At 54.3% G+C, this 443,539-nt stretch carries 468 protein-coding genes, 31 tRNA genes, 2 rRNA genes, 2 other RNA genes and 6 pseudogenes (2 of these 509 running past the window's edge); 301 read left to right on the top strand and 208 right to left on the bottom strand.

Annotation, left to right across the window (positions count from 1 at the left end):
- The 6 genes in view from TPEN_RS03115 to TPEN_RS03090 are tightly spaced (at most 45 nt apart) and all read right to left on the bottom strand, a layout consistent with a single transcriptional unit that may run on beyond the window.
- Positions 1–427, bottom strand: the 5' portion of a protein-coding gene (locus TPEN_RS03115; protein WP_011752266.1) for a P-loop NTPase. Its footprint begins 320 nt before the window's first position; 427 of the gene's 747 nt are visible here — the first part of the coding sequence; the start codon lies at positions 425–427; the stop codon falls past the left edge of the window.
- Positions 427–867 (bottom strand): hydrogenase maturation nickel metallochaperone HypA/HybF, encoded by a 441-nt coding sequence (locus tag TPEN_RS03110; protein ID WP_011752265.1) that lies wholly within the window; start codon positions 865–867, stop codon positions 427–429. The genes TPEN_RS03115 and TPEN_RS03110 overlap by 1 nt, the downstream gene beginning before the upstream one ends.
- Positions 868–912: 45 nt before the next feature.
- Positions 913–2,253, bottom strand: a complete 1,341-nt coding sequence (locus TPEN_RS03105) for a (Fe-S)-binding protein (protein ID WP_011752264.1) — start codon at positions 2,251–2,253, stop codon at positions 913–915.
- A complete protein-coding gene (locus tag TPEN_RS03100; protein ID WP_011752263.1) occupies positions 2,250–3,041 on the bottom strand; it encodes a hypothetical protein in 792 nt (263 codons plus the stop codon). The genes TPEN_RS03105 and TPEN_RS03100 overlap by 4 nt, the downstream gene beginning before the upstream one ends.
- A gap of 9 nt (positions 3,042–3,050) precedes the next feature.
- Positions 3,051–4,841, bottom strand: a complete 1,791-nt coding sequence (locus tag TPEN_RS03095) for a nickel-dependent hydrogenase large subunit (protein WP_011752262.1) — start codon at positions 4,839–4,841, stop codon at positions 3,051–3,053.
- Entirely contained in the window at positions 4,838–6,109 is a 1,272-nt protein-coding gene (locus tag TPEN_RS03090) for an NADH-quinone oxidoreductase subunit B family protein (protein WP_011752261.1), read from the bottom strand. The genes TPEN_RS03095 and TPEN_RS03090 overlap by 4 nt, the downstream gene beginning before the upstream one ends.
- A gap of 244 nt (positions 6,110–6,353) precedes the next feature.
- Here TPEN_RS03090 and TPEN_RS03085 point away from each other — a divergent pair, with 244 nt between their 5' ends.
- Together TPEN_RS03085 and TPEN_RS03080 are read left to right on the top strand one after the other, a co-directional pair.
- Positions 6,354–7,052: a hypothetical protein gene (locus TPEN_RS03085; RefSeq protein ID WP_011752260.1), complete on the top strand. Its 699-nt coding sequence runs from the start codon at positions 6,354–6,356 to the stop codon at positions 7,050–7,052.
- On the top strand, positions 7,012–7,560 hold the full coding sequence (locus tag TPEN_RS03080; RefSeq protein WP_011752259.1) for a hydrogenase maturation protease: 549 nt from the start codon (positions 7,012–7,014) through the stop codon (positions 7,558–7,560). The genes TPEN_RS03085 and TPEN_RS03080 overlap by 41 nt, the downstream gene beginning before the upstream one ends.
- Positions 7,561–7,602: 42 nt before the next feature.
- Here TPEN_RS03080 and ppsA read toward each other — a convergent pair whose 3' ends face one another.
- Positions 7,603–10,077 (bottom strand): phosphoenolpyruvate synthase, encoded by a 2,475-nt coding sequence (gene ppsA / locus TPEN_RS03075; protein ID WP_011752258.1) that lies wholly within the window; start codon positions 10,075–10,077, stop codon positions 7,603–7,605.
- A 295-nt stretch (positions 10,078–10,372) separates the two neighbouring features.
- Between ppsA and TPEN_RS03065 the strand changes: the two genes are divergently transcribed.
- A complete protein-coding gene (locus tag TPEN_RS03065) occupies positions 10,373–11,533 on the top strand; it encodes a tryptophan--tRNA ligase (protein WP_011752257.1) in 1,161 nt (386 codons plus the stop codon).
- Positions 11,534–11,915: 382 nt separating this feature from the next.
- Here the strand turns inward: TPEN_RS03065 and TPEN_RS03055 are convergent.
- Positions 11,916–12,003 (bottom strand) — tRNA-Ser (locus TPEN_RS03055).
- A 92-nt stretch (positions 12,004–12,095) separates the two neighbouring features.
- Here TPEN_RS03055 and TPEN_RS09750 point away from each other — a divergent pair.
- Together TPEN_RS09750 and TPEN_RS03050 are read left to right on the top strand one after the other, a co-directional pair.
- Positions 12,096–12,216 (top strand) — tRNA-Glu (locus TPEN_RS09750).
- A 151-nt stretch (positions 12,217–12,367) separates the two neighbouring features.
- Positions 12,368–13,558: a Cdc6/Cdc18 family protein gene (locus TPEN_RS03050; RefSeq protein ID WP_011752256.1), complete on the top strand. Its 1,191-nt coding sequence runs from the start codon at positions 12,368–12,370 to the stop codon at positions 13,556–13,558.
- Between the two features lie 12 nt (positions 13,559–13,570).
- On the opposite strand, the gene TPEN_RS03045 is transcribed toward TPEN_RS03050, so the two are convergent.
- The 3 genes from TPEN_RS03045 to TPEN_RS03035 all read right to left on the bottom strand — a co-directional run bounded on the left by TPEN_RS03045 (position 13,571) and on the right by TPEN_RS03035 (position 14,767).
- Positions 13,571–14,338: an ATP/GTP-binding protein gene (locus TPEN_RS03045; protein ID WP_052885075.1), complete on the bottom strand. Its 768-nt coding sequence runs from the start codon at positions 14,336–14,338 to the stop codon at positions 13,571–13,573.
- Positions 14,339–14,397: 59 nt separating this feature from the next.
- Positions 14,398–14,514, bottom strand: a tRNA-Ser gene (locus tag TPEN_RS03040).
- A 150-nt stretch (positions 14,515–14,664) separates the two neighbouring features.
- Positions 14,665–14,767 (bottom strand) — tRNA-His (locus tag TPEN_RS03035).
- A 401-nt stretch (positions 14,768–15,168) separates the two neighbouring features.
- Between TPEN_RS03035 and psmA the strand changes: the two genes are divergently transcribed.
- From psmA to TPEN_RS09940, 6 genes are all read left to right on the top strand, one after another.
- Positions 15,169–15,867 carry an archaeal proteasome endopeptidase complex subunit alpha gene (gene psmA, locus TPEN_RS03030; protein WP_245534178.1) on the top strand — a complete coding sequence of 233 codons (699 nt, stop codon included), beginning with the start codon at positions 15,169–15,171 and terminating at the stop codon, positions 15,865–15,867.
- Between the two features lie 69 nt (positions 15,868–15,936).
- Positions 15,937–16,644, top strand: a complete 708-nt coding sequence (locus TPEN_RS03025) for a ribosome assembly factor SBDS (protein WP_011752253.1) — start codon at positions 15,937–15,939, stop codon at positions 16,642–16,644.
- Between the two features lie 11 nt (positions 16,645–16,655).
- The gene (rrp4, locus tag TPEN_RS03020) at positions 16,656–17,354 is read left to right on the top strand and encodes an exosome complex RNA-binding protein Rrp4 (RefSeq protein ID WP_052885074.1); all 699 of its coding nucleotides are present in this window, start codon (positions 16,656–16,658) and stop codon (positions 17,352–17,354) included.
- Positions 17,351–18,088, top strand: a complete 738-nt coding sequence (gene rrp41 / locus TPEN_RS03015) for an exosome complex exonuclease Rrp41 (RefSeq protein ID WP_011752251.1) — start codon at positions 17,351–17,353, stop codon at positions 18,086–18,088. The genes rrp4 and rrp41 overlap by 4 nt, the downstream gene beginning before the upstream one ends.
- Positions 18,088–18,906, top strand: coding sequence for an exosome complex protein Rrp42 (rrp42, locus tag TPEN_RS03010; RefSeq protein ID WP_011752250.1), 819 nt, complete (start codon positions 18,088–18,090; stop codon positions 18,904–18,906). Before rrp41 ends, rrp42 begins: the two co-directional genes overlap by 1 nt.
- A gap of 409 nt (positions 18,907–19,315) precedes the next feature.
- Positions 19,316–19,458 (top strand) — tRNA-Pro (locus tag TPEN_RS09940).
- 11 nt (positions 19,459–19,469) lie between these two features.
- Here TPEN_RS09940 and TPEN_RS03000 read toward each other — a convergent pair.
- The gene (locus tag TPEN_RS03000; RefSeq protein ID WP_011752249.1) at positions 19,470–19,940 is read right to left on the bottom strand and encodes an Lrp/AsnC family transcriptional regulator; all 471 of its coding nucleotides are present in this window, start codon (positions 19,938–19,940) and stop codon (positions 19,470–19,472) included.
- A gap of 116 nt (positions 19,941–20,056) precedes the next feature.
- Here TPEN_RS03000 and TPEN_RS02995 point away from each other — a divergent pair.
- Positions 20,057–20,155: transfer RNA gene (locus TPEN_RS02995), tRNA-Arg, on the top strand.
- 73 nt (positions 20,156–20,228) lie between these two features.
- Positions 20,229–20,756 (top strand): GTP-dependent dephospho-CoA kinase family protein, encoded by a 528-nt coding sequence (locus TPEN_RS10050; RefSeq protein WP_011752248.1) that lies wholly within the window; start codon positions 20,229–20,231, stop codon positions 20,754–20,756.
- A gap of 627 nt (positions 20,757–21,383) precedes the next feature.
- Here the strand turns inward: TPEN_RS10050 and TPEN_RS10170 are convergent.
- A pseudogene (locus TPEN_RS10170) lies at positions 21,384–21,464 on the bottom strand (TFIIB-type zinc ribbon-containing protein); the annotation flags it as partial.
- A 159-nt stretch (positions 21,465–21,623) separates the two neighbouring features.
- Positions 21,624–21,869 carry an Lrp/AsnC family transcriptional regulator gene (locus TPEN_RS02985; RefSeq protein ID WP_011752247.1) on the bottom strand — a complete coding sequence of 82 codons (246 nt, stop codon included), beginning with the start codon at positions 21,867–21,869 and terminating at the stop codon, positions 21,624–21,626.
- Positions 21,870–22,298: 429 nt separating this feature from the next.
- On the opposite strand from TPEN_RS02985, the gene TPEN_RS02980 reads away from it, so the two are divergent.
- Both TPEN_RS02980 and TPEN_RS02975 read left to right on the top strand, forming a co-directional pair.
- A tRNA-Gly gene (locus TPEN_RS02980) sits at positions 22,299–22,395 on the top strand.
- A gap of 58 nt (positions 22,396–22,453) precedes the next feature.
- Positions 22,454–22,996, top strand: coding sequence for a nicotinamide-nucleotide adenylyltransferase (locus TPEN_RS02975; RefSeq protein ID WP_011752246.1), 543 nt, complete (start codon positions 22,454–22,456; stop codon positions 22,994–22,996).
- Between the two features lie 38 nt (positions 22,997–23,034).
- Here TPEN_RS02975 and rgy read toward each other — a convergent pair whose 3' ends face one another.
- The 5 genes from rgy to TPEN_RS02950 form a co-directional block, all read right to left on the bottom strand.
- Complete coding sequence (gene rgy, locus TPEN_RS02970; protein WP_148677908.1) at positions 23,035–26,901, bottom strand: reverse gyrase; 3,867 nt, start codon at positions 26,899–26,901, stop codon at positions 23,035–23,037.
- A gap of 129 nt (positions 26,902–27,030) precedes the next feature.
- Entirely contained in the window at positions 27,031–27,966 is a 936-nt protein-coding gene (locus TPEN_RS02960) for a thiamine pyrophosphate-dependent enzyme (protein ID WP_011752244.1), read from the bottom strand.
- 5 nt (positions 27,967–27,971) lie between these two features.
- Complete coding sequence (gene porA, locus TPEN_RS02955) at positions 27,972–29,156, bottom strand: 2-ketoisovalerate ferredoxin oxidoreductase subunit alpha (RefSeq protein WP_011752243.1); 1,185 nt, start codon at positions 29,154–29,156, stop codon at positions 27,972–27,974.
- Positions 29,157–29,159: 3 nt separating this feature from the next.
- A complete protein-coding gene (locus TPEN_RS09735) occupies positions 29,160–29,456 on the bottom strand; it encodes a 4Fe-4S binding protein (protein ID WP_011752242.1) in 297 nt (98 codons plus the stop codon).
- The gene (locus TPEN_RS02950) at positions 29,449–30,024 is read right to left on the bottom strand and encodes a 2-oxoacid:acceptor oxidoreductase family protein (RefSeq protein WP_052885070.1); all 576 of its coding nucleotides are present in this window, start codon (positions 30,022–30,024) and stop codon (positions 29,449–29,451) included. Before TPEN_RS02950 ends, TPEN_RS09735 begins: the two co-directional genes overlap by 8 nt.
- 62 nt (positions 30,025–30,086) lie before the next feature.
- Here TPEN_RS02950 and TPEN_RS02945 point away from each other — a divergent pair, with 62 nt between their 5' ends.
- Positions 30,087–31,169 (top strand): histone deacetylase family protein, encoded by a 1,083-nt coding sequence (locus TPEN_RS02945; protein ID WP_011752240.1) that lies wholly within the window; start codon positions 30,087–30,089, stop codon positions 31,167–31,169.
- Between the two features lie 4 nt (positions 31,170–31,173).
- Here the strand turns inward: TPEN_RS02945 and TPEN_RS02940 are convergent, their stop codons facing one another.
- The 4 genes and pseudogenes from TPEN_RS02940 to TPEN_RS09730 all read right to left on the bottom strand — a co-directional run bounded on the left by TPEN_RS02940 (position 31,174) and on the right by TPEN_RS09730 (position 35,379).
- Complete coding sequence (locus TPEN_RS02940) at positions 31,174–31,419, bottom strand: hypothetical protein (protein WP_011752239.1); 246 nt, start codon at positions 31,417–31,419, stop codon at positions 31,174–31,176.
- A 240-nt stretch (positions 31,420–31,659) separates the two neighbouring features.
- Positions 31,660–34,593, bottom strand: a complete 2,934-nt coding sequence (leuS, locus tag TPEN_RS02935; RefSeq protein WP_011752238.1) for a leucine--tRNA ligase — start codon at positions 34,591–34,593, stop codon at positions 31,660–31,662.
- Between the two features lie 178 nt (positions 34,594–34,771).
- A complete protein-coding gene (locus tag TPEN_RS02930; protein ID WP_011752237.1) occupies positions 34,772–35,026 on the bottom strand; it encodes a histone acetyltransferase type B catalytic subunit in 255 nt (84 codons plus the stop codon).
- Positions 35,027–35,150: 124 nt separating this feature from the next.
- Positions 35,151–35,379: pseudogene (locus TPEN_RS09730) on the bottom strand (hypothetical protein).
- 174 nt (positions 35,380–35,553) lie between these two features.
- On the opposite strand from TPEN_RS09730, the gene TPEN_RS02925 reads away from it, so the two are divergent.
- Positions 35,554–36,969, top strand: coding sequence for a hypothetical protein (locus tag TPEN_RS02925; protein ID WP_011752236.1), 1,416 nt, complete (start codon positions 35,554–35,556; stop codon positions 36,967–36,969).
- A 104-nt stretch (positions 36,970–37,073) separates the two neighbouring features.
- Here TPEN_RS02925 and TPEN_RS02920 read toward each other — a convergent pair whose 3' ends face one another.
- Complete coding sequence (locus TPEN_RS02920) at positions 37,074–38,990, bottom strand: arginine--tRNA ligase (RefSeq protein WP_052885068.1); 1,917 nt, start codon at positions 38,988–38,990, stop codon at positions 37,074–37,076.
- Between the two features lie 165 nt (positions 38,991–39,155).
- Between TPEN_RS02920 and TPEN_RS02915 the strand changes: the two genes are divergently transcribed.
- Positions 39,156–40,427 (top strand): translation initiation factor IF-2 subunit gamma, encoded by a 1,272-nt coding sequence (locus tag TPEN_RS02915; RefSeq protein ID WP_011752234.1) that lies wholly within the window; start codon positions 39,156–39,158, stop codon positions 40,425–40,427.
- A gap of 20 nt (positions 40,428–40,447) precedes the next feature.
- Here the strand turns inward: TPEN_RS02915 and TPEN_RS02910 are convergent, their stop codons facing one another.
- From TPEN_RS02910 to TPEN_RS02895, 4 genes are all read right to left on the bottom strand, one after another.
- Positions 40,448–40,957 (bottom strand): HIT family protein, encoded by a 510-nt coding sequence (locus tag TPEN_RS02910; protein ID WP_425358387.1) that lies wholly within the window; start codon positions 40,955–40,957, stop codon positions 40,448–40,450.
- A gap of 4 nt (positions 40,958–40,961) precedes the next feature.
- Entirely contained in the window at positions 40,962–42,437 is a 1,476-nt protein-coding gene (locus TPEN_RS02905; RefSeq protein WP_011752232.1) for a ribonuclease FAU-1 family protein, read from the bottom strand.
- Positions 42,430–42,801, bottom strand: a complete 372-nt coding sequence (locus tag TPEN_RS02900) for a ribonuclease P protein component 4 (RefSeq protein WP_011752231.1) — start codon at positions 42,799–42,801, stop codon at positions 42,430–42,432. Before TPEN_RS02900 ends, TPEN_RS02905 begins: the two co-directional genes overlap by 8 nt.
- Before the next feature lie 105 nt (positions 42,802–42,906).
- On the bottom strand, positions 42,907–44,325 hold the full coding sequence (locus tag TPEN_RS02895; RefSeq protein WP_011752230.1) for a hypothetical protein: 1,419 nt from the start codon (positions 44,323–44,325) through the stop codon (positions 42,907–42,909).
- 17 nt (positions 44,326–44,342) lie between these two features.
- Between TPEN_RS02895 and TPEN_RS02890 the strand changes: the two genes are divergently transcribed.
- The 3 genes from TPEN_RS02890 (at position 44,343) to TPEN_RS02880 (ending at position 46,383) form a co-directional block, all read left to right on the top strand.
- Positions 44,343–44,567 carry a hypothetical protein gene (locus TPEN_RS02890; RefSeq protein WP_011752229.1) on the top strand — a complete coding sequence of 75 codons (225 nt, stop codon included), beginning with the start codon at positions 44,343–44,345 and terminating at the stop codon, positions 44,565–44,567.
- A gap of 62 nt (positions 44,568–44,629) precedes the next feature.
- Positions 44,630–45,328: a ribosome biogenesis protein gene (locus TPEN_RS02885; RefSeq protein ID WP_011752228.1), complete on the top strand. Its 699-nt coding sequence runs from the start codon at positions 44,630–44,632 to the stop codon at positions 45,326–45,328.
- A complete protein-coding gene (locus tag TPEN_RS02880) occupies positions 45,325–46,383 on the top strand; it encodes a pelota family protein (protein ID WP_148677906.1) in 1,059 nt (352 codons plus the stop codon). The genes TPEN_RS02885 and TPEN_RS02880 overlap by 4 nt, the downstream gene beginning before the upstream one ends.
- On the opposite strand, the gene TPEN_RS02875 is transcribed toward TPEN_RS02880, so the two are convergent.
- Genes TPEN_RS02875 through TPEN_RS02865 form a run of 3 tightly spaced genes read right to left on the bottom strand, consistent with a single transcriptional unit; the run spans position 46,368 to position 48,134 of the window.
- Positions 46,368–47,378, bottom strand: coding sequence for a methyltransferase (locus TPEN_RS02875; RefSeq protein WP_011752226.1), 1,011 nt, complete (start codon positions 47,376–47,378; stop codon positions 46,368–46,370). The genes TPEN_RS02880 and TPEN_RS02875 overlap by 16 nt on opposite strands.
- A complete protein-coding gene (locus TPEN_RS02870) occupies positions 47,375–47,710 on the bottom strand; it encodes a hypothetical protein (RefSeq protein ID WP_052885065.1) in 336 nt (111 codons plus the stop codon). The genes TPEN_RS02875 and TPEN_RS02870 overlap by 4 nt, the downstream gene beginning before the upstream one ends.
- 52 nt (positions 47,711–47,762) lie before the next feature.
- A complete protein-coding gene (locus TPEN_RS02865; protein ID WP_011752224.1) occupies positions 47,763–48,134 on the bottom strand; it encodes a hypothetical protein in 372 nt (123 codons plus the stop codon).
- Between the two features lie 141 nt (positions 48,135–48,275).
- Here TPEN_RS02865 and TPEN_RS02860 point away from each other — a divergent pair, with 141 nt between their 5' ends.
- Complete coding sequence (locus TPEN_RS02860) at positions 48,276–50,135, top strand: ArsR family transcriptional regulator (protein ID WP_011752223.1); 1,860 nt, start codon at positions 48,276–48,278, stop codon at positions 50,133–50,135.
- 70 nt (positions 50,136–50,205) lie between these two features.
- Here TPEN_RS02860 and TPEN_RS02855 read toward each other — a convergent pair whose 3' ends face one another.
- Positions 50,206–51,624, bottom strand: coding sequence for a hypothetical protein (locus TPEN_RS02855; RefSeq protein WP_011752222.1), 1,419 nt, complete (start codon positions 51,622–51,624; stop codon positions 50,206–50,208).
- A 300-nt stretch (positions 51,625–51,924) separates the two neighbouring features.
- Here TPEN_RS02855 and TPEN_RS02850 point away from each other — a divergent pair, with 300 nt between their 5' ends.
- Positions 51,925–52,137 carry a hypothetical protein gene (locus TPEN_RS02850; protein WP_148677904.1) on the top strand — a complete coding sequence of 71 codons (213 nt, stop codon included), beginning with the start codon at positions 51,925–51,927 and terminating at the stop codon, positions 52,135–52,137.
- A gap of 56 nt (positions 52,138–52,193) precedes the next feature.
- Here TPEN_RS02850 and TPEN_RS02845 read toward each other — a convergent pair whose 3' ends face one another.
- The 5 genes from TPEN_RS02845 to TPEN_RS02825 all read right to left on the bottom strand — a co-directional run bounded on the left by TPEN_RS02845 (position 52,194) and on the right by TPEN_RS02825 (position 55,384).
- Positions 52,194–52,826 (bottom strand): RNA methyltransferase, encoded by a 633-nt coding sequence (locus TPEN_RS02845; protein ID WP_011752220.1) that lies wholly within the window; start codon positions 52,824–52,826, stop codon positions 52,194–52,196.
- Position 52,827: 1 nt separating this feature from the next.
- Positions 52,828–53,121, bottom strand: a complete 294-nt coding sequence (locus TPEN_RS02840; protein ID WP_011752219.1) for a 30S ribosomal protein S26e — start codon at positions 53,119–53,121, stop codon at positions 52,828–52,830.
- Positions 53,122–53,176: 55 nt separating this feature from the next.
- Positions 53,177–53,884 (bottom strand): DUF2192 domain-containing protein, encoded by a 708-nt coding sequence (locus tag TPEN_RS02835; RefSeq protein ID WP_011752218.1) that lies wholly within the window; start codon positions 53,882–53,884, stop codon positions 53,177–53,179.
- 37 nt (positions 53,885–53,921) lie between these two features.
- Complete coding sequence (locus TPEN_RS02830; RefSeq protein WP_011752217.1) at positions 53,922–54,428, bottom strand: 50S ribosomal protein L16; 507 nt, start codon at positions 54,426–54,428, stop codon at positions 53,922–53,924.
- A gap of 182 nt (positions 54,429–54,610) precedes the next feature.
- Complete coding sequence (locus TPEN_RS02825; RefSeq protein WP_011752216.1) at positions 54,611–55,384, bottom strand: RNA methyltransferase; 774 nt, start codon at positions 55,382–55,384, stop codon at positions 54,611–54,613.
- A 66-nt stretch (positions 55,385–55,450) separates the two neighbouring features.
- Here TPEN_RS02825 and TPEN_RS02820 point away from each other — a divergent pair, with 66 nt between their 5' ends.
- The gene (locus TPEN_RS02820) at positions 55,451–57,085 is read left to right on the top strand and encodes a DUF2070 family protein (RefSeq protein WP_011752215.1); all 1,635 of its coding nucleotides are present in this window, start codon (positions 55,451–55,453) and stop codon (positions 57,083–57,085) included.
- Here the strand turns inward: TPEN_RS02820 and TPEN_RS02815 are convergent.
- From TPEN_RS02815 to TPEN_RS02800, 4 genes are read right to left on the bottom strand one after another with little or no spacing between them, the layout of a single operon-like run.
- Entirely contained in the window at positions 57,062–57,964 is a 903-nt protein-coding gene (locus TPEN_RS02815) for a 3-methyl-2-oxobutanoate dehydrogenase subunit beta (RefSeq protein WP_011752214.1), read from the bottom strand. The two genes, TPEN_RS02820 and TPEN_RS02815, sit on opposite strands and share 24 nt — an antisense overlap.
- Position 57,965: 1 nt before the next feature.
- Positions 57,966–59,132, bottom strand: a complete 1,167-nt coding sequence (locus TPEN_RS02810) for a pyruvate flavodoxin/ferredoxin oxidoreductase (RefSeq protein WP_011752213.1) — start codon at positions 59,130–59,132, stop codon at positions 57,966–57,968.
- Positions 59,125–59,388, bottom strand: a complete 264-nt coding sequence (locus TPEN_RS02805; RefSeq protein WP_011752212.1) for a 4Fe-4S binding protein — start codon at positions 59,386–59,388, stop codon at positions 59,125–59,127. Before TPEN_RS02805 ends, TPEN_RS02810 begins: the two co-directional genes overlap by 8 nt.
- Positions 59,369–59,926, bottom strand: coding sequence for a 2-oxoacid:acceptor oxidoreductase family protein (locus TPEN_RS02800; RefSeq protein WP_011752211.1), 558 nt, complete (start codon positions 59,924–59,926; stop codon positions 59,369–59,371). The genes TPEN_RS02805 and TPEN_RS02800 overlap by 20 nt, the downstream gene beginning before the upstream one ends.
- 60 nt (positions 59,927–59,986) lie before the next feature.
- Between TPEN_RS02800 and TPEN_RS02795 the strand changes: the two genes are divergently transcribed.
- The 3 genes from TPEN_RS02795 to TPEN_RS02790 all read left to right on the top strand — a co-directional run bounded on the left by TPEN_RS02795 (position 59,987) and on the right by TPEN_RS02790 (position 62,197).
- A complete protein-coding gene (locus TPEN_RS02795) occupies positions 59,987–61,321 on the top strand; it encodes an acetyl ornithine aminotransferase family protein (RefSeq protein WP_011752210.1) in 1,335 nt (444 codons plus the stop codon).
- A gap of 83 nt (positions 61,322–61,404) precedes the next feature.
- Positions 61,405–61,526 (top strand) — tRNA-Ile (locus TPEN_RS09725).
- A gap of 98 nt (positions 61,527–61,624) precedes the next feature.
- Positions 61,625–62,197 (top strand): CBS domain-containing protein, encoded by a 573-nt coding sequence (locus TPEN_RS02790; protein WP_052885062.1) that lies wholly within the window; start codon positions 61,625–61,627, stop codon positions 62,195–62,197.
- Between the two features lie 2 nt (positions 62,198–62,199).
- Here the strand turns inward: TPEN_RS02790 and TPEN_RS02785 are convergent, their stop codons facing one another.
- The gene (locus tag TPEN_RS02785; RefSeq protein ID WP_011752208.1) at positions 62,200–62,592 is read right to left on the bottom strand and encodes a hypothetical protein; all 393 of its coding nucleotides are present in this window, start codon (positions 62,590–62,592) and stop codon (positions 62,200–62,202) included.
- A gap of 479 nt (positions 62,593–63,071) precedes the next feature.
- On the opposite strand from TPEN_RS02785, the gene TPEN_RS02780 reads away from it, so the two are divergent.
- Both TPEN_RS02780 and albA (TPEN_RS02775) read left to right on the top strand, forming a co-directional pair.
- The gene (locus tag TPEN_RS02780) at positions 63,072–64,664 is read left to right on the top strand and encodes a PINc/VapC family ATPase (RefSeq protein WP_011752207.1); all 1,593 of its coding nucleotides are present in this window, start codon (positions 63,072–63,074) and stop codon (positions 64,662–64,664) included.
- A gap of 210 nt (positions 64,665–64,874) precedes the next feature.
- A complete protein-coding gene (albA, locus tag TPEN_RS02775; protein WP_011752206.1) occupies positions 64,875–65,156 on the top strand; it encodes a DNA-binding protein Alba in 282 nt (93 codons plus the stop codon).
- Between the two features lie 15 nt (positions 65,157–65,171).
- Here the strand turns inward: albA (TPEN_RS02775) and TPEN_RS02770 are convergent, their stop codons facing one another.
- The 3 genes from TPEN_RS02770 to TPEN_RS02760 form a co-directional block, all read right to left on the bottom strand.
- Positions 65,172–65,558, bottom strand: coding sequence for a hypothetical protein (locus TPEN_RS02770; protein ID WP_011752205.1), 387 nt, complete (start codon positions 65,556–65,558; stop codon positions 65,172–65,174).
- A 24-nt stretch (positions 65,559–65,582) separates the two neighbouring features.
- Positions 65,583–65,990, bottom strand: coding sequence for a hypothetical protein (locus tag TPEN_RS02765; RefSeq protein WP_011752204.1), 408 nt, complete (start codon positions 65,988–65,990; stop codon positions 65,583–65,585).
- A 75-nt stretch (positions 65,991–66,065) separates the two neighbouring features.
- Complete coding sequence (locus tag TPEN_RS02760; RefSeq protein WP_011752203.1) at positions 66,066–66,296, bottom strand: hypothetical protein; 231 nt, start codon at positions 66,294–66,296, stop codon at positions 66,066–66,068.
- A gap of 99 nt (positions 66,297–66,395) precedes the next feature.
- Between TPEN_RS02760 and TPEN_RS02755 the strand changes: the two genes are divergently transcribed.
- From TPEN_RS02755 to TPEN_RS02735, 5 genes are all read left to right on the top strand, one after another.
- Entirely contained in the window at positions 66,396–67,904 is a 1,509-nt protein-coding gene (locus TPEN_RS02755; protein WP_011752202.1) for a hypothetical protein, read from the top strand.
- A 144-nt stretch (positions 67,905–68,048) separates the two neighbouring features.
- Positions 68,049–69,332, top strand: coding sequence for a crenactin (locus TPEN_RS02750; protein WP_425358386.1), 1,284 nt, complete (start codon positions 68,049–68,051; stop codon positions 69,330–69,332).
- A gap of 45 nt (positions 69,333–69,377) precedes the next feature.
- Entirely contained in the window at positions 69,378–70,127 is a 750-nt protein-coding gene (locus TPEN_RS02745) for a hypothetical protein (protein WP_011752200.1), read from the top strand.
- Between the two features lie 24 nt (positions 70,128–70,151).
- Positions 70,152–70,373, top strand: coding sequence for a hypothetical protein (locus tag TPEN_RS02740; RefSeq protein ID WP_011752199.1), 222 nt, complete (start codon positions 70,152–70,154; stop codon positions 70,371–70,373).
- Complete coding sequence (locus TPEN_RS02735; protein ID WP_148677903.1) at positions 70,342–72,717, top strand: AAA family ATPase; 2,376 nt, start codon at positions 70,342–70,344, stop codon at positions 72,715–72,717. Before TPEN_RS02740 ends, TPEN_RS02735 begins: the two co-directional genes overlap by 32 nt.
- A 7-nt stretch (positions 72,718–72,724) precedes the next feature.
- Here the strand turns inward: TPEN_RS02735 and TPEN_RS09935 are convergent, their stop codons facing one another.
- Positions 72,725–72,871, bottom strand: coding sequence for a hypothetical protein (locus tag TPEN_RS09935; RefSeq protein ID WP_187146346.1), 147 nt, complete (start codon positions 72,869–72,871; stop codon positions 72,725–72,727).
- Positions 72,872–73,014: 143 nt separating this feature from the next.
- Positions 73,015–73,111, bottom strand: a tRNA-Arg gene (locus tag TPEN_RS02730).
- 91 nt (positions 73,112–73,202) lie between these two features.
- Here TPEN_RS02730 and TPEN_RS02725 point away from each other — a divergent pair.
- The 4 genes from TPEN_RS02725 (at position 73,203) to TPEN_RS02715 (ending at position 76,279) form a co-directional block, all read left to right on the top strand.
- Positions 73,203–73,778: a hypothetical protein gene (locus tag TPEN_RS02725; RefSeq protein ID WP_052885060.1), complete on the top strand. Its 576-nt coding sequence runs from the start codon at positions 73,203–73,205 to the stop codon at positions 73,776–73,778.
- Positions 73,779–73,863: 85 nt separating this feature from the next.
- Positions 73,864–74,124, top strand: a complete 261-nt coding sequence (locus TPEN_RS09720; protein WP_245534189.1) for a KEOPS complex subunit Pcc1 — start codon at positions 73,864–73,866, stop codon at positions 74,122–74,124.
- Positions 74,125–74,213: 89 nt separating this feature from the next.
- On the top strand, positions 74,214–75,308 hold the full coding sequence (locus TPEN_RS02720; protein ID WP_011752195.1) for an ATPase domain-containing protein: 1,095 nt from the start codon (positions 74,214–74,216) through the stop codon (positions 75,306–75,308).
- Positions 75,309–75,400: 92 nt separating this feature from the next.
- Complete coding sequence (locus TPEN_RS02715; RefSeq protein WP_011752194.1) at positions 75,401–76,279, top strand: NAD(+)/NADH kinase; 879 nt, start codon at positions 75,401–75,403, stop codon at positions 76,277–76,279.
- On the opposite strand, the gene TPEN_RS02710 is transcribed toward TPEN_RS02715, so the two are convergent.
- The 4 genes from TPEN_RS02710 to prf1 form a co-directional block, all read right to left on the bottom strand.
- The gene (locus TPEN_RS02710) at positions 76,220–76,864 is read right to left on the bottom strand and encodes a DUF2067 domain-containing protein (RefSeq protein WP_148677902.1); all 645 of its coding nucleotides are present in this window, start codon (positions 76,862–76,864) and stop codon (positions 76,220–76,222) included. The genes TPEN_RS02715 and TPEN_RS02710 overlap by 60 nt on opposite strands.
- Positions 76,865–76,877: 13 nt before the next feature.
- On the bottom strand, positions 76,878–77,444 hold the full coding sequence (locus TPEN_RS02705; RefSeq protein ID WP_011752192.1) for an exosome complex RNA-binding protein Csl4: 567 nt from the start codon (positions 77,442–77,444) through the stop codon (positions 76,878–76,880).
- Positions 77,445–77,535: 91 nt separating this feature from the next.
- Complete coding sequence (locus TPEN_RS02700; protein ID WP_011752191.1) at positions 77,536–78,168, bottom strand: METTL5 family protein; 633 nt, start codon at positions 78,166–78,168, stop codon at positions 77,536–77,538.
- On the bottom strand, positions 78,165–79,397 hold the full coding sequence (gene prf1 / locus TPEN_RS02695) for a peptide chain release factor aRF-1 (RefSeq protein WP_011752190.1): 1,233 nt from the start codon (positions 79,395–79,397) through the stop codon (positions 78,165–78,167). The genes TPEN_RS02700 and prf1 overlap by 4 nt, the downstream gene beginning before the upstream one ends.
- A gap of 167 nt (positions 79,398–79,564) precedes the next feature.
- Here prf1 and pyrH point away from each other — a divergent pair, with 167 nt between their 5' ends.
- Positions 79,565–80,263 (top strand): UMP kinase, encoded by a 699-nt coding sequence (pyrH, locus tag TPEN_RS02690; protein WP_011752189.1) that lies wholly within the window; start codon positions 79,565–79,567, stop codon positions 80,261–80,263.
- Here the strand turns inward: pyrH and sucD are convergent.
- Positions 80,250–81,134: a succinate--CoA ligase subunit alpha gene (gene sucD, locus TPEN_RS02685; protein ID WP_011752188.1), complete on the bottom strand. Its 885-nt coding sequence runs from the start codon at positions 81,132–81,134 to the stop codon at positions 80,250–80,252. The two genes, pyrH and sucD, sit on opposite strands and share 14 nt — an antisense overlap.
- 14 nt (positions 81,135–81,148) lie before the next feature.
- Positions 81,149–82,246 carry a succinate--CoA ligase subunit beta gene (locus TPEN_RS02680; protein ID WP_219729829.1) on the bottom strand — a complete coding sequence of 366 codons (1,098 nt, stop codon included), beginning with the start codon at positions 82,244–82,246 and terminating at the stop codon, positions 81,149–81,151.
- Between the two features lie 218 nt (positions 82,247–82,464).
- Here TPEN_RS02680 and TPEN_RS02675 point away from each other — a divergent pair, with 218 nt between their 5' ends.
- Both TPEN_RS02675 and TPEN_RS02670 read left to right on the top strand, forming a co-directional pair.
- The gene (locus TPEN_RS02675) at positions 82,465–82,911 is read left to right on the top strand and encodes a 30S ribosomal protein S15 (RefSeq protein WP_011752186.1); all 447 of its coding nucleotides are present in this window, start codon (positions 82,465–82,467) and stop codon (positions 82,909–82,911) included.
- Between the two features lie 33 nt (positions 82,912–82,944).
- The gene (locus TPEN_RS02670) at positions 82,945–84,342 is read left to right on the top strand and encodes a DHH family phosphoesterase (RefSeq protein WP_011752185.1); all 1,398 of its coding nucleotides are present in this window, start codon (positions 82,945–82,947) and stop codon (positions 84,340–84,342) included.
- A 25-nt stretch (positions 84,343–84,367) separates the two neighbouring features.
- Here the strand turns inward: TPEN_RS02670 and TPEN_RS02665 are convergent, their stop codons facing one another.
- The 3 genes from TPEN_RS02665 to TPEN_RS02655 form a co-directional block, all read right to left on the bottom strand.
- On the bottom strand, positions 84,368–85,093 hold the full coding sequence (locus TPEN_RS02665; protein WP_011752184.1) for a serine protein kinase RIO: 726 nt from the start codon (positions 85,091–85,093) through the stop codon (positions 84,368–84,370).
- 12 nt (positions 85,094–85,105) lie between these two features.
- Positions 85,106–85,699: a KH domain-containing protein gene (locus TPEN_RS02660; protein WP_011752183.1), complete on the bottom strand. Its 594-nt coding sequence runs from the start codon at positions 85,697–85,699 to the stop codon at positions 85,106–85,108.
- Positions 85,700–85,812: 113 nt separating this feature from the next.
- Positions 85,813–85,900, bottom strand: a tRNA-Leu gene (locus tag TPEN_RS02655).
- 59 nt (positions 85,901–85,959) lie between these two features.
- On the opposite strand from TPEN_RS02655, the gene TPEN_RS02650 reads away from it, so the two are divergent.
- Positions 85,960–86,853, top strand: coding sequence for a methyltransferase domain-containing protein (locus TPEN_RS02650; protein ID WP_011752182.1), 894 nt, complete (start codon positions 85,960–85,962; stop codon positions 86,851–86,853).
- A 98-nt stretch (positions 86,854–86,951) separates the two neighbouring features.
- Here TPEN_RS02650 and TPEN_RS02645 read toward each other — a convergent pair whose 3' ends face one another.
- The 3 genes from TPEN_RS02645 to TPEN_RS09715 all read right to left on the bottom strand — a co-directional run bounded on the left by TPEN_RS02645 (position 86,952) and on the right by TPEN_RS09715 (position 88,290).
- A complete protein-coding gene (locus tag TPEN_RS02645) occupies positions 86,952–87,140 on the bottom strand; it encodes a TFIIB-type zinc ribbon-containing protein (protein ID WP_011752181.1) in 189 nt (62 codons plus the stop codon).
- 23 nt (positions 87,141–87,163) lie between these two features.
- A complete protein-coding gene (gene speB / locus TPEN_RS02640; protein ID WP_011752180.1) occupies positions 87,164–88,093 on the bottom strand; it encodes an agmatinase in 930 nt (309 codons plus the stop codon).
- 67 nt (positions 88,094–88,160) lie between these two features.
- Positions 88,161–88,290, bottom strand: a tRNA-Val gene (locus tag TPEN_RS09715).
- A 31-nt stretch (positions 88,291–88,321) separates the two neighbouring features.
- Here TPEN_RS09715 and TPEN_RS10165 point away from each other — a divergent pair.
- Positions 88,322–88,474, top strand: a pseudogene (locus tag TPEN_RS10165) (ROK family protein); the annotation flags it as partial.
- A gap of 58 nt (positions 88,475–88,532) precedes the next feature.
- Here TPEN_RS10165 and TPEN_RS02630 read toward each other — a convergent pair.
- Entirely contained in the window at positions 88,533–88,742 is a 210-nt protein-coding gene (locus TPEN_RS02630) for a hypothetical protein (RefSeq protein WP_011752179.1), read from the bottom strand.
- Positions 88,743–88,804: 62 nt separating this feature from the next.
- Between TPEN_RS02630 and TPEN_RS02625 the strand changes: the two genes are divergently transcribed.
- Positions 88,805–90,223, top strand: coding sequence for a hypothetical protein (locus tag TPEN_RS02625; RefSeq protein ID WP_011752178.1), 1,419 nt, complete (start codon positions 88,805–88,807; stop codon positions 90,221–90,223).
- A gap of 149 nt (positions 90,224–90,372) precedes the next feature.
- Here TPEN_RS02625 and TPEN_RS02620 read toward each other — a convergent pair.
- Positions 90,373–90,449, bottom strand: a tRNA-Gln gene (locus TPEN_RS02620).
- A 152-nt stretch (positions 90,450–90,601) separates the two neighbouring features.
- Here TPEN_RS02620 and yciH point away from each other — a divergent pair.
- The 5 genes from yciH (at position 90,602) to dnaG (ending at position 95,645) form a co-directional block, all read left to right on the top strand.
- Positions 90,602–90,889 carry a stress response translation initiation inhibitor YciH gene (yciH, locus tag TPEN_RS02615; protein WP_052885379.1) on the top strand — a complete coding sequence of 96 codons (288 nt, stop codon included), beginning with the start codon at positions 90,602–90,604 and terminating at the stop codon, positions 90,887–90,889.
- A gap of 51 nt (positions 90,890–90,940) precedes the next feature.
- Entirely contained in the window at positions 90,941–91,399 is a 459-nt protein-coding gene (locus tag TPEN_RS02610) for an Hsp20/alpha crystallin family protein (protein WP_011752176.1), read from the top strand.
- 8 nt (positions 91,400–91,407) lie between these two features.
- Entirely contained in the window at positions 91,408–92,613 is a 1,206-nt protein-coding gene (locus TPEN_RS02605) for an FprA family A-type flavoprotein (protein ID WP_011752175.1), read from the top strand.
- A gap of 202 nt (positions 92,614–92,815) precedes the next feature.
- Positions 92,816–94,111: a signal recognition particle receptor subunit alpha gene (locus TPEN_RS02600; protein WP_011752174.1), complete on the top strand. Its 1,296-nt coding sequence runs from the start codon at positions 92,816–92,818 to the stop codon at positions 94,109–94,111.
- A 253-nt stretch (positions 94,112–94,364) separates the two neighbouring features.
- Positions 94,365–95,645 carry a DNA primase DnaG gene (gene dnaG / locus TPEN_RS02595; protein WP_011752173.1) on the top strand — a complete coding sequence of 427 codons (1,281 nt, stop codon included), beginning with the start codon at positions 94,365–94,367 and terminating at the stop codon, positions 95,643–95,645.
- Positions 95,646–95,825: 180 nt separating this feature from the next.
- Here the strand turns inward: dnaG and TPEN_RS02590 are convergent, their stop codons facing one another.
- Positions 95,826–96,059, bottom strand: a complete 234-nt coding sequence (locus TPEN_RS02590) for a hypothetical protein (RefSeq protein ID WP_219729828.1) — start codon at positions 96,057–96,059, stop codon at positions 95,826–95,828.
- A gap of 106 nt (positions 96,060–96,165) precedes the next feature.
- On the opposite strand from TPEN_RS02590, the gene TPEN_RS09705 reads away from it, so the two are divergent.
- Both TPEN_RS09705 and infB read left to right on the top strand, forming a co-directional pair.
- Positions 96,166–96,357 (top strand): 50S ribosomal protein L24e, encoded by a 192-nt coding sequence (locus TPEN_RS09705; RefSeq protein ID WP_011752172.1) that lies wholly within the window; start codon positions 96,166–96,168, stop codon positions 96,355–96,357.
- Positions 96,358–96,368: 11 nt separating this feature from the next.
- Positions 96,369–98,174 carry a translation initiation factor IF-2 gene (infB, locus tag TPEN_RS02585; RefSeq protein ID WP_011752171.1) on the top strand — a complete coding sequence of 602 codons (1,806 nt, stop codon included), beginning with the start codon at positions 96,369–96,371 and terminating at the stop codon, positions 98,172–98,174.
- A gap of 84 nt (positions 98,175–98,258) precedes the next feature.
- Here infB and TPEN_RS02580 read toward each other — a convergent pair whose 3' ends face one another.
- The 5 genes from TPEN_RS02580 to TPEN_RS02560 form a co-directional block, all read right to left on the bottom strand.
- Entirely contained in the window at positions 98,259–100,478 is a 2,220-nt protein-coding gene (locus tag TPEN_RS02580) for a DEAD/DEAH box helicase (RefSeq protein WP_011752170.1), read from the bottom strand.
- Between the two features lie 63 nt (positions 100,479–100,541).
- Positions 100,542–102,623, bottom strand: a complete 2,082-nt coding sequence (gene mcm, locus TPEN_RS02575; RefSeq protein WP_011752169.1) for a minichromosome maintenance protein MCM — start codon at positions 102,621–102,623, stop codon at positions 100,542–100,544.
- A gap of 3 nt (positions 102,624–102,626) precedes the next feature.
- Positions 102,627–103,175, bottom strand: coding sequence for a DNA replication complex GINS family protein (locus tag TPEN_RS02570; RefSeq protein ID WP_011752168.1), 549 nt, complete (start codon positions 103,173–103,175; stop codon positions 102,627–102,629).
- A gap of 106 nt (positions 103,176–103,281) precedes the next feature.
- On the bottom strand, positions 103,282–103,515 hold the full coding sequence (locus tag TPEN_RS02565) for a 30S ribosomal protein S28e (RefSeq protein WP_011752167.1): 234 nt from the start codon (positions 103,513–103,515) through the stop codon (positions 103,282–103,284).
- 68 nt (positions 103,516–103,583) lie between these two features.
- Entirely contained in the window at positions 103,584–104,753 is a 1,170-nt protein-coding gene (locus TPEN_RS02560) for a PUA domain-containing protein (protein WP_011752166.1), read from the bottom strand.
- 148 nt (positions 104,754–104,901) lie between these two features.
- Here TPEN_RS02560 and rpl7ae point away from each other — a divergent pair, with 148 nt between their 5' ends.
- Together rpl7ae and rsmA are read left to right on the top strand one after the other, a co-directional pair.
- A complete protein-coding gene (gene rpl7ae, locus TPEN_RS02555; RefSeq protein WP_011752165.1) occupies positions 104,902–105,291 on the top strand; it encodes a 50S ribosomal protein L7Ae in 390 nt (129 codons plus the stop codon).
- 68 nt (positions 105,292–105,359) lie between these two features.
- Positions 105,360–106,172 (top strand): 16S rRNA (adenine(1518)-N(6)/adenine(1519)-N(6))-dimethyltransferase RsmA, encoded by an 813-nt coding sequence (rsmA, locus tag TPEN_RS02550; protein WP_011752164.1) that lies wholly within the window; start codon positions 105,360–105,362, stop codon positions 106,170–106,172.
- A gap of 52 nt (positions 106,173–106,224) precedes the next feature.
- Here rsmA and TPEN_RS02545 read toward each other — a convergent pair whose 3' ends face one another.
- Entirely contained in the window at positions 106,225–106,500 is a 276-nt protein-coding gene (locus TPEN_RS02545) for a 50S ribosomal protein L37ae (protein WP_011752163.1), read from the bottom strand.
- 774 nt (positions 106,501–107,274) lie between these two features.
- On the opposite strand from TPEN_RS02545, the gene TPEN_RS02540 reads away from it, so the two are divergent.
- From TPEN_RS02540 to TPEN_RS02500, 10 genes are all read left to right on the top strand, one after another.
- Positions 107,275–107,730: a 50S ribosomal protein L22 gene (locus TPEN_RS02540; RefSeq protein WP_052885053.1), complete on the top strand. Its 456-nt coding sequence runs from the start codon at positions 107,275–107,277 to the stop codon at positions 107,728–107,730.
- An 8-nt stretch (positions 107,731–107,738) separates the two neighbouring features.
- On the top strand, positions 107,739–108,347 hold the full coding sequence (locus TPEN_RS02535) for a 30S ribosomal protein S3 (RefSeq protein ID WP_052885052.1): 609 nt from the start codon (positions 107,739–107,741) through the stop codon (positions 108,345–108,347).
- A gap of 5 nt (positions 108,348–108,352) precedes the next feature.
- Entirely contained in the window at positions 108,353–108,598 is a 246-nt protein-coding gene (rpmC, locus tag TPEN_RS02530) for a 50S ribosomal protein L29 (protein ID WP_052885378.1), read from the top strand.
- Between the two features lie 47 nt (positions 108,599–108,645).
- Entirely contained in the window at positions 108,646–108,930 is a 285-nt protein-coding gene (locus TPEN_RS02525) for a ribonuclease P protein component 1 (protein WP_011752159.1), read from the top strand.
- Positions 108,931–109,047: 117 nt separating this feature from the next.
- Positions 109,048–109,230, top strand: a complete 183-nt coding sequence (locus TPEN_RS10150; RefSeq protein WP_342610099.1) for a hypothetical protein — start codon at positions 109,048–109,050, stop codon at positions 109,228–109,230.
- Between the two features lie 92 nt (positions 109,231–109,322).
- Positions 109,323–110,423 (top strand): hypothetical protein, encoded by a 1,101-nt coding sequence (locus TPEN_RS02520; protein WP_052885051.1) that lies wholly within the window; start codon positions 109,323–109,325, stop codon positions 110,421–110,423.
- 117 nt (positions 110,424–110,540) lie between these two features.
- Complete coding sequence (locus TPEN_RS02515) at positions 110,541–110,876, top strand: 30S ribosomal protein S17 (RefSeq protein ID WP_011752158.1); 336 nt, start codon at positions 110,541–110,543, stop codon at positions 110,874–110,876.
- A gap of 5 nt (positions 110,877–110,881) precedes the next feature.
- A complete protein-coding gene (gene rpl14p, locus TPEN_RS02510) occupies positions 110,882–111,307 on the top strand; it encodes a 50S ribosomal protein L14 (RefSeq protein WP_011752157.1) in 426 nt (141 codons plus the stop codon).
- A 19-nt stretch (positions 111,308–111,326) separates the two neighbouring features.
- On the top strand, positions 111,327–112,013 hold the full coding sequence (locus tag TPEN_RS02505) for an NERD domain-containing protein (RefSeq protein ID WP_011752156.1): 687 nt from the start codon (positions 111,327–111,329) through the stop codon (positions 112,011–112,013).
- A 206-nt stretch (positions 112,014–112,219) separates the two neighbouring features.
- Positions 112,220–112,317 (top strand) — tRNA-Lys (locus tag TPEN_RS02500).
- Positions 112,318–112,533: 216 nt separating this feature from the next.
- Here the strand turns inward: TPEN_RS02500 and TPEN_RS02495 are convergent.
- Entirely contained in the window at positions 112,534–113,958 is a 1,425-nt protein-coding gene (locus tag TPEN_RS02495) for a hypothetical protein (protein ID WP_011752155.1), read from the bottom strand.
- A 70-nt stretch (positions 113,959–114,028) separates the two neighbouring features.
- On the opposite strand from TPEN_RS02495, the gene TPEN_RS02490 reads away from it, so the two are divergent.
- Positions 114,029–114,256: a hypothetical protein gene (locus TPEN_RS02490; RefSeq protein ID WP_011752154.1), complete on the top strand. Its 228-nt coding sequence runs from the start codon at positions 114,029–114,031 to the stop codon at positions 114,254–114,256.
- Positions 114,257–114,467: 211 nt separating this feature from the next.
- Positions 114,468–115,076: a 6-phospho-3-hexuloisomerase gene (gene hxlB, locus TPEN_RS02485; RefSeq protein WP_011752153.1), complete on the top strand. Its 609-nt coding sequence runs from the start codon at positions 114,468–114,470 to the stop codon at positions 115,074–115,076.
- Positions 115,077–115,188: 112 nt separating this feature from the next.
- On the opposite strand, the gene TPEN_RS02480 is transcribed toward hxlB, so the two are convergent.
- Positions 115,189–116,955, bottom strand: a complete 1,767-nt coding sequence (locus TPEN_RS02480) for an ATP-dependent DNA helicase (protein WP_011752152.1) — start codon at positions 116,953–116,955, stop codon at positions 115,189–115,191.
- Positions 116,956–117,077: 122 nt separating this feature from the next.
- Here TPEN_RS02480 and TPEN_RS02475 point away from each other — a divergent pair, with 122 nt between their 5' ends.
- From TPEN_RS02475 to TPEN_RS02465, 3 genes are read left to right on the top strand one after another with little or no spacing between them, the layout of a single operon-like run.
- A complete protein-coding gene (locus TPEN_RS02475) occupies positions 117,078–117,323 on the top strand; it encodes a hypothetical protein (protein WP_011752151.1) in 246 nt (81 codons plus the stop codon).
- A complete protein-coding gene (locus TPEN_RS02470) occupies positions 117,316–118,254 on the top strand; it encodes a thiamine-phosphate kinase (RefSeq protein ID WP_011752150.1) in 939 nt (312 codons plus the stop codon). The genes TPEN_RS02475 and TPEN_RS02470 overlap by 8 nt, the downstream gene beginning before the upstream one ends.
- Positions 118,251–119,954 (top strand): radical SAM protein, encoded by a 1,704-nt coding sequence (locus TPEN_RS02465; RefSeq protein ID WP_011752149.1) that lies wholly within the window; start codon positions 118,251–118,253, stop codon positions 119,952–119,954. Before TPEN_RS02470 ends, TPEN_RS02465 begins: the two co-directional genes overlap by 4 nt.
- Here TPEN_RS02465 and TPEN_RS02460 read toward each other — a convergent pair.
- From TPEN_RS02460 to TPEN_RS02435, 6 genes are all read right to left on the bottom strand, one after another.
- The gene (locus TPEN_RS02460) at positions 119,908–120,579 is read right to left on the bottom strand and encodes a translation initiation factor IF-6 (RefSeq protein ID WP_011752148.1); all 672 of its coding nucleotides are present in this window, start codon (positions 120,577–120,579) and stop codon (positions 119,908–119,910) included. The two genes, TPEN_RS02465 and TPEN_RS02460, sit on opposite strands and share 47 nt — an antisense overlap.
- 7 nt (positions 120,580–120,586) lie before the next feature.
- Positions 120,587–120,898 carry a 50S ribosomal protein L31e gene (locus tag TPEN_RS02455; RefSeq protein ID WP_011752147.1) on the bottom strand — a complete coding sequence of 104 codons (312 nt, stop codon included), beginning with the start codon at positions 120,896–120,898 and terminating at the stop codon, positions 120,587–120,589.
- A gap of 18 nt (positions 120,899–120,916) precedes the next feature.
- On the bottom strand, positions 120,917–121,069 hold the full coding sequence (locus TPEN_RS02450; RefSeq protein ID WP_011752146.1) for a 50S ribosomal protein L39e: 153 nt from the start codon (positions 121,067–121,069) through the stop codon (positions 120,917–120,919).
- 83 nt (positions 121,070–121,152) lie between these two features.
- Positions 121,153–121,503, bottom strand: a complete 351-nt coding sequence (locus TPEN_RS02445; RefSeq protein ID WP_011752145.1) for a DNA-binding protein — start codon at positions 121,501–121,503, stop codon at positions 121,153–121,155.
- Positions 121,504–121,550: 47 nt separating this feature from the next.
- Positions 121,551–122,042, bottom strand: coding sequence for a 30S ribosomal protein S19e (locus TPEN_RS02440; protein ID WP_011752144.1), 492 nt, complete (start codon positions 122,040–122,042; stop codon positions 121,551–121,553).
- Positions 122,043–122,214: 172 nt separating this feature from the next.
- Positions 122,215–122,424 carry a hypothetical protein gene (locus TPEN_RS02435; RefSeq protein ID WP_011752143.1) on the bottom strand — a complete coding sequence of 70 codons (210 nt, stop codon included), beginning with the start codon at positions 122,422–122,424 and terminating at the stop codon, positions 122,215–122,217.
- A gap of 61 nt (positions 122,425–122,485) precedes the next feature.
- Between TPEN_RS02435 and TPEN_RS02430 the strand changes: the two are divergent.
- The 3 genes and pseudogenes from TPEN_RS02430 (at position 122,486) to TPEN_RS02420 (ending at position 124,963) form a co-directional block, all read left to right on the top strand.
- Positions 122,486–123,924 (top strand): annotated as a pseudogene (locus TPEN_RS02430) (hypothetical protein).
- Between the two features lie 74 nt (positions 123,925–123,998).
- Complete coding sequence (locus tag TPEN_RS02425; protein WP_011752141.1) at positions 123,999–124,766, top strand: tRNA (adenine-N1)-methyltransferase; 768 nt, start codon at positions 123,999–124,001, stop codon at positions 124,764–124,766.
- 69 nt (positions 124,767–124,835) lie between these two features.
- Positions 124,836–124,963, top strand: a tRNA-Leu gene (locus TPEN_RS02420).
- A gap of 14 nt (positions 124,964–124,977) precedes the next feature.
- Here the strand turns inward: TPEN_RS02420 and TPEN_RS02415 are convergent.
- Entirely contained in the window at positions 124,978–125,304 is a 327-nt protein-coding gene (locus TPEN_RS02415) for an ArsR/SmtB family transcription factor (protein ID WP_011752140.1), read from the bottom strand.
- 247 nt (positions 125,305–125,551) lie between these two features.
- On the opposite strand from TPEN_RS02415, the gene TPEN_RS02410 reads away from it, so the two are divergent.
- Positions 125,552–125,965 carry a hypothetical protein gene (locus tag TPEN_RS02410; RefSeq protein ID WP_011752139.1) on the top strand — a complete coding sequence of 138 codons (414 nt, stop codon included), beginning with the start codon at positions 125,552–125,554 and terminating at the stop codon, positions 125,963–125,965.
- A gap of 105 nt (positions 125,966–126,070) precedes the next feature.
- Here TPEN_RS02410 and TPEN_RS02405 read toward each other — a convergent pair.
- Positions 126,071–126,179: transfer RNA gene (locus TPEN_RS02405), tRNA-Phe, on the bottom strand.
- A gap of 290 nt (positions 126,180–126,469) precedes the next feature.
- Between TPEN_RS02405 and TPEN_RS09700 the strand changes: the two genes are divergently transcribed.
- Positions 126,470–126,634, top strand: a complete 165-nt coding sequence (locus TPEN_RS09700) for a hypothetical protein (protein WP_187146344.1) — start codon at positions 126,470–126,472, stop codon at positions 126,632–126,634.
- Here the strand turns inward: TPEN_RS09700 and TPEN_RS02400 are convergent.
- A complete protein-coding gene (locus tag TPEN_RS02400) occupies positions 126,631–127,692 on the bottom strand; it encodes a radical SAM protein (protein ID WP_011752138.1) in 1,062 nt (353 codons plus the stop codon). The two genes, TPEN_RS09700 and TPEN_RS02400, sit on opposite strands and share 4 nt — an antisense overlap.
- Positions 127,689–127,952 carry a stationary phase-response protein gene (locus tag TPEN_RS02395; RefSeq protein ID WP_011752137.1) on the bottom strand — a complete coding sequence of 88 codons (264 nt, stop codon included), beginning with the start codon at positions 127,950–127,952 and terminating at the stop codon, positions 127,689–127,691. The genes TPEN_RS02400 and TPEN_RS02395 overlap by 4 nt, the downstream gene beginning before the upstream one ends.
- 111 nt (positions 127,953–128,063) lie before the next feature.
- On the opposite strand from TPEN_RS02395, the gene TPEN_RS02390 reads away from it, so the two are divergent.
- Positions 128,064–128,360, top strand: a complete 297-nt coding sequence (locus TPEN_RS02390; protein WP_011752136.1) for a 50S ribosomal protein L14e — start codon at positions 128,064–128,066, stop codon at positions 128,358–128,360.
- A gap of 26 nt (positions 128,361–128,386) precedes the next feature.
- Positions 128,387–129,403 carry an RNA-guided pseudouridylation complex pseudouridine synthase subunit Cbf5 gene (locus TPEN_RS02385; protein ID WP_011752135.1) on the top strand — a complete coding sequence of 339 codons (1,017 nt, stop codon included), beginning with the start codon at positions 128,387–128,389 and terminating at the stop codon, positions 129,401–129,403.
- On the opposite strand, the gene TPEN_RS02380 is transcribed toward TPEN_RS02385, so the two are convergent.
- From TPEN_RS02380 to TPEN_RS02365, 4 genes are all read right to left on the bottom strand, one after another.
- Positions 129,392–129,925 carry an RNA methyltransferase gene (locus TPEN_RS02380; protein WP_011752134.1) on the bottom strand — a complete coding sequence of 178 codons (534 nt, stop codon included), beginning with the start codon at positions 129,923–129,925 and terminating at the stop codon, positions 129,392–129,394. The two genes, TPEN_RS02385 and TPEN_RS02380, sit on opposite strands and share 12 nt — an antisense overlap.
- Positions 129,926–129,960: 35 nt before the next feature.
- A tRNA-Cys gene (locus TPEN_RS02375) sits at positions 129,961–130,091 on the bottom strand.
- 117 nt (positions 130,092–130,208) lie between these two features.
- On the bottom strand, positions 130,209–131,585 hold the full coding sequence (locus TPEN_RS02370; protein WP_011752133.1) for a hypothetical protein: 1,377 nt from the start codon (positions 131,583–131,585) through the stop codon (positions 130,209–130,211).
- A 287-nt stretch (positions 131,586–131,872) separates the two neighbouring features.
- Positions 131,873–132,271 carry a hypothetical protein gene (locus TPEN_RS02365; protein ID WP_052885047.1) on the bottom strand — a complete coding sequence of 133 codons (399 nt, stop codon included), beginning with the start codon at positions 132,269–132,271 and terminating at the stop codon, positions 131,873–131,875.
- Positions 132,272–132,417: 146 nt separating this feature from the next.
- Here TPEN_RS02365 and TPEN_RS02360 point away from each other — a divergent pair, with 146 nt between their 5' ends.
- Positions 132,418–133,608 (top strand): HD domain-containing protein, encoded by a 1,191-nt coding sequence (locus TPEN_RS02360; protein WP_052885046.1) that lies wholly within the window; start codon positions 132,418–132,420, stop codon positions 133,606–133,608.
- On the opposite strand, the gene TPEN_RS02355 is transcribed toward TPEN_RS02360, so the two are convergent.
- Positions 133,574–135,133, bottom strand: coding sequence for a B12-binding domain-containing radical SAM protein (locus TPEN_RS02355; protein WP_011752131.1), 1,560 nt, complete (start codon positions 135,131–135,133; stop codon positions 133,574–133,576). The genes TPEN_RS02360 and TPEN_RS02355 overlap by 35 nt on opposite strands.
- A 60-nt stretch (positions 135,134–135,193) precedes the next feature.
- Here TPEN_RS02355 and TPEN_RS02350 point away from each other — a divergent pair, with 60 nt between their 5' ends.
- The 3 genes from TPEN_RS02350 to TPEN_RS02340 all read left to right on the top strand — a co-directional run bounded on the left by TPEN_RS02350 (position 135,194) and on the right by TPEN_RS02340 (position 137,604).
- Positions 135,194–136,051: an ATPase domain-containing protein gene (locus tag TPEN_RS02350; RefSeq protein ID WP_011752130.1), complete on the top strand. Its 858-nt coding sequence runs from the start codon at positions 135,194–135,196 to the stop codon at positions 136,049–136,051.
- A gap of 155 nt (positions 136,052–136,206) precedes the next feature.
- A complete protein-coding gene (locus TPEN_RS02345; protein ID WP_281054510.1) occupies positions 136,207–136,530 on the top strand; it encodes a DUF424 family protein in 324 nt (107 codons plus the stop codon).
- A 6-nt stretch (positions 136,531–136,536) separates the two neighbouring features.
- Positions 136,537–137,604 carry a 60S ribosomal export protein NMD3 gene (locus TPEN_RS02340; RefSeq protein WP_148677899.1) on the top strand — a complete coding sequence of 356 codons (1,068 nt, stop codon included), beginning with the start codon at positions 136,537–136,539 and terminating at the stop codon, positions 137,602–137,604.
- Positions 137,605–137,613: 9 nt separating this feature from the next.
- Here the strand turns inward: TPEN_RS02340 and TPEN_RS02335 are convergent, their stop codons facing one another.
- The 3 genes from TPEN_RS02335 to TPEN_RS02320 all read right to left on the bottom strand — a co-directional run bounded on the left by TPEN_RS02335 (position 137,614) and on the right by TPEN_RS02320 (position 141,003).
- On the bottom strand, positions 137,614–138,339 hold the full coding sequence (locus tag TPEN_RS02335; RefSeq protein ID WP_011752127.1) for a Kae1-associated kinase Bud32: 726 nt from the start codon (positions 138,337–138,339) through the stop codon (positions 137,614–137,616).
- 9 nt (positions 138,340–138,348) lie between these two features.
- Positions 138,349–139,347, bottom strand: coding sequence for a KEOPS complex N(6)-L-threonylcarbamoyladenine synthase Kae1 (kae1, locus tag TPEN_RS02330; protein ID WP_052885044.1), 999 nt, complete (start codon positions 139,345–139,347; stop codon positions 138,349–138,351).
- A 279-nt stretch (positions 139,348–139,626) separates the two neighbouring features.
- Positions 139,627–141,003: a hypothetical protein gene (locus TPEN_RS02320; protein WP_011752125.1), complete on the bottom strand. Its 1,377-nt coding sequence runs from the start codon at positions 141,001–141,003 to the stop codon at positions 139,627–139,629.
- 877 nt (positions 141,004–141,880) lie between these two features.
- Here TPEN_RS02320 and TPEN_RS02315 point away from each other — a divergent pair.
- A complete protein-coding gene (locus tag TPEN_RS02315; protein WP_011752124.1) occupies positions 141,881–143,278 on the top strand; it encodes a hypothetical protein in 1,398 nt (465 codons plus the stop codon).
- 54 nt (positions 143,279–143,332) lie between these two features.
- Here the strand turns inward: TPEN_RS02315 and TPEN_RS09695 are convergent, their stop codons facing one another.
- Together TPEN_RS09695 and TPEN_RS02310 are read right to left on the bottom strand one after the other, a co-directional pair.
- Complete coding sequence (locus TPEN_RS09695) at positions 143,333–143,494, bottom strand: 30S ribosomal protein S27ae (protein ID WP_011752123.1); 162 nt, start codon at positions 143,492–143,494, stop codon at positions 143,333–143,335.
- Positions 143,495–143,499: 5 nt separating this feature from the next.
- The gene (locus TPEN_RS02310; RefSeq protein WP_011752122.1) at positions 143,500–143,820 is read right to left on the bottom strand and encodes a 30S ribosomal protein S24e; all 321 of its coding nucleotides are present in this window, start codon (positions 143,818–143,820) and stop codon (positions 143,500–143,502) included.
- Between the two features lie 192 nt (positions 143,821–144,012).
- On the opposite strand from TPEN_RS02310, the gene hsp20 reads away from it, so the two are divergent.
- Entirely contained in the window at positions 144,013–144,528 is a 516-nt protein-coding gene (gene hsp20 / locus TPEN_RS02305; protein WP_011752121.1) for an archaeal heat shock protein Hsp20, read from the top strand.
- A gap of 17 nt (positions 144,529–144,545) precedes the next feature.
- On the opposite strand, the gene TPEN_RS02300 is transcribed toward hsp20, so the two are convergent.
- The gene (locus tag TPEN_RS02300; RefSeq protein ID WP_148677897.1) at positions 144,546–145,820 is read right to left on the bottom strand and encodes an MBL fold metallo-hydrolase; all 1,275 of its coding nucleotides are present in this window, start codon (positions 145,818–145,820) and stop codon (positions 144,546–144,548) included.
- 191 nt (positions 145,821–146,011) lie between these two features.
- On the opposite strand from TPEN_RS02300, the gene TPEN_RS02295 reads away from it, so the two are divergent.
- The gene (locus TPEN_RS02295; RefSeq protein ID WP_011752119.1) at positions 146,012–147,826 is read left to right on the top strand and encodes a type II secretion system F family protein; all 1,815 of its coding nucleotides are present in this window, start codon (positions 146,012–146,014) and stop codon (positions 147,824–147,826) included.
- Between the two features lie 19 nt (positions 147,827–147,845).
- Positions 147,846–148,397: an adenylate kinase family protein gene (locus TPEN_RS02290; RefSeq protein WP_011752118.1), complete on the top strand. Its 552-nt coding sequence runs from the start codon at positions 147,846–147,848 to the stop codon at positions 148,395–148,397.
- A gap of 22 nt (positions 148,398–148,419) precedes the next feature.
- Here the strand turns inward: TPEN_RS02290 and TPEN_RS02285 are convergent, their stop codons facing one another.
- The gene (locus tag TPEN_RS02285; RefSeq protein WP_011752117.1) at positions 148,420–148,647 is read right to left on the bottom strand and encodes a hypothetical protein; all 228 of its coding nucleotides are present in this window, start codon (positions 148,645–148,647) and stop codon (positions 148,420–148,422) included.
- Positions 148,648–148,717: 70 nt separating this feature from the next.
- Here TPEN_RS02285 and TPEN_RS02280 point away from each other — a divergent pair, with 70 nt between their 5' ends.
- Positions 148,718–150,142 (top strand): hypothetical protein, encoded by a 1,425-nt coding sequence (locus TPEN_RS02280; protein WP_011752116.1) that lies wholly within the window; start codon positions 148,718–148,720, stop codon positions 150,140–150,142.
- 121 nt (positions 150,143–150,263) lie between these two features.
- Positions 150,264–150,701 (top strand): adenosylmethionine decarboxylase, encoded by a 438-nt coding sequence (gene speD / locus TPEN_RS02275; RefSeq protein WP_052885040.1) that lies wholly within the window; start codon positions 150,264–150,266, stop codon positions 150,699–150,701.
- A gap of 7 nt (positions 150,702–150,708) precedes the next feature.
- On the opposite strand, the gene TPEN_RS02270 is transcribed toward speD, so the two are convergent.
- A complete protein-coding gene (locus TPEN_RS02270; protein WP_011752114.1) occupies positions 150,709–151,584 on the bottom strand; it encodes a M14 family metallopeptidase in 876 nt (291 codons plus the stop codon).
- 151 nt (positions 151,585–151,735) lie between these two features.
- On the opposite strand from TPEN_RS02270, the gene TPEN_RS02265 reads away from it, so the two are divergent.
- The 3 genes from TPEN_RS02265 (at position 151,736) to TPEN_RS02255 (ending at position 156,000) form a co-directional block, all read left to right on the top strand.
- A complete protein-coding gene (locus TPEN_RS02265; RefSeq protein ID WP_011752113.1) occupies positions 151,736–153,751 on the top strand; it encodes a type II/IV secretion system ATPase subunit in 2,016 nt (671 codons plus the stop codon).
- Between the two features lie 91 nt (positions 153,752–153,842).
- Positions 153,843–154,955, top strand: coding sequence for a hypothetical protein (locus TPEN_RS02260; RefSeq protein WP_011752112.1), 1,113 nt, complete (start codon positions 153,843–153,845; stop codon positions 154,953–154,955).
- On the top strand, positions 154,948–156,000 hold the full coding sequence (locus tag TPEN_RS02255; protein ID WP_011752111.1) for a DUF711 family protein: 1,053 nt from the start codon (positions 154,948–154,950) through the stop codon (positions 155,998–156,000). Before TPEN_RS02260 ends, TPEN_RS02255 begins: the two co-directional genes overlap by 8 nt.
- 6 nt (positions 156,001–156,006) lie before the next feature.
- On the opposite strand, the gene TPEN_RS02250 is transcribed toward TPEN_RS02255, so the two are convergent.
- A tRNA-Ala gene (locus tag TPEN_RS02250) sits at positions 156,007–156,116 on the bottom strand.
- A gap of 115 nt (positions 156,117–156,231) precedes the next feature.
- On the opposite strand from TPEN_RS02250, the gene TPEN_RS02245 reads away from it, so the two are divergent.
- On the top strand, positions 156,232–156,501 hold the full coding sequence (locus TPEN_RS02245) for a hypothetical protein (RefSeq protein WP_011752110.1): 270 nt from the start codon (positions 156,232–156,234) through the stop codon (positions 156,499–156,501).
- 19 nt (positions 156,502–156,520) lie between these two features.
- On the opposite strand, the gene TPEN_RS02240 is transcribed toward TPEN_RS02245, so the two are convergent.
- A tRNA-Arg gene (locus tag TPEN_RS02240) sits at positions 156,521–156,621 on the bottom strand.
- A 170-nt stretch (positions 156,622–156,791) separates the two neighbouring features.
- Here TPEN_RS02240 and TPEN_RS02235 point away from each other — a divergent pair.
- Entirely contained in the window at positions 156,792–157,109 is a 318-nt protein-coding gene (locus TPEN_RS02235) for an AbrB/MazE/SpoVT family DNA-binding domain-containing protein (RefSeq protein WP_011752109.1), read from the top strand.
- 37 nt (positions 157,110–157,146) lie between these two features.
- Here TPEN_RS02235 and TPEN_RS02230 read toward each other — a convergent pair whose 3' ends face one another.
- The 3 genes from TPEN_RS02230 to TPEN_RS02220 form a co-directional block, all read right to left on the bottom strand.
- Positions 157,147–157,551, bottom strand: coding sequence for a hypothetical protein (locus tag TPEN_RS02230; protein WP_052885037.1), 405 nt, complete (start codon positions 157,549–157,551; stop codon positions 157,147–157,149).
- Between the two features lie 69 nt (positions 157,552–157,620).
- Entirely contained in the window at positions 157,621–158,235 is a 615-nt protein-coding gene (locus TPEN_RS02225) for a CDP-2,3-bis-(O-geranylgeranyl)-sn-glycerol synthase (RefSeq protein ID WP_011752107.1), read from the bottom strand.
- A 58-nt stretch (positions 158,236–158,293) separates the two neighbouring features.
- The gene (locus TPEN_RS02220) at positions 158,294–158,539 is read right to left on the bottom strand and encodes a hypothetical protein (protein ID WP_148677896.1); all 246 of its coding nucleotides are present in this window, start codon (positions 158,537–158,539) and stop codon (positions 158,294–158,296) included.
- Between the two features lie 234 nt (positions 158,540–158,773).
- Between TPEN_RS02220 and TPEN_RS02215 the strand changes: the two genes are divergently transcribed.
- The 4 genes from TPEN_RS02215 to ftsY all read left to right on the top strand — a co-directional run bounded on the left by TPEN_RS02215 (position 158,774) and on the right by ftsY (position 160,622).
- Positions 158,774–158,896, top strand: a tRNA-Ala gene (locus TPEN_RS02215).
- Positions 158,897–159,049: 153 nt separating this feature from the next.
- On the top strand, positions 159,050–159,307 hold the full coding sequence (gene rpl18a / locus TPEN_RS02210; RefSeq protein ID WP_011752105.1) for a 50S ribosomal protein L18Ae: 258 nt from the start codon (positions 159,050–159,052) through the stop codon (positions 159,305–159,307).
- Between the two features lie 2 nt (positions 159,308–159,309).
- Positions 159,310–159,708, top strand: a complete 399-nt coding sequence (gene pfdA, locus TPEN_RS02205) for a prefoldin subunit alpha (protein WP_052885036.1) — start codon at positions 159,310–159,312, stop codon at positions 159,706–159,708.
- Between the two features lie 5 nt (positions 159,709–159,713).
- Positions 159,714–160,622, top strand: a complete 909-nt coding sequence (ftsY, locus tag TPEN_RS02200) for a signal recognition particle-docking protein FtsY (RefSeq protein WP_011752103.1) — start codon at positions 159,714–159,716, stop codon at positions 160,620–160,622.
- Positions 160,623–160,643: 21 nt separating this feature from the next.
- Here ftsY and TPEN_RS02195 read toward each other — a convergent pair whose 3' ends face one another.
- The 3 genes from TPEN_RS02195 to fen (TPEN_RS02185) all read right to left on the bottom strand — a co-directional run bounded on the left by TPEN_RS02195 (position 160,644) and on the right by fen (TPEN_RS02185) (position 164,322).
- Positions 160,644–161,627: an MBL fold metallo-hydrolase gene (locus TPEN_RS02195; protein WP_148677894.1), complete on the bottom strand. Its 984-nt coding sequence runs from the start codon at positions 161,625–161,627 to the stop codon at positions 160,644–160,646.
- Positions 161,612–163,225: an ATP-dependent DNA ligase gene (locus tag TPEN_RS02190; RefSeq protein WP_052885035.1), complete on the bottom strand. Its 1,614-nt coding sequence runs from the start codon at positions 163,223–163,225 to the stop codon at positions 161,612–161,614. Before TPEN_RS02190 ends, TPEN_RS02195 begins: the two co-directional genes overlap by 16 nt.
- Positions 163,226–163,296: 71 nt before the next feature.
- Positions 163,297–164,322, bottom strand: a complete 1,026-nt coding sequence (fen, locus tag TPEN_RS02185) for a flap endonuclease-1 (RefSeq protein ID WP_011752100.1) — start codon at positions 164,320–164,322, stop codon at positions 163,297–163,299.
- A gap of 98 nt (positions 164,323–164,420) precedes the next feature.
- Here fen (TPEN_RS02185) and TPEN_RS02180 point away from each other — a divergent pair, with 98 nt between their 5' ends.
- On the top strand, positions 164,421–164,759 hold the full coding sequence (locus TPEN_RS02180; protein ID WP_011752099.1) for a thioredoxin family protein: 339 nt from the start codon (positions 164,421–164,423) through the stop codon (positions 164,757–164,759).
- Between the two features lie 4 nt (positions 164,760–164,763).
- Here the strand turns inward: TPEN_RS02180 and TPEN_RS02175 are convergent, their stop codons facing one another.
- Both TPEN_RS02175 and TPEN_RS02170 read right to left on the bottom strand, forming a co-directional pair.
- Complete coding sequence (locus TPEN_RS02175; RefSeq protein ID WP_011752098.1) at positions 164,764–165,081, bottom strand: translation initiation factor aIF-1A; 318 nt, start codon at positions 165,079–165,081, stop codon at positions 164,764–164,766.
- Between the two features lie 88 nt (positions 165,082–165,169).
- Positions 165,170–166,618, bottom strand: coding sequence for a hypothetical protein (locus TPEN_RS02170; protein WP_011752097.1), 1,449 nt, complete (start codon positions 166,616–166,618; stop codon positions 165,170–165,172).
- A 65-nt stretch (positions 166,619–166,683) separates the two neighbouring features.
- Between TPEN_RS02170 and TPEN_RS09690 the strand changes: the two are divergent.
- Positions 166,684–166,891 (top strand): annotated as a pseudogene (locus TPEN_RS09690) (hypothetical protein).
- 160 nt (positions 166,892–167,051) lie between these two features.
- Here TPEN_RS09690 and TPEN_RS02165 read toward each other — a convergent pair.
- Positions 167,052–167,447, bottom strand: a complete 396-nt coding sequence (locus TPEN_RS02165) for a 30S ribosomal protein S6e (RefSeq protein WP_011752096.1) — start codon at positions 167,445–167,447, stop codon at positions 167,052–167,054.
- Between the two features lie 182 nt (positions 167,448–167,629).
- Positions 167,630–167,821, bottom strand: coding sequence for a ribbon-helix-helix domain-containing protein (locus TPEN_RS02160; RefSeq protein ID WP_052885033.1), 192 nt, complete (start codon positions 167,819–167,821; stop codon positions 167,630–167,632).
- A 118-nt stretch (positions 167,822–167,939) separates the two neighbouring features.
- Between TPEN_RS02160 and TPEN_RS02155 the strand changes: the two genes are divergently transcribed.
- Together TPEN_RS02155 and TPEN_RS09685 are read left to right on the top strand one after the other, a co-directional pair.
- Positions 167,940–168,161 carry an LSm family protein gene (locus tag TPEN_RS02155; RefSeq protein ID WP_011752095.1) on the top strand — a complete coding sequence of 74 codons (222 nt, stop codon included), beginning with the start codon at positions 167,940–167,942 and terminating at the stop codon, positions 168,159–168,161.
- A gap of 11 nt (positions 168,162–168,172) precedes the next feature.
- On the top strand, positions 168,173–168,364 hold the full coding sequence (locus tag TPEN_RS09685) for a 50S ribosomal protein L37e (protein ID WP_011752094.1): 192 nt from the start codon (positions 168,173–168,175) through the stop codon (positions 168,362–168,364).
- Positions 168,365–168,427: 63 nt separating this feature from the next.
- Here the strand turns inward: TPEN_RS09685 and TPEN_RS02150 are convergent, their stop codons facing one another.
- Together TPEN_RS02150 and TPEN_RS02145 are read right to left on the bottom strand one after the other, a co-directional pair.
- Positions 168,428–168,952 carry a RecB-family nuclease gene (locus TPEN_RS02150; protein WP_011752093.1) on the bottom strand — a complete coding sequence of 175 codons (525 nt, stop codon included), beginning with the start codon at positions 168,950–168,952 and terminating at the stop codon, positions 168,428–168,430.
- Positions 168,953–169,097: 145 nt separating this feature from the next.
- A complete protein-coding gene (locus TPEN_RS02145) occupies positions 169,098–170,522 on the bottom strand; it encodes a hypothetical protein (RefSeq protein ID WP_011752092.1) in 1,425 nt (474 codons plus the stop codon).
- Between the two features lie 81 nt (positions 170,523–170,603).
- On the opposite strand from TPEN_RS02145, the gene TPEN_RS02140 reads away from it, so the two are divergent.
- Positions 170,604–170,813, top strand: a complete 210-nt coding sequence (locus TPEN_RS02140; RefSeq protein ID WP_011752091.1) for a hypothetical protein — start codon at positions 170,604–170,606, stop codon at positions 170,811–170,813.
- 111 nt (positions 170,814–170,924) lie between these two features.
- Here the strand turns inward: TPEN_RS02140 and TPEN_RS02135 are convergent, their stop codons facing one another.
- From TPEN_RS02135 to ffs, 3 genes are all read right to left on the bottom strand, one after another.
- The gene (locus tag TPEN_RS02135) at positions 170,925–171,887 is read right to left on the bottom strand and encodes a DNA cytosine methyltransferase (RefSeq protein WP_011752090.1); all 963 of its coding nucleotides are present in this window, start codon (positions 171,885–171,887) and stop codon (positions 170,925–170,927) included.
- 52 nt (positions 171,888–171,939) lie between these two features.
- An RNA gene (gene rnpB / locus TPEN_RS10160) (RNase P RNA component) lies at positions 171,940–172,239 on the bottom strand.
- A 91-nt stretch (positions 172,240–172,330) separates the two neighbouring features.
- Positions 172,331–172,647: signal recognition particle sRNA (ffs, locus tag TPEN_RS09680), an RNA gene on the bottom strand.
- 293 nt (positions 172,648–172,940) lie between these two features.
- On the opposite strand from ffs, the gene TPEN_RS02130 reads away from it, so the two are divergent.
- Genes TPEN_RS02130 through TPEN_RS02110 form a run of 5 tightly spaced genes read left to right on the top strand, consistent with a single transcriptional unit; the run spans position 172,941 to position 176,007 of the window.
- A complete protein-coding gene (locus TPEN_RS02130) occupies positions 172,941–173,528 on the top strand; it encodes a DNA-directed RNA polymerase (protein WP_052885032.1) in 588 nt (195 codons plus the stop codon).
- On the top strand, positions 173,512–173,721 hold the full coding sequence (gene spt4 / locus TPEN_RS02125) for a transcription elongation factor subunit Spt4 (protein WP_011752088.1): 210 nt from the start codon (positions 173,512–173,514) through the stop codon (positions 173,719–173,721). The genes TPEN_RS02130 and spt4 overlap by 17 nt, the downstream gene beginning before the upstream one ends.
- A 21-nt stretch (positions 173,722–173,742) precedes the next feature.
- The gene (locus TPEN_RS02120; RefSeq protein WP_011752087.1) at positions 173,743–174,729 is read left to right on the top strand and encodes a deoxyhypusine synthase; all 987 of its coding nucleotides are present in this window, start codon (positions 173,743–173,745) and stop codon (positions 174,727–174,729) included.
- 13 nt (positions 174,730–174,742) lie between these two features.
- Positions 174,743–175,768, top strand: coding sequence for an MraY family glycosyltransferase (locus TPEN_RS02115; protein WP_011752086.1), 1,026 nt, complete (start codon positions 174,743–174,745; stop codon positions 175,766–175,768).
- Between the two features lie 5 nt (positions 175,769–175,773).
- Entirely contained in the window at positions 175,774–176,007 is a 234-nt protein-coding gene (locus tag TPEN_RS02110) for a hypothetical protein (RefSeq protein ID WP_011752085.1), read from the top strand.
- A 19-nt stretch (positions 176,008–176,026) separates the two neighbouring features.
- Here TPEN_RS02110 and TPEN_RS02105 read toward each other — a convergent pair whose 3' ends face one another.
- From TPEN_RS02105 to serS, 3 genes are all read right to left on the bottom strand, one after another.
- Entirely contained in the window at positions 176,027–176,533 is a 507-nt protein-coding gene (locus tag TPEN_RS02105; RefSeq protein ID WP_011752084.1) for a phosphopantetheine adenylyltransferase, read from the bottom strand.
- A 46-nt stretch (positions 176,534–176,579) separates the two neighbouring features.
- Complete coding sequence (locus tag TPEN_RS02100; protein ID WP_011752083.1) at positions 176,580–176,978, bottom strand: translation initiation factor IF-5A; 399 nt, start codon at positions 176,976–176,978, stop codon at positions 176,580–176,582.
- Between the two features lie 83 nt (positions 176,979–177,061).
- Positions 177,062–178,420 (bottom strand): serine--tRNA ligase, encoded by a 1,359-nt coding sequence (gene serS, locus TPEN_RS02095; RefSeq protein ID WP_011752082.1) that lies wholly within the window; start codon positions 178,418–178,420, stop codon positions 177,062–177,064.
- 101 nt (positions 178,421–178,521) lie between these two features.
- Between serS and argF the strand changes: the two genes are divergently transcribed.
- The 4 genes from argF to TPEN_RS02075 all read left to right on the top strand — a co-directional run bounded on the left by argF (position 178,522) and on the right by TPEN_RS02075 (position 181,754).
- Positions 178,522–179,493 carry an ornithine carbamoyltransferase gene (gene argF, locus TPEN_RS02090; protein ID WP_011752081.1) on the top strand — a complete coding sequence of 324 codons (972 nt, stop codon included), beginning with the start codon at positions 178,522–178,524 and terminating at the stop codon, positions 179,491–179,493.
- Between the two features lie 70 nt (positions 179,494–179,563).
- A complete protein-coding gene (locus TPEN_RS09930; RefSeq protein ID WP_011752080.1) occupies positions 179,564–179,833 on the top strand; it encodes a hypothetical protein in 270 nt (89 codons plus the stop codon).
- A gap of 13 nt (positions 179,834–179,846) precedes the next feature.
- On the top strand, positions 179,847–180,320 hold the full coding sequence (locus tag TPEN_RS02080) for a transcription elongation factor Spt5 (protein ID WP_011752079.1): 474 nt from the start codon (positions 179,847–179,849) through the stop codon (positions 180,318–180,320).
- 99 nt (positions 180,321–180,419) lie between these two features.
- Positions 180,420–181,754, top strand: a complete 1,335-nt coding sequence (locus tag TPEN_RS02075) for a UbiD family decarboxylase (RefSeq protein WP_052885029.1) — start codon at positions 180,420–180,422, stop codon at positions 181,752–181,754.
- 71 nt (positions 181,755–181,825) lie between these two features.
- On the opposite strand, the gene TPEN_RS02070 is transcribed toward TPEN_RS02075, so the two are convergent.
- Complete coding sequence (locus TPEN_RS02070; RefSeq protein ID WP_011752077.1) at positions 181,826–182,206, bottom strand: hypothetical protein; 381 nt, start codon at positions 182,204–182,206, stop codon at positions 181,826–181,828.
- Positions 182,207–182,394: 188 nt separating this feature from the next.
- Here TPEN_RS02070 and TPEN_RS02065 point away from each other — a divergent pair, with 188 nt between their 5' ends.
- From TPEN_RS02065 to TPEN_RS02040, 6 genes are all read left to right on the top strand, one after another.
- Positions 182,395–182,979, top strand: coding sequence for a hypothetical protein (locus tag TPEN_RS02065; protein ID WP_011752076.1), 585 nt, complete (start codon positions 182,395–182,397; stop codon positions 182,977–182,979).
- Between the two features lie 236 nt (positions 182,980–183,215).
- Positions 183,216–184,716, top strand: a 16S ribosomal RNA gene (locus tag TPEN_RS02060).
- A 158-nt stretch (positions 184,717–184,874) separates the two neighbouring features.
- Positions 184,875–187,952: ribosomal RNA gene (locus tag TPEN_RS02055) — 23S ribosomal RNA — on the top strand.
- The 16S and 23S rRNA genes sit together here, the layout of an rRNA operon.
- Positions 187,953–188,060: 108 nt before the next feature.
- A complete protein-coding gene (locus TPEN_RS02050; protein WP_052885028.1) occupies positions 188,061–188,963 on the top strand; it encodes a CBS domain-containing protein in 903 nt (300 codons plus the stop codon).
- Positions 188,964–189,143: 180 nt separating this feature from the next.
- Positions 189,144–189,222 (top strand) — tRNA-Met (locus TPEN_RS02045).
- Positions 189,223–189,375: 153 nt separating this feature from the next.
- On the top strand, positions 189,376–189,702 hold the full coding sequence (locus TPEN_RS02040) for a hypothetical protein (RefSeq protein ID WP_011752074.1): 327 nt from the start codon (positions 189,376–189,378) through the stop codon (positions 189,700–189,702).
- A gap of 15 nt (positions 189,703–189,717) precedes the next feature.
- On the opposite strand, the gene TPEN_RS02035 is transcribed toward TPEN_RS02040, so the two are convergent.
- The 3 genes from TPEN_RS02035 to TPEN_RS02025 all read right to left on the bottom strand — a co-directional run bounded on the left by TPEN_RS02035 (position 189,718) and on the right by TPEN_RS02025 (position 190,869).
- Positions 189,718–190,038 carry a helix-turn-helix domain-containing protein gene (locus TPEN_RS02035; RefSeq protein WP_011752073.1) on the bottom strand — a complete coding sequence of 107 codons (321 nt, stop codon included), beginning with the start codon at positions 190,036–190,038 and terminating at the stop codon, positions 189,718–189,720.
- Positions 190,039–190,140: 102 nt separating this feature from the next.
- Positions 190,141–190,235 (bottom strand) — tRNA-Gly (locus TPEN_RS02030).
- A 118-nt stretch (positions 190,236–190,353) separates the two neighbouring features.
- On the bottom strand, positions 190,354–190,869 hold the full coding sequence (locus TPEN_RS02025) for an OB-fold nucleic acid binding domain-containing protein (protein ID WP_011752072.1): 516 nt from the start codon (positions 190,867–190,869) through the stop codon (positions 190,354–190,356).
- 112 nt (positions 190,870–190,981) lie between these two features.
- Between TPEN_RS02025 and TPEN_RS02020 the strand changes: the two genes are divergently transcribed.
- The 4 genes from TPEN_RS02020 to TPEN_RS02005 all read left to right on the top strand — a co-directional run bounded on the left by TPEN_RS02020 (position 190,982) and on the right by TPEN_RS02005 (position 193,332).
- A complete protein-coding gene (locus tag TPEN_RS02020; RefSeq protein WP_052885027.1) occupies positions 190,982–191,938 on the top strand; it encodes an ATP-binding protein in 957 nt (318 codons plus the stop codon).
- Between the two features lie 3 nt (positions 191,939–191,941).
- On the top strand, positions 191,942–192,199 hold the full coding sequence (locus tag TPEN_RS02015; RefSeq protein ID WP_011752070.1) for a hypothetical protein: 258 nt from the start codon (positions 191,942–191,944) through the stop codon (positions 192,197–192,199).
- Between the two features lie 206 nt (positions 192,200–192,405).
- Positions 192,406–192,678, top strand: coding sequence for a hypothetical protein (locus TPEN_RS02010; RefSeq protein ID WP_148677893.1), 273 nt, complete (start codon positions 192,406–192,408; stop codon positions 192,676–192,678).
- Complete coding sequence (locus TPEN_RS02005) at positions 192,679–193,332, top strand: hypothetical protein (protein WP_011752068.1); 654 nt, start codon at positions 192,679–192,681, stop codon at positions 193,330–193,332. It begins immediately after the preceding gene.
- A 40-nt stretch (positions 193,333–193,372) separates the two neighbouring features.
- On the opposite strand, the gene TPEN_RS02000 is transcribed toward TPEN_RS02005, so the two are convergent.
- Positions 193,373–195,757, bottom strand: coding sequence for a DNA-directed DNA polymerase (locus tag TPEN_RS02000; protein WP_011752067.1), 2,385 nt, complete (start codon positions 195,755–195,757; stop codon positions 193,373–193,375).
- A gap of 116 nt (positions 195,758–195,873) precedes the next feature.
- Positions 195,874–196,488 carry an archaeal proteasome endopeptidase complex subunit beta gene (psmB, locus tag TPEN_RS01995; protein ID WP_011752066.1) on the bottom strand — a complete coding sequence of 205 codons (615 nt, stop codon included), beginning with the start codon at positions 196,486–196,488 and terminating at the stop codon, positions 195,874–195,876.
- 150 nt (positions 196,489–196,638) lie between these two features.
- On the opposite strand from psmB (TPEN_RS01995), the gene TPEN_RS01990 reads away from it, so the two are divergent.
- The 10 genes from TPEN_RS01990 to TPEN_RS01945 all read left to right on the top strand — a co-directional run bounded on the left by TPEN_RS01990 (position 196,639) and on the right by TPEN_RS01945 (position 204,364).
- Positions 196,639–197,643: an NOG1 family protein gene (locus TPEN_RS01990; protein ID WP_011752065.1), complete on the top strand. Its 1,005-nt coding sequence runs from the start codon at positions 196,639–196,641 to the stop codon at positions 197,641–197,643.
- 78 nt (positions 197,644–197,721) lie between these two features.
- Positions 197,722–198,285, top strand: coding sequence for a 50S ribosomal protein L15e (locus TPEN_RS01985; RefSeq protein WP_011752064.1), 564 nt, complete (start codon positions 197,722–197,724; stop codon positions 198,283–198,285).
- A complete protein-coding gene (locus tag TPEN_RS01980; RefSeq protein WP_052885026.1) occupies positions 198,245–198,739 on the top strand; it encodes an RNA-binding domain-containing protein in 495 nt (164 codons plus the stop codon). The genes TPEN_RS01985 and TPEN_RS01980 overlap by 41 nt, the downstream gene beginning before the upstream one ends.
- Positions 198,740–198,809: 70 nt before the next feature.
- Positions 198,810–199,589, top strand: coding sequence for an RNase P subunit p30 family protein (locus TPEN_RS01975; RefSeq protein ID WP_011752062.1), 780 nt, complete (start codon positions 198,810–198,812; stop codon positions 199,587–199,589).
- A gap of 52 nt (positions 199,590–199,641) precedes the next feature.
- Positions 199,642–199,962, top strand: a complete 321-nt coding sequence (locus TPEN_RS01970) for a hypothetical protein (RefSeq protein ID WP_011752061.1) — start codon at positions 199,642–199,644, stop codon at positions 199,960–199,962.
- 214 nt (positions 199,963–200,176) lie between these two features.
- A complete protein-coding gene (gene prs, locus TPEN_RS01965; protein WP_052885025.1) occupies positions 200,177–201,061 on the top strand; it encodes a ribose-phosphate diphosphokinase in 885 nt (294 codons plus the stop codon).
- A complete protein-coding gene (locus tag TPEN_RS01960; RefSeq protein ID WP_011752059.1) occupies positions 201,054–202,013 on the top strand; it encodes an eIF2B alpha/beta/delta subunit family protein in 960 nt (319 codons plus the stop codon). The genes prs (TPEN_RS01965) and TPEN_RS01960 overlap by 8 nt, the downstream gene beginning before the upstream one ends.
- Positions 202,010–203,005, top strand: coding sequence for a ribose 1,5-bisphosphate isomerase (locus tag TPEN_RS01955; protein WP_011752058.1), 996 nt, complete (start codon positions 202,010–202,012; stop codon positions 203,003–203,005). The genes TPEN_RS01960 and TPEN_RS01955 overlap by 4 nt, the downstream gene beginning before the upstream one ends.
- A gap of 51 nt (positions 203,006–203,056) precedes the next feature.
- A complete protein-coding gene (locus TPEN_RS01950; protein ID WP_011752057.1) occupies positions 203,057–203,617 on the top strand; it encodes a phosphoribosyltransferase in 561 nt (186 codons plus the stop codon).
- Positions 203,618–203,773: 156 nt separating this feature from the next.
- On the top strand, positions 203,774–204,364 hold the full coding sequence (locus tag TPEN_RS01945; protein ID WP_052885024.1) for a DNA replication complex GINS family protein: 591 nt from the start codon (positions 203,774–203,776) through the stop codon (positions 204,362–204,364).
- Positions 204,365–204,390: 26 nt separating this feature from the next.
- Here the strand turns inward: TPEN_RS01945 and TPEN_RS01940 are convergent, their stop codons facing one another.
- A complete protein-coding gene (locus TPEN_RS01940) occupies positions 204,391–204,981 on the bottom strand; it encodes a YiiX/YebB-like N1pC/P60 family cysteine hydrolase (protein ID WP_011752055.1) in 591 nt (196 codons plus the stop codon).
- Positions 204,982–205,145: 164 nt separating this feature from the next.
- Between TPEN_RS01940 and TPEN_RS01935 the strand changes: the two genes are divergently transcribed.
- A complete protein-coding gene (locus TPEN_RS01935; protein ID WP_011752054.1) occupies positions 205,146–205,571 on the top strand; it encodes a translation initiation factor IF-2 subunit beta in 426 nt (141 codons plus the stop codon).
- 7 nt (positions 205,572–205,578) lie between these two features.
- On the opposite strand, the gene TPEN_RS01930 is transcribed toward TPEN_RS01935, so the two are convergent.
- The 4 genes from TPEN_RS01930 to TPEN_RS01915 form a co-directional block, all read right to left on the bottom strand.
- Positions 205,579–206,733: a tRNA (guanine(10)-N(2))-dimethyltransferase gene (locus tag TPEN_RS01930; RefSeq protein WP_011752053.1), complete on the bottom strand. Its 1,155-nt coding sequence runs from the start codon at positions 206,731–206,733 to the stop codon at positions 205,579–205,581.
- Positions 206,734–206,775: 42 nt separating this feature from the next.
- The gene (locus TPEN_RS01925) at positions 206,776–207,657 is read right to left on the bottom strand and encodes a helix-turn-helix domain-containing protein (RefSeq protein WP_187146343.1); all 882 of its coding nucleotides are present in this window, start codon (positions 207,655–207,657) and stop codon (positions 206,776–206,778) included.
- A 148-nt stretch (positions 207,658–207,805) separates the two neighbouring features.
- Positions 207,806–208,507 carry a fibrillarin-like rRNA/tRNA 2'-O-methyltransferase gene (locus TPEN_RS01920; RefSeq protein WP_011752051.1) on the bottom strand — a complete coding sequence of 234 codons (702 nt, stop codon included), beginning with the start codon at positions 208,505–208,507 and terminating at the stop codon, positions 207,806–207,808.
- Positions 208,504–209,742 (bottom strand): Pre-mRNA processing ribonucleoprotein,-binding region, encoded by a 1,239-nt coding sequence (locus tag TPEN_RS01915; protein WP_011752050.1) that lies wholly within the window; start codon positions 209,740–209,742, stop codon positions 208,504–208,506. The genes TPEN_RS01920 and TPEN_RS01915 overlap by 4 nt, the downstream gene beginning before the upstream one ends.
- 94 nt (positions 209,743–209,836) lie before the next feature.
- On the opposite strand from TPEN_RS01915, the gene TPEN_RS01910 reads away from it, so the two are divergent.
- The 4 genes from TPEN_RS01910 (at position 209,837) to TPEN_RS01895 (ending at position 212,914) form a co-directional block, all read left to right on the top strand.
- Positions 209,837–210,118, top strand: a complete 282-nt coding sequence (locus tag TPEN_RS01910; protein WP_011752049.1) for an H/ACA ribonucleoprotein complex subunit GAR1 — start codon at positions 209,837–209,839, stop codon at positions 210,116–210,118.
- A complete protein-coding gene (locus TPEN_RS01905; protein WP_011752048.1) occupies positions 210,115–210,954 on the top strand; it encodes a TFIIB-type zinc ribbon-containing protein in 840 nt (279 codons plus the stop codon). Before TPEN_RS01910 ends, TPEN_RS01905 begins: the two co-directional genes overlap by 4 nt.
- 252 nt (positions 210,955–211,206) lie before the next feature.
- Positions 211,207–212,163, top strand: coding sequence for a coiled-coil protein (locus TPEN_RS01900; protein ID WP_011752047.1), 957 nt, complete (start codon positions 211,207–211,209; stop codon positions 212,161–212,163).
- Positions 212,164–212,218: 55 nt separating this feature from the next.
- Positions 212,219–212,914, top strand: a complete 696-nt coding sequence (locus TPEN_RS01895) for an orotidine 5'-phosphate decarboxylase / HUMPS family protein (RefSeq protein WP_011752046.1) — start codon at positions 212,219–212,221, stop codon at positions 212,912–212,914.
- Here TPEN_RS01895 and TPEN_RS01890 read toward each other — a convergent pair.
- Positions 212,909–213,697 carry an ATP/GTP-binding protein gene (locus TPEN_RS01890; RefSeq protein ID WP_011752045.1) on the bottom strand — a complete coding sequence of 263 codons (789 nt, stop codon included), beginning with the start codon at positions 213,695–213,697 and terminating at the stop codon, positions 212,909–212,911. The two genes, TPEN_RS01895 and TPEN_RS01890, sit on opposite strands and share 6 nt — an antisense overlap.
- A 132-nt stretch (positions 213,698–213,829) precedes the next feature.
- Here TPEN_RS01890 and TPEN_RS01885 point away from each other — a divergent pair, with 132 nt between their 5' ends.
- The 4 genes from TPEN_RS01885 to TPEN_RS01870 are packed head-to-tail and all read left to right on the top strand — an operon-like array spanning position 213,830 to position 216,923.
- Entirely contained in the window at positions 213,830–214,243 is a 414-nt protein-coding gene (locus tag TPEN_RS01885; protein ID WP_011752044.1) for a helix-turn-helix transcriptional regulator, read from the top strand.
- Complete coding sequence (gene thpR / locus TPEN_RS01880) at positions 214,236–214,799, top strand: RNA 2',3'-cyclic phosphodiesterase (protein WP_011752043.1); 564 nt, start codon at positions 214,236–214,238, stop codon at positions 214,797–214,799. The genes TPEN_RS01885 and thpR overlap by 8 nt, the downstream gene beginning before the upstream one ends.
- Positions 214,786–216,189, top strand: a complete 1,404-nt coding sequence (gene cca / locus TPEN_RS01875) for a CCA tRNA nucleotidyltransferase (RefSeq protein ID WP_011752042.1) — start codon at positions 214,786–214,788, stop codon at positions 216,187–216,189. Before thpR ends, cca begins: the two co-directional genes overlap by 14 nt.
- The gene (locus TPEN_RS01870; protein ID WP_148677890.1) at positions 216,138–216,923 is read left to right on the top strand and encodes an RIO1 family regulatory kinase/ATPase domain-containing protein; all 786 of its coding nucleotides are present in this window, start codon (positions 216,138–216,140) and stop codon (positions 216,921–216,923) included. The genes cca and TPEN_RS01870 overlap by 52 nt, the downstream gene beginning before the upstream one ends.
- Here TPEN_RS01870 and TPEN_RS01865 read toward each other — a convergent pair.
- A complete protein-coding gene (locus tag TPEN_RS01865; protein ID WP_011752040.1) occupies positions 216,896–217,360 on the bottom strand; it encodes an Lrp/AsnC family transcriptional regulator in 465 nt (154 codons plus the stop codon). The genes TPEN_RS01870 and TPEN_RS01865 overlap by 28 nt on opposite strands.
- A 154-nt stretch (positions 217,361–217,514) precedes the next feature.
- On the opposite strand from TPEN_RS01865, the gene TPEN_RS01860 reads away from it, so the two are divergent.
- From TPEN_RS01860 to TPEN_RS01850, 3 genes are all read left to right on the top strand, one after another.
- Complete coding sequence (locus tag TPEN_RS01860; RefSeq protein WP_011752039.1) at positions 217,515–218,000, top strand: class I SAM-dependent methyltransferase; 486 nt, start codon at positions 217,515–217,517, stop codon at positions 217,998–218,000.
- A gap of 103 nt (positions 218,001–218,103) precedes the next feature.
- Positions 218,104–218,409 (top strand): RpoL/Rpb11 RNA polymerase subunit family protein, encoded by a 306-nt coding sequence (locus tag TPEN_RS01855; RefSeq protein WP_011752038.1) that lies wholly within the window; start codon positions 218,104–218,106, stop codon positions 218,407–218,409.
- 22 nt (positions 218,410–218,431) lie between these two features.
- Positions 218,432–218,797: a ribonuclease III family protein gene (locus TPEN_RS01850; protein ID WP_052885022.1), complete on the top strand. Its 366-nt coding sequence runs from the start codon at positions 218,432–218,434 to the stop codon at positions 218,795–218,797.
- Here the strand turns inward: TPEN_RS01850 and TPEN_RS01845 are convergent, their stop codons facing one another.
- Positions 218,798–218,947 (bottom strand): 30S ribosomal protein S30e, encoded by a 150-nt coding sequence (locus tag TPEN_RS01845; RefSeq protein ID WP_011752036.1) that lies wholly within the window; start codon positions 218,945–218,947, stop codon positions 218,798–218,800. It lies immediately after the preceding gene.
- A 179-nt stretch (positions 218,948–219,126) separates the two neighbouring features.
- On the opposite strand from TPEN_RS01845, the gene gatD reads away from it, so the two are divergent.
- Both gatD and gatE read left to right on the top strand, forming a co-directional pair.
- Positions 219,127–220,482, top strand: coding sequence for a Glu-tRNA(Gln) amidotransferase subunit GatD (gene gatD, locus TPEN_RS01840; RefSeq protein WP_011752035.1), 1,356 nt, complete (start codon positions 219,127–219,129; stop codon positions 220,480–220,482).
- A gap of 2 nt (positions 220,483–220,484) precedes the next feature.
- On the top strand, positions 220,485–222,383 hold the full coding sequence (gene gatE, locus TPEN_RS01835) for a Glu-tRNA(Gln) amidotransferase subunit GatE (RefSeq protein WP_011752034.1): 1,899 nt from the start codon (positions 220,485–220,487) through the stop codon (positions 222,381–222,383).
- Here gatE and TPEN_RS01830 read toward each other — a convergent pair.
- Entirely contained in the window at positions 222,367–222,672 is a 306-nt protein-coding gene (locus TPEN_RS01830; RefSeq protein ID WP_011752033.1) for a signal recognition particle subunit SRP19/SEC65 family protein, read from the bottom strand. The genes gatE and TPEN_RS01830 overlap by 17 nt on opposite strands.
- Before the next feature lie 2 nt (positions 222,673–222,674).
- Positions 222,675–223,061, bottom strand: coding sequence for a 30S ribosomal protein S8e (locus TPEN_RS01825; protein ID WP_011752032.1), 387 nt, complete (start codon positions 223,059–223,061; stop codon positions 222,675–222,677).
- 151 nt (positions 223,062–223,212) lie between these two features.
- On the opposite strand from TPEN_RS01825, the gene TPEN_RS01820 reads away from it, so the two are divergent.
- Positions 223,213–223,956 carry a proteasome assembly chaperone family protein gene (locus TPEN_RS01820; RefSeq protein WP_011752031.1) on the top strand — a complete coding sequence of 248 codons (744 nt, stop codon included), beginning with the start codon at positions 223,213–223,215 and terminating at the stop codon, positions 223,954–223,956.
- Positions 223,957–223,971: 15 nt separating this feature from the next.
- Here TPEN_RS01820 and tgtA read toward each other — a convergent pair whose 3' ends face one another.
- Positions 223,972–225,603, bottom strand: coding sequence for a tRNA guanosine(15) transglycosylase TgtA (gene tgtA, locus TPEN_RS01815; RefSeq protein ID WP_011752030.1), 1,632 nt, complete (start codon positions 225,601–225,603; stop codon positions 223,972–223,974).
- Between the two features lie 103 nt (positions 225,604–225,706).
- On the opposite strand from tgtA, the gene TPEN_RS01810 reads away from it, so the two are divergent.
- Entirely contained in the window at positions 225,707–226,015 is a 309-nt protein-coding gene (locus TPEN_RS01810) for a 50S ribosomal protein L21e (RefSeq protein WP_011752029.1), read from the top strand.
- A 14-nt stretch (positions 226,016–226,029) separates the two neighbouring features.
- Here the strand turns inward: TPEN_RS01810 and TPEN_RS01805 are convergent, their stop codons facing one another.
- From TPEN_RS01805 to TPEN_RS09670, 9 genes are all read right to left on the bottom strand, one after another.
- On the bottom strand, positions 226,030–227,364 hold the full coding sequence (locus TPEN_RS01805) for a tRNA pseudouridine(54/55) synthase Pus10 (protein WP_011752028.1): 1,335 nt from the start codon (positions 227,362–227,364) through the stop codon (positions 226,030–226,032).
- The gene (locus tag TPEN_RS01800; protein WP_011752027.1) at positions 227,348–227,977 is read right to left on the bottom strand and encodes a DUF655 domain-containing protein; all 630 of its coding nucleotides are present in this window, start codon (positions 227,975–227,977) and stop codon (positions 227,348–227,350) included. Before TPEN_RS01800 ends, TPEN_RS01805 begins: the two co-directional genes overlap by 17 nt.
- 26 nt (positions 227,978–228,003) lie before the next feature.
- Positions 228,004–228,327, bottom strand: a complete 324-nt coding sequence (locus TPEN_RS01795) for an Rpb4 family DNA-directed RNA polymerase subunit (protein ID WP_245534203.1) — start codon at positions 228,325–228,327, stop codon at positions 228,004–228,006.
- 106 nt (positions 228,328–228,433) lie between these two features.
- Positions 228,434–228,709: a hypothetical protein gene (locus tag TPEN_RS01790; protein WP_011752025.1), complete on the bottom strand. Its 276-nt coding sequence runs from the start codon at positions 228,707–228,709 to the stop codon at positions 228,434–228,436.
- Positions 228,710–228,729: 20 nt separating this feature from the next.
- The gene (locus tag TPEN_RS01785) at positions 228,730–229,089 is read right to left on the bottom strand and encodes a hypothetical protein (protein WP_187146342.1); all 360 of its coding nucleotides are present in this window, start codon (positions 229,087–229,089) and stop codon (positions 228,730–228,732) included.
- A gap of 85 nt (positions 229,090–229,174) precedes the next feature.
- Positions 229,175–229,284 (bottom strand) — tRNA-Leu (locus tag TPEN_RS01780).
- Positions 229,285–229,394: 110 nt separating this feature from the next.
- On the bottom strand, positions 229,395–229,682 hold the full coding sequence (locus TPEN_RS01775) for a 30S ribosomal protein S17e (protein ID WP_011752023.1): 288 nt from the start codon (positions 229,680–229,682) through the stop codon (positions 229,395–229,397).
- Positions 229,683–229,748: 66 nt separating this feature from the next.
- Positions 229,749–230,009, bottom strand: coding sequence for a histone family protein (locus TPEN_RS01770; RefSeq protein WP_011752022.1), 261 nt, complete (start codon positions 230,007–230,009; stop codon positions 229,749–229,751).
- Positions 230,010–230,177: 168 nt separating this feature from the next.
- Positions 230,178–230,307: transfer RNA gene (locus TPEN_RS09670), tRNA-Asn, on the bottom strand.
- Between the two features lie 238 nt (positions 230,308–230,545).
- Between TPEN_RS09670 and TPEN_RS01760 the strand changes: the two genes are divergently transcribed.
- The 3 genes from TPEN_RS01760 (at position 230,546) to TPEN_RS01750 (ending at position 234,285) form a co-directional block, all read left to right on the top strand.
- Positions 230,546–232,474 (top strand): carboxypeptidase-like regulatory domain-containing protein, encoded by a 1,929-nt coding sequence (locus tag TPEN_RS01760; protein WP_011752021.1) that lies wholly within the window; start codon positions 230,546–230,548, stop codon positions 232,472–232,474.
- Positions 232,475–232,498: 24 nt separating this feature from the next.
- A complete protein-coding gene (locus TPEN_RS01755; RefSeq protein WP_011752020.1) occupies positions 232,499–233,815 on the top strand; it encodes a M56 family metallopeptidase in 1,317 nt (438 codons plus the stop codon).
- 125 nt (positions 233,816–233,940) lie between these two features.
- The gene (locus tag TPEN_RS01750) at positions 233,941–234,285 is read left to right on the top strand and encodes a hypothetical protein (RefSeq protein ID WP_148677886.1); all 345 of its coding nucleotides are present in this window, start codon (positions 233,941–233,943) and stop codon (positions 234,283–234,285) included.
- A gap of 621 nt (positions 234,286–234,906) precedes the next feature.
- Here TPEN_RS01750 and TPEN_RS01745 read toward each other — a convergent pair.
- Entirely contained in the window at positions 234,907–235,983 is a 1,077-nt protein-coding gene (locus TPEN_RS01745; RefSeq protein WP_011752017.1) for a transglutaminase domain-containing protein, read from the bottom strand.
- Positions 235,984–236,173: 190 nt separating this feature from the next.
- Between TPEN_RS01745 and TPEN_RS01740 the strand changes: the two genes are divergently transcribed.
- From TPEN_RS01740 to TPEN_RS01725, 4 genes are read left to right on the top strand one after another with little or no spacing between them, the layout of a single operon-like run.
- The gene (locus TPEN_RS01740) at positions 236,174–237,979 is read left to right on the top strand and encodes a V-type ATP synthase subunit A (RefSeq protein ID WP_011752016.1); all 1,806 of its coding nucleotides are present in this window, start codon (positions 236,174–236,176) and stop codon (positions 237,977–237,979) included.
- Complete coding sequence (locus TPEN_RS01735) at positions 237,976–239,394, top strand: V-type ATP synthase subunit B (protein ID WP_011752015.1); 1,419 nt, start codon at positions 237,976–237,978, stop codon at positions 239,392–239,394. The genes TPEN_RS01740 and TPEN_RS01735 overlap by 4 nt, the downstream gene beginning before the upstream one ends.
- 4 nt (positions 239,395–239,398) lie before the next feature.
- Complete coding sequence (locus TPEN_RS01730) at positions 239,399–240,001, top strand: V-type ATP synthase subunit D (protein ID WP_011752014.1); 603 nt, start codon at positions 239,399–239,401, stop codon at positions 239,999–240,001.
- A complete protein-coding gene (locus TPEN_RS01725; protein ID WP_011752013.1) occupies positions 240,002–240,892 on the top strand; it encodes a V-type ATPase subunit in 891 nt (296 codons plus the stop codon).
- Between the two features lie 146 nt (positions 240,893–241,038).
- Here TPEN_RS01725 and TPEN_RS01720 read toward each other — a convergent pair whose 3' ends face one another.
- The 3 genes from TPEN_RS01720 to TPEN_RS01710 are packed head-to-tail and all read right to left on the bottom strand — an operon-like array spanning position 241,039 to position 245,857.
- Positions 241,039–241,395, bottom strand: a complete 357-nt coding sequence (locus tag TPEN_RS01720) for an ATP synthase subunit C (protein ID WP_011752012.1) — start codon at positions 241,393–241,395, stop codon at positions 241,039–241,041.
- Between the two features lie 51 nt (positions 241,396–241,446).
- Positions 241,447–244,278 carry a V-type ATPase 116kDa subunit family protein gene (locus TPEN_RS01715; RefSeq protein ID WP_011752011.1) on the bottom strand — a complete coding sequence of 944 codons (2,832 nt, stop codon included), beginning with the start codon at positions 244,276–244,278 and terminating at the stop codon, positions 241,447–241,449.
- Positions 244,279–244,330: 52 nt separating this feature from the next.
- The gene (locus TPEN_RS01710) at positions 244,331–245,857 is read right to left on the bottom strand and encodes an acetate--CoA ligase family protein (protein ID WP_011752010.1); all 1,527 of its coding nucleotides are present in this window, start codon (positions 245,855–245,857) and stop codon (positions 244,331–244,333) included.
- A gap of 277 nt (positions 245,858–246,134) precedes the next feature.
- On the opposite strand from TPEN_RS01710, the gene TPEN_RS01705 reads away from it, so the two are divergent.
- A complete protein-coding gene (locus TPEN_RS01705) occupies positions 246,135–248,054 on the top strand; it encodes an anaerobic ribonucleoside triphosphate reductase (protein WP_011752009.1) in 1,920 nt (639 codons plus the stop codon).
- Between the two features lie 11 nt (positions 248,055–248,065).
- Here TPEN_RS01705 and TPEN_RS01700 read toward each other — a convergent pair whose 3' ends face one another.
- The 3 genes from TPEN_RS01700 to TPEN_RS01690 all read right to left on the bottom strand — a co-directional run bounded on the left by TPEN_RS01700 (position 248,066) and on the right by TPEN_RS01690 (position 249,968).
- Positions 248,066–248,911 carry a metallophosphoesterase gene (locus TPEN_RS01700; RefSeq protein WP_011752008.1) on the bottom strand — a complete coding sequence of 282 codons (846 nt, stop codon included), beginning with the start codon at positions 248,909–248,911 and terminating at the stop codon, positions 248,066–248,068.
- Between the two features lie 98 nt (positions 248,912–249,009).
- Positions 249,010–249,258 (bottom strand): hypothetical protein, encoded by a 249-nt coding sequence (locus TPEN_RS01695; protein WP_011752007.1) that lies wholly within the window; start codon positions 249,256–249,258, stop codon positions 249,010–249,012.
- Between the two features lie 41 nt (positions 249,259–249,299).
- Positions 249,300–249,968 (bottom strand): VTT domain-containing protein, encoded by a 669-nt coding sequence (locus tag TPEN_RS01690; protein ID WP_011752006.1) that lies wholly within the window; start codon positions 249,966–249,968, stop codon positions 249,300–249,302.
- An 84-nt stretch (positions 249,969–250,052) separates the two neighbouring features.
- Here TPEN_RS01690 and TPEN_RS01685 point away from each other — a divergent pair, with 84 nt between their 5' ends.
- Positions 250,053–253,211 carry a DEAD/DEAH box helicase gene (locus TPEN_RS01685; RefSeq protein WP_011752005.1) on the top strand — a complete coding sequence of 1,053 codons (3,159 nt, stop codon included), beginning with the start codon at positions 250,053–250,055 and terminating at the stop codon, positions 253,209–253,211.
- 93 nt (positions 253,212–253,304) lie between these two features.
- Complete coding sequence (gene pyk / locus TPEN_RS01680; protein ID WP_011752004.1) at positions 253,305–254,699, top strand: pyruvate kinase; 1,395 nt, start codon at positions 253,305–253,307, stop codon at positions 254,697–254,699.
- A 24-nt stretch (positions 254,700–254,723) separates the two neighbouring features.
- Here pyk and TPEN_RS01675 read toward each other — a convergent pair whose 3' ends face one another.
- A complete protein-coding gene (locus TPEN_RS01675) occupies positions 254,724–255,416 on the bottom strand; it encodes a hypothetical protein (protein WP_148677884.1) in 693 nt (230 codons plus the stop codon).
- A 63-nt stretch (positions 255,417–255,479) separates the two neighbouring features.
- Positions 255,480–255,788, bottom strand: coding sequence for a hypothetical protein (locus TPEN_RS01670; protein ID WP_011752002.1), 309 nt, complete (start codon positions 255,786–255,788; stop codon positions 255,480–255,482).
- A gap of 140 nt (positions 255,789–255,928) precedes the next feature.
- Between TPEN_RS01670 and rpiA the strand changes: the two genes are divergently transcribed.
- The 4 genes from rpiA (at position 255,929) to TPEN_RS01650 (ending at position 260,634) form a co-directional block, all read left to right on the top strand.
- The gene (rpiA, locus tag TPEN_RS01665; protein WP_148677883.1) at positions 255,929–256,621 is read left to right on the top strand and encodes a ribose 5-phosphate isomerase A; all 693 of its coding nucleotides are present in this window, start codon (positions 255,929–255,931) and stop codon (positions 256,619–256,621) included.
- An 85-nt stretch (positions 256,622–256,706) separates the two neighbouring features.
- Positions 256,707–257,474, top strand: coding sequence for a protein disulfide oxidoreductase (pdo, locus tag TPEN_RS01660; RefSeq protein WP_011752000.1), 768 nt, complete (start codon positions 256,707–256,709; stop codon positions 257,472–257,474).
- 111 nt (positions 257,475–257,585) lie between these two features.
- Positions 257,586–260,015 (top strand): valine--tRNA ligase, encoded by a 2,430-nt coding sequence (locus tag TPEN_RS01655; RefSeq protein ID WP_011751999.1) that lies wholly within the window; start codon positions 257,586–257,588, stop codon positions 260,013–260,015.
- Between the two features lie 10 nt (positions 260,016–260,025).
- The gene (locus TPEN_RS01650) at positions 260,026–260,634 is read left to right on the top strand and encodes an ASCH domain-containing protein (protein WP_011751998.1); all 609 of its coding nucleotides are present in this window, start codon (positions 260,026–260,028) and stop codon (positions 260,632–260,634) included.
- 80 nt (positions 260,635–260,714) lie between these two features.
- On the opposite strand, the gene TPEN_RS01645 is transcribed toward TPEN_RS01650, so the two are convergent.
- Positions 260,715–260,945 (bottom strand): hypothetical protein, encoded by a 231-nt coding sequence (locus tag TPEN_RS01645; RefSeq protein ID WP_011751997.1) that lies wholly within the window; start codon positions 260,943–260,945, stop codon positions 260,715–260,717.
- 72 nt (positions 260,946–261,017) lie between these two features.
- On the opposite strand from TPEN_RS01645, the gene TPEN_RS01640 reads away from it, so the two are divergent.
- The 3 genes from TPEN_RS01640 (at position 261,018) to TPEN_RS01630 (ending at position 263,263) form a co-directional block, all read left to right on the top strand.
- The gene (locus TPEN_RS01640) at positions 261,018–262,475 is read left to right on the top strand and encodes a hypothetical protein (RefSeq protein ID WP_011751996.1); all 1,458 of its coding nucleotides are present in this window, start codon (positions 261,018–261,020) and stop codon (positions 262,473–262,475) included.
- A gap of 191 nt (positions 262,476–262,666) precedes the next feature.
- Positions 262,667–262,921 (top strand): hypothetical protein, encoded by a 255-nt coding sequence (locus TPEN_RS01635; protein WP_052885013.1) that lies wholly within the window; start codon positions 262,667–262,669, stop codon positions 262,919–262,921.
- Between the two features lie 84 nt (positions 262,922–263,005).
- On the top strand, positions 263,006–263,263 hold the full coding sequence (locus tag TPEN_RS01630) for a 50S ribosomal protein L35ae (RefSeq protein ID WP_011751995.1): 258 nt from the start codon (positions 263,006–263,008) through the stop codon (positions 263,261–263,263).
- 125 nt (positions 263,264–263,388) lie between these two features.
- Here TPEN_RS01630 and TPEN_RS09925 read toward each other — a convergent pair whose 3' ends face one another.
- On the bottom strand, positions 263,389–263,541 hold the full coding sequence (locus TPEN_RS09925; protein WP_187146341.1) for a hypothetical protein: 153 nt from the start codon (positions 263,539–263,541) through the stop codon (positions 263,389–263,391).
- Positions 263,542–263,653: 112 nt separating this feature from the next.
- Here TPEN_RS09925 and thiI point away from each other — a divergent pair, with 112 nt between their 5' ends.
- Positions 263,654–265,108: a tRNA uracil 4-sulfurtransferase ThiI gene (thiI, locus tag TPEN_RS01625; protein WP_011751994.1), complete on the top strand. Its 1,455-nt coding sequence runs from the start codon at positions 263,654–263,656 to the stop codon at positions 265,106–265,108.
- A 9-nt stretch (positions 265,109–265,117) separates the two neighbouring features.
- Here the strand turns inward: thiI and TPEN_RS01620 are convergent, their stop codons facing one another.
- A complete protein-coding gene (locus TPEN_RS01620) occupies positions 265,118–266,368 on the bottom strand; it encodes a M28 family metallopeptidase (RefSeq protein WP_011751993.1) in 1,251 nt (416 codons plus the stop codon).
- Positions 266,369–266,424: 56 nt separating this feature from the next.
- Between TPEN_RS01620 and hypF the strand changes: the two genes are divergently transcribed.
- The 5 genes from hypF (at position 266,425) to TPEN_RS01595 (ending at position 271,709) form a co-directional block, all read left to right on the top strand.
- Positions 266,425–268,692, top strand: coding sequence for a carbamoyltransferase HypF (hypF, locus tag TPEN_RS01615; RefSeq protein ID WP_011751992.1), 2,268 nt, complete (start codon positions 266,425–266,427; stop codon positions 268,690–268,692).
- Between the two features lie 131 nt (positions 268,693–268,823).
- Positions 268,824–269,711: a ribose-phosphate diphosphokinase gene (prs, locus tag TPEN_RS01610; RefSeq protein WP_052885012.1), complete on the top strand. Its 888-nt coding sequence runs from the start codon at positions 268,824–268,826 to the stop codon at positions 269,709–269,711.
- 59 nt (positions 269,712–269,770) lie between these two features.
- Positions 269,771–270,976 (top strand): M20 family metallopeptidase, encoded by a 1,206-nt coding sequence (locus TPEN_RS01605; protein ID WP_052885011.1) that lies wholly within the window; start codon positions 269,771–269,773, stop codon positions 270,974–270,976.
- Positions 270,977–270,990: 14 nt separating this feature from the next.
- The gene (locus TPEN_RS01600; protein ID WP_011751989.1) at positions 270,991–271,242 is read left to right on the top strand and encodes a MoaD/ThiS family protein; all 252 of its coding nucleotides are present in this window, start codon (positions 270,991–270,993) and stop codon (positions 271,240–271,242) included.
- Positions 271,243–271,244: 2 nt separating this feature from the next.
- Positions 271,245–271,709, top strand: a complete 465-nt coding sequence (locus TPEN_RS01595) for a molybdopterin synthase catalytic subunit (protein WP_052885010.1) — start codon at positions 271,245–271,247, stop codon at positions 271,707–271,709.
- On the opposite strand, the gene moaC is transcribed toward TPEN_RS01595, so the two are convergent.
- The gene (gene moaC, locus TPEN_RS01590; protein WP_011751987.1) at positions 271,693–272,145 is read right to left on the bottom strand and encodes a cyclic pyranopterin monophosphate synthase MoaC; all 453 of its coding nucleotides are present in this window, start codon (positions 272,143–272,145) and stop codon (positions 271,693–271,695) included. The genes TPEN_RS01595 and moaC overlap by 17 nt on opposite strands.
- Positions 272,142–272,690 (bottom strand): MogA/MoaB family molybdenum cofactor biosynthesis protein, encoded by a 549-nt coding sequence (locus TPEN_RS01585; protein WP_011751986.1) that lies wholly within the window; start codon positions 272,688–272,690, stop codon positions 272,142–272,144. Before TPEN_RS01585 ends, moaC begins: the two co-directional genes overlap by 4 nt.
- Positions 272,691–272,855: 165 nt before the next feature.
- Here TPEN_RS01585 and TPEN_RS01580 point away from each other — a divergent pair, with 165 nt between their 5' ends.
- Positions 272,856–273,437 carry a tRNA intron endonuclease gene (locus TPEN_RS01580; protein ID WP_011751985.1) on the top strand — a complete coding sequence of 194 codons (582 nt, stop codon included), beginning with the start codon at positions 272,856–272,858 and terminating at the stop codon, positions 273,435–273,437.
- Positions 273,376–273,921, top strand: coding sequence for a DUF1947 domain-containing protein (locus tag TPEN_RS01575; protein ID WP_052885009.1), 546 nt, complete (start codon positions 273,376–273,378; stop codon positions 273,919–273,921). Before TPEN_RS01580 ends, TPEN_RS01575 begins: the two co-directional genes overlap by 62 nt.
- 18 nt (positions 273,922–273,939) lie before the next feature.
- Here the strand turns inward: TPEN_RS01575 and TPEN_RS01570 are convergent, their stop codons facing one another.
- The 3 genes from TPEN_RS01570 to psmB (TPEN_RS01560) all read right to left on the bottom strand — a co-directional run bounded on the left by TPEN_RS01570 (position 273,940) and on the right by psmB (TPEN_RS01560) (position 276,962).
- Complete coding sequence (locus tag TPEN_RS01570) at positions 273,940–275,859, bottom strand: beta-CASP ribonuclease aCPSF1 (protein WP_011751983.1); 1,920 nt, start codon at positions 275,857–275,859, stop codon at positions 273,940–273,942.
- Positions 275,860–275,966: 107 nt separating this feature from the next.
- Complete coding sequence (locus TPEN_RS01565; protein ID WP_011751982.1) at positions 275,967–276,239, bottom strand: hypothetical protein; 273 nt, start codon at positions 276,237–276,239, stop codon at positions 275,967–275,969.
- 120 nt (positions 276,240–276,359) lie between these two features.
- Positions 276,360–276,962 carry an archaeal proteasome endopeptidase complex subunit beta gene (psmB, locus tag TPEN_RS01560; protein ID WP_011751981.1) on the bottom strand — a complete coding sequence of 201 codons (603 nt, stop codon included), beginning with the start codon at positions 276,960–276,962 and terminating at the stop codon, positions 276,360–276,362.
- A 115-nt stretch (positions 276,963–277,077) separates the two neighbouring features.
- On the opposite strand from psmB (TPEN_RS01560), the gene TPEN_RS09660 reads away from it, so the two are divergent.
- The gene (locus tag TPEN_RS09660; RefSeq protein ID WP_187146340.1) at positions 277,078–277,563 is read left to right on the top strand and encodes a UPF0179 family protein; all 486 of its coding nucleotides are present in this window, start codon (positions 277,078–277,080) and stop codon (positions 277,561–277,563) included.
- Here the strand turns inward: TPEN_RS09660 and TPEN_RS01555 are convergent.
- On the bottom strand, positions 277,499–278,290 hold the full coding sequence (locus TPEN_RS01555) for an FKBP-type peptidyl-prolyl cis-trans isomerase (protein ID WP_011751980.1): 792 nt from the start codon (positions 278,288–278,290) through the stop codon (positions 277,499–277,501). The genes TPEN_RS09660 and TPEN_RS01555 overlap by 65 nt on opposite strands.
- A 220-nt stretch (positions 278,291–278,510) precedes the next feature.
- Between TPEN_RS01555 and TPEN_RS01550 the strand changes: the two genes are divergently transcribed.
- The 4 genes from TPEN_RS01550 to TPEN_RS01535 are packed head-to-tail and all read left to right on the top strand — an operon-like array spanning position 278,511 to position 282,528.
- Positions 278,511–280,709, top strand: coding sequence for a CDC48 family AAA ATPase (locus TPEN_RS01550; protein WP_011751979.1), 2,199 nt, complete (start codon positions 278,511–278,513; stop codon positions 280,707–280,709).
- Entirely contained in the window at positions 280,706–280,969 is a 264-nt protein-coding gene (locus TPEN_RS01545; protein WP_011751978.1) for a hypothetical protein, read from the top strand. The genes TPEN_RS01550 and TPEN_RS01545 overlap by 4 nt, the downstream gene beginning before the upstream one ends.
- A complete protein-coding gene (gene fen, locus TPEN_RS01540; protein ID WP_011751977.1) occupies positions 280,959–281,999 on the top strand; it encodes a flap endonuclease-1 in 1,041 nt (346 codons plus the stop codon). Before TPEN_RS01545 ends, fen (TPEN_RS01540) begins: the two co-directional genes overlap by 11 nt.
- A gap of 25 nt (positions 282,000–282,024) precedes the next feature.
- A complete protein-coding gene (locus tag TPEN_RS01535; protein ID WP_342610103.1) occupies positions 282,025–282,528 on the top strand; it encodes a DUF371 domain-containing protein in 504 nt (167 codons plus the stop codon).
- A 23-nt stretch (positions 282,529–282,551) separates the two neighbouring features.
- On the opposite strand, the gene TPEN_RS09655 is transcribed toward TPEN_RS01535, so the two are convergent.
- A tRNA-Asp gene (locus TPEN_RS09655) sits at positions 282,552–282,660 on the bottom strand.
- 159 nt (positions 282,661–282,819) lie between these two features.
- On the opposite strand from TPEN_RS09655, the gene TPEN_RS09650 reads away from it, so the two are divergent.
- Positions 282,820–282,949: transfer RNA gene (locus TPEN_RS09650), tRNA-Ile, on the top strand.
- 87 nt (positions 282,950–283,036) lie between these two features.
- Here the strand turns inward: TPEN_RS09650 and TPEN_RS01530 are convergent.
- A tRNA-Trp gene (locus TPEN_RS01530) sits at positions 283,037–283,148 on the bottom strand.
- 412 nt (positions 283,149–283,560) lie between these two features.
- On the opposite strand from TPEN_RS01530, the gene TPEN_RS01525 reads away from it, so the two are divergent.
- The gene (locus TPEN_RS01525; RefSeq protein WP_148677877.1) at positions 283,561–283,938 is read left to right on the top strand and encodes a hypothetical protein; all 378 of its coding nucleotides are present in this window, start codon (positions 283,561–283,563) and stop codon (positions 283,936–283,938) included.
- 64 nt (positions 283,939–284,002) lie between these two features.
- Positions 284,003–284,308 carry a hypothetical protein gene (locus TPEN_RS01520; protein ID WP_011751974.1) on the top strand — a complete coding sequence of 102 codons (306 nt, stop codon included), beginning with the start codon at positions 284,003–284,005 and terminating at the stop codon, positions 284,306–284,308.
- 28 nt (positions 284,309–284,336) lie between these two features.
- Here TPEN_RS01520 and TPEN_RS01515 read toward each other — a convergent pair whose 3' ends face one another.
- From TPEN_RS01515 to TPEN_RS01505, 3 genes are all read right to left on the bottom strand, one after another.
- Positions 284,337–286,844 (bottom strand): DNA-directed DNA polymerase I, encoded by a 2,508-nt coding sequence (locus TPEN_RS01515; RefSeq protein WP_011751973.1) that lies wholly within the window; start codon positions 286,842–286,844, stop codon positions 284,337–284,339.
- Positions 286,841–287,056: a hypothetical protein gene (locus TPEN_RS01510; protein ID WP_011751972.1), complete on the bottom strand. Its 216-nt coding sequence runs from the start codon at positions 287,054–287,056 to the stop codon at positions 286,841–286,843. Before TPEN_RS01510 ends, TPEN_RS01515 begins: the two co-directional genes overlap by 4 nt.
- Before the next feature lie 82 nt (positions 287,057–287,138).
- Complete coding sequence (locus tag TPEN_RS01505) at positions 287,139–287,294, bottom strand: 50S ribosomal protein L40e (RefSeq protein WP_011751971.1); 156 nt, start codon at positions 287,292–287,294, stop codon at positions 287,139–287,141.
- Positions 287,295–287,496: 202 nt separating this feature from the next.
- On the opposite strand from TPEN_RS01505, the gene TPEN_RS01500 reads away from it, so the two are divergent.
- On the top strand, positions 287,497–288,774 hold the full coding sequence (locus TPEN_RS01500) for an ABC transporter substrate-binding protein (protein WP_011751970.1): 1,278 nt from the start codon (positions 287,497–287,499) through the stop codon (positions 288,772–288,774).
- Here TPEN_RS01500 and rimI read toward each other — a convergent pair.
- The 3 genes and pseudogenes from rimI to TPEN_RS01485 all read right to left on the bottom strand — a co-directional run bounded on the left by rimI (position 288,771) and on the right by TPEN_RS01485 (position 290,447).
- A complete protein-coding gene (gene rimI / locus TPEN_RS01495; protein ID WP_011751969.1) occupies positions 288,771–289,223 on the bottom strand; it encodes a ribosomal protein S18-alanine N-acetyltransferase in 453 nt (150 codons plus the stop codon). The two genes, TPEN_RS01500 and rimI, sit on opposite strands and share 4 nt — an antisense overlap.
- Positions 289,224–289,355: 132 nt before the next feature.
- Positions 289,356–289,945 (bottom strand): annotated as a pseudogene (locus tag TPEN_RS10045) (TATA-box-binding protein).
- A gap of 112 nt (positions 289,946–290,057) precedes the next feature.
- A complete protein-coding gene (locus tag TPEN_RS01485) occupies positions 290,058–290,447 on the bottom strand; it encodes a signal peptidase I (RefSeq protein ID WP_011751967.1) in 390 nt (129 codons plus the stop codon).
- 220 nt (positions 290,448–290,667) lie between these two features.
- Here TPEN_RS01485 and thsA point away from each other — a divergent pair, with 220 nt between their 5' ends.
- Positions 290,668–292,305, top strand: a complete 1,638-nt coding sequence (gene thsA / locus TPEN_RS01480) for a thermosome subunit alpha (protein ID WP_011751966.1) — start codon at positions 290,668–290,670, stop codon at positions 292,303–292,305.
- Between the two features lie 50 nt (positions 292,306–292,355).
- Positions 292,356–292,652 carry a DNA-directed RNA polymerase subunit K gene (locus tag TPEN_RS01475; RefSeq protein WP_148677874.1) on the top strand — a complete coding sequence of 99 codons (297 nt, stop codon included), beginning with the start codon at positions 292,356–292,358 and terminating at the stop codon, positions 292,650–292,652.
- Positions 292,653–292,660: 8 nt separating this feature from the next.
- Here TPEN_RS01475 and TPEN_RS01470 read toward each other — a convergent pair whose 3' ends face one another.
- Positions 292,661–292,999 carry an arcadin 1 gene (locus TPEN_RS01470; RefSeq protein WP_011751964.1) on the bottom strand — a complete coding sequence of 113 codons (339 nt, stop codon included), beginning with the start codon at positions 292,997–292,999 and terminating at the stop codon, positions 292,661–292,663.
- Between the two features lie 110 nt (positions 293,000–293,109).
- Here TPEN_RS01470 and TPEN_RS01465 point away from each other — a divergent pair.
- The 3 genes from TPEN_RS01465 to TPEN_RS09635 all read left to right on the top strand — a co-directional run bounded on the left by TPEN_RS01465 (position 293,110) and on the right by TPEN_RS09635 (position 293,668).
- A tRNA-Thr gene (locus TPEN_RS01465) sits at positions 293,110–293,210 on the top strand.
- A 149-nt stretch (positions 293,211–293,359) separates the two neighbouring features.
- Positions 293,360–293,463: transfer RNA gene (locus tag TPEN_RS01460), tRNA-Lys, on the top strand.
- Between the two features lie 80 nt (positions 293,464–293,543).
- Positions 293,544–293,668 (top strand) — tRNA-Val (locus TPEN_RS09635).
- Between the two features lie 29 nt (positions 293,669–293,697).
- On the opposite strand, the gene TPEN_RS01450 is transcribed toward TPEN_RS09635, so the two are convergent.
- A complete protein-coding gene (locus tag TPEN_RS01450; RefSeq protein WP_011751963.1) occupies positions 293,698–295,191 on the bottom strand; it encodes a glycine--tRNA ligase in 1,494 nt (497 codons plus the stop codon).
- A 207-nt stretch (positions 295,192–295,398) separates the two neighbouring features.
- Here TPEN_RS01450 and TPEN_RS01445 point away from each other — a divergent pair, with 207 nt between their 5' ends.
- From TPEN_RS01445 to TPEN_RS01395, 11 genes are all read left to right on the top strand, one after another.
- Positions 295,399–295,641: a DNA-directed RNA polymerase subunit H gene (locus TPEN_RS01445; RefSeq protein WP_011751962.1), complete on the top strand. Its 243-nt coding sequence runs from the start codon at positions 295,399–295,401 to the stop codon at positions 295,639–295,641.
- Positions 295,638–299,030, top strand: a complete 3,393-nt coding sequence (locus TPEN_RS01440) for a DNA-directed RNA polymerase subunit B (protein WP_011751961.1) — start codon at positions 295,638–295,640, stop codon at positions 299,028–299,030. Before TPEN_RS01445 ends, TPEN_RS01440 begins: the two co-directional genes overlap by 4 nt.
- 10 nt (positions 299,031–299,040) lie before the next feature.
- On the top strand, positions 299,041–301,707 hold the full coding sequence (locus TPEN_RS01435) for a DNA-directed RNA polymerase subunit A' (RefSeq protein ID WP_011751960.1): 2,667 nt from the start codon (positions 299,041–299,043) through the stop codon (positions 301,705–301,707).
- Entirely contained in the window at positions 301,691–302,911 is a 1,221-nt protein-coding gene (gene rpoA2, locus TPEN_RS01430) for a DNA-directed RNA polymerase subunit A'' (protein WP_052885004.1), read from the top strand. Before TPEN_RS01435 ends, rpoA2 begins: the two co-directional genes overlap by 17 nt.
- A 2-nt stretch (positions 302,912–302,913) precedes the next feature.
- Complete coding sequence (locus TPEN_RS01425) at positions 302,914–303,228, top strand: 50S ribosomal protein L30e (RefSeq protein ID WP_011751958.1); 315 nt, start codon at positions 302,914–302,916, stop codon at positions 303,226–303,228.
- Positions 303,225–303,674, top strand: coding sequence for a NusA-like transcription termination signal-binding factor (locus TPEN_RS01420; protein WP_011751957.1), 450 nt, complete (start codon positions 303,225–303,227; stop codon positions 303,672–303,674). The genes TPEN_RS01425 and TPEN_RS01420 overlap by 4 nt, the downstream gene beginning before the upstream one ends.
- 72 nt (positions 303,675–303,746) lie before the next feature.
- Positions 303,747–304,190, top strand: a complete 444-nt coding sequence (locus tag TPEN_RS01415; protein WP_011751956.1) for a 30S ribosomal protein S12 — start codon at positions 303,747–303,749, stop codon at positions 304,188–304,190.
- A 5-nt stretch (positions 304,191–304,195) separates the two neighbouring features.
- Positions 304,196–305,071 (top strand): DNA-directed RNA polymerase subunit D, encoded by an 876-nt coding sequence (locus TPEN_RS01410; RefSeq protein WP_052885003.1) that lies wholly within the window; start codon positions 304,196–304,198, stop codon positions 305,069–305,071.
- A gap of 389 nt (positions 305,072–305,460) precedes the next feature.
- Positions 305,461–305,823 carry a 50S ribosomal protein L18e gene (locus tag TPEN_RS01405; RefSeq protein ID WP_011751954.1) on the top strand — a complete coding sequence of 121 codons (363 nt, stop codon included), beginning with the start codon at positions 305,461–305,463 and terminating at the stop codon, positions 305,821–305,823.
- Positions 305,824–305,837: 14 nt separating this feature from the next.
- Positions 305,838–306,302, top strand: coding sequence for a 50S ribosomal protein L13 (locus TPEN_RS01400; protein WP_011751953.1), 465 nt, complete (start codon positions 305,838–305,840; stop codon positions 306,300–306,302).
- Complete coding sequence (locus tag TPEN_RS01395) at positions 306,299–306,697, top strand: 30S ribosomal protein S9 (protein ID WP_011751952.1); 399 nt, start codon at positions 306,299–306,301, stop codon at positions 306,695–306,697. The genes TPEN_RS01400 and TPEN_RS01395 overlap by 4 nt, the downstream gene beginning before the upstream one ends.
- 75 nt (positions 306,698–306,772) lie before the next feature.
- Here the strand turns inward: TPEN_RS01395 and TPEN_RS01390 are convergent, their stop codons facing one another.
- Complete coding sequence (locus TPEN_RS01390; protein WP_052885002.1) at positions 306,773–307,003, bottom strand: DNA-directed RNA polymerase subunit N; 231 nt, start codon at positions 307,001–307,003, stop codon at positions 306,773–306,775.
- Positions 307,004–307,200: 197 nt separating this feature from the next.
- Between TPEN_RS01390 and TPEN_RS01385 the strand changes: the two genes are divergently transcribed.
- Positions 307,201–307,932 (top strand): hypothetical protein, encoded by a 732-nt coding sequence (locus TPEN_RS01385; protein ID WP_011751950.1) that lies wholly within the window; start codon positions 307,201–307,203, stop codon positions 307,930–307,932.
- A gap of 55 nt (positions 307,933–307,987) precedes the next feature.
- Here the strand turns inward: TPEN_RS01385 and TPEN_RS01380 are convergent.
- Positions 307,988–308,081 (bottom strand) — tRNA-Val (locus tag TPEN_RS01380).
- Positions 308,082–308,361: 280 nt separating this feature from the next.
- Between TPEN_RS01380 and rpsB the strand changes: the two genes are divergently transcribed.
- The 4 genes from rpsB to TPEN_RS01355 all read left to right on the top strand — a co-directional run bounded on the left by rpsB (position 308,362) and on the right by TPEN_RS01355 (position 311,621).
- Positions 308,362–309,006 (top strand): 30S ribosomal protein S2, encoded by a 645-nt coding sequence (gene rpsB, locus TPEN_RS01370; protein WP_011751949.1) that lies wholly within the window; start codon positions 308,362–308,364, stop codon positions 309,004–309,006.
- A 104-nt stretch (positions 309,007–309,110) separates the two neighbouring features.
- Positions 309,111–309,974, top strand: coding sequence for an AmmeMemoRadiSam system protein B (amrB, locus tag TPEN_RS01365; RefSeq protein WP_011751948.1), 864 nt, complete (start codon positions 309,111–309,113; stop codon positions 309,972–309,974).
- Between the two features lie 62 nt (positions 309,975–310,036).
- Positions 310,037–311,122: a type 2 isopentenyl-diphosphate Delta-isomerase gene (gene fni / locus TPEN_RS01360; RefSeq protein ID WP_011751947.1), complete on the top strand. Its 1,086-nt coding sequence runs from the start codon at positions 310,037–310,039 to the stop codon at positions 311,120–311,122.
- Between the two features lies 1 nt (position 311,123).
- Positions 311,124–311,621, top strand: coding sequence for an archease (locus TPEN_RS01355; protein WP_011751946.1), 498 nt, complete (start codon positions 311,124–311,126; stop codon positions 311,619–311,621).
- Positions 311,622–311,629: 8 nt separating this feature from the next.
- On the opposite strand, the gene TPEN_RS01350 is transcribed toward TPEN_RS01355, so the two are convergent.
- Complete coding sequence (locus TPEN_RS01350; protein WP_011751945.1) at positions 311,630–312,013, bottom strand: HVO_A0114 family putative DNA-binding protein; 384 nt, start codon at positions 312,011–312,013, stop codon at positions 311,630–311,632.
- A 76-nt stretch (positions 312,014–312,089) separates the two neighbouring features.
- Between TPEN_RS01350 and TPEN_RS01345 the strand changes: the two genes are divergently transcribed.
- From TPEN_RS01345 to TPEN_RS01330, 4 genes are all read left to right on the top strand, one after another.
- Positions 312,090–313,538, top strand: coding sequence for an RtcB family protein (locus tag TPEN_RS01345; RefSeq protein ID WP_011751944.1), 1,449 nt, complete (start codon positions 312,090–312,092; stop codon positions 313,536–313,538).
- A gap of 79 nt (positions 313,539–313,617) precedes the next feature.
- Positions 313,618–314,220 carry a 30S ribosomal protein S7 gene (locus tag TPEN_RS01340; protein ID WP_011751943.1) on the top strand — a complete coding sequence of 201 codons (603 nt, stop codon included), beginning with the start codon at positions 313,618–313,620 and terminating at the stop codon, positions 314,218–314,220.
- 75 nt (positions 314,221–314,295) lie between these two features.
- Positions 314,296–315,273 carry a replication factor C small subunit gene (locus tag TPEN_RS01335; RefSeq protein ID WP_011751942.1) on the top strand — a complete coding sequence of 326 codons (978 nt, stop codon included), beginning with the start codon at positions 314,296–314,298 and terminating at the stop codon, positions 315,271–315,273.
- A gap of 6 nt (positions 315,274–315,279) precedes the next feature.
- Positions 315,280–316,521: a replication factor C large subunit gene (locus TPEN_RS01330; protein WP_011751941.1), complete on the top strand. Its 1,242-nt coding sequence runs from the start codon at positions 315,280–315,282 to the stop codon at positions 316,519–316,521.
- Here the strand turns inward: TPEN_RS01330 and TPEN_RS01325 are convergent.
- From TPEN_RS01325 to menC, 3 genes are all read right to left on the bottom strand, one after another.
- A complete protein-coding gene (locus tag TPEN_RS01325; RefSeq protein ID WP_011751940.1) occupies positions 316,511–317,824 on the bottom strand; it encodes a Cdc6/Cdc18 family protein in 1,314 nt (437 codons plus the stop codon). The two genes, TPEN_RS01330 and TPEN_RS01325, sit on opposite strands and share 11 nt — an antisense overlap.
- A gap of 169 nt (positions 317,825–317,993) precedes the next feature.
- Positions 317,994–318,503, bottom strand: coding sequence for a hypothetical protein (locus TPEN_RS01320; protein ID WP_011751939.1), 510 nt, complete (start codon positions 318,501–318,503; stop codon positions 317,994–317,996).
- Positions 318,504–318,515: 12 nt separating this feature from the next.
- Positions 318,516–319,628, bottom strand: coding sequence for an o-succinylbenzoate synthase (gene menC, locus TPEN_RS01315; protein ID WP_011751938.1), 1,113 nt, complete (start codon positions 319,626–319,628; stop codon positions 318,516–318,518).
- A gap of 96 nt (positions 319,629–319,724) precedes the next feature.
- On the opposite strand from menC, the gene TPEN_RS01310 reads away from it, so the two are divergent.
- A tRNA-Ser gene (locus tag TPEN_RS01310) sits at positions 319,725–319,827 on the top strand.
- A gap of 51 nt (positions 319,828–319,878) precedes the next feature.
- Here TPEN_RS01310 and TPEN_RS01305 read toward each other — a convergent pair.
- Positions 319,879–320,109 carry a hypothetical protein gene (locus TPEN_RS01305; RefSeq protein WP_011751937.1) on the bottom strand — a complete coding sequence of 77 codons (231 nt, stop codon included), beginning with the start codon at positions 320,107–320,109 and terminating at the stop codon, positions 319,879–319,881.
- A 199-nt stretch (positions 320,110–320,308) separates the two neighbouring features.
- Here TPEN_RS01305 and TPEN_RS01300 point away from each other — a divergent pair, with 199 nt between their 5' ends.
- The 7 genes from TPEN_RS01300 to TPEN_RS01270 all read left to right on the top strand — a co-directional run bounded on the left by TPEN_RS01300 (position 320,309) and on the right by TPEN_RS01270 (position 326,465).
- Positions 320,309–320,548, top strand: coding sequence for a hypothetical protein (locus TPEN_RS01300; protein ID WP_011751936.1), 240 nt, complete (start codon positions 320,309–320,311; stop codon positions 320,546–320,548).
- Positions 320,549–321,020: 472 nt separating this feature from the next.
- A complete protein-coding gene (locus TPEN_RS01295) occupies positions 321,021–322,502 on the top strand; it encodes a hypothetical protein (RefSeq protein ID WP_011751935.1) in 1,482 nt (493 codons plus the stop codon).
- 129 nt (positions 322,503–322,631) lie between these two features.
- Entirely contained in the window at positions 322,632–323,105 is a 474-nt protein-coding gene (locus tag TPEN_RS01290) for a 30S ribosomal protein S13 (RefSeq protein ID WP_011751934.1), read from the top strand.
- Positions 323,106–323,107: 2 nt separating this feature from the next.
- On the top strand, positions 323,108–323,626 hold the full coding sequence (locus TPEN_RS01285; protein ID WP_011751933.1) for a 30S ribosomal protein S4: 519 nt from the start codon (positions 323,108–323,110) through the stop codon (positions 323,624–323,626).
- Positions 323,619–324,089, top strand: coding sequence for a 30S ribosomal protein S11 (locus TPEN_RS01280; protein ID WP_011751932.1), 471 nt, complete (start codon positions 323,619–323,621; stop codon positions 324,087–324,089). The genes TPEN_RS01285 and TPEN_RS01280 overlap by 8 nt, the downstream gene beginning before the upstream one ends.
- A gap of 264 nt (positions 324,090–324,353) precedes the next feature.
- Positions 324,354–325,181, top strand: a complete 828-nt coding sequence (locus TPEN_RS01275; RefSeq protein WP_011751931.1) for a hypothetical protein — start codon at positions 324,354–324,356, stop codon at positions 325,179–325,181.
- Between the two features lie 78 nt (positions 325,182–325,259).
- Positions 325,260–326,465, top strand: coding sequence for a pyridoxal phosphate-dependent aminotransferase (locus tag TPEN_RS01270; protein ID WP_148678068.1), 1,206 nt, complete (start codon positions 325,260–325,262; stop codon positions 326,463–326,465).
- Between the two features lie 4 nt (positions 326,466–326,469).
- Here TPEN_RS01270 and TPEN_RS01265 read toward each other — a convergent pair whose 3' ends face one another.
- The 6 genes from TPEN_RS01265 to TPEN_RS01240 form a co-directional block, all read right to left on the bottom strand.
- Positions 326,470–326,847 carry a roadblock/LC7 domain-containing protein gene (locus TPEN_RS01265; RefSeq protein WP_011751929.1) on the bottom strand — a complete coding sequence of 126 codons (378 nt, stop codon included), beginning with the start codon at positions 326,845–326,847 and terminating at the stop codon, positions 326,470–326,472.
- Between the two features lie 117 nt (positions 326,848–326,964).
- Positions 326,965–327,513, bottom strand: a complete 549-nt coding sequence (locus TPEN_RS01260; protein ID WP_011751928.1) for a GTP-binding protein — start codon at positions 327,511–327,513, stop codon at positions 326,965–326,967.
- Positions 327,476–327,892 carry a roadblock/LC7 domain-containing protein gene (locus TPEN_RS01255; protein ID WP_011751927.1) on the bottom strand — a complete coding sequence of 139 codons (417 nt, stop codon included), beginning with the start codon at positions 327,890–327,892 and terminating at the stop codon, positions 327,476–327,478. Before TPEN_RS01255 ends, TPEN_RS01260 begins: the two co-directional genes overlap by 38 nt.
- Before the next feature lie 4 nt (positions 327,893–327,896).
- A complete protein-coding gene (locus TPEN_RS01250) occupies positions 327,897–328,688 on the bottom strand; it encodes a hypothetical protein (protein WP_011751926.1) in 792 nt (263 codons plus the stop codon).
- 57 nt (positions 328,689–328,745) lie between these two features.
- A complete protein-coding gene (locus TPEN_RS01245) occupies positions 328,746–329,939 on the bottom strand; it encodes an HIT domain-containing protein (RefSeq protein ID WP_011751925.1) in 1,194 nt (397 codons plus the stop codon).
- Positions 329,940–330,105: 166 nt separating this feature from the next.
- Complete coding sequence (locus tag TPEN_RS01240; protein ID WP_011751924.1) at positions 330,106–331,479, bottom strand: hypothetical protein; 1,374 nt, start codon at positions 331,477–331,479, stop codon at positions 330,106–330,108.
- Between the two features lie 103 nt (positions 331,480–331,582).
- Between TPEN_RS01240 and TPEN_RS01235 the strand changes: the two genes are divergently transcribed.
- From TPEN_RS01235 to TPEN_RS01130, 22 genes are all read left to right on the top strand, one after another.
- Positions 331,583–332,662 (top strand): M24 family metallopeptidase, encoded by a 1,080-nt coding sequence (locus TPEN_RS01235; RefSeq protein ID WP_052884997.1) that lies wholly within the window; start codon positions 331,583–331,585, stop codon positions 332,660–332,662.
- 6 nt (positions 332,663–332,668) lie between these two features.
- Positions 332,669–333,268 (top strand): endonuclease dU, encoded by a 600-nt coding sequence (locus tag TPEN_RS01230; RefSeq protein WP_011751922.1) that lies wholly within the window; start codon positions 332,669–332,671, stop codon positions 333,266–333,268.
- A 73-nt stretch (positions 333,269–333,341) separates the two neighbouring features.
- Positions 333,342–334,379, top strand: coding sequence for an S-methyl-5-thioribose-1-phosphate isomerase (gene mtnA, locus TPEN_RS01225; protein ID WP_011751921.1), 1,038 nt, complete (start codon positions 333,342–333,344; stop codon positions 334,377–334,379).
- Between the two features lie 91 nt (positions 334,380–334,470).
- Positions 334,471–334,878: a hypothetical protein gene (locus TPEN_RS01220; RefSeq protein ID WP_011751920.1), complete on the top strand. Its 408-nt coding sequence runs from the start codon at positions 334,471–334,473 to the stop codon at positions 334,876–334,878.
- 146 nt (positions 334,879–335,024) lie between these two features.
- Positions 335,025–335,420: a 50S ribosomal protein L24 gene (gene rplX, locus TPEN_RS01215; protein ID WP_011751919.1), complete on the top strand. Its 396-nt coding sequence runs from the start codon at positions 335,025–335,027 to the stop codon at positions 335,418–335,420.
- Complete coding sequence (locus TPEN_RS01210) at positions 335,404–336,159, top strand: 30S ribosomal protein S4e (RefSeq protein WP_011751918.1); 756 nt, start codon at positions 335,404–335,406, stop codon at positions 336,157–336,159. Before rplX ends, TPEN_RS01210 begins: the two co-directional genes overlap by 17 nt.
- Positions 336,159–336,707 carry a 50S ribosomal protein L5 gene (locus TPEN_RS01205; RefSeq protein ID WP_011751917.1) on the top strand — a complete coding sequence of 183 codons (549 nt, stop codon included), beginning with the start codon at positions 336,159–336,161 and terminating at the stop codon, positions 336,705–336,707. The genes TPEN_RS01210 and TPEN_RS01205 overlap by 1 nt, the downstream gene beginning before the upstream one ends.
- A 4-nt stretch (positions 336,708–336,711) precedes the next feature.
- Positions 336,712–336,876, top strand: coding sequence for a 30S ribosomal protein S14 (locus TPEN_RS01200; protein WP_011751916.1), 165 nt, complete (start codon positions 336,712–336,714; stop codon positions 336,874–336,876).
- Positions 336,877–336,889: 13 nt separating this feature from the next.
- A complete protein-coding gene (locus TPEN_RS01195; RefSeq protein ID WP_052885370.1) occupies positions 336,890–337,276 on the top strand; it encodes a 30S ribosomal protein S8 in 387 nt (128 codons plus the stop codon).
- Positions 337,266–337,745 (top strand): 50S ribosomal protein L32e, encoded by a 480-nt coding sequence (locus TPEN_RS01190; RefSeq protein WP_011751914.1) that lies wholly within the window; start codon positions 337,266–337,268, stop codon positions 337,743–337,745. The genes TPEN_RS01195 and TPEN_RS01190 overlap by 11 nt, the downstream gene beginning before the upstream one ends.
- Before the next feature lies 1 nt (position 337,746).
- Positions 337,747–338,214, top strand: a complete 468-nt coding sequence (locus TPEN_RS01185; RefSeq protein WP_011751913.1) for a 50S ribosomal protein L19e — start codon at positions 337,747–337,749, stop codon at positions 338,212–338,214.
- Entirely contained in the window at positions 338,192–338,782 is a 591-nt protein-coding gene (locus TPEN_RS01180) for a 50S ribosomal protein L18 (RefSeq protein ID WP_011751912.1), read from the top strand. The genes TPEN_RS01185 and TPEN_RS01180 overlap by 23 nt, the downstream gene beginning before the upstream one ends.
- A 39-nt stretch (positions 338,783–338,821) precedes the next feature.
- Positions 338,822–339,430: a 30S ribosomal protein S5 gene (locus tag TPEN_RS01175; protein ID WP_011751911.1), complete on the top strand. Its 609-nt coding sequence runs from the start codon at positions 338,822–338,824 to the stop codon at positions 339,428–339,430.
- Between the two features lie 6 nt (positions 339,431–339,436).
- Entirely contained in the window at positions 339,437–339,907 is a 471-nt protein-coding gene (locus TPEN_RS01170; protein WP_011751910.1) for a 50S ribosomal protein L30, read from the top strand.
- 130 nt (positions 339,908–340,037) lie between these two features.
- Positions 340,038–340,499 carry an uL15 family ribosomal protein gene (locus tag TPEN_RS01165; protein WP_052885368.1) on the top strand — a complete coding sequence of 154 codons (462 nt, stop codon included), beginning with the start codon at positions 340,038–340,040 and terminating at the stop codon, positions 340,497–340,499.
- A gap of 2 nt (positions 340,500–340,501) precedes the next feature.
- On the top strand, positions 340,502–341,932 hold the full coding sequence (gene secY, locus TPEN_RS01160; RefSeq protein ID WP_011751908.1) for a preprotein translocase subunit SecY: 1,431 nt from the start codon (positions 340,502–340,504) through the stop codon (positions 341,930–341,932).
- Between the two features lie 94 nt (positions 341,933–342,026).
- Positions 342,027–342,248: a FaeA/PapI family transcriptional regulator gene (locus TPEN_RS01155; RefSeq protein WP_011751907.1), complete on the top strand. Its 222-nt coding sequence runs from the start codon at positions 342,027–342,029 to the stop codon at positions 342,246–342,248.
- 172 nt (positions 342,249–342,420) lie between these two features.
- Positions 342,421–343,242: a putative RNA uridine N3 methyltransferase gene (locus TPEN_RS01150; protein ID WP_011751906.1), complete on the top strand. Its 822-nt coding sequence runs from the start codon at positions 342,421–342,423 to the stop codon at positions 343,240–343,242.
- 180 nt (positions 343,243–343,422) lie between these two features.
- Complete coding sequence (locus TPEN_RS01145) at positions 343,423–344,427, top strand: 50S ribosomal protein L3 (RefSeq protein WP_011751905.1); 1,005 nt, start codon at positions 343,423–343,425, stop codon at positions 344,425–344,427.
- Between the two features lie 6 nt (positions 344,428–344,433).
- A complete protein-coding gene (gene rpl4p / locus TPEN_RS01140) occupies positions 344,434–345,237 on the top strand; it encodes a 50S ribosomal protein L4 (protein WP_011751904.1) in 804 nt (267 codons plus the stop codon).
- Positions 345,234–345,506 (top strand): 50S ribosomal protein L23, encoded by a 273-nt coding sequence (locus TPEN_RS01135; protein ID WP_011751903.1) that lies wholly within the window; start codon positions 345,234–345,236, stop codon positions 345,504–345,506. Before rpl4p ends, TPEN_RS01135 begins: the two co-directional genes overlap by 4 nt.
- Positions 345,507–345,518: 12 nt before the next feature.
- Positions 345,519–346,265, top strand: a complete 747-nt coding sequence (locus tag TPEN_RS01130) for a 50S ribosomal protein L2 (RefSeq protein ID WP_011751902.1) — start codon at positions 345,519–345,521, stop codon at positions 346,263–346,265.
- Positions 346,266–346,291: 26 nt separating this feature from the next.
- On the opposite strand, the gene TPEN_RS01125 is transcribed toward TPEN_RS01130, so the two are convergent.
- Positions 346,292–347,467 carry an NAD(P)/FAD-dependent oxidoreductase gene (locus tag TPEN_RS01125; protein WP_011751901.1) on the bottom strand — a complete coding sequence of 392 codons (1,176 nt, stop codon included), beginning with the start codon at positions 347,465–347,467 and terminating at the stop codon, positions 346,292–346,294.
- 189 nt (positions 347,468–347,656) lie between these two features.
- On the opposite strand from TPEN_RS01125, the gene TPEN_RS01120 reads away from it, so the two are divergent.
- From TPEN_RS01120 to rtcA, 9 genes are all read left to right on the top strand, one after another.
- Entirely contained in the window at positions 347,657–348,082 is a 426-nt protein-coding gene (locus TPEN_RS01120; protein ID WP_011751900.1) for a 30S ribosomal protein S19, read from the top strand.
- A gap of 27 nt (positions 348,083–348,109) precedes the next feature.
- A complete protein-coding gene (locus tag TPEN_RS01115) occupies positions 348,110–348,604 on the top strand; it encodes a 50S ribosomal protein L11 (protein ID WP_052885366.1) in 495 nt (164 codons plus the stop codon).
- Positions 348,601–349,278: a 50S ribosomal protein L1 gene (locus tag TPEN_RS01110; protein WP_011751898.1), complete on the top strand. Its 678-nt coding sequence runs from the start codon at positions 348,601–348,603 to the stop codon at positions 349,276–349,278. Before TPEN_RS01115 ends, TPEN_RS01110 begins: the two co-directional genes overlap by 4 nt.
- Entirely contained in the window at positions 349,275–350,159 is an 885-nt protein-coding gene (locus tag TPEN_RS01105) for a 50S ribosomal protein L10 (protein WP_011751897.1), read from the top strand. Before TPEN_RS01110 ends, TPEN_RS01105 begins: the two co-directional genes overlap by 4 nt.
- A gap of 53 nt (positions 350,160–350,212) precedes the next feature.
- On the top strand, positions 350,213–352,936 hold the full coding sequence (gene alaS / locus TPEN_RS01100; RefSeq protein WP_011751896.1) for an alanine--tRNA ligase: 2,724 nt from the start codon (positions 350,213–350,215) through the stop codon (positions 352,934–352,936).
- On the top strand, positions 352,933–353,667 hold the full coding sequence (locus tag TPEN_RS01095; protein ID WP_011751895.1) for a DUF434 domain-containing protein: 735 nt from the start codon (positions 352,933–352,935) through the stop codon (positions 353,665–353,667). The genes alaS and TPEN_RS01095 overlap by 4 nt, the downstream gene beginning before the upstream one ends.
- Positions 353,651–354,007, top strand: a complete 357-nt coding sequence (locus tag TPEN_RS01090) for a nascent polypeptide-associated complex protein (RefSeq protein ID WP_011751894.1) — start codon at positions 353,651–353,653, stop codon at positions 354,005–354,007. Before TPEN_RS01095 ends, TPEN_RS01090 begins: the two co-directional genes overlap by 17 nt.
- Positions 354,008–354,135: 128 nt before the next feature.
- Positions 354,136–354,612: a CDP-alcohol phosphatidyltransferase family protein gene (locus tag TPEN_RS01085; protein WP_052884994.1), complete on the top strand. Its 477-nt coding sequence runs from the start codon at positions 354,136–354,138 to the stop codon at positions 354,610–354,612.
- A 39-nt stretch (positions 354,613–354,651) separates the two neighbouring features.
- A complete protein-coding gene (gene rtcA, locus TPEN_RS01080; protein WP_011751892.1) occupies positions 354,652–355,701 on the top strand; it encodes an RNA 3'-terminal phosphate cyclase in 1,050 nt (349 codons plus the stop codon).
- Positions 355,702–355,710: 9 nt separating this feature from the next.
- Here rtcA and TPEN_RS01075 read toward each other — a convergent pair whose 3' ends face one another.
- Positions 355,711–356,502: an SAM hydrolase/SAM-dependent halogenase family protein gene (locus tag TPEN_RS01075; RefSeq protein WP_011751891.1), complete on the bottom strand. Its 792-nt coding sequence runs from the start codon at positions 356,500–356,502 to the stop codon at positions 355,711–355,713.
- A 47-nt stretch (positions 356,503–356,549) separates the two neighbouring features.
- Here TPEN_RS01075 and TPEN_RS01070 point away from each other — a divergent pair, with 47 nt between their 5' ends.
- Complete coding sequence (locus TPEN_RS01070) at positions 356,550–357,077, top strand: hypothetical protein (protein ID WP_148677867.1); 528 nt, start codon at positions 356,550–356,552, stop codon at positions 357,075–357,077.
- On the opposite strand, the gene TPEN_RS01065 is transcribed toward TPEN_RS01070, so the two are convergent.
- Complete coding sequence (locus TPEN_RS01065; RefSeq protein WP_011751889.1) at positions 357,060–357,632, bottom strand: THUMP domain-containing protein; 573 nt, start codon at positions 357,630–357,632, stop codon at positions 357,060–357,062. The genes TPEN_RS01070 and TPEN_RS01065 overlap by 18 nt on opposite strands.
- 119 nt (positions 357,633–357,751) lie before the next feature.
- On the opposite strand from TPEN_RS01065, the gene TPEN_RS01060 reads away from it, so the two are divergent.
- The 5 genes from TPEN_RS01060 to TPEN_RS01040 all read left to right on the top strand — a co-directional run bounded on the left by TPEN_RS01060 (position 357,752) and on the right by TPEN_RS01040 (position 362,773).
- The gene (locus tag TPEN_RS01060; protein ID WP_011751888.1) at positions 357,752–358,033 is read left to right on the top strand and encodes a DNA-directed RNA polymerase; all 282 of its coding nucleotides are present in this window, start codon (positions 357,752–357,754) and stop codon (positions 358,031–358,033) included.
- 20 nt (positions 358,034–358,053) lie between these two features.
- A complete protein-coding gene (locus TPEN_RS01055; protein WP_011751887.1) occupies positions 358,054–359,859 on the top strand; it encodes a ribosome biogenesis/translation initiation ATPase RLI in 1,806 nt (601 codons plus the stop codon).
- Positions 359,860–359,963: 104 nt separating this feature from the next.
- Positions 359,964–360,239: a DNA-binding protein Alba gene (albA, locus tag TPEN_RS01050; RefSeq protein ID WP_011751886.1), complete on the top strand. Its 276-nt coding sequence runs from the start codon at positions 359,964–359,966 to the stop codon at positions 360,237–360,239.
- A gap of 75 nt (positions 360,240–360,314) precedes the next feature.
- Complete coding sequence (locus TPEN_RS01045; RefSeq protein WP_011751885.1) at positions 360,315–362,144, top strand: glycoside hydrolase family 57 protein; 1,830 nt, start codon at positions 360,315–360,317, stop codon at positions 362,142–362,144.
- 65 nt (positions 362,145–362,209) lie between these two features.
- Entirely contained in the window at positions 362,210–362,773 is a 564-nt protein-coding gene (locus TPEN_RS01040) for a stage II sporulation protein M (protein ID WP_052884991.1), read from the top strand.
- A gap of 74 nt (positions 362,774–362,847) precedes the next feature.
- Here the strand turns inward: TPEN_RS01040 and TPEN_RS01035 are convergent, their stop codons facing one another.
- Positions 362,848–363,885, bottom strand: a complete 1,038-nt coding sequence (locus TPEN_RS01035; protein WP_011751883.1) for an ornithine cyclodeaminase — start codon at positions 363,883–363,885, stop codon at positions 362,848–362,850.
- Positions 363,886–364,041: 156 nt separating this feature from the next.
- Here TPEN_RS01035 and TPEN_RS01030 point away from each other — a divergent pair, with 156 nt between their 5' ends.
- Complete coding sequence (locus TPEN_RS01030; protein ID WP_052884990.1) at positions 364,042–365,403, top strand: glycerate kinase type-2 family protein; 1,362 nt, start codon at positions 364,042–364,044, stop codon at positions 365,401–365,403.
- Between the two features lie 34 nt (positions 365,404–365,437).
- Here the strand turns inward: TPEN_RS01030 and TPEN_RS01025 are convergent, their stop codons facing one another.
- The 3 genes from TPEN_RS01025 to TPEN_RS01015 form a co-directional block, all read right to left on the bottom strand.
- Entirely contained in the window at positions 365,438–365,836 is a 399-nt protein-coding gene (locus tag TPEN_RS01025) for a single stranded DNA-binding domain-containing protein (RefSeq protein WP_245534172.1), read from the bottom strand.
- Between the two features lie 115 nt (positions 365,837–365,951).
- On the bottom strand, positions 365,952–366,971 hold the full coding sequence (locus TPEN_RS01020) for a glycosyltransferase family 2 protein (RefSeq protein ID WP_011751880.1): 1,020 nt from the start codon (positions 366,969–366,971) through the stop codon (positions 365,952–365,954).
- Positions 366,972–366,976: 5 nt separating this feature from the next.
- On the bottom strand, positions 366,977–368,284 hold the full coding sequence (locus TPEN_RS01015) for a protoporphyrinogen/coproporphyrinogen oxidase (protein ID WP_011751879.1): 1,308 nt from the start codon (positions 368,282–368,284) through the stop codon (positions 366,977–366,979).
- A gap of 95 nt (positions 368,285–368,379) precedes the next feature.
- Here TPEN_RS01015 and TPEN_RS01010 point away from each other — a divergent pair, with 95 nt between their 5' ends.
- Positions 368,380–369,471 (top strand): lysylphosphatidylglycerol synthase transmembrane domain-containing protein, encoded by a 1,092-nt coding sequence (locus TPEN_RS01010; RefSeq protein ID WP_011751878.1) that lies wholly within the window; start codon positions 368,380–368,382, stop codon positions 369,469–369,471.
- A gap of 9 nt (positions 369,472–369,480) precedes the next feature.
- On the opposite strand, the gene TPEN_RS01005 is transcribed toward TPEN_RS01010, so the two are convergent.
- Complete coding sequence (locus TPEN_RS01005) at positions 369,481–369,816, bottom strand: SWIM zinc finger family protein (RefSeq protein WP_148677864.1); 336 nt, start codon at positions 369,814–369,816, stop codon at positions 369,481–369,483.
- Positions 369,817–369,928: 112 nt separating this feature from the next.
- Here TPEN_RS01005 and TPEN_RS01000 point away from each other — a divergent pair, with 112 nt between their 5' ends.
- The 6 genes from TPEN_RS01000 to fbp all read left to right on the top strand — a co-directional run bounded on the left by TPEN_RS01000 (position 369,929) and on the right by fbp (position 377,180).
- The gene (locus TPEN_RS01000; RefSeq protein WP_011751876.1) at positions 369,929–370,435 is read left to right on the top strand and encodes a metallophosphoesterase; all 507 of its coding nucleotides are present in this window, start codon (positions 369,929–369,931) and stop codon (positions 370,433–370,435) included.
- A gap of 9 nt (positions 370,436–370,444) precedes the next feature.
- Positions 370,445–371,317, top strand: a complete 873-nt coding sequence (locus tag TPEN_RS00995) for an inositol monophosphatase family protein (RefSeq protein ID WP_011751875.1) — start codon at positions 370,445–370,447, stop codon at positions 371,315–371,317.
- Positions 371,314–372,042 carry a TatD family hydrolase gene (locus tag TPEN_RS00990; RefSeq protein ID WP_011751874.1) on the top strand — a complete coding sequence of 243 codons (729 nt, stop codon included), beginning with the start codon at positions 371,314–371,316 and terminating at the stop codon, positions 372,040–372,042. Before TPEN_RS00995 ends, TPEN_RS00990 begins: the two co-directional genes overlap by 4 nt.
- 295 nt (positions 372,043–372,337) lie before the next feature.
- Positions 372,338–373,111 carry a PAC2 family protein gene (locus TPEN_RS00985; protein WP_011751873.1) on the top strand — a complete coding sequence of 258 codons (774 nt, stop codon included), beginning with the start codon at positions 372,338–372,340 and terminating at the stop codon, positions 373,109–373,111.
- Positions 373,112–373,216: 105 nt separating this feature from the next.
- A complete protein-coding gene (locus tag TPEN_RS00980) occupies positions 373,217–375,883 on the top strand; it encodes a cation-translocating P-type ATPase (protein ID WP_011751872.1) in 2,667 nt (888 codons plus the stop codon).
- Between the two features lie 190 nt (positions 375,884–376,073).
- Positions 376,074–377,180 carry a fructose-1,6-bisphosphate aldolase/phosphatase gene (fbp, locus tag TPEN_RS00975; RefSeq protein WP_011751871.1) on the top strand — a complete coding sequence of 369 codons (1,107 nt, stop codon included), beginning with the start codon at positions 376,074–376,076 and terminating at the stop codon, positions 377,178–377,180.
- Between the two features lie 29 nt (positions 377,181–377,209).
- Here fbp and TPEN_RS00970 read toward each other — a convergent pair whose 3' ends face one another.
- Complete coding sequence (locus TPEN_RS00970; protein WP_011751870.1) at positions 377,210–378,475, bottom strand: Clp1/GlmU family protein; 1,266 nt, start codon at positions 378,473–378,475, stop codon at positions 377,210–377,212.
- Positions 378,476–378,554: 79 nt separating this feature from the next.
- Between TPEN_RS00970 and TPEN_RS00965 the strand changes: the two genes are divergently transcribed.
- The gene (locus TPEN_RS00965) at positions 378,555–379,124 is read left to right on the top strand and encodes an ADP-ribose-binding protein (RefSeq protein ID WP_011751869.1); all 570 of its coding nucleotides are present in this window, start codon (positions 378,555–378,557) and stop codon (positions 379,122–379,124) included.
- Here the strand turns inward: TPEN_RS00965 and TPEN_RS00960 are convergent.
- The gene (locus tag TPEN_RS00960) at positions 379,103–379,528 is read right to left on the bottom strand and encodes a phosphate-starvation-inducible PsiE family protein (protein WP_011751868.1); all 426 of its coding nucleotides are present in this window, start codon (positions 379,526–379,528) and stop codon (positions 379,103–379,105) included. The two genes, TPEN_RS00965 and TPEN_RS00960, sit on opposite strands and share 22 nt — an antisense overlap.
- Positions 379,529–379,812: 284 nt before the next feature.
- Between TPEN_RS00960 and TPEN_RS00955 the strand changes: the two genes are divergently transcribed.
- Positions 379,813–381,276: a hypothetical protein gene (locus TPEN_RS00955; RefSeq protein ID WP_052884987.1), complete on the top strand. Its 1,464-nt coding sequence runs from the start codon at positions 379,813–379,815 to the stop codon at positions 381,274–381,276.
- A 23-nt stretch (positions 381,277–381,299) separates the two neighbouring features.
- Here the strand turns inward: TPEN_RS00955 and TPEN_RS00950 are convergent, their stop codons facing one another.
- Complete coding sequence (locus TPEN_RS00950) at positions 381,300–382,448, bottom strand: formate/nitrite transporter family protein (protein WP_011751866.1); 1,149 nt, start codon at positions 382,446–382,448, stop codon at positions 381,300–381,302.
- Between the two features lie 167 nt (positions 382,449–382,615).
- Between TPEN_RS00950 and fdhF the strand changes: the two genes are divergently transcribed.
- The 13 genes from fdhF (at position 382,616) to TPEN_RS00885 (ending at position 397,441) form a co-directional block, all read left to right on the top strand.
- A complete protein-coding gene (gene fdhF, locus TPEN_RS00945; protein WP_011751865.1) occupies positions 382,616–384,673 on the top strand; it encodes a formate dehydrogenase subunit alpha in 2,058 nt (685 codons plus the stop codon).
- Positions 384,674–384,679: 6 nt separating this feature from the next.
- A complete protein-coding gene (locus TPEN_RS00940) occupies positions 384,680–385,222 on the top strand; it encodes a 4Fe-4S dicluster domain-containing protein (protein ID WP_011751864.1) in 543 nt (180 codons plus the stop codon).
- Positions 385,223–385,286: 64 nt separating this feature from the next.
- Positions 385,287–387,449: a proton-conducting transporter transmembrane domain-containing protein gene (locus tag TPEN_RS00935; RefSeq protein ID WP_052884986.1), complete on the top strand. Its 2,163-nt coding sequence runs from the start codon at positions 385,287–385,289 to the stop codon at positions 387,447–387,449.
- Entirely contained in the window at positions 387,446–388,384 is a 939-nt protein-coding gene (locus TPEN_RS00930) for a respiratory chain complex I subunit 1 family protein (protein ID WP_011751862.1), read from the top strand. Before TPEN_RS00935 ends, TPEN_RS00930 begins: the two co-directional genes overlap by 4 nt.
- A 3-nt stretch (positions 388,385–388,387) precedes the next feature.
- Positions 388,388–389,026 (top strand): hydrogenase 4 membrane subunit, encoded by a 639-nt coding sequence (gene hyfE / locus TPEN_RS00925; protein ID WP_011751861.1) that lies wholly within the window; start codon positions 388,388–388,390, stop codon positions 389,024–389,026.
- Positions 389,027–389,038: 12 nt separating this feature from the next.
- Positions 389,039–390,514 carry a proton-conducting transporter transmembrane domain-containing protein gene (locus TPEN_RS00920; RefSeq protein ID WP_011751860.1) on the top strand — a complete coding sequence of 492 codons (1,476 nt, stop codon included), beginning with the start codon at positions 389,039–389,041 and terminating at the stop codon, positions 390,512–390,514.
- Positions 390,511–391,974: a complex I subunit 5 family protein gene (locus TPEN_RS00915; RefSeq protein WP_011751859.1), complete on the top strand. Its 1,464-nt coding sequence runs from the start codon at positions 390,511–390,513 to the stop codon at positions 391,972–391,974. The genes TPEN_RS00920 and TPEN_RS00915 overlap by 4 nt, the downstream gene beginning before the upstream one ends.
- Positions 391,971–393,674: a hydrogenase large subunit gene (locus TPEN_RS00910; RefSeq protein WP_011751858.1), complete on the top strand. Its 1,704-nt coding sequence runs from the start codon at positions 391,971–391,973 to the stop codon at positions 393,672–393,674. The genes TPEN_RS00915 and TPEN_RS00910 overlap by 4 nt, the downstream gene beginning before the upstream one ends.
- Positions 393,665–394,249 (top strand): 4Fe-4S dicluster domain-containing protein, encoded by a 585-nt coding sequence (locus TPEN_RS00905; protein WP_011751857.1) that lies wholly within the window; start codon positions 393,665–393,667, stop codon positions 394,247–394,249. The genes TPEN_RS00910 and TPEN_RS00905 overlap by 10 nt, the downstream gene beginning before the upstream one ends.
- Positions 394,242–394,979 carry an NADH-quinone oxidoreductase subunit B family protein gene (locus tag TPEN_RS00900; protein WP_011751856.1) on the top strand — a complete coding sequence of 246 codons (738 nt, stop codon included), beginning with the start codon at positions 394,242–394,244 and terminating at the stop codon, positions 394,977–394,979. The genes TPEN_RS00905 and TPEN_RS00900 overlap by 8 nt, the downstream gene beginning before the upstream one ends.
- Positions 394,976–396,409: a hydrogenase 4 subunit D gene (locus TPEN_RS00895; RefSeq protein WP_052884985.1), complete on the top strand. Its 1,434-nt coding sequence runs from the start codon at positions 394,976–394,978 to the stop codon at positions 396,407–396,409. Before TPEN_RS00900 ends, TPEN_RS00895 begins: the two co-directional genes overlap by 4 nt.
- 49 nt (positions 396,410–396,458) lie before the next feature.
- The gene (locus TPEN_RS00890; protein ID WP_011751854.1) at positions 396,459–396,818 is read left to right on the top strand and encodes a hypothetical protein; all 360 of its coding nucleotides are present in this window, start codon (positions 396,459–396,461) and stop codon (positions 396,816–396,818) included.
- Entirely contained in the window at positions 396,815–397,441 is a 627-nt protein-coding gene (locus tag TPEN_RS00885; RefSeq protein ID WP_011751853.1) for a molybdenum cofactor guanylyltransferase, read from the top strand. Before TPEN_RS00890 ends, TPEN_RS00885 begins: the two co-directional genes overlap by 4 nt.
- Positions 397,442–397,446: 5 nt before the next feature.
- Here TPEN_RS00885 and TPEN_RS00880 read toward each other — a convergent pair whose 3' ends face one another.
- On the bottom strand, positions 397,447–398,466 hold the full coding sequence (locus tag TPEN_RS00880; RefSeq protein WP_011751852.1) for a M42 family metallopeptidase: 1,020 nt from the start codon (positions 398,464–398,466) through the stop codon (positions 397,447–397,449).
- Between the two features lie 121 nt (positions 398,467–398,587).
- Between TPEN_RS00880 and TPEN_RS00875 the strand changes: the two genes are divergently transcribed.
- Complete coding sequence (locus tag TPEN_RS00875; protein WP_011751851.1) at positions 398,588–400,444, top strand: aldehyde ferredoxin oxidoreductase family protein; 1,857 nt, start codon at positions 398,588–398,590, stop codon at positions 400,442–400,444.
- Between the two features lie 16 nt (positions 400,445–400,460).
- On the opposite strand, the gene TPEN_RS00870 is transcribed toward TPEN_RS00875, so the two are convergent.
- The gene (locus TPEN_RS00870) at positions 400,461–401,828 is read right to left on the bottom strand and encodes a 4Fe-4S dicluster domain-containing protein (protein ID WP_011751850.1); all 1,368 of its coding nucleotides are present in this window, start codon (positions 401,826–401,828) and stop codon (positions 400,461–400,463) included.
- An 83-nt stretch (positions 401,829–401,911) separates the two neighbouring features.
- Between TPEN_RS00870 and TPEN_RS00865 the strand changes: the two genes are divergently transcribed.
- The 5 genes from TPEN_RS00865 to TPEN_RS00845 all read left to right on the top strand — a co-directional run bounded on the left by TPEN_RS00865 (position 401,912) and on the right by TPEN_RS00845 (position 405,754).
- Positions 401,912–402,175: a MoaD family protein gene (locus tag TPEN_RS00865; RefSeq protein ID WP_245534171.1), complete on the top strand. Its 264-nt coding sequence runs from the start codon at positions 401,912–401,914 to the stop codon at positions 402,173–402,175.
- A 3-nt stretch (positions 402,176–402,178) separates the two neighbouring features.
- On the top strand, positions 402,179–402,508 hold the full coding sequence (locus tag TPEN_RS00860) for a winged helix-turn-helix domain-containing protein (RefSeq protein ID WP_011751848.1): 330 nt from the start codon (positions 402,179–402,181) through the stop codon (positions 402,506–402,508).
- 131 nt (positions 402,509–402,639) lie between these two features.
- A complete protein-coding gene (gene arcC / locus TPEN_RS00855; protein WP_011751847.1) occupies positions 402,640–403,563 on the top strand; it encodes a carbamate kinase in 924 nt (307 codons plus the stop codon).
- A 75-nt stretch (positions 403,564–403,638) separates the two neighbouring features.
- Positions 403,639–404,661: a transglutaminase-like domain-containing protein gene (locus TPEN_RS00850; RefSeq protein ID WP_011751846.1), complete on the top strand. Its 1,023-nt coding sequence runs from the start codon at positions 403,639–403,641 to the stop codon at positions 404,659–404,661.
- Position 404,662: 1 nt separating this feature from the next.
- A complete protein-coding gene (locus tag TPEN_RS00845; RefSeq protein WP_011751845.1) occupies positions 404,663–405,754 on the top strand; it encodes a hypothetical protein in 1,092 nt (363 codons plus the stop codon).
- Here TPEN_RS00845 and TPEN_RS00840 read toward each other — a convergent pair.
- Together TPEN_RS00840 and TPEN_RS00835 are read right to left on the bottom strand one after the other, a co-directional pair.
- The gene (locus TPEN_RS00840; RefSeq protein WP_011751844.1) at positions 405,737–407,074 is read right to left on the bottom strand and encodes a TldD/PmbA family protein; all 1,338 of its coding nucleotides are present in this window, start codon (positions 407,072–407,074) and stop codon (positions 405,737–405,739) included. The genes TPEN_RS00845 and TPEN_RS00840 overlap by 18 nt on opposite strands.
- Positions 407,074–408,519: a TldD/PmbA family protein gene (locus TPEN_RS00835; protein WP_011751843.1), complete on the bottom strand. Its 1,446-nt coding sequence runs from the start codon at positions 408,517–408,519 to the stop codon at positions 407,074–407,076. The genes TPEN_RS00840 and TPEN_RS00835 overlap by 1 nt, the downstream gene beginning before the upstream one ends.
- Before the next feature lie 176 nt (positions 408,520–408,695).
- Here TPEN_RS00835 and TPEN_RS00830 point away from each other — a divergent pair, with 176 nt between their 5' ends.
- Positions 408,696–409,340 (top strand): adenylate kinase, encoded by a 645-nt coding sequence (locus TPEN_RS00830; protein WP_052884983.1) that lies wholly within the window; start codon positions 408,696–408,698, stop codon positions 409,338–409,340.
- On the opposite strand, the gene TPEN_RS00825 is transcribed toward TPEN_RS00830, so the two are convergent.
- The 8 genes from TPEN_RS00825 to TPEN_RS00790 all read right to left on the bottom strand — a co-directional run bounded on the left by TPEN_RS00825 (position 409,337) and on the right by TPEN_RS00790 (position 414,916).
- Positions 409,337–409,825: a hypothetical protein gene (locus tag TPEN_RS00825; protein WP_011751841.1), complete on the bottom strand. Its 489-nt coding sequence runs from the start codon at positions 409,823–409,825 to the stop codon at positions 409,337–409,339. The genes TPEN_RS00830 and TPEN_RS00825 overlap by 4 nt on opposite strands.
- 4 nt (positions 409,826–409,829) lie before the next feature.
- On the bottom strand, positions 409,830–411,062 hold the full coding sequence (locus TPEN_RS00820; RefSeq protein ID WP_011751840.1) for a DUF58 domain-containing protein: 1,233 nt from the start codon (positions 411,060–411,062) through the stop codon (positions 409,830–409,832).
- Positions 411,059–412,018: an AAA family ATPase gene (locus tag TPEN_RS00815; RefSeq protein WP_011751839.1), complete on the bottom strand. Its 960-nt coding sequence runs from the start codon at positions 412,016–412,018 to the stop codon at positions 411,059–411,061. Before TPEN_RS00815 ends, TPEN_RS00820 begins: the two co-directional genes overlap by 4 nt.
- On the bottom strand, positions 411,990–412,217 hold the full coding sequence (locus TPEN_RS00810; protein WP_011751838.1) for a hypothetical protein: 228 nt from the start codon (positions 412,215–412,217) through the stop codon (positions 411,990–411,992). Before TPEN_RS00810 ends, TPEN_RS00815 begins: the two co-directional genes overlap by 29 nt.
- Positions 412,218–412,334: 117 nt before the next feature.
- Positions 412,335–413,234: a DUF4129 domain-containing protein gene (locus TPEN_RS00805; RefSeq protein WP_011751837.1), complete on the bottom strand. Its 900-nt coding sequence runs from the start codon at positions 413,232–413,234 to the stop codon at positions 412,335–412,337.
- Positions 413,235–413,284: 50 nt separating this feature from the next.
- Positions 413,285–414,178 (bottom strand): ArsA family ATPase, encoded by an 894-nt coding sequence (locus tag TPEN_RS00800; protein WP_187146337.1) that lies wholly within the window; start codon positions 414,176–414,178, stop codon positions 413,285–413,287.
- A 19-nt stretch (positions 414,179–414,197) separates the two neighbouring features.
- Positions 414,198–414,650 carry a methylated-DNA--[protein]-cysteine S-methyltransferase gene (locus tag TPEN_RS00795; RefSeq protein WP_011751835.1) on the bottom strand — a complete coding sequence of 151 codons (453 nt, stop codon included), beginning with the start codon at positions 414,648–414,650 and terminating at the stop codon, positions 414,198–414,200.
- A gap of 5 nt (positions 414,651–414,655) precedes the next feature.
- Positions 414,656–414,916 carry a hypothetical protein gene (locus TPEN_RS00790; protein WP_011751834.1) on the bottom strand — a complete coding sequence of 87 codons (261 nt, stop codon included), beginning with the start codon at positions 414,914–414,916 and terminating at the stop codon, positions 414,656–414,658.
- An 86-nt stretch (positions 414,917–415,002) separates the two neighbouring features.
- On the opposite strand from TPEN_RS00790, the gene TPEN_RS00785 reads away from it, so the two are divergent.
- The 16 genes from TPEN_RS00785 to TPEN_RS00715 all read left to right on the top strand — a co-directional run bounded on the left by TPEN_RS00785 (position 415,003) and on the right by TPEN_RS00715 (position 431,423).
- Positions 415,003–416,163, top strand: a complete 1,161-nt coding sequence (locus TPEN_RS00785; protein WP_011751833.1) for a glycosyltransferase family 2 protein — start codon at positions 415,003–415,005, stop codon at positions 416,161–416,163.
- A 91-nt stretch (positions 416,164–416,254) separates the two neighbouring features.
- Positions 416,255–416,821, top strand: a complete 567-nt coding sequence (locus tag TPEN_RS00780; RefSeq protein ID WP_011751832.1) for a hypothetical protein — start codon at positions 416,255–416,257, stop codon at positions 416,819–416,821.
- Positions 416,822–416,839: 18 nt separating this feature from the next.
- Positions 416,840–418,381 carry an acyl-CoA carboxylase subunit beta gene (locus TPEN_RS00775; RefSeq protein WP_011751831.1) on the top strand — a complete coding sequence of 514 codons (1,542 nt, stop codon included), beginning with the start codon at positions 416,840–416,842 and terminating at the stop codon, positions 418,379–418,381.
- A 13-nt stretch (positions 418,382–418,394) separates the two neighbouring features.
- Entirely contained in the window at positions 418,395–418,559 is a 165-nt protein-coding gene (locus TPEN_RS09915; protein ID WP_187146336.1) for a hypothetical protein, read from the top strand.
- Between the two features lie 10 nt (positions 418,560–418,569).
- Entirely contained in the window at positions 418,570–418,935 is a 366-nt protein-coding gene (locus TPEN_RS00770; protein WP_052884980.1) for an acyl-CoA carboxylase biotin carboxyl carrier protein subunit, read from the top strand.
- A gap of 68 nt (positions 418,936–419,003) precedes the next feature.
- Positions 419,004–419,648 carry an MBL fold metallo-hydrolase gene (locus TPEN_RS00765; RefSeq protein ID WP_011751829.1) on the top strand — a complete coding sequence of 215 codons (645 nt, stop codon included), beginning with the start codon at positions 419,004–419,006 and terminating at the stop codon, positions 419,646–419,648.
- A 22-nt stretch (positions 419,649–419,670) separates the two neighbouring features.
- Positions 419,671–420,732 (top strand): phosphoadenosine phosphosulfate reductase family protein, encoded by a 1,062-nt coding sequence (locus tag TPEN_RS00760; protein WP_011751828.1) that lies wholly within the window; start codon positions 419,671–419,673, stop codon positions 420,730–420,732.
- Entirely contained in the window at positions 420,729–421,340 is a 612-nt protein-coding gene (locus TPEN_RS00755) for a restriction endonuclease (protein WP_011751827.1), read from the top strand. Before TPEN_RS00760 ends, TPEN_RS00755 begins: the two co-directional genes overlap by 4 nt.
- Positions 421,341–421,388: 48 nt before the next feature.
- A complete protein-coding gene (locus TPEN_RS00750; RefSeq protein WP_011751826.1) occupies positions 421,389–422,807 on the top strand; it encodes a hypothetical protein in 1,419 nt (472 codons plus the stop codon).
- A 179-nt stretch (positions 422,808–422,986) separates the two neighbouring features.
- The gene (locus TPEN_RS00745) at positions 422,987–423,406 is read left to right on the top strand and encodes an Lrp/AsnC family transcriptional regulator (RefSeq protein ID WP_052885363.1); all 420 of its coding nucleotides are present in this window, start codon (positions 422,987–422,989) and stop codon (positions 423,404–423,406) included.
- A gap of 162 nt (positions 423,407–423,568) precedes the next feature.
- Entirely contained in the window at positions 423,569–426,256 is a 2,688-nt protein-coding gene (locus tag TPEN_RS00740; protein WP_011751824.1) for an ABC transporter substrate-binding protein, read from the top strand.
- A 125-nt stretch (positions 426,257–426,381) separates the two neighbouring features.
- On the top strand, positions 426,382–427,446 hold the full coding sequence (locus tag TPEN_RS00735) for an ABC transporter permease (protein WP_011751823.1): 1,065 nt from the start codon (positions 426,382–426,384) through the stop codon (positions 427,444–427,446).
- Between the two features lie 11 nt (positions 427,447–427,457).
- The gene (locus TPEN_RS00730; RefSeq protein WP_011751822.1) at positions 427,458–428,882 is read left to right on the top strand and encodes an ABC transporter permease; all 1,425 of its coding nucleotides are present in this window, start codon (positions 427,458–427,460) and stop codon (positions 428,880–428,882) included.
- Positions 428,883–428,892: 10 nt separating this feature from the next.
- Positions 428,893–429,861: an ABC transporter ATP-binding protein gene (locus TPEN_RS00725; RefSeq protein ID WP_011751821.1), complete on the top strand. Its 969-nt coding sequence runs from the start codon at positions 428,893–428,895 to the stop codon at positions 429,859–429,861.
- Between the two features lie 6 nt (positions 429,862–429,867).
- Positions 429,868–430,863: an ABC transporter ATP-binding protein gene (locus TPEN_RS00720; protein WP_011751820.1), complete on the top strand. Its 996-nt coding sequence runs from the start codon at positions 429,868–429,870 to the stop codon at positions 430,861–430,863.
- Positions 430,864–430,865: 2 nt separating this feature from the next.
- Positions 430,866–431,423 carry a hypothetical protein gene (locus TPEN_RS00715; protein ID WP_011751819.1) on the top strand — a complete coding sequence of 186 codons (558 nt, stop codon included), beginning with the start codon at positions 430,866–430,868 and terminating at the stop codon, positions 431,421–431,423.
- Here TPEN_RS00715 and TPEN_RS00710 read toward each other — a convergent pair.
- Together TPEN_RS00710 and TPEN_RS00705 are read right to left on the bottom strand one after the other, a co-directional pair.
- Entirely contained in the window at positions 431,420–432,766 is a 1,347-nt protein-coding gene (locus TPEN_RS00710; protein WP_148677861.1) for an FAD-dependent oxidoreductase, read from the bottom strand. The two genes, TPEN_RS00715 and TPEN_RS00710, sit on opposite strands and share 4 nt — an antisense overlap.
- Positions 432,767–432,806: 40 nt before the next feature.
- Positions 432,807–433,562 carry a 5'/3'-nucleotidase SurE gene (locus TPEN_RS00705; RefSeq protein ID WP_011751817.1) on the bottom strand — a complete coding sequence of 252 codons (756 nt, stop codon included), beginning with the start codon at positions 433,560–433,562 and terminating at the stop codon, positions 432,807–432,809.
- A 25-nt stretch (positions 433,563–433,587) separates the two neighbouring features.
- On the opposite strand from TPEN_RS00705, the gene TPEN_RS00700 reads away from it, so the two are divergent.
- The 3 genes from TPEN_RS00700 (at position 433,588) to TPEN_RS00690 (ending at position 435,512) form a co-directional block, all read left to right on the top strand.
- Positions 433,588–434,298, top strand: coding sequence for an endonuclease III domain-containing protein (locus TPEN_RS00700; RefSeq protein WP_011751816.1), 711 nt, complete (start codon positions 433,588–433,590; stop codon positions 434,296–434,298).
- Between the two features lie 72 nt (positions 434,299–434,370).
- Positions 434,371–434,886 carry a dCTP deaminase gene (gene dcd / locus TPEN_RS00695; protein ID WP_011751815.1) on the top strand — a complete coding sequence of 172 codons (516 nt, stop codon included), beginning with the start codon at positions 434,371–434,373 and terminating at the stop codon, positions 434,884–434,886.
- Positions 434,887–434,933: 47 nt separating this feature from the next.
- A complete protein-coding gene (locus tag TPEN_RS00690; protein ID WP_011751814.1) occupies positions 434,934–435,512 on the top strand; it encodes a DUF429 domain-containing protein in 579 nt (192 codons plus the stop codon).
- A gap of 6 nt (positions 435,513–435,518) precedes the next feature.
- On the opposite strand, the gene TPEN_RS00685 is transcribed toward TPEN_RS00690, so the two are convergent.
- Positions 435,519–436,694, bottom strand: a complete 1,176-nt coding sequence (locus TPEN_RS00685) for a DUF72 domain-containing protein (RefSeq protein ID WP_148677859.1) — start codon at positions 436,692–436,694, stop codon at positions 435,519–435,521.
- A gap of 152 nt (positions 436,695–436,846) precedes the next feature.
- Between TPEN_RS00685 and TPEN_RS00680 the strand changes: the two genes are divergently transcribed.
- The 4 genes from TPEN_RS00680 (at position 436,847) to TPEN_RS00665 (ending at position 440,948) form a co-directional block, all read left to right on the top strand.
- Positions 436,847–438,421: a GTP-binding protein gene (locus tag TPEN_RS00680; protein ID WP_011751812.1), complete on the top strand. Its 1,575-nt coding sequence runs from the start codon at positions 436,847–436,849 to the stop codon at positions 438,419–438,421.
- Positions 438,422–438,534: 113 nt separating this feature from the next.
- Positions 438,535–439,068 (top strand): inorganic diphosphatase, encoded by a 534-nt coding sequence (ppa, locus tag TPEN_RS00675; RefSeq protein ID WP_011751811.1) that lies wholly within the window; start codon positions 438,535–438,537, stop codon positions 439,066–439,068.
- A 43-nt stretch (positions 439,069–439,111) separates the two neighbouring features.
- Positions 439,112–440,668, top strand: coding sequence for a glycoside hydrolase family 57 protein (locus tag TPEN_RS00670; RefSeq protein WP_011751810.1), 1,557 nt, complete (start codon positions 439,112–439,114; stop codon positions 440,666–440,668).
- Positions 440,661–440,948 carry a hypothetical protein gene (locus TPEN_RS00665; protein WP_011751809.1) on the top strand — a complete coding sequence of 96 codons (288 nt, stop codon included), beginning with the start codon at positions 440,661–440,663 and terminating at the stop codon, positions 440,946–440,948. The genes TPEN_RS00670 and TPEN_RS00665 overlap by 8 nt, the downstream gene beginning before the upstream one ends.
- On the opposite strand, the gene TPEN_RS00660 is transcribed toward TPEN_RS00665, so the two are convergent.
- Positions 440,925–442,136 carry a cytochrome c biogenesis CcdA family protein gene (locus tag TPEN_RS00660; protein WP_011751808.1) on the bottom strand — a complete coding sequence of 404 codons (1,212 nt, stop codon included), beginning with the start codon at positions 442,134–442,136 and terminating at the stop codon, positions 440,925–440,927. The genes TPEN_RS00665 and TPEN_RS00660 overlap by 24 nt on opposite strands.
- 4 nt (positions 442,137–442,140) lie before the next feature.
- Positions 442,141–443,539, bottom strand: the 3' portion of a protein-coding gene (locus tag TPEN_RS00655) for an NEW3 domain-containing protein (RefSeq protein ID WP_011751807.1). 335 nt of this gene lie beyond the right edge of the window; the window shows 1,399 of its 1,734 coding nt (coding positions 336–1,734); the start codon falls outside the window, past its right edge; the stop codon is at positions 442,141–442,143.

Raw genomic sequence — 443,539 nt, 5'->3', positions numbered from 1 at the left:
GGACTATAGTCTCGTCTCCCAGTCCCGGCGGCAGATCCACCACTAGGAAATCCTTCTCCCCCCAGTCTACGTTCATGAGTAGCTCTGCAACCAGCGAGGTCTTAGCGCCGCCCGAGAGGGGGAGGGGGAGGTCTCCAAGAAAGAACTCCACAGTCATCAGCTCGACACCGCCCGCGTTGACAGGCCTTATTCCGTGCTTCGACCCTGAAGGGCGCCCTTCAGGCTTCAGGATTCTCGCAGACGAAGGTCCGTGTACGTCTAGGTCTAGCAAACCCACCCTGTAACCTTTCTCGGAGAGAGCTAACGCCGTTGCGGCTGAAACCACGCTTTTCCCGACGCCTCCCTTTCCACTTCCGAAAACTACTACGCGCTTAACGCTGGAAAGCCTTCGCCTCGCTGTCCGCAGGAACAGGAGATTGTTATACATCATCGTTCACCCTCGACGGCCTTTACCCTTAGGGAGCTAGTCATGTCCGCCCAGATGTCGCGGCTACCGCACCTGGGACACCGCAGAAAGCCGTGAATAACTGCCGGTATATAGTGAGTAGGCATGTCGAGCGTTCCTTCTTCGTCTGGAATCGCGTATTCGCCGAGCCTTTCAAGTGCACGCCGAGCTTCTTCAAGCGAGAAAGTGTATCCGCACGAGTTACAGGTAAACCTCGCCGGGACTTTCTCGATAACCAGCGTAGAACCCTCGGCTATAGTATTCTCTGTTAAAACGCTATATGCTTCTCGCAGGATATCTTCCTCGAGTTGCGAGACCTCGTTAACTTCGACAACAACCCTGCTTATGCGAGAAAAACCGTTTCTCCCGGCAAACTCCAGTAGAGCCTCTACGACTGCCTGCATAAGACTCCATTCATGCATTCCTGAGTACCCCCGAATGTACGTGATAGAAATAAAAATATTTTTTTAGTCGAGGGCTTCTGCGACTACTTCCGCTAGTGTCTTTAGGGTGACTTTGACGTCGTAGGCTCTGGTTGTGAAGCCTAGGGTATGTATGCATCCGATGCACGCCGTGACCACGGTTGAGGCGCCGGATTCCTTGATCTCCTGTACTTTTTCACGGCCGGCGATAAGCATGTCCCTGTATAGTTTGTCCAGGAAGGCTTTCTCGTTCTCGGAGACTTTTAGAGGTATACCCATCACCTTCTCCATAAACTCTTGCGTCGGAGGAACTATGCACGCTATGGAGCCACCTCCCCCGCAGCATTTACTGAAAAGCCCGTGGCTCTTGAGCTTTACAAAGTTCTGTGAAATGCTGGATAGAACCTCGACCGGCTCCTCTATTAACCCGCCGAAACGCCCCATTTTGCACGGGCTATGCCATGTTATGCGCTCCTGCGTTTGTTTAAACTTGACCTTTCCTTCTCTCAAAGCGTCCACTAGCAGTTCCACGACGTGTACGACCTTGAAAGACGGCTCCTCCCCGACGATGCGGGGCAGGTCAAACCTGAAGAAAGTGTAGGGGTACCCGCCGTCGCTGAACACCACGTACTCCGCTCCAATGGACTTTATGTAGTCGTATATCCTTTTCGCGACAACCCTCACCGACTCATCGTCCCCCGCAAGCGAGCCTATAGGAGCCCTTATGGAGAGAGGGTTCCTCGGCATGGTCCAGTTGAGTCCTAGCTTCGAAAGTATCCTTGCGGTAGCCGGTATAGCCCCAGGCGTAATCATCGCCTCTGCCAGCGACGGCATGTAGAGGTATTTTGCCCCCTTCCTGTCGAACTCCACGTTCGCTACCTCCAGCGTTTTCCTTATAACGTCCTCCCATAGCCCTCGGAAGCCAGGGTTTTCGGCGAACATTCCGCTGGTCTCGGCGTCTACCATCAGCTTGAGCAGGGACGGTATCCTGCCAGTCTTCGCTAGGAAGCCTCGCAGAGTCTTTATCATTTCGCCACTGTGAATTCCGAAGGGGCACGTAATGTAGCACAGGCCGCAGTTGGTGCAGTGGTAGGCTAGGTCAACCCACTTGTCGAGCTCCTCCTTTGTTTTTGGGAGCTTCGCGCCGAAGAGCCACGGGAACAGCCTCGGCAGTATGTTTACCTTGCCGCGGTAAATGTTCCGCAGGGGTTCCGCCTTGCTTACAGGGCCGTACTCCTCCCCCACCGGCGTGTAGGGGCAGTTCACCTCGCAGAGCGCGCATGAAACACAGTTTTCAAGGAAGTGTAACGATACTGGTGTAAGGTGCGAAGTTGTCTCCTCAGCTGCCCTTCTAACGTCCTCGTAGTTGTAGCCTTCCCAGCTCATAGGGATCCCCTATTGAACTTTAACTCGTACCACTCGTGGAGCTTGCCGTACCAATACCCGAACACGAAGTGCCAGAACTTGGTGAAGGGAAGTAAAGCCACAAGAAGCTCTGCGAGCAGTATGTGTAGCCCCAGCATAAACCTGTACGTAGTAACGTCCGGGCTGGGCAAGTGGTGCGTTGCCAGGAAACCCGTGACAAGTATCGAGAGTAAAAGTGCTAAGTCGAAGAAGTCGCCAGCCCTCACGTGCCTCAGCCGGTGGTAGAGCCTCACGAGCTTGTCCCCAAGCTTGTAGGATACGCCTATAATCGCGAGTATCGCTAGGAGGTCCCCGTTAAGGATTAGGGTTAGGGGTCCCCACACGCTGTTCGTGAAAACCCACCCCATCTCGCTTGCCGGCAACACGTTCGCGAAGAAATACTGGGACGCCGAGGTTATAGAGGAGGGTATAGCGAAAGGCTTTAGCAATGAGTAGAGAGGGATCCAATAGCTGAACATCGCGACGTGCTGCGATAGCAGGAATATCAGCGGTATAACCCCCAGTATGTGCAGGGCTATCAGTCCGCCGACGAAGTCCGACTTTCGCTTCTTAGCTGCCTGAACAAGTGGGTCGAGGAACGTCACTACCAGCCCGACGAGTAGCTTTCCGATGGGTCTAGCACGCCTAGGGGCAGAGTAGCCCCGCTTCCAGAGGAACAGGTACCTCGAAAGCCTGTAGGCTACCCCGAAGGCCAGCGTTGCGACCACGTAGGGCGGAAGCACGTATATAGCCAGGTCTAGCAGGTCCATTCTAGGGCTTCACCTCAGTATCATCTTCTTGATTACTCTCCCGTTTCCGACCTGTATGTGAACCGCGCACGCAATGCAAGGGTCAAAGCTCCTGATAGCGCGTACGAAGTCGAGGCCCTCCCAGCTGTCTGGCGGAACCTCTTCCGTCACTACGCTGTTAGCTACGCTCTGCTCGAAGGGCGACATGCCCCACTTGTCCTTCGGGCTGACATTGCCGGTCGTGGGAGCGTGTATCTGGTAGTTAACTATTCTGCCGCCCTCCTGTACCACCCAGTGGCGCACAGTTCCCCTGGGCGCCTCCGTAAAGCCCACGCCGAACGTTCTCCGGGGCGGCGGGTTCCACGGGTTGGAAGTCTTCGTCCTGCCGCTCCTCACAAGCTCCACAGCCTTGACGACGTTACTCCACGCCGCCGCCACGTCCGCTACTACGTTGAACGCTCTCGCTAGGACTCTCTGCAACGTCGTAGAGTGGGGCGGTGCCCTCCACTCGAGGGTCATCTCCTCGACTACGGAGGGTGGGAGGTCGTCGGCGCCGCCGCTCCTGGGCAGGTCTACCCTTAGTATCCCGTTTCCGGAGCCGAAGTCGCTCGGCTGGTACGCGGTGACAGTTAGCCTAGCTATAGGTCCAACCTCGAACGGCGTTATTGTTCCATCCTTCCACACGAAGCGGACGTGGGTAGCCCAGTTGTACTTCCCGTTCCAGTCCGGTGCACCGGGCTTGGGTATTGTTGTCTTGTTCCACGGGTGGTAGGCTACGTCGTACTTGCCCCAGAGCAACGGGTTGCCCTCGGGGTCCTTTTCCGTGTATATAGGCAGTTTCCCTTTCCAGTCTTCGTACAGGCTTCTCTCCACGTGCTCCATGATACTCAGGTTTATCTCCTTGTAGCTCTTAGTTACCAGCTCGCCGTTAACAAAGGCTCCGGGCTTGATCGTCCTCTTGCTCATGGCAGAGTCTACATTCTTGTAGAAGTCCTCCGGAGAGCCGTTAAGCGCCGAGTAGGCTTCGGGGTCGTCGAAAAGCCCTCCGCTAACCATGTTGTGCCTCCTGTAAGTCAGTCCCTGCTCTTTGTAGCCGTGACGCTCCTCGTAGAACCATACTATGTCCTGCCAGACGGCGTAGAGGAACTTCGCCCAAGCTGTCAGCTTCGTTAGCCTGTACGTATACCCTATCAGAAGGTACTCAGCGTTGGTAAGGTCCGTGGAGATGCCGCCCGGGATCAGCGTCGAGGGGTGGCTGTGCCTACCGTATATCAGCACTCCCGCCTCGCGGGCTATCCGCGAGTACTTCACAGTCAGCTGCCAGAGTCTCCCCTCAATCGGGTTAAGAGCCCTCATTATGTCCGCTATCTTCGGAAAACCGTGTATATCCCTGTTGGGCGCATCAGTTCTCTCCGCATCGCTCCACACACTGGGCGTCAGCTTCTTTACTATGAGCTCGCTGTAGTCGGGTCCGCCGAGCATGTTGAGAATTAACGGGTGGTCGTAGAGCGCGTCTGTCATCGCGAACGCCATGTTCCTCAGCACGACTCCGAGAGGCTCAGGGGCAACACCATAGGCCATGTCCACGGCGTGTGCAGAGGCGTTCGCATGGGAGGCTCCGCAGACGCCGCAAATCCTCGAAGTTATGTGCACAGCGTCTTCTGGAGGTCTGCCCCGCAGGAATACCTCGAACCCTCTGAACATCGTTGCGAATACCCATACATCGGTAGGCTTCTTCGTCGCGGTGTCAACGAGGGCCCTTAAGGCTAGGTGCCCCTCTATCCTCGTAATCGGGTCTATGAATACCTCCTTTACGCTCATTCGGCCTTCACCTCCTTAATCTCCTTAGCAACCTCCTCCTTCCTCTTCTCGATGCTCTTCGACGCGCCGTAAGCAAGGCCAACCCCTGCTAGCAACGCTGCGATAGCCGCTACACCTTCTAACCCGCTGGGAACGCGCGGCGCCTGCAACGGCTTGTAGAACGGCTCGTAAGCGTCCGTAAAGCCCGGCATAGTACACCCTATACACACGCCGCCCGTCCTCGTGGGTCCTCCGACTCCGTTAACCCACCCTAGCTTGTTCCAAGGACAGTTAGAAATCGGACCCTTGCACCCTACCGCGTAGAGGCACCGGTAGGAGTTCTCGCCTGGATAGGCTCTGAAGTCTCCTGCAGCGTAGCTACCAGCTCTCGGACACTGCTCGTGAACCGTGTTCCCAAATATGAACTTGGGACGCCAGTACTTGTCCAGCTCCGGTAATGGTAGCAACCCCTTAGCCCACAAAACAAGAGCAGCTAGTGCACGTAGCTGTCCGTTGCCGTTAGCCGGGCAACCTGGGACGGCCATCGCCGGCCTACAGTCGGGCCTTATCTCCCCGGGCTTCAGCGTGCACTGTCCTGTGATAAACCTTCTGAAAGGTTCGGCTTCCGGCAACGTGCTTACAAGGCCCTTGATACCCCTAATGGGGTCGTCGAAGAATCCTACAGCGCCCGTCGGGCTATCAGACCAGCTGGAAGAAGGTAGACCCGGTACCCTCTCCAAGACCTTGTTCGCGACGAGCCCTCCGTAGGAAGCGCAGTTACCCATGGTAACCACAGCAACAGCCCTTGGAAGGAGCCTCCGCATCCATTCTACGCAGGATATTACCTTCCCGTTCTCGTCCCCTATGTAGCAGTAGGAGTCGCTTCCGGGCGGGCCTCCTGCCTTCTCGTCCTGCGGAAAACTTCCCTCGAGTACGAGAACAAAGGGGTCAAGCTTTCCCTGAGCAGCTGCGCGCGCTATGCTTAAGGCCCCCTCACCCCACTCAGGCATTACTGTCTCGTGGAAAGCTAGCTTCACGTTTCCAGGTCCCACGAGGTGGAAGGAGCCTCCAAGCACATCTATGAGGTCGGGCTCCGTGGCCTGTATTAAAGCCGTAGTGTTTCCTGCGCAGTCCTGGGCCTCGAACCAGACGATGTTTATGCTACCGCTCTGCGCCTGTGCCACCGCCAGTCTGACAAGCTCGTCCCAGTTCAGTGATGCAAGCAGGGCTGCCACTCCGCCCATCTTTAAGAAATCTCGGCGTGAGATGCTAATGCCTTTCAATGACATAGGCTTTCACGCTGTCAAATCTTAATAATCACTAACACTAATAAATGCTTAGCCTATTATTTTACTGTAGCTCTGTAGCAAAATCGCTAAAAAAAGAAAAAGCATATTTTTCTTTTATCAGAAAAATACCTGTTTAATAATAAAAAATCAAAAAGAAATTACATGAAAAAGTCTTTATATATAGCAATAGCTAGCGTTCCAGACTAGGTTTAAATCCCGAGCATGAGGGTAAATCTGAGAATGGATGTACGGCAATTTCGAGAGAGAGTGGTTAAGACGACTTGCAAGAGCATATGCATTTTGGAAGAAGTTCTGGGACGATCTACTGCCGAAGCCCGAGAACCCTCTAACAAGAATCGTTTTCACTCTTCCTAAAAAGGAGGAGGAAAGCATCGACGAAATAGCGAGAAAACTCGAGGAGGCGGGCCACGGGGATTTCGTGCGCGCGCTCCTAGCGGAGAAAAAACCGAGAGTGCTTCTCGGTTTCCTCTACTATGCTGGACCAATCGGTGAGGCAGTCTACGGGGTGTACCGCTACGCGTCTTCTCACGTGAAGTGCAGCAACGTGGTGGTAGAGGATTTCTCAGCGGACGCTCTTACAGTCAGCGACGCGATAGCGAAGTGGAAAGCCGACAAAATAGTAGTATTCACGGCGAAAAAACGCGGTAGAAAACCAGCACTCTACGCTTACTCGCTCGTGCTACGCAAACCCAGAGAATGGGAGGCTGTAGAAGCCATACGCCCCAGCCTGGAGGGCTCGCTGGATATAGACGACTTGCTGAGGGGACTCTCCGTGTTTCTCCCAGGAACCACCATACATGTCTACGAGTGTGAGCCCGCTGAAAATGAGCCAGACACTTGCGAGAAATCTCTCATCGATGCGGTCATAGGGGAGGTTTCACATGAATGCATCTCCGAGGATCCTAATAATGGGAGTCGGTAACAGGATGTACGGGGACGACGCATTTGGACCACTCTTCGCAGAAGCGCTCGAACAGTGTGGTGTTCCAGCCTTAAACTCAGAGTTAGACGTGTTCACAGCGGTATCTCACCTCGAAGGAGTAGACCTGCTAATATTCATCGACGTAGTCGATAAATCGTTCGGAGAACCCGGCGATGTCGTAGTGCTCAGAATAGACCCCAGAACATTGAGCCCCGAGGAGGTCGCTACGGCGATTTCCTTCGAGACTTCCGCGCACCAGGTCACTCCAGCACACATAGTTTTGCTCGGCTACTCCTCCGGGTTTTTCCGAGGAGAAGCCTACGTTGTAGGAGTAGTTTCCGAGCACACGGATTTCGCTAGAAAAATGTCGAGCAGAGTCGTAGCGGCAGCAGAAAGAGCCTGCTTAAAGCTGAGGGAAATAGCCCGAAGCGCCGAGATCAATTGTGTATGCGTTCAAAAAGAATTCCGAAACATCGTTGCTCGCTATTCTCAGGAATTCGCAGAGTAAGAAAAATGTGAAAAATGGATAAGACTATCGGACTGCCTGTTCCTAGAATTCTTCGTCGACCTTGCGTGCCCAGATGTTCCTAAGCCCTTTCCTTGTTCGCCTCATAGGCCAGCCTAGATCCTCGTCGTACCTCTCTATCCCTAGGCTCCTCTCCAGGATCACTCTGCGCTCTATCGACGCGACTAATTCGCGCGTTTTCGCTACTACGTCCGGGTTTACGCTAATGCTGTCGATGCCCTGCCTTACGAGAAACTCTGTGAAGTCCGGGTAGACGCTCGGTGCCTGGCCGCATATAGAGACTGTCCTGTAGCCATAGGGGGACTTGTGCGCCTTCTCTATCAGCATGGCTATCGCAGTCCTCACGGCGGGGTCTCTTTCGTCGAAATACCTTGGATCAATCTTCGGAAGTATCGCGCTGTCCCTGTCAGTTCCCAGCGTGAGCTGGGTCAGGTCGTTGCTTCCTATCGAGAAGCCGTCGAAGTACCTCGAAAACTCCTCCGCCAGGAATATTATACTCGGCACCTCCGCCATTGCCCACACCTTGAAGTCCCTGCTACTCTCCAAGCCCTCCTCTGCCAGTAGCTTCACGAACTTCTCAGCCTCCCACAGAGTCCTGACGAAGGGAGCCATGACCCAGACGTTGCCTAGTCCCATCTCTTCCCGGACCTTCTTTATGGCTTTAACCTCCAGCCGGAAAGCCTTCTCGTACTGCGGGCTGATGTACCTGCTAACGCCGCGCCAGCCCAGCATCGGGTTGTCCTCCTGTGGCTCGTACTTCTCCCCTCCCTTGAGCTGGCGGTACTCGTTCGTCTTAAAGTCGCTGAACCTCACGACAACGGGCCTCGGGTATATCTCGCGGGCAACGAGGGCTATTCCCTCAGCCATCTTGTTTACCAGGACGTCTCCCCTACCGCTCTCGAGCAGGTAGAGCGGGTGCTCCCCAACGTAGCTGGCCATGATGAACTCTACGCGCATCAGGCCTATGCCGTCGAACGGGAGATCCTTGTAGTCCTTAATCTTCTCGGGAACACCCAGGTTCATGTAGATCTTCGTAGCCGTTATGGGCTTCCACACTATCTCGATGGGAGCCGCGGCGACAGCTTTCTCCTCCTTCTTGGCTCCGAGTAGCTCCTCGACCCTGCCTTCGTACACTATGCCTGCCCGCGCGTCAACAGTGTAGTCCTTCCCGTCGACCAGGACCTTCGTCGCCTCGCGGGTACCTACGATCACCGGTATTCCAAGCTCTCTGCCGACAATCGCCGCGTGCGCCGTCATGCCTCCCTCATCGGTAACTATTGCAGCAGCCATCTTCATGTATGGAACCCAGTCCGGGTCCGTCATTGTAGTTACCAGGATATCGCCCGGCTGCATCTTCCTTTGAGCGTCTTCAAGCGAGAGACAAATCTTCGCCTTTCCGTAAGCCACGCCGGGGCTAGCCGGGAGACCTTTAAGCACAGCCTTAGCCTCCGCAACGCTCTTTACAGACTCCCCGGTTGGCTGCGCCTCCTTCCTGCTCCACACAGTCTCGGGACGTGCCTGAACTATGAACACGCTTTCTGGGAACTTAAGGTCCCTATCGACGGCCCATTCAATGTCCATCGGCCTTCCGTAGTGGTTCTCGATCTTCACGGCGAGCTCTGCAAGCCTTAAAACCTCCTCGTCCGTTAGGGATGGCGCGTTCCTCCTCTCCGGCTCTATCTCGCGCTCAACGGTGCGCCCGGTGACGGGGTCTCTTACAAGCTCTACACGCTTCTCCACAATATTCCTGGCAATTATCTTCATGGTCTTCTTGTCGACTATCCACTCATCCGGCGTAACCTTGCCGCTGACAACGGCTTCCCCGAGCCCCCAGTGTCCCTCTATGACGATTTTATCCCTATCGCCCGTGACCGGGTGCAAAGTAAACATTACACCTGCCGTGCGGGAGTTAACCATCTTCTGCACAGCTACGCTTATAAGCACCTTCTCATGGGCAAAGCCCTTGCTCTCCCTGTAGAATATAGCCCTCGGCGTGAAGAGGCTGGACCAGCACTTCCTAACCTTCTCTATCACCTCGTCCTCGCCTTTCACGTTGAGGTAAGTCTCCTGCTGGCCCGCAAAGCTGGCGTCCGGAAGGTCCTCAGCGGTAGCGCTACTCCTCACCGCAACAAACTCCTCTTTTTTGCCGACCCTCCTACACAGCTCCCTGTACGCTCTGCGGATCTCCTCCTCTATATCCTTCGGCATCGGTACACTTTCGATCAAGGCGCGAATCTCCTTGCTAGCCTCCATGTAGTCCTCCGGTTTCGCCGCTCCCTTGCCAACCCTAGTCCTTATTATCTCGTAGATCTTATCCCGTATACCCGTCTCCTCTATGAACCTCTTATAGGCATATGCGGTAACGGCGAAGCCAGGAGGAACCGGTATGCCCGCATTGAGCATCTCTCCCAGGTTCGCGTTCTTTCCTCCCACTATCGGCACGTCCTCCTTTCTCAGCTCCTCGAACCACAAAACTATCTTAGTGCTTTTATCACTCATACCCGTGTCGTGTGGAAGAAGCTTGCGCAATTAAAAAAGGTTTCTGAAATAGCCCTATTAATTACGTCGTATACGCGTACACCGACGTGCACCAAGCATCTCCAATGAGAAAACTGCAGCAATGTGTTGAGATATGCGTGAGGAGCTCCGGGTGGACGCTAGATTTTTTATCCCCGAAAATCCAGGAGATTTTCGCGTCCCCGATGACTGAGCAATCCCCGAAAGGGGAGAAGAAGAGGGGGCGCAGGGGGACGTTGCGACAAGCATTTTACCCCTGAAAAGATCATTAAGGGGTATGAGCGAAGGCTTTAGAGAAGGAGATTTCAGCGTCACACCTTGGGAGGCAAAAGGCAAGATAGACTACGACAAGTTGATCCAGGAATTCGGCGTAGAAAAGCTTGGAGAAGAACTTCTAAGCAGAATAGAGAGGATTGCCGGCGGACTTCACCCTCTACTCAGGAGAAACTTCTTCTTCGCGCACAGAGACCTAAACCTCGTGCTCAACGACTACGAAGAGGGGAGAGGGTTTTTCCTCTACACGGGTAGAGCGCCCAGCAACTCCCCTATGCACATCGCCCACATAGTACCCTTCATAGCCACTAGATGGTTCCAAGAGAAATTCGGGGCAAACGTCTACATACAAATACCCGACGAGGAAAAGTTCCTCGCAAAGAAAGTCGAAACCCTCGAAGAAATCGAAAAATACGCGGTGCAAGACATCCTAAACATAATTGCTCTCGGCTTCGACGAGAATAAAACATTCATATTCAGAGATACCGAGTACATATCAAAACTCTACAAACCCGCAGTCCTCGTAGCTCGGCACATAAACTTCTCAACAGCGCGAGCCGTCTTCGGCTTCGACAACGAGAGTACAATAGGACTAATATTCTACCCCGCGCTTCAAATAGTACCTACCTTCTTCGAAAAAAAGAGACCTCTAATCCCCTGCGGGATCGACCAGGATCCCTACTTCAGACTTCAAAGAGATATAGCGCCCAGGCTAAACAGGTACAAGGCTGCCGAGGTTCTTTCAAAGCTTGTCTGGGGTCTTAAAGGTCCTGAGACGAAAATGTCTGCCTCAGAACCAGATACCGCCATACTGCTCAGCGACCCTCCTGAAACTGTGAAGCGAAAAATAATTAACGCGTACACTGGTGGAAGAGCAACAGTGGAGGAGCAGAGGAGGCTTGGAGGCGTCCCCGAAGTGTGTACGGTGTTTCACTGGTACTCTGTCCTATTCGAGGATGACGACAAGAAGCTCTTGGAAAGATACCATGCCTGCAGGACCGGTAAACTTCTCTGCGGAGAATGTAAAGCGGAGCTTGTAGAGCGTATTAATTCCTTCCTTGAGCGCCACAGAGCGCGCGTGAAAGACGCTGAGAAAAAGATGCACCTCTACCTCTACGATGGAAAGCTGGCCCAGGAAATGTGGAACTGGGAATACAGACCATAGCGGGAGTAACAGCGAAAATATCGTGAAAGTTATCCAGAGGTTAGATAAATTTCCCTGCTTTCTGGATAATTTTTCCAATAAGAACTTATGCGTGCGAAAAATTCATATAGAGAGGCAGAAATATTCACGTGAGGCGCGCCCCCGGAAAGTCCACCCCCCGCTACCAGAGGACAAGCGGGGTGGGGAAGCCAGGTATCCCGCGGGGCTCATAACGTTCGCGGGAGAAACCCCGAGGACGGTGGTTCAAAGGGGGGCGCGCCTCTAGTTTCCATGATCTTTTAGACGAAGCATCTAAGTTGATGATGCGGCCTCCACACAAGAATAAGGCGTTTTCAACGTAAAACAACTTCTAGTTGTATCTGCGTCAAGTGTGATCGGAGAATGGCGCCGGGGCCGGGATTCGAACCCGGGCACCCTTAACGGGTAATGGCTCTCCAGGCCATCGCCTTGGTCCGCTCGGCCACCCCGGCCGCGCGTTAGACTATAACAAACCCCTTGATATTAAAATTTCGCGTGCTAAGAGAAAAACATATAACTGGTTCTTCGACGTTTTAGGTGCGTAGCCCCGGTCGTCTAGCCCGGTCAACCTGCAGGGGGTTGAGAGGATATCGGCCTTTCGAGCCGAGGAGCCCGTGCGACGGCGGGCGCGGATATCCCGGGTTCAAATCCCGGCCGGGGCACCATCCCCTGTTCTCTGCGTGGCGGCTAGCAGTTGGTATGATTCTACGTGTGCTTTGTACATCTGTAAGACTGTGGTAGCACGTTCGGGTTTTAGTCTCTTCTAAAGTATTGCTTAATGTAACCTCTACTTCTACTGGATCCTATGGATGCTGCATGTCGCTAGAGGAGATATTTGACCAGTACCTTGGCTCAAGGATCTATAAAGCCCGAGAGAAGCTTTTACCCGACTATGTCCCTGAGGATCTCCCGCACAGAGACGAGCAGATAAAGCGCCTTGCCTTAACGCTGGCTCCCGCTTTGAGTGGTAGCAGGCCGTCCAACGTGTTTATCTACGGGTTAACGGGTACCGGTAAGACTGCCGTTACGAAGTACGTCTTAAGGAGGCTTGCCGAGAAGGGAGGAGGGCGCATAGAGTACGTCTACATAAATTGCCGGCAAAACAACACTAGCTACAGGGTGCTCGCAGAGCTCGGCAAGTTCTTGGGCGTGAAGATACCCTTCACGGGGCTCGCGCTCGGAGAAGTTATGAAGAGAATAACTCAGGCTCTCGACAGGAAGCACAGGATACTGATAGTAGTGTTGGACGAGGTGGATAACCTCGTGAAGAGGAACGGCGACGACGTCCTATACTACCTTACCCGCGTAAACGAGCAGTTGACGAACACGAGGGTCAGCGTCATTGGGATAACGAACGATTTGAAGTTCACGGAGTTCCTCGATGCTAGGGTGAAGAGTAGCCTAGGGGAGGAGGAACTGGTGTTCCCGCCTTACAACGCGATACAGCTGGAAGACATCCTCCGCAGGAGGGCTAAGGAGGCTTTCCACGAGGGCGTAGTCAGCGACGCCGTGATAAAGAAGGTTGCGGCGATAGCCGCGAGGCAGAACGGTGACTGCAGGCTGGCCCTCGACATTCTTTTGAAGGCTGCGGACATAGCGGAGCGCGAGCGCGCCTCCGAGGTCACAGAGGCCCACGTGGACAAGGCTAGGAACGAAATAGAAAAGAACCTCACCGTGGACGTCATAAAGACTATGCCCCTCCACGTCAAGCTTGTTCTCGCGTCTATCTACCTTTTAACGAAGGAGGGGGGCGCGAAGACTATAACCACGGGGCTTATCTACGACAAGTACAAGGAGCTCGTGACGAAGGTGGGCATAGAGCCCGTTACCAGCAGGAGGATAACGGACATACTCAATGAGCTCGACATGGCTGGCATAATAAATGCCAGGGTTATAAGCCTCGGCAGGTACGGTAGGACGAAAGTTGTGGCTCTCGGAGTGCCCCTAAAGAACGTCGAGGAAGGCTTGCTCTCTGATATCGTGATAAGCGCGGTTATAGGCGGGTAGCGGCGCGAAGCCCTACGTTAGGTCTCCGCACGCGCAGAAGATCTCGTGGAGCATGTCGTAGAGCTCTTCAAGCCCTTCCCACGTTAACGCACTGACAAGAGGCACCCTTGTCGCGAACCTGTACTCGTCCAGCACGCCAACCACTTTCTCGGACATCTCCCCGAGCAGTCCTCTCTCCGACTTTAGCTCCTCCAGGAGAGAGGAAGAGTCCGACAGTGCCCGGCTAAGCCTTTCCCTGGTCTCGGAGGACACGTCGCTCTTGTTGATCACCGGTATCACGTCGACTCCCAGCCTGAGCTGAACGATTGTCGCCAACAGCCTCAATGAGACCACGTCCTGGGGGCGCGCGGCGAGAAGGTGGTCAAAGATGAGTACACCTATAATGTAGCCCACTCTCCGCATAGCCTCTACGAATTCTACACCCAGGTCTCTGAAAAGAAAGAGCTCCATCTGCCCCGGCGTATCGACGAGGACGTAAGGCTTGGGAGATCTACCTATCCGTTCCACGATTTCCGGCAGGTACTCTCTGGCGAGCTCAATACTCCTTATTAACGCCCCGTTCGGCCCCAGCTTCTCCCTAGCCATCACGTCTTCAACCTTAACGTATTCCCGGATGTTTACCTCCGCGGCGTATGGCGTGTAGGGGGCTCCGGGATCCAGGTTCACGTACAGCACGGGTACTAGTTGCTTCTTCTCTATCCACTTACCTAGCGACGCTACGAGAGAAGTCTTCCCGGAGCCAGCCGGGCCTAGCATTACGATGATGCTCTTCCTGACCACGCACACAATAGATACTCGGGGTTTTAAGACCTTTTCACGAAACACTTGAAGGCAGAGAATGGCGCCGGGGCCGGGATTCGAACCCGGGCACCCTTAACGGGCAGTGGATGCCTCGCGGACAGATCTCGAGTGTGGCTCCAAGTGTCCACCGCCTTGGTCCGCTCGGCCACCCCGGCCTAAAAAGATAACGTCTACTCCACTTTTATTCTTTACTTTACGCGAGCTTACTGGCGCCCGTGCCGCGCTTGACTGGTGCGCGAAAGAGAACGGAGACTGGCTTCCAGTGCAACCCCTGTAAAATCTTAGGAGAGAAGACAACAAGGATTTGGGGCCTCGGCCGGGATTTGAACCCGGGGTTTCCGCGCGCGCCGCTCACGGCGCCTCTTCGGCTCCACAGGCCGACGTGTTCCCAGGCTACACCACCGAGGCCTCCTCTACCTCTACTACTTCTGTTCTCTTAAACTTTTCGACTGGGCTCAAGCATGCAAAAGGAAGGAGAAAGCTAGACACCCTTCCCGGTGGTTTCCTACTTTTAACGCCCTGACCCCCAGTTTCTCGACGCGCGCTGTACGAGGTCGAGTACATAGAACTACTACGACTGGGACAACTTGGTAATGAAGCCCGACTTCGACCTGAAGGAAGCCAAGGAGGGAGGGGAGGAGGTCTACTGAGACGAGTACTGCGCTAGAAACCCCGGGGAGTGCCACCCGGAGCTTTGCTACGAAAAGCCCGAACTATGCAAAGACCAGGAGTATCGCCGTTGCGCGCGAAGCTTTTATAACTGCCCAAGATTCCAACTTCGGGGGTGCAGTATGTTTCCGGCTGCTCCTATGGCTGGTTACGATAGAGCCATCACGATATTCAGTCCTGAGGGCAGGCTGTACCAGGTTGAGTACGCCTTTGAGGCTGTAAAGCGCGGTATGACCGCGCTCGGCGTTAAGGCTGTTGACGGCGTTGTGCTGGCTGTTGAAAAGAGGAGCGCTTCGCCTCTAGTAGAGGGCACCGAGAAGATAAAGAAGATAGATAGCCATGTCGGCGTCGCGTTTGCCGGGCTCTTCGGTGATGCCCGGGTCTTGATAGACCAGGCGAGGATATACGCGCAGTCCCACAGGCTTGTGTACGGTGAGCCGATACCGATAGAGTTGCTTGTGAAAAGGATATGCGACATAAAACAGGTGTACACGCAGCACGGCGGTGTGCGCCCCTTCGGGGTAGCTTTCCTTTTCGCAGGCGTTGACCGAAAGGGACCCCACCTCATCCAAACGGATCCCGGCGGTACATACCTGAGGTGCAAGGCCCGCGCGATAGGTGCGGGTGCCCAGAAAGCCCTAGACTTGTTTGTGAAGGAGTACCACGACGACATAAAAATCGAAGAAGCTACGCTACTAGCCTTGAGAGGGCTTAAGGAGGCAATGGAAGACGGCTTCACACCGGAAAACATCGAGCTTGCCCGGATCGATGTCTACACGAAGGAGTTCAAAATCTTCTCTACCGAGGAGCTGGCGAAACTTTTCGAGAAACTACGTTGAACGTGACGTAGCGCGCGCGAAACATTTGTTTTTAAATAAGTTAGGTTAGTTCTATGTTTGTGAGGCATCATGTCGGGTAAGAGGAGGCTAAGCATAGCTAGGCTAGAGCGGGGCGGCAAGAGGTACGAGATAATAGTGGACGTTGAAAAGGCTTGGCTCTACAAGAACGGAGAGAAACTGAACGTGAGGGAAATAATGGAGGGAGAATTCATTTACTACGACGCTAATAGGGGGTTAAAGGCCTCCGAGTCGGAGCTGAAGAAAGTGTTCGGCACCGACAACATTTACTCTGTTGCAGAGATAATTCTCAAGCAAGGAGAGTTGCTTCTCACAACGGAGCAGAGAAGAGAGCTCATAGAGCAGAAGAAGAGACAAATAATAGAGCTTATCTCCAGGAACGCTGTAGACCCGCGGACAAACGCCCCCATCCCGGCTAAGCGTATCGAGCTAGCCCTCGAAGAAGCAAGGGTGAGCATCGACCCCTTCAAGCCGGCAGAGTTACAGGTACCTGACGTGATTAAAGCGCTTAGAATGACCCTCCCAATGAAGATAATGAAGGCTATAATGGCTGTCTACATACCGGCCGCCTACGTGGGTAAAGCTTACCATGCTGTGAGCAAGATGGGGAAGGTCCTAAGGGAAAACTACAGAAGCGACGGTTCGCTGGACTTGGAGATAGAAGTCCCAGCAGGGCTACAGTCCAGCATAGTTGAGAAAGTAGCGTCTCTGACTAAAGGTTCGGGGGACGTGAAGCTCATACGTATGGAGCCCGTTTGAGAGGTGGTGCTGTGACCATACACGTTAAGGATAGGCAGATTGTTGCGCCAGGAGAATTTGTCGGCGAACAGGGCAGGTTTAGGGTAGAGGGGCAAGTCTTCAGGGTGGGCAGGAAGTACTACTCGAAGGTGCTGGGAGTAGTTACGGTGGACGAGGAGAACCGTGTCGTTAAGGTCATTCCCCTTAAGGGGAAATACTTCCCGGTAGAGGGACACATCGTCGTGGGGAAAGTTGTCGATATAGGGTTCACTAGCTGGGAGGTCGACATAAACTCTCCGTATGTGGCTGTCCTACCAGTCTCGGAGGTTACCAGCAGACCAGTCACCATCTCGAGAAACGAGCTTTCCAGGATACTCGACGTGGGCGACCTGATACTGGCGAAGATAGTGTCCTTCGATCTCAGCAAAGACCCTGTTCTCACGATTAAAGAGTCAAGGCTCGGGAAAATACCCCGGGGAACTCTCGTAGAAATTCCGCCTCAAAAAGTACCCAGGGTTATAGGTAGGAGGGGCTCCATGGTCTCCATGATCGAAGACCTCCTCGGCGTGAAGCTGATAGTGGGACAGAACGGAAGGATAGTCGTTGTGGGCGACGATCCCCAGAGGGTCGAAATAGCCGTTCTCGCTGTTAGGAAGATAGAGGCGGAGGCGCATACAACAGGTTTAACCGATAGGATAAAGCAGTTTATAGAAGAGAGGTTGAGATCATGAAGCGAGGAGCACCGGAACGGCTTATAGACGAAAACGGTAGACGAGTAGATGGACGCCTACCTGATGAAATGCGACCCTTGCGCGTAGAGGCAGGCGTGCTAAAGAACGCCGATGGATCCGCTTACGTGGAGCTGGGGAATAACAAGGTCCTAGCCGCGGTGTATGGACCCAGGGAGCCTATGCCCAGGCACGAAGCCCTTCCTGACAGAGCGATACTTAAGTGCAGGTACAGCATGCTCCCGTTCTCCGTGGCCGAAAGGAAAAGTCCTCAGCCTTCGAGGAGGGAGATAGAGCTATCGAAAGTAATTAGGGAGGCTCTTGCTCCGGCAGTCTTCCTCAACGAATACCCGAGAACATCCATCGAGGTCTACATCCACATACTCGAGGCAGACGGTGGAACAAGGACTGCGAGTATAATAGCGGGATCTGTGGCTCTCGCTGACGCCGGTATAGCAATGCGGGACCTCGTAGCGGCAATAGCAGTTGGAAAAATAGGAAACGTCCTCGTCCTCGACATCAACGGTATTGAAGACCAGTACGGAGATGGAGATATGCCGATAGCTATGATGCCTCAGCGCGGGGAAATAACGCTCCTGCAGGCGGACGGAGTGTTCACCCCGCAAGAGATCGAGGAAGCGTTGAGGCTGGCGCAGAAAGCCTTCCAAAAGATTTATGCTGAACAGGTGCGCGCGCTTAAGACCAAGTACGAGTCTGTGAAAGAGGTGGAGGAATAGTGGCTGAGGCTCGAACATTCGTTCCTTCCGTGAAAAAGGAGGTTATACTGGCCTCCCTTGCTAAGGGCGAAAGGCTCGACGGTAGGAAAGCGGACCAGTACAGGGAGATAAGGCTCGAGAAGGGTATTATAGGCAAAGCTGACGGCTCGGCAAGAGTATTCCTCGGCTCAACCCAGGTGATTGCCGGAGTTAAGCTGGCTATAGGGACCCCGTTTCCCGACGCACCGAACGAGGGAGTACAAATAGTCAACGCCGAGCTGTCTCCCGTGGCTTCCCCGTTTTTCGAACCGGGACCCCCCGGAGAGGAGGACATTGAACTGGCGAGAGTCGTGGACAGAGGGTTTAGGAGTGCGAAAGTCGTAGACTTGGCAAAGCTCTCCATAATACCCTCCGCGAAGTGCTGGACTCTCTACATAGACATATACCCCCTCGACCACGATGGAAACCTTGTAGATGCAGCAGGACTTGCAGCGCTACTCGCCCTACTAGACACAAAGCTCCCCCGAACCTCCGTCCAGGAAAATAAGATCGCTGTTCTCGACGAGAAAGACCCCCTACCCATCAACACGCTGGTCGTCTATGTAACCGTTGCCAAGATAGGCGAGTACCTAGTAGTAGACCCAACTCTCGAAGAGGAACTCACAGCCGACGCAAAGATAACCTTCGGCATCACGGAGAGAGGCGAGATCTGCGCAATACAGAAAAGCGGAGAGGGATCCTTCAGGCCAGACGAGGTTCTCCGAGCTCGAGACATGGCGTTAAAGGCTTCGTCAACCCTCTTCGAGGCTATAAAGAAAGCAGTGGAGCAAAAACAATAACAGCACAGTCCTTTGCAAGCCCTTTTTGGTGCACGTAAAGAGGAGGCCGGGCACCTCGGCGATGTACGTAGGCGAGGAGTACGTTGAGACCGAGGTGAGGAGGAACAGTGGTATGGATGAGGGTTGATGTTCTCGGCGATGCAGTAGCGGCGCGCGACGCCCCCAGGTGCCGAGGAGATTGCTCTTCGCGCTGAGCGCGGCGCATGCAAAAAGCAACGCCGAGGGGGAGGCGAAGAGAGCGGCGATGAAATGGGTGAAAGTGCTTTGAAGAAGATGAGAGCAGAGTTGGAGCTCAAAACATACGTCTAAAACCTTCCTTTTTTCTTCTCCACCACAACATGCGTACACCTCCAAACGCGCACGATATACGAAAGTTTTTAAATCCCCGTGGCTTATTTGTGCTTGCTTTGGGGCCGTAGTCCAGCCTGGTAGGATGCCTGGCACGAGGCAAAAACTCGCAGGATTCGGGATCTCGAAGACAAGAGCCCAGGTGGAGCCCGGGATAAACCCCCGGGCGCCGAATCCCGGGTTCAAATCCCGGCGGCCCCACCACTTTCCGGGGGCTAGTCGACCTTGATTCTCGTATCTTCCTTTATTACTCTCAGCACGTACATGGTCTTTGTGCTCTCGACGCCGTCTATTTTTCCTATCTCGTCAAGTAGGGAGGCGAGGTCTTCCTTGTTTTTCACTCTAACCTTGAGGATGGTCGAATACTCGCCTGCGACATCGTATATCTCTACTATTTCCGGCATTTTTTCGAGCTCCTTAAGCACTTGGGAGTACTTCTGGGGTACGGTGATCACCCCTATTATGGCGGTAACCTTTCGCCCAACCTTCTCCGGGTCTATTATCGCCTGGAACCTCTTTATAACGCCCATGGATACCAGCTTCTTTATCCTGAGGTGCACTGTCGCCTCCGATATACCCAGCTGGCTCGCTATCTGAGCATACGGAGTCTTCGCGTTATCCTGTAATATTTCCAGTATCTTCTTATCTATGTGGTCTAACTTGATTTCACTTGCACGTTCCGACATCCTGAACCACCAAGTTATTACTGCATGTACTCATTTAAAAAATTTTTTATCATTCGCACGCGGTCGCAGATAAGCGCACGCAGGATTTATATTTACTGGACAGTAACTCCGTCATGGGGCCCGTGGCGTAGCCAGGAAGCGTGGCGGCCTCCGGAGCCGCAGAGCCCGTGCGGGCGTAGCGGAAGCCCCGGGTTCAAATCCCGGCGGGCCCGCCACTTGCTCACGCTTCACGTGGAAGATAAATGCTCAACCAGCGCTGGGGAACGGTGTATGTGGAGCCGGCTTCGCATGTCGAGTAGCCCCGCCGCTAGGCGCGAGCTTTCATACTCGTGGGGCTACCTCTTCTTCGACGAGCCTCCACTCTCGGTGGAAAAGGCTTGGAGACTCGTGCAGTCATCGAGGTTCGGGAAAACGCTGATACTAGTCGGGGACGTCGTGTCCAAGTCGTTCCGCGAAAGGGGGTTGGGAGACTTCTTCATCGTGGACGGGCACACGAGGAGAAACCTGAAAGTCGAGGACCTCCCCGGGAAGGCCGAGGCGTTCACCTGCAAGAACAGGCCGGGAGAAATCTCCAGGGAGTGCTACGAGCTCCTGAGAAACCTGTTGACTAGCGCTATTGGCAGAGGTAAAAAAATCGTGGTTTACGTCGAGGGAGAGGAGGACCTGCTGTCACTAGTTGCCCTGCTGTACTGCCCCCTCAACGACTCGTGGGTTATCTACGGGAACTTTAGAGGCTACCTCGAGGTCATCCCCTGTACGAGCTTTTTCCGAAGTGTAGCAGAAAACCTTCTCGTCAAACACTTCGAGAAGGATTAGCTCGAGCAGGTCCACGTTTTTCCTCAAGCTACTTTCCGGGACTCTACACAAGTCCGCAACAACATCATATCTCACGTTAAAACCAAGGCTTCTCAGTATGATAAAAGCGAGAGCAGCAGTGATGTTCCTTCTACTCCTGCCCCCCACGTGCGGACGCACCCTTGACAGATACTCCTCAAGTAACATTCGGAGTTTGAGGGGGCTTAGGTTGTAGTAATTTCCAAGGCGGAACGAAATCTCTTCTACGAGCGTTTTCCAGTCATCAACGCACAGCGCGCCGCGCGCGTGTAGAAGATGCATCATCTTCAAGGCTCGTGACACCGTAAGCCTAGATCCCGATTCCCGAATCATTTCTACTACTTGCCGAAGTGTTACACTCGGATTGTTACGCCTTAACGTATAGTAAAGGACGACGGCGAAGACTGCAACCCCACCTCCGACTTTACGTGATGCATATAGGTACTCTTTGACAACATCATCTGCTAATGTGTTGAGGCCAAGCTTTGCGAGCATTTTTCTCGCGTAGAGCGCGCGGGAATCTTCCACAGAATATAACACCTTTTTGTTACTAGATTTACTTTGTAAACTTTCCTTCTGTACGGAATGTTCATGTTTATACCCAATTACAAGACCACAGCTGGGACACACGTATTCGTATGTTCGCCCGTCGAGCACTACCGTAGAGTTACAGTTTGGACATTTGAGCATGTGATAAACCGTGCTGGGAGGCTTTAAGGGTGTTAGAGACGCGCAGCGCTGGGGGTCGCTGGTATAAATAGTTATCGTTTATATGTTTACCCGCGCAGTACTGGGAACATGTAACTTTTAAGTAATTTTCCCCTAGTACTCCCCCGGTAACTTAGGTGTTTATTCGACTACGGGCATCGTAAGTGTGCGCTTTACTCCTGGTATCCGCCTTATTTTCGTCAGTATCATTTCCCTGATTTCCACGTTGTCTTTTCCAGTCACCTTGACTATTATATCGTAAACTCCGTAGAGCAAGTGTGCCTCGATAACTCCTGGAATATTCCTTATCTGTTCCAGCACGTCTTTCTCTTTCCCGATCTCGCAGTTTATGAGTACATAGGCGATGTTTTGAGATTGTTCGTGCATGCTCACAAGATCATGTAGGTAGTTTTCCAAATAAAAATCTTACACATAGTGAAAGATAGCTCGCGCGCGAGTCCCTGGTTTAGAGCGCGCAATCACGCGAGGAGGCTAGGGGTTGGGGCTGAAAACGCGCGTCTGAACCCTTTTTCTTCATCACGCGCGTGCACCCTGGCCACCGCGCGTCCCCGTTTTTCCACGTTGAAGGCTCTCAGTAAAGGTACCGCTAAGCATTTTTTTTCCCGCTGGCTTGTTTCCTCGCGCGCTGCCCGGTGACCGTTAATTGTGTCTCCGCGGGACGACGATGACGAGGCGTGGAAGGGAGGAGGGGGCGCTGCAGCTTTGAGCACTCGGGTTGGTTGCTTGCGGGTGCGCGATCAAGCATAAGAGAAGAATAAGTTTAAAAGGAAGATCGTACTGAGTTTTCTGGCTCCGGCGGCCGTAGTCTAGTCTGGTAGGATGGCGGCCTTCCACGCCGCAGAGCCCTGTGTAGGCGCGGAGAACCCGGGTTCAAATCCCGGCGGCCGCACCACTTTTCCGCGTAAAGAATTAATGCGTCGCTTTTTGTCTCCGCGTAAGGGTGGATGTCGATGGCCTGGCGGTGTAGAAGAGCGCTTTTCATGGGGCGTTTCCAGCCTTTTCACCTAGGGCATTACAATGCGTTGAAGTGGATAGTTGAAAGAGAGAGCGAGGTAGTTTTAGCTATTGGTAGTGCCCAGTACTCCCACAGCCTTAGGAATCCTTTCACCGTTGGAGAGAGGCTTGAAATGGTGTATGCCGTTCTACGCGAGGAGGGGTTACTCGACAGGGTTCTCGTAACGGTGGTGCCGGATACCGATGGTCAACACTCGCTTTGGGTTAAGCTCGTAGTGAGCTTTTCCCCTTGTTTCGACGTGGTGTATACAAACGACCCCTTATCGCGCATGCTGTTCGAAGAGGAGGGCTTCAAGGTTGAGAGCATACCTTTCTACGAGAGGGAGAAGTACGAGGGCACCCGCATCAGGCGGCTAATGGCGGAGGGCGGGGACTGGGCTCAGTACGTTCCACCAGCAGTAGCAGAGGTGATTAGGAGGATTCACGGAGAGCAGCGCGTGCGCTCTCTCTTCTACTTGGAGGCTGGCGGGAAGAACTGAGAACCTTTTCTCGGCGCCCCAGCGCGCCGGGCGGCAAGCTACCTGTCTTCTAGGTGTTTACCGTTCGGAGCCGTTAGAATGTCACAGTCGGCATTTTTCTCGATAACCTTACTTTGAACCTCTTCGTAGAACTCTGCGAGAACATCAAGGTAGTCGGCTCGCCCTTCCTCTATTTCGTCCATCCTGCGGAGAACATCCGCTGTTTTGTTCTCCGAGACCACATCCCCAAAATTCACGCTGAGAAACTCATAGACCTTTTTCCCGAGCCTCGTGGACACAAGCCTACCGCCCTTCACCTCGACCACGTAGTTCCTATCCAACAGCGTCCTCACGATCTTCGAGTAAGTGGAAGGCCGGCCTATGTTTCTCTCCTTCATCAGCCTAATGACATCCGCCTGGGTATACAGCGGAACCTCTGAGACGCGCTTGTACGTCGAGAGCAAAACGTCGTACTTCCCTTCGGGTATCTGGCGCGTCCTTAGAGGAAGAATCTTCGTGAAGCCTTCAGCCTTCTCGATTATACTTTCTATAAACGTAATTTCTTTCTCGAAATAGGGACCCTTCACCACAGCCTTTGCCTCGACAACTTTTGCCGGCGGCATTTGGCTGGCAATGAAGCGCCTGAATATCAAGTCGTAGAGGCGTATATGGTCCCTGGTAAAGTTCACCTGCACTTGCAGTATACCCTGTCTTATCATCTGCATCAACGAATCCACATCAAGTGGGCGCGTGGGGCGTATACACTCGTGGGCTCCGCCTTCCCCCCACCTTCTAGGCGCAAAGTACTCTTCAGAGAACCTCTCCGTGATGTACGTTCTCGCCACGCTTATTCCGAGGTCGGACACCCTCGTACTATCCGTCCTGTGGTACGTGATTAAACCACTCTCGAAAAGATCCTGCGCGATCCTCATAGTCCTGTCAACGTCTAACCCTAAAACCTGGTTAGCTTCCCTGAGCAAAGTGTCCGTTGTGAAGGGTGGAGGCGGAGGGAGCGTTTTCTCCTCACGGGAGACTATGCTCACGGTTACACCTTCCTCTTTTATCTTATTGCTAACAGCCGCTGGGCTTTGACCGTCGAGCCTAGCGTTGTCCACGATCACCCTCAGCTTCTCCCCCTCCGCGCCGCGCCTAGAGAGCTCGAGTATAAAGACGACCTTCTTTCGTCGAGCCTTCTCGGAGTTCTCTACAATCCAACCCAGTACAGGCGTTTGGACTCTCCCCGCCGACAGCCACTTATGCCCCCTGCATTCCTGTAGCTTCTGGCTTAGAGAGAAGCCCAACCACCTATCCTCTATCCTCCTTACGAGCTGCGCTTCGACCATCCTGTCGTTTATGCTCCTCGGGTTTCTGAGGGCTTCTTCGAACGCCCTCCTCGTAACCTCGTGGAACTCTACACGCTTTATTACTCGGACGTAGGGGGCGAGGGAGAGGTAAACGTCCCAGGCTATTTTCTCTCCTTCTGTGTCCGGATCCGTAGCCACGAAAACTTCTTCGACCTCGCTGGCTAGCTTCCTAAGCGCTTCTACGATCTCTGCCTTGTCGAACACGTTAGTGCTACCACATCTCGGGCACCTCTTCTCAACCTCTACTTTTTGAACATGCTGCCGAGGCACATCCTCTACCGCATACTCCGTGAACTGGGCCCCGCAATTCATACAGCGCTTAATCGTGTTAAACACTGGCACGAATCGGTAGTGTTTGCTAGCGCCGTACGCGTCGAGCACCAACACTCCGTACAGATCCTTTGAGGAGTTGTAGCTGTAAGCGTTTGTCGTCAGGTCGAAGATATGCCCCTGGGTAGCCACTATCGTCAGTATGTACCCGGAGAAAGCGATATCGTAGGCTACGAGGGGGCCTACGCGCCGTCTGCTGGGCTTACCGAAGAAGGATGCTATCGTGCGAGCCTTAGTCGGCGACTCAACTACGACGAGCACGGACTTCACGAGGTCTCCAGCTAGCTCGGCGCTTACCTCGCCAGAGAGTATCCTCCTTATGATTTCCCTTTCCTCGTCTATCTCCCTCACCAGTAAGTCGAGGTCTACCTCGCTTAGAGGCTTCCATTCGATATCGGAGGAGTAGAGCCTAGAAAACTTGGCGAACTTCTCGAAGAGGAGACCGTTCCCAGTAACGACTATCGAGAGACCCTTCGAGACACCCCTCGCGTAAAGACGCGACGTTCGGCCCGACGCCTGGATGTACGTTAACACGTCCGGGAGCAATAGCTTAAGCTGTCCATCCTCGCTTACAACGGTAAGCGAGGTCTCCTTCGACAACCTCTCCAGGTACTCCTTGGAGGAAAGGTACTTCTCTACTATCGATCGGAGGTGGTTGATGCTTTCAACGAGCCTGCTGTACTTCTCGTGACAAGAACCCTCCGATAAGCACTGGGTCAGGGCCATGTACTCTCCAGGCTCCATGTTCTGTAGCCAGTTTCGCACGTAGGCTACCAGCCTGTCTATAACGGCCTGGTCATCCCTGCTTGCCACCACCCTGACGTTTGAAGCTATCTGCAACAACCTTAAGGGTGGCACGTCCTCCAACTTTATCGAGAACTTGAAGTGGGGGATGCCGGCGAATATAGCGTACCTCACGACGTGAGGCAGGTCGAGCCCCCTCACGAGAGTACCGTAGTAGCTCGCGACCCCAACCAGTACGTCCAGGTTACCGCCTGAAAACTCCTCGAGAAGCTTTCTCTTGTTGTGATTACCGTAGAACCTTCCCACCCTCAACCCGCTTTTCTCCAAGGCTTCAGCAAGGCTTTCCAGAAACTCCTCCCCCGTGCCTGCCGGGGCGAATACAAGCCCGCCCCTCCCGAGCCTCGACGCCAACGTAGCTACTTGCCTTACAACTTCCTCGTCGCGGTCAACGACAACATAGGTGTCGACGACGTTCCTAAAGAGTTCCCCCCGGCTTCCAATCTCGAAGCCTAAAAGCTCTCGGAACAGCCTTATCCTTAGACCGCGGGGTCTACCGGTAGCCGTGGACACTACAAGTACGCCACGAGGACCGCCCTTGCCGGTGTACTCGGCTAGCTTACGCCTGAGCTCCTCCAGCCTTTCGTAAACGTCCGACGTCGAGGCACCGTTCCTGAGCCTACGAGCCAGCCTTACGCGCTCCCTTATTATCTCCAGAGCAACGCTTATCTCGTCTTGGGTGAATCCTAGAAGCCGGAGGATCCTATCTATGTTTTTAGACGATTTTATTATGCTGTCGACGTCGTCGACGAACACGAAGTCGAATCTTACTCTCTCGAGCTTGTCGAAGTTTCTCGAAAGAAACTGGGAAGTAGTTATAAGCACGGAAAAGTCCCCGCCCGACACCCTTGAGAGAACCTCCTCCTTCTTGGACTGGGGTAGACCTCCGTGGTAGACCACTATGCCTCCCTCGTTTACTGCGACCTTTCTCGCGAATAGAGTAGCCTTTTCGAAGACCTGTTGCGCGAGCGTAGTCGTGGGTAGAACAATGTAGGACTTTTTACCCCTAGAAGCCAGGAATAACGCCATTACAATCCCGAAGACGGTCTTCCCGACACCCGTAGGCGCTAGTATAACGAAGCTAGTGTTCCTTAAAACCCTCCTAGCCCACGTCTTCTGAGCACTCCAGGGACGGCTCCCCACAGCTTTACGAAAGAACGCCTGGAAATCGGCGAGATCCCTTTCCACAGAGTACAGTTCTTCCAAGTGAAGAAGCTTGCCAGACTTGCCTAGAACCTTTACGAGCCGCTCCAAATGCTCGAAAAATGGGTCGGGGGCTCTACTCGTCTCGCTGGACAGGAAGAGCTCCGCATCCTTTTCGGGAAGACATTGCCTGCATGGAAGCCTTTTCTCCAACCTAAAGTCACTTATATCTCCGTGGCAATTAGGACACAGAGACTTATAGAGGGCTTTCATCTCCTCCCTGACCAACTAGACACCCAAAAGCATCTCAGAAAACGGTAGGCTAAAAAACTACCTCCGACGAAGGAAAGGCTTGCTTCGTTTTAAGCTTTAGAAAAATTCTTTAATAATGCTGCCCCTTCTCGGCGAGACCTCTACTCACTTTGATTGCTCGGCCATCCTCATCAGTTTCTGCCAGTTCTCCTCGATGTCCCTCTTTATCTCCTCGAGGAGCCACTTGTTCTCAGGTTCCAGCAGGTGCCGGAACCTCCCCTGAAGCTTAAAGTAGTCCTCAACCGGTCTAGGCTCCTTCACCGGCACAGTTATGCGTATCTTCCCGTTGTCGTACTCGTAGAGAGGCCAAATACGTGTCTGTACAGCAAGCCTGGCGACCTCGATGCTCCTTGAAGGATCGAAGTACCAGCCGGTGGGGCAAGGAGTAAAGTAGTGCAACACTGTGGGCCCCGGTGTGTTCGCCGCCTTCACTATCTTGTTGTACATGTCCACCGGGAATGCCGGGTTCATCGTGGCGGCATACCTTATCCCGTGGGCAATAGCTATCTCTATGAGGTTCTTCTTCCTTTCAAGCTTTCCGGGAACAACCTTTCCAGCAGGGCTCGTCGTCGTAGAAGCCCCTTTAGGCGTGGCGCCGCTCCTCTGTATCCCGGTGTTCATGTATGCCTCGTTGTCGTAGCAAATGTATATCATGTCATGCCCCCTCTCGAGTGCCCCGCTGAGAGCCTGGAAGCCTATATCGAAAGTGCCTCCATCTCCTCCGAAGACTATTATCTTCGGCTTCTCCACGCCGTACTTTTTCGAGAGAATCTTGAACGCCGCCTCGATCCCGCTGGCGACGGCCGCCGCGTTCTCAAATGCGATGTGAACCCACGGTACACCCCAGCTGGTGTAGGGAAAGATCGTTGTAGCAACTTCCAGGCACCCAGTCGCATTCACCACGACTTTTGGGTCAGGTACGGCTTTCAACGCCAGCCTGACAACCTGAGGTATGCCGCACCCTGCGCACAGCCTGTGCCCAGGCGCGAACTGCTCCTCGCGCGGTATCTCCTTCAACGTCTTAATCGTTTTCAGCTCCATTCAACTCACCCCTCCCTCAAGCCAACCCATAAACTCTCCTCCGGTGCTTCACCCTTTCTCTGCACCTCCTCTAGGGCGGCGTATATCCTCTCCACGTGGAGAGGAGTGAAGTCCCTGCCGCCTAGCCCGTAGACGACGTTGACCAAGATAGGCCTCTTCTTCGAGCTGTAAAGGGCGGTCGAGACGTCCATGAAGAGCTGGTTCCCCGGACTCCCAAAGCTCACACTCCTGTCCAGTACCGCGACGACGTCGAAGCTTTCCAGGACCTTTCTAAGCTCGGCCACCGGGAAGGGTCTATACTGGGTAAGGCTCACCACGCCGAGCTTCATGCCCTTCTCGGCAAGCTTTCTGGCGGCGAACCTCGCCGTTCCCGCCGAGGACCCCAGGATGACTATTGCCTTGTCCGCACCCTCCACGTTGAACGTTTTCACAGGCTGGTAATGCCTCCCCGTGAGCTTCTCGTATTCATCGAAGACTTCCCTGACCACACCGCCGACCTTCTGGTAGACCTCGAACTGTAACCTCTTGTGCTCCATGTACCAGTCCGTAAAGTCCAGTGGACCGTAAGTTTTCGGGTTCTTCGGGTCTATCGGGTTAATGGGCTTCCTCTTCGGCAGGAAAGCGTCAACCTCCGCGTCCTCTAGCACGTAGAGCCCTTCGAGCGCGTGCGTGAGGATGAAGCCGTCCAGGTTGACTATAGTTGGAAGCAACACCCTCTCGTCCTCCGCTACTCTGAACGCCATCAGAGTCAAGTCGTACGCCTCCTGGACGTTCTCCGCGAAGAACTGGAGCCAGCCGGTATCCCTGGCGGCGTAGGCGTCGTCATGGCTACAGTGTATGTTGATGTTCGGCGAGAGAGCCCTGTTACCTATAGCCATTACTATGGGTGCACGTAGCCCCGCCGCTATCCAGAGAATCTCGTACATAAGGGCGAGGCCCTGGCTAGATGTAGCTGTGAAGACCCTTGCCCCCGCGAGCGACGCTCCAACAGCCGCGGACAGCGCCGTGTGCTCGCTCTCAACCGGTATGAACGCGGCGTCCAGTTCGCCGTTGTTAACATACTCGGCAAGCGTTTCAACGATGATCGTCTGAGGAGTGATGGGGTACGCTGAGATCACGTCGACCTTAGCCTGCTTGGCGGCGTATGCCACCGCCCTGTCGCCATTCATCCCGACGAGTTTACCCTTCATAACTCATCCCTCTGGAACCATTTCTATCGCATGTACGGGACAAACATTAGCGCAGATACCGCAACCCTTACAGTAGTCGTAGTCCACGGCCACGGAGTCATCCTCGCCCCTAAGTATCGCCGGCTCTGGACAGTGAACCCAGCACATTAAACACCTTATACACTTAGCCTGGTTTATAACGGGTTTTAGGGCGCGCCACGTACCAGTCTTATTGAGAAGACTTGTCTTGGGCACTGGTATGATGCCGCCGGGAGGCATCTCCCTCCAGCTTTTCAAAACAAAACTCGACGCTTCACTCATACTTCTTCACCTCATCATACGCCCGCCTAATCGCGAGCACGTTTAGTTGGGCGAGCTTGCTGTCCTTCGAAAAACGCTCCATTGCAACCGAAACCACAGACTCAAGGCTCACCACGTTGCTCGCCCTAACAAACGCTCCGAGCATCGGAGTGTTGTAGAAGGGTCTCCCAAAGACCTCCATGGCAATGCTATACGCGTCCACGTACCACACCTCAGCACCCTTCTCCTGGGCACTCCGGAGCAACACGTCCCCGGGGCTCTTCGCGTTCACAACGATAAGCCCTCCCTTCCTAAGCCCCGAAGCGATGGAGGGGTCGTTCTGCAGAGAAGGATCTATAACCACCACAGCGCTGGGCTCATAGATACCCGAGTGCAGCTCTATCGGTTCACGCGATATACGCGTGTAAGCCTTCACGGGTGCGCCCCGCCTCTCCGGACCGAACTCCGGAGCATGATACACGAACTTCCCCTCCCTTAGAGCAGCCAGGGCGAGAAGCTCGCTGCTGGTAACCACGCCTTGGCCTCCACGCCCATGCCATCTCACTTCATAGAATTCCTCAGAGCTCATCTTCTTTCGGGTCTGTGGTTACGCACAGTTATTTAAACGTTCTTTATCAATAGTGATTTAGCATGAAGCGCGAGGACTATGCTCAGCTTCACGTCGTATGGGGCGAGGGTTACGACGAAATATCGTTTACACCTTTCTCTCTAAGAGACGAGTGGACTCTGGCGCGCAGGCTGTTCTACGAGAAGTATCTGGGCTTTCTTAGGAGAACATTCAAGGTAGAAGTGCACGAGGTGAAGCGTTACCCGGAGAGCGTGCTGTTGCTAGCCCACGATAAGGAATACGTGGATTACGTGAAGAGAATGTCCGAGTTGGGGGCAGGGTTGCTTGACTACGGCGATACGCCCGCTTATCCTGGTGTGTTCGAGAAGGCGCTGCTGGCGGTATCGGGTACGCTTACCCTGGCGGATATCCTGGTGAAGGCCGGGAGGGGCGTCGCGTTTAACCCTCAGGGTGGTTTTCACCACGCTAGGCGTAGGTCAGCAGGAGGTTTCTGCGTTTTCAACGATGTGGCAGTTGCAGCGAGGTACGTCAGGGAGAGGGGTTACGAGAGGGTAGCGATAATCGATGTGGATGCACACCACGGAGACGGGACGCAGGAGATACTGTACAGGGATCCCTTGCTGAAGGTTAGCGTGCACGGCTATGGTTACGGATTCTACCCGGGGACAGGCTGGATCGACGAGCTTGGAGAAGGGGATGGACTCTGCATGAACATCAACGTTCCTATACCTCTTACAAGTGCTGACGATGTTTTCGAGCTCGTGGTCCGAGAACTCTTGGCTCCGCTGATTTCCAGCTACTCTCCGGACTTCGTGATTGTCCAGTCGGGGGTGGATGCTTACAGGGGCGACCCCCTCGTAGGGCTTAGGCTAACCGATAACTCCTACAAGGTGTTCGCAGAGTTTTTATCCGGGATTGCAGCGAGAGGGGTACCAGTACTCCTGACGGGCGGGGGAGGGTACCAGCCCGAGGTTACGGCGAGGACCTGGGCATTCATACTTTCATGCGTGGCTGGACGTTGCCTAGAAGAGCTCGGCCCGCTCGACGAAAAGACGTCTTCCGACAGAAAAACAGTTGAGATTGTATCTTCTCGAATTGACTACCTACTGAGAAGTCTGAAAGAGTGCGAGGTAAAGAAACGCTAGTTAGCTAGTATATCTCGATTTCTATCCCGTAAGCGGAGCCCTGAATGCTGACTATGACGTCGGTGTCCTTGGCTCCCGAAGCCTTCGCGATGCCGGAGACAAGGTCGCCTATCTTTGTAAAGAGCTCTCCCACGTCCTCTCCTATACCTTCGATTGCGAGCTTGATACCCTTACCCTCCATTTTCACCTCGATCTGAGCGTCCCTGAAAAGGCTCCTGGCCTTCTTCTCTACGTCGTTCTTGTTGATCACACCGCCTCAAAAGCGAAACCCAAACGATCAGCCTAAAAACTTATCGGGTGCATGCTCTCGCGCGCAACAAGCGCGCTGCGTAACCTTCCAGGAAACGTGCTTAGCCCCATGTTTCCCAGCGCGTAGAAGATCAGGGCGTCGTGTTCACCTCCTTCTCGTCACCGCGTCAGCAGTCAACGCTTCACTCATCCGCCATTTATTCTTCAAATTGCCAAGAATTAAGGTTTACCGCACGCCGAACTACGAAAGAATGATCGAGGGTCTACCTGGGAGGGTTGTTCTGGCTCTCGGGTTTTCCCTTAGCTCTTCCTCCGCTACAAGTTCTACGGGGACTCCTAGAGAGTCTTTAAGGAATTCGAGCGCGTCGGAGAGTGCTTTCTGCTCCGCTTCGGGGCTTACTAGAAGGTCTAGGACCTCTGGGTTCTTCTGGATAAGCGATGCTAGCTGTCCAGCGGCGGGTTTAAGGCTGGGCTCGACTTCCTTTATTGTCTCGCTTATAGCCTGAGAAAGCTTCCCGTAGGTCGAGTATCTCCGCTTGACTCCTTCGAGGAAGCCGTACTTCCACTTGGACGGCGCGACTATTGTTATCCTTTCTACGCCGCTCTTCTTCAGTTTCAGGACCTCCTGAATATCCTCGTATAGCTTGACGACTATGGACTCGGCTTTTTCCACCTCGTCCTTGATCTTGCTCTTATCGACTGCGGGCCAGCTCGTCCTTGATATGAATTCTTTGTGCCCTGTTGCCTCCCATATCTCCTCGGCTATGTGGGGTGTTATGGGGGCAAGGATGAGGGTTTGTATCTCTACGAACTTCTTAAGCACCTCTTTATTCGCTGTGCCGCCCCGCCTCTTTACGTACCACCTATACGCGTTCTGGAGATTGAAGAAGCCCTCTACGAGCACGTTTTTCGTGTTAAGCTCTTCGTACTCTTTAGTCACCTTTTCCAGGGTTCTGTAGAGAACGCTTTCAAACCAGTCGTCCACGAATCTTCTGTTTTCATCTCCCTTGCCGTAATTGTTCACTGCGAATTCGTACCACTCGTACAGCAGGTCTACAGCCTTACTCGCAACCTCGGGCTCAAAGTTTCCGTCGTCGAGCCCCGAGTTACCCGCGTAGGCCTCGGCGAAACGCGTAGCATCCGCGCCCCAGTACTCCAGGGCCTCGCGTAGAAGTATGAAGTTCCCGGCGGACTTGGACATCTTCTTCCCGGCAACCAGGACCCAGCCGTTGACGCCTATACCTCTCGGCCAGTGTTCTTCCGGGAATATCGCCACGTGGTGCATTATGAAGAATACGAGGTGGTTCCCGATCAGGTCCTTCCCGGAAACCCTCATATCGACAGGGTACCAGTAGAGGAACTCCTTCCTCATCTCTTCGAGCAACTCCTTGGGAATCCCCGTCCTCTCGGCGACGCTACCGGGATCCCCCTTTCCCAGGAGGACGTAGTCGAAGAACTCGTTGTTCAGCTTGGACCAGTCTATGCCGTACTTCTCCGGGTGCTGTAAGTACTTCGCCAGCGTGTAGTAGGCCATGTATATGGTCGAATCGCTGAGTGACTCCAGGACCCACCTCTCGTCCCACGGGAGCGGTGTCCCGAGCTCTCTTTCATGCGTGCAGGCCCAGTCCTCGTACCAGTCAACGAGCCTGTGGAACTCCTGCCTAACTTCCTCCGGCACGAACCTCATCCTGTCAATACACTCGTGGGCCCTCCTCTTCCACTCCGGGTCGCTGTACCTGAGGAACCACTGGTCTTTGACCAGCTTTACGTGCGTCCTAGCCCCGCAACGGCAGTACACGGGGCTCGGCAGAGTGTAGTGTCTCAGCGCGATGCCTCTGCTCACAAGGTTCTCCACGACGTCCTCCTTTACCTCGAAGACTTTCCTGCCGCCCCAGCGCTCCCCGAATACCTCGGGCTTTAGGACTCCCTTGTAAAATTCCTTCGAGTAAACCTCCTTCGTCGCCTCCTCGAGCTTTTCACGGTCAAACTGCGACGTCACGCCAAGGCGTCTAACCACCTCCTCCGCGGGTAGCCCGCCGTATTCCTCGACGTCTATCAGCTTTACTGGTCTAACAGCGTCTAAGATAGCGGGGTCCAGGCCAAACTTCTCTAGGAGGTAGGGATCCTTCTTTAGGTCCTCCAGGCCCGCGAAGTCGTAGGGGGCATGCGCTGGGACCGACATCACTATACCTGTACCTGCGTCCGCCTGGACGAAGTACGCGGGCAGAACTGGGATCCTCCAGCCGGTAACGGGGTTCCTCGCAAACCTACCCACGAGCTCGGAGCCCTTTACCTCTCCCACTATCTTCACGGAGTGATCCTGGTCGGCGAGCTCCCTGGCGCCGTACTCCCCTATAACCCATTTCTCACCGTCCACCTCTGCTACCAGGTACTTGGACTCCGGGTTCACCCAGATGTTTACAGCCCCGTAAACCGTCTCGGGTCTATAGGTGAGACAGGGGTAGACGAGGCCGTCCTCTCCCTTAAACTTTATAATCACGACTCTTTCCGGTCCTATGCCAGCGTACTCGTCCGGCCTATCGTGGTCTCCGACCACTTTATGCTCTTTCGGGCACCACACAACCGGGTGAGACCCTCTGGTTATCAGACCCTTCTCTCTCAGGACTGTGTACTGCCACTGTATGAACTTGCTGTAGGGGGGATTTAGGTACGTGGTGAAAAACTCCCTCCTCCAGTCTATCGAGAGCCCGTACCTCGAAAAGTCCTGTTTGAAACCCTTTCTGAAGAACTCGACCCAGTACTCAGGGTCCCTGAACTTCGGGATTTCCGAGTCGGGGATTCCGATAGACTTCAATATGCGTATCTGCTTCTCGTCGCCCTCCCTGACTCTTAGCGCGGCGGCTACTATGGGCCCTCCCGTCGCGTGCCACCCTTGCGGGAAGAGGACGTTGAAGCCCTGCATCCTCTTAAACCTGGCGAGTATATCGACGCGGAGAACGGTATACGCTGTGCCGAGGTGTGGGAAGGAGTTTATGTAGGGGTAAGGAAAGGTAACGAAGAACTTGGGGCGCGAGGGGTCTGGATCCGCTTCGAATAAACCGCTCTCTTCCCACCTGCGCTGCCACTTCTCTTCCACTTTGCGTAGAAAATCCCTTCTCTCAGCATTCACTTCCGGGAACTTCATCCTTTGATTATTGCTAGCAATGACAGACACCGGCAATCCTGTATACTATCAAAAAATAAGCTTTACTCATTTTCCAACTGCTTAAAAAGGGCCGGGCGCCGCCTCCCCGGTGGTCTACTTTTATTCGTGCCGTGCCTAGGAGCCTTACGAGCCCGCGCGCGTCGCGAGAGAAAAGACTGCCGCATGCAAGTTTTGTTCGCGGAGCGTGCTACTCATTACCGGAGCGTTCTTCGCCGGCAGGGACTACCCCGAGGTAGTCCGGCATCCGGCCGGACTTCACCAGCTTCTCGTACAAAGACCACACGCGCTTCTCGGAGACAAGCCCCGCGTAGAAGCCTTTCTCCTCGAGCTTCTCCTTAACGCGCGAGGGGAACTCTTCCGGGGAGACAGTGAAGTCCTTGCCTAGTACTTCGAGTATGGCTTCAACTATATCGTCGTTGTGAGGATAGGGTTTCTTGGACACACGTACCGGCTTTTGCGCACGCTTAAATATTTTTTACAGCGCGCGTCGAGCTACATCCTCTGTGGCGCGCGCGGTATCGCGTGTTTACAAACCAGGGAAAAAGGAAAAAAGGAAGAAAGGGTTTTTACGCTAGCCCTAGCCCCCTGAGCTCCTCGACGTCCTCCTCTAGCTCTCTCGCCAGTTTTTCGTCTTCCTCGATGCGCGGGGTCGCGCTCCCCACGGAGGCTAGAAACTCTTCGATTGCGTCCAACGCCTCTACTAGGCGCGCCTCGTAGAGGCGCGCGCCTAAGAGTGCTAGCCAGTAGCCGCGAGAGGGCGCCGATACTCCGCACGATAACCCTTGGGTCGCTCATACCCTGTCAACACTTGCGCGCGAAAAGAGCTATTCGTAAAGCCCTAAACCCCCACCCAGTCTAAAAAGTATCTTTTTTGCCGCCCTCCTCTTTTCCCGGCCCCTCCCGCCACGCTGACCCCTGATGCCGCGCCCTCGCAGGGCGCCCCCTCCACCATTTAAGGAGGGGTGAAATATGGTTGAAAGGTACATGAGGGGAAATGGAGCGGGGGAGGGGTTTGAAGAGTTCGACGAGTGGTTTATTCGCAGGAAGATCGAGGAGCTTCTCAGGAGGGCGCTGTTTCCGCCCAGCGGCTACAGGGGGCTCAAAGCTACCCATGAAGAGGTCGCACAGGAGCTAGCGGAGATAAGGGGCAACTATGCGCAATACGGCGAGGCCTACGTTGAATACGTTGGCAGGCTCGGGGAAGGCGAGGAGAAGGCGTTCAGAGAGGCGGAGAAAGCGATGAGGGAAGCCCTGAAGCGTGTAGACGAACTCAAGATCAAGAGAACGGGGAAGACACGGTGGAAGGCTAAGCTTCCAGGAGAGAAATGGCGGATCTACGTGTCTAGGAAGCCTAACGGGTACTGGAGTGTCGAGGTCGTCCTTCTCCTTAAGATCGCTAGACTAAGACTTCCCGACGTCCTGGAGCTTTCGCCTGAATTGCTGGTGGCAGCTCAAACGGGTTGGATCCTTGGTGATGCGTCGTACATCGCAGACCACGGAAGAGTCGATATGGCTACGGCGCAGAGCTGGCAGGTTGCCTCCTTCCCCGGTTTCTGGCCGGGGAAGGAGGTGACTGTCTACGTTAGAAGCATAGTAATCAACGAGACTCGCGTCAGCATGGTGTGGTTTATCTATGTACACGGCGTCCGCGACGCGCCTAGGGAGTGGGCTTTGAGGAAGGAGGAGAAGCAGGGTATTATCTTGGCGGAGATCGAGGCGGCGAACGAAGGAAAAGTCGACATCGTCAGGGCGCTAAAGCTCGCACTGCTCTACGTTACAGATGGTGAGTACCCAGGGTCAAGCAACACGGGTAAACATCTGTTACAATTTGCAGTCGGTCAAAGATCTCGCCAAGTTAGAACCGAAGGTGCGGTGAGGGTTGCGAGGCTTCTCTACGAGAAAGTGCCGCAACTACTGGAATACATGGCTGCGTCTGGTTGCCAGAAGGCAGAATTCTTAGCGAGCCTGGCATCCGTGAAGCCGCGACACTACGCGCCTCGCTACCTGGAGGTGTGCGGTGTTAAAATGAACCTGCGGCTCGCAGGCCCTAAGAACCGCCGCTACCTTATGGCCCAAGTATACATCACGCGCAATAACGAGGAGATGCTTCGCGATTTCCCCGAGAGGGCGAGGCGCGAGGGTCTAGAAGTCAGAAGGGTGAAGGTGAGTAAGAGGTATTGGGGTTACCGTGCTGGCGAAAAATCGCTAATGAAGTATGCTGACCGATACCCGCGCGTCTACGACACCTTGATCGCGTTTGTCCAAGAAGAGCTTGAAGCAATGCCTCTTGACCACCCGGCAAGGCCAAGCGTGGAGCGCCTCTTGGAACGCCTAAGGAAGGCGCGAGAAAGAGCGCTTAAAAAGCTGGGGGCAAGGCAGGAATAGGGTAAACCACCAGGGAAAGGCGCCCGGCCCCCTCCTCCACTATGCGCGTAACGGTTTTGCGCACGGCCTCTTTACTCAGCACACTGACACGAGAGTCCGGCTACTCACATCCTCTGTGGCGCCTCTATTCCCAGGAGTTTCATGCCGTTTTTCAGTGTTTGCTCCACCATTTTCACGACGGCAAGCCTCGAGTACTTCTTGGAGGTGGTGGGCGCCCTGAGCACGGGGTAGCTGTCGTAGTAGCGGTTGAACTCCGTAGCCAGGGTGTTGAGGTAAGAGGCTAGGAGGTCTGGTCTCAGGTTGTCGGCTGCCTCTTTCACCACGTTGGGAAACTCTCCAACTAGAAGTATCAATGGGTGCTCCTCTTCTCCTACGTCGCCTACGTTCAGCTCGTCGGGGCGTATATGTTCCTCCGAGGCCTTTCTGAGTATCCCCAGAGCCCTCACGTAGGAGTACTGCACGAATGGCCCGCTGTTTTGCTCGAAGTCCAGTACGCGTTTCCAGTCGAAGGTCAGCACCTTGCCCGGAGTCTGTGAGAGGAAGAAGAACTTTAGTGCGCCTATACCTACCTTTTCCGCGTCGCCTACGTCGCCTACCCCCCTCTTTGCTATCTCCTCCTTTGCCCTGGCGACAGCCTCCTCTATTACCTCGTCCGCAGAGACGTAGACACCCCTTCTGCTGGACATCCTGGTCCCGGGCAGGTTCACCATCTCGTACGAGTAGTGGATAAGCCTCCTGCCCACGTCCCTGTAGCCGAGCGCGTACAATGCTAGCCTCAACTGGGCCTGGGCCAGCGTCTGCTGAACGGCGATCACGTTGATTACGCGGTCGGCTCTCGAAAGCTTCCAAATCGAGTACGCAATATCCCTAGTCGTGTAGAGAGTCGTACCGTCCGACCTCACAAGGGTCATAGGCGTAACGGTGAACCCGGGGGGAATGCCCGCCGCGCGGCGGACATCCTCGGACTCCGCTAGCAGGTCAGCTCTGAACACCAGGGCGCCGTCCCTTCTCTCCACCAGCCCGAGCCCCCTAAGCTTGTCTATAACGTCGCTTGTCGCGCCGCTCCACACGGTCAGCTCGCTCTCCCAGTCCCAGCTATCGAACGATATGCCGAGCCTATCAAGGGTTTCCCTTATACCTTCAAGGCAGTAATCGAGCACGCGCCTCGTAAGCTTTACGGTCGACGGGTCACCCTCTTCGTACATCCTGTTCAACCTGCGTAGCTCGGCTTCGGGGTCCTCAGTTTTCTCGACCCACTCTAACAGCTTCTCGATCAACCCTGGAAACTTCTCGGAGAGCTCTCCAAGACGCCACAGATACTCGGAGACCTTGCTGTTTATCTCGGCGAGCTCGTCGCCGCTAGCACTCTTAGCTTTCTCCCTTAGCTTCTTGACCTCTATTAAGAGGTTGATCGCTGTGTAGAGCGTTCCGACGAAGTGATCCTTCTTCCCTTGACCCTCCCCACCCACTATGCTGAAGGCTTTAGCCGCATATGCAACCTGCAACCCCACGTCGTCTACGTAGAAGTGAGCCTTCACCTCGTGACCCCTGGCGCGCAAAAGCCTTACCAGCGAGTCTCCGAGAACTCCGTTCCTCAGGTGCCCTACGTGAAGTGGGTGTATGGGGTTTGCGCTTACATGTTCTACTATGATCCTCTCTCTCGTCTCGGCCGGCACGAACCCGTAGTTATCGCCGAGCCTAACAACACTACTATAGACTACCTCCGCGTATCTTTTCTCGTCGACCACGAGGTTCAGAAAGTTGTTCTCCACTTTCGACGACTTCACGAGTCCCGATGGTTTAAAGCCCCCGAAAAGCGTGGACACCTCCTCTACGCTCAGCCCCTTCACCACCTTAGAGATGGTGAAAAGGGGAACTGCGAGATCGCCAAACGTCTTCGGAGCTTTTCGCACCTCTACCTGCGCCGGCTCCACGGCGAAACCCTTGGATACTAGAAACTCTGCCACCTGTCTCTTCACGTTGTCGACTAGGAACTCGTGAGGATTGTACAAGCTACTCATCGACCTCCAAGCATCGACTTCTAAGCACGCTTTAAGCATTTCCTCGCGCGCTAAAATGCTGAGGAACCTCCTCCTGATACTTGACGCGCGCGTGGTGCAAAGGCTTTTATCGACACAACTTATAGAGTACACGTGTCCGTAGACGAAAAACGCGCGCGAGGTAATATGAGCGAGGACGAGTTCCAAGAAGCTCTCAAGAAGCAACCCCTTGTGAACATAGGTACTAGTGGTCACGTGGACCACGGGAAGACCACGCTTATCGAAGCCTTAACGGGGGTTTGGGCGTCGCGGCACTCCGAGGAGTTGAAGAGGGGTATCACGCTGAAGATCGGCTACGCCGATACAGCTATCTATAAGTGTCCCAAGTGCCCGCCGCCGCAAGCCTACTACACTAGCGCTACCATGCCGAAAGACGGTAAATGCAAGTACTGCGGGTCTCCGCTAGAATTCGTGAGGAAAGTCTCCTTCATAGACGTCCCTGGACACGAGATGTTGATGTCCATAATGCTCGCTGGGGCGGCGCTGATGGATGGAGCGTTGCTCGTCGTGGATGCCACCAAGGAGTGCCCCCAGCCCCAGACGAGGGAACACTTCACCGCCCTCTCGATCATAGGCGTCAGAAACTTGGTCATAGTGCAGAACAAGGTAGACGTTGTGTCCAAGGAGAGAGCCTTGGAAAGCTACAACGAGATAAAGAAGTTCATAGCGGGTACCTGGGCGGAGAACGCGCCTATAGTCCCCGTATCCGCGCTACACAAGGCGAACATAGACGCCCTCGTGTGGGCTATCGAAGAGTACATACCGACGCCTAGGAGAGACTTCTCTAAACCCCCTAGGATGTTCGTGATACGATCCTTCGATGTTAACAAGCCTGGAACTAACGCAAAAGACCTCGTGGGAGGAGTGCTGGGCGGAACTATCGTTCAGGGAAGGTTTGAAGTGGGGCACGAGATCGAGATAAGACCCGGCATTAAAATCAAGAAGGACGGACAGGAAGTCTACGAACCGGTATACACGACCATAACCTCCCTTAAGACAGGCGACCAGCCGCTCGAGAAAGCATACCCCGGCGGACTCGTAGCCGTCGGTACAACTCTCGACCCCAGCGTAACTAAGGCGGACAACCTGATAGGCAACGTGGTAGGGTATCCCGGCACACTTCCGCCGACACTCTACGACCTTGAAATCGAAGTAAACCTTCTCGAAAGGGTTGTAGGTCTAGACAAGCCGATGAAAGTAGAACCCGTGAGAGCCGGCGAGATACTCATGGTTAACGTGGGGACAGCGCTCTCCATAGGTGCAGTTACAAGCGTCAGGGACAACGTAGCACACATGAAGCTAAAAATCCCCGTGGTCGCAGAGACTGGCACACGCGTAGCGATTTCGAGGCAACTAGCCGGCAAGTGGAGGCTCATAGGCTACGGATTCGTGAAGTAGCGCGCGCCGGTTTGCACAACCTAGCGTAAGCCTTCGAAGACGTCGACGTGCTTCAGCAACTTTCGCCGCGTGTCCTTCAAAGCCTCCGGTATGACCTTCGCATCGGCAATTACCGGCATAAAGTTCGTGTCTCCGTTCCACCTCGGGACTACGTGAACGTGTAGGTGCGACTCTAGTCCTGCTCCCGCGACCCGGCCGAGGTTTACTCCCACGTTGAAGCCATCGGGGGAGAGAGCCTTCTTCAGAAGCTCCAGCGATAGGGAGACCGCTTTCGCGAGCGAGAACAGTTCCTCGTCCGACAACTGCGAGAAATCTGCTACGTGCCTCGTAGGAGCGACTAAGAGGTGCCCCGTGTTGTAGGGGTAGCGGTTTAGCATCACGATGATCTTCTCTCCCTTGTAGACCACCAGGTTCTCTTCGAGTTCGGAGCTTTCAACAGCCTTGCATATGAAGCACCCCTCTCCCCGCTCTATCTTCGCATACTCGATGTAGGCCATTCGCCAAGGCGCCCATAGAACGTCCAAACGCACCACCTCACACTGCTAATAGCTTGTCCGTTTCAAATGAAAATATGCTTTTTTGTGCCTGCATAATCCTAGCCGGGAGATCTTCCCCAATATCCTTTTCCAAGAGATGCTTCACGGACTCCGCGAACTCTAGGTAGCTACCTGCTAGCTGTTTGTCTAGAACCCCTCTTTCCACGAGGTCTAGGAACTCGGCGAGATCCACTACTTTCGGCTCTTCATCTGCTGCACGGGTAACGTCTACCCCTAGGTCTACGTAGCCAAGGGTGTTAGCGTTGCCGGCGAAGAATACCGGAGCATTTATGTTAACGTATACCCCCTTCAATTCTCCCCGGGCCGAAGTGTAAAAGTGGACGACCGCCCTCCCGAAAAGCCAGGTATATGAGCGGATAACATCTCCAGGTTCTCGCTTTAAGCCTTCGAAGCCGTCGTATAGACCTGGCGACGATACTACACGCTTCAAAACGACAGTCATTCTTTTCACGCTTTCCACTTCAGCGCTCCAAACGTGGCCTGCGCCCGCGACCTTCCTGTGCAACACGCTTACCTGGCGCCCTTTAAGCGAGGAGAGCCTCTCCAGGAAAACCTCTATTGCCCCCGTACTCGATAGGCACTTCTCGCAACCTGCGAGGAGCCTCTCCGAGAAATCTACAGCCCTGCTGAGCTCGTCGTCTCCCAGCCGCTTAAGAAGGTGGTGGAGCGGTAGCGTCGGGTAGTAGCGCGATCGAAGCGCATCCATCCGTATCGACGCGTCCGCCGGGATCTCTACTATCGCTATCGCCTCACCGGGAACAACTACGCCGGGCTCTTTCGGCGCGACTTCCTTAAGGATTTTCTCGGCCTTCTCGCTTAGAGCCTTAATCTCCGCCATTACGTCGACTATGCTCGCCCTCTTCGACGCACTCCTGAAGTGAACACCCCACCCCGTCGGCGCGCTCGTCATAGCGAGCGTTAACAGCTGCAGTCTAAGGTTCTCGTCCCTGATGTGCTCGCTTACACTGTGCCTGTCGAACTGTACCAGCCTCACGAGGCTCCCCGTAATCGCCACCCCCTCCTTTAGCAAGGGGGCCTCCGGGGAGGCCCTGATCACGTGGGCCATTATCACCTCGCCTTCTACGTGAGGGCGACGAAGCTTGACCGTCGTGCGTTTCCCGGGCGAATACTCCGCCTCGTAGACGTCGCCCTCCACCCTCGAGAGAAGCCTCACCGCGTACGTCGTATAGGGACCTTCGCCCACGTAGCTAACTAGAGCTCCCGGGATGACCGCGCGGAGGAGGTATGCCACTTTTTCGACAACAGCGCGGTCGCCCAGTACTACTACGCCGCTCCTGTCATCTGTGTCCTTAACGGTGACGAGAACGCGTTCCTCCACCCTCAGCTGGGGGATACGCGCCAGGAGCTCCTGGCTGAGGTCCGCGAAGCGGAAACCAGCCTCGTCCAAGAGCCCCGCTATCGCCGTGCTGTGAATCCCCCTAACTCTAATCATGCCCGGCCACCTCTCCGTAAAGCACGTACCAGGGCTTCGGCGGCACGGCGCTCCTCTTCAAGGGATACCGCCTCGTGTAGCCGCACCTGAGACAGGTAACCGCGATGTACTTCATCTTGCCCCTGTTTTTCACTCTTACTCTTGCGGAGAAACCCACGACTAGGAAGGCTCCGCACTTCCTGCACACTCTAGCCTTGAGGAAGTCCGGGTAGTGGAGCCGCGCCTTCTTAGCTATCAGCAGGGACAGCTCGCCGTACCTGTCGGCGAGGCGCGGCTCTACGCGATATACCTTCGCGGCGAACTCCAGGAGCCTCTTAATCCTTTGCCTTGCAAGATCCCTGATTTCGCGCTCGTCCCTCTTCATCCCAGATAGCTAGACACGCCGCCATGAATAAATCTTTGATTATTCGCGATTGTGCGCGCATCGCGCATGAGGAGGGGGCCGGGCGCCTTTCCCTGGTGGTTTACCCTATTCCTGCCTTGCCCCCAGCTTTTTAAGCGCTCTTTCTCGCGCCTTCCTTAGGCGTTCCAAGAGACGCTCTACGCTTCGGCGGGCAGGGTGGTCTAGAGGCATTGTTTCAAGCTCTTCTTGAACAAAGTCGATCAGGGTGTTGTAGGCCTCCGGGTGTTTATCGCAGTACCCCGTCAGCTCCCGCATACCGGCGTAGTAGCAGTAGTATTTCTTGGCTATCTTCATCTTTTTAACTACAAGACCCTCTTTCCTCGCTCTCTCAGGGAAATCGCGAAGCATCTCCTCGTTATCCTCGGTTATATACACTCGCGCCGCAAGAGTGTAGTAGTTCTTATTGCCTACGAGTTGCAGGTTCATCCGTACGCCGGCGACTTCCAAGTACCGCAGCGAGAGGCGGTACGGGCGGGGCTCCACGAATGCCAGGCTAGCTAAGAACTCTGCTTTCTTGCAGCCCGACGCAACCATGTATGCTAAGAGTTGCGGTACCTCCTTGTATAGAAGCCTCGCAATCCTGACCGAGCCCCCAGTTCTAACTTGGCGAGATCTTCGGCCGACTGCGAATTCCAGTACGTGTTTAGCCGAGTTTGGCCCTGGATACTCCCCATCAGCGGCGTATAGCAGTGCAAGCTTTAGCGCCCTGACGATGTCGACTTTTCCTTCGTTCGCCCCTCCTATCTCCTTCAAGATGATCCTCTGTTTCACCACTTTGGGGAGGCTCCACAAGCGAGGCGCATCGCGAACACCCTTAACAACCACGTACCACGTAACGCTGACTCTTGTCTCGTTGATCACTACGCTTTTAACGCAGATGGTTACATCCTTTTCCGGCCAGAAACCAGGGAAGGAGGCAACCTGCCAGCTCTGCGAAGTACTCATCTTAACTTCTCCGCGGTCTGCGTCGTAGCTAGCATCGCCCAGGACCCAACCCTCCTGCGCTACTCTGAGTAGCTCGGGTGGAATCCTCAGGGTATCGGGAAGCCTTAGCTTAGCGACCCTGATGTACAAGCGAACCTCAACACTCCAGTATCCGCTTTGCTTCAAGTGCACGTAGAGCCTCCACTTCGCACCGGAGAGCTTCGCCTTCCACCGTGTCTTCCCTGTTCTCTTGATCTTGAGTTCGTCTACACGCTTCAGGGCTTCCCTCATCGCTTTCTCCGCCTCTCTGAACGCCTTCTCCTCGCCTTCCCCGAGCCTGCCAACGTATTCAACGTAGGCCTCGCCGTATTGCGCATAGTTGGCCTTTATTTCTGCTAGCTCCCGCGCAACCTGCTCGTGAGTAGCTTTGAGCCCCCTATAGTTGCCGCGCGGAAACAACGCTTTCTCTAGAAGCTCTTTAAGCTTCCCGCGGACGAACTCCTCGTCGAACTCTTCGACCCCTCCTGCCACAGTCCCATACCCCATCATTTCCCTACCCATACTTAACCCCTCCTTAAATGGTGGAAAGGGGCGCCCTCTGCGGGCGCGCAACCGCGACCTTCAAAGCCAGGGGTGTGGCGAGGCTTGAGGCGAGCAGCGACGCCGAGTTCCTGGGGAAGCTCATCGCGGCATTCGTCTGGGCCTTCGTGGAGCGCTTCCGCGTGGACGAGGTCAAGGTCTTCTACCCCGAGGACGAGGTAGCCCTGGCGACGGTAAGGGCGCTTGAAAAGCTGAGAGAATAGCCTAGCCCGGGCTGGCGTAAAAAACCTCACTTTTTTATTCCCGTTCGCGCGCTGAGTACAAGATGAAGAAGTTGGTCCTAGTATTGGCGGACGCCGGGCTAGAGCTGGTACCGAGGGAGCTCTGGAGCCACCCAGCCGTGAAGAGCCATGCGAAGCGGCGCGGCAAAAACCCAGGAAGGATGCTGCTGGACATCTCGGTGCACTACGCGGCGATGAAGACGCTTAACGAGTACTGGAAGAGGGGTCGACCGGACATAGTGCACGTTTCCCTCCTGGTGGCCCAGGACTCCGTGCTCAACAGGCTAGGCTACCTGCATACCGTTATACACACGTACGACGGTAAGCTCGTCGAACTGGACCCCAGCATGGTGGTTCCGAGGAACTACAACAGGTTCGTGGGGCTTTTCGAACAACTACTAGAGAAGGGACAGGTACCGCCGGGCTCCGAGAAGCCTCTCGCGAAGCTACGCACGGGGAGAAACCTCGGCGAAGTTTTGAAAGAGATGGGTGTGGACGCCGTGTACAGGCTTAGCGAGAAAGGCGAGCCCGTAAAGCCCTTAGACCTCGCTAGGAGGATTGCCGGCTCAGACGTGCCGGCCGTGATAATAGGAGCATTCCAGAGGGGGGAGTTCAGCAAGGAAGTGCTCAGCATCGAAGCAGAGGAGTACTCCATATTCCGCGAAGCCCTCCCCGCGTGGACGGTGGTCGCGGAGGTTGTAGTCTCGCTAGAACACGTATCGGTGTGGGGTGCCTCGCATTGAGGGTACTGGGGTTGAACCAAGAGAGAGGCGAGGTCGAACTCGTGGTCGAGGTATTAGAGGATCTCTACTACCTGTTTCTACTCGTACGTAAAGGTGACGTAGTCTATGGTTGGACTACGCGCCAGTTGAGGATCGAGCGGGCCACGGGCGAGGAGCGCGGCGAGAGGATTCCAGTCTACCTCGGAGTAGAGGTGGAGAAGGTCTCCTACGCCAAGTTCTCCGAGAAGCTGAGGTTCACGGGAAGGGTTGTCGAGGCGCCCGAGGAGGTTTACGCGAAGGGATCGTTTCACACGATACAGGTGGGGGTTGGAGACCGCGTTAAGATCGTGAAGAAGAGCGGGATAGACGGATTTACGAGAAACATCCTTGAAAAGGCTGCGTCGAAGATAAGAAGAGTTCTTCTGATCAGCGTCGGTGACGAGGAGGTGGCGGTCGGCTACCTTTCTCCCGTAGGCGTCGAGGTAAGAGCCGTGGTTGGCTATTCGCCTGTAGGCAGAGGGAAGGAAAGCAGCCTCGACGAGCGGTATAGAGAACCAATAGCGTCTATAGTGCAGAGAATTTTCGAGAGCGGGAGAGCTGAACATGTAGACGAGGTGGTGGTCGCGGTTAACGAGAGACTTGCGGAAGTGGTTTCAAGAGTATTAGGGGAGCTCGGCGTTAAGGCTAGGGTCGTCAAGGTATCAGAAGGTGGGGAAGCGGGGATCTACGAGCTGCTCAGGGGCGGTCAATCAAGGGAGCTCCTGAGCTCCGTCCGCTTACCCCTCGAGCTCGCAGAGGTAGAGAGAGTGCTCCAGGAGCTTTTCAGCGGTAAGGGCAAGGCGGTCGCTGGGCTTGAAAATGTCGAGAAAGTAGCCGAGTGGGGGATCGTCAAGACGCTCATAGTGTCGGATGCGTTGTTATTCGGCGAGGAGTCTAGGGAGAGAGTACTCAAAGTCTTAGGCGAAGTTTTTTCCCGGAACGGCAAGATATTCATAGTACCCGAGGAAAGCGAGGCAGGCCGCAAGCTAAAACCATTTGGAGGAGCTCTGGCCGAGCTCTACTACTCTCTCGAGTAGAGTAGCATGTAACTCAGTAATCCTCCCTCGTTCAGCCTCCACTCTCCTACTTTCAAGAACGAGTGTTTCTGTGCAAGGCTCTCGACGAGCTTTCTGTGGGGCGTAAGTACGGCAAGCCTCCCCCCTTGGACGAGGACGCGGGAAGCCTCGGTGAAGAGAGCCTCGTAAACCTTCCGGAGCCCTCCCACAGCCTTCTCCCTTATCCCGAACGGTGGGTTCGTCACGACAGCATCGATGGAGCCTGACCTTAAGGGAGCACTCCTGATATCAGAAACCACAAGATCTAGCTCCTTGCCCACCGCGAGAGAGTTTTGCAATGCTCCAGCAATAAACTCCGCGTTTACATCGCTACATACAGCGCGTGCCCAGGGGTAGACTTCTAGGCACTCCAGCGGTATGGTTCCGCTACCGCAGAAGGGATCCCATAAGGATTTCCCACCGCGCACCGCGCGGCAGAGGGCATAGGCAATCAGGGGGTTGAGCGCGGATCTATGGATGAATCTCCTGTAGGGTCTGTCTCTAAGGCTACGGTGGAAGCAAAGGTCTACACCGTACCTGTAAACCCCCTTCTCGTACTCAACGTACACGGGTATGTCTGGAAAGTCCAGCGAGACGTCGAGATTCAGCCTCGTCTTTACCATTTCCCCTATCTTAGCGGCTATCTCTAGGGACGTTAGATCGATATCCTTAGTTATCCTCTCGGCGTGAACAGAGAAGAACCTGAAGAAACCTGAGAATTCTCTCAGCTTCTCCGAAAGGTCGATTCCCGCCTCCTCTATCGATGCCGCTTCGCCAAAGAACAAGTACACTTTCTCGACCGACCGCGCCTTCTCCATGAGAATCGCTAAACACCGTTCGTCTATCTCGGCGATAACTCTCCCCGACCCTTCGCGCGCCGAGAAAACCCTTACTTCTCCGCATATCTCGCGGAGCTCCTCGCAGACAAACCACTCAAGTCCCTGCACGGTGGTAGCGAGTATGCGCACTTCTTTCATCGCGCGCGCACCAGCTTCACTAGGACAGTGAAGAAATGCTTCCTTGCTAGGTCACGTGCAACCTCCCAGTGTATCTTCCCGAAGCTCTTGTACACTGAGAGCGCGAAGTAGCCCACGAGAAGCCTAAAAACAACGTTGTCCAATGTGCCTTCCTCGACGTAGATACTCTCGGACACCAGATCTACCCACACTCCCTCGTAAACCTTCACCATGCCGCTTCCCGGAGGCTCCCCGGATACGACTACCTGCCCCACGCTCGGTGCCACGAGCCCCTCCCTTGCCGCGAGAGACTCGGCGAGTAGCAACACTTCTCTAACTGTCTCCGCATCCACCAATTAGAGAAGGAGGCGCAACTTAAAAAGTAATTTTTCGTTCAAGCTGTATTCACACTCTGAGTGCTGTCCGGGCTTGCTGAACTTTCTCTAGGATCATGTTCAAGTCCTCCAGGTTCCTTATAACCACTTTCTCGTAGCTCTTCGCGAGAACCCAGAGAGGAGTATCCTTCTTTACGGCGTACTTTACTCCGTGCTTTGTTTTACCAAGCACGACGACGTAATCCTTCTCCCTCAGCCTCTCCAAGACGTCCTTCACGAGAGTCAGTACTACCGGTTGAGTATCTATTCCTGCAAACACGGCGACTTTTTTGGCGTTGAAGGTAATTATGCTACCGCGGGTATGCCTTATCATCTCGAGCAAGGCCTGCACTACGCGCACGCTGAACTCGTTGTAATCCCTGTATACGGGGACCTGCACCACGTAGACCTTGGGGCTTCACGCTATTCTAACGAGTTTCAGATACTAAAGAAGGATTAGAAGAAGGTATTACTGTTCTAACATGACTGCGCGACTCCAAGAACCGCGTGAGGCATAAATCGCTCAATCGCTTTACCTCTCGTAATGGTTCATGTTTACAGGTTGCTTAAAGCAGTATCGAACGAAATAAGGCTTCAAGCAATGAGGTTGCTCAGGGATAGGAGGAAGCTGAGATTCGGAGACCTCGCATCTTACCTCGACGTAAGCCCCGAGAAGCTAGCCTTCCACCTCCGCCAACTGAAAGAAGCCGGGATAGTCGTACAGGAAGGCGACTACTACACGCTGTCAACCGTCGGGCTACGAGTCTTGGAGATCGTGGATGCTCTCTCACTGGAAACAAACGAGTACCTGGAGCGCCCCGTGCTCCTTGCGAGCGGCATTTCCATCCCGCTGAGAGAGTACCTCTCGTCCCTCATAGACTTACTGTGCAAACCCGGAACGCACAGGAAGCTGAAAAACAACATCATGCTTGATAGCCTGTCATTCATAGAGAAGCACTGCCACTACAGCTACATCCCAGAGCACGTTGTGAAGCTGGCTGTCCTCAGCGCAACCTTCTCCAAGGGGTGTACACGCGAAGAGGTCCCGGTGAGCATCGAGTTCTCCGGGCAAAGCACATCGTGGAAGGAGAAGGTAGACGTTGATCTTTTGGCTCGGGTTGGGCTGCTGGAGCCCTTGGAGAGAGGAATACTGCTCTTCGATGCGAAGTGGAGTACGGGGGTTAAGGCTCTCTACCTCGGCGTGGACTCTATGGAAGATCTGAGACTCCTGGCGAGGTATAGCAGGCTCTACGACGAGCTCGTGTTATCGCCGAGCGCGGATAGAGAGCTTATATCTGCAGCTGTGAGCCTTCTCGGGGATAGAGTTTCTCTAACACTCTACCTCGATTACGGGGAGGATGCTCGAGAAGCTCTTTCCGGCTTCTTAGAGGGGAGCTTGCCCTCCCCGGGTACGCTTTTCCAGATACGTATTAGCGACGTGGACTCTCTCGGAGAGGAGGACTATAGGCTTTTTTCCAAGATGTTTAACAGCGGGTTTCCACTGGTCTTCTCGTTCCAAGACCAAGTTATTTCGGGAGGACTCTTCTCCGTCCCAACGGGGGGCAAGCCATGGGTGCATCTCGGCGCCGCGACGTTCGTGCTTCCAGTCCTATACAGAAGCCTGGCAGGCATAGAGGATCCCATGGTTTTACTCGAAAAGGTTCTCGAGAAATCTGGCGGGTTAATCAACGAACTTAAGAGGAGAACAACCTTGCTTACGCGGGTCCTTGGAGGTAGGCTGAGCGAGGCTAGCTACGCTTTCCAGTTCTGCTACGCAGGCTACGAGGCCGCGCTTCTCCAGGAGCGGCCCGAGTACGTCGACGCTCTGGGTAGCAGTACCTACAGGGAGCTACTCGTACGGGGGGCTACCGGGTTTATAACCACGCTGGCAGGACTAGCCGCGAGCCCGGGTGACGTGCACGCTGTTCACGCGTACTTCTCCCCCAGTCCGCACCTAGCGACGACGGCGAGAGTCTGGCGCTCCAAGTATCCCGAGTACGTCAACGACTTATCCCCCTTTGTTTACAACGCCAAGACGGGAAGAACCCCAAAGAGCATCTTGCAACTAGAGTCGGCGCTCCACGGTAGCGGCGGGCTCGTGAGCGTACCCGAGATCCGCTTTACCAGTTTATCGCCGGCCGACATGCTTGTAGTGCTGAAGGCCTACGCGAAAAGAGGGTTAAGGACAGTAACCTTCACGAAGACAAGCCTGTACCACTGCACCGCGTGCGGACACGTTTTCGTATCGAAGGCTTTGCGGTGCCCGAAGTGCCTTTCAACCGGCGTGGAACAGCTCGTGAGGGTTAAGCTTGTGTACCGCGCGGCATCCAGCGTCGGCCCGGATGTGCTCGCGGAGACAGCCTCAAGGCCCGTGGTTAGAAGTGTGGAGGAGCTACTGGTTTGACCGGCGCGAGCGCGCGAGCTTCACGAGTACTTTAATGAGGAGGGGGGCCGGGCGCCTTTCCCTGTTGGTTTCATGCTTTAGCGTCTTGGTGCCCCAGCTTTTTGAGCGCTTCCTCCTTCGCCTTCCTTAGGCGTTCCAAGAGGCGCTCTATGCTTCGGCGGGCGGGGTGGTCGGGAGGCGTTGCTTGAAGTTCTTCTTGGACAAACTCGATCAAAGTGTCGTAGACGTGCGGATATCGGTCAGCATACTTCATTAGCGATTTTTCGCCAGCACGGTAACCCCAATACCTCTTACTCACCTTCACCCTTCTGACTTCTAGACCCTCGCGCCTCGCCCTCTCGGGGAAATCGCGAAGCATCTCCTCGTTATTGCGCGTGATGTATACTTGGGCCATAAGGTAGCGGCGGTTCTTAGGGCCTGCGAGCCGCAGGTTCATTTTAACACCGCACACCTCCAGGTAGCGAGGCGCGTAGTGTCGCGGCTTCACGGATGCCAGGCTCGCTAAGAACTCTGCTTTCTTGCAACCCGACGCGACCATGAATGCTAATAGTTGCGGCACTTTCTCGTAGAGAAGCCTCGCAACCCTGACGGATTGCTCCGTTCTAACTCGGCGAGATCTTCGGCCAACCGCGAAATCCAGATAATGGAGGGCCGAGTTTGATCCTGGATACTTTCCGTCTGCGGCGTAGTACGTTGCGATCCGAACGGCTCTTCGCTCATCTATATTGCCCTTGTTTGCCTCCTCAATCTCGGCGACTGCCATCCTCCGCTTCTCCTCCTTCCTTAGCCTCCACCATCGGGGCACGTCGCGAACCCCGTGTACTCTCACTTGCCACATTATGCTGACGTGAGACTCGTGGATCACTACGCTTCTAACGTAGATCACTACCTCCTTTCCCGGCCAGAAACCGGGAAAGGAGGCAACCTGCCACGTCTGCGCTGTACCCATCTTGACTTCTTTCTTGTTTGCGATGTACGACGCATCGCCAAGAATCCAGCCATCCTGGGCCGCTCTGAGTAGCTCAGGCGGAAGCCTTAATGTATCGGATAGCCTGAGCTCGGCGACCTTGAAGAGAAGGGCGACCTCGACCTGCCAGTGCCCGGTTGGTGTTCTGCAAACGTATAGCCTCCATCTCCTGCCTGGGAGCTTAGCCTTCCACGTCGTCTTCCCTGTTCTCTTGATTTCGAGTTCGTCTGCGTGCTCTAAGGCTTCTTGCATCGCTTTCTCCGCCTCTCTGTAGGCCTTCTCCTCGCCTTCCCTGAGCCTGTCGACGTGCTCGACGTAGGCCTCGCCGTATTGCACATAGTTGGCCTTTATTTCTGCTAGCTCCCGTGCAACCTTGCTGTGCGTAGCCTTTAGACCCCTATAGCCGCTGGGCGGAAACAGCGCCTTCCTCAGGAGCTCCTCGATCTTCCTGCGAATAAACCACTCGTCGAACTCTTCAACCCCCTCCCCCGCTCCATCCCCCCTCATTACTACTTCATTCATACCTACCACCCCTCCTTAAATGGTGGGGTGGGCGCCCTATTCGGGCGCGCGATCAGGGGTCAGCGTAGAGGGAGGGACCGGGGAAAGAGGGGGGCGGCAAAAAAAGATACTTTTCAGGCTGGGGGTTTAGGACTCTAACTTAGGCGAGCAGTATCTCGTGCACTATTTTCTCAAAAGAGGCGCGCAGGTTCGGAGGTAAGCTGTACTCGAAGGTGTAGTGTTTCACGCTGGGCAACTTGTCCAAAAGCCACAAAAACACCTCCTCAACGCCGTCGTTGTCAAAGAACCCGCGCGCGCGTTATCGTTAGGACTATCGGCGCTCTCTCGAGGCTCTTGGCGAGCACTCTTAAGGGTGACGGGCTCTACGAGGCTAGGCTGGTAGAGGCGTTGGACGCGATAGAGGAGTTCCTAGCCTCCGTGAGAAGCGCTCCGGCGAGAGTCGAGGAAGACGAGGAGTTAGCAAGGGAGCTGGAGGAGGACGTCGAAGAGCTGAGAGGGCTAGGGCTGGCATAAAAACCCCCTTTTTATTCCTTTCTTCCTTTTTCCCTGGTTTGTAAACGTGGGCGCTTCTACGCGTGGCGGCGTAGACGCGACGACCGGTCAAGCAGTTCGTGTACGAAAGCGATGCAGTGGCTCGTTAAGTAGGGAGTTCTCCCGATGCTTATCACTCCGTCTACTAGTCTTGTTACCTGGCGCAGAAGGTCCGCGGGTATCCCTATGTGGTCACCTAGCACAAAGGCTACCGGCTCCTCGAGGTTGACGTTGGCGTAGCTAAGACCGTTCTCGTCGAGCAGGTATACGGGGTAGCCGGCCCCCTTGAGCAACGATACAACGTCTACAAGCCGGGCGCCCTTCTCCACGAGTAGCCCATCTACCTTCTTGCCGGAAAGGGCTTCGAGTATTAGCCCACCGAAAAAGCCCTCGGATCTCTTGCCACCAGCGGGCACCCTCCACGCGTAGAGGCCTAGCGGAGGATTCGGTGGACCGTTCAGCAAAGCTACGAGAAGCGTGTTGAACCTCTGGCTCTCGAGATCCCAGAGAGCGTTGATAAGGGACCTCGCGACGACGTCCATCCTGCCGCCAAGCGTGGCTAAAGTGGACACCGTGAATACAGGAGCCGTGGCAGCCGTGTTTGAAAAAACCACGAATACACGGCTAAACTTCTCTCTGAAAACGAGCTCCCTTAAAACCTCTAAAGACATCTTAGAACGGCAAGTTGATTTTCTGGGACTTTCTCTCCTCCTCTGGGCGAATCTTGATTATCCCACGGTGGATCGCGCACCTAAGGCAAAGATACTTCGTAACAGTGTACTGCGGGAGTATCGCTCCCTTATCTCTAAGCTCCTTTGCCAGCTGAGGATCAATGGGCATTACTGGCTTGGTGATTTTAACAGCCTTCGACCTCGGAATAAGGGCGCCACATTCGTCGCACTGCACCAGGTCCTCCTTACCCTTGTCGCCCTTGTGACGCCCGCGGCTCTTCCTCTTCTTAGGCATAAATCACAGCACCCGTCCTCTTCATAGTGCCACAGTATATATATTTAGCGATTCGTCAAGAACTTCTTTCGTGCGCGTGTAGGCTCAACGCGCTGTTGACCTTGAACTCTGGCACCTTAAGCGCATTCACTGCTATGTCACGTATAAACGAGTCCGGAGGTGCCGCTTTCTCGGCGTTCAGCTTTACGCACAGCGCATGTTTATAGGCCTCTTTCTCCAGCCTATTCCTTATTTCTCCCGCCGCTATCTTCTCAGCTAGCCTGAAAGCTATGTAGAACCGCTTAAAACTTGTAAAGTTGCGGTCCAGCTCTGGGAAAGCTTTTTCAAACGACTCGAGCACCCTGATGAAGGTCTCTTCGTCCATGAATCCCAGAACTACCGCGGTCATTGCTAGGCGTAAAACCCTAAAGACGTTATCCTCCTCTGTTGAACCGAACTCTGAAACCACGGCGTTCCTCGGATCCTCGCCGGAGAGAACCCTCGATAGAACCTTGTCCGCCTTTATCTCAACGTGGAAGAGGTCGGAGAAGCTAGAAATCTCGTCTTCCAGTGCTAGACCGTACTTGCCCACGAGGTACAGCGTGGCAAGCTCTTTATCATAGATGTTTATACGGGTCTTCCCGCGTATGGGCTCGAGTCTATTCTCCCTGTACACAGCCTCGAGGTAGGAGACCAGTTGCTCCCTGTTCTCAAAGGTTTTCTCGAGAATTTCCCCCCATACATTTATCGCTACTTCTATTCGCTTCCTATGAACCTCCTGCAACCCGCCGAACCCCGGGCACTAGACAAGAAGCTCGCCCCTACTGTGCCTGCTCCACTATTATCCTGCTGGGAAGAGGTATCTTCGAGGCAGCCCTCCTCAAAGCCTCCTTCGCATGGTCAATGTTCTTAGCATCGACCTTGACGAGCATAACGATCTGACCCGCCTCCACCCTGGCTGCGCGCCCAACGGGGGTTCCGAAGGAAAGCCTCATGCCGTCCTGAAGCCTGTCCGCGCCCGCCATGGCCATCATCTTGTTTTCTCTGAGGATGTGGTGCGGAAACACCGCCACTCTGAGGAAGAAGTTTGCCTCCCCGACCTTCGCCGTTAGGTACTTGTTGGCATGCTGCCTGGCAGCTTCGAGCGCGTTAGCCCTTATCTGCCCGGGTCTCATAACCACGAGCTTGAGGACAGTGTTGAAGTTCCCCTTAGGGTTGCCTAGATCAAACTTCGGAATAAGTACTGGGGGGTTGCTCTTTATGTACTCAAGGCGTGTATACGGTGGAGTACCAAAGTGCCTGTAGCACCTACCGGGTCTTAGAGGCATTCACACTCACCTCTTACCAAGCTACTCATAGCACTAGTACATGGCTTATATACTTTTATGTTTTCGCGATCCTGGTGCGTGTAGAACAGGTACTTCGCGCGTGCAAAGGAGCTGTTGGGCGCCTTTTCCTGCTGGTTTTCCGCTTTAATCGTCCTAGTTCCGCGCGCGACTAGGCTTGCGCGCTACTTCGACTGCTTATGCGTTATTCGCGCGCTTTCTCGGTGTGTACGCTTTATGGTCTCCAAACTGTCTCTCACGAGCCCGAAGAGAATCCTCAGATCCGTCTTCGAGAAACGTGTTTCGGCTAGCAAACGTTTAATCGAGAGCAGGAGGCGTTCAGACCTTGTTTCATCGTAGCCTAGTAGCGTGGTAAGGTCTCCGAGGTGCTTCAGGAAAGCCTCCACTTCCTCTCTCGGCGGCCTCTCCAAGCTCTGCTGAACCGAGTGATACTTGTTGAAAAGCTCGTAGAATACTATCGCGGCGGCGTGGGAAGCGTTAAGCGACGGGTACTCGGGGTTCGCCTCTATAGTTACAAGCATGTCGCATATTGAAAGCTCCTCCGCGCTAAGCCCCCAGTCCTCCCTGCCTATTACGACGAGCTTAGACCCCGTAGACTCGGCAAAGAGAGAAGCCATCTCGCCAGGTGATACGTACCTCCGCAGGGGTGGCTTCCCCTTAACTCCAGTTGTACAAGCAACTAGGTCGTGCATACCTACGAGCTCGCCGAGGCTTCCAACGATCACGGCGTTCTCCACTATGTCCGCCGCGTGCATCGCGTACCTCCTGCTCTCAAGCCCCACGCTGCACCTAGGCTTCACCAGGTAGAGCTTCGCGAGACAAAAATTCTTCATGGAGCGGGCAATGTAACCTATGTTTTGCTCGTAAAGCGGCTCTACGAATGCCACGGAAACCTCCTTAGCGAGCCGTTCGCAGGGGGCCTCGCGGTGCGCGCCCATGCAGACCCTAAGACCAGTGCCGCATAAACATTAAACTTTTTATCGCGAGCGTCTGCGTCGAGCCCGATGATTGGGACTCATGGAGACCACTTCGAGGGATTCAAAAGTAGCTATAAGTGGATTATCAGGCTACCCGCTACACGTGTTCTTGCACCGATCTCATTCTCGTTGCTACTACTTTCCCTTGGAGCCTCCTTGCTACTAGGAGTGCCGCCAAGCGAGTTACTTCACTCGCTCTTACTGGGAGCCGCCGTCCCGCTCTACCTCCACGTATGCGATAGGAGAGTGTTTAACTTCAGGCGTTCTCTAGGGGTGTTCCTCCTGTACCTCGCAATGCTCCCACTAGTGCTTGTACTCCGCAAGCCCCCCATACTGGCCACGGTGCTCGAGGGGCTTGTCGGCTTTCTGCTCGCAGTCGGCATCCTAAGCGTATGGAAAGCCGGCGCTCTGGCTATACTCTACTTCCTTTGGTTCTCCGTAGCGCACAACGACCCCCGCGCACTGTACATCCTCTCAGCCTTCTTCCTGGCGTCTTCTACTGTATTCTTCGTGGTCGACCGCAGGATAAGGAAGGCGGCGGGAGTGAGCGGGGTAGGCTTCCTCGAGGCGTTCCTGAAGTACATCCTTTCGGGGGCTCGGTCAGAGGTCGAGGAATACCTTGAGAGAATATCCGTCGAAAGGACCCTGCAGGTACATGTCTACTCGTTCACAGCCGATCGCGAAATCGGGCGCCTCGTGATTTCCAACGTGCACCCGGGTCCTCTCAGAGACTTGGGTAGTAGCACTCTGCCACAACTCATCGCGAAGTGTAGGGATACACCAACGCTGTTTTTGAAGGCTCCGTGTACTCACTCGGAAAATCTTCCCAGGCTCAGGTACTCCGAGGAGCTGGCAGGCGCCGTGTGCAGCTGCACGCCTAGCCCCGCGGTTGACAGGTGCGGTTTAGGCTACTCCTCTAGTGGAAAAGTAGACGTTGTAAGGCTTGCTTTCGGCGAGATACCGGACCTGGTGTTCCTGGACCCCCAGGTGATCATGGAGGACTTGCCGTACAGGGTTTCGGAGGAGTCCCACGCCGTGGAGGGGGCCGTAGCGGTAGACCTCCACAACATGATAGCTCCCGGCTACCTGAAGATAGACGAAGACGACGAAATCGAAATTGCCGAAATCGTTTCCGCGATTCACGAGGCGTCCGAGGAGGTTGAAGCAGAGGGAGAGATTTACGCCGGCTTCGCGCGTGTAGAATACACTGATGGAGCCTCCGTAGGTCCCGGCGGGGTTGCATGCGCCGTGCTTCAAATAGCCGGCAAGAAACTCCTCTTGCTGAGCATAGACGGAAACAACATGACGCCAGACTTCAAGGAACGCGTTTTACGCACGTTCAAGGAGTCCTTCGAAAAAGTCTTGGTCGCGACTACGGATACCCACCTATACACGGGGCTATACAGGAACGTCGACTACTACCCAGTAGGAGCGCTGAGCCCCGAAAAAGTCCTGGAAACCTGTATGTCTTGCGTTGAAAAAGCTTTGAAAAACGTCTCGAAGGTTAGGGTGGGTTACTGCTCAGTGCCATTCAGAGGCAGGTTCATGGACGGCGAGATGCTCCGCCGCATCTCTGTTGCAACGAAGAAAAACACTAGGGACAGCCTAGCCGTAGTCTTTCTGGCGTTTGCTGTCTCGCTAGCCCTTCTCCTGCTCCCGTAGTATCTCCGCGATTCTCTCCCATTGCTCGTCAACGAGTCTTTGAATCTCGGCGATGTCCTCCTCCTTAAGATGCGAGAACCTCCCCTGAAGCCTTAAGTACTCCGCGACGGGCTTCCTCTTGCTCTTGTCTACTAAGGCCTTGCTGGGTCCCGTAAGGCTGAACATACCGTTCTCAACCTCGTAGAGAACCCACACCCCAGTCTCTACGGCTAGGCGGGCAACCTTGACCGTTAAGCTGGAGTCGTACCTCCACCCGACAGGGCAGGGGGAGAACGCGTGGATATACTTTAACCCTCCCTTTATCTGCGCCGCCTTTCTAAGCTTGTAGTAGAGGTCATTCACGTAGGCAGGGTTTATCGTAGCCACGTAGGGGACGCGGTGCGCCACCATGATCGACGGTACGTCTTTCTTTACACTCAGATTCCCAGTGGGAGTCGTCGTGGTCCAAGCCTTGTAGGGAGTGGACCCTGACTTCTGAATCCCCGTGTTCATGTAGGCCTCGTTGTCGTAGCATATGTAGATGAGGTTGTGTCCTCTCTCCGCCGCACCGCTCAAGGCCTGGAGTCCTATGTCCACCGTCCCGCCGTCCCCGGCCCACACGACGACATTCGCAGGCTTCCCGAGCTTCTCCAACGCCTCCACCATGCCTGATGCGGCAGCGGCGCTTGCAGCGAACGCTATGTGAAGCACCGGCACCTTGAACGCAGACCTAGGGTGTGGTCCCGCTATCACGCTCGTACAACAGGCCGGGATAACCAGGTACGTGTTGGGTCCAAGGGCTTTCAGTACGTGCCGCAGTAGCAGTGTCGCGCCGCAACCAGGGCACGCGGCGTGCCCCTTCAGTATGTACTCCTCCCGCGGGAAGGCCTTGTGCGACATCTCACCTCACCCACCAGAAACCCCCGCTTCTCGAAGCCTTAGCCTTTTCGTACATCCCCACCACGTCCTCCGCGTAGACGTCCACTCCGCCGACGCCCGCCGCGTAGTCCACGAGCTTCACGTCGAGACCTCCTAGCGTGATCGCCGAGGCAACGTCTAAGCCGAGGGGGGAGAGGCTACCAAACACGGAGGCTCTCGCTACGGTTACTACGAGCTTGACGTTTTCCAGCCTCCTGGCGACTTCCTCGTATGGGAAAGGCCTGTAGACCCAGAGCTTTAGAGCTCCAACCCTCTCGCCCCTCTCCCTGAGGAGATCGACAGCCCTGTAGACCTCCCCTATTATGGAGCCCATCCCTATTATAAGCGCGTCCGCGTCGACGCACCTGTAGCACTCGTAGAGCCCCGCGTAGTTCCTCCCCGTGATCCTCGAGTACCTGGTTGCAACCTCTCTGAACACTCCGAGGGCTTTCTCGGAGGCCTCCCTCAGGGTCCGCCTGACCTCCGCGTACTCCTCCGGGTAGGCTAGGTTCCCGAGAGAGGAGGGATCCTCGGGCGTCAGCGGCGGCTTCCAGGCACCCTTGGGAGGCAGGATTTTTGATGCCTCCTCCCTCCCAAGCACGTGGACAGGCTCGTACGTATGACTCACTTCGAAGGCGTCCCAGCCGACCGCGGAGGGAAGCAACACGTCGGGATTCTCGGAGACGCCGTACGAGATCAGCGTCAAGTCGTAAACCTCCTGTGCGCTCGACGCGAAGAACATGTTCCAGCCGCTATCCCTTATGGCGTAGAAGTCCGAGTGTTCGCTCCAAATGTTCCAGGGAGGTCCAAGAGCGCGCGTAACTATGCCCATCACTATGGGCAACCTGGCTCCCGCCGCCCACCATACCACCTCGTACATGTAGAAAAGACCCTGGCTGGAAGTCGCCGTGTACGTCCTGGCCCCCGCGCTCGCAGCTCCTATCAGTGCCGCCATCGCACTGTGCTCCGACTCTACGCGTACAAACTTCGCGTTTAGCTCTCCCGATGCTATGAAGTCGGCTATCTTCTCGATAACGGGGGTCTGAGGAGTGATGGGGTACGCGGAGACGACGTCGGGGTCCGCGTCCCTAGCGGCGTAGGCGGCAGCGTAGTTACCCGTTAAGAGTATCCTCTTTCCCCCGTCACTCATGCTCCCTCACCATGCTTATAGCCTTGAAGGGGCATTCAGCGGCGCATACACCGCAACCTTTACAGTAGTCGTAGTCTATCTTAACGAGCCTTGCATCCTCGTCGATCTCTATAACTCCGTCGGGGCAGTAGAGCCAGCAGACCCCGCACAGCCTACACTTAGACATGTCTACGACGGGCCTCTCGGTGCGCCAGCTACCCGCTGCAACAGCCCCAACTACCGGTTTAGCCAGAAGCTTACTCGCAGTGCCCGACACCCTCCCATCCCCTCTTTACAGCCTCTACGTTTCTCTCTACGTGCACCTTAATAACTTCTTTTACTGCCGACTCGAGGTCGGGGAGGCCGACGCCGCCGTACACCCTCCCGACAGCCCCCACCATCGGCATGTTAACCAACACGATGCCCGCTAGACGCAGACCAAGCGAATCCGCTATACTCACAGCGTCCACGCAGTAAGCCTCGCCCCGCGCGCCCACCTCGATGCGCCTACCACCCGTATTGATAACAATCCTTCCCCCCGGCTTAAGCAAAGACTCCACGTTCACCTGCCCGAGCAACGAGGGGTCTAACACAGCCAGTATGTCCCCCCTCTTCACCCTCGCCCTGCTCAGGATGGTCCCGTCGGCTATCCTCGTGTAGGCGAAGACCGGCGCGCCGCGCCTCTCGGCTCCGAAGAAAGGTATCGCGAGCGCATACTTGCCCCTAAGCACCGCTGCCTGCGCGAGCAGACTCGCTGCCGTAACGGCACCCTGTCCTCCTCGCCCAAGCCACACCACGTCAACTGATTCATTCATAACATTCTCGCCAATTTTTCGGCAAACAAATTTATATCATTATCTACGTAAATTTTTAATGTGAACGGACCGAAAATAATCGTTGAGCCTCCGGGACCTAACTCTAGGAAGATCGCCGAAAAGGACTCCGCACTGTTGATGCAGAGCTTCGCGCGCTGGTACCCCTTGGTCGCCAAGCGCGCACACGGCGTGTGGGTCGAAGACGTCGACGGAAACGTCTACCTGGACTTCAACTCCGGGATAGGCGTGACGAACACGGGGCACTGCCACCCTAAAGTCGTCAAAGCGATAAAAGAACAAGCAGAGAGGCTACTTCACTACTCTTTGACGGACTTCCTCTACGAGGAGCCCGTCAAACTCGCCGAGAAGCTTGTATCGATAACTCCGGGACGCTTCCCGAAGAAGGTGTTCTACACGAACAGCGGAACGGAGTCCATAGAGGCAGCAATAAAGACTGCAAGAGGGCATTTCAGGGGCACGCGGCCCTACATAATCGCATTTGCCGGCTCGTTCCACGGGCGAACGTACGGGTCCCTCTCCCTCACGAGTAGCAAGCCAGTACAGAGAAGACACCTAGGCCCGCTACTACCCGGCGTGTTCCACGCACCCTATCCATACTGTTACAGGTGCCCCTTCAGGCAGAAGTACCCTGAATGCAACCTTTGGTGCGTCGACTTCATCGAAGAGTGGATGCTCAAGAAGTACGTACCCCCAGAGGAGGTCGCCGCATTCGTCGTAGAGCCGATAGCGGGGGAAGGCGGCTACATAGTACCGCCGCCCGAGTTCTTTAAGAGGCTACGCGAGCTAGCGGACAAGTACGGAATACTCCTGGTGGTAGACGAGGTCCAGAGCGGATTCGGGAGAACCGGGAAGTGGTTCGCGATAGAGCACTTCGGAGTGGAACCCGACATAATAGCCGTAGCCAAGGGGATAGCTTCGGGGCTCCCGCTGGGCGCGATAATAGGTAGGGCGGAAGTCATGGACCTACCTCCGGGCTCCCACGCCTCCACCTTCGGAGGAAACCCCGTCAGCTGCGCCGCAGCTCTCGCAACGATCGAGGTAATAGAGGAGGAAAAACTCCTGGACAACGCGACGAGAGTAGGTGAATACGCGATGAAGAGGCTACGCGAGCTACAGGAGGAAATACCCTATATAGGAGACGTGCGTGGGAAAGGGCTCATGATAGGCGTAGAGCTCATCGCGAGAGACGGTTCCCCGAACCCAAAGCTCCTGCAGAAAACGCTCGAGATAGCTTTCAAGAAAGGCCTGCTCGTGATAGGAGCCGGGGTGAGCACTATCCGGATAGCCCCGCCCCTGATAATAACCCAGCAAGAAATGGAGACCGGGCTACGCATACTAGAAGAATCCTTGAGGGAAGCTTTAAAAGAGGTCTAAACTGCGCCTAAACAGTCGTGCGTCCGCGTGCGCACGTTTACCGCGCAATCTTTATTAGGTAATTTGCAATATCAAGCCACGCAGGGCCCGTAGCTCAGCCAGGTGGATCCCGCCGAGCCTACAGCACCCGGCTCATAACCGGGTCACGCGTAGCTCGCTACGCGTGCGGGAAGGGTCCCGGGTTCGAATCCCGGCGGGCCCACCAGCTTCTCGCTCAGAACTTAGGCTCCAGCTCACAGATCGCTAGGCTAGGACTCATCATCGCAAATGTTAAAAATGCATCGAACCTATTACTTTTTTGGTATGCCGATACCCTCCCCCGAAGAACTCCGGCTACTACGGTTACGCGCAGGGTTAACGCAGGTTGAACTGGCCCAAAGGGCGGGGGTGAGCCAGAGCCTTATAGCGAGGATAGAGGCGGGCAAGGTTAACCCTCGAGTCTCCACTCTCATGAAGATATACCGTGCGCTTGAGAGCTTCATGGAGGAGGAGCTCACGGCTTGCGAGGTTATGTCGTCGCCACTCGTCTACGTAAAGCCTTCCACTAGCCTACTCGAAGTGGCTAGGATCATGTGGGAGAAAGGTTTCAGCCAGCTACCCGTCATAGACGACTCGTCGAACGAAAACTTGGGCACAGTGTTCGACGACGACGTTCTACGGGCATTCATACGCGAAAATACCCGCGCAGCCCAGCTCACGGCTGCCGACGTAATGTCGGACCCCCTGCCCATAATATCCTGCGGGACCAAGATACGCGTTGTTGCCAGAATGCTCGGGAGAGGCGTCCCCGCCGTACTGGTGGAGGACGAGATGAAGATCAAGGGGATAATTACGAAGAGCGATATTGCGAAGCTTCTCGTAGTCTCCGTAAAGTAGGCCTAAACGCGCGCTGTTACGCGCGACGTGTAGACCCTGTAACGCGTATTAGGCTTTGTGCCGCGTTTTATCAACTTGCCTTCCGCAACAAGCCTTGAAACATACGTCGACACAGCGGTTATCTTCAGGTCGGGCATTTCCTTTAAGGCGACGTTGTGAAGGTCCCGGAGGCTGAACCAGGTCCCGTCGCCGAAGTTCTCCACTATTATTCTCCAAATCCTAGCCTTCATAGACTCGGAGGCTTCGATAACTCTAGGTTGCTCCTCGCCCTTAATAGCCTTTAGAGCCTGAATGAGCTGTAGTAGCTTCGTCTCGTCTATCTCAGGTCCCTCTATGGTCAGCGTTATCTTCTCGCCCGTGTCCGATGTATCCTCTATCTTGATCCTAGGCGCCATTAAACACCCTTGTATAAGCGCCCTTGGGGCTTAATATAGCCATCTTTTACGTTAGACGCCGCGCGTAGAAACGGAATAACGCTTATTTTTTGCCTTAATACTCTGTTCTCGAATTTTTGCAACTTTATTCATAAAAAGAGATTTATTCACAGGAATAAACAGCTTATATCCAAGATCTTTTCTCTTTCCAGAACTCCAGTGGAAATCGAGGGGTTATTTAAACCCCGGGTTCTCCTGGTGTTATTCGATTAAACAGCTGAATAAACGGGGAGCTCCTGTATAACGTTCCAAGACCCCTTGACTTCCTATGGAAGAAGTGGATTGAAAACTTGAGATCGTAAACAGTAAGAGTTCTATCAAACAGTTAGGTTTTGAAGAAGTGTTGCAGTAGAAATTGAGGGGTCTTGGAGTTTCCGAGAATACTCTTACTATATCGAAATGCTTAAAAGGTTAGCACGACGCTTTCACGCGAGTAAGTAATGGAGCACGACGAAAAAGTATACGTGCCTGACACGTCTGCTATACTGAGCGGCGCGCTCAGAGAGGCTGTTGCGCAGGGTAGGTTAGCTGGGCGTATCTTGATTCCTGTCTATGTGCTCAATTACTTCGAGGAACAGGCGCGCCGCGGGATAAGCGCTGGAGTAAGTGGTGTTAGGGAGCTTAACCTGCTGAGAGACGTTGCGGACTCGATGCCCGAAGTAGTGGAGCTTGAATACGTGTATGAGCTCCCAGTGTCTCTGAGGGGTTTGCGGGACCTAAACCCGGACCTGGTTTGTAGGCTGACTGCCGTGGAGAACGGCGGCGTGCTGGTAACGTGCGACGAGCTTTCGGCTAGGGTTGCGAGGGCGCTCGGCGTGGAGGTGGAGCTTCTCCCGCCGCGCGGAGGCGCCGAGTTCTTCCTGGACAAGCTTTTCGGTCCCGACACTATGAGCGTGCACTTGAAGGAGGGAGCTAAGCCGTACGCGAAGAAGGGCGTGCCTGGGCAGTGGACCTTCGTTAGCCTACGGGACCAGCCTTTGACGCGCGAGGAGATGGAGGACTACGTGCGCCAAGTATTCGAGATGGTCAAGACTTCTGGGAGCTCGGCGTTCGTAGAGTACGAGGGCACGGGGGTTACCATAGTGCAGCTAGGGTTATACAGGATAGTCATAACGAAGCCTCCCTTCTCGGACGGCATCGAGATAACTGCTACTAGACCTGTTGCGCGGCTACGCCTGGAGGACTACAACTTGCCCAAGAAGCTCATAGAGCGCCTCGAGAAGCAGGCCGAGGGTATACTCATCGCGGGTGCCCCGGGGATGGGTAAGACCACGTTCGCCCAGGCGCTCGCCGAGTACTACTACCGCAAGGGGAAAGTCGTTAAGACCATAGAGTCTCCGAGGGACATGCACCTGCCCGCCGATATAACGCAGTACTCTAGGAACTACGCTACCTCCGAGGAGATACACGACGTGCTCCTACTCAGCAGGCCTGACTACACATTCTTCGACGAGATGCGGGATACGAAGGACTTCGAGCTCTACGCTGACCTCCGCCTCGCCGGCGTGGGTATGGTCGGAGTTGTCCACGCGACTTCGCCTATAGACGCCGTTCAGAGGTTTATCGGTAGAGTGGAGCTCGGCATGATACCTTCGATAATTGACACCGTGATCTACGTGAAGCACGGGAGGGTTGAGAAGGTATACTCCTTGGAGACTACAGTCAAGATACCGCATGGGCTGAAGGAGGAGGACCTGGCGAGACCCGTTGTCGTTGTCAGGGATTTCATGACCGGAGAGCCTGAGTACGAGCTGTACGTGTTCGGCGAGAGGACGTTCGTGGTTCCCGTTAAGCGGGGCGGTACAGGCAAGGTGAGCATAGAGGGGTACAAGATGAAGAACGCGTTGGAGAAGGCTCTCTTCAAGATGCTCGGAGACGGAGGCTACGAGCTCGTGATAGACGAGAACGAATCGCTCGTTGTGATCAAGGTCCCGGTAGACGGTTTTAACTACCTTGCGGGTAAACCTCGAAGGAAGCTTGAACGCATCGCTAGGCGCTACGGTTACACACTGGAGATCAGACCTTCTTTCTAGGCACGCAAGCTTAGCTTGTACGCGACGAGCGCACCCAGAATACTAGCAATGCTTTATGCATGCCTTTGTTTAGGTCCCGCTGGGGACCGCAAGAGCTTCTTGTTCTACCCGCGCTGTGGGAACAATCGCCTCTGCACTAGAACGCATTCGAGCACGCGTTAAGCTTATAAACGACCCGCATCACACAAAGGGTGCAAAGGTGAAACCGACATGTCGCTAGCAGAAGGAAGCGTGCTAGTAGGAAACAAGAGCGTAATGAACTACGTACTTGCAGCAGTGATACAGTTCAACCAGGGCGCTAAGAAGGTCTCCATAAAGGCTCGCGGAAGGGCCATAAGCAGGGCCGTCGACGTAGCCGAGATAGTGAGGAGCAGGTTCCTGAAGGACGAAGTCGACGTCAGCAGCATCAAAATCGGCAGCGAGAAAGTAGGCGAAGCCGGCAAGGAGAGGACCATAAGCACAATCGAGATAGTCCTCGAGAGAAAGAAGTAAGGCGAGCTACAGCCTCTAGCTTTGTTTCTGTCTAACTTCCCCTAAAGCTACTATCGGGATTCTTCCGGCGAGGTTGACTATAGGTATGGCTATGTAGCCCGGCTTGGCGCCTTTAGATACCTCCACTTGCTCGCCGGAATCGTCCGACCTAAAGAGGATGTAGTTCCCCCTGAGCTCCTCTTTACTCTCTATGTAGTAGAACATCGGGAGACCGTAGAGCTTGTAGTAATCCCTGAAGACGATGAATATACCGTAGATGTGCCTTTCAGGTGTTTCCGCAAAGTGCACCACGTAGGTCACGTGTCCCATGGTTGACGCACTGCTAGCCAGCCTAGCCAGGTCGTTGATCGAGGCAAGCTTCACGGCTAGAATTGGCTCAACCCTGACTTCTTCGCTTGCCACGTGGCAGGAAGTGCTCGCGCACTTTTAAGATTGTTGTCGTTGAGGTTCCTCGAGTTGCTTAAGGGAGAATTTCGCGTTGAGTATGGTTCCTTCGCGCAGTCCTCGGAGGTTCTCTAACCCCGTTTTTACGATTCCTGCCTTGTAGGATTCTAGGGGTAATGCTTCTACATCGGTTATCACTACGCCGAGCGAGCGGGCAACTGGGACTACGACCACTTCTCCAGCCTTCAAGGAGGTCATAATCGTCCCCTCCGGTCTAAGCTGAGCCGGTATGCTCAGCAGTACTAGGGATCCGAGCCTCTTAGCTGTCGTGATTACCTGGCTTAGCTTTGAGATGTTGGCAAAGTTGAGTGGTATCTGGCTCTCGTACAGCTCTAGGAGCGCCACTTTTGAACCAAACCTTTCGAGGACTACTTCTATTGTCTCGCTCATACATGTCCGCGCGAATAGCTATGGCTCTCCGTAAAAACCTTGCGCTCGCGAGAAGAGGAAAAAGAAGAAGGATTTTTATACTAGCCCTAGCCCTCTCAGCCCCTCGATGTCCTCCTCCAGCTCTCTTGCCAGCTTTTCGTCCTCCTCGATGCGCGGGGTCGCGCCTCTCACGGAGGCTAGGAACTCCTCTACTGCGTCTAATGCTTCGACGAGCCTAGCCTCGTACAGCCCGTCACGCCTAAGAGTGCTCGCCAGTAGCCTCGACAACGTGCCTATCGTTCGCACGGTAACCCTCGGGTCACTCATGCTCGGTCAACACTCTTTCCCGGCCTCTCCCTCCACGCTGACCCCTGATGCCGCGCCCTCGCAGGGCGCCCCCTCCACCATTTAAGGAGGGGTGGTAGTATGGGTGAAGAGTACATGAGGGGAAATGGAGCGGCGGGGGAGGAGGTCGAGAAGGTTGTTAGGGAGGAGGTTTGGAGGCGTGCGGCTTTAAGCCTCTACACCACCAGGACGGAGGATAAGAGGAGGTCCAGGGGTAAGAAGAAGAGGGGCGAGATACACTACCGCGGCCTGCATGATGCTGTGACCGAAATTAACTGGGACTTTACCAGGTTTGCGGCGCACGCGCTGAGCGTAGTGCCGGACGAAGTCTACCCGAGGTTTTACCGCTTCATCGACAGCGACGCGAGGAAGTACCTCTTGCTAAGCGATGACAACAGGCCGAGAGAGGGAAGCGCGGTGACGGAGCTCAGAGGAAGGCTACAAGCAATCGTCGACGCTACCGAGGACGGTCTTAGAGCTGAGAGGCACGGAAGGCACTGGCGCGTGTACGTGCCGCGCGAGAACTGGTACGTCGTCGTGAGCAAGCCTGCGCGCTGGGTCGTGCGCATCCCGTTGAAAGGCTTCTGGACCGAGTCAGAGTTTCCCAGGGTTCTCGTGAATACTCCGAGTGATGTTCTTAGGAGCCTGCAACGAGGGTGGCTACTCACAGACGTCACTCCGCCGCATGAAGGATATCCTTACGTCTCCTTCGGCACTACCCAGGCTTGGCAGTTGCCATCGACGCTCGCGGCCTTTCCAAGCGACGATGTCAGGCTCGGTGTCACGGCGGGTATTCTCGGTAGCACCAGGCTGAGCCTTCAGTGGGGAGTGAGTATCTACGGCTACGAGGAGGAGCTAGGCTGGGCTTCAGGGCTTATCGGCGAGGTTAAACGTGCAGAGTTCCGCCGGCTCGTAGAGGAGTGCAAGGAGCTCAACGGCGACTCGGTGGCGCTGGCGACCGCTTTCCTGGGGGACGGCGAGCTCGAATACTTTCTAAGGCTTCGATGGCTCTACTTCAGGGTTGGACATGAGCACGTCTACTTGCCGACGGAGAGCGCTGTCTTTAACGCGCGCGTTGCTGTCGAACGGGCCAGCGAATACGTAGCATTTGTGGGCAAGGTTACGCGTTGCGCGAAGGTTAGGCATATCTTGTTCGTGGCCTACGGAGCGCCGGGTAAGAGGGGTAGGAAACCCGGACAGAAAGTGGGGTCTTACCAGGAGCTCGGCCTCTACGCGCCGGTGGCAGGAGCGTTGCTTAACCTCGTTATGGTTGCCGTTGGCGGCAAGTACGCCTACATATACGCCCGTATACCCGTTGACAGTGCGCCTCAAGGCTGGTACCAGCGCGCAGTAGAGGAGGGGTGGACTGTGAAGGTTGTCAGGTCACGCGTCAAGTCACGCGCGCACACGACGCGCGAGATGCTCTACTACGAAATTCCTCAAAGTTCTCTGTTTGAGCACGCGGCGGAGGATGCAACACTCTGGGAGGCACTCTACCGCTTCGCAGTTGCAAAGGCGCAGGCTAAGCCCGTTGCGCGCAAACTGGTTGAAGAACTGCTAAGAATTAAACCAGCTGGGGCACAAGAATAAAAGAGGTAAGACCAGCAGGAAAAGGCGCCCGGCCCCCTCCGCGTATTAGGGGAGTAGCTTTTACACATGTGAGGTGGACGCGGACGGTTACGAGCATCGCGCGCGATCGCTGGGTTTTTTAGTCTTTTAGGTCTCTTGTGCATGGTGGCGGGTTTGGCTATAAGTGAGTATAAGAGGAAGTACGCTTACGGCGAGGACTACGGTACTAGCCAGTTTAAGTTCGGTCCCGTAGCCGAGAAGCCTCTAGTCATAGATAACAGGGGCCTGCTTCTCGCCGGAGAATCGAGGCTTTTGCTCGACATATTTGGAGTAAGGAAGGAGGTCGTCGTGGGCCCGGAGCTTCCGAAGTACCTTGGAAGTATAGACGACGTGGGTAGGTACCTGGTCTACCCTATGCGCGACGGCCTTGTCGAAAAGGACGACGAGCGCGCGTGGAGAGTTCTCTACGAGATCACGCGGTATGGCTTCGAGACTACGAAGCCTAAGGCTAAGGATTTCGACGGCTTCTTCGTAACGGCGGCGCTTTCCGCCATAGCCCCGGACTACATGTATCAGCGTATCTTCGAAATTCACGCGAGGCTTGACGCAGAGGAGAAGGTCGTAAAGGCAGTTACGATTATACCGCAACCCCTAGCAGTGGCTATCGCAGAGAAAACGGTTACCTGTGTCGTCGTGGAGTCGGGGCACGGGAACACCCAGATAACTCCCATCTCGATGTACCCTATACGCAACGCGATAGTGGCGCTTAATAGGGGAGGAGCGGAGGCGGACGCTATAGCGGCTGAGATTCTGAGGGACCTTGGGTACGAGGATAGAGCCAGGGAAGAGAAGTTTGTGCGGCAATTTAAGGAAGCCGTGGGGCTAATTCCGCGGGACCTAAACCAGGCTATAGAGAAGGCTAGGAGGGAGCCGGAGAGGTTCAGGACTGTTTTCAGCATTCCTGGAACGGTCATCCAAGTGGATATGGGTAACATGGGGTGGGCGAGGTTCCTAATAGGAGAGATAATCTTCAACCCTGAACATGAAATCTTCGAGAGCTACTACAAGAGAGGCATGCCCAGGCCCAAGGACACGGTGGTGGGCGGCGAGAGAGTGAGGGGCACCATGCCGCTGGTACAGGCAATTACCCACTCGGTTTCAAGGACTAGCACTGAGCTACAGCCGGCACTCTACAAGGACATAATTCTGAGCGGAGGGAACTTCGCCTGGAAGGTCCCCCAGGGACTTGAGGACGTCGCGGTCGATAGTGCTACGAAGGTCGCTTTGGAGCTTAAGAGGCTCGGCATTGAAAGCAACGTGAGGTTGGTCTCAGACCCCTTATACTCCGTCTGGAAGGGTACGATCGTTTACAGCATAGCGGTACCCGAGGACGTAGAGTGGGACTGGAAGAGGCGTGAAGGCTGGTACAAGAGAGGGGTCCACTACTAGTCGCGCTCTTTTTATATTCGCGGGATATTCTGAAAATGGGAGGGGATGTATAGCGGGGAGGTTAAGCGCCGGAGAATCATACGCTCTCTCGAGCGTTTCGCCAAGGAAGCTGGTATGAGCGCCTTCGAGAAGGCGGAGCCACCTTTCGACGCCTCCGCGGTTGATGGGTCGGGGGTTAGGGTGGCCTTCAAGATCGTGAGCGGTGCGCCCGGCGCGGAAGGGTCAGGGGCTACGGGAAGTATGTTTCAAAGAGTTAAGAGTGCCGGCGCTACTTGCGCCGATGCCTCCTATGGGAAAGTGTACATAGTGGTGGACGAGGAGGGTTGGGTGAAGCTTACGGGATACTCTCTGAGGAGAGAGTTTGAAGACGAATACAAAGCTGGTTTACTGCTCGTTACCGAGGAGGGGGGAGTCGTGGAGATAATTCCAGCCCCCCTCAGGACGCCCAGCTACAAGCACCCCGCAGCTCTAGGAGGCTACTCCTCAGAGAGCAGGGCTCAGCAGCTACCCCCGCCCCTGGGCTACTCTCCGACACGCGACCTTTCTGTAGGTGCGGAGCAGGCAAGAGAGACTCGAGCGGTGTCCGTGCCGGGCGGCGAGGCTACTGGGGTATCGACAGGCGACCTACCGTCCTTCGCGCGTGATAACCCCTGGTTGCGCATTCTCTCGTCTGGAGGGGCGGGGCGCGCGGAGGAAAAGGTCCCAGAGAGAGGCGATGAGTCCGAGCTTCCGTCCTTTGCCCGCGATAATCCCTGGCTCGACTTCCTCTCCAGGAGGCGGGGAGGATCCGGGTAGGAGGCTGGTCGCCGGGGTGAAGTAGTGGAGGAGCGTGAGGGTCCGGAGCGCAGGTACATTGGGAAGAGCGTGGAGGCTTACCTGAGAGAGCAGCTGGCGCGTAGGCTGTCAGAGGATCCTGAGGCGCTCAAGCTCGCGTACGAGTTGCTGGAGGCTTTTGCTACGGGTGGTGCTAGGGGGGTTAGGGCTGTCATCGAGGAGAAGGTGAGGGAGTGTGGTTGTACTCCTGCGGAGGGTGGAGGTTGAGGGTTACAGGTTCTTTAAAGATCCTTTTCGCGTCGAGTTTGGAGACGGAGTAACAGTCATTGCCGGGCCTGTTGGCTCGGGTAAGAGTAGCCTTTTATCGGCAGTAGAGTATGCCCTGTACGGGACCGACTCCTACATCGAGAGAAGGGTCTACACGAAGAAGGACCTAGTTAACTCGGCGTCAGCGTCTCTCAGGGTTCTACTCGAATTAGAAGTGGAGGGTGAAGGAGTTTACAGGATCGAGAGGAGACTTTCGAAGGAGGGCAGGGAGAGAGTGGAGGTTCTGCTCCCGGACGGGGGTATTCTGAGAGAGTCTTCAAAGGTACTGGAGAAAGTAGAGGAGCTTCTGGGGATGGACTTCTTCGAGTTTTCCCGCAGTGTTTCGATAAACTACGTAACGCTGTTTTTACTCGCGCACGGGAGTCAAAGCGTTAGAAGCAGGGTTTTAGACAGGTTGCTCGGCATAGACGCCGTTGAGAAGCTCGCACGAGCCATAACCGCGAAACCTATCCTCGACGAAATGAGAAGCCTCAAAGGGGATGTCGACTTTCTACGCTCAGCGGGTTTCTCGGAGGAGAACCTGAATATCCTTAGAGAAGAGGAGCGCAGGCTTGAGCAGGAACTAATCGAAGGCGAGAGGCTTCTTGAAGGGCTAAAAAAGGAAGCCTCCGACCTCGAAGGCGCGGCTAAGAAGTACCAGGAGCTCAAAAGCGAGCTGAACGCGAAGGAAAAGCTACTGGAGGACCTGAGGGACAGGGTTAAAGGAGTTCTTAGCCTGGACGCCCTGGTGGTGGGGCTCGAAGAGCTGAGAGATAAACTACTACGCGCTGCAGAAAAGCTCCTGCCACCTTCCAAGCTCATCAAGGAAATAGAAGGCATAGAGGTCTCTGAGTATAACCTTCGAGAGGTTTTCAGCGCTTTTGAGAGGGTTTTCCACCAGCTGGACGAGATCTACTCCGAGAAGTACAGGGAGATAAAGGGGCTAAGCGCACAGGTAGAAGTCTACGAGAAGCAACTAAGGGAGATCGAAAGCCGGCTCGTAGGCTTAGAGGAGCATGTGAGTGACTATGAGCGCGCGGAGAGCGAGATCGAGAAGATAAAGTCGGAGTACGGGGACGAGAACAAGCTACGCGAAGAAATAGGGAGGCTTGAGAGCGAGCTCGGCATGCTTCAAAGAAGGAGCGAGCTCGAGAGGTGTGTTTCCTCGGTGAGGAGGGTCTTAGCGGAGGAGGTCGCGAAGAAGGGCGAGGCGGAGTGCTACGTATGCGGGAACAGGCTTTCGGAGGAATTTCTCGACTGGGTGAGGGAGAAGGTCTCTAAATCGGTTAAGGAGCTAAAGGACGTAGAGGAGAGCATAGGTAAGCTTAGGGAGAGAATAAATGTGCTTAAGAAGAAGCTGGAGGACCTCAGGGAGTACAAGCTTACCCTTATAAACTACGAGGCGGCGTACGAGGAGTACCAAAGGCTACTAGAGGAAAGGAAGAACCTTCAGGCGGCACTCGACGCCGAGAGGGAGGAGCTAGAAAGGGCCAAGAGCGGGTTAAGCGTTATAGGAGCAGAGCTGAAAGTTGTTAGGGAAGATTTCTTAAGGCTTAGAACCTCGTACTCCAAGTTGCCGTTGCTAGACGAGATAAAGAAATTGGAACAAGAAGTCTCAAGTCTCAGGTCGGAGCTTCAAAGGCTTGAGCCGCAGTACAACAAGTACTTGGAGCTTGAGAAAAGAATTGAAGCGTTGTCGCGGGAAATAGAGGACAAGAGGCATAGATTGGAGGGTATCAGGAAAGACATCGATGAAAAGAGAGCCATGCTGGAGAGCTTCGAGGAGCGCTTAGCCAGGGAGAGAAGGCTTGAAGAAGTTCTGGGAAAAGTTCGGAGAGTTAAGGAGGCATTAATAGAGGTGCACGCGGATTTGAGGAGCCAGAAGATAATGGAGCTAAACAAGGTTGTCAACGAGATTGTAAGGGGGATTTACCCCTACACGGATATCGAGGAAGTTAGAGTGAGGGTTGTCTCTCCCTCGCGAAGAGTTGGAGGACGAAGCATTTACCAAGTCGAGGTTAAAGTGGGCGGCGAGTGGTACCCGTACTCCTCTAGGCTGAGCGACGGTCAAAAAACGGTGGTTTTCCTCTCGTTGCTCATTGGGCTTAACAGGTTGCTTAACAAAAGGGTAGGCTTCCTAGTGCTCGACGAGCCAGTTCCGAACGTTGATGACGCTATCAAAGCATCCCTGCTTAAGTCAATGTTGCTGGTAACGGGTCTGAGGCAGGCGATTGTTACTACCCAGGCAGAAGACATAGCGGGAAGAGTTGAAGGAGTTTCCCTGGTAAGGCTTTCCCGGATGTAGCGCCCCCTCACTCGTGGCCTAGTACTGTGTGCGGCGTGTTCTCCCTACAGTATGGACAGTAAATGTGCACTTTTTTAAACTCGTAGAGGTTAAACCCCAAGTCCCTCACTTGTATACCTCCGCACCTATCGCACTTTAACTTCCACTTAGTCACGTGGCACTTCGTGTACACGGGTTATTTATGCTTTCTATAATGTGTCAGTGGCTGCTCACGAGATCATCAATCACACGTTCTTCCTATTCATCATCCATTTTTAGAGCTTGAGTCCCTGATATATTAGCTTATTACGTGTGCACTGGCGGGCCCGCCGGGATTCGAACCCGGGACCTGCGGCTTAGAAATGCGGCGCCCCGCGGGCGTGGCCGCCGCGCTTCCTGACTGCGCTACGGGCCCACATTTCCTCAGAAACGCCATCCATGCGTATAAATACTTTTGCTCGCGCGAGATTTATCTTAAAGTATGCCTTAGCTGAGAGTAGTTGCGTATGCCGAGGATCATATTCACGACTTCTCGCCACGATACAGTGCCTCTGAGAAGGCTTGCCCGGGAACTAGCCACAATGCTTTACTCGGCGGCTAGGCTTAACAGGGGTGGTAGAAGTCTTCCCGAGGTTCTCGCGCTGGCGAGGGCCCGGAAGGCGAGCAGACTAGTGGTGATCTATAGGGGGCGGGGCGGCAACCCCGGGAGAATGGTGTTCTTCGATCTGAGCGGTGACGCTCCGAGGGTTTTTCCTTACCTGATCAGGCTTAGAGGCGTGGTTTTCTCCCCCGGCAGTGCGGCTTCGAGAAGGCCTGCGAGAGAGGTCCCAGTAGTCTCTCTAGGCTCGGAGACGGAGCTCGCCGAGGAGTTATCCGTGATGCTCGACGTTACTTACCTCGGGGCGATGGGAGAAGAAGCTGTAGCGAAATACCCCGGGAGGTTGATGGTCGTGGAGAAGGTTGATCGTCCCTCCCTTGCTTACGTTATAAAGTTCTACGAGGGTGGGTCAGCCATAGGTCCAAAGCTACTCATAGAATCTCTGGTACGCATACGTAGTAGAAGCTTGGAAGGTATTGCCTAGCGCGCGCCTTAGTGTTTGAAAACAAGCTTTATTTGTGCACGCGTCCTGTGCTTGTGTGTCGAAGAGTGGCGCCCCATTGAAGGCAGTGGTCAGGGTACTTGGAACCGAAGAGGAGGTGTCCATCATTTACCGTTCTCTGAAGCCTGAAACGGAGGAAGTGCCTAGGTATCGGTCCAAGGTATCTCTCAGCGTCGAAGGGGGCTCCCTAACCTTAACCATCGTTTCGTCTAAAGTGTCAAGCTTGAGGGCCTCTCTCAATACCTATTCTCGAATCCTTCTAGCCTTGCTTGAAATTCAGGGAGTTGTGGGAGAAGGGGCGCGCCTAAGAGATTCTCCACCGGAATAAAGCGCTATGGAAAGGGAGGGTCATTACTCCTCGACTGCTACGCGCGCTAATCAACACATATATAAACACCACTTTTCTAAAATTCAGAAATGGGGTTTGACTTGGCAGGCATGGATAGGGTTGCTAGGTCTTCGTGCATAGGATGCCCTCTCTACATAAAGTCCAGGCAGTACTGTTTAAAGCTTAAAACGAGAGTCGCGGACCCCTACAGCCCGCCCTGCAGGGTAGCCCAGCCAGCAGAGGCTGTCCAGGTGTCTCAGGCTACTGTCGTCGAGGCGACGCAGACAGCAGTGCAGTACCCGCAACCGGTTGCCAGCGTCGCTGGTAATGCTTATCCCGTTGCCCAGGAGCCTTATCCTGTCGAGGAAATACCCTATACGGATGAGGCATATGAGGTCATGTCGACTAATCAGGCTTTGCTGTCGAAGAGAGCACTTTACGCGCCTACCGGCATACCTGGCCTTGACGAGATCCTCGCAGGAGGTTTTCTACGCGGTAAGACGTACTTGGTAGCTGGGGAGGCGGGTTGCGGTAAAACGATATTCTCTATTCAGTTCCTGATTAATGGAGCGTTAAACGGCGAGCCCGGGCTCTATATAGCTATAGACGAGCCTACGAACCAGTTGTTGCGCGGGTTGAAGCTGTTCGGCTGGGACCTAGGCGACTTAATCTCGGCTAGGAAGCTGATGTTCCTGGACATGAGGACGCACTTCAGCAAGATCTACATGAGGGACGAGAGAAAGCACATCGAGCCCAGGTATATTATCGAGCAGATACTTAACGCCGCCAAGAAAATAAACGCTAAAAGGCTAGTCATAGATCCCATTGCACCGCTAGTCTACGGCGGCAAAGAAGAGGACGTGCTCTACGCCAGGGAGTTCCTCAGGGAGATGGTCTTCGCTATCGAAAAGACTGGGGAGCTAACAACCATAATGACGAGCGAGATACCCACTGGCAGCACCAAGCTCAGCAGATTCGGCGTGGAGGAGTTCCTGGCGTCGGGAATAATAGTTCTCGGAATAGAGGAGATATACGGTAACGTCGAAAGGGTCATGTACATAAGGAAGGCTAGATGGGCCCCGGTAAAGCCCAGCAAGTATATCTTCGACATTGTATCGGGGAAGGGTATAGTTATCAGGGAGCCGCTCAGCGACTACCTTGCACGCTTAAGGAGAGGGGCTTAGACCAACAAGTTCGCATGTTAGAGGAGCACGTTAAAAGATAATAAAAATTAAAATTAACCGCCTTTGACACATTACTTCTGGGAGTGTTCGTAATGAGCTTCAGAAAGGTCTGGATGAAGGCTAGGGCTAACGATCCAGTAGTGTTGGAACATGCGCGCCTGCTTTATCGATACCTGACGGATAGAGGGCTAGACGTGTACGTAGACCCCTTGCTCGGCCACGTTATACCTGGGCGTAGCCTTTCGGAGCTAGAAGCCCGCGAAGCTGACCTGGGTATAGTCGTTGGAGGTGACGGGACTCTTTTAAGAACCGTTCAGAAGAGCAACGCGGTGCTTCCTCCGATTCTAGGCTTTTCCTCCGATAGCCTCGGCTACCTGCTTCCCCACAGGGTAGACGTTGCAAGGGAGGTTCTCGAGGAGGTCTTGAGGGGCAACTATTCGGAGCGGGACGTGGCTCTCGGAGAGTTCATTGCGGGAGAAAGGGCAGGAGTTTTTCTCAACGAAGTATGCGTGTGGTCGGAGCCCGGGAAGATAGTAGAGTTCGAAGTATTGCTTAACGATGAAAGCTTGTACAGAGTCAGAGGGGACGGCGTAATTGTAGCAACGCCAGCCGGAAGCACGGGCCATGCGTTTTCGTACGGCGGTCCAGTAATCATCGACACAGGTCAAAGGGCTCTAGAAGTTGTTTTTCCCGGGGCTCTCTCACCCCTCATCCGTCCGTTAATAGTTCACGGCGGCTCGATAGCTGTAAAGGTAATCGCGCACCCGGCGAACCTGGTGGTGGACGGACAGGTATACTCGAAGCTACAGGAAGCCTCTAAGGTTACGGTGCGTCCATCCTCGAAGTCGCTAAGGTTTATTTACGTGGAGAAGTACGAGACTCCTCTACCCGAGAAGCTTGCGAGAAGAGTGCTAGATAGAGGTCTCTCGTACGTCGTCTCGTCTCTCTTCAAGCAGACTCCTAAGCCTTGAAAGGCTCTTCGTGTACTCCTCGGACAGCGAGACGTTGCCCTCGACTTGTTTTAAAATGCCCTTGGAAACTAGGAGGTCAACAGCCTTGTCGGGTTCTGTCCCTAGTACAACGGAAGCTACGGCGGCAAGTCTTCTCGCGGTAGCGGTGAGCGGCTCGTGAAGTAGGCTCTTATACGCGCGGGAAAGTTTTTCTGCGAACTCTACCGCCTCCTTCAGGGAGGCGTTGGTCTCTAGGTATTCTCCTCTAAGCACGGCTTTTTTCCCCACCATGTTGAGGACATCTGCAAGGGCGGGAACCGGTATGGCTACTTCGAGGTTAGCCATCGAGAGGATCGTAGATACGCCGAGCTTCCTGGGGCGCACTGTTAAAGTTTTTTCGTGGATCTCGCGGTACAGCGTCTTTACCCTTCTCACAATGTCATCTGTCCGCTCTCCTTCTGGGATAAACACCTTGAGCTTTTTTCCTTTAATCTCGCCGTAGAGGCGGGCGTCTCCAAGCTCCTTTTTAAGCATGGACAGGAAGGAAACCGCCTCTCCCGAATCGTTAAACGTGAACGTTAACGTGACTCCACGCAAGGCAGACACCGCGCGCCACGCGCTACTTCAGCATGTACCTAGAGCTCACCTTTCTCCTACGGGTCTTATACCTGCAGTTCGGGCAGAGCAGTATTACCCCGCGCTTTCTCATTGGTGTCATGCAGCTGGGGCACTTAGCCACGACGACTCCAAACTCCCTCCCCCTTATGGAGAGGTAGTAAGGAGGTCCTCCTTCGTCAGCTATAGTCGCTCTTATTACGTCCCCGTAGCCTATCACGTCCGAGAGTAGACGAACCCTCGAGCTACTTGCGTTAGACACGTGCAGTATCCCGGTTAGCGGGGGTATCAGTTTCCTACGTTTGTTTTCAACGTAGAAAATCTCGACTATAGCTACGGGGTCTCTTATCTGCTTGACTACAGCGTAAACCACATCGCCCTTCCCGAGCTGACCGTCGGGCTTGAAGGGAAAAACCTTGACGATGTGCTGAGCTCTCTCCTCTTTCAGTACGCCGACCCTCTTGGCTTTTAAGTCGCCAGTCTCCTCGTCAACATATACGTTTTCACCCGGCAAGTACTCTTCCGCTACGCCGACGTTTTCTCCGGGGATCACTACCCTGTCTTCCCTCACTACGAAACACCGTAGCTTTAACGCGCGCAGATATATATGCGATTTCCGGTTGGCGCTCGGTTACCCCTTCTGGCACACTCGGAACCGCAATTCACAGTTTCACGACCCTGATAACCGCCACGTTGAAACAGTGTCTCCTCTTTCTGTGGAACGGGTACTCGGGGGGCAGACACATTCTCTCCTCGAAGAGAACTTGGACCCTAATGTCTCCACACATTTTCTCTAGGTATGATTTAACGAAGTCTACGCTCGAGCTTTTGTGTATGCTGTAAACCGTGCCGGCAAGCATCACAGCACGCGATAAGAAGGTGATATCGCTTCCCCTCGCATGCACGCCGAATGGAGGGTTCTCTACGACTGTGTCGAAGAGGATACCCTCGCGTAGAGGTATCAGCCTGACGTCCGCCACCAGGAGATCTACGCGCTCGTAGACCCCGAGTCTTATCGCCGCGCTCTTAGCCTCGCTTACTGCGGAAAAGTCCAGGTCCAGCATCACAACAATGCCGCCGAGAAGTGCGGCACCTATCCCCAGCCTGCCTGTCCCGCATCCTAGGTCCAGCACCTTTTTCCCGCTTATGTCCTGGAAATGTTCCTGGGCGATCCACAGCAACGTTGCGGCGAGCGTCGATGGGGTAGCATACTGCTCGAGCTCTATCTTTGGCGAGGGATGCCTAGGTATCCTGTTTAGCAGAATCTCCAGCCATTTCTTCCTCAAAGGGCTCATCGCTGTAGCCTGTACCTTAGAATAGCGCCTATACCCCCGAAGGTCTTGAAGAACTCTTTTCCCTCCGCTGACTGAGTGGAGACTAGCACTACCTCCGCTCCTGTTTTCTCCGCGAGCTCCGCGAGCTCCTCTACGACAGACCTGTTCTCAATTATCTCCACTTCTCCGCCGCACTTAGGGCACTTCAGCTGAGCGACCTCTGACTCACTGTGCAAGGTGGCTTCGAACTCGTGCTTGCACGACGTGCACTTCGCACGTACCCGTATTTTCTCCAGGTCTTCTGATAGGAGTAGTTTTTCGACCGCGTTTAGCTGTAGTGCTTCTCGAACTTCAGCCTCACCGTAAACTGCGAGCCCTGTATCCCTTGCTAGATGGTAGAGAAACTGGTTCACCGCCTCTCTCTCCTTCATAAACTGGACATCCTTTATAAGGTCCTTCGACTTTTCTAGAAGTTCGTACAAGCCCGAGACCCCTCCGTACCCTACGTCGAACAGGCCTAGTATCTTTTGCCTAAGCTCGTAGTGGAGGTAATCTCCCTCGGCGAACTCCTTCTTGGAGAAGCCGGGACCACCTATGATTATGCCTCTGAGCTCGTCTTTCAACGGGAGGAAGATCTTGTTGGCATGTTCTCCGACTCTCTTATAGAACTCGTGGACGAGTTGCTCTATTATCCTCTCAAACCTCCTAGCAGACTGGCCACCGCTTCTATGCTTGCCCGGAACGCCGGCCGTTAGCTCATCGACCACCTCGAGGGATTTTCCCCTGAGTATAGCTATCGCGGCCTCGTCGCGCTCTATCACTATCAGCCCGTAAACCTCCTTTACCCTGATCATCTCTTCGAGTATCTCCGTGTAGAAACGGGAGTCGCACCTGTAGAGCCATACGTTGAGCTTTTGCGGAGGCTCTATTAGGTGCACCTCCATCTTCTCCCTGCCAGGCACGTCTCCAGCAACATAGCCCGCAAAGACTATCAGCCCGTTCGGCGGGGTTTCGCGGAACAGTTTAAGCCTGTTGATTATTGTTGCCAGGGCGTCTAGTACGTGGTGCCTGGTAACCCTGTCCTTAATGTTAGAAGCCGTCGAATACTCGTAGTACAGGGTGTTCAGAACGTCGCTTATCGGTCTACCAGCCGGTATATACAGTGACACGAGCTCTGTGCCCCTACCCTCTTTCTTCTTGAGCTCTTCCACTAGTTTTTCGAGCTTATACCTCTCGATGCTTTCTTGCATCTTCACGCCACCACGCTACGCGCAGATACCTCTCATGCGTCTTTTATTTCTACTGCTTTTAGCATTTTCTATAGTTCTTTACAACCTAACTCCACGCATATGCCTGCGCAGGCGCGCGAAGCGAAGTGATATAAGGATGTAGGAGTACGGCTTTCTGTGGAGGAGTTATGGGTGAGGCTGCACTCGCAGTGGTTAAGCTTGGGGGGTCGCTACTGTTCGAAGATGAAGGGTCGCTTAAGGAAGGTTATGTTAGGGGGTTTCTCCGGGAGCTACGCGAGTACCTAGCGGAGTCTAACGGGAGAGTCGTAGTAGTAGTGGGGGGAGGGCGCTATGCGAGGAACTACATCCAGCTCGGAAGAAGGTTGGGTGTGAACGAGGGCGTATTAGACTACCTGGGAATACTGGTTTCAAGGCTTAACGCGGCAACAATGTACGCTGCTTTCTACAACTCTCCGCCCCTCATACCTGAGACTTTGCTCGATGTCCACAAGCTTCTCGCAAGCGGGTTGAGAGTGGTTTTCATGGGGGGACTACAGCCAGGGCAGTCTACGACAACTACCGCAGCTCTAGTTGCGGAGTCTCTTAATGGATCGCTAATCATAGCCACGGACGTCGAGGGCATATACACGGATGACCCTAAGCGCAACCCCGCGGCTACCCTAATGGAAAGGGTCTCGGTTGAAGAGCTTAGAAGAATGTTTCAGCGGGAACAAGTAGCGGGAGAGTATAGGATGATAGATGTTCTCTCGCTGAACGTTATTCAAAGAAGTAAGGTGAAGGTTTTTGTACTCAAAGGAGACCCTCCGGGAAACATCTTTAGAGCTCTAAGAGGGGAGAGGGTCGCCGGGACTTTTATCGAGGCGTAGACAGTACACGCGCCACGATCTCCGCGATCTCCCTTAGGCTCTGGGCGACGTAGATACCGCTTCTTCTCAGCGCGTTAACCTTACTTTCGTAGGAACCTTCCGAGCCGAAGACTATCGCGCCGGCATGCCCCATTTTGCGTCCAGGCGGGGCGGATTTACCAGCTATGAACGCTACAACGGGTTTTTTCGAGGAGAGCTTAGCGTAGTACTCCGCGAATCTCTCTTCTTTTGTCCCGCCTATCTCGCCGACGAGAACCACGAGCCTTGTTTCATCGTCGCGCGCGAATAACTCGTAGACATCTTCGAAGGATAGGCCGGTGACGGGGTCTCCTCCTATCCCAACAGCTGTGGATACGCCGAAACCGCTAGCGAGAAGCCTCAGGGAAACCTCGTACGTGAGCGTTCCACTTCGCGAGACTACACCCACGTTACCCGGCTTAAAGTACTCCCCGGGCATTATACCCACCTTGGACTTTCCAGGCGATATCACGCCGGGCGTGTTTGGGCCTATGATTACCGCCTGCTTGCTCAGCGCATACCTCACGAATTCTATGGTCTCGTGAACGGGTATGTGCTCCGTTATGACGACCACCTTCTTTATACCGGCGTCGAGAGCCTCGTAAACGGCGTCGGGCGCATAGGGGGCGGGGACGAATACTATAGAGGTATTTATCTCCGGGTGCTTATCCACTGCCTCCGCCACCGTGTTGTAAACGGGTACGCCGACTATCGTGGAGCCACCTTTTCCCGGGGTTACACCGGCAACAATCCGCGTTCCGTAGCGTAGCATTTGCTCGGTATGGAGCATTCCCTGCTTGCCGGTGATCCCCTGTACGAGCACGCGGGTTTTCTCGTCTACGAGTATAGCCATGGGCACCACTCACCTCAGCCTAACAAGCTCGCTACAGCTTCTTCCAGGCTATCAAACGCGCTTAGACCCGCCTCTCTCAGTATCCTCCTGCCCTCGTCCTCCATGAAACCGGAAAGCCTCACGGCTACTTTCACGCTACTCGGTTTAGCGGACGACAAGGCTTGTACTACTCCTCTGGCCACCTCGTCGCACCGGGTTATCCCTCCCAAGATGTTCAGGAGGATCTTCGAAATGTTCTGCTGTTTCAGTACGAGTAGGAGGGCCTCCCTGACTCTCTCGGCGTCAGCTCCCCCGCCCAAGTCTAGGAAAAGCCCTGGCCTTGCACCCGCCTCGAGAACGGCGTCAAGCGTAGCCATGGTCAGCCCGGCGCCATTGCCCACCACGGCAGTGTCTCCGTCGAGCTTCACGACGGAGAACCCCTTCTGGAATGCCGAGAGGCTAAGCTCGTCGAGCTCCGAGAAGTAGCGCGCGAAGATCCCCGTCAGGGAGCTTTTCCTAGAGGCATCATCATCTATGACTCCCTTCCTGTCGAGAGCCAGTACCCCATCCTCGGTTAGCGCTAGAGGGTTTACCTCGAGCAAGGTGAAGTTGTACTCTCTGAATATCTGCCAAAGGCTTCTCAAAATCTTCTCTATGTGCTCCTGCGGCACACCGAGATAACCCGCAACCGTTCTAACCATGTAGTCCCGCAACCCCTCAAAGGGGTCTATGAATATTTTCAGCAATCCTCCAGGAGTTTTCGAAAGTTCTTCGACGTCAACACCACCGTGCTTGGATGCCAGCAGTAGGAACCCCGGAGGGTTAGAGGAAACCATAAAGGACAGGTACATTTCCCTGAGTATCCTCTTTCTCTCAGACACCAGCACGTACCTTATCTTCTCTCCGTTAAACTCTCGAAGGAAGAATTCCTGCGCAACCTTCAAAGCCTCCTCGGGGTTCTCGGCGCTTTTCACTAACCCCGCCTTCCCTCTACCCCATCCGCGAACCTGCGCTTTAACAATCAAAGGTGTTCTCAGGCCCTTTATGCATCCCAAGGAATCCTTCAAAGCTTCGTGAGTTAGCAGGCAGGACTTCTCGACGGGAACTTGGAACTTCTCGAAAATATCTTTCACTTCAAACTCGTAAGGAATCATCGCTATCAACCTTGTTTTTCAGTTTAAATATTTTTAGCGCAAGGCGAAACATATACGGTACTGTGTCAAGCCTCTAGAATATCTACTTTGCAACGTGGCTACGAGAACGGTTAGGAACCCGTGACTGAAGACCGATAGCACGCGCGCGACGCGCAAGGTTTAAATGACGTTTGACTGAGTTAGGAAAGGGGGCTGTAATGAGAAAAAGTAAGGAGAAGGGTAGATCTGGCTCCACGAGGCCGCCACAGCTCAAGAAGCCCGAATGGGTGAAAATGAGACCCGAAGAAGTAGAAGAGCTCGTCGTGTCACTCTACAGGAAGGGTTATCCACCATCAATGATTGGAGTCATTCTACGCGACCAGTACGGAATCCCCATGGTCAAAGCTGTTACCGGCAAAAGCGTTCTTCAAATACTCAGGGAACGAGGGCTTGCACCCGAAATTCCCGAAGACCTCATGAACTTAATGAAGAGGGCTATTCGCGTAAGGAAACACCTCGAGGAGCACCCCAAGGACTACCACTCCAAGAGAGGACTCCAGTTGATCGAGAGCAAGATCCACAGGCTTGTCAAGTACTACAAGAGAGAGGGTATACTGCCGCCGGACTGGAAGTACGAACCATCGAAAATCGCACTCTACACGTAGAGTCCCAGCTCTTAAATTGCTGGTGTCCCCGGGTTGGCTAGAATCGAGGAGCTAACGTCCTCTTTTGCCGAATTCATGTCCAAGTTGTTGGAGAGCAGGGAGTGGGTGCTCGTAGTTTCTCACTACGATGCCGACGGCTTATCCTCTCTGTCGCTCATGCTGTACTTTTTGTGGAGCCACGGGGTACCCTTCCACGCCAGGCTCGTGGAGCAAGTGGATCCCAGAACTCTCGAAGAGCTCCCGCTAGGAGAGTACGACTACGCTATCTTCCTTGACCTCGGGAGCGGCTACAAACACCTCATAGAGAGGTACGCGGAGGGCAAAAACATCCTGCTGATCGACCACCATGTGCCCTCTTCTCCTAAGGGCGAGGAATGTTGCGTAGAGATAAACCCTTACAGGGTCGGGCTCAACGGGTCAGAGGAGGCTAGCGCTTCGACACTCACATACCTTTTGCTACGGTCGCTCGACGAGAAAGTGGAGAAGATGGTTCACGTGGCACTGGTAGGAGCTTTGGGTGACAGGCTAGACTTGGGACCCCGTTATTCTTTTAAAGGGTTAAACGAGCGGGTACTGAGGGAAGCTCTCGACAGGAAAGTCGTTGAGGCGTCCCTAGGGCTAAGGTTCTTCGGAGGTCCCAAGAGGCCCTTGGTGAAGGCCATTGCGAGGACAACCGACCCCTTCTTACCCGGGCTCACGGGCAACGAGACTGCGTGCTACAATTTCCTGAAGAAAATAGGCATAGAGCCCAAGGCCGGTGAAGAGCTTAGAACGGTGGGGTCTCTGAGCAGCGAGGAAGTGAAGAAGCTGGCCACGGAGCTAGTGAAGTACATGCTGTCCGCCGGGCTATCCGTCAAGGATGCACAGAAGATAATTGGCTACAACTACTACCTTGCAAGCGAAAAACCGGAAAGCCCACTCAGAGACCTCAGAGAGTATGCCTACATTCTAAACGCGCTTGGACGCATGGAAAACTACGAGGTCGCCGTAGCCATAAACCTCGGAGGTAGAGGAAGTCTGCTCGCCATAGCCGAGGACGTGTCCAACAATTACAGGAAGACTCTCGCGCGGCTCATAGAGAGCGTTCTAAGCGGCGACAGTGAAAAGGTCAAAGTATACGAGGGCAGGATTTCCGTCATAATCGAGGTCAGGGACGCAAACCCCAAGCTCACGGGACCTCTTTCGAGCATACTCGCGTCACTACTCTCCCAGAAGTTCAGGGACAAGAAGCTACTAGGGGTCGCGGCACCCCTCTCGAAGGAGGATAGCACGCTGAAAATCTCCTTCCGAAGGCTAACCGAAGAGGTAGACATAGGCAGAACACTACAAGACATCGCGGCGAAGATAGGGATAGAAGGCGGAGGACACCCGGCCGCAGGCGGAGCCGTCGTGAGCAGGGATAAGCTCAAAGCTCTCCTAGAACACCTGTAGTGCTCTTATGCAACCTTGAGCACGGCTACCTCATCTGCGAACGTATATGTTCGAAGAATTCTTCGGGTCTCCCGGTATCTACTCCAAGCTCTCTGAAAAACCTGTAGACATTTCTTATATCGTTGAGTAAGAATTCCTCGGCGTTCGGATGGGAAGACAGCACAGCGGAACCCCAGTCTATTATCACTAGACGATCGTCCTCGACGAGTATATTGTACTCGCTGAGATCGGCGTGCACCAACCCGGCCTCTAGAACCATTCTCTCGATGTACGATTGCAGCTCTCTAAAGGCCTCGTAGGGCCTGCTTGGAGGAGAGTCTTTTAGGAGCGGCGCCGGGACACCATCTCTACCTATAAACTCCATCACGAGAATATTTTCGTACACCGCGATAGGCTTAGGACAAGGAATGCCGAACTGGCTAGCCCTCCTAAGGTTGCGGTACTCCTTACGTGCCCAAGCGTATATCAGCTCCCTTCCCCTCAGGCTTGCCCCCTCGAAGCGGGGGTCTCCCAAGATGTACTTCAACCTTCCACGACGGAACTCCGCGGTAACAATGAGGTATATCTTGACCGCGAGGTCTCTCCCATCTCTATCCTTACCCCAGTATACCCTGGCCTCCTTTCCCGTGGACACGGTTCCATAGAGCTTTGCCAGTACTCCTCGATTCATCAAGTGGAGAACGGCGAGCACGGTTCTCTGATCGAAGACGTCTTCGAGAACCTCGCGTACGGACGAGTCTTTTTCAGCCAAGTGTGTTCGCCCTCACATTCCCTGCATTCGCTCCCATAGCTGGGTCCTCCTGCGCTTAAGCTCGAAGCTCATCCTTTCGAGAAACTTCATAACGCTCTGGTGGCTCTGACCGGCGATTAGCCTTTCGAGTGCTTCCTTTACGACCTTGTTTTGCTCGAAGTCTCCGATAATACCCACGGCTTTCTCGCCTATAACGATCCTAGCCCCAGTCATGTCTTCGAGGGTCTTTTTAAAGCGCCCCTCTGTTCCTATAATTCTAGCCTTAATTCTCGAGAGATCCTCGCGACGCTTGGAAACCTCGGACAGGTCGATAACCTCTAGGTCGTAAGCATCGTCCCCCAGCAGCAACGCGTCGTCGACCGTAAAGCCTATCGATATTGCTTCCAGGGCTTTTTTAGCCCTGAAAACGTTGTAAGGGGTTGCACCCTCGCCAGGCTCAACGTACACGACTCCGGTCGCAGAGTCCACGTCCAGCTTTACGTTAAAGGTTTCCTCCAATCGACGTTTATTGGACCCATCTTTCCCTATAATGTAGCCTATCCTTGACTGCTCAACCGGTACTGGGAGCTTCCCGCGAGGGCTTACACCCTGCCCCTCCTCAGGCATAGAGACTCTAATAATCAACGCCGCCGTACACTTATCTCTTACTGCGTTGCAGTGCTCGATTCGAGGATGAAAAGCGGAAAGACCGGGCCCAGTTCTTGAATTGCTGGGGAGAATGGTGCGGGGGCCGGGATTCGAACCCGGGCAGGCCAACGCCAGCGGAGCCTCAGTCCGCCCCCTTTGACCTAGCTCGGGCACCCCCGCCCGCGCGTCTCCGCGCGTATATTCACTGCTGAAACCGAGTTAATAAGCTTTTTCCGCTGATGCCTGTACAGTTAAACGTGGACACATTTGCGTTCAGGAGGAGGAAGGGGTTTGTACTCTCACCGGTCTCTGCGGTAAAGGTCTTAGAGTCGCCTACAGGTGAATTTGAGCTCCCAGTAGACATAGGGCTAGGTATTGCCCGCGCAGTTAAAACCGTGTCAGAAGTCTCTCTAAACCTGGAGGGTGCGACGCATAGGTTGACGTTAGGCATCCTGGAGAGGCTCGCGGGCTCGGATAAGCTGTTATACGTTGGACCCGAGGGAGTGTACTTCGTCGAGGTACGAGATGAAAAGGGCTACTACAAGTTGAAGTATCTCGGGGAGAGGGTAGCCCCCACGCTTGAAATCAACGGTGTGCATATGCACAACATCACGGGTATAGACCCGCTGAGCGATGCTGAGAGAAAAGTGAGGATGCTCGGCGTAGCCAGGGGGGAGAAAGTGCTGGACGTGTGTACGGGTCTCGGCTACACGGCTATACGCGCACTGGAGAGAGGAGCGGAAGTGGTTTCTATAGAGAAAGACCCGAACGTGCTGTATATTGCTGAGCATAACCCGTTCTCGGAAAAGCTTTCGCGAGCAAGTATACTCTTGGGAGACGCCTTTGACGTGGTCGGAGAGCTTCCCGAGGAGTATTTCGACAAAGTGCTCCACGACCCGCCGGTGTTCGCCTTCGCTGGGCACCTCTACAGCGCAGAATTCTACACGAGGCTTTGGAGAGTCTTGAAAAAAGGAGGAAGGGTTTTCCACTACACGGGTGCTCCGGGAAAGCACCGAGGGGTAAACATCCAGAGGGGCGTAGTTGAGAGGCTTAGACGCGCGGGGTTCCGTATAGTCAGGGTAATCAAGGATTACGGGGTAATAGCGGAGAAACCGCGGCGTAGCCCATATTAACGCGCGCTCAGAGGGGTTCGACTCGTCACCTTTCAAGATCTCGCAAGGCTCATCACAGCTAAGCTCTAGTTTGACCCCTAGGTTATATAAGTCGCGCGCTAAAGTGCCTTGACTCTTTTGGGTACGGGTAGCCGTACCTTTTCGACTATTCTAAAACCGCAGTATGGACACCGTACACCAGGTAGTCTCTCCTGCTCTTCCTTAGTGAAGACTTGGCCGCATCTAAGGCACCTGTACGTCTTTAGGGAGTAGTCAGCCTCGACCACGTGGGCTACATTTCTAGCCATGTTAATAAATCTCGCGCGCGGCTTTAACCGTTTAAGAAGTGTTTAGAAGTTCGCGTGCAGGCGCCTATCTTCCTAGCCTCGTACATGGCTGCGAGTGCTTCGAGTAGTATTTTCGCGGCAACCCTTGACGTCAAGTTGTTAACATCCACTAGCGGGTTAACCTCTACTACGTCTATTCCTAGGAGTTTTTCTGAGCCGAGAACCGCCGCGCGTAGGGAGTCAACGAGCTCCCTGGGAGCGAGGCCGATAGGTTCAGGAGTACCCGTCCCGGGGGCATACGCGGGGTCCAATGCATCGATATCGATAGATACGTATACCGTCCTGTGCTCCTTTACCCAGCTTTCTACCTCTTCCCGGGTGTTTAGAACGGCGAGCTTCCTGGGCGATTGACGCATGAATTCGTACTCTTCGCTGCTCCATCCGCGCGGCTTGTAGTACGCGATGTATACGTTTTTCGTTTGTTCGATTAACCGGCGGAAGACCGTAGCATGGCTGTACCTGCACTTGACGGGGTATTCGTCTCGAAGATCTAGGTGGGCATCGAAGACGAGCACGCCTAGTTCGTCCACGTTGCCTGCTGCTTCAACGAGGACGGGGAAGGACGAGAAATGGTCCCCACCGAGCATGATGAGCCCTTTCCCGGACGACAAGACTTCCCTGGCGACTCCGCCCAGGATATCTATCAAGGCTTCTACGCTGGTTAATACGGGTAGGTCTCCAGCATCGTTGACGGCGAGGCGCTCTACATCTATTTGCAAGTCGGGAAGAAAGGTTTCGAGCTCTACCGAGACTTCACGTATTCTTTGAGGCGCAAACCTTTGTCCGGGTACACCGGTCGCCGTTGAGTCAAAAGGAGCACCCACGACGACGTAAGCACTCTCTTCAAAGCTACACTCGTTTCCGAAGAGCTTTGGAGACACACTCCGCGAGTAAAGCTCCAATGCTCCATACATACGCATTACCCCAAGCTCTGTTACAACGTTTTAAATGAATAGCGCCGATCTCTAGCGCGCAGAAAATTGGTGGGCCCGCCGGGATTCGAACCCGGGACCACCGCCGCTCCCAGGGTCAACCCCCGGCCTCAACCTTGTAAGGGCGGCTTCAGTCGTGTGCACGTGCACACGAATCCTAACCACTAGACTACGGGCCCTGCTAGTCTTTTCTAAGAGTACCCAAGGGTAATAAACCTTGCGGGCGACGCAGTGACGGCGGCGGTTGGGGAGAAGTACTGGGGCGCGGGGAGGGGGTTGGAGAACCTGGTCTACGTCACTATAAGCACGGGAATAGGCGCTGGGATCTACGTCGACGGGGAGCTCCTCCTCGGCAAGCACGGGAACGCACAGGAGAACTGCGGCATGCCCAACGTGAAGAAAGAGAGGGGGGAGAAAAAAGTTAAATCAACCCGAGCTTCCTCAGCTCCTCGGCCTCCTCTTCCAGCTCTCTTGCTAGCTCTTCGTCCTCCTCGACCCTCGCTGGGGCGCTTCCCACGGAGGCTAGAAACTCCTCGATCGCGTCCAACGCCTCGACGAGCCTAGCCTTGTAGAGCCCGTCCCCCTTAAGAGTGCTCGCCAGTAGCCTCGACAACGCGCCTATCGTCTGCACGATAACCCTCGAGCACGCCCTCGCAGAGCGCCTCTTTCCACTATTTAAGGGAGGGGTTAATTATGGTTGGAGAGAAGATGATGGGGTATGAGGGGGTCGAGGGAGAGGTTAGGGAGGAGACGTGGAGGAGGGCGGCTTTAAGCCTCTACTCGACCGAGGTCGAGGATAAGAGGAAGGGCAGGGTACACTACCGCGGCCTCTACGATACGGTGTCTGGGATTAACTGGGACTTTACGCGCTTCCTGGTGAACGGCTACAGCGTAGTGCCGGACGAAGTCTACTCCAGGTTCTACAGGTTCATCGACTATGACTTGAGGAAGTATCTCTTGCTGAACGACGACGAGAAGCCGAGAGAGGGAAGCGCGGTGACGGAGCTCAGAGGAAGGCTACAGGCAATAGTCGACGCCGGCGCCGACGGTCTTAGAGCTGAGAAGAAGGGTAAAGTCTGGCATGTATACATACCTGGAGAGAACTGGCACGTCATCGCACACAAGCCTACATATGACTGGATCGTACACGTCCCATTGGAGGGCTTCTGGACCGAGGCTAGTTTCCCGGAGGTTCTCGCGAGGACATCGCCAGACGTGCTTAGAAGCCTGCAGAAAGGGTGGGTCTTAACGGATGTGACACCCCCTCATGGGCGTATCAGCGACGTGCGCTTCGCCACGACGCAACCGTGGCAACTCCCCAGTACGCTCGCGGCTTTTCCAAGCGACCACGTTGACGTAGGTGTCACGGCAGGAGTCCTCGGCAGTACCAGGATGAGCATTGAGTGGCGCGCAAACGTCTACGGCTACGCGGATGAGCTAGGCTGGGCTTCAAGGCTTATCGGCGAGGTTAAACGTGTAGAGTTCCGCAGGTTGGTTGAGGAGTGCAGGGCGCTCAACGGCGACTCGGTGGCACTGGCGACCGCTTTCCTAGGGGACGGCGAGCTCGAATACTTTCTAAGGCTTAGATGGCTCTACTTCAGGGTTGGACAGGAGCACATCTACTTACCGGCTGAGAGCGCCATAATCAACGCTAGGCTTGCCGTCGAGCTAGCACCAGAGTACACAAAGTTCGTATCACTGGTAACGAGATGCGCTAAGATCAAACACTTCCTCTTCGTCGGCTTCGGAGCACCGCAGAGGAGGGGCAGGAAAAACGGGCAAAGCCCTAGCCCATTCTACGCCGAGGTAGCGGGAGCTAGACTAGTCCTAGTCTACATCTCTACGAAGAACAATATCTACGCCCGTATAGCTGTGGACGGCGTGCCTCCAGGCTGGTACGGGCGCGCGCTGGAGGAAGGCTGGGACGTCCGGGTGGTTCGAATGGGGAGCAAGGAATACTACCAGGTTACACATTGCTCCCTGTTCGAGCACGCCCGCTACGACGCGGCTCTGCGAGAAACACTCCTCGCCTTCGCGAAGGCGAAAGCCGAGCAGTACCCCAAGGCGCAAAGCCTCGTAGAACGCCTCGAAAAGCTGGGGACAGGAGACTAAAGAGTAAGACCGGCAGGGAAAGGTGCCCGGCCCCCTCCTCCGCAATGCACGCTAAACTCGCGTAAAAGTAACGCGCGCTCCCCGGTTTGCGCGCGACCGTGGTTGTGGGAAAGATTGAGAGACTATGAGAATGTGGGTGTAGAATGCCGTGGTAGCCCGGCGGGGATTCGAACCCCGGATCTGCGGGGCCAGAGCCCGCCATGCTTGGCCGCTACACCACCGGGCTCTTGCATTATTACTGAAAAAGGTAAGCGCATTTAAACTTAATGCGCCTGACTTCGCGGGTATGCTACTGCCTTAGTCTTGGATGCATTCCACGCGCGCGACGAAATGTTTATAAACAGGCACGTTGAAGAATCCATTCAGACACGGGAGACAATGAGCGCGGAGCTATTAGATAACATATTAAAGGGAGTGTTCAAGGAGCAACAGCTGATCAAGATTCGCGTAGAGAAGCGCAAGGGTCACAGAGACGTTACCATTATAACGGGCCTCGATGTTAAAGATCCAGAGCTTCGAAGAATGGTCTCGGAGATGAAGGCAAAGTTTGCCTGCGGAGGTACAATAAAGGATGACCACGTAGAGCTACAGGGAGACCATAGGTACAAAGTTAAAGAGTTTCTAGTGCTCAACGGTTTTCCGGAGAGCAACATAGTCGTCGAGTAAAAATCTCCGAAAAGATTTTTTACTTGTATTAAGCATCATTAGGTGAGAAGCATGAGTGATGATACTGGTAAGGTTGCCGCTGAGCTGGCAGAAGCTATTGCTAGAATACAGAAAGAGCTGAACGATTCACTGAGGGAGATATGGGCGAAGCACTTCGCGTTATACCCGGACAAGCTTAGAATGCTGGATCCGCTCTACGATATAGAGGATAGGGGCGACTCCTTAGCTGTCTACGTGGATTTGCCGGGCTTCCGGAAAAACGAGATCAAGATAAGGGTTACCGAAGACTCTCTGGAAGTTTTCGCGGAGAAGAGCGAGGAAAGAGTTAAGGATGAGGATTCTAGGAAGTACATTCAAAGGCAAAGGCTTTACAAGCAGGTTTACAAGAAGATCTCGCTACCGGTTAAGGTGAGGCCCGAGCAGGCTCGTGCAAGGTTTGAGGACGGAGTGCTCGTGGTGCTTGTACCCAAGAGTGGCGCCGAGAAGGAAGTAGAAGTAAAGGTAGAGTAGTGAACGCTATGCCTAGAGTTTTTGTAGACAAGGTAGTAGACGATTTGTACGTACTCCGAGTTGACGACGACAGGACAAGGTTTTTCGAGGCGCTGTGGGAAATAGAAGAAGGCATTACGTACAACGCGTACCTCCTGTTAACCGGCGAGGGGGCAGTGGTCTTCGATGGGTGGAAGAAGTGGTTTTCTGAGCTATTCTTGGAGAAAATTAGGGAAATAGTGGACTATGGGGATATCAGGTATGTAGTTGTTCACCACGCTGAGCCGGATCACTCGGGCAGCGTGCCGGACGTTCTGCGGGTATCCGAGAAGGCAGTCGCACTGGGACACCCTATCGCCGGGAGGATGCTGTCCTCTTTTTACGGGGTTACCAGGTTCAGGCCCGTGAAGGACGGAGAGGAGTTAAAGGTGGGGGAGCGTAGCATTCACTTCGTGTACACCCCGTGGCTTCACTGGCCCGAAACAATAATGAGTTACCTTAGAGATGACGGCGTACTTCTGAGCTGCGACGCTTTCGGGTCGTACTCCGTTCCAGCTCTCTACGATGAGAGCGTTGAGAATTTCGAAAAACTGGCATGGTTCATCAAGAAGTACTATGTAACGGTGATCGGGCATTACTCTCCCCACGTATTGAAGGCCCTGGAAAAGCTCGGCAGTCTAGGGGTAAAGCCGCGCATCATTGCACCATCTCATGGTACGATCTTTAGGAGAAACGCCGAGAGAATACTGGACGAGTACCGACGTATAGCGCTCGGGGAGCCGGTTAAGGGTAAAGCAGTGGTCGTATACGTGTCAATGTATGGCTTCGTGGAACGTCTGGTAAGCCTGGCTATAGAAGAGCTTTCGCAGAGAGGCTTTGAGACAAGGGTTTACGCCTTCACGGATACCTCCAGGCCTAGAATCTCCGATATCCTGGGAGAACTCGCAGATGCTGAGTTGCTAGTACTCGGCGGAGCAACCTACGAGGCCGGGGTTCAACCGGTACTGGACTACGTGGTTCGGTTAATAGCGGAAAAGCTCGAATATAGGTCCGACAAGCTTGCCGTTCTGCTACTCTCAAGCTACGGTTGGGCCGGGACGGCGGGCAAGCTGGTAGCAGAGGCGCTTAAGGGGCATGGCTTCCAACGCGTAAGTAGCGTCGAAGTGCAAGGCTACGCCCCGGAGAACGTGAAGGAAAATCTGAAAAAGGCTCTGGACAGTCTTCTGTCTCTATGACCCACTTGTGGGTATCCGTAATTCTCACAAAGGCTGCGTAGCGCGCGAAGACAGCAGAGCCCAGTGTTCCATAGGGCTTTAGAAGGGCTGGGAGAGAAGCCTTGAAACGGAAAACAACGAAAGAAGGTGTCGTTTTCTTCCCTGTGAACGTGCACGCGCTAACCTTATTTCCAGGATAGTGTAAGCCTAAAGGAGAGCATGGATGGAAAGCCTAAAAGAGAGCTTGATGGGTGTTGTCTCGAGGATTAGGTCTTCGGTACTCCTTGACTCTAGAGAAGTGGACCTCGTTATAAGGGAGCTTCAAAGGGCTTTGCTGAAGGCTGACGTTGATGTAGGGCTTGTCTTAAGCGTTTCTGAGAGGATAAAGAAGAGGTTTTTCGAGGAGGAACAACCGCCGGGTTTCTCCAAGAAGGAGGTCTTGGTGAAAATACTGTACGAGGAGCTTGTCAACCTCCTGGGAGGCGAGGAGACTCCCGAGCTCAAAGTGTCTTCGACGCCTTTCAAGGTCATGTTTGTGGGGCTCGAGGGCTCTGGTAAAACTACCACTGTTGCCAAAGTCGCGAACTACTATAAGAGGAAAGGCTACAGGGTGGGTGTAGTAGCTGCTGATACGTATAGACCTGGGGCGTACGAACAGCTAAGATCGTTAGCTGAGAAGGTAGGCGTCCCCTTTTACGGAGACCCCCAGGAAAGAGATGCCGTGAGTCTAGCCTTGAGGGGCGTGAAAGTGCTATCAGACAAAGGTATACAGATGATCTTGATAGATACAGCCGGTAGACACAAGGATGAAGAAGCGCTCATGGAGGAGGTGAAAACCCTATACAGAGAGGTGAAACCCGATGCCGTGGTTCTCGTCGTTGACGCAACTCAGGGAAGCGCTGTGGCACGCCAAGCTAGAGCCTTCCAGGAAGCCATGCCGTTTGGCTACGTCATTGTGGCTAAAATGGATGGGTCTGCTAAGGGCGGAGGGGCTCTCTCGGCCGTAGCATCCTCTAAGGCTAGAGTAATCTTCATAGGTACGGGAGAGAAGATCGAGGATCTAGAGGAGTTCAACCCGAAGAAATTTGTAGCGAGACTTCTAGGAATGCCGGACTTAGAGGCGCTTCTACAGAGATTCTCAGAGTTCGCCAGGCTCGAAAAGGAGAGAGCTAGAGCTATAGCTTCTGGGAAGATAACATTGCTGGACCTTAAGGAACAACTCGAGGGGTTGAGGAAGATGGGACCTCTCTCAAAGATAGCCGAAATGATGGGGTTGCAGGTGAAAGTATCGGAGGAGGACCTTAACATCGATAAGTGGATAAACATAATGAATTCTATGACCATGGAGGAGTTGCTAAACCCGGAAATCATAGATTCCTCCAGGATGCGTAGAATCGCGAGAGGTTCCGGCGTTTCTCCAAGAGATGTAAAGCAGTTACTTGAAGCGTATAGAAACATGAAGAAAGTTATGAGGCAACTCTCTAGGTCGAGAATGAGGGGGTTGCCTAGGGGATTTTAAAGTATAACAATGTTTTGTTGCAGAATAAGCTCGTTTGAACATCGAGCGGATGCGAAAAAGTAAAAAGTGGGCCTTCTTAACGTTTTACAGAGCGGGGCGCGCCGTTGCCGCCAGCAGAGAGCGTCTCAAGCAAAAGGCGGTGTACCGCCGGTAGCCGTGAAAAGGCGTGTTGCCTGGCGGCTACAGCGTCCCGCGTCGTGTGTATGAAAGTTCATATACTGGTCTTGGTGTGTCAAGGTAAAGGTGTGCGAGGATGGGAGGTTTACCTGTCTCACCTAAGTACGTGATAAAGGCTAAGATGGAGATAAAAGGATCCGTCGAAAAACACGACATAATAGGGGCTATCTTTGGCCAGGCAGAAGGCTTGCTCGGATCAGAGCTCGACTTGAGGGAGCTTCAAAAGACCGGCAGAGTTGGACGCATAGAGGTGAACACCCGATCGCAGGATGGCACCCTAGTAGCCGAGATAGAGATACCGACGAACCTCGACATGGCTGAGACTGCTATCATCGCCGCTACGATCGAGAGCATTGACAAGGTGGGTCCTTACCCTGCAAAGACGGAGGTAGTCTCGATCGAGGATGTAAGGGCGGAGAAGAGGCAGAAGATAATTGAGCGGGCGGTTGAGCTTTACAAAAAGCTCCTGGAGAGCGTGCCGGAGTCCAGGGAGCTCGTCGAGGAGGTCTTAAGGCGTGTAAGGGTAGCAGAGATAGTGGAGTACGGAGAGGAAAAGCTGCCAGGAGGCCCCGAAGTTGAAACATCCGATACTGTAATCCTTGTGGAGGGGCGTGCCGACGTACAAAACCTTCTTAGACATGGATATAAGAACGTTATAGCGCTTGGAGGAGCTACCATACCTAAGAGCATCAAGAGTTTGGTGGAGAACAAGAAGGTTATACTTTTCGTTGACGGTGATCGGGGAGGAGAGCTCATAGCGAGAAACGTTATCAACGCGCTGAAAGTCGACTTTGTTGCAAGGGCTCCGCCGGGAAGGGAAGTCGAGGATCTAACTGCAAAGGAGATAGCGAGGGCGCTCCAGAATAAGATCCCGGTTGACGAGTTTCTGCAAGCTCTAGAAAGGGAGAAAAAGCAACAAAAAGAGGTAAAAGCAGAGATAGTAGTCCCCCCGGCAAAGCTGATAAAGTCTGCTACTAAAAAGAACCCGGAGATCGCGCAGGAAATCGTAGTACCAGCTGAGGTTTACGAGAAACTCGAAGAGCTTAAAGGTACGCTGGAAGCCGTTATCTACGATGAAAACTGGCAGGTCGTTGAAAAAGTTCCTGTAAGGGACCTTGTCAACAGGCTTAAGGAGGTTGAACGAGCGGCGCACGTAGTGCTCGACGGAATTATCACTCAGCGCTTAGTGGACGTTGCGTATACGAAGGGTCTTAAATCACTTATTGGAGTCAGGATAGGAGAGATAATAAGGAAGCCAGACAACATTGTGCTAGCAACCTTCAGTTCGGTGAAAAAGAGCGAGGAGAATATCCAGGAAAGTGTAAGCACTGGTGAGAGCGCTCAGACGAGCCCCTAGCTATAGCCAGGAGCCGCAGAGTTTTTCCCTGTTTTCTACAGGAAAAATACTTGCTCAGCATAGGTGCATGTCGTCACTAAATCTGCCCAGGTCAGTCTCTTCATCGCCTTGAATACAAAGAAGCAAGCATGTAAAAAACGTAGCGCCTTGCGCGCAAGGCACATTGAGAGAAAGATTTGCTTACTTCTCGCACTCTTCTCTGAACTTTTCACACGCTACTTCGTCGCCTCTCCCACATGACTCCCTCAATTCTCTGCACCACTCCGCGTGGAGATCAGGGTCGAAGTACTCGGGTTCTTCGAAGTCGGCCTCGTACTGCCTCATGGTATCGGCGAAGGAGAAGTCGAAAGGAACCGTGCTCCACGCCTCGGCTTTGTCGTCGCCTTTCCGCGCCTTGCCTTTTTTCTTCATCACTCCAAAAATTGCTCCGGTTTAAAACGCGCGTGCCTAGTGAGTAAAGCTCTGTGCGCGCGAAAATGTTTTTAACAGGATAGATACAAGATAGGCGGGGCGTGATAAAATGCCGAGAATAGTGTACTGCGCATTCTGCGGAAGCCCAATAAAGCCTGGAGAAGGCATCTCGTACGTAAAGAACGATGGCACCGTGCTTAGGTATTGTTCCTCTAAATGCTTTAAAAGCGCTATAAAGTACCACAGGGATCCCAGACGCCAGAAATGGGTTAGAAAGCAGGTTGCACACGGCAGTAGCTAGAGTGGACCTCGATGAGCAATGACCAGGGCTCTCAATTTCTTAGGGCTCCAATAGTCGTTGTTCTGGGGCACGTTGATGCAGGCAAGACTACGTTGCTGGACAAGATCAGGGGGACGGCTGTAGCTAAGCGAGAACCCGGTACGATGACGCAGCATATCGGCGCTTCTTTTCTCCCCTGGAAGGCCCTAGAAGCCGTATGCGGCAGTCTTGTCTCGCAGATAAGAGCCGAGGTTGTGATTCCAGGCTTCCTGGTTATCGATACGCCTGGCCACGAAGCTTTCTCCAATCTGAGGAGGCGCGGAGGGAGCATAGCGGACATAGCGATACTGGTAGTAGATGTTTTGAGGGGTCTTGAGCAACAAACCTTCGAGTCTATAGATATCCTGAGAGAGAGGAAGGTTCCGTTCATTGTAGCGGTGAATAAGATCGATAAGATCCCCGGGTGGAAGAGTTTTCCGAATACCCCGTTTGTAGAGTCGGTGAAAAGGCAGAGTGAAGCCGCTCAGCTAAAACTGGAGGAGCTTTTAAGCTATATAATCCAGCAGTTCGCGTCGCTGGGCTTTAGGAGCGACAGGTACGACAGAATACGGGACTTTACCAGGGTACTCGCCTTGGTCCCTGTAAGCGCGGTAACAGGGGAAGGTATACCGGACCTGTTGCTCGTATTGGCCGGGCTTGCTCAGCGATACCTGAAGGGCAGGCTTCTCGCGAGCATTGCTCCGGGAAAAGGGGTTATTTTGGAGCTTAAGGAGGAGGCTGGGCTGGGAATGACCGCCACGCTGATTCTCTACGATGGGGTTATTCGAAGAGGCGACATCGTGGTAACCGGTGGGATTGAGGGGGCTTTTTCTACAAGGGTTCGCGCACTACTTATGCCAAAACCTCTCGACGAGATGAGGTCTCCGGAGGACAGATTCCTCGAAGTGGAAAGGATAGTAGCTGCCGCGGGCGTGAAGCTGGTAGCCGAGGGGTTGGAAAAGGCTGTGCCCGGCGCGCCGCTCTTCGTCGCGGTAAGCGAGGAAGAAGTGGGTCGTCTAAAGCAACTAGTAGAGGAGGAGATCTCCGGCGTGAAGTTCGAGAGGGACGTTGTGGGCGTTGTTGTCAAGGCGGATACTCTCGGAACGCTAGAGGCGCTCGTAGGTTACCTGAAGAAACAGGGGATACCGATACGCGTGGCAGATATAGGACCGGTCGTTAAAAGGGACGTCGTTCAGGCGAGCATGGTTAAAGAGAAGGATCCGCTTTACGCGGCTATACTAGCCTTCAACGTGAAGATTCTACCAGAGGCGCAGGATGAAGCAGCCCGCCATGGTATCCCGGTGTTCCAGGAGAGAATCATGTACAAGCTAGTTGAAAACTACCAGAAATGGTTGCAGGAAACTAGAGACGCTGAAGTGAGGAAGGCGTTCGAAAAGATAACCCCGCCTGCCGTGGTACAGATCCTGCCGGGGTACGTCTTCCGCAGGCGTGACCCGATAATCGTGGGTGTAAGGGTTGTCTGCGGCAGGATACGCAGTGGGGTACCGCTGATAACGAAGGACGGTAGGGAGATAGGAGAGATCATGCAGATAAAAGAACACGACAAAGTGCTGGACGTGGTGAGCGAGGGGGCCGAGGTAGCTATTTCGATTAGGAGCAAGGCTATAGTAGGGCGGCAGGTAAAGGAAGGAGACTACTTATACTCCAACCTTTCGATCGAGGAGATAAACCGTCTTCTGGAGAAGTACGAAAAGTACCTGGCAGAGAACGAGAAAAGCTACTTAAGGAAGCTCATGAGGTTCAAAATGGGTTTAAGCAAGGAGATAGAATACCCTTAAGGCATGCGCGGAGGTGATGAGATGCGCCTCCTGAGCTTTACGCGATGAAGACCAGGAGTACCACTGACCTAGCGAGACGAGTGGCTACAGGTACGAGTCTAGGTTGAGCTGACCCTCTTCCACCGGCCCGTAATCTTCTTCATTTTCCTCCTCTTTCTCTCCCACCGCGCCTAGTTGCCGCTTTATGGAGCGCGCGAGGTTGGGTCCTATCCCCGGGATCCTCGTAAGGTCGCGCTCATCGGCGAGTATAAGGTCTACGAGGGACTTGTAGCCGTGCTCGTATAGCCTCCTGGCTCTCACGCGTCCAATACCTCTCAGCGAGACGAGCTCCAGTAGTTCTTCCTTCACTCCGTGAGCGATCCTCTTGCTTAGGACCCCAAGCCTGGAGGAGTGCTCCTTATGGCCCGTTACGTCGGCTATCTGCGAGAGAGAATACGCTATCCACTCGGCGGTCTGCGTCATGGAGTATATGTCGCCCGGGCCCACGTCGTACTTTTCAACGATAACATCTTCTGGAACCTCGTTGATCCAGTCGCTGAGAAGGAGGGCTGTTTTGAGGTACGACAGGAAGAATTCGTACTCTATCTCGTCTTCCGGGACCTGGTAAGGTATCTCGTTTTTCCTGTTTTCTAGCTCCGTCTCTAAAAATTCGTAGTCGCTCCTTCTAACGCTGAGCGTAACCATGTCTGGCGTCTTCGAAACCAGGAAGAGGTACGCTAGCTCCGAGGAGGCGGGCGTTGAGTTAAAGAACCTTAACCCTTCCAGCGCCGTTTCAGGGTCTATGTAGAGTTCAGCCACACGGCGTCCAAGGAACGTCGGCTTCAAAGCTTCCCCGTTAAGTTCCACCAATCCTCCCTCCACGAGCCTTCGCAAAACTTTTCTCGAAAGAGTACTAAGGCTGAAGGTACCGAACTTTAAAGCGAAGAACGTTCTCTCCAGGAACCTGTCCAGATCCTCCGTAGTTTTAATCCTGCTTTCAGTCGAGATTACAGCTAGAACCTGCGCTCTGAGGACAGGCTCGGAGCCTAGTTGGGACTGAAGGGTCTCGGGTGCAGAGTAGACGTACCTTTTGAAAAGGAACTCCACCTCTTCCATGTTACGCGCTATTAAAATGGCTTCGCCCTCCCTGTCGTACTGAGGCCTCCCGGCGCGCCCAGCCATCTGTTTGTACTCCATGACCGGGATGCTTTCGTGGTAGCCCAGCTCTACGTTATACCTGCGGTAATCCGTTATGATTACTCGCCTTGCCGGTAGATTCACTCCTGCAGCTAGAGTGGGTGTAGCGACAACAGTCTTCAGGAAGCCTTCCCGGAAAAGCTGTTCAACAGTCTCCCTGGCATCTCCGGAGAGTCCCGCATGGTGAAATGCGACTCCATGAAGCATGAGCTCTGCCAGCTCGTTCGTTAATTTGTCGGCGTGGGACGAGAGCACCTTGCGCGCTGCCTCTTTTAAGTGTCGCCTCTCCGAGTCTCGAAGGAACTTCCGTGTATATACGGACAGCTTTTTGGCGTCGCTGCTGGCGGCTCTCCGCGTAGGCGAAAATACTAGGGCTTGCCCTTCCTCTCTTAACACGTCGTGAACAAGGTTCGCGAGAGCCGAGCCCACGTCCTCGACGCTCCTCGACGCTCCATCAGCGTAGAATATTGTTCCATCGTAGTATACTCCTTCCCTTAGGAGGACTGGGCGCCACTCCACGCTCACGGGTGTAGCGTTCAGCCATCTTGCCACCTCCTCAAGGTTCCCTATAGTCGCACTCAGGCCCAGGATCTGCGGAGGATCCTCGCTCAGAAGTATACGCGTAAGCAGGACTTCGAGCGTCGCCCCACGTTTCTCCGAGCCAAGCAGGTGAACCTCGTCTGCTATCACTAAAGTTACGTCGGGAAACCAGGGCGCGCTATGGCGCAGGAGGCTGTCAGCCTTCTCGTTCGTAGTCACTATCACGTCGTATTTACCCAGCGAGGGGTCTGCCGTGTCGTAGTCTCCTGTGCTTAGAACAGACCTATAGCCAAACTCCCCGAAGAACTCTTTGAACTCTTTGAACTTCTCCGAGGCGAGAGCCCTTAAGGGTGCAAGGTAGAGCACCTTTCCTCCGTTTAAAAGGTGTTTAAGTGCGGCGAGCTCTGCCACCAGGGTCTTCCCTGAAGCTGTGGGAGCGCTTAGAACGATGTTTTTCCCGTCTAGGACACCTTTCTCAACCGCTGCTACCTGTGTTGGGTAGAGTGTCTTTATGTTGAAGCGCTCCTCTATCTTACGGACAACCTCATCGGGGAAGTACCTTGACAGCACAGCTCTCGTTGGCTTCATGCGTCGCGCCGCGCGTTAGAGAAGGATTGCATCAATAAATCCTTGCTTTTCTCTGCGCACGCGCTAGAGAGAAACAACGCTAATGCGCCCCGGTGACGGCTGCATCAATTCTCCCTGTTCAAGCAACTTCTCTATAGCTTTCCTAGCGAAGTTCCTGTCAATGCCGTTTTTCTCCAACTCGGAGTACAGGTCCTCCTCCTTTATAGGCTCGCCGTTGTTTTGTCTAACGAGGTTTTTAACCGTGTCCAGCACGGCGATCAGCTTCTCGCGCTGAGACTTAGGCTGCCCAGTCATTATAGTATCGATATCGATGGTCATTGTTTGCGTGTCTATGCCGACGTTTCTCAGGAAGTATTCCATAAGGCTAATAGCGACTTCCGCGTCACGAGCAGTAACCACGTCGCGGAGATGCATGCGAGCGTGAGCCTCCGAGAGCCTGATAAGAGCTTCCAGTTGCCTTGGCGTTATAGCTATCGGAGAGCTGGCGTCTTCGCTCTTTTTACGCATGTTGACATAGTATTCTACTATCTTGCTCTTGGCTTCTGGGGAGAGCCTCGGGCGCACGTGGCGTCTGGCGTACGCGATGTACTTTTTGAGCGTCTGCGCGTCGAGAACTTTCTCCAAAGATACGGGGTAAGTTTCCCCGTGAAAGTCGACAACGTACTGTGCGAGTTCCCGGTCTCTTTCAGCGTTGGGGGTATCTCTAACCACGAATATTAGGTCGAACCTTGAAAGTATCGTGACGGGTAGATCTATGTTCTCTGAAATATTCCTGCCAGGGAGATAGCGGCCGAATGCTGGGTTGGCTGCTGCCAGGATGGATGCCCTAGCGTTGAGTGTTGCTACGATCCCAGCTTTAGCTATGCTCACGGTTTGTTGCTCCATGGCTTCGTGGATACTTACCCTATCCTTCGCCTCCATCTTGTCGAACTCATCTATGCATGCTACGCCTCCATCCGCTAGAACAAGGGCTCCCGCCTCCAAGTAGAATTCCCCGCTGTTCTTCTCCTTTACTACGGCGGCTGTGAGTCCTGCGGCAGAAGCGCCTTTACCAGAGGTATAGAGTCCTCTCGGAGCGATAGACGCCACGTACCTTAGGAGCTGGCTCTTTGCAGTTCCGGGATCACCGATCAACAGTATGTGAATATCTCCGCGCACTCTTATGCCGTCAGGGTGAATCTTTGGAACTCCTCCAAATAGGAGTAGCGCTATAGCAGTTTTTATCTCTTTGTACCCGTATATCGAGGGCGCTATGGAGTTTATTATTATCTCCTCTAGATCTTCCCTCCTACTTAGCTCCAGTATTTTCTTCTCGTCCTCCGGAGTTATCTCCACGTCCAGGTTTTCCTTCGCGGAGACCTCAACGTAGTTCGCTTCGAGGTACGCGTGAAATATTGGTGGAGCATTCTTTACCAGCTTCTTGTCCTCTTCCATCCTGAGGAACCCGACCACTGTTGCCCTATCGCCAGGCCTAACTACATCCACCAAGTCCTCTCTCACGAGAACCTCTATCGACCTGGGTAGCTGTCCCGGAGGCAACTCTTCGGGTTTCTCCTGTAGCACGAACTTCTGTAGGTCTACGAACTTGCTCTTCTCGGGTAGCAACACGAAGCCTGCCGACTTGACCCCGTTCTCGGAGCAGACAGGACACGTGGTAGGCTTTGTTAACCCCTCGGGACCCTGAGGAACCGTCAGCTCTGTGCCGCAGGTTTTACACTTGAAGACTCCTTCCACGAGCTCCTGCTTTACCGGCGATATTTTGGTCACAATACCCTCTACTGCTACTAGGCGTCCCAGATGCCTAGCCCTTATGTTCCTTATCTTCAAGTGGACGATTTCGGGTGGTCTACGTATACGTGCATGCACGTAGCCAACTTCCTTGGCGTAGTCCGGGTTTTCTATCTTGAGAACCTCCATTATAGCCTTGGACGCCGCGTCCAGGAAATCGTGCGGGCGCTCCAGCAGTATGTCTGCCAGCTCCTTGTCAAATAACAAAAGATCATCGAAGTCTATTACGAGCGAAATGCTCCTCTCAATGCTCATCCTGCGGATAGCATCCCTGTACTTCTCGCGGCCGTCTACCGTGAACCTCTTCAGGAACTCTGTTATCCGCTCTGTGAGGGGTATAGCCTGCGTTACAACCATTTTCTACTCACCCATTACGAACTTTCTCATTGATGCCGTCCACTCGTTTAGCAGGTTGCACAGTGAGACGTAGAGTATCTGCTCTTCTCTAGTCATGTTTGCTATGTGATCCCTGCTCACCTCCGGGCTAAGAACAGCTAGGATAGCGATTTTGCGCATCCTGCTTCTCACGAGGTCTGTGAACAGCGTTTTCAACTCTTCGAGTTCCTTCTCGGCATTTCTGTCTCCGGCGTTCTTCCGCCTCTCCAGAGCCCGGACGTAAAGCCTAAACTTCAAGTAAAAGCTATCATCGAGACGTTCGAGCTTCTCATTTTTCCCCTCTGCCCAGAGCTGCTTCTTGAGTTCAGCCTTCTTAACCAGGTCTTCCTCTACGTACTCAGCTACCTCACTTTCTACAAGCTCTTCCGCCAGGAAGAGGGGTAGCTTAGCCTTTGTGCCCTGCCTCAGCCTAACTTCGAGACCTCCTGGTAACCTTACGGTTTTGTCTTTCAGTGCTTTCACCGCAATTTCCACGTCGTAATATAAGAGTGTGCGCGCCAATACCTCTATCATCAAAACTGGAGAGCCAGCTTTACCTCTAAAGCTTTCTACAAGTTTACAGCGAAAGTAAACTCGAGTTATAAACGTATATAGAACGTAATACGGTCCTTGAAAACCGTCACCTAGTTGCGATTTTCCTAGCCTCGCGCTCAGTCTCCCTAAGCATAACTATGTCTCCTACTCTGACGGGTCCACGTACGTTCCTGGTGAGGATCCGCCCCTTATCCCTCCCCTCCAGTACGCGTACACGTACCTGGGTTACCTCTCCCGTAATCCCCGTCCTACCTATTATCTGTACCACCTCTGCTGGCACGGCATCGCTGAATTTATCGGCAGGCGCCTGAGAGCTCATAGACATCTCCTGCAAGGCATAAAACTCTCGCTCTTTTAAAACTTTTCTTTCGAGCGCGTGTCTATATGCTAACGTTTTTCGAAGAGTGCTATGAAGAACCCCGGGGTGTCGTGTTCGTGAGGCACGAACTGTAGGGAACCCGTGCCCAGTAAGCCGCTCTTTACGGGGGGAAAGCTCAGGGGTAAAGGCTTTAGTCCTAGATACGAAGCCGCGAATATGACGTTGAACTCGTTTTCGTAAGGCGATATAGTGCACGTAGTGAATAGCAAGCGCCCACCCCTACGCAGAACTTTGGCGGCCTCTCTGAGGAACTGTCTCTGGTAATCTGATAGCTTCAACACGTCGTCAAAGCCTCTCTCGTACCACAGCTTCGGGCGAACTCCGAGCGCCGTGCAGGGAGGATCAATTATAACTGCATCTACGCTATCCTTGTCCAAGTACTCCGATATGTAACGGCTATCGTAAACAAGCCCTTTCACGGACTTAAGCCCCAGCCTTCTCGCATGCTCCATTATCGTATCAACCTTCGACTTCGTCCTGTCAACAGCGATAACCTCCCCGTGGTCGCCCATCAGTTGTGCCGCATGCGTAGTCTTCCCACCTGGAGCGGCACACATATCAAGCACCGTCCAGCCGGGCTGAGGGTCTAGCAGGCGTACAGCCACCATAGAGGGTAAAGATTGATGGTAGATTAGCCCCTCGTCAAAGTACCTAGTCTCGCGGAGCGATACAGCCCTATAAACAGACCTCACAACCCTTACGGCGAGCCCTTTGCGTTCCGAGAACACCCTGGAAGGATCCATAGACAAAACTCCCTCTGCAACTACACGTCCTCCAGGGGCAATCACGGATACAAGGTCCCCCTCCCTCGCGTTCTCTACTTTCGTGACTCCGGGTGCGAATACGTTGGCACCCACGTACACGCTTTCCGCCGTCTTTTTATCGACATAGACCTTTCCAGGTAGCAGTCTGACCTCGAAAGGCCCCTCTACTGGCACGTAGAAAGCCTCCGGTAAACGATCATGCCTGTATACCTTCAACCCCTCTTCGCGGAGCTCTTCGAGAAGGTCCTCCGGACGTACCTTCAGCGTGTTAACTCTGAAGAAATACCTGGATCCCGGAGTCTCCAAGCTCCTAAAGAGATCCTCGATGTAGCCTAGGCTGAAAAAACGCGCAAGGTACTCCACGAAGTCAACCCTGTAACCATACCTAGACGCTACTGCACCAACGCTAGACACCCACACACCCCGACTTCATCGAAAACCGTTAAGAAGCTTTGCTTCGCGCGTTGCCCGTTTCGAGACGCGTGTCGAGCTCTCGAAAAACAAAAAAGTTTAAATATGCAGTAGCAGTGCGAATGCATGATGAGCGAGAGGTGAGCGAAAAATGTCCAAGAAACCGTTTTACGTTAGGTTTGATGTCCCACCGGAACTGGCGGAAAAAGCCTACCAAGCTCTCAGCCTGGCAAGGGAGAAAGGCGGTAAGATAAAGAAGGGAACAAACGAGACCACTAAAGCTGTCGAGCGTGGACTTGCAAAGCTAGTTCTCATAGCCACTGATGTAGATCCTCCAGAGGTGGTGGCACACTTGCCGTTGCTCTGCGAGGAAAAGAAGGTTCCGTACGTCTACGTTCCGAGCAAAGAGCGCCTTGGAAAAGCCGCCGGTATAAACGTCGCAGCGGCTGCTGCCGCGATACTTGAACCAGGAGAGGCGGCTAGCCTCGTCGATGAAATAATCAAGGAAGTAAACAATCTGAAGATAAAGTCGGGATCTTAAAGCAAACCTCTGCAAGTGCGTGCTCTTTAAATAGTTGTATTTCTCACTAAGGATACCCGAGGCTCCCAGTGTTATCGGCGTACGTGAGGGAGGCTCTCAGGAGCATAAGGTATAAGCGTAGATTGGGGCAACACTTCCTGGTAGATGACACCGTTGCTTCGCGTATCGCGTCCTTTGTAAACGGCGAAGATGTGTACGAAGTTGGATGCGGGTTGGGGAGCCTCACTCTACCCTTGTCGGAAAGGTCTGCATATGTTTTCTGTTGCGAAAAGGATGAAGCGCTGGCCCTCTTCCTTTCTAGAGAGCTCTACAGGCGGGGTATAGGTAACGTAGACATAATGGTTGGCGATGCGCTACGCATAGACTTGTCGCGCTCGAGTCACCTCGTAGTCTCGAACACTCCGTTCAATATCTCCTCCCAGCTCGTAGTGAAGCTTTGCTACGACGAGGGGCTCCTTAAAGCATACCTTGGCTTACAGAGAGAGGTTGCTGAAAGGTTGTACGCAAAGCCCGGCACGAGAGAGTACGGAAGGCTCAGCGTGATAAGCCAGCTTTGCTTCAGCATCGAGCGTTTATTCGACGTTCCCCCCAACGCGTTCCTTCCACCGCCGAAGGTTTTCACCTCCTTCGTAAGACTAGTTCCACTCCGAAGACTCGGCGCCGAGGATGTACGGCTTGTCGAGGAGTTTAGCAGGAGAATATTTCCGTACATAAACAGAGTCGTTACCACTGCTCTGCGCATAGGGCTGGGGGTAAACCGTGAAGTGGCCGAGGATCTAGTAAGGGAGTCGAACGTATTGGGCTCCAGGAGGGTACGAGAAATAAACCCAGAGGAAGTGCTTGCACTTGCGCGGCAAGCACGTGCGAAGGGTCTCCTCTGAACGTATGGTTGCCGTGTTTGCGCACAACGAGCTTGGCGAGTTTTGTACTAGCTTACGCAAGACCCATGCTCTTCAGCTCTTCAGGCGAGAAGGTTCTACCAGCCTCTGTCCGCGGTAGCCACGCTCCTCCTGCAAACTTGTAGCCACACTTCCTGCAAACCCATATGCCGATACTCTCTCTTTTTACAGTCCCGACAGCCTGGCACCTAGGACACTTATGGCGAGCTTTCATCTTCCTCTCAATCGCGGCTACTTTCTTCCTAAGTGTAGCCCCATACCTGGCTCCAAACCTTCCTGCAGGTCCAACGACGCGCGTATGGCGCCCCATGAAGCGTCCCCAGCATCCCCTCTACTTGTTAAATATAAACCTAGCGCTACTATGAGGAGGGGGGCGGGGCGCCTTTTTCCTGGCGGTTTTCCGCTTTATCTGTCTGGGTTTCCCAGCTCGCGCGAGAGAGAAGGAAGCGCGGTAATGGAGCATCTTTCAACCAGAAGGCTCTGCTTTCAACGCCCGCGTCGCGGTTGAGCGTACATGGGAATACGTGAGGTTCGTGTCGCGTGACGCTAGGTGTGACAAGGTCAGTTACATCTTATATGTTGCCTACGGCGGGCCGAGTAAGGAGGGTAAGGAACCCGGGCAGAAGGTGGCCTACCGGTGGCTTAGCTTCTATGCGTCGGTTGTTGGTGTGTTGTTGAACCTTCGTGCTTATGGGATATAGTCCACGCCTACATCTACGCTAGGATACCAGCTGATAGCGCGCCCTCAGGCTGGTACGAGAAGGCGGTCGAGGAGGGGTAGACTGTGAAGGTTGTCAGGTCAGGCAGTACGCTTTACTACCAGGTTCCCAGGACTCTCTTTTCGAGCACACAGCGGAGGATGCGACGCTCTGGGAGGCGCTATACCGCTTCGTCCTCGCAAAGGCGCAGGCTAAGCCCGTTGCGCGTAGGCTTGTTGAAGAACTGCTAAGAATTAAACAAGCTGGGACAAAGCAAGAATAAAAGGGGTAAGGCAAACAGGGGAGCGGCGCCGACCTCTTCCTCGAGCGCGAAGTATCAAAAAGGTTTTTATTTAGGAATTGGAGAGCCAAGTCGGTAGCTGGGTATGCCGACTTGGCGGTATTCAGTGGAGTTAGAGCCCGAGAGGACAGCCAAAGCCTCTCTACGGGATGTTAGCATGTCGTATAAGCTCACAGTAGAAACATTGAGGCTTATTAAGGGGAAGAGCATCGAGGAGGCTAGGAGAATACTTACCGAGATCGCCGAGATGAAAAGGTCTGTGCCCCTTAAGAGGTACAATAAAAAGGTTGGGCATCGAAGCGACGTTCCGGGACCAGGCAGGTACCCGGTCAAGGTTGCAAAGAACTTGTTAAAACTTCTAGACAACCTGGAAAATAACGCTGAGTTTAAGGGACTTAACGTGGAGAATCTCCGCATAGTGCATGCCGCGGCGCATAAAGGGATGAAGATAAGGAATTACCTCCCAAGAGCCTTTGGAAGGGCCACGCCGTACTACGACCAGCTAGTTCACGTTGAAATAATAGCTAGGGAGGTAGAATAGGTGGGAGGATGTCGACGACGGCGAGGAAGGTAATCAGCCAGGGTCTCCAGTACATGATGCTCAACGAGTACCTGCAACGACAACTTGTACGTGCAAACTACGTGCATGCACAGTTCTTCAAGACACCGATAGGAACGAAGGTGATAGTGTACGCTGGAGTACCGGGCCTCGTCATAGGCAGGAAGGGAGCTAACATAAAGGCTATAGCTGAAGTCCTAGAGAGGGAGTTCGGGATCGAGAACCCTCAGATAGACGTTGTCGAGGTGCCGAACCAGGATCTGAACGCGAAAATAATGGCTTACAGAGTGGCGAGAGCCCTGGTGAGAGGTGTAAGGTTCCGCAGAGCCGCCCTAGTTGCTCTAAACAGGATAATGGCTGCCGGCGCCCGAGGAGCAGAAATAGTGATAAGCGGTAAGCTAACAAGCCAGAGGCATCGCACCGAGAAATTCACTAGAGGTTACGTCCCCAAGTCCGGAGAACCCGGGGAAGAACTAGTGGACGAGGCAATTGTGCATGTACTACTCAAGCTGGGGATGTACGGCGTAAAGGTTAGGATAATGAAGCCTGCGAAAATGCCTGACACAATACTCATAAAGGGCGTGACACAGGTAGGGTGAAGCGTATGGCGAAACAAGCTGAAGAGCTCAGGAAGATGAGCAGGGAGGAGCGACAGAAAAGACTGCAGGAACTACGGGGAGAGCTGGCCAGGCTTAAGGCGCAAGCTCATCGAGGCTCGCTCGAAAACGTGGCATCGATACGCAAGATTAAACGCGAGATAGCCAGGATCCTTACAATTGAGAACGAGCTCCGAAGAAAAGCCCCTTCGGCAGAGCAACCTCCAGTTCAGGGCAGCGCATCCCAGCAGTAGTGGTTCTAAGGGAAAGCTTAAGCATTGGAAAGAATTCTTGACCGATTATGAAGATAACTCCGAAGAACATACTCCGGCACGAGCTTATAGGTCTTGAAGCCTGCGTCGTTAAGTCGAAAAACCCCAGTCAGGTAGGGATCTGCGGGCTCATACTGGATGAGACCTACAAGACGATAGTAATAGGAGTACCCGGAGGGCCCAAGAAGAGAATCTTTAAGGCTCAAGTAGTGCTCAGGATCAAGCTACCCGACGGCAAAGAACTACTCGTCGATGGAGCCTTCCTCGTTGGTAGACCCGAGGAGAGGCTTAAGAGACGTGTCATGCTGTGGTAGCGTGTGCCGCGCGCATCGCGCGCGAAGCGCTCACTACTCATGCTTCCCGCCACGCTGACCCCTGATAGCGCGTACGCGTAGGGCGCCCCGTCCACCGTTTAAGGACGGGTGGTAGGTATGAATGAAGTAGTAATGACGGGGAATGAAAGGGCTGTGGCGGGAGAGGCAGGGGCCGAGTTCGACGAGGAGTTCATTCGCGAGAAGATCAGGGAGCTTCTCAGGAAGGCGTTGTTTCCGCGCGACGGTTACAGGGGGTTCGAGGCTACGCATGAAGAAGTCACGCGGGAGCTGGCAACATAAAGGCCAATTATGCGCAATACGGCGAGGTCTACGTAGAGCTCGTCAGCAGAGAAGAGGTTCGCGTTGAGAAGGCTTTCAGGATCGCGCGGAGGGTGGCGAAGGAGGCTTTAGAACACTTCGAAGAACTGAAGATACGAAGGACGGGCAGGACGGCGTGGAAGGTTAAGATTCCAGGCACAAAGTGGAGGATATACATGCACTTAAAGCCAGGCGGGTACTGGAGCGTCGAAATCCGTTTATACCTCAAGGTCGCTAAGCTGAGACTTCCCGATGTCTTGGAGCTTTCCGAATTGCTGGTAGCAGCTCAAACGGGTTGGATATACGGCGACGCAACATACCGCGCAGACAAGAAAGAAGTCGAGATGACTACTACGCAGGTGTGGCAGGCCGTCTCCTTCCCCGGTTTCTGGCCGGAGAAGGAGGTGACAGTCTACATCGAAAGCGTAACGGTTCACGAGACTCACGTCAGCATAATGTGGGCTGTCAGAGTTAAGGGTGTCCGCAACGCGCCTCGATGGTGGAGTCTCCCCAAAAAGGAGAAACAGGGTATTATCTTGGCGGAGATCGAGGAGGCGAACGAAGGAAAAGTCGACATCGTCAGGGCGGTAAAGCTTGCACTACTATACGCCTCTGATGGTAAGTATCCAGGGTCAAACACGGCTAAACGTGTGCTGGAATTCGCAGTAGGCAGTAAGTCGTACCGGGTTAGGACGGAGCAGTCCCTCAGGTTAGCGCGGTTGCTTCTCGAAAGGACTCCGCAACTACTAGCCTTCCTGCGTGTCTCAGGGTGTAAAAAGGCGGAATTCCTGACGCGCTTAGCCCTTTCTCGCGCGCCACGCGCCTACCAACGTCTCGGCCTTTATGCACCGGTTGCCGGCGCGATGCTGAACCTCCCCTTGGTTACTGTCGGCGACGAGTACGCCTACATCTACGCTCGCATACCCGTTGATAACGCGCCTCAAGGCTGGTACGAGAGAGCAGTAGAGGAGGGGTGGACTGTGAATGTTGTCCGGTCAGGCGAGACGCCTTACTACGAGATCCCCCAGGACTCGCTTTTCGAGCACGCGAGCGAGGACCCGGAGCTTTGGGAGGCTCTCTATGCGTTCGCTAAGGCTAAGGCGGAGGTTAAGCCAGCCGCGAAGAAGCTAGTCGAAGAACTACTGAAGATACGCCCAGCTGGGGCACTAGAATAAGGGGTAAAACCACCAGAGAAAGGCGCCCCGGCCCCCTCCTCATTGAGTATCCGTAAGCTTTATAATAACCTGTTACGTATCTCGCACTCGCACGTCTCTCGTTGAGGGTGCACAGCAATGGCAAAGTTGAAGGGTGTGGGTATTCCCGGAGTAAGCCCTCCGCAAATGAAGTGTAACGACCCTCTGTGCCCGTGGCATGGGGAGTTGCCCGTGAGAGGACAAGTGCTGAGGCTACGCGTAGAGAAGGTTAAAATGCACAACGTGGCGGTGGCTGTACACGAGTATCTTTACTACAACGAGAAGTATAAAAGGTATGAAGTAAGGCGTAAAAAGAAGCATGTACGTGTGCCGCCCTGCATACCGGTGAAGCCCGGCGACGAGGTCATCGTCGCGGAGACACGCCCGTTGGCAAAGTCTGTCTCGTTCGTAGTTATAGGAAAGGTTGGCGGGTGATCTGAGTGGCTAAGAGAGGTCCGAAAACAGTTGGTGTTTCCTATAGGCTAGGCCTTACACCAGGAGTATTCATGGAGAGCCTAGTAAAGGTTGCCGATAACTCTGGTGCTACGCTGGCAAAAGTAATAGGAGTCCCGCACTACAAAGCCGTGTGGCGGCGCATACCTGGGGCGGCGGTAGGCGATATTGTTATAGTTTCCATTAGGGCGGGCAAACCGGAGCTTAGAAAGCAGGTTATGCGCGCAATAGTGATCAGGCAGAGAAGACCCTACCGGAGACCTGACGGGAGCTGGATTGCGTTCGAGGATAACGCCGTTGTGATAATAACGCCCGAGGGAGAGCCCAAAGGTACCGAGATTCGAGGGCCTCTAGCCAAGGAAGCCGCCGAGAGATGGCCAAAGCTCTCCGCGATGGCCTCCATAATAGTGTAGGATTCCAGCAGGGTCTAGTTTGATAAGCTTTAAGGTAGAGTTAGTCCTCAAGAAAGCCGCAGAACTTCTTTCCCGGGGTAAGGTAGCCAGCATCACCGAGATAGTGTCTGAAACTGGTCTTCCACAGGAGTTCGTCCAGCTGGTCCTAGAAAGCCTAGAAATACCCGTAGTCAACGGCTACATCGAAGAGTCTCTACCGGGGGTTCTCGTTAAGGCTTGGCTACACGGCTACGACGTTGTATCCTTGGCGTTAAGCTCCGGGTGGAGTAGCTTTGAGGAACTCTGCTGCTACCTAGCGGAAAGCTTCGGGCTTAGGACCAAGCGGAATCTCCGCTTTAAAAACTTAGGAAGAAGATTCGAGGTAGACCTTATAGCTGCGAGCGACAACCTCGTATTAGTTGTTGACTGTAAGAGGTGGCGAAGAGCCCCGCCGTCTTCTCTGAAAAAAGCCGCGAAAGCGCATCTTGAACGGTGCTTAGCGCTGGCTGACAAAATGAAGTCGGGAGCAGACATAGGAATACGGCTAGGTAAACAAGCTAAGCTCTACCCGTTGATAGTCAACCTCTACGACGTAGGTCCCCTAGTGGAGGAAGGTGTGCTCATACTAGGCCTGAAGGAGTTCAAAGAGATTCTTCAGTCCCTAGACCCTCTGCTCTTAGAGGAGATGGGAGCAAAGTCGATAACAGTCACGACACCGCATCTATGAACACGCGTTGTATAGGAGGTAGAGAGTAACGCCGTCGCAGATCAGTTTTAAACTATCTTTGCAACGCGTCGCTACGTGCAAGCTGATAGCTTTTACCCGCTTCAAGGGAACGCCCCCTCCTTGTGCGCGCCGCCAGGGAAAGGCGCCCGGCTCTCTCCTCCGCAAAGTTTATTAAAAAGGAGGGGTTATGCAGAACGCGACACATGGGGCCGGTAGCTCAGCTAGGTAGAGCGGCGGTCTAAGCAACTCTGGGTCGAGGCTCTTAACCCGTAGGTCCCGGGTTCGAATCCCGGCCGGCCCGCCATACGTCCAGCTTTTGACGGCGTAGACGCATAGGTAAGAGACTTGGGAGAGGTATGGGCGCTTAATTAACACCTCGGGATAGTCGTGCCGAGAACCAGGAAGTGGAAAGATCGTGGGAAACAGTCTCTTTCTCGAGAGAAAAGAATGCGTTAACTTTAACTGTGGTCGCAGAGTAAAGAGGAGGGGGCTGGGCGCCTTTCCCTGGTGGTCTTACGCTTTAGTTGTTTTCGCCCCCAGCGTGCTTTCTGAGTGCGCGTTCTCTAGCTTTTTTCAGGCGTTCAAGAAGCCTTTCGACGCTTTGGCGGGCGGGGTGGTCTAGAGGCATTTCTTCGAGCTCCCCCTTGACAAAGTCGATCAATATGTCATACGCCTCTAAGTGTTTATCGGCATAGCTCATCAACTCGCGCAAGCCAGCGTAGTAGCCGTAGTACTTCTTGTCTATCTTCATCTTTTTAACTATGAGACCCTCTTCCCTTGCCCGCTCAGGAAAACCCCTGAGTAACTCCTCATTATTATTTGTGATGAAAACTCTTGCTATAAGAGTACGGTAGTTCTTAGTACCTACAAGTTGCAGGTTCATCCGTACGCCGGCGACCTCTAAGTAGCGCGGCGAGAGGTTGCGTTTCGGCTCAACGAGCGCGAGGCGGGCAAGATACCGTGCCTTCTTGCAACCAGCACTGCACATGAATGCTAATAGCTGTGGTACCTCCTCGTGTAAAAGCTTCGCAATCCTCACCGCACCCTCGACTCTAATCCAGTACGGCTCGTTGCCAACCCCGAATTCCAGCAAACGTTTAGCCGTGTTTGGCCCTGGATACTTTCCGTCTGCGGCGTAGTATGTTGCAATTCGAACAGCCCTGAAAATGTCTATTTCTCCTTCGTTCGCTGCCTTAATCTCTGACAGGATAACACTCTGCTTTTCTTCCTTCCTTAGCCTCCATTCCTTAGGAGCGTTGCGGACACCCTTAACTCTAACAGTCCACACGACGCTGACATGAGTCTCGTGGATTACTACACTTCTGATGTATACTTCGACCTCCTTCCCCGGCCAGAAACCGGGGAAGGAGGTTACTTGCCATGCTTGTGAGGTGCCCATTCTGACATCTTTGCGGCTCGCTATGTACGATGCATCTCCGTACAACCAGCCCGTCTGTGCGTCTACTAGTAGCTCCGGTGGAAGCCTTAGAGTGTCGGGAACAATGAACTTGGTGACTCTGATATACAAGCGAATCTCAACAGCCCAGTGCCCGGCTGGCTTCCTATACACGTAGATTCTACACTTCTCGCCCGGAATCTTAACCTTCCACGTTGCCTTCCCAGTCCTCCGTACCTTGAGCTCTTCGAAGTGCTCCAAGGCTTCTCTAAACACTCTCTTCGCTATTCTGCAAGCCTTCTCGACGCCTACCTCCGCTTTGTTGGTAAGCTCTACGTAGACCTCGCCGTAGCGCTGGTACTCAGCCTTGAGGTTAATCAACTCCCACATTACGCGCGTGCACGTAGCCTCGAGACCACTGTAGTTGAATCGGTGGAAGATAGCTTTCCTCAGAAGCTCTTTAAGCTTCTCGCGAATGAACCCCTCGTCGAACTCTTCGACGCCCTCCCCCGTCACGGCTCCATCTCCCTTCATGTACTCCTCAACCATATTTCACCCGTCCTTATATGGTGGAGGGGGCGCCCTGCGAGGGCGCGGCATCAGGGGTCAGTGGTGGTTGATGAGTGACCCGAGGGTTACCGTGCGAACGATAGGCGCGCTTTCGCGGCTACTGGCGAGCACTCTTAGGCGCGACGAGCTCTACGAGGCGCGCCTAGTAGAGGCTTTGGACGCGATAGAGGAATTCCTCGCATCCGTGAGAAGCGCCCCGCAGGTCGAGGAGGACGAAGAGCTAGCGAGAGAGCTTGAGGAGGGCGTCGAGGAGCTGAGAGGGCTAGGGCTCGCGTAAAAAACTCTTTTTATTCCCGTTTTTCCCTTCCCCCCTGGTTTGTAGACGTGTGAGGGTTCGCGGTTTTAGCTTTCTCCCAGGTTTACAAACCAGGGAGCTTTTCCCTATTTCCGCGTTTTAAGCTCAGGGTAATGACGCGCGCTAGCTTCGCGTGAGTGAAAAGAAATATATTTTTCTTTCTTTTCCTTTTTCGCGCAACGGGTTGGTGCTTGTGTCGGAAGACGTATCGAAAGCAATGGTTAGTATTGCCTCCTATATAGAGAAGGTGGCAGGCGAGCTGGACAAAGAAAGCGTTAACAGGTTCCTGAAGATCCTGACTTCAGCGCTCGCCACGAAGAGTAAGATCCTTGTCGTCGGCGCTGGCAGGAGCGGACTGGTGGCGAAAGCTTTCGCCATGAGGTTAATGCACCTCGGCTTCAACGTGTACGTAGTAGGCGAAACCATAACGCCGTCTATCTCGGAAGGTGACGTTCTAATAGCTGTAAGCGGCTCGGGAAGCACCCAGGTGGTCCTTTCTGTAGCCTCGGCGGCTAAGAGGGCTAAAGCTGTCGTGGTAGCGATAACTTCTTTTGCAGAGTCACCCCTAGGAAAGATCAGCGATCACATCGTGGTGGTTCCTGGGAGAACGAAGGTAGCCGCGGAGACCGACTACTTCGCGAGACAAGTGCTGGGAATGTACGAGCCTCTAGCGCCTCTGGGCACGCTCTTCGAGGACACGGTCATGGTGTTCTTTGACGGCGTGATATACGCCTTGATGAACATTCTCGGAGTAGGCGAAGAGGATATGAAGAAGAGGCACGCGAACGTAGAATTCGTATGAGCATAGCTAAGGACGCGGTAAACGAGCATCGCCGCAACGTAGAGCAAAGAGTAGCTAGACCCATCGCGCATTGAGAAGCGGGCTGAGGATTAGAGCACCCTTTCCGGCAGGTCTACAGGGGGAGCTTCCCTACGCGGGGGACGAGCCCGTACATAGACAGGTACTTTTCACCCTCTCCTATCATGCGCTCATCCAATATGAACACCTTCACTTTATCCTTCTCGCTTCGAACACCCCTACCTATGCCTTGCACTACTTGCATAAAGGCGGGATAAAGGTAGACGTACTTCCATGCAAGATCCCTGTCGCCCAGCCTTTCTTGAAGTAGCTCGTAGAGCTTTTCGTTCTCCACCGAAGGCTCCGGGACGGGTAGCCCGGCTATCACGATCGTGTCTATGAGAGACTTTCCAAGCACCGTGAACTCAACCCCCTCGGCGAACTTTCCGCGCGCAACTACGAGGAGCAGGGCTTTCTCGAGTTCGAGCACCTTCCCAAGCATAGAGCCTATAGTGGAATCCCGCCTCTCGATGATAACGGGCTTTGAGCGTATGTAGGGATAAACGCCCATCATGAAGGAGTAGGAAGGGAAGATGGCTAGAGCCCTCCTAGTACTGGGAAGCTCGAAAATGTAGTCTATTGCGCTTGCGTACCGCCTGTAGAGTTCCTCTCCGCGCTCGACGTACCTGGACGATATACCCTTAACTATGACAACGTCAACGTTTTCGCTCCACACAAAGGGGTAGGAGACTTCCCTTACTCTCTCTCCGGGAAAGCCCAGGACAGCCACGTAGTATTCTGCCGGCATAAGCGTCGACGACATCAGCACGGCACTTCTAACTTTGGGGAAAACTTCCCTAGACACCTTCCCAGGATTTATAAGTACAAGCTTCAACGATACCGATCCGTCGCTCGACACTGCGGTTACTAGATACTCGTGTGACGCGCGTCTCAAAGCCTCGGCGAACGCGTAGAGTTGCCACAAACTTGAGTACATGCCTGTAAGCTTCTCCAGAGCCAGGGCGACCCTCTTAACCTCGTCCGCTGGAGGAACTAGGTACGTAAGCTCATCCAGAGGTATTCTTACACCTTCCTCAGCTCCTTTAATCCTCTTCATGTAACCTAATAGGTTGGAAAGCGAGGAGGCAAGCTCCTGCCCTATGCCTGCCGCTCTCAGTTCCGAAATAGCTCTTCTCAGCGTTGCGTCCGAGACGGCTATCGCGGTAGACTCGGCTATATGATCCGGCAAGTTGTGGGCCTCATCGACTACGAGCATTAAAACATCCATCGGGGTGCCTAGGCTTTCGACGAGAAGCCTCCGCAGATCTTCGCGGAAGACGTAAGGATAGGATGCGACGACGAGCCTAGCTTTCCTTAAGGCCTTCCAGGCTAGCTCAAAGGGGCATACCCCTAGCTTCGCACCTAAAGACCTGGCACTCTTAGGGGTCACCAGGACGGGGATTTCTGCGTCTTCAAACTCCGAAGAGTAGGGGCACGCCCCCGTGAATCTCTTAACCCGGCAGAAGTGGAGAAATTCCTCGTAGTCCAGCGGAAGGGCCCCTCTCAGTAGGCAGTAGTTCTTCTTGTTCACGAGGACTACGGTGGGAACGCTTATACCCCTCTCCAAGAGCCTTTTAACCTCCCTTAAAGGAGCCTGGAACTGTGACTTAGACCGCGCGAGATACACGACTTTGGGGGCACCCGACGCGAGAGCTCCGGCAAGCACAGCCGCCGTCTTCCCTATACCAGTAGGATAGCGTGCAAGCAGGATCGCCTTCTCGGCATACGCCTTGGCAACTTCCAAAGCTAGCTCGAGCTGGCCCTTCCTGACAGTCTTATAGGGTATTAGAGCCTCCACCTGTGCGCGCAATTCCTCGCTCATTTCAGCGCTCCTTCAAGCTATGCTTGCTTTGCCGGCTATTAAAGCTCGCGATAAATGGATACTTAGCGCGCGAGCGCGCTAAGCTTTTATTTACGACTACGTCACCTTGAAGAGGTGAAGAAATGTCCGACAGGAAGCGGTTTACCTCGAGGGCAGTCCTGGGAGTACTCACAGTGGTTCTCGCGGTAGTATTCGCTTACTACTCTTACAAGACGTTAGCGTACATCTTAAACTGGGAGAAGCCTCCGGGAGACCCCCTCGCCGCGTATACAACTTACGTCCAAGTAATGATTTACTCAATCTTCATACTAACGAGTGTATTCTTACTTCACGAGACGTTCAGCAGTACGCGTGGAAGAAATGCCTGAACTTCGGGAGGACGTCGTAGTAGACAAGGTAACCAGCTTACTAGGCCTTAGAAAGGACGACGCCGCAGTGCTAAGTCTTGAAGAAACCAGCCTGGTTGTCAACGTCGACTCCTTTGAAAGCGGCATCCATCTGTACCCCTTCCTCCCACCCAGGATTGCCGGTAGGCGCGCAGCGGTAGGCTCGATAAGCGATGTGCTCGTTAAGGGCGCGAAGCCTCTCGGTATCCTCGTGTCTTTGCGCGTGCCCTCCACCGCGGATCTCGGCTTCCTTGAAGAGTTTTACAGAGGACTCCTGGAAGCCGGTACGAGGTTCGGGGCGAGAATACTTGGTGGAGACACGGACGTATCGAGCACGTGTTACCTGAGGGTTGACGTCGTGGCGATAGGAGTTTCCAGGGGCAAGGTTTTACACAGGTGGGGTGCTAAGCCCGGAGAACTGGTGGCTATTACCGGGCGAGTAGGCATTTCCTCTGTGCTCTACGCCTTATCGTCGGGCGGCGCGTTGAGTTGCAACCCTGGCAACAGCCTTGTAGAAGAGTACGGGTGGGGGCAGTTACCGGAACCGGCTACGTGGCTAGGCATTAAGGAGCTACTCACATCTGCTATTGACAACAGTGATGGACTAGCGCTATCCCTGTACTACCTCGCGGAATCCTCCGGGGTAGGCATAGTGGTCGAGGAACTACCAGTACACGCCGTCGCCAAGGAGTGCCTTCCACGCGAACGCCTAGTCGACGCCGTACTCTACGCCTCCGGCGAAGACTACAACTTCATCTTTACGTTCCCAGAGGAAGCTGAAGAAGAAGTCAGGAAAACGGGCGCGACGATCATAGGCAGGGTAACAGAGGGGGAGGGAGTCTTCCTCTCTGACGGCAGGAGAGTTGAAAGGAAAGGCTGGATAGGCGGCCCGGGGTATTCTCCTAGGCTATGACGACGGTGGTGCTCCTCGACGGCTACAACGACGAGCCTGCAGGGCTCGGAGTGCCGCCCTACATCGACGTATACGCTAGGTACGTGGCCGGAGCTGTTTGGACCGTAGAGCACTCCGCCACCGTCCATTACTTTACGATAGACTTTGTGCGCGAAAACCCGGACACTTTCTTCAGAGTTGCTGGCAAGAGTGACCTTTTAGTCGTTTTTGGGGGAGTAGTAGTTCCCGGAAAGTACCTGGGCGGCAAACCGATCACAGCGGAAGAACTCGTCAGGATTCCCAGATCGGTCGAAGGACCGGTAAAGATACTTACAGGACCGTTCGTGCGCTTCGGGCTCGGCGTGCGTGGCGGGGAAAGAGCTGTGCCACGCGAAGAGTTCGAGGACGCGTACGACCTAGTTGCTCCCGGAGACCCCTGGCTAGTCGTATACGAGTACATGCTCGAGAAATCCTTGGAAAAAGTGAACCCCTACGCCGTGTCGAAAGACTATAGCCTCGTCGACAGATTCGCCGTTCGCGGCGCCCGCATCGTCCTACAACACCCCAACCTCGGCTACAACCTTACAGCAGAGATTGAGACGTACAAGTCGTGCCCGAGGTGGGTCACCGGGGGCTGTAGCTTCTGCATAGAGCCACGGCTAGGCAGAGTAGTATTCCGGGAGGCCAAGTCCATAGGAGAGGAGGTGAGGGCTCTCTACGAGCTCGGCGTGAGGGCGTTTAGGCTTGGACGCCAAGCAGACTTCCTAGCCTACAAGGCCAAGGGGGTAAACGAGGTAGAGTTTCCAGAGCCCGACCCCTCAAGCATAGAGGAGCTCATGCGGACTGTCCGCCTCGCAGCTCCGAGTGCAGAGACCATACACATCGACAACGTAAACCCCGCCACGATATACATCCACAAGGAGAAGGCGCGCGAAGCCCTGAAGTCCATTGTCAAGTACCACACGCCGGGCGACGTAGCGGCGTTCGGACTCGAAAGCGCCGACCCGGTAGTCGTGAAGCAGAACAACCTTGGAAACGACGCCGAAGGAGTACTAGAGGCGATTAAAATAGTCAACGAGGTAGGAGCCAGGAGAGGGTGGAACGGATCCCCCGAGCTACTTCCCGGGGTGAACTTCGTCCTCGGGCTCCCCGGAGAAACCGCTAAGACGTACAGAGCCAACAAGGAGTTTCTAGAGAGGATCCTGGAGGAGGGGTTGCTCGTGAGAAGGGTTAACGTGCGCGAAGTCCTCCCGCTACCCGGAACACCCATGTGGAGCGTTGGCACGAGCATTGCAGAGGCGCATAGAAAGTACGCGAAAGCGTTCAAGAAGTGGGTCAGGAGAAACTTCGACGAGAAAATGCTTCCAAAGGTGTACCCTAAAGGAACAATATTGAGAAATTGCTACGTAGAGTACCAAGCCGGTCCAACGACCATAGCGAGGCCCACGGGCAGCTACCCGATAGCCGTCTTTCTAGAGGAAAAAGAAGGCTTGGCGAAAATGATGAAGGTAGACTGCATAGTCACCGGACACAAAGCCAGGTCACTGCTCGGAGTCCCCCTACCGGTGAACCCTCAGAAACACTCCTTGAAGACATTAACGAAAGTATTCGGAAGGAAAAGAGCCTTCGAAGTCAAACGGGGACTTGTACCCAAGGATCCCCTTGCGAGGTACATCACTGGAAGAATATCCTCTGTAGCTGCATCATCTCATGGCCTGTAGTATCCTCTCCTACTAATGCTCCTTTAGAGTTGGCTACGAGCCCTGTTCTTAGGAACATTTTTCCGCGGTTCACTGTAAGCACATTAGCCTTGACTTTGAGTGCCTCCTCCACGCTTTTAATCTCCTCCTCGGTTGCTAAGGGTGGAAGCGCGACCCCCCTGTTCGTTGCCACCGAGAGGCTACCAACGAACGGGACGTCGCCTATAGACATCTGGATGCACTCCACGCCGAGAGCGTCTGCTATCCTGTCTACGGCGCTTTTAGGCAATATCTGGCTAGCAACACACCCGTTGTCGTTTGCCAGCACAAGGTTGCCGATCCCCGTCTCTCTAACATCTTCTAACACGACTATGTTCACGTCTAACAGGCTTTTCAGGTGCTCGAGCTCCGAGTCCAGGATCACTCTAGGGACAACCAACCCGTTGTTGTTACCAGCCAAGAATATCCCTACAAGCCTCGTGCCTGCGACTGAGACCCTAAAAGCGTCCACGGAGAGGTTTTCGGCTATCTTTCTGTCCAGTTTCTCGGGAGCATCGTAGGGGATTAGCGCGAACCGGTCGTTTGCAAATATGTAGACACCGATGTTTGGCGTACCGTAAAGAGAGATAGCTTCGACGTTAACCATCGAATCGTCACTCCGTCGTCTTTTGCTCCTTAGCTCCGTGCGGGAGAACCTCTACCTCTGTGACCCTACCATCCTCCACCTTGAAGCTTACGTCCACCTTTACTTTGCGCGGAGGCTTTTCTATGCTCCTAGACCATACTATCAAGTTGAGCTCCGGGCTTATCTTTATCCGGTCTGGGAAGCGTAGGTGCCGAGCTATAAAGTCCCTTATAGCCCTCACGGCGACCTTAGCCCTCTTCTTTCTCGGGGCAGAGTAAACCCTCCTAAGGTTAATCACGTAGGTCCTCGTATACTCCCCATCAGCCATTTTCCCCGGCATCGCGAATCACCCCCATGCTTATAGCTGCATCCTGCTCCTTCTCCAGTTCCTCCTAGGCTTCCTTCTAACCTTCCCCAAAGTCTTCGAGATAACCCATATCGGTACCTGCTCGTTGCTTCTTACAGCCGCTGCCAGTCTTAGTTTCTTGCCTAGAGGCTTAAAGTGGGCCACCTTTCCGACACCCCTTCTTCCCCACCTTCACAGCGGTATTAAATTTTTCGCGTCGAAGGGTGTGCTAGTCCTAGGGTGTAGGCCTAAAAGCTCACCCTGAACTTTACCTCTCTCGCGCGTTGTGCTTCGTATAGTCTTGCAAGTATCTGTTTAAGGGTTTCGTCGTCTATAGGTACCCTTACACTTCTAGACTCAGCGAGCTGTATGAGCTGAATCTCCAACGCCTCTACAAGCTCCGGTTTCACGAGCTTGAGATTAGAGAGCCTTGCACGAGCCTCCGGTGTGAGAATACGCCTTAAAATCTCCTGCCGCATAGCCTCCTCTCGTGCTTTCTGTTCCTCTTTGGCTTTCTCGGCTTCGAGGGCGCGCTGGTACTCTAACAGTTTTCGCCGTTTAATCTCTTCTAGTTCTTCTCCGCCTTCATCATAAGACAAAGCTGTCACCTCACTTCTAAGAAATGATATAGAGCTTTAAAGCTATTCTACGACTCCGTGCTTACGGGTGTACTTGCAGGCTTCGCGAGGTACTTGGAGAGCTCTGGTCTCTCTTCTACCAGCTTTTTGAATATGCGTAACGCCGTAGTGTCTACGAGCGCCCTCCCCTTCTCGGTGATTACGCGCCCTCTCGGGGTCTTCGCGACGAGCCCGGCGCTTTCAAGTTGTTGGAGAGCTTTCCTTATGGCGGAGCCTCCGGCTTTCTTGAAGTGTTTACGCTTCACGGTGTTCTTTGTTCTACCGCCGTACGCCGTGCGGAGCCGTTCAAGCCCAACAGGACCCTCCAGGTATATTTTCCTGAGAAGGGCGGCGCACCTCTTGTACCACCAGTCTGGGTCTTGCGGGGGTCGCTCCCTGGTAGGACCTGTCTTCGCGTACAGAGCCCACTCGGGTGGCTGTATCTCTTTCACGTTTTCCTTGAGATACGCGGCCAGCTCTTCTATCAGTAGTCTCGGAGGCACGAACTTCGCGTTGACCATCTACACCCTTCAAGACCCACATATACATGTGTTTTAAGCTTTGCGGCGGCAACGCGCGCATACGGACGCGGCGCGTCGGCGCGCGCGAACGTAGGGGAAACTAGCGCGCGAAACACGGGAAAGCCCCTTGGTTTACAAACCAGGGAAAAAGGGAAAACGGGAAAAAGATTTTTTACGCTAGTCCGAGCTCCCTAAGCTCCTCGACGCACCCCTTAAGCTCGCGCTCCAGCTCTTCGTCTTCCTCGACTTGCGGGGTCGCGCCTCTCACGGAGGTTAAAAACTCTTCGATTGCGTCCAAAGCCTCTACTAGGCGCGCCTCGTAGAGCCCGTCACGCCTAAGAGTGCTAGCCAGAAGACGCGAAAGCGCGCCGATGGTTCGCACGATAACCCTCGAGCACGCCTTCGCAGGGGCGCCCCCTCCACCATTTAAGGACGGGTGAAATATGGTTGATATGATGGGGTATGAGGAAATCGAGAAGACTGTTAGGGAGGAGACGTGGAGGAGGGCGGCTTTAAGCCTCTACGCCACCAGAACAGAGGATAAGAGGAGGTCCAGGGGTAAGAAGAAGAGGGGCGAGATACACTACCGCGGCCTCTACGATACGGTGTCTGGGATTAACTGGGACTTCACCAAGTTCCTCGTAAACGGCTACAGCGTCGTGCCGGACAGCGTTTACCCGAGGTTTTACAGGTTCATCGACTATGACTTGAGGAAGTATCTCTTGCTGAACGACGACGAGAAGCCACGCGAAGGAGGCGCGGTAATGGAGCTCAAAGGAAGGTTGCAAGCAATCGTCGACGCCGGCGCCGACGGTCTTAGAGCTGAGAAGAAGGGTAAAGTCTGGCATGTATACATACCTAGAGAGAACTGGCACGTGAGGGTCTCGAAGCCTACGCATGGCTGGTCCGTACACATCCCATTGGAGGGCTTCTGGGTCGAATCGGAGTTTCCCCAGGTTCTAGTGAATACTCCGAGCGATGTTCTCAGGAGCCTGCAGAAGGGGTGGATCCTTACGGATGTGACACCCCCTCACGGGCGCTACAGCGACGTACGTTTCGGTACCACTCAACCGTGGCAGTTGCCAGCGACGCTCGCAACCTTTCCAAGCGACGATGCCAGGCTCGGCGTTACGGCGGGCATACTCGGTAGCACCAGGCTGAGCTTTCAGTGGCAGGTGCGTGTCTACGGTTACGAGGAGGAGCTGGGCTGGGCCTCCACGCTCATTGGCGCTACGAAGCGCGTGGAGTTCCGCAGGTTGGTCGAGGAGTGCAAGGAGCTCAACGGCGACCCAGCGTCTCTTTTCACTACCTTCCTGGGAGACGGCTACCTCGCATTCTTTCTAAGGCTTCGGATGCTCCACTTCAGGATAGGCAGCGAGGTTTTCTACCTCCCAGCTGAGAGCGCCATAATCAACGCTAGGCTTGCCGTGGAGAGGGCTAGCGAGTACACCAAGTTCGTCTCATTGGTGACGAAATGCGCTAAGATCAAACACTTCCTATTCGTCGGCTTCGGATTACCTCGGAAGAAGGGTAGGAAAAACGGGCAGAGAAACAACCCGTTCTACGCCGAGATAGCAGGGGCACAGCTACACCTAGCCTATGTATCCAGCACCAACAACATTTACGCGAGGATCGCAGTCGAAGCTGTGCCTTCGGGCTGGGTGGAGGAGGCACGCGCTCAAGGCTGGGACGTCCGGGTGGTTCGAATGGGTGGGGTAGGGAGTACTACCAGGTTACACACGCCTCGCTAATGGAGCACGCCCGCTACGACGCGGAGCTACGCGCAACGCTGACAGCCTTCACGAAGACAAAAGCGGAAAGCTATCCTAAAGCCTGGGAGCTCGTGAATCACCTCGAAAAGCTGGGGACAGGGCAGGAATAGGGTAAACCACCAGGGAAGCGGCGCCCGGCCCCCTCCCCGCTACGCTTATAATTTGAGAAACTTTAGTCGCCTTGATGTCTGAGTGCGTGAAAACGGGGGACTGGGTGCTGTTGTACCACGATGAGAAGCATAGGTACACGGTGAAGGTAGAGGAGGGGAGGGTTTACCACACGACGCATGGAAGCGTGAATCTCACGGAAGTCGTGGGTAAGCGTTACGGGGAGACTGTGAGGACAAACATTGGGGAGGATCTCGTAGTATCTAGGGCTAACCTGCTCGATAGACTTGGCTCTCTCCGCAGGTTCACCCAGGTGATATACCCGAAGGACGCTGCTTACATAGTCGTGTCTGCCAATATAGGTCCAGGGTCGCGTGTCGTAGAGGCAGGTACTGGGACGGGCTTTCTGACCGCGATTCTCGCGTGGTACGTGAGGCCTAGCGGGAGGGTCTATACGTACGAGATAAGGAAGGATTTCTACGAGGCTGCTCTGGAGAACCTCAAAGAAGTTGGGCTACTACCTTACGTCGAGGCAAAGAACAAGGATATTCGGAAAGGCATCGATGAAAGTGATGTGGACGCCGTCGTGCTGGACATGCCGGACCCCTGGAATGTTGCCGAGGAAGCTTACAACGCGTTGACGCACGGGGGTATACTCGCCGTCTTCGTGCCCACGGTCACTCAGCTCGAGAGGGTTATTGTTGCAGTGAGGAAAAGCGGCTTTAAGGTTATAGAACCCGTAGAAGTAAACGTGAGGAAGTATAAGCCGGTACCGGGAGAGCTAAGACCCGAGACGCTTGGAGTCCTGCATACGGGGTACCTGCTTACCGCTAGGAAGCTGTAGCGCAAAGCATCAGCGGAAAAAGCTTATTAACTCGGTTTCAGCAGTGAATATACGCGCGGAGACGCGCGGGCGGGGGTGCCCGAGCTAGGTCAAAGGGGGCGGACCGGCCTGGAGGCTGGGCCTATACTCAGGATTACATTCAATGGGAGCTCCGCTGGCGTTGGCCTGCCCGGGTTCGAATCCCGGCCCCCGCACCACTCTCCCTGGAAAACTATCTTCTTTGAAGAGCCTGGGCTCTCTCTTCTATCATCTTTCGAATAACTCTTCTCACAATTCTGCAAGCCTCTTCAAGCTCCGGGTATGCTAGGTAGTAGTACACGTTCGTCCCGCGCCGCTCTGCTCTAACGACCCCCTTCTCTCTTAGAAGCGCCAGGTGCCTAGAGACCACTGGCTGGGGCTCTCCCAGTGAGTTTACGATTTCAGAGACGTTTCGAGGGCCAGCGTAGAGTAGCGAGATTATTTTCAGCCTGAGGGGATGACACAGCGATTTGCAGAACTCGGCTTGTGCCTCGAACAGCTGGGCATCCTCGCTCGACATACACGCCTCAGGGATACTGGTTCTTTGGGAGATTAAAATATTTCGATATATCGTTGCGTTATGAGTAATGGGTGCCGAAGGTTTTCTTCGCGCGCTCTTGCCCGCATTACTTTTCGTGAGCCTAGGGCTCTTTCTCTCAGAGTTCTCGAAGTCGCTTTATGTGAAAAAACAGGGACTGGCTTAATGTGCAAACGACGCGCGCGCCGAAAGATTTATCAATAGTTGCGGGTCGAGGGTGTGGGAAGGTATGTTGCGTACGAGGATTCTCAGGAGTGTTGGCGTCTACGTTGTGGAGAAGGATAGAGAGGTATTCTGGTTAGACTTGCGAGTATCGGGCTTTAGGCAAAGCAAGAGGGTGGAGAGCTTCCTGCCTTATTTTAACTTCTTGAGGAAGTGGCTCGTGGAAAACGGGTTAATCAGAGACCTAGATGAGGGGGAGAACCACGTTTTAAGGTTCTCTAAAGACCCTGAGTCGCCGGAGGTAACGGTCTTAGTGATACTACTGAAGAGAGGAAACCGAGTTTCGAAGGCCATTATTTCGCCCCTCAAACCGGGTCTTCTCAGGCTAATCGATGAACGTTTAAGAGGCGCGGGGTGGAGGAGTGTTTTCCTAGTCGACATGAAGACCCGCACTCGTGTACGTGAAAGAGAAGCCGTGTAGGGTACGTTATTTGCGAAACATACGAGGAGGACGCGGCGTAACGCGTGTTTTCACAACCCGAAACCTGCTAGTTTATGATACGCGATCGAAAACCTTGGGGAAGAGTGGTGCCGGGGCCGGGATTTGAACCCGGGACCTCTCCCGCAGCGCACCTCTATGCCGGGTGCGCGACTCGGTCTTCAGCCGAGCGCTCTCCCAGCTGAGCTACCCCGGCTATAGCGCTCGGCGCAGTAAAGAATTCTTGGGCTGGAGGTTATTAAGTTTTCGCGAAGTGCCGCGCGCGGCACACGCCAGTAACAGCGCTCCTCCGGGCGGTCAGGGTCCGCCCTCGCCGTCCTGACCGCCTTTACGAGAGCCTTGGAGAAGAAGCCGCCCTCGGGCTCTCCCAGCGAGCCCTCCAGCTCGTAGTCGTCCAGCGTCAAGACTCTCGCGCGCGGGAAAGGCGCCCGGCCCCCTCCTCTTAAGTTGCGCACTAAAGTGGTTAGTATAGTGAGGTATTCGGATTTGGCTAGGTGGAAGAGTACAGGAGCCTGGGTTCTCGTCTACGGGAGGAGGAAAGTTGGAAAAAGCTACTTCATCAGAAATTTCACCAAGTGGGACTCGTACTACTTCGTCGGCAGGGAGCGCTTGAGTGGATTCCTGACCTGTTTTCGGTATGCTTTACGCTAGTTTTTCCTGAAAGCGTTTTCTCCGTGTTCGCGCTCTTCTCGGATGGGTGTCTCTTCTAAGACCAGTTTTCTGAGGGCGGGGTTTCTTTCGAGCACTTTTCCCTTCTTGACTTTATCGACTAGCATTGGATGTATGAATTTATCCGCGTAAAGCGAGGCTACATGCTCGTTTCCGCTTGCCAGTTCGTCGTAGCTTACCTCGACGAGGGTTCCGTCATCGGTGACGTATTGGTGCGTAGCCGCGCTGAGCACGGCGAGCCTGTAGAGTCTTAGCCCCGTCTGGTAGTGATCCTTTACCTTTACCGGGCAGTAGTGTACCGATATGTTGAGCCGTTTTTCCTCCGCGTAGCTGACGGCTTTCAAAGCGGCTTCGGCGCTTCCCTCTGCAGACCTGTAGTCCTCGGAAAGCCTGTAGCCTCTTAGCTCGAGCGAAACAGAGTTCGTCTCTGTGAACTCTAGCTGGTTCAAATTCACGAAGTCTAACTCGTACCTTTCCGCCACCTCTAGGAGTCTTACCAGCGAATCTTCGCTGCGCGGCAAGGCAGGGTACTCGAGCCCTATGGATAGCTTATCGCCCCACTCGCTCGCGACGTTGAGTACTTCTTCCAGCCTGTCGAGAGGGGCGTGTATTCTCAGCTCGTCTAGCCCAGCTTCTACGAGGGAGTTTAGAGTCTCATGTCTTAGCAGTAAGCCCGTAGTATAGACATGTATGTGGAAGCCTTTACCGAATACTTCTTTCAAGAACTTTGCCGTTTCCACGGAAAGGCTTTGCTTCACCAGGGGATCCCCACCGGTGAGGCTTGCTCCCAGGGAGCCCGATCTCAGTATCTCCGCCTTTAATAGCGTGAAGTATTCTCCTGGATCGTAGACCTCTACTTCGTTCACAAACGTGACGTCCCTTTGCTTTCTATAGTTGCTCAGCGGACAGTAGAAACAGTTGTAAGGGCAAAGCCCGGTTAGAAAAATCACAGTTTTGAGCCCCTGTTGGCAGAGCGTGCAGCCCCTGGGTAGCTTACCGTAGACTACGCTGCCGCTCTTGAGTGTGCGGACACGCTTCATGCATCTTTAACCTGCTCGAGTAGGGAGATTATCTGCCAGATCTTGGTACGCGCGAAGAGCGGTGTGTTGGGATCTGAGGATATATCTTCTAGCTTGGAGATCACCGTAGCCGCCTTAAGTCCCGGCGTCATCTGGGGATCCATTAGCACCTCTATAGACTCCGTGGCAACCCTTCTAATGTTCCTAGGAATACCCCGGTCATCGGCTATCTGTTTTAAAAGCTCTATAGCGTTTTTAATCTGGGGTACAACGTCGGCCATTCCTCATCGCCCCAGAATCTTCAGTAGAAGTGCTAATAAAGATTGTGTGCGCAAGCACACGAAAAAAGGAAAAGCTTAAGTTCAGGGATTACCGTCGATCGGGTGGTAACTATGAAGGTATACGACGTTGGAAGGATATGCGTTAAGACTAGCGGGCGCGAAGCCGGGCTTAAATGCGTAATAGTAGACATAATCGACGACAACTTCGTTCTCGTGACAGGGCCTAAAAGCGTTAGCGGGGTTAAGAGGAGGAGAGCGAATATACGCCACCTCGAACCCCTAGAATACAAGATCAGCATAAGTAAAGGTGCTAGCGACGAGGAAGTAAAAGCGGCTCTCGAAAAAGCTGGGCTTATAGAGTTCATGAAGGAAAAGGTTAAGCCGACGGTATCAACCACGTTTGTTTAGCTGCAGGTTACCGTGGTGCAGCGTTCGTGCCCGCCAAGTACCTTGCAGCGACCCCTTCCCGCGAGATATACGTGAGGTCCGAAGACGAGACGGATTTTTCCTACGGGTGGCTCCCAGAAGAGCGACCGCCGGAAGTACTCCTCAAGTACTCCGTCATAAACCTAGACAAACCCGTGGGACCCTCAAGCCACGAGGTTGTAGCGTGGCTTAGGAAGCTCCTAGGGATAGAGAGAATAGCCCACGCTGGCACGCTGGATCCAAAGGTTTCCGGGGTTCTTCCCATAACGTTGAACAACGCTGTACGCGTACTACCTGTGCTGCTAAAAGAGGACAAGGAGTATGTGTGTGTAATGAGGCTGCACGGCGACGTCGACCCGGAAAGGCTTGAAAGAGTAGTCAGCATGTTTAAAGGCAGGATTTACCAGAGGCCACCGCTAAGGTCTGCTGTGAAGAGGGAGGTTCGAATAAGGCAGATCTACGATATTAGGCTTTTAGAGTTTAACGAGAGGACTGCCCTCCTCCATGTCTGGTGCGAAGCTGGAACCTACATGCGTAAGCTGTGCCACGATATCGGAGAGATACTCGGTGTCGGGGCGCACATGCAGGAACTTAGAAGGATCAGGTCTGGGAGTCTCTATGAGGACAGGAACTGCTCTACGATGCACGACGTCGTGGACGCGTACTATATCTGGAAAGAGAGAGGGATAGACCACTTTCTACGGCAAGTCTTTCTGCCTGTTGAAGCAGCGATCCAGCATCTTCCAAAAGTATGGATTAGAGACTCCGCGGTAGATGCTGTATGCCATGGAGCCCCTCTGGCTGTCCCCGGGATAGTAAAGCTAGAGGGAGGTATAAAGGTGAACAGCACAGTGGCTATTCTCACGCTGAAAGGCGAGCTAGTAGCCATCGGGAAAGCGCAAATGACCACGGAGAAGATGCTTACAGAGTCTAGCGGGATTGCCGTGAAAACGGAGCACGTTGTCATGGATCCGGGGACCTACCCAAGGAAGTGGAAGTCCCATAAGGAGGCCTCAGGCCCCTAGGTAGTTGTCTATCTCAATGTTCGCAATTACGATCAAGACGTCCAAGTTTTTTCTCTCAACAGAGACTCTCACCCTCCTCGGTACCCTCACCTGGAACCCCGCGCTGAACACTAGAGAAATTTCCCTTACCTCCCCTAGGCGCCTCAGAACATCTGCCAAGAGCTCGCCGTCGCTAGATACGAGGAACGAACCGCCGAATTGCTCCTCTACGTTGCCAGCAATCCTCTCCACGCTTATACCGCTGTGCGGGTGCCTGGCTCCACCCTCGGATTCTACCTCCCACATTGCCCTAACTATCCTTCGATGTAGCCCGGCGAACGACTGCTCATCCACGTGCACGTGCCTCAGCCTGGAGGATAGAAAGGAAACCGAGAGCCCTGCATCCGGCATCACGAAGCGAAGGGTAACATCGCGCCGGATATCGTGCGATAGAAAGATCGCCGACGTAACAACCCTGCACACCAGCGGCACGTCGTCTACGAATCTACTTCGAGGTATCACGACATTGAATACTCTCCGCATGGCAACACCTGTAGCGCGTGATAACAGCATATAGCTGGAGCCGGGGCCGGGACTCGAACCCGGGAAATATCGGGTTACCAGGGCTGGTAAATTTCTCTAGCCACTGCAGCCTCGCCTCCACACCTCACGAGTGGAACCGACGCCTTGACCTCTCGGCCACCCCGGCCTAGAAAGATAACGTCTACTCCACTTTTATTCTTTACGTTAGCGCGCGCTTACTAGTGCTCGTGCCGCGCCTGACTGAGGAGGGGGCCGGACGCCGCTTTCCTGGTGGTCTTTTCTCTTAATTTCTCGCCCCAGCTGGGCGTATCTTCAGTAGTTCTTCGACTAGCTTCTTCGCGGCTGGCTTAACCTCCGCCTTAGCCTTAGCGAACGCATAGAGAGCCTCCCAGAGCTCCGAATCCTCCGCCGCGCGCTCGAAAAGCGAGTCCTGGGGGATCTCGTAGTAAGGCGTCTCGCCTGACCGGACAACATTCACAGTCCAACCCTCTTTGACAGCCCTCTCGTACCAGCCTGGGGGCGCGTTACTAACGGGTATGCGGGCGTATATGTAGGCGTACTCGTCGCCGACGGCAACCATAACGAGGTTAAGCAACGCGCCGGCAACCGGTGCATAAAGGCCGAGACGCTGGTAAGACATGCACAGCTTTCGCGGTCCAATAAGCGCGAGGCGTGCTAGGAACATTGCCTTCTTGCAGCCCGACGCAGCCATGTATTCCAGTAGCTGTGGCGCTTTCTCGTAGAGGAGCCTTGCAATCCTGACTGAGCCCTCGGTTCTAACCCAGTTTTGCTCTTTGCCAACGGCGAATAGTAGCACGCGTGCGGTCGAGTTCTGCGAATACTTTCCGTCGGCGGCGTAGTATAGCGCTATTCTCAGCGCCCTTTGCTCATCTATATTACCCTTATTTGCCTCCTCAATCTCAGCGATCGCTATCTTCCGCTTTTCTTCCTTTTTTAATGCCCACACCTTAGGCGCATTGCGGACACCCTTAACTCTCACTTGCCACATGATGCTGACATGCCTCTTCTCGTTGATCGCGATGCCTCTAACGTATAACACTACCTCCTTTCCCGGCCAGAAACCGGGGAAGGAGACAGCCTGCCATGTTTGTGAGGTGCCCATTATTGCTTCTTCGCAGTCCGCGATGTAGCTGGCATCGCCCAGGACCCAGCCCTCCTGGGCGGCCACCAGCAATTCAGGCGGAAGCCTCAAGACGTCGGGTAGCCTGAGCTTAGCGATTTTAAGGAGAAGGACGACCTCGACGACCCAATACCCGGCCGGCGTTCTGTGAATATAGAGCCTCCACTTCTTGCCTGGAAGCTTAACCTTCCACTGCGTTCTGCCCGTCCTCCATATCTTGAGCTCTTCGAAGTGTTCCAGGGCTTCTTCAATCACTTTCTTGGACACTCTGCAAGCCTTCTCAACGCCGACCTCCGCCTTGTTGGTAAGCTCTACGTAGACCTCGCCGTAGCGCTGGTAGTTAGCCTTGACGTTGATCAGCTCCCACATCACCTTGTCGCGCGTAGCCTCCAAGCCGCGGAAATCGTACCTGTGGAGAAGCGCCTTCCCGAGAAGCTCCCTGAGCTTTTCTCGGACAAACTCCTCGTCGAACTCTTCGACCTCCGCCACAGCTCCATACCCCATCATGACTTCGCTCATATCACCACCTCTCCTTAAATAGTGGAAGCGTGGCGGGAGGGGCCGTGAATAGTGAGTGTTTCAAAGCGAAGCACCGTGAGAGCTTTCTCGGGCGGGCCTGCTGGGGCTAGGGCTCCGCTCGCCTCGTCCGCCCCCCCCCCCCCTCCCCCGGGGAGGCCGGCGCTGCTCGCTAGGGACGACCGTCACCATTCGGCTCATCGTGTCGGATCTCATGAATCGGCCCCCTTGGGGCTTCGCTGGCTGTTGTCCCCGGGGTGCAGGCGTGGCTTCACTTTTCGGCCGCTGTTCTATTGATTATCATGGGTTTCCCGGGATTTATTGCTTGCGCGTACCGGCTTCCCGGGTTTACAAGTGGAGTAGTGTTGCCAAGCATTTGCTAGTAAAAGCTGACCAGCTTTTGCTAGCAAATGCTGGCGCGCCACCCGTGGGAGTGCTACCCGGAGCTTTGCCGCGAGATGCCCGAACTGTGCAAAGAACAGGAGTAAGCCGTAAAACATCTTTTTCCTCTCTTTTATCCCCGTTTCTCTCCTTTTTCCCTGGTTTGTAAACGCGAGCGTGGCGCAGGCGAAAAGCGGGGCAGAGGAGGCGGCGAAGAGGGAGGCGATGAGGAGGCGTTGAGGAGGATGGAGGCGAGGGGTTGGGGCTAAAAGCGCGCGCCTAAAACCTTCCTTTTTCTTCTCTATCACGCGCATGCTTATAGTAGCTCGTGTATAAGTGTCTCCTGTATCTCTTCGATACATGCGACGTCTGCCCACGCGATTTCTCGTCTGTTTGTTGTTCAGAGGCGAGTGAGGACGGAAAGAATATGCCTAAGTAGGATCAACGTGTACACATGCTGGAGATCTACGACGAGATTCACGGATTCATAGATCTTAGTGAGGCTGAAAGCACTGTACTGGGTGACTGCGTGGTTCAGCGTCTACGCAGAATAAGACAGCTAGGACCAGCCGACCTAGTATACCCCGGAGCTGTACACACACGTTTCTCCCACTCGCTTGGAACGCTGTACCTCGCAGAGCGTATCGCGAAGAGTGCCGGCATAGAGGACGAAGGAGAGGTTGAGTCTCTAAGGTTAGCGGCACTCCTACACGATGTCGGTCACATGCCCTTTTCGCACGCTCTTTCGAGCAATCACGAGAAGGTTTCGCAGGAGGTAGTAAGAAGCATGCTGGGAGACTTGCTGGGAAAAGATCTAAAACACGGGGTTATCGATATACTCGCCGGGAGCTCGAGGCTATCACCCATCCTAGCCTCGGAGGTCGATGCAGACAGGCTAGATTACTTGCTCAGGGACTCAAAGCACACCGGCGTGTCCTACGGCAACGTGGACGTCGACAGGGCTGTACGCTCAGCGAGGCTCGTACGAACAGAGGCTGGGTGGGCTCTCGGCTTCGTGCACGGGGCGGAGACCGCAGTAGAGAACATCCTGCTGGCTAGAACTCAGCTTTTCAGAGTGGTGTACTACCACAGAACAGTAGGAGCATTCGAAGCTGTGTTGCGCGCAGCGTACGCGATGCTGGTCGAAGAAGGGTACCTACCCTCTCTCGATGAAGCCCTCGAAGAGAAAGAACTCTGGTGCATGTTCGACGATTGCATGGTTATCGAGGCCTTGAAGCGCGCGAGAAAGAGCGAGGAGGACAGGTTGAAAGAGCTCGCCACCAGCTTCCTTCTCAGAAAGCCACCGAAGCTGGTATTCGAAGCGTACCTCAGCGACGGTCCGGGCGAGGGCTTCAGAAGAGAGCTCTACGAACACGCGCTTAAAGGGACGGCAGAAGAATTACTGGTCGAGAAGTGCGGCGTACCGGAGGGTTGCCTGCTCGTCTACCTAGCGCGTATAGTCCCTATAGGCAACGTGAACAGGCTTCTCATACTGCACGGGGAAAGCGCGAAGCCACTCGTTTCTCTGAGCAGCACCCTGCTGAGCTACCTCAAAGGGGTAAGCCTCTCCCCGCTGAGAGTATACGCCTTCCCAGAATGCCTACGGCAGGCTACCGAGTGCCTCTCACGCCTGGCAGTCTTATGAACCCCCACGGCGGCTCCTCCTCGGGGCTTGGTGCGAGATATCTCTGTACGTCCACGCCTGTAACTCTAAGAGCCTTCCTCCACCCTCCAAGACCTCCCCCCTCCAGGGCCCAGTAGAGGAGAACCTGCGAGAGCATCGAGTCTCCCCTAGCAATTATTGTCTGTATGTAAGCTAGCCTGGGGTCGTACTCTCGTACATCCGCGAGGCCTCGAAGCTCTCTTCTTATGATCTCTATGCGGCGTCGAGCCTCCTGAATTCCTACGAACGGCGCGTACTGCAATGGTGTATGCGGCTTCGGCACGAGAGGGCTGACAGTGACTTTGAGGGCTCTCTCCCCCTTAAACCCCGTCTCCGACGCGAGTTGTCTAAGCTTCTCGGCGGTCAGCCTCAGGTCTTCCTCGCGTTCGCCCGGGATGCCTACCATTAGGTATACCTTTAGCCCTGTGTAACCGAGCTTCCGTGCCGAGAGGGAAAGCTCGCGGATGAGGCTGTAGCCTATGTGCTTCCTGATAGCGATCGCAAGGCTTGGAGACAGTGTTTCAGGAGCTACCGTGAGCGTTTTCTGGCCGCCAAGCCTGATATACTCGAGCCTTCTCTCGTTCAGGGTGTCGGCCCTGAGAGAGGGGATCGAAAACGAGTACCCCTCGTTCACCAGCCACTCGAGTATGCGGTCTGCCTCCGAGTGGTCGAAAAACGAGAGGCTTACGAGCTTTACGTGCCTGGTTCTATTCCCCGCGGAGCCCTCTTCGACTATTCTTCTTACCTGCTCGAAGGGCCTCTCCCTAACTCCTCGGAATATGTGTCCCTCGAGGCAGAACGCGCACATCCTGAAGCATCCTCTGCTCGTCTCGACGGCGGTTCTCCTCCTCCACTTTGCACGCGGGTCTAAAAGCTGTAGCTGGACGCTCGGCGAAAACTCCTTGGACAACTCCCTTGCGTAATTGAAGACAACCTCCTCCCCGCCGTGGAGCAGAGGGACGTAGAACCCCTTCTCGGCGCCCAAGTTCTCTAGGAACGCTCTCTTGTCCCCCCTGTACCCAGCCATGCCATCTACCAGTACGGGCATTAAAGGCTCGATCTCGCCCACTGCGAGAACGTCCACGAAAGGCGAAAGCGGCACGGGGTTCGCTATAACCGGTGGTCCTCCGGCTATCACAACCGGTTTCTCGCGCCTCTCGCTGTAAACCTCTACCCCGGCTTCAAGGAGAACTCTAAGTATGTTAACGAAGTCGAGCTCGTAATGCACCGAGATAACCACGTAGTCGAAGTCTCGTAGCGGGGTGCCAGTCTCGATGCTACGCGTTAAAGGAGTCCCATCGAAGTCGAGCATGAACTGCTCCGCGTAGACATCATCCAAAGAGTTCAACCAGTAGTACAGCATCTGGTACGAGAGGGAGTCCAGCGCAACGGTCGGTAGAGAGGGGTAGAGCAGTGCAACCCTAATGGTACCCCGCCCGGCTTTCTTCTTGACCACATTGTCCTCGGCAATCATTCGCGCCCGGACAACCTCTACATCCTCTGGCACAAAAACACTCACGCGCGCTAGCTTAAATAACGTGAGATGATTAACGGGCAATGGGGAGCTATGTTTACGCGGAAAACGTCTAAGGAGGAGGGACGCACGGCCCGCCTTCCGGACGAGATACCTGTGCCTGACGAGGCGCAGAGCGCCGAGACCAACGTTGTCGTGCACGAAGCCGAGTCCAAGAAGTGGGGCTACCAGTTAGCGAAGCTGGGGGTTGAGGGTCTCGACGAGCGTATAGGCGGGTTGCTGCGGGGTCGCACGTACCTCGTAACGGGCGAGACGGGGACGGGGAAAACGATGTTCAGCCTCACCTTCCTGATGGAGGGGCTCCGCTCTAACGAGCCCGGCATCTACGTGCTGGTAGACGAAGAGTACAGCGATTTCATGAACGGCGTCTACGACTTCGGCTGGGACTTTGAGAGCTACATTCGCTCAGGCCAGTTGCGAATACTGACACTGATGCCTGACTTCGTTGAGAGAATGAAGAACAAGCCCGTAGACACTGTGGTGAGATCGATCGTGGATGGGATTCTTCAGGAAGCCCGCGCAATCAGAGCTCAAAGGCTCGTCATAGACCCCGTCGCACCCTTGATAGTCAACGAGGGCGACTTAGCGTGGACGAGGGAGTACATAAAGAGCCTGATAATAAACCTGGAGAAACGTATAGGCGCAACTACGCTCATAGTCTCCGAGATACCCACCGGGAGCACGGCGCTCAGCAGGTTCGGAGTCGAGGAATTCCTAGCTGCGGGAGTCTTCGTCCTGGGAATAGAGCGCGTAAGAAACACGTTCTACAGAACGCTCTACGTAAGGAAGATGAGGTGGAGACCTGTACCTCCACAGATATTCGTTTTCGACATAGTGCGCGGTAAGGGCGTGGTTGTCAAGGGAGAGCTGGGCAGCATCGTACGAGGCTGAAGGCTTGTTGCGCGATTATGGTGCTCAGCCTTGGTGTCTCCGCTCATCTTTCCTCGCTACTACCAACCCTCAGCATCCGAGCTTACTACGCACCGCGAGCTTTAAGTATTTCCGTGATAACTTGATCTGGGAAGAGGGAAAGAGGGCTGGTCTCCTTGCGGCAAGCTCGCAGAGTCTACTACAAAGTACACAAACAGGGAGGTTACACCATGCTCGCTATATGCGACGAGAAGCTTTTAGGCGTCGAGCTCGAGTACAACAACGTGAGAGTAAAGATAACGCGCGACTTCTTTGGAGGCTCCCTCGTACTCCTCGACGACGAACTGCTCAGAAAGGAGATCGCGGGGGCAGACTCTATAACTGCGTTCGGCGAGGACAGTCTCAGCCTACTCGAGGAGATTTACCCCTCGGTGAGAAAGGCCTCTCTCAGGGTTGCCGGAGTACCATACGTGCAGGTCTTCAGAATAATGTCCGAGTAGCGGGTCTTGGGCGGGGGCGTCTCTGTGAAGATTCTCTGTCCTGTCTGCGGTAAGCCTACTGATAGGCTGATAGATGGTTTATGCCCGGAGTGTTACCGCAGGAGTAGGCGTATAATGGAGCCTAAGAGAGACGCGCTCAGGGTTAAGGTTTGCAGGAAGTGCGGGAGGCTTTACTACAAGGACGAGTGGCTAAGCTCCAGCGAGGAGCTTGCCATGTCTGTTGAAAAGGATCTGCCAAGGCTAGTAAAGGTGAGGGGAGAGCTTAGAAGCGCGAGGGTTAGTCTCTACATCGATAAAGGGTTCGCGGAGGTTCACGCGGTCGGCAGGGCTGATAGCGGCATTGACTTCTTCTACGAAGAAACTCTGAGGATACCGCTTAAGACCGAGTACTCTATCTGCGACTGGTGTCTAGGCAAGGTTTCGAAGAAGAAGAGCGCCATAGTACAGGTTCGGGCGAGCGAGAGAGAGCTCAGCAACGACGAGAAGAAAGCCGTGTACAAGGTTCTAGACGAGCTTTCCTCTAGCGGCAACGCGGAGGCCTTACCGTGGGACGTAAAGGAAGAAGCCGGCGGACTTGACCTGTACTTCTCCTCCCCGAGGGCCGCGAGGGAGGTTGTACGAAGGCTTTCAGAAAGAGTTTACTTCGAAGTACTCGAGACTAGTAAAAAAGTGGGGGTGGACGGTAGCGGCCACGAGAAGTATCAGTCAACGATAAGGCTGTTGTTGCCCCACATAGCTAGGGGCGACGTTGTGCTCTACAGAAACGAGTACTTCCTCGTTAAAGACGTCGACCCTAAGAGAGTCACGCTCTTAAACCTAAGTAGCTACGAGAAAGAGGTGTACATGCTCAACAAAAGCTTACTTTCGCGGATATCCGTGATTGCACGGGCTAACGAGTTGAAGATGGGTGTAGTTGTCTACACCGCTGGAGACAAAGTTCACGTAATGAGCAACGACTACAAAGTATACGAGGTGGACATACCTCCAAGCGCTAGGAAGCTTTTTCAGGAGGAACAAACAGTCGGGCTACTCGTACTCGAAAACAAGGTACTGCTTATACCGAGCCCGCCTTAGCGCGCAACTTCAGCCGGAGAATGCACGCGAGAGGCGGGCCCGGCGTTCCTTCACGTAGCGTCCCCTCAACCTGATTTCGCGCATCTTCGCCAGTATTTTCTCCGCGGTTTCGCGCCCCCTGATCTGAGCGTAGCCGTCTACAAATGCTTGGAAAAGGTCCTCCGCTTGAAGTGGATGCGTGCTCTCCAAGGCTCTTTTGAACAGATGCAAGTCTACGCCGGCGTCCTCGTCTCTGTTGGAGAAAAAGCCCAAACCGAAGTCGACCAGCCAGGGGGTTCGGGTCGGCGAGAGGATAACGTTGCTCGTTGTTAGGTCGCCGTACACTATCCCTAGCGAGTGAAGAGTTCCGAGTTGCCTGCCTATCTCAACGAACACGTTCCTAAGGGTTCCGGGCTCTATCCCCCTCATAGAGTCCTTCAGGCGCTCTCCGCCGATGTACGTCATGACGAGTATCCCCTCCTCGGGGTACACGAGGACAGGTACGGGGACGTTAACGCCGGCCATAGCAGCCCTGCTCAGTATCCGCGACTCCAGCACCGTTCTCTCTCTGCGGAGCTCCGAGTCGAGCCTGGGGTCCCGGTAGCTCTTCGGCACTCGGTACTTAACGACGACCTTTTCGCCTGCAAGCTCACCTTTCACTATTACCGCTTCGGCACCGAATCCTAGCACCCCCTCCGCCCTGAACCCGAGCCATCTCTCGAGGCGCTCTACCGCGTCGCGTGGAAATGCCCGCATCACTGCCCATCACCTGGATCGCCACGGAATGACGACCTCGTCCACCCTCCAGTAGGGCTGTATACGGCTTTCCTCAACCGGCACTCTGACACCGTGGGAAAAAGCCAGCGCGCCTGTATACGCTATCATGGCGCCGTTGTCTCCTGCGTACTCAGGCGGGACAACCCCGAGCACTCCGCCTCTATCCTCGACCATTCTCCTTAGCTTCTCCAGGAGTATCCTGCTCCTGGCAACGCCGCCCGTGAGGACGAGCTGGCTCTTACCGGTGTGCGCTAAGGCTCTCTCCGCGACTTCGACCAGCATCGAATAGGCGGTTTCGACGAGGCTGTAGCAGACGTCCTCTAACCGTGCTCTTCCGGATCTGTACAGGGAGAGAGCGTGGGTGAGCAACCCCGAGTAAGATACGTCCTGCCCCTTGACCGTGTACGGTAAGGGTATGTACTCCCGCCCTTTAAGCGCCAGCTCCTCTACTCGCGGAACCCCGGGAAACCCCAGCCCCACTTCTCTGGCAAACGTGTCGAGGCAGTTTCCGAGCGGTATATCTAGAGTCTCGCCGAATACCCGGTATCTACCCTCGTTGAAAGTCGTGACCATCGTGTTTCCACCGGCAACGTAGACGAACACGGGGTCCTCCAGCCCCGTAGTCAGCCTAGAAATCTCTAAGTGGGCTATTGCGTGGTTAACCGGTACTAGCGGCTTACCAAACTTTAAGGCCAGGTACCTTGCAAGCGTAGCCCCGACCCTTAGGCAGGGACCCATACCCGGGCCCAGCGCGACCGCGACTGCGTCCACCTCTTCAACACTGATACCCGCTTTCTGGAGCGCCTCGGAGAGGACTTTGGGAGCAACCCTGCTATGGTGCTCGGCGGCCTCCGTCGGCTTTATGCCTCCATGTCGCGGAACATACGTGTGATTAACGTTGACCAGAATATCTCCAGAAGAAGTAGCTATACCGACTCCAAACGTGTGAGCCGTAGACTCTATGCCTAGCACCTTTAACGCGCGCATGCCGAACAGCACGTCAAACGTACTCCGTATAAAGCTTTAACTTCGTGTCCTTTCTGAGAGAAAAAGCGCGTGCGCCTCTTGCCGGCGATGACGTAGAGGTTTCGGTCTGGGTAGGGGCAACTGCACTCCGTGCAGTCTGGGTTCGCGGCTACCGCCGCCGCCACGGCGACCAGGGCTACCACGACGGCTAGCAGTACCGGCTTCCACTTCATCGCGCAGAAATAAAAAGAGGGGCTATTTATCCGTTAGCGCGCGGGAGCAGAAAAAGAAAAAAGGGGTTTAGGGCTCGACGAATACCTGTATCTCTACGTGCGTCCCGGGGTAGACCTGTATTTCGAGCCAGCCGGGCTCTACCGGTGGTGGCTCCAGCCTCGGGCCCCAGTGCTCGCGGTAGCCCTCGTTCACGAAGCTTCCGTAGGCGTTTACCGTTGCGTCGCACGTTCCCTGCATTATGCACCTCGGCAGTACGAACTCGAAGTAGGATATGTCCTCGAATATTAGGCCGGCGCCCTTCGAGCGGTACATCGAGGGGCCGTTCTCGACTATCACGAGGATCTCTATGATGCCGCTACGCGCGAGCGGCTTGCCCTTCACTACTACTTTGCTCCAGTTCTTCGGGGTTTCTAGGAGTACTATGAGGAAGCCGGGTGCCTCTATTTCCCAGACTCCGTTGCCCTTGTACCTCCAGGACCCCGACTGGGCCTCCTTCACTGTGAGCACCATCCTGGCCTTGACTTCTCTGCCGGCGTAGAGTACTCCTCCGAGCGTCGAGCGTGGTGGGTGGCACTTGAGGCTCCAGCCCGCCACCAGTACCGTGTCGTTCGCGACTTCGAGCGAGGCGTCGCCGTGTAGGAGCGTCCAGCGCCCAGCCACACTGGCGTTCCAGTAGTGCACAGCCTCACAGGTCTCGTTGAGCTCCACACTCGCAGGGCCCAGCACGAGGACAGAGTAGGCCGGGACCTCCAGCACAGTGGTCGAGTTCACCCAGGAACCGTTGATTGTTACGGGGTGCTCGCCCGGCACCACCTTGACCTTTACCTTCACCTGCTCGAAGAAGGCCTCGATGGTCGTGTTGCCGTAGACTCTGACATCGCCGGGCGAGGTGGGGGAGCCGTTGACCAGCAATGCTTTCAGCCTCCAGCTTCTAGGCGTGGACGCGTTGATCGAGAGCAGTGCCCCGCCCCTGAGCAACAGCGTGTCGTTGCCGTAGCTCGAGCCGTTGACGAGCAGGTAGCCGGAGCCGTAAACCCTCAGCGTGACCACGGGGCCACTCCACGCGAAAACCGCCTCAACCGTCGTATCGCCCGATACCCTCGCTACGCCTGGTAAAACGGGCGACCCGTTCACGAGTAAAGCCTTCAGCCTCCAGCCTGGCTGGGGCGAGGCATTGATAGCCAAGACGGCGGGCGCCCTGAGCGTCAGCGTGGCGTTCACGTAGCCCGTGCCGTTGACGAGCAGGGAGCCGGGGCCGTAGACCTTGAGCGTTAGGGTGGCGTTCCTAGGCTTCTCGGCCGGCGCCGGCCCCTGGGCTGGCGTCTGTGTAGGTGGTTGCACGGGTGGCTGTGCGGGCGGCGTTGCTAGAAGCGCGATGTAGGCTGCCAGGGCTGTGAGCACTGCAACTGCTACCAAGACTAGGGCTTTCTTGTTCACAGTCATAAGGAGAAAAAAAGGGGGGTCGTATTTATTGCTTGCACGGGAAGATTCGTTTTATAACTTTCGTTTTATAACTACTGGGATAAAACGAAAACTGAAATTTTTAACGGCCAGTAAGGCTTAAATAACCGTTTTTTTATCTAAGTACACGTGGCGCGTGAACCCCGCCACCCCGCGGTGACGATGAACCCAGACAGCCCGGTGGCGGGGGATGGGGGAGGAGAGGAGGAGGGCCGGGCAGTGTAAGCCAGGCCCATGGGGAGAAACCCTGCCATCCCCCGCTAGCCCCTAAATTATCTTTTTTTTGTCCGCCCACTCCGTCCCTCCCGTTATTGGGAGACCTCCCGAGCAGGGAGGGGTTCCTGTGAGCGCCCGCGCGCGGGCTAGGCCTGCGGCGGCGTGAGGGGGCGCCTGCCCGGCTGGGCCTTGCCCGGGGCTGGCGCCTCCGGGGCCCGAGGAACACCCGCGGCTGGGCATTGCCCGGCGGGTGCGAGGGGGCGCGCGGCTGTCTGGGCTTTGCCCGGGCCACGCGTCTGGGCGGACGGGGGCGGCGGGGGAGGCGGGGCTCTGGGGCCCCAGCCCCGGGCTGGGGCGTCTCTCCCTAACCGGGGAGAGACCGGCCTAGGGGCTGATTCGTGAAGCCCGACACGATGAGCCGAAAGGTGACGGTCGCCCCTAGCGAGCAGCGCGGCCCATCCGGGGGGCCGGGCAAAGGCGGGCGAGGCCTTGGCCCCAGCGGGCCCGCCCGTGAAAGCATTCACGCCTCACCAGGCTTTCAGAGCTTCGCTTTGAAGCATTCACGGCGCTTAGCGCATCCCTGCCTCGGCCAGGCGCGCCCTCGTAGGGCGCCCCGCCCGCCAGTCAGGAAGGGCGGGTTGGTATGGGCCGGGGGATTGAGTTAGAGGTGGACGAGAAAACCAGGGAGATCGTTGAGAGGGTTGCAAGGGAGCGTGTCGAGAAGGCTAGCTCTAGGCTTGATGAGAGGTATTTGGAGGTCTATGAGTACCTTGCACGAGTTGCTAGAAAGCTTAGGGAGCGCTGGCCTTGGCTCTCAATCTTAACGATTTACATGCTGATCCTACTGGACAAGGCCTACGAGCAGGCTAAACAACGTTTAAATGAGTTTCTGTCTGCTGAGTGGCACGTCTTTCGGAGTGGTAAGAAGACATGGCGTATTTACCCCAAAGACAAAGGCTTCTACGTTATGATAGGCAAAGCGCCCAAAGGTAACTTTAACGTAGTCTTACCACTGGATAATGTAGCTACAGATGTCTTCATAAAAGGGCTGAAACTAACAGCCAGGGTACGGTGGTATGCATTACGAGGATGGCTTCTCAGCGATATACATTACTCGCGTAAACGACGATTGCTGGATGCAGGCACAGATCAATCATGGCAAGTGATTGCGATCTCTGCATTACTTAACGATGTTGTTGCGAGGATAGCTGTTAGATCCCTAATTCTTGGAAAGAATTCTTTAAACTTTGCCTGGCGCATACTAACCAATATCCTATTACCCTGGGAGCTAAAGGGTAAGGCTAAGGAGATTACCACCGAAAAGTTCGTGTTAAGGATAAAGAAGAAGGATGTAAACAAACTGAAACCCTCTGAAGCACTAACACTATTAACGCTGTATCTTGGGGATGGAGCAATTCCAAACTTCAAAGTAAACATGCTCCATATACTCGCCAACAACAGAGATCTTCCAATCACAGGCGCGAAAGCAATTCAACTTGCACAAAAGATGCTAGAAGTCAGTGGTGAATATGGGGAGTTGCTGAAATTGTTGCAAGTAAGAAAGTACCAATACCTTGAGATACTCTCGAATAGAAAGGCCAACAACGTGGTGCGTATGCACATTGTCGTTGCAGGGGTGAAAATGCACCTTATACTTGTTGGTGGTGCGTCACACTTTGGGCTTGAGGCGCGTGTGCTTGAAACTAGGAAGACAAAAATCCCGGAGAACTTTGCAGAGCTCGCTGAACGTGAAGGTCTTAAAGTCGAGGAAACTACTATTAGGTATAAAGGATGGAATGGCAGGGTTTACGAGTACCGCGCGTGGCATGCCTACACTGAGGAGCTTCTAGAGTTTGCACATTTACGTCCACAAGCTTACTGTGTCTACCTGAAGTACCTCTATGCTAAACGCGAGAAGTACGAGAATAGATGCACTATCGAAAAAGTCCAAAGGCTGATAGATAGAATAATCAGGGATGCAAGAAAACATGCGCCTAAAACGCTGGAAGCATGCCTCGAAGAGCTGGGGCAAGAAAGCTAAAGAGATAGACCAACAGGGAAGGCGCCCGGCCCCCTCCTCTCGCACGCTCACGTGTTAAGTTCTATACTCCGTATATCCGCATTTGCCGCAGTGCCAGCGCTCGACGGGTTTTAGGTGGTGGGCCATGATGGATCCGCAACGCGGGCACTTTTTGTTCTTCAACCTTATGGTCCCGGTTTTGTAGTCGTATTCGTAGAGTTCGTGTACTTTCGCCACTCAGGTCACCCCTCCTGCTTCTTCGCCTCCTGCTCCTGGATTAAGCCGTTGCGGCGCAAGATGTGTTTAGGCTCGAACATCTTCATTTTCACGTCGGAGTCGTAGATATGGATCAGCGCTTCGGATACTCCTTGTCCGTAACGGGTAACTAGCTTCCTAACGACAATCGCGCTCCCTCCGGTTCCGAGCATGTTGCGTAAAGCCTCAGCTACATCCCTCCTGGAAGGGGTCCCCGAGCCTTGATGGTGGATCTCTACTAGTAACTCACGTCTTCCGACAAGCTTGTTTACTTTCTCCTGGATGATCCTAAGAGAGCTTACGGCCATTCCCCACACCCTCGTTACGCGTGCTTAATTGCTATTTTAATTTTTCTCGCGCGACCAGTCTTGTATTGCTCTGGGCATCCCAGCTACTAGCCTCTTTACCGGCTCGCCGTACTTCCTCATATGTGCGTTGACCCCGGATACGCGAAAGCATTTAAGTTACCTGTTGAGGATTGTAACTGTGGGTGAGAGGTTGTGAGTTACGAATTTGACGAGTGGTTCAAGAGGATAAGGAAGATGATGGAGGAATTCGACAAAATGTTCGAGGAGATGATGCGCGAACCTATGCTCTACTCTGGAGAAAAAGGCAGAAGAATAATTGGACCGTACTACTACGGGTTTAGCGTCGAGATAGGTCCCGACGGTGTTCCCAAAGTCAGGGAGTGGGGCAATATCCGCCCTGGACCCATAAAGCCTGTCGTCAAGGAATCCATTGAGCCCTTCACGGATGTTTTCGACGAAGGTGACCATTACAGAGTGATACTCGATATTCCCGGAGTCGAGAAGGATGAAATAAACGTAGAGGCTACTGAAAACTCCCTCGTGGTATCCACGACTGGCGAGAGGAAGTACTACAAGGAGGTCAGGTTTAGCGACCCCGTAGACCCCTCTACCGCGAAAGCTCAGTACAAGAACGGAGTTCTAACGGTGACTATCGAGAAGAAGGAGAAGCCTAAGAAGGAGAGAGGCGTCAAGATAAAGGTAGAGTAGGAGAGATACCCGCGCGTCTAGACTTTCAGGTTCAGCTCTTCCCCGAGCCGTGGGACGAAGGTTTCGTGTCCAGCCTTCACGCTTAGTTCCGCTAGCTTGACCGCGGCTTCCTCCTCGCCGTGCACGAGGACTACTTTACTACCTTTCTTCGCGCTGTCAAGGGTTTTTACGAGCTCGCTGTGGCCACAGTGGGCTGAGAAGTCGAACCACTCTATTCTCGCCTTCACCGGTCCGCGTTTGGTGGGTGAAGCGTATATACCGGTCTCAATCACTTGTCTCGCGGGGGTCTCCGGGATAACGTAGCTCACAAAGATTACCGCGTTTTTCTCGTTCTCCATTATCTTCTCCATGTAGTACTCGCTAGGTCCTCCCTGCAGCATACCGGCTGGAGAGATTATTACTCCCGGCTTTGAGAGTATCTTCTTCCTGTGGTCCCAGTCTTTGACCTTTGTAGACATCTCGACCGCTTTCTTGAATAGGGATGGTTCTCGCAGGAGATGCGAGTCCTCGGCTATCAAGTCGTTAGCGGTGCGCGCCATGCCGTCAACGTATATGGGGACTTGGAGGTCGTACTTAGCCAGCACGCACAGGATCTCCTGTGCCCGTCCCACGGCGAAGGCAGGTATGAATGCTATCCCGCCGTCCTCCACGACTTCGAGAACGGTTTTTACAAATTCTCTCTCTACTTCTTCCCGTGGAGGGTGGTCGTACTCGGCATACGTAGACTCCATGATCACTACGTCTGCCTTTGAGAACTCGCTGATGCCGGCACCCCTGAGAAGACACGTATCGTGGAGGGAGTAGTCACCTGTGTAGAGCACGTTCAGCGAAGGGGTTTCTATCTGTATCATCGCACTACCGGGTATATGTCCAGCGTCGAGCACTCTAATTGTGACCGAGCCGATGTCGTAGGACTCGCCGTAACCTAGCGGAACTAGGCTTTCCAACATCTTTTCGACTTCCGGGGCTTCGTACGGTATATAGTACTTGGAAAGCTTCATGAAGTCCTTTATTAGAAGATCGCTAAGCGTGGCCGTAAGCGGCGTGGAAATCAGCGGGGGTTGCCCGGATACGTATAGGAGTGGCGCTGCGCCGCTGTGGTCTAGGTGTGCATGAGAAATTGCAACCGCGTGTATTCCCTTTGGCGGCACAGGTAATGGGAACTGGGGCTCTTCCCCCTCAATGCTAACGCCGTAGTCGAGCAGTATCAGCTTGCCTTCAACTCCCAGAAGTATCGCCGACCTGCCAACCTCTCTCGCTGCTCCTAAAGCCTTAAGGTAAACATCCGCCATTATGTAGCTCAAAAGAGCTGAACCCCATCTTTTTATAAATTTTTAGCGCACGCTCTTCCGAGAGTTTTCTTAATTACCGGAGCAAATGCTCTACTCTTGGCGTCGCGCGCCCGGCTCCCTCCTCCACTATGCGTAAAACAGCGTAAAAGCTTTTAGCAGTTGTACTTTGCTTAGAGATTAGTGTACATAGCATGGCTCGAGCATCGCTTGACGGGATAGCGTACTCTTTGTTTGGCTGGGCTGGTGAAGCTATAGCAAGGATGGTTCCGACCCTTAGAAGCGATATTGTCTCAGCGGACATGAAGGTGTATCCTCCGGCGTACGCGTCCAGAGTTGTTTTTCTGTCCATCATAGCCCTGGTTCTAGGCTTCGTGTTCGACGTGCCGATAGTGATTCTACTCTCGAGAATGGGGGTCGGCTTGGGAGGAGTCCTGGCTACGAGCTTCTCGGTACCCCTCATGCTCGCCGGCGCGGTATTCGGCCTCGGCCTCGTATACCCCAAGATCAAGCTGTCGAACAGGACAAGCAGGTTTGACCTGGAGGTCCCCTATCTTTCTGTCTACATAACCGTCATGGCGACTGGAGGTATCTCGCCGTATACGAGCTTCGAGCGCCTAGCTAAGGCCCCGAAGGTGCTTTTCCAGGAGATAAAGAAGGAGGCGATGTACTTCTTCCTGAAGGTTAAGGGAATGGGCCAAGATCCTCTCTCGGCGATAGAGGACAGTGCTAAGCGCGTACCGCACAACGGCTACAAGCAACTAATGCTGGGTTACGCGGCAACTTTGAGGGCTGGAGGCGACGTTGTCCACTACCTTCAAAGGCAGACAGAGGTCATGCTACGCGAAAGAGTATCGCAGATGAAGACTATAGGTGAGAGAATAGGAGCCCTCATGGAGTCCTACATGGCTATAGTGTTGCTCACCTCTATGACGCTCTACGTCCTCTACGTTGTGAACATGGCGCTAGCCCAGGCCGGGATGGGTCTCGCCGGCGGAGAAATTCAGTTCGTAATGGTGTCGTACATCATTATGCCGATGCTTTCGGGGCTCTTCATATACCTAGCCGATCTCATGCAACCCAAGTACCCCGTGTACGACTCAACGCCGTATGTCGTGTACTTGGCCTTGGGAATACCCATAACAATCTTCCTCTTCGTCGCCATGGTCCTCCCATTCGCGGTAGCGCCTCCAGCCTCTACTGTGCTAAGGAGCGTTTTCTCACCCTTCGTCGGCGCCGTGTTGCTCCTGACGAGGCTCTTAGGGCTTGGGAAGGGATACGAGAGCGGAGTTGGCATGATAATCTCGCTGACCCTGGGGCTCCTCCCGGCGATGATCGTAGAAACGCGGTCAACACTGAAGTTCAGCGGTATACAGTACGGGTTAACGAGGTTTCTAAGGGACCTCGTCGAGGTTAGGAAAACCGGTATGGCGCCGGAGAAGTGCATAATTAACCTGAAGGACAGGGACTACGGGAAGTTTACCCCCTACCTCCGCGACATAGCTAAGCAGGTCGGGTGGGGTGTGTCCCTTCACACGATCTTTGAGAGATTTTCGAAGGGCATGAAGAACTGGTTCGCCCTTATCTCGATGTTTCTACTCGTTGAGAGCATCGAAGTAGGAGGCGGCACGCCGCAGACGCTAGAGGCGCTTGCAAGCTACGCTGAGACGCTAGAGCAAGTCGAGAAGGAGAAAAGGGCGGCTTTGAGGCCGCTGATGCTAATGCCCTATGTGGGAGCGCTCATAATAACGGTTGTAGTCCTGATCCTAGTAGAGTTCATGGGTTCCATGCTTAAATTCGCGGGAACAGCGATCTCGACGGAACAGCTTGTAGGAATGTTCCTGCCCCCGGTGATCATTAATAGCTACATGATGGGGCTAGCTGCCGGAAAGATAGGTTCCGAGAGGGTCGCGGCGGGTTTCAAGCACGCGATCCTGCTACTACTCGCAAACCTCGTAGCCATGATGATCGCTCCACAAATCACGGCGGGGATGATGCCTAAACTCTAGCCGCCGAACGGGAAAGGTTATGGCCGTACTAATTACCGGGACGCCCGGCGTAGGCAAAACAAGCGTTGCTCAAAGCCTCGCTAGCACCCTCGGGAAGAAGTACGTCGACGTAGCCAAGCTCGCGGCTGAGAATAACCTCGTAAAGGGCTTCGACCCCGAGCTTCAAGCGTACATAGTTGATACGAGTAGCGTTAGGGCACTACTGGAAGAGATACTGACGTGCAACGAGGTTGTAGACACGCACATCGTTGAATGCGTGCCCAAGAGGAAAGTCACACACGTGATTGTTTTAAGGTTAAACCCTCTCGAGCTGAAGAAGCGTTTAGAGGCTAGAGGCTACCCTAATAGAAAAATTGCCGCGAACGTTGAGGCGGAAGTGCTTGACAGCGTGCTCATCGATGCTGTAAAATGGTTCGGCGAGAGAAAGGTCTTCGAGGTGGACACCACGGGTAAAAGTGTCGGGGAAATAGTTAATATCGTAAGGCTAGTTCTCGAAGGCAAAGGGAGGAACTTCAAGCCGGGTAATGTGAACTGGCTGGAGAATTTTTACTATCTCTTGGGAAAAACGTGATAGCGCGCGAAAAAAGAGGTTTTTACGCGAGCCCTAGCCTTCTCAGCTCCTCGACGCCCTCCTCAAGCTCTCTCGCTAGCTCTTCGTCCTCCTCGACCTGCGGGGCGCTTCTCACGGATGCGAGGAATTCCTCTATCGCGTCCAAAGCCTCTACTAGGCGCGCCTCGTAGAGCTCGTCGCGCCTAAGAGTGCTCGCCAGTAGCCGCGAAAGCGCGCCTATCGTTCGCACGGTAACCCTCGGGTCACTCATCAACCACCACTGACCCCTGATGCCGCGCCCTCGCAGGGCGCCCCCTCCACCATATAAGGACGGGTGAAATATGGTTGAGGAGTACATGAAGGGAGATGGAGCCGTGACGGGGAGGATGAGGGTCGAGTTAGAGGTGGACGAGAAAACCAGGGAGACCGTTGAGAGAGAAGCTAGAAGGCGTGCTCAGGAAGCTATGGAAAAGATTGATAGGCGTTATCTCGAAGTCTACGAGTACCTTGCACGAGTTGCTAGAAAGCTTAGGAAGCGCTGGCCTTGGCTCTCAATCTTAACGATTTACATGCTGATCCTACTGGACAAGGCCTACGAGCAGGCTAAAAGGTTCCTAGATGAGTACACAAGAGCTCAAGAGTACGTCGTGTATAAAAGTGGGAAAACTTCCTGGAGGGTGTATCCGAAAGGCAAAGACTTTTACGTGCAAGTTGCTAGAGTTCCGAATGGCTATTTTACCGCAAAACTACCGCTGTACGGTGTATCATTGAAAGCTTTCGTTAAAGGACCGAGACTAACACGTAGAGAGCGACGAAGCGCCATTAAAGGTTGGTTGTTATCAGATGCATCTTACAAGCCGGAAACATTACAAGCAACTACAGACCAGGAGTGGCAAGTCGTCGCGATTGCAACTTTCTTTGAATTGCTTAGGCTGGCAATAGTAGCGCTGACAATCGGTGAGAAAACTTTAAGATTCACTTGGCATTTAGATGCACCCATTAAACTTAACTGGAACCTGAAAGGCAAAGCAAAGCGTGCATATGTCCGAAAGTTTGTATTAAGGGCGAAAAGGGGTAGGCTAAATCCTCGCGAATACATAACGCTTCTTTTCCTTTACTTCGGAGACGGCGGGCTTCCCGGTTTTGAACGTACATGCCTACAATTCATCGTCGGACACAGAAACATTTGCATTACTGGCGAAAAAGCTGTAGAGATTGCTAGAAGAATGCTTGAAAGTGTCCGCAGGAGTGGACTTGGAGAACTGCTGGAGCTCCTTGAAGTTCCAAAATACGAGTATCTTAAAGTGCTTGCAGACAGAAAGCCTAACCATGTTACAAGAATGCATATAGAAGTCAGCGGTGTAAAGATGTACCTTGACCTCGTAGGCGACCCGCGCTATAGTTTCACGCTTGAGGCGCGTGTATATGAAGGCAAGAGACAAAGAGTTCCGCGCAACTTTTCAGAACTCGCTGAGAAAGAGGGACTCAAGGTGAAGGAGTTCATAGTTAAAATTAAGTGTCGTAACGGCAAAGTTTACGAGTACCGCGCATGGCGTGCCTACACTGAGGAGCTTTTAGAGTTTGCGCATGTACATCCACAAGCTTACTGTGTCTACCTGTCTTTTCTCTATGCTAAACGCGAGAAGTTCAAGGGGGATCCTCAAGCGTGTAGAGCGCTCGAGAGGCTCATAGAGAGGATTGTCGAGGATGCGAGGAGACATGCAACGAACCTGGCGTGCCTCGAAGAGCTGGGGCAAGAAAGCTAAGGGTATAAACCAGCAGGGAAGGCGCCCGGCCCCCTCCTCCGCGCGCGGAAAAACGCGCGAAAGGAACGTTAAGCGTGCGCTATGCTTAAATACTGAGCCCTGCACTCTTCAGTGCACGGAAATGGCGGGAAGAAACAGAGGGGTGGGATTAGGAGGCGTCGGCCGCCATCTGATCGTGGAAATGTTCGAGTGCGACGGTAGGCTACTCGACAGTCTCGAAGTCGTCAAGTCTGCCCTTCTAGACGCTGCTGTCGCCTCTAACAGCACCGTTGTAGGCTTTGACTTCTATAGGTTCAAGCCTCACGGAATAAGCGGCTATGTTCTCGTAGCGGAGTCGCACATTTCGATTCACACGTGGCCAGAGTACGGGTATGCGGCTGTAGACGTGTTTACCTGCGGGGAGCACACAGATCCTTGGAAGGGGCTAGAGATACTGAAGGAGCGCTTAAGGGCAAAGAAGGTCACAATAATCTCGATTGAGCGCGGAGTCGGAATAGAGAACTACGCGGGCTACTGGACTCCGACGCGTGAAAAGGAACAGGCGGTCCAGGTTCACTAACGCGGGTCTAGCGTAGAAGGTACGCGGAGCCGAGTATGGCGTGGACGGCGTAAATAACGTCGTCTCTTTTTTCCTCTGCTTTTGAAAGGCAGATCTCGGCAACGGGTGCGTCTACGAGCCCTATCTTTTCCGCCAAAGTTTCTCCGCGCGTTACCGCTAAGCTTCCACCTAAATGCTGCCCTGCGATGCCTGCAAGCGTCTCTAAGCTCGGCGACGCCGAACTTGGGAGTCTAATGCTCTTTTCCTTGTCGCAGCAGCGAAGCAGAACTACGAGTAGAGGGTCGAGGGATTTAATCCACTCGAGGACCTCGCGTAGATGAGGGGATAAGAACGCGGGGCTCAGCTGTCCCTCGGCGTAGGAGACTAGCGAGATACCCTCTCGTCCCACCACGAGCACCGGGTAGTCCTCCTGGACGTACTCCTTGACGCCTAGAAGTATTCCTTCCAAGTCTTTCATAGACAACGCGTTTTCCACGGCTACGACGAGAAGGTTTCCGTAGGCATACACCTTGGCGCTTTCAAGACTGGAGATAAGCTTTCCCTCCTCTGCTAAGACCTTTAGGAGCTCGAAGCCGGCCGTATTAGTCGTGCCTAATAACCGCTGCATAACAGGCTCCAATCCCAGCGCAAAGCTAGGGTTCACGCATGGGATAACTATGACGTGGACGTCACCCTCGTATCTCAGGACGCCCTCCAAGAGGGTCTCAGAGGAAGCGAGGCACTCCCACTCAAGCCCACCTATCAGCACGACGGGAGGCTTATCCTTATCACCGAGCTCGAAAACCTTTACGGGAAAGCCCAGCCAATCTGTGAACTCGGCGATAACGCTGGCTCTCGCGGAGAGAGCCTCGTACAGCGATTCTAGAATACCGACTGTAGCCATTTCCTTAACACCTGGTGCGTCAAAGACTACGAACTTTTTAATGTTTTAGTCGTGTGTGCGCTCGCGCGCGTCGTAATGCGCGCGAGGTGTGCTTTTTGCGCGCGGCGCGAGGGATTAATAAGGGGGTTGAAAACAGAGAAGTTGGATAGCTGTGTCTAGCGAGGTTAAGGTTAAGCAGGAGAAGAAAAAACCCGCGAAAAAGAAGGAGAAAAAAGCCATAGCGGAGACCTCCGAGAAAAAGGAGGAGCCCGTTGTTCTGCTCCCGGTCCAGGAGTCCTACAGGGTTATCGACGAGTACTGGGTTGTAGAGCCTTTCGCGAAGGTGAAGATAGTCGAGATTCCCGAAGCTGGCAACCAGCGTGCCTACTTTGTGGAAGAGGTGCAGCTAAGCGAGGCTGAGAGGAAGGCTGTCAATAAACTTATAGACATTCTAAGCGTTGAGCTCGAACCGCCCGCCTCTTTTGACGTCGAGTTACGGGAGCACGTTGTGGCCGAGGCAAGAAGGCTCGCGGAGAAGTATAGAAGCGCGGTGAGAGGGCTATCCGAGGAGAGCTGGAAAAAGGTCATCTACTACATCGAGAGGGACCTGGTCGGGTATGGTCCCATAGAGGTCTTAATGCGTGACTACAGGCTGGAGGATATAAGCTGTGACGGTGTAGATAGGGCTATACACGTGTGGCACAGGGACTACGAAAGCATACCGACAAACATCGTGTTTAGAAGCAGAGATTACCTGAGAGAGTTTATAGTTAAGCTGGCCCACATGGCCGGGAAGCATATCTCGGCGGCGTTCCCGATAGTCGACGCGATGCTCCCGGGTAGGCACAGGCTGGCCGCGACGTACGGAGAGGAGGTATCGCCGCGAGGCAGTACTTTTACCATTAGGAAGTTCAGAGAGAAACCTCTCTCGATAGTCGAGATAATTAGTTCGGGCAACCTCGACTCGTGGAGCGCGGCCTACCTGTGGCTAATGATCGAGAACAGGATGACAGCCATGGTGATAGGAGCAACGGCCGCCGGTAAGACCACGCTCCTCAACGCGATAGCGAACTTCTTCAAGCCCGGCTTCAAGATAGTAACGATAGAGGAAACCCCAGAGCTCAACCTCCCCCACGAGAACTGGGTGCAGCTCGTGAGTAGGGAGAGCTACGGTCTAGGCGAATCGAAAGTGGGGGAGATTACGCTCTACGACCTTGTAAAGGTCTCCCTCAGGTACAGGCCCGACTACATAATAGTCGGAGAAGTCAGAGGCGAAGAGGCCTTCGTACTGTTTCAAGCGATGTCCACAGGGCACGGAGGCATGTCGACCATGCACGCCGACTCGCTGGATAGGGCCGTAAAGAGGCTGACAAGCCCGCCCATGAACGTCTCGCCGTCCTACATACCGTCGCTCAACATAGCGCTTCTCTCCGAGAGGACGATTCTCCCCGACGGGAAGTTCGCTCGTAGAGTCAAGCACATCTGGGAGATCGAAGACTACGAGAAGTACCGGGAAATAGTGAAGTGGGATCCAGTTAAAGACGTTCACGTTGTGGTATCCGAAAGTCACCATATACGCTTCATCGCAGAGAAGCTCGGCAAAAGGGTCGAGGATTTATACTCCGAGATTGAACGTAGAAGGCTCGTACTCGAATGGATGAGAATGAAGAATATAAAGGAAACGAGGGATGTGTTCACCGTTATCAACAAGTACTACGTATACCCCGAAGAGGTCTACGCGGAGGCACGGAGAGAGCTCGAAGAGAAGGGTGCAATACCAGCACCCGTAAAGATAAGGCCCTCGGTGGTCGTAGAGGTAGCACCGAAGCCTGTACGCGCGCTTCCAGCGGTACAGACTAGAGTAAGTACGCACGCCACCTCCGAGGATGCGAAGCCTGTTCCTCAGCAACCTGTGGCTCTCCAACCGCCAGTACCGCTGTCTGTGGGGCTGAGCCAGGAGAGCTTCCTGGTGTTGAGGACTTTGGCGTCTCTGGGAGGGGAGGCGGACCACGAGTCCTTAGTCTCGATGGTGAACCTTCCTAGGGAGGTTTTCAGCAGGGCTATAAGCGAGCTAGCCGGGAAGCGTCTCCTAGTTCCCACGCTACTGGTAGAAGGCGGGAAGCCCCTCATAGGCTACAAGATTACGAGCGACGGAGAAAAAACCCTGAAAACGATCTCTCAGCAGTAACAACGCTTTACCCGCATACATGGGGGCGACGCGTTAATTATGCGCGAATAGTTTTTATCTTAGCGTAGACGCGGCTTTCTAGGAGCTTGCCATGTCTCAGGCAGATCTCGTTGCATTCGTGACGGGGATTAGCGGTAGCGGGAGGCTAAGCGTTCTACAGGAGGTTTCCTCCGAGGCTCCGGAGTTAAAGGTCATCGACGTCGGGACGAGGATGTACGACAAGTCAAGGGAGCTCGGAGTAGTCATACCCGATGGGAAGATACTCGATATGGATCCTCTCGCATTGGAATACCTGAGGGCTACAACCTTCGAGGACATACTGAGGGACGTGGAAGAGCTGAGAAGGCAGAAGCAGGTTGTCGCCATCAGTACACATGTTTCTTTCCGGTGGAAGAAGCACCTCTTACACGCCTTCAACTTTTACTATGTGAACAGGATAGCCCCGGACCTGTACGTGAACGTACTCGATAACGCGCATCTAGTGTACGCGGCTTTGCAGTCCTCGTCGGCGTGGCGTGGGAAGCTTTCCCTAAAGGAGGTGCTCATATGGAGAGACGAAGAGGCTTTCATAACTAGGTTGCTGGCAGAGTACCAGCGTAAACCCTTCTACATATTCCCAAGGAGAGAAGACCCTCTAATGCTCAAAAAAGTACTATTTGACGTTGAAAGAGCTAAGAAGGAGGGTAGGAGGCCCGCACCGAAGGCTTACCTGAGCTATCCCATTACGCACGTGAAGGGGGACCCGGACTTCCTGGAAGAGAAGAACGAGGTAAAGAAGCGACTTAAGGAGGCGGGAATAGTGGTGTTCGACCCCATATCGGTGGAAGACTCGCCTTTAATCGACATGGCTTACGAAGCCGAGAAGGCAGGCAAGAAGGAGGTAGAGTTCGAGATGGACGGCCGTACGTTCTCCTTGCCTGTTTCCCAGATATACGATGCGATCGAAGACATACGGGACCAGATAGTCGTGCGCGACTACCAGTTGATAAACCAAAGCGACATCATAGTGGTCTTTTACCCGACCACCGTTCTATCCCCGGGCGTTCTGAGCGAGATCAAGTACGGGTACACGCACAACAAGCACGTATTCGCCATTTTCCCGCATCAGTCCGCCTCCCCGTTCTTCGAGTACTACACGACGCGAATATTCAAGGACGTCGACAGCCTGCTGGACCACCTAAGAGAGGTGGGCATAATTGCGTAGAAGTGCAGGCTTCAAGGTACGAGCGGTGGTGCTTCACGTAGACCTAGAGAAGGGCGGTGATTCTCTTGAAGAGAAGCTCGCCGCCTTTACAGAGGCCGTGAAAGCTTTCTCAGAGACAACTGGGGTGGATGTGTGGACCAAGAGGGTCGTGGCAAACCCCGTGCCACCTGAGAGCTTTGAGAAAGCGGTACACGCCCTCTACTCAGCCGCAGAGCCTAGCGGAATCAACTATGTCGCGGTCCCGCAGCGCCGCCCTTTAACGCCCGAAGTGCTGGCGGACGTTATGGATAGCTACGAGAGGCTCTACTCTTCGGCGACATACGACGACAACTCCACTGCCACGTTGGTGTCCACGGTCAAAGCGTTGTCGGAGAGGTCTCCGCTCATGGCGGCTCGCTACGCGGTATCTTTCGGAGGCTTCATCCAAACCCCGTACTTCCCGGCGACGGCGACCTCGGTGGAAGGCGTCTCTCTAAGCCTGCTTTACCCAAAGTTCCTCTCGGAAAACCCTCTGAGCAAAGTCTCCGAGACGTTTTCCGGGCTTGCAGCACGCGCCGAGAAGACCCTCCCGGGCTTTCTCGGGATTGACTTCTCTCTGAGCCCGTGGGAGGACGAGAGCGTTGCACTACTCGTGGAGAAGGTATCCGGGACCACCCTCGGGTCCCCCGGCACTATCCGAGCCATACGGGAGCTTAACCGCAGGATAAATCTCCTCGCACACGAGGCGCGCGCAGTAGGGTACAACGAGGTAATGCTCCCACTAGCAGAGGATAACAGGCTCAAAGAGCTCGCGAAAACTGGGCAACTGAGGTTTAGCCACCTTCTAAACTACGCGTCGTACTGCGTGGCGGGTCTCGATATGGTCGTAATTCCGGACACAACGGAGGACAAGGTGTTAGAGAACATACTACTAGATCTCAGCGAGATTCAAAAGCTGAAGGGAAGAATCCTGGGCCTTAGACTAATACTCGCGCCAGCGGAGGAAGGCGACGAAGTCGAGGTAGGGTTCTTTGGAAAAATCCCCGTGATAAGCCCGCTCGACTAAGAGGCATGGCGCCGGGGCCGGGATTCGAACCCGGGCACCCTCAACGGGTAACGGATTAGCACTGCGTCCGCGCTTTCGCGCGAATCCGCCGCCTTGGGCCGCTCGGCCACCCCGGCGCGTGAAAGACCCGCGTCTTCCCCGTCCAGCGGGTCGTGCTTCTTGAAAGAGTTTTCATTCTTATAAACTTAGCGACAGCGTAATGCGCGGGAATATATACCCCAACGGCTATAGATGTCTGGAGTTATGAAGGTGGGGATCAGGCTGGAGCTACCGGCGGAAGAGGAAGAGTATCGAAGCATAAGCGTGGATGATTACAGCGGGGGAGGTATAGTAATTTTACACGCGTTTTCTCGGGGGAGAATCATCTACGCGGTAGAGACAGATCAGCGTAAGTTCTCGCTTGCACGATCCATAGTTAACGAAGTGCTCAGACTCTACTCCATGCTTGAAGGAGTGAAGGAGGAACTCCCGCAGACGCAGGGAAAAAGAGAGCCCAGCTAAGAGCTCCGCGCGAACCCTTTGGCGGGCCCGCCGGGACTTGAACCCGGGACGTCCGCGTGCCTCTTCAAGGCACACTACGGCTCCGAAGGCCGCCGCGCTTCCTGACTGCGCTACGGGCCCCGTCGTCTCATGAGTTTTCGTCGAACCTTAAATATGTTGGTGATCGCGCGAGAGAGAAGATGCTAGGTCTATTGGAGAGCCCTGAAAGAGTTTTTCCGATGCGGTTTTCATTTTTACGCTACAAAAAACATTAATTTAAGTAATGATGAACAAGACTTTGAGGGAAGTTTATGTCCAGCGGAGGGAGAAGGGGGGCACGCGGGCTCAACATCACCTCTCTTCCTTACAAGGTGAAAGTATACTCTAACAACCAGGTACTAGTACCGGCGCAACTTGTACGAAGCCTTGGAATACAGGACATCGAGTACGCCGAGATCACCATACGCCATGCATCATCCACGGTAAGCTTTGTAGCAAGGTTGCTGAAAACCAGGTTCACGGATTCCAGGCAGTTCACTATACCGAAAGAAGTTCGAGAGAAAATAGGAGTAGCCCCCGGGATGGAGATAGAGGTAGTTGAGATTAAGCCGGCAAGCAGTGTTACATAAAAAAATGGCTGAGCGCACCCTTAACGCTTGAACCGCATTAAACAACGCCGAAAGGTTCTTGTTGAGGCGGGCTCAGCGAGGCGACTATCAGGAGGGCACCCATTATGAACGAGAAAAGTTCTGAGACTGAAGAGGCAAGCAGGTGTACTATCTGCTCCTTCTCCCCTAGGGCGTATATAGGGCTCACGTAGCGAAGCCCCTCGAGAACCCCCCTTGCGTACGACAGCGTTTTTTCGTGGCTTAACACGTAGCTTTCAGCTATGTTCTTCACAGTGGGGTCGTTTATCACGCTTATGATCTCGTTCTTAGCAACCGCTATAAGCGCCTCGAGTAGCGCTATTTCACGGGATATTGCGGAGTCAAGGTCTTTCCTCTGTAAAGCATCCGACAGCTCCTGCGTGTACTTCTTCATTAACTCATTTAGCTCTACTATTTTTGTCATCCTGTGAGCACGCCACGCGTACTTCTCCGCGTGAGATAAAACAAGACAGTGCATTTAATTCTTTTTCTTTCACCAAGGGACGTCTTTGAGCCCTAAGACGAATGCGGCCATGTTTGTTAATAGGTGTACGATGGGGGTTAGGAGCACCACCGCGACGACTACTTCCGCCGCGGGTAGCTTTGAGAACAAGCCCTGGAGGATTAAAGCCCCAGCTACGAAATCGAGCTGGTCGAGCAGGATTGCCGGCTCGCCGGGTTTAATTCGAAGCCGCCGTTTTACGAATGCTCCTCCTAGGTCACCAAGTAAGGCGCCGAGAGGGAGTAGGAAAGCCGATACCCCATCTACGAAACGTGCGTAGGCGAGAAGGATTCCCACGAGAACCCCTGAGAGCATACCGCCTAGGAACCCCTCGAATGTCTTGTTGTCTCCGAGAAGCCTCTGCCCATCCACGAATGTTAAGCCAAAATCCATTGGGTGAAGCCTCCACCTTTTTCGCACAAGCCTGCTGAACACTACAGGGGAGGCGTTAGCCACGTATGCAGGTAGTACCCAGAGCATGCTCCTTGCCACGTTCCCTGGCTGCAGTACGCTGACGAGAAACTCTGCGCCGAGGATCACGTAGACGATGAGCGAGAAAACGAGGAAGTAGAGCCCGAGGAAGCATGCATACACGCTTATCCTCATAAGCTTCCCGAGAAAAAGGATGAGAAAGTTTATATTTTAGACGTGCGCATGCGCGGGGTTACCTCTCGACTAGTTTCCGCAAGAAGCTTAGAACCTCCTCGTAACCGCTGATCACATTGCTCCCCGTGACGAGCATCGGGGTCTTCACGGATCCATACTCGAGAAGAAGCCACCCTCTGAGCTTACTCTTAGAGATATCGATTATCTTCAAGTTTTCCGTCCACCTTCCATCGCTCTTTAGTTCTTCGAGTATTTTTTTAGATGCCTCGCCTTCGTCCACGAAGAGCACGAAACCCTCCTTCAAGGTGTCGCCACCGGATGAGATTACGTCCCAGGATTCCGAAAACGCTTTTCTTTCAGCGATGTGCATAGGTCGACCGTTGTAAAGAAGTATGAAAAGGGTAAATCGTCATCGACGAATATAGCGAAAGTTAAGACTCATGTGACGCGCGTCGCTCTTATGTCGAATACTCGCTCAGACGCCTTCTTGCGTGCGAGAAAAGCTTAAATTATCCGAGGTATCAATCTCTTCTGCAGGGGGCCGGTCGTCTAGTGGGAGGATAACCCCTTTTACTCAAACCGCCCTTGCAAGGGTCGCGTAAAGGGGCTTCGATCCCGAGAGCGGCGGAGGTCCCGGGTTCGAATCCCGGCCGGTCCACCACCTTTTCCTGAGTGCGACCCGATGCGGTTCACATGGTACTCGTTTGCCGCGGAGCTTTTCTCCGAGTTCAGGCTTCTCGCTCGCATAAAGCTTTAAAAGTAAGTAGCGTAGAAAAGAGCGGAAGGTCTCATCGATACGTGGGGTCGAAAGGGTATGGCTCAGGTCAAGACGTTCGAGGTTAAGGGATACATGGTGCTTCGGTACGGCGAGCGGAGAAAGTTCACGCTTTACCTTAGAGGGCTGAGCGAGAGGGAGGTTCTCGAAAGTGCTTACAGCTTGCTTGGATCGCGCCACAAGGTTACAAGGAACCACATAAAAGTGGAGAGTGTAACCGAGGTACCGCCGGAGAACGTGAAGGATAACTACGTTAAAGAGCTTTCGAGAACCGATAAAATTGTGGTATACGCGTAGGGGTGCAAGGCTTGGCGCAGTCCCGGGAAAGGTTAGCGGAGGAGTACAGTGTACTGGCGCAGGTTGCTGAGGAGCTTCAACGCGAAATACAGCTGGCGCAGACTCTCATAGCGGAGGTTGACTCCGCGATCCTCGCCTTGAAGAATATAAGCTCGCTGGAGGATGGCAAGGAGATACTGGTTCCCGTATCCGCCGGCGTGTATGTGAGGGCTTCGATAAAGAGGCAGGAGAAATTCCTCGTGGCGATAGGCTCGAATATACTCGTTGAGAAAAGCTTGGACGAGGCCGTAGAGTTCCTGAACAAGAGAAAGGAGGAGCTAAGCCAGCTTGTCGAAAGGAGAATGAACGACTTGAACAAGGTAGTAGCGAGGATAAGGGAGATTGAAAGTTCCATTAGGTAGCAGTCATGCCTAAGCTTAGCCTTGGTAAGGTATTCAGCGCCATTATTGAGGAGGTAGCGTATACTGAGCTAGACGAGAAAACACTGAAAAGACACGCCGATGCATTCGTGTTGAGGCTCGTCGAGGCAGGAGTCGCGCTTGAGGTTGCAGAGGCACTTGTAGCGGATCTCTCCGGGCGGATCTCCGGGAAGAAGCTTGGGAGGTTCGCGGATAAGAGGAAGGCCTTGCTAGACGAGCTCAGAGCACTGATCAGGGACGTCTTTCTCTCGGCGGGTAGCGTGGACCTCGACGGCTTGGTAAAACGCGGGGTAGCCGGTAAGGGCTTCTTCTCAATACTTTTCCTAGGGCCGAACGGCCACGGAAAAACAACCACCGTGGCTAAGCTTGCGTACAGGTTTAGGAAGCAGGGCTACAGAGTAGCGATCGCTGCCGCCGATACATTTAGGGCGGGCTCGATAGAGCAAGTCTCCCAGTGGGCTTCGAGGGCTGGCGCCGAAGTTGTCTCGCTGGGCTACAACGCTGACCCCGCCGCTGTGGCCTACGAAGCTGTGAAGAAAGGAGAGAAGGGCGACTTCCAGGTCGTACTCATAGATACTGCGGGGAGAATGCACACAAAGAAGAACCTTATGGACGAAATGAAGAAGATAGCTAGAGTGGCCTCTCCAGACTTCAAGGTGTTTGTTGGAGACGCCCTTGTGGGAAACGACGCCGTAGAGCAAGCTAAAACGTTCTTCAGCGAGGTCGGGTTCGATGGAAGCATACTGACAAAGTTCGACGCGGACATCAGGGGTGGTGCTGCGCTGTCAGTAGTGTACGTGACGAAGAAGCCGTTGCTCTACGTTGGGACGGGTCAGGGCATCGAGGACCTTAAGGAGTTCAACGTCGAGGAGTACCTGGGAATGCTCTTCGAATAGTTGGCCGTTGCCTACGCATGACTACTGCAAGCCCAGCGATTCTAGTAAAAGGTCGCACCTCTTACCCTTGAACTTCTCGAGGAGATTCTCGTAGTCGCTGGGCGGAGGATTCGAAGAGAAAAGCAGCTTCCTGTAAGCTTCAAGGCCCGTGAAGGGCAAGCCTAGAAGCGAGCTATACGTCTCTATTTCGTCCTCGTGCACCCCTCTCTGAATCAACGCGTCCCTCCACTCCGGGTCCCGTAGCATGTGGTGCGATACTATCACCCTAGTGCCGCGCTGGGTTAAGGTGAAGAGCCTCACCAGGTTCCTTAACCCCTTCTCCACAGCCTCCCCGGATACTTTCTGCTCGGAGAGGTATAGAGGAGGACCGCCGACCACCACGTATTCTGGCGCGTACGCCAGTATCTTCTCGACGACCTCGTCGTCTACCGGTCCCTGCACGTCGGGCAGAAACGCGAGAAACGGGCTTCCGTCGACCCTAACCACGAAGCAAAGCACGTAGCCAAGGCTTTCCCCGTGGCGCGCCGTGAACGCTTCGATCTCTGTGCCGCCGAACCGGAGTACGCCTTGGTTCAGCAAGTGTATCTCTTTAGCCTTCCCCCTCACAGCCTCCAGGAAAGCCTCAGCTCTCCTTCGCTGCGAGTAATTGATGAGCTCCTCCGGGTGCTTGGCGACAACCACCTTCCCAGAGTAGATTTCTTCGTACTCATTTTCGCGTAGACATTCGTAGAGCGAGGCGTAGGGCGGGCTGTAGTGGTCCCTGTGGTAATGAGACACTGTGACCACGTCGGCCCTCGACGCAGCCTTCAAGATCTCCTCCCTAACCCTCAGTTGCGCCTTGAACTCCTCGGGGTGAGGGGGAAGCCCGTACCTGCGCGGGGCGAGGGAGCTCGATGCATCGAAGAGTATCTTCACATCGGGTGTCTCTACGAGGATACTCATGGATCTTACTCCTAGGCTTTCGTCCGCTATAGGGCGTACTCCGAGCCTCACTGCGGAGACCACCGCTTCGCGCGTATGGAGCGCAAGTACCTTTCCCTGAGCTCCCTTAAGGTTGTAACCTCGTAGGGGCTCTTATCGAAGCGTATACGCCTAATGCGCGCGAATCTCAATGCGAACCCCGAGGGGTACCGCTTACTCCTCTGAATCTCGCTGTAATCCACCTCCACCACTATCTCGGGCTTCACGTAGACGACGTAACCCTCCTCCCTAACCTTCAGCTGTAAGAGCCGCTTCGTCATCTCTTCGAACTCCGCATCACTCAGCCCTTTGAACGTTTTGCCTACAGAGAGGAACCTCCCGCTCTCCTCGTCGTACACTCCAAGGTGGTAGTCGCTTAGCCACCCGCTCCTCCTGCCGTGCCCCCACTCCGCGGCTATAATGACGCAGTCGATGGTGTCGAAGGACTTCAACTTCAGCCAGTCGCTCCCACGTATCCCGGGTTTATACACCGAGGAGTGCCGCTTAGACATCACCCCCTCGTTACCGCTCCTTACAGCGGACTCGTAGAACTCCAAGGCTTCCTGGCGTGTATACGCCACGGTCTTCTTCGCCAGGATTTCCTCTGACACGACGATCTCGCGGAGTAGCCGGCTCCTAGTAGAGTAAGGCTCTCTGACTAGCGACTTTCCGTTAAGGTATATCACGTCGAAGAGGTGGAGCTCGAAGGGGAGGCTTTTGAGGAAGTCTTCCCTCTCGTTCTTCCGCCTAACCCTTCGCAACAACTCCTGGAAAGGGACTGGGGCACCGCCAATTACGGCTACAGCTTCTCCGTCAACAACCGCCTCCTCTACGTGTAGCCCCTCCACCGCGCGCTCCACGACGTCTGGGACGTACTCAGTTATGTCGCTGAGCCGCCTCGAAAAGACTCTGACCTTCCCCCTCCCCATGTGAATCTGTACGCGTAGCCCGTCATACTTGTACTCGAGGTGGAGAGGGCTACCATGCTCCTGGAAGAGCTCGTCGACATTGTAAGCCATGTCTGCAAGCATCGGCTTGACAGGGTGGAACAGCGATACGTCCACCTTTCCAAGCGCGGCAGGCGATTCCAGTGCTTTGAAGGCGACGTCCCCCACGTCGCTCAGCACCATGTATGCGTGAAGCACGTCTCCGTACGGCACACCCGATAGCCTAGATATGGCTTCTAGGAGTAGCCCTGTGCTGGCACCTATCCTAACCTCCCCGAACAGTATGCGAAGCAAGTACTCAACCTCTTTCCTGCTTAACCTCGAGAATAGCCCCTCAAGAAGCTTCAGCTTCTTTTCCCTGCTACCCTCACCGCTCACGCCGGCAATCCGCTCGAGTAGCCGGTAAACCTCGGTGATCGCGGGTGGTTGAGGTTCTACGAGAAAAAGAGGCTTTTGATCGAGAACCTTTAGCGCTTCTCTTACAAGTGAGTAGCCGACGCCCAGTTCTCGGTTATCGTATTCAGGGAAGACGTGCCCCGCGAGGAACCTAGCCGCAATGGAAGCCTCCTCCGGGGAAAGCCTCCCAAGGAACTCTGAGAGAATGCGTACTTTCTCCTTTCTGCCGGAAACCCTCCCAGCGGCTTCGGCGGCTTCGACGAGCTCTCGGAAGAGCGCCACAACGAACCCCGTAGACACCTAACATTTTAGCAATTAAAAGCAACGTTTTCTTTAAAGCGACAACGCGCTGGGTTCGCGTGTAGCCCGCGCTACGCGAGGAACCTCGTGAGTCCGCCTTTCCTTCTCTCATACGCGGCCTCGAGCCTCCTCAAGTACACTTCTACTCTCTTAGGCGAGAAGTCGTTCTCGTCCACCAGGAACTTCATTAAACCCTCTTTATCTGGTGGCGAGAAACTCAGGGAGTATTTCTCGTTTAAGGGAGGATTTAGAAAGATTTGCCTCACGGCCTCGTAGTTCTCTGGGAGATGCCTCCGTACGCTAACGGGTAAGTTTTCCAGCGATCCGTAGCGTTTAATCATCTTTAATGCCCGGAGAGGCCCAACTCCTTTTACGCCCTCGTTGTAGTCTGTCCCCACGAGTATGGCTATGTCTACGAGTTGCCTCAGAGTAATCCCGTGCCCGCTTAGGAGCTCCTCTAACGTTACTAGTTCCGGAATGAGTTTCCTCGCTTTTTGCTTGCTGGGAAGCCACTCGAACCCCGTGAGTGTGAGGTACCTTACGAGCCTCGGCGAACCGTACAGCAACGAGTCCCAGTCCATGGAGCTTACAGCCCAGGCCTCCCCCCTTTTCACGAGGTAGGCGGCTTGAGCTTCAGCGTCGTGCACCGCGTCAACAACGGGGAACCCCATGAGCCTAACTAGCCTCTTTGTGCTCTCAACTATGCGGTCGTCGACCTCGGCAGAGACCACAGCCTTCGAGAAGGCCTTCCTGAGGTCACCCTTCGAGAGAAGCTCCGCGTACTCCTGCTTAGCCTTCTCTCTTTGTTTTTTCCTCTTTTCTAGCTCCCTTGCCTTTAGGGGGTGAGGGGATCCATCGAAGACGAAGATAAAGCTCGCGTCGTACTCGTAGGCGAGCCTCGAGTAACGGGACAGCAACCCGATGAGGTGCGACGTTACCTCGCCTCTCGAATTCGTAAACAACATTCCGCGTTCATCCCTTACTAGAGCCAGGAACTGGTACACCGAGTTCAAAGCGTCTACCGCGAGCACCCTCCCGCGTACCCCTTGAAGACCTATCTTCTTTGGCTTTACCAGAGGAGTAAGGTTTACGCCCATCCTACTTTGAACAAGAGGTTTACGTGTACTAAAACTCTCCCCTATGCGTGCGTGACGTCGAGCTTTTTAAGCCAGTTTAAACGCGTTAGCATGATAAGATGAGCTGCCGCGGCTTGCCAAGCGTTAGCCACGTGGAGCTAAAAGGCCTGCTTTCCGAGAAAAAGGTGGTAGTCGTGGACTTCTACGCAGACTGGTGCATACCATGCAAAGTTGTTGACGACATGCTTCTTCGAGTCGAAAAGCTCTTCGAAAGATACGACTCCGTATGCTTCGTGAAGGTAAACGTTGACACCGAAAAGGAGGTTGCCGCCGAGTACGACGTCCTCGGGCTACCGACAGTCATAGTGTTCGCCGCGGGGAAAGAGGTGAAAAGGTATACCGGCGTTCCCAGGAGCCTTATCTCCGACCTCGCTGCAACGGTGAAAAGCCTCCTATGACGAGCTACCCTAGTAGCTCCTTGAGCTCCTTGAGAAGCCCTTTCTTCTCCAGCTTTTGTAGCTCGTTGGACGTGTACCTATAGATAATGTCTCCTCTCTCGGGCTGGAAATCCCAAGGAGCAACCAAAACCACGTCGCCAACTTTCATCCACATCCTCTTCTTAAACTTCCCGGGTATTCTGCAGAGCCTAACTTTTCCATCGCTACAGAATACTCTGGCCCTATCGAAGCCTAGAAGTTGCTGTATAACGCAGAGTAGGGTTGTCTGCCCGTCTGGTAGGGGAAACTCCAGCGCTTCAGACTCGTCGTTGGGACTCGACATAATGCAATCCACGTTTTACAAGCATTTAAGCTTCACGCATGTTTGTGGGAGAAGGGGGCCGGGCGCCTTTCCCTGCTGGTCTTACTCTTTAGTCTTCTGTCCCCAGCTTTTCGAGGCGCTCTACGAGTTCCCAGGCTTTGGGGTACTGCTCGGCTTTCGCTTTCGCGAAGGCGAGGAGTGTTTCCCGCAGAGCCGCGTCGTAGCGGGCGTGCTCGAAGAGAGAGCTTTGCGTCACTTGGTAGTATTCCTTGCCACCCGAAGAGGTACCCGAAGCAACTATCCTCACGTCCCAGCCTTCCTCCAGCGCGTGCTCGTACCAGCCTTGAGGCACAGCATCAACCACGATCCTAGCGTAGATGTTGTTAGTACTGGATACGTAGGCCAGAAGTAGCCTAGCCCCTGCAATGTTTGCGTAGAATGGGCTGTTTCTCTGCCCGCCCTTCTTACCCCTCTTCTGCGGCAATCCGAAGCCGACGAACAGGAAGTGCCGGATCTTCGGGTTCTTCGTGACCAGCGAGACAAAGCGTACGTACTCGCTAGCCCTTTCCACAGCCAAGCGAACGTTGACAATGGCGCTCTTAGCTGGGAGGTAGAGAGTCTCGTTGCCTATCCTGAAGAAGAGCATCCGAAGCCTTAGAAAGAAAGCAAGCATACCATCTCCCAAAAAGGCGGTCAAAAGAGCTACGCTGTCTCCCCGTAGCGCCCTGCACTCGTCGACCAGCCTGCGGTACTCAGCGCGCTTCGCCTCGCCGATGAGTTCGGAAGCCCAACCCAGCTCCTCCGCGTAACCGTGAACGTAGGCCTTCCACTTAATGCTCGCCCTCGTGGAGCCGAGGACTCCTGCTGTGACGCCGAGCCTGACTTCTCCCGGGAAGTTGGCGAGCGTTGCCGGCAACTGCCATGGCTGAGTGGTACTGAAATTTACGTCGCTGTTGCGTCCGTGTGGCGGAGTGACATCTGTGAGAAGCCACCCTCTCTGCAGGCTTCTAAGCACGTCTGGCGATGTCCTCGCGAGAACCTCCGGGAAACTAGCCTCGGTCCAGAAGCCCTCCAATGGGACGTGTATGGACCAGCTATGAGTACTGGGCCTCGAGACAGTTACGTACCAGTTCTCGTGCGGCACGTACACGCGCCAGACTTTACCCTTCTTCTCAGCTCTAAGCCCGTCTTCTGTTGCATCGACAATTGCTTGTAGCCTATTGCGTAGCTCCATCGCCGCGCTTCCTTCGCGTGGCTTCTCGTCGTCTCCCAGTAGGAGGTACTTCCTCGCGTCGATGTCTATGAAGCGGTAAAACCTCGGGTAGACTTCGTCCGGCACGACGGTCAGCGCGTGCGCCGCAAACCTGGTAAAGTCCCAGTTAATCCCGGTCACCGCGTCGAAGAGGCCCACGTAGTGTATCTCGCCCCTCTTCTTCTTACCTCTGGACCTCCTCTTATCCTCTGTTCTGGTGGCATACAAGCTTTGAGCCGCCCTCTCGTAGACAAGCTCCCTAACAACCTCCTCGCCCTCTTCACCCCCCGTCATGCCTCTACCCATACCTATCACCCGTCCTTAAATAGTGGACGGGGGCCGCCCCTGCGAGGGCGTGCTCGAGGATTATCGTGCGAACCATCGGCGCGCTTTCGCGGCTCTTGGCGAGCACTCTTAGGCGCGCGCCTCTACGAGGCGCGCCTCGTCGAAGCATTAGACGCAGTAGAGGAGTTTCTAGCATCCGTGGGAAGCGCGACCCCGCAAGTCGAGGAAGACGAAGAGCTAGCAAGAGAGCTGGAAGAGGGCATCGAGGAGCTCAGGGGGCTAGGGCTGGCGTAAAAACTCCTTTTCTTTGGTTTGTAAACGTGGGAGGACCGCGGTCTCAGATTTCTCCCGTGTTTGTAAACCAGGGAATTCCCTGAGTTTCCACGCGCACAAGCAAGTCAGAGAAGCTCGACGAAAAGTTTACGTATCCTTACTCCTCACTTTCCGATGGTCTTTAGCCCCGCGCGTGAGGGGTAGCCTGCTGGGCTTTTTCCTCGTCGTAGACTATCACAGTGTTTATCTGAACTATATCGTCGGAGATAACGTTCCCCCTCACGAACCTTCTCCGCCTCTCGCCTTTCTCGCGAGGCCAATAACCCGGAGGTCCTGAGAGAAGGAAGTACCCCTTGCGCGCCCCCTCTATGTCTGGGCGCATAGGCTCCCCGGCCCTCCCAGAGCCTCCGCGTATCTGAAGCTTTACCCCCGGCTTACCTACTAGCCCTCCGTCGATTATATCGCCTATCTTCAGCCCGATGAGTCTGAGAGCCTGCTCGCCGCTCACCTCTACTTGCTCGGCTTTCCCGGTCTTAGGGTCGGAGATCACCACTTTGAAGGATACCTTCGAAGACATCGCCCAAACCCAGAGCGATAAGTTTGTTCGTATTTAAATTTTCTCTCTCGCGCGCCGCACAGTAGAGGAACAGACACCCGCCTCTTCTTAGCTACTTGTTGCCACGTGTCCACTAAAGGTTCAACGAGCTACACGCCAATTACGGGAGCTTCCAGCGTCGATGCATACCCGCGAATCTCTGACTAGCGAGATCCCTTCATAGCGTCGAGGCTCTTGTACTCCGATACTAGTAGTTCAACGGCATGTCTAACAAGCTCGCTTACCGACGAGTATTCCCCCGACTTAACGAGCTCAAGCATTTTATTATAGTCCTCGATGCTAACCCTGAAATTTACCTTTACCAAGTCGTAAGTGCCTCCTCTTCCTTGAACCACAACCCATACTTCACCGGCTTTACTAATAAATCTCGCGCGCTCGGGTTACGCGTTCTTCGCGCGCGGAAAAATCTTTTTAAGTAGGGGTGCAGAGAGTATGAGGCACTGGTGAGAGCTAATGGAGGAGGGAACGATCTCCGTGCTCGCAGAGTCACTCGAAAAGAACGTCCTAGTGAAGCTCAAAGGCGGGAGGGAGATCCGAGGACAGTTAAAGAGCTACGATTACCACCTGAACCTCGTCCTCGAAAATGCAGAGGAAATAAGGGGTACGCGGACAAGACAGCTTGGAACTATAATAGTCAGGGGGGACAACGTCATCCTGGTCTCTCCGGCACCGTGAGGTGAACCGGTATGGTCAAGGGAACCACATCCTTCGGTAAACGCGGCAGGAACATTACCCACATACGTTGCAGGCGATGCGGGCACCACAGCTTTAACGTGAGGAAAGGCTACTGCGCCCACTGCGGTTTCGGGAGGTCTAAGAGAATCCGCCGGTACAGTTGGCAGAACAAGAAAGCCGTGACTAGGATCAGGCTTGTCTAGTTTGCCTTCTTGCGCGCTAAGTTCCGCCGGGCGAAAAACTGCCTGAATACCGGTTAGCCCTTCCTAGACGCCTTCCCTAGTTGTCGCCCCGCGCGTGCGAAGAAGGGAAAGCCAGCGGGCAACGAGGTAAAGCGTTACGGCAGCGACGCCCGTTGAGCCTATATCTTCTTCTACTCCGTCCGGGTGTACGAGTTCGCCGGTTTTCATCTCCTTCTGGCTTAGCCCCGGCTCTGCTCCTCCAAACACAACAGCTATCCGGGAAGCCTCTCCTCCACTGGTCTTTCCTTCTAGTTCCTTTAGAACCTCGCTTAGCTCCCGCCCGCCGTACTTTCCCGGCACGGCTACTAGGATCACGTTGGGGCGGAGAAGCTCGACGACCTCGGGAAGGTCTGAGAGGACTATGAGGTTGCAGTTATGCCGAAGAGCTAGCTTCTGAGCCTCCGGGATGCCTACCTGGGCCGCGGGGCCGTAAACCCTGGAGAGAACGAGCGTGTTGTATCCGAGCCCGTATGCTATACGGGCAACCTCAGCTACTCTCTGAGAGCTATTCGTATTGTGGAGCACAGGGATCACGGTATACGTGGCCATACCTCCCGCCCTCTCTGTAGCGCCGCGCGCTATAAACTTTAGCGCGCGAAGGGCGCACAGCACGCGCGCTACACCCTAGGACTAGCACACCCTTCGACGCAGAACGGGAGAAGGGGGCCGGACGCCGCTTCCCTGGTGGTTTACCCTATTCCTGCCCTGTCCCCAGCTTTTCGAGGCGCTCTACGAGTTCCCAGGCTTTGGGGTACTGCTCGGCTTTCGCCTTCGCGAAGGCGAGGAGTGTTTCCCGCAGTGCTTCGTCGTAGCGCGCGTGCTCCATCAAAGAGACATGTGTAACCTGGTAGTACTCCTCGCTTCCCATGTTAACCACCCGGACGTCCCAGCCCTGAGCGCGCGCCTCCTCCACCCAGCCTTGAGGCGCATCGTCGACCGCGATCCTCGCGTAGACATGATTCCTCGTAGAAATGTAGACTAGGTGTAGCCTAGCCCCCGCTATCTCGGCGTAGAACGGGGTCTTTCTCTGACCGTCTCTCATACCTCTCTTTTGCGGCAATCCGAAGCCGACGAACAAGAAGTGTTTAATCTTTGGACACTTCGTCACTAATGAGACGAACTTTGTGTACTCTGGTGCTAGCTCGACGGCGAGTCTAGCGTTGACTATAGCGCTCTCAGCTGGGAGGTAGAAAATCTCGTGTCCAATACTGAAGAAGAGCATCCGAAGCCTCAGGAAGAAGGCGAGGTAGCCGTCCCCCAGGAAGGCTGTGTGTAGAGCGACCGGGTCTCCCTGTAGCACCCTGCAAGCATCGATAAGCTGGCGGAACTCTGCACGTTTAACCTCGCCGATGAGTTCGGAGGCCCAGCCCAGCTCCTCCTCGTAGCTATAGACGTGCACCTTCCACTCGATGCTTAGCTTGGTACTGCCGAGTGCGCCCGCCGTAACGCCCAAGCAGATATTGTCACTAGGAAAGGCCGCGAGCGTGGCTGGCAACTGCCACGGTTGAGTGGTGCTGAATTGTACGTAGCTGTAGCGCCCATGAGGGGGTGTCACATCCGTTAAGACCCACCCTTTCTGCAGGCTCTGCAAAACGCTGATCGGAGTATTCACTAGAACCCTGGGAAACTCTGACTCAACCCAGAAGCCTTTCAACGGGATGAGTATGATCCAGTTATGTGTAGGCTTGTAAGCGATGACGTGCCAGTTTTCTCCAGGTATGTATACTTGCCAGTGCTTTCCGTGTCTCTCAACTTTGAGGCCGTCTTCGGTAGCGTCGACGATTGCCTGTAGCCTATCGCGTAGCTCCACAACTGCGCCTCCCTCCCTCGGCTTCTCGTCGTCGTTCAGCAGGAGGTACTTCCTCGCGTCGATGTCAAACAGCCTGCCGAACCTGGAGTATGCCTCGTCCGGCACGACGCTCAGCGCGTGCGCCGCGAAGCGCGTAAAGTCCCAGTTAATCCTAGACACTGCGTCGTAGAGGCCGCGATAGTGTACCCTGCCCTTCTTCCCGCCCCTAGACCTCCTCCTATCCTCGACCTCGGTCGAGTAGAGGCTTAGCGCCGCCCTCCTCCACGTCTCCTCCCTAACCTCTTCTTCAAGCCTCTCTTCACACCCCATTGTCTTCTCTCCAAACCATAATTAACCCCTCCCTTAAATAGTGGAAAGAGGCGCTCTGCGAGGGCGTGCTCGAGGGTTATCGTGCAGACGATAAGCGCGTTGTCGAGGCTACTGGCGAGCACTCTTAAGGGGGACGGGCTCTACGAGGCGCGCCTCGTCGAAGCATTAGACGCGATAGAGGAGTTCCTAGCCTCAGTGCACGGCGCGACTCCGCAGGTCGAAGAGGACGAAGAGCTGGCGAGGGAGCTTGAGGAGGGCGTCGAGGAGCTGAGAGAGCTAGAGCTCGCGTAAAAACTCATTCTTTTTCCCTGAATTTGTAAACCGGGGAGGCCCTCGTTTTCAGCTTTCTTCCATGTTTGTAAACCGAGGAGCGAGAAAACCTTTTTCGGAACCTAGCGCGCGCTATAAGAGCGTCTTTTTGACTTCGCGTGCAATGGCTCTAGCGAGGGGGACTGGGACAGCTTCGCCCACCTGGTTGAACTGCGCCTCCTTGCTACCTACGAACACGTGCGTATCCGGGAACCCCATAAGCCTAGCCTGTTCGCGAACAGTCAGTAACCGGTTCTCGAATGGGTGCACGAACCTCGAAGAACCCATCACCGTGGGTGCAACCCTGTACGGGTGCAGGCGTACCAGGTTTCGCAGTACGCGCCCGCCGTAACCCCTGTAGTGTACGAGCGCCTCCCCCCACCTGAGCTTAGCCACCCTCTTCGCCTTCCCGGCGCTCAGCGTGACGGGCTCGTGGTTGGGTATCTCGTAGTAGGGGTCGGGCGGGGGGAGGTCCCCTATCGCGTCCCACACGGTTATAGTCTTCCCGGTCTTAGGGGGGCTTATCCTCTTGTTTGAAATAAACACCCTGACCCTGTGGGAGGGCGTGCCGTAATGCTCGGCGACGAGCACATTGAAGTAAACGTCGTGGTAGCCGACCCTGGAGAACTCCTCCCGTAGCACCTCCCCGAGCCCCTCGTCGAGTATCCCGGGGACGTTCTCCATCACGAAGACCTCCGGCTCGAGGTCCCCCACGATGCGTATATAGTGGAGCACGAGGCTCCCCACAGGGTCCTTGTACAGCCTGTCCAGCGGCTCCCGCTCGCGCCTCGGGTTCGCGCGCGAGTAGGCCTCGCAGGGCGGTCCACCTATGATCACCCTGGGCCTAAAGCCGAGGCCTAGGAGGATGTCCCTCGAATGCACCTCCCTCACGTCCTCCTCGAAGACCCTCGCTCCCGGAAAGTTGAGCCTAAAGGCTTCAGCGGCGAGAGGGTCTACCTCGACCGCGCCCACAATGCTGAAGCCTTCCTCGGCGAAGCCCCTGCTAAACCCCCCAGCACCCGCGAATAGGTCGAGCACCGTTAACTCCGAGGACATAGCTTCAATCCCTCCTACGCCGTGCGTAGATAAACGTCACGTCAAGGGAGCCGAGTGGCCAGTCGTACCCCCTCTTCTGTTTAGGCGGCATCCGTCTAGGGGTCCACCCGGACCTCGCCGCGGCGCCTCACAGGCCCTGCTTGACCCTAACCCCCGCAGGACCGGCTTTCCACGCACATCCACCGCGTCGTCGCCTCCACCCGTGGAGGGTCATACCCATGCACGGTGGAGGCTTTCGCCGGTCCTCGGCGTCTCGCCGACCCGCTTACGCGGTTGCGGGGCCGCGGTGGGAGGGGGTTCCTCAGCCTACCCCGTCGCCGGGGTAGGCCGGCGGCCGCCCGCCGGACCACTCGGCCCCCACTATGCTACGTTACACAAGCTCATATTTTTGACGAAACCCTCTAAAAAGAGGTTCGATCCACGAGAGAACGGGTAGTAATGCCCGGCGGCATCCCTCCAGGGTGGCCCGGCCCGCACCCCATGGGCTCTCCCGGGCCGCTACATCCGCCCGCGAATCCACGAACACGCCTCGGAGGCCTTAGGGCCGCTCCCTCCCGGGCCTAACCCGGTTCGGCCTCTACCGTGCTCGGCCTCCTCCTACGAGGAGCCGTGCACGGACGAGGCGTCCCGTGGGCACGGGCATCATCTGGCGACCCGGGCACCCATAGGGAAGGCCGGGCGCCCCCGGAGGTTGACGCCCCCCACCCTAAGCCCGTTTGTGGTTACAGGGGAGGGCTAGCCCCCCGGGGCTTTCCCGCCGGGCATAACTAATAACACCAGGAGTGAATTATGTTTTTCTATCCTATCCTAGACTCCAGCGGCGCGCGCCTCACGTGCACACAGGCTCTTCCAGCGCGCGAAGCTATACCTCTCGATCATTCAGTAAGGCCCGAGCGTAGAGCGCCTCCTGGAACGCCTAAAGAAGGCGAGAGAGGAGGCGCTCAGAAAGCTGGGGGACCAAGGCGCTAAAGCATGAGACCACCAGGGAAAGGCGTCCCGGCCTCCTCCGCGCGATGCGTAATCTTTTTTACTGCGCGTTCTTCGAATTGGCTTGTGTATAAGTTAGTAGAGTTTGCCGATGTGATAAGGATACCGCCCAGGCTGTTTGGACAGCCGTTGAAAGAGGCTTCACTGGAAATTCTAAAGGAAAGCTTCGAGGGACGCGTAGTACAAGGCGTCGGGCTCGTTATCTCCATACTCGATGCTGAGGTCTCGGAGGAAGGTTTTCTGACGTGGGGCGACGGGGCGAGCTACCACGAGGCAAGGTTTACGGCGCTCGTTTTTAGCCCTGTAAACAACGAGGTTGTCGAAGGCGAGGTTGACTTGGTGGAGAATATCGGGCTGACGGTCCGGCTAGGCCCCGTGGAGGGCTTTGTGCACAAGTCGCAGATATACCCCTCCAGGAACATAACCTACGATAGGGAGAACGGCGTAGTCATCATCCAGGACGAGAAAGGTACCCGGACGATTAGGAAGGGCGACGTGGTGAGGGGGAGGGTTGTCGGTGTAAGCTACGATGAGCAGAGGGGTCAGTTGAAGATCAGGCTGACCATGCGGCAACCCTACCTGGGCAAAAGAGAGTTCATCATGGAAATGATAGAGAAGAGTAAGGCGGGTGGCCAGGGTGCCGGCAAAGCGTAGACTACCGTTAAAGGCTTGTGTAAAGTGTAAAGCCCTGGTAGAAGACTCTGTGGATGTTTGCCCTGTGTGCGGTTCCAGGGAGTTTACCGACGACTGGGATGGGTTCGTAGCGGTCATTGACCCGGAAAAGTCGGAGGCCGCTAAACTGCTCTCGTTAAAGCAAAAAGGAGCGTACAGCGTAAAGGTCAGGTAGGGTGCGAGAGGGGCTTGAGCCATGGAGAAGGAGAAGATCCGCGCCTCGCTTCTAGGGGAGGCTGTGGAGGATTTAAGGCTCGCCGACGTCTCGGAGTGCTCCGTTAAGGTGTTGAAGTCGTATAGGAGGCTCGGGGGCTTCTCGGCGCGGTACATCGTCGAGGCCGCCGAGCTACTCTGGGAGGCATACTCTGGCGGCGGTAGGATAGCCGTGGCTTTCCCCGCGAACCTCGTAGCTACGGGGCTTAGAGGGCTCATAGCGGACTCTATCCGAAGGGGTCTGCTGGACCTAGTGGTTACTACGGGGGGTACTTTCGACCACGATATCGCCAGGGGCACTGGGCACAAGTACTACGTGGGGCGCTTCGAGATCGACGACGTTTTCCTGAAGGAGCTGGGCATCCACAGGCTCGGGAACATACTGATACCGGTTGAGAACTACGGGCCCCCGATAGAGCGGTTTACCCACGAGATGCTCGAGGAACTCTCAGCCTTAAAGTCTAGCTGGAGCCCCTCCGAGCTAGCAGTGGAAAGCGGGAAAAGGCTTCGCGACGAGCTGTCGATACTCAGGGCGGTGTACGAGAAGGGCAGGCTTCTGGTCTCGCCGGGGGTTCTCGACTCGGCCTTCGGCACGGCGATAGTCACGTTTAACGATAAGGCTAGGGCGTCGAGCACGGCTAGGTTCGTGGAGCTGGATCTCATCTCCGATGAGAGGAGGATAGCCGACTACATGTACGAGGCCGAGAAGCTCGCAGGGTTGATGCTCGGCGGCGGGATATCCAAGCACCACTTGATATGGTGGGCGCAGTTCAGGGGAGGGCTCGACTACGCCGTACAGATAACGTCTACCCCCGAGTGGGACGGGAGCCTCAGCGGCGCTAGGACCAGGGAGGCGGTATCGTGGGGGAAGATCAAGCCCGAGGCTAGGCACGTAACGGTTCCAGGAGACGTAACGGTGATACTGCCTTTGATCTTAGGCTACTTGGCGCACGAGGCCGGTATCGCGTGAGGGGTGGCTCGGGGTGGCGTATCCAGACTACCTCGTGTACGGCGTTGCTTCCTCCATTCTCGGATACCTGGTCGTAAGGTTATCGGCGCCGAGCCTTATCCGGGCACTTTTCAAGGCGGGGCTTAGAAGACCGGACGCGCATAAACCCGGTAACCCCCTCGTGGCGCACAGCGGAGGGGTTATCCTCTTCCTGGGCTTTCTACTCTCCTTTTCTCTGCTGATAGCCTTCGGAGGGCTGGGTTTCTCCGAGAAGGTGAAGCTTCTAGCCGTACTGGCAACGTCGGCTCTCTGCTTCGCGGTAGGCCTACTGGACGACAAGCTGGTTTTAAAGGGGGTGCTCAAGACCTTTCTCACTGCCCTCTCGATAATACCCATACTCGTAGTCGCCCTGACGTACCCCGCGGCTATAGACTGGGGAAGGCCGGTAGTCCCCATAATCGGTAGGATGAGGATGACCGTGATATACTGGGTTCTCTTCCCGATCTCCATAGCAGGCTCCGCCAACGTCGTAAACATGCTCGACGTACTCAACGGCATAGTGCCCGGAACCGCCCTCGTAGCCTTTGCTGCGCTAGCAGTCATCGGCGCCCTGTCGGGTGACGGCCTTCTCCTAGTGATAGCACTCGTAGCGGTGGCAATACTCCTGGCCTACTACCCCTTCAACGCGTACCCAGCCAGGGTGTTCAACGGGGACAGCGGAAGCCTGTTCATCGGTGGGCTCCTGGGAGCCATAGCGGTGGTCTTCCACCTAGAATTCGTCGTGCTAACGCTACTACTGCCCCACATACTCAACGGCTTCTTCGTCGTCGTAAGCTTTAGGGGGCTACGCGAGCACAGAGAGGTCAAGGCTAGGCCTATACGGGTGGAGAACGGTATCTTAAAGGCAAGCGACGACCCCAAAGCCCCGCTAACCCTTACACGCCTGATCCTGAGCGTAGGCGGACCCATGACGGAAAAAGAAGTCGCGAAGGTGTACATCGCGGTCGAGGTCGTCGCCGCTGTGCTCGCAGTCGCGTCGTACGTATTGACGCCAAGGTGATGCGCGTGGGTGTCATTTCAGGAAAAGTTAGAGCCGTCGTAGTGTTGTCCTCTCTAGTGCTACTGGCATGGCTAGAGCTCATCGCTTTCCTGCTGATAGTCGAGAACGTAGCCCTAAAGGTGGCGAACAGCCTCGTGAGAGGGCTCCTCGGAGTCCTCCTCCTGTTCACGTGGGTGTTACTGATGGCTGTAGCGGCAGAGGCTTTGCGCAGAAAGCTTGCACGCGCGAGACAACGATAGGGAGTGCCCTCCGGGGCGACTACTCGGTGCGCGCGGAGCCTCTCTTCCTCTGCAACCGCTCCCATAGGTACGTGCTCGATAACCGCACGCCTTCCACAGTTACGAGCTCTACCGCGAATATCTTTAAAGGCGGGAGGCCGCGGAGCCTTCTCAGCATGTTTACTTTAACAGCCCCGGGAAACGTTTCCTCGCTTACAAAGATGCAATCAGCGCAAGGATCGCTAGTAGCGGGCCCGTATTCGTCGTCTATAGGCACTATGGCTACTGGGCGCGAAGGGTCCACGGTCTTAAGGAAGGTCAGCACGGAGAGGGCTCTAACCTCGTAAGGCTCCACCGGGTGGCTTTTTCCACGTTCCTTGACGTACTCGTCGCTGGTAACGCCGACCAGGAGCTCCTGCGAACAGAGAAGCGCGAAACGCAGAAGCCTACGATGACCCCTGTGAAGAAGAGAAAAAGTCCCTCCCACTACGCCTCTCGTGCACAAACACTCCTTCTGGGTGCCATCAGCACTCAAGATCTCGGTCATCGCAGGAGGCTCTCCTCTGCCTGGCTCATCACGTGCTCTACCGTGCCTAGGCACGTACCCTCATGATCTTGTGTCTACCCATGACCTCCCAGACTTCTACCTCTACGCCTTCGCTTAGCTTGGACTTTATCTCCTCCTCTTGGGGCATCGGAATTTCAAATGTTGAGTAGTCCTCTAGGTTCATTAGCTGTACGTTGTCGCCAACGAAAGCCACTACCTGCGCGGTGAATTTCTTGATTATGGGTACCTCTACCCTCGCGTCTGTGGGCACGACTATGCTTCTCTTGCCGCCGTCGAAGAACCCTATCCCGACAATCCTGGCCTTTGCCGATCCGTGCTTGCCTGTCTTGCTTTTCTCTACTTCGACTACTTTGCACGGCTCGCCGTCTATTACTATGAAGGAGCCTACTTTGATGTTTCCTGCCTCCTCAGGGCGCGTGCTCATACAGCATCAATGTGCTACAGCGTTTTCGTATCTATTAATCTTTCTCTTTTCAACAGGGCTTGAGGATATCTCTGCTCTACGCGTTACTTGAGCACCAGGACCCTGAAGTGGTTCTCGAAGGGTTCGAGGTACTTGTGGAGGGCTTTAGGCACTTTTACGTAGCCGTCGGGGGTCTGGTGGTTCTCGACTATCGCCGTGATGGTTCTTTGAATCGCTAGAGCTGTGCTGTTGAGCGTGTGTACGTAGCCCTTGGAGGGGCCGCCCCTAACCTCGGCGTACCTTATGTTAAGCCTGTAGCTTTGCCAATCCGTGCAGTTGCTACAGGAGACCATTTCCCGGTATTTCCCCTGGGCAGGCATCCAAGCCTCTAGGTCGTACTTCTTAGCTGCTACGACGCCCAGGTCGCCGGACGCTATGTTGACGATTCTGTACGGTATCTCGAGACCCTGCCAGAGCTCTTCGGCGTTCCTGATGAGCTTCTCGTGCCACTCCCAGGACTCGTCCGGGTGGGAGAAGACGAACTGCTCCACCTTCTCAAAGTGGTGGACACGGAAAATTCCCTTAGTGTCTTTTCCGTGAGCGCCCGCCTCCTTCCTGAAAGACTCGCTTACACCGGCGTAGAGGAGCGGTAACTCCTTCTCGGCTAAAACCTCGCCGGCGTGTAGCGCTGCTATGGGGTGCTCGGCGGTTCCTATTAGGTAGAGGTCCTCTCCGTCGATCTTGTATATCATGTCCTTGAAGTCGTCGAAGCTTACTACGCCCTCCAGGATCTCGCGTCTCAGCATGAGGGGTGGCAGGAGTATGGTGAAGCCTTTGCCTGCCAGGTATTCTAGGGCGTAGAGCTCCAAGGCTATGGCGAGCCAGACCAAGTCGTTGAACATGTAGTAGAACCGGGCACCGGCTACTTCCGCAGCCTTCAAGGTATTGGTTAGACCTTTACTCTCGAGGAACTCCGCGTGCCCGAGCGGCTTCCAGTCCAGGACTTCGTAGTCTACCACGAAGCCCTTCTCCTTCGTCTCCTTGAGGAAGCCCTCCAGGTGCTCGCGGAAAACCTTGGGTCTACCCCAGTACCGCACGGGCTTGTTAAATGTCTCGTCGGGGCCTATCGGCACGCTCTCGTGTATGACGTTCGGTAGCCGCCTTAGAGCTAGCTCGCGCTTAGCCTCCAGCTCTGCGAGCTCCTTCTCGAGCAGGCTTACCTTGGAGCTGAGCTCCCTGGCTTCGAGGATGAGCTTCTCTCTTTCCTGCCCAGTAGAGCTTCTCACCTTGGCGGATACTTCGTTCAGCCTGTGCTTTAGCTCGTCGTACTCCTTTTTCTTCGCCCTCCACTCGACGTCGAGTTTTATCGCGTTTTCAACTAGGGAGGGATCCATGAAGCGCGCTTTCATGTTTTCTATGAGCTTCTCCGGGTTGTTTCTGAGCAGGTAGAGCATGGACCACATGCCTGGTCAGGGTTTTCGGTCTTCGGGCCCGATATTATAGATTTCCTCGCAAGGAGTTGTAAAAAGTTTAAAGGGTGCGTGCGTAAAGATGCTTGGTCGGCATGAGCGGTGTGCTCCACCTGTTGACGCTTCGGGACTACGCGGCTGACGAGATAGAATCCCTTATCCGTGACGCCGTTTTGCTCAAGAAGCTGAGGAAGCTGGGTCTGAAGAGGCTCAACCTGTTGAACGGTAGAAGCGTGGCGATGATTTTCGAGAAGCCGTCTACGCGTACCAGGGCTTCGTTCACCGTAGCGGCGTACGAGCTTGGAGCGTTCCCTGTAAGCTACTCTTCGAGCGAGCTTCAGCTAGCGAGGGGAGAGCCCGTAAAGGACGTGGCTAGGGTGCTCGCGAGGTACCACGACCTGATAGCGGCGCGTGTGTACAGGCACGAAGACCTGGAGGAGCTCGCCCGCTACTCCGGCGTCCCGGTGGTGAACTTGCTTAGCGACAAGTACCACCCTCTACAGGCGCTCGCCGACTACATGACGATTTTCGAGAAGAAGGGGAGGCTTAGCGGGGTAACGCTTGCGTTCATCGGGGATGGAACGGACAACGTTTTCAACTCGCTGGCAATCGCTGGCGTCAAGCTCGGCGTGAGGATAAGGGTGGCGGCGCCCAGAGAGTACATGCCCAGCGAGGAGCTACTGGGAAGAGACGTGCTGTCCAGGATAGAGGTGTACGAGGACCCCGAGGAGGCTGTGAGGGACGCGGACGTCGTATACACTGATGTCTTCGTTAGCATGGGGCAGGAGAAGGAGCGCGAATACAGGTTGAAGGTGTTCCTCCCGAAGTACCAGGTAAACTCTCAGCTACTCAGGAGCGTTGGAAGGGAGGACTTCATCTTCATGCACTGCCTGCCGGCTCACCGGGGCGAGGAGGTCACGGACGACGTAATTGAAAGCCCGCAGAGCGTCGTGTTCGACCAGGCGGAGAACAGGCTACACACCTCTAAGTCCGTGCTCCTTCATCTACTAGTACCCGAGTGGCGTAAGTATATGCGAGAAGAACCCCTACAGCCCGACATAAGATAAGCGCGCTTTTCTTGCGCTTTTATAGTCGCGAGCTTTTTATAGGAGCTTGAACTTAGAGGGTTGAGGTAGCATGGGCGGCGAAACTCTCAGCACGATCGCTAGGCTGTTGAGAATGGTCGATAAACCTACAATCGAGGAGTACAAGCTGATGCTACGCGTGGTTCTGCTAGGGCTCGGGCTACTCGGAACGGTGGGCTTCTTCTTCCAGTTGCTTGGATCCTTCCTGGAGTTCGCGAGGATAGGAGCTCTCCCGAAGGAGTACACGCTCTTCGGAGGGATAATAGTCATTGCAGCCACGCTGGCACTAGCCCTCTACCTGCGAAGCAGGGAGAAGTTGTAAGGGTGAAGAACGCTTGGCTGAGAAACCCCCCTCTCCTCTTAGATTCTACGCCCTAAGGGTCACGTCCGGCCAGGAGTACAACGTGGCGCAACTGCTCTACAGAAGGGCTGCCAGCGGGAAGTACAAGGTTTACTCGATCCTCGTGGTACCGGGCTTGAAGGGCATGGTCTTCGTAGAGAGCGATGCTCTCTACGAGGCTCAGAGGCTAGCCTACGGGCTTAAGCATGTCAGAGGAGTTGTAAGGGGTGCTGTTAGCCTGCAGGAGATGGAGGGTTTGCTGAAGCCTAAGCCTCTCGTAGACCAGTTAAACGTAGGAGACTTCGTCGAGATCATTCGAGGACCGTTTACCGGTATGCGCGGCAGGATAGTCGGTATAGACAAGTCCAGGAACGAGGTGAAGGTAGAGCTCGCGGAGGCGGTCTTCGTGCTACCGGTCACAATCAACGCCGACGATATCAAGGTCATAAAGCGTGGAGGAGAAGCGTAACGCAACGTTGCATAAACACGAGGGTTGGAAGGGGAACGGGCTCCCCGGCTCTTTCCTTTTGTGCTCTAACTTTTTAAGCATGTGCGGTTTACCGTATTCGTGGAGCCTGGAGCATCGGAGGTTGTGCCAGCGCTCGGGCTGGATTTCCGGGAACTAGTCGGATACCACCAGAAGCTGGGGAGGTTGAAGCAGCTTCAGAAAATGGTGGAGTTGGAGTTTGAAGCGGCTTACTACATGAAAAAGTACCAGCCCGATCCCGTGCTGATGAATACGCGTTATGGAAGGCTGATCTCCAACGTTCTTGCAAGACGCGAAACGGTATACGAGGTTGTAGGGGGGAAAAGCGACTCGGAGGTCTACGCCAAGTTCCTAAGGGCTATGGAGAACCCCCAGCCCCTCTCAAGGATAGAGAGTAGCACTGGTTTAAAGGAGGTGGCTGTGGACCTCTTCAGACTGCCTGTTCCCAAGTTTTTTGAGCGCGACGGAGGTAGGTACATAACCGCGGGGGTATTCATCGCGAAGGATCCTCTTACGGGCGCTGTCAACGCGAGCATTCACAGAGCGATGATCCTTGACGAGGAGAGCCTCGCCGTGAGGCTTGTACCGAGGCACCTGTACCAGATACACAGGAACGCGGAGAAAGCTGGGAGGAACCTCCCCGCCGCCATACTGATAGGCGCGCCCCCGCTGGTCTACCTCTGCGCGGCGTCGAGCCCACCCTTCGGCGTGTACGAGGTGGAGGTGGCTAACGCGCTGGCGGGGGGCAGGCTTACGGGTACGGACTCGCTGCTCGACGGAGTTGTTCTACCGCTACCGGTGGAGGTGGTTCTTCTAGGGGAGTTCATAGCCGGGAGGAGGGCCAAGGAGGGCCCCTTCGTGGACATCCTGGGAACCTACGACATCGTCAGGGAGGAGCCGGTTTTCCGCGTGGAGTCGATCCTTACGCGCCAGGACCCGCTCTTCTACTCGATCCTGCCCTCGGGCCTCGAACACATACTGTTGATGGGCTTTCCAAGGGAGGCCGCGATATGGAGCGTTGCGTCGAGAACGGCTACGGGTGTAAGGAAGGTTAGGCTAACGCCTGGGGGAGGGGGGTGGCTTCACGCGGTGATATCTATGGAGAAAACCACGGAAGGCGACCCCAAGAATGTTATACTGGCCGCTTTCGCCGCTCACCCCTCGCTTAAAACGGTCGTAGTCGTTGATGCCGACGTAGACCCCGACGACCCCCTAGACGTTGAATGGGCGCTTGCAACACGCATGCAACCAGACGAAGACATCGTGATCATAAAGGGAGCCAGGGGTAGTAGCCTTGACCCCTCCGCCGACCAGGTAACTCTTCAGACGTCTAAGCTTGGGATAGACGCTACCCGACCACTCTCGAAGGACAAAAGCCTCTTCGAGAAGGCGCGGATACCCTTCACCGAACACTAAGACTCTTGCGGAGCGCCTTGCGCGAGCCCGGGGATAGAAGGAGTCGCGGTGAAGGGCGTGCAGGCAACGACCTAGAAGAGCTCGGCGTGTCGGACCTCTAGCCAGGGGAGTTCCCTGGATGTGTCTTCGATTATCCAGGCGCCGATAAGGTCAGACCCCACGCGACCAACGCCCTTAACCCTTCGAACGGTGAGCCTGACGCTTTCCCCGTATTCCTCGATGCACGCGACGAACTCCTCGCCCCAAAGCCACCCCCTCTTCTTGCTTAAACGTATTCTGATAGAGTAGCAGTTATCGCGGAGTGGAGCCGTAGTAAGCCGGGCGGTTACCCACTCGCCTCCGGAAACGCTTTCTAGGGAGAAGTTCCTGGTCGTAGCGTTAAGGCGTGCTATGCTACTCCGCAGGTCGTCCACGCTTACGCCGCTGAGGACGTACAGCGCAGTCTTCGGCAACTCAACCCCCTGCTAGATCTACAACACACGTGAATCTTTACCCTTTCGTCACGCGCGAGCTGGGGGCACAAGAATAAAAGGGTAAAACCAACAGGGAAAGGCGCCCGGCCCCCTCTTTCCGTAAACCTTAAGAAGTATGCATGGGAGGACAGAGGTGAACGCTTTTCGGGGTAAGCAGGTCGGTAGGCGTGGTTGACAAGGCTACGTTGAGGAAAAGGTTCCTGAGGAACCTTAGGCTCGCTGGGTTGAACAGGGAAGACGAGATACTGGCAGTCACCCTTCCAAACCTTCAATCGAAGGTAGCGCTCGAGTTGCTCTTAAGCGTCGAGGAAGAGTTCCCCGTCGTTATTCGCCACCTTCACGTGGGCGCAGAGCTACCCGGGGAGATAGGCCTCCTGGCGCGGAAAACCGTCGGCTCGGAAACTTTCGCGGAGAGGGCTCCTTCAACGTACACAGAGTTAAAGGTTCTCGTTGCGAGACTCGCGAAACCGGGCCAAGTAGTCGTTCTCCCCATGGTAGCCGAAGAGGTAGCCGCGTACTTCCTGGAAGAAGTGCTGAGAGGTAACCTCGCAGGGTTATCACTCGAAGCCTCCAACAGGACGGCCTACCCCCTGGCAACCACTACGCTCGAAGAAATAAGGAGAGTTGCGGGACCGTCCTCCTTGAGGCCGCAATGCATAGCTTCAAGCAATTTGCTGTCAATACTTGAAAAAAGCGTAGACCCCCGCGCTGCTGCAAAGTTTTACGTAGAAAACTACGCGAGACCCAGATAGGACTTTTACAAGCATAATATTCATATAACCCCCCGTTTACTAACTAGATTGCCGCCATGGGCACCGGCGGCTCGCCTAGATAAGGGGAGGGGCAACCCCTCCCAGTGAAAAGGCGGCCTCCGCCCATGGCAACACAGTGCGTCCCCGAGAAAACCGGGCGCCAGCCCGGAACTCTCGGGGATAAGGAAGTGAGGCGCGGTGCGCTCACTGTGTATACTCCTCCGCCGTGCGGCCAGACTCCGGTTGATCCTGCCGGACCCGACCGCTATCGGGGTGGGGCTAACCCATGGAAGTCTAGGAGCCGGGGCTACGGCCGGCTCCGGCGGACGGCTCAGTAGCACGTGGCTAACCTACCCTCGGGAGGGGGATAACCCCGGGAAACTGGGGATAAACCCCCATAGGCGCGGACACCTGGAATGGGTCCGCGCTGAAAGGGCCACGGTACCATGCTTACCGTGGCCGCCCGAGGATGGGGCTGCGCCCTATCAGGTAGTTGGCGGGGTAACGGCCCGCCAAGCCGATAACGGGTGGGGGCCGTGAGAGCGGGAGCCCCGAGATGGGCACTGAGACAAGGGCCCAGGCCCTACGGGGTGCACCAGGGGCGAAACTTCCGCAATGCGGGAAACCGTGACGGAGTCACCCCGAGTGCCACCCGAAGAGGGTGGCTTTTGCCCGGTCTAAAAAGCCGGGCGAATAAGCGGGGGGCAAGCTTGGTGTCAGCCGCCGCGGTAATACCAACCCCGCGAGTGGTCGGGACGTTTATTGGGCCTAAAGCGTCCGTAGCCGGCCCGGTAAGTCCCTCCTTAAAGCCCACGGCTCAACCGTGGGAGCGGAGGGATACTGCCGGGCTAGGGGGCGGGAGAGGCCGGGGGTACTCCTGGGGTAGGGGCGAAATCCTATAATCCCAGGAGGACCACCAGTGGCGAAGGCGCCCGGCTAGCACGCGCCCGACGGTGAGGGACGAAAGCTGGGGGAGCAAAGGGGATTAGATACCCCCGTAGTCCCAGCTGTAAACGATGCGGGCTAGGTGTTGGACGGGCTTCGAGCCCGTCCAGTGCCGTAGGGAAGCCGTTAAGCCCGCCGCCTGGGGAGTACGGCCGCAAGGCTGAAACTTAAAGGAATTGGCGGGGGAGCACCACAAGGGGTGAAGCTTGCGGTTTAATTGGAGTCAACGCCGGAAACCTTACCGGGGGCGACAGCAGGATGAAGGCCAGGCTGACGACCTTGCCAGACGAGCTGAGAGGAGGTGCATGGCCGTCGCCGGCTCGTGCCGTGAGGTGTCCTGTTAAGTCAGGGAACGAGCGAGACCCCCGCCCCTAGTTGCTACCCAGCCCTTCGGGGCTGGGGCACTCTAGGGGGACTGCCGGCGATAAGCCGGAGGAAGGTGGGGGCTACGGCAGGTCAGTATGCCCCGAAACCCCCGGGCTACACGCGAGCTGCAATGGCGGGGACAGCGGGTTCCGACCCCGAAAGGGGGAGGTAATCCCTTAAACCCCGCCTCAGTAGGAATCGAGGGCTGCAACTCGCCCTCGTGAACGTGGAATCCCTAGTAACCGCGTGTCACCAACGCGCGGTGAATACGTCCCTGCTCCTTGCACACACCGCCCGTCGCTCCACCCGAGGGAGGCCTAGGTGAGGCCTCCTGCCGACGAGGTGGGAGGTCGAACCTGGGCCTCCCAAGGGGGGAGAAGTCGTAACAAGGTGGCCGTAGGGGAACCTGCGGCCGGATCACCTCCTTTCGATCCGGTCGAGGAGCGCACCGCGCCTCACTTCTCGCGCTAATTAGATGCAACCCGGAAACCAGCGCGTTTCCGGGTGAAGGGCGTGAATCCCTACCGGGGAACCGGTGGGGATCGATGAGCGCCGCACAGAGAGTGTGCAGACCGAGTCCACGCCGGTAGACGGCGCTAAGCCACCCGGTGGATGGCTCGGCTCGGGCGCCGAGGAAGGCCGTGGCAAGCGGCGATACGCCCCGGGGAGCCGCATGCAGGCTTCGATCCGGGGATCGCCGAATGGGACCTCCTGCCGTGGGTCAACCCACGGCGCTCGGGAAACCCGCAAGGGGAGTACCGAGCGGGAACCCCCCCAACGGAAACATCTTAGTAGGGGGAGGAGAAGAAACCAATTGGGATCCCCTGAGTAGGGGCGACCGAAAGGGGGAGAGCCCAAACCGAACGTCCATGCGAAGAGCATGGACGGATGTGGGGTTGCAGGGCCCCGCGTCCCCCCTAGCCCGGATAGCCGAAGTCGGCTGGAAAGCCGCGCCGTAGAGGGTGACAGCCCCGTAGGCTAAATCCGGGTGGGGGATGGCGGGTGTCCCTGAGTACCACGGCTTGGTTTTGCCGTGGGAAGCTGGGGGGCACCGACCTCCAAGGCTAAATACGTCCCGAGACCGATAGCGAACTAAGTACCGTGAGGGAAAGCTGAAAAGCACCCCGGAAGGGGGGTGAAAAGAGCCTGAAACCGGGTGGCGACAGGTGGCGCGGCCCGAAAGGGTAGATCCTCCCCGAAGGAAACCCGGGCGACCGGGGAGTACGAGGGGAGGGGACCGGGGTCGCGCCTTACGTCTAGAAACACGGGCCGGGGAGTTCACGGCTGTGGCGAGCCTAAGGGGTTCAAGCCCCGAAGGCGTAGGGAAACCGACAAGCCCGTAGCCAGCCGCATGGCTGGTGTGGGGCGGGGTCTGAAAGGGCCCGTAGTCACAGCCGTGAGACCAGAAACCGAGCGATCTAGGCCGGGGCAGGGTGAAGCCCGGCGAAAGCCGGGTGGAGGCCCGAAGGGGTTCTGACGTGCAATTCGTTCCCATGACCTCGGCCTAGGGGCAAAAGACCAATCAAGCTCGGTGATAGCTGGTTCCCCCCGAAGCGGATCCCAGTCCGGCCCGCCCTGAGGTTGCCGGTTGGGTAGGGCACTGATTGGGAGTCCGGGGACCGAAAGGTCCCAGCTCCCTTTCAAACCCCGAACCGACCGGCACCGTAGATGGGCGGAGACGGGTTCTGGCGGATAAGCCGCCAGGCCGAGAGGGGAACAACCCAGACCGGGGTTAAGGCCCCCAAGTGCCGGCTAAAGTGTCAAGCCAGAAGGGTGTCCCCCGCCTTAGACAGCGGGGCCGTAGGCTTAGAAGCAGCCATCGGCTAAGAAGTGCGTAACAGCTTACCCGCCGAGGCGGGGGGCCCCGAAGATTACCGGGACTAAGCCGGCCGCCGAGACCCCGGGGCACCCCGCATTGCGGGGTGATCCGGTAGGGGGGCGTCCAGGTGGACTGGAAGCCGGGCCGTGAGGTCCGGTGGATCCGCCTGGAATGAAAATCCCGGCGGTAGTAAGAGCGCAAGAGGGGTGAGAATCCCCTCCGCCGAAAGGGCAAGGGTTCCTCAGCAACGGTCGTCGGCTGAGGGTTAGCCGGTCCTAAGGCGGCCCTTAACCGGTGCCGCCGAAAGGGAAAGGGGTTAATATTCCCCTGCCGTGGGGTACGCTTTGCGGCAACGCGAGCCCCGCTCCTGACGCCTCGGGATAGGGGGAGTGGGACTGCCGTCCCATCCAAGCGCTGAAGCCCGCTGAGTGCCGTCATGGCGAGAAGCGGGTGAAGGCGCGATGGGCCCGCCGTTAGGCGGGTTCCCCCGACTCCTGGGGCCCGTGAAAAGGGAGCGGGGAAGGAGCCCCACGCCCGTACCGAGAACCGACACAGGTGCCCCTGGGTGAAAAGCCCAAGGCGTGGCGGGGTAACCCAGGCTAGGGAACTCGGCAAATTAGCCCCGTAACTTCGGGAGAAGGGGTGCCTGCGGTCTTGGGGCATACCCCTGGGACCGCAGGTCGCAGTGACAAGGGGGACCCGACTGTTTAATAAAAACATAGGTCCCCGCGAGCCCGAAAGGGTGAGTACGGGGGCTGAATCCTGGCCACTGGCGGTACGTGAAACCCGGGTACAACCGGGCGAAGCGCCGCCGAAGGCCGGGAGTAACTCTGACTCTCTTAAGGTAGCCAAATGCCTTGCCGGGTAAGTTCCGGCGCGCATGAATGGATCAACGAGGTCCCCACTGTCCCAGCCTGGGACCCGCTGAACCCGCAACCAGGTGCAGAGTCCTGGGAGTCCCGGTGGGGCGAGAAGACCCCGTGGAGCTTCACAGCAGCCTGGCGTTGAGACACGGCTGCGGGTGCGTAGCGTAGGCGGGAGCGATGAACCTGGCCCTCCGGGGTCAGGGGATGCGGCCATGAAACACCGCTCACCTGCGGCTGTGTCCCTAACCCCGGGGTTTCCCGGGGGACAGCGCCAGGTGGGCTGTTCGGCTGGGGCGGCACACCCCTGAGAAGGTATCAGGGGTGCCCAAAGCTCGGCTCAGGCGGGTCAGAACTCCGCCGTAGAGGGCAAGGCCAAAAGCCGGGCTGACTGCGCCCTTAAACGCGTGGGGCGCAGGCGGGAAACCGGGGCCTAGCGAACGCTCGTGCCCCCTTCGGTGGGGGCCGGGCATGACAGAAAAGTTACCCCGGGAGTAACCGGCTCGTCGCGGGCGAGAGTTCACATCGACCCCGCGGTTTGGTACCCAGACGTCGTCTCTTCCTAGCTTGGCCCTGCAGCAGGGGCCAAGAGTGGGGCTGCTCGCCCATTAAAAGGGAACGTGAGATGGGTTTAGACCGTCGCGAGACAGGTCGGACTCTACCTGCCGGGACCGTTGGCCGCCTGAGGGGATGGTCCGCACAGTACGAGAGGAACTGCGGGCCGTGGCCTCTAGTGTACCGGTTGTCCGGCAGGGCACTGCCGGGCAGCCACGCCGCAAGGGGTAACCGCTGAAGGCATCTAAGCGGGAAACCCACCCCGAGACGAGGCGGCCGCTCCCGATCCGTTGCTCCCGGCGACGGGGGCTTTGGGTCGGGACGAGGGCACCCGTAGAAGACGGGGTTGATGGGGTGGCGGTGTATGCGCCGAGGGTTTCCGAGGCGCGAGCCGGCCACTCCCAATAGCCCGAGGCTGTCTACCGGCGTGGACTCGGGCACAAATCTCTCTGTGCGGCGCTCAATTTTTCGACTTTTGCTGTATCGGCATTCGACAAATATTTTAACCTCGTTCGAGGAGTATAGAGGTGGTTATGAGAGTCAGTGAGCTACCTGTTGGGCGTTTCCCACCGCTCGCCGTCGTTCCCAGCTCTTCCAGGGTTCTTGACGTTCTAGTTGCCATGGGGCGTAACAGGGTTCGGCACGTACCGCTGGTTGACGAGCGTGGGGTGTTGAAGGGGATGGTTTCCGCGAGGGATCTGGTGGACTTCCTGGGTGGGAGGAGATTCAGGGACGTTGTCGAAGCTAGGTTTAACGGCGATGTTTACAAGGCGCTGGAGCAAACGGGCGTCGAGTTTCTCAAGTACGATCCTCCTTACGTTTATACTCGCTCGGATCTGAGGGAAGTCATAGAGTTGATGGTTGAACGCGGTATAGGGGCTTTAGCGGTGGTTGACGAGGATCTACGCGTTGTTGGCATAGTTTCGGAGAGGCACGTGATTTCCCTTCTAGCGAACGTTGAGACCCACGTGAAGGTCAAGGAGATCATGACTTCCGAGGTTGTCTACCTGTCGCCCATGGACTCTCTCTTCGAAGGGATGCGCGTTATGTCGGAGAGGCGTATACGCAGACTCCCTCTGGTCAGTGGTGAAGAGTTACGCGGGATAGTTACGATCAAGGATGTCCTTTCCTACGTGTCGAGGGAGGACGTGCTGGCGAGGCTAAAGGAGGGGTCGAGGAGCGCGGTCTACGACACGCCTCTCGTGTACATCTCCTCGAAGCCCGTGCTAGCAGTCGAAGACGATGTGGACGTGGGCTTGGCGGTAAGCTTGATGAAGAAGCACGGCATCGGCGCGCTCGTTGTGACGCACGACGGGAAGCCTAGAGGTATTGTCACCGAGAGGGATGTATTGACGCGTCTGCCGCGCGTTAAAGGGGTGGAGATATTCCTCGACGAGGCTACGAAGACGATCTTCGGGGGTAGGGTCACCTTCTGATACTCGTACGTATTTTTCCCGGGGAGCCTTTCTACTCCTCAACGCGAACCCCCGTAGCCGGTGACTAGCGTGGACGAACCGCTGACACTGCGAGACACAGTTTTTTCTTCTCTTTCCGCCGGGGAACGCGATGCTAAAGGTTTATTACCCAGGAAGTATTCCGGTCATAGGGGTTACGAAGCCGGGGTCGCCTAGCCTGGTCAAGGGCGCCGGACTCATAATCCGGTCTTCCCGGGTTCGAATCCCGGCCCCGGCACCACGGTATTAGTTCTAAACGGGCAAAAGCCTTGGTGGGACTCTCGTGGAACAACGCTTGGGGTTATTGAGGTTCGCGTGCTTTAAAGTGGAAAAAGCTCTGTGAAATACGTGAAAATCCTTAAAAGCGTTGAAGAATGATTAGTGTGGAAGCGTGATGGCTGAGAAATCTCGTAGAAAGAAGAAAGGCGAGGAGGAAAAGCCCCCGGCGGTCGATCTGACGTCTTTTCTCTCTCCTCAGTCCGAGGAGAGGGCGGCTCCGCGCGTGCAAGCGTTCTTCACGGAGGACGTGGAGAGAATGATCGTAGAAGAGGTTACGCGTTCGAGCGGAGGGGTCACCAGGTCGGAGCTCTACAAGCGGGTTACGGGGAGAGGAGTGAAGCCCGTAGAGTTCTACAGGGCTTTGACGAATCTTCTCGGGAAAGGTGTCCTTAAGAGAAGGTTTAGCCCCGAGCTCGAGGAGTACGTGATTTACAAGGCATAAACGCGTGCTCGGGGGCTATACTTTTGAGAAACGCTTCTTTAGGTCTCGGTATTCCTCTTGGCTTATCTGGGTAGCTACGGCTTTACCGGAGTCTGTTAGTATGAGCTCGTATCCGCGTAGCTCCACGTAGCCTTTTTCTCGGAGTCCGCGTAGAGCAGAAGCGAAGCCCTCGACTACCCTCGAGAAGTTAGGGTTCTTTCTCGGAAGGAACTCTTCTGCGATGAACTCTGCTAGGAAGCTTTCAGCATCGCCGCCCGGACTCTGGAAGTACAGTTTTCCGCCGTACTCGTAGTAGACGTAGGAGAGCAGGAACTTTTCAACACCGCTTAAACTCATCTCGGAACACCGATAAGCGCCGACCCTTACACATATAAAAAGTTAGCGAACCGCACGCGAGAGAACTATGCACGAGTAGCCTTCTTCTAAGAAGATGGGAAGTGGTGCGGCCGCCGGGATTTGAACCCGGGTTTTCCGCGCCTTTAAGGCTCTGCGGCTTGGGAGGCCGCCATCCTACCAGGCTAGACTACGGCCGCTGAGCCTCTAGAAGGAAGTAAAAAGGCATGCTTAAAAGCTTTTCCCGCGTGCAAAGACTAGGGAAACATTCTGAGAAATCTCCGCCGTTTTCCTGCTTCCCATCTATGCGCCGTTACTTTAACGTTTTTCTGAGAAGTCGCGTCCTATCGGAGGCGTTGCCTCTTCCGCGTCTACCGTGCTTCGTTGTTTTTCAATGAACGTGGCGAGGAAGTCTCGGTCCTCTCTTATCCTCGCGGTGAACTCTTCAAGGTAACCGTCGGGCACGGATTGGACAGCTATGGGAGTTACGTACACGGTGCCCTCCCTGCTTTCTCTCAGTACTCCGAGCACCTTCGCTGTGGAACCCTCCGCTAGCCCCTTATCTTCAAGCAAGCCTTTCTTCTCGGACCAGAACCTCACAGTCACTGTGCCGCTACCGTCTCCGAGAACAATGTCTGTAAACTTATCGCCGTGGACAACCCCCTGGACGCGCCCGACAACGGCGATCTTCCTGGACATGAGCACAGCCTTTCCGTGAACCACCCTGAAGTAGACGACGCTACCCCTCTTCACCGCTCCGGCTACGACCTCGGAGGGTAAAGCCTTCAGGAAACAGTCCAAGAGGATCTCGTATCCCTCCCTCCCCTCCCCCATTACGATCCCGTGGACGTAGCACCTCCTACGTTAAAAAGCTATTTAAGGTGAAGTAGCCGGTGTCTTCTACCGTGCTCGCTTTTTCTCCAGGGTGTATTTACGTTCGAAGGGCATGTTGCTTGCCGAGCGGGGACTGAGGGTCAGACTCGGAGCCTTATCCGCGGTTTCCTTGAAGCAAGGGCACATCGTCGTCGCGGGACCCACCGGTAGCGGTAAAACGAACACCGTGAAGGTGCTTCTCTGCGGGCTCAAGCGGAGGGGCATCCCGTTTCTCGTTCTAGACTTCCACGGAGAATACGGGGAGTTCGGGCGCTTAGAGCCAGGGAAGGACCTTTCTTTCAACGTTCTTTCAACCGGTGACATAGAGTTCGTAGTAGACGTGTTCTCGACGATCTTCCAGATTACAGAGCCGCAGTGGTACTTCCTCGTGAAGGCTCTCAAAAAGGGTTCTCCTCCCTTCAGGTTGAGCGACATCATAGCCTTGGTGGACGAGGAGCCGGTGCGGGATTGGAGAGAGTTCGAGATAAAGGCGGCGATCCTGAGGCGCCTTACAATTTTGAACGAGGGGGTTCTGGGAAGAACGCTGAACGGAGACGCGCCGCCCGAGGCTCTTTTCAGGGGGGCGTTCGCGGTCGACCTCTCGGTACTCCCCCTCAAGTACCGGGGGTTACTCGCGCTTGTGCTCCTGAAGCACCTTTACGATGCCGCGATGGCGAGGGGGAAGTCGCAGGAGATAGCTCATGTCACGGTGATCGAGGAGGCGTGGCAGGTTCTACCGTACAGGGCTAGGTGGGAGGCTCCGAGCCTGGCGGAGAGGCTTTTCCTAGAATTGAGGAAATTCGGGGAAGTCGTCGTCGCTGTGGCGCAGAGGCTCGACGACCTATCGGAAAGGGTTTTACGCAACGCGAGCCTCGTTGTACTCCACGATGCTTCTAGGGCGGATCTACAGAAGCTAGGGTGCGAGGACGTTGAACGAATACCCAAGCTGGGAAGAGGGCACGCTTTGGTAGTGTCCGAGGGGTGTCTAGCGAGGCGTGTCCGTGTCAAGCTCTACAGGGGATGTAGCTAAGCGGTGACGGTAAGCGTGGAGTTAAGCCTGGAGTGCCGCATAGTGCTGGCGAACCGAGCCGAGAAGCTTTGTCGTGTGGTGAGGGATCTCGTTGAAGCTGCAGGCGAGGGAATATTGCTCGTCGACGACGAGCTAGCAGTAGAAATCGTTGAGGCTAGACGGGCAGCAGAGTACCTGCTGGAAGCCTTGAAGGATTTGGAGGCTGAGATAGGAAAAGGCTCGGTTATTGCTCTTCGTTTTCATCGCTCGAGGCTTGCATAAAGGAATGTGAGCGCTCTCTCGGATTAGTAGGGATGAGCGAAGAATCCGCGAGGAATGCTTGCCGAGAGGGGTGCGAGGAAAGCCATAACGAGGTTTTCTTTGAGGGTAATAAACATTTTAAGCAATGTTTATAGCTAGGAAGCAGAAACGTCGCTCAAAAGAGTAAAGTATAATTACTCCTAGCTTTTTGCAGGGCATGGATGGTTATGGCAGAGCAGCGAAGAGAGAGGAGGTTAAGGCTGCGTCGACGCGACGAAGTCCCTGAGGGTAGGGCTTTCATGAATCCATCTACAATGAACGAGCTTGGGATAAGCTCCGAAATAGAGGTCGTTATAGCCGGGAAGAAGAAGCTGTACTTCGCGGCGATGCCGAGTGAATCCGTACCTCCGAACGAGGTATGGTGTAACACCGATGAGCTTAAGACTAAGGGTGTTGCCGACAACTCGATAGCAACTGTGAGGGCGAAGAGGGTGGGGTGAATGGAGGGCCTCTCTATAGCTGACGTGAAGCTGGTATCTGTTTTGAGGAAGGAGTTGCTGCTTTCCCAGGATATCTTAGAGGAGATACGCAGGGTCGTAAAGACGATCAACGAGCAGGGGTTAAGGGATGAGCAACGCGAGAGGATAGAAAGGATACAGAAGACGAAAAGCCAGACGCAGACTCTCCAGACGGAGTACATCGACTACTTAACTAAGGCATCGAGAGGACTCATGCATAGAGAGGAATGGGTGAGGATAGGCTCTCGTGTCATGAGCGTCGTGGACAAGCTAAGTGGCATATCCTACAGGTTGGGCTTCCTCATAGAGAAGAACTGGGTTGTCCCGGAGAAGGTTGCTTCAAACTTCGCCGCTATGTGCGACAATCTCTCCATGATGGTAAGCACTCTTGATCAAGCTATGAATAAGTTGCTAAGCTCGCCGCCGCAAGCCTTAGAGGATCTTAGAAAGATCTCTGAGTACGAAAGCACCATAGACTCGCTGTACCGTAGCACCATATTCGAGGTTCTAGGGTCGAATATCTCCAGCAGTACCATGCTTTTACTGCTCGGCATAGCGGAGATGCTTGAAGACAGCTCCGACATCCTCTACGACCTGGTAAGCAACCTCTACATTATACTCCTGGAGTCTACGTAACGTCTTCTACAGGCATTGTCGTAGCATTAAAGTCGTAGCATTAAAAGAAGTCGGAAAGCGTGGCCTGCCTTCTACCGGTCGAGAAGTGCTCTTCCTTCACTCCAAAGTACTCTAGTATTCGCAGGGCGGCAGGCACGATTTGTCTCTTGACGTAGTAATCCGTGTCCACCTCGTCGGGGCTCTTAACGGAGATTAGAGGCTTTGCCTTCTCGGAAACCTTGCCGGCGCCTTTCACCACGATGTAGCCTATCTTCGCCCCCTTCCCCACCCTGTAGCCAAGCCTTTTAAGCTCCCTAGCTACGACAACGTGCGGAGCATCAACTTCGTACTCGTCGAGGTCCTTGGAGAGAGTTTTCCAAATGACGAGCTTCTCTAAGGGTATCCTCCCCTCGCTCAGCTCTGTTATGGTTTTCCTAACGAAGTCCACGGCTTTCCAGGGATCCTCCTCTTTCAACACTATCTCTACGACTCTCTCCTGGATCTCCTTCGAGATCTCAGCCCAGTCGCCTCTAACCGCCTCAAACCCTACAAGGTCTACCCGGCCGTCAGCGAGCAACCCGCAGTACTTCTTTTTGGACTCAGTGAAGAAGACCTTTTCGTACACCTTGTCCAGCTTTATCTCAAAGCCCAACTCTTTCTCAACGTACTCTACTAGCCTACCGATCTTCTCCTCGTCGAACTGTACGAAGATGCTGTCCGTGTCCCCGTAGATTATGCTGAGCCCGAGGCTCTGCGCCTTTTTTATCGTAGCCTTGATGAGCTCACGCCCCCAAGCCGTTGTCGCCTCGGCTACTTCTCTCTTGTACCACCGCGCCATACTCCATCCGCTGTACCCGTACGTCGCGTTCGTGATTACCTTGATGGCCTTCTGCCTTTCATCGTAGATCCTATATTCTTCGCTTCGGGGGTCAAGCGTCTTCATTTTCTCCCGTAGCCGCCTCCTGGCTTCGAGAAGGCTCTCGAGAACTTTTCTGTAGAAACCGGGGGGATGCTTCCTGAACCTGTGCCCGACCTCCGGCGCTACCCAGACCTCGCTAGGGTCGACGTGTTCCTCCGGTGGTACGTAGGTATCGGGAGAAATGTTGTACTTGATCATGATGTTGGGGTACATGGACGAAAAGTCGAGGACAGCTATCTTCTTGTGGACTCCGGGTTTAGGCTTCAGCACGATAGCTCCCTTGTACGTCTCCTCTCCTCGCTCCCGCGAGTTGGGGACAAGCTCGTTGAAGACGAAGGCTTGCCTGATGAGGAACCACTCTACCCTGTTGCCAACGGACGCTGCGAAGACCTGGTCCAGGGGGAGGCCTACTAGGCTCGACAACTGGATGCCGAAGGGTAACACAACTTGGCCTAGAAGGTACGTGCTCCTTGCATCGTCCCCCGCGTACCGCAGCAATAGACTTCTTTTGTCCTTCGAATCCCAGTACTCGTACACCTTGTTGGTGTCTATGAGCACTCTCTCGCTTTTCTTCATGACTCCGAGGAACTCTGAAACGTTCTCCAGAGTCTTTACCTTAACTTCCTGTAGCTCGCTCGCGTAGTCGTAGAGGTCCACGTTGGCACGACCAACAACGGAGAAATGCCCGTAGACACTTTGTGACGGTTCTCCAAGATTTCTTCCAATAGACAGTTTAACCCCGTTTACACGGGCGCGCTGCAAGAGGTACGGCCAGTCGAACCTGTTAGAGTTATATCCAAGGATAACGTCCGGGTCGTACTGCACTAAGTCATTTACGAATTCTTCGAGTAACTTCTTCTCGGAAGAACCCTCGTCCTGCGAGAAAATCACCGTACCATCCTCTCCGGTCCTGCTGATCACGAGGACAGGGTCTCTCTCGGGGTCGGGTTCCCCGTACCTGTTATAGCACTCTATGTCGAAAGCATAGGTTTTAAGCCTCGGCGTGCTCTTTTTGTCCAGGGACCTCGGAGCTTCTACAAGCTCGAAGAACTCGTCTACACGCCACCCATTCGGGACGGGAGCGCTCCTAACCTTAGCGAGAACCCAGGAGCTCGGAGAGATACCCGTGTCCACCATGTAGCGCATGTAGAACCTGATATCCGCCTCGAGAACGTCGCGGATACCCGGGATCTTCGCTGCAACTTCTCTAGCCTTCGGGACATCCCGAGGATCCGTTATCGTAACCTTTAGAACATTGAGTGTTCTTCCGAAGAGCTTCCTCTCAATGGCGTTCACGCTTAAAACCTTGAACGTGTGGAGAGCAGTTCTAACTCTCTCCACGAGTGCGTCGCTGATCGCGTTCTCGGGGACTAGGTAGAAGTAAGGCCTGAAGTTCTTTTCAGCTACGACTATTCTCTCCCCACTCTCCGTTATCCCCCAGAGGTAGATGACCGGGTGACCCTTTACGACGTCGTAACTCGCATCAAGGATCCAAAACTCCAGCTCGCGCACTTCTCCTGCAACCATCGCTCCCTCCTAAACATCCGCAAACGCTGATATAAACCTGAAGCGCATGCCGATAATCCACGATGCGCACGTCGAAGAAACTTTAACTACGGCACGGGAGAGGCGAGGGAGCGGTCTTATACGGCTACGCTTTGAAGCTCGCTTAAGGGGTAGGTTTTCTCCAGGGTTCCGCTTTTTCCTATAACCAGCACGTCCACTCCATCACCGCTGGCGGCGTCGCGCTTCATGGCGGCGTATACGGACTTAAGTGCGAGGCTTAGGGCTTCGTCTAGCGACATATCTTTTTTGTAGTTGCTCTCCACTATGCTGATTGCGAGCTGGGTGCCAGATCCCAGGGCTACGTAGTCATCTTCAATTATCGCGCCTATCGGATCTAGGGAGTAGAGGTGTGACCCCTCCTCGTCTAGCCCTCCGACAACTATCTCCGCGTAGTATGGGAAGAGTCTCCTCTCGTAGAGTATGTAGGAAAGCAGCTTCGCAACGGTCCAGACTTTCGGGGAGATATTCGAGTCGAGCTCGTACAGACGCATCTCCGCCTCGACAATTCTAGCCAAAGTTTGCATGTCCGCCATAAGGCCTGCACTCGCCATCCCCATCTTGTCTAGTATCCTGTACACCTTCTTACCGCTCTTACTCATCAGGTAGAGTCCGTAGGAAACTCTCTTCTCGGCAGCCAGCACTACGCCGTCGCTAACCCTTATTCCAACAGTAGTGCCCGGAAGTACTTCCATTAACTTCCACCACTACTGGACTTTGAAAGCATATATAAAAGGTTAAGCATTAAGAGGATGAAAGGAGTATGTCCTTACTACCTGGCTGACACGCGCGCTTGCGCGTATAGTTAATATAGTGCCGCTCTCAGAACGTTGCACAGGAGTATAATGGACATACAGTACCTTAAACGACGTATGGTCTACGCTCCTCAAAGCGTCGAGGAGTTGTTCGAGCTCGCAGTCAGGTCGTGCAAGAGGAAGAGTAGCGCTAAAGGCGTAGATAAGGTGGAGACGAGACGCATAAGGGCGTTGGAGTGCGTTAAGCTTGCGGCTGGTGTTCTCTCGTCTAGGCTTAGAGACGTAGCCCTTACGAGCCCCTTCCTGGAAGACCTACACCCCTTTTACCGCTCACTAGTAACGATAGATCTAGACGTGGACCTCTATAAGAGTTGCACCTCTAGGCTTTACAGCGCCTCGAAAATTATCAAGAAGATTGGTCTGGAACAGCGGGTTAGAATAAGAAGGGCAAAAACGTACGAGGAGATAGTGTCGGCGGAGAAAGCCTTCTTCGGACGAGCCCTTTCCGTGCTCAGAGAGCTGGAGGAGTGCCTGCCCATGCTTAGAAAATTCCAGTTGACATTCGCCAAGCTACCTGAAATCGACCTAGATATACCAACAGTGATTATCGCCGGGGCACCAAACGTGGGGAAGTCCTCGCTGCTAAAGTCCCTTACAAGGGCTAAGCCAGAAGTCAAACCCTACCCCTTCACAACTAAAGAGTTGATAGTAGGACACATAGAGCACCCGCTGGGGAAGATCCAGCTCGTCGACACACCTGGCCTGCTCGACAGGCCGCTAGAGGAGAAGAACCCCATCGAGCTTAAAGCAGTCGTAGCCCTAAAACACATCACCGGTCTAGTTCTCTTCGTCGTTGACCCCACCGAGACGTGCGGCTTCACGCTGGACTTCCAATACGCAGTCTACAGAGGTGTAAAGTCTTTCATATCGAGCGAAGCATGGATCGTAGTCAACAAGCTCGACATAGCTCAAACCGAGCACATGGACAACTTTAGGAGAGTATTTGGAGCGGTGGACTACGTGGCTGTCTCGGCGGAGAAGAAAATAGGAGTTGACAACCTGAAGGAAAAGATAATCGAAAAGTTCGCGCGCTGAGAGACACGCTTTGCCGGGCGCCCCTCCTATCAATAAAATTTAAAAACACACGGATAGAATCAGAAGGGGGTTTCGCGAATGGGATACTACAAGTACATGGCAGAAATCTGGAAAAGACCCTTTAAGGGCGAACACGGGCAGCTCATGAGAGAAAGGTTCATGCTGTGGAGGCGTGAACCAACTGTTGTACGGATACCTAGGCCTACCAGGATAAATCGCGCGAGAGCTCTGGGGTACAAGGCTAAGCAGGGATACATAGTGGCGAGGGTCAGGGTGCGCAAAGGAGGTCTCAATAGGCCTAGGCCTTCCAGCGGTAGACGCCCCAAGAGAATGGGAGTATACGGGTATTCGCCGCATAAGAGTGCGCAGCAGATAGCCGAGGAGAGGGCTGCCAGGAAGTTCCCCAACCTGGTAGTTCTAGGGTCTTACTATGTCGGCGAGGACGGGGTCTACAAGTGGTATGAAGTCGTTATGGTGGATCCGCACCACCCGGCGGTGAAGAGAGACATCGAGAGACGCTGGGTAGCGGGCTTCAAGAAGAAAGCTGGGGTTAAAGTTACGAGGGATCTTCTCTTAAAGATTCTCTCAAAGGCTAAGCTAGATGTCTCAGAAAACGCCGGAGAGAAAGAGGAAGAGCAGTGACGTGCTAAGCCTAGAGTTATCAACCTTCGTGCACGCTACTGAAGACGAGGAACGAGTTCTGCAGGCAGTGTCTAACGTTCTACCAGAGCGCATGAGAGGAAGCCTGGAAGTGTACCTTTCGAAGAACGTTGTCCTCGGCTATCACGGAAACGCGATCACTGTCATGAAGTTTTTCATAGACGAAGAAGTAGAGGCCCAGGAAGCTTTCGAGCACATAGTTAGAAGGATGGAGGAGTCGGATTTCAACTACTTCTTGGACTCGCTGGAGGATAGGTTCGAGCATGGAAGGATATACCTAAGGGTGGACAAGCAGGAAGCTTACCTTGGGAACATACGCATAAGTGAAGGCGACGATGTAATACGCGTGACTGCGTTGCTAAAGCCGCACCTAAGAAAGAGCGAAGCAGTGTCCAGGTACCTTCTCTCGCTAAGATCCAAGAAGACGACTCAGTAAACGCGAGGATGAGGGTTTCGCTCAAGAAGCATTTTAAAATAGTTTCGGATGCATAAGCACTCAGAGAAGCATGAAGCATAGGCGTTTCCTCGATGTCTATGCCTCCGAGCTACCCCTCGAAGGTGTTGCCTCGCTACGAGACGACGAGCTCCTAAGCCTGTTTCGCGAAATCTACGCACGCGCGAGAAAGGCTGGGTATCACGGTTGCGTTTTCGTAGCGAGGGTGGGGAATCAGGAATGGAGCCTATACCGTGAAGCCAAGCGTTTTGACGAGACCGCAAGGAAACTTAGAGAATCCGGTATAGAGTGCTATTCCCGTTGCCATTTGCAGATCTCGGCTCAAAGCCTCCTGAAGAAGGCTTTGAGGATGCTTCGCCCTCTCTTCGACGTCATCTCTGTGGAGGCCGAGACAAGAGCGATAACCGCGTTCGGTAGCAGGGATCATAGAGTAGACTTAATCACGCTTCCGCAGAGAAATATCCCCGAGATACTTAAAGGTGACATCGACGAAATTTTGAAGCAGGGGAAATTCGTAGAGATAACATTGGACAGGTTTTTCCTAGGCGGAAGTAAACCGCTCGACGTCGCTCAGGTGGCTAGAGTGAGGGAGACCGTTAAACCGCTAGTAGACAAAGGCGTGGGTATCGTTATATCATCGGGTCCCAGCAGTCCTTACAGCCCAAGAGATCCTCGGGCTGTAATAAGCTTCGGGGAAGTTTTTCTCGGGATAAAGTACGAGAATCTTTCCCGTTGGATGTCCGACGCTCTACGTAGCAGGATAGCTGAGAACATCTACAAGAGGGTCGGCAAGATTCCTGCACGCGGCGTACGCTACGCCGACGTACCTTGACCAGTGTGAAGTATATGCCTGAGTTAGCGGGCATTTCCGGGGGGGGGGCTGAATGAGTAGGAACCGCTACGTAGTTTTAGCGTTTAACGCTGGGAAGTGTGCTTCGTGTACGCCGACAAGTATACTCGAAGAGTGGATCAGAGCACTTTACGGCGCGTGGGGAGCCTCGGTTATCCGACTGAGAGAGGTCTACTCGAACAATAAAGGGGTCTACGTGTACAGGATCAACGCGGACTCCCAGAAACTCTTCAGGTCGATCTTTGTACTTGACGCCGACGGGGTATTCTACGTGATAAAGACTACAGGTTCTCTGAGAAAAGCTAGAAGCATAGCCGACTCCATAAACATAAGCTTTGAAGATACTCACGAATAGTACTTTTCCCTTATCGTGCACGCCAGTGCATGTTGCCCGGATTGGGAGACAAGAAGCACCGCCAAGTAACCTAAGCTAGGTAGAGCAACTAGAGTAGAAGACCAGCCGGGCGCTCGGCTCTCCGTTGTTTTAAGTCCTTAGAACTCACTTGGAGTGGCGTGCTCTAGCTAGAAGAGGCGCGCGATTTAAATCGGCGAGAATGGTTTGTTAGAACGTGGCTCTGATAGTATCAGGTTACGGATGCAGTGCTATCGCTAAAAAGGTAGCTGGCATGCTCGGCCTCAAGTACGAGGTTGCCCGCGTAAGGAGTTTTCCGGACGGCGAGCTGTACGTCAGGCTTCCGCAAGGCCTCAAGGATGAGGAGGTAGCCTACGTCGTTTGCTACGGGAGGCGCCCTAACGAGGCACTCGCAGAGACAGTGCTCGCAGTGGAGGGATTAAGGGAAAAAGGCGCAGAGAAAGTCGTACTGGTGGCGCCCTACCTGCCCTACCTGAGACAAGACGCGGAGTTTACACCGGGAGAAGTGGTTAGCTCCCGCGTTATCGCCCGGCTCCTGGCGAAGCTAGACGTGGATGCTCTCATAACGGTGGATCCTCATCTGCACAGAATTAGGTCTTTGTCCGAGCTTTTCCCGTTCCCCGCCATTGAGGTCTCGGCAATGCCTCTGCTGGCCGCTTTCTTCCAGAAGGAGCACGGAACCGGGGTCGTTGTCGCACCGGACGAGGAGGCGGAGCGCTGGGCTAAAACGTTCGCCGACACGATCGGCGCGCCGTACTTCGTCTTCGAGAAGCAGAGAATGGGGGATGAGATAGTCAGCGTGACGGGTGCCGTGAAACGGGGAGAGACAGCGGTAATCGTGGACGATATAGTGAGCACTGGCGGCACGCTGGGCGAGGTGGCGCAGAAACTGCTCGAGGCCGGGTTCAGGGATATCTACGCTTGCGTGACGCACGCGTTGCTAGTACAGGACGCCGAAGCTAGGATTTTCGGGTCCGGCGTCAAAGAGTTTATATCCACGGACAGCGTTCATAATCCTTACGCTCGCGTATCGGTAGCAGGTGTAATAGCAGAGGCCTTAAAGGGGGTCGTGAATGTTTGAAGAAGAGCTGGAGAAGATAAGTTCTGGGAAGATTTACAGCTCGACGGAGACTGTCATCTACGCCTTAGACCTCCTAAACACTGTTGTGAAGCAAAAGGATCCCAGCTTGTTCATCGAGGTTACTGAGAAAATTCTGCGCTCGCGTGTCACCTCGGCGATGCTTCAAAACATTATGCGAATAATCCTGGGGGAACTAGTAGCCGCCCAGCCGAGATCCTTTGTAGAACTGGGCGAAGCCTTCCAGAAGCAATACGAGCGGGCCACCTCCAGGCTTAGGGAAGACGTTGAAAGGTCTGCCTCGATAGCTTCGAGGAGGATATCCAATGGCGACGTTCTGCTAACAAACTCCTACAGCTTGTTCGTTAAGAAAACAATAGAGAAAGCTCTCCGCGACGGTAAGGAGCTTAAAGTCTACGTTACCGAGTCTAGGCCTACAGGCGAAGGGGTTCGATTCGCGGCAGAACTAGCCGATATGGGTGTCGACACGTACCTCATAGTCGACTCTGCGGCGAGGTTCTTTATGAAAGAAGTGGACAAAGTGCTGTTCTCCTCGGAGGCGATCTCGGCTAATGGCGCGGTGGTGAACAAGGTCGGCACAAGCCTTATCGCTCTGGCAGCACACGAAGCGAGGGTACGCGTCTACGTGGTAAGCTCGACCCTAAAGTTTAGCCCCGAGACCATAATTGGAGAGCTTGTCGAAATCCCCGAGATAGAGTTCACGGAGTACATACCGAGTGGATGGGAAAACCTCAGGAAGTTAAAGCCCAGATCCCCCCTCTTCGATGTAACGCCGCCGTCGTACATAGACGCGATAATAACGGAGAAAGGAGTAATAGCGCCGGAATTCTCCATAGTGATGCTTAGAGAGTCCTTCGGCTGGCCACTGAAGGTGGAGAAAGTCGAGAACCTGCTGAGCAGACTGAAGAACATGCTGGTAGGGGAAGGGCGATGAGTCAAGGCGTGGTTCGAGCTTTTCCTCCAGAGGTCTTGGAGATAGCGAGAAAGATCAGAGACATGGAGATCAGGGGGGCTGGGCGCATAGCTAAAGCAGCGGCAGAAGCGCTTAGGATCGCTGCACTGAAGTACGAGGGGGAAAGTTGCGAAGAGTTCAAAGAGTACATGTTGAAGGTCGCGGAGCTGCTCGTATCGACCAGGCCCACGGCTGTTTCTCTGCCTAACGCTGTTAACTACGTGGTTTCCCAGCTGAAAAAGCCGGGTATAGACTCCTTGGAGAAGGCCAGGTCTCTCGTAGTGAGCAGGGCGTCACGGTTTATCGAGTACGCTGACCAAGCCTTGTCGAAGATATCGGAGTTCGGCGAAAAGGTGATCAGGGATGGTGACACAATTTTAACGCACTGTAACAGTGCGGCGGCAACGGGGATACTGGTACTGGCCCACAAAAAGGGTAAGGACATAACCGTGTACGCAACTGAAACTCGGCCAAAGTTCCAAGGCTACATAACGGCTGAGAGCCTTTTAAGGGAAGGAGTGAGGGTGAGGATAATACCGGAATCCGCCGTGAGAAGCATAATGAAGAGGATTGACAAGGTAGTAGTCGGCGCCGACACCGTGGCGGCTAATGGCGCGGTGGTGAACAAGGTCGGCACAAGCCTTATCGCTCTGGCAGCCCGGGAGCGTGGTATCGACTTCTTCGTGGCGACCGAGACCTTCAAGTTCAGCCCTTTTACCCTGATAGGCGACATCGTACCGATAGAGTTCAGGGCGGAAACCGAGATCGTAGACGAGGAAATGCTGGCACGGCACCCCAAGCTTCGCGTGCTGAACCCAGCATTCGACGTTACACCGCCAGACTTCATAACGGGGATAATAACGGAGATAGGCATAATCCCTCCGCAGGCAGCCTCGATAGTAATAGAGGAAATGTACGGGCACCCAGTAATGCACGAATCATTAAAAGCTGTCGAGGAAGACTTTGCACAGTAGCTTCGAGAAACCGCGCGTAAAAGTTAATTTACCTCTATAAGTAGAGTACATATGGGGAGGCAGAAAATACTGGTACTATCCTGGGAACAGTTCTTCCTGGATAGCGTGCAGTTATCGAAGAAGATCATTGAAAACGGCTATCGCCCCGACATCCTGGTAGCCATCGCGCGCGGGGGTTGGGTTCTCGGGAGGATTCTCTCGGACCTATTGTCCGTTCGGGACGCAGTAGCCTTAACGATGAAGTTCTATGAAGAGGTAGGGTCCCACAAGGAAAGACCGGTACTTGTACAGGAGCTCAACGTAGACCTTAGGGGCAGAAAAGTCCTCCTCGTAGACGATATCGTAGACAGCGGTGCCACCCTAAGGGAAGCGGTAAACCACCTCAGGAAGGCCGAGCCCTTAGAAGTAAGGACAGCTACCCTCTACGTGAAGACGTGGAGCCCATTCAAACCTGACTTCTACGTGAAGGAACTCTCAGAGTGGGTTGTATTCCCTTACGAGCTAAAGGAGACGTACCAGAGCCTGGGACGTAGCGAGGAATATCTTGCAAAAATGAAGGAAGCTGGCATAAGCGAAGAAATACTTCGCGAAATACTCGGGACAGACGGATAAAGGGCCCGCAGCGCTTTCAAGTTTTTCTTCAAATCCATAGAGGGGCTCAAAGCGAACCTATTAGGGCGCCCTGCTCGCCCATCTGAGAGAATGGCTCAGATTCTTCCGTGCAGCGAGCTAAAGGATTTAAATGCGTGCTAGGACTTTTGAATGGGCGTGATGAGCGATTACAGGGATCCAGGAGAGCTGCTCAAGGTGCTAAAGCAGGAGTTGCTGAACAACTCTCTTCAACCTATCAGTGTTGATTTCTACAGGGAAGCCCTTAAGGCCGTCGCCAGGCTCGGTGAGGATGAAAAACTTCTAAAGGAAGAGGTCAAAAAGACCTTAGAGACGATCTTCCTCATACGTTTAAAGAAAGAGGTAGACCTTCTAATTAAAGGCGTGAAACTAGATGAAAAGAGTCTACCTCCGGAAGAATACGGCGTCATAGAGAAAATAAAGGAGACTATCAACGGGATGGAAAAAGTTGTTTTTCGCGGCGAGGACTTGGAGAAAAGCGGAAGACAAGTAACTTCTCAAGCAAAAGGTTCTAGCGGTGAACAGAGATCAAAGGTAGAGGAATTTAGCTTTGTATACTTTCGGAAGAGCTTTTCACCTACGCTCGATGCACCGGAGCGTGGGAAAAGCATGAAGAGTGCGCTTTTCAAGAAAGGAGATTTTGCATTAATCCCCAAGAGACTGGCAAGGGAGTACAAGGAGCAAGGTACTGTTGAGATAATAGAAGAGTTACTGGAGCATGCAAAGTAGAAATAATTTCCTCGGAGAATGGGGCCTCAATTCGAGTAAAACGCAACCAGGTATACATCGTTGTCATCAGCTATCTCTTGAGGTGCAACGTTATACCCATACTTCAACGTAAACCCTGGATTTGCATCCAAGTCAGGACCACCTACAGCTAGGTAAGATGCCCATACAAGTTCGGAGCAGTAATAGCTTGAACCGTAGACTTGTTTCCCTCCGGGGTATACCAGCCAGCTGTAGTCATAAGGGTAACCTACCTTGGACAATGCCCACTGAACTGCTGCTAGCTTAATATAGCTGGATGTTTTTACCCTGTATATTCCCACGGCAGATACGTCGCTCGATATGGCGTCGTATATACTCTGAACCACTACGCCGTCCGATACTGCATGTACAACCATGCCGTTTCCAATATACAGGATGGCGTGAGAGTAGTAACCAGGTATTATGGAGGCAAGTTTCCCCCTCGTCAATATAATGTCTCCTGGTTGAAGCAAACTTAGGTCTATTTTGTATGCTAAGCTGGATGACCCACTGGAGCTTAGAGAGGTAGCAGGAGCCGCGACGACTGTTAGGAGAAGTACAGCGCAAGTGAATACTAGGAAGAGGTACTTGTTACTCACAACTTGTTTTGTGGTTTTTGTACTATAAAAATTTTTTCGTTATATTTTATAAGTATACACTAGGAAGAAATCACGGTAACAGGTTGACGAGATCGAACATGAATCGGTGAGAAAACATACACGCGTACGAAGGCTTTTTATTAGTGTTCGTTGAATAGTTGCCTATGACTCAGGCGTTTATGAGCTACGAAGAGCTACTTGAAAGAGCCTATTCGATGCTCCCAAGGCGTAGACGTCGCAGCACGGGTGAAAGGTTCGTTTTACCAACCTTCGAGGTGAGCAAGACGGGGAAGAAGGTATACATACACAACTTTAAAGACGTGGCAGAGAAGCTTAACAGGGAACCCCCCGTTCTTCTACGCTTTATACTAAAGGAGATAGCTCTTCCAGGTGTGTACGAGAACGGTACCGCCGTGATACACGGTGAAGTGTCTGCGCAGACCCTCAACAAGCTACTTGAAAGATTCTACAACGAATACGTCAAGTGCCCGGTATGCGAAGCACCGGACACGATCCTCGTAAAAGAGAAGAAACTAATGTACATCAAGTGTACAGCATGCGGAGCCGTCTCGCCAGTCAAACCCTTCTAGCGAGTTTTCAACTCTTCGCTATTGCTTCGAGAATTTCTCCTATGGATGCGCTCGTCCTAAAGCCTTTCGGGTCAAAGTGCGTACGGGACCCCTCAAATCCTCGAGCCCTTAACACCTCCAACACCTCGACAACAGACTTCTCCTCTTTTAATCGGTACGTGCTCGCAAACTTCTCCGTGGTGAAGTAGAAGGGGGGACGGGAAACTTCCTCTAGAATCGTAGAAACTACCCTCCAACCCTTCCCGCATAGACCGTGTGCCTTCAACTTGCTACTATACGCTCTACCTACCGCATCGGCAAACGTTCTTTGGAAGATCTCCTTTACCCATAAAGGTCCACCCACAACCCAGTTGTCGCTCCTCTCTTCCCGGTAGAAGTCGAAAAGAGGGACAGCCGCTCTTTCAAGGGATGTCGGGTTGTACTTCACAAACCCTATAGAGTCCGTTAATCCTCCGTAGCGGCTCTCTGTCTTCAGTACTAGTACGCAGACCCTTACGTGGTGTTCCATGTAGTACGAGTAGAGCGGGACGATTGTTCTACCCAGTTTTGCCGCTTCGCGTGCAATGAAGTAGAGCAGTATCCTTACGGCGAGTTCCCTTGAAAACTCCGTCTCTATGCTCTTGGAGAAGTACTTCCTTACGCAGGTTTTCGGGTACTTGCCTAAGAGCGGCGGGAGGTCCGTCGCGGTGACGCAAAGCAGGCCCTTATGCTTCAGGCACCTTAACGCCGGGTCTACGTACTCCGCCGGGCTACCGAAAGGATCCAAGTCCACGATGTCCACGCCGCTTAGCGATGCAAGCAAGCTAGAAGCATCCTCTCTCCGTACCTCCACGATGTCTGAAACCCCGTTTAAATCTACATTTTGCCTAATGATTTCCACCGCTCTCGGATTTATGTCGTTCAAAATGACCCTGCCTACGCCCTCGTTCTCTAACGCGTACCTTATCCCTCTAATACCCGTTGCGCTGAAAGCGTCTACCACCACTAGCCCCCCTCTACCGAGTAGTTCTGCGTACGCACCCACGATGACAGACGAGATATCCCTCGAGCACCGCATCCTAGGGTTGTAGAAAACCGGGGCCCAAGCAGGGTCCCTGTACTTTTCAGGGGGGTATACCTTGAAGACTCCCCTACCCTCTGATACCGTGGAGAGATCCTCCATGCATACCGCCTATATGGATGCCTGGAAAACGGGCATCCGCATTTATTCGTCACGCGTGTTCTCCATTATCCTAGACAGGTAGTCCCTAAGCTTCTCAGGCCTCCTCTTATCAACCACAATCACTTTCTCGCTCAAAATCTCCTCCTTGTTGTTCAGTATAACTACAGGGGTCTCCGTCGCCTCGGAAAGCTCCTTCACGTCCTGAACTTCCTCCTCTTTTGAGATCCCGGCCTTGATTGCAAACTTTGAAGTAGTTTTCAGCGATACTTTGAACCCAGCGTCTAGGGGTGCTTTATCGAAAAAGTACCTTTCCCCTACAAAGTCCCTCAGCGTGGAGATAAGCCACTCAACGTTTCTCCCCCTCTTGGCTGGGCTGCCAACGGAAGGCCTACCCGACTTCGTCAGCTCCCTCAGCGAATCCACGCTTATGGCTTCAAAGATCTCGCTGCCGAGTATCTCTTCGAGCTTCGCGGCTATCTCTAGTGTCGCGTCGCTGAGTCCCTCCTCGTAGTACGCTATGGTTCTCGCCGAGACACCAACCTCTCTCGCAAGGGCCCCCCTCGAGAGCCCCATCCTTTCCCGCGCCTTTCTAAGTTCTTTACCGTTAAGTTTCACGAATACTCCGCCTTTGCTAACGTAGACTAAGTACTTCCTTTCTCCTCTAAGGAGGCTATTTGCCGTAGAGCTACTAACCACGGGGACGTTGTGCCTAGAGTATACTACGTCCTCCTCTATCTTCTCACCCTTGTACGACTCGGCGATTATGAGGGGGAGCCCCTCTAAGAACTCGCTAAAAACTCGAAGATTCTCCGCAAGGTACTGTGTAACTTGGTAAGCGTCTTTCACTCTCTTTTCAAGCAAGATGTACTTAGACGCCACCGTAACCTCGTCAACACAGTACTCGGAGGACTTAAACCGAACCACTTTGTTCGTCATAGACGCTTATACTGCTTGGAAGTTTACGTCTGCGCACCTATAAGCTTTACGATAGGTTCATCGAAAGGGAGAGGTAAATCCATTCTGAACTCCAAGCTTTTCGGCACAAGAAAGGAAGAAGTCCGGTGTACAGGGGTTAGGGTTTCTGGGCAACTACAAATGCGTGAGCCTCATCATAGGGTTCTAGGTGCTTTACCTCCTTTACTTTGTAGCCTCTTTCCTCTAGGTGAGTTATCTCCCTCTTATACGTCTCCGAGGGGGTCGCGGTTACGTCTATACTCATAGCCTTTATAGCCATCATAATGTACCCTCCGCTTTTAAGGAACATATCCGCGTTGTCCGCAACGTACTTTGCCTGGAAGGGTTGCGCTATGTCGGCGTATACGACGTCGACCAGCTCAACTACGTGCGCGTACTTCGTCGGGAACCTGGCGTCGGCGAGGAGTGGAACTACGTTCTCCCTGTGAACTGCTACCTTCTCGATGAATTCACGCATAACGCGCGGAGCGAACTCTACGCCGAAGAGAACACCTTTAGGTCCGATTATGTCGGAGACGTGGCTAGGCGTGGTTCCAGAGGCTACCCCCAAGTAGAGGACCTTGACGCCGGGCTTTATCGGGTTAATGGTTATCCCCTTATGAATGGCGCCGGCTAGCTTGCTTCTATAAGGATTCCATGTTCTGAGCTCTTTGTCGCCGTGCTGGATTAGTGTTTCATCATAAACCTTTACGCCTGGAGCCAGGTTAACAGTTGCCAACTTTTTGGTCCCGTCCTCGTACTCCACGACGTATATTCCTGGGAATTTCTCGTGTTCCACCACTTTTACAGGCCTAATCATTTGCTCTCACCCTTCCTCTTGCCGTGCCCCCTAAACTTTTTCTGTGCAGGCTCTTTTTTAGCCTGCTTTGCGGGAGGCTTTGCATAGAGTGTCTTTATTTCTTCTATCCTCTTTTCCAGGTCTTCTCGTAGCTCGTCTGCCTTATACTCTCCCGTGAACGCGTCGATCCTGGCAGCGATCGCGAGTTTGCCTGCAAGAGCCCTTGCAATCTTACCTCTTTGCCATTTCGGCGATTTATGTATGTACGGGTGCTGGAAGATCACTCCGTGCTTGGGAGGACGTGCGCCGAATCTGAGTGCTCTGAAGAGAGCTTTTTCGGCGCCCAGAACCTGGATCGTGCTCGCGGGCAACCTGGCAAGCTTTTCTAAGCCTCCGGCGAGCGAAATCAGCCTAGCACCCAGGGTTGGCCCGACGAGACCCCTTATGTTGGGAGCTACGTCGTACATCGCCTCGTCTATGTACTTCTCTAGGTTTCTCCGTATGCTGTAGAGCTGGAGTCCAGCGTCGGATAGGAGCCTTATGGCGTTGAGGTCGAACTCTGTTAGCTCGGCTCCCATGCTGTTGGAAGCTGCTTTGACTATTTTCTGGGCGAGGTCATCCTTAAAGCCCAGCTCTTTGAGTTTTTCCAGGGAAATGTTGCTCCTAGAACCCAGTTTGCTCACTATTTTGAAGTAGTCCTCGTGGTCTTCGACTATATCGTTAAGCTCCGGGAAGTGGAGCCCGTACCACTCTCTCACTCTCGAAGCGAAGAGGTTTATCGTCTTGTTTACATCGTCCAGCGCGTTAACTGCTTGCGCTACGTAGAGGTCTCTTTTTTCGGCGACTTCCTTCACTTTCCACCGTGCCAGCAGGATCGTTGCCTCTCGTACTAGCCTGTAATAGTCCGAGTATGATATGCCGAATGCTTTCTCGACGATTGCTTGTTGCTGCTCTCGGAGAGCTCTGTGGACCTTACTCCCGGGTTGCACGGTTACTTTCACCTCCTTTAAGCTTTGGGAGATCTTTCTGGCCACTTCCTCGTCCTCTACTGCCAGCGTGTATTCCTTTGAGAGACTAGAGGCTAGAAAACCTAGAACCCTTTCTGGAACGTTTCCAGTTTCCAGCTCGTACATGAAGCGGGCGATCTTCTCGGGATCCTTATCCTGCGTTATCATGTCGCTGGCGAGTATCTGTCCTTCCTCGTTTACGAGCACCGGTCCCAGAGGAGTGAAGTGCAAGTAAACATTCATTTGCATGAGTCCCTCGAAACATAACCTCGAAATCCTAACATTTATAGCTTTGCCGCCGCGCGGCGCGAGGTTTTTATCATCGCGAAGCGATTCATGCTTTATGCAGTTGATCGGCAGGGCGCGTCTTTACTCGAGGAACAAGAACCTCGTAGTGGAGGCTTCAAACGTGCCTCCTATCGGCGAAAAAGTCTACGACGAGAAAGCTATGCTCGTAGGGTACGTTTACGACGTTATCGGCCCTGTGACTTCGCCATTCGTACTAGTAAAGGTCGACGAGTCCCGCTGGGAGCCCGAAGCCCTGGTGGGAAAGTTGCTCTACTGGAGCGGCAACGTGGGACCTACAGGTGGTAAGCTACGCACGAAAAAACAGCGGAAGAAGTGAGCTGCCCTAACTGTGGGCGAAAAGTGAAACCCATACTCAATTTCGAGACCGGCGAATACGCGTGCCCCTACTGCGGTTACGTCTTTCCCGAGAGCTTGCTCTTCACGGGTCGGAGCGCCCGCTCTAAGGAAGAATTCGCGAGAAAAGTCCACGACTACCCCGTCTCAAGGGGTATTGATACGACGCCCCAAGAAATATCCGAGAAGTACAAGCGTGCATACTACGAGTCGCTGGGAAAGGAGAGAAAGAGTGCTAGTTACCTTAGGGAGGTAGAGTCCATGGCTAAGTCTATGAACCTGCCTCCCCACCTCATCGAGGAAGTTAAGGAGTACTTTACAAAGGTGCAGAAAGAGGGCTTGTTGCGCGGAAGAAACCGCAAGGCGGTGGCAGCTGCCATAATCTACTACGTCTGCTCTAAGGAAAAGAACGTAAGTGTATCCCTTAAGGACCTCGAAGGTGTCGCGGGAGTCTCAGAGAATGACGTTAAAAAGGCTTACAGAGTGTTGCTGAAGAAAGGAGTATTTGAGCTTGGACAACCCCACGTATCGAAGCCTAGCAAGTATGTCTACAAAATAGTAGGTTCACACGAGTTACAAGAAGTCAGGAGCAACATACAGCTAAAACTTCTGGCAGACTTCGCCGACTCCCTTGGAAACCTGCTCCAAGGCAAGAAGCCTCGCGGAATCGCAGCGGCGGCAGTATACATTATCGCCAATCTTCTTGGATACAGGAAAACCCAGTCGTTGATAGCGAAAATAGCTGGAGTTTCAACGCTGACCCTGAGGAGAGTAGTGAAGGAAATAGACGAAAACCTCGACATATACATAGAGATCTAGCGCTGGGACTTGGAAGAACCTCCTGGAGTCGCGCACACGCCTCAGGCTTTTGATGTTTCAAGCCAGTGGATCATCTTTGGAGCCCAAGACTCGCGATCCTCTTCGGATAGCAAGGCAAGACTTGAGAAACGGATGGAGAGTGGCTCTTGGCTTCTCCCACTGTTCGAGGGTGATGCTCATCGCGCGCGGCTAAAAGTTTATAAATGAAGCTGATTTTTCAATGAGTGCAAAGCTTGAGGAAGGCGTTGCTGTATGGCCGCCGAAACCGAATCCATCGAATCCCTAAGGCAACAACTAATCGAGTATAGACAGAAGCTACAGGAGATAAGCGCAAAGATCCAGGAGGCTAGATCTAAGAGGGACTCTGCCAACGGCGAGGTCAAGCGGATCTCGGCCGAGATACGGAGCCTGAGGGAGCAGTACCAGGCTCTTCGGCAACAGATAGCGGCGGTAGCCGAGCAGAAGAAAACTCTTTACGAGAAGATTTCCAAGCTTCGCGAGGAGAAGAAGGGCATCTTAGAGCAACTAAACAAGTTGCGCGACGAGCTCAAACGCCTCAACGCCGAGTACAACAATCTCCGGGGCTTCCTAGGTTCTAAGAGGTATGACGAGGACGAGCTTCGAAACCGGATAGAGCAGCTCGAGTGGCAGTACCAGACGATGACTCTACCGCCGGAGGTAGAAAAGGTTCTTGTAAACAAGATACGTAGCCTCGAGTCGATATACGTTAATGTAAAGCACTTAAACGAGGTAAGGGCTAAAATTGAGGAAATTAGAGCGCAAATACCCGAGTTGAAGAAAAAGGTTCAGGCCATAAACGAGGAACTGAAGACTGTAGTCTCGGAGTACCTTAAAGTTAAGGAGCAGATGCAGGCTTTAAAGCAACAGAGAGACGAGCTCGTTAAAAGACTCGTTGAGCTCAAGCAGGAACGCGACAGGATAAGGGAGACTGCGAACAACTATCACCAGATCTACATCTCGCTCCTCTCCGAGGAAAAGTCGCTCAGGGAGGAGCTTGAGAGAATCTCGATACTGCTGAAGGCAAAGGAGTTGTCGCAGCACCTGGAAGAGCGTAAGAGGCAACTCTACGGCAAAGCCATGGAGGCCTACGAGAGATTCCGCAGAGGAGACCCCGTAACCCTCGACGAGTGGAAGCTACTAGTCGAGTTTAACCTGATAAACTTGAAGTCCGGAGAGCAGCAGTCCTAGGATCCTTCGAGACGCACGCGCGAGCTTTATAAACAACGGCTAACTTTACTTTCTCGTGTCGAGGCGTTACCTGGTTCAGGTTGCGCTCGACGTAGTAGACGAGGAGCGCGCCTTGAGAGTAGCTGGAGCGATGGGCGAGGGTTGTAGGCAGGGAGCTTTCCCCTGCGATAGACTTGTGGTGGAGGCGGGAACACCCTTAATCAAAGCTGTGGGAGTGAGAGTGTTGCCTAAGCTTAAGCTCGCCTCCGGGGGTCTAACACTATACGCCGACCTGAAGACGGCCGACGTAGGAGAGCTGGAGGCCAGTCTAGCATACGACTTCGGAGCCGATATAGCGTCCGTCCTAGCGAGGGCTCCCATGGGTACGCTGAAGGCTTTCCTTGAAGCCGGGCTAAAAAGGGGAAGGCTCGTCGCCGTGGACACTATCGGTATCGAAGCTAGGGAAGTACCGTTCCTCGTGCGAGAAATCATCCGCGTAGCCCGCGAGATAGGCTTCCCCCTAGAGAAGCTGGTCGTCGAGCTTCATAGAGGTATAGACGAGGAAGCATCGAGGCAGAAATATTTTGAGGAGCTCGGCGTTGCTGTGAACCAAATAAGGGAGCTTAGCCCAGAGGTGAAGATAGCGGTTGCAGGCGGCATTACGCCTGCCGTGAAGAGCCTGGTCGAAAAACTGGAGCCAGACATCTACGTGGTGGGGAGGTACATCACGCAGAGTCCAAACGTGGTAGAACGGATCAAGGAATTCCTATAATTCACTTGCGTCTCTCTCGAAGTCCTCTCCCCCTCTATAGATCTGTTGCAAGTAGAAGTACACTTGCTCGAAGTTTTCCTTGGTTTTCGCAGAGACGGGTACGAACGGGACTACTTCCATGAAGTCCGATAAGAGTCGTAAAACTCTCTTCGTGAAGACTCTGTCTACGTTGCTCGCGAACTCGAGCTCGTTTTCCATAGACTCCACATCGGACAACCAGTTTAGCAGCCTGTTTTTCTCCATGTCTTCAAGCACGTCGATCTTATTGACTGCGACTGTCAGCGGTAGCCTCAGCCTATAGTACATCGACGCCGAGAGGAATAGCTGGGATAGGAAGTTGTAGGGTTGAGTGGCTATGCTGGCGTCCACCATGAACACCGCAGCGCAGAGGGAGCTGGACGAGCATAGTTCGCTGACAATGTAAGTACCGCTCTGCCTGTAAGCGAAAATCTCCATCTGGCCCGGCGTGTCTACGAGGACGTAGCCTTCGGGTAGGTCTTCCATGGCGGCCTGCACCTTGTCTAAATGTTCAACAGCCAAGTCGACAGAGGCTATTATCGCCCCATTAGGTCCCAAGTTATACTTCTCTATTACATCCCTCACGAATACGTACTCCCTTATGTCGATGTCGGGGTCATAGTCTAAGTATTCCACGGCGGGGTCGAGGTTGATTGTTGAAGCGGGGGTACTCTGTGAAAGTAGCCAGTCCTTGAAGCTCGAAGTGAATGTACTCTTTCCGGAGCCAGCTGGTCCCACTATAAAGACGACCAAGTACTTCACCATAATGCCTCTCAAGAGTGTTATGCTCTCCCCCGATATTACTCTTTGCTCCGTGCGAACGTAGGGGAAACTAGCGCGCGAAGAAAAACGATTTATTCATGTTTTGCGAAGATAAACTTTCAGAGGTAACTTCCAATGGCTCCTGCTTCGAAAGTCTATGCCCACGAGGAGGACATAGAGGAGCTAGAAGAGTCATCCGTGCAATTTCAGGCACTAGAGAGGAGAGTCCTGGAGCTTTTAAGGGAGGCTGGCGAGAAGGGTGTGCTTCAGCGGGAACTATGGAAGAAGCTGGATGTAGACAGTAGAAAGGGATTGAAAATACTACGCAAGCTGGAGTCCCAGGGCCTCATTGCGAAGGAACAAGTCGTCTACAAGGGCAGGAAAACCTACGTACTAAAGCTCGCGAAGGAAGCAGAAGAGGTGCAGATACCTGGCTTCTTGGAGGAAATCCCGTGCTTCTTCTGCCCCTTCCTACATAAGTGCGCTTCGGGCGAAAGAGACATTTACTCCTGCGCGATACTGCAAGAATGGCTGAACAAAGATGACTAACCTGATACGTAGTTTCGTAGCGGTAAAAGTGTCCTCTCCAAGCGTTCTGCAGAGGGTTGAAGCCCTGCAGTCTGATTTACGCGACGCTGGTTTAAGCGCGAAGTTTGTTGAGAAAGAAAACCTCCACATTACGCTGAGATTCCTCGGAGAAATCCCTCCGCACACGCTAGAGGAAGTTAGAAACAGATTGGCGAAACTGAGCTACCACAGATTCAAGATCGTCTTGAAGGGGGTGGGGGGCTTCCCAAGTCTTGACCGCCCGAGAGTTCTCTGGATAGGTGTAGATGAAGGAAGCAGAGAGCTATCAGAGCTAGCTGAGCTCGTGAGAACCTCGCTGAAAGGAGTGAAGCTCCCGGAACCCGACGAGGAGTTTCACCCCCATTTAACCATTGCGCGGTTAAAGGGACCTTTAAGCGCAGGCGCGAGGAGAATAATCGCCGGAAGCGCGGATACCGTTTTTGGGGAGCAGGAAGTAACATCCTTCTCGCTCTACAAAAGCACTTTAACGCCGCGCGGGCCGATTTATGACGAGATCGCCAGATATGACTTGCCGTGATCCATGCGTCTTTAAGTACCCGGAGTGCCTTGAAGAAGTCCTGAAGAAAGTAAAGCCCAGCGCAGAGGATAAGAGAGCTCTCGACCTTTTCGCGGAGAGACTAATGGCGGTGGTGCTCGAGGAGGCGAATACGCGTGCAGGAGGAGAAGTGAGCGTAGAGCTTCACGGCTCCTACAGGCACGATACTTGGTTGAAAGGCGAGGCAGACATAGACTTGTTCCTCTTATTCCCGAAGAAGTATTCGCTGGAAGAGATGAAGGAGGTGGCCAGAAGAGTTTCTGAAGGTTCTTCTGCAAGGCTGGGCGCTCGAGTAGAGGAAAGGTATGCCTCCCATCCGTACTACACGCTAGTGTTCCCGAACAGCGTCGAAGTAGATGTAGTGCCTGCATACAGGGTTTTTTCTCCAAGCGAGATAGTCACGCCTGTCGACAGGACGCAACTTCACACTGCGTACCTCGAGAGAAAGCTGTCGGAGAAACCCTGGCTCAAGGACGAGATACGCCTCTTGAAAAGGTTACTAAAAAACCTGGGAATCTACGGCGCTGAGCAGAGCTTAAAGGGGTTCTCAGGATACCTAGCGGAGATACTCGTCGTGTACTACGACGGGCTCGAGAAGCTCCTACGCGAAGCGGCGCGGTGGCGTCCCGGCAAAGTCGCGGTGCCCGACGGGAAGGATCTTCTGGAAAGGTTCAAGGGACAGCCGCTCGTGGTTCTTGACCCCGTGGATTCCAGGAGAAACGCGGCGGCGTCTGTGAGCCTTGACTCGTTGTCGAAGTTTATCCTTGCCGCCAAGATGTTCAGTGAAGACGAGAACATCCTGTGTTGCCTGTTAGACCCTCCGGAGCCCCGAGTGGATCCAGACGAGGAACTGCCCCGCTTACTGAGTTCGCACAACGTTATTGCCGTGCTGGCACGTCGTCACCCCGAATTACCTGGCGATGCCTTGCTCGGCAAGATGCAGAGAATAGGCAAAAGCCTCGAGGGCTACCTCGCAGGGCTAGGCTTTAAGGTTCTAAGGTTCAAGGCCACGTTGCTATCTGGTACACCGGCGTTGCTAGTAGAGCTGGAATCGCTTACTTCGCCGAAGACGGTTCTACACGTAGGACCACCTGTTTGGCACCCCAACGCGGGGAACTTTCTCAGGAAGTGGTCTACGAAGAGCTACGGTCCCTTCGTTTCAAACGGTAGGCTCGCCGTGATTAGAAACGTGGTTTCAGAGGAAATCTCGGAGCACGTATTATCGCTTTTGAAGAGCTACGCGGGTTTTTCCTGGGAGGTTAAGGATTTGAGGAACATACTCCGCGATTTATCAGCAGAGGAGAAGAAGGAGGTCTACAGATGGTTGAGCAGTGTAGAACCCTGGACAATCTGCGCGCAATACATGAGTTAAAGGCTGTTCTGTGCTACCCCAGCATGGATCCCGAGTGTGCCGTTCAACGCGCAGTGGAGCTCAGCATGCTTGGAGTGCATAGCCTGTGCCTCGTAGGAAGCGTCGAACTGGGGTCGCTTAGGGTGATAGGGAAGGGTACGACGAGCCTCGTTGTCAAGGGATTAGCGAGGAGCGGCGTTGTCGCCGTTAAGATCAGAAGGACGGACGCGAATAGGGTCTCGCTTCTACGCGAGGCGAGAATACTGGAGTCCGTCAAGGAGCTAGGCGTGGGTCCCAGGATCAGGTGCGCTTCGAGAAACTTCCTCGTCTGGGACTTTATAAACGGGGTGGACTTCGCCGAGTGGGTCGAGAAGGTAGCCTCTAGGGAGGAGCTCGAAACGGTCCTGGAAAAACTCTTGACAAAGCTTTTCCTCTTGGATCAGCACGGCATCGTGCACGCAGAGCTCTCCCAGCCCAGTAACCACATACTCGTAGACCTGGAAAGGCTGGAGCCAGTACTCGTGGACTTTGAAAGCGCCAGCCTTGACTCGCAGAAATCCAACTTAACCCAGTTCATGGGATTTTTGGTGAACAAGGGTAACCCTCTCTCGGAAAAGCTGAGGAAAAGCCTAGGCTTAGACGACCCCTTGAAAATAGAGAACCTGAAGAAACTCCTAAAAGCCTACAAGCTCTCCAGGGATTCCGAGAGCTTTAGAGAAATATTGGACTACTTTAAAGCCTCGATAATTACGTAGGTCTTAGTCTCCTTTACCCCTTCGATGGAGTTTATCTTGTCCAAGATCTCGTCGAGCATAGCCTGCGAAGCCTGTATTATCAGGTCTATGTCTCCCGTAACTCTGTAGACTCTATCCACGGGCAACGTCTTAATTATCTCGTAAGCCTGTAGCCTCTTCGTGGGGTGTAGCTTTACGAAGATGAAGGTATCCCCGGCCTGCTTCCCAACTATCGGTAGAACTTTCTCCGTTAAATCCAGGAACCCTCTACCGGTGCGGATATAGCCCGCCTCCTTAAGCTTCTTCAGATGGATGTTTAGCGCTTGACGCGAAATACCCAGTTCAAGCGAGATCTTCTGCTGAGTATCCGTCACTGTAAACACTCGTAGAGGTTTGCTTCTTCTAAACAGGTGTCTAATCAGCTCTACCTGTTTTTCAGTCAAGCCCTCGTGGCTCATACGGTAAATGAATGTAAAGTCAGATATATACTTTGTTTCAGAGACCGGCGGCTCTTTCTTCGAGGCGTTAGCACCGCTTGTCCATGCTTTCTCGAAGCGGCTTTATAGGCACGTGCGTGACAAGGTTTTAATTTGCACTAGAGGTATTTATACCGTGTCGGTAACCGTACCCTATGTACCGAGCCCCTACGAAGTGATCAGGAAGGCTCTAGAAATAGCCGGCTTGAAAAGCGGTGAACTTTTCCTCGACCCCGGGTGTGGGGACGGGCGGTCGCTGGTTATCGCGTCGAAAGAATTTGGCGCGAAGGCTGTTGGAATCGAGATACGGAGAGACCTCTTGGAGCAAGCTATGAAGAACGTTATTGAAGCTGGGGTCTCCGGGAACGTAGTCTTGGTAAACGGGAGCTTCTTCGAGGTAAAGTTCCCAAAGGCAGACGTGGTTTTCCTATACCTTTTGACTAGCGTTAACGAAAAACTGAAACCGAAGCTTCTAAGTGAGCTGAAACCCTCGACTCGCATAGTTTCGCACGATTTCGAGATAACAGGGTGGCGACCGGTCGAGGTGTACAACCTAGAGGAAGGGGGTAGGAGCCACAGGATCTATTACTACGTAGTAGAGGAGAGTTCGAGACAGCCTTGAACACGCTGAACTCGAGGCTCGGAGAAGCTTCTTGGAGCCGAGGTGCGCTACGTAGCTTGCAGAACGTTTTTATAATGCGTTATTGGGCTTTTTCTCGAGTGCTATGCAGAGTACGGGTGGTGTTGCACGAGAGGATACAGTAGTGGAGGTCGTGAGGTATGCTACTAACGTTTTAGAGCTGAGGATAAGAGGGGAGGGGCACACGTTGCTCAACCTCCTCGTGGACGAGCTCAACAGGATACCAGACGTTGAAGCAACGTACCGTGTTGACCATCCATTGCTCAACGTGGCGCATCTTCTCGTGAGGACTAAGGGCTCTAAGCAACCGCTGGAAGCAATCAGGGAAGCCGTGGAGTCCCTGAGAGCCAAGCTGAAGGTAGTAGCGGAGAGCGCCGCGGCGCTGGGGTAGCTTCTTCCCATTAGTGGGTAGGATGCTGAAAGAAGAACTTGAGAAGGTTTTGCGAAGCAAGGAGCTTGCGCGTTTAGGAGACTCGTTGGTGAATTTCCTGGTTTCGGCGGCTTTAACGCTCATAGGCAGACCGACCGGCGTGAAGGTTCCAGGCGAAACCCTTGCACGGGCATTCCTTTCTTCGAGGCTCAGTAAGCTTGGTAAGCCCCGCGGGATCGCCCCCGGAGAAGCTATGGAGGCCTTTCTGGCGTATGCCTGGCTGAAGGGGTCTCTCTCTTGCGAAGAAAGCGTGGAGATGCTTTATACCGGTCTCAGAGAAGGGTACGACGTGGCTCAAGCACTAGCAAAGCTTGCTGACTACCTGTTGGAGAAAATAGAGGCTGACTAGTTACTGGGAACTTGCCGCGTACAGTATGCGCCTTCTGTAGTTCCTGTAGTTGCGCCTCCTGGGTATCAGGTTCTTCTTGGGCTTTGGAGGTATCTTTGGTGTAGCATTCCTAACCTTGCCCGCTTTCGTCAGGCTTCCGTGAGACGGCATACCAACGCACCCAGAAAGAGAGCAAGCTTATTCCTTTTAAATTTATCGCGCGAGAGGCGGTAAAGGGTTTCACGGCTTACGCGCGCCGTGGACAGGAAGCAAAAAACCAAGAAAGAACGAGCATCTAGTCCTCCCCTTTCCGCGCTTTATTTATAGGGTGGGCTTAGAGTTATAGCTTGATGTCCCAGGGGTATAGCGAAAAGGTCAAAGAGCTCCTCGACTCTGTGGGTGCGGCGTTCTTCGACAGAGTGAAGATCAAACTTGCCGATGGGCTAGTACTTGAAGGATTACTCATGCCACGCCCGGCGTTCGGGGATCCGGACGTCGTAGTCTTAAAGCTTGACAATGGCTACAATATCGGTATATCTCTTCAGAGAATAGTGAGCGTAGAGCTTCTGGAGAAGTTTAGTCCTCGAGAAGCGCCAACTCCCGGTGAGGAGGAGGGCTCACAGGAGGACTTCGGGCAGCCTGAACCCAGGGTTTTCTTTGTGGGGACAGGGGGCACTATAGCCTCGCGCGTCGACTACGTTACTGGCGCCGTTTACCCCTACTTTACGGCCGAAGAACTTTACTCGATGATCCCCGAACTTAAACGGCTTGCCCGGATTTCCTCTGAAACCCTATTTAGCATATTCAGCGAGGACATGACCCCGTCTCACTGGCAACAGCTAGCCAGCAAGATAGGAGAGATTTTCCGCCGGGAGAGCGACGTTAAAGGCGTAGTCGTCGCGCACGGAACGGATACTCTTCACTACTCTGCAGCCGCTATGGCGTTCGCGGTTCAGGAAGCCCCAGGACCTATAGTCTTCGTTGGAGCACAGAGGTCTTCTGATAGGCCTTCGAGCGACGCGGCGCTCAACGTGATCGGCGCCACAGTGGTAGCCGTTCATGCACCTTTTGCTGAATCCGTTATAGCCATGCACGGAAGCGTGAACGATGATACTATACTGGTTCACAGAGGCGTGCGCGCCCGCAAGATGCATACCAGCAGGAGGGATGCGTTCATGAGTATTAATTCAAAGCCTATAGCCGAGGTGGACCCTCTTCGAGGCAGCCTGAAGCTCTCTACGAGCACGTATAAAGGTAGGGGCGATGACGTGGTCGTACAGGCTAGTTTTAGCGATAAGGTCGCGCTCGTCAAGTTCTACCCCGGAATGTCTCCTGATATTTTCGACTTTTACCTTGAGAAGGGCTTCAAGGGGCTAGTCATAGAGGGAACGGGTCTAGGCCACGTTAGCACAGCTCTCATAGACAGCGTAAGGAGGCTCGTTCGCGAAGGGGTGTTCGTAGCTATGGCTTCCCAGTGCATTTTCGGCAGGGTTAACATGAACGTCTACAGGACGGGGGTCGAGCTGATAAAAGCAGGTGTTGTTCCCGCCGGCGACATGATTCCGGAGACAGCTTACGTGAAGCTCAGCTGGATCCTAGGGCAAACCGAGGACCCAGAGGAAATTCAGAGACTGTTCACTGCGAACCTAGCGTTCGAAATATCTGAAAGGTCCGAGTTTGACCACTACCCGGGAGCGAGGTGGTAAGCGTGGAGCCACGCGTACGCTGTGGTCTTGAGATACACCAAATGCTTGACACCGAGAAGAAGCTCTTCTGCTCGTGTCCCACTTACCTCAGAAAGGATGACCCCCACTTCACCTTCAGGCGAAGATTGCGCCTCGCTAAAAGCGAGGTCGGTGAAATAGACCCGGCAGCGCTGTTCGAGTACGAGAAGGGCCTCTCGTACTTATACGAAGGCTACAGGGAGAACGTCTGCCTGGTGGAAATGGACGAAGAGCCTCCCCACGAGCTTAACAGGGAGGCGCTTGAGCTTGCACTGAAGTTCGCGCTAATGGTGGGAGCCTCCGTTGTAGACGAAGTCCACGTAATGAGAAAAATAGTGATAGATGGGTCAAACGTCACCGGGTTCCAGCGCACGGCCTTGATAGCGATAGGCGGCTCGGTAGAGGTCAACGGAAAGCGGGTAGGCATACAGACCATCTGCCTCGAGGAGGATGCAGCGCGGAAAACCGGCGAGGTGATCGAGGAAAATGCCTTAAGGTACAGGCTAGACAGAATGGGGATCCCGCTAATAGAAGTCGCTACGGCGCCCGATATAACCTCTCCGGAGGAGGCTAGGGAGGTCGCCCTCAGGATAGGGCTCTTGCTGAGATCCCTTGGAAAGGTGAAACGAGAATTGGGGGCTATCAGGCAGGATCTAAACGTGTCGGTTGAAGGAGGAGCCAAGGTCGAGATAAAGGGAGTACAGTACCTGGACCTTATACCCAAGGTTGTCGAGCTAGAAGTTAAGAGGCAACTGGCGCTGCTGGAAATAAGGGACGAGCTGAAGAGGAGAGGGGTGACACGCGACGACCTCGTGTTCAAGCCGGTAGACGTGACGGAAATATTCCGTAACACCAAGTCGAAGGTTGCTAGGAAGGCTCTAGAGGCAGGTGGAAGAGCGCTAGCACTTAGACTGAAAGGCTTCGCGGGGCTTCTTGGGAGAGAAGTCCAGCCGGGGCGCCGCCTGGGTACAGAACTCTCCGATAGGGCAAAGTACTGGGGCAGGGTTGGCGGGCTTTTTCACAGCGATGAACTTCCAGCGTACGGCATATCGCAGGAGGAGGTTGAAGCTGTCAAACAAGCTCTCGGCGTGGAGCAAGGCGACGCCTTTATCCTGATATTCGACGAGCCCGAGAAGGCGCTGAGAGGTCTTAGGGCGGCTTACGAGAGAGCTCTGGAAGCACTAGAGGGGGTTCCTCCGGAGACCCGTGCCGCTAATCCCGACGGGACAACTAGGTTCATGAGGCCTAGGCCTGGAAGTGCGAGGATGTACCCAGAAACGGACATTAGGCCTATAAGGGTCACCCGAGAGTACTTGGAGAAGTTGAGGCAGGAGCTACCGGAGCCGCCGGAGAAGACTCTTGAAAGGGTTATGAGGGAGTACTCTCTCTCAAGGGAAGTTGCCTTCCAGTTGTTCAACATGCAACGAATGTATTTCTTCGAGGAGGCGGTTAAAAAGACGGGGGCAAGCCCACAGGTAGTTGCGACTACACTGGTAAACACCCTTGTTAGCCTTCGCAGAGAAAACGTTCCAGTTGAAAACCTATCAGAGGAGCGTTTGCTCGAAGTATTCAGGATGGTAGCCGAGGGTAGCATAGCTAAGGAGGCTATACCCGATGTTCTAAGAGAGCTTGCACTTAACCCCGAAGAGCAACTAGAGAATGTGCTGAGGCGAATAGGTATCGAGAGAATAGACGTTGACCGGTTAAGGGCGATGATAAGGGAGGTGATAGCGGAGAATAAAGACTATGTGCTCCAGAAGCGTGAAAAAGCCTTCGGGAAGCTCATGGGAGTCGTGATGGATAAGGTTCGAGGGAGAATAGACGGCTCCGTTGTAGCCAAAGTATTGAAGGAAGAACTAGAGAGCTTCATCTCCTCCTCTTAGAGCTTTGCTCTGCGCGTATTTTCTGGAGGTTCTCCGCTATCTTCTTCAGCAGAACGCTCTTCTTAACGTTTGCCTGAACTATTACGCGTCCCTGAACCTCATACCAGTACGCTGGGTGCTTGGCGTTTTCTTCGACCGTAAAGGAGAATCCCTCCCTCTTTACGGCTTCGACGATCTCGCTTAGCGTAGGCTTCTCAACGGCTAGTTTCCTCGGGACTCTTCGCCACTTTCTGGGCTTCGTAGAATCAAAGTACACGGGCCAGACTATGAAGCCGTTCTTTTTCAGCATTGTTACTCAACGAGAACGCCGTTAACCACGCCGTCCTGGCCTGGTCGAGAAGTGACTTTTACCTTGCCAACGCTCGTTTGCAGTATTGCGCCTTTAGAGATTATCCCTCTCCTTGCGAAGTCCTTGTTAGACGGGTTGTCCAGCACCTTGATTATTTGCGCTCTCACAGTCTTTCCCTCCTTTGGGATGTAAACGTTCACCTCGCTGGCAACCTTCACCTTTAACTTGTACGTATTACCTCGCGCTTTGACGACCTTAACTTCTGTTGCCTGCCCGGGAACGGTGAGTATCGGGTAGCGCCCAGAGAGGTATTTGCGCTTAGTCTTTACATGTCTACCCTTAATCCCGCCGGTTATTTTCCTCAGGTCATTGCCGTGGTAAATGCCCATATGATCCTCAACCCGACCTCCACCCTTGTAGTAAATATTTTAATTTTTCGTGTACGCATGTCGGGAATAAAGCATGAGCGATCCCCGAAGCGACAAACTCTTATCGCGCGCGCGAAAGGTTTAACAGTACATTTTTCTTTCTCTCACTCTTGTGACTAGAGAACTGAAATACGGGAAAGTGCGAGTCGTTCTCTCCGAGGACGTACACCCAGAGACTTTCCTGGCGGGCTTCCATGGAGTAGGGCATGTGGGGTGGATAGCAGTAAAGCACGTAGTCGAGAAACTCGAGGCTCAAAGAGTTGGATACCTGTTTACACAGTACATGCCTCCCTTCGTGAACGTTAGAAGCGGTATCCGAACTCCTTACGAGCTTTACTTCTCGCAAGGTATGCTCATCTTCCTACCGAACGTTCCAGTATCTCCCAAAGACTTTATCTCCGTCCCAGAAGCACTAGCCGAACTTTCAATAACCCTCGGCGTGAAGCTTTCTGTTCTTTTCGGCGGGCTAGACGCGTCCTACAAAGAGCCGGACGCGAAGCCAAGGATAGCCCCCACGAGGGCTTTCCTCCTATCGAAAGAAGACCTGATCAAGGAGAAGGGCTACCCGGTACTTGAGGAGCACCTAGGGATCGTTGGTCCACTGGCTATACTTCTTTCTGTATTTGAAGCGAATAATGTGCCGGCAGTCGCCATACTTCCCTACGCCGCGGCAGACAGGCCCGATCCTCGCGCGGCGGCAGAGGCGATAAAGGTCTTCCAGGAGATTACGGGCGTCAGGATAAGTGTCGAAGAGCTGTTGGAGCAGGGTGAGCGGCTTGAGAAGGAGGTAGCGGAGGTTGAGAAGAAGATAAAGGAGGCAATGAGGGAGAGAGAACCGCCGATGTATCATGTGTAACGCGTAGACGGGTGCCTATGCGATAGACTCGAGGAAGGAGATCATGCTCCTTATCCTTCCTGCAACAGCGGATGGGTTTAAAAGGGCCTCGTCGTAGTTCTCAACCTCAACGTAAGCCAGAAGCACGCCTTCCAAGGATAGTCTTTCTTTCAACTTATCCAGGAATACTTTGGGCAACGAGTGGTAGACCAGCACTACACGCCTGTAACCCTTGCTTAAAACGAACCACGCTAAGTCGGCGAGCACTTCGTCCACCGCCTCTCTGAATACCTCTCCACTAGCCTCGTACTGCGATAACGGGTAAAAGCCATCCAGCTCTAGCGGTATGACAGAGAAAGCTCCCGAAAGTACAGCGACGTCGACATCCACTGGGAGCATCGGGTCTGCTCCTAAGATCTCCTTCACGAGCCCGGCGCGAGTAAAGGGTTTTTGAGGTGTCTCTTCGAACACTACGAGCGTGTCTCTCGCCCTCTTGTACCTTTGAGCAAGCCTGTTTACATGCCTAACAACCTCGGGCCTATACCGGCTGAGCCCGCTGTAGAAGAACAAGCCTTGTACCGGCGACCTTGTTACGGGGTGCCTCTTAGCGATGTACTCAGCGTACCGGGCGAAGACTCTGAGAGCATCTCTAAGGGATGGGTGCGTCATTGATCTTTCCTCGAGAAGCTCCCATAGCCGTCCCTCGTGTATGGCTTCGCGAATTTCCTTAAGTTCTTTTTGGATAACGTAGAGGTTGTGGCGCGCCAGCAGAACCACTCTTTCCTGCTTCGGTAGCTCTCTTAGCTCTCTCGCGGAATACTTCGAGCAAACGGGACAGTTACAGGGTAGCTCCTCTACCTCTCCGAGCCTCAACGTACCCCTAGAAGTGAACACTCTGTCGTCACGAGCATAAAGCACGTATGAAGCTGAGTCGAAAGTATCTACGCCCATCGCCACGGCTAGCGGGAGCATCACTGGATGACCGGCGCCGAACAAATGGAGTGGGGCCTCCCATGGGAGGTTTAGTCTAGCCGTCATAACTAGCTTCACAAGCTCCGAGAAGTCGTACTCTTCCATTAGTTGTGTAGGGCCTCCAACCGCGTAGACATCGAACGGCATTTCCCCGAGCCTCCGAGCGGCGGTGGCCACAATGTCCGTGTACAAGCCTCCCTGCACGGGTCCTACGAGAAGCATCCCGTCCCTCTCCACGGCTAAGGATGCCTCGGCTCTCCTCAGCGTCTCCTCGACCTCCGCGAGAACTTGTCCCCGTGGAACACCCTTCTTCGTGGGTATGTCGAGTATGACCCCGATGTCTGACCCTATCTCTACTTGGAACCTGACTATCTCCAGCGGGTCTACCTCTACGCGCCCGTAAACCATGAGCTGGTACGCACCGGAATCCGTCATTACCGGTGTGTCGACGCCGAGCAATTGGTGTACCTTAACCTCTTTTGCTAAGTCCCCGTACTGACGCTTTATGATGTAGCTATTAGTCATTATAAGGTTAAAGCCCATTTGCTGTATTTCTCGGGGTTCGAGTACTGGCTTGGAGGGGTTGATGACCGGTGTCAAGGTCGGGGTTTCAACGTTTCCTCTACGCGTGGAGATGCTACCTATCCTGCCGAGCAGGTCTACCTCCTTTATCTCAAATACTTCACTCCAAACCATAAGTACGCGCGGGGAAAAGAGCTAGTTAAGTCTTATATTAAATTCGCTCGTGTGCGTAAAGCTTTAAAATGCGTGAATGTGGGACTGGTAGGGGTGCAGTACTATGCGGCATTCGCATGGGTACCGGAACAGAGGCAGAAAGCTGTTGCGCAAGCATCCGCGGAGAAGGGGTTACGGGGGTCTTAGCAGGCTAATGTACGAGTACAACCCTGGAGACAGAGTAGTAATAGACATTGACCCCACGTTCATAGAGACTGCGCCGCACAGGCGCTATCAGGGAAGGGTAGGCCGCGTAGTTGAGAAGAGGGGCCGGGCCTACGTTATCGAGGTAGTCCTCGGGAGCAAGGTGAAAAAGATAATCACGACGAAGGAGCACATTAAGCCGTTGACTACTCCCCAGCAGTCCGCGTAGAATGTTAGCGAATTCTAGGCCGCAGTTTCTTCTATACTGACTACGTCGAGCTCTATGCTTAGGACGTTGTTTCCAAGGAACTCCGCTATACTCGGAGTAGTCCTCCCGTTATCGCCGTGTATGAACTCCTTCACGTAAAAGCCTCCCTGAGTTTCTAGGTAGAACTCTACCTCGTCTTGGGAGATTTTTCTCGCCTCCAACCTGTAGACAATCTTCTTCCTAAGCTTGTCTACGCGGCGGTGGAGAACCCTCGTAGGCGTACGCTGGTTAATAACTGCGTTGGAGAAAACCTTAGAGATCTCTGCAAGTTTCTCGTCGTCGACAGGTTTCTCGAACTTTACCCTGGCTACGTAGGCTTTCTTAGCTATTGATGCCAGGCTCTTCAGCTTCTTTATCGTTTTCCGGTCGGTGTACGCGAGGTCCAGAACCTCTATTAACCCCCCTGCACCCGAGTTTATCTTCTCTGCGAGAACCTTTAGGTCAATGTTTCGCTTACGCGGCTTCTTTATCTCAAGTACGAAGGGTCTTCCAGTTCCAAGCGTGCGCACGTCTATATCCTCTCTCCCGGCGGCGTGGAACTTCGCTTTCTCGGCCTCGAATAGTTCAAGTGCGGGTTTAACTATCAGCTCCTCTATACTTGTGTTGAACTTTATCCTCTCGTCGGGTTGCGGCCAGGGGTTTTGGGGTAGCCCTCTCGCGTACTTCCTATACCTACCGTACACGAACACGGGGGCCGGGTGAAGCTCTATTGCGCCCGCCGACAAGTCGACTATTATCAGCAACTCGCTATTGTTCCTAGAATACTCCTTCCCGGTCAGCTTAGAGATTATTTTCCCTACTTCCCTGCTCGCCTCGTTCCGTATGCTCTCCGCGCTCTCCAGGCCGTACCTGCGCCAGAGCTCTTCCTCCCGGCGAATCACCTCGGCGTCGATCCTTACGCCTACCTCGAACGTGTTAAACTCGTAGCTTTTCGCCTCTTCGACAGCTCTTAGCGCAAGCTCGTAGTACCTGCCCGTGAGCCCCTCGCAAATACTACACGCCTTGACTTCTACATCTTCTCCTGAAAGCTTTTTTAAGAGTTCCCGGGCGGGCTCGAACCCCGTCCTTGCCAGTACACGTAAGAGTTCCAGGTCTGCCTGCCTAGGAGAAGCCTGAAAAGCCTTCATGATCAGGAGTGTCTTGAGGGCACGTCCTCTTTCGGTGTTCGAGAGCCCGTAGCCTCTCAGACCGAAAAGCCTACCCGTGCAGGCGTCGCATAGAGAGTACCCGTCCAGTAGTATCCTCTCTACCTTGTCTAGCGCGTAGAAAGCATTATCCCTCTTGTAGCTGGCGCTAGTACCTGTACTCACGGAACCCCTCCCTTCTACCACTTCTAGCTACGGGTCCGTAAGGCGGGTTTACGAAGATATAAATTGTTTGAGGCTCTTTAAGCTCTTCGAGTATCCTTTCTACTATCAGCTCGACAGGGTCTATATCAGCTCTCGCCTTTATATCCTCGAAGGACTCGAAGGGCTTTCTCCGCCTCTCATCGAGTATCTTCCACAGCGTCCTTTTACCTATACCTTTGAGGAGCTCTAGCGTGTGCGCCTTCTTCGACAACGGCTGAGCATTGTTAAAAAAGTCTACGAACCTTTTCTCCTGAACCTTCACTATGGCCGTCACTGCTTCTACCAGGTTCGCCTTTGCAGTCGCAGAAAGCTCGTCGTACGTCAGATACCTGGCGAAGGAAAGCAACCTAGCTTCGCGCAGGTACTCCGATGAAATCCTGTCAAGGGGCTTGAGGGACGGTGCCTGGGGGGTTGTAGACTTCAGCTCTACGAGTAGAAACCTATACTCTCCTATAGTCTGAACAAGAGGGTACTTTATACCTCTAACTGCGTCGCCGTATGGAAGCATATCGAGTACGACTAGGTTCTCGTCCAGAGGTCTGTAGGGCTTTCTTTGATAATCTCCTCGGAACAATCTTCATCCCTCCCTTAATGGTTCTTCTACTCTGAGGACGAGAGAATCTCTATTATCCTCGCAAAGTCTTTATCCGTAAACACTTTGTTCAAATGCGAAACAAAAATCTTGGCCTCCTGAGGGTCTGCGGGCTTCACGTTTACTATTTGAACTGCGACGTCTTCCGGTATGTCAAACTCCTTCATGAGCCTCTCTACGAGGCTTCTCGCTGTTTGCGCATCGCGAACTTTCGAGAACTTTCTTAGGTACTCCAGGGTGTACCTTTCTATGCTGGTAAGCTCTCTAGAAGACTCCTCTTTCAACAGTATTTCTAACGCCTCTGCGTAGGTCAAGTTTTTCTCGGAAATCACTCGCGGCAAGATAGGCACCCATTGAATGTTCTTTTTCTAAATTATTAAATGTTTTTATCGCGTATTGTTTGCGCGTAGGGGGAGTGGACGCTTTGGGTGTGAAGGCTTAAACGAGCGTTGAAAGCTCCTCCAAGCTCCTCAACTCTTTCTCTTCTCCCTCTTTCTTTACGACGATCTTCTTCACGTGGAACGTAGCTAGAACGTCGGCTGGCTTTTTTACTCCGAAAGCGCGGGTCCATGGAACTATGTTCCCGGAGGGATCTACCGCCCGTATGAGCTTGTCTATCCGTATCCTGTATGGAGAGTTTTCAAAGAAGAACTCCACGGTGGAGTTAGTATTGCGAGCCCACTCCAGAATCTTCTCTACGGATACCCCGGGCATTGTAGCTCAACCTCGCGTGTTTATGCGGGGGCTAGCTTGAAGTATACTTTGTCGCCTACGTTGAACTCGTTGTAGATTTTCGGCGACTTCACTACTAGTTGTAGGCCTCCGAGGGATGCGTAGACCGCGCTTTCACCCTCCTTCTTCAAGTACACCTCCCCCTGCATCACTACACTCCACTCGTCGATAGAGCCAGCCTCCCTGGCAACCTCGAACACCACCTCAACCCCCTCCCTCAAGCCCAACCCAGCCTCCCGCAAAACCCTAACAGGAATCTCAACCTCCACCTCAACCCCATCCCCAGCAATCCCAACTCTCTCAACCAAAGCGTAGCCAAGCCTCCCAACACTCCTAACCACGCCGCGCATCAATCTCGCCATAACATTCCGCCTTAAATACTTCGCGTGAACGGGAAAAGGGAAGGCGTACGAACAGCTACACAAGAGTTGCACACGTGGGAGAAGGTGGTGCGGGGGCCGGGATTCGAACCCGGGCAGGCCAACGCCAGCGGATCTTAAGTTTGGGCCATACGTCCAGGCAGTCCGCCCCCTTTGTCCTGGCTCGGGCACCCCCGCCTGCAGGTACATGTTGAGAAGTTGTGCTGCGCCTATAAATTCTTTGCATGCGAAGCGGTCTATGCTTGAATCTCGTTCGATCTTCGTTGCAAAACTTCTTCGATGGCCTTTTATGCTGTAGAAGAAGTGGAGAACCCCTCGATGCGTCTAATGTACTCTTCTTCGTCAGTCATCGTTATTTCCTGGCGCATGCTAAGCCTTTGTTCTATGAGCTTCTTTCTTCGGACTAGACGAGTTATATAGCCAGCTATCTGGTTTCGTAGTTGCCGAGACGGGATATCCGCTATTTCCATTAGCTTTTTCTTGTTGAGTTCAAAGTCTACAGTGAATGCGTCTGGGTACTGCTCCACTAACATCTTCGCTGTACGCTTTACCAGCTTTGAACGGACGTTCCCCATGCCTACCCCCCGCTCTTCAACGTTGCTCCTTTAAATATTTTTTCGCGCGAGCGAAGTATGCGGGCTTTAAAGAGTCTGTGAAGAATGCGCTCTCTGAAGCCTCGAGATAGCAAACTTCACATCTTCGTCCGTTACTGTCCTCCTGTTTGCATGCCTAGAAGCCTCTATCGCCTCTAAGGCTATTTCCCTTGCAAGCTTCTCTAAATACTCCCTAAGGAAAACCACCGCGTCGTCGCTTATACGCTCAGCGCCCTGGCTGCGGAATATCCTTCTAAGAGGGGCTAAAGGGATCTCGTGTTGCCTAGTCCTCGGGCTTTTTTCGCTCATAAGTCTTCATGTTGGTTAACAGTTTTAAAGGTACTTTAATTTTTTGCAAAAAGAAACCGCGGTCGAGTAAGAGATAAAAAGAGAAACAAAAGAATCTGAACTCCCAGGAACATGCAGGCGACCCCAAACCTCGTGATGCTGTGCAGAAGCAGGCAAATTCGGGAGGAGTGGCGCCGGGGCCGGGATTTGAACCCGGGACCCTTCCCGCGCGTGCTACTGGTAGCACGCGGCTCGGTTAACAGCCGAGTGCTCTCGGCTCTCCCTAAGGCGGGAATCCACCTGGCTGAGCTACCCCGGCCCGGGAGCTACCCGAACTTGCATTGAATGCGCGCGCCCATATAAATCTTCCGCGATTTTTTACCGGCCATTTCTCGCGCGGCTTCTCGGCGGCTCTATGCAGGTATTCGAAGACTTTGAATGCAACAGGTAGCGTATGTCTCGGGGAGAAGAGCGCACGTAATACGTGTTTCTTACAGATGTTTTTCGCTAATGGCTGATTGAACGGATAATTACCGTGGTTTATCCCCTCTACTTTGATGCGAGGTATGAAGAAAATACTCGGCGTAGTGGTGTTAGCACTTGTCTTGCCAGTAATACTTGGGGCTGTCCTCGGAGAACCATCCTCCACGCCCCAGTTTTACGCACGTATAGACATCACGCTTAGTACCGAGGAATTCTTGACGCTCGACTTTGGGAGTAAGAGTATCATCAGCATAGCGGGGGCAGCAGAGCCTCCGGGCTTCAGTGTAGACAGGGTAGTCGTGGTCTTCCAGGGCGGAGCGCCGAGCGGGCTTATTCCCGTCAAGTACGACAGTATAAGCGAGTCAATGGGGAGAATAACCTCTATCTCTTCCCGTAGCGGAGAGGTAGTAGTAGCCTCCAATGGGTTTAACGGGACAGTCCCCGTGAGGGTCATAACGTACTTTAGGAAAACTTCCTGGAAACCGATTAAGGGCAACAACATAACCGTGGACACGTCAGAGTTTACGGGCCTCAATCTACCCAGCGTGCGCCTCAAGGTAACACTGGACAACTACGCCCCCTACAGCGTAGCGGGAGTACTAGGACCTTCCGGGGAAAACCTGTTAGACGTAGACTTGCAGGAGAAGCTGGGACCCAGCGTTATAAAGTTCGACCCGAAGCATGTAGAGGTAGACGTATCGAAGGTAGGCTTCGGCGTTTACACCGTTAAGCTTGCCCAAGGAGAGGAGAATAAGCTTCCCAACGCGATGCTCGTAGTGGAGGACACCTACATCGAAACGAGCGTTCCAGCTAAGTCCTCCAAAGTGTTTAACCTTAGAGGGCGTACAGGCTGGAACCCGCTAGGCTTCATAGTCGTAGTGTACTCCGTAGCCCCCGGACCCCTCTCTGCAAACGTTCGAGTAGAGTCTGAAATGACGAACTATGTGTTTAGCAGGGCGGAAGAATTCGATATAAGAGGGGCGTCCCTGCTCATACCTCCTCTGCTTATGCACTACTGGATAAAGGGATACATAGCGTTCGGCCAGGCGGTCAAGGTGGTTAACAACGAGAACCGCGACATCCAGGTGCTGCTCGTACCAGTGTACTACAAGGAGGTAGGAACGTGGACGCCTAGAGGATTAATAGCCACAATCTCGAAGGCCGATATAGGCAATGCGTACTCCGCGTTCCTGGTCGTGCAGGTACCGTCTATAGCCAGGATAACCTCCATCGAAACTCCAAGCGGGCAGGTATTGCAAGGCAAGGAGAACTACACTGGGGCGTGGCTCGGCACCTGGAGAACCGCCGTGATCGAGCCCGGCGAAGCCGCCGTCATGGTCAAGAACGGCGACGCCGTTGAAGACGGGACATACAAGGTCAACATTGAGTGGAGGCCGCTCAGAGTGAAGTTCGTGGACTCCAAGGGGTACCCAATCTCCGGAGTAGAAGCCACGCTTAAAGGCTCCGTAAGCGCCTCTGCAGTCAGCGGAGCGGACGGTGTCGCCACCCTGAATGTTTATGCGCCGGGAGTCTACACTCTGACCGGCGTATACAAGGGGTCAAATATAGCGTCCATGGTACTCGGTACGCTCATAGACACTGACTTGGAGATAAAATGCCCCGTGTACAACCTGAACGTCAAGGTCGTGAATGCTCTCGGAGCGCCGATCACTGGCGCAACGGTAACGGTTTCGAACAACGGTGGCTTTACGCAGTCCATGGAGACGGACGCGAGCGGGAAGGCACTCTTCCAGCAACTCCCCGGGGCACAGTATACAATCGAAGTGAACTACAAGAGGATATCCACTAAGTCTACGCTCACCCTGACCCAAGACCAAGATATAACGATAAACACGGGAGTACTCTTCGAAATCCCGTTACTTGGCCCCATAACAGTGATGGAGACGCTGACTCTCGGAGCCGCAGCACTGCTAACCTCCGCCCTATACTTCGGTGTCAGGAAGGGCAGAGAGGAGGAAGTGGCAGAGATAGAGATAGACTAAAGGCTTCGCGGCGCGACACGAGGTATGACCGCAGATAAAAAAAGAGAAGTTTTTCTTCCTCCAGCATGTTTAGAAACCCCTGGCTTGTTACGCTCCCTTGTTGAGGGTTTTTTCGAAAAGAACGGTTTTTCGAAGGAACCTATTAGCGGCAGCGTAGTCGTTTTTAGATCTTCGACAAAGGATGTCGTGGTAACGTGTAAGTTCTATAGCTACAAGGTAGAGCTCTTATCCAGCCATAAGGAGATGGAGAAAATTTCGCGCAAGGTTTATGGATACTTATTCTCGAACTGCGTGGCGGAGCCAGAAGTAGCTTTCATAGTACCCTTAGATCGTAGCGGTAACCCTGTGAGTATCTACTTCGAAAGCTGGGAAAACGTGCACCCGGCGCCCTCCATTGATACAGTAGCCGCTGTTTTTCCGCTTCTCTCATTCTTCTCAGTATACCTGATCGGAGTAAGGCTTCTGGAGGCGCTTTTGCTTTCTCCGCTTCTTTCCATCCTAGCGTTGCTACTGGTGCGGCTGTGGCTACGTATACGTGCTGTTAGAGTGGATGAAGGATCAGTAGTCGTTGTGAAAGCGAAGATAAGGCAGGTGGGTACTACTAGCGAGAACGTTTACTTCGCTAAGCTCGATTTAATTAGTTCTCTTCGTAGAAAAGAGGGTTTGAGCAAAGAACGGGTAGCAAATGTTCTCCACTACTGGGGCATACTGACGCGCGACGTTGAGCTTAAAACATACGATTTTCGCTCGATTTTTGAGAAACTGAAGCTAAGAAAGCCTCCAAGCATTTTCCTTCTCGATGACAAACGAAGAACAGCGCTTAGCCTAGGCTTGCCACCTGCGATTGCGCTGACCCCAGCACTGCTAGTTGATCTTTCGGAAGAAGAGCTCGCATCCGTGCTAGTACACGAAGCTGCCCACATAAGGCATAGAGACGCGTTGCGGGCGCTACTCCTTATCACCTCTGGGCTAGCCCTGGGAGCCCTCATCTACCTTTTTTCGTATTCAATAGAGTTGCTAGCTCTCTACGCTGTCGCCTCGTACATCCTTACATCTATGCTTTTGAAGTCCCTTGAGATAAGGGCAGACTTAGAGGCTGCGGAGGCTTTCCCTGAAGCTTACAGGAAGGTTTTAGTGAAGCTAGAATATCCTAGGCTCGTAAAGCCCACCTCGATGCTAGGCATAGTAGCGAGCATTCTGAATGTGTTTAGCTATCCTCCACCCACCGTTAGACTGAAGATAATAGAGGAAGGTTGTTCCGGAAAAGGGGCTGTAGCCGTAGCGAAGTGCTTATTACGTTGCTACCTATGTGGAGGCGGGGTAGAGGGAAAATCTAGGTAGACGCGCTTGCTCTTCGCCGTACTTTGACTGCACGCGACGCTTGTAGTATACTTGTAATATGTTTCATGGAAGGATTTGTTCGGAAGTATACGGCTAATACATCGGATTTACCAGTTATAGTCAGTATGAGGAGGCAAATCCGTGAAGCAATGCAACTAATCGAAGACGTTGCCCTCAACGAACAGTTACCGGAAGACGCGAGGAAAGCCTTATTGAAGGCTCTCAAGCTCCTGTCGCAGGCAGAGGATTCCCTAGTAGAGGTTAAAAGCCAGGTACGGGATATAACCTACACTCTCCAGGAGCTCGCACAGTCTCTCGGCCTCGACGTAAAGCTCTCAAACCCGAGGCTTTCAATTGACAGCGGCGAAGTGCTCGACCTCATAGAGAAAAGTGCTGTTGCGGAGCTAGAGATAGAGGACGAAAAAGCCGTTGTGAAAAAGCTCGTTACGCAGCAGGCGCCAGAAGCTTAACAAATATTAACCTTTTTATGCGCTTAGAGCTGGGGTTATAGTCTTGGCTCGCACGCCACGCACAGGAGAAAAGGCTGAATGGGAGAGGCTCAGGGAAAGAGCCAGGGTTCTCGCTTTCGCAGTACCCGCGGCTGGGCTGATCGCATTTCTTGTAGCGTTCTTTGTTGGAGGAAACTCGTGGGGAATCCTAGCTCTAGGCGTAGAAGTCGCAACTATAGGTGTGGGTCTCTATTTCACGTTCGAGGCCTTAGTCCGGGCCTATACCCTTAGGCTATACCATGGTCTAAGGGAAGGCGTAAAGCCCCCTCAGCCTCAGGAGGCTCGGCAACCCCCCGTAGCAACGGTTCCACCTCCGAAGCCGCTACTCACTACAACACCTCAACCACAGCCACAGCTGGTACGTAGACCGACGGAAACGACGGCGCCCCAAAGGGGCGAGCCCCTACTGACGAGGCCCCCCGTACGGGCAATAGAGTTGCCGCCCCCCTCTCCTGTAGAGGAGAATGCGGAGACGAAGCGATGCCCATACTGTGGCCGGGAGCTACCTTACGGGGATCTCCACATTATTTGCCCGTTCTGTGGGCGCGCCCTACGGTGACGTTTTCCGGCAGTAATGCTACCTTATTCTCTGTCGTCAGAGGCGTCGAGCCTCTTCCCCAGCACTAGGACGATGGCTACAGCGACTCCCAGGATAGACCACCCGAAACCCGCGTCGATTGTGCCTTGGTTTCGTTTAACCACGATGCTATAGTATACTTGCGCATCGTTGCCGGGGGCGTAGAGGATGAGGTAATCGTTCGGATCACTGTTTACAACTTTGTAGAGGATAACGACGCCATCCCTGTTGAGGGCAACAGCCCCCCTTATAGGGTCGCCCCCCACGTTTGCAGTAGCGTCTATGGGTACTCTGTACCCATCTACTTCTAGGACCGTGAAGACATGTGGGTATGCTCCCTTAATCAGGAAGGAGCTCCTAGCCGTACTGACATTTAGGTATGCCCCTTGATCTTCGACAAGAGAGTATACGAGGTAAGCGTTTAGCCCCTGAATTTTTAGCAACGCGGCTATGAACGCCGAGAAATCTCCGCATGCCCCTTTCTTTTCTTTTAGAAAGGCTGAGGGGCAGCTTATCCCCCCGTAGCTTTCCTCGTACTTTGCCTCGCTTAAAGCCCACCTCGCAACTTTATACGCGAAATCCACCGGCCCCGAAGCGTTAGCCGCGAGCCTATTAGAGATACTTCGCAAATCCCGCAAGCCTACAGCGGAGGTGTTACATCTCCAGAAGCTGTTGCGTGGAAGCGACCCTGCTCTAGTGGCTGGCCACGAGCTGGAAGCCGGCACTCCGAAGTAGCTCCTCGAATGCACAGCGTAAACCCTTACCCTTTGAACCAGGGTTACGTTAATGAAGCCGGTGTATGCTATCTCGCCGACATAAGGGTACTCGTTTCCCTCGTTGTCTACTTTGACGGTGAAGTTAACGGGCCTGGAATTTATGTAGAGCTCCGCGGATAGTCTCTCCTGATACCCTTGAATGGAGGGGGCTAGCAGAAGGTTTCTCGAGAAAACATCGATCGGCACTGTGCCGGCACCTCCCTTTGCTACGTACGTGGTTACCAGTATGTAGTCGCTGGAATTCCACAGAGTTAGTCCTCCCAGCGCCGAAACTACAAACAGTACGGCGATGCTCTTCCGGTACATCCTGCGAGACACGGATTTACCGCTTAATAAACAGTATGCAGTACGCGAAAAGAGTATCCGCTACGCACAGTAGTGTGCAGGGTATACTGCGACCTAATTACACGGTACACCGCAGCTTAAGCATGTGGTAAATAATATAAAGGATTAATCTCCCCTCTATTTCAACGAATCCAAACGGGAGGCATACGTTATGTCTGGGCAGAGAAAAGGGTACATAGCTAAAGTTTCGGGACCTGTAGTTATAGCTAAGGGTATAAGCGATATAAAAATGGGAGAAGTCGTCTACGTCGGCAATGAGGGCTTACTGGGCGAGGTTGTGAGAGTCTCGCAGGACAGCTTCGCGGTGCAAGTGTACGAGGATACCAGCGGGCTTAGACCAAAGGAGCCTGTCACCGCTACTGGAAAGCTGCTCGTCGCGGAGCTCGGACCGGGACTTATGGGAAGGGTGTTCGACGGAGTGCAACGCCCGCTTAAAAGCATAGAGGAGCTAGTGGGACCCTTCGTGAAGAGAGGGGTGAAAGTCAACCCTCTACCCCGCAACGTGAAATGGCACTTTAAGCCATCGGTGAAGGTAGGGGACAAGGTTTCAAGCGGGGATATAATAGGCGTAGTTCAGGAAACGCCGCTCATAGAGCACAGAGTAATGGTGCCTATCGGAGTAAGCGGTAAAGTGAAGGAGGTTGTCCCCGAAGGAGACTACACGGTCGAAGACCCCGTTGTTATCCTTGAGTCTGACGGCAGAGTTGTAGAGCTGACCATGAAGCAGGAGTGGCCTGTGAGGCAGCCGCGCCCCTACAAGGAGAGGTTGCCCAGCGAGGTTCCGTTGCTCATCGGTCAGAGGATAATTGATACTTTCTTCCCCATAGCCAAGGGGGGCGCCGGCGCTATACCCGGAGGGTTCGGCACCGGCAAGACTGTAACCTTACACAAGGTTTCGATGTACAGCGATTCTCAGATCGTCGTATACATTGGGTGCGGTGAGAGGGGTAACGAGATCGCGGAGATGCTTAAAGAGTTTCCTGTGCTCGTAGACCCGAAGTCCGGTAGACCGATCATCGAGAGAAGCATCATAATTGCAAACACGTCCAATATGCCGGTATCTGCGCGTGAAGCATCGATATACATGGGAGTAACTATAGCGGAGTATTACCGCGACCAAGGATACGACGTAACGCTCATCGCCGACTCAACTTCGAGGTGGGCGGAAGCGCTGAGGGAGATTGCCGGCAGGCTCGGCGAGCTCCCCGTTGAAAGGGGGTACCCGGCCTACCTGCCCGACAAGATCGCCGAGTTCTACGAGAGAGGAGGAAGGGTCAAGGCGCTGGGATCCCCTGAGAGGAGCGGGTCGGTTACCGTTCTTGGAGCTGTGTCCCCGCCTGGAGGGGACTACAACGAACCCGTGACTATCCATACGCTTAGGTTTGTAGGTACGATGTGGGCGCTTGACACGGACCTGGCGTACAGGAGGCACTTCCCCGCGATTAACTGGTTGAAGAGCTTCTCTCAGTATGCCGACATAATTGAGAGGTGGTGGGTGAAGAACGTGTCTCCAGAGTTTCCGAAGTACAGGAGGAGAGCCCTCCGCCTGCTAACGGTTGCCAGCGAGATCGAGGCGATAGCGTCGGTTGTGGGGGAAGGCGCTCTGCCGGACGACCAAAGGCTCATACTGCTAACCTCGGAGATAATCAAGGAGGGCTTCCTGCGGCAAACGGCTCTCTCAGGCGAGGACGTGTTCTGCAAGCCTGAGAAGCAGTACTGGCTCCTGAAAATGATGATGGACTTCTTCGACAAGTCATATGAGTTGATTAGAAAGAGGGTTTCGATAGAGGAGATACTCAGAATGCCGGAGATATACGAGATGATGAGGGTGAAGGAGGATGAAAGAGGACTCCAAGCTGTCAAGGAGCTCTACGAAAGGGTTATGGCTAAGCTGGACGAGATAGCTCAAAGGCACGGTGTAACACTAGCTGTTGAAGCTGAAGAGGTGGTTGCATGATGGACGCCCAGATACTTGAGGAAGTAGTTCGAATGTACCCCGGCAAGGTCTACAGAGGTGTGAAGGAGATTCGAGGAAGCCTCCTGATAGTTGACGGCATCGAGGAAGCTGCCTATGACGAAGTCGTGAAGATATACGGCAAGGACTCCCGCGAGAGGTTTGGCCGTGTACTCGAGACGAGCATAGGGCAGGCAGTGGTACAGGTTCTGGGCGATAGGGAAGGGCTCGAAACGGATACTCTCTTAAAGTTCACGGGGTCCACCTTTAAGATCAGAGTCTCGGAGGACGTTATCGGAAGAGTGTTCAACGGTAGATTTGAACCGATAGATGGGTTACCGCCCATACTTTCCGGAGAGCTGAGGGAGATAACCGGCGAACCCATAAACCCAATCTCGCGCGAGTATCCTCATGACTTTATACAGACAGGAGTAAGCGCCATTGACGGCTTATTCAGCATGGTTAGAGGCCAGAAGCTACCAATTTTCAGCGTGTCCGGACTCCCGCACAACCTTCTGGCGGCACAGGTCGCCAGACAGGCCACAGTGAGAGGTGAAGGCGAACAATTCGCGGTCGTTTTCGCGGGCATAGGGTTGAGGAAGACCGAGGCCGAGTTCTTTCTAGAGCAGTTCAGGGAGACAGGTGCTATTGAAAGGCTGGTAGCGGTTCTCAACATGGCAGACGACCCGGCCGTAGAAAGGCTGATGACTCCCAGAATAGCGCTTACAGTAGCGGAATACCTCGCTTTTGACCTCGACATGCACGTCCTGGTAATAATGTCCGACATGACGAACTACTGCGAGGCTCTCCGAGAGGTTAGCTCGGCGAGGGGAGAAATACCGGGAAGGCTCGGGTACCCGGGCTACATGTACAGTGACCTAGCTACGATTTACGAGAGGGCCGGCGTCATAAAGGGCAAAAAGGGTAGTATAACCCTCTTTCCAATATTAACGATGCCGGGCGGTGACCTCAGGCATCCCATACCTGACCTCACCGGGTACATAACCGAGGGGCAAATCTTCCTGTCTCAGGAGATGTATGCCCAGGGAATCTACCCGCCTATCAATATTCTGCCGAGCCTAAGCCGTCTCATGAAGTCGGGCATAGGTCCCGGGAAGACGCGAGAAGATCACAGGTATCTCGCAGACCAGCTCTACGATGCATACTCCAGGGGAGTCAAAGCGCGCGACCTGGCGAGAATCATCGGCGAGATAGGGCTCAGCGAGCGGAATAGGAGGTTCTTGAAGTTCGCGGAGGAATTCGAGAACAAGTTCGTAAACCAAGGATTCTACGAGAATAGGAGCATCGAGGAGACCCTCGACCTCGGGTGGCAAGTGCTCTCCATACTCCCAGAGGAGGAGCTCGTGAGGATACCTCAGAAAATCATCGAAAAGTACCACCCGAAGTACAGGTCGTGAGCATATGGCTCTACAGGAGCTTGCTTTCTTACCCGCCTCGAGGGGTACTCTACAGTACCTGAGGCGGAAGCTCGACCTTGTAAAGAGGGGGAAGAACGTTCTACAGATGCGGCGCGACCAACTAGCAAAGGAGCTTCTCGCAATAATGGACGAGTTGAAGAAGAGACCCGAGGCAGAGAAGCAATTCATCGAGGCGGCTAGGACAGCGGCGCTCATGAGGATGTCTAGGGGGGAGTACGAGTTCAGGTCGATGTCCTCGCTCGTAAAGCCCCCGAAAATAACGCATGTTTTAGTAAGCTATCAAGGGGTGCCTGTTCCCCAAGCCAGGGTACAGGAAGAGCCCGACTGGTCGAAGCTACTGGATCCCGATTACCGCAGGGTAGTAGAAACCCTATGGAACGCCGTGAAGACTATGATCGACGTTGCCAACAAGGAGGTCGCCGTTGAGAAGATAAGCGATCAACTACTCTACATTAACAGGGTCGTTAATAGCCTGGAAAAGAACGTGATACCCCAGCTAGAGTCTGCTCTTAGACGCGTGGAGGAACGCGTAGTCGACGAAGAACTAGAGGACTTTGTGCGGGTAAAGCTACTAGGGGGGAGGTAGGTGGAAGAGTACGTAGCCGTAAGGGCTCACGGTTTAAAGTCAAGGTTGCTCAGCCGCGAGGACTACGAGCAGATAGTAGAGGAAACGCGCGATATATCGAGCTACCACGAGTACTCGATAATAAACGAGAAAGACACACTGGAGGAAAAGCTCGACAAGATATACAGGGTATACGTCTCCAGAATCACGATCCTAGCGCAGTCTTCGAGCGAGCTTGCCCCCTTCTTCTATGCCTTGCTGGACAGGCTAGAGTTTGAAAACGTGAAGATACAGTTGAGGAGCATCCTGGGCTACGCCAGACCGGTCATCTACTACCCCTACGGCAGGCACGTAGGACCGGCGAGGCTCTCTGGTATAAGGTCCGAAGGAGCTCTCTGGGATTCCCTACGGGAAGCCGGGATACAGGGCGTAGAGAAGTTAAAGTTCACGACGGGGCTCGTAGCAGAGAGGGAAGCCTTTGTAGACTTCCTTTACATAGCACACCTAATGAGCCAAGTTAGAGCTCTACGTATATCTAGCTCGGCAAAGGATGCTCTATTAGAAGCACTGGAAGAAGAGGCAGGCTACATGCTAGCGTATTGGAGCAGGGTTCTAGGACTCGAGAATCTGCATCCATTCTTAAGGATCCTAGGCCTTCAGGGGGTCGCCCCGAGAGAGCTGGGAACCAGCGGCTCGACGACGGACCTTCTCAGACAGGCGCTCGAAGAGGTTACTCGGCGCGTCGTAAAACCCCTTGAGAAGAAATTCCCGGTATCCCTACCCTATGCCTATGCATTTAACCACTACGCGAGGCTAGAGGCGTCAAACCTCGAAAAGATACTTCTTGGAAAGTCCATCGGCTTGCCCAAAGAGGTAATCCTGAGAAACCTCGTCTTCTACGACTCTCTCTAATTCAAAAGCTAGTTTCCGTCAGCTAACGCGGGCTATTATGGGGAGGTTCGGAGAAAAATGAACATCATGCGTGTGGCATATTCAATTAAGGATGCCTAGAAAAACCACGTTGTTGTATAGCTTTCGCGCCAGGCTTTAGACGACTTTTAGATTTTTCCCAGGATTAGTATCGCGAGTAGCAAGCCGTAGACAGCTATTCCCTCCGCAAGGCCACCCATAATGAGCATCCACGTAGTTAACTCTGGCTTTTCAGCCACCGCGGCGAAACCAGCCGTGGCAACGCTTCTCAGCGCAATACCCGATGCTATCGTTGAACCAACCACAGCTATGGCTCCGGCTAGTAGCGCTATGGCATCAGGCAGTTCGAGCTTTTTTGCGGCTTCCTGCCCCTGCACATTGTAAGCAGTAGCCCTCGAAATCGCGGAGGCCATGACAGTCGTAGCTAACACTACTATTGCTACGTTTACCGCTAGCAACATGTATGCAAGTCTCTTTTGCCTCATACGGTTTCGTGAAAACTTTGAAACACCTATAAAAATGTTATTTAGTAGTAATTACTGACTACTTTCGGTGACAAACCTTATGCGCGTTGAAATAGGTTTGAACTCGACGCCCACTCCTTTAAAGAACTTCGTTGAGAACTCGTAGTATGTTAGACGCATCGCTTGTATGCCCACGGCGAGCCCCTCTATACCGAGTACTAGAAGGTTCGCCACCGCGTAGCTTGCGATCTCGCCAACGGAAGGCGTCAGGTTTTCCGCGAGTATCCCGAAGGCCTCGTGCGCCATAGCGAATGCTGCAAGCCTTATGTACGAGAGGGAGTTAGCGGGTAGCGCTATGATCATCTCTATTACCTCGCTTACCGCATGCATGATCTTCTCTTTTTCACCCCCGTGGATGGATTCGTACAAGCCGTAACCCAGCACGCCTAGAATCGACGCGAGAATGGCTAGCAAGAAGGGGGTTAGCGACGGAGAGGAGAGCACCGCCAGGTTAAAGCCTGTCGTTGCGAGGTTGTATGCTACCACTACTCCCGAAAGGTAGAAGAGTAGCCCTAAGCCGCCCATGCCGCTGAAAACAGCTCCTATATTGTCCCCCATCCTCCACAGATTAACCATGTTCAGCGCCATAGCGACTACGAGTTGAGCCACGCCGAACCATAGGGCCACCGCTATGATTTCGTATATGTCGTGTATGGGTGCGATGATGGGGTGGGCGAGCGGCTTTAAAAAGAACATGAAGCCATAAACAGCGCCGAAAACCATGCTGGAAATACCAGCCATCAGTGAGAGGGCTCCCAGCGTGGCGGCGCCCTCGCTGGTTATTCCCAGCAACCTGTACTTGGTCTTAAGTAACCACGCACCGAAGGCTGATAGGACAAGTCCTTGTCCTATGTCTCCGAACATCATTCCGTACATGACAACGAACATAGCTGTGAATATCAGTGTTGGGTCTATCTCCCAGTATGCCGGCGTCCCTCTCATAGAGGTCAGCGAGTAGAGATACTTCTTTAGCCCCCTTCTCTCGATGTACGTAGGAGCTCCGGCAGACCTCGGTACCTCCGAGTACTTGAAGTAGAGTAGCCGCGGTACTTTCCCTCTAAGAGAGTCTTCCAGTAGACCGACGTACTTAACCGGTACGTAGCCTTCTACCACTACTATGCGCCGGCTTCTAAATATGCGTACCTCGCTGAGTAAGGGGTGCGCTCTGTACATTGCCTCTGTTACGGCTTTGTACGATAGGATTTCTGCAAGCCTTCTACTGACACTGACGAGCGAGGTCTCCAGTTTTCTTATACTATCTGCCAGAGCCTCCGAGGGAAGGCTCTTCGCAACGTTCAGTTCTTCCTCAAGGTGCAGTATTTCTTCAGACGTCTCGTCGGCTAGCCCGATTAACGTCTTGAGGTAGACGAATCTGTCCCCCTCCGGTATGCTTTTCTGCTCGACCCCCCTCCTCATTTTCGCTATATAGCTGTATACTTCGCGGAGTTCTTGCTCTCCAAGTTCCTCCAGTACCTTCTTCACGTCGACTTTGAACTTCCTTAGGCTTTTCGAAATGATGCTGGAAAGGATACTGTTCTTCGCCGAGAAGATGCTTCTTTCCAGCTTTGCCAGAGCTTCTTCCAGCTCCTTGCTTGGGTCTGAGATTTCGACGACGCTTGCCCTGAATTTATCGCGTAGGAAGTTGGCGTAAGCCTCTTCCAGGGTTTCTGCGACCTCGAATACAACTGCTATGACTCCTCTTTCACGGAGTTCTCCCACAACCTTAGCACCATAGATCTCCGGGGCGGAGGCGATAGCTTCCTCCAGCTTTTTATCCCCGGCGGATACCACGAACGCTTTCCCAGAGCTACCGGAGAGCATGGTGGATCTCAGTAGTTTTCGTATAACGAGAAGCCTGTTGAGCTTTTCAAGCTCCATCCTCTGTGCCGCCGCCTCTTCCTGGGAGAACAGCGATGAGAGGAGTTTTTCGAACTCTCCGGGCTCTACTGGTTCATCGATCAGTATTTTACGCGAAAGCTCGCAGATAGCTTTCTTCACACCGTACTTAGCAAGCAACATTTTCTTTTCCAAGCAGAAACGGTACCCGAGTAGCAAGCCCAACGTGTCGTAGAATATTTTTTCGAGCTTGTCTACCTGCTTTTCAGAGTTCTCAATTGCTCTTAGCGCGTTTGAAACTATCTCTAGGCGCGTTGCGTGCTCGAATTCGAACGCGTCTCTAAGAACGCTGGAGACCTCGATTATAATGTCTATTATCTCCTTCCTGATCCTTGTTTCCTCTTCCTCGAGTCTCCTCAGAACAGACTCCGTTTTATCGAAGAACCACGAAGGTAAGGCTATCTGCAAGCCATACTTAGCCTTCAACGCGTTAACACTGCTCGCTTTGTCAGAGCCATAGATTAAGACTAGTATGTGCTTAGCGTGGGACACTCTACTCCTCCTAACGATCGCGCCTGCTCTCAGGAACTCATGTACAGCGTCTGTGACGTTTTCGTCGGATACGAAGACGTAGTCCGTTACTATTCCGAGCGACTCCCTTCCGAGTCTGTCGGGAGAAATCCCCATGCCGTCCAGCCTTTCCACAACTACGCGCATTTCCTCTATATTTCTCAGCTCTGCGACTTTGCCTTCGAGTTTCGAGAGAAGAGGGTCTCCCTCCCTTAGAATTCTCCTGGTAACCTCGAGAGCCTCCTCCACGTTTAAGTTCGCGTAGTTAACTCTTCCCTCTAGAACGTCCACGTACAGCGAGGGCAGTGCGCTTCTCTCACCACCAAGGCTTGGCTCTAGGTGAACTTCGCCTATGCTGGCTAATGCATCCAGCAACGCTACCTCGTATTCAGCGGGCGCCGCCACCCTGAACCTAGCAACTTTCTCTGGTACCAACACGTGCGCTCGGCGTAACTAATAGGGAACGACTATAAAAGCACTACTGTTTGTATTATGTAGAATTATTTTTATGCATTTGCAAAATGTTCTTTCGTTTAAAGTCCAAATACTCCTGCAGATAACGCCCGAGCGCTCCGCGAGAAGACAAGTACTTGCCGTATCTGACCAGCGCGCTTAGCGATTTGACTGCTCTTTCCGGCGTCGGGTAAGACGGAACACCCATAGAGTCGAACTCCTTTCTTTCCAGTATAGCCGCCTCGCTCCACCCCGTGTCCACCGCGACGACGGGCTTAGCGTAGCCTGCCGCAAGGCGTGAAATCTCGCGTGCAAGCTTAACGGGGTCGGGGATACCCGGTACTTGGTGAAGCGCAAGTACTACAACGGCGTCAACTTCGTCCGATTCAAGCAGTATCCGGGTAGCCTCGACGAACATCTCGCTCGTAGCAGAACCCGTGAGGTCAACGGGGTTAGATAGCTGGGCGTACCTCGGGAAGATTCCCCTCTCTCTAAGCTCCTCGAGCTCTCTCCTTGCGTTGCCCTGTAACTCTGGGACTTTGAGTCCGAGCATTTCGGCGATGTCCGTGGCCATTACGCCGGCGCCCCCGCCGTCCGTGATTATCCCTATTCTTTCGCCACGTGCGGGTGGTTGCATAGCTAGCGCTTTGGCGTAGTCGAAGAGTTCTTCTATATCGTTAGCCCTGATAACGCCGCTTCTCCTGAACGCTGCATCGTACACCTCGTCTACGCCGGCTAGGGCTGCTGTGTGGGATGCCGCTGCTCTGCGTCCTGCCGACGTCCTTCCGGCCTTAAGGACTACCACGGGTTTCTTCAAGGTAACTTTCCCGGCAACCTCGATGAACTCTCTTCCCCTCTTTATGTTTTCAAGGTAGAGGAGTATAACCCTCGTCCTGTCATCGCCTCCTAGGTACTCTACCAGCTCTACCTCGTCCACGTCTGCCTTGTTCCCGATGCTCACGAAGTGGGAAAGCCCTATGCCTTCTCCGTACATATAGTCGAGTGCCGCTGTACCCACGGCTCCGCTCTGCGATATTAGCGCTACAAAACCCTTTGAGGGTCTAGGGGCGTTCAGAACTTCCCTTCCGTCTTCGAGAACCTTTGTGTAAGGTAGAAAGATCGTGTCAACACCACTCCACGGAGAGTAGACGCCGATACAGTTGGGACCTATAATCCTGATACCGTGCTTTTTAGCTGTCTCAGCGACCTCTCTCTCAAGGTCACTTCTACCTATCTCGCTGAAGCCTGCAGAGATTATAATCGCCGCTTTAATACCCTTTACTCCTAGGTCCTCGATCGCCCTTTTAACGTGTTCGGCGGGAATCACTATAACTGCTAGATCGACCTCTCCGGGTATGTCCTTGACGCTGGGGAATACTTTTTCTCCAAGGATGTAGTCGGCTTTAGGGTTAACGCCGTAGACAGGCGCCTTTAACAATCCTTTCTTCCTGTTTTCGAGTAATACTCTGAATATTACATGTCCTGGCTTCTCTTCTTCGCGGGAGGCGCCTACAACTACTACTCCTCTAGGGTCAAAGAAGGGCTTAAGGCTTTCGCTTGTCATAGTTCTCCCACAAGTCTACGATCTCTTTTCTGCGATTTATTATTAATGTCAAGGTGTGCCAAGGAACGTCCCTGCACAGGATGCGTATGCACAACGAGAACAGTTGTACCAGCTCCGCTTGGTTCATGTGATATATTCGCGTAAAGGTCAATGAGGAAAATTTGTAAAAGTTTGAAATGTTTCATTAAAATATCGTGTTTTTACAACCAGTATAAAGTTTTACGAACATTTCCCCCTCTGTAATATCGCGCGGAAAAGACTCTCGCCTTAGACCTCGATGACGGAGATTGTGCAGCAAAAGAAATCCCTGGTTAGAGATCTAGAAGAGTCGTACCTCGCTGGTATAGACTGGGAGAGGAATGAAAATGCTAACCACAACGTCAGCTACAGTAACTTTAGGAATTACTTATTTGAAAAGCTCGTGAAGTCTAAGGAAGTCCTCTCCGAATACCTTCCGCCTCTCGCCATTGAGCAACACTATAGAGGAGACATCCATATACATAAACTGCCGGACAGCCTTTGGATTCCCTACTGCGCCGGGTGGAGCTACAAAAAGATACTCCAGCTTGGCCTTAAGACTCCGACTATAATCTCTGCCCCTGCCAGGCACTTTGACACCGCTGTGGCACACCTGGTGAACTTCTTCTTCATGGGTGCGCAAGAGTGGACGGGAGCACAAGCGGTGAGCGCCTTCGACCTATTCGTGGCGCCCTTCGCGGAGGGCGACGGGCTCTCCAAGGAGAGGATAAAGCAGACTCTGCAAGGTATGCTCTTCGAGCTGAATTACCCAGCCCGCGCCGGGTATCAAAGCCCGTTCACAAACATCACGCTGGTCATGGATACCAGCAAGGATATGCTTGAAGGGGAAGCCATAGTGGCCGGGAAGAAGGCCGGAAGTCTCGGCGACTACATAGAGAAAGCCCTCGCCGTGGACGAGGCCCTCTTCGAGCTCTACGCGGAGGGAGATGCCGCTGGACAGCCGTTCACTTTCCCGATACCCACCATAATGCTCACGAAGAACTTCGACTGGAACGGCAGAAGGTGGGGAGAACTCACAGACAAGATATTCACGGCGCTTTCAAGGAAGGGATCCGCGTACCTGCTGAACGGTTACGCTAGCAACGTGGAAGCTCTCTACGCCATGTGCTGCAGACTAACGATAGACGTCAACCACGTGATGGGCAAGTCGGGAAACGGCTCGCCGTCCTTCAGCCTCAAACTCTCACGTGCAGACGAGGAGGACGCCTTCGAGAAGTTCATGAAGTCTCGAGAGAACAGCAGGACCTACGGTATATGGGCTCTGCCGGACGCTACTGGGAGTATTGGGGTCGTCACTCTAAACCTGCCGCGCCTCGCGGCGCTCAGCAAGGGCGAGTGGCCGCTCTTTGAAGAGTTACTAGACTCCTTGCTGAAGAACGCGAGGGACGTGCTACTCACATGGAGGAAGAGGTACGAGAAAACACTGGCGGCAGGCCTCATGCCTCTAACAAAGACCTACCTAGGCCACTTTAACCACCACTTTAACACTATAGGGGTGATAGGGCTCCCGGAAGCCGCCGCGAACTTCATGAGGAACCCCAAGGTGTGGTTCGAGGGCGGCGTCGGGGAGTTACAAGAGGCGGTGGAGATAGAGAAGAAGATGGTCTCACTGATAAGAGAGAGAGCCTCGGAGCTGGAGGAGAGGGACGGGTACCTCTACAACGTCGAGGAGATCCCAGGTGAGAGTACAGGCTACAAGCTGGCGCTCGCCGACCTGCAGCTCTTCAAGGAGGAGCACGCCAGGGGCGAGGTGCTGATACCGAGCGATGGGAAGGCGCCGTTCTACAGCAACAGCGTGGTCCCGTACTACGCCGACGTCCCGATGTACCAAAGGGCGATATGGGAGGGGTACGTCCAGCAGGAGTTCACCGGCGGCGTCATGATGCACCTGTTCCTACACGAGCAACCCGACCCGAAAGCGCTACGGAACCTCGTGTACAGGATTGCTACGAACACGAAGGTAGTATACTTCAGCATAACTCCGACGATAACTGTCTGCAGGAAGTGCGGCAGGAGCACCACCGGTTACCTCGACGGCTGTCCTCACTGCGGCTCCAGCGAGGTGGAACACTGGAGCAGGATAGTGGGGTACTACAGACCAGTTAGCAACTGGAACCCGGGTAAAAAAGCGGAGTTCAAGCTAAGGGTAACCTACTAGGCCGGGACACATCAACGTTTTCCCTCATCCAGGCGAATACGTCTTCTTTCTTCCCCGTCGAGAAGCAAGGCGGTGGGAGTTATGCCGTAGTACCTGCAACTAAACACGGTCGCAACTCTTTCGCCAAAGAGGAACTTCACACCCTCCTGAACAGGCTCATGCCCGCGTACGAGGAGCTTCAACCCGTTTTCGTCTAAAAAGCGCCTCGCGACGTCCTCCCCGAAGAGGTAGATACCCTCACCTCTAGGGCTTGGCTCAAACCCGGTGATTCCCTCGTCTGGGTCGTTCCATAGTAGCTGGAAAGTTCTGGGGTCTGAGGGCTCCTGCTCTTTCTTGAGACTTTGGATTTCCTCGACCCGGGATAGCCCCTTGGGTATTCCTCCGTGAACAGCGAGAACCTCGCGGTTTACCAGGGCTCCGTAGCTCATCTGCGAGAATACTTCTTCGAAGAGATCGTACATACGCTCGCCGTACCTCGTAATTACGACGCGTAGAAACCCGTACACCATGTTCATAGACCTTGTCTCATGGTTCCCCCTGAGGAGAACGATCCTTTCACGGTTGTCCCGCTTCACTTGTAGGAGAAGAACTATGTTCTCAAGCTGGTAACGACCCCTGTCCACGTAGTCGCCGAGGAACACGTAGACATCTGCTGCCTCTCTAAACGCGTTGATTGTGCTCTCTACGTCGCCGTGCGTGTCTCCAACGAATAGAACCCTTTTCCCCTTTACCTCCACCAGAGGTGGATCAGAGGATAGAACCTTCTTGCTTTCCTCCAGCAACCTTTTCAGCTCTTCAGGAGTCAAGGAAAGCTTGTACTTTCTCCCAAGGATCTCGACATCTTCTGGGAGATTCACAACCTTATGCGCGAGGATTCCTCGGAAAAACCTTACTCAAGGGTGCCGACTTCGAGCTTCTCTAGTCCCTCCGCCTTCGCTTCTCGAAAAACTTTCCGCTAGAGGGGGTCTCCCCTGCAGAAAACGCGCCCGCGAACTCTCCTAACGAAGTTCTTACAGTTGTAGCACTGGAGGAAGGATACCTGACGCCCTAAAATCGGGCACTGGACGGCCTCTTTCTTCATCTCGGAGATCATTTTACGCGAGATTCTCGCATTTTTCAGGTCTTCTAGAAGTTTCTCGTCTACCTTCATCGGCTTTTCGAGCTTGATCACTTCGAGCTCGTACTTGTAGTCCTGGTGTGTCACAACGAAGCCACGTGTTGCTCTACATATAAGGTTTTTTCCGTTTAGCGCGCGCTCGTGCGGTACTTCATGTATTTCGAGAAACCTTCTCTGCGCAGGTCTTCCAGAAAGCCTCTCGCCCCCTTGCTTCCAAGATCGCTCAGTATGGCCTCCCAGTCTAGAAGGTAGATTAAAAGCATCACTACGACGAAGAGCGCTATTGAAGTGGCTAGGCTTTCGAGGAAGTTTTCCCCGGCTAGCTGGAAGACCGCTTTCCCCGCGAATGCCGTGGCTATGCTGATTATTATCTTGCCTGCCGTAACGGCTGCGAAGAACTTCAAGGGATGGTACCCCATCATTCCCAGCGGTATTATGATTGCATCGTCCGGCGATGGCGTTACAGCGAATAGGAATACCGCTATTGCTCCATAGTTACCGAGCATTTTCCCTATCTTCTCGAACCTTTCTCTCGACTCTTGGCTCATGAACAGGCGTGCCCCTCCCCGGCTGAACAGGTAAACGAGGAGCTTTCCAACGCCCGCTCCCACACCGCTCACCACGCCTACGAGGAACGGGTTAGAGCCGGGCACGTAGGCGGCGTAGAGGTAAACGGCTACTAGGTACGGTATGGGTATGAATGGGATGAGGTTTCCCAGGATGGATATGACGAATATGCCCAGGTAGCCCCCCACGCCTCTAGCTATGCTTAGCAGCCATGCCAGTAGCGGATGCATGTATCATCGGCTAGCTAGTGTACACGACGATATAAGCTTCACGTACAAAAGGGTTTAAGTGCCTAGCGTGTAGTCTTACCGGTAATGCTGAACTCAGAGGAGATATTGCAAAAGCTGGGCTACAGGTACTATGCGTTTAGAGAGCCCCCCTCGGAGCCCGAGACAGCGGACGTCAGCTTCGCGGACATATTGGGCGTTGAGAAAGCCTCGGGGAGGCTTGCAGCCTTGTTGGGCAGAAAGCTCTACAAGCACCAGGTAGAAGCCTTCAAGGCGTTAAGCGAAGGGAAGAACGTCGTTCTGAAAGCCGGTACGGGTAGCGGGAAAACAGAGGCATGGTTCCTGTACGTGGTGAAGAGTAAGAAGCGTGCCTTGGCAGTCTACCCTACGCTGGCACTAGCCTCTGACCAGCTGGCGAGGCTGAAGGACTACTCGCAGAGCCTGGGGGTAAGGGTCTCCCAGATAGATGCTACGTCGAAGTCCGAGATGTTCGAGAAGGGTTTAAAGTCCTCGGGCATAAGGTCTGCTCTCTCGGAGTCTGACATAGTGGTAACGAACCCCGCCTTCCTGTTGATGGACCTTAAACGCCTAGCTACAAAGCCGTCCACCTGTACTCTTTTCAGCTTTTTTCAGCAGTTGGATCTTCTCGTCCTAGACGAGATCGACTTCTACAGCCCCAGAGAGCTAGCCCTGCTTGTCTCGATTATGAAGATTCTCTCGGAGCTACGCCCTACCCTACAGTTCGCAGTCCTCACAGCCGGGCTTTCGAACCCCTCGGAGTTCTGCGACATCATGCGGGGAATGAACGGAAGGGAGTGCGCCGTGGTGGAGGGGAAACCTTTCAAGAGAGAAAACAGGTACATCCTCGTCCTCGGAAAGAACCTGGACAAACTCTGGGAATTCGCCAGGGAACACTACGAGGAGTTACTGAACGCCGGCGCGGGCGAGGACATCAGGAAGGCCCTAGAAGACTTCGACTACTTTCAGCGCAACCTCTACAAGGTGCTCGAAGCCCTGAGAGCTGTGGGTGTGGATCCTCCCTCGCCGAGCGTAGACCCCGTGGAGATACTGGAGAACTACCTCTACGACGACGGCGTCACGATAGTGTTCACGGGTAGCATTAACAAGGCGGAGGAGGTTTACCGAAAGCTCAGGCACAGAGTTGGAGAAGAGTTAGCGGGGCGCGTGGCTGTTCACCACCACCTCGTCGCTAAGTCGAAGAGGAGGGAGGTAGAGGAGAAGATAAGGGAGGGAGCCGTACGCGTAGTACTCTCGCCGAGAACGCTGAGCCAGGGTATTGACATAGGTAACGTTGTCCGCGTTGTTCACCTTGGGTTACCGGAGGAGGTTCGCGAATTCTACCAGAAGGAAGGCAGGAAGGGTAGACGGTTGGAGCAGGAGTTCACGGAGTCTGTAATCATACCGCACACGAGGTGGGACCGCGAGCTCCTATCGAGGGGCGTCGACCTTTTTGTGAAGTGGGTTAACGCGCCGCTAGAGGTAACGCTGGTAAACAAGGACAACAAGTACTCTCTACTCTTCTACTTGATCTTCAAGCTGAAATCGGGCAGAAGCCTCTCCAAGGAGGAGGCGGAGTTCCTGGAAGGGTTGGGGCTCCTTGAGAACGGGGAGCTGACCAAGAAGGGCGAACAAGCATGGTACTACATTAACTTCTACGAGTATGCACCCCCGTTCGGCGTCAAGAGGGTTTACAGGGACGAGTCCGGGGAGAAGTACCTTGAGGATGTATCGTTCTCTGACCTCGTGGAGAAGTTCCAGGTTGGCTGCTTCGACTATACCTCCGACGGGTTGGTTACCGGGATCCTGCTGGGTGGAAGCAGGGGGCGAGCAGTAAGGAGGATAGAGGTATCCCCTATAAGGGAGAGCGTGCTTTACGCGCACGACGCTATAGCTTATGCTCTGGAGGAGTACAAGAAGACGAAGCTCCAGTGGGGAGAAAAGCCCAGCCTCTACTCGGACTACATGAAGGGGAGCGTTCGATCGGAGGCGATAAGCAACGTTATACCGCCGACTGGAGGCTTTGGCATGTACATAAAGCTCCCGTACAAGGTGGTTTGGCACGTTGAAAGCGAACGAGGATCTCTGCTTAGCCTCTCCGGCAAGACGTTCATTTACCGCAGGAAGAGGACAATTGAGGTTCCGGGCTTCGTCGCCGGGAGGTACAGCGACTTCACGTACGGCGAGCTCTACGAGCTGAACCCCGGCGACGAGCTGAAGAACATAAGGCTCGGGGCTGCTTTCCTATCGGTCTTTCTGAGGGAACGCTACAACATGCCGCTACATACGTTTTCCTTCTCATTCTCGGCGCTGGGCGGCAGGAAAACAGTCGTAATATGGGAGGAGGAGTGCGCGGGCTTCATCGAGAAGATGGACTGGTTCAAGGTATACAGGGAGATAGACGACTACAAGCCTTCCGAGCTGGCAGAGATATACCTCCTACTGCGCGACGAAGAAGCTTACAGCGAGTGGCTTTCATTCTCGGGGGACTGGGAGGTAGCGAAGGCGTTCACCAAAAGGCTCCTCGAATACGTGTTGCAGAAGAGGAGGATTAAGGTTGTGTTTTATGGCGAAGAAATGTTTGTTCCGAAGCCTGGCAGGCATCTGAAGCTGGTAGCGCTGGACACACTGCTCGTACCCATCCGTGAGGGTGGAGAGGTGTCGAAAGCCTACGTAGGAATATTCGATGGAGATGAGTCCGCGGTCTCGGTTTTCACGAAGGAGTTCTACAAGGTAAGCGGTCCCGGAGACGAGTTGAACAACAAACTCATGAACTTAGTGAACGATGGCTTCAGAGTCCTCATTTACGATTTGGACAGAGTCCGCGGAGAACTGCACGCAGCGGGGTTAACCTACCATGCGGCCACCCTCGCCGGCCTACTCCAGCTGGGCGCAGTTATCGACGTGAAGAAAGTTGTCGAAGAGAAAACGGGTCTTCAGCTACCGTTATCCACGGCTAAACAGCTACTGAGTAAGGACGCGTTAAGCTCGCTAGGTATCGAAAAGACGGTAGACCTAGGAGATCTAGAACTAGAGCTAGCCGGTTTTTACTCGAGGCTAAGAACGCCTGGGAGGAGCCCAAAGCGGCTACCCTCCATGAAATTCCTCGACGAAGCCTCCAGGAGGTTCATCGACGAAAACGTTAGGGTCATCTACCTCTTATGGCTCATCTTCAACAGCCAGGCTGGTCAAAAAGCCTTAGAGAAAATGATGCAAGTACGCGAATAGGTGGAGCCAACGCGGGAAGGCTCTCCAAGCGCCTCGCCGTAGCGCAGAAACTCGCACGTAAAACCTTAATTTGGATGGACGCGTAGTGCTTTTATGGCAAAAGTCAAGCTAGTAGCGACGCTGGGTCCTTCGTCTTGGTCAGAGGAGACGATGAAGAGGATGGTCGCAGAGGGGGTCAACGCCTTCAGGCTGAACTTCTCCCACGTGGACTACGCCAGGTTCGAAGAGCTGGCCAAGCAAGTGAGAAGGTTGGAGACCCCTCTTAGGCCCTTGACCTTGATAGCTGACCTTCAGGGACCCGTCATCAGGCTTGGAGAGTTCGCCCCGTTTCAGGTCAGGCCTGGAGATAGGGTAACCTTTACACTTTCTAGTAAAACTGAGGAGAAGTACGCGGTACCTGTACCCAACGGTGTATTCTTTGAGATAGTCAGAGAAGGGGACGAAGTCCTCGTGGAGGGTGGAAGGCTAGCGTTCAGAATAGTGGACGCTGGACCTGAAAAAGCGGTTGGGGAAGCGTTGCTCGAGGGAGAGGTCAAACCCCGGAAAACTGTGACCGTCCGGGGAAAGGATATCCCGCTTCCCACGATAACCGAGAAAGACCTCAGAGACATCGAGTTCTCCGTAAAGGCGGGGTTCGACGCGATAGCTCTGAGCTTTGTAAGGAGCTCCAGCGATGTCCAGCGCCTGAGAGACATCCTGTTCGACTACGGCGCCGAGGACGTAAAGATAATCGCGAAGATAGAGACTAAAAGCGCCGTCGAAGACTTGGACTCTATCCTGCAGAAAAGCGACGCTGCTTTAGTCGCCCGCGGAGACCTAGCCAACTTCTACGGGTTGGAGGAGATCTACTCCATTCAGCGCTACATAATCTCGAGGGCCCGGAGATTCGGCAAGCCCAGCATCGTCGCTACCCAACTTCTCGAGTCGATGATCAGCAACCCGTTGCCTACAAGAAGCGAGGTTGTAGACGTTATCACGGCAGTCAGGATGGGTGCCGATGCCTTGCTACTAGCAGGCGAGACCGCAGCCGGGAAGTATCCCGTGGAGTCCGTTTACTGGTTGAGGAGGATAGTAGAGGAGGCTGAGAGAGAACCTTTGGAGGTCGAGGACGTGGCTCCAGATAAAAGCGATCTCTACGAGTCGATAGCGAAGGGAGTCGTCTCGCTCGCGGAGGTAATATCTGGGAAGATAATCGCCTTCAGCGAGAAAGGCAACACTGCGCGCCGCATCTCGAAGTTCAGGCCCAAAGCTGGGCTCATAGTGTTCACGAACGATCCGGCCACTGCCCGCTACGTCAACATGATCTACGGCGTAAGGGTAGTCTACGACCCGAGCCTCTCAAAAGCCGACCAGAACCTATTCTCGAAGATGCTGTCAAAAGCCCTGGAACATAACTTGGTGAACCTAGGAGACCTCGTGGTGTTTACCTCCGGGAGGAGGCGCGGCTCAACGGATCTAGTCTCCGTGGAGAGAGTGAAGAGCGAGTAACAGGCGTCTCTATCGCCTCAGAGCTTAGCAGATGCTCGGAGCTCTACCCTCGGATATGAAGGAGGATTCATCCTCTTCGAGTTCTGTTAGTATGTAGAGCTCCTCCTCCTTCGAAATAAAGGGAACGCCGCCCACAAGCGGGTAGACGTACGGGAGCACGACTTCGATCCCCTCCTTCAGGGAGAGAGACAAGCCCCGCTGGACAGGGATTTCATCTAGCCTCCTCCCGCGGGAGACCTCTAGGGCTACGTACGCGGCCCCGTCTATGGTGAACTGTCCGTCCCCGATATTCCTCGCGGCTCCAATTCTCATTTTACTCGTCAACTCCTCCCTCGTTCTGCGCCTAGGGGGGTGTGAGCCCATAATGCCGCCGATAACTACGGCCGTTTTACCGCGGAAATCCTCCGGGGATAGAGGCGTCGGCGCCGAGGGGTCCAGGATTATCACGGTGTCGTAGGTTTCCGCGAGGCGTAACTCTTCGGTTACGCTTTCATGTCTCACTTCTCCAAAAACCTTTTTGAGAACGTCTATCTCGCAGTCTCTCTTTACATTGAAAACGTGAATGCATTTGGGCTCTAAAACTGTCGCAATGTGTTTCAACTCTATGAACATCCACTTGCTTATAAATGGCTCTAGGACTTCTATGTAAACATCTACCCGGCAATTGCTCAGCGGGGTTCGACTCGTCATACCTTCAGCCCTTACAAGGCTCTTCATCGCTCAGAGAAACATTCAAGCGCTTAGGCTTAAAGGTAACGCAACAGGATCCGCTCAGACAACCTAAGCTTCTTCTTTTGCATGCGACACTTCTTCTAGCTCTGTTACGTAGTATTTTTCTCGCATGGTTGGGAGGCGTATTGAAAGCCAAGCTTTTATCTCCAAACCCACTTGTTTGTCAACAGTGATTTCGACCCGTTTACCGCCGAGAACATCCTCCTTTATGTTTACTTCAACGTTGTATCTTAGAAGTCGCCTCCTCAACTCCTTCTTGTACAGCTGGTAGGGAAAATTGAAGTATATCTTATCCTTGCCCTCCAGGATCAAGACCTCCTCCTCCATTAAAGGCCATCCGGGCACATCGTCAGGCATTGGAGATACACCGTACCTTTTTCTTCCTAGCAGAAATAAAACCCCAACATTCAAAATAAGAGCCGAAAATCTACGCTAGGCTTATCCTTCTCCCGCACGCGTCGCGTTTTCTTAATAAGGCTCAGGCGCTTTAGGCGTGCGTGACCGAGGATTCGCTCAGTATGAAGCTAAACGCCGCTAGGGAAGCTGCGCGCCACGTTCGTGACGGCATGGTCGTGGGGCTTGGGAGTGGGACTACAGTGAAGATCTTCATAGACGTACTCGCCGAGAGGGTAAGGCAGGAAAACCTTACAATTTTCTTTGTATCCTCATCCATCGATACAAGCCTCTACGCTGCCGGGAAAGGTCTACTCGAAGTACCGCTACACGAGTACACCCCAGAGGTAAGCTTCGACGGCGCCGACACCGTGCTACCGGATAGGTCCCTGATCAAGGGGGGAGGAGGGTGTCTTCTTAGAGAAAAGATCGTGGACTACTACTCCAAGGAGTATGTAGTAATTGTGGATGCGACAAAGGTCGCGGAGACCCCAAGGAACCTTAACGTTCCCGTAGAGGTCCATCCTCAGGCTTTCAAGAAGGTTATGGAGGAGTTAAGGAAGAGTTACGGCGCGGTGAACGTTACGCTTAGAACCTACGAAAAAGGGAAGCTAGGACCGGTGCTAACCGATAACGGGAACTTTATCCTCGATGCGCTTTTCGACGAACTTAAAGACCCGTTAAGGCTCGAGCTTTCCTTAAAGAGCGTCCCTGGACTAATAGAGACGGGAATATTCTCCGTCAAAAAACCATCAAAGATCATAGTGGGGTACCTGCACGGTGTGCAAGTGATATGATGCGAAGCGCTCCGCGAGACCGACACAATGCTGAGTAACACAAAAGCTTTAAAACAAGCGAAGACAACAGCGAGTGGTAAACTCTATGCCTGTTGAATACGATGAGGAACTCGTAAACGACTTGAGGCAGATGTTTCAGGCTCTCGAGAACCCAGTGAGCATCAAGTGGTTCGTGGACCCGGGCTCCGAGTGTGTTTACTGCGATGACACAGAGCAGATACTAAACCTTGTGCAACAGGTATCCGGTGGGAAAGTCCGCGTCACTAGGTATACGAGTAAAGACCCTGAGGCAAAGAAGTACAGCATAGACATGTTTCCGGCTATACTCATCCATGGTGTGGACGAGTGGAATGTGAGGTTCTTCGGTATACCGGCTGGCTACGAGTTCGGCGCGTTTGTTGAAGACATCATCGATGCGTCTACGGGTAGGGTTAACATTTCTCCGGAGATCAGGGAGATACTCTTGAAGTACGTGACTAAGCCTACCCGGATAATGATATTCGTGACACCCACTTGCCCCTATTGCCCGATAGCTGTCCGTGCCGCTCACAGGTTTGCCATGGTGAACAAGAACATCTACGGAGACATGATAGAGGCTCTAGAGTTCTCGGATTTAGCGGACAGGTATGGCGTGTACGCTGTCCCGAAGAACGTTATACAGGTAAACGGCGAGGATAAGAACGAGTTCGAAGGGGCGGCTCCCGACCCCTACTTCGTGGCGAAAATACTCGAAGCCTACGGAGTCGAGATACCCAGAAGTCTTCAGGAAGCGATAGCCGGGATAGAAGCCCAGTATACTGAGGAGACTTACGAAGACGAGGAACTACACCATCACCACCATCACCATCATTAACCTGTGCAACAGTGTCGCGTTCTTTATCTAAACATAGACATGCGCAAACTTTATTGCGCAATACAGTGGCTGGATTAGAAGCAGGATGGATCCTTAGTAGGTGCTGAGACAATGACTGTAGAGTTTCGCTTACCCAAGGAATACAACTTCAAGGCGGTGGAGGGTAAGTGGCAGAGATTCTGGGAGGAGAAGGGCATATACAGGTTTGACCGGAAGGACAGGAGTAGGCCTGTCTACGTCATAGATACGCCTCCCCCGTATCCCAGCGGAGACCTCCACGTGGGGAACGCGCTGAACTTTTCCTACATAGACTTCGTGGCAAGGTACAAGAGGATGAGAGGGTACAACGTGCTCTTCCCGCAGGGCTGGGATTGCCACGGGCTTCCAACGGAGGTTCGCGTGGAGAAGGCTGTCGGCAAGAGGAAGAGTGAAATGGATCCCAACGAGTTCCTGAGGCTTTGCCGCGAGTACACGTTGAAGTGGATAGAGAGTATGAAAGCCGCCCTTAAAGGCTTAGGCTTAAGCATCGACTGGTCTACGGAGTACAAAACTATGGACCCGGATTACTGGAGGAGAACACAACTGAGCTTCGTCCTAATGTACAACAAGGGGTTGATCTACAGGGGGGAGCACCCGGTCATATGGTGTCCACGTTGTGAAACGGCAATAGCCGAAGCTGAAGTGGAGTACGAAGAAAGGGATCGGCCGTTGTACTACTTCAAGTTTGGCGTTGAAGGAACAGGAGAAGAACTCGTAGTAGCATCCACGAGGCCCGAGTTGTTGGCTTCTTGCGTGGCCGTCGCCGTGAACCCATCCGATGAGAGGTACAAGCACCTCGTGGGAAAAAACGCTGTAGTGCCTATCTACGGTAGAAAGGTGCCCATAATAGCCGACGAAGCCGTGGATAAGGACTTCGGCACAGGCGCAGTCATGGTGTGCACGTACGGAGATAAGACGGACGTGAAGTGGCAGAAAAAGTACAACCTACCGGTGATCATCTCGATAACCGAGCAGGGAACAATGAACGACAACGCCGGACCCCTTAAGGGCTTAAAGGTGGAGGATGCCAGAAAGAAGATTGTCGAAATGTTGAAGGAAAACGGTTTGCTCGTGAAGGTTGAGAGCATAAGATCCACTGTCGGGACCTGTTGGCGGTGCCACACCCCCGTAGAGATAATACCCAAGAAGCAGTGGTTCGTACGCTCGACTGCGCTCAACGAAAAAGTTCTCGAAGAAGGGAGGAAGGTGAACTGGGTTCCAAGCTACATGTATAAAAGGCTCGAAAACTGGGTTCTGAGCCTGGACTGGGACTGGGTAATATCGAGACAAAGGCTCTTCGCGACCCCCATCCCCGTGTATTACTGCAAGGACTGTGGAGCCGAGCTAGTAGTTCCTCCAGAAAAGCTACCGATAGACCCTAGGTTCGACCCGCCACCATTCGAGAAGTGTCCAAAGTGCGGTTCAAAGAACATAGTGCCGGAGAGAGACGTTATGGACACGTGGATGGATTCGAGCATAACTGCCGCGGTGCACGCCGGCTGGCCTGACAACTTCGACGAAAGGCTTTTCCCCGCCGACCTTCAGCCAAACGGCTACGACATTATAAGAACGTGGGACTACTACCTGATATTGCGAGGCGTAGCTCTCTTCGGACGTTCACAGTTCAAAACAGCCCTAATCAACGGGATGGTGAGAGGCACAGATGGGAGGATGATGCATAAGAGCTACGGGAACTATGTTGCCGTGCAGGAGGTTCTCGAGAAGTACGGTGCAGACAGCTTCAGGCTTTGGGTTGCCCTCGCAGCCGCTACAGGGCAAGACGTCAGGTTCTCCTGGGACGGCGTCGACTACGCGCACAGGTTCCTAGTTAAGGTGTGGAATCTCGCGAGGCTTGCAAGCCCGTTTATAGAGGACGTGAGAGAAGTCCCCCTCGGCAACCTCTCGCATGCTGACCACTGGATACTGCGCGAGCTCGCTTCAACGGTGACTCGCGTAACGCAAGCCCTTGAAAACTACAACTTTCAGGAAGCCTCTCAGGCTCTCGTAGACTTCACTTGGCACAAGCTCGCCGACCACTACGTCGAGGCTGTGAAGCACAGACTTAGCAGGAGCGACGAAGCCGCGAAGTACACGCTGTACGTAGTACTCATTAAGACGTTGCAGATGCTCTCGGTCTTCGCGCCCCACATCTCCGAGGAGATCTACGTCGACGTTTTGAAGAAGGCTGGAGGCTGGGAGAGCATAACGGTGTCCCCATGGCCGGAGCCGCCGGCCTACGACGAGGAGAAGGCCAGGGTAGGAGACATACTGATAGCGGTTCTGGCGGAGGGTAGGCGCGCCAAGCACGACGCTAGGATACCGCTTAACAAGGAAGTAAGCGCGGTGTACTTGTACTCGGAGAAGTACTCAGAGGAGCTGAAAGCAGTTGTGGACGACGTAGCGGGCACCCTGCGCGCCAAGAAGGTAGAGGTCGTAAGGGGAGAGCCCGCGGGCAGAAAGGTACCCGAGTACCCGGAGATTTCGATACAGATTTCGCCGTAAAAAGCTCGCTATGCGGGAGAAGCACCTGCTGTTCTCTAGGCAGTACCTCGAAAAGCTTCTCTCAAACGAGAAGACGACAACGATCAGGGTAAAGCGCCCCCGCCTCAAACCCGGAGACGAGGTGCTTGTACACTGTGGAGGTAGAGTTCTGGGACGCGCGAAGATAACGTACATCTATAAGAAGAAGCTCAGGGACTTGACGCTTGACGAAGCGGTCAGAGACGGCTTTGGAAGCCTTGAAGAACTGATACGCAACCTGAAGCGGCACTATCCAAGACTTTCCGCGGACAGCTACGTCTACGTGATAAATTTCAGCTGGGTAGAAAGGTTCGAAGAACCGCCCAGCGACGTGGACGTCTCGTGGCCGTACGCGGCCTCCTTTAGAGAAGTAGCAGAGAAAGCGCTGAACACCCTAGAGCTCGACGAGTTCGAGAGAAACGTCCTGAAGCTGGTAGTAAGCGAGGGGTCCATTCGAAAAGCGGCCTACGCTCTGGGCGGCTTGAACCAGCGTTTCATTGTACGCGACGTGTTGAGGAGAGTCGCCCAGAGGCTAGAAGAGATGGGAGTTCTTGCCCGCGTGAATACAAGCGCGCGCTCTCCGCTGGACACAGGGTCATAAGCCTGGCGGTTCTGAAAGCTATACCGCACTCTCGCGTGCTCCCGCGTTTACAAACCAGGGAAAAAGGAGAAAAAGAGTTTTTACGCTAGCCCAAGCCCCCTAAGCTCTTCGACGTCCTCCTCAAGCTCTCTCGCTAGCTCCTCGTCTTCCTCGACCCTCGCTGGGGCGCTTCCCACGGAGGCTAGAAACTCTTCGATTGCGTCCAAAGCCTCTACTAGGCGCGCCTCGTACAGCTCGTCGCCCTTAAGAGTGCTCGCCAGAAGACGCGAAAGCGCGCCTATCGTTCGCACGATATCCCTCGGGTCACTCATCAACCACCACTGACCCCTGATGCCGCGCCCTCGCAGGGCGCCCCCTCCACCATTTAAGGACGGGTGATAAGTATGGTTGGAGAGAACGTGATGGGGGATGAAGAGGTTGAGAGAAAGGTTAGAGAGGAGACGTGGAGGAGGGCGGCTCTAAGCCTCTACGCCACCAGGACAGAGGATAAGAGGAAAGCCAGGGGCGGGAGGAAGGGCAGGGTACACTACCGCGGCCTCTTCGACACGGTGTCTACGATTAACTGGGACTTTACGCGCTTCGTGGCGCACGCGCTGACAGTCGTGCCGGACGACGTCTACCCGAGGTTCGGCAAGCTGTTTGACTACGATTTGAGGCAGTACCTCTTGCTAGGCGATGACAACAGGCCGAGGGAGGGAAGCGCGGTCGTAGAGCTACGCGATAGGCTACAGGCAATCGTCGATGCAACAGAAGACGGTCTTAGAGCCGAGAAGAAGGGTAAAGTCTGGCATGTATACATACCTAGAGAGAACTGGCACGTCATCGCACACAAGCCTACATATGACTGGATCGTACACGTCCCATTGGAGGGCTTCTGGACAGAGACTAGTTTCCCGGAGGTTCTCGCGAGGACATCGCCAGACGTGCTTAGAAGCCTGCAGAGAGGGTGGATCCTGACGGATGTGACACCCCCTCATGGGCGCTACAGCGACATAAAATTCGGTACTACCCAGAGCTGGCAACTTCCAAGCACGCTCGCAACCTTTCCAAGCGACCACGTTGACATAGGTGTCACGGCGGGCATTCTCGGTAGCACCGGGCTGAGCATTAAGTGGGAAGTGAGCATCCACGGCTACGCTGATGAGCTAGGCTGGGCTTCAGGACTTGTAGGCGCTACGAAGCGAGCAGAGTTCCGTGCACTCGTCGAGAGGTGCAAGGAGCTCAACGGCGACTCGGTGGCACTGGCGACCGCTTTCCTAGGGGACGGCGAGCTTGAATTCTTCCTAAGGCTTCGATGGCTCTACTTTAAGGTTGGACAGGAGCACATCTACTTGCCGGCGGAGAGCGCTATAGCTAATGCCCGCGCCGCGGTTGAGCGTGCATGGGAGTACGTAGCATTCGTAGGCAAGGTCACTAGGTGCGCGAAGATTCGGCACTGGCTCTACGTTGCCTACGGAGCGCCAGGCAGGAGGGGTAGGAAGCCCGGGCAGAATGGTCAGCGTCTCGATCTTTATGCACCGGTGGCAGGGGCGTTGCTTAACCTCGTGCTCATAGGGCATGGCGACTACGCCCGTATCTACGCTAGGATGCCTGTCGATGGCGCGCCGCCAGGCTGGTACGAGAGAGTAGTAGAGGAGGGTTGGGTCGTAAGAGTCGTAAGGAACGCCGGTATGCTCTACTACCAGGTTCCCCAGGACTCTCTTTTCGAGCACGCGGCGGAAGATGCAACGCTCTGGGAGGCGCTATACCGCTTCGCAGCCGCAAAGGCGCAGGCTAAGCCAGCCGCGAAGAAGCTAGTCGAAGAACTGCTGAAGATACGCCTAGCTGGGGCACAAGAATAAAAGGGGTAAGACCGGCAGGGAAAGGCGCCCGGCCCCCTCCCCCGAGCGCTTGGCAGATACGGGCGGGGGCTGTCTTCGCGAAGCTCCTCTCTCAAGTCTCCGTGCTCGCCCCATCAACCAAGGTGAAGTACCTGTTCTACACGCACCAGGATCGGAGGCAATAATATATAGCCGTTTTTAGGGTTTTGCTTGTGAAGGCTCCCAAGGAAAAGTCCGAGGACGAGTGCATATCCGCGTGTATGGATTTCGTCGATGAGTGTTCAAGGCGTTGTCAGGAGGCAGCCGCGGATTGTCTCGAAGAGTGCGCAGAGGCTCAAGGAGCCTTCTCCGAGCAATGCGAGTCTATCTGCGAGGACAGCAAAGCGGTCTGCGAGTCCATCTGCAACGATTTATCGGACAGATGCCCCGAGATATGCTCCGGGTCGCGCATAGCTCAGAGAAAATAGAGGGGATGCTCCGCTCCGAGTATTCCCGCGCGTGAGCTTTATATAGCCTGTGACGTATCTTCTCGTATGCGCGGGTGATCGCGCATGGAAGGATGGATAGTATCCTTCCGGCGCGGAATGAACAAGTACTACCCGCGGCAGGTAATACTGTCTCTAGATGGTGTGACGTATAAAGATGCGGTCAAAGTAATAGGAAGAAAAGTTCTCTGGGTACACCCCGAAACAGGCGAAAAATTCGTGGGTAAGATTGTGAGGATGCACGGGAGGAGGGGGCACGTTTTAGCGTACTTTAAGAGGCACTTGCCAGGCCAAGCCGTTGGTACAAAGGTGAAGATAGTCTGAGACTCAGTAGCGACGGCCTTCCTCATGCTTTTCAGTTCGGGTTCAAGTCGTCATTGTCAGAGTAATGGCTTTTCGTGCACACTTTAGCTTTTCGCTGAGCCCCGGTCTTCTCCGCGCGTTCAACCTCACGCGCGGGCAGGGGCCACTATCTTCCTGAGTTGTCTCCTCGTTCTCCAATTGTGGTACTCGATTGCGACAATGACTATCAAGAGGATGAAGAGGGCTGTGCCGAGCAGTAGTAGCACGAAGTCAAGGGTGCCTAACACTATCTCGGACATACATCGTTCTTACCCCTTCCACGTTAAAAAACGTGATGCTCGCGGCTTTACATGCTGTATGCAAAGCATTGAATAAATATCGCGTACGACTTTTCAGCAGAGGTGTGAGGAGATGGAGGGGCTTCGAGAAGTCTTTGTGGTGCGGCTGGGAGAGATCACAGTGAAGAGTAAGAAGTCCAGGGAGCGTTTCGAAAAGAGGTTGCTGGAGAATATCCGCGACGCGCTTAGCTCCTCCGGTGTGAGCGGAGAAGTGAGGAGGGAGTACGGGAGGATCTACGTTTACGCGCCGAGTAGCTTCGCCGGTGTTCTAAGGAGGGTGTTCGGGATAACGTCCTTCTCGATGGCTCTTGAGTACGAGTTCAAGGCTTTGGACGATATCGCGAGCACGGTTTACAACCTTTACTGCGATAAGCTGAAAGGTAAAACCTTCGCGGTAAGAGCCAGGAGGACTGGAGACCACCCCTTTACTTCGATGGACGTTGCGAGAAAGGTTGGCGAGAAGCTTTACCCCTGCTCGAGCGGCGTCGATCTGTCGAACCCAGAGGTTCAGGTTTTCATAGAGGTTAGAGGGAGCAGGGCCTACTTCTACACCGACGTCGTAAGGGGGTATGGAGGCCTCCCCGTGGGTAGTGAAGGTAAAGTACTAGCGTTGATATCCGGTGGCTACGACTCTGCGGTAGCCGCGTGGTACATGCTCAAGAGAGGCGCGGAGGTACACTACCTGTACTGCAACATGGCGGGGGACCTAACCAAGAGCCTTGTACTCTCCGTTGCGAAGAAGCTGGCAGATTCCTGGAGCTACGGCTATAAACCGAGGCTCTACGTCGCCGACTTCTCCCCGTTGCTTAGAGAGCTTAGGGCGAAAGTCGCCCCTGAGCTTTTCGGGGTAGTTCTAAAAAGGTACATGTACAGGGTTGCAGAGGCGATTGCAGGTAGGATCGGGGCGATAGGGATAGTCACAGGGGAGAGCCTTGGACAGGTCTCCTCTCAGACACTCGAAAACCTCTACGTAGCCTCCCAAGCCACCTCCATGCCCATTTACAGGCCCCTCATAGGCTTCGACAAGGAGGAGATAATCTCCAAGTCCAAGGAGATAGGGACCTACGAGGAGAGCTCGAAGGTAAAGGAAGTCTGTGGAGTGTTCTCCGTGCATCCCAAGACGAGGTCCAGGCTGGAAGAGGTAGAAAGAGAGGAGAGCAAACTAGACCCGGCGATCCTGGGGAGGGTTCTATCCACGGTGGAGGAGATAGACCTTCGCTCAGCGACGCCGAGCCCCCTCATAGAGGTAGACGTGGATGCCCCGCCCGAGGGGAGCATTATAGTCGACGTGCGCCCGAAGGAGAAGTACGAAGAGGGGCACATACCGGGGAGTCTCCACATAGAGTTTACCGAGCTACCCCTCTTCCTCGAAAGGCTCGATAAGAGCAAGACCTACGTCTTTGTATGCGACGAGGGAGGGTTAAGCCGCGAAGCCGCATACATGCTGAGAAAAGCCGGGTTTAACGCGTGGAGCCTAAAGGGAGGATTAAGGAGGTTCTCACGCCTCGCTCGGGAGAGCTCCGGGTAGTGCTGCACGCTAGCCGTCAACCCCCAGTCTCTTGGCGAAGTATTCCTCGGCCTTCTTCTTTATCTCTTCGGGTATTTCGCGCTCAAACGGTATTTCTTCGGCGGACAGCAGTTCCGTGACCAGGTGGAGCGCGTAGTGCCCTATCACCTTGAAGGCCAACGGGTGTAGGTGCTCCGGGGAGTCGCTCTCTGTGTGTATGTCTGCCCCGCTACCGCTGGATCTATAGAGGTTAACGGCGGGGATGCCGTGCTTTACGAAGGAAGTACCATCGCTGCTCATGATATCCTCGGATATGCTCAGGTTCACGCCTAGCTTCTTAGCGTGTATCTCGGCGAAGTACCTAAGGCTCTTAGGTCCACTGATGACGGCGGCGCTGCTTCCAAGGGCTCCGCCGTGTACGTCGAGGTTGACCACCACTTTGATCTTTTTCTTCTCCTCTTCGTTCAACGAGCCGACGTGAAAGAGGGAGCCGCGTAGCCCGAGCTCCTCCGCCGCGAAGAACGCGAAACGCACAGTTCTCTTAGGCTTGAAGCCTGCGAGAGCTTTAGCTAGTGCAAGGAGCAACGCTGTGCCACCGGCGTTATCCGTCGCCCCAGGGACCCCCATCACGCTGTCGTAGTGCGCCGTAAGGTAGACTATTTCGTCTGGGTACTTGTACCCCTTGACCTCGGCTATAATGTTGTACGTGTCCACGTCCCTGTAGACTTGTGTCAGTTTTAGCCTAGCTCTCCTCGCTGTCAGCATCCTCACCGCGTCCCGGTACTTCACGTAGACGCTGGGAAGAGAGCCTATCTTCTCCCTCCACTCGTAAGGAACGGCGACCCTGCTCAGCCCCCTGTAAGGAGTACTCTCGGCTATTACGAGTCCACCAGCCTTCTTCACAAGTCTCTGCCAGCCCTCCTTCGAGGGTCTCTGAACGACTATTCCTATCCAGCCGTCCTCCTCCGGTATGAGCACCGGGTCCGTGTTCTCCAGGTATACGAGTTCCCCCTCAACGCCCTCAGCGGGGGTCTCCCCGCTGAATCCCAGCGCGGACGCCTCTACCCTTCCGAGATACGGCTCTGTTATCACGAGTTCCGACTCGACGACCTCGTATGTCTTCGTGGAGAATTTCTCTAGGCTCACGCTGTACCCATGCTTCTCGAGCTCCTCCTTGATAGCCTCCCTGGCTGTCCTCTCTCCCTCCGTTCCCGTGAAGCGGGGCCTCTCGGAGATGAGAACTGCCATTCTATACGCGTACTCGTAGTCCAGGCTTTGCACGGTTTTTCGAGAGGATCGAAAAGGATATCAGCTTTGCTTTTCCTAGAAGAGGGAGAATGCGTGCTTGGAGGATACGCGTAACGGGCGTAGTTCAGGGCGTCGGCTTCCGGCCCCACGTTTACAGACTGGCGAAGAAGTACGGTCTCAGGGGGTACGTGCAAAACCTGGGAGGCTCGGAGGTCGAGATCTGGGTAGAGGGCGAGGAAACCCTTCTGAGGAGTTTTCTCGAAGATTTAAAGCTGAAGACCCCCCGCTCTGCCGAGCTGGACGAGGTCGTAGTTGAAGAAGTGGAGCCCTCGGGCTTCAGCGACTTCGCCATTCTGAGAAGCGGGACAAATATAACCAAGGTATCCATGATCCCCCCAGACTTCGGTATCTGCGACGACTGTCTCCGAGAAGTCCTCGATCCATCCTCGAGGTGGTACAGGTACCCCTTCCACAGCTGTGCCTGGTGCGGTCCCAGGTTCTCGGTGATAGAGAGGATACCCTACGATAGGGAGAACACCTCTATGCGGCACTTCCCACTATGTCCTGACTGCCTAGAGGAGTACGGCGACCCGGGGAATATCAGGAGGTTCCATATTCAAGGGATCTCGTGCCCGAACTGCGGGCCCCAGGTATACCTCGTGGACGGCAGGGGGTCTCCCGTAAACGTGAAGGACCCCATAGTTGAGGCCGCGCGGCTGATAGACGAGGGAAGCATAGTGGCCGTAAAGGGGATAGGGGGTTTTCACCTGGCGTGCCTGGCGACGGACGACGACGTGTTGAGGAGGCTGAGGGACCGTAAGAAGAGGCCCAGGAAGCCTTTCGCGGTGATGGCGCTAGACCTCAAGGTTGCAGAGAGGATAGCAGTGCTCGACGAGAATGCGAAGAGCATACTCTCGAGCCCCGCTAGGCCTATACTAATCCTTCCCCGGGTTCCCGGCTCTCTTTCGGAGCTTGTAGCCCCGGGTCTTAGAACGGTAGGGGTTATGCTGGCTTACAGCGCGTTGCACTACTTGTTGCTCTCGGCTACGCGCGACAAGTACCTGGTCATGACTAGTGGGAACGAGAGCGGGGAGCCGATAATAAAGGACAACGAGGAGGCTCTGCGTAAGCTGTCGGGGATAGCCGACTACTTCCTAATGCATAACAGGAGAATAGTAAACAGGGTCGACGACAGCGTTGTTCGATTCACGGACGGCGAAACCGTTCTGATACGTAGGAGCCGCGGCTACGCTCCCAAGTGGCTCCCACTTCCCAGGCCCGTCCGAGTGCCGGCTCTCTCCACGGGAGCCTTCCTAATGAACACCGGTAGCATCGCGGTAGAGAAATACGTTATCACGACGCAACACATAGGGGACCTCGAAAACCTGGAGACTTACAACTTTCTAATCGAAGCGCTGGAGTTCTTGAAGAGAACGTACGGGGTGTCGGACTGCGATGCAGTTCCGATAGTGGACAAGCATCCCTACTACCTATCAAGGAGGGTGGCGGAGGAGCTTAGCGCGAAGTGCTCGAGAGAACTCGTAGAGGTTCAACACCACGTAGCCCACGTGGCGGCGGCGATGCTCGAAGCGTGGGAGGAGGACGCAGTAGGGATAGCCATAGACGGTGTCGGGTACGGGGACGACGGCCAGGCGTGGGGTGGGGAGGTGCTCCGAGTAGGCAGAGAGGGCTACGAGCGGCTAGGACACCTAGACTACGTACCGCTACCAGGGGGCGACAGGGCTACCTACTACCCTGCCCGAATACTGGTCGGCGTCGCAGGGGAAGTATTCGGTTGCGAAGAGGCGGCAAAAATCGCGGAGGCTAACGGCCTGGAGAACCTCCTTCCCGGAGGACGCCAGGAGCTCTTACTAACCTTAAAGCAGCTCGGCTCTGCGCCTAAAGCTTCGAGCGCTGGGAGGTTTCTAGACGCCGTCGCGGCGGCATTGAAGGTTTCCTGGGAGAGAAGCTACGAGGGTGAACCGGCGATAACGCTCGAAGAGTACAGCTGGGGCGGCTCTCTAATCGGCGACTCTTTACTTGAACGCGAAGAGGGAGTCGTCCTTACAAAGGACTTTCTAGCAAGACTTCTAACCGGAGAGGTGAAGGGACACCCGAGAGACCTCGCCTATACCGTTCAGTTCCTGCTAGGCAGAAGGCTCGCGGAGATAGCCTTGGAGAGCGGGGCGCGCAAAGTATACGTTGCGGGAGGCTCCGCTGTAAACACCGTAATAATCAAGGGAATAAAGTCCGTTCTCGGAGGCGAGAACGTGTATATCCCAAGAAAGCTCCCCCCGGGAGACAACGGGATATCCGCGGGGCAGATCTACTACGCCTACCTCGTAGACTACGTTTAGCACGCGTTATTGCACGACGTTGGCAGAAGCTAAGCCGTGTGTGCAGGGGGAATTTTCTGAGAAGCATACCCTGCCTTCACTCGTGCGCGCAGGCTGATAACTTTAAGTTCTCAAAAATTCCTTATCTTAGCGTGACGGTATACTCACTGGAAAGCTCGAACGGTATTGCCGCACAGGTAGCGAGAGGCTTGGGGGACGAGCTAGTCTTCGTTGAGAAAAAGGTGTTTCCCGACGGAGAAATCTACGTAAGGGTGCCCTCGAAGCCTAGCGGAGTAGCCATAGTCGTCTCGTCGACACACCCCCCGCAGGAAAGGAGGCTTCTAGAGTTGCTGTTAACCGTTGAAGCTCTCTCCAGCTACGCTCAGGGTAGCGTCATAGCGGTAGTACCGTACCTGGCGTACGCGAGACAGGATAAACGCTTCCTAGAAGGGGAACCCATCAGCATAAAGGTTGTCTTAAAGGCTCTCGAAGCCGCGGGAGCCTCCGGTCTCTTAGCGGTGGACGTTCACCAGCCCAGAGTTTTGTCGGAATGGCTTTCTATCCCATCTAAGAACGTGTTACCTTTCGAGGACATAGCTGGGTACCTGTACGGCAAGGTTAAAAACGCGGTCGTACTGGCTCCGGACATGGGTGCTCTTGAGAGGGCGCGGAGGGTTGCCGAGCTTATAGGCGCGGATTTCGACTACCTGGTTAAGGAGAGGGACAGGGTTACGGGGGAAGTGCGTGTCCAGCCGAAAAGCCTGGAAGTGAACGGAAGAGACGTTGTCATCGTAGACGATATTATAAGCACGGGGAAAACCATAGCGCTGGCAGCTAAAAGCGCGTTAGCGCAGGGTGCCAGCTCTGTTACAGCTGTGTGTACACATGCGGTAATGGTTCAGGGAGCGTTAGACTTGCTCTACTACTCGGGTGTACGGGAGGTTGTAGCCACCGATACCGTTCCCTCACCGGTCTCGAAGATTTCCGTAGCACCCTCTGTGGTTAGAGGACTAAGAGAGCTGCTAGAGGATATGATCTGATTCTGATAGAGAGTAATGTGTGACATAGCTTTTTATTACCCGGAGACCTTTAAGCTTTGATGACAGTGGACGTTGTACAGTCATTGGTAGAACTTGTGAAGATTCCCTCCGAGGTTTACTACGAAGGAAACCGGATAGTAAGGAGGTACTACCGGGAAGCTGCTGAAGCCGTTGCGCGCCTAGCCGAAACTCATGGCTTGAGGGTTGAAAAAGTGGATCTCGAGGGAGGCGAGATCCCTACAGTTATTGCGTCGCTTCCAGGTAAGGCATCCGGCAAACCATCGGTCGCGTTCGTTACGCACTACGACGTTGTACCAGCAAAGGGTCCTTGGGTAGTTGAAGGAAGGACTATGGACCCCTACTCCCCCCTGGTTCTAGACGGGAAGGTCTACGGAAGGGGGGCTGCAGACGACAAGTCGGGGATAGTCGCGACGATCGCCGGGCTTGTAGACATCAGGGAGGCGGGCATTGAGCCGAGATACAACCCCGTGGTCGTGGTCACAGGGGACGAGGAAGTGGGGGGAACGGGTATTAGGCGGCTTCTCGAGAAGGGCTACCGGTGGGACTACGTGATCATAGTGGATAGCGGGTCAGAGTACGTTTCGGTAGGCGCGAGCGGCGTTGTGCACGGGTGGATAAAGGTCAAGGGGAAATCGGGGCACGCCGGCTACCCCCACGTTGCTAGGAACGCCGTCGAGGACCTCGTGAGGGTTCTGGGCGAGCTTATGGAGCTCAAGACTGTGCGAGGAGCAAGGCTCTCGAAGTATCCGTCGCCTCCCGGGAGCCCGGTGCCCTACGTATGGGGAAGACTTACTTTCAATATACTAAGGTTGCCTCCCACGGAGCCTGAAAAACACAACAGGATTCCCGGCGAGGCGTGGTGCGGGTTCGACATGAGGCTCCTACCGGAGGAGGACGTCGAGGAAGCTGTGAGAGAGCTTTACGCCAAGCTCTCGTCCATCGCGATGAAGCTTGGAGTGTCCTTGGAGGTAGAGATAATAGGGAAGCAGAAAGGCTGGTATTCGAAGAACGAGGCGTTCGTTCGGGAGGTGCTAACGGCTGCTGGGAGAAGCAAGGGCCGCGAGGTTCCGGTAGCGGCGGAGCTTGGCGGTAACGATGGAACGTTTTTCGACGAGTATGGAATGGACGTCGTAGCTTTTGGCACTATACGCGAAGGTACAAACATACACTCGGAGGGGGAGCACGTATACGTAGAAGACATCGAGGCATTCCGAAAGTTCATGTACGAGTTCCTCAAACCTTAGGGTGGCTTAGAGAGATGAAGCTCCAGGTGAGGTACGTCTCGCTGATGAAGGATAAGACTGGGAAGGAGCAGGAGGAGATTGAACTGGACGCGGAAGAACCGACCCTGGAGGATCTCTTGAGGATCCTCGAGGAAAAGTACGGTGTCCCGATGCTTTCAGGCGAGGAGGAGATGCTTGTGCTCGTCAATGGCAGGAGGAGCGGTTTGAAGGAAAAGCTTTCAGATGGGAGCCAGGTAGTAATAGCACCGCCAGTATCGGGTGGGTAGCCTTGCCGAGAACCGTAAATGTAGCTTTCTCTGAAAGTTTGAATCCAGGTGCGCTTCTCGCCGACTTCCTGGACTCTCTACCAGAGGAGGTGGGCGCGGTGGCAGTATTTATAGGGAGAGTCAAGGGCAGAATTGAGGGTCGCAGGGTAGAGAGCTTAATGTACGAGGTGGTGGAGCCTTCTTCGAGTCAGAGCTTGGAGAGGATAGCCAGGGAAGAGCTCGAAAAAAACAACTTGTTAGCCGTGTCTATCCATCACAAGAAAGGGGTTGCCGTGCCCGGGGAACCTGTGCTTTTCATAGCTGTTGCTTCGAAGTCCAGAGAAGAGGCTGTAAGCGGGCTACGCTCTACGCTTGAAAGGGTAAAGCATGAGGCTTACGTTTGGAAGCTCGAAAAACGGGAAGACGGGGAGTACTGGATTATCGGCGATAGGAAGAGAGTCCCAAGGAGACCTAGAGCTGACGCTTGACCTTCTCGACAACTCGTATCGAATTAATTTCCGTGTAGGGGTACTGTCCTTCTTGGTCTTTTTCGAGAGACTTTACCATGTCCCACACTGTCAGGAGAGCTACGCTTGCACCCGTTAAAGCCTCCATCTCGACGCCCGTCTTCGCGGTAGTCTTTACTTCGACCCTCACCCTCAATTCCTCCTCCATGACGTCAAAGTTCACGTCTACGAACGTAATCGGTATAGGGTGGCACAGGGGTATAATTTCCCAGGTTTTTTTAACCGCCATTATAGCGGCAGTCTTTGCTACTGCCAGTACGTCCCCTTTCGGCACCTCGCCACGCCTGATCTTCTCAATAGTTTCTCTTCTCAGCCTGATTTTCCCCTCCGCGACGGCTAACCTTTCCGACTCAGCCTTCCCGGTGATATCGACCATCCTCACGTTTACGCTCATCATCTATGACCCCTAGCTATCGAAAGTACATGTCCAGACTCGGGTAAAATAAGTTTCTCGAAAGCCTCCCTCACAGCGTCCGGAGAACCGGGCAACAGGAACACGAGTTTCCCGTGCACCACGCCGGCAATAGCGTTCGATAGGAAGGCCGAGGAGCCCACTTCCTGGTAGCTTAAGCCTCGGAACACGTCGCCGAACCCGGCGAGCCGCTTTTCCAAGAGCGGCTCTACGGTTTCAACCGTTACGTCTGAAGGTGCGGGTCCCGTGCCACCGCTGAACACTACCACGTCTACATCGTTCCGCTCCAGGAGGTTAACCAGCGCCTCAAGTATAAGTCTCGGATTGTCCGGTACGAGGATGTAGGATACAAGCTTATCGCCGTGCCTCTCTATAAGCTCTCTCGCAACCTCTACCGAAACGTCTGGTATCCTTTCTCCGCGGAGCTCAGCGTCGAAGCGAGAAGTACTCACGGTTACAAACGCGTAGCGAAGATCCCTCAATGCCTTACGCTTGTGCTCCGCTATCGAGGAGCCTAAATCTTTGTCCACAAATCACCAATGCATGTGTGTTCTTAACTTTTCTGCCTAGAGGTTCTCGTTTCTACTTAAAGGTGAACCCTACCTCGCGCTCTGCATGCCTGCTCGGATGTCTAAACTTCGCCGCGTACCCGCGTTACATAAGCTTATTATCTAGGTGCGGCGTCACAGTTCTTTGTGGAGAAGGGTCAGGAGGTCGCGAAGATTAGCGGGGAGGGGGTGTTCGACGGGAGGATCGTCAGGGTGCTCGACAAAGAGTTCGCGGAGCAACTGTACCAGCGTGGCTACGGTATGCTAAGCGGGGAGATCTTAGAGCTTACACTAGTAGAGGCAGCGTACCTCGTTTACCGCGAGATGTTGAAGGTTAAAGACGACCAAGGAAGGACTTTATCGTTTCCAGAGATCGTTAGGCTGGCGTCGAATTTTGACCCGGACTTCTGGGTTAAGCTGAACGTCTACACGGATTTGAGAAACAGGGCTCTCCCAGCGAAGCCGGGAGTAAACCCCTACGAGTTCCTGGTGGATTGGAAGAAGAAGGGGAAGCCGAGGAGGCTCCTAGTGAGGATCCTTAGGGAGGGGACTCGTGTGAGCTTCCCGGAGTTCGAGGACATGTTTCGCAGGGCTTTAGAGAGCGATAGGGAGTTGGTGATCGCCATTGTAGATAAGGAGGGTGTGGTTACCTATTACACGGTGGAGGGTGGTAGCTACGAGCAAGTCGGGGCAAGCGTTGAAGATAACTTCGAGGTACCTTCTGAGTAAGAAGGACAGGAAGAAAGTAGAGGAAGATGTGAAGAGCTCTCTCGGGGAAGTATTCGCCACCTACTTCGAGAAGGCTTCGAGAATCGAGGTAGCCTCTGTCAAGCACGAGGAAATAGAAGAGATGTACTACGTCGACGGAGTTTTAACAGTCGTGAAAACGAGGAGCGCGGGGCTCGTCCCGACGCTGTTCTTCATCTACAAGAACAGCGTTTACCCTGTTTTTCCGAACGTCTACGTGGACTCTGGGGCCGTGCCTAGGATCCTTAACGGCGCAGATGTGATGGTTCCAGGGATTAAAAAGATCGACGGCGAATTCAAGCCTGGAGACAGGGTTCTCGTTAGGGAAATAGAGAAGAACCGCGTAATAGCGTTGGGCATTGCCATTATGGGTTCTGATGAGATTAGAGGTGCGCAGAAAGGGAAGGCTGTTAGAAACATCCACTACTTGGGAGACGAGCTATGGGAACTTTCGACAAAGTCTTAATGGCTCACGTGACGCTTGCTACACTATTCTTATGCTCTCGGCGTTCTTCGGCGTTAGCACGTCGAGGTTAAGCCCTGTCTTCTTCTTGAACCATTCGCTTGAGAGATACCTTCTAAACTCTTCTATTTTACCAGCTTCTCCATGGTTAAGGATCACGGTTCGAGGGCTAGGCTCCATTCTCCTTATGAACGCCTCGAGTTGCCTTCTATCGCTGTGTCCTGAGAAGCCCTCTACCCTGTATACCCTCATCTTTAAGTCCTTGTTTATGACTTTACCGGAGGGGTCTGTGAAGCTTAGCTTTCTAAGCCCTTGGAGTATCTTCCTTCCCAGAGTCCCTTCCACTTGGTAGCTCACGAAGACTAGGCTACTGTTCTCGTCATCCGCCAGGATCCTGAGGTAGTCCAGTACCGGCCCTCCTGTAAGCATCCCTGAGGTCGCCAGGATGATTGAGGGCTTTTTCTCTGTGATGTCCTCTCTGGCCTCCCCGCGTATAACGTGGATGTTCTCGGAGGTAAACGGGTTCTCGTCTCTGTATATCATTTCTCTTATAGTGGCCGAGAGGTACTCCGGGAACGTCATGTGTACGGCTGAGACCTCGTCTATCATCCCTTCAATGAATATAGGCACGCGCGGCACCGCGCCTTTTTTCATGAGGTCTAAGAGCGCCAGCAGCACCTCCTGGGCGCGCCCAACGGCCAGGACCGGTATGAGGACGACCCCTTTTCTCTCTATGGTCTCCAGCACTATCTTTGCAAGTTCTAGCTTAGCGTCGTCTTCACTCGGCAATACGTCAGATTTAGAGCCGTACGTAGATTCTATTATAAGTACCTCGGCCCTCGGAAACTTGTTGTAGGCCGGGTCCAGTAGCATTGTCCTAGCGTACTTCATGTCCCCTGTGTAGACGATGTTGATGAGCCCTTCACCTATGTGTAGGTGGACCATGGCCGACCCGAGTATGTGCCCCGCACGGTAAAAGGTGAGCCTTATCTCGGGCGCGATGTCTGTTACCTCTCCGTAGGACAGCGTATACGTGTTGAGGAGTAGCGAGTTAACATCCCGCATTGAGTAAAGCTCGTTCTTTCCCTCTCTCTGAGCCACCTTTATGTAGTCCTCGAACAGTAGCTTTGACAAGTGAAGCGTAGGTTCGGTCATGTAGACGGGTCCCTTGTACCCGTACTTGAAGAGAACAGGTAGGGCTCCAACGTGGTCTAGGTGTGCATGCGTAATTACGACTGCGTCCAGGCTTTCCAGGTCGAATTCCGGTAAATCGAATAAGGGTAGTTCGTCGCCGTTGCCGGTAGGCTTTAATCCGGCGTCGAGCAGAATGTTTGCCTCGGGTGTCTGTACTAGCACGGCGCTTCTACCGACCTCGTGGAAGGCGCCCAGCGAAACTATTCTTACCCTGTCTGCCGGGAAGATAGGCTTGCGGTAAACCTTGTATCCAAGCTTTCTCAGGAAATCTATTCTCTCCTGCTTTGACGCCCTGTACAGCTCCCTTATCTCGCTTACAGTCCTAGAGTGAACGGGGGGCTTTCTCAACACTCTGGGCGTCCAGAGAGTCTCGAAGAAAACCCTGTTCAGAACTTCGGGGGGTATTTTCTCCGGGTATAAGACCTCCAGCTCAACCTCGCCGGTAACATCGTTAAAGTAGACGTTCTTTAAACCAGCCTCCGGGGGGACAGCTTTTTTTATGAATTCTTCGGCGCTACCTTCGTTCAATCTGCTCTCAGGATCCCCGCGCACTATGACCCTCTTCTTTATCGTTTTCGCTATTCTCTTAACGAGCTCTCCGTCGTTCTCCAAGAAGACCTGCGGTCTCTTGGTGTAGATAGCGACTTTGGGTCCCTCGAAGTCTACCTTCGTTATTTCCGCTTCTTTTGGGACGTTGCTCGCTATCGTCTCTCTGATCTCTCTCGCTACGGCGATAATAGCCTCCAAGAATACCCACCTTGTGAAAATCGCAGAAAGAAATCATGATACAGCCTTAAATACTTAGCGACGCACGCCTGCCTAGCTTCGTGGGACGTAGCTTGCGGGAAGAAAGTCTACTCTAATGTGCACTCTAACTCCAGCTCGTAGTCAAGGTCAGGGCTAGCCTGCTCGACGAATTTACACTCGATCTTGCTTGCCGAGACTTCGGCTGCGACTCTCCTCACCGCATCTATCAGCACTGCGAGGTCCCTAGTTATCGCTAGCTCGATAACTGCTCTCGAAAGACCCCTCAAAGCCTTGTCTGATGCATCAAGGAGATATTCCGGCTCGTCGACATCCACATCTAGGTCGACTTGCTCCTCGCGAACTTTGACTACAACTTTCATCGTCCTTAGTTTTACGTCCAGCTTTCAACGTGGAAACTGGGAAGTCCTGGACTCGCACCGGGGTGTAGAAACCCGTCTAATCTATTTTTTTTAACAAACTAACGAGTGTATGCGTGGGGTTTAAACTCTCTTCATTCTTATTCCTTCCTTTGTTATTGTCGCAATGTCCACTCCTTCTCCGCTTCCTGGGTCGCGGGCTAAAGCTATGTTTACAGCTTTTACTGCAAGGTTGACGGCCTCTTCTAGTGAGAGGTCTTCTCTGTACTCGTGCTCAAGTAGCGAGACCGCATAGGGCGACCCAGACCCCGTGGCCGTGTACTTCTCCCGTGTTACCGTGCCGAGCCAGTCCACCGAGAAGAGTGATGGGCCGTCTGAGTCTACACCGCCAATCAGCATTTGAACGGATAGTATGGGCCTGTATTGGAAAAGTATTAGGGAAGCCAGCGTCGCAACGCTTTTCACGGGCATACTGTCTCCCGTGATTGTTTTGTAGTATCGAGCTTCTACCCTCAACCTGTCGACGAGCTGCTGGGCGTCTCCAACAGTTCCAGCGATTGTAGCGGCTATATGGGAGTCTATCTCTACAATTTTCCACGTTTGCTTGTTTGCTATGAAATACCCCGCGGTCGCCCTCCTATCTGCCGCCAGCACCACGAAGTCCTTACCTACGAGTCCAACAGTCGTTGTACCCTTCAATACTTTATCCCGCAAATCCGCGCTCATGAAGCCTCAGCACAATTCGTTTCACGAGCCTTAAATATTTATACGTGCTCGAAAGGAAAAGAGCACGCTAAAAGCTTTATGCATGGCAATCTCTATGCTTTCTGGTGTCTTGCTCATGGGTAGAAGAACGATCTCCATGGTTACAGAGCCTTTTGCATACCCAGGAGCAACCTTTCAGCCCGTTCTCTCGTCGAAGTGCATTGACTGTGAGTATTTCAATGCCTGCATAGGCGCACTTAGACCGCTCGTTAGGTATAAGGTTGTGGCGCTGAGGAACCACTTCAACCAGTGCCCGGCGCTTGCAGAGAAGATGAGGGTAGTCGAAGTCGAAGAACAACCCTTTAACGTTGTACTCAGCGCCCGCCTTGCCTTCCCAGGGGCTACCGTTAGGTATTCGAAGCCGCAGTGTAGCGAGGAGGTGAAAGGGAAGTACCGCGTAGAGTGTGATCCAATATATGTGGAAGAAGGCGAAAGAGTGAAAGTTCTCAGGCGGTTGGCTAAGGTTGATTCTCAGCTATTCCTCTGCGAAGTAGAGGCTACTGAGCAGCCTTCTCCTCGGCTTTGGCTTCTTGCGAAGAGGTTTCTCCTGAAGCGGTCGTAGCCTCGCTGGCGGCCTCTCCCTCCTTTTTCTCTCCTCTCTCCAGCTGTATCTTCTCTACGAGCTCGATCGAAGCTATGTCTCCGAAGTACTTCTCAACGTCCCTTACGAACCCACTCAGTAGGTTGAAGGAGTTTTCGAAGAGGAATATCGATGGAGGAACTTCTATCCTAACTGCGCCGTCTCCCTTGGTCACGTTTACTTTGTCCTGGGGTATCCCTCTGAACCATCTACGGAAGAGCACTTTAATTTTCTCCTCCTCGTTTTTCAGCACCTTCTCTAGGGAGAGAACAACCTTAACCTTCTTCCCTGCGAAGGGATGATTGAAGTCGATCGTGACCCTTCCTGCTCCTATTTTAATTATCTTTCCTCTTTTGCCGTCGAGCTCAATTTCCTCTCCGACTCTGGGGATGATCCCCCTGCTCGATAGCTCACGCGCCGGAATCACGCGGATGTTTTTGGGATCCCTCTCTCCGAAAGCCTGGGAAGGTTCGAGTACTATCTCCCTTTTCTCACCCTCGTTCATCTCGACTAACTTTTCCTCTACGGGTTTGAGCAGGAACCCTTCACCCACGACGACAAGCTCCGGCTCGAAGGCTACATTTTCTGTTCTGAAGCCCGCCTTTTCGGCCTCTTCTTTGATTGTTGTGTCGATCACTCTTTCTCCCGACTCTTCAAGCACGCTTATCGTGTAGTTTACCAGTACGAAGTCTCCCTTTTGCAATCCCATGCAGTTCACCGATCCAGGTGCACCCTGTAAAGCGGGAGATATTAATTTTTGTATGCACGCTTACCCGAGGGAAAGCCGTAGAGGAGCCGGGCGAAGTTCCTTAAAGCTTGCGAACGTGCACAAGTTGTGAAGATTCAAGGAAGGCGGTGCCCGTCCTCCTCCTCTACGCGTAGATTTATAAGGGTCTAGTCAAGATAGTGGTAGAGTTCTGGTGAGTAATGTGAATAACGAAGGAAAAGTCCCCGAGATAGAGCTCAAAGTGCTTGAGGTAAGACAGCACGAGGCTGGGAGGGGCAGGGTGAGGATAGACGAGGACGCCATGGAGGCTCTGGGAATAAGTGCTGGTGATGTTGTGGAGATAGAGGGTAAGAGGAAGACTGTCGCCATCGCTTGGCCTGGATACGCCGAGGACAAGGGGAAAGGCATAATCCGAATGGATGGCTGGACGAGGAAGAACGCCGGCGTCAGTATAGGCGACAAAGTCAAGGTTAGAAAGGCTGAGGTGAAGCCGGCCCAGTTCATAAGACTTGCCCCGGTGTCTATGACACTCGCCGTCGACGAGAACTTCGTGGCTTACGTGAAGAAGAGGCTTGTTGACAGGCCGATAATTGAGGGCGACGTTATACAGATCCCCGTGCTAGGCCAGGTAATTCACTTCAACGTTGTGAACATCAAGCCAAAAGGAGTAGTCGTAGTCACGGATAAAACTCAGCTCAAAATACTCGAGAGACCTGTTGATACCGGAAAGATACCAAGGGTAACCTACGACGATATAGGGGACTTGGAGGAGGCTAAGCAGAAGATTAGGGAGATGGTTGAGTTGCCGTTAAGGCACCCAGAGCTCTTCAAGCGCCTCGGTATTGATCCTCCGAAGGGTATACTGCTCTACGGTCCTCCGGGTACCGGTAAGACCCTCCTAGCAAAAGCCGTAGCAAACGAGACTGATGCTTACTTCATAGCTATTAATGGCCCTGAGATTATGAGTAAGTTCTACGGTGAGAGCGAGCAGAGACTCAGAGAGATATTCGAAGAGGCTAAGGAGCACGCTCCTGCGATTATCTTTATCGACGAGATAGACGCCATAGCCCCCAAGAGAGAAGAAGTCACAGGAGAAGTAGAAAAAAGAGTAGTAGCACAGCTACTAGCACTAATGGACGGGCTTGAAGCTCGCGGAGACGTTATCGTTATCGGAGCTACCAATAGGCCTAACGCCTTGGACCCTGCGCTTAGAAGGCCCGGCCGCTTTGACAGGGAGATCGAGATAGGCATCCCGGACAAGCGGGGAAGGCTCGAAATATTCAAGGTTCACACTAGGAGCATGCCTCTAGCAAAGGACGTGGACCTTGAAAAGCTCGCCGAGATAACCCACGGCTTCGTCGGGGCAGATATAGCAGCGCTGTGTAGAGAAGCCGCGATGAAAGCCCTCCGGAGAGTACTGCCGAAGATAGACTTGGAGAAGGACGAGATCCCAGTAGAGGTGCTTGAAACGATAGAAGTCACCATGGACGACTTCATGAACGCATTCAGGGAAATAACTCCGAGCGCCCTCAGGGAGATCGAGGTAGAAGTACCGGCGGTGCACTGGGACGACATCGGAGGGCTGGAAGACGTCAAACAACAACTAAGAGAGGCTGTCGAGTGGCCCTTAAAGTACCCAGAGTCGTTCAGCCGCCTCGGTATTGATCCTCCGAAGGGTATACTGCTCTACGGTCCTCCGGGTACCGGTAAGACCCTCCTAGCAAAAGCCGTAGCGACAGAGAGTGAGGCGAACTTTGTTAGCATAAAGGGTCCAGAGGTCTACAGTAAGTGGGTTGGTGAAAGCGAGAGAGCCATACGAGAGCTGTTCAGAAAGGCGAGGCAGGTTGCTCCGAGCATAATATTCATAGACGAGATAGACGCCCTCGCACCAATGAGAGGGCTTGTAACTTCCGATTCGGGGGTCACAGAGCGCGTTGTCAGCCAGCTTTTGACTGAGATGGATGGTTTGGAGAGGCTTGAGGGTGTTGTTGTTATTGCTGCTACTAATAGGCCTGACATTATTGATCCTGCTTTGCTGAGGCCTGGCAGGTTTGATAGGTTGATCTACGTGCCTCCACCAGACGAGAAGGCTAGACTCGAGATACTCAAGGTTCACACTAGGAGAATGCCTCTAGCCGAAGACGTAGACCTAGCAGAAATAGCGAGAAAAACAGAAGGATACACAGGTGCAGATATAGAAGTGCTGGTGCGCGAGGCAGGGCTTCTGGCATTAAGGGAGAATATTTCGATAGACAAGGTTTACAGGAGACACTTCGAGGAAGCGTTAAAGAAGGTAAGACCCTCTCTTACCCCGGAGATAATAAAGTTTTACGAGTCGTGGAACGAGAGAGCTAGAAAGGTTTCAAAGCAGCAGCTAACAGTAACGGGTTTCTATGTATGACGGCGATAAGCGAAGCCGTACTGTTCATACTCTCTGAGCTTAAACGTAATAACGGTTCTATGAACGACAAGGAACTATTCGAAAACGTGAACAGGGATCTGAAGTACGTGGGAATGGAGATCTCCTTTAAAGAATTCAACAAGCTTTTACTTGTCCTTGAGACGCGTGGCTACATCAGGGTTGAGGGGTCAAAGAAAAACCTAAGGGTCGTGAGGCTCCTAGATACTCGTATGAAGAGGGTGGAGGCAAGTGGGGGTTGACATAAAGGAGCTTGTAGAGCCGGTAGCAAAGGAGGTGGAGCTGGGGTTCTTCTCGAAAAAAGTGATAGCCATAGATGCCTACAACTCGCTGTACCAGTTCTTGGCTACTATAAGGCAGAAGGACGGAACGCCGTTACTTGACGCGCAAGGAAACGTAACAAGCCATCTCAACGGACTATTCTATAGGACGATAAACTACATAGAGTTAGGGATAAAGCCTGTGTACGTCTTCGACGGGAGGCCGCCGGAGTTGAAGCAGAAGGAACTGGAGAGGAGGTACCAGATAAAAGTAGAAGCCGAGAAAAAATACCGAGAAGCTATAGAGAGGGGAGACCTCGAGGAAGCCCGTATCTACGCTCAGCAGACTAGCAGGCTAACGGCAGCCATGGTTCATGACGCGAAGCTCCTTCTGCGCTACATGGGCGTCCCCTACGTGGAGGCTCCGAGCGAGGGAGAAGCGCAGGCCGCTTACATGGTGAAGAAAGGCGACGCCTGGGCCTCGGGAAGCCAGGACTTCGACTCGCTACTATTCGGAAGCCCCAGGCTCGTTAGGAATTTAGCCATAACTGGTAAGCGTAAACTACCGCGGAAAGACGTCTACGTCGAAGTAAAGCCCGAGATTGTCGAGCTCGAAGAACTACTTAGGGTACACGGCATAACACACCAGCAACTCGTAGTTATAGGTATTCTCGTAGGGACGGACTATGCGCCAGAGGGAGCTAGGGGTATTGGGGTGAAAAAGGCTTTGAAGCTAGTGAAGGAGCTGAAGGACCCCGAGAAAATTTTCAGATCGGTGGAGTGGTCGAGCGACGTGCCACCCGAGAAGATCCTAGAGCTATTCCTGCACCCAGAAGTCACGGATAGCTACGAGCTTACCTGGAAAGAGCCCGACAAGGAGAAAGTAATCGAACTACTGGTCGAAAGACATCAATTCTCGATGGAACGCGTAACGAACGCCTTGGATAGATTAGAAAAGGCAGTCAAAACCCACTTTAAGCAACAATCTTTGGAGTCCTGGTTCGGCTTCTAGGAACCCGAGCAGTGAGGGGTTAGAGATTATCACCACGGATGTACGAATCCTAGAAGCAATACGCGCGCGAGGACACGTTAACATAAGGGCAACTCATAGAACCACGCTTGAAATAACCACCGAGGAGAACCTGACTCCCAGAGGGGACTGCATTATCGGCGTGAAAGCTAATAAAGCGGCAAGGGACCTTAGGCCGGAAGCTAAGGAATACCTTAGAAGTGGTCAAAGAGTACTGCTCGCACTAGTTTTACCGGGGCAAGGGCTCTACGATACTTTCTACGCACGTGGACACCCAGACCTCACCTTCACGGATAGAACATCCATTGTTGTGAGAAAAAGCTCGTACATCGATGGTCGAACAATAGCTGTAAACTCGCAAAAAGCTGCCTACGAAATAGATAGACGGATAATAGAGGAGATTAAAAACCCCGATGCAGTCCTACTGCTCTACATCCTCCCAGGAGAAGCCTCACAGAGCGAAGTCCTGGAAGCTATACGCGAAGACCTCGACGTAGACTCTGAGCAATAGCAGAGAATATCGGTAACGCGTAGTGGCGCCCCGGCCGGGATTCGAACCCGGGTTCTCCGCGCCTTAAGGCTCTGCGGCTCGACAGGCCGCCACTCCAGGGCAAACCTTCCTGGACCACTAGACGACCGGGGCTAGAGCAAACCTATCCTGCACCATCTCTAATTTAAACTTTTCTGCGAAGCGCGCTTCTAAAAAAGCGTGCTTTTTAATGACTCCTCGCTTCTCCTCGAGGAGAGAATGCCTCGCGCGTTAAGCTTAAAAAATAGAGCATGGTAATAGCTAGGGATAAGCGGGCCCGTGGCTCAGCCAGGTGGATTCCCGCCTTAGGGAGAGCCGAGAGCACTCGGCTGATAACCGAGCCGCGTGCTACCAGTAGCACGCGCGGGAAGGGTCCCGGGTTCAAATCCCGGCGGGCCCACCAGCTTTTCTCGCTCTTGCCGGAGCTTTATGCAACTGCGCGATTACAGCCTCAGAAGAAGAGAAGAATAGGCCTAAAGCCTTAAAGCTATGGTGGGCCGGCAGGGACTTGAACCCTGGACTTCCGAGCACACCTAGTGCTCTTCGGGTCTGGAGCCTCGACCTAACTCGACCGCCGCTCTACCTGGCTGAGCTACCGGCCCTCTGTAACAGCTTCTTCCAGAGAATCTAATAAGTTTTTCGGATCCTCTGCGCGCTGCAAGGAGTCTTGGTGAAAGAGGGATAAACGCGCGACAAGAAAATCGCGCGATACAGGAGATTGTGCCGGGCGTGGGTATGCTGCTTTTCATAGCCCACCAGAGGTGCCTCGAGCAGCGACCGTCGCCCGGCATGAAGATATACGTGAGGGGTTCTTTTAGGCTTTTCCACGGCGCGAAGGGGGTTCCTCCCTCTCCCTCTTAGCGTGCCATGTCTCCGCCTCTTGCGCTTTAAAACGCGTGTTTTTCTAAGCTGGAAGATCCTCGCTTGCTTTGGGGAAGCGTTTTGAAGGGTGTTTTCTCGGAAGTTTTGGCATATTAAGGAAACGTTAAATACTCGGATACTCTTGTAATGCTGGTGGTCTGCGTGGAGAAGGATATAGAGCTGATAAAGAGGAGAATGTTGCTGGAAATGCAGAAAAAGATGCTCGCCAAGGAAGCGAAGAGGGAGCCTGAAAGGATTAACTACTATGAAGTATTCGTGTCCCACTTAACCGATGACGGGAAAGAAATGTTTGGTAAGGCTCTTGAACAATACGGCGAAGTAGCTAGGAAGATTGGAGAAAAACTTGGATACCTTTTCCACACCGGGCGGATTACCGGTAGTCTCGACGCGTCAACGATCTACTGGATATTCCAGGAAGCCGGTTTACCAATAAGGCTGGAGACTAGGATAGTCTACAAGAAGAAGGGAGAGGTAAAGTCTATCAGTGATCTATTGAAGGAAGAAGAATAACGCAATCGCAAACCTCACTTTTATATACTACAACTACTGGGCATTACCCGGAAAGTGGTGTAGCATGGGTAAACCGGTAAAAGTGATCTACGTCGGGGCTGACTGGGCACCGTTTAACGATAAGCTGAAACGATTATGCCAGGAGTTCGCCGCGAGTAAGGGCCTCGCTTTCGAAGAAAGGAACGAGGACTTCGTTTTTCTAACGAAGTACGGGGAAAAGGACGAGCTCGGCGGAGCGGATATACCGCAAGTATTCATCGGCTACGATGACGGCACAGTGAAGCATGTACTAACCAAGGTTCCCATCGCCGGGGCATCCCCGGACTTTGAAGAAGCTAGGAAAAGGCTTGAAAAGGCACTAGGAGAGTAATTTCTCTAGTTTTCTTAAAGTTACGAGCCTATACGAGCTTTTCAAGCGTGATGACTTTACCGCTTAGAAGGTCGTCGAAGTCTATTTCGAGAGCATCAAGTATTTGTTGCAACGTTGTTCTCATAATTTCTATATACTTATCGTTGTCTACTTCGTCTATTCTGGCTACTTGGACTGCCTTTACTCCATCCTTGTTCCTTGTCTTCACGTATGCTATTATTTCTCCCACCTCGACGTTCCCCGAGATGCCAAGCTTGCTCCTGTACTCCAGGAGCTGTCTTGCCGCTTTTACGTGTTGCGGAGTAGTTTTCGTGTACTCTTTTAGGGGCTTCGTGAGGGCTACTTTAAACGCCAGCTGGTCGAGTGGGACTTCGTGTTTTTTCAACCTTTGTATGGCTGTGAACACTAGGTCCCTTATTTTGTCCACGCTTTTCTCGAACTCCGACACGTTATCAGCTTCGGAGAGGTCTTCGACTATCTCGTTGAAAAGGTTCTTTATGTAGTCCGGAGTATTGCGCTTCTTACCGGTTAAACCCTTAATATCGACTTTTCTCTCCTTCAAAAGCCCGAGGTAGTTCTTCTTCCTCTTGCTGAAGACTACCCAGAGGTACTCCTTGTCTATGCTGAGGTCTATCTGAAGCTCATTCAGGATGTTCTGGAGGAGCTCTTCGAGCTTTTCCTGCGGAGGGTTCCATAGGAAAAGGCTATCCGTGTCGCCGTACAGCACGGGTATTCCCATCTCCACGGCCTTCTGCATTGTCTTCAGAATGGAGTATCTACCAAGCGCTGTCGTGCTTTCGGCCACCGGAGGGCAGTATAGCGGGAAGGCTTCGGACCCGAAGACTCCGTAGCTGGCGTTCAGGAACACCTTCAGCGCGGACTGGATGACGTCGTACTGTTGCCTCTCCTCCTCATTCTTACTACTTTTAGCCCCTTTCTTGTAGACATATACTCTAAGGTCTCTGAGGATCCCTATTATCTCGGACATGAGTCCTCTTCTTTTCTTGCAGACCCAGTGGTTTGTACCGGGAACCCTGTTCTCCATGCACTCCTTGTGCTGGCACCTCACGGTCTCATAGCTAAGGTTCCAGGTCTTTATAACGCTGGGGTATAGGCTTGCGAAGTCCACTACTACGACGTTGAAGTAAACGCCGGGCTTGGGGTTTATCACTATGGCTCCGAGGTACTTCTTCCCCTTGATTATAGCCTTGGTGGAGGTCTGCCCCTTCAACCTTAAAATGTCTTCAAGGTTAGGTATGAGCCAGCCTCTCTGCCTGTGCTCGTAGTACAGCATGTTTCTTATCCAGGCGGAAATATTGTGACGGGTGAGATCCTCTATTGGGAGCTTCGATATCCTCATCATAAGTATTATTAGCTTCATTACCAAGTCGTTGTTAAACGATGTAAGCTTGTAGGTAAGCTCCGCGTCGCGCAAACTGTACTCGACGAGTCTTTCGGGAGTCATCTCGCTGATAGCCTCTTCGTGTTTCACCTTGCCTATTCCGAGCAATGCCATCGAAACCTCGTCGAGCGTCCTTCCCTCTCTATATTTATTCCCGAACGCGTAGACTCGCATGGACTTGTTTGTAAAGAACTTGTAGAGGTCTATGTGTATCGACCCTTTAATCTCAGCGTAATCCGACCTGGGGGACCACTCTATAGGTATCTCTTCTTCACGTAACCCTAGCTTCAACGCCCTGTTCAGTAGGTACGGTAGATCGAAGTTATCGCCGTTAAACGTCAGGACTACCGGGTAACTTGTCATGATCTTGAAAGCCGCCTGGAGAAGTTCTTTCTCGTTTTCGAACACCGTTATTTCCGCGTCGTTCTGCTCTAGCTTCGGTATATCGTTGGATCTCTTCAGGAGGAGAACCCCCTTTCTATCGTCAGAGTAGTATGAAACGGCGATAACCGCCCTATCTGCTTTCTCGGGGTTGGGGACTATGCCCGGAGGAGAATCGACCTCTATGTCTATGGCTACCCTTCGTAGCCTCGGTATAGGTGCGTTAAGTATCTGAGCCCAGGAAAGGTACTCGGCGAGGTCTCTCTTCTCCTTTACGAGGTCTCGTATAAGTTTCTCTATTTCTTCAGGAACTTTCGTGTCAACGAGCTTGGGCTTGCCGTTTTCGAGAGTGTAGGGCATGCCCGGTATGAGGTTGGCGTCGTAGATGTAGCAGTGGTGGTACTTGATTTTTGCCTCCCAAGCGTGTCCCCTCAGGATTTCCCTAATACTCTTCTGGGTCCCGCCTATGGATAGAGGATCCAGAGCCTCCACCTTCGTCATGAGGAACCATCTGTCGTTAAGCGCGTCGTACTTCTCTACCACTTCGAGGCGATTGAACCCTTTATGCGTAAAGACATCGGGGTACTGCGCTATGAGCTCCTCCGGTTTTAGATCCGTTAAAAGGTACGGTAAGTGCCCCGTGTGGTCCGGGACGTCTACCAGCGTGTGAGTGTCTTCGTCGTAGAAGTACATGTGGGCTTTTCCATCCCTCCCGTTGTACTTCACGGAGAGCAGGTACAGCAAGGGCTTCACCTCGAGAACCTCTCGATTCTCCAGACGTTCTTCCTATAGGACTTCTTGAACTCCTTGTAGTGAGTCTTGCACAGATAGACCCTGTCGCCGACCCCCTCCTTCAGCTCGAGCCCCACCTTGCTTTTCTCAAAGATATCGCGTGATATGGACCTTTCAGCTTGCCCGCTACAACCCTTTATGGAGCATTCTACTCCCTTAGAAACTCTACCCATACCCTCCACTGTGAAACTACTAACCGGCAGGAGATTTAACGCTTCCGCTTACTGTTACGCTGGGAAAAGAAAGCTCGAAAGGCTACTTCTTGTACCGCTTAGGCCTTAAGTCTCTGCTTTTACACCTCCTGCATCGCTCAGCGTTCCAAGGGTTTCTGGCGTTGCACCTCCTGCATATCTTCACCTTGAAGTGGTGTTCCAGTGCAAGTTGCAACTTCTCAGGATCCCTTATAGGCATACAGACTCCCCTAGAAGCGTGCGCGATCTACATAAAAACCTTTTGCAAAGTGAAGGGGGTCGCGGATGGCTGTGCTAGGGGTTACAATAAAAATGGTTCGTAGCATGTTTTTATACCGAGGGGTTTTCTCGGGCGGTTTTCTGCGAATTTTGTATCGAGAAGTTTAAATCTTGAGCGTAGAGTCGTGGCTCCTCGATACAGAATGTCTGCCGGAAATACTGTAGCAGGTAAAAGCAGTTTAGCAAGGGTGCTTGCATACATCGTGATAGCTTTACTTATAGGCGCCTTCCTGGGCTACTTCCTGCGAGGATACCCGGCACAGCAACAGGCGGCTACCACGCAAACATCGGTAACAACGATACCTATAGGAGCGCTCGTTGAGCTTTCTGGTGATCTCTCGTCTTACGGTAAGAGAGACGAGCTAGCAATGCAGATAGCCATCGAAGACGTTAACAACTTCGCCGAGAAGATAGGCTCGCCGTACAGGTTCAAGTTGCTCGTAGAGGACTCCGGAACTAGCCCGGAGCAAGCCCTCTCGAGGATTAAGACTCTGGCCGCGCAGGGTGTACGCGCAGTTATAGGGCTAGAGGCCAGTAGCGAGGTAGCAGCAGTGAAGCAGTTCGCTGACACGAACCACGTAGTCGTTTTAAGCGTAGGATCGACAGCTTTGTCGCTGGCAATCCCCGGCGACTACATACTAAGAGTTGTACCACCAGACAGCGTGCAAAGCAAGGCTCTGGCCCGCCTTATCTACTCGCTGGGATACCGGAACGTGGCGGTGATATACCGCAACGACGCATGGGGTGTAGGTCTCTTTGAAGGGTTCAGCGCGAGGTTCAAGGAGCTGGGAGGGAACGTGGCGGGGGTTGCGTACGACCCTGCGGCTAAGGATCTCAGCGGTGAGGTGAACAGGCTCGCGGACATAGCGGCTAGCATGGGGTCTAACACGGCGGTGCTCGCCATAACGTTCGAGGACGACGGCATACAGATAGTGAAGCTAGCGGCCAGGAACCCTGTCCTCTCCAAGCTCAAGTGGTTCGGCACAGACGGCGTGGCTCAGTCGACCAAGCTTGCAAGCGAAGCTGGGGAAGAGCTAATAGCTCTGGGAGGCTTTCCGTGCACGATATTCCAGCCTTCCGAGAACCAGCGTCTAGCAGACTTCGTGAACAGATTCCGTAGTAGGAGCGGGGGCGAGGATCCACACGCGTACGCCATGAACGCCTACGACGCAGTCTGGCTCGTAGCCCTATCGGTGATGCTTACAGGCTCCTACTCGGGAGACAAGCTACTAAGCACTATTCCACTCGTCGCCCAGAACTTCAACGGAATCACGGGACCGCTCACGCTGGACGCAAACGGAGACAGAGCTTCGGGAGACTACGCTATATGGCGCGTCGTTAAAACAGCAAACGGCTACGACTGGCAGATAATAGGATGGTACAGCGCGTCCTCCGATAGCGTTACAATCCAGGGAGGCTAAGCGGGCCGTGCCATGAGGTATGCGTCTTCCCCGTCGAGGTAGTAGCCCTGGAGTATTTTTACAACGTTAAATCCTAGTTTTTTGTAAAGTCTGATAGCGGGCTCGTTGCTCACCCTCACCTCTAAGTAGTACTCCTCCGCCCCGTAGTAGGTCTTCATAGCCTCCATAGCCTTAACCATCAAGTTATACCCTATGCCCTTCCTTCTCCACTCCTCGAGAACAGCGAGCGAAATCACGTGCCCTCTGCGCCCAACCTTCTGAGGGTTCGTGTATAGGTTGTCATACTCTACTCTGCACATTATGTAGCCGACTATTTTCCCCTTAACCTCTGCGACCAGGAACGCTTTCCCGAAGTTCCTGTAGTGAAGCTCGAAGTAAAACGCCGGGTAGTTCTCGGGGAGAACTTTCTTGTTTATCCTCATGACGTCGCCTAGCTCCTCTTCCCGCACTTCTCTGATAGTGTATTCTTCGCCTGTCGTTCAGCTCACCCGCCTGCACGCCGCAAGAGGATCTCCGCGCTATGAAATTTAAACCTCGCGCGGGTGTAGAGAAAGAATGAAGGCTTTCTTCCTGTCGCGCGCTTATTCCTCTTCTACCAAGACTCCTTGCTCTTTCAGTATGTTGTAGATCTTTTCGACCGCTCTCTTGACTTCCTCCTCTTTTTTAGCACCGGTGCATACGACTTTACCGCTACTGAATATCAGGAGGACTACCTTAGGATCCTGCATCCTGTAAATAAGCCCTGGGAACTGCTCCGGCTCGTACATAGAGTTTTCCAGGAGGAAGGCTGCTCTCTCCAGGTCGACGCTTGCCTTTAAGTTAGCGCTTGCGACTATGTTTTGCACCTCTATTACGGGCTCGTTCTTAATATCTATTCCGTGCGCCTTTAACAGCTTTATTATACTCTTGACTGCCTTCTGCACTTCAGCCTCGGATTTAGCCCCTGTACACACCATTTTCCCGCTGCTAAATATCAGCGTCGCCGTCTTCGGCCTAGTGAGTCTCAGCACTAGCCCCGGAAACTCTCGGATCCCGGGTCCGGAGACCCGGGATGTTCCGGACTATACTCGGCGTGAGGTATCTTCTCCGCTATCCTCTCAAGGTCTAGCCGTTGGTTAAGCGTAACTGATGCTACTACATTTTGTATTTCGTACGTGGGTTGCTTTGCTATACCTACCACCCCCGCTGGCAATATAAAGGATTTAAAAAGCCATATTTATATTTAAGCCCGAGGAAACGCCAGCATTGCCGCGGAGCCTTGAAGGTAAATTAGGCTTGTGTGTCTAGCCTTTGTAGAATATTAGTTTTAATGCTCCGATGTACGGTATTACGATCTGAACCTTTCCGTATATCGCGTCTTTACCTAGCACGATGTTGTCAGCCTGGGGGTTGGCGTCTCCCTTAGTTACGTACTTGCCGTTCACCGATAAAACTATTCGGTGAACTATGAGCTCTCCTCCTCTCTCGTATATCACGATGTCGCCGAGTGTGTAGCTGTTCCCCCCGGCGACTACCACGACGTCTCCAACGTGTAGCACGGGCTCCATGGACCAGCTCGAAACAACGGCTAGGGGGACGGGGGTTGAGAGCACGAATCGAAGCGATAACAAGAAGACCAGCAACCCCACTATAGTCAAAGCATACAATACAATTTCCCTCCGATCCTCAGCCACTACGCCTCCACCTCTAGACCCATTCCAGCGCCCTCAATTATTTATAGCCTGTGCTTAATGCTACCCTCTCCCGAGCTCCGGTGCAAGTCAGCGTTGCTACGTGCTGAAGTCTGCAGTGAAGGACGGCTCTACGAGGCCTGTTCGCAAGCCCTCTTGGGACTGCCTGCGCGAAAGATTTTTATAGAAGCGATAATTTAGGAGCGTGCAGGTGGAGTAAGGTATGGCTCAGGCTCAGATCCCTGTATTAATACTTAAAGAGGGTACTCAGAGAACCACCGGGAGAGATGCCAGGAAATCCAACATCTACGCCGCAAAGGTCATAGCGGAGGCCATGGCGAGCTCTCTAGGTCCTAGGGGCATGGACAAGCTCCTAGTTGATTCTTTTGGAAACGCGACGATCACCGGTGACGGCGCGACCATACTCAAGGAGATGGAAGTACAGCACCCGGCCGCTAAAATGCTCGTTGAGGTCGCGAAGGCTCAGGATGACGAGGTTGGAGACGGTACAACCACTGTAGTCGTCCTAGCAGGGCAGCTGCTCGCTGCCTCCGAGGAGCTTCTCGACGAGGACATTCACCCCACGACAATAGTGGAGGGTTTCGAAAAGGCGCTCGTTGAGGCTACCAGAATAATTGACGAGATTTCCGAGACCGTAGACCCACTCGACAGGACTGTCCTCGAGAACGTTGCGAAGACTGCCCTTTCAAGCAAGGTTGTAGCGGACTACAAGGACTTCTTGGCTAAGCTCGTCGTAGACGCTGCTCTGACGGTCGTTGAAAAGAAGGACGGAAAGTACAACCTAAGCCTGGACGATATCAAGGTGGAGAAGAAGAGAGGAGAGAGCATAACGGAAACAATGCTGGTAAAGGGCATAGTGCTCGACAAGGAGGTTGTGCACCCGGGTATGCCTAAGAGGGTTACGAACGCGAAGATAGCCCTCCTAGACGCCCCGCTAGAGATAGAGAAGCCTGAGTGGACTGCTAAGATAAACGTTACAACCCCGGAGCAGCTGAAGATGTTCCTAGACCAGGAGGCGGAGATCCTGAGAAAGAAGGTCGAGAAGATTAAGGAGAGTGGTGCTAATGTTGTTTTCTGTCAGAAGGGTATTGATGATGTTGCTCAGTACTACTTGGCTAAGGCTGGTATTCTTGCTGTTAGGCGTGTGAAGAAGAGTGATATGGAGAAGCTTGCTAGGGCTACTGGTGCTAGGATTCTCACTAGGGTGGAGGATATTACGCCTGAGGCTCTCGGTAGGGCTGAGCTTGTGGAGGAGAGGAAGGTTGCAGACGAGAAGATGGTATTCGTCGAGGGATGCCCCAACCCCAAGAGCGTAACAATACTAGTAAGAGGAGGGGCTGACCACGTAGTCGACGAGGCCGAGAGGGCCATACACGACGCTCTAAGCGTCGTGAGGAACGTGATCAGAGAGCCTAAGATCGTTGCCGGTGGAGGAGCTGTCGAAATAGAGCTCGCTATGAGGCTCCGAGACTTTGCCAGAACTCTGCCCAGCAGGGAACAGCTAGCTGTGCAGAAGTACGCCGAGGCGCTTGAAAGCATCGTAGGCATCCTTGCCCAGAACGCCGGAATGGAGCCTATCGACGTACTAGCAGAACTCAAGACACGCCATGCGAAAGGCGAGAAGTGGGCAGGTGTAAATGCCTACACGGCGAAAGTAGAGGACATGAAGAAGGCAGGCGTCTTGGAGCCCGCGCTCGTAAAGAAACAGGTACTTAAATCGGCGACAGAGGCCGCTGTAATGATACTGAGGATCGACGATATCATTGCTGCTCAGCCGCCGAAGTCCAAGGAGAAGAAAGGAGAAGAGGAGAAGGAGAAGGAAAAGACGGAGTTTGACTAGGTTTTTAACAAAAAAACTTAAATACATTTATTTTTGTCTTTCTTGTCCTTATGATTAGTGAAAATAGCTCGAAAAACAGTGGCGAGCACGAAAAATTCGAGGTGAAAATAGGCCCTCCATGGCTCACGAGGTTTGAAAGAGCTAGAATAATAGGGATTCGAGCTCTCCAAATTTCTCTGGGTGCACCGGTTCTAATACAGGTCAGCGAGGAGCTCTCTGATCCCATAACAATAGCCGAGAAAGAGCTAGAGCTAGGCCTGCTTCCGATAATCGTTGTCAGGTGGACGCCGGAAGGGAAGATCCAAGAGATACCGATAAAGTATTTGAAGCTCAGACCACAGCTCTAAGCTTGGGTTTACTCTTCTCTCCGAATTTTCACGTTTTCGCCGCTGACCTCGATCACGAAGAAGTCTCCTATGCTGGGCTTCACGGGGAAACGCTCCCACTCATCCTCGGTTAACACCAGCGTCACTCTGGGAATTCTCACCGTGTTCGGAGCCAGCCCAGGCATCATTCTCATGACTTGAGCTATTATAGGAGCGATCTCCCTGCCTATCTCGCTCTCATCTTTCTGCACGATTACGGGTCCGGGAAGCTCTCTCTCCTCGGTAAGCTCTAGCTTCACGAGCTTCTCCCCGAAAGGCGCGTCCATCAAGGAGATATTGGTTACCTTTGCCCTAAAGCTTACAGACATCCAGCCCACTGGGTAGTAGGCTTGAGGGCCACCTTTTAAGTCTTAGCCCGCGCGCAAAGATACTCGCGAAAGATTTATTTCCCAAGACATGTTTTCTCCGATAGCCTTTAGCCCCGGTAGCTCAGCGGGTGGAGCGTCGGCCTTGTAAGGGAGGCTGCGCGGGGTTCGAGAAAGCCGAAGGTCCCGGGTTCGAATCCCGGCCGGGGCTCCATGCCGTTTTCAGGTAAAATCAAAAAGCCGCGTTTTTTCCTACCGTAAATAGCGATGATGAGTGACTTGCCGCCCGAAGCATGAAGAACGGCAAACAGCTGAGCGCGAAAATTTTTTATGGCATACGTTCTAGGTGTACTCGGCGGGCATGGGCCGGTAGCTCAGCTAGGTAGAGCGACGGTGTGGGACAAGCTAGCCCTGCGTCGAGGCTTTTAACCCGTAGGTCCCGGGTTCGAATCCCGGCCGGCCCGCCAATAATTCCATTGTTTGTACGGCCTGGCCAAAATCTGCGAAAAAGTTTATTACCTGAAGGCGTTTTTCGCAGAAAAGGGTTGGGCCCGTCGTCTAGCGGTTAGGATACGGGGTGGGCGCCTAAGGTCGCCCTCACAAGGGTCGAGGAGGGGGTTTCGATCCTGAGAGCGGCGGAGGTCCCGGGTTCGAATCCCGGCGGGCCCACCATTTTTCCTGTACAAAGGGAGACGTTATGGTCACAGCGTCGCGATTAGCTCTGAGAGCCTGGCCTTAAGGTTTTCCACTCTTTCCCGTATTTGTTCTTTCGTGTCTCGGAAGCGTATCGTGACGGTATCGTCCCTCAGTGTTTGTCCGTCGATAGTTATCGAGAACGGTACGCCTATCTCGTCAGCCTTCGCGTATCGCCGCCCTATGCTTCCATCCTCGTCGTAGTAACACCTAAAGTGTTTCTTCAGCTGGTTGTAAATCTCGCGGGCTTTCACGTCGAGCCCGTCTCGTTTTACCAGCGGGAAGACTGCGCACTTAAAGGGGGCTATCCTCGGCTTTAACCTCAAGTAGGTCCTCCTCTCCTCCCTCACGTAGGAGTCCGTGAGCACGGCTAGGAGTATCCTCTCCAAGCCAAAGGATGGTTCGATCACGTAGGGTATCACGGTTTTGCCGTTGTCGACTATGTGGAGAGCTTCACCGCTGTACTCCTGGTGTCTTTTCAAGTCGTAGTCAGACCTATTCGCGATACCCTCTATCTCCTTCCAGCCCATGTACGGGAAGAAGTACTCGATGTCGAACGTCTGCACAGCGTAATGCGCTAGCTCTGTCTTCACGTGTTCCCGCACCCTTAGCCTCTCAGGCCGTAGTCCCAGGCTCCAAAGCCATCTAAGAGACTCCCCTATCCAGTAAGCATGCCACGCGTTCTTAATTACTCCTGTTTCTACGGCCTCGCCAAGCTTAATGCTTTTGGCCTCGGAAACACCTCTCTCCTGCTCCTCGGCCGACAGGAAGTTCACGCGTAGCTCCTCGACCTCTTTAAAGTAGGGGCACTCGTTCAGCTTTTCAGGGTTTACAAAGTACTCTATCTCCATCTGCGTGAACTCCCGCAACCTGAAAAGGAAGTTTCTAGGAGATATTTCGTTCCTGAAAGCCTTCCCTATCTGCGCGATCCCGAAAGGAAGGGTAGCCCCCATTGTAAAGACTACGTTCTTGAAGTTGGTGAATATCAGCTGGGCAGTCTCCGGCCTAAGGTACGCCGTCATAGATTTCCTGGGCCCAACCTGCGTGTCGAACATGAGGTTGAATTTTCTGGGCTCCGAGAGTTTACCTCCGCACGCTGGGCAACGTACGTTGTTGTTTTCTATGAGTGACTTTATCGTCTCGAGGGAGTACTCTGGGATCTTCACGCCCACCTCTTCGAGCAGATGGTCTGCCCTGTACTCTGCTCCGCAGGACGTACACGTAACTATGTAGTCGATAAAGCTTTCAACGTGTCCGCTAGCCTCCCAGGTTCTAGGGTGGGTTATTATCGCTCCGTCTATTCCGTAGATATCGTCCCTCGTCTCGACAAACCACTTCCACCAATCGTTCAGAATGTTGCGCTCTAGCTCGACACCTACCGGTCCATAGTCATAGAACCCTGCCAGTCCGCCGTATATCCTCCCACTTGGAAATACTATACCCCTACGAATGCAGAGATCCGTTAGCTCGTCGAGGGTAATATCTCTGTACTTTTCTTCCACCCCTCTGTTCACCCCCTTTTACGTAGAGCCCAAGAGGCCCCCTATATCTCTCTTACGATGCTGAGCGTCGAAACATTAAGCCTGCAATTGAGGACAACTCAGTAGTTTTTACGAGCCTCATTGTTTTGGGGTTCAAGCATTCCCTGGCACAAAGTTTAAAAAGAGCGCAGAAGTCAATACAATCCAGTCACGCTGTAAGGGTCTATTATGCCTAGGAAGTTCGATGTTTTGGAGCACGAGCTTGTGCCTAAGCACGTGTTGCTCTCTAAAGAGGAGGCCAACAGGCTACTTAAAGCTATGGGGCTGAAGAAGTCAGAGCTACCGTGGATATACTCGACCGACCCTGTTGCCAGGGCTTTGAAGGCTAAGCCCGGAGACGTGATAATGATTATAAGGCAAAGCCCGACAGCCGGAGAGTCTGTGGCATTCAGGCTGGTGATGCGCGGATGAGCTCGCGCGCCGTGCAGGCAAAGCTATCCAGGGAGGATAGGTGGAGAGTGGTAAAAGCATACGTAGACGAGCTAGGCCTCGTCAGGCAACACTTAGACTCCTTCAACGCTTTTCTAGAGCGTGGACTCCAGGAGATAGTGGACGAGGTCGGCGGTATCAAGGTTGAGTCGCAGGGTGTTGAGATAAAGTTTGGGAAAATAGAGGTTGGTCAGCCCACGTTTAGGGAGGCTGACGGTAGCGATCTCGCTTTGACACCTATGATAGCAAGGCTGAGAAACATAACCTACGCGGCACCGCTCTACCTTACAATGACGCTCTACGTCGACGGGGAGGAGAGGCGGACGGAGTCCGTCTACATAGGTAGTCTGCCCATAATGGTGAAAAGCAAGAAGTGCGTTCTCTACGGTCTCAAGTCGGAAGACGAGATAGTTAAGTACGGCGAGGACCCGTACGACCCCGGAGGGTACTTCATCGTTAACGGCTCTGAGAGAGTAATCGTGATGCAGGAGGATCTGTCGGTGAACAGGGTTCTCGTGGACTACGGCGGCGCTAGCGGCTCCGTCACGCATACAGCAAAGGTTTTCAGCGTTGCCGCTGGCCAAAGGTCGCCGCTTACAGTCGAGAGAACGAAGGATGGGATGATATACGCCTCCTTCCCGGCTTGCCCGTCGAAAATACCAGTAGTAGTGTTGATGCGCGCGCTGGGTCTAAAGACGGACCAGGAGATAGCCTACGCCATAGGCAACGATCCGATAATTCAGCAGGAGTTTCTGCCCGTATTAATGGAGCAATCGAAGATCGCCGCTACGCCCGAGGAGGCTCTCGACTACATAGGCTCCAGGGTGTCCCCGGGCCAGCCGAGAAACGTGAGGATAGAGAGGGCGCAAGCCGTTCTAGATGAAAACTTGTTGCCGCACATAGGTAGAGGCCCCGCTGCTAGGATTTCTAAGGCTTTCTTCGTGGGGCAGATGGTTTCCCGGTTGCTCGAACTCAAGCTCGGCATGCGCGGGCCCGATGATAAGGATCACCTCGCGAATAAGAGGATACGGCAGGCCGGCGAGCTGATAGCGCAGGTGTTCAGGAGCGCGTTTAGACAGCTAGTAAAAGAGATGACTTACTCCATCGAGAGGCACACTTCCAAGACTCGGGATATCAACCTGGTGAGTATAGTCAGGCCGGACATAATTACCGAGAGGTTAAACCACGCACTCGCGACTGGCAACTGGGTGGGCGGCAGGACGGGTGTGAGCCAGATTCTGGACAGGACGAACTACCTCTCGACAATCTCCCACTTGAGGAGGGTTGTCTCGCCGCTATCCAGGACTCAGCCGCACTTCGAGGCTAGGGAGCTTCACCCGACGCAGTGGGGCAGGCTTTGCCCCGTAGAAAGCCCCGAGGGGCAGAACTGCGGCTTGGTAAAGCACTTGGCGCTTCTGGCTACTCTCTCGAACGGGACGGACGAGAAGCAGGTGTACGACCTGCTGGTAGGCAGGCTGGGAGTAGTCCCCGTGGAGAAGACGGTGGGGAAGAATATCTCGGGGGCTAGGGTCTACCTCAACGGGCGGCTCATAGGCTACGTTGAGGACGGCAAGGGTCTCGCGGAGACTTTGAGGAAGCTTCGAAGAGAGGGAAGAATAAGTCACGAGGTCAACGTTGCCTTCTATTCTCATGAATACACCGTCGGCGGGGTTAAGGGTAGGATAGAGGAGGTTTACGTCAACTGCGACGCTGGGAGGATACGAAGACCTCTGATAGTAGTCGAAAACGGTGAACCGAGGCTTAAACACGAACATGTAGAGCTGTTGAGGAAAGGCGAGTGGACTTGGAGCGACCTCATAGAGAACGGCATAGTCGAGTACCTAGACGCAGAGGAAGAGGAGAACGCCTACATAGCTACGGATGTGTCCGAGCTAACTCCTCAGCACACTCACCTCGAGATTGTCCCGGCGGCGATCCTAGGCATTATCGCGATGACGATACCCTTTATCGAGTACAATCAGTCGCCGAGAAACTCGTATCAGGCGGCGATGGCTAAGCAGTCCCTGGGAATACCGCACTACAACTTCAAGCTCCGCATGGACCCCAGGATGCACGTGATGTACTACCCCCAGAAACCGCTCGTGAAGACTCGCATCTTCGACCTGCTACCCTTAGACAACCTGCCCTACGGCACAAACATGGTGGTAGCGGTTCTGACAGGCGGAGGATACAACATCCAGGATGCGGTGGTCATCAACAAGGCTGCGATAGAAAGAGGCATGTCGAGGTCCGTCTTCTTTAGAACATACGAAGCCGAGGAGAGGAGGTATCCCGGTGGGCTCGAGGATAGGTTCGAAAAGCCCTCCCTAGAAAAGGACCTTCTAGACGTTAAGCCTCCTCAGGCTTACGAGGCTATAGACCCCGTGGACGGCATAGCCTACGTGGAGGCAGAGCTCTACGGCGGTCAAGCTGTGGTGAGTAGGACGAGCCCGCCGCGCTTCTACACGAGCACCCTGGAACCTAGGGTTATGACCAAGAGAAAGGACACCTCCCTACTCCTGCGACACGGTGAAAAAGGGATAATTGACCGCGTCTTCATAATGGAGAGCCCCGGAGGCATAAAGCTCGCCAAGGTAAGAGTGAGAGATCTGCGCCCCACGGAGCTCGGGGATAAGTTCGCCTCGCGCCATGGGCAGAAAGGCGTCGTAGGGATGCTTGTACCACAGGAAGATATGCCGTTCACGGAAGAGGGGATAACCCCTGACCTAATAATCAACCCGCACGCTATTCCTTCGAGGATGACCGTCGGACAGCTACTCGAGGCGATAACGGGGAAGGCTGCCGCGCTCGCCGGTAGGAGGATCGATGCTACGGCTTTTGAACCGCCGTCGTTAGATGAGATAAGAGAGATACTCAGGAGCTATGGCTTCAGGAGCGACGGGAAAGAGGTTCTCTACGACGGGGTTACCGGGGAGAAGTTGGAGGCCGAGATATTTATCGGTGTCGTGTACTACGAGAAGCTACACCACCTCGTTGCCGACAAGATGCACGCGAGAGCCAGGGGTAGGGTACAGATACTAACGCGGCAACCCACGGAGGGTAGAGCGCGGGAAGGAGGTCTGAGGTTCGGCGAGATGGAGAAGGACTGCCTAGTCGGGCACGGAGCCTCCATGCTCCTTAGAGAGCGTCTCCTCGAAAGCTCAGACAAGACTACGATATGGGTTTGCGAGAACTGCGGCTATATGGGGTGGTTCGACGCGAGGAAGAATACCCCCGTATGCCCTGTCTGCGGCGATAAGGGAAGGCTTAGCCCCGTCGAGGTATCCTATGCGTTTAAGCTACTTTTGCAGGAGCTTACGGGGCTAGGGCTCTCTGTGCGACTGATCCTTAAAGACAAAATCCAGTCGTGAGGTGCACGGTATGAGTACGAGCACGAATCCCAAGATAGTCGCCGGGATAAAGTTTGGGATACTCTCTCCAGAGATGATCAGGAAAATCGCCGTGCTAAGGATAGAGACCAGTGAGCTCTACGACGAGGAAGGCTTCCCGATACCTGGCGGGCTCATGGATAGAAGAATGGGATCCATAGAGCCGGGAGCCGTCTGCCAGACATGTGGAAACAGGTTCACGAACTGCCCAGGGCACTTTGGATACATAGAGCTCGCGAGACCCGTGATACACCCGAGCTTCGCCCCATACATAGCTATCCTTTTGAAGGCTACCTGCAACAGGTGCGGGAGGCTCAAGTTACCCGAGGAGAAGATAAACAAGGCTAAGAAGCGCATGGAGGTGTACTCCGCCAAGTGGCCAAGCCTGAAGACGAAGTATGCTAACACCCTACTTAAAGAGGCGGCTAAGGCTACGGTATGCCCACACTGCGGCGCCCCCCAGTACAAAATCAGACTGGACAAGCCGTACACGTTCTACGAGGAGAGAGAGGAAGGGCTCGTAAAGCTTACACCGCTCGAGATATGGGAAAGGCTTTCGCGCATACCGGAGGGGGACTTAAGGGTTGTAGGGATAGACCCCAAGGAGGCTAGACCCGAGTGGATGGTGCTACGCGTCATACCGGTTGTACCGCCGTCTGTACGCCCGTCGATAACCCTGGAGAGCGGCGATAGAAGCGAGGACGATCTCACGCACAAGCTGGTCGACATAATCCGGGTAAACCAGAGGTTAAAGGAGAACATAGACGCCGGATCTCCGTCGCTAGTCATAGAGGACCTCTGGAACCTACTCCAGTTCCACGTAGCAACGTACTTCGACAACGAGCTCCCCGGGATACCCCCCGCTAGACACAGGTCGGGCAGACCCCTCAGAACCCTCGCGCAGCGCCTTAAAGGTAAGGAGGGGAGGTTCAGGGGGAGCCTGGCCGGCAAGCGTGTCGACTTCTCCTCTAGAACAGTGATCTCTCCTGACCCGAACCTAAGTATAAACGAGGTGGGCGTTCCCATAGACGTAGCAAAGGTTCTAACGGTCCCGGAGAAAGTTACCCCCTGGAACATTGAGAAACTGAGGAAACTCGTCATAAACGGACCAGACGTATGGCCCGGGGCGAACTACATAATCAAGCCGGATGGGTCGAGGATAGACTTGAGATACGTCAAGCACCGCGAGGAGATCTCCCAGACGCTAAAACCCGGCTACATAGTGGAGAGGCACCTGATGGACGGCGACGTCGTACTCTTCAACAGGCAACCCTCTCTACACAGGATCTCGATAATGGCGCACATAGTCAAGGTACTTCCGTACAAAACCTTCAGGCTTAACCTTCTGGTAACAATTCCCTACAACGCGGACTTCGATGGAGACGAGATGAACCTTCACGTACCTCAGAGCGAAGAGGCCCGCGCCGAGGCGCGGGAGCTCATGTTGGTACAGGAGCACATAATGACGCCCAGGTACGGGGCTCCCATAATAGGGGGTCTGCACGATTACATCTCCGGTAGCTACCTTCTAACGAGGAAGGACGCCTTGCTGGACAAGAAGAGCGCCTTAAGGCTGCTCTACATCGGGAACAACTGTGACCCGCTGGTGGAGCCAGCCATAATTAAGCCCGGACCCTACTGGACGGGGAAGCAAATTGTCAGCATGTTCCTCCCGAAAGGACTGAACTACGTTGGACGCGCAAGCGTTGCACCTGCCTCTGGTAAGTGTGACGAGGAGTACTGCGAGAACGACGGCTATGTTTTGATCAAAGACGGGAAGCTACTGCTCGGTGTCTTTGATAAGCAGGCCATAGGGGCGGAGAAGCACGGTACGGTTCTGCACGAGATCGTACGGGAGTTTGGAGTCGAAAAAGCGAAAGAACTCATGGACGGCATGTTCAAGGTATTCATAGCTTACCTGGACATGCACGGTTTCACGATGGGGGTTGACAGCGTGGAGATCCCGAGGGAAGCCGAGGACGATATCAGGGAGATACTGCAGGAGGCGGAGAAAAAGGTCGAGGACTTGATCAGGCAGTACGAGAGCGGCGAGCTGCAGCCCATGCCTGGGAAGACCCGCAAGGAGACCCTCGAGGACTTGATAATGAACGTGCTCGCAGAGGCGAGGACTCGGGCAGGCGAAGTCACGAGTAAGCACCTAGGTCTGCTCAACCACGCGGTTATAATGGCTAAGACAGGTGCGAGAGGAAGCATGCTCAACTTGACGCAGATGGCAGCGGTCGTCGGGCAGCAGTCAGTTAGAGGGAAACGGATAGAGAGAGGATACACCGGGCGAGCGTTACCACACTTCGTTAAAGGCGACCTCTCGCCGCTCGCTAAGGGATTCGTTTACAGCTCATTTCGCAGGGGCTTGTCCCCCGTGGAGTTCTTCTTCCACGCAATCTCCGGAAGAGAAGGACTCGTAGACACAGCCGTCAGGACTGCCCAGTCCGGGTACATGTACCGCAGACTTCAGAGCGCAATGCAGGACTTCTACGTATCGTACGACGGGACTGTCAGGAATAGCGAGGGGATGATAATACAGTTCAGGTACGGCGAGGACAGCGTTGACCCTGCGAGGAGCGACCACGGGAAACCCGTAGACGTTGATAAGTTGATAAAGAAGGTCTTGACACTAAGGGGTGAGAAGCGTGAGTGAGCCTATAAGCGAGGAGGAGCTGTGGAACGAGATCGAGAAGTACCACGAGCTTCTGCCCGCCTCTCTGCGCAGGGAACTCTACGACAAAATATTGAAGGCGGGGCTAAGCCGCTCAGAGGCTCTCTCAGTGATCAATGAGGCTCTCCGAAGATACCTGTCGAGCCTAGTCTCCCCCGGCGAGGCAGTAGGCATGGTGGCGGCACAATCTATAGGCGAGCCCGCCACCCAAATGACCTTGAGGACGTTCCACTTCGCCGGCGTAAGGGAGCTCAACGTGACCCTGGGGCTTCCGAGGCTTATCGAAATAGTGGACTTAAGGCGCGAACCCTCAACCCCCATAATGGAAGTGTACCTGGAGCCGGAGCACGCCAAAGACCTCGACTTCGCGTTGAAGATAGCCAGGGAGATCGAGCTCACCACGATGGAAAACCTCTGTAGCTCCATAACCATAGACTACTTCGAGTTCGCCATAGTAATGGAGCTAGACCCAGACATGATGGAGAACAGGGGCGTCACGATGGATGACGTTATAAACGCCCTGGAGAAGCTGAAGGGCAAGAAAGGGAAGATAGAAGTGAACGGTAATACCGTTGTGCTCTACACGGGGCTCGAGGATGTCACAAAGCTTAGACGCATGTACGACAGGGTCCTAAACCTAAGAATCAAGGGGTTAAAGGGTATCCGCCACGCCATAGTCAAGCCGGTCAGGGACGAGAAGGGAGAGCTCGTCGAGTACGTGATACTCACGGAGGGTAGCAACCTGAAGGCCGTTCTTGGAATAGAGGGGGTAGACCCGAGGAGAACAACCACGAACAACATACTCGAGATATACGAGGTGCTAGGCATCGAGGCGGCGCGGGCAGCCATAATAAAGGAGATAAAGAAGGTTCTCGATGAACACGGACTCGACGTGGACTGGCGCCATATAATGATGGTCGCCGACGCGATGACTTACTCCGGCAAGGTGCGGCAAGTGGGTAGGCACGGAGTAGCCGGGGAGAAGGGGAGCGTGCTGGCGAGAGCCAGCTTCGAGGTGACGGTGAAGAACCTCGTAGAGGCAGCGCTTCGAGGAGAGCTCGACGAGCTAAGGGGGGTCATCGAAAACGTGATTATAGGTAGCAAGCCTATACCGCTGGGTACTGGCTCAGTAAAGTTAAAAATGAGGTATGAGTTTGGACAGAGCGCGCAGAAAGAGGTGCAGTAGCGATGGGTGCGGAGTTCATTAGGGAGCTTCAAACAGCGATAAAGACGGGGAAGGTCGTGCTGGGTTCGCGTAAAACCATAAAGTTGCTTTCGACGGGGAAAGCTAAGATGGTTATTCTCGCTCAGAATGCACCGACGATAATCGCGGAGGAGATCAAGTACAAGGCTAGGCTAGCCGGGATACCTGTCTACGTCTTCGAGGGGACGAGCAAGGACCTTGGAGCGGCATGCAACAAGCCGTTCTTCGTTTCAGCTATAGCTGTTCTCGACCCCGGCGAAAGCAATTTAATCGAGATGGCCAAGGGCGCACGGGCATGACCTCGGAGGAGGGTCGAAGACTGACGCATGAAGACCTCCAGATAATGAATTTGTTCGAGGAGATAACGAAGGTGCCGCCTAAAGACATAGTCTACGACGATACCTTCCAAAGGTACATATTCCTGGTGGACAAGGGTTTTGCCCCCCTCGCGGTTGGGAAGAACGGGTCAAAGATACGGATGATTAAAGAACTGCTTAGAAAAGACGTGGAAGTAGTTGAGGACGGGTCATCCCTCGAAGATTTCGTCAAATCGGTGTTCTTCCCCGCCAGGGTCGTCGAAGTTAAAGTCCGAGAAGAGAATAACAGGAAAGTTGTCATAGCCGTGGTTCCCCCGGATCAGCTCGGGCTCGCGATAGGCAGGAACGGCAGGAACGTTCAGCGGGCGAAAATCCTGCTGAAAAGATACTATGGGGCGGACGAGGTAAGAGTGCAGAGACAAGGGTAAAGCCCTCGCTGCGGGTGCGCGATGAAAAAGCTTTTAAAGAAGATATTCGAAGAAAGGAGCTGGTGTTCCTAAGTGCCGGGTAGCAAGTCTCCTAGAGGGATGTTCGCGGCGAGAAAGCTTGAACTCAAGCGTAAAAAGTTCAGGTGGAGCGATCTTGAGTATAAGCGCCGGATACTTCAATTGAAGAAGAAAGTCGACCCGCTCGAGGGAGCCCCCCAGGCTAGAGGAATAGTCGTAGAAAAAGTGGGTATTGAGAGCAGGCAGCCCAACAGCGCTGTGAGGAAGTGCGTTAGGGTTCAATTACTAAAGAACGGCAAGGTCGTTACGGCGTTTCTACCGGGCGATGGAGCCCTCCTCTTTGTTAACGAGCACGACGAGGTGGTTATCGAGGGTATAGGCGGCCCTGAGGGAAGAGCTTACGGAGACCTGCCTGGAGTGAGATGGAAGGTCATAAAGGTGAACGGAGTCTCGCTAAAGGAGATACTCAGGGGAAGAAAGCAGAAGCCTACGAGGTAGCACTCGTGTCGAACCTGCCGGAACTTCAGGTGCTCTCCAAGAAGCAGAACCGCCTAGTATTCATGCTTAGAAACACTACGCCTGCGTTTGCCAACGCCCTTAGAAGAGCCCTAATCTCCGAGGTTCCAATACTGGCGATAGACGAGGTAATAGTAACGGAGAATACCAGCGCTTTATGGGACGAAATGATAGCCCACAGGCTGGCCCTGGTCCCGCTGAAGATAGACCCGGAGACGTACGACGCTCTGAGGGATCTCTACGAGCAGGGGAAAGACCCTCAGGTGATTTTCTCGCTCGAGGAGGAGGCAGGAGAGCGGCCGAGAACAGTTCTAAGCGGGCACCTGAGGTTTGAAGGCATCGAGGGTGCACCTTTGCCCCCCGAGTCCGCAGGCATAGAGCCGGTCTCCAAGAATATTCCCATACTTAAGCTTGGGAAGGGGCAGAAAATCTCCCTAACGGCGATAGCCAGGATGGGTACAGGCAGGCAGCACGCAAAGTGGCAACCGGTAGGCCCCGTGGGTTACAAGTATAAGCCCGTGGTCAGAATTCTCAGGGAAGACTTACCCGAGGATGAAGCATTGAAGATAATTTCCACTTGTCCGAGAAGGGTTTTCGGCTATGTCGACGGGAAGTTGACAGTTATAAACGAGATGCAGTGCTCGCTCTGCAGAGAATGCGAAGAAAAGTTCCCCGGAATCGTAGAGGTGGACGGCGATCCGAGCAACATAATACTCACTGTGGAGAGCATCGGGTGTCTACCACCGGAGAAACTTCTAGCCGTCGCTGCAGATGTTCTAAGCAAAAAGCTTGACAACTTTCTCGAAAAGGTCCAGCTAGCGGTAAGCTCTACTCTCACCGGTAAAGCTCCAAGCGAGAACTAGCGAAAGGGAAAACGGGCAAGGAACTTCTCGAAAGCTCTGACTGTCACTTGTGTCGCTTCGCCTTCGAGGGTGGTAAACCGCTACTCTATCTACGCGTGCGTTGCAAGGGCTGAGACAAAAACGCTCCTAGGACTCGCTATTTGCTCTTGCAAGCTTGAAGCTCTGGGAGGCGTTATGCCGCTTCGCAGACGTCAAGGCGGAGGTTAAGCCGGCCGCGAAGGAGCTAGTCGAAGAACCGCTGAAATTACGGCCGGTGGGACGAGAAATTAAGAGGAAAGGACTGCTAGGGAAAGGCGCGGGTCTCTCTTCACGTAACGCTACAAACGCGATTAAGGAGTGCAGTAAATTTTTAAAGTCTATGCACTTGGAGATGGAGGTGTTAAGTAGAAATGAAGAGGACTGGTCCAACGAACATTCACCTTCGCCTATTGATACACAAGCTCAGAAAATACAGCCGGCTCTACAAAGCCCCAGTGTGGAGAGATGTAGCCGAGTACCTCGAAAGACCGCGTAGGAAGAGAGTCGAGGTAAACCTCTCTAGGATCGATAGGCACATCAAGGAGGGCGACGTGGTCGTGGTACCCGGGAAGGTCCTGGGAGGAGGCTCGATAACGAAGTCGAACGTAGTCATAGCTGCGTGGAGGTTTAGCAGATCAGCCCTTGAAAGGCTAGATGGAAGGGTGAAAGCGATCTCGATCGAGGAGCTCTTGGAACAAAACCCTGAGGGTAAAAACGTTAAAATAATAACTTAGGTAGGGGGTGAGGTATGAGCGGAAAAGAGGAGGCAATTGTTATCGATGGAACGGGGCACATCGCCGGGAGGCTTGCAAGCGTGGTGGCTAAAAGGCTTCTGAAAGGAGACAGAGTGGTTGTTGTTAACGCGGAGAAAATAGTGATTACGGGAAAGCCGAAGAGGGTTGTGGAGAAGTATCTTAAGAGGTGGGTCGAGTGGAAAACTTACTACAACCCGGAGCTTAGAGGCCCTAAGTATCCCAAGACTCCCGACAGGCTCTTTAAGAGAATGGTGCGTGGAATGTTGCCTATGGAGAAAACGATTGGGAGAGACTCCCTGAAGAGGCTTACGGTCTACGTAGGGCTACCGGATGAGTATAGGAACGCGAAGCTTGTAAAGGTGGAAGAGGCGCTCTTCAAAAACGAGCTGGTTCCGTACATCACCCTGGGGGAGCTTTATAAGTCCTTAACGAACAGAGAAGTGGTGAGTAACGCATGAAGATGGTGTTGGCCTCTGCCCGTAGAAAGACTGCACGCGCAAGGGTTATCCTTCGCGATGGCCGCGGGAGGGTATTCGTAAACGGGACTCCATTGGAGATACTCGAGCCGGAGGTCATACGGTTAAAAATAATGGAGCCTCTGAGGCTTGCCGGTAGCCTTGCCGAGAAGGTTGACATCTACGCTGAAGCCGAGGGAGGTGGTATCGTCTCACAGGCTTCCGCCATTAGGACGGCTATAGCGCGGGCTCTTGTAGAGTGGAGCGGGAGCGAAGAGCTGAAAAAGCTGTACTTAGCTTACGACAGGAGGCTTCTCGTAGAGGACCCGCGCCAAGCAGAGCCTAAGAAACCTAGAGGGAGATCGGCGAGGGCAAAGAGGCAGAAGAGTTACAGGTAGCTATTTGTACGAGTAGCTCCCAGACTTTCTGTGTGGACTCGTGCCTCTTGATTCGAGCCCTGGGGCGGCGCTCGGTTAGCGTACGCGTGAAGGTTGCGGGATGTACTCCTCTATCGAGCCGTACTTTATTATCTTGTCAATAGCCTCCGTATGAGACAGGAACATCCTCCTACAGCAATACCTGGTTATCCCTAGATCGTCGAGAACTTTGTTCGGGTCCTCGCCGTTAGCTACGCGCGTAGAGTACTCGTTCCACTTATCCCCTATCAGGGCTCCGCAAGTAAAACACCTTATCGGGAACATCATACGTGTTCTGTACTTACGTGTGGCGTTGAGCTTTTTAAACATTCTGTGCGCGTGAAGATCGAAGAGAGGGGGGATTCTCGCTGGTTGTCGCAGAGGTAGAACCCGCCTAAAGGGCTCTCTTTCGCGAGAAGGAAGGCGAGAGAATAGGTAGAGCTACGGAGCTAAAGATTTATCGATGCTCTCTTCGAGTAAGCATTGTGCATAACTTACGGGCGACGGTGTACTGCGTTGAAGAAAGCCTCGCACGCGAGTTTATTCTGCGCGACGTTTCCGAGGCTCTCTCAGAAGGGGGTAGGGTCTATGGAGCTGTGGGGGAGTGGCTTCGAGCGTACTTAGGCGAAAGGTTCGCTGTAAGGGATATCTGCATCGACGCATGCACGCTGCGGGGCCTCTCCACACTTTACGCTGTTCTTAAGGGACGCGTGACCGTGATGGGCTACGCTGTGCAGGCATCGTTTTTCTCAAGGCTGAACGAGAAGCTTGCTGTGCTCAGCTACGAGGATCCGGGAAACGCGGAGATCTACGGCCTCTTGTCCAGCCTGAAAGACGCGGGTGTTACCTTTAAGGAGAGATGCGCGGAAGAAGACCTCGCAGTACACCTCTTGGAGAGTTTTCCCCGGATACGGAGATACCTGCCTCTACTCTTAGCAGCTAAATCTCATGTTCATCGCGCATGCCTTCTCCTTCAGCTCGCGTGTAGCGAGGTGGACGCTTTCTCGGAGGTATACTCAGCTGTTGACAATGCCCGGTGGATCGTTTACATCGAAGATAGTTGCGTAGTACCGTACAACCCCCGCTTCAGGATAGTTCTCCAGCCTCATAGGTGTTCTTTAAGAGGGGCTCCTCGGAACTTGATGGAAAAGCTCTCGAAGGTAGACCCCTTCAGTGTCGTCAGGGTGGAGGGAACGGAGACCGCGAAGCTCAAGTAGCCCGGAAAGGCACAGCGTTCCCTCCATACGATTTCTCGGGAAAACCGCCGAGGAGTGGTGGGCCCGCCGGGATTCGAACCCGGGATCACCTCCGCGTCAGGGACTGATGCGCGTACACGCGTGGCATCCTACCGCTAGACTACGGGCCCTTTCTAGAGCTAATGTAGGTTCAGTCTCTCTTTTATAAGCTTTACTCGCGCGCGCTTATAGAAGTGGAGAAAAAAATGGAGGAAGAAAAAGGCAAGGCCATACTTAAGACTCACGTGCGGCGTGTCGATGAACGTTGAGAGCACTCTTCCCGCGAAAATCCAGACAGGGGTGGGCTTTCTGTTTACGAGACCCACTTGTTGGGAGGAATCTCTGCTGAAGTGTGCTATATGCGAGGAAGGTTTATATAGTAAATTGCAGAAGCCTTCAAAGGCGTCGTCCATGAGTCTCGATGAGTTAAAGCTACTCGAAGGGCAACTGCTGATACCGCTGGAAATGTACCTAGCAGCCGGTATAAGGATAGGCACGAAGATGAAGAGCAAGTTTATGGAGCCGTTTATATACAGTGCACGACCCGATGGTCTCTACCTTCTCGACGTGAAGAAGACTGACGAGAGGATAAGGATAGCCGCCAAGATGATAGCTAGGTACGACCCGTCCAAGTTCGTCGTTGTTTCGGGTAGGCAGTACGGGCACCGCCCGGTTAGGAAGTTCTGCGGGCTTGTCGGATGTAAACCCATGCTTGGGAGGGTACTGCCTGGAACGTTCACGAACCCTGCTCTCTCCCACTTCACCGAGGCAGACCTGATGATGGTTACGGATCCGCGTGTCGACGAGCAGGCAGTTGTCGAGGCGGGAACGATGGGTATACCTGTTATAGCTCTGTGTGATACCGACTCTCCTATATCCAACGTGGACTTGATAATTCCGACTAACAACCGTGGAAGGAAGGCCCTTGCGTTGATCTTCTGGCTACTAGCACGGGAAGTCCTCAGGATACGTGGAGACATACCGCCGAACGGAGAGCTCCCGGTACCGCTCTCCGACTTCGAAGCGAGGATACTTACTACCGGCGAAGTCGTGTAGCGGGTTTACGTGGGAGGGTTCCTTGTTCTCGAACTGCGTGTAAAAACGGGAGCTTACGCTAGAAATTTTAGTAGGATCGGCTATCACTAACAGGGTGTCGAGTCGTGGTGCGCTCCAAGAGACCCGCGGTGCACGCCGGCTACTTCTACCCTGCAGAAAAGCGGGAGTTGATCGAGGCTTTGAAAAACGCCTTTCTACACGAGCTGGGTCCAGGGAAGTTGCCCGAGAAACCTGGAAGCTACACCGGGAATCTGATAGGCGTGGTAGCACCGCACGCCGGCTACATTTACTCGGGGCACGTGGCCGCCCATGCCTACTTAGCTCTAGCAGAGGGAGGTAAGCCGGACGTGGTATTCATCCTTGGCCCGAACCATCACGCGCTCGGAGCCCCGATAGCGTTGGACGAAAACGAGGTATGGGAGACCCCGCTGGGAGACGTCGAGGTCGACTTCAGGGTCTCGAAGGAGCTTGCCTCGAGGGAGCAGATCATCCGCTTCGACTTCCAGGCGCACGCCTACGAGCACTCCATAGAGGTACAGGTGCCTTTCCTCCAGTTCGTATTCGGGGAGGGCTTCACGATAGTACCGATATCGATGATGCTTCAGACGCCGGAGGCCGCCCGGAGAGTCGGCGAGGCTATCGCGGGGCTCATAATGGAGAAGGGTCTTAGAGCCTACGTTGTCGCGAGTAGCGATATGAGCCACTACGTGGAGTCCAGGATAGCGGCCGAGAAGGATAAAGTGGCTATAGAGAGGGTACTGTTCCTGGACGCCGAGGGGTTATACAACGCGGTCATAGAGGAGGATATCTCGATGTGCGGTCCAGGGCCCGTCATGGCGCTAATCTACATCGCGAAGAAGCTTGGCTACGCCAACGTCCGCTTATTGAAGTACGCTGACTCCGGAGACGTCACGGGGGATAAAAGTAGCGTAGTGGCATATGCCTCCCTCGCGTTCGCACGCACATAGACAAACGGGCTGGGAGAAAACTCGCGCAGACTTTATTATTGCTTAACTCTTGTAAGCCCGGCATGTCGTCGGATATCATATTCACGAGGAAGGACCAGCACCTGGTATACTCGCTCAAGGAAAACGTTCAGGCGCGCGGAGTAACCACTCTACTTGAATGCGTCAGGTTTGTACACCAGACTGTACTCGAGGCAAACTTCTCCGATGTGGACGTGTCCACGAAGTTCCTTGGATACGAGGTCGCGGCGCCTATCGTCATCAGCGGGATGACAGGAGGCACCCCCATGGGTGGAAAAGTCAACGCCATGCTCGCCGAGGTTGCCCAGAGGTTGAAGGTACCCATAGGCGTTGGTAGCCAGCGTGCGGCACTGAAGGACAGGGCTGCCGTTGAGACATTTAGAGTTGTACGCGAGAAGGCGCCGGACGTACCGGTGATAGCCAATATAGGGGCTAGCCAGGTATCAATGGGCCTCAGTGCCGGCGAGGTGCAGGAGTTGCTGGACATGGTCGGCGCGGACGCGCTTGCCGTTCACCTAAACCCTCTGCAGGAGGTGCTTCAGCCCGAAGGAGAACCCTCCTTCAAGAACTTCCTCGGAAACCTCAGGGAGATCGTGAAGAGCGTAAAAGTCCCCGTGATTTTGAAGCAAACAGGGGAGGGCTTCTCCAGGGAATCCGCGCTGAAAATCGCCGATACGGGGGTAAAGGGGGTCGACGTTGGAGGCGCGGGGGGAACATCCTTCGCGGTTATAGAGGGTTTAAGGGCGCGCTACGCGGGGCTCGATCTTCACGAAGAGATAGCCTTCGAGTTTGCAGGGTGGGGTATCCCCACCGCGGCCAGCGTGCTCGAAGTGCGCTCGGCGTTACCAGACATACTGCTCATCGCTACGGGCGGCATAAGAAGCGGCTTGGACGCGGCTAAGGTGATCCGCCTTGGCGCAGATTTCGCCGGACTAGCCCTACCGGTATTGAAGGAAGTGTACTACAGGGGCGTCGAGGGGGGATACAGGTTCCTGGAGAAAGTTATCCGCGAGCTTAAGATAGCGGTTTTCCTCACAGGTGGGCGGACTCTCGCAGACCTCAAGAATGCGCCGATCGTTATAACCGGGGAGCTGAAGGACTGGGTGGTTCAGAGGGGGCTACGCGTATAGCATGCGCGCGATGCAGAAACGTTTATCGCCTGCTGTGAAGAAGGGGGTCGTGGAGGGTATGAGCGGGACGTGCGGGGGGTTCGAGCTTTTACCCCATACTGCCGATATAATGGTTAGGGCGAAGGGAAGGTCCATAGAAGAGGCCTTTTCAAATGCTGCCGTAGGGATGTACGAGGTTATGACGAGCGTAGCGTCCATAGAGCCTCTTGAAGACCGCGAAGTGGTAGCCGAAGGGTTTGACCTCGAGAACCTGCTTTACAACTTCCTCGAGAATCTCCTCGTATTGCTCGACACGGAGGGATTCCTCGTGTCACGAGTGAAAAGCTTGAGGATAAGCAAGACGGAGGAAGGCTACAGGCTTACCGCCGTGGTCTCCGGAGAGCGTTTCTCTCCAGATAAACACGAGTCCAGGGTTCTCGTAAAGGCAATAACCTACCACGAGATGAGGATTTACCGCGAAGACAACTGCTACGTCGTCGAGTACGTCCCCGACATTTAGCTCTCCTCTCAAAGAATCTCTATCTCTATCTTCTTGGCTATGATCTCGGGCACCTTTTTCCTCCCATCCTCTCTAAGCTTGATGATCCTCCAGCGTGCAAGCTCTGCTAGGTCTCTATAGACGTTTGAAGGGGATCTACGCAGTATCCTAGCAAGCTCGGAGATCGACGCGCCTTTGTTTTCCTTTATCGCAGAGAGAAGCTCGATAACCCTGTTGCTGAGCACTTTGCGGGCAGCTTCTACGCTGAGATTCTCTCTGATGATCTTCGGGGCTACCTCGCCTTCCTCCTCGTAAAGCGAGTACAGTTGCCTCAGCGCCGGGTGTCTTCTAAGGGTTACCGGGTCCATGTCTTCCCTCGTTGGAAGCCTCTCGACAACTATCTTTATCGTCACATGCTAAGTTTATCATTTTATGATAAAAAAGCTTATTTCGCGCGGTTCCTATATAGCTGTCGGTGGTGAAACAGTTATGGCTCCGCCACTTAGGAGGATCACCGAGTACCTATGGGAAATACCGGAGAAGTACAAGCCCGGCATGAACGTGCCGGGGCTCGTCATAGCGGATGAAGTGTTAATATCGAAGATGAAGGAGGATTTAACGCTCGAGCAGGTCGCTAACGTTGCCATGTTGCCGGGCATCTACAAGTACTCTATAGTTCTTCCAGACGGCCACCAGGGTTACGGCTTCCCAATAGGCGGCGTCGCCGCGTTCGATGCAGAGAAAGGCGTGCTTAGCCCCGGAGGCGTAGGCTACGATATCAACTGCGGCGTAAGAGTCCTGTCCACGAACCTTACGGAGCAGGAGGTTAGGCCGAAACTCAGGGAGCTCGCAGAGACCCTTTTCAGGAAGATCCCCTCGGGGCTTGGAAGCACGAGTGGTTTAAGGCTGAGCCACGCGGAGCTGGACCGCGTACTCGAGGAGGGGGTCGAGTGGGCTATTGAAAGAGGCTACGGCTGGAGAGAGGACATGGAGCATATAGAGGAGAAGGGGAGAATGGAGGGCGCAGATGCAGACGCGGTGTCCAACGAGGCCAAGCAGAGGGGTAGCAACCAGCTGGGCACGCTGGGTAGCGGGAACCACTTCCTGGAAGTCCAGAGGGTTGACAAAATCTACGACCCCGAGGTTGCAAAGGTTTTCGGGATTGAGAGGGAGGGACAAGTAACCGTAATGATACACACAGGTAGCAGGGGGCTTGGACACCAGGTTGCAAGCGACTATCTGAAGATAATGGAGAGAGTCGTAAGAAAGTACAACATGCCGCTACCGGACAGGGAGCTTGTATCCGTGCCGGCGACGTCCCCGGAGGCCGAAAGGTACTTCGCAGCCATGAAGGCCGCGGCGAACTTTGCCTGGACGAATAGGCAGGTTATCACACACTGGGTTAGGGAAAGCTTCCGAGCGGTTTTCAAGACAGACCCGGATAAGCTCGGTCTCAATGTGATCTACGACGTAGCTCACAACATTGCCAAGCTCGAGGAGCACGTGGTGGACGGTAAAAGAGTGAAAGTCTACGTTCACAGGAAGGGGGCTACGCGGGCCTTTCCACCCGGGCACCCAGAGATCCCCGCAGACTACAAATCCATAGGTCAACCCGTCCTGATACCCGGCTCTATGGGTACTGCGAGCTACATACTCGTAGGAACGCAGAAAGCCATGGATTTGACGTTCGGCTCCTCTCCGCACGGCGCTGGAAGGATGCAGAGCCGCGCTGAAGCGCGTAGAAGCGTGAGGGGACAGGAGATAAAGTCCGAGCTTGAGAGTAGAGGTATAGTGGTTAGGGCTGCGAGCCTAGCTGTCGTCGCCGAGGAGGCTCCAGACGCGTACAAGGACGTGGACAGAGTAGTTATGGTCGCGGATGCAGTCGGCATTGCTAGGAAGATAGTGAGGATGACGCCCATAGCAGTGGTGAAAGGCTAACCGCCGCTCAAGTGCGAGAAGTTCACACTCAGGCGTAAAAGATTTATTTCTTACTTGTTCTCAAGGCTGAGGGATGTAGATGGCAGAAGGCGACCAGTACATAACTACTCTTGATGGCAACGAGATCAAGGTATTCGACCGGTGGAGCACTAGGGACGTGGAAATAAGGGATCCGGGGCTTAAGAAGTACATCTCGCTGAAGCCTGTCCTGGTACCTCACTCGGAGGGGAGGCATGCGAAGAAGAGGTTTGCGAAGGCTAGAGTCTCGATCGTCGAGAGGCTTGCTAACAATTTGATGCGTCCCGGGAGGAACGCCGGCAAGAAGATGCTGGCACTAAACATAGTTAAAAGGGCGTTCGAGATAATAGAGCTTAAAACGGGTAAAAACCCCATACAGGTGCTTGTTTGGGCGATAGAAAACGCATCTCCAAGGGAGGAGACTACACGCGTAATATACGGAGGTATCCTCTACCACGTGTCTGTAGACGTATCCCCGCAGCGTCGCGTAGACTTAGCCTTAAGGTTTATCACGGAGGGTGCTAGGGCTTGCGCGTTTAACAACCCGAAGCCCATAGAGGAGTGCCTTGCAGATGAAATAGTGGCGGCAGCGTACGGAGACCCGAATAGTTACGCGTTGCGCAAGAAGGAAGAAGTAGAAAGAGTGGCCCTCGCGGCCAGATAGCGCGCAGCACGCGAGCCACTTTTATATACAATACACACTTAAGTTTGTTTGAACGCGTTATTTGCGTGATGAGCAATGTCCGAGGAGTTATGGGTTGAGAAGTACAGGCCTAGGAGCCTCGACGAGATAGTGGACCAGGAAGAGATCGTGAAGAGGCTTAAAGAGTTCGTGAAGAACAAGAACATGCCGCATCTCCTTTTCGCGGGACCTCCCGGGACTGGGAAAACTACTGCGGCTCTCGCTCTAGCGCACGACCTGTACGGCGAAAGTTGGCGTGACAATACTCTGGAGCTAAACGCCAGCGATGAGAGAGGCATCGACGTTATCAGGAGCAGGATAAAGGACTACGCAAGGACGTTGCCTATAGGCGACGTGCCGTTCAAGCTGGTTATACTGGACGAGGCAGACAACATGACTGGCGACGCACAACAAGCTCTGAGGAGGACCATGGAGCTTTTCTCGAGGAACACTCGCTTTATCCTGATAGCTAACTATGCCTCCAAGATAATAGAGCCGATACAGTCTAGATGCGCGGTGTTCAGGTTCCAGCCTCTACCGAAGGGGGACGCGTTCCAGAGGTTGAGGTGGATAGCCCAGCAAGAGGGGATAACGGTTGACGACGGGGCTCTCGAAGCAATATGGGAGGAGAGTCAGGGCGACCTTAGGAAAGCTATAAACACCTTGCAGGCAGCCTCCGCTATCAGCAGGAACGTAACAGAGGAGGTCGTATACGCGGCACTCGGCCGCGTGAAGCCCAAAGAAGTAAGAGAGATGATTGAAAGCGCATTGAAGGGTAACCTGTTGGAGGCTAGGGACAAGCTTAGGCTTCTGCTCTACAACTACGGCTTGTCCGGCGTCGACATAATACGCTTTATCCACAGGGAGGTGCTCTCACAGAAGAGCGTTAGGCTCGACGATGCTACCTTGGCAGAGCTACTTGTACTGGTCGGAGAAACAAACTACAGGATAGTGGAAGGGTCCGACGATGAAATACAGTTAATGGCGTTGCTCTCGAAGCTTGCACTGGTCTCGAAGAAAGCTGCTAAGGGTTAGCCGGGGATGTCCGCCGTAAAAGTTCAGCTAGTCCCTTGGACCGAGAAGTATAGGCCCGCCAGAATTGCCGACGTAGTGGGAAACGAGGAGGCAAAAAAGAAGTACGTGGCTTGGATAAACTCCTGGGTCAAGGGGAAACCCAGCAAGAAGGCCGCTCTGCTCTACGGGCCTCCCGGGAGCGGTAAGACAAGCATAGTACACGCAACGGCCAAGGAGTTCTCGTGGGAGTTGATAGAGCTGAACGCTAGCGACGTGAGGACGCGCGAAGCCTTGCAACAGAGGCTCCTAGGAGCGCTGAACACCCGATCCGTGCTCGGCTACTCCGGGAAGATAATACTTCTAGACGAGGTTGACGGGATATCGACCAAGGAGGACGCTGGAGGGCTCCAGGCGATTGTAGAGCTTATAGAGAAATCCAACTGGCCCATAGTTCTAACGGCCAACGACCCATGGGATCCAAAGCTTAGACCTCTAAGAGACCTCTGCGAGCTCATCGAGTTCAAGAAGATAGGCAAGAGGGACATAATGAAGGTCTTGGAGAACATCTGCTCAAAGGAGGGTGTCGAGTGCTCAAGGGAGGTTCTATCCGCTATCGCGGATAACGCTAAGGGAGACCTGAGGGCAGCGATAAACGACCTGCAGTCTCTCGCCATGGGGAAGAAGACTATAAGCCTCGCCGACCTCCAGATCCTAGGGGACAGGGCTGAGCAGGAAACCATATTCGACATCGTGAGAAGCGTTTTAACGGCTAAGTACCCCGAGCAGGCCCTAGCTGTCACCAGGTTGCCGTCGCTCGACTACGAAATGCTTATGCAGTGGCTAAGCGAGAACATCGTGTACCAGTACGAACCCAGCTTGCAGGCGATAGCCGACGCATACGACGCTCTCTCATGGGCTGACATAATGTTGACCAGGATGAAGAGGGAGCAGCAGTGGGCGTTGCTCTCCTACGCGTTGGAGCTTATGACTGCCGGCGTGGCAAGCGCGCGGGAGCGTCCACCCTTCAAGTTCGTGAAGTATTCTTTTCCGGAGAAGCTAAGGATACTTGCGCGATCGAAGGAAAAGAGGGAGAAGTTCGTACGCGCCGTTAGAGGTGCAGCGGCGAAGATTCACGTCTCTACGTCTAAGTTCAGAACGGACGTTCTCCCGTATCTCAGGGTTATCTACGAGCACGACAAGAAGAGGGCATTAGAGATACTGCGGAATCTCGGCGTCCCAGAGGACGCCTTAGAGCTCGCTACTCAGTAAGCTCTTCGCCCCTCTCCTCTCCCCGAGAGCTCAGCTCCTTCTCTATGGAATCTCTCAGTATTTTCTCTAGGAGGTCTAATGGGATTCTGTTTATTCCCACTACGCTGTTCGCGGGTAGACCCGGGAAGGTGATCATCGTCGTCCTGCCGCGCGTCTCTCCACGCCCCGTCCTAGTATCCACGAGACCCATTTTCTTCAGGAACTGGACTTTCTCCCAGATTCTAGTGTACCTTAACGGTTTCTCTCCGAACTTATTGCACACGTCTTCATATTGTATCACTACCTCCCCCATGTTCACGTAGGCTTTTTCCCTTTCGAGTAGTAAGAGCTCCGTAATAGCGAGTAGCAGTAGCTTCTCGTGTAGCGGGAGCCTAGTCACGGTTTCTTCGTCGATGTAAGAGGGTAGTACGCCCTGGTTCACCACGTAACGCACGTCTTCGGGTAGTATCGTCTCTCTTTCCTCCCCTTCAGCTCTAAGCGCAGAGTAGTATAGAACCTTGATCGCCATCCTAGCGTCCCCAATCCCGCTCTTCGTATCGGGGTTGTAGCCAACCGTGTCCGCTATCATCTCTATGATCTCCTCCGAGACCGCCTCCTCGCGGATAGCTCCTTCGTCGCGTATACGCGCCCAGAGGATGTCCTGGAGTTGCTGGGAAGTGTAAGGGTTAAACCTCACTACGCGCCCTGAAAGCGAGCTTACAACTGCTTTGTCTAAGTAGGCTAGGCTTTCGTCCAGTTGCCTGAAGATAACGATCAAACCTAAGCCTAGCTGGACTTCGGGTAGGACTTCCCTGACGCGGGAGAAAACGTAGAAGAGCTCGTTGCCGTCCTTCTGCTTAGCGAGAATGTCTGCCTCGTCTAGGATTATTAGAGCATTGTTCTCGCGCCTGCTTATAAACCCGAACACATACTCTGCCAGCTCCTGAGAGGAGAAACCCCTCCGGGGGATATCGAGTCCGCAGTCGCTTCCAATCTTCCTGAAAACCTGGAACTTCGTTCGGTACTCTTGGGCGTTCACGTAGGATACGAGTATGGGAGGAATCTTTCCCTTAGCGGCCTTATCCTTAACCTCCCTACCAATGGTCCTTGCAACCGCAGTTTTCCCGGTGCCCGCCTGCCCAGCGTAGATAATCGTGCGGAGAACGTCCTTCTGACCCCTAATAACGTCCTGCATAACCCTGAGAGTTTCCGCTATCTGCTCCGCCCTGTGAGGAAGCTTCAGCGGAACGTACTCGCTACTAAGCTTGCGCTCATCCAGTATTATGCGCCTAGGACGCGCGTAACCGTCGTAGCTGAAGCTCATCGAAGCTCACTACGAGTAAAGCTACTTAAGGAATATACCCCAGAGCGATAAATATACCTTGCGCGCGGAGCTGAGAGGAGGGGGGCTGGGAGCCTTTCCCTGATGGTTTTTCGCTTTAACCGTCTTGGTTCTCCAGCTACTCAAAGCGCTCCACAAGGCTCTATGCGCGCTAGGGTGTTAAGCCGGTAGGGCTGTGCACTCGAGGATTACGGGTGAAAAGCACCTCGAACACGAAGACCGCTTGCCCGTCCGTCTCGACCGCGTATAGCAAGCCTCCAGAGTCCAGCAACCCGTTCGTTCTCAACTCGCGCATAAGCAGGGAGTAGGCAGACTGGCTCCAGCCCTCGACTTTCTCGAGCCTCACGGAGATCCTCCGAATCTTTACTCCCTCTTCGAGGAAAAAGGAAACAATCTCCCTCAGAGTCTGGGCAACCTCCGAGCTTAAAGGTAGTACCTTGCGAAGGAGCTTTACCTTGAGGATGTGCCTTACAGGGTACCTCCTGAAGATCCTTCGAAGGTCCTCCGCGGGAATACGCGTGACCAAAGAAACCCTCCCCCTAGAAACGCCGGTCACCCTGACTTCGACGTCGTAGGGGAAGAGGAGGTCTAGCACATCCCTGACTACCTGCTTTTCGTGTCCACTATCGACGCTTATCGCTACGACGTTCTCCTCTCGCATAGTACAACGCCCTCAGTACGTGGCAGTCCACCTCTCCAGCGAAAGCCTGTCTACGAGCTCTCTCTTTACCTCTACTCCGAGCCCGCGCCTCCTGGGAACAGCTATCGTGCCGCGAGGGGTTATCTCCCAGGGAGGCTCGACTATGTCCTCATCCCAGTAGCGGTTGCTCGCGGAGATATCGTTAGGGTAGTTAACGAACGGAAGGGACGCGAGGGCGACTAGGAACGCCCTGCCTATGCCTGTTTCCAGCATTCCGCCAACCCACGCCCCCCACCCGAGCTTCGCCGCGACTTCTAAGATGCTTTTAGCCTTGAGCACTCCCCCAACCCTTGCAGGCTTAACGTTCACGACCTCCGCTGACCCCAGGATGCTTGCAACCACCAGGTCGTGCAAGCTCCTAATACTCTCATCCAGGCACACAGGGGTAGAGATCTTCCTGCTCAAAACGCTGTGCTCGTAGAGATCGTCGTAGGCGAGGGGTTGCTCTAGCATGAGCAGGTTAAACCTATCGAGCTCCCTGAACACTCCGATGTCTCTCAAAGAGTACGCTCCGTTAGCATCTACTTGGAGCCTGATGTCCCCGAACTCCTCCCTTATCCTCTTCACGACCTCGACGTCGTAGCCCGGCTTAATCTTCACCTTTATACGCTGGTAACCCTCTTCCAGCCTCCTCCTTACCTCTCTTAGAAGCTCCTCAACGCTAGCCTTTATACCTATGCTAACCCCCGCCTCTATTTCCTGCCTGGAGCCTCCGAGAACCTCCGAGACGCTCCTCCCCTCCATTCTCGCCTCTAGGTCCAGCAGCGCCTCCTCGACAGCAGTCTTCGCCATGGGGTATCCACGTATCGAAGCCACCAGTCTGTGAAAATCTTCCACCTCCTCAATATCTCTTCCCACCAGGCTCGGCGCGATAAACTTCCGGATCACCAGGCTCGACGTCTCGTAGGTCTCGTAGCTATACCAGGGGCCCCGGTCTGCTACAAGTTCTCCCCACCCCTCCTCGCCCCCCTTCTCCTCCACCCTTACTAGCACAACCGGCCTCGTGGAAACACTTCCAAAGCTCGTCCTAAACTCTTCTTTAAGCTTCATCTCGAGGTAGAAGAGCTCGAGCTTCCTGATCTCCACGGCTATCCCCCGTGAGCTTCTAAAGTTTCCTCCTTATTTATTTCTGCGCATGCTGGAGCGCAAGATAGATAAGGATCGGTGCACCGGTTTACGTGAGCCGGGGTGGCCGAGTGGACTAAGGCGGTGGACACTCATAAGCCACAGTTGAGATCCACTACCCGTTAAGGGTGCCCGGGTTCAAATCCCGGCCCCGGCGCCACTCCCAGTTCGTGCATGCGCGCGCGGAAACACGGGAATAAAAAAGGAGGTTTTACGCTAGCCCTAGCTCCCTGAGCTCCTCGATGCCCTCTTCTAGCTCTCTTGCCAGCTCTTCGTCCTCCTCGACCTGCGTGGTCGCGCCGCGCACTGAGGCTAGGAACTCCTCGATCGCGTCCAGCGCTTCGACGAGGCGCGCCTCGTACAGCCCGTCACGCCTAAGAGTGCTCGCCAGAAGCCTCGACAACGCGCCTATCGTTCTAACGATAACCCTCGGGTCACTCACGCTCGGTCAACCCTCTTTACCACCGGGCTTTCAACGCGGAAAAAACGGGAGAAAGCTCCCACGTTTACAAGCGCAGGCAATAAATCCCAGAAATCCACTATTAACATAGCAATCGGGCTCGCGGCCGAAAAGTGAAGCCGCGTCACCCCCCCCCCCCGGGGGCGACACAGGCAAAGCCCCCGGGAGAGGCGCTCAACAGGTGAACCCCGCGGCCCAAGATGACAATGACCCCCAGAAGCCCGGCCGCGGGAGGACGGGGGAGGAGGGGGCCGAGGCGCAAGCGAAGACTAGGCCTTGGGGAGAAACCCTGCCCCTCCCCGCCGCTAAAAATATCTTTTTTTACCCGCTCGTCTACCCATCCCTCCCGTCAATGGGGGCCCTCCCGGAGAGGGAGAGGTCCGATGAGCGCGCTCGGCTGGGCTTTGCCCGGGGCGCGTGAGGGGGCGCCTGCCCGGCTGGGCCTTGCCCGGGGCTGGCGCCTCCGGGGCCCTGTGAACGCCCGCGTCTGGGCCGCGCCCGGCGGGTGCGAGGGAGCACGCGGCGGCGGGCCGTGCCCGAGCCGCGCGCCTAGACGAGCGGGGGCGGCGGGGGAGGCGGGGCTCTGGGGCCCCAGCCCCGGGCTGGGGCGTCTCTCCCTCAACCGGGGAGAGACCGGCCTAGGGGCTGAGCCGCTGGCTGTGAAGCCCGACACGATGAGCCCCGCATGGGGTGACGGTCGCCCCTAGTAAACGCCGCCGGCTTCCCCGGGGGGCCGGTCGAGGCGGGCTGAGCCTTGCCCCAGCGGGCCCGCCCGAGACGACGACGAGGACGCTCACGGCGCTTAACGCTCACACATCCCTCCCGCCACGCTGACCCCTGATGCGCGCGCCCTCGCAGGGCGCCCCCTCCACCATTTAAGGAGGGGTTAAGGTATGAATGAAGTAGTGATGAAGGGAGATGGAGCGGGGGAGGGTGTCGAGGAACGCGTTAGGGAGGAGGTTTGGAGGCGTGCGGCTCTAAGCTTGTATGCCACCAGGATCAAGGATAAGAGGAGGTCTAGGGGTAAGAAGAAGAGGGGCGAGATACACTACGTGGGCCTCTTCGACGCGGTGACTGGGATTAACTGGGACTTTACCAGGTTTGCGGCGCACGCGCTGACTGTTGTGCCGGACGAGGCTTACCCGAGGTTTTACAGGTTCATAGACATCGACGCGAGGAAGTACCTCTTGCTAAGCGATGACAACAGGCCGAGAGAGGGAAGCGCGGCCGTAGAGCTCAGAGGAAGGTTGCAGGCAATCGTCGACGCCGGCGCCGACGGCCTCAGAGCCGAGAGGCATGGAAGGCACTGGCGCGTCTACCCTCCGCGGGAGAACTGGTACGTCGTCGTGAGCAAGCCCACTAGCGGCTGGTCCGTGCGCATCCCGTTGAAAGGCTTCTGGGTTGAGTCAGAGTTTCCCAGGGTTCTAATGAATACTCCGATCAGCGTTCTACGGAGCCTGCAGAGGGGGTGGATCTTAACGGATGTGACACCCCCTCATGGGCGCCACAGCGATGTACGTTTCAGCACAACGCAACCGTGGCAGTTGCCAGCCACGCTCGCGGCCTTTCCTAGTGACAATATTCGCTTGGGCATCACGGCGGGCATACTCGGCAGTACCAGGCTAAGCATTGAGTGGGGAGTGAGCATCTACGGCTACGAGGAGGAGCTGGGCTGGGCTTCAGGGCTTGTAGGCGAAGTTAAACGTGTAGAGTTCCGTGCACTCGTCGAAAGGTGCAAGGCGCTACAGGGGGACCCGGTCGCTCTACACACAGCCTTCCTGGGAGACGGGCTACGCACACTCTTTCTGAGGATAAGAGAGTTATACTTCAGTATTGGCAACGAGATAGTCTACTTGCCGACGGAAAGCGCTGTCTTCAACGCCCGCGCCGCGGTCGAGCTTGCCTCTGAGTACGTAGCATTCGTAGGTAAAGTCACTAGGTGCGCGAAGATTCGGCACTGGCTCTATGTTGCCTACGGAGCGCCAGGCAGGAGGGGTAGGAGGCCCGGACAGAAGGTGGTGTCTTACCAGGAGCTCGGTTTTTACGTTGACATTGCCGGCGCGATGCTGAACCTCTCCTTGGTAACCGTCGGCGACAAGTACGCCTACATATACGCTAGGATGCCCTTTGATAGCGCGCCGCCAGGCTGGTACGAGAGAGCCGTCAAGGAGGGGTGGACTGTGAATGTTGTCAGGTCAGGCGGGACGCTTTACTACGAGATCCCTCAGGACTCTCTTTTCGAGCACGCAGGCGAGGATCCGGAGCTCTGGGAGGCGCTCTACCGCTTCGCAGTTGCCAAGTCGGAGGCTAGGCCGGCCGCGAAGAAGCTAGTCGAAGAACTGCTAAGGATCAAACCAGCTGGGGCACAAGAATAAGGGGTAAAACCAACAGAGAAAGGCGCCCGGCCCCCTCCTCGAGAAACGCGTGCACGAGAAGAGGTTCCAAGTTCCGCGCGCGACGAAAAGATTTTTATTTAGGGGGCATCGAAGGAGAAGAGGGAATGTATGTCCGGAGAGTTCAGGTACATCGTACGAGTCGCAGGGGTGGACTTACCAGGAGATAAGGCTCTCGTCTACGCGCTAGCCGACATTAAGGGTATAGGAGTCTCGACAGCGCAGGCTGTAGCCAAGAAGCTCGGACTCGACCCCTACAGGCTTCTCGGCACATTGAGCGAAGAGGAGGTGGAGAAGCTCTCTGCTGCTCTCAGAGAGATAGAGAAGCTGGGGCTTCCACCGTGGATGCTCAACAGGAGGAAGGACCCGTTTCTAGGCGTTGACCGTCACCTGATAACTTCAGACCTCTTAATCACGGTTAGAAACGATATAGAGTTCATGAAGAAGATCAAGAGCTACAAGGGAGTTAGACACATGCTTGGACTTAAAGTCCGCGGACAGAGGACGAGGACGACCGGCCGTACCGGGTTAACTGTCGGTGTTAAGAGAGGAAAGGAGAAAGCTCAGCAACAGAAGGGTGGCTAGGCATGGGAGATCCGAAAAAACCTCGTAAAAAGTGGCAGGGACCGTCCCACCCGTGGCGCAAAGAGACTCTACTAGAGGAAATGCAGCTCGTCGGAGAGTACGGCTTGAGAAATAAGAGAGAGCTCTGGATAGCAAAGTCTCTTTTAAGGGAGATACGCGCAAAAGCTAGGAAGCTTTTAGCCTTGCCCGCCGAAGAAAGGATTAAGCTGGAAAAGCCCCTCGTCTCCAGGCTGTATAAAATGGGGCTGTTGCCCAGCGAGGACGCCAGCTTGGACGACGTGTTAAGCCTTACTGTGCGGGACGTCCTAGAACGACGCCTTCAGACGATCGTCTACCGTAAGGGTTTAGCCACGACTATTAGGCATGCAAGACAGCTGATCACGCACGGACACATAGCGGTGAACTCCAGGCGAGTGAGAAGCCCTGGCTACCTCGTGTCTCGAGACGAGGAAAACTTCATTAGTTACTACGAAGGCTCACCACTCGCTAAGATGGCTCAGGGAGGTGCGCAGAATGTCTGAGAAAGAGCAAAAGGAGGTTGAAGCAAAAGAGTCTTCCGGGAAAGCCGAAGAACGCAGGGAAACGAGGGAGAAGCAGGTCAGGGGAGACGTCGGGATAGCGTGGATCTACGCCAGCTACAACAACACGATAATACACATTACCGACCTGTCGGGCGCCGAGACTATAGCGTTTGCATCGGGAGGAATGGTTGCCAAAGCTGATAGAGACAAACCCTCCCCCTGGGCGGCTATGCAGGCAGCGGCCCGTGCAGCGAAAATAGCCCTAGACAAAGGGATCAGGGTTGTACACGTAAAGATAAAGGCTCCCGGAGGGTATGGTCCAAAGACGCCTGGACCCGGCGCCGGGCCTGCTATACGTGCGCTTGTTCGGGCAGGGCTCATGGTGGATAGAATCGAGGACGTAACACCACTTCCAACAGACAGCATCAGGAAGCCTGGAGGACGCAGAGGAAGAAGGGTATAGCAACCCTACACGTTGACTTTTCCACTAAGACTTTCTTGCATGACTAGATGAAGAAGGTATGTTTGTCAGACCGGAAACCTTTTCGTCACGTATCCGTGCTGCAATGGGTCATCATCTACTTTCTCCATGGATGCGTGGCTCTTAAGCTTTTGCGCCACTGGAGCAAGCAGAGTCGCTTTATACGCCCGTGCAAGGTTTTTCGCGCGCTGGGCTTATATTGCTGTAAGCGAACATATCTAGTAGTCGCTAAAACGGTGCGTCATAGTGCCATGGATAGGTATTGGGAAGAAGTGCCTGGAGAACGAGCAAGAGGTTGCGAAGTACCTAGAAGATAGCGGGGTACAAGTTTTGAAAAAATTTGAGCTCGAAATAGAGGTAGACGGCGAGTGGATACCCTTCTTGGTGTTCGAGGTACTAGGCTTCGTCGAGGGACTGAGCGAAGACCTTTCCAGGAACTTCCAGTGCCCAACCTTGGAGAGCGGCCCACACCTCGTACTCGGCGAGGTCTCCGCGAAGCTGTGGGATGAAGCGGTAAAGGTCGTTTTCCCGGATGGAGGGTCGAGGATAATACCGGTGTTTACCTTCGACGCTTTCCTCGATATTCGGGTGCCTACGAAGAAGGTTAAAGGCTTGAAGGGACAACTGATACTAGCCGGGAGAGTCTTCGAGCTACCGCTTTCGAAAGATGACCTTCTCTTCATAGCTAAGCTCGATAAAAAGTACCTGGAGAAGATTGAGAAGGCTGTCGCAGTGTATGGTTTGGACAAAATACTCTCGAAGGAGGCCCAGGCGGAGCTCGCCGGGAAGCCTTCAAAGAAAAGTCTCTCGTACGAGGTTGACTACGAGAGCGGTATGGCTCTCGTGATGCTGGAGAACAAGATTCAAACAATCGGTATACCCCGGCTCGCAGTTCTGCTTGCCGAGGAGGAAATGTACAGGGATATCAGGGAAATCTATGGTAAAATCTCAGAGGAGTTGAAGGAAAAGATGAAAGAAGCTTTACTGGACTACTACGAGTTCAGAAAGCTTTCCGGGCGTTCCCTAAAAGATCTTGAAGAACTTTTAAAAGAGCTAGGAGTAGAAGTGAAGTAAAACCAATGCCAACTAATATCTTTAAGCTTTTCGGCTAAAAATATATTTATGAGGCACGGTCATATTACATCGGTGGGCATGCCCAGGCTTGCATCCAAACCTCAGGCTATTACTGCCTCCCCGATAAGGCGTATCGCCGCGCTACTAGACGAGGCTAGGAGGAAAAGCGACATAATAAGCTTCGGCGGTGGGGCGCCGAGTCTTCCCCCACCGCAGGAGGTTGTAGACTTCCTCGTAGACTTCCTCAAAAACAACCCCCAGAAATCCGTGGCGTACGGGAGCACTAGGGGGATGATCGAGCTTCGAGAGTTGATAGCCCAGGATCTCAAGAAGTACTGGGGAGTAGACTACGACCCCAAAGACGAGATAATAATAGTTAACGGTGGCACTGAAGGCATATACCTAGCGCTAAGCGCGATACTGGAGCCCGGAGACGAAGTAATAGTGCTGGATCCCACGTACCTAGGCTACCACGAACCCGTAAAACTACTGGGGGGCAGGGTTAGAACGGTCCCTGTAACCGTGGAGAACGGTTACCAGCCAAGGATAGAGGACGTTAAGAAGGTTATATCCCCGCTCACAAAGGCTTTCATACTGCTGAGCCCGGACAACCCCACCGGGAGGGTCGTCACAGAGGAGTTCGTAAGGGGGCTGGTAGATCTAGCAGTCGAGCACGACTTCTGGATAGTATTCGACGCCGTCTATAAGCACATATCCTACGGCAGGCCTACCCCGTGGGTAGACTCCTTTAAGGGCGCCCGGGAACGCACGATAACGATAAACAGCTTCAGCAAGGAAGCCTCGATACCCGGGTTCCGCCTAGGCTACGTTACAGCCCCCCGGGAGGTCGTGGAGGTGATGGAGAAGATCAAGCAGTACGTATCCCTGGCTCCCGACACGCCGGGGCAAATAGCGATGATAAAATTCCTGGAGAGCGGAATCAAGGATAGGTACCTACAGGAAGTAGTCATACCGACATACCGCAAGAGGCGCGACTTCATGTATAAGTGCATCCAGGAGTACCTACCGGAGGCTAAAACCTCGCTACCGGAGGGAGCCTTCTACTTCTTCGTCAACATCGAAGAATACCTGAAAGCCATGGGACGCGACGACGAGGAATTCGCGAACAGGTTGCTGTACAGGAAGAGCGTCGTAGTCATACCCGGCAGGTACTTCGGAGAAATGGGCAAGAACCACATCAGGATGACCTTCGTAAGCGAGCCGGAAGAGAGAATCGAAGAGGGGATAAAGAGGATGAGCGCGTACGTCTCGAGCTACATGTAGCAAGCTAGGAGAAGCCCGCTGCCTCGGCTATCCTCCTCTTTATATCCTTTAAAGTGTAGAGTAGGACGCCGAGCCTAGTGTCCTTGCCGAACAGCACAGCCATGTAGCCTATTTCTCCCAGCTTAGTGTATATAATGCCGGAGCCGTCCGGCGCGTTTACTGTAATCCACTCAGCCTCACCCTTCCCAAGCTCGGTGCTCGCCCTGTTACCGACCTCCGACAGCACCGCTGTCAACGCGGCTACCTTTTCTTCGAGATCCTTGTCCGTCAGGCTACTAAACAGCGGTAAACCGTCGCTACTAGAGATCACGAAGCCCTCGACCCCCGCCACGCGGGTGACTGGGTCGATTATCTTTCGAAGACTTTCGAGGTCCAAGCTCAATACTGTTCACCATGCTACATCGTGAAATCCCGGCTATATTTTTTCTTCGTTGAAAATAGTCACCATTCAAACACTTAGGTTTTAAACGCCAAAGGCGAAGAACGTTTTCAGCTATGCCTATGGAACGACTCTTTCCTCTCTCCTCGTAAGGATGAGGTCGACAAGCTTCTTAAGTACGCTTATGGCCATGGCTTTATCGCGCGCTACCAGCGGAGCTACGTAAGCTGGGTCTACGTTGAATATCGATGCTACCCGGCTTGGGGGTACGGAGCCCTTTACGTCTTGCTTGTTTACCGCTATAATGTGGGGGTAGTTGCCGAGGCTCTTCATATACGTGTAAATGCCTCTGGCTCTGTAGACTTCGAGTAGCGAGCTTCCGTCGACGAGGAACAGGTACCCGTGCATGCCCTGGGCCAGCACTCTCCACATGAACTGTAGCCGTGTTTGACCCGGAGTCCCGAAGAGGTATATCGGGATTCCGTCCAAGTACAGCTTTCCGTAGTCGAAAGCGACCGTGGTATACTCCTTTACTTTTTGCTCGCCGGGGGTGGTTACGGGCACCTCTGTAGAGAGTACGTTTTCCGCCACTGTCCTTACGAATGTTGTCTTTCCGCTGGCATATGGACCGCTAACCAGTATCTTGAGATAGCCTCGCTGGACCTGCATACCCGACACCCGCCGTGCGGACTACGTCCTCCTCGTACTTTCTGAGCACGAGGTGTATTAGCCCCAGGTTAGGTCTCGGAGTTGTCGAGAGAGCTATGAACGACCCGTCGAGAGAGGATATGACTATATGCTCTCCGTTTTCGAACTCTACGTCTACCCGCTTAACCTTCGAGTTGAATATGTCGCCCAGAGCGTCGAGCGATCCAAGAGCGGCAGCCGAAGCTACGGCGAGGAACTCCGCCTGTGGCTGGTCTGGCGCCACGTAGGCTACCGGTATGCCGTCCCGCCAGGCAAACACTATCGAGACTATGGCGTCGTGGGTTTCCTTGATTATCTTCGCGAGCACCCCCCTTACTTGGTCGCTTTTATCCGCGCTCATAGCTTTAACCCGTGAAACCTTTCTTGCTCAACACCTCGGTGAAATATTTGCTTATCGATTTCTTAGCCGCGGTGATAACATCCTCTGTGACTTCGCGCGCGTCTGAAAACTCGAGAATACCGTACACGGATAAGTCCCTTACCTCGCCCAGATAGAATATCTCCAGTTTTCTACCGCCCCTCGTCAGTGAAACGTTTTGCGAATTATAAAGCCTTAGGATGTCCAGTAGGCGAGCCGGCTCATCGCTACCCTGCCCATAGATTTCAACGGGGTATCCCTGGGAAGTTATTATACACGCGAACCTGAGCCCGGGGAAGTATAGAGGTAGGTCGCCAAGACTTTTCAGCTCGACCTCTCTAACGGCTTCCTTTGCAACGGGCTTCGCGGTGACTTGTGGTTGGGCGATGGGTCTGGGGGCGGGTACTTCCCGTGATATCCTTTTCTCCAGGACAACAAGCTTAGTCTCCAGCGTGTTAACCTTCGCGGACAGGGTCTCCAAGCCCTCGACAAGCTTCCTTATGTCTTCGGAACCGGGTTTGCCTGCCCCGCTTTCGAGGAGCTCAACCTTTTTTTCTAGCTCCTTAAGCGTCAAAGCCAGGCTTTCCAGCTCCTTCGCGAAGTTTTCTCCACGGGGCTCCTTAACTCTGCCGGCAAAAACCTTTAAGACGTAGAGGAGGGATATGAGGGTGCCTGCGCTGAGACCTATGGACGCGAACGCTATAAACACAACTAAAAGAGTATCCACGGTGAGGGTTGCCTGGAAAAGTCCGCTTTGATGAAGAGTTGTTGGGTACATGAGCCAGCCACTAACACTTTTAACTTTCTGCGAGATTTTATAATTAATCTTTCGTTTTCAATCTTTCTCCACCATACTTCTCAGTTGTTCGGCCGCCTCCTCGGGTGTCACCCTGGCTACGCGGACGGAGTCCAGCATCTCTATCCCGCCGACGTGTTCGAAGGGGATTATGTCGATGAACATGTGGAAGAACGAGTCGTACCCGTAAGGATTGCTGTAGAACAGTACGTTGCGGTCCCGCGTAATCCCCAGCCTATCCATGGCCCTGGAAACTCTTCGAAGCACATCGGCTAATCCGAGTAGTTCGCTGCTCGAGAGATCCGTGTACCGCGCTACATGCCTCTTCGGAGCGGCCCTTACGTGGTAGTTTCTCCTAGGAGATGAGGTTGCCCACGAGATCCAGGTCTCGTTTTCGTAGACGATTCTGTCTTCGTGGCGCGAGGTGCACAGGTGGCACCCCGAGTTGATCCGCATTTCTTCGAAGGCCTGTAGGATGCTCTCCATGTAGGCTCCGTGCCCGTCTTCGTTCAGGTCTATGTAGACCTGCGAGTGTAGGCGCGGCTGGGTTCCCCCGGCCAGTCTTCCTATGTTGAAAAACGGGTAGACAGGGATTAGCCTGAACCCCTTGCTTCTACTCTCCTCGACTGCTCTGATTATAGCACTCTTCATGGAGGAGAGCATCGAGACTAGGATTTCCAGCGGCACGTCGCTCAGGGTCTCGTAGTAGCTTGTGGGGAAGGTCACGAGGTTGATCCCGAACGCTATGCGCGTATACTTGTCTTCGACGAGCCTGGACACGGTCTCCTTGATTTCGGGGTCTATGTGCCTAACCATGGCCGGGAACCTATTCACTATGGTCACCGAGGTGTAGTCCCTGAGAGACTCGCACATTATTGGCTCCACGCTGAAAACTGAGTCCAGAGGCTTCTCGTCGAGAGTCACCGGTATCGCGTAGTCCTTCCCCTCTACGATATCCTTGAAAACGTCCTTTACTACGGGAGCCTGGTTCTCGCCTGGCCTTGAAGACCTCACAGGGCTTATATAGCTGAAGTGCCCCTTCCATTTCCCGATCGGGTAAGCTTTTCCGGTACTCTGGTCGACTAGGCGTATCTCGGCGGCGGATAAGGGGTCCCACCGTTTCCGCGGAATAAGCTTCGCTTTCTCTTTGGAGAAGTTATACTTCGAAACTACCCCCCAGTGCATAAACGGTATTTCTTCGTACGGCATAGCCATTTTCTTCACGATACTCACTTACGCCACCCCGCGTGGGAGAGTTTATCCGGGTACTCCGTGGTACATGGTAAAATAAAGAAAATAAAGGTTGTGCATAAAAGGAAAATTAATGCAGGGTTGTTTTAAGGCTGGGCCGGTCTATGGACGAGAATTTTTCCGGTATGCAAAGGAGCTTTACGTCTCGCTACTTCTTCTCTTGTGCCAGGAAGCCTACGATTTTGAAGCGGTTGTAAAGGTGCTCGAGAATAAAGAAGAACTCCTCGTTTATCTTCGCGGGACAGGCATTGAATGCCTCTTCGAAGGCTTTTCTAGCAGTGTAACCCCTATCTATGAGTGACTGAATCTTCTCGGCTATTCTCAAAGCGTCTACCCTGCAGATAAGCGAAGCTTTAGGCTTCGCGAGGTCGCTCATACCGTCTATGACGTCTGCAGGGAAACCCGTCGCCTTGGAGAGTACATCCCTTAGTTCTTCCCAGGAGAACGGGGGTACGTACAGAACGACGGTGCGTTCCGGGTCCAGCGTAAGTATCTCCTCCTCCCTGTTTTCGTGGAAAAGGAACACACTCGCGCCCTGAATGCGCCCCTTGAGCACTGCCTGGAGAACGACCCTCTCATCCTCAACGCATGGTCCATAAATGACTATATTCTTCGCGCTCGAAAGAGCTTGTGCAAAGAAATCGGTGCGTGCAAGCCGCAGTATATCCGCGAAGGCTATGCTTGGAGGGTACTTTTTCTCATTGCTCTGTTTAGCTCTCCGCAACCTATACCTGATGCTAGACAGGGAAAAACCGGGAATGCTTGCCAGAGTAACGCCCACAGCTACCGCCTCGGTAACGCCCACCAGGGCCCTGAGAATATCTAGCGGAAACGTGACTGCGGGGATGAGGAGGATGACGGCGGCTAGAGCGATTCCCCTCCACCCGGTTTTCTCTGCCGCAGCTGACGCGACGACAAGAGATGCTACAAGCGTGAAGAACGTTAACGCTAGAAAAGCGTTGCTAGCGAGCAACTCGAAGAGCCGCAAGTAGAATAGGCTGGCGGCGCTTAAGGGGTTCGTGCTTTGCGCTACTACATCACTATAGACTCCTCCTGGTAAATAGAGGCTGTAAACGTAGCCGGGACTACTCGCATGTAAGGCTTTGAGCGTAAAAAGAGCCAGGGCGAAGACTAAAGAAGTCGAAAAAGCTTCTCTGTAATCTTCGCTGGAAACCTCCGCGAGGAGAATTCCTAGGACCACGGGGAGAAGCTGGGGGTCGATAACGGCGGTCGTCGATGCAATGGATACTATCAAGGCGCTTCGCCAGCTCTGGATAACCTTGAAGATGAAGAGCAGGGAGAGAGGTAGGACTATGAGCGCGAAAGCGTATTTTCCGTGCAGGTATAGGAGTAGCGGCGGCACCAGGGCTGCGAGTGAAGATCCAAGAGACGGGCTGGCGAGCGAGGCAACTGCGGGGACGAATTCAAAGGCGTTTACAGGCTCCCCGTGGAGAGCTAGGAATAGGCGTGTCGCCGTGTAGGCGCCGAGAGCCGCGAGGAAGCCACGCGCTAAGACCTTCATATCTCTGCCACGGAAAGGAGTCTACGCGGTCTTAAACCTAGCGACGATAAGAATAAAGAGCGACAACGAGGCTTTAGCTTTTGTGATCGACTTTAAGCAGCACGTGTCCAAAGTGGTTGAAAGGATCCTGGTACCCAACGATCTTAACTACCTAGTGGTGATGTCGGCTTCTAACATCTTCTACCTTTCGGGTAGCGACGCTCCTTCCGCGCTTGTCGTGTCTAAAGAAGGAGAGGTCAGCGCGCTCGCCTCCCGCCTCGAGTACTTCAGAGCAGTATCCGAGACAAGCGGCTTGCGCGTAGTGGCGTTTGCACGCGAAGGGGAAGACGTTAGCGAGTACGAGGAGGTTGTACGGGGTGACTTCTACGAGGCGCTTTCACGAATGGTGTCCGGCAGCGAAAGGATCGGCGTTGTAGGGGCTTCCTGCGAGGCAAAGGAAAAGCTGGCGGAGAAGACAGGGAAGCAGCTATACGACTACTCCAAGGAGTTCTCCCTCATAAGGCGCGTGAAAGACCCCGGGGAGCTCGAAGCAATAAACAGAGCTGCTCGGCTCGCAGAGCTGGCTATGAGGAAGGCTCTAGACACGCTGGAGCCAGGGGTCACCGAGTCGGAGGTTGCCTCCGAGATCCTGAAGGTCATAGTCTCCTCCGGTGCATATCCGTCGTTCCCACCCATAGTGGCCTTCGGGGAGCACGCGGCTCACCCGCACGCGAAGCCTAGCCTGAGGAGGCTTATAAAAGGCGACTTCGTAAAGATAGACCTGGGAGCTAAGGTTGACGGCTACTGCTCGGACATGACCAGAACCCTGGTCTTCGGCGAGCCGTCTGAGAAGCAGCGAAGAATATTCGAGGCGGTGGTTAAAGCTCAGGAAAGCGCGCTCGCCTCTATTAAGGCGGGCGTACAAGCCCGGGAAGTACACGCAATAGCCCTCAGAGCCTTGAAGGAAGCGGGGCTTTCACAGTACTTTAATCACGGCCTGGGGCACGGCGTCGGCGTCGATATACACGAGGAACCGTACCTTAACCTTCAGAGCGAAGCTGTGCTCCTCGAAGGAGACGTAGTTACGGTTGAGCCGGGAGTCTACCTGCCCGGCTACGGCGGAGTACGCATAGAGGACATGGTGTACGTGGAGAGGGGCGGAGGACGCCTGCTGACATTCTTCAGCAAAGACATGGTGGTTTAGGTAGACATGCTGGTATCCAAGCCTGCCTTCCGAGTACTGGGAGTTGCCGAGTGTTTCAGGAAGCGTGCCCGGAAATCTGTGATCGCAGGGGTTGTCTGGAGGCGTGACGGCTTTGTCGACGGTGTATACCTATCCTTTGCGAGTGTAGGCGGGATGGACGCTACCGACGCCATCGTCGATATGTACCTGAGAAGCTCCAGGAGAGACATAAACGTCATCATGCTCAATGGGTGCATTATCTCGTGGTTTAACATAGCCGACCCAGAGAAAATATACGAGAGAACGGGAATCCCCGTTATCTGCCTAAGCTACGAGGAATCGGAAGGCCTCGAAAAGTACATAGAGAAGTACTTCCCCGGAGACGTTCACAGAATGCGCGCCTACCAGTCGCTGGGTTCGAGAAGGCTAGTATACGTGAAGCCTGCGCGGACGTACGTTTATGTGCGTGCCTCCGGTATAGCGATGGACGAAGTATCGCGTATACTCAACGTTACTACGAAGAGCGGCAAGGTCCCCGAGCCGTTGAGGGTTGCGCGGCAAGTAGCTAGAGCAGTACACTCGCTGCTCGAACGCGAAGACCCTCAACTACTGGGGATACCGCTCTAACAACCGTAACTCTCTCGAGAAGAGGGTTAGGCGCGCGTTAAGAATATTTTGTGGCAGGGCATCTTCAAGGCGTATGCTGAACCTCCCAAGAACGATCGAATGGGTTAACGGTAGGGTTAGGCTTATCAACCAAAAGCTCCTACCGCACAGGCTTGAGTATATCGAGACGTCCAGCTGGGAGAGAGTAGTTAAGGCTATAAAGGACATGGAGATTAGAGGGGCACCGGCTATAGGCGTGGCAGCAGCCTACGCTGTCGCGCTTTTCGCCGTTAACTTTCCCGGAGAGAACCTTGAGGCCTTTATGAAGGAACTCGAGAGGGTGGCGGGGGTCGTGAAGAGTGCGAGACCCACCGCGGTGAACCTCTCGTGGGCAGTGAACAGGGTCGTAAGGGTAGCCATGACGGCTACAAGCGTAGAGGAGGCTAGGAAAGTGATACTCGAAGAAGCCGTGAAGATTCACCGGGAAGACGAGGAGGCTAACAGGAGGATAGGCGAGCTAGGCGAGCAGCTGATAAGCGACGGGGACACAATAATAACGGTCTGCAACGCCGGCTCGCTGGCTACGAGCTACTGGGGAACGGCTACCGCCCCCATGTACGTTGCCAAGGAGAAGGGCAAGAACTTCAGGGTAATAGCGCTCGAGACACGGCCCTACCTGCAGGGTGCGCGGCTCACGGCTTGGGAGCTCAAAATGGCGGGGATCGACGTCGTTATAGCCACGGATAACAGCATCGGGATACTAGCGATGAAGGAGAAGATCGACCTCGCGATAACAGGCGCCGACAGAATCACGGCGCAAGGATACGTTGCCAACAAGCTGGGCACGTACCCTCTAGCGCTTGTGGCACGGGTGCACAACATACCGTTCTACGTAGCCGCTCCCTCCAGCTCCTTCGACCTCAACGCGCGCGGCCCCGAAGACATCGAGATAGAGGTTAGAAGCCCGGACGAGGTTGTCTACATAGCTGGTCAAAGGATAACTCCCGAGGGCGTCAGCGCGATCTACTACGCTTTCGACATAACGCCTCCCCAACTGGTCACGGGAATCATAACGGAGAAGGGCATAATTTACCCGCCCTTCGAGAAAAACATCAGGAGGACAATCGGCTAGCCCTTTTACCAACGCAAACGCCAAGTGAAGTTTTTACAACCGCTTTCAATATTAACGACATAGACGCGGTACATAGTAGGGGGCCCAGGAAATGGACGTTAGAATGATAAAGCTGAAGAAACTCGAAGACCTAGTTCACGTGCTTAACACTGCGCAGATACCAGTAGTCCACCACATGTCGCTCGACTCGAGACAGATATACTTCATACCGTTCATCCTAGGCGCAGATTCGAGCATCATATACTTCTACGAGAACGAAAAGATGCTCAGCGGGAAGTTTCTCCTATTCAACAATTTCACCGGTGAGATAACGGTGTCAGACAAGTGGACGTCTGATACGCGGTACACGGTTATACCGATAATAGAAGTAGACTGGCAGAACGTGTTCCCGGAGAAACAGATACTGCACGAGCTGAGAGCTCAAACCCCCAAGGTAAAGGTTGAGAAAGAGAGGAAAGGCCAGGCGCATCGGTTGATTGCGGAACAGCCCCAGCAGTAGGGAACTCTTCTCTACGGTTGGCGCTGTTCTAGCAAGGTAGGCACACGCTGGCGTCGCATTGTTACCTTCCTGGCTGGCGTAGCTCGACCGTAAGACTGACGGAAATTTTATAAGGCGCGTGGAAAAAGCCTTGTGGGTGCGCATTGGTGGTCAAGGGAACATCGTCGAAGCCGGGAAAGGTACGCAAGCGGGAGGTATACGATGCACCACTGCATATAAGGTCAAAAAAAATAGTCGCACCGCTGTCTGCAGAGCTACAGCAAAAACTTGGGATTAAGAGGATTCGCGTAAGGAAGGGAGACCGAGTATTAATTGTTAGGGGGTCATTCAAAGGGCATGAGGGAAAGGTGACCTCCGTGGATGTGAAGAAGGGGCGTATCCACGTGGAGGGCGCCACGCTTCGCAAGGCTGATGGAACTGAAGTCCCCTTCCCGATACATCCCTCGAAGGTCGTAGTCACGGAGCTCGACCTATCCGATCCTAGGAGGAAAGAACTAGTAGAAAGGAAGAAGCAGGTGGTCGTGAGTGGGCAGGAAGGTTAAAGGATCCTTGAGGCACCTTAGGCGTAGCGTTGCACCGCCGTTCTGGCCCATAAAGCGCAAAGAGTACGTGTGGACAGTAAAGCCTAGCCCGGGTCCCCATTCCCTGCTCAGCTCCATACCCATAGGGATAGTGTTGCGCGATGTCTTTGGGTATGCAAAGACGATGAAGGAGGCGCGTAGAATACTGGCCTCTAGGGTCATAGAAGTCGACGGTAGGGTTGTAACGGACTACAAGTTTCCTGTTGGCTTAATGGACGTTCTACACATAATCCCGGAGGAGAAGTACTATCGGGTCGTACCCGATCCTGCTAGAAAGCTAAGGTTCGTAGAGATCAAACCCGAGGAGGCGGGCTACAAGCTAGCCCAGATACGCAGGAAGATGACTGTTAAGAACGGAGACCTACAGTTCACGTTACACGATGGGAGGAACGTACTAATCAGGAAGGGTAGCGAGGCCTACTCGACGGCTATTTCCTACAAGACATATGACGCGTTGCTGATAACCATTCCCAGACAGAGTATAGTAAGTCACGTACCGTTCGAGGTGGGCACCCTGGCTATCGTGGTAGATGGGCGGAACGTCGGCTTCATGGGTAGAATTAACGCGATTCAGCAGGTGTTCAAGAGAAGTCGCGCCCTCGTGGAGCTCGAGGATGCCAGCGGTGCGAAGTCTAGGACTATACTCCAGTATGTTCTCCCAGTTGGGAAAGAGAAGCCACTAGTAACGGTGACTGCGTAATGGCTAAGGTAGGACCCGTGCTCGAGACAGATCACCCGATGCGCAGGGTCTTCATAGGTAAGGTCGTGGTGAACATCGGGGTAGGCGAGGGCGGAGAGAGGTTAATGAAGGCGGCGAAGCTTCTAGAAGAGCTCACAGGGCAGAAACCCTCTCTAAGACCTGCGAAGAAAACAGTGAGAGAGTTTGGGGTTAAGAAGGGCGAAAACATAGGAGTAATGGTTACTCTACGCGGTGAGAAAGCGATAAACTTCCTGAAGAAAGCTCTAGCGGCGGTAGACTACAAGATACACGAGAAGAGCATAGACAGGCACGGAAACGTAGCGTTCGGCGTTAAAGAGCACATACTGATACCCGGAGTAAAGTATGACCCAGAGGTAGGTATTTTCGGCTTTGATGTCATAATCGCCATGGAGAGGCCCGGTTACCGCGTTGCTAGGCGGCGCCGCAAGAAGTCCAAGGTACCGGCGCGCCACAGGGTGACGAAAGAGGAGACCATAACGTTTTTAGAGAAAATACTGGGAGTACAGGTCATCAGGGGTAAGAGGTGATTTGATGGCTAAGTTGCATCCTCCAAAGAAGAGAAAGTACGGAAAGGGTAGCAGGAGGTGCATTCGCTGCGGTACCCACGAAGCTATAATAAGGGTTTACGGGCTGAACCTTTGCAGGCGGTGCTTCAGGGAGGTTGCTGAGGAGATAGGCTTCAAGAAGTACTCGTAGGTGGTCTGCCGTGATGCTGGATACCCTGGCTAACGCCTTGTCGACGATAATGAACAACGAGGTGCGCGGGAAGAAGCAGTGCGTAATCTATCCATCATCCAAGCTCATAGTGGCGGTGCTCGACACTTTGAAGAGGTCTGGCTATATCGGGGACTTCGAGCTGATAGACGATGGACGCGGGGGAAAGATAGTCGTAAACCTGCTCGGAAGAATAAACAAGATCGGCGTTATCAAGCCGCGTTACCCCGTGAAGAAAAACGAGTTCGAAGCCTGGGAGCGTGAGTACTTACCCTCTAGGGACGTCGGCCTACTAATCGTGTCAACTCCTAAAGGAGTTATGACCCATAGGGAAGCTAAAGAAAAAGGTTTAGGAGGGGTGTTACTCGCGTATGTCTACTGAGGACAAGGGGATTGCTTCCGGAGAGACTCCCAAGGAAACTGTGGAAAGCGTGCCGGAGAAGAGGGCCAAGAGGAAGCCCGCTCTGCCCGAGGAAAAGTTAAGGCTACTGAAGCTTAGGCTACTTATCTCCAGGCATAGGCCTCACTTCACGAGGATGAATATCTGGCAGTTTAAACGGCTCGAAGACGTGTGGAGGAGCCCCCGACACTTCTTGGACAATAAGATAAGGTTGCAGAGGAAAGGCTTTCCGCCCATGGTCAAGGTCGGCTACAGGGGTCCAAGGGCGGTCCGAGGGCTTCACCCATCCGGCTTCGAAGAAGTGCTGGTATCCAGCGTGAAAGACTTGCTGGGTCTAGACCCCGCTAAGCACGCCATAAGGATCTCCGCGAAAGTCGGGAAGAAGAAGAGGGGAGAAATAATTAAAAAGGCAGAGGAGCTTGGATTCCGCATACTAAACGCGGGTGGTTAGGATGGACGTGTCGCTCGCTAGACGCCTAGCATCCGAGGTGCTAGGTGTAGGAGAGAGCAGGATATGGATAGACCCGGATAAACTGGACGAAGTTTCAGCGGCTATAAGCCGTAGCGACGTGCGTAGGTTGATAAAGGATGGTGTCATAAGGGTTCTACCGCCGAGCACGCCGTCCAGGGGGCGTGTACGCGAAAGGAGGCTTAAAAGGAAGAAGGGGAGGGGCAGAGGCCCCGGAAGCAAGAAGGGCCCCAGAGTGGACGAGAAGAGAGCCTGGATAAACAGGGTACGCGCGCAGAGGCGCTACCTAAAGTTCCTCAAAGAGAAGGGGCAAATAGATACGAAGACATTCCGGTACCTCTACAGGCTGGTAAAAGGAGGTATGTTCAGAAGTCTGTCACACCTAAAGCTCTACATCTCCGAGCATAAGCTGGTAAGGGTGGAGGAAGGTGGCGAGAGGAGCAAGGTATAGAGTTCCATTGAAGAGGCGCCGAGAAGGTAAGACCAACTACTACAAGAGGAGAAAACTCATAATCTCCGGAAAGCCTAGGCTCGTAGTCCGCGTACTTTCAAGGACGGCTATAGTGCAGATCGCGAAGGCAACCCCTAAGGGAGACGTCGTGATAGCATCTGCTCACTCCAACGAGCTGAAGAAGTACGGCTGGAAAGGCTACAGGAGGAATACCCCGGCTCTCTATCTGCTGGGATTCCTCGCCGCTAAAAAGGCGCTCAAACAGGGGGTTACTGAGGCGATAGTCGATATCGGTCTCCACAGGCCCGTAAAGGCTTCTAGAGTATTCGCGGCCGTAAAGGGAGCCCTCGATGCCGGGTTGAAGATCCCAGTAGGAGACGGCGTACTGCCGGAAGATGACAGGGTTAGAGGAGAGCACATAGCTAACTACGCTAAGATGCTGAAAGAATCGAACCCGGAGCTCTTCAAGTTGCGCTTCTCCGGGTATCTGTCCGCGGGCCTTGATCCAGAAAGCCTACCGGAGCATTTCGACAGCGTGAAGCAGAAGATCGAGGAGGCATTACAATAATGTTTTTAACCGATAATCGCTGTGGAGGTGGAGAGGGACATGTCTGGTGAATGGCAGCCTCGAACGCTCCTGGGAAGGCTGGTGGTAGAGGGCAAGATAAAGAGCATAGATGAGGTCTTCGCGAGAAACATGCCTATACGCGAAGTGGAGATCATCGACACACTGCTACCCGGATTGAAGTCTGAGGTTCTAAGCGTGGGCTTCGTGCAGAGGCAGACAGACTCGGGAGAAGTCTCACAGTACCAGGTTACGGTCGCTGTTGGAAACGAGGACGGCTACGTAGGAGTCGGAATGGGGAAGTCTAGGCAGATAGGCATAGCCATCGAGAAAGCCACGAGAAGGGCAAAGCTGAACATTGTCCCCGTGAGGCGTGGTTGCGGGAGCTGGGAATGTCTATGCGGAGAACCCCACAGCATACCGTTCAAGGTGGAAGGCAAGGCCGGAAGCGTTAAAATCGAGCTTATACCTGCGCCTAAAGGAGTGGGCTTGGTAGCGAGCGACGTAGCTAAAACGGTGCTAAGGCTTGCGGGCATAAAGGACGTGTGGTCAAGGTCCTACGGCGAGACGAGGACAACGCACAACATGGCTAAAGCCGTCTACGAGGCGCTTAAGAAGACGTACCAGTTTTACTCCCCGGATCAGTGGTGACCCGGCATGGCGCTGTACCTGGTGATAAGGCTTAGAGGTCAACCGGATAGGAGGCCGGAAGAAGAAAAGGCGCTCGAACTCTTAAGGCTACACAAAGTGTACCACGCTGTTCTCGTCAAGGACGATCCATCAATAAAGGGTATGCTGGAGAGGACGCTGTCCTCTGCTGTCACGTGGGGGGAGATAAATAAGGAAACACTCGTCGAGCTGTTGAAGAGAAGAGGGCGTATTACTGGCAACAAGAGGCTAACAGAGGAGTACTTAAAGAAGATAGGGTTTAACAGCTTCGAAGAGCTCGCCGAGGCATTGATCTCCGGTAAGGTGTCCTTGGAGGATCTGCCCGGTGTAAAGCCCGTGTTCAGGTTGCGCCCCCCGAGCGGCGGCTTTAGGGGAACTATTCGGCGCAACATTAACGCCAGGGGCGAGCTCGGCTACCGCGGAGCTGATATAAACAACCTTGTCCTCAGAATGCTTTAAGGAACGTAATCAAGCAGGCACATACTTCTGTTCTTTCGCTTAACAGCTTCAGGGGTTTCCAAGCGCGCGTCTCGCGCTTCGCCGCTAATTTTTTAAGTACTTGGGGTCTCATTAGCGGGAGGTGTTAGGCTTGGTAGTGAGACGGGAAAAGAAGAGCAGGGCGTACCGCGGAAGCAGAACCCACGGTTGGGGGCGCGTTGGGCAACACAGGAAGAGCGGCAGTAGGGGTGGGAGGGGTCTCGTCGGCTACCACAAGCATAAATGGTCCTGGACTGTCAAATACGCACCTGACTGGTATGGTAAACATGGCTTCACGAGACACCCATCGCTGGTGGTCGAGTACCGCACGATAAACGTGGGGCAACTAGACGCTGAAGTGGAAGAGTTCTTTAGGAAGGGCTTAGCCAGCCGGGAGGGCGATGCCTATGTCGTCGACTTGACACAGCTGGGCTTTAACAAGCTCACCGGATCTGGGCAAGTGAGAAACAAGATAATCGTTAAAGTTCCTGTGGCTACCAAGAGGGCTATAAGCAAGATCGAGGCGCAGGGAGGACGCGTCGAGGTTGCTAAAACGCAGGAAGCCGGTGAGTAAGCTTGGGGCTTAAAGAATCTTTAGACAGCGTTTTTAGATTTCTCCCGGAGATAGAAAAGCCACGGAGAAAGCCGCCTCTCAGCGAAAGGTTGCTCTGGACGGCCCTGGTGCTAGTCGCCTACTTCGTAATGGGTCAGACACCGCTGTACGGTATTCCGAGGCAGACCCAAGGCACTCTAGGCGCCCTCGAGTTTCTAAGAGTCGTCATGGCGTCCAAGAGGGGGACTCTCATTGAGCTTGGTATAGGTCCAATAGTGACTTCCGGAATAGTCTGGGAGCTACTGGTCGGTAGCAGGATAGTAAACCTTGACCTCACGACACCGGAAGGCAGGAGGACTTTCGCAGGTCTACAGAAACTCACGGCTTTCCTCTTCGCAGCGTTAGAGGCGGCAGCCTACATACTCGGGGGCGTTTACGGAGCCCTAACACAGCAACAACAGATCATAGTCTTCGTGCAGCTATTCGTTGCGAGCACGTTCGTTATACTCATGAACGACATGCTCGAAAAGGGCTGGGGCATAGGGAGCGCTGTCTCGCTATTCATAGCGGCAGGTGTCGCTCAACAGATCTTCTGGGAACTCTTCAGCCCGATAGGACCCCTAGGGGACGGGCTCTACTACGGGCTCTTCCCGTCGCTCTTCTCCGCGCTGGTCAGCGGTAACTCAACGCTACTGATGCATGTCGTAGTTCGACCGAGCGGGTACCCCGACCTTGTAGGCTTCGTGGGAATGGTTGTTATGTTACTGCTACTAACGTACATGGAGTCGATGAAGATCACGATACCAGTTTCTAGCGTTAGGTTTGGCGGGGCGAAAACGAGGATACCGTTGAAGTTCCTCTACGTATCGGTCATGCCGGTAATCCTCGTAGGCGCTCTCTATGCCAACGTGGTGATGTTCACGCAGGCGCTGTGGCCCAGGGTGAATCCGGGCAACCAGAACCCCTGGCTCAACGTTATCGCAAAGTACAACTACACGGAGTACGGCCCGGTGCCTCTACCTGGGTCGTTCGTGTACTACATATCTCCTCCGCGCTCACTTGCGTCCGCCCTCGCCGATCCCGTCCACCTAGTGGTGTACTCTCTGCTCTACATCGGGTTCGCCGTCCTCTTCGGAGTAGCCTGGATCCTAACAAGCGGCATGGATCCCGAAACGCAGGCGGAGCAGCTCGCAAAGGCTCAGCTACAGATACCCGGCTTTAGGAAAAGCGAGAAAGTCATAGCATCCATGTTGAAGCGCTACATCTGGGGGTTAACGATACTGAGTAGCATAATAATAGGCGTCATCGCTGTAGTCAGCGATATATTCAGAGTAATGGGTGGCGGCACGGGCATACTACTGTTGGTAGGCATAATAGTGCAGTACTACTCCATACTGGCGAGCGAGAGGGCACTCGAAATGTACCCATCGCTCGCGAGGCTCATTGGAGAGTAATCCATTTTCGTAAATATTTTGTCTATGTAAGCACTTTTTGCGTTAAAATAGATAAAACTTTAATATCGCTGAAATAATTTATACGACGACCGGTATGCCGCGAAAAGTTACGGACAAAATACTCGAGAGAAAGAAGCTCATCTATGAGTATCTGAAGAAGCATGGACCAATGCCAACCGTAGAGCTAGTACGAGACCTGAAGCTCTCTCATAGTCAGGTCTTCTACATACTTCGGCTCCTCCTAAGGGAAAAGAAGGTGAAGGAGGAGAGAAGGGGAAAGATGGCCTACTGGATAGCGTTGGAGTCTGAGCAGTAAGGGTGTTCCGAAGGGGATATAAGAAAGACATAAAAAGTAAGCTTAGCAAAGGTAAGCTGGGTGATCCGGTTGGGTGGACGCCAAAGAACTTCCCTCTTCCTCGAGCGCAAGAAGGAGTTGAGAGAGAAGCGAGCAAAGGAATCTCAGGCAAAGTAGTTGGCTGAAAGTGTCGATGTGGCCGCCTTTGAAGCCAAGGCTGAAGAGGGCTGTAGCTGTACCTTCGAGCACTTTCTCTAATCTTAGTGAGCCTGCTAGAACTTTCCACGTTGCCCTCCTTGCGCGCGCAGTTACGATTTTCCGAGTAGAGGAGGTAGCTATCTACCAGGAGTCAGGACACCCTTGTGCAGAACTTAAGAGAATACTAGACGCACTCGAGGTGCCGCAGTATCTCAGGAAGTACCTTGTTCCGAGATCGCGCGAGTACAGGTACCTCGGGCTTGTTCCCCCGCTTAGGTCTCCGAGCCACCTTCTGAGAGGAGAGGAAAGCGAGTACAGAGAGGGTTACGTCGTTTCGCGCAGAGGAACTAAGGCGTTAGTGGATGTTGGACTTGGAAACCCTGTCGAGGCAGAAGTTCCCACAGACGCGGGTAGAAGGGTTACGTTGCGTCGAGAGGGGGCAGGGTGGCGCTACGTCTCTCCGGAGGAGGTAAAAGTGTACTGGGGCTACAGGACTAAGTGCTACAGCTCTTTGCGTGAGGCACTGGAACACTACAGGTCGCGGGGCTTTCTCCTCGTGGGCACATCGAGGAAAGCCGCACCGGTATCGCTGGTTCTAGAGGAGATAAAGAGAGAGGCTACTGCGAAAAACGGTGTCGCAGTGTTTTTCGGTACGTGGAACAAGGGGCTTCAGGAAATCTCGGAGGAGGAGGGCTTTGAACTGGAATCTTTTCTCGACTTCATTGTTAACACTGCGCCTATCCAAGGCGTAAAAACGATTAGAACGGAGGAAGCCGTCTACATTTCCCTCGCTATTCTAAACCTGAACCTTGAATAAAACTAGCCAGGCATTGCGAGCCGCGCGCTCGTGCGTGAGGAGGGGGCCGGGCGCCTTTTTCCTGGTGGTTTACCCTATTCCTGCCCTGTCCCCAGCTTTTCGCGCGCACTACGTAGTGCGCAAAATTTAATAAAGCTCTGCAAATCGTTGCTAGGCGGTGTTCGCATAAGGTGGTAATGAGTGGCGAAAGGTCATAGGCCTCGACGCGGATCGAGGGCGTACTACCCGCGTAAAAGAGCGAGAAGCATCGTAGCTCGCGTTAGGAGGTGGCCGCAGAACAGGGAGGGCTTCCTCGGCTTCGCTGGGTACAAGGTGGGGATGCTTCACGTAATAGGGGTGGAAATGAACAAGAATAGTCCGTTCTACGGCCAGGAGAGGTTCTACGCGGCGACTGTCATCGAGGTTCCACCGTTGAAGGTCGTCGCTGTAAGGGTTTACGAGAAGACCCCCTACGGGAAGAAGACCCTTTGCGAGGTATGGGCGAAGGATCTACCCAAGGACCTGGAAAGGGTGTTCCCGCTACCCAAGGATCAAAGCTACCATGAAGAGCAGTTGAAGAAGCTCGAAGAGGTTAAAAGCCGGGTATCCGAGGTTAGAGTGCTAGCGGCGACTCAGCCGAGGCTTTCAGGCCTAGGTAAAAAGAAGCCGGAGCTGATTGAGATAGCTGTGGGCGGTCCGCCCGAAAAAGCCTTGAGCCTCGCGCTCGAAAAGCTCGGCAAGGATCTAACTATAAGCGATGTATTCAAGGAGGGGGACTACATAGATGTTATCGCCGTAACGAAGGGTAAGGGCTTTCAGGGCTCGGTTAAAAGGTTCGGAGTTGAAGAAATGCCCAGGTGGCACAAGCACAGGAAGGGTCACAGCAGGATTGGAAGCGTTGGCCCGCAGAAGCCCGCCATAATGTTCTATACGCCGTTCCCAGGACAGCTCGGTTTTCACCAGAGGACGGAGTACAACAAGAGGATATTGAAAGTCGGGGATGCGGAGTCTCTCAAAGAGATAAACCCGCCCGGCGGGTGGCCGCACTACGGGCTAGTGAGAAGCCAGTTTATAATAGTTGAAGGCAGCGTTCCTGGCGCGGTGAAGCGGCTTGTAAGGTTGCGCCACGCCATCAGGGCTCTCAGAGTTCTCCCGCCGCCACAGATAACCTATATAAGCACGGCTCCCTGGCCTCCGGCGAGGTGAGGTTAAATGTCCCAGGAAGTAGCCGAGGTTTTAGAGGTTCCCGTCTACGATTTAAACGGGGCTGCTGTGGAGAGGATAAAGCTCCCCAGCTTCTTCAAGTCTCCAGTAAGGCCCGACCTGATCAGGCGCGTCTACATAGCCCTATTCACGTCTAGGTTGCAACCAAAGGGGACAGACCCCCTAGCCGGCCTCCGAACAACGGCAGAGAGCTTGGGAGTAGGACACGGTATCGCTAGAGTTGCCCGAATAAAGGGCGGGTTGAGGGCCGCCAGGGTTGTCCAGGCGGTTAAGGGGCGTAGGGCGCATCCTCCGCGCGTAGAGAAAATAATCCGAGAGGAGGTTAACAGGAAGGAGAAGCGTAAAGCCCTGCTCTCGGCGCTGGCGGCTGTGGCGTCTAGGGACTTCGTGCTGAAGAGGGGGCACGTGGTGCCGGATATCCCGCTGCCGGTGGTCGTAGCTGACGACTTGGAGAGCATAAGCAAGGCTAGGGATTTGAGGGCTTTCCTGGAAAAGCTTGGACTCTGGAAAGACGTCGAAAGAGCCCAGACCAATACACGTGTGCGCGCGGGTAAGGGGAAGATGCGTGGCAGGAGGTACAAGAAGCCGAAAAGCCTGCTGATAGTAGTTGGGGAGGCGCGAGGCATCGAGCTCGCCGCCAGGAATATGCCCGGAGTCGACGTGGTAACGTATAAAGAGCTGTCTGTGCTTCACCTAGCGCCTGGCGGGAATCCTGGCAGGCTAACTGTCTTCACGAAGTCGGCGGTTAAGGGGCTTGAGGAAAGGCTCAAAGGAGAGGTGTTGCAGAAATGAGTAGCGGGGTAGACTACACGAAGATAATAGTGAAACCTTACCTTACGGAGAAGACTCTGAGACTGATGGAAGAGACAAACACGCTGGTGTTCATAGTCGATAGGAGGGCGTCAAAGCCGGAGATAAAGAGAGCTGTAGAGGCGCTGTACAACGTCAAAGTTGCAAAGGTAAACACGTTGATAACTCCCGAAGGCTTTAAAAAGGCATACGTTAAGCTGTCCAAGGAGTATTCCGCGGCAGACGTAGCTAGCAGAATCGGGCTGGTGTAGAGGTGAGGGAGAATGGGTAAGAGGTTGCTCGTACAGAGGAGGGGGCGCGGAGGAAGTGTATTTAGGAATCCCGGCTGGAAACGCCTCGGGCCGGCCAGGTATCCGCCTTACAATCCCGAAGAGTTCAAGAACAAGGTGCTTGTCGGCGTTGTCAAAGACTTGCTCCACGAGCCGGGCCGCGGAGCCCCTCTTGCACTGGTGGAGTTCGAGGATGGCACAAAGATGTACATGATACCTCCTGAGGGGCTAGCGGTAGGGCAAAAGATCTACTATGGAGCAAAGGCTCCGGCAGTCCTTGGAAGCATAGTTGAGATAGGTAACGTGCCGGAGGGAACGATAGTTTCGAATATTGAGATAAGGCCCGGGGACGGCGGGAAGCTGGCTAGGAGTAGCGGAGCCTATGCGCTTGTACTTGCGCACTCGAACGGCAAAACGCTTATACAGCTTCCATCTAAGAAGGTTAAGGAGGTATCCAGTGAGGCGAGAGCGACGATAGGCATGGTGGCCGCCGGTGGAAGGATAGAGAAACCTATGCTTAAGGCGGGCAAGATGTGGCATTGGTCTAGGGCTAAGTCGTTCAAGTACCCAACAGTTAGAGGAAAAGCTATGTCTGCCTACGCCCACCCGGCAGGAGGAGGTCATCACCCCAAGGGCTTAACGCCAGCTCCTAGGAACGCGCCGCCCGGCAGGAAGGTCGGTCACATCGCGCCCAGAAGGACTGGAAGAAAGAAAGGAGCCTCCAGGACTCCGACCCAGTAGAGATCGAATTTTTGTTACAACTTTTGTTACCCGGAGATTGTTCTAAGAATCTTGCTTTCGAGCGACGTTGCTATCCCACCGCCGACTTTCCCCTTCACGTCTCTCATAACGATGCTTTCTATGAGCATCTTGCTTATATAGGGTGCTCTTCCGAAGAGGATCTTGTTTTCCCAGATCATCAACGCCCTTCCGTAACCGACGGACACGAGGCTTTTCGGCTTTGAAGCAAGGAATATGGGCTTATGCGTGTAGCGTGGGGTCTCGCCGCTGATCTGTAGCGCTATGTTCTTCGCGGCTGTTTTGCCTTGAAGGATAGCTTCTTCGGCCATCTTCATAGCGTAGTCGGAATCCACGGCGAAATGGTTTATATCGCCGATAGCGTAGACGTCGTCCCTGCTCATCACTTGCAACGTTGGCTTGACGCAGATCCACCCTCTACCCTTCACGGGCACATCTACGTCGAACCTTATGTCTGGGGGTCTCACACCCACAGTCCAGACTACGATGTCGCACTGAATGCTTGTACCGTCCTCAAGGTTCAGGTTTTTCTCCGAAACACTTGAGACACCGTTACCCTTGATTATCCTGACCCCTTTGCTCGAGAGGAATTCCTCTATTATCTTTGATGCCCGTTGAGAGTTTAGGGTAGGCATTAGCATCTGCATCTTCTCTACAACGACCACCTCACTCTTCCCTTCGTACTTCTCGGCAACTTCGCCCGCAACTTCTACGCCGGTCAGCCCGCCCCCGGCGATGCATACTCTGCAACCGCTACCGCACTTGCCGAGCTCCCTCACTATTCTCTCGTAGTCCTCGAGCCTCCACGCCGGAAGAGCCTGGTGGGCACCGGGTATGCCGTAGTACTCTGTAGTAGCACCTGCCGCTAGCACCAAGTAGTCGTACCTCAATTTTTCCCCGTTGCTAAGCTCGATCGTTTTCTCCTGGAGGCTAACCCTTGTGACTTCTCCTAACAAGAACTCTGCGCCCAGCCTTTTCGCTATCTCCTCAAGGGGCTCCGTGAGATCCTCCACTGTTTTCTTCCCGGAAATAAGGTAAGGTAGAGACGGCAAGTAGACGAAGCGTCTGCTCTTATCCACCAGCACTACTCTGTTTCTCTCCGTCAGGCCTAGCCCTGAAAGGGTCTTGAGGGCGTAGAAGCCTCCGAAGCCTCCGCCTACGACGACTATAGTTTTACCACTCACGTGTTGGGAGACGTTTGGACAAGCATAAAGTCTTCGAATTATCGCGTGTTATCAATCTTTTGATACTTGTTTAAGCTCTAGTAGTTTTTTGTCTGCAGGGCGAGAAGTAGCGTTTGCGCGCCCTGCGCCGTAGTGCGAGCGACACTAAGCTTAAATAGCCATACCAGAAACTTTGGGAAGGGGATAGCTTTGGAGAGTACTTCGAAGTTCACGTATCGCGGGTATACACTGGAAGAGCTACGCCAAATGCCGATAGAAAAGCTAGCCGAGATAATGCCGGCTAGGCAGAGGAGAAGCCTTCTCAGAGTCTTCAAACAAGGTACGAGCGAGGAGCACCTCAAGCTCCTAGAGAAGATTAGGCGGGCTGCTAAGCTCGCGAGCGAGGGGAAAAAGCAGCCAGTAATAAAGACTCACCTAAGGGACTTTATAATACTTCCGGAAATGGTCGGGCTAACAATACACGTTCACAACGGGAAGGAGTTTGTCCCCGTTGAAATTACGCCGGAAAAGATCGGGCACTACCTAGGGGAGTTCGCGCTTACGACGAAGAAGGTCGAGCATGGCGAGCCTGGGCTCAAGGCTACGCGTTCGTCCATGTTTGTCGCGCTTAAGTAGTCTGGGTGAGGCGCGGTGTCTCAAAACCTGAAGACTTTTACCTTCCTTGTTGAAGGCGGGAAGGCAACGGCAGGTCCACCGATAGGTCCGGCTCTTGGACCGCTAGGGCTAAACGTGATGCAGGTTGTGAAGCGGATAAACGAGCTAACGGCCGACTACGCCGGCATGAGAGTACCGGTGAAGGTAACTGTCGACGTTGAGAAAAAGACCTTCGAGGTTGAAGTAGGTACACCGACTACCGCCGCGCTCATAATCAAGGAACTGAAAGTCGAGAAGGGTGCCCACCAGCCGTCCAGGGAAAACGTGGGCAACCTGACTTTGCAGCAAGTGATAAAAATCGCGAAAATCAAGAAGAAAGACATGGGGGCGTCAACCCTGAAAGCAGCCGTGAAGACAGTGGCTGGTACCGCGCAAAGCATGGGGGTAACGATTGAGGGGAAACCACCTAAAGTATTTATTGAGGAAGTGGAGAAGGGGTTGTACGACGAGGAGATAAGGAAGCACGAGGGTGAAGCTGCATGAGCTCACAAACCCTGGTAGCCGCTGGGAGCCTAGAAGAGGCGATAAAGGAGGCCCTAGTCTCGTCACCCAAGAAGAGGCGTTTCACGCAGAGCGTCGAGATGATAGTTACACTCAGGGACGTAGACGTTAAAAAGCCGGAGAACAGGCTGAACACTGTCGTGGCTCTGCCGCACCCGGCTCCTGGAAAACTGGCAAAGGTAGCCGTAATTGCAAGCGGGGATACCGCGCTGAAAGCTAAGGAGGCAGGCGCGGATATCGTAGTAGACAAGGATGAGTTGCAGAAGATAGGGAACGACAAGAAAGCGGCGAAAAAGCTGGCCAAAAGGTACGACTTCTTCCTCGCACAACCAGACCTCATGCCGCTTGTAGGAAGAGTTCTAGGTAAGTACCTGGGTCCCCGCGGTAAAATGCCTCAACCGATCCCTCCGAACGTAGCGCTAGACGCGCTGATAGAGAGATTCAGGAGGTCTGTGAGGATTAGAATGAAGGACGAACCCCAAATAGCCTGCAGGATCGGGGTGGAAACACAGCCTGTCGAACATTTAGCTGAGAACGCGCGCGCAGTTCTGGCGGAGATCTTGAAGAAGTTCCCTCCGCCGAACATAGACAGGATATACTTCAAGCTGACGATGGGTAGACCGGTGAAGGTCAGCAGAGAGGTGGTTAGGAAGTGAGCCTACAGGCAGTTAGCGTTAAGAGTAGCCCCGCACGAGCAAGGAAGGCTAAACTCCTCGAAGAGCTTTCAGGGTACCTAAAGCAGTACCGCTACTACATGGTAGCTTCTATCACGGGGTTGCCAGCATCCGTGGTGAAGACCTCGAGGAGCCTACTAAGAAGTGACGGATCCCTGATGAAGGTCGTGAAGAACACTATATTCCTGCTGGCACTCAAGAACACCGGGAAGTACGTCGAAGGCATAGAGGAGCATCTCCGCGGCCAGAACGCCGTAATCTTCACGAACAAGAACCCCTTCGAGATACTCTTCTTTCTGGACAAGCAGAAAATCATGCGGGAGGCAAGGGCGGGGGACATCGCGACCAGCGAGATAGTGTTGCCAGCCGGTAACACGGGCATACCCCCTGGACCCATGATTAGCAATTTCAACAAACTAGGCATACCCACGAGGGTCCAGGAAGGTAGCATATGGATAGCGAAGGACACCGTCGTAGCTAAGCCTGGGGACGTAATATCCCCAGAGCTGGCCGAACTTCTCTCGAAGCTAGGTCTAAAGCCCATCGAGAGCAAGTTACAGATAAAAACCATCTACCTCGATGGCAAAGTGGTATCCCCAAAGGACGTGGAGCTAGACGTAAGCCTCTGGAAGAACAGGCTGGTCTCCGCGCATACAGAAGCGTACAACTTAGCGTTCAACGCAGCTTTGCCACTACCGCAAGTGCTACCGCAGCTCATCGCCAAGGCTCACATTGAGGCGCTAGCGCTCGCGTCTAACGCGGCTTACCCGGCTAGAGAAGCGTTACCGCAGATCCTAGCCAAAGCAGAGGCTCAGGCCAAGGCCCTCTACGAGAGGCTTAAAGCCGTAAAACCCGAGCTTTAGCCGCGTTTAATTTATTAGCTTAACGTTCTACCCTTGTTTTTGCAGAGGCGCCTATGTCGAAGGAGGATTTCGTAAACTTGCCGTTCTTCGTTGAGAATGGATGGATAAAGAGAACCTGCCCGGTGTGCGGCAGAACTTTCTGGACGCTTGACCCAGAGAGGAAGGTCTGCGGCGATCAACCCTGCGAGGAGTACTCATTCATAGGGAGGAGCGTCGGCGTAAAGCCGGAATCCCTGAGTGCAACCAGAAAGATGTTCATCGACTTTTTTGAGAAGAGGAACCATACACCCGTGAAGCGCTACCCCGTAGTCGCCAGATGGAGGGAAGACGTGTACCTCGTGGGGGCCTCCATCTATGACTTCCAGCCATGGGTCACCGAGGGGCTTGTACCTCCACCGGCCAACCCCTTGGTCATCTCCCAGCCCAGCATAAGGCTCACCGACCTCGACAACGTGGGTAAGACCGGGCGGCACCTGACAGGCTTCGAGATGATGGCCCACCACGCCTTCAACATACGCGATCAGCGGGTCTACTGGGCTAACGAGACCGTGGAGTATGCCTTCGAAGTCCTAACGAAGGTTTACGGAGTGAAACCGGAGGAGATAACCTTCATCTTCGACATGTGGAGCGGTGGCGGGAACGCTGGGGAAGACTACGAGGTCATCGTGAGGGGGCTTGAAGTAGCCACGCTCGTGTTCATGCACTACAAGACCGCCGAGGACGGTAGCCTGATACCGATAGAGAACAGGATAGTGGATACCGGGTACGGCCTGGAGAGAATATACTGGTTGCTAACTGGTCACTACAACGTATACGAGGCTGTGTTTTCCGGGGTGATAGACAGGCTAAGGAAGCTCAGCGGCGTGGAGAAGCCTCCAGACGACCTGATGTACAGGCTAGCCTTGAAGAGCGGGAGGCTGGACTTCAAGAAGCCGCTCGAGGCCTTGGAGACACTGAGGAACGTTTCGAGGGAAGTGGGCATTTCCTTCGAAGAGCTACAAAGGGTGCTCGAGCCAAACGAAGCTCTGTATGCCCTCGCGGACCATACCCGCACCATCGCGTGGATGCTCGGCGACGGAGTAGTTCCATCCAACAGCGGTGCCGGATATCTCGCTAGGCTCCTCATAAGGAGGAGCCTCAGGCTTCTTCGCAGGCTCCAGCTGGAGCTACCACTCAGCGAGATAGTACTGTGGCAGATACAGTACTGGCGCAACGACTTCCCAGAGTACCTGGAGCTCCAGGACGAGATACGCGACATTGTCGACACAGAGGAGGAGCGGTTCGAGGAAAGCGTTAAGAGGGGCGAGAAGGTGCTCGGAGCATTGCTCGGCGAGCTGAAGTCGAAAGGGCTACGAGTCGTGCCAGCAGAGGAAATCGTAAAGCTGTACGAGTCCCACGGCGTACCCCCCGAGCTCGTAAAAGAAAAAGCTGAGTCTGAGGGACTGGAAGCGGACATCACAGGCTTCTACAGCAGGCTCGCGGAGATGAGAAGCAGGGCTCAGGTACAGCAGAAAGAAGCCCTACAGCTCCCCCTAGACCCCTCGCGCCTCAAGGAGTTCCGGCCTACCCGCCTCCTCTACTACGAGAACGAGAAGCTCGCGGAATTCGAAGCAACAGTTCTCGGAGTCCTGGACGGGAAGTACGTCGTCCTGGACTCCACGGCTTTCTACCCGGAGGGCGGCGGGCAGCTCTCGGATACCGGGGTTCTCGTTTACGAGGGAGGCGAGTGCAGGGTAAAGTACGCGTTTAAAGTCGGAGACATAGTGGTGCACGAGTGCGAGGGCAACGCTCCACCGGTAGGAGCGAGGGTGAAAGGAGTAGTGGACATGGAGAGAAGGCTCGCCCTGATGAGGCACCACACCGCTACACACATTGTGCTTGGAGCTCTGCGGTCAGTGCTCGGGAAGCACGTGTGGCAGGCGGGTGCGCAGAAAACGCCGGACTATGTTCGCTTCGACTTCACACATCACAAAGCTATTACGCCTGAGCAGGCTAAGGCCATAGAGGCTCTGGCGAACAGGGTGGTCATGGAGGATAGGCCCGTCAGGAAGTACCTCTTGAACAGGACGGAAGCTGAGAAAGCCTTCGGCTTTACCCTGTACCAAGGAGGCGCGGTCCCCCAGACGACGCTAAGAGTAGTGGAAATACCGGGCTGGGACGCCGAAGCCTGTGGCGGAACCCACTGCGATAGGACAGGGGAGATAGGGTTAATAAAGATCCTTGGCTTCGAGAAAATACAGGACGGCGTGGTTAGAGTGGTTTTCAAGGCCGGCATGCCGGCCTTGGAGTACGTGCAAGGAATGGGCGATAAGCTGAAGAACCTTCAGGAAATCCTAGACGCGAGCTATGAGGGTCTAGAGGAAAAGGCGAAGAGCCTGAAGAGCAGGATTGAAGCTCTCGAAAAGGAGGTGAAGAAGCTCAGGGAAGAGCTCCTCAAAGGAGGCGTCAGCGTAAGCCCCGTAGCAACGGTTCAGGGAGTGCAGGTCTACGTGTACTTCTCCGATGAGTACGAGCCACGGGAGGCCGCCCTCGCTATCTCTAGGACGCGTACGAGTAGCGTCATCCTTGCCTACAACTCGAAGGGAAACTTCGCGCTAAAAGTGACCGACGATCTCCTCGACAGACTAGACGCGAGGGAGATAGGGCGCTCGGTCTGCGAGTCGTTGCGCGGCAAGGGAGGAGGCGTGAGGGACCTCTACCAAGGAAGGATTGACGAGACAAAGTCCGTCGACAAAGTCATCGTAGAAGCTTTGAGGCAGGCGTTAGAGCGCCGATGAAAGGCTCCGAAGCCACCGCCGGGTACACGAGGATAACCCTGAACAGCGACTTCATCTGCGAAGCCGCCAAAGACTTCTTCTACCTGGTGAATAGAGGGTACAGCAGGAAGCAGTCCCTGGAACTCGTAACCGCGAGGTACGGCCTATCCAAGGTAGAGAAACTGGCCCTTTACAGGTCCATCTTCCCAAGAGAGGTCGCGGCATCGAGGAGGAAACGCTTAGCCGAACTTGAATCCCTCGGCACCGGTCTTCTCGTCGTTGACGCGTTCAACCAAGTGGGGACTGTTTCCTCAGCTCTCCTAGGAGATGTCCTCGTCGTTGGGAATGACGGCATAGTAAGAGACCTCGCCGCCGGCTACAGGAGGATAAGCTTCTCCCCCCTCTACGTCTCCGCCCTCTATGTGCTTCTCTCCTACCTCTCGCGCCTCGGCGTAGAGAGGGCGGTCTTCGTCTTCGACTCACAGGTAAGCTTCAGCGCTAGGTTCGCCGGTATACTGAAGAGCTTCGCTTCTCTCCTGGGGCACGAGTGCTGGAGCATTATTTCTCCCAACGCGGACAACACGGTGATCCAGCTGTCGGAGTGGGAGGGGGCAGCCGTAGCGACCAGCGACTCTGTAATCCTGGAGAAGACAAAAGCACCGGTAGTAGATGTAGCAAAGAATATAGTCTCGCGCGTCTCACTAGAGACAGTAGTAGACCTGGGTGAATGCCTCGATGATGAGGTTGAATAGGGAGCAGAGGAGAATGCTTGAAAGGATGGGCTTGGTTTTTAAGCCTATAGAAGGTGTTCAAGAAGTGCAGATAAAGCTTGCCGGGAAAACAATCATCATAAGATCACCCGAAGTACAGGTTCTCGAGATTAAGGGTGGAGGAAAAATCTACTACGTGACGGGTGTAGAGGAGGAGGTCCCGGGAGAACAGCAACCTCAGCAACTCGAGATCTCGCAGGAGGACATAGATCTCGTCGTTCTCCGGACGGGGGCTTCCCCGGAAGAGGCCAAGAGAGCCCTCATAGAGTCTGGGGGAGACATTGCTAAGGCGATTCTCTCGCTGTCTCAGAGGAAGCGGTGACGGCTGTGCTTACGAATATCAAGCAACGCGTAGAGAGAGCTTTCTCGCCACTAGGCGACGCCATCGCCGCAACTGGTCTAAAACCAAACCATATCACTGTGCTGGGGTTTGCTTTAAACGCGTCTTCCGTGGCGCTACTCGCATGGACAGGTTCGCTCCCGTCGTTCCTGGCCGTCTTCACCCTCGCCTCTTTAATGGACGTCTTAGACGGCTACGTAGCCAGGAAAACCGGTAGGGTGAGCGCGTTCGGAGCGTTCCTAGACTCTACACTCGATAGGGTGAGCGACACTCTAACCTCCTTCGCCCTCATGCTTGTAGGGGTTGCCAGCGCCTACGAGACGATTTTCCTGGTACTGGGCGAGTACCTTGTGAGCTACACGAGGGCTAGAGCCGAGTCGCTGGGGGTAAAAATGGCCGGTATAGGGATAGCCGAGAGGGCTGAAAGGCTTCTGTTGAAATTCTCAGTTTTCTTCGCCATTCTGATAGGTGCGAGCATTGTCGCCCGAGCTGTGCTCTGGGTACTTATACTTGTTACCTACATTACTGTGCTCCAAAGAGTGGCGCACGCCTACCGCTCCCTTACTCGCGCGACGAGGCGTGAGTGATAAAAACGTGCCATGGAAAGTAGTTCCGGGGTCGCGTAGATGATAGAGATAGATGGCTCCATGGGGGAGGGGGGCGGGCAGCTACTCCGGTACAGCATAGCTCTCTCTGCGATAATGAATGTGCCGCTAAGGATATACAACATAAGGGCTAAAAGGGACCCGCCCGGCCTTAGGCCTCAACACCTAACGGCACTCAAGTTCATAGCCGAGCTTGTCAAAGGGGAGGCCGAAGGTCTAAGAGTTGGATCCACAGAGGTTAAGTTCGTGCCAAGGCTGAGAAGACCTGCACCAGGCAAGTACGTCGCCGATATAGGTACAGCTGGAAGCGTAACCCTTCTCCTGCAAGCCTCCCTACCTGTCCTACTGGCCGCTGAAGGCAAGGTAGGCCTAGAGGTGAGAGGGGGAACGTCGGTGAGGTGGAGCCCTCCCTACAGGTACTTCGAAAACGTACTCATCCCCTTGATCTCGAAGTTCGGAGCGAAGATCAGTAGCAAGTTGTTGCGCGAAGGCTTCTACCCAGAGGGTGGAGGCGCCGTTTACGTTGAGACTACGCCGGGCTACCCCCTTGAACCCATAAACCTCACCGCGAAGTCTACGCCCGGCCCTGTCGAAGGGGCATCTTACGTGGGGAACCTCCCGTGCCACATAGCTGAGAGACAGGCGCGGTCAGCGAGAGAACGCATAGAGAGTGCTGGCTTCAACGTGGGCAAGGTGAACGTGGTTTGCAACCAGCCAGCCACCGGTAGGGGGTCCGGGATAGTCCTATGGGCGAGAGTCGGCGAGGGGGTTGTAGGTTCGGACGCGCTGGGAGAGCGTGGAAAGCCGGCGGAGGACGTTGGACGCGAGGCTGCCGAGCGGCTCCTGCCCATCCTCAAAGCTGGAGCGCCGGTTGACCCTCACGCATCGGACAACCTAGTCATATACATGTCTCTAGCCAGGGGGGAGTCGGCGATACTCACCACCGAGCTGACGTCCCACGCGGAAACAGCTTTAGAGCTGTGCAGGCAGATAACAGGGGCTACCTACACCGTGGAAAGAACGGGCAACGGCGTTCTCATAAAGGTCAAGGGAGTAGGGTACTCGCCGTAGCGCGCTACACTAGAACTTTATCTTCACGATTCTTCCAGGCTTCAACCCGAGCACCTCGGAAGCATTTCCCATGTTGACAGCCAGCTCGAGGTACCCGCAACTGTTCACGAGCGCTACCAGCGACCCGCGAGGCGCGTCCCCAAAAGTGCGAACGAAGGGTACGTCTACCTCGTGATCATCGAAGGCTACTCTGATTCTCGTAGGACCGTACTCCCGGAAGAATTTCTCGGGCCTAACGCCGAGCGCGACATTCCCGAACCTGTCGACGTGAATGACTCTTGCCTTCACCCAGCCTTCCTCGAGGATAGTCTCCTCGATATCCATTAAAACGGGGTCCGCGTACTCTCGACCGATCTCTTCGGGCCTCCCGCCGCACGATAGAAATGCGGCTACCGGGGCAAAAACGTCTCTTCCATGGAAAGTGTGCGACGTCTTTCTTCGGGCTCCTGGTACGCGTAGGATTTCCCAGGCTTTAAACTCCTTGTTTCCAACGGCGCAGGGTAGAAGCCCGTTATCGGGGCCTACGAAGAGGTAGCCCTTGTGCTCGAGGATGATGGCTTTCCTCGATGTACCTACGCCTGGGTCCACGACTACCAGGAAGACTGTTCTGCTCGGGAAATCGTCGTAGCAACACCTAAGGATGTAGCAAGCGTCTTCGACCGACCAGGGTTCGACTTCGTGAGTCACGTCTACTACGGTGCTTTGAGGGCAAAGAGAGTGCACCACAGCTTTCACGGCTCCAACGTAGTAGTCCCTAGTCCCAAAGTCCGAGAGAAATGCTATTATTCGTGCGCTGTCCACGGTGAAGAAGGGCGGAAAAGGCTGTATAAAGGTAGCGCGTGGTCGCCATGATGGTAGAGTTCGGAGTGAAAGGTGAAAGGGTTGTAGTAAGAGTCGCTTGCCTCAAGTCTAAGAGTGCCGTTTGTCCGAAGGACCTCGTGAGGAGTATTCAAGGAAGGCTCCCGGAGAATGTTTGGGTAACGCTATTCGATGAGTGTAGAAAGATCCCTCCGCTCGAAGTTGTAGTATCCGCAGTCGGCTACACCGTTCGAGGCATAATGGAGGGAAAAACCATTTCGCGCGACCCATCCCTAGATGTCTTGCTCTACGTGAACGGGTCCAGGAACATAGGCGAAGCTTTGAAGGCGTTCTTCAGTAGCTGTACGGAAAGCTTCGGGGTCGTAGCGTTCTCCTTGGGAAGAGAGCCCAGGGAGACCGCGGAAGCCTTGGCGCTCTTCAGAGAGCTTGGATTCGAGGAGTCGGAGCCAGACCTCCTTGGCTCGCTTAACTTTTACTCTCAGCGCCTAGGGGTCCCAGCCGAGAAAGTCCCCGGGTATATGAGGGCCAGGATGGTATACCTAGCTCTCGAGGTCTAGGCGCTCGCTTTGGTGCTTCCTAGCTTTAGCCTCGCGCCGCGCCCTTTCCACGGAGAGGATCATCGAGGGAGGTATCACGGAGACGCCTGCTCTATCCCCGATGACCTCGACGAGCACTATCTTGTCCGGGTTGTCTAGGTTTACCTTGTTCGTTATCCTAGAGGCTATCTCGCGGATGATGTCCTCCCTCCGGAGCTCGGAGAGCCTTATGTGGGCTTCGACTTTGAATGTTTCTCCTGGGTTCAACCTGGAAGAGGATAGCCTTAAAGCGGCCTCGACTATTTGCTGGATGTCGGCGTCCACGGTAACCTGTATAGGGGTTATCTTCAGGATGTATCTGAAGTACCACGGGTTCTCCTCTATTTTCTCTCGAGCCTTAGCGACGAAGTCTTCCGGGTCTAGGCTGGTCTTAGCCACGACGAGAGAGGGTAGGCCTGTCTTGCTGGCGTCAAGCCTGGAGTCTCCGAGCTCCTTCGCGAAGAACCATAACTCTGAGATGCAGTCGTTCTCGCGTTGCCTGTAAGTAGAGACTACGAGGTTGAACTCGCCTAGCAAGCTTTCACACCGATGAAATAACGGTCGCCCCGGTATATTAATTGTACAGCGCGTTGAGGTGTGCACGTAGCTTTAAATACTTGTGTTGTGGATAAGCTATCCTCAAACGGTGAACAGTGATGGAGTTTTGCCCGAAGTGCGGGGGCCTTATGCTCCCGAAGAAGATAAAGAGGAGTACGTACCTGGTCTGCCAGTCGTGCGGCTACATGGTGAAGGCGAAGAAAGCCGAAACCGCCGGGTACTCGATGAGGGAGAGTATCTCCGAGGATAAGCGTACAAAGGTCTCCGTCTTCGACGTGAAGAGCGTTACTCAGGCGGAAGAAGAGAGGGCCCAAGCGAAAGAAGAGTACTACGAGGTCTTCCTGGAAACCTACGCCGAGGAGGAAACCGAGGAAGAGTAGGCTCCGCGGTGCGGGGACAGATGAGGGTAGCCGTTATAGACAGGTCACTGTGCAGACCTTCTAAGTGTAACCAGGAGTGCGTCAAGTTCTGCCCCATAAACAGGTCTGGCTCTAAATGCGTTTGGATAGACGAGGTCGAAAACAAGGCGAGGATATCTGAGGAACTCTGCGTTGGATGCGGTATATGCGTTAAGAAGTGCCCCTTCTCGGCGATCTCGATAGTAAACCTTCCGGAGAAGCTCGCTGAGGACCTGGTACACAGGTACGGGCCTAACGGCTTTGAGCTCTTCAGGCTACCAGTACCGAAGGAGGGAAGATCCCTTGGAATACTCGGAAGCAACGGCGTGGGCAAGTCTACTTCCCTCAAAATACTCGCGGGCATAACGAGGCCAAATCTCGGAAACTTCGAGTCCCCGCCTAGCTGGGACGAAGTGATAGACTTCTTCAAGGGCTCTGAGCTTCAAACGTACTTCGAAAAGCTCTCTCAGGGAAAGCTCCGCGTAGCCTACAAGCCCCAAGCCGTGGATGCGCTCGCAAAAGTTACCTTAAGCGTCGGGGAGGCGCTGAAGAAGGTTGACGAGAAAGGAGTGGCGCGCGAAGTAGCAGAAGAGCTGGGCCTACTCCACCTATGGGACAGACCGGTCAAAGCTCTCAGCGGTGGAGAGATGCAGAAAGTAGCCATCGCAGCCACCATAGTTAAGGATGCCAACGTTTTCCTCATAGACGAGCCGTCATCGTACCTGGACGTCAAGGAGAGACTGCGAGTGGCGGACGCGATAAGGCGGCTTGCGCGGCCGGGCGTGTACCTCGTCGTGGTAGAGCATGACCTCGCGGTTTTAGACTACGTGTCAGACCTCGTATCGATAATCTACGGCGAGCCAGGGGTATACGGTGTTGTAGGCACTGTTAAGGGCGTCAGAGCTGGCATCAACACGTACATAGACGGCTACCTAAGGGAGGAGAACGTGAGGTTCAGGGACTACAGGCTTGAGTTCTACGACAAACCACCACAGGTAGCGCAGGTTCCCGAAAGGGTTCTGCTGAAGTGGAGCGACCTCTCGAAGACCCTCGGAGACTTCTCTCTCGAAGTTTCTGCCGGTGAAATACACAAAGGCGAGGTCATAGGCATACTTGGGCCTAACGGTATCGGCAAGACAACGTTCGTTAAGATACTCGCCGGCATTTTGGAGCCGGATGCGGGGTGGGTCCAGAGGATCGGCGCCCTAAAGCTGAGCTACAAGCCCCAGTTCCTCGGGGAGGTGAAGGTAGCGGGGACTGTTCGAGAATTTTTGAGGGAGTCTGGCGTCGATACTGCGTCCTCTTTCGTACAGTCAGAGCTTATAAAGCCCTTAAGGGTTCACACGCTCTTCGACAGCTATATGGAGGAGCTGAGCGGAGGAGAGTTGCAGAGAGTACTCATAGTTGCGGCTCTGGGTAGGGAAGCCGACCTCTACCTCCTCGACGAGCCAATGGCGTACCTAGACGTCGAGCAACGCTACGCGGTCTCAAGAGTGATTAGAAGGCTGACTGCCGAGAAAGGCGTAGCCACGTTCGTAGTAGAGCACGACATCGTCGCCGTGGACTTCCTTGCGACAACGGTGATGGTGTTTGACGGAGAGCCCGGCAAGCACGGCAAGGCTTCGCCGCCTACAAACATGAGGGACGGCATGAACGCATTCCTCAAAAGCGTCGGCATAACGTTCAGGAGAGACCCGGACACGAAAAGACCACGCATCAACAAGCCAGGCTCCTGGCTGGATCGCTACCAGAAGGAGGTCCTGAAGGAGTACTACTACGTTGTTATAGAAGAAGAGAAAGAGAAGTAATCGTGCATTCACTTGTAGGAATCGCGCGATAGCTTGCGCAAAGAATAAATACTCCTCGATTGTGAACCATTCGCAAACAAAAACACAAGGCTTGGTGAGAAAAAATGTCGGAAGTAGGAACAGTCTTCGTCGGTAACAAGCCCGTGAGTAGCTACGTGCTAGCAGCAGTGACACAGTTTACCAGTGGGAGCAAGAGAGTCGTACTGAAGGCAAGAGGGCGAGCGATAAGCAGGGCTGTCGACGCTGCAGAGCTCGTGAGAAGGTTCCTAGGTGGCAAAGTCGACTACGGCAACATCAAGATCGGTAGCGAGAAGGTCGGCGAGCCAGGCAAGGAAAGGACTGTCTCCACCATAGAGATAGAGCTCGTAAAGAAGGAGTAGGTACCGAGCATTAATAACAAGGATTTTCTTTCCAGCTAAGTTTTCTCATTTTAAGCATGAAAGTGGTCATCAGCTATGGTGAAAGTATCACCTGGGAAAATCGGAGCTGTAATCTTACAGGGAAGCAAGGTATCGCTGAACTTTACCGTGGAGAACGATGAAGGCACTCCCGTAAAGGGCACTCCTTTCTTCAACCTAAAGGCTCAGGGGAAGCAACAGATATACGTTGTGTTCGAGCAAGCGGTTATTCAGCCTGGAGAAAAAGCAACGTTCAACTTTGAAGTTAAATTCGACGTACCGGTTGGAGAGGCTGTCGCGTACTTCTGCTTCGAGACGGACAAGGCTGTATGTGAAGAGAGGCAGGTCTACATCGCGGGGGAGGGTGAAGCCATCTACGTAGCTTTCGTGTGGCATCACCACCAGGCCCCCCAGTTTTACCCCGACGGGAGCCTAAAGGACGAGTGGGCATTTATACACGTCGCTAAGGGCGACTTCTACGCGTATTCGGGGGGACCCTACAAGGTACACATGGAGACGCACAAACGTATACCAGGCTTTATCGATGTAGACCACTTCTCCCCGTCGCTCCTGGAGCAGTGGTTGCTTTTTCTATCGGGTAAGCTAAGGTCCTCGACAGCAACCAAGGAGGACGTAGAGGGGTTGCTGAGCTTTCTTAGGGAGAAGATCCGGGAAGGCATCGTGGAGCCCCTGGGAAGCGTCTACGCCCACACGGTTCTCGGCCTCGTTCTGAAGAAGGCTAAGCAGAGGGGCCTCGACGAGATAGCGAAGAAGTTGATCGAGTGGGAGCTCCGGGAGGGCTTGAAGATTGTGGAGGAAGCCCTGGGCCGCCGGCCGAGCGGGCTTTGGACACCCGAAATGTTCTGGCACATGGACCTCGTCGACCTCTACGGCTCGCTCGGAGTAAGGTACACCGTCCTGTGCGAGCAACACTTTACGCGCGCTGGTGGGGACAAGGAGAACATTTACGAGCCATACGTCGTCGAGGACCCTATTTCCGGGAGATCCGTCGTCGTCTTCTTCAGGGACCTAAAGCTCAGCAACTGGATTAGCTTCAAGGTTGACTTCAAGAATCCAGAGGAAGCGGACAACGAAGCTAGAAGGTTTGTTATAGAGCTGGCTAAGAGGAGGGAGGTCGCGCCAGGCGGGATTGTAACCATAGCTCTCGACGGCGAGAACTGGATGATCATGCCGGCGTACAGGAAGTACGCGCCGTACTTCCTGGAAAAAGTGCTCGAGTACATCTTGGAGAGCCAGGTAATAAGGCTCACGACTTTATCGAAGTACCTCGACCAGAACCCGCCGAAACGCGTCCTTGACTACATACCGTCGGGCTCCTGGGTAGAGCTCTCGGATAAGCAGTGGACCGGGGGCGCAAAGGACGAGCTCTGGAACGAGGCAATGGAAACTTTAGTCTACGTTGAATCAGCGTATAGATTACTGGAACCGGAGGCTGAGCGCCTGCTCGCAGATCCCGACTCACCACTCTACAGGCTGTTCAAAGCCATCGCTATAGCCATAGACAGCGACTTCTACTGGTACGGAGAGTTGGAAAGAGAACGGGAGTTTATAAAGGAGTGGTTAGCAGAGGCGCGGAAGATAGCTGGAGAAATACTCGGAAACCTTAAGGCAAGGGAAGTCGGGAGGACGAACAACCATGCTTTCATCGAAATTGAAAACAGAAATCTCTTCTCGGCGAAGGTGAGGATAGTTTCAGAGGCTAAGAGCCGAGTCGATGAAACGAGTATAATTATCCCAGCGTCCTCGAAGGTAACCCTTCCCGTCTACGTCGGTGACTCAAATACCCTTGTGAGAGTGGTTTCCGGTAAAGTAACTCTTCAAGTTGTTGGCGGCGTTGACGGTTCTCCGGCGCCCCTCTCTCTTTAGGCATTGTTTTTTCGCGCGTAAGAAATATTTCAGGAAGTTACGCGTTAAATGAAGGTGGACTAAGTTTGGACTCAGGAGTTAAGGAGGCTTTCCTACTGATGGTTTTCTTCTTCTCATCAGGGATTCTCGTCGGGGCTTTCTTGGTCTACCCAGTTGCTGGGAAAAGTGCTTTAGGCTACCTTGGCAGTACCCCATTCGACGTCCGTATCTCGCCCGCGGCACTAGCTTTGCTCATCTTCACCAATAACGTTAAGGTAGTGCTCTTAATCGTACTTTCAGCTCTAGCCGTGATAGGCCCGCCTCTCATAGTATTCCTAAATGGGGTAATAGTAGGCGCAGTGTCCATGTACGCGGTTGAAAGGACGTCTATAGTAACGCTTCTCCTGTCGTTAACCCCTCACGGAGTGATAGAAGTACCCGCCATCCTCTATGTGTCCGCCCGCTCTTATGCTTTCGGAATCTCTGTGTGGAAGGAGATTCTGCATAAGTCTCGCGGCAACACTCATACCCATGCTTTAGAACTTGTTCGAGCTCTTCTGGTGACTATAGTCCTCCTTTTTATTGCCGCCGTTATAGAGGCATTCGTGACGCCGAGGATAGCAGGAATAGATTATGTTTTCAAGCCCTAGAAGCCAAGAGTAAAATGAGGTTATACTTTCACTGTTCTCTGTAACCCCTTAAGACACGGATGAACAGGGAGTCGCTATGCCCGTTGACCAGCATCGCTTATCAGCGTGAAGAACAAGTCCTTGGGATCTGAAAGCCTAGGAAAGAGCTCTAAGTCCAGGCCCACCTGCATCCTCTCTGCTAAGCCGTAGAGATACGTCAGTGTTGCTAAGTCTTCCACCGCGATTCCCACGGAGTCGAACACGGTGACTTCCTCCTCACTCGAACGTCCATGTTTCAGCCCTGACACAACCTCCCAAAGCTCCGCGTAAACAGCATCCCTACCGACGCTCTGCGTTTCCCCCTCCACAATCGCTTGCTCGAGGAGCTCTACGACGAGCTTAGACCTCAAAAGTATCGCAGGATCTAACTCCGTTTTTCCCGGAGCATCGCCGCCTACGGCGTTGATATGGGTACCAGGGCGTACCCATTCGTTTAGGACTACGCGGTCTTTACCCTTGGAGGTCGTAGCGGTCACTAATACATCGGAGTTAAGCGCGACCTCACGGGGGCTACCCGCTCTTACAAGCTCGAACCCCAGCCTCGAAATGTTCTTCTCGAACTTCTCCATTGCTTTCGGATCTATATCGTAAAAGAAGACTTTCTCGACGCTATTCGCAACCCTCGAAATAGAGTATACGAGGAACTCGGACTGAGCTCCCGTCCCTATAATTCCGAGGTTCTCCGACCCTCGTCTCGCGAGGTACTTCGTTGCCAGAGCGCTGGTAGCACCAGTGCGCAGAGCTGTTAGAAGGGTGGCGTCCGCGATCATCACGGGGTAACCTGTCTCCACGTCAGCGAGTACCCCCACTGCCACCACTGTTTGTAAGCCTCTCAAAGGGTTACCCGGGTGGCCGTTAACGATCTTGACGGAGTACCACCTTGCATCGCTGGCCGGCATTGCCTCCATAACGCCAGACGCGTAGTGAAAGCTGACGCGTGGAACGACTTTGAGCTCTCGCCACCTTCTAAAGACCTCCTCCAGCCTATTTATAAGCCCGTCTAAGAAAGTGTTCAGCCCAACTTCTCTGATTACATGGGCTACGTCTTCCGCGCGGAGGACTTTGACATGCACGTCTCGTAACGTGGAGTATGGGGTTGAAATTTTGTCGCATGCTACCTTGGTAACAAAGCATGCAGGCTAGAGTGACGTCATGAAAAAGTTACACAACTTTATTGCAAGTTTTCCTGCGGTTTGCCTTAAATACTTGAGATGAAACATAGAAGTCTCGTGAGCGAGGCTTCCGAGCACGCGAGAATGGTAGCGGTTACGCTGGCCCTCGAAGGCGTAGCGGTAGCTGACCCCGCAAAGGCTGTGGAGAACTATGTGAGACTGGAGGGAGACGAGCTGGTACTCAGGGACGGGACGCGCGTGGGCTTAAGGGGTAGAGTCATCGTTGTCGGCGCGGGTAAAGCGACGGGCGGGATGGCTGTAGGCATAGAGAAAGTGCTCGGAGACAGGATATCCGGAGGGGTTATTTCCGTTCCAGAGGATCTTGTCGAATCGGTCTCGAAGCAACTGTCGAGAATACAGGTTGTCGGCGCGACACATCCAAGGGCTTCTAGGAAAAGCGTGGAGGCCGGAGAGAGAATAGTGTCTACAGTCAGGGGGCTGAGAGAGGAGGATACGGTAATAGCCTTATTCTCGGGGGGCGGTAGCGCGCTCGCGGAGTTGCCGGCGGAGGGCGTAGATATCGAGGAGCTCGGAGAGCTGAGCGTCAAGCTGATGAAGGCTGGGGCAGACATAGTAGAGCTTAATACTGTGCGTAAACATCTCTCCAGGTTTAAGGGAGGCTGGCTTGCGAAGCACGCTTACCCAGCCGCCGTGGTGGCTCTTCTCATATCCGATGTAGTAGGAGACAGAATGGACACTATAGCATCTGGACCAACGGTCCCGGATCCCACGACGTACCAGGACGCTGTAGCCGTGATAAGGAAGTACAGGCTAGAGGATAGTTTACCCCAGTCCATTAGGCGCATACTAGAGGACGGGCTCAAAGGCCTGGCCCCGGAGACCCCAAAGCCGGGAGACCCCGCGTTCAGCAGGGTGCACAACAGGATAATCGCCAGCAACACCTTGTCGCTCAACGCCATGGCGGAGAAGGCTAAAGCGATGGGCTACAATACCGTGATACTAACGTCGCTCCTAGAGGGCGAGGCTAGAGAAGTCGCGAAGGTTCTTGCCGCCATTGCGAAGGAGGTTTTAAAGACAGGTAACCCTGTAAGCCCACCAGCGGTAATACTCGCCGGCGGCGAGACCACGGTTACGGTGAAGGGGAAAGGGCTGGGCGGACGCAACCAGGAGTTGGCACTCTCAGCGGCCATAGCGCTTAAAGGCGTTGACAGGGTAGCCTTGGTCTCGATAGGGAGTGACGGCAGGGATGGTCCCACGGATGTCGCCGGCGCCGTTGTAGACGGCTACACCTACCAGAGAGCCCTCGCGAAGGGTGTACGCCCGGAGGAATACTTAGAGAACAACGACAGTTACAACTTCTTCAGGGTAGTAGGAGGCCACGTAAAGACTGGGTACACTGGGACAAACGTCAACGACTTCGTAGTAATAGTAGTGGAAAAGGAAAACCCGTGGGAATAAAAAATGGAATAATTTTTCTGGGTGTGCTCTACTTCTAGTAGAACCTTCTTCCGCGCCCCCTTCTCCTGGGAGCGTAGCTTTCCTCGAACTCCTTCTCCGAAATGTTGTTACCCTCGTTTACCTCCTCTATCTTAGTCTCGGAGGGCTTTATCGAGCCGAACCGCCCGAGCCCTAGCCGGAGCTTACCCTGGTAGAGTGAGACGTAGCCGTTTACAAGGGAAACGGTTTCTCCAACCATGTTTCTAAACTCGTCAATCTCGTTGTCCCAAGCAGTTAGCAAGGCGACACCAGTCTCATCGCCCACCAGAACATCCGCCACCCTATGCTCAGAGCCGTCCCTCCTGGAGGTTATCTGCTTCTCGTCTCCCACGTTCAGAACTTTAAAGGTTACAGAGAATCTACGCGTGCTTGGAGTTATGTCGGCAATCTTCACTTCTTTTGTCTCGATATTCGAGTTATACATCTTCTTTCTCTCGTGGTTTTTCCACGCGCGAAAGCCTATGCCGCCGGATGCTTATAAAGCTATCGGTTAGAGGAAAGCACAGGACCTACTTCTTCCTTACCGAGCGAATAAGCAATGCCCTCGTCATGTAGATCGTCCCGAGAAGGTCCTTCCTAAGGAAGCCTTTCTTCTCGAAGTAGCTGTCGGGAACCCTTCTCTTCAGCGAGACTAGCTTACGCTTCCACATAAGCCTTGGTAGCGAGAACACGACGCTCGTAGACGACAAGAAGTATGCGGCTGTCTCCCTGATCCTGCCGGCAAGCGCTAGGAGTACCGTTACCAGGTATCCAAGGTAGAGGGTCACCAGCAGGCTAACGACCATGTTCTTCGCGTCCATGTTTTTCACGATGTTCTGAAGCCTGTTCCGATACCCGAAGTACAGCTTGTCGAAGCGTAGCCTCGAGCTTATCTTGTCCTCGTGGTATACGCGAGCCCTTGTCTCCAGGAGGGAGATGTAGCCCTGAAGCCTAACGCGCCACGTGTAATCCGTGTCGTCGTCGTATATGAAGTAGGAGCTGTCGAACCCGCCTACCTTAAAGTAGAGCTCGCGTGGGGTTAAAAGCGCAGCCGAACTGGCGACGAACAACTCTATCGGGCGCTGGAATATCTCTTCTCTAAACCCGTACGTAGAAAGCCACGTCGCCGTCAAGTCTAACGCTAGCCCTGCGTGATCCATCCTACCCTCATTGCTCTTCGAGATCACTTTCGCCTGAACGCATCCGATCCTCGGGCTCTCCTCGGCGGTCTCGACCAGCCTCTTCAACCAGTCCTTTTCTACTTCAACGTCGTTGTCGAGGAACACCAGGTACTTACTGTTAGGGTCGCTCGCCATCGCCCCTACGTTGTGGGATCCCGAGGCGCCGATGTTCGAGTCGAAGTGAATGATCTTCAAGTTTTCCTTAGATCCGAACTCGTCCCTCAAAGCTTTCTCGACGTTATCGGTCAGGGAGTCTACAACTATGACCTCGTAGTCGGGGTACTCGGTTTCGAAAACGCTTCTCAGACACTTTTTCAGTGCTTCTGTTCCCTTAAAGTTCACTATGACTATGCTTACCTTTGGGTACACTCAGGTCACCGCGCTCTGCCCATCCTTCTGGCCTCGCTTATAGAGCGGTAAACAACGTCGTCCATGTTCATGTACTCCCACAGGCCGAACCTGCCTATCAGCGATATTCCTAGCCTCCTGAGCCTCTCCTTGGCCTCGCGAACTCTCCTCGAGTAATTGTGATCGTACACTATGTAGGCATATCTCCAGTACCATGCGCGTACAACCTCCACGCTCCCTCTACCTCTCAGCAAGCCGGCCGCCTCTAATCCGTCCAGCGTCGCGTTGACGACTTTTTCCTCGTCGAAGGTCTCTCCTGGTCTAAGCGTAATCTCCGCCACTAAGGTGGCAGAACCCTTTGGCGACATGTACGGGCTGTAGTTGCTTAGGATCGCCAATCTGTGGAAAACGATATCCTCGTTCGGGAAGTATATCCAGTGCACCCTGGGTAGCCTGGCATCCTTAACGCCTACACCTACGACCACCAGGGAGTTGTAGTCTAGGTTCAAGCGTAGCCCTAGCGCCCTGTAAAGCTCCGGCAAGGGGATCGTGGAGACAATCCTATCGCCCCTAACCGCGGAGCCGTCCGACAACACGACCTCCCCCTCGTAGGGATCCACCTTTACGGCCTCCTTTCCGAGCACTAAAGAGGATAGAGGCGATCCCTCCACGCGTGCTTTGAAGGCATCTGCGAGTGATTGAATACCGCCACTTCGAGGGTAGTAGAAGAAGAGCTGGTGCAAGTAGCCCTCCGTCGGTATACCAACGGCGCTTCTAATCACGTCGTCCAGCGGAGGCTGAGGAACCCTGTTGCCAACCCAGTCCAGGGATATTTGCTTCAAATCCCTCTTCCAAAGCTTCCTGTTGTACGGCACCAAGTACTCGCTAGCTATGGTTTCCCCAAACGTTGCGTAAAGCCATTCCTCGAAGTTTTCAACGCTCCGCGAACCCCCGCACCTGTACTCTATGTACCTTTCTAAAATGTCCTTCAAGGCTTTATACCTCTTCTCTGCCGGGAGAGCGTAGAGACCGTTCTCAAATGGGTACTTCACCAGCGTACCGTTGTAGAATATGCGTGCATCCCGCCTGTTCCTAACAATATTCCCGTTCAAAATCCTCGTCAAAAACTTCACTCTCTCGGGATACTTTGAGAAAATCACGTGGGAGCCTCCCGTGTCGAACACGTAGCCATTTACCTCCTCGCTCCTCAGAAGCCCCCCTGCCTCTGCCTCTTTTTCTACCAGTGTGACGGAGTGACCAAGCCTGGTAGCCTCGTAGGCGAACGACAGCCCCGCGAGACCAGCGCCTAGCACTACTATGCTCTCTCTCCGCATATACACGTTAAATGCTCTACCGTGCTTTAAGAATTTTCATAGCAAGCGCGTGACATTTATTACAAAAAACCACCGCTTTGAAAAAGACGACAACTATGAAGCTTGGAAAGAGGGCTTTGGTCATTCTCCTAGAGGTACTGGTAGTACTGCTAGTGTTCGTCTACACGCTCTACGGGTTCGACGTTGTGAGCTTCATAGAGGCTTTGCGGAACGTAGATGCATGGGACATCCTACCTATAGTTGTCTTCGAGCTGGCCTACTACTTCTCCCACGCGGCCGCCTTCTGGCTTCTCTGCAGGAAGCGCTTCTCGATATCTATGTGGGAGGCTCTGGGAGGCTCCATGCTGGCATGGCTGGTCGACATACTTCTTCCAGGAGCATTCGTGGAGGGGGATATCGCGCGGGCTATCTTCTTGAAGACGAAGTCGGACTGGCCCTCCGCCGTCAGCTACACTATCTTCTTCCGCTTCCTCATCAACGTTACAATGGTCGTATTCATAGTGTTCACGTCCCTCCTGGCCATCAACCTGCTAAAGTTCTACGAGGAGTACCTCGTACTCTACCTCGGCATAGTCGTCGCGACGCTTTTAGCATCGCTTCTACTAGTGCTTGTTTTAACGAAGCCCTTGCTCGTAAAAAACGTCGCAGTCTTCCTGGCTCGGAAAGCTAAGGTGAAACGCTTGGAGAAGTTCGAAAAGGACTTAGAGAACTTTCTAAGCCTCGTAGCGGAGGCTTCTAGGGACTTCAACTTCAGGAACATTCACCTCTGGGGGGCCGTGGCGTTCCTATTCTTGCAGTGGGTCAGCGGGATACTTACTCCATTCTTCTCGTTGAGGGCCGTGGGCGCCAACGTTAACTTAGCATTGATAGGACCGGGTTACACTATCCTAACGCTGTACTCACTAGCGTCCATAGGCATACCGTTCATGGTTGGAAGCATAGACGCTGCACTGCTGTCGCTGTACCTGCTTCTCGGAGTACCGAGGGAAAAGGCGCTCGCCGCTACGATAATAGGGAGAAGCGTAACTATACTCACGTCGCTCCTCGTGATCTACCCGATAGGTATGTTCTTCGCCAAGAAGGTCTTTAGCTCTAGAAACATATCCGTACTGAAGGAAAGCATCAAGAGGGCAGCTGCAGAGTATGGCTTCGCGTACACGTTTTCCGAGTCTTCTAGTACCGGCTAGAATAATTACTCACTTCTTCCCATAGAGCTCTCGAAGCTCTCTCCTAACTCTCTCCTTGACTCTCTCATCGAGGAAGGCGTTAACATCTTTCAGCTCGCTTAGGGTGGCTACGGCGATAACGTGGGAGCAGACACCCTTCTCCTCGAATCCCTTACACGTGCAGATGAACCTTCCATTCTCGTACCTCACGAGGTGCTTGCTGTTTTTCCCTATTACGTAGTACAGGTAGGGGCTGATCTTAACAACCCTACCTTCGCTCAGAAGCCAGGCTGCTTTGTTCACCATCTTCTCGAAGGCCTTCTGAGGAGTCGCGCTGCCCCCCTCCATGATTTTATCGGTCGTCATTACACTGCGTTTGAAGAGCGCGAGTATTAATACTTTAAGCACACGAGAGTGGGGGGCGCATATCGCGAAAAATTAATACTACTCGCACTATGAGTGGTCCGGGTGCGTTGGAATGGCTAGAGTAGCCGTGGTCTCGGACTCTCACGACTCTTTAGAGGCTATAAGGCTCTTTGTGAACAGCCTGAAGAACGAGAACGTGGAGGCTGTCATCCACGCGGGGGATATTATCTCGCCGTTCGCGTTGAGGATGTTTTCCGGCTACAGACTTTACGCGGTTTTCGGCAATAACGACGGGGAAAAACTACTCTTGAAGAAAACGGCTGACGAGATAGGCGCCGTGCTGAGTGAGCAACCAATGCTTGTCCGGGTGGGCTCTTTCGACATAGCTGTGTTGCACGGGGTGGACGGGCTCGACGTCTCTCGGCGGCTTGCAAGGGCGCTTGCAAAGAGCGGCGAGTTCAGGCTAGTCGTGTACGGGCACACACATAGGGTAGACGTAGAGCGGATAGGCGACGCGCTCGTAGTGAATCCCGGGACTCTCTCCGGGTACCTGGCAGAGAAACGTACGTTCGCAATCGTAGATCTCGAAAAGCTCGAGGCAGAGATAGTAGAGCTTTGAGGAGCGCACATGAGCCGGGAGATACTCGACGTCGTAAGGCAAGCCTCAAAAGTAGCGGCGGAGGCGGCCATCAAGGCGTTAGAAGAAGGCGTAGGAGCCAGAGAGGAAGGTAGAGGAAGTGGCGGAGACATCTCGCTCCGGGGAGACATACTTGCAGAGCGTAGCGCCATTGAGTACCTGGAGAAGCGCATCGGAGATTTCAGCGTCGTATCAGAGGAGATAGGGGAGAAAACTTACGGCAAAGGAGGAGGGTACAGGTTCATCATAGACCCCATAGACGGTAGCAGGAATTACAAACGCGGGACTCCCTTCTTCGCAGTCTCCGTAGCGGCAGCGGAAGGGGAAACCTTAGAGGACGTGATAGCTGGGGCTGTCTACGCGCCCCTTCTTGGAATGGAGTTCTACGCCTTAGCAGGGGGAGGGGCTTTCCTCAACGGGAGGAGGCTCAGGGTACCCCCAGGAGGAGATACCGGTGCAGTTGAGGGGAAAGTCGTAGCCATAAGCTCGACCCCTAAGGCTTTCTTTCTACCGTATGTATTCGCGCTAAACCTGTCCCTGAGAGGTGCCGTCGTTAGGATGCTAGGATCTGCAAGCCTCGAGGTATCCATGGTTGCCTCAGGAGGCGTGGACGCTTACATCGATGCGTGGGGGACAATGCGAGTGGTTGACGTAGCCGCCGCGACGCTGGTAGCCAGGGAGGCCGGCGCCTACGTTGTTCTTGGCGGTAGGCTCGGCACGCCTCCCAGGATCTCGCTGGACGAGCGGCTCTACATACTCGTAGCTTCGAGCAAAATACTCGCCGAGCATGTAGCCGCAATCTACGAGGAGAGCCTCGGGCACCCTATCGAGGAGCTGTTCAGAGCTTTTGGGGTTGAAGGATGACCGTAGTGGACGTCCACATTCATCTAGCAGAGTTCACTAGGGAGAAAATAGAGGAGTTTGTTTCCCGCGGCTACATACTCGTAGGCGTAGCCGAGGACTACGAAACCTCGCTGAAAGTGCTTGAACTGAGGGATTCCTACCCTGAAAACGTTAAAGCATGCGTCGGAATCCACCCGTGGAGCCTGCGCAACCTCGAAGACTACACCCGCGAGCTAGAGCTAGTGTCCCAGCTGTTACCGGATGCCGACTGCGTAGGCGAGGTTGGTCTCGACAAGAAGTTTGTACCAGAAACGTTCCACCAGCAGCTGGCAGTGTTTAGAGAGCTCGCCGGAAGAGCCGTCGAGAGGGGGGTGCCTCTAAACGTGCATTCTGCTGGAGCCTGGAGAGAAGTTCTCGAGGTTCTCGGGGAGCTCGGTGCCAAGAAGGTAGTACTCCACTGGTGGACTGGACCTCTCAACCTGCTACTGGAGCTTTCGCGGAGGGGGTACTTCGTAAGTGTGAACGCCGCCCTGAAAGTACAAGAGAAATCCAGGGTGATAGCCAGAGAGGCCCCTCTTGATGCGCTCTTAACGGAAAGCGACGGTCCATACGAGTACAGGGGGCTGTCGCTCAGCCCAAGCCTCATACCGGAGGCGCTCCAAATCATCGCGCAGATTAAAGGCTTAGCCGTTGACGAGCTAGAGAGAGCAATCTACCGAAACTTTACGCGCGTCTTCACGGCCTAAGTGTTCGCGCGCGTTAAACCTAAAAGGTCCGGCAAGCAAGCATATACGGTGATGAGTACTCCCGGCTGGGATTCGGTGAAGAGAACTTACCCTGCTGACAACCCATTGAGTGGTAAAAGCTTGCTCGGCGCACGTGTATGGTCAGCCGGTTTGGTACACATCACGTATCAGCTTCGCGTGCGGTCATCACGGGTACCTCGTGCACGCTCAAGGCGATAAGTCTTACGCAGGTTGCCTCATGAGAAAGTTTCGCCACGTTTATATCTGGTTAACTGGCTTACTGCTTGGGTAGTTCATGAGGGTGTTGAGCCTCGACCAGTACAGGCTGATCCTGGCGGAGGAGTTGAAGCTTAGAGACGGGGTGCTAGTTCAGGGGTTACCGGGGATAGGGCTCGTCGGGAAAATAGCTGTAGACTACATAGTCTCCACGCTAAACCTTAGGAAAGTAGCGGAGCTTATAGGCCCGGGGATCATCCTCCCTGTTGGCAACGTGGGGGTCTACGTGACGAATGAAGGGGCCTTGCAGATCCCGTCCTACAAGTTCTACCTGCTCAACGGGGGGTCGAGGGACATCCTGTTCGTTACGAGTGAAGCTCAGCCAGCGCTTTGGGCCCAGTACGAAGTCGCCGAGAAAGTTTTAGACTTCTTCGTATCCATAGGGGGGAGGGAGGTTATAGGGGCATGCGGCACGACAGCCGAGGAAAGTGAACACGTAGGGGTGTACTACGCTTACGCCTCGGAGGACTGCGCCAAGAAGCTGGAAGCGCTCGGAGCAAAGCGTAGCACGGGGGGTACGATAACGGGGGCCTGCGGGCTTCTACCGGCGCTAGCTGCGCTTAGGGGTTTGAAGGCCTACGTTCTCATGGGTAGCACTCAAACCCCCGAGCCTAACTTCGTGGCCGCCCGGGAGCTGATAAGAGTTCTCTCGAAACTACTCGAGTTTGAGGTGAGCCTCGAGGATCTCGAGAAAACGATCGAGCAGATACGCAGACGGGAGGAAGAGATGGAGAAGGTCCTGGAAACGGCCCGCCAGAAGGAGGGAGAATCTCTTCCAAGCTGGTACGTGTAGAATGTGTATATTGAGCGATGAAAGGTGGGGTCATGCCTTCCTGCATGCCCCTTCTTGTCGGCATACAAAGGTATTTAACTGGAAGCCTGGTACATTGGAGACGCTATGCCTTCCTGGCATGCGATGAAGGTAGAGGATGTGTTAAGAGAGCTTGGAACGTCGCTACAAGGCCTTCCAGTAGAGGAAGCCAGGAGGAGGCTCCAAGTATATGGTCCCAACGTTATCGAGGAGGAGAAGAAGGTTCACCCGCTAGAGATATTCCTAAGACAGTTTAAAAGCCCGCTAATCCTTCTCCTGATTTTTGCCTCGATACTGTCCTATGCTGTGGGAGAAGCCTTCGACTCTATAGTCATTCTCGCGCTCGTACTCGCCAGCGCCGCTCTCGGCTTCTACCAGGAGTACAGGGCGGAGAAAGCATTGGAAGCGATTAAGAAGATGGTAGCCCCGCAGGCGACGGTGCTCAGAGGCGGCGAGAAGGTCGTCGTAAACGCATCGGAAGTGGTTCCGGGAGACGTACTCCTCCTGAGCGCCGGCGACAGGGTAGTCGCGGACGCAAGGATAGTCGAATCGGTGAACCTCAGGGTAAACGAAGCCCCCTTGACCGGTGAATCCACGCCCGTAGAGAAAATGGTGGACCCAATACCGGAGGACACGCCCCTCCCGGACAGAGCCAACATGGTCTACGCGGGGACAGTCGTCGTGTACGGCAGGGGGAAAGCTGTTGTCGTCGCCACCGGTAAGAACACCGAGCTGGGAAAGATTAGCGCTACGCTGGAGGCGGTAGAAGAGCGGGAGACACCGCTCGAACGGGAGCTTTCCAGGCTGAGCAGGTGGATACTCGTATTCATGCTAGTCGTAGCCGTGGTCGTATCGCTGGTAGGCTTCTTCGTCAAGAAGTACTCTCCCATAGACCTGCTCCTCTGGATAGTGAGCCTCGCGGTGGCGGCAGTCCCGGAAGCCCTGCCCGTCGTTGTAACGAGCTCCCTGGCGCTAGGCGTCTACCGCATGGCGAAGAAGAATGCCATAGTAAGGAGGCTACCCGCCGTGGAGACTCTCGGCTCCACTACGTACATCTGCTCGGACAAGACGGGGACGATAACGAAGGGAGAAATGACCGCCGTAAAGGTCTGGATGAAGGATGCCACAATCGAGGTTACAGGTACCGGGTACGAGCCCACGGGCAAGTTACTCGTCGGCTCTAAGGAAGTAGATCCAAACGGGTACGAGGGCCTGCGGCTACTCCTCTTAGCCGCCTTCAACAATAACGACTCGGAGGTACGCTACCAGGACGGTAGATGGGTTACAAGCGGTGACGGCACCGAGATAGCCTTGAAGGTTCTCGCGCTGAAGGCTGGAGTCAACGCCGAGCTACCCAGACTGGGAGAGGTCCCGTTCTCCTCTGAGAGGAAGAGGATGAGCACGCTACACGAGCTTGGAGGGAGGAGAGTAGTATTCACCAAGGGAGCACCCGAGGTAGTGGTACCCCTCTGCAGGTACATCTCGTCGATGGATGGGCGTGTCGAGGAGCTCTCCGAGGAGGCGAAGAGGCTCGTACTCGCCGTGAACGACGAGCTGGCAGGGCAGGGGTTGCGGAACATAGCGATCGCCTACAGGTACCTCGACGACGGGCGTAGCACAATAACGGAGAGCGACGAGAAAGACCTCGTACTACTGGGAATAGTCTCCATGATCGATCCTCCGAGGCCTGAAGTCAAGGACGCTCTGGAGACGTGTAAAAAGGCGGGAATCCGGGTAGCAATGATAACCGGAGACCACAAGCTCACAGCGGTGGCTGTAGCCAGAGAGCTGGGCATGCTAGGCGAGGACGACATAGTCGTAACGGGCAAGGAGCTTGACTCCATGAGCGACGCGGAGCTCTACGAGAAGGTTGAGAAGATCAGGGTTTATGCTAGAGTATCGCCGGAGCACAAGTTAAGGATCGTCGAAGCTCTCAAGAAGAGGGGCCATGTCGTCGCCATGACGGGCGACGGGGTTAACGATGCGCCAGCCCTCAAGGCGGCAGACGTCGGGGTGGCAATGGGTCGTACGGGCACGGAGGTCGCCAAGGAGGCTTCGGACCTTGTGCTCGCGGACGACAACTTCGCGACGATAGTCGAGGCTGTGAAGCTCGGTAGAGAGATATTCGAGAACATAAAGAAGTTCCTCGTGTACCTCCTATCTGCGAACGTCACAGAGCTCATGCTACCACTAGTCTCCTCGGTTCTAGGCCTACCGCTACCCTTCACGGCAACGCAGATCCTCTGGGTCAACCTCGTAACAGACGGGCCGCCGGCGATCGCGCTAAGCCTCGAGAAAGGCGAGAAAGACTTGATATACAGGAACCCCAGGAAACCAGGAGAGCCTATTTTCAGTAAGAAGGAGATTCTCCTGTTCCTCGTCGCCGTCCCGCTTGTCTTCACAGTGCTCCTCACCTACGCTTTCAGCTCTTTGCTTAGCCTCGGAGAACCCGAGGCAGAAGCCAGAACGGCTATCTTCACCTCCCTCGTTGTCGCCGAGCTGGCAATGGCGTACGCGTGGCGCTCCCTCAGAAAACCCTCCCTTACGCTAAGCCCCCTCGACAACAAGCCGCTAGTAGTCTCAATAATCCTCTCGGTTACTCTGCAACTAGCGTTCTTCGCTTCGCCCTACGTTATGCACGTCCTCGAAATTCATCCCGTGACGATTAACGATATCATCTACGCTGCCTTAGTGACCGCGGCGATGTTCGTGTCGGTAGAGGCGTTCAAGTACCTGCTCTCCAAGTGGAAGTAGCGCGCAATGAGAGTACGAAAAGCAAGTCTTTATTTTAGCAATATTAAAGGAGGTTTTTGACAATACTCCAGGTTATAAATCCCCTATTTAGACATAATACAACGTAATAACGGAAGTTTTTAAAAACATTGTTAAGCGCCGCTACGAACAGGTTTATATATAGTCATTAATAACAAACCATGAATAATGCATGAGAATAACAGTTAGCTTAATAAAGGCTGACGTTGGAGGGCTGGCGGGACACGTAGTAGTTCACCCCAAGCTCGAAGAGCTTGCGAGGAAAAGACTGGAGGAGGCCCGCGAAACAGGTCTCCTCATAGACTTCTACGTGTACCATGTAGGCGACGACCTCCAGTTGCTCATGACGCACACGAAGGGCGAGAATAACGCCGAGATACACAAGCTAGCCTGGGACATATTCGTCGAGGTAACCGAGAAGGTTAGCAAGCCGCTCAAACTGTACGGGGCCGGGCAGGACCTTCTCAAGGACACGTTCTCCGGAAACATCAAGGGGATGGGGCCCGGTTGCGCGGAGATGGAGTTCGAGGAGAGGAGGAGTGAGCCTATACTAGTGTTCTCCGCCGATAAGACAGAGCCGGGGGCGTGGAACTACAAGCTCTATAGAATCTTCGCTGACCCGTTTAACACTGCTGGGCTGATAATAGACCCAGCTATGCACAGCGGCTTTATATTCGAGGTTGTAGACGTCTACGAGCACAAATCAGTCAAGCTGTCAACGCCCGAAGAGAGCTACGACCTCCTAGCTTTGATAGGCACTCCCGGGCGATACGTGGTGAAGCGTGTCTACAGGAAGTCCGACGGGGAGATAGCCGCGGTATCTTCGGCGACCCGTCTGAGCCTCATAGCCGGAAGGTACGTTGGGAAGGACGACCCCGTACTCATAATTAGGGCTCAGCACGGCTTCCCGGCTACAGGCGAGGTTCTAGAGGCGTTCGCTTTCCCGCACCTGGTCGCCGGGTGGATGCGCGGTAGCCACACTGGTCCGCTGATGCCCGTACCGCTCAGGTACGCACAGTGCACACGCTTCGACGGGCCGCCGCGAGTCGTCGGGCTCGGCTTCCAGCTTCATGACGGTCGACTCGAGGGACCCGTTGACCTGTTCGACGACCCCGCGTTCGAAATGACGAGGAGAATGGCGGAGGAAGTAGCGGACTACATGAGACGCCACGGCCCATTCATGCCGCACAGGCTTGGCCCCGAAGAAATGGAGTACACGACCCTTCCATCCGTGCTGGAGAAGCTTAAGGCTAGGTTTGTACCCGCGGAGGCAGAGTAGTTCCTCTCCTAAAAATTGTCTTTTTTTCCCTAGCCTTCGAGGATAGCTTCTTCTTCGAAGCTCACCGGGTTGACCTTTACGAGCCCTAGCATCAAGGTCTCGTCGCCACTCGGAGCCGCAGTGCTCAACACTCTTAGGGCTTTCCTCTGGGGGTACACCCCGGTCACTATCCCAACCCCTTTAAGGTACTTTTCCCTGTTCCTGATACCCACGAGTGTGTGTAGAAATTCGAAGCCAGTCAGTAGCTTCACCTGGCGTGAGCCGTAGATAGCCTTGAGGAGGGATGCGGCTTGCTCGTCTACGCTCCTCTCGGTGAAGAATGCTACGTGGTCGCCGGACTTCTCCGCGTACACAACTCTCACACCGAGCAACTCCTCAACGCGTCTGCGCTCATCCTCCGGGAGCTCGCTTCCCGTGAAAACCGTGGAGTAGAGTACTCCCTTTGAGAAGTCGTACTCGTACTCCTTTGCGCCCTCGAAGAACTTCCTGTACATCACTTTCCTGTACTCACGCCTGTCGATCCTCCCTCTAAGCCTGACGGCTTTGGGCGCCTCCACCTGGACTACCTCGAAAAGCCTTCCAAGTGTGTTAACTATGTGCAAGCACTCGTCCCCCCTCGACACTACAACCACGACGTCGGGCTCCAGCGCCATCGCTTTGAAGAGCTTTAGCTCCCTGCCGCCTTGCTCGCTGACCCATCCAGTCGTATCTACGACAACCCTGCGGACACCCATCCTGGTCTCGGCAACCTCTACCATCAGCCGTACTCCCACGACGTGCCTGTGCAGAAGCCCGGACGGCGTAACGCTCCCAACGAAGAAGCCGTCCACGAATTCTGCTTCTCCGAGGGATACCAGCGGGGACGCCACGACCCCCAAGCCTATAGTCGCGGGAGGACCTATGCTCTTCTGCCCCAGATCCGCGTCGACGATGCCAACCCTCTCTCCAGCTTGGCTTAGCCTATTCGCCAAGAACGTTACGAAAGACGTTTTTCCGGAGTCGACTCCGCCTACCACCATCACTCTCCTAGCTCCCAGGCTCCCTATTCTCTCCGCGGCGGCCTCCCAGCTCTGGGGTACAGTGTTACCCTTTACGTACGAGAACTTTCCACTCTCTACTTCTACCTCCGAGTCTCTAAGCGCGTAGAGAGGGATCGCTCGGAAAGGGTCGACCTTGTACTCCTTACCGCTTTCTAGCGTTGCGCCGAAAGTGACCACTTCTCCGTTGAGAACCCTGAAGGCGGCGTCCCCCTCTACAATCAGCGTGTAGTCGGCAGGGATGGAAACCCTGGGCATACTCACCACCGGTCCGTCTCGCTTAGACAAGAATGTAGCGTTAAGCTCTTAAGCATCGCGCCGGGGTTCTCTCATAGCTATGCAGGCAACCTGCTTCGAGGTTCGCGGGCTGAGCATACGGTTGGCGCAGTGCGACATTACGGAGGCAGACACTGAGGCAATAGTGAACGCCGCAAACAGCTACCTTAAGCACGGAGGCGGCGTCGCTCTGGCTATAGTGAGGAAAGGGGGCGACGTTATTCAGCGTGAAAGCGATGAATGGGTTAAAAGGTACGGCCCGGTCCCCGAAGGGGAAGTCGCGGTTACGGGTGCCGGGAAGCTTAAAGCGAAGTACGTGATCCACGCAGTGGGACCGAAGTACGGCGACCCCCTAGGAGACGAGAAGCTAGCAAGAGCGATCTCCAACTCGTTGCTTAAAGCAGAGGAGCTGGGCCTGAAGAGCATAGCCTTGCCTGCAATCTCGACCGGCGTCTTCGGGTACCCGTACCGCAGATGCGCAGAGATAATGGCCGACGTATTCCTGGCAACTGCGGGTAAGCTGAAAAGCCTGAGAACAGTTCTAGTCTGTCTCTGGGGGTCCGAGGCGTACGAGGCTTTCCGCAGCGTATTCCTCGAAAAACTACGAGACTATATCTCGTCCTGCCCGTAAACCTTCGCCTGCCTGCCGGCGAAAATCCACGAGATAAAGAGCGCAGCGAAGACCACGACGTAGAGTAGGAGCCTCGTCTCGCTGACAGCCTTCAACTCCATGGTGATAATCTCCCTGACTATGAATATCAGCGCCGCCTCGAGTACAATTATAACCGATATCCTCTTCTCCACTATACCGCCTACAAGCGTCCGCATAAGGTCTATCGAGACAATCATTAAGAGGGACTCGTCGAGGAAGGTCACAAAGTGTTGTCTGTCGAACGTCGCCGTGACCGCTATTTTCACCGCCTCAGAGGCGAGCTTGTACAGCGATAAGAGAACGGCAACGCCGAGTATGATCGCGATAGCGAGCTCCAGCACTGTAATGAAAAGCTGGGACCACCTAGCCACCCGTCTCTCCATGGTAACCCTAAATCTCGTTATGTGTAGCTGCTGTTAAATTAATTTCGCATGTGAAATACTGACATTGTTTTGTCTAAAAAATATGTATCGAAATTTTTATATTTACTTGATAAGACAGGTAGTTGGAGGTTTGCATTCAAGTGTAGCGGTGTGTAGAGACCATGAAGGTTACAGCTCTAGCGGTACTCTTGCCAGGATCTTGTCGCGGTAAATGCTCTAACTGCATGTGGGCCCGGTGGGATAGCAGTGAGCTAAGCCTAGAGGTTATAAGGGCATTTCTGGCTATGCTCAGAGAAACGGGTGTCGAGGTAGAAAGCGCTGTAGTGCTATGCCCCGACGTAACTGAGAAGGGCTGGGGTATCGAGCTTTTAAAGGCTCTGTTTAATAGCTTCGGAAAAAAACTCAGGGTGTTTGTTCCCTGGAATTCCCTGGGAAAGTTTACAAAGCTAGCCTTCGAGAATGGGCTGGAGAAAATAGAGATACTTTGCCTTGTGGATCACCCGGCACGCTTCCAGGAAGTTGAAGGTAAGATAATAGAGGCGCTTTCCCTGGGCTTTAATGTTTTACTCGGTACCGTATGCGATGACGAAGAATGTTTGAAGAACTCCTTGTACATGGTTGATAAAGCGTACCGGCTAGGAATACCTTTCTATGTCCTTCTGCCATGCGAAGAGGGCTCTGACACCAGTTCTTGCCCTGTGGATCTGGGTAAGGCTGTATTTTCGCTCCGAGAGGGCGTGCTTCTCGTGAAGGGCTACAACTATAACGGCTATATCGTTAGAGTTGCGTCCTTATCCCCGGAGCCCTTCTCAACGCTGGTCGTGAGGCCAGGGAATATTCTATCTTCCTCGCTCAGCGGGGAGGGCTTTAACCTCCGTGAGGCAGTAGAAAGTAGCGAGAAATTTTTCTTAGTGCTTAGAACCCTGCTGAAGGGCGACTATGCGGAGGCTTACAGCCTCCGGGAGCTGGGAGTAACCGTGGAGCCGCGCATAGTGCTAAGTGTAAACGGTGTACCCTTAGGCGAGGAGGAGTTGCTGGCTCTGGCCTTGCTTTGCTATACAAAGTCCCTCAGTGCGGTTTCGAGGCTCCTAGGAGCACGCCCACAGAACATCTACGCAAAGCTTACAAGGAAAGAATCAATGATAGGAGTAAGGCTTGTGGAGTGTAGGCGCGGCGGAGCGGAACACGGCAAAACCAGCGTAAACAACTTTGGAAAAGCTCTCGCGAGAAGATACATAGATATAAAGCGCAGGCTTTCAAACAGTGTCTGCGAACATTCCAAGAAAGGAACTGTAATACTTCTAGCTCAGGGCTCCTCTAGTGACACACATGTTAATGTTCGCGTAGCGCTTGAAGAGGCATCGTTTAAACCGCTTGAGGTAATACTAGTGCTCAGCAAAGACTCAGACGTCATGGTTACGGATGCGGCGCTATGCTCCTTCCCGGAGGGTTTCATAGTGCTAAAAGATCATTTTGGAAAAGGGGTTCTAACGCAGGTTCTAACTGGAGCCCTCTTCGCGAGCACTGAAAAGCTATGCGTAACTCCTCTGAGAAACCCGCTACCTATTCCTGAAATCGTTGCTTCTCTTGAAGAAACCCCGGTAAACGGAGTAAAGGGCTACTATATAGATTCCTCGGACTTTATAATAGCAGGTGGCAGGCAGATCCTGGTAAAGCGCGTACTGGAGCTTGCAGAAAAAGGAGTCTTCAGAGCCGATGGTTTACCGCAACTACTCGCAAAAGCATAAAGAATAAAAAAAAGAGTAGAGTTTTACTTTAATGGCTTCAGAGCCTTGTATACTATAAAGGGTAGTAGAGCGTAGTAAATACCTGTGATCACTGCCGGTATGAGAGCCATACCCGCGTTCGTCAGGTTTATGCCTGCACTAAGCCCTAAAGCTTTCTCTACGGCTACGGCGATAGCTCCGGGGACAGCGACTTCGAGTACATGGTGCACGATGCCCGCCAAGAGTAGTATCTCGGCGGCGTACTTGAGCGCGTCGGTGGGCGTAGCTTCGCCGTACTTACTGCCCTTAACCATTCCTACGTACCAGTAAACCAGCGCTATGAAGACAAAGCCTCCTACAAGGTTACCGTAAGTCACCGGGAGTAGGTTGTTGAAGAAGAAGTCATAGTATGTTATTATGTACTGCTTGAGGGCGAGCGGGGAGGCGAATATAGCGGCAGGTATTAGGAACATGTTGGCAATGCTGTGCTCGAAGCCTATGGTTACGAAGGTGAATATCGGGAACCATATCAGGAAGGCTTGTCCCATGAAATCTCCCTTTTTAGACCTCAGCCAGAGCCATATCGCAAGGTTTACTAGGAAGTTGCATCCCACGCCGCGCCAGAAAGCCTCCCAGGGCGAGAGGTTAACTTTCGCCCAAACTACGGAGATCAGTTCGTCGCGGAACGGTGAGGCCAGGAGTAGCGTCGAGCCGTAAGTGGCGAGGAACGCTAGGAATACGCTACCCACCCAGTTGCCTCCGTACGCGGTAACCCAGTTGTAGATTAGCGCTTTCAGCTTGAGCTTCTTCTGCATGTAGCCCAGCGGTATTACGTTCGCGCACCCGGTCCAGAGCTCCGCCCCGCCGATGCACACAGCGATTAAGCCTACAGGGAACACGGCGCCCAGCAGGAACTTCATCATTGCTGAGGGGTTGAGGGGCCACGCTACGTTGAAAGGCTCAGTGACAAGCTTATGAGTGGCGGCGTCGAAGCCCGTAACCTTCGTTGTCCAGAACGCAGAGGAAACAGTGACTGCCAGCCAGAAGCCTATCCCAATGAATATACCCGCCATTATGCCCATCAGGAATAGGCGGCCCGGGGGCTGAAAGGCCTTTACGACCGCTGCGCTTGCCGCGGCGTCAACGGTTTCGTCAACCCCAGCGTATGGGGTGAATTTCTCTTCGGTTGCCATAGCACTATTTACTGGATTTAATGTCTAAAGTTTCCTCCGACTACCTACTTTGCTTAAACGGAAGTGGCAAGAGGTTTAGCAGTGTCCCTCGCCGTTTTAACGTCGTGTTGAAACGAAGCTTATTTCGACAGGCGTTGAACGATTAAACCCGTAAAAGGGGTTGTTACATGGGCCGAAAGGTCAAAGTAATATGCCCTTACTGCGGGGTTGGATGCGGCTTCTACATCTCCGTAGATGACTATGGCAACCCCGTAGGCATAGAGCATATGCCCGAACACCCGGTCAACAGGGGGAAGCTATGCCCCAAGGGGCGGTCTGCGCTCGACGTCCTACGCGCACCCGACCGCTTAACGAAGCCCCTCAAGCGGACTGAGAGCGGAGAGTTCAAGGAAATCTCCTGGAGCGACGCCATAAGGGAGGTTGCAGAGAACCTTAACAACGTGAGAAAGGAGTACGGTCCCCAAGCGGTGGGTTTCCTCGCCTCGGCTAGGGTCTTCAATGAAGAGAACTACGCGATGCAGAAGCTGGCAAGGGTATTCGGAACGAACAACATCGACCACTGCGCGAGACTGTGTCATGCCCCCTCGCTTGCAGGCCTCTCGGCCACTGTAGGGGCTGGCGCGATGACTGCGCCCTTCGAGGACATAGCAGCCTCTAACTTCATCCTGATCTGGGGCTACAACCCCGCCGAGACGCACCCCATACTCATGGGTCAGTACATACTGAAGGCGAAGGAGAAGGGAGCGAAAATAGCGGTCGTGGATACCCGTTGCACCCGGACAGCCTGGCACGCAGACTACTTCATACCTATCAAGCCCGGCACGGACCTGGCGGTTATCTACGCCATGATAAACGTGATCATACAGGAAAAGCTCTATGACGAGAAGTTCGTGAAGGAAAGGGTTGAGAGATTCGACGATCTCGCGCGCTTCGTCTCGAAGTACACGCCGGAGTACGCCGAGTCCGTGAGCGGGGCTCCGGCGCACCTCATAAGGCAGGTTGCCAGGGAATTCGCCAAGGCGGGTAAGGCGTCGATATGCTGGTGCATGGGTATCACGCAGCACACTAAAGGTACTAACAATGTCATAGGACTAGCCACTCTTGCCGCGATCTGCGGGTACTACGGCAAGGAGGGCTGCGCGGTCGCCCCGGTTAGGGGTCAGAACAACGTACAGGGAGCCTGCGACATGGGCGCTCTTCCCGTCTTTCTACCAGGCTATGCTAGGGTCATTGATGCGGAGAAAAGAAAGAAGGTCGCGTCGGCGTGGGGGCTGGACGATCTCCCAGCTGAGCCTGGCTACACGGTGATCGAGATGTCGTATGCAGCGGAGCAAGGAAAGCTAAAGGCTATGTACATAATGGGGGAGAACCCCCTGATCAGCGACGCCAACGCGAACCACGTTAGGAAGGCCTTAGAGCACTTAGACTTCCTGGTAGTCCAGGACATCTTCCTCACGGAGACGGCACAACTGGCCGACATCGTGTTGCCGTCGGCGTGCTGGGCCGAGAAGGAAGGCTCCTTCACGAACACCGAGAGAAGGGTTCAGTGGAGCTTTAAGGCCGTAGAGCCTCCAGGCGAAGCTAAGCCGGACTGGGTTATAATCACCGAGATTGCTAAGGCCCTAGGGCTGGAGCGTTTCTTCCCGTATACGCGCGTGGAGGACATCACGGCCGAGATAAACAAGGTTGTCCCTCAGTACGCCGGGATAACGGCCGAGAGGCTGAAGAACAGTATCGGCGGCATTCTCTGGCCGTGCCCCTCGCCCGACCACCCGGGCACTGCGAGGCTACACGTCGAGAAGTTCGCCACGCCAAGCGGCAAGTTCAATACGCAGACACCCGAGTACACTGACCCGGCAGAGAAGCCCGACGAGCAGTACCCGCTCATTCTCACAACGTTCAGGTACGTCGGGCAGTACCACACGGCGACGATGACCCACAGGAGCGTGCACTTAAGGAAAAGGTGGCCAGAGCCCGTGGCGGAGATCCACCCGGAGACCGCCAGGAAGTACGGCGTGAGGGACGGGGGACTTATAAAGATAATCACGCGGCGCGGCGAGTACACGTGCAGAGTTAAAGTCACGAACCTAATAGCGAAGGATGTAGTAGCTGTGCCGTGGCACTTCGGGGCAAACGTACTCACGAACGACGCCTTGGATCCCGTGGCTAAAATCCCGGAGACGAAAGTTTGTGCCTGTAAAGTTGTACCTGTGGAGGAGAGGTGATGGGGTGTGGCGGCTGGAAGAAACCCGGTAGTTGAGGAGAAGGATCCCGCTATCGAGAAGCTAGTGTGCATATACCCTGAGCGATGCATCGGTTGTAGAGCCTGCGAGGTGGCCTGCGAGATAGAGCACGGTGGCAAGTCCTTTATCGACGTATACCTAATAGAGGAGGCCAGGATGTGCGTACCGCTGAACTGCAGACACTGCGAGGAGGCTCCCTGCATGGCCGTCTGCCCGGTGAAGGCAATCAAGAGGGACGCCGAAGGAGCTGTAATCGTAGACTCCCTTAGGTGCATTGGGTGTAGGCTCTGCGTTCTCGCATGCCCATTCGGCATACCCACGGTCGACAAGGAGCTGAAGATAATGGTGAAGTGCGACATGTGTGCCGAGCGGAGGGCACGCGGATTGGAGCCTGCGTGCGTAGCGACATGCCCGGCCGACGCACTCGTGTACGAAAGCGTAGAAGAGTACCAGCGCGCGAAACGCGCCGCCACAGCTTTGAAGATAGCTGGAAGCGGAAGGGAATCCGAGATTAAAGGAATAATTGTATAATCAGGGTAGTGGTATGTTGCAGGGAAATATTTTTCTTTTTTTAGGTTCCATTGCCCTGTACGTAGTGTCAATCGTTCTCTCGCTTATACTAAGGTCGAAGCCTAAGGAGAACATACGTCTCACTTATGCGCTAACAGCCTTAGCGTCACTTCTACTGATGCTGTACTCTTTGGACGCGCTTTTAAGCCCCGGAGCCCCGGTGATTGTGGAAGGGATCAGGGTACCGGGGCTCCAGGATCAGTTCGGCGCGCATGGCTTCTTCGCGCTCTACGTAGACAAGCTCTCCGCATTCCTGCTTTTAGTGATATCGTTCGTTGCACTCTACTCGTCTATATTCTCCATCGGGTACTCGGAGATGTACGCAGGAGAGTACAGCATTTCGTACTTAACGTTTTTCTACGCTCTCTTCGTGCTCTCAATGGTTCTGGTGGTAACAGCTAACGACGCTCTCTCCTTCTACCTCTCCTGGGAGTTAATGACTCTTTCATCGTACATGCTGGTGGGCTATGAGCACCGTAGCGAGGAAAGTAGGGATGCAGCCAAGACTTACTTTATTATTGCACACGCGGGAGGGGCCTGCATTCTCTTATCGTACGCGCTGCTGTACTTCATCAAGGGCTCGCTTTCCTTCGATGCCTTTAGGGAGGGAGGCGTGCCTCCAGGCATAGCATCGCTGATATTCCTGCTTGCCCTGGTAGGCTTCGGCTCGAAAGCTGGCATAGTGCCGTTGCACGCGTGGCTCCCCCAGGCGCACCCGGCAGCTCCGAGCAACGTCTCGGCGTTGCTAAGCGGAGTCATGCTAAAAGTAGCGGTTTACGGCTTAATCAGGGTTGTCTTCGATTTCCTCAAACCATCCGGGGTCGAGGGAGGCTTGTGGGGGTGCGCCGTGATGATCATAGCTGCTTTCTCGACGATAATTGGAGTACAGTTCGCGGTCGTACAGCACGACCTTAAAAGGTTACTGGCATACCACAGTATTGAGAACATAGGGATAATATTGCTGGGCGTAGGAGCTTCGCTAATACTCTATTCCGAGGGTCTTAAGGACGTTGCAGCATTAGCGCTCACAGCCGCGCTGTACCACCTACTGAACCACGCGGTGTTCAAGTCCCTGCTCTTCCTAGGATCGGGCTCCGTGCTTAAGAGCTGTAGGACTAGAAACTTCGAGCTACTAGGAGGGTTGTCGAAATATCTTCCCTGGACCTCTGTGACTTTCCTAATAGCCGCGATGGCAATCGCAGGAGTGCCGCCTCTCAACGGTTTTGCCAGCGAGTGGTTAACCTATCAGTCGCTCCTCGCAGTCGTGAAGGAAGCCGCAGGCAAGGCTCCCTGGGTCTCCCTCGCAGCTCTCTTCTCAGCCCTCATGCTGGGCCTTGCCGGCGCGCTCGCTGTGCTCTGTTTCACCAAGGTCTATGGTGTAACATTCCTGGGCCCGTTAGGGCGTGTGAAGCCCAAGGGAGGAGAGTCTCTCACAATGAAAATCGGAATGGCTATCCCGGCGGCGGCATGCATAGTGCTGGGCGTAGCTATGCCCTACGTAGCCGTCTTCGTGGATAAAGCATCGAGGCAGATCACAGGAGCGCCGGCACCGCTTGCCGCACCAAGCCCGCTGAGCCTAGTCTTAGAGTCCAACTTGTTACGTGGCGAGGTATCCTTGCCCGGCTTAGCCGCGGCTCTCGTAATCTTGGTAGCTGCCGCTGGACTGGCGCTCGGGCTCAGAAGGCTGAAAATCACCAGGACGCCGCCATGGGTAAGCGGTGTGGAGTATGAGCCAGAAGCCATGAAGCCTACGGCGACCGCGTATGCCTCCCAGGTGAGAGGGCTCTTTGCGCGCCTCTACGGGGTGACCGTTAAGGAGCATAGAGAATACAGCGTCCCACCGATATATACGCGAAAGCTCAGCTACGAAGTTGAGATGCGCCCGAAGATCGAGGCGTATGCCTACGTAAAGGTGGAGGGACCGCCCACCACAACCCAGGGTACGCTGGCTCGCCTAGCCACCCTCCTCGAGAACTCTCTCTATGCTCCCTTCGCAAAACCGATTGCAGGGATCCTAGAAGCGAGACCTGCCTACAAGGAGAAGGTTACCTACGCCCCACTCGCCAAGCTCGCTCTCAAGCTCGGGCTGCTCGTTAGAAAGGTTCAGGCCGGAGCTCTGCATATTTACATGTTCTACATACTCGTGATGGTAGTTTTACTCCTGGTTCTGGGGGTGGTTTTACCATGATACCCCTGCAAATTTTGGTGGGTGTCGTCCAGGGGGTCTGCCTAGTACTCCTGGCGCCACTAGCCTATGGCATACAAAGAAAGATAATCGCCAGGCTACAGTTACGTAAAGGTCCACCCGTGATACAGCCCTACAGAGACCTGCTAAAGTTGTGGTCAAAGGACAAGCTCTCAGTCCCCGAGGTTAGCTCCTGGATCTACATGGCTACACCGCTGCTCTACCTAGCGATAACAGTAGTCATTGCCATGAGCATCCCAGTGTTTGTAAACATGGGCATCCCTCTAGCCGACATCTTCCTCCTAATCTACTCTCTCGCTCTCGCAAGATTCGTACTCTCAATAGCCAGCCTTGATACAGGCTCGCCGCTGGCCGCAGCCGGAGCATGGCGCGAGAATGCTGCAGCCGTAGTCATAGAGGTACCCATGCTCTTCGCGGCGCTCCTACCGGCTCTGGAGGGTGGCTCCTCAAGCCTTTATGCCGTAGTGAGTCACACGTGCCTGCGCTGGGAGACGTTTATCGCGAGGCCTTCCTACATCGTTGCGGCCTTGGCCTTCTTCGTGTGCATGCTGGCAGAGGCGGGAGTACTTCCGTTCGACGTAGCCGAGGCTGAACAGGAAATACAGGAGGGCTTGCTTCAAGAGTACTCGGGGAGGCAGCTCGCTCTTATGCAACTATCCATGATGGTGAAGAGGGCAGTGCTCTTCACACTCTTCGTTGATATTTTCCTGCCTTACGGCGTAGCATTGACACTTGAACCTCTCGGAATCTTAGTCGGTGTAGCAAGCTACCTGATCAAGCTCTTGGCACTTGTTACTATAGCCGCGTTGGTGATCGCTGGGAACGCCAGGTATAAGGTTGTGGAACTTCACAAGAATTTATCACTCGTCTTCGTTCTCGTGGTATGCGCAACTATATTCTACCTTATGGGGTGGTGAAAAATGCTCGGTTTGGAGAAGAGTATAGGAGCTTGTGCGGCGTTAATGGTGCTAACAGCGAGCTACATTAACGAGGAGCGGAATCTAAGGAGGGCGACCTATGCCTACTGCGTTCAGACGCTTTTGCTGGCCTCGATATTTTTCATGCTTTCAACAGTTGAGTGGTACTTTGCACTGTGGGGCCTCACCGCCATACTAACAAAGGCCGTCCTAGTTCCCTACTTCATACTTAGAACCACGAAGCGTGTCGATGCCGTTGTCGAGGAGGAGCCGTACCTCGGCGGGTGGGCGAGCCATATACTCCTGGGCGCGCTAATAGCCATAGGATTCGCCATTGGCACGAGAATAGTCTCCGGCTGGGAGAGCGTACCCCTCTCGGTCTCCGTTGCGCTGTTCCTGATAGGCTTACACCTCATGGTTACACGTAGGGACGCGTTAAAGCAAATCCTAGGGATATGCCACTTCGAGAACGGCTCGCACCTTACGCTGGCAGTTATGGCCCCAGGTCTGCCAGAAACAGTCGAAGTCGGCGTATTGACGGACGCGGTTCTACTTGTGCTCGTATGTTGCCTGCTTGCAGAGGAGATGAAGAAAGTTGTTGGAACACTCGATACCGGGAGGCTTTCGTTACTAAGGTACTGAGGTGGTGGGATTATGGAGGCATACCTCCTCGTATTGTTTGCGGCTCCTCTCTGCGCTTCAGCGTTTACTGCTCTACTTAGAAACGCCAGAGTAGGGGAGATTCTCACAGTGGTCTCGACGCTCCTCCTCTCCGCGGTTTCATGTCTACTCATGGTTGAAACGTCGACGGGCAGAAAGTTCCTGCTCCTGGGCGACGAGTTCATTGTAGACTCGCTGACCTCGCTAATGCTGGTCGTTATCTCATTCGTGTCACTAATGGTATCGCTGTACTCGCCGAAATACCTAGCCTACGAGGTTGAACGCGGAGTCGTTGCACGCGAGAAAGTAGTCCTCTTCTACGTCCTGCTCAACGCCTTTATCTTCACAATGATTCTAGTAGTGACAACGAACAATATCGCGATAATGTGGGTTGCATTGGAGGCCACGACGATAGCGACGGCACACCTTGTCGCTACTTACCGCACGGCGGAGGCCATCGAGGCTTCGTGGAAGTACATTATTCTGTGCTCGACGGGTATAGCCTTCGGGCTTTACGGTGTGGTCACACTCTACTACACAGCCTACTTAGCCGGCATCCCTGCCCCGCTCCTCTGGACAAGCCTAGTCGACCATGCAAAGATGCTTGAAGCACACTCGACTATGGTAAAAATAGCCTTTACGCTTGCGCTTGTAGGCTTCGGCACGAAAGCCGGGCTAGCTCCCTTCCATACTTGGCTCCCGGATACCTACTCCGAAGCCCCGCCGTACGTGTCAGCACTTCTGGCCAGCATACTGGAGGGTTGCGCGATATACACTCTGGTGAGGTTCTACAGTGTCTCAGTGCTGGCCGGGGTGGGAGCTTTTGCTCAAACTGTACTGCTAGTAGTAGGTATAGCCTCACTTTTCATCTCCTCGTTGCACATGCTCGCTGTGACCGACGTTAACAGGCTTTTCGCACTTTCGAGCGTAGAGCACATGGGTATCATTGCCTGCGCACTGGGGTTTGGCGGCTACTTGGGCGCTCTAGCCGCTGTTTTCCACGTAGTAAACCATGCGCTCGTGAAGTCTGCCCTCTTCCTTTCCTCGGGCCTCGTAACGCTGTCTTACGGCACGCGGAAAATAGAGGGGATAAGAGGCATGATGAGGTCCTACCCTGCGCTCGGCGCCCTAGTGCTAGCCGGCGCATACGCGATCATAGGGGGTCCTCCCTTCGGAACATTCCAGTCGGAGCTCCTGGCGATAATGGCTGGAGTGAAGTCCGGGAATCCTTTCGCCCTGGTGCTCTTCCTCGCAGCGATAGTGGTGGCTTTCGCCGCGCTGCTCGTTAGTTGCACAAACATGGTCTTCGGGGAGCCAGCATCGAGCACAGAGAAGTATCCACACATACTGAAAGCTCCTATAACCATTCTGCTACTGCTCTCGTTGCTCCTGGGCGTATATATACCCGAGCCTTTACGTTCATGCCTTGAGAATGCCGGTAGGAGTATTGTAGGGGGTGGTGTGCCATGATTTCTCCAGTCGAGTTGTTTGTAATAGGCCTAGCCGCCTACCTAGCGGCAGCAGTCCTTGCGCTACTCTTTGACTCAAAGCCAAAGCTTGCCAACGTGGTGTCGATGGCTTCCTCGGCGATAGCATCCGTTGCCGTCGCCTGTGCAAGCGCGATAGTCATGGAGACAGGGAAGCCTGTGGTCCTGGGTCCTTACAGGGTGGTAGTAGCCGAAGCCCCCCTAACGGTATACATAGACTCTCTCTCGGCGTCCTTCGTCTTCGCTGTGGCGACCCTAACCTTCGCTATCTCGATATTCTCCGTAGGCTACCTCAAGATGTTCTACGGTGAGAGGAGCATAGGCTATTTCGGCACTTTCTACAATGCCTTCATCTTCTCAATGATAATGACGTGTTGCACGGACAACGTACTCTGGTTCCTGTTCTTCTGGGAGCTCATGACTGCGAGCTCGTACTTCCTGGTCATATACGAGGACACGCCGGACGTGAGAAGGATTGGCTACCTCTACTTCATACTCATGCACGTAGGCTTTGCGTGCATAGCAGTATCGCTTGTACTTACAGTTCTGACCTCAGGTTCGTGGAGCCTGCTTAAGGTGGATCCTCACACGATCGAGCCCGGCGTGAAGACAGCAATACTCGCTTTGGCATTGATCGGCTTCGGCATGAAGCTCGGTCTTGTACCTCTCCACGTGTGGCTTCCCGAGGCACACCCAGCGGCTCCGAGCAATGTCTCGGCGTTGCTAAGCGGAGTTATGCTTTCGATGGGGCTCTACGGGCTTACGAGAATCAGCCTGGCGCTACAGGCGAACATGGAATGGTGGTACTCGGCGATCGCCATCCTTGCCGTGCTGAGTGTAGCAGTAGGGGTGCTGTGCATGCCTGCACAAATGGACTTTAAGCGATTACTCGCCTACTCGAGCATCGTGGAGATGGGGCTAGCATCGCTGTCGCTATCCTACTATCTAGCCGGGTCGCAACTAGGTCTAAAGGCTATGCTAATGCACGTGGTGAACCAGGCCTACGCAAAGGGAGCCCTCTTCGCGTTGAGCGGTCTACTGCTCTACTGCGCAGGTACAAAGAGGCTGAGCGATATTAGGGGGCTGTGGGATGCAAACCCACTTGTAGCAGCAGTACTGCTTGCGGCGGCACTCGACATAATGGGCCTACCGCCCTTTGGTTGCTTCTTCAGCAAGGCATACATCGTGCTTTCGGGCTTTAACCCGGCTCTGGGACTATGGGCGCCCTTAGCTGCCTCTGCCTCTCTAGCGATCGAAGTGGTGTGCTTCGCCTGGTTCTTAAGGGTAGTACAGCACGCCGTAATGGGGGAGCCCTCGGAGGCTATGCAGAAGCTTCGAGGGAAGAGTCCGCGGGCCATGCTTGCAGGACTACTGGTACTGGTATTGTTATGCGTGGTTTCCGGGTTTGTTTCCCTCTACCTAATAGGGGGTGTGAGAATATGAACAATGGGATGGAGAGACTAGAGGAAAAGATCAGAAAGGAAATCGGAGGGCTGTTACTAGGAGTTGAGAAACCTTATCCCGATCAGCTATACCTATACGTCGAGAGGACGAAGCTCCCAGAAGTCTGCTCGTACGTTTACTACGAGCTGGGAGGCTTCCTCTCTACCATGGCCGGAAGTGACGAGAGGAGCCTGCACGGAGCGTATAGACTCTACTACGTTTTCTCCATAGAGGAGGGTTACGAAGATGGCAAGAAACCGTGGGTTGTGGTAGTAACGAATATACCGCCCCACGATACGAAGTTCTCCTCAGTAACGCCCAAGATTCCCGCGGCTTCCTGGTACGAGAGGGAGGTGAGAGACCTCTTAGGGCTAGTTCCCGAGAACCATCCGGATCCGCGCAGACTGGTATTGCCCGACGACTGGCCCGAGGGTGTTCATCCTCTTAGAAAGGAGTTCACGTACACGGAGAGGCCTCCTAGCGTAGCTAGAAAGTGCGAGTTTAGACCGAGCGTAGAAGGAGAAGGCATAATGCAAGTGCCTATAGGCCCCGTACACGCCGTTGCCGACGAGCCCGGGCAGTTCAGAGTGTTCCTTGATGGAGAGAAGGTAGTCGACGTCGACTACAGGATGTTCTACGTCCACCGCGGCATTGAAAAACTCGCGGAGAGCAGGCTGACCTACAACCAAGTACCGTTCATCGCGGAGAGAATATGTGGCATATGCGGGTATGCTCATTCGTGCGCGTACTGCCAGGCAGTCGAGCAGGCGCTAGGCATAGAGGTTCCAGAGAGGGCATTGTACATAAGGACGCTCATGCTGGAGGTGGAGAGGCTGCACAGCCACCTGCTGAACTTAGGCCTAGCATGCCACCTCGCGGGCTTCGACTGGGGCTTCATGGCCTTCTTCAAGGCTAGAGAGAAAGTAATGTACATGGCAGAGCTCCTCACGGGCGGCAGGAAGACTTACGGTATGAACGTGGTCGGGGGCGTGAGAAGGGACATAACCGAGGACAGAGCGAAGAAGGCCCTCGAAATCCTGAAGGAAGTGGAAAAGGAGTATAAGGCTGTCCTAGACGCTGTTCTCAGCACGTCTACGCTTGTAAGCCGCGCAAAGGACGTTGGAGTACTGCCTAGGGACGTCGCAAGAAAGGTCAGCGTGGTTGGACCGGTTGCCCGCGGCTCTTCGATAAAGAGGGACACGAGGAAGGATCACCCCTACGCCGCGTACAGCGAGGTGGACTTTAAGGTCCCAGTGCACAGCGAGGGAGACGTCCTCGCGAGACTCAGCGTAAGAGCCGAGGAAACTTTCGAAACCATAAGTATCATTAGGCAGGTGCTTGAGAACATGCCGGGAGGACCTATACAAGCCGAGGTGAAGGAGTACAGACCTTACGCCAGGGGACTGGGCTACGTTGAAGCTCCGAGAGGTGAAGACGTGCACTTTGTCATAACCGGCCCGCACAGCAAGGTTTACAGGTGGAGGGTGAGAGCCTCAACGTACAATAACTGGCCGGCAATACCCTACATGTGCCGAGGCTATACGCTGGCAGATCTCCCGTTGATAATTGGGAGCATTGACCCCTGCTATAGTTGTACGGAGAGAGTGATCGTTGTGGACGTAAAGAGTGGGAGGACCCGCGTTTTTCCGTACGAGTATTTGGTTTCTCTCTCTCGTAAAGGTGGTAAGCCATGGGCATAAGGCAGATCCTAAAAATAGCCCTAAGGGAAGGAGTAGCAACGCTTGAGTACCCGTTTAAGCCGGAGGAGGCTCCCGAGGACTTTCGAGGAAAGCCGGAGATAGACCCGAGCATATGCATGGGTTGCGGAGCTTGTGCTAACGTGTGCCCACCGGACGCTATAACCTGCGTGGATGACCTTGAGAGAGGACTGAGAACTTGGAAGATATTCTACGGAAGGTGTATCTTCTGCGGGAGATGCGAAGAGGCATGCCCGCTTTCAGCGATAAGGCAGAGCAAGGAGTACGAACTTGCCTCGAAGACTCGCGAGGACTTGGAGGTAGTCGTAGAGACGCCATTGGCGAGGTGTAGCACGTGCGGAAAGTACTTCCCTGTGACAGAGAGGGAAGTTGCGCAGGCCGCTCAGATACTGGCGGAAGCGAAGACTCTGCCTCGCTCGGTGCTAGAGCTCCTGGAGAACGGCGTGGAGTGCCCCGAGTGTAAGCGTAGGAGAACCGTGCTATCTATAGTGAAGTCCGCAAGACCGGGTGTAAAGCCTCTGAGTGTTACTGGGGAAGAGGGTGGGAGGCATGAGTAGGTTGGCTAAGCAGAAGGCTTACGACGCCCTGAAGAGGTCGGTCTACCTACTTAGAGTCGACTCGGGCTCCTGCAACGGTTGCGACATAGAGGTGTTCGACGCCCTGACCCCCTATTTTGACGTTGAAAGGCTCGGTGTAAAGCTCGTACTTTCACCTAGGATGGCGGATGTCATACTGGTCACAGGCCCTGTCACTAGGCAGTTCCTACCCGTGCTCAAAGCAACATACGAAGCTGCGCCCAAGCCCTGTGTAGTTGTTGCGTGCGGGGCTTGCGCCTGCGGCGGCGGAATATGGTACGACACCTACGGGACTGCAGGCGGGGTCGACAAAGTGATTCCCGTCGACGTGTATATTCCCGGTTGCCCGCCCAGGCCTCACGCAATACTGCACGGGGTGGCTGTTGCCCTCGATATCCTAGAGCAGAAGGTGAAGAGATCGGAAACGAAGGCTGATGCAGAGAGCTTTAAACCCGCGCTTCCGAGCCTCGAGGGCGCCATTAACAGCTGGGAGCTTTACAGGGCCTTGAAGCTAGAGCTCTACAAGCACCTCGGGTACAGGATCGGCTACAGAGTTTTATGCGACCTGTTAAGGATCTCTAAGGGGAGCAAGGACCTAGACGACTTCGCCGCAAAAGCCGAGAAAGCGGTCTCCGAGAAGTACCACGACGCCCGAATAACCGAGGCAGTTAGGCTCTCATGCCTAAAACTCAAAGAGGTGGTAGGAAGGTGATAAGCGTAGTTCCTCTTCTACTCGTAATCTCAATAGCCGCCCCCCTACTCCTAGGAGTGTTTGCCTTCACGAGGAGAAAGGCCTTCGAAGTAGCGGTAGCAGGCTCCCTGGTCGCTCTAGCAGGCGTAGTGTGCAACGCTGCTCTCTACCTCTCTAGCCAGATGAGACCTTCCCAGTACGTACTCGCATACTACAACGGCTTAGCGCTTGGCTTCGTCAATGATTCCCTGAGTGTTTTGGTAAGCCTGATGGTAGCTCTTAACGGTCTGGCCACGATTGTTTTCTCGAAGCACTACATGTCCCCGTCGAACAGAGAACACCCGGTAAGCCTCGAGGAAACCCCGAGGTACTACGGTTGGCTCCTTCTCTTCGAGGCATCAGCTCTAGGCTTTGTCTACTCGTCGACCCTTTTGTCGATGGTGGCTTTCTTTGAGCTTACAAGCCTGTGCTCGTACGCACTGATAAGCTACTACGAGGACCCAGAGTCCAGGAGATCAGGCCTGCAAGCCTTCATCGTAACACACATCGCCGCGCTTGGTCTATACCTCGCGGCCGGCTTGACCTATGCGAGCACGGGGAGCGTCGAGGTGGTAGCACTCAAAGGGATGCCCGAGGAGCTGAAGACCATAGCCGAGCTCCTCCTGCTGGTAGCGGCGGCCGGAAAGTCGGCCCAGATACCCTTCCATAGGTGGTTGCCGGACGCCATGGTTGCGCCTACACCTGTTTCCGCCTACCTACATGCGGCGGCAATGGTCAAGCTAGGAGCCTACCTAATGCTTAGAGTGCTCGTCGACGCGGGATACACGCATACAGTCGCGCTCGCATGCCTAGCTGTGGGTGTGGTCTCCATGGCTTACGGGTGTGCGATGTACTTCCCGCAACTGGACATGAAAAGATTACTGGCTTACTCGACGATAACCCAGCTCTCCTACATATTCATGGGAGCAGGCTTGGCCTCTCTTGGTTCAGCAATGGCCTTAAAGGGAGCAGAACTCCACATATTTACCCACGGCTTCGCCAAGGAACTGTTCTTCCTAGTAGCCGGGCTGATATCGTTCTCCGCAGGCACCAGGATGCTCGACAAGATAAGCGGGTTGAGAGCGGCAAGAACCGCAGCTGTAGGCTTTACCGTGGCGGCGCTATCCGTGACGGGCGTACCGCCCTTCGGACTTTTCTGGAGCAAGATCCTGCTCATACTAGGAGGCTACTCCGCCGGTAGCATTGTTGCAGCTATCATCGCTACGGCGATGCTCTGCGAGTCCATAGTGTGTTTCGCCTGGTTCCTCAGAGTATTCACGAAATGCGTTGGAGGCGAGCCCTCGGATGCCGTGAAAAGCATGCAAAGAGAGCCTACAACAATGAAGATGACAGTGTACTTCCTGGCCTTAATGTCGTTGCTCGCACCGTTCCTGGCTACGCCATTCCTGTAAACTAAAACATTTTTATTTTTTATTTTATTTTTGACTGGGTGAAGAAGGCATGAGCGTACAGGTGGTCGAGGTCTACGTGTTTGTTGAGAGATCAGCGCTTCTAGATGAGAAAAGTTTCACAGCAATTGATGACTTCATGATAAAGGTGTTGCATGAAGAGTCTATGTACGATGTACTGGAAAAGGCTGGGGAACTGCCGCTTGACAGAGTAAAGCTCCTTCTCAGAGAAGAGGATTTGAGAAAGCTAACGGCATACGGCGAGCTAGCTCTTAGAGGAGAGGCTTCCAGGAAAATTTTGGAAACACTTCAGTGGAGTGACGCTTCCGGTGAAGGCTACGTCGTGTTGGTACTAAAGAAACAGAATGATGGGGGCTTCTTTAACGAGTGCCCGAGTAGGTCGACGCGATGAAACTAGACATAGCCATACTGGCTGGAGGCTCTGGGAAGAGGCTCGGCGGTGTCTACAAGCCAGTCGTAGAGGTCTGCGGTAAGCCGGCGGTAGTGCTTCTGGCGGAGAACTTGGGCGAAGCAGCGTCCTCTCTCATCCTGGTCGTGCACGACTCGGTCCAGAAAAGAGTTCTCGAGGATGTTCTTGCACGCTACCCGGTCGCTACCCGTTACAGGGTGTTGCTCGACGAGGTGCCGGTAAGGGCGCCGCTAGCAGGGCTCTACACTGCTCTTAGAAACTCGCGGAGCGAGTTTCTAGGCGTAGCCCCTGCAGATACCCCGTTCCTGCGTGGATCCTCGCTCTTGAAGCTGAGGAGCCTTGCCGAGGGCTACGACGGCGCAGTACCGGTGTGGCCTAACGGCTACGTAGAGCCTCTGATAGCCGTCTACAGGGTTCCGAGAGTCCTCACGGCAGTAGCCTCTGCCCTCAGCTCGGGTAGGCTTAGGGTTATGGATGCGCTCGGAAAACTGAACGTCAGGCTCATTCCAATCGGCGAAGTCTTCGCTGATCCCGAGAGGGAGACGTTCAACCTGAATAGGCCGGAGGATTACGAGAAAGCTAGGAAGCTTTGTGGGAGCGTCTAACCCCTTCAGGGGAACGGCTCTTCGATCAGAGCCTTCAACAGCTCTACTGTGGCGTCTACATCCTTCTTCAAGGCCAGGGAGGCTGGCGAGTGAATGTACCTTACGGGCACGGAGACTGCGCTGACAGCGGCGCCGTGAACGGCGAAGCTCCCAGCGTCCGTCCCGCTATAGGGGGATATCTGCACCTGGTACGGAATGGACTTCGACTCCGCTAGCGCCTTGATGTGCTTGTAAAGCTCCATGCTTGCTATCATCGATTTATCCATCAAGCGTACGGCGGGACCTCTGCCCAGCCTGGTGACAACCTTCTCTGGAGGAGTTCCCGGGGTATCGTTAGCAATGGTTCCCTCGACGGCTACGGCGAAATTCGGCTCTAGAGCCTTCGCGAGCGCGGAGGATCCCCTCAGCCCGACCTCCTCCTGCACTGTGAACGCTACGACGACGCTACCCTTCTTCGGAGTAGCCCCGCTTCTCAGGGCCTCCAGCAACGCGTAGCACCCGACGCGGTCGTCGAGCGCCTTGCTTATCACTGCATCGCCTCTCTCCTTGAAGTTCCCCGCGAAGGTTACAGGCGAACCAACGTCCACACCCTTGGAGCGCGCCTCCTCCCGGGACAAGACTCCTATATCTATGAAAATCTCCTCCACTGTTAGCTCCTTCTGGGTAGCCCCCCGTAGATGCGGAGGAGTAGCCCCTATAACCCCCTCGACAAGCCCCTCATCCGTCAGCACGACCACCTCCTGACCGGGAAGCCCCTCCGCGACTACCCCGCCTAGCGGGGCTACCCTCAAGAACCCGTCCTCCGTTACGTGCGTGACTATAAAGCCTACCTCGTCCATATGCGCCGCTAAAACCAGGCTCGGCCTACCCTCTCCGAGCACCACGTACAGGTTTCCAAGGGAGTCCGTTACAGGCTCGTAGCCCAGCTCTTCAAGCTCCTCCGCGATTATCTCTCGAACTCTATTCTCGAAGCCGCTAGGCGCCGGGGCGTTAGCCAACTTTGACAACAGGCTAGTTTCGACCACGGCAGAGGAGCCCGGTGTCTACATATAAAAGTAACGTCTCTCGATGCTTAAAGTCGATATTTTCGGTTAAAAATAACGAGTAGCTTAAATACTTCTCACTAAAAATATAAGTCGACAAAGCATGCCAATAAAAGGAGGCTACGTAAACAAGATTCTCACAGTGAACCTAACCGATAAGACCATACGCGAAGATCCCATAGACCCCGCGGTGGCTGAAAAATACATAGGGGGGAAGGGCTACGCGCTGTACGTTTTCTACTACAAGTACCTCAAGGAGTACATGGCTAAAGGCATCGCGCCGAAAGACATAGACCCCCTAGGCCCCGAGAACGTCTTAGCGTTCACGACAGGCCCGATAACCGGGATCGCCGGGGTCCCCTCTCCGGGAAGGCACCACGTGATGGCTCTGCGCTCACCGCTTACGGGCTCTATAGCCAGTGCTAACAGCGGGGGAGAGTTCGGCGCCTACCTGAAGTTCGCGGGCTACGACATGATATTCATCGAGGGTGCATCCGAGAAGCCTGTATACATCGAGATCGTCGACGGACACGTGGAGATAAAGGACGCGTCCGACCTCTGGGGTAAAAACGTCTTCGATACCACCAGGGTGCTCAAGTCCAGGGTTAAGGGTAAAAACGTGAGCGTCGCGTGCATAGGCCCGGCAGGAGAGAACCTAGTGCTATTCGCGAACATAATGAACGACGACCACAGGGCTGCGGGGCGTACCGGAGTAGGAGCAGTAATGGGGAGCAAGAAGCTGAAGGCTATAGTCGTCTCGGGTGAGGGCAAGCCGCAGGTAGCGGACCCCGAGAGGTTCCGGGAGCTCTCCAAGAGCCTCATCGAGAGGATAAGGAAGAACCCGGTCACCGGCGGAGGGTTGCCCAAGTACGGTACGGCAGTCCTCGTGAACATAATCAACCAGGCGGGAATGCTTCCATACAAGAACTGGCAGTTCGGCTACAACCCAGAGGCTGACAAGATAAGCGGGGAGACGCTCGAGAAGACCTACCTAATCTCGAGGAGGCCGTGCTGGGGCTGCCAGATCGGGTGCGGTAGAGTAGTCAAGGTGCCCTCGGGACCCTTCCAGATACTGTACTCCGAGGGACCAGAGTACGAGTCCATCTGGGCTCTCGGAAACGCTACGGGAGTAATGGATCTCGCGGCGATAATCAAGGCTAACCACTACTGCGACGAGTTCGGGCTGGACACCATCAGCATGGGAAGCACAATTGCAGCCGCAATGGAGCTCTACGAAAAGGGCTACATACCGCAGGAGGATCTCCAGGGCCTAGACCTCAGGTTCGGAAACGCGGCGGCGCTCGTAGAAGCTGTCTGGAGGACTGCCTACAAGTCCGGCTTCGGAGCGAAGCTCGCGCTCGGTAGCAGGAGACTCGCCGAAATGTACGGCGCACCGGAACTCTCTATGAGCGTGAAAGGCCTCGAAATGCCGGCTTACGACCCGAGAGGAGCGAAGGGCATAGGACTCGAGTACGCCACCGCCAACAGGGGAGGTTGCCACGTCACTGGCTACACCATATCCCCGGAGATCCTTGGTATCCCGCAGAAAATCGACCCCTTAACGCCCGAAGGCAAGGCTCAGTGGGTTAAAGTCTTCCAGGACCTCACGAGCGTCGTTAACTCGGCGGTTAACTGCCTGTTCACGACCTTCGAGATAGGCGCGAAGGACTACGCCGACCTCTTCAACACGATCGCGGGATTCAACTTCACGGAGAAGGACGTGCTAACAATAGGTGAAAGGATCTACAACCTCGAGAGGTACATGATGTCGCTGTACGGCTTCTCTGCCAAGGACGACACGCTGCCCCCGCGCCTCCTCAAAGAGCCGATGCCCGAGGGGCCTGCTAAGGGACAGGTCGTCGAGCTCGACAAGATGCTGGAGGAGTACTACAAGATCAGAGGCTGGGTCAACGGAGTGCCAACCAAGGAGAAGCTGAAGGAGCTTGGAATCGAACCTTAAATTTTTTGTTTTTCTTTTACCCGGCTATCTCCAGGCTTTTCTCGAGCTCTTCCACCATGCTTTTACGCTTGCATTCGTCGCATATTCTGAGGCTTGAGACGACCTCTCGGGGTAAACCTTTCCGCGTCATTTTAGCCTCGAGCGACGCTACGAGCTTCTCGGGCGCTATTTCTCTACCGCACTTAGAGCAACGTGCCATCTCGGAGGACGAGAGAACAATGTGCTCGTGCCTCGACATTAGCGCTGGGTTAGCCGCCCTGTCTATCTCTACCGCGTCCTCTGGGCACACCTCTACGCATTCCCGGCATCCAATACACCTCCAGGGGTAGAAGCGTAGCTCGACCCTCCCGCTCGAAGCAACGGCGTTTAAGGCTTTCTCTGGGCAGTTCTTCGCGCAGGCGCCGCACAGAGTACAACTATCCTTTACCGATACGCGGAAAATCGGCAGGAACTCTAGGCTTAACCATTGGTTCACGTCTTCTCTCGAGACATGCGAGAACACCGCCGGCAGGGGACCCGGGGTAGGCTCCGCCGCCCGTTTCTCCGTGATGTTGTCCGCCTCTCTAACCATGCTTAGAAACGCGTCGCGCGCAGATACTCTTGGGCAACCGGAACACACGTTACTCGGGGCGTAGAGGAAAACGTCCATTCCCAAAGCCTTGGCATATAGGTACTCGTGAATCCTCAGGGAAGCTACGCAGGGGAGCTCTATCAGGAAGCCTCTCGGCGACGCTTCTCCAAAGTCCCCGTAGGCTAAGCGGCGGGTTTTGGGGCACACCACGAGGAGGGCTTCGCAACCCCCTCTTCGAGCACCCTTTATCAAGGTTCTAAGCTTCTCCGGAGGGATGTGAGGAGTGAACATCAAGCCGGAGGGACAGCTGGAGGTGCAAAGCCCGCACTCTACGCACCTGTCAGCGTCGGGTTTAGGCGGCTTGCCGCTCATCGCGTCGTAGGGGCACGAGGACAAGCACACATCGCAGTTTCTCAGGGTAAGGCACCTAGAGGAGTCTACCGCCGGGATGGAAGTGTAAGTGAGGAGCACGCCGAGCCCCGAGCTCAGTAGCTCCCGTCTAGATACACGCTTGGAGGCCTCGAACTTTACCTCGGGGGCTACGTCCTTGGTTTCCTCCAGGAATTTCCTCCATAGATCCACCACGGCATCAACGCTGAGCGAGGAGAGCAACGGATCCCTTTCCTCATCGACATACACGAGCCTGTACCACCTGGCACCCCTCACGCGTAGCTCCTCAACTATACCGGCCCACCTCTCCGTGCACGAGGAGTCGCCGAGAAGCACCACCCCCTCGCAGTCCTCCAGTATGCGCGCCAGCCTACCGGCAACGTCTCCTTCAAAGTCTCGGCACCTGACTACGCAGACGCTCATACGAGCCTCTAGTGTTCGAGGCGAAATCCTCTAGAAAAAAGTTTTTGAATCTTCGGAGAAATTCTCTACATGTGCGTGTACACGTGAAGTTCTTGCTTTTCGCTACGCTGAGAGACAAGTACGGGGTACCCGAGGTAAGCGTCGATTGCGATGGAAGCCTGCGTGGTTGCGTAGAGGAGGCTGCCAGGATCCTCGGAAGGGACTTCGTGGAGGAGGTTTTCGAGGGAGACGATTACAGGCGTGACAGGATAATACTGGTGAACGGGAGGCACATACAGTTCGTCCAGAGCACCCAGCTGAAAGACGGCGACGTGGTAGCAGTTTTTCCACCCATAGCGGGGGGCTAGCGCTTGGGCGACATCGAAGTCAGGTACAAGGTGTGGCTCGTAAAGGACGGTAAGCCTATTCTCGGCAAGGGGGGTGCGGAGCTATTAAAGGCTATCGAAGAGAAAGGGTCTCTCCACGCGGCGGCAGAGGCGCTGGGCTACTCCTATAGCTTCGCGTGGAGCTACCTGAAAAAGCTAGAGGAGAGAGCCGGCGTCACGCTAATCGAGCGCCGCAGAGGAGGGCAACGCCACGGCGGGATGGTCCTGACGGAGGAGGCGCGAAAACTCCTGAAGCTCTACCTCGAAGCCGAGAGGGTTGTCGGCGAGGCTCTTTCCCAAATTCAGGCGGATTGATCCTCAGAGGGATAGCCTTGAAGCTTTCTCGAATCTAAGCCCTGCAGGCGTGAACGAAGACCGACCATTGTGGAGTCGCCAGTATATGTTTTTCGTTAAAAATTTTTTATTTACATGCGCGAGTAAGACTTGTGAGCAAGGATCTCGTAGTGCTGGCGCTGGGAGGCAACGCTCTGCTAAGGACTGGGGAGAGAGGCACTTTTGAAGAACAGGTTAGAAACCTTCAGAGAGTTTCGGGACACATCGCCCGGCTGGCATCCAGGTACAAGCTTGTAATCACGCACGGGAACGGACCCCAAGTGGGAAACCTGTACCTCCAGCAAGAAGCCTTCAAGGAGGTGCCGGGCATGCCGCTACACGCCTGTGTCGCAATGACTCAGAGCCTCATAGGCTACATGGTTCAGCAGGCAGTCTCAAGCGTGGATCCATCCCTGAAGGTCGCCGTGTTGACGACTCGGGTGGAAGTCGACGCCGAGGACCCGGCGTTCAAGTCGCCCTCCAAGCCTATAGGGCCCTACTACCAGGAAAGCGAGGTTCCCCGTCTACTCGAGAAAGGGTGGACCTTGGTGAATGTTCCCGGTAAGGGCTGGAGGCGCGTTGTTCCGTCGCCGCGGCCTAAGAGAATCGTGGAGCTAGAGGTCGTGAAGAGGCTTGCAGGGGAAGTGGACATCGTAGTGGCGGTGGGGGGAGGGGGTATACCCGTCGTCAGGAGCGGCAAGGGGTACGAGGGGGTCGACGCAGTCATAGACAAGGACCTGGCATCGTCGCTACTAGCGCAGGAGCTAAACGCCGAGAAGTTCGTCATACTAACCGATGTTGAAGGTGTCTACTTAGACTACGGAACACCCTCACAGAGGCTGGTGGAAGAGCTCTGTGCGCGCGAAGCCCTCGAATTGGTGAACAAGGGGGTTTTCCCTAGGGGAAGCATGGGCCCAAAAGTAGAGGCGGCCGCGCTTTACGCGGCGAAAACGGGGAAAGTAGCCGTAATAGCTCACTTGGACAGGATGCTGGAGGCGGTTGAAGGAGGTTCCGGGACACGGGTTCTACCCTGCTAGCCGGGCAGGCCCAGATGCGCTTGCCACGGGGCGTGGGTGTAGATAACTTTATGTCTCCTATAGACGCTCTGAGCAGTGGGTGAGTTCGTGAAGATCAACGTACGCCTGGTAGCTTCTCTACTGCTACTGCTCGCCTTATTGGCTCCGGGTTTTTCCCGCGCGACCGGCGAAGCCGCTGTCACAGGCGTGTTTGTCACAGGCAAGGTGACTTACAGGATTACTGGGGGCTTCCTCCTGAAAAACGAGAACAACGTCTCCGTGAACGACTACGTATACGTGGCGCTTCCTCAGAACACAACTTTCCAGAAGAGCTACGTGGTCTCAATAAACCCGAAGCCCCTGCGGTTCGTGGTGGATGAGGACGGCAATACCTACGCCGTTGTGCTCGTTAGGGCGGAGCCCGGCCGCAAGTACTGGGTAAACGTGTCCTACGTAGTCGTGGTGTACAGCTACCAGATAGACGAGTCGGCGTCTAAAGGCGACTGGCCGCCACTAAGCTTCGTACGCAGGTATACCGTGTCGTCCGGCTACTGGAATGTCTATAACGTGACGCTGATTAGGCTGGCAAGGGAGGTTGCCTTCGCGCAGACCCCTCTCTCGACGGTGAAGAAGCTGGCGTCCTGGGTCGAGCAAGCGAACAGGGGGAACTACCGGGTCTCTTTCGGAAGAGCCGGGAGCGACCACGCAGTCACGTACGGGTATAGAGGCTACGCGATCACCGGGGACTGCGTCGAGGTAGCGGACGTCTTCGTGACGATGGCTAGGATTCTCGGGGTACCCGCCAGGACGGCGTTCGGAATCCTCCTAACGGACAGTGAGCGCATGTGGCTCAACTTCTCCACCATAGAGGCCGAGGGCGAGAACATCTTGACGCACTGGGGTGGGCATATGTGGCCGCAGGTCTACGTGGAGCCATATGGGTGGATAGACGTTGACATGCTCGACGGCATGGCGCCTAACGTTGGAGTATACAGTGCGAGGCACATACTGTTTGGGGTAGAGGAGACGAAGTACTACGGTTCCTCCCTCTCCAGTAGCGCGATACCAAGCTACCTAACGCTGGAGTACGTTGAGTACTACTTCGGGAGGGGTGACTAGGATGGAGCGGCGTGCACAGGCACTGCTCTTCCTCTGCCTGCTCCTATTCCTGGCCTTCGGAGAGCCAGTGATCACGCAGCCAAGGTACTGGATCGCGCTTAACTTCCGCCTAACTTTCAACGCCGACGGAACAGTTCGCGTCGACGAGAAACTACACCCGTTCACCGTTGACGGCAGGAGCCTTTTGAACGACCCAGAGGTAGCACAAGACATGAATAGGTCTCTCTCCCAGATGGTGAATTACGCTCTCCTCATGTTTTCCGATAACCCTAGGCTTCTGACGTACAGGGTTGTCAAGTACATGGAGAAGAGCTACGGCGAAACAGTACTGTGCGACGTCACCGGTACAGGGAGAATGGAGAGGTTTACGGGCGCGTACATAGTATCAATCGTTATCTGGCTCAACACTAGTAACTACGTGAGAAGCCTCAACGACTCTCTCTACGAGGTCAAAGTTCGGGACAGCTTCACGAGTACGGATCCGAGGAGCTGGATAGACGTGCTCGAGGTAGTTTTCAACGGGACAAGGCTCTACGGGTACAGGTGGGAGCCGCCGTACGCTCACGGCCCAGAGCGGCTAGGCGGAGGTCTCCTCTGGGTGAACCACAACGAACAGGAAGCCCCAGACTTCTACGTTTTCCAGCTGGAAATCCCGGGCCTGCGGAAAGTCGGTGAACCTCCGGAGGTCAAAGCGGTCATAGAGGACGCCGTGATACTTGCCGACGGGCTCCACGTAACCGTTAAGAACGTTGGCTCGACGAGCGGCTACGTCTACATACGCGTACTGTCCCAGCCGGAGCAGGCGAGGAAAGTCTACCTTTTCGTGGGCGAGAAGCTGGACGTCGTTTTCCCATCGGTCAGGAACGCCCCCGTAGAAGTCGAGCTGTACTCGGGTGACTCGATACTCGACAGGGCTAGGGCTACGCGCCTAGAGATAGCTCAGCCCCCTCTCTGGAGCCCCCACTTGCTCCTAGTAGTCACTATACCCATCTTCATAGCCGCTATACTCGCAGTATTCTTGGCGAGAAGGGCCTCGAGGGAAGCCAGAGAAAAACAAACTGTTATGGGCGAAGGGTTAAGCGGTGTGGCTTGAGGTTCCAACGTCCTTGACGAGTATGTACGGCGTCCTGGTGGGGGTCTCGACTTCCCACCAGTACATGTCGTAGGTTTCCTTCCCTAGCGCCACTATGTTCTCGAGTATCCTGGGGAAGCTGTCCGCTATTCTGAGCTTCTTCGCGGCTCCCACTATTTCGCCGTTCCTGACTATCAGTATCGCGTCCCTGAGTATCGTCGAGAACGTACCCTCTATGTAGTTCTGTAGTCTGGTGTACCAGTTGTTTGTAACCACGAGACCCTCCTTCATCTCCGCCAGTAGCTCCTCGAATGTATAGTCTCCTGGGTGAACGTTGATGTTCCAGACCCGCGGGAACACCAACCCCGCGTTGCCGGTGGTTTTACCTCCTAGCTTCGAGGCAGTCTTCGAGTTATGGAGAACATTCCTCAACACTCCTTTCTCGATTACCGGCTTCGTGTACGTCCTTATACCCTCGTCGTCGAACGACGTCGACCCCGGCAACTCGGCGAGCCTCGGAGCATCCTCTACAGTCAGTAGCTCCGAGGAAACCTTCTCTCCGGGCTTCCTGTTCATGAAGATAGAGAACCCCATCATTATCGACGAAGCAGTGGCCATCTCGACGATGTAGTTCAGGAAGTTCCCGGCGACCATGGGGGACAGGAGTACATTTGTTCTCCCAGGTGGGTAGTCTTCCTGCCTCCTGGACTGGTAGGCTAGATGCGAAGCTGTCTCAGCCACCTTTTCGACGTCGCTGATCGAGAGTCTGCGGGAGCCGAGAGACCACTGGCCGGACCCCTCGCCCGCGAAGGAGCGGATGTAGGTCTTCACGTACGTCGAGTCCTCGGAGAAGGAAGCTCCCTTGCTGTTTACGAGAGCCTTTACCTCGTAGGTTAGCTGTAGCATGCCGGCAAAGCTGTCGACCTTGTACCTATTGGCGGCCTCGACCACAGCCTCCGATACGTGCGCCGGGTCTTCTATCGCCTCAACGATCCTTTTGTCGACGAGCCCCGGGAGAGGCTCGTGCTTCTCTGGCTCTGGTAGAGGGGCGTAGAGCATAGACGGGGGTAGCCTCTCCTGCATCTGGTGCAGCGAGTCTATAACCCTATATATTTCCTCCAGTGAATGCGTCGGGGCGGACGTCCCGAGTATCTTCCCGCCCTTCGCGAGGTATATGTCCGCCGCGTGGTCTGTCCAGTTTTGAGTCACGCTCGGCTCGCCGTTCGCGAACTTCACCATCACGCTCTCTCTCCTGTAGAGGAGCACCGCTACCTCTTCGAAGCCCGCTCTCAGGGCGTAGTTCTTTATCTTTTCTCCAATTTCGATCAGGCTCTCAGCCATTACCCAATCACCCTCAGCTTAATGTTCCTTACACGTACATTTGGACCGCCGAACCACACGGGTACTCCCTGCATGGGCTCACCTTTACCGCACGTACCGGCGTAGAACTCCAGGTTCCTGTCGGCGGCGTCCACGCTCGAGTAGAACGTCTTGGTTGTTAGCTCAAGCACGGGGTTTCTCACGAGCCCCTTCAGCTCTCCGTTCTCGATGAGGTAGGCTTCAAGCCCGCCGTAGCGCTGACTCCACCTTTCGTCGTCGATATTCCATTCCATGTAGCTCTTAATATATACGCCGTACTTCACGTCTTCGAGTAGCTCCTCGAATGTGTAGTCGCCCGGCTTAAAGTACGTGTTAGCCATTCTGACTATGGGTTCTCCCTCGTGGTTCATCGCTCTCGCAGCCGCGTTGCTGTGCGTGCCGAAGAGCTTCGCCGTCCACCTGTTGTGTAGAAACTCGTTTATTACGCCGTTCTTGTAGAGGTACCGCGGTCTCGCGGGAACTCCTTCGTCGTCGTAGAGGTAGAAGCCGTTGCTACCCGGAATCGTTGGGTCGTCGATTACGGTTGCGTACTCGCTGCCTATTCTCTCGCCCAGCATGTTCGGCTTGATGAAGCTTTTACCGGCCTGAGCCGCCTCCCTGCCCATAATCCTATCGGCCTCGCTGGGGTGGCCGCAGCTCTCGTGGACCATGAGCCCGACGATCTCGCTTCCAACTATGACGTCGACGGGCCTGTCGACGGGCGGGCTTTTAGCCTCGAGAAGTATCTTCTCAAAGGTCTTCACGTCCTCCGGCAGGTACTCGTGCACCTTCCACGCATCCACCAGCTCGTAGCCGCCCGACGCCGCGTGCGAGAAGAACCTCTGTATCGTCCCCTTGCTTGGCAAGGTTACGACCACGTTGTAGCCGAGGGATACCCTGGGCACCCTGCTCTTCACGTAAGCTCCGTCGCTGTTGACTACTATCTTCTCTTCAACGCTCTCCCCGTAGAAGGAGGTGAGAGTGGCTACCCTTGCCGTCGAGATAGCACCGCTTACAAGCTTCCACAGCTCCTGGTGGTACCGGGTCTTTTCCTGAAAGTCCACGTCGCGCGGGCTCTTTTTCTCCACGGCCTCGTAGGTAACTCTTCCCAAACGCTCATCGCTGAACTCAATAGGCCTTTTCTGTAGCTTGGCGTGCGCCTTAGCCTTTTTATAAGCCTTTTCGACTGCGCCGGTAACGCCTTCAGGCGTGAGCACACTGGTGGAGGCAAAACCTAGCGAACCGTCGACAATCACTCTTATGGCTATGCCTTGGCTGAACGACTTCTCAACGCCTATCACTTCCCCGTTCCTGGACGATAAGCCGCTCCGCGCTATGAGGTGGTAGCGGGCTTCCACGTAGCTTGCACCTAAGGCTTCACCGTGAGAAACCGCTTTCACGACAAGGTCTTCGTACTGCCAGCTCATCCTGTTCGCCTTAAATACCTAGGGAAAAGAATTTATCCTTTTTGCGTGGCGCGCGCTACTCATAAGCCTAAGGCAAGGGGGCTGGGAAGCTAGAAAGGGCGGATCGCCCTACGGCGCCACCCTCTTCTGCGAGTATGCGAAAAGGACTTAAAGCTTCGAGCGCATCGCTTCGGGGTATGAAGCTGGTATTCATAGGTCCACCGGGGGTGGGGAAGGGTACCTACGCTAAAGCAGTCTCGGAGACGTTCGGCATACCTCACATATCCACGGGAGACATCTTCAGAGAGGAAGTAAAGAAAGGGACGGAGCTGGGGAAAAGGGTGAAAGAGTACCTAGACAGAGGGCTTCTCGTACCCGACGACCTCGTAATAGAGGTTGTACGGCACAGACTCCTCCAGGAGGACTGCAGGAGGGGGTACATCCTGGACGGCTTCCCGAGAACAATCGTCCAGGCAGAAGCTCTAGAGAGGTTTTCGCCGCCCGACTGGGCATTGCTTTTCCACGCCGAGGACAGCGTAATCCTCGAAAGGCTCAGCGGGAGGAGAATCTGCGCGCGGTGCGGGGCGATATACCACGTTAAGTACATGCCTCCGAAGATCCCGGGGATATGCGACAAGTGCGGGGGTCCGCTGGTGCAACGCCGCGACGACACACCGGAGGTCATATCCGAGCGCCTAAAGGTGTACCGAGAGCAGTTCACGCCCATAATCGCATACTACGAGGGTAGAGGGAAGCTTGTAAGGATAGAGGCTAACGAGCAGGCAGACGTGGTGGTGCCGCGCGTTATCGCCGCGTTGAAGAAGCTCTATAACCTTTCTTAGCCTTCCTTCACGGCGCGCTTCAAGTCCCCTGCAACCTTGTACAGGACTAGTAGGGCTACGAAACCCGAAGCTGCGACAAGCTGGAAGGAAGCGAACGCCGAAGTACTTTTCCTAACCTGTAGCCACACATAAACCGCTATTGCTGCTAGCGAGTAAAGGGGAAGGTACACCTTCAAAAGGTAAGCGGTGCCCGCTCTTTCTCCGTACGCGAGTATGGAGAAGAGATCCCTAGCTACGAGCACCGTGAATAGCTCTGCTAGAAGCACCGGGAGAGGAAAGTCCAGTACCGCTGCGACGGATAGCGAGACACAGTAAATACTTGCTACAACGTTCACGGCGGAAGCGTTACCCGTCAAGAGCGACGCCGAGAAAACCATTGCAAGCGCGGATAGAAAGATCGTGGCGACGGCGTTGCCCGCCGAAAGGCTCTCCGCAAGTAGTAGCGCGAAAACAACGAGCGCCCCCAAGTATGACTCGAGCCTCATCAGCTCATCCCCCACCGCTTAAAAGCTTAGTTCTCGGAGATCCTCTGCTCAAAACCCTCGGAAGACCGTACTCCCAGGCATCGCTCAGCAATTTCAACGGCTCGAGCTTATCCTTTTCGCAGTGCTCGGCTACGGAGTTGAAAGGGTTGATCGCTACTAGTCGCACGACGTAGCCGCTCCTCTCGGCTTCCCCGAGGATCTCGAATGCGGCTTTCTCGGTAAACGTTGACACTATGAAGACGAGCGACCTGCTCTTCGCCAGGAACGGAGCAACGCGGCTAAACACCTCGGAGTAATCCACCAGGGTTTTTGTCTCCAGACTTTTGACGTCGGCTAGGGAGTGGAGAATCCTCAAAAAGTGCCTTTTACCGAACCCCGGCTTTACCCAGTCCCTATAGTGTCCTACCACCAGTAGCGACACCCTGTTACCCCTGCGGGTCAAGTAGTAGGCAAGGCTTCCCGTGTACTCGACCATCTTGTCAACGAGCACCTCTGTGAGTGCCCGGCCCAGCAACCTACTCGAGGGAACGTCGAGCACGATGAGGCACTCAGCGGACCTCTCCCCCAGGTAAACGTTAACCATAGGCCTACCTGTCTTGGCGGTAGCCTTCCAGTTGATCCTCCTGAGCCCGCTACCCCGCGCCTCGCCCACTTCCATAAACTCGAAACCTTCACCCGGAGCATTCGACATAGCCTCTCCCGGGAGAAGCGTTGTACGAGCGGCGGGCATAGGTATGTAGTCGATCCTACGTATCTTCGGGAAAAACGTCAGCCTTTCCGCCCCATACTCCTTCACTTTTACACGCGTAAACAGGAAGGGGTCGAGGGAGTAGACTTCCAGGGGTCCTAGGTCGTAGTGGCCCCTTCTATCCGCCGTCACGTAGTACGTAAACCTCTTTTCCTGGTGAGGCTTCAAGACGCTCAGCATTACCGTGTCACCGCCCACTAGGCGGAGCCCTTCGCCCAGCTTTTCCCGTACTTCGAGCACCACGCTCCGGTTCGAGACGTTCCGGACCGAAATCTCTACGCGCACAGTGTCTCCCGCTACAAAGTTCGACCTGGGCACAACTCTCTCTGCTACAATGTGCTTTTCCGAGGGGTGAACGTAGAGAAGCGAGGCAAACAGAGGTAGCAGGAGTGGCACGGAAAAGAGGGCCACGAACCACCTCTGTGCTAGGACTGCTACCAGGAGGGTCGCCGCGCTACCCGCAATGGTGGCAACAGCCTTAACTGTCAACGCGACGCACCGACGCTCCTCGGCACTTCTACCTCGTCTAAAACGCGCCTCACGATATCCTCCGGAGACACTCCTCGCACAAGCGACTCCGTCCTCAAGACGATCCTGTGGGCGAGCACTTCGACTGCAACCTCCTTGACGTCATCGGGTAGAACGAAGTCTCTCCCCCTGATAAACGCTAACGCACGGCTAGCTTTCATCAAGGCCTCGGTGCCCCGCGGGCTCACGCCCACCTCGACGTCCCTGACGCTCCTGGTAGCCCTGCAGATCTCGGCTATGTAGGAGAGAACGGCGTCGTCCACGTAAACCTCTTCGACCTTCCTTATCATGCTTAGCACGTCGCTCTTCGAGAGCACCTTCTCTATGGATGGCTTATCGGTGCCCCTCTGGAGGCGCCTCCTCAGTATCAGGATTTCCTCCTCCTTGCTCGGGTACCCCATCCTCACCTTTAGCATAAACCTGTCCATCTGGGCTTCGGGTAAAGGGTACGTACCCTCGAACTCTATGGGGTTGAGCGTCGCGATGACCATGAAGGGTTCTTCGAGTGCAAACGTTACTCCGTCAACGGTCACTTGCCTCTCCTGCATAGCCTCTAGAAGGGCGCTCTGAGTCTTCGGGGGAGCCCTATTAATCTCGTCTGCCAGCAGGATATTGGTAAATATTGGACCGCGCCGAAACCTGAACGTCGAGCTGTGCATGTCGTAGACATGGCTACCCGTTATGTCGGACGGCAAGAGGTCCGGCGTGAACTGCACTCTCTTAAACTCTAGGTCGAGGGCCTTCGCAAAGGAGGATGCAAGCAGAGTCTTAGCCATCCCGGGAAAATCCTCTATCAGCACGTGCCCCCCGGAAAGGAGGGCCACGAGCAATCTTTCCACGACTCTCCTCTTGCCTACAACGGCTTTCTCAACCTCGGAGAAAACTCTCTCAAACGTAGCTTTGATAGTCTCGTCCATCCTCGTCAACCTCCGTAGTCCCCACGCTCTGAAAAACCTTTCTCCATAGCTTCTCTGGGTCTACGCTTTTCCCGGAGCTCACCTCCGACGCGACCCTATCGAGAAGACTTTCCTCGTTTTCTCCCTCCTCTCTCTCCTCGATGCGCAGCTTTAAAGGCATCGCGTGCAGAGCTCTAAGCGTGAGCCAGGCAGAGAACACTACGAGAAGAACCCAGACGAAGTTTTCTAATTCCCTGTAGTAGAAGCTTGCCGCGAGAACGGCAAGGAAGGTTGAAGAGAAAAGTGCTAGGAGTAGGTTGCGAGCCTTGATTCCTCATCACCTCTCCGCAGAATCTATGGCAGAGAGTATCTCGCGTAGCGACCTAACGGCGTTCTCCCGGTCTCTCTCCGTTAACGGGCGTCTACTGTAAAGCGCGAGCTCGAAAAGCTCTGTCAGCTTTTCCAAGGGTCTAGCGGGGATGAACGGCATCGTGTCTGAAAGGAAGCGCATTATCTCTCGAGCAGTCCAGGACTTCTCCAGCCTCGCCCCCTTCTCGTTTACAGCGTTGCATAACGAGTTGTACAGCCTTACTATCTCCAGTCTTACATCGCCCTCCGGGTAATCCTCGATCCTCGTCAACGACGCTTTAAGCTCTTCCTTAACGAGAATCTGGGGCGCGCCCAGTGCCTCCTTTCTTTCTCCGAGGGCTTCGCGGTATGCTAGAAGAAGGGATAAAGCAACGAGAACCGCGAACCCCAGAAGTACCAGCGGTAAAGGCGCAAAAACGCCGACAAGACTACCGCCGACGCTTGTGCCGGTACTGCTAGCCAGCGGAGCCGTTAGGTTTCCGGGAAGCGCGCTGACAGGTTCCGAAATGTTCGATTGAACACCGGTACCTATATTCATGAGCCCCCTCTCCTCCCTGTTCCTTTCAAGAATTACAGCCAGGAGAACGGGGAGCATTGCGAGAAATATTAGCCCCAAGGTACTTATCCTGGGCGTATAGTCCTTGTCCCTCGCGGGGCGACGCCTAAAGATCTCCAGGATTATCTCCAAGATCTCCCTCCTATTACGGGCTACTTCGTAGCCGAGAAGAACAAGGAAGACCACAGCGATCCACGTGAAAACGTTCTCCATGTTCATGCTTGGAAACGAGTAACCGGTAACCCCGTAGCTGGCGACAACTAAAGCAGCAACGACATATGCCGCCGCGAGAGCAACGTATACGGCTCTCATCTACTTCGCGCTTATCTCCTTACGCCCAGAATTTTAATCTTAGCACAACGCTAACCCTCTAGGAGGCTTAGAATAGTGTCTACGTCGTTTTTCTCCAGTAGTTTCGATAAGCTGTCTATGCCCCTCGGGGAGGGGTCGACGCGGGGAACTCTCAGCAGTGTCAACTTCTCCCCGAACGAGTCGTAGAACTTTTTGAAGTAGAGGTTTTCCTCGGCGGAGCCTGACACCATGTTTACAAACAGCATCTTTACGGGAATCCCGAACTCTAGTAACTCTCTGTACACCCTGGTAGCGACGTAGTAGTCCACCGGGAGGCTACGGGAAACGAGAGAGGCTACATGGTGGCTTCCTCTAAGGAAGTCTAACACCTTCTGGGCGAGCTCCCGCCAGGACTCTATGAGCTTCAAGGGGTCCTCGGACCCCGTTCTAATCCTGTCGATGACACCCTTTACTCTCAGGTAGAGCTTCACGGCTTCCCCTAGGTGGTCGTAGAACTCTTTCTCTATCCGGAGCATCCTCAACCCCCCGCCCGTAGCCATGGTGTCCCATACGAGGACATCGAAGTCCTCGTTCCTGTAGAGCTCGTAGATGTAGTAGAGCGTGAACTCCTCGACTATACCGGGGGCACCGGCCACGTAGTCTATTATCTCCCTGCCCACGGGGAAAATGCTCGACGCGACCCTGTAGACCTCCTCCCCGAACCTCTCTTTCCACATTTCGATAACTTTCTCCTCGAAGAGCTGGTCTACCACGAGGTTCTCGGAAAGCTCCAAGGGCTCCCGGGAAAGCTCCACGCCTAGAACGTCCTGCAACGAGGGCACAAAGTCGGAGGACAAGAGGTACGTCCTGTAACCCATCTTCGAAAGCGAGACTGCAACAGCCGAGGAAAGAGTAGTCTTCCCGACACCCCCCTTACCCCAAAAGCTTACCAGCTTCTTAGGCACGCGCATCACCGTTAGGCTCTCACCGGTTACTTGCCTCCAGCCTTAAAAGGTACTTCTTAGCCTCGACCCCAAAAGCGTAACCACCGACGCCTTTCGATGCTACCACCCTGTGGCAGGGTATGACTAGGAGTATCCTATTCTCTGAGAGCACTCTCCCAACGGCTCTCGGGCTCGATCCAACCCTCGCGGCGAGCTCTCCGTACGTAATGGTGGATCCGTAGGGGATCCTCAAAACCTCCTCGAAGACCTTTTTCCTCAAGGCTGATCCTCTAATCAGAGGTCTAAACGAGAAGCTTTTCCTCCTCCCGGAAAAGTACTCCTCGATCTCCCTCCTCAACCTCTCCGCGAACTCTCCGCGAGTAACGCCTGAGAGCAGGAGCGGTCTATGCAGGTAGAGTACAACGTTCCCCCTGACGATGCCGCAAAGCTCCCCTATAGGCGTGGAAAAACACGAAGCTTCAATATTCACCACTACTCTCACCTAGGAGCGTTGCTTCTCTTCTCTTTCCCGAAGTATACCTTTACGACGTCGCCGATCACCCTTACCTCGTACTGCGAGCTCAGAGCCCGGACGGCTTCGCTCACCTCGTCTCGCGTGAAGCCCTGCTCCAAGAGGCTCGAGATAAACGCCCTCCCAACGCCGTTAAACTGGTCTCTCAGCGCGGATTCAAGCATTTTCTTCATGCACTCTTCAACGCTTTTCCCGGGCGCGCGCGGAGCACTCCGCTCGTAAGCCACGTGCTAGTACCAAGCAATGTCTGAGCAAAAAGGCTTTCGCGCGTCGCGGCAAAGTTTATTTCTCTTTCGATTTTTAAGGCTTCGGGATGTCTAGCCGCGCTATCGCCGAGGTAGTCTTGGAGGGTAAGGCTTCGCAGGGCCGAAAGGTGTCGGTCATCATACCGTCGTACAGGGGGTCTGAGAGGTTAGTCAGGCTTGTGAAGAGGGTGGCGAGCCTCCCCTACGAGGACAAGGAAGTAGTAGTCGTTGTGGATGAGCCTCTGAGGGAGGTGGCCGAGGAACTAAGGAGGATCGGCGGGGTGAAGCTCATCCTAAGGCCTAAGAGGGGCGGCAAGGTTAGCGCGCTGAACGAGGCGCTTAGAGAGTCTAGCGGCGAGGTCGTAATATTCCTGGACGACGACGTATACGTGGAGGACGACCGCTTCATCGAGAAGGTTTTGAAGGCTATGGAGGGCTACGACATAGCCGACATCAAGAAAGTTATAGTCGACACGGGGGGTATTCTCTCGAAGCTCGTCTACATCGAGTACGCATCCTACAACTTTGCAAGTAAGCTGATGGCGAGGGCCGCTAGGAGAACAGTCGCCGTCAACGGGGCGGCGTTCGCCGTCAGGAGAAAAGCGCTGGACGAGATAGGGTACTTCCGCCCATCGATATCCGAGGACTTCGACATAGCCCTGAGGTCGTTTAAAGCTAAGCATAACTTTACGTACATCGAGAACACCTACGTACTCAACTATCCTCCGAGCGATTTTAGGAAGTGGTTTAAGCAACGCAAAAGGTGGGCAATAGGCCTCGCCGCCTGGCTGGAAGAGAACTTCGCGGACGCGCTTAAAACGCTTCTCAGAATGCCGCACGCCGTGATCCCCGGGCTCCTGCTGGCTCTACCGTCGCTTTCGAGCGCTTTGATAACGTTCGTCCTCAGCAACCACGTCTACGAGAAGACGGCTTACCTCTTCATGCTCACGTTGTCGTCCCTAGTAGCCCAGGCGCTTCCATTCGCCTCGATCCTGCTTCTGAACATCCAGCTCATATACCTCGTAAAGGCGGGAGCAATCCTCACAGCGTTCTTCGTGTTCCTATTCTGGCAGTTCGCGGCATCACGCGCCGTGAAGATGAAGTCATACCTGTACCTATACCCTGTCTACTTCTTCGTTTACCAGCCACTCTGGCTTACGATACTCTTAGCCGGCTTCATTCGAGTTATAGTCCTTAGAAGGAAGAGCGTCGAAGACTGGGTTGTCTAAGCACCAATTGGAACTTTCGACAGCAGTTGAAGCCTTCTTCGACAAAGCTTTTATACCACACGTAACTACACCCCCCACGGGCGCTTGACGTATGACGATTGTAATACGCTCTGCGAACAGAACCTTCCTGTCGCCGTCGCCACTATCATCGATAGACAAGTACCTCCACGCGGCGGCCAACATAATTTCCTTCAACCCGCTCATAGCTCCCGCATTCGAGGTTAGAGGAGGCGCGCTCGAGCTCCAGCTTCACGAAAGAGTCACCTACGCGGTTACGGGGGACGCAACCGTGCTAGCGGACGGGGAACAGGCCGAGACGTGGAGAGCGGGGGTCGCCCAAAGATCCCTCGAAGTGAAGGCTACGGGTACAGCCTACGTATCGATAAAAGGGCTTCAAGTGTCCAGCGTTGAGCCCGCGCAGGTTAGGCCGGGGCTATCGCTAGCGGCTGTAAACCCTGACAGCGTGCCCCCCAAAGTTTTGCAGGCCGTGAAGATTCCGGCTGGCCTCAAGTACCCGCAGAACGACTGGCTAGAGTCGGTCTCTAGGTTGCAGCGCCACGTAGCGCTAGTCGCGGACGCCGTGCAGAGGGGCGCCGAACTCGTCAAGGTGAAGGTGGGGGGAAGCGAGTACGAAGTCTGGGTTCTAGAACTCGAATGAACTTCCCGGCTGGTCCCTATGGACAGGTTTAGCGAGCTAGTCGAGAAGAGAAGACTCACGGAAGTGCCTCCGGAGGACTTCGCGAAGAAGATCCACGAGCAGGGAAGGCTGACAGCGCACGAGAGGCTTGAAAGGTTGCTCGACAAGGGCTCCTTCGTACCGATTGCCCGCTTCATCCAGCACAGGGCTACAGGCTTCGGGATGGAGTCCAGGAAGGTGTTCGGGGACGGAGTCGTAGCGGGCCTTGGAAGCATCGACGGCAGGAGAGTGGCGGTCTACGCCCAGGACTTCTCGTTCATGGGGGGCTCTGTTGGCGAGATGCACGCATACAAGATCGCGAGAACCATAGAGACTGCCTTAAAGCTTGGAATACCCGTGATAGGCTTAAACGATAGCGGGGGCGCCCGGATACAGGAGGGCGTCGACTCGCTGAAGGGTTACGGGGAGATATTCTACAGGAACGTGATGGCCAGCGGGGTAATCCCGCAGATCGTGGCAATCATGGGCCCAGCCGCCGGGGGCGCCGTGTACTCCCCAGCCCTTGCCGACTTCATAGTCATGACGAAGAAATCCTACATGTTCATAACCGGACCCAAGGTCGTGAAGGCGTCCATAGGCGAAGACGTCACTTTCGAGGAGCTCGGGGGCGCCGAGATTCACGCGACGAAGAGCGGTGTAGCGCACTTCCTGGCGGAAGACGACGACCACGCCATCAGGATAATCAAGGCGTTGCTGAGCTACCTTCCGAGCAACAACACCGAAGACCCTCCGTACGCGGAAACGGGCGACGACCCATTCAGGGAGGACTCCGAGCTCGACGGGCTTGTCCCGGAGGACCCCGTGAAACCTTACGACGTTAAAGAGGTGATAAACAGGGTCTTCGATAAAGGCTCGTTCCTGGAGGTACACGCGCACTTCGCCACGAATGCCGTAGTAGGTTTCGCCAGGCTCGGAGGCTTCCCGGTGTGCGTAGTCGCGAACCAGCCGGCAGTCTCCGCCGGTTGCCTAGACATAGACTCCTCGGACAAGATAGCGAGGTTCGTGACTTTCTGCGACTCTTTCAACTTCCCGATAATCACCTTCGTCGACGTGCCGGGCTTCCTACCGGGCACGTACCAGGAACACGGGGGAGTCATAAGGCACGGAGCGAAGATCATCTACGCCTACGCCGACGCCACGACCCCGAAGATCACCGTCATCCTGAGGAAAGCGTACGGAGGGGCCTACATAGCCATGGGTAGCAAGCACCTCGGAGCGGACTATGTCCTCGCATGGCCAACCGCGGAGATAGCCGTCATGGGGCCCAGGGAGGCGATAGAGATCATATACAAGAGGGAGCTGGAGAAGGCAGCGAACCCCGAGGAGCTGGCGAAGGAATTCGAGGAAAAGTACAGGAAGGAGATCACGACGCCGTACTTCGCGGCTTCGAGGGGCTACGTGGACGACATAGTGTTCCCCCGGGAGACTCGCTCCTACATCTACAAGGCTCTCATGTTCCTGAGGGATAAGCGGGAGAAGCACCCGAGGCCTCCGAGGAAACACGGAGTACCGCCCGTATAGCGGGTGCGCCTCGATGGAGCCTTCAAGGAGGGCTGTCGTCCTCGCCGCCGTCATAGTATACCTGAATACCAGGAGGGGCAAAGCGAGGAGGCAAGCGCTCCGAGAGTCGACGGTAAGGGGTTCTTGGAGGCTTGCCGCCTTAGCGGATATCCTGGAGAGCGACGTAGCCGCGTGGTAGGTGGTAGGAGTTGAAGAAGAGGTTTCTCGTAATCGTGGAGGGCGAGGCATACGAGGTGGAGGTAGAGGTACCGGAGGGCGAGACCCCCCTCGGAACAGTACTCTCCGTGCTCCAGACAAGCCTCGTCAAAAAGGTCGAAGCACAGCCCCAGTCGAAGGAGTACGTGGTGGCCCCCATAACCGGGAGGGTCAGCAGGATACTCGTAAAGGAGGGTCAAAGGGTCGAGAAAGGGACTACTATAGCCACGATGGAGGCTATGAAGACTTTGATAGAGGTAAAGTCGAGCATGAACGGCGTGGTAAAAGAAGTGCTCGTAGCTGAGGGCGAAGTCGTAAAGCAGGGAGCCCCGATAGCCAGGATAGCGCCCCGCGAATAAGCGCCTTCTCGTCCGGAGAGATCCGCGCTGGGTTTATTACACTGTACACAATTAATCTTCTGAGGGTCATGGGCAGCGTTAATTTCCGAGGGGTGAGCATAACCCGCCTCGGGCACGCCGCCTTCAGGATTACGGATGGAAAAGTCGTTGTCTACATAGATCCCTTCCAGGTGCCAAGCTCCCCCCGGGACGCCGACATAGTGGTATGCACGCACGACCACTACGACCACTGTAGCCCGGACGATATAAGGAAGGTAGCCAAGCAGACCACCGTCGTTGTCGCCAGCGTGAACTGCGCCGCGAAGGTTAAGGGGCTGGGATACGAGTACAAGCTCCTCAACCCCGGGGACAGGGTCGCCGTGAAGGGAGTCGAGATAGAGGCTGTGCCGGCATACAACGTAGGCAAGAGGTTCCACCCCAAGGACTACAAGGGGATAGGGGTCCTCGTAAGGCTAGGAGACGTCGTAGTCTACCACGCGGGCGACACCGACTTTATACCGGAGATGGCGTCGCTGAAGGGCAAGGTCAGCGTAGCCCTACTCCCGGTTAGCGGGACCTACGTCATGGACGCCGACGAGGCTGTGAAAGCCGCGGAGACAATATCCCCCGAGCTAGCCATACCGATGCACTACGGGGCTATAGTGGGCTCCGAGAGCGACGCCAGGAGGTTTGCCGAGAAGCTCCAAGGCAAAGTCAGGGTGGAGGTGGTATAGCCGAGCCAGGGAAGCCAGTGTGATGGAAAAGTACCCCTTTCTTTCTCCCAGCGGCAGGAGGGGGTACGTCAGGTCGTTCTCCGACTACATAGAAGTGGAGTACGAGGGCGAACCCTCCTCCCTCTACCTGTGGTCGCAGGGTAGCGGCTCTCTCTACAGGGGTAGCACGGGCTTCTTTAAAAGCGTCTACGAGCCTCCCCTAGCCGAGAAGGGGTGGAGCACCGAAGCCCCCGTTGAAGACCGGGTGGCCGAGGTCGCGCGGAGGCATGGCGAGAAGCTTAAGGGTAAGCACGTAATGGCTGACCTCAGCGGCGGGAAGGACAGCACGGCTAACCTCTACCTACTCACAAAGCTCCAGGAAATCGTGGGCTTCAAGGTAACGGCAGTCTACGTGCACATGCCGTACCTCGAGCCCGTGGAGAACATAGCCTTCGCGGAGAAAGTAGCGTCAAGACTGGGAGTCGACCTGAGAATAGTCGAGCCGGACAGGAGGAAGCTGGAGTTCTACCTGCTGAGGGAGGGGCTCCCGAAGCGCGGCGACAGGTGGTGCACGTACCTGAAGACTCGCGCCCTAAGAGAGGCGAAGAAGGAGATAGGGGCCGAGGTTGAGGCTAAAGCCGAGAGGGCGCTCGAGGCCGGGAAGCGCTACGAAAGGCTCAGCGGCCTCGCTAAGAGAAAAGTGTACTTCAACGGGGGAGTGGTAAACCTCGTCCATGACCTCTCCGCGGCGGAAGTCGCGGGAATAGTTAGGCGCGCCGGCCTCGTACACCCCCACTACCTTCAAGGGTTACCCCGCGTGAGCTGTAGGTTCTGCCCGTACAGAGGGCTCTACGAGCTCGAGGTCTCCTCGAAGCACGAAGTCGAGGACGAGGGTCTCGTGGAGTGGGTCATGGCGAGGACCTATAGGAACTACTACTCGAGCGTTACGCCGCTAGAAACGTTCCTAGAGCTACACTTGTGGCGCTACACCCCCTCCGTGGCTAGGCTCCGCGTGCTGGAAGCGGGCTACGTCGACCCAGACTCGAAAATCTCGCTGAGCGAAGCAAGGAAAATGTTCTCGTGGATATGGGTGGGCAAGGCGTGACGCGCGGGGTATGGGTGGAGGCATTGGCGCGCCTAATCTTAGAGCTCGAAGGGTTCTCCGTAGAGCAAACCCGCCTGAGGCTTGAGAGGAACGGCGTAAGCCTAGCGGAGGTAGACATCCTCGCTAGGAAGAACGGCGAGGCGTACGCCGTTGAGGTGAAGTCCGGGAGGGTCTCTGTTACAGACGTAAGGCAGGTATACGCGAACGCCGCGCTCCTCGGAGCCAAGCCGCTCCTCATCGCGAGAGGCTTCTCCGATGAAGCCGCAAAAGCTACGGCCGAAGAGCTGGGCGTAAAGGTGCTACTCATACCCGACTACGTCTACTTCGTCGACACAGAGGAGCTCCTACGCCTAGTGGAGGAAGCAGTAGCGCTGACGTTGGAAAAACTGCTCTCTGTAAGCCCGGCGAACCTGTCCCCACCGGAGGTAGAAGTCGTGAAAGCAATCGCCTCTTCAAGCTCATTCGAGGAAGCTGCGAGGAGGCTCGGCGTGTCCACGGATGCGCTCGGGAAAGCCGTAGAAGCGCTCAGAGAGAAGGGGGCAATAACTCTCCACTCGCCCTTCAGGCTTCTACGGCTTCAGTGCAAGCTCCTCCTACTCTCGCTATAAAGAGCACAACGCCTAAATAAGGCGCACAAACAACGTACGTGGGGAGGCGTGTCGAGGCTACGTATTGCCGCCTTACTGATTTCCGCCGCGCTACTCCTGTTACTCGTGCCTAGCCTGGGTGCCCCGGCGAAGGTCAACCTGCTGACGGCGCACTTCGACAGGGATTGCGTCTTCCTAGGCGGCTCACTGAAAGTGGGAGCATACTCCCTACCGTTCTTCGGCTACGTTTCAAACTCTACACGTAAACTCTACTACGTGGACGCCCCCGGCTTCGTTACGGGCTCCTACGCCACCAACGGGAGTGGGGTTTTCGTGGGCACAGTTTTCCTGGAAGGAGCGCCGTCCATTCTAGTAGCGGAAGTAGAGCCTCGCGGCGAGCCAAGAGTGTACGCCTTGCGAAGCGCCGTGCCGCTGTACGGAGTAGACGTCGTCTCGCTTGGAAACGGCACCCTCTTCGTAGCTGGATACGTCTACGCTGAGGCTACCACGAGGAGCTCCGACGTTGTCGTCGTAAGGCTCTCAAAGGGCACACCCGTGCGCGTGGTTGTCTTCGGGAGTCCCTCTTTTGACGACCATCCGAGAAGGATTCTCTACGCAGGCGGCTACCTCGTGGTGGTCGGGGAGACGTGGGCGTACAATGTCTCGCAGGGAGACGTTTTTGTAGCCAGGCTAACCCCACAGCTAGAGCTGAAGGACGACACCGTGGTCGGCGGCGCCGGGATAGACACTCCTGAGGACGCTTTACCGCTCGACGACGGGTCTCTACTGTTAGTTGGGAGCACTGTGGGCGGCGACGGTACGCATGACGGCTTCGTAGCCAGGGTGTCAGAAGTGGGCGGGCTCCTGTATCTTTCATCCATCACGGGCTACGGCGAAGAGTACGCCGTCGCCGTGACACGTGTAGGCGGAGCGTACGTAGTGGTCGCGTACGGAGGCTTCGAGGAGGATACTTCTGGGGCGCTGATACTGAACTACACGCTGAGGGGAGCCTGGGACCTCGCCTTCCAGGGAGCGTACCTGGTTAAAGCCTCCAACTCGTCGGTTTTACCGGTGAAGGCTCCGTGGGGCGCGAGGGAGGCGGTCTTCAAGACGGACGGAGAGGTCTTCGAGGTCTTCTCCGGGAGGGAGGTGTGTCTCTCGAATAACTGCTCGCTGAGGGAAGTCGTCCTCGCGGAATACGGAAAACAGGTATCGGCGATGCTATCGCCGATCTACGGCTGGAGGACGCTTCACGGCGTTATGAAGGCTAGGGCGACGCCCGAGGTGGAAGCTTTAGCGCTTGACTACCGGGGAGCTTTACTCAATGCCTCTACGTCGAGCCTAGAAGTTTTTATTCAGCCTTACGCAAGGAGATTTGACCCAGTAAAGGAGACTATCAAGTTCCTGGAGAGGAATATTCCCATCCTTCTCTTTCTACCCATGGTGGCTGCGGCGGTAATAGTCACATTGCAAATTAAGCGTAGGTAGCTGCTAGACGCGGAGTAGCGTTTTCCCGGGCGCCTTTTCATCCACCCCCGCTCGGGGGCGTCGAGGCGCGATCCTGCCGGTGCTAGTTTATAGGGTTGCACGGATTTAAAGTTGACGGATATAACGAAGCCTTTTTAGCGGAGATAACTGTTAGCACGGTTGTGGCTCGAGAAGTGCGCATGGATGAAAAAGACTTAGCCTTGATAAGGGAGCTTACGGAGAACGGCAGGGCCTCGCTCACAGAGCTGGGGAGAAAGCTGGGAATAACGGATGTAGCCGTGAAGAAGCGTCTAAGAAAACTGGAAAGGGCAGGTGTAATAAAGAAGTATACAGTTGAGGTCGATCCCTCGAAGCTCGGCTACAAGAGCGTCGCGCTGATAGGCATAGACGTAGAACCAGAGAAAATACTCGACGTAGCATCAAAGATAGCGTCGAAGGATTTCGCGGTGAAGGTCTACCTAACCACGGGGGATCACATGATAATGGTGGAAGCCTGGGCTAGGGATAACAAGCACCTCACGCAGATAATCGGGGAGATAGGCTCGACGGAGGGTGTGAAGAGGGTGTGCCCGGCAATCGTGCTTGAAAAGCTGAAGTAGCCTCGGCAAGGCTTATAAATTTTTTACGGGGATAGCTTAAAAAGAGTAGAGTTGTACACCACGTTGCTAGACTGCATAGTTAATAGTCTTTGTTTATCTATTTCAGAAAAATCCTCGGCAAAATTTAAATAGGCATCATGACAAGATAATAATCGACAAAATATGAACACCAAACTTTCATTACTACTCGTAGCACTGCTCGTAGCCGCATTCCTGGCTCCGCTTCTAAGCGCACAACCACAGCCACTCCAGGGTCCATGGGTAGACGAGGTATCCTTCCTCAAGGAAGGCGACCCAGCGAAAGTAATGGACATGATTGCCAAGGGAGACGTGCAGGTTTACTTCAGCGATGTCCGCGTCGACGCGGCGATAGCTCAGAGGCTAAAAACAGACCCCAACATAAACTACAAGTACGCCTTCGGGCTCTACTTCGAGCTAACGTTCAACCCCGTGGGACCGGAGTTCCCGAAGACCGGGAAGCTTAACCCCTTCAGCGTTCCGAGGATCAGGGAGGCTATGAACTACATTGTCGACAGGAACTACATCGTGAACGAGATAATGCTGGGCTTCGCTGTACCCAAGTGGCTACCCCTGATCTCCCAGTTCCCCGAGTACGCTAAGCTGGCGGACACCGTTAAGTTGCTCGAGGCACAGTACAGCTACAACTTCGAAAAGGGCAAGGAGATAATATTCGAGGAGATGGCGAAGCTGGGCGCAACGTACAAGGACGGGAAGTGGTACTACAAGGGAGAACCTGTTGTCATAAAGTTCCTGATAAGAACCGAGGACCAGAGGAGGCGGATAGGCGACTACGTTGCAGACCAGCTGGAGAAGCTCGGCTTCACCGTTGAACGAATGTACAAGACTGCGCGCGAAGCCAGCCCGATATGGATACGCGGAAACCCGGCAGACGGGCAGTGGCACATATACACCGGAGGCTGGATAACTACGGCTGTGAGCAGAGACGATAGTAGCGTCTGGGGATACTTCTACACTCCGCTCGGAAGACCTGAGCCGCTCTGGCAGGCTTACAAGCCGGACCCCGTCTTCATGGACATAGCTACTAGACTGTGGAATGGGCAGTTCAAGACCATAGAGGAAAGACAGGAGCTTATGGCTAAGGCGGCTGTCCTTGCTCTCAAGGACTCCGTTAGAGTCTGGCTGGTAGACCAGATAGTACCCTACATCTACAGCAAGAAGGTGGACCTTGCGGCCGACCTTAGCGGAGGCTTCTCATCTCCGATCTCTCTCAGAACCTTGCGCTACGTCGACAAGGCGGGAGGTAGCGTGAAAGCTGCCATGAGAGAAGTACTAGTAGAACCTTGGAACCCGGTTGCGGGGACGAACTGGGTCTACGATGCAGTACTTATCGGGGCAACACAGGGTTATGCGTTCCTCATAAGCCCGTACACAGGCCTACCGCTACCCGAGAGGGCTGTCAGCGCGGAGGTCTATGCGCTGAAGGGCACCCCCACTACTAGCTCGAGCGACTGGTGCAAGCTCACGTTTGTCGACAAGGTCGAAGTACCCGCGGACGCGTGGTACTCTTACGACGTGAAGAACAACAAGGTCGTGACGGCCGGAGAGGCCGGTGTAAAGAACGCGCAGTTCAAGATAGTGGTTAGCTACGGCGACGTCATAGGCAAGATAAAGTATCACGACGGGACAACGATGAGCCTCGCGGACTGGGTTATAGGCTGGCCTCTGACGTTTGCCAGGGTTGACCCGAGCAGCCCGCTTTACGACGAGTCAGCGGTTCCGAGCTTCCAGGCCTGGAGATCCTACTTCATTGCTTGGCGCTTCGTGAGCACTTCCCCGCTCGTGATAGAGTATTACGTGAACTACACGAGCCCCGACGTCGAGCTGATAGTATCCGGGTTCGCCGGGTGGCCTAACTTCCCGTGGCACGCCCTCGCCATAGGTATAAGGGCCGAGGAGAAAGGCTTGTTGGCGTTCAGCGCTGACAAGGCAGACAAGATGAAGGTTGAGTGGATGAACTACATCGGCGGACCGAGCCTCGACATCCTCTCGAAGATGCTCGACGAAGCCCTCGCGGAGGGCTACATCCCGTTCAAGGACTTCATGAGCAAGTACGTGAGCGTCGACGAGGCTAAAGCTAGGTACAACGCCCTTAAGAGCTGGTACGCGGCACACAAGCACTTCTGGGTGGGCGACGGTCCCTACTACCTCGACACCGCGGACTATAATGCTCACGTAGCTGTTCTCAAGGCTAACAGGAACTATCCTGACAAGTCCGACAGGTGGGCCTGGCTCGCAACTCCGCCGATACCGGAGGTCGCCGTGAGACCGCCGGACAACGTCGTGCCAGGGCTCGAGGCCGTGTTCACGATACAGGTTACCTACAAGGGCCAGCCGTACCCCAACAAGCGCATGGACTTCGTGAAGTTCCTGGTGCTGGACCCAGCCGGCAACGTACTCGCGAAGGGCTCTGCAACGCCCACCGCCGAGGGTGTCTGGCAGGCTAAGCTGAGCCCGGAGGACACGGGCAAGCTGACGCCCGGCCCCTACAGGATAATGGTGATAGCGCTGAGCAAGGACGTAGCGAGCCCGGCTATAAAGGAGTCTCCGTTCACTGTCATCCCGCAGATTGCCTACTTCCAGACCATGGTCGCCGGGATTAGAGGGCAGCTCGAGTCTAGGATTGCTGGCGTCGAGACTGGTGTAAGCGAGGTTAGAGGCAAGATATCGGACATCGCTAACAGTGTTTCGTCGCTACAAGGCACCGTCAATACCGTGCTTGCCCTTTCAGTGCTAAGCCTGATAATAGCTGTCGTGGCAGTCTTCCTCGCTTTAAGGAAACCAAAAGCAGAAACCGCCCAAAAACAATAAAAGAAAAAATTTTTCTTTTTCTTTAGCAAGAAGATTAGCTCTTTTCCTATATAGGTTTGTTTAAAAAGCATAACAAATAATTTATTTAAATTCCTGAAACACATTTACGTTGAAAGGTAGGTGGTATGGTCTCAAAGAAGCTAGTCAAGCATATAGCGCTGAGAGCTATAGTGATCTACCTAACGGTGGTCGTGGCTGTCTACCTTACAATTATAGTGGCCAACATGGGTGGTAAGATAGACGAGTTCGTTCTCGGAGATCTTTACACGAGTATCTACGAGCAGATAAACAGAGATCCCCGTTACCGCTCCCTTCCTGGTCCCGAAAAGGACAAACTGGTAAAGCAGATGTTTGAACTTGAGGTGAAGAGGCTCGGGTACGATAGGCCGTTCCTCGAGAGGAGCTTTATCTACCTTAAAAACGCCTTGACACTGGACCTTGGCAGGGCGCTTTTCATGACTAGTGATAGCGGCTCGCGCCTTGTCAAGAACATCATACTCGAAAGGCTACCTAACACCGTGATGCTTTTCACAACGGTAACAGTGATCAATTTCTTCATCCACTTGTTCCTGGGGCTTTACCTCTCCCGCCACTACGGAAGCTTTTTCGACAAGCTTGTAGTGGCCCTGTCGCCGACGTCGACTCTTCCCGGCTGGTTCTACGGGATTTTCCTCATACTGATATTCTACACCTGGCTCCACGTGCTACCGCCCGGAGGCATGGTGGACGTGCCGCCACCACCCGACCCGATTTCCTACGCGCTGAGCGTCCTCAAGCACATGATACTCCCCATGGCGTCCTGGATAATCTCGGGCTTCTTCCTAGGGGTTTACGGGACCAGGACGTTCTTCCTGATCTTCTCCACGGAGGACTACGTCGAGGCAGCGAAGGCTAAGGGGCTTCCGCCGAGGCTCATAGAGACTCGCTACATCCTGCGGCCCTCGTTGCCACCAATAGTAACGAACTTCGCGCTGAGCCTTATAGGCTCGTGGGGCGGCGCTATCATAACGGAGACTGTGTTCGAGTGGCCCGGGCTCGGGCTCGTGACGTGGAGGGCGATACAGAGCTTCGACACGCCGGTCCTCGTGGGCATAACCGTTATATACGCCTACCTTCTCGCCGCTACGGTGCTGATACTGGACTTCGTCTACGCTCTGATAGATCCGAGAATAAAGGCTGGTATAGCGTGAGGTGAAGGGATGTGTCCAGCAGGCCGGTCTCCGGGATTAAGGCCACGCTGAAAGAGCTACTCACTTACAAGTCTGGAGTGTTGGGGCTTGCGATACTAGCCTTCCTAGTAGCATTTTCTATCTATGCCGTGGTCACCATCCCTTACGACCAGGCTATAAAGCTTTGGAGAGGCTCGGAGGATATATGGATCGAGAATCCCCGAGCTGTGCCTCCAGAGTGGTGGGAGATCTTTGTCGGGAGGAAGCTTCCGCGCACGATAAAGCTTGACTCGAGGATTCAGACGTTCGGGGTCTCGAAAGCCGTAACGCCGATAGCTGGAACTGACATGAAGCTAGTGTCCATTAGCTTTATGTTCGACTACCAATACGACGACTACCCATCCGAGCTAAACATATTCTTCCACGCTAAGTACACGAAGGATCCACCTATAGTGAAGATAACAATCCAGAGGCCGGACGGCTTAACCTTGGAAATACCCCGCTTCTCGCTAAGAGCTCCTAATGACTCTCTTTACTACTCGATAAGCGAGGAAGTTAGAAAAGCTCTCGCGCTCTACGCCGCCACGAAGTACGGTGCCAACGTCTCCGACCTACTTGACCAGCTCGAACTAACCTTTGGAAAGTACTCGCGCGAAGGCCTCGAAAAGGGCAACCTTCCCGTCGAGAAAGGTATTTACAGGATGAACATAGAGGCTACTTGCTTCGGTGAAGACTCGGACCTGGAAGCCAAGGTTGTAATATACGGTCAGGTCTACGGCCCCGCTGGCACGGATAACCTGCGCAGGCCACTGGAGATAGCCTTGCTGTGGGGCGCGCCGGTAGCCTTGGCGTTCGGGTTGACGGCGTCTCTCGTCACGTCTATGTTACAGATGATCATAGCGACGATAGGTGCTTGGTACGGCGGCGTAGTAGACTCGGTGATTCAGAGGATAACCGAAGTATACATGATCCTACCGTTCCTGCCGTTCCTTATAATAATAGCGGCGTTCTACAAGGTGGACATCTGGGTTATCCTGACCGTGGTCATAGTGCTCAGTATCTTCGGAGCGGGCATTAAGAGTACGAGGGCGCTCGTGCTGTCCATAAAGGAGTACCCCTACATAGAGGCGGCGAAGGCTTACGGAGCCTCCGACTGGAGGATAATCTTCCTCTACATAATCCCGAAGATCATTCCGCCGATAGTCCCCGGGCTTATTGGTGCCGTTCCCGGCTACGTCTTCCTGGAAGCTGCTCTCTCGTTCCTCGGTCTGGGCGACCCCTTCTTACCTACGTGGGGCAAGGTTCTGAATGACGCGTATAACGGTGGCGCGCTGTACAGGGGGTACTACTACTGGGTATTGGAGCCCTCTATACTGCTCATGCTGACGGCCTTCGCCTTCGCATTCCTGGGGTTCGCGCTGGACCGAATCGTCAACCCGAGGCTTAGGGAGATGTGAGGTGGGAGGCATGAGTAGCGTGCTCACGGTTAGAAACCTGCGCCTCTACTTCTCGACGCGTAAGGGGGTAGTCAAGGCTGTTGACAACGTGAGCTTCGACCTTAAGAAGGGAGAGACCCTTGCCATAGTCGGCGAGTCCGGTTGCGGTAAGAGCTCCCTGGCGAGGGCCCTGATAAGGCTCCTGCCGAGGAACGTCCACACGTTCACCGGAGAGATATACATCAACGGTAACGACGTGATGAAGCTCAGCGACGAGATGTTCAGAAGGCTTATACGCTGGCGTAAGATCTCCATGGTCTTCCAGGGAGCCCAGAACAGCCTGAACCCCGTCCTCAAGGTAGGCTTCCAGGTAGCGGAGCCCCTAATGATTCACAACAACATGTCCCCCGAGGAGGCCCTCGCAGAGGCGAAGAAGTACCTGAGGCTCGTGGGGATACACGAGAGCTTTGCCGACAGGTACCCCTTCGAGCTTTCGGGAGGTATGAAGCAGAGGGCTGTCATAGCTATGGCGCTAATCACTCACCCCGACATAATAATTCTGGACGAGCCGACGTCCGCGCTAGACGTAATCACGCAGGCCAACATAATCAACCTGCTCAAGCGAATTAAGAACGAGATGGGTCTCTCATACATCTTCATCACCCACGACATAGCGGTTACCAGCGAGCTAGCGGACCGCGTAGCAGTTATGTACGCGGGAGAGATAGTCGAGATAGCGGATGCAGACGAGTTCTACACAAACCCCAGGCACCCGTACTCCGAGAAGCTTATGGCGAGCGTACCAACTCTGAGGACGGACAAGAAGCTGGAGTTCATACCCGGCGCTCCTCCAAGCCTGATAAACCCGCCGCCCGGGTGCAGGTTCCACCCGAGGTGCCCCTACGCCTACGAGAGGTGCCTCAGGGAGAACCCCCCGCCCTTCGAGCTTAAGACCGGTTCCTTCGTTAAGTGTTGGTTGTATCACGAGGGGAAGAGGTGAGGGGAAGTGTCCGAGGATAAGGTTATACTGAAGGCGGAAAACCTGAAGAAGTGGTTCACTGTTCGGAGAGGTCTCTTCGGAGGCACAGTGGAAGTAAAGGCGCTTGACGGAGTTTCCTTCGAGTTGAGGGCAGGCGAAGCCGTATCGCTCGTCGGCGAGTCGGGTAGCGGGAAGACGACGCTGGGCAAGACTATCCTCCGCCTCTACGAGCCCACGGACGGTAAGCTCGTGTTCAAAGGTAGGGACATAACGCACACGCCCGAGAAGGAGCTAATGTGGTACAAGAGGGAGACCGGGCTCGTGCAGCAGGATCCATACGGGGCCATGCCGTCCTTCATGAACATCTACCGCATCCTCGAGGAACCCCTAATCATACACAAGGTCGGGAGCAAGGAGGAGAGGGCTGAAATGGTTTTCAAGGCCCTCGAAGAGGTAAGGCTCACCCCGGTAGAAGATTTTGCGTACAAGTACCCGCACATGCTTAGTGGCGGCCAGCTCCAGAGAGTAGCGATAGCGAGGGCGCTCATACTCAAGCCGAGCCTTGTCGTAGCCGATGAGCCGGTATCGATGCTCGACGCCTCCGTAAGGGTTGAGATCCTCACGTTGATGAGGGACCTGCAAGAGAAGAGGAATATTAGCTTCATCTACATCACGCACGACCTATCGACGACGAGGTACTTCAGCGAGTGGATCTTCATAATGTACGCCGGCCACATAGTGGAGAGAGCCCCAACGAAGACCCTACTCAGGAACCCGTTGCACCCGTACACGCGCGCCTTGCTCTCGGCAATACCCGACCCAGACCCCGAGAATAGGAAGAGGTACAGGGAGGTCCCGCCAGGAGAGCCGCCGAGCCTCGTGAACCCGCCGCCCGGGTGCAGGTTTGCGCCCAGGTGCCCCTTCGCGACGAGCAGGTGCAGGAGCGAGGACCCGCCCGAAGTGGAGGTCGAGCCAGGCCACTACGTTAAGTGTTGGCTCTTCGCCGGAGAAGCGAAGGCTTAGGTATGCCGCGCGGCTCCGGGAAGCTAAGGAGAAGTCTCTTTCTACTAGCTGTAGGCTTCTCGGCACTCCTTGCGGGTTTTCTCGCGTCGCTGTACGCCAGCTACTACGTATCACCGCGCGAGAGGATAGAGTTGCGCCTAGAGCTACCCAGGAACTCCTTCGTCGAGGCGACTCTAGGCGCCGGCGTAGCCGAGAGGATATACTACGTTGCGAGCATTGAGGGCGACAGGAACGTTGAGCTCGTAGCCACGTTCTACGATGTAAACAACGAGAGCATAGGTGGCTTTACGCTGAAAGATGCGCGCTATAACAGCTCGGGCTGGGTGGTACTTCAAGGTCAGCCTTACAGGGTCACGCTGGAATCAACGTGTTCACTGTGCAGGAGCAATGTAACGTTGATACTGTTATACTCTCGCTTCAGCAGGACAGAGGTAGACATCCTCTCCACGCTCGGGGCGCTACTATCGATAACCGGGATGGCTTCTCTAAGCGCGGGCCTCTACCAGTACCTCTTCGCCAAGTACTTGTCGCGTACAGAGCAGTCTGCCGAGCAGGTTTAGGCTTCTCTTATCTTCCCGAGTAGCACTCGCGCGGCAGTTACTATTGGGTCCCAAACTGGAGAGAACGGAGGGGCGTATCCTAGGTCGCTGAAAAAGGCGTCCTCCACTCTAGCCCTGAAGGAAAGTAGGACTGCTAAGCTGTTAAGCCTCGCAAGTACGCCGTCCCCGCCTATAATCTGTCCTCCCAGAAGCTGTCCCGTCCTCCTATCCGCTATTAGCTTCACGGACATCGCGCTAGACCCGGGGTAGTAGCTCGCTTTAGAGTTCGCGTTGATCATAACCGATACCGGGTCGAACCCCTCCTGCTGAGCCCTGGCGGTGGTTAAACCCGCGCGCCCAACCTCCAGGCCGAAGACCTTCGTTATAGAGGTTCCCACAGCCCCCGGAAACTCTGCCTTCAAGCCCGCCATCGCTGCTCCGGCCACGTAGCCCATCTTGTTCGCCACGGGGGCCAGAGGGAACCAGTCGTTCTTCCCCGTTACCAGGTTCAGTGCTTCCGCCACGTCCCCAGCAGCGTACACATCGTCCACGTTCGTCCTCATGCTTTTATCCACGCTTAAAGCCCCTGTCGAGCCTTTCTTCACGCCTAGCTTCTCGGCTAGCCGCGTCTCCGGAGCCACACCAGTCGCTATGAAGACAGCATCCACCTTGTACTCGCCCTTGGTGGTCTCCAGGCTTTCCACCCTGTCCCTGCCGTGAATTCCCTTAAGCCCCTCGCCGAGGTGGAGCTCGACACCGTTCCTCGCTAGCTCCTTTTCCACGAGGAGCGCCATGTCGGGGTCTACGGCTGGGAAGACGTGGTCGAGAACCTCGAACAGAAGGACCGTCTTTCCAGCCCTCACCAGGTTCTCCGCTACTTCGAGGCCTATGTAGCCTCCCCCCACGACCGCTACGCGTGTAGCCTTTTCCAGGTACCTCCTAGCCTTCTCGCCGTCTTCGAGCACCCTTAGCGTGAAGACCCCCTCCAGGTCTACGCCCTCCACGGGCGGCACCTTTGGGCGAGCCCCGGTAGCTATCAGGAGCTTACCCCACTCGTAGGTCCTCTCTCCGCTAGCATCCCTAGCCCTGAGGTACCCGTCCCCGACCTCCACAACCTCCGTGCGCGTGTAGACCTCTATGCCTCTTTCCTCCGTGAAAACCCTTACGGGGTAGTGAACTAGGTGTTCTAGACTGTCCACGAGCCCTCCCAGGTAGTAGGGTAGCCCGCACGGGGCGTAGCTCACGTAGCCGCTTCTCTCGAAAACAGCTACTCGTAGCTCGGGCTTCAGCCTCTTAATCCTCGATGCCGCTGTCATCCCGGCGGGTCCTCCGCCGATAACTGCCACGTCTACTTTTTCCACCATTGTCGATCGCATGAACGCCTTATCCCTTTAGTATAAATCGTTAACCCAGGCTTGTACTGCGCGTAAGCTTTTTCACTAAGTCCTCGCGGGCAAGGCTACCAGGGGATAAGGGTGTTACTGAAACGAACCCCTCTTTTATTGCGCACACGTCGCTACGAGGGTTGCTGCACACGTAGGATTCTTGGAGGGTCCAGTAGCCCATTCTGCACTCGTTGCCCGAGCACCTGTAAAGGTCTCTCGGGGGGACTCTCTCCGGAAGGGTGAACTTCACTGAGCCGTTGGTACGTAGCGGGACATTTATGTTCAGAACTTCGCAGGGAGGCCTCCACTCCAGGCGTTCCAGCAGGTCGACCGCCAGCCTTGCTGCCCTCTCGTAGTCCTCGTAGGTCAAAGAACTGTATTCCTCGTGACTCCCAGCAACCAGGGACACCGCGGCGCCCGGTACTCCGTGAAGCGCAGCCTCCAAGACAGCCCCGACGGTTCCGGAGGAGAGGATGTCCCACAAGCCTAGGTTTGGGCCCATGTTTACACCGCTGAGTACGAAGTCAAACTCCTTGCCGAATACTTTGAACGCTAGGAGAACTGCGCTCGCGGGAGAAGAATTCGTCACTATGCCCTCGTACCCGCCGATCTTTGCGGGGGTATACGTGGCCTTGAACGAGACAGACTTGGAGTACCCGCTCCGCTGGTCGTGTGTTGTCGCCAGGAAGACACTGTGTCCAAGCCTCTCGGCTACACGGGCGAGTGCCAGCAACCCGTCTCCTACTCCGTCATCGTTAACTACTAGTATCCTCATCGGGAAACAAACACCCTGGTGCAATATGAACTCTTGCCTCCACGAGCCTAGGGGCTACGAGCTCGGCGACGAGATACTCGCACGCCTGAAGGGGGCCTTCTCCTTGGGGAGGGGGGAGTTCGTGGCGCTTGACGTTGCGAGGAGGGGGGACTTCTTCGGGGTTCTCGTGGCAACGATAATCTCCCAGAACACGAACGAGAATAACACCTTGAAGGCTTTCGCCTCCCTCGAGGAGAGGGTCGGAGTTGAGTGCGAAAAGATCAGGAAAGCAGGGCTAAGCGAGCTCGCCGAGGCTATACGGCCGGCAGGGTTGCAAGAGCAGAAAGCCAAGGCGATAAAGCAGGTTGCCTCTCTGCTTTACGAGAAGTATGGATGCGACATCGGTAAGCTTCTATCTAGGGGTGTCGAGGAGGTTATCCGGGAGCTTAAACAGATCGAAGGCATTGGCGACAAGACGATCGACGTTCTCCTCGCGAACTACGGCTACCCCGTGCTCCCGATAGACACTCACGTGAGGAGAGTCTCCGTAAGGCTCGGCTTGGCACGCCCTGGTAGCTACAGGGCTATGCAAAAAAGCCTCCACGGCTTCTTCAGAGAAGAGGCACGCCTAGACGCGCACCTCTACCTGATAAAGCTGGGTCGAACCCTCTGCAGGGCGAAAAACCCGCTATGCGATGAGTGCCCCCTCTCGGACCTGTGCTGCTACTACAGGACTAGCCGCGCTCCACATAGCTGAGAGGCTCGGTGGCGCATTTTCCAGGATATCAACTTAAAGCATGTATGCGGCTATGTGGTTCGGGGTTGCAGGATGCTCTCCGGCGCCGAGATCCGGAGGCTCATAAACGAAGGGAAGCTCGTCATCGAGCCCTTTAGCGACGAAATCGTGCGCGAGAATGGCGTCGACCTGAGGATCGGGGAGGAGGTCGCCGTCCTCCTGAACAACCCGGAGCCCCTGGACCCTGAGAGGCTGAGAGAGGTAGATCTGTCCCAGTACTACAGGGTGTTCAAGACGGACAGCTTTGTTCTCCAGCCGTACATGAAGGTGCTAGTGACAACCCTAGAGTACATCAAGATGCCGGTAGACGTAGCCGCAATTATAGGGGTTAGAAGCACCTTCGCGAGGCTCGGCGTATCGATACCGCCAACGCTCATAGACGCTGGCTTCGAGGGCCAAATAACCATAGAGATCCACGGCGGGGCTTTCCCGATAGTCCTGAGGAAGGGTCAGCGGTTCGCACACGTCGCATTCTACAGGCTTGAGGGCGAACCCGTGCCGTACAAGGGAAAGTACCAGCGCCAGAGGGGGGTTACCCTTCCGCGCTGACCGCCCTAAATCGAAAAAGCCTTAACGCCCCTCCTACACGTGTACCCGTGGACGTGTACCTCGGTGTAGACCTCTCGGCTTCGAGGCGCAGAAAGTCGGCTTACGCTCTGCTCTACGAAGACCTTTCGTGTAAGGCGGGCTTCTTCTCCGGGGATGACGAACTCGTAGCTCTGGCGGAGGAGTACTCTCCCAGGGTGGTAGGCATAGATGCTCCTCTCTCCTTCCCGAAGGGTGGGCGCCTCCGGGGGTGCGACAAGGCCCTGTTAAGGCTGGGGGTAAAGGTCTTCTCTCCGGTTTTCTCCGGGATGCTCGAGCTGACGTCGAGGGGTATCAAGCTGAAGGAGGCTCTCGAGGAGAGGGGCTTCGAAGTAATCGAGGTATACCCCGGGGGGAGCCAGGACCTACTAGGGATTCCCAGGAAGTCCAGGAACAAGAAGGGCTTGCTGGAGGGCCTTAGAAGCCTCGGGGTTAAGTTCGAGGAGACTTTACAGGGAGACATTCTCGACGCTATTACTGCGGCTTTCACGTCGTACGCCTACGCCGTCGGCGAGTACATACTCGTGTCCTCCGAGGACTGCCGGCTCATCCTCCCTAGCCCCACCCTGCGCCCCAGCCGACGCGCTTAGGCTTTTCTAAATGCTTCTCCCGTACTCGAAGGTCCACTCGTCCATGTTCTCCGCGAAGTCTCTGAGGACGTTCAGTGAGTATTCCCTCGGCAAAACCTGGAAGAGCTTCACGATGTGCTTGCAGAGTCTCTTTGTTTCGAGGGATTTCCTCCAGTCTTCGCAGTCGTGGACGATCCTCCTGCCGCCGGGGTCAACCCCCACGAAGTACTGTTTAACTGTGCCCCTTAGAACTCCTCCCTGAAGCGTATACTTCACCTCTGAGTCGCTTATCCCGGTAGCCCTCTCGAAGCGCCTCTCGCCGGCAAGCAGTCTAAGCGCCTTGTCGAGATCACCGGAGGAGAGTGCCTCCTGGAGCTCCCTCTCGTATTTCCGTGGCGCCGACGCGAAGTACTTCTCCATCTCTTCGAGCTTCTCCCGTTGCCTCTTGTTCGCAATACCCAGCAACACGACCATTTGGAGAGCATTATGCGGGGCGAAGCCGCGGAAGTGGTTATTGAAGTAGCCCAGTAGCATTTTGACCTCTCCAATGACCTCTGAGATCTTCGAAGCCCAGCCTTTCAACTCTTCCAGCGAGTAGTGGTAGTAGTACCAGGGTCTTTCCCCCCTTCCGTGCCACCTGAAGTACCCGAAGTCCGCCGTTATCCTGACGACGGGCGGGAGTAGCGGCTCGTCGACAACGGTGTACGCGATATTCCTGTCGGCAAGCCTCTTGAAGATGTCTTCCGAGAGCCAGCTCTCATCCCTAAACTCCACGGCGAAGCGAACGTTGCTGGGAAGCATGTCCAGGAACTCGTTGAACCAGGGTATTTCCCGCCGGCTTCTCGGAGGCATCTGTATCAGCACTGCCCCGAGCTTCCCGGCAGCCCTAAGGGGCTCTATGGACTTAAGGAAGAAGTCGAGTTCCTTCTCGACGAGCCTCGGGTTGAGGAGCCTCTTGTGGGTTATTCCCTGGTACATCTTCAGCGAGAATACGAAGCCCTCCGGAGCCGCCTCCGCAAGTCCCTTGTAGAACTTCTCGCCGAGCAAGCTGTAGAAAGAGGAGTTTATCTCGACGGTGTTAAAGAACCTCGCATAGTATGTGAACATTCCCCTTTCGCTCTCATAAAACACGTCGAGCCAGTCGTCGTAATCCCATCCAGACGTCCCTATGTATATCCTTGGGAACAGCAAACCAGCCCCCACTAAAAGAAGACGCTCAGACCCTCGCTTTAACTTTTCAGCCCGGTCAACGTCGATGGGTCTTCAAGCATCCCCTGGCTTTCACGAGGGGCTATGCGCAACGCTAATTAAGCTCTATGCGCGGAGATTAACCGAAGAGAGGGCTCGTGGCGGGAATGGCGTTCAGGCTGTCGCGAGAAAGAGAAGAGGGGCCTGTTGAATACAAGTCTAGGTTATCTGGCGACGATGAGAGGTGTGAACGTCTAGCTACTCAGATGAAGTACAGGCTCTTCGAGGGTGGAGGAGAGGCTATCTACGTGCTTGGAGTTGGAGACGACGGTACGCCGGTGGGGCTGGACCCCGAGGGAGAGAGGGAGACCCTTGACACGCTGCGGCGGGTGGCGGAGAGCATCGGGGCTGCTACGCGTGTTCTGGAGCGCGCAGAGTTCCAGGGAAGAAGCGTTTTGAGGGTACTCGTGAGGGTTAGCCGCGAGGAGTCGCCACCCGTACAGGTAACGATCGCGGTTATGGGTAACGTGGACGCTGGGAAGAGCACCACCGTTGGTACTCTCTGCACAGGCGAGCTGGACGATGGGAGAGGTAGGGGCATGAGGAGGGTTGCCAGGTACTCTCACGAGATAATCACCGGGAGAACATCCTCTGTCGTCGTAAGGCTTCTCGGCTTCGACATGGAGGGCAAGCCTGTGAACTGGAACCTGCCGAACCCCCTCGACGAGGCCCAGATATACTTGGCGTCGAAGAAGATCGTGTACTTCGTGGACGTCGGGGGGCACGAGAGGTATCTGAGGACCGCCCTTAGAGGGGTCATGTCCCGCCTACCCGACTACGTCATGCTCGTCGTAGCCGCGAACTCCGGGCTACAGGTGATGGGCAGAGAGCACCTCGGAGTAAGCCTTGCGCTCAGGATCCCGGTGTTCGCGGTTGTAACTAAGGTGGACCTCGTGGACAAGAGCGTCCTGGAGGCGACGCTAATAGACACTGTGGAGACTCTTCGAAGGGTTGACAGGAAACCCGTCCTCGTGAAGTCTCTCAGCGAAGTGTACAGGATTGTTGAGCTTATGCCGAGCGGGCGCGTAGTGCCGGTTTTCCTCGTCTCGAACACCACCGGGGAGGGCTTAGAGTTGCTGACAGAGTTCCTGAACTTGCTCCCGCCCAGGAAGAGGTGGGCCGAGAACGTAGACAAGCCTCTGCTCGCCTACGTGAGCGAGACATACGACGTTAAGGGCGTAGGGCCGGTAGTCGCGGTGTCTATCGAGCGTGGAGTGATCCGCGAGGGAGAGGATGTCTACCTGGGGCCGTTGCGCGACGCCAGCTGGAGGAGGGTGCGCGTGAAGTCAATCCACATAAACAGGGTTGTCGCATCCTCTGCTCGCGCGGGGGAAGAAGCTACGCTCGCGCTCGCGGGGGTAGACTTCGACGAGCTCGAGAAAGGCCTGGTCGTGTCCAGTAAGCCTCTAGAGGCAGTCTGGGAGGTTGCAGCCCACATAGTGGTTCTGAGGCACCCCACAACTATACGTACAGGCTATCAAACGGTTCTCCACGCGCACTCCATCAGGAGCCCCGTAAAGTTCACCTATATGAGCCGCGAGCCCATGAGGACAGGCGACTCCGGAAGCGTGAGACTGAGGTTCCTGAACCACCCCTGGTACATAGAGCCGGGTACAAGGATAATATTGAGGGATTCGAGAACGAGGGCCATCGGAACGGTGACGAGTGCATACCACTCCTAGACTTCCGCGACAAAAATTACCAACAAGCTTTCGACGCGCTCATTGGGAGTTCTCAGCGGCACGCGGTAACGCTTTTTAACCGTGTCGGCATAACCCTTACTCGGTGAGACGCATTGGGCATAGACATCCCCCCAGGTAAGAACCCTCCGGAAGACATCTACGTTGTCATCGAAATCCCCATGGGTAGCAACGTGAAGTACGAGATTGATAAAGAGTCGGGGATGGTATTCGTGGACAGAGTTCTCTTTACGAGCATGGTCTTCCCGTTCAACTACGGCTTTATCCCCGGGACCCTCGAGGAAGACGGAGACCCTGTGGACGTAGTCCTGCTAAGCCACGACCCATTCGTACCGGGTAGCGTCGTCAGGGCGAGGCCCGTAGCCCTGCTGGAAATGGAGGACGAGAACGGCCCCGACAGCAAGGTTGTCGCAGTGCCCCACGAGAAGATAGACAACAGGTTCTCCGGGGTCAAGGACGTCGACGACATAGACGACGCGGTGAAGGACAGGATAAAGCACTTCTTCGAGCACTACAAGGAGCTCGAGAAAGGTAAATGGGTCAAAGTCAAGGAGTGGAAGGGTAGGTTCGCCGCCGAAGAGTCTATCAGGAGGGCTGTCGAGAGGTTCAAGTCTAAGTCGCACGCGTAACGCCTATAACGCCGTTTAACCTATTTTTCTCGGTGCGCATGTATTGAAGCACGTAGTATTCATGTTCGAGGTTCACCAGCCCTACAGGCTCAGCAGGAACATCCGAGGCACCCTCTCAGAGCTTACGGCGAGGAAAGGGAAGATAACCGCCGAGGACCTGGAAAGGGTTTACTTCGACGACGAGCTTAACAGAAGGATATTCGAGAGAGTCTCCAAGAGGTGCTACTTACCGGCGAACAACGTCATAAGAGATATGGTGGAGTTCTTCAAGGACTCGGGTAAACCGTTCAAGGTGTCATACAGCCTATCGGGAGTACTGTTGGAACAGGCGGAGAAATGGTACCCGGAGGTTATAGAGAGCTTTAGGTCCCTCGCTAAGACTGGCATGGTCGAGTTCCTCGATCAAACGTACTACCACAGCCTGGCCTTTCTCTTCGCTGAGGAGGAGCTTCTGGAGCAGGTAAGGGAGCATAGGGAGGCTTTGCGGAAACACTTGGGCGTCGAGCCCACCGCTGTGGAGAACACCGAGTTCACGTACAACAACTACCTCGCGTGCCTCTTCGACAAGCTGGGCTACAAGGTAATCCTAACCGAGGGTGTTGAGAGGGTTCTCGGGTGGAGGAGCCCCAACTACCTCTACAAGGCTAAAGGGTGCAACATACGCGTGCTGATGAGGAACTACCGCCTCTCCGACGACATAGGTTTCCGCTTCGGGGCTCGATGGTGGAGCGAGTACCCCCTCACGGCGGACAAGTACTCGGCGTGGCTCTCCGCGACCCCGGGCGAGGTCATCCTGGTAGCCATCGACTACGAAACCTTCGGCGAGCACTTCCCGGCGGAGACGGGGATCTTCGAGTTCCTCAGGTGGCTTCCAGGAGAGATTCTAAAGTGGGGGAACCTCGTGACGTCCACGCCGAGCGAGGTTGCCGAGAGGCTAACCCCCAGGGACGAGGTGGACGTACCGGTGGAGTCGACTATCTCCTGGGCGGATCTTGAGAGGGACCTCTCAGCGTGGATCGGGAACTTCATGCAGAACAACGCTTTTACGAGGATGAAGGACCTTTGGTTGCAAATAAAGGCTGTCCGGGACCGCGGACTCGAGAGGCTGTGGAAACTGCTGTCGATAAGCGATCACTACTACTACATGTCCACCAAGGGTGGAGGACCCGGGGACGTGCATTCCTACTTCAGCCCCTACGGGAGCCCCTTTGAAGCCTACATGTTCTTCTCGGAGGCTCTCGGGGACCTCGAGACCAGGACCCTACTGAGGCTTGAGAGCGACGAGACCGCGCGGTTAAGGTATGCCTGGATGAAGGATGTCCCACGCGAGAAAGTCTTCGCTTTCTACAGGGCGCCGGGGCAGCCGCTGGGCAGGTACGCTTGGAACATGTTCTCGTTTATAAACGCCCTCAGAGAGGTCCCGCTGGAGAGCGTCCTGTTCCACCAGGAGAGAGGCGACTTTGCGAGCTGGGTCGAGTACATAGTGGGGGACCACGAACTCGCGGAAAGACTTAGGCGCGTCGGGACGGGAGGATCGGAGGAGGTTCGCTCCAGGATCTTAGAGGTAATCGAGCGGAGAAGGGCTGAGATCTTTGGCTGAGTACATAAGGCTGGCGAAGCTACTCAGGGAGCTCGAGAGCCTAGCACCCGAGTGCAGAGCCTTCTTTAGGGTTTTATCGCTATTCCTGGAAAACCCGGACGAAGCCTTCACGAAGTACAGGGTCGAGAAGGAGACGGCGCTCAGCCACGTTGCAAGGGTGCTGGAGAGGATGGTTTCAATGGGTGTATTGGAGATCGTAGACGAAAACCCAAGGCTTTACAGGTTAAACAAGCAGAGCCCGTTTCTTCAGCACCTGCTAGAGCCTCTCGTAAAGGCTTAACACACTGAGGACTCTCGCCGTCCTCAAACCGGACAGTATAATCGATAAACCGCTGAGTACCGAGAAGACTACGAAGAATGGGGAGAGATCCCAGGGGAGGTTTACCGGTAGGTCCAGGAGGAACAGCGAGAGGAAGAAAAGGGATGCCAGCCTCATGTTCCTGTCACCTCTAGGCGATGCCAGGAAGGCTACAGCCAGCAGGGCGTCTAGTGCGGCCTGAAGGTAGGGGGGCACCGGGATGAGCCCGGCGAGGACGCCCTTAAGGGTTATAGACAGGGCTCCTAGCAGGACAAGGGCTCTCCCGACGAGGCCTACAAGGGTTGCGATGTTGCCGGCGGACGGCACGGTCCAGGACGCTAGTAGCGACGCGGAGAGAAGCGTGAGCCCTGCTCCGATAAGTATCGGGTGGGGCGACTCTAGGTAAGCTCCAGCTCTGAACGAAACGTACGAGTAGTATACCCCGGCGAGCCCTAGGAACGAGAGCACAGCGGGGTACATTTCCTTGGCAACCTCGAAGACTACCACCTCAAAATGCTCGATGGTGAGTATCGAGGCGCTTCCCGTGACTACCAGCAACAGCCCTGTGGCTTCCTCGGCGCGCCTTACCAGGAAGCCGGCGCCCCCTCTGAACCGTAGAGCTCCCCCCAGCGCTCCTATTGCCAGGAAAGGTAGCCCGGTACCGGCTCCGTAGACCACCATGTAGAGTACTGGTTGGAGGCTGTCGGTAAAGGAGCCTAGCAGGGCCTGGGAGAGGGCGGCTATCATGACTGCGGCGGCGCACGGGGCGGCTGCGAGGCTGAACATGAAGCCGAACATGAAGGAGCCGAGGTACCCTGAGACCTTCCTTGAGGGCGTAGCGGAGGGTATGTACGAGAATACTTCACGTAGCGGTGTGAGGAGGGCGACTCCGATTGATATGAGGATCAGTCCTAGGGCTGTGCTGATCAGTTGTTGTGGGAGAAGCGCAAAAATGTACCTCACGACACCCCCTCCCAGCCCTATGAGAATGCCGTACACGACGAAGCTGAGCACGACACCCGTGGCGAAGAGTAGGCTTGCAAGCCACCTCTTGGCTTTTTGCCTGCTGATTACCGCCAGAAACACGGGAACCACGGGTAAGTAGCACGGGGTGAAGGCTGTTTGAAGTCCCAGTACGAAGAGTAGCGCAAGCTTTAATGTGTCAACCACCAGGCTACCCCCTGGCTCTCCTCTGCCTCTTAGAGTAGGAAACCACCGTTAAACTCAAGAGGAAGAGCCCGGTTGCAATATACGTGAAGCCTAGTCCTTGTTCCCCCCTAACTTCGAGCACGAGAACTCTGTCCAGCCTGATGTCGCCTGCCACCACGTGTATGGGTAGGTTGTAGAACCCCTCGCTAGCGTTCGAGGGGATAAGTATCGATATGTCTACGCTTGCGGTGGAGTTAGGCGGTAAAGCCAGTGTGGAGGGATGCACCGTTACTTCGAATCCGCCGCTCGGAGCCTCCACTTGAACCATAACGTTATTCAATGGGGTGTTCCCAGCGTTCACCAGCCCTAGCTTGTACGTAGTCGTCATTCCTGGAGCGCCGGTAACCTGGAAGATTATGTTGGAAATTACGATCTTCCTTGTGCCGGTCACTCTTACCAGGAAGCTTTGCTCCGCAGTACTCGTAGTGCCGTTCGCGCGTAGGGATACGAGGTATATCCCGGAGGGCGTGGAGGGGTCAACTTCTACTATCAAGGCTAAGGCTTTCTCTTCTCCGGGCACCAGGTAGAGTGAGGCCACGGGCTCGCCCGATACGGAGGTGTACGCCCTGAGCAGTGGAGAGCTCGTCTGAACCCTTAGCAACGCGACTGTAGGCATGTTGCCTTCGTTCTTCAAGGCTACCCTGAAGGTAACGGTTGAACCCGAGGTCACGTTAATGCTCGTCGCGCCTGGGCTTATCTTGAGGAGGTCGTAGGCGCTTTCTACTATGACGTCGAGGTTCACGATGCTTTGAAGAGGTCCGGACCTCGCCACTACCCTTAAGCTGTACGTAGAAATCCTCGCCGTGGGCGGCACGTATATCACTAGTTGAAGCCTGCGCTTCTCCCCCGGCCTCACCGTTACAGACTGCACAGTCAAGCCGTTCTCGTCGACCAAGGAGGCTATGAAGTTGCTCGGCGCAAACACCGAGAGGGTTACGGTAGCCTCGTAGCTGAACGGCGTAGACACGTTTATGGGTATCGACAGTTGCCCTCCAGGAAAGCTTTTCACCGATGTGGTAGGTAGCTCTAAGAGCCTCCACTCGCGTTGCCTAACCGTAAACGTGAAGTCAACGTGTCCCGAGAGGTTAAACCAAGTAAAGGAAACTCTCACGCTCTCCTTTTCGCTGGCGTTTAGAGGCACTTCTACCACGAACACCAGGCTCCTGTTGCTACCTGCTTCTATGTAGAAATCGGAGGCTACTAGGTTGTTTGGTCCCACGAAGTAGGCTCTCCAGCCCTGGGGGACCTCGATGGAGAAGCTTACGAGAACAGGGTCGAGACACTTGTTGAACACTTTTACCGGTATTCTGACGGTATCTCCCTGAGAAGTATAAACAGACGTTACATCGGGTACTACGGTTACT

Source organism: Thermofilum pendens Hrk 5 (assembly GCF_000015225.1).
Taxonomy (GTDB): Archaea; Thermoproteota; Thermoprotei; order Thermofilales; family Thermofilaceae; genus Thermofilum; species Thermofilum pendens.
Note: the sequence above shows the minus strand (reverse complement) of the source record. Positions and strands in the feature narration are given on the sequence as shown.

What these genes read in the sequence shown, in the direction of transcription:
- TPEN_RS03110 (WP_011752265.1), bottom strand. Translation starts at nt 867, where the DNA reads ATGCATGAATGGAGTCTTATGCAGGCAGTCGTAGAGGCTCTACTGGAG.
- TPEN_RS03105 (WP_011752264.1), bottom strand. Translation starts at nt 2,253, where the DNA reads ATGAGCTGGGAAGGCTACAACTACGAGGACGTTAGAAGGGCAGCTGAG.
- TPEN_RS03100 (WP_011752263.1), bottom strand. Translation starts at nt 3,041, where the DNA reads ATGGACCTGCTAGACCTGGCTATATACGTGCTTCCGCCCTACGTGGTC.
- TPEN_RS03095 (WP_011752262.1), bottom strand. Translation starts at nt 4,841, where the DNA reads ATGAGCGTAAAGGAGGTATTCATAGACCCGATTACGAGGATAGAGGGG.
- TPEN_RS03090 (WP_011752261.1), bottom strand. Translation starts at nt 6,109, where the DNA reads ATGTCATTGAAAGGCATTAGCATCTCACGCCGAGATTTCTTAAAGATG.
- TPEN_RS03085 (WP_011752260.1), top strand. Translation starts at nt 6,354, where the DNA reads ATGTACGGCAATTTCGAGAGAGAGTGGTTAAGACGACTTGCAAGAGCA.
- TPEN_RS03080 (WP_011752259.1), top strand. Translation starts at nt 7,012, where the DNA reads ATGAATGCATCTCCGAGGATCCTAATAATGGGAGTCGGTAACAGGATG.
- ppsA (WP_011752258.1), bottom strand. Translation starts at nt 10,077, where the DNA reads ATGAGTGATAAAAGCACTAAGATAGTTTTGTGGTTCGAGGAGCTGAGA.
- TPEN_RS03065 (WP_011752257.1), top strand. Translation starts at nt 10,373, where the DNA reads ATGAGCGAAGGCTTTAGAGAAGGAGATTTCAGCGTCACACCTTGGGAG.
- TPEN_RS03050 (WP_011752256.1), top strand. Translation starts at nt 12,368, where the DNA reads ATGTCGCTAGAGGAGATATTTGACCAGTACCTTGGCTCAAGGATCTAT.
- psmA (WP_245534178.1), top strand. Translation starts at nt 15,169, where the DNA reads ATGGCTGGTTACGATAGAGCCATCACGATATTCAGTCCTGAGGGCAGG.
- TPEN_RS03025 (WP_011752253.1), top strand. Translation starts at nt 15,937, where the DNA reads ATGTCGGGTAAGAGGAGGCTAAGCATAGCTAGGCTAGAGCGGGGCGGC.
- rrp41 (WP_011752251.1), top strand. Translation starts at nt 17,351, where the DNA reads ATGAAGCGAGGAGCACCGGAACGGCTTATAGACGAAAACGGTAGACGA.
- TPEN_RS03000 (WP_011752249.1), bottom strand. Translation starts at nt 19,940, where the DNA reads ATGTCGGAACGTGCAAGTGAAATCAAGTTAGACCACATAGATAAGAAG.
- TPEN_RS10050 (WP_011752248.1), top strand. Translation starts at nt 20,229, where the DNA reads ATGTCGAGTAGCCCCGCCGCTAGGCGCGAGCTTTCATACTCGTGGGGC.
- TPEN_RS02985 (WP_011752247.1), bottom strand. Translation starts at nt 21,869, where the DNA reads ATGCACGAACAATCTCAAAACATCGCCTATGTACTCATAAACTGCGAG.
- TPEN_RS02975 (WP_011752246.1), top strand. Translation starts at nt 22,454, where the DNA reads ATGGCCTGGCGGTGTAGAAGAGCGCTTTTCATGGGGCGTTTCCAGCCT.
- TPEN_RS02960 (WP_011752244.1), bottom strand. Translation starts at nt 27,966, where the DNA reads ATGGAGCTGAAAACGATTAAGACGTTGAAGGAGATACCGCGCGAGGAG.
- porA (WP_011752243.1), bottom strand. Translation starts at nt 29,156, where the DNA reads ATGAAGGGTAAACTCGTCGGGATGAATGGCGACAGGGCGGTGGCATAC.
- TPEN_RS09735 (WP_011752242.1), bottom strand. Translation starts at nt 29,456, where the DNA reads ATGAGTGAAGCGTCGAGTTTTGTTTTGAAAAGCTGGAGGGAGATGCCT.
- TPEN_RS02950 (WP_052885070.1), bottom strand. Translation starts at nt 30,024, where the DNA reads ATGAGCTCTGAGGAATTCTATGAAGTGAGATGGCATGGGCGTGGAGGC.
- TPEN_RS02945 (WP_011752240.1), top strand. Translation starts at nt 30,087, where the DNA reads ATGAAGCGCGAGGACTATGCTCAGCTTCACGTCGTATGGGGCGAGGGT.
- TPEN_RS02925 (WP_011752236.1), top strand. Translation starts at nt 35,554, where the DNA reads ATGGTTGAAAGGTACATGAGGGGAAATGGAGCGGGGGAGGGGTTTGAA.
- TPEN_RS02920 (WP_052885068.1), bottom strand. Translation starts at nt 38,990, where the DNA reads ATGAGTAGCTTGTACAATCCTCACGAGTTCCTAGTCGACAACGTGAAG.
- TPEN_RS02915 (WP_011752234.1), top strand. Translation starts at nt 39,156, where the DNA reads ATGAGCGAGGACGAGTTCCAAGAAGCTCTCAAGAAGCAACCCCTTGTG.
- TPEN_RS02905 (WP_011752232.1), bottom strand. Translation starts at nt 42,437, where the DNA reads ATGATTAGAGTTAGGGGGATTCACAGCACGGCGATAGCGGGGCTCTTG.
- TPEN_RS02900 (WP_011752231.1), bottom strand. Translation starts at nt 42,801, where the DNA reads ATGAAGAGGGACGAGCGCGAAATCAGGGATCTTGCAAGGCAAAGGATT.
- TPEN_RS02895 (WP_011752230.1), bottom strand. Translation starts at nt 44,325, where the DNA reads ATGGGTAGGGAAATGATGGGGTATGGGACTGTGGCAGGAGGGGTCGAA.
- TPEN_RS02890 (WP_011752229.1), top strand. Translation starts at nt 44,343, where the DNA reads ATGGTGGAAAGGGGCGCCCTCTGCGGGCGCGCAACCGCGACCTTCAAA.
- TPEN_RS02885 (WP_011752228.1), top strand. Translation starts at nt 44,630, where the DNA reads ATGAAGAAGTTGGTCCTAGTATTGGCGGACGCCGGGCTAGAGCTGGTA.
- TPEN_RS02875 (WP_011752226.1), bottom strand. Translation starts at nt 47,378, where the DNA reads ATGAAAGAAGTGCGCATACTCGCTACCACCGTGCAGGGACTTGAGTGG.
- TPEN_RS02860 (WP_011752223.1), top strand. Translation starts at nt 48,276, where the DNA reads ATGGTTCATGTTTACAGGTTGCTTAAAGCAGTATCGAACGAAATAAGG.
- TPEN_RS02855 (WP_011752222.1), bottom strand. Translation starts at nt 51,624, where the DNA reads ATGAATGAAGTAGTAATGAGGGGGGATGGAGCGGGGGAGGGGGTTGAA.
- TPEN_RS02845 (WP_011752220.1), bottom strand. Translation starts at nt 52,826, where the DNA reads ATGTCTTTAGAGGTTTTAAGGGAGCTCGTTTTCAGAGAGAAGTTTAGC.
- TPEN_RS02840 (WP_011752219.1), bottom strand. Translation starts at nt 53,121, where the DNA reads ATGCCTAAGAAGAGGAAGAGCCGCGGGCGTCACAAGGGCGACAAGGGT.
- TPEN_RS02830 (WP_011752217.1), bottom strand. Translation starts at nt 54,428, where the DNA reads ATGCCTCTAAGACCCGGTAGGTGCTACAGGCACTTTGGTACTCCACCG.
- TPEN_RS02825 (WP_011752216.1), bottom strand. Translation starts at nt 55,384, where the DNA reads ATGGGCGCGCACCGCGAGGCCCCCTGCGAACGGCTCGCTAAGGAGGTT.
- TPEN_RS02820 (WP_011752215.1), top strand. Translation starts at nt 55,451, where the DNA reads ATGATTGGGACTCATGGAGACCACTTCGAGGGATTCAAAAGTAGCTAT.
- TPEN_RS02815 (WP_011752214.1), bottom strand. Translation starts at nt 57,964, where the DNA reads ATGTCGCACAAGGCCTTCCCGCGGGAGGAGTACATACTGAAGGGGCAC.
- TPEN_RS02810 (WP_011752213.1), bottom strand. Translation starts at nt 59,132, where the DNA reads ATGAGTGACGGGGGAAAGAGGATACTCTTAACGGGTAACTACGCTGCC.
- TPEN_RS02800 (WP_011752211.1), bottom strand. Translation starts at nt 59,926, where the DNA reads ATGAATGAATCAGTTGACGTGGTGTGGCTTGGGCGAGGAGGACAGGGT.
- TPEN_RS02790 (WP_052885062.1), top strand. Translation starts at nt 61,625, where the DNA reads ATGCCGATACCCTCCCCCGAAGAACTCCGGCTACTACGGTTACGCGCA.
- TPEN_RS02785 (WP_011752208.1), bottom strand. Translation starts at nt 62,592, where the DNA reads ATGGCGCCTAGGATCAAGATAGAGGATACATCGGACACGGGCGAGAAG.
- TPEN_RS02780 (WP_011752207.1), top strand. Translation starts at nt 63,072, where the DNA reads ATGGAGCACGACGAAAAAGTATACGTGCCTGACACGTCTGCTATACTG.
- albA (WP_011752206.1), top strand. Translation starts at nt 64,875, where the DNA reads ATGTCGCTAGCAGAAGGAAGCGTGCTAGTAGGAAACAAGAGCGTAATG.
- TPEN_RS02765 (WP_011752204.1), bottom strand. Translation starts at nt 65,990, where the DNA reads ATGAGCGAGACAATAGAAGTAGTCCTCGAAAGGTTTGGTTCAAAAGTG.
- TPEN_RS02760 (WP_011752203.1), bottom strand. Translation starts at nt 66,296, where the DNA reads ATGAGTGACCCGAGGGTTACCGTGCGAACGATAGGCACGTTGTCGAGG.
- TPEN_RS02755 (WP_011752202.1), top strand. Translation starts at nt 66,396, where the DNA reads ATGGGTGAAGAGTACATGAGGGGAAATGGAGCGGCGGGGGAGGAGGTC.
- TPEN_RS02745 (WP_011752200.1), top strand. Translation starts at nt 69,378, where the DNA reads ATGTATAGCGGGGAGGTTAAGCGCCGGAGAATCATACGCTCTCTCGAG.
- TPEN_RS02725 (WP_052885060.1), top strand. Translation starts at nt 73,203, where the DNA reads ATGCCGAGGATCATATTCACGACTTCTCGCCACGATACAGTGCCTCTG.
- TPEN_RS02720 (WP_011752195.1), top strand. Translation starts at nt 74,214, where the DNA reads ATGGGGTTTGACTTGGCAGGCATGGATAGGGTTGCTAGGTCTTCGTGC.
- TPEN_RS02715 (WP_011752194.1), top strand. Translation starts at nt 75,401, where the DNA reads ATGAGCTTCAGAAAGGTCTGGATGAAGGCTAGGGCTAACGATCCAGTA.
- TPEN_RS02700 (WP_011752191.1), bottom strand. Translation starts at nt 78,168, where the DNA reads ATGAGCCCTTTGAGGAAGAAATGGCTGGAGATTCTGCTAAACAGGATA.
- prf1 (WP_011752190.1), bottom strand. Translation starts at nt 79,397, where the DNA reads ATGCAAGAAAGCATCGAGAGGTATAAGCTCGAAAAACTAGTGGAAGAG.
- pyrH (WP_011752189.1), top strand. Translation starts at nt 79,565, where the DNA reads ATGGGTGAGGCTGCACTCGCAGTGGTTAAGCTTGGGGGGTCGCTACTG.
- sucD (WP_011752188.1), bottom strand. Translation starts at nt 81,134, where the DNA reads ATGGCTATACTCGTAGACGAGAAAACCCGCGTGCTCGTACAGGGGATC.
- TPEN_RS02675 (WP_011752186.1), top strand. Translation starts at nt 82,465, where the DNA reads ATGAGAAAAAGTAAGGAGAAGGGTAGATCTGGCTCCACGAGGCCGCCA.
- TPEN_RS02660 (WP_011752183.1), bottom strand. Translation starts at nt 85,699, where the DNA reads ATGCCTGAGGAGGGGCAGGGTGTAAGCCCTCGCGGGAAGCTCCCAGTA.
- TPEN_RS02650 (WP_011752182.1), top strand. Translation starts at nt 85,960, where the DNA reads ATGCCTGTACAGTTAAACGTGGACACATTTGCGTTCAGGAGGAGGAAG.
- TPEN_RS02645 (WP_011752181.1), bottom strand. Translation starts at nt 87,140, where the DNA reads ATGGCTAGAAATGTAGCCCACGTGGTCGAGGCTGACTACTCCCTAAAG.
- speB (WP_011752180.1), bottom strand. Translation starts at nt 88,093, where the DNA reads ATGTATGGAGCATTGGAGCTTTACTCGCGGAGTGTGTCTCCAAAGCTC.
- TPEN_RS02625 (WP_011752178.1), top strand. Translation starts at nt 88,805, where the DNA reads ATGGTTGGAGAGAAGATGATGGGGTATGAGGGGGTCGAGGGAGAGGTT.
- yciH (WP_052885379.1), top strand. Translation starts at nt 90,602, where the DNA reads ATGAGCGCGGAGCTATTAGATAACATATTAAAGGGAGTGTTCAAGGAG.
- TPEN_RS02610 (WP_011752176.1), top strand. Translation starts at nt 90,941, where the DNA reads ATGAGTGATGATACTGGTAAGGTTGCCGCTGAGCTGGCAGAAGCTATT.
- TPEN_RS02605 (WP_011752175.1), top strand. Translation starts at nt 91,408, where the DNA reads ATGCCTAGAGTTTTTGTAGACAAGGTAGTAGACGATTTGTACGTACTC.
- TPEN_RS02600 (WP_011752174.1), top strand. Translation starts at nt 92,816, where the DNA reads ATGGAAAGCCTAAAAGAGAGCTTGATGGGTGTTGTCTCGAGGATTAGG.
- dnaG (WP_011752173.1), top strand. Translation starts at nt 94,365, where the DNA reads ATGGGAGGTTTACCTGTCTCACCTAAGTACGTGATAAAGGCTAAGATG.
- TPEN_RS09705 (WP_011752172.1), top strand. Translation starts at nt 96,166, where the DNA reads ATGCCGAGAATAGTGTACTGCGCATTCTGCGGAAGCCCAATAAAGCCT.
- infB (WP_011752171.1), top strand. Translation starts at nt 96,369, where the DNA reads ATGAGCAATGACCAGGGCTCTCAATTTCTTAGGGCTCCAATAGTCGTT.
- TPEN_RS02580 (WP_011752170.1), bottom strand. Translation starts at nt 100,478, where the DNA reads ATGAAGCCAACGAGAGCTGTGCTGTCAAGGTACTTCCCCGATGAGGTT.
- mcm (WP_011752169.1), bottom strand. Translation starts at nt 102,623, where the DNA reads ATGGTTGTAACGCAGGCTATACCCCTCACAGAGCGGATAACAGAGTTC.
- TPEN_RS02570 (WP_011752168.1), bottom strand. Translation starts at nt 103,175, where the DNA reads ATGATAGAGGTATTGGCGCGCACACTCTTATATTACGACGTGGAAATT.
- TPEN_RS02565 (WP_011752167.1), bottom strand. Translation starts at nt 103,515, where the DNA reads ATGAGCTCTCAGGCGCCTGCCGATAAATTCAGCGATGCCGTGCCAGCA.
- rpl7ae (WP_011752165.1), top strand. Translation starts at nt 104,902, where the DNA reads ATGTCCAAGAAACCGTTTTACGTTAGGTTTGATGTCCCACCGGAACTG.
- TPEN_RS02545 (WP_011752163.1), bottom strand. Translation starts at nt 106,500, where the DNA reads ATGGGGCGCCATACGCGCGTCGTTGGACCTGCAGGAAGGTTTGGAGCC.
- TPEN_RS02540 (WP_052885053.1), top strand. Translation starts at nt 107,275, where the DNA reads ATGCCGACTTGGCGGTATTCAGTGGAGTTAGAGCCCGAGAGGACAGCC.
- TPEN_RS02535 (WP_052885052.1), top strand. Translation starts at nt 107,739, where the DNA reads ATGTCGACGACGGCGAGGAAGGTAATCAGCCAGGGTCTCCAGTACATG.
- rpmC (WP_052885378.1), top strand. Translation starts at nt 108,353, where the DNA reads ATGGCGAAACAAGCTGAAGAGCTCAGGAAGATGAGCAGGGAGGAGCGA.
- TPEN_RS02525 (WP_011752159.1), top strand. Translation starts at nt 108,646, where the DNA reads ATGAAGATAACTCCGAAGAACATACTCCGGCACGAGCTTATAGGTCTT.
- TPEN_RS10150 (WP_342610099.1), top strand. Translation starts at nt 109,048, where the DNA reads ATGAATGAAGTAGTAATGACGGGGAATGAAAGGGCTGTGGCGGGAGAG.
- TPEN_RS02515 (WP_011752158.1), top strand. Translation starts at nt 110,541, where the DNA reads ATGGCAAAGTTGAAGGGTGTGGGTATTCCCGGAGTAAGCCCTCCGCAA.
- TPEN_RS02495 (WP_011752155.1), bottom strand. Translation starts at nt 113,958, where the DNA reads ATGGTTGAGGAGTACATGAAGGGAGATGGAGCCGTGACGGGGGAGGGC.
- TPEN_RS02490 (WP_011752154.1), top strand. Translation starts at nt 114,029, where the DNA reads ATGAGTGACCCGAGGGTTACCGTGCGAACGATAGGCGCGCTTTCGCGG.
- TPEN_RS02480 (WP_011752152.1), bottom strand. Translation starts at nt 116,955, where the DNA reads ATGAGCGAGGAATTGCGCGCACAGGTGGAGGCTCTAATACCCTATAAG.
- TPEN_RS02475 (WP_011752151.1), top strand. Translation starts at nt 117,078, where the DNA reads ATGTCCGACAGGAAGCGGTTTACCTCGAGGGCAGTCCTGGGAGTACTC.
- TPEN_RS02470 (WP_011752150.1), top strand. Translation starts at nt 117,316, where the DNA reads ATGCCTGAACTTCGGGAGGACGTCGTAGTAGACAAGGTAACCAGCTTA.
- TPEN_RS02465 (WP_011752149.1), top strand. Translation starts at nt 118,251, where the DNA reads ATGACGACGGTGGTGCTCCTCGACGGCTACAACGACGAGCCTGCAGGG.
- TPEN_RS02460 (WP_011752148.1), bottom strand. Translation starts at nt 120,579, where the DNA reads ATGGTTAACGTCGAAGCTATCTCTCTTTACGGTACGCCAAACATCGGT.
- TPEN_RS02455 (WP_011752147.1), bottom strand. Translation starts at nt 120,898, where the DNA reads ATGCCGGGGAAAATGGCTGATGGGGAGTATACGAGGACCTACGTGATT.
- TPEN_RS02440 (WP_011752144.1), bottom strand. Translation starts at nt 122,042, where the DNA reads ATGGTCAACGCGAAGTTCGTGCCTCCGAGACTACTGATAGAAGAGCTG.
- TPEN_RS02425 (WP_011752141.1), top strand. Translation starts at nt 123,999, where the DNA reads ATGTCTGAGTGCGTGAAAACGGGGGACTGGGTGCTGTTGTACCACGAT.
- TPEN_RS02415 (WP_011752140.1), bottom strand. Translation starts at nt 125,304, where the DNA reads ATGTCGAGCGAGGATGCCCAGCTGTTCGAGGCACAAGCCGAGTTCTGC.
- TPEN_RS02410 (WP_011752139.1), top strand. Translation starts at nt 125,552, where the DNA reads ATGTTGCGTACGAGGATTCTCAGGAGTGTTGGCGTCTACGTTGTGGAG.
- TPEN_RS02400 (WP_011752138.1), bottom strand. Translation starts at nt 127,692, where the DNA reads ATGAAGCGTGTCCGCACACTCAAGAGCGGCAGCGTAGTCTACGGTAAG.
- TPEN_RS02395 (WP_011752137.1), bottom strand. Translation starts at nt 127,952, where the DNA reads ATGGCCGACGTTGTACCCCAGATTAAAAACGCTATAGAGCTTTTAAAA.
- TPEN_RS02390 (WP_011752136.1), top strand. Translation starts at nt 128,064, where the DNA reads ATGAAGGTATACGACGTTGGAAGGATATGCGTTAAGACTAGCGGGCGC.
- TPEN_RS02380 (WP_011752134.1), bottom strand. Translation starts at nt 129,925, where the DNA reads ATGCGGAGAGTATTCAATGTCGTGATACCTCGAAGTAGATTCGTAGAC.
- TPEN_RS02370 (WP_011752133.1), bottom strand. Translation starts at nt 131,585, where the DNA reads ATGAGCGAAGTCATGATGGGGTATGGAGCTGTGGCGGAGGTCGAAGAG.
- TPEN_RS02360 (WP_052885046.1), top strand. Translation starts at nt 132,418, where the DNA reads ATGCTGGAGATCTACGACGAGATTCACGGATTCATAGATCTTAGTGAG.
- TPEN_RS02350 (WP_011752130.1), top strand. Translation starts at nt 135,194, where the DNA reads ATGTTTACGCGGAAAACGTCTAAGGAGGAGGGACGCACGGCCCGCCTT.
- TPEN_RS02335 (WP_011752127.1), bottom strand. Translation starts at nt 138,339, where the DNA reads ATGCGGGCATTTCCACGCGACGCGGTAGAGCGCCTCGAGAGATGGCTC.
- kae1 (WP_052885044.1), bottom strand. Translation starts at nt 139,347, where the DNA reads ATGCGCGCGTTAAAGGTGCTAGGCATAGAGTCTACGGCTCACACGTTT.
- TPEN_RS02320 (WP_011752125.1), bottom strand. Translation starts at nt 141,003, where the DNA reads ATGACTGTGAACAAGAAAGCCCTAGTCTTGGTAGCAGTTGCAGTGCTC.
- TPEN_RS02315 (WP_011752124.1), top strand. Translation starts at nt 141,881, where the DNA reads ATGGGCCGGGGGATTGAGTTAGAGGTGGACGAGAAAACCAGGGAGATC.
- TPEN_RS02310 (WP_011752122.1), bottom strand. Translation starts at nt 143,820, where the DNA reads ATGGCCGTAAGCTCTCTTAGGATCATCCAGGAGAAAGTAAACAAGCTT.
- TPEN_RS02300 (WP_148677897.1), bottom strand. Translation starts at nt 145,820, where the DNA reads ATGGCGGATGTTTACCTTAAGGCTTTAGGAGCAGCGAGAGAGGTTGGC.
- TPEN_RS02295 (WP_011752119.1), top strand. Translation starts at nt 146,012, where the DNA reads ATGGCTCGAGCATCGCTTGACGGGATAGCGTACTCTTTGTTTGGCTGG.
- TPEN_RS02290 (WP_011752118.1), top strand. Translation starts at nt 147,846, where the DNA reads ATGGCCGTACTAATTACCGGGACGCCCGGCGTAGGCAAAACAAGCGTT.
- TPEN_RS02285 (WP_011752117.1), bottom strand. Translation starts at nt 148,647, where the DNA reads ATGAGTGACCCGAGGGTTACCGTGCGAACGATAGGCGCGCTTTCGCGG.
- TPEN_RS02280 (WP_011752116.1), top strand. Translation starts at nt 148,718, where the DNA reads ATGGTTGAGGAGTACATGAAGGGAGATGGAGCCGTGACGGGGAGGATG.
- speD (WP_052885040.1), top strand. Translation starts at nt 150,264, where the DNA reads ATGGCGGGAAGAAACAGAGGGGTGGGATTAGGAGGCGTCGGCCGCCAT.
- TPEN_RS02270 (WP_011752114.1), bottom strand. Translation starts at nt 151,584, where the DNA reads ATGGCTACAGTCGGTATTCTAGAATCGCTGTACGAGGCTCTCTCCGCG.
- TPEN_RS02260 (WP_011752112.1), top strand. Translation starts at nt 153,843, where the DNA reads ATGTCTCAGGCAGATCTCGTTGCATTCGTGACGGGGATTAGCGGTAGC.
- TPEN_RS02245 (WP_011752110.1), top strand. Translation starts at nt 156,232, where the DNA reads ATGTCTGGAGTTATGAAGGTGGGGATCAGGCTGGAGCTACCGGCGGAA.
- TPEN_RS02235 (WP_011752109.1), top strand. Translation starts at nt 156,792, where the DNA reads ATGTCCAGCGGAGGGAGAAGGGGGGCACGCGGGCTCAACATCACCTCT.
- TPEN_RS02230 (WP_052885037.1), bottom strand. Translation starts at nt 157,551, where the DNA reads ATGACAAAAATAGTAGAGCTAAATGAGTTAATGAAGAAGTACACGCAG.
- TPEN_RS02225 (WP_011752107.1), bottom strand. Translation starts at nt 158,235, where the DNA reads ATGAGGATAAGCGTGTATGCATGCTTCCTCGGGCTCTACTTCCTCGTT.
- rpl18a (WP_011752105.1), top strand. Translation starts at nt 159,050, where the DNA reads ATGGCTCAGGTCAAGACGTTCGAGGTTAAGGGATACATGGTGCTTCGG.
- ftsY (WP_011752103.1), top strand. Translation starts at nt 159,714, where the DNA reads ATGCCTAAGCTTAGCCTTGGTAAGGTATTCAGCGCCATTATTGAGGAG.
- fen (WP_011752100.1), bottom strand. Translation starts at nt 164,322, where the DNA reads ATGGGCGTAAACCTTACTCCTCTGGTAAAGCCAAAGAAGATAGGTCTT.
- TPEN_RS02180 (WP_011752099.1), top strand. Translation starts at nt 164,421, where the DNA reads ATGAGCTGCCGCGGCTTGCCAAGCGTTAGCCACGTGGAGCTAAAAGGC.
- TPEN_RS02175 (WP_011752098.1), bottom strand. Translation starts at nt 165,081, where the DNA reads ATGTCGAGTCCCAACGACGAGTCTGAAGCGCTGGAGTTTCCCCTACCA.
- TPEN_RS02170 (WP_011752097.1), bottom strand. Translation starts at nt 166,618, where the DNA reads ATGGGTAGAGGCATGACGGGGGGTGAAGAGGGCGAGGAGGTTGTTAGG.
- TPEN_RS02165 (WP_011752096.1), bottom strand. Translation starts at nt 167,447, where the DNA reads ATGTCTTCGAAGGTATCCTTCAAAGTGGTGATCTCCGACCCTAAGACC.
- TPEN_RS02155 (WP_011752095.1), top strand. Translation starts at nt 167,940, where the DNA reads ATGGAGGAGGGAACGATCTCCGTGCTCGCAGAGTCACTCGAAAAGAAC.
- TPEN_RS09685 (WP_011752094.1), top strand. Translation starts at nt 168,173, where the DNA reads ATGGTCAAGGGAACCACATCCTTCGGTAAACGCGGCAGGAACATTACC.
- TPEN_RS02150 (WP_011752093.1), bottom strand. Translation starts at nt 168,952, where the DNA reads ATGGCCACGTATACCGTGATCCCTGTGCTCCACAATACGAATAGCTCT.
- TPEN_RS02145 (WP_011752092.1), bottom strand. Translation starts at nt 170,522, where the DNA reads ATGGGGTGTGAAGAGAGGCTTGAAGAAGAGGTTAGGGAGGAGACGTGG.
- TPEN_RS02135 (WP_011752090.1), bottom strand. Translation starts at nt 171,887, where the DNA reads ATGTCCTCGGAGTTAACGGTGCTCGACCTATTCGCGGGTGCTGGGGGG.
- TPEN_RS02120 (WP_011752087.1), top strand. Translation starts at nt 173,743, where the DNA reads ATGGAGAAGGAGAAGATCCGCGCCTCGCTTCTAGGGGAGGCTGTGGAG.
- TPEN_RS02105 (WP_011752084.1), bottom strand. Translation starts at nt 176,533, where the DNA reads ATGACCGAGATCTTGAGTGCTGATGGCACCCAGAAGGAGTGTTTGTGC.
- TPEN_RS02100 (WP_011752083.1), bottom strand. Translation starts at nt 176,978, where the DNA reads ATGAGCACGCGCCCTGAGGAGGCAGGAAACATCAAAGTAGGCTCCTTC.
- serS (WP_011752082.1), bottom strand. Translation starts at nt 178,420, where the DNA reads ATGTGGTCCATGCTCTACCTGCTCAGAAACAACCCGGAGAAGCTCATA.
- argF (WP_011752081.1), top strand. Translation starts at nt 178,522, where the DNA reads ATGAGCGGTGTGCTCCACCTGTTGACGCTTCGGGACTACGCGGCTGAC.
- TPEN_RS09930 (WP_011752080.1), top strand. Translation starts at nt 179,564, where the DNA reads ATGGGCGGCGAAACTCTCAGCACGATCGCTAGGCTGTTGAGAATGGTC.
- TPEN_RS02050 (WP_052885028.1), top strand. Translation starts at nt 188,061, where the DNA reads ATGAGAGTCAGTGAGCTACCTGTTGGGCGTTTCCCACCGCTCGCCGTC.
- TPEN_RS02040 (WP_011752074.1), top strand. Translation starts at nt 189,376, where the DNA reads ATGGCTGAGAAATCTCGTAGAAAGAAGAAAGGCGAGGAGGAAAAGCCC.
- TPEN_RS02035 (WP_011752073.1), bottom strand. Translation starts at nt 190,038, where the DNA reads ATGAGTTTAAGCGGTGTTGAAAAGTTCCTGCTCTCCTACGTCTACTAC.
- TPEN_RS02025 (WP_011752072.1), bottom strand. Translation starts at nt 190,869, where the DNA reads ATGGGGGAGGGGAGGGAGGGATACGAGATCCTCTTGGACTGTTTCCTG.
- TPEN_RS02020 (WP_052885027.1), top strand. Translation starts at nt 190,982, where the DNA reads ATGTTGCTTGCCGAGCGGGGACTGAGGGTCAGACTCGGAGCCTTATCC.
- TPEN_RS02010 (WP_148677893.1), top strand. Translation starts at nt 192,406, where the DNA reads ATGGCAGAGCAGCGAAGAGAGAGGAGGTTAAGGCTGCGTCGACGCGAC.
- TPEN_RS02005 (WP_011752068.1), top strand. Translation starts at nt 192,679, where the DNA reads ATGGAGGGCCTCTCTATAGCTGACGTGAAGCTGGTATCTGTTTTGAGG.
- TPEN_RS02000 (WP_011752067.1), bottom strand. Translation starts at nt 195,757, where the DNA reads ATGGTTGCAGGAGAAGTGCGCGAGCTGGAGTTTTGGATCCTTGATGCG.
- psmB (WP_011752066.1), bottom strand. Translation starts at nt 196,488, where the DNA reads ATGGAAGTACTTCCGGGCACTACTGTTGGAATAAGGGTTAGCGACGGC.
- TPEN_RS01990 (WP_011752065.1), top strand. Translation starts at nt 196,639, where the DNA reads ATGGACATACAGTACCTTAAACGACGTATGGTCTACGCTCCTCAAAGC.
- TPEN_RS01985 (WP_011752064.1), top strand. Translation starts at nt 197,722, where the DNA reads ATGGGATACTACAAGTACATGGCAGAAATCTGGAAAAGACCCTTTAAG.
- TPEN_RS01980 (WP_052885026.1), top strand. Translation starts at nt 198,245, where the DNA reads ATGTCTCAGAAAACGCCGGAGAGAAAGAGGAAGAGCAGTGACGTGCTA.
- TPEN_RS01975 (WP_011752062.1), top strand. Translation starts at nt 198,810, where the DNA reads ATGAAGCATAGGCGTTTCCTCGATGTCTATGCCTCCGAGCTACCCCTC.
- TPEN_RS01970 (WP_011752061.1), top strand. Translation starts at nt 199,642, where the DNA reads ATGAGTAGGAACCGCTACGTAGTTTTAGCGTTTAACGCTGGGAAGTGT.
- TPEN_RS01960 (WP_011752059.1), top strand. Translation starts at nt 201,054, where the DNA reads ATGTTTGAAGAAGAGCTGGAGAAGATAAGTTCTGGGAAGATTTACAGC.
- TPEN_RS01955 (WP_011752058.1), top strand. Translation starts at nt 202,010, where the DNA reads ATGAGTCAAGGCGTGGTTCGAGCTTTTCCTCCAGAGGTCTTGGAGATA.
- TPEN_RS01950 (WP_011752057.1), top strand. Translation starts at nt 203,057, where the DNA reads ATGGGGAGGCAGAAAATACTGGTACTATCCTGGGAACAGTTCTTCCTG.
- TPEN_RS01935 (WP_011752054.1), top strand. Translation starts at nt 205,146, where the DNA reads ATGACTCAGGCGTTTATGAGCTACGAAGAGCTACTTGAAAGAGCCTAT.
- TPEN_RS01930 (WP_011752053.1), bottom strand. Translation starts at nt 206,733, where the DNA reads ATGGAGGATCTCTCCACGGTATCAGAGGGTAGGGGAGTCTTCAAGGTA.
- TPEN_RS01920 (WP_011752051.1), bottom strand. Translation starts at nt 208,507, where the DNA reads ATGATTAGGCCTGTAAAAGTGGTGGAACACGAGAAATTCCCAGGAATA.
- TPEN_RS01915 (WP_011752050.1), bottom strand. Translation starts at nt 209,742, where the DNA reads ATGCAAATGAATGTTTACTTGCACTTCACTCCTCTGGGACCGGTGCTC.
- TPEN_RS01910 (WP_011752049.1), top strand. Translation starts at nt 209,837, where the DNA reads ATGCAGTTGATCGGCAGGGCGCGTCTTTACTCGAGGAACAAGAACCTC.
- TPEN_RS01900 (WP_011752047.1), top strand. Translation starts at nt 211,207, where the DNA reads ATGGCCGCCGAAACCGAATCCATCGAATCCCTAAGGCAACAACTAATC.
- TPEN_RS01890 (WP_011752045.1), bottom strand. Translation starts at nt 213,697, where the DNA reads ATGGTGAAGTACTTGGTCGTCTTTATAGTGGGACCAGCTGGCTCCGGA.
- TPEN_RS01885 (WP_011752044.1), top strand. Translation starts at nt 213,830, where the DNA reads ATGGCTCCTGCTTCGAAAGTCTATGCCCACGAGGAGGACATAGAGGAG.
- thpR (WP_011752043.1), top strand. Translation starts at nt 214,236, where the DNA reads ATGACTAACCTGATACGTAGTTTCGTAGCGGTAAAAGTGTCCTCTCCA.
- cca (WP_011752042.1), top strand. Translation starts at nt 214,786, where the DNA reads ATGACTTGCCGTGATCCATGCGTCTTTAAGTACCCGGAGTGCCTTGAA.
- TPEN_RS01870 (WP_148677890.1), top strand. Translation starts at nt 216,138, where the DNA reads ATGGTTGAGCAGTGTAGAACCCTGGACAATCTGCGCGCAATACATGAG.
- TPEN_RS01865 (WP_011752040.1), bottom strand. Translation starts at nt 217,360, where the DNA reads ATGAGCCACGAGGGCTTGACTGAAAAACAGGTAGAGCTGATTAGACAC.
- TPEN_RS01855 (WP_011752038.1), top strand. Translation starts at nt 218,104, where the DNA reads ATGCAGAGTACGGGTGGTGTTGCACGAGAGGATACAGTAGTGGAGGTC.
- TPEN_RS01850 (WP_052885022.1), top strand. Translation starts at nt 218,432, where the DNA reads ATGCTGAAAGAAGAACTTGAGAAGGTTTTGCGAAGCAAGGAGCTTGCG.
- TPEN_RS01845 (WP_011752036.1), bottom strand. Translation starts at nt 218,947, where the DNA reads ATGCCGTCTCACGGAAGCCTGACGAAAGCGGGCAAGGTTAGGAATGCT.
- gatD (WP_011752035.1), top strand. Translation starts at nt 219,127, where the DNA reads ATGTCCCAGGGGTATAGCGAAAAGGTCAAAGAGCTCCTCGACTCTGTG.
- TPEN_RS01830 (WP_011752033.1), bottom strand. Translation starts at nt 222,672, where the DNA reads ATGCTGAAAAAGAACGGCTTCATAGTCTGGCCCGTGTACTTTGATTCT.
- TPEN_RS01825 (WP_011752032.1), bottom strand. Translation starts at nt 223,061, where the DNA reads ATGGGCATTTACCACGGCAATGACCTGAGGAAAATAACCGGCGGGATT.
- tgtA (WP_011752030.1), bottom strand. Translation starts at nt 225,603, where the DNA reads ATGGTTTGGAGTGAAGTATTTGAGATAAAGGAGGTAGACCTGCTCGGC.
- TPEN_RS01810 (WP_011752029.1), top strand. Translation starts at nt 225,707, where the DNA reads ATGCGGCATTCGCATGGGTACCGGAACAGAGGCAGAAAGCTGTTGCGC.
- TPEN_RS01790 (WP_011752025.1), bottom strand. Translation starts at nt 228,709, where the DNA reads ATGCCCGGGGTATCCGTAGAGAAGATTCTGGAGTGGGCTCGCAATACT.
- TPEN_RS01785 (WP_187146342.1), bottom strand. Translation starts at nt 229,089, where the DNA reads ATGGCGAGATTGATGCGCGGCGTGGTTAGGAGTGTTGGGAGGCTTGGC.
- TPEN_RS01775 (WP_011752023.1), bottom strand. Translation starts at nt 229,682, where the DNA reads ATGGGGAACGTCCGTTCAAAGCTGGTAAAGCGTACAGCGAAGATGTTA.
- TPEN_RS01770 (WP_011752022.1), bottom strand. Translation starts at nt 230,009, where the DNA reads ATGAGCGAAAAAAGCCCGAGGACTAGGCAACACGAGATCCCTTTAGCC.
- TPEN_RS01760 (WP_011752021.1), top strand. Translation starts at nt 230,546, where the DNA reads ATGCGAGGTATGAAGAAAATACTCGGCGTAGTGGTGTTAGCACTTGTC.
- TPEN_RS01755 (WP_011752020.1), top strand. Translation starts at nt 232,499, where the DNA reads ATGACCGCAGATAAAAAAAGAGAAGTTTTTCTTCCTCCAGCATGTTTA.
- TPEN_RS01750 (WP_148677886.1), top strand. Translation starts at nt 233,941, where the DNA reads ATGAGGAGGCAAATCCGTGAAGCAATGCAACTAATCGAAGACGTTGCC.
- TPEN_RS01745 (WP_011752017.1), bottom strand. Translation starts at nt 235,983, where the DNA reads ATGTACCGGAAGAGCATCGCCGTACTGTTTGTAGTTTCGGCGCTGGGA.
- TPEN_RS01740 (WP_011752016.1), top strand. Translation starts at nt 236,174, where the DNA reads ATGTCTGGGCAGAGAAAAGGGTACATAGCTAAAGTTTCGGGACCTGTA.
- TPEN_RS01735 (WP_011752015.1), top strand. Translation starts at nt 237,976, where the DNA reads ATGATGGACGCCCAGATACTTGAGGAAGTAGTTCGAATGTACCCCGGC.
- TPEN_RS01730 (WP_011752014.1), top strand. Translation starts at nt 239,399, where the DNA reads ATGGCTCTACAGGAGCTTGCTTTCTTACCCGCCTCGAGGGGTACTCTA.
- TPEN_RS01720 (WP_011752012.1), bottom strand. Translation starts at nt 241,395, where the DNA reads ATGAGGCAAAAGAGACTTGCATACATGTTGCTAGCGGTAAACGTAGCA.
- TPEN_RS01710 (WP_011752010.1), bottom strand. Translation starts at nt 245,857, where the DNA reads ATGACAAGCGAAAGCCTTAAGCCCTTCTTTGACCCTAGAGGAGTAGTA.
- TPEN_RS01705 (WP_011752009.1), top strand. Translation starts at nt 246,135, where the DNA reads ATGACGGAGATTGTGCAGCAAAAGAAATCCCTGGTTAGAGATCTAGAA.
- TPEN_RS01690 (WP_011752006.1), bottom strand. Translation starts at nt 249,968, where the DNA reads ATGCATCCGCTACTGGCATGGCTGCTAAGCATAGCTAGAGGCGTGGGG.
- TPEN_RS01685 (WP_011752005.1), top strand. Translation starts at nt 250,053, where the DNA reads ATGCTGAACTCAGAGGAGATATTGCAAAAGCTGGGCTACAGGTACTAT.
- pyk (WP_011752004.1), top strand. Translation starts at nt 253,305, where the DNA reads ATGGCAAAAGTCAAGCTAGTAGCGACGCTGGGTCCTTCGTCTTGGTCA.
- TPEN_RS01675 (WP_148677884.1), bottom strand. Translation starts at nt 255,416, where the DNA reads ATGAAGAGCCTTGTAAGGGCTGAAGGTATGACGAGTCGAACCCCGCTG.
- TPEN_RS01670 (WP_011752002.1), bottom strand. Translation starts at nt 255,788, where the DNA reads ATGCCTGACGATGTGCCCGGATGGCCTTTAATGGAGGAGGAGGTCTTG.
- pdo (WP_011752000.1), top strand. Translation starts at nt 256,707, where the DNA reads ATGCCTGTTGAATACGATGAGGAACTCGTAAACGACTTGAGGCAGATG.
- TPEN_RS01655 (WP_011751999.1), top strand. Translation starts at nt 257,586, where the DNA reads ATGACTGTAGAGTTTCGCTTACCCAAGGAATACAACTTCAAGGCGGTG.
- TPEN_RS01650 (WP_011751998.1), top strand. Translation starts at nt 260,026, where the DNA reads ATGCGGGAGAAGCACCTGCTGTTCTCTAGGCAGTACCTCGAAAAGCTT.
- TPEN_RS01645 (WP_011751997.1), bottom strand. Translation starts at nt 260,945, where the DNA reads ATGAGTGACCCGAGGGATATCGTGCGAACGATAGGCGCGCTTTCGCGT.
- TPEN_RS01640 (WP_011751996.1), top strand. Translation starts at nt 261,018, where the DNA reads ATGGTTGGAGAGAACGTGATGGGGGATGAAGAGGTTGAGAGAAAGGTT.
- TPEN_RS01630 (WP_011751995.1), top strand. Translation starts at nt 263,006, where the DNA reads ATGGAAGGATGGATAGTATCCTTCCGGCGCGGAATGAACAAGTACTAC.
- TPEN_RS09925 (WP_187146341.1), bottom strand. Translation starts at nt 263,541, where the DNA reads ATGTCCGAGATAGTGTTAGGCACCCTTGACTTCGTGCTACTACTGCTC.
- thiI (WP_011751994.1), top strand. Translation starts at nt 263,654, where the DNA reads ATGGAGGGGCTTCGAGAAGTCTTTGTGGTGCGGCTGGGAGAGATCACA.
- hypF (WP_011751992.1), top strand. Translation starts at nt 266,425, where the DNA reads ATGCGTGCTTGGAGGATACGCGTAACGGGCGTAGTTCAGGGCGTCGGC.
- TPEN_RS01605 (WP_052885011.1), top strand. Translation starts at nt 269,771, where the DNA reads ATGACAGTGGACGTTGTACAGTCATTGGTAGAACTTGTGAAGATTCCC.
- TPEN_RS01600 (WP_011751989.1), top strand. Translation starts at nt 270,991, where the DNA reads ATGAAGCTCCAGGTGAGGTACGTCTCGCTGATGAAGGATAAGACTGGG.
- moaC (WP_011751987.1), bottom strand. Translation starts at nt 272,145, where the DNA reads ATGATGAGCGTAAACGTGAGGATGGTCGATATCACCGGGAAGGCTGAG.
- TPEN_RS01565 (WP_011751982.1), bottom strand. Translation starts at nt 276,239, where the DNA reads ATGAAAGTTGTAGTCAAAGTTCGCGAGGAGCAAGTCGACCTAGATGTG.
- psmB (WP_011751981.1), bottom strand. Translation starts at nt 276,962, where the DNA reads ATGAGCGCGGATTTGCGGGATAAAGTATTGAAGGGTACAACGACTGTT.
- TPEN_RS09660 (WP_187146340.1), top strand. Translation starts at nt 277,078, where the DNA reads ATGGGTAGAAGAACGATCTCCATGGTTACAGAGCCTTTTGCATACCCA.
- TPEN_RS01555 (WP_011751980.1), bottom strand. Translation starts at nt 278,290, where the DNA reads ATGGGATTGCAAAAGGGAGACTTCGTACTGGTAAACTACACGATAAGC.
- TPEN_RS01545 (WP_011751978.1), top strand. Translation starts at nt 280,706, where the DNA reads ATGACGGCGATAAGCGAAGCCGTACTGTTCATACTCTCTGAGCTTAAA.
- TPEN_RS01520 (WP_011751974.1), top strand. Translation starts at nt 284,003, where the DNA reads ATGGGTAAACCGGTAAAAGTGATCTACGTCGGGGCTGACTGGGCACCG.
- TPEN_RS01510 (WP_011751972.1), bottom strand. Translation starts at nt 287,056, where the DNA reads ATGGGTAGAGTTTCTAAGGGAGTAGAATGCTCCATAAAGGGTTGTAGC.
- TPEN_RS01505 (WP_011751971.1), bottom strand. Translation starts at nt 287,294, where the DNA reads ATGCCTATAAGGGATCCTGAGAAGTTGCAACTTGCACTGGAACACCAC.
- TPEN_RS01500 (WP_011751970.1), top strand. Translation starts at nt 287,497, where the DNA reads ATGTCTGCCGGAAATACTGTAGCAGGTAAAAGCAGTTTAGCAAGGGTG.
- thsA (WP_011751966.1), top strand. Translation starts at nt 290,668, where the DNA reads ATGGCTCAGGCTCAGATCCCTGTATTAATACTTAAAGAGGGTACTCAG.
- TPEN_RS01475 (WP_148677874.1), top strand. Translation starts at nt 292,356, where the DNA reads ATGATTAGTGAAAATAGCTCGAAAAACAGTGGCGAGCACGAAAAATTC.
- TPEN_RS01470 (WP_011751964.1), bottom strand. Translation starts at nt 292,999, where the DNA reads ATGTCTGTAAGCTTTAGGGCAAAGGTAACCAATATCTCCTTGATGGAC.
- TPEN_RS01445 (WP_011751962.1), top strand. Translation starts at nt 295,399, where the DNA reads ATGCCTAGGAAGTTCGATGTTTTGGAGCACGAGCTTGTGCCTAAGCAC.
- TPEN_RS01440 (WP_011751961.1), top strand. Translation starts at nt 295,638, where the DNA reads ATGAGCTCGCGCGCCGTGCAGGCAAAGCTATCCAGGGAGGATAGGTGG.
- TPEN_RS01435 (WP_011751960.1), top strand. Translation starts at nt 299,041, where the DNA reads ATGAGTACGAGCACGAATCCCAAGATAGTCGCCGGGATAAAGTTTGGG.
- TPEN_RS01425 (WP_011751958.1), top strand. Translation starts at nt 302,914, where the DNA reads ATGGGTGCGGAGTTCATTAGGGAGCTTCAAACAGCGATAAAGACGGGG.
- TPEN_RS01420 (WP_011751957.1), top strand. Translation starts at nt 303,225, where the DNA reads ATGACCTCGGAGGAGGGTCGAAGACTGACGCATGAAGACCTCCAGATA.
- TPEN_RS01405 (WP_011751954.1), top strand. Translation starts at nt 305,461, where the DNA reads ATGAAGAGGACTGGTCCAACGAACATTCACCTTCGCCTATTGATACAC.
- TPEN_RS01400 (WP_011751953.1), top strand. Translation starts at nt 305,838, where the DNA reads ATGAGCGGAAAAGAGGAGGCAATTGTTATCGATGGAACGGGGCACATC.
- TPEN_RS01395 (WP_011751952.1), top strand. Translation starts at nt 306,299, where the DNA reads ATGAAGATGGTGTTGGCCTCTGCCCGTAGAAAGACTGCACGCGCAAGG.
- TPEN_RS01390 (WP_052885002.1), bottom strand. Translation starts at nt 307,003, where the DNA reads ATGATGTTCCCGATAAGGTGTTTTACTTGCGGAGCCCTGATAGGGGAT.
- rpsB (WP_011751949.1), top strand. Translation starts at nt 308,362, where the DNA reads ATGAGTCTCGATGAGTTAAAGCTACTCGAAGGGCAACTGCTGATACCG.
- fni (WP_011751947.1), top strand. Translation starts at nt 310,037, where the DNA reads ATGTCGTCGGATATCATATTCACGAGGAAGGACCAGCACCTGGTATAC.
- TPEN_RS01355 (WP_011751946.1), top strand. Translation starts at nt 311,124, where the DNA reads ATGCGCGCGATGCAGAAACGTTTATCGCCTGCTGTGAAGAAGGGGGTC.
- TPEN_RS01345 (WP_011751944.1), top strand. Translation starts at nt 312,090, where the DNA reads ATGGCTCCGCCACTTAGGAGGATCACCGAGTACCTATGGGAAATACCG.
- TPEN_RS01340 (WP_011751943.1), top strand. Translation starts at nt 313,618, where the DNA reads ATGGCAGAAGGCGACCAGTACATAACTACTCTTGATGGCAACGAGATC.
- TPEN_RS01335 (WP_011751942.1), top strand. Translation starts at nt 314,296, where the DNA reads ATGTCCGAGGAGTTATGGGTTGAGAAGTACAGGCCTAGGAGCCTCGAC.
- TPEN_RS01330 (WP_011751941.1), top strand. Translation starts at nt 315,280, where the DNA reads ATGTCCGCCGTAAAAGTTCAGCTAGTCCCTTGGACCGAGAAGTATAGG.
- TPEN_RS01325 (WP_011751940.1), bottom strand. Translation starts at nt 317,824, where the DNA reads ATGAGCTTCAGCTACGACGGTTACGCGCGTCCTAGGCGCATAATACTG.
- TPEN_RS01320 (WP_011751939.1), bottom strand. Translation starts at nt 318,503, where the DNA reads ATGCGAGAGGAGAACGTCGTAGCGATAAGCGTCGATAGTGGACACGAA.
- TPEN_RS01295 (WP_011751935.1), top strand. Translation starts at nt 321,021, where the DNA reads ATGAATGAAGTAGTGATGAAGGGAGATGGAGCGGGGGAGGGTGTCGAG.
- TPEN_RS01290 (WP_011751934.1), top strand. Translation starts at nt 322,632, where the DNA reads ATGTCCGGAGAGTTCAGGTACATCGTACGAGTCGCAGGGGTGGACTTA.
- TPEN_RS01285 (WP_011751933.1), top strand. Translation starts at nt 323,108, where the DNA reads ATGGGAGATCCGAAAAAACCTCGTAAAAAGTGGCAGGGACCGTCCCAC.
- TPEN_RS01280 (WP_011751932.1), top strand. Translation starts at nt 323,619, where the DNA reads ATGTCTGAGAAAGAGCAAAAGGAGGTTGAAGCAAAAGAGTCTTCCGGG.
- TPEN_RS01270 (WP_148678068.1), top strand. Translation starts at nt 325,260, where the DNA reads ATGCCCAGGCTTGCATCCAAACCTCAGGCTATTACTGCCTCCCCGATA.
- TPEN_RS01260 (WP_011751928.1), bottom strand. Translation starts at nt 327,513, where the DNA reads ATGCAGGTCCAGCGAGGCTATCTCAAGATACTGGTTAGCGGTCCATAT.
- TPEN_RS01255 (WP_011751927.1), bottom strand. Translation starts at nt 327,892, where the DNA reads ATGAGCGCGGATAAAAGCGACCAAGTAAGGGGGGTGCTCGCGAAGATA.
- TPEN_RS01250 (WP_011751926.1), bottom strand. Translation starts at nt 328,688, where the DNA reads ATGTACCCAACAACTCTTCATCAAAGCGGACTTTTCCAGGCAACCCTC.
- TPEN_RS01240 (WP_011751924.1), bottom strand. Translation starts at nt 331,479, where the DNA reads ATGAAGGTCTTAGCGCGTGGCTTCCTCGCGGCTCTCGGCGCCTACACG.
- TPEN_RS01230 (WP_011751922.1), top strand. Translation starts at nt 332,669, where the DNA reads ATGCTGGTATCCAAGCCTGCCTTCCGAGTACTGGGAGTTGCCGAGTGT.
- mtnA (WP_011751921.1), top strand. Translation starts at nt 333,342, where the DNA reads ATGCTGAACCTCCCAAGAACGATCGAATGGGTTAACGGTAGGGTTAGG.
- TPEN_RS01220 (WP_011751920.1), top strand. Translation starts at nt 334,471, where the DNA reads ATGGACGTTAGAATGATAAAGCTGAAGAAACTCGAAGACCTAGTTCAC.
- TPEN_RS01205 (WP_011751917.1), top strand. Translation starts at nt 336,159, where the DNA reads ATGGCTAAGGTAGGACCCGTGCTCGAGACAGATCACCCGATGCGCAGG.
- TPEN_RS01200 (WP_011751916.1), top strand. Translation starts at nt 336,712, where the DNA reads ATGGCTAAGTTGCATCCTCCAAAGAAGAGAAAGTACGGAAAGGGTAGC.
- TPEN_RS01195 (WP_052885370.1), top strand. Translation starts at nt 336,890, where the DNA reads ATGCTGGATACCCTGGCTAACGCCTTGTCGACGATAATGAACAACGAG.
- TPEN_RS01190 (WP_011751914.1), top strand. Translation starts at nt 337,266, where the DNA reads ATGTCTACTGAGGACAAGGGGATTGCTTCCGGAGAGACTCCCAAGGAA.
- TPEN_RS01185 (WP_011751913.1), top strand. Translation starts at nt 337,747, where the DNA reads ATGGACGTGTCGCTCGCTAGACGCCTAGCATCCGAGGTGCTAGGTGTA.
- TPEN_RS01175 (WP_011751911.1), top strand. Translation starts at nt 338,822, where the DNA reads ATGTCTGGTGAATGGCAGCCTCGAACGCTCCTGGGAAGGCTGGTGGTA.
- TPEN_RS01170 (WP_011751910.1), top strand. Translation starts at nt 339,437, where the DNA reads ATGGCGCTGTACCTGGTGATAAGGCTTAGAGGTCAACCGGATAGGAGG.
- TPEN_RS01155 (WP_011751907.1), top strand. Translation starts at nt 342,027, where the DNA reads ATGCCGCGAAAAGTTACGGACAAAATACTCGAGAGAAAGAAGCTCATC.
- TPEN_RS01150 (WP_011751906.1), top strand. Translation starts at nt 342,421, where the DNA reads ATGTGGCCGCCTTTGAAGCCAAGGCTGAAGAGGGCTGTAGCTGTACCT.
- rpl4p (WP_011751904.1), top strand. Translation starts at nt 344,434, where the DNA reads ATGTCCCAGGAAGTAGCCGAGGTTTTAGAGGTTCCCGTCTACGATTTA.
- TPEN_RS01135 (WP_011751903.1), top strand. Translation starts at nt 345,234, where the DNA reads ATGAGTAGCGGGGTAGACTACACGAAGATAATAGTGAAACCTTACCTT.
- TPEN_RS01130 (WP_011751902.1), top strand. Translation starts at nt 345,519, where the DNA reads ATGGGTAAGAGGTTGCTCGTACAGAGGAGGGGGCGCGGAGGAAGTGTA.
- TPEN_RS01110 (WP_011751898.1), top strand. Translation starts at nt 348,601, where the DNA reads ATGAGCTCACAAACCCTGGTAGCCGCTGGGAGCCTAGAAGAGGCGATA.
- alaS (WP_011751896.1), top strand. Translation starts at nt 350,213, where the DNA reads ATGTCGAAGGAGGATTTCGTAAACTTGCCGTTCTTCGTTGAGAATGGA.
- TPEN_RS01095 (WP_011751895.1), top strand. Translation starts at nt 352,933, where the DNA reads ATGAAAGGCTCCGAAGCCACCGCCGGGTACACGAGGATAACCCTGAAC.
- TPEN_RS01090 (WP_011751894.1), top strand. Translation starts at nt 353,651, where the DNA reads ATGATGAGGTTGAATAGGGAGCAGAGGAGAATGCTTGAAAGGATGGGC.
- rtcA (WP_011751892.1), top strand. Translation starts at nt 354,652, where the DNA reads ATGATAGAGATAGATGGCTCCATGGGGGAGGGGGGCGGGCAGCTACTC.
- TPEN_RS01070 (WP_148677867.1), top strand. Translation starts at nt 356,550, where the DNA reads ATGATGGTAGAGTTCGGAGTGAAAGGTGAAAGGGTTGTAGTAAGAGTC.
- TPEN_RS01060 (WP_011751888.1), top strand. Translation starts at nt 357,752, where the DNA reads ATGGAGTTTTGCCCGAAGTGCGGGGGCCTTATGCTCCCGAAGAAGATA.
- TPEN_RS01055 (WP_011751887.1), top strand. Translation starts at nt 358,054, where the DNA reads ATGAGGGTAGCCGTTATAGACAGGTCACTGTGCAGACCTTCTAAGTGT.
- albA (WP_011751886.1), top strand. Translation starts at nt 359,964, where the DNA reads ATGTCGGAAGTAGGAACAGTCTTCGTCGGTAACAAGCCCGTGAGTAGC.
- TPEN_RS01045 (WP_011751885.1), top strand. Translation starts at nt 360,315, where the DNA reads ATGGTGAAAGTATCACCTGGGAAAATCGGAGCTGTAATCTTACAGGGA.
- TPEN_RS01015 (WP_011751879.1), bottom strand. Translation starts at nt 368,284, where the DNA reads ATGCGGAGAGAGAGCATAGTAGTGCTAGGCGCTGGTCTCGCGGGGCTG.
- TPEN_RS01010 (WP_011751878.1), top strand. Translation starts at nt 368,380, where the DNA reads ATGAAGCTTGGAAAGAGGGCTTTGGTCATTCTCCTAGAGGTACTGGTA.
- TPEN_RS01005 (WP_148677864.1), bottom strand. Translation starts at nt 369,816, where the DNA reads ATGACGACCGATAAAATCATGGAGGGGGGCAGCGCGACTCCTCAGAAG.
- TPEN_RS01000 (WP_011751876.1), top strand. Translation starts at nt 369,929, where the DNA reads ATGGCTAGAGTAGCCGTGGTCTCGGACTCTCACGACTCTTTAGAGGCT.
- TPEN_RS00995 (WP_011751875.1), top strand. Translation starts at nt 370,445, where the DNA reads ATGAGCCGGGAGATACTCGACGTCGTAAGGCAAGCCTCAAAAGTAGCG.
- TPEN_RS00990 (WP_011751874.1), top strand. Translation starts at nt 371,314, where the DNA reads ATGACCGTAGTGGACGTCCACATTCATCTAGCAGAGTTCACTAGGGAG.
- TPEN_RS00985 (WP_011751873.1), top strand. Translation starts at nt 372,338, where the DNA reads ATGAGGGTGTTGAGCCTCGACCAGTACAGGCTGATCCTGGCGGAGGAG.
- TPEN_RS00980 (WP_011751872.1), top strand. Translation starts at nt 373,217, where the DNA reads ATGCCTTCCTGGCATGCGATGAAGGTAGAGGATGTGTTAAGAGAGCTT.
- fbp (WP_011751871.1), top strand. Translation starts at nt 376,074, where the DNA reads ATGAGAATAACAGTTAGCTTAATAAAGGCTGACGTTGGAGGGCTGGCG.
- TPEN_RS00970 (WP_011751870.1), bottom strand. Translation starts at nt 378,475, where the DNA reads ATGCCCAGGGTTTCCATCCCTGCCGACTACACGCTGATTGTAGAGGGG.
- TPEN_RS00965 (WP_011751869.1), top strand. Translation starts at nt 378,555, where the DNA reads ATGCAGGCAACCTGCTTCGAGGTTCGCGGGCTGAGCATACGGTTGGCG.
- TPEN_RS00960 (WP_011751868.1), bottom strand. Translation starts at nt 379,528, where the DNA reads ATGGAGAGACGGGTGGCTAGGTGGTCCCAGCTTTTCATTACAGTGCTG.
- TPEN_RS00955 (WP_052884987.1), top strand. Translation starts at nt 379,813, where the DNA reads ATGCTCAGAGAAACGGGTGTCGAGGTAGAAAGCGCTGTAGTGCTATGC.
- TPEN_RS00950 (WP_011751866.1), bottom strand. Translation starts at nt 382,448, where the DNA reads ATGGCAACCGAAGAGAAATTCACCCCATACGCTGGGGTTGACGAAACC.
- fdhF (WP_011751865.1), top strand. Translation starts at nt 382,616, where the DNA reads ATGGGCCGAAAGGTCAAAGTAATATGCCCTTACTGCGGGGTTGGATGC.
- TPEN_RS00930 (WP_011751862.1), top strand. Translation starts at nt 387,446, where the DNA reads ATGATACCCCTGCAAATTTTGGTGGGTGTCGTCCAGGGGGTCTGCCTA.
- hyfE (WP_011751861.1), top strand. Translation starts at nt 388,388, where the DNA reads ATGCTCGGTTTGGAGAAGAGTATAGGAGCTTGTGCGGCGTTAATGGTG.
- TPEN_RS00920 (WP_011751860.1), top strand. Translation starts at nt 389,039, where the DNA reads ATGGAGGCATACCTCCTCGTATTGTTTGCGGCTCCTCTCTGCGCTTCA.
- TPEN_RS00915 (WP_011751859.1), top strand. Translation starts at nt 390,511, where the DNA reads ATGATTTCTCCAGTCGAGTTGTTTGTAATAGGCCTAGCCGCCTACCTA.
- TPEN_RS00910 (WP_011751858.1), top strand. Translation starts at nt 391,971, where the DNA reads ATGAACAATGGGATGGAGAGACTAGAGGAAAAGATCAGAAAGGAAATC.
- TPEN_RS00905 (WP_011751857.1), top strand. Translation starts at nt 393,665, where the DNA reads ATGGGCATAAGGCAGATCCTAAAAATAGCCCTAAGGGAAGGAGTAGCA.
- TPEN_RS00900 (WP_011751856.1), top strand. Translation starts at nt 394,242, where the DNA reads ATGAGTAGGTTGGCTAAGCAGAAGGCTTACGACGCCCTGAAGAGGTCG.
- TPEN_RS00890 (WP_011751854.1), top strand. Translation starts at nt 396,459, where the DNA reads ATGAGCGTACAGGTGGTCGAGGTCTACGTGTTTGTTGAGAGATCAGCG.
- TPEN_RS00885 (WP_011751853.1), top strand. Translation starts at nt 396,815, where the DNA reads ATGAAACTAGACATAGCCATACTGGCTGGAGGCTCTGGGAAGAGGCTC.
- TPEN_RS00875 (WP_011751851.1), top strand. Translation starts at nt 398,588, where the DNA reads ATGCCAATAAAAGGAGGCTACGTAAACAAGATTCTCACAGTGAACCTA.
- TPEN_RS00870 (WP_011751850.1), bottom strand. Translation starts at nt 401,828, where the DNA reads ATGAGCGTCTGCGTAGTCAGGTGCCGAGACTTTGAAGGAGACGTTGCC.
- TPEN_RS00845 (WP_011751845.1), top strand. Translation starts at nt 404,663, where the DNA reads ATGGAGCGGCGTGCACAGGCACTGCTCTTCCTCTGCCTGCTCCTATTC.
- TPEN_RS00840 (WP_011751844.1), bottom strand. Translation starts at nt 407,074, where the DNA reads ATGGCTGAGAGCCTGATCGAAATTGGAGAAAAGATAAAGAACTACGCC.
- TPEN_RS00835 (WP_011751843.1), bottom strand. Translation starts at nt 408,519, where the DNA reads ATGAGCTGGCAGTACGAAGACCTTGTCGTGAAAGCGGTTTCTCACGGT.
- TPEN_RS00830 (WP_052884983.1), top strand. Translation starts at nt 408,696, where the DNA reads ATGAAGCTGGTATTCATAGGTCCACCGGGGGTGGGGAAGGGTACCTAC.
- TPEN_RS00825 (WP_011751841.1), bottom strand. Translation starts at nt 409,825, where the DNA reads ATGAGGCTCGAGTCATACTTGGGGGCGCTCGTTGTTTTCGCGCTACTA.
- TPEN_RS00815 (WP_011751839.1), bottom strand. Translation starts at nt 412,018, where the DNA reads ATGGACGAGACTATCAAAGCTACGTTTGAGAGAGTTTTCTCCGAGGTT.
- TPEN_RS00805 (WP_011751837.1), bottom strand. Translation starts at nt 413,234, where the DNA reads ATGAGAGCCGTATACGTTGCTCTCGCGGCGGCATATGTCGTTGCTGCT.
- TPEN_RS00785 (WP_011751833.1), top strand. Translation starts at nt 415,003, where the DNA reads ATGTCTAGCCGCGCTATCGCCGAGGTAGTCTTGGAGGGTAAGGCTTCG.
- TPEN_RS00780 (WP_011751832.1), top strand. Translation starts at nt 416,255, where the DNA reads ATGACGATTGTAATACGCTCTGCGAACAGAACCTTCCTGTCGCCGTCG.
- TPEN_RS00775 (WP_011751831.1), top strand. Translation starts at nt 416,840, where the DNA reads ATGGACAGGTTTAGCGAGCTAGTCGAGAAGAGAAGACTCACGGAAGTG.
- TPEN_RS09915 (WP_187146336.1), top strand. Translation starts at nt 418,395, where the DNA reads ATGGAGCCTTCAAGGAGGGCTGTCGTCCTCGCCGCCGTCATAGTATAC.
- TPEN_RS00765 (WP_011751829.1), top strand. Translation starts at nt 419,004, where the DNA reads ATGGGCAGCGTTAATTTCCGAGGGGTGAGCATAACCCGCCTCGGGCAC.
- TPEN_RS00760 (WP_011751828.1), top strand. Translation starts at nt 419,671, where the DNA reads ATGGAAAAGTACCCCTTTCTTTCTCCCAGCGGCAGGAGGGGGTACGTC.
- TPEN_RS00745 (WP_052885363.1), top strand. Translation starts at nt 422,987, where the DNA reads ATGGATGAAAAAGACTTAGCCTTGATAAGGGAGCTTACGGAGAACGGC.
- TPEN_RS00740 (WP_011751824.1), top strand. Translation starts at nt 423,569, where the DNA reads ATGAACACCAAACTTTCATTACTACTCGTAGCACTGCTCGTAGCCGCA.
- TPEN_RS00735 (WP_011751823.1), top strand. Translation starts at nt 426,382, where the DNA reads ATGGTCTCAAAGAAGCTAGTCAAGCATATAGCGCTGAGAGCTATAGTG.
- TPEN_RS00725 (WP_011751821.1), top strand. Translation starts at nt 428,893, where the DNA reads ATGAGTAGCGTGCTCACGGTTAGAAACCTGCGCCTCTACTTCTCGACG.
- TPEN_RS00715 (WP_011751819.1), top strand. Translation starts at nt 430,866, where the DNA reads ATGCCGCGCGGCTCCGGGAAGCTAAGGAGAAGTCTCTTTCTACTAGCT.
- TPEN_RS00710 (WP_148677861.1), bottom strand. Translation starts at nt 432,766, where the DNA reads ATGGTGGAAAAAGTAGACGTGGCAGTTATCGGCGGAGGACCCGCCGGG.
- TPEN_RS00705 (WP_011751817.1), bottom strand. Translation starts at nt 433,562, where the DNA reads ATGAGGATACTAGTAGTTAACGATGACGGAGTAGGAGACGGGTTGCTG.
- TPEN_RS00700 (WP_011751816.1), top strand. Translation starts at nt 433,588, where the DNA reads ATGAACTCTTGCCTCCACGAGCCTAGGGGCTACGAGCTCGGCGACGAG.
- dcd (WP_011751815.1), top strand. Translation starts at nt 434,371, where the DNA reads ATGCTCTCCGGCGCCGAGATCCGGAGGCTCATAAACGAAGGGAAGCTC.
- TPEN_RS00680 (WP_011751812.1), top strand. Translation starts at nt 436,847, where the DNA reads ATGGCGTTCAGGCTGTCGCGAGAAAGAGAAGAGGGGCCTGTTGAATAC.